At 66.0% G+C, this 461,373-nt stretch carries 420 protein-coding genes, 1 tRNA gene, 5 pseudogenes and 4 riboswitches (1 of these 430 only partly in view); of the genes and pseudogenes, 202 read left to right on the plus strand and 224 right to left on the minus strand.

Translation table 11 applies throughout. The annotated features are described in order from the left end of the window. Positions 1-318, minus strand: a pseudogene (locus tag IWX75_RS06265) (type III polyketide synthase); the annotation flags it as partial. Positions 319-432: 114 nt separating this feature from the next. On the opposite strand from IWX75_RS06265, the gene IWX75_RS06270 reads away from it, so the two are divergent. The 3 genes from IWX75_RS06270 (at position 433) to IWX75_RS06280 (ending at position 4,670) form a co-directional block, all read left to right on the plus strand. Then, positions 433-1,332 carry an SDR family oxidoreductase gene (locus IWX75_RS06270; RefSeq protein ID WP_196821400.1) on the plus strand — a complete coding sequence of 300 codons (900 nt, stop codon included), beginning with the start codon at positions 433-435 and terminating at the stop codon, positions 1,330-1,332. A gap of 135 nt (positions 1,333-1,467) precedes the next feature. Then, the gene (locus IWX75_RS06275; protein ID WP_196821401.1) at positions 1,468-2,184 is read left to right on the plus strand and encodes a hypothetical protein; all 717 of its coding nucleotides are present in this window, start codon (positions 1,468-1,470) and stop codon (positions 2,182-2,184) included. Positions 2,185-2,234: 50 nt separating this feature from the next. Next, positions 2,235-4,670: a Tex family protein gene (locus tag IWX75_RS06280; protein ID WP_196821777.1), complete on the plus strand. Its 2,436-nt coding sequence runs from the start codon at positions 2,235-2,237 to the stop codon at positions 4,668-4,670. A gap of 138 nt (positions 4,671-4,808) precedes the next feature. On the opposite strand, the gene IWX75_RS06285 is transcribed toward IWX75_RS06280, so the two are convergent. Continuing rightward, entirely contained in the window at positions 4,809-5,603 is a 795-nt protein-coding gene (locus IWX75_RS06285) for a transglycosylase family protein (RefSeq protein WP_196821402.1), read from the minus strand. Positions 5,604-5,950: 347 nt separating this feature from the next. Here IWX75_RS06285 and IWX75_RS06290 point away from each other — a divergent pair, with 347 nt between their 5' ends. After that, on the plus strand, positions 5,951-6,451 hold the full coding sequence (locus IWX75_RS06290) for an acyl-CoA thioesterase (RefSeq protein WP_334684153.1): 501 nt from the start codon (positions 5,951-5,953) through the stop codon (positions 6,449-6,451). A gap of 181 nt (positions 6,452-6,632) precedes the next feature. Here IWX75_RS06290 and fdhA read toward each other — a convergent pair whose 3' ends face one another. Together fdhA and IWX75_RS06300 are read right to left on the minus strand one after the other, a co-directional pair. Next, complete coding sequence (gene fdhA / locus IWX75_RS06295) at positions 6,633-7,850, minus strand: formaldehyde dehydrogenase, glutathione-independent (protein ID WP_196821403.1); 1,218 nt, start codon at positions 7,848-7,850, stop codon at positions 6,633-6,635. Between the two features lie 169 nt (positions 7,851-8,019). Next, positions 8,020-8,277 carry a hypothetical protein gene (locus IWX75_RS06300; protein ID WP_196821404.1) on the minus strand — a complete coding sequence of 86 codons (258 nt, stop codon included), beginning with the start codon at positions 8,275-8,277 and terminating at the stop codon, positions 8,020-8,022. A gap of 229 nt (positions 8,278-8,506) precedes the next feature. Here IWX75_RS06300 and IWX75_RS06305 point away from each other — a divergent pair, with 229 nt between their 5' ends. The 8 genes from IWX75_RS06305 (at position 8,507) to IWX75_RS06340 (ending at position 17,976) form a co-directional block, all read left to right on the plus strand. Next, positions 8,507-11,359 carry an aconitate hydratase gene (locus IWX75_RS06305; RefSeq protein ID WP_196821405.1) on the plus strand — a complete coding sequence of 951 codons (2,853 nt, stop codon included), beginning with the start codon at positions 8,507-8,509 and terminating at the stop codon, positions 11,357-11,359. Between the two features lie 137 nt (positions 11,360-11,496). Continuing rightward, positions 11,497-12,162: a GntR family transcriptional regulator gene (locus IWX75_RS06310; RefSeq protein ID WP_196821406.1), complete on the plus strand. Its 666-nt coding sequence runs from the start codon at positions 11,497-11,499 to the stop codon at positions 12,160-12,162. 88 nt (positions 12,163-12,250) lie between these two features. Continuing rightward, on the plus strand, positions 12,251-13,225 hold the full coding sequence (locus IWX75_RS06315) for a nucleoside hydrolase (protein ID WP_442858959.1): 975 nt from the start codon (positions 12,251-12,253) through the stop codon (positions 13,223-13,225). A gap of 87 nt (positions 13,226-13,312) precedes the next feature. After that, complete coding sequence (locus IWX75_RS06320) at positions 13,313-14,140, plus strand: ECF transporter S component (protein WP_196821407.1); 828 nt, start codon at positions 13,313-13,315, stop codon at positions 14,138-14,140. Positions 14,141-14,143: 3 nt separating this feature from the next. Continuing rightward, on the plus strand, positions 14,144-14,896 hold the full coding sequence (locus tag IWX75_RS06325; RefSeq protein ID WP_196821408.1) for an energy-coupling factor transporter transmembrane component T: 753 nt from the start codon (positions 14,144-14,146) through the stop codon (positions 14,894-14,896). Further along, a complete protein-coding gene (locus IWX75_RS06330) occupies positions 14,893-16,446 on the plus strand; it encodes an ABC transporter ATP-binding protein (protein WP_196821409.1) in 1,554 nt (517 codons plus the stop codon). Before IWX75_RS06325 ends, IWX75_RS06330 begins: the two co-directional genes overlap by 4 nt. A gap of 55 nt (positions 16,447-16,501) precedes the next feature. Next, entirely contained in the window at positions 16,502-17,356 is an 855-nt protein-coding gene (locus IWX75_RS06335; RefSeq protein ID WP_196821410.1) for an alpha/beta fold hydrolase, read from the plus strand. A gap of 11 nt (positions 17,357-17,367) precedes the next feature. Then, entirely contained in the window at positions 17,368-17,976 is a 609-nt protein-coding gene (locus tag IWX75_RS06340; RefSeq protein ID WP_196821411.1) for a maleylpyruvate isomerase N-terminal domain-containing protein, read from the plus strand. Positions 17,977-18,008: 32 nt separating this feature from the next. On the opposite strand, the gene IWX75_RS06345 is transcribed toward IWX75_RS06340, so the two are convergent. Continuing rightward, positions 18,009-21,302 (minus strand): DEAD/DEAH box helicase, encoded by a 3,294-nt coding sequence (locus tag IWX75_RS06345; RefSeq protein WP_196821412.1) that lies wholly within the window; start codon positions 21,300-21,302, stop codon positions 18,009-18,011. Positions 21,303-21,505: 203 nt separating this feature from the next. Here IWX75_RS06345 and IWX75_RS06350 point away from each other — a divergent pair, with 203 nt between their 5' ends. Continuing rightward, on the plus strand, positions 21,506-22,810 hold the full coding sequence (locus IWX75_RS06350; protein WP_196821779.1) for a cation:proton antiporter: 1,305 nt from the start codon (positions 21,506-21,508) through the stop codon (positions 22,808-22,810). A 182-nt stretch (positions 22,811-22,992) separates the two neighbouring features. Here IWX75_RS06350 and IWX75_RS06355 read toward each other — a convergent pair whose 3' ends face one another. Continuing rightward, a complete protein-coding gene (locus tag IWX75_RS06355; RefSeq protein WP_196821413.1) occupies positions 22,993-23,148 on the minus strand; it encodes a hypothetical protein in 156 nt (51 codons plus the stop codon). A gap of 118 nt (positions 23,149-23,266) precedes the next feature. On the opposite strand from IWX75_RS06355, the gene IWX75_RS06360 reads away from it, so the two are divergent. Both IWX75_RS06360 and IWX75_RS06365 read left to right on the plus strand, forming a co-directional pair. Beyond that, positions 23,267-24,256 carry an LLM class flavin-dependent oxidoreductase gene (locus tag IWX75_RS06360; RefSeq protein ID WP_196821414.1) on the plus strand — a complete coding sequence of 330 codons (990 nt, stop codon included), beginning with the start codon at positions 23,267-23,269 and terminating at the stop codon, positions 24,254-24,256. A 211-nt stretch (positions 24,257-24,467) separates the two neighbouring features. Next, positions 24,468-24,671: a cold-shock protein gene (locus IWX75_RS06365; protein ID WP_026533290.1), complete on the plus strand. Its 204-nt coding sequence runs from the start codon at positions 24,468-24,470 to the stop codon at positions 24,669-24,671. Between the two features lie 102 nt (positions 24,672-24,773). Here the strand turns inward: IWX75_RS06365 and IWX75_RS06370 are convergent, their stop codons facing one another. Both IWX75_RS06370 and IWX75_RS06375 read right to left on the minus strand, forming a co-directional pair. After that, positions 24,774-25,943, minus strand: coding sequence for an MFS transporter (locus tag IWX75_RS06370; protein ID WP_334684154.1), 1,170 nt, complete (start codon positions 25,941-25,943; stop codon positions 24,774-24,776). Positions 25,944-25,952: 9 nt separating this feature from the next. Next, positions 25,953-26,690: a substrate-binding domain-containing protein gene (locus tag IWX75_RS06375; protein ID WP_196821415.1), complete on the minus strand. Its 738-nt coding sequence runs from the start codon at positions 26,688-26,690 to the stop codon at positions 25,953-25,955. A 155-nt stretch (positions 26,691-26,845) separates the two neighbouring features. Between IWX75_RS06375 and lhgO the strand changes: the two genes are divergently transcribed. Both lhgO and IWX75_RS06385 read left to right on the plus strand, forming a co-directional pair. Further along, positions 26,846-28,036 carry an L-2-hydroxyglutarate oxidase gene (lhgO, locus tag IWX75_RS06380; protein ID WP_196821416.1) on the plus strand — a complete coding sequence of 397 codons (1,191 nt, stop codon included), beginning with the start codon at positions 26,846-26,848 and terminating at the stop codon, positions 28,034-28,036. Beyond that, entirely contained in the window at positions 28,033-29,127 is a 1,095-nt protein-coding gene (locus IWX75_RS06385; RefSeq protein WP_196821417.1) for an Ldh family oxidoreductase, read from the plus strand. The genes lhgO and IWX75_RS06385 overlap by 4 nt, the downstream gene beginning before the upstream one ends. Positions 29,128-29,211: 84 nt before the next feature. On the opposite strand, the gene IWX75_RS06390 is transcribed toward IWX75_RS06385, so the two are convergent. The 4 genes from IWX75_RS06390 to IWX75_RS06405 form a co-directional block, all read right to left on the minus strand. Then, the gene (locus IWX75_RS06390) at positions 29,212-29,928 is read right to left on the minus strand and encodes a GntR family transcriptional regulator (RefSeq protein ID WP_196821418.1); all 717 of its coding nucleotides are present in this window, start codon (positions 29,926-29,928) and stop codon (positions 29,212-29,214) included. Continuing rightward, the gene (locus IWX75_RS06395; RefSeq protein WP_196821419.1) at positions 29,925-30,638 is read right to left on the minus strand and encodes a fumarylacetoacetate hydrolase family protein; all 714 of its coding nucleotides are present in this window, start codon (positions 30,636-30,638) and stop codon (positions 29,925-29,927) included. The genes IWX75_RS06390 and IWX75_RS06395 overlap by 4 nt, the downstream gene beginning before the upstream one ends. Positions 30,639-30,757: 119 nt before the next feature. Then, positions 30,758-31,924 carry an EAL domain-containing protein gene (locus IWX75_RS06400; protein WP_334684155.1) on the minus strand — a complete coding sequence of 389 codons (1,167 nt, stop codon included), beginning with the start codon at positions 31,922-31,924 and terminating at the stop codon, positions 30,758-30,760. Then, positions 31,921-32,097 (minus strand): DUF1059 domain-containing protein, encoded by a 177-nt coding sequence (locus tag IWX75_RS06405; protein ID WP_196821420.1) that lies wholly within the window; start codon positions 32,095-32,097, stop codon positions 31,921-31,923. The genes IWX75_RS06400 and IWX75_RS06405 overlap by 4 nt, the downstream gene beginning before the upstream one ends. Positions 32,098-32,336: 239 nt before the next feature. Here IWX75_RS06405 and IWX75_RS06410 point away from each other — a divergent pair, with 239 nt between their 5' ends. Further along, positions 32,337-33,092, plus strand: a complete 756-nt coding sequence (locus IWX75_RS06410) for a haloacid dehalogenase type II (RefSeq protein WP_196821421.1) — start codon at positions 32,337-32,339, stop codon at positions 33,090-33,092. A 113-nt stretch (positions 33,093-33,205) separates the two neighbouring features. Here the strand turns inward: IWX75_RS06410 and IWX75_RS06415 are convergent, their stop codons facing one another. From IWX75_RS06415 to IWX75_RS06480, 14 genes are all read right to left on the minus strand, one after another. After that, the gene (locus IWX75_RS06415; protein ID WP_196821422.1) at positions 33,206-33,925 is read right to left on the minus strand and encodes a PIG-L deacetylase family protein; all 720 of its coding nucleotides are present in this window, start codon (positions 33,923-33,925) and stop codon (positions 33,206-33,208) included. A gap of 36 nt (positions 33,926-33,961) precedes the next feature. Beyond that, the gene (locus IWX75_RS06420; protein ID WP_334684156.1) at positions 33,962-35,725 is read right to left on the minus strand and encodes an IlvD/Edd family dehydratase; all 1,764 of its coding nucleotides are present in this window, start codon (positions 35,723-35,725) and stop codon (positions 33,962-33,964) included. Positions 35,726-35,786: 61 nt separating this feature from the next. Beyond that, on the minus strand, positions 35,787-36,947 hold the full coding sequence (locus IWX75_RS06425; protein WP_196821423.1) for an acyl-CoA dehydrogenase family protein: 1,161 nt from the start codon (positions 36,945-36,947) through the stop codon (positions 35,787-35,789). A gap of 4 nt (positions 36,948-36,951) precedes the next feature. Further along, positions 36,952-38,100: a CaiB/BaiF CoA transferase family protein gene (locus tag IWX75_RS06430; protein WP_334684157.1), complete on the minus strand. Its 1,149-nt coding sequence runs from the start codon at positions 38,098-38,100 to the stop codon at positions 36,952-36,954. Between the two features lie 115 nt (positions 38,101-38,215). Beyond that, the gene (locus IWX75_RS06435) at positions 38,216-39,109 is read right to left on the minus strand and encodes a fumarylacetoacetate hydrolase family protein (protein ID WP_196821425.1); all 894 of its coding nucleotides are present in this window, start codon (positions 39,107-39,109) and stop codon (positions 38,216-38,218) included. 36 nt (positions 39,110-39,145) lie between these two features. Further along, positions 39,146-39,919 carry an SDR family oxidoreductase gene (locus IWX75_RS06440; protein ID WP_196821426.1) on the minus strand — a complete coding sequence of 258 codons (774 nt, stop codon included), beginning with the start codon at positions 39,917-39,919 and terminating at the stop codon, positions 39,146-39,148. Continuing rightward, positions 39,919-40,824, minus strand: a complete 906-nt coding sequence (locus tag IWX75_RS06445; RefSeq protein WP_196821427.1) for a dihydrodipicolinate synthase family protein — start codon at positions 40,822-40,824, stop codon at positions 39,919-39,921. Before IWX75_RS06445 ends, IWX75_RS06440 begins: the two co-directional genes overlap by 1 nt. Positions 40,825-40,837: 13 nt before the next feature. Beyond that, entirely contained in the window at positions 40,838-42,148 is a 1,311-nt protein-coding gene (locus IWX75_RS06450; RefSeq protein WP_196821428.1) for an MFS transporter, read from the minus strand. Next, positions 42,145-44,415: a TRAP transporter permease gene (locus IWX75_RS06455; RefSeq protein ID WP_196821429.1), complete on the minus strand. Its 2,271-nt coding sequence runs from the start codon at positions 44,413-44,415 to the stop codon at positions 42,145-42,147. The genes IWX75_RS06450 and IWX75_RS06455 overlap by 4 nt, the downstream gene beginning before the upstream one ends. Next, complete coding sequence (locus IWX75_RS06460; protein WP_196821430.1) at positions 44,412-44,927, minus strand: hypothetical protein; 516 nt, start codon at positions 44,925-44,927, stop codon at positions 44,412-44,414. Before IWX75_RS06460 ends, IWX75_RS06455 begins: the two co-directional genes overlap by 4 nt. 6 nt (positions 44,928-44,933) lie before the next feature. Then, the gene (locus IWX75_RS06465) at positions 44,934-45,941 is read right to left on the minus strand and encodes a TAXI family TRAP transporter solute-binding subunit (RefSeq protein WP_196821431.1); all 1,008 of its coding nucleotides are present in this window, start codon (positions 45,939-45,941) and stop codon (positions 44,934-44,936) included. A 54-nt stretch (positions 45,942-45,995) separates the two neighbouring features. Further along, the gene (locus tag IWX75_RS06470) at positions 45,996-46,601 is read right to left on the minus strand and encodes a carboxymuconolactone decarboxylase family protein (protein WP_334684158.1); all 606 of its coding nucleotides are present in this window, start codon (positions 46,599-46,601) and stop codon (positions 45,996-45,998) included. Beyond that, complete coding sequence (locus IWX75_RS06475) at positions 46,594-47,331, minus strand: SDR family NAD(P)-dependent oxidoreductase (protein WP_196821433.1); 738 nt, start codon at positions 47,329-47,331, stop codon at positions 46,594-46,596. Before IWX75_RS06475 ends, IWX75_RS06470 begins: the two co-directional genes overlap by 8 nt. A 156-nt stretch (positions 47,332-47,487) precedes the next feature. Beyond that, positions 47,488-48,186 carry a GntR family transcriptional regulator gene (locus IWX75_RS06480; protein WP_196821434.1) on the minus strand — a complete coding sequence of 233 codons (699 nt, stop codon included), beginning with the start codon at positions 48,184-48,186 and terminating at the stop codon, positions 47,488-47,490. 148 nt (positions 48,187-48,334) lie between these two features. On the opposite strand from IWX75_RS06480, the gene IWX75_RS06485 reads away from it, so the two are divergent. Genes IWX75_RS06485 through IWX75_RS06495 form a run of 3 tightly spaced genes read left to right on the plus strand, consistent with a single transcriptional unit; the run spans position 48,335 to position 49,410 of the window. After that, positions 48,335-48,793: a DUF3817 domain-containing protein gene (locus IWX75_RS06485; RefSeq protein WP_196821435.1), complete on the plus strand. Its 459-nt coding sequence runs from the start codon at positions 48,335-48,337 to the stop codon at positions 48,791-48,793. Between the two features lie 9 nt (positions 48,794-48,802). Further along, positions 48,803-49,144, plus strand: a complete 342-nt coding sequence (locus IWX75_RS06490) for a biopolymer transporter Tol (RefSeq protein ID WP_196821436.1) — start codon at positions 48,803-48,805, stop codon at positions 49,142-49,144. A 5-nt stretch (positions 49,145-49,149) separates the two neighbouring features. Further along, on the plus strand, positions 49,150-49,410 hold the full coding sequence (locus IWX75_RS06495) for a DUF3253 domain-containing protein (RefSeq protein WP_196821437.1): 261 nt from the start codon (positions 49,150-49,152) through the stop codon (positions 49,408-49,410). A gap of 90 nt (positions 49,411-49,500) precedes the next feature. Here the strand turns inward: IWX75_RS06495 and IWX75_RS06500 are convergent, their stop codons facing one another. From IWX75_RS06500 to IWX75_RS06520, 5 genes are read right to left on the minus strand one after another with little or no spacing between them, the layout of a single operon-like run. Then, entirely contained in the window at positions 49,501-50,427 is a 927-nt protein-coding gene (locus IWX75_RS06500) for an aldose 1-epimerase family protein (protein WP_196821438.1), read from the minus strand. Further along, positions 50,420-51,418, minus strand: coding sequence for a glycoside hydrolase family 43 protein (locus tag IWX75_RS06505; protein ID WP_196821439.1), 999 nt, complete (start codon positions 51,416-51,418; stop codon positions 50,420-50,422). Before IWX75_RS06505 ends, IWX75_RS06500 begins: the two co-directional genes overlap by 8 nt. Continuing rightward, positions 51,418-52,308 carry a carbohydrate ABC transporter permease gene (locus IWX75_RS06510; RefSeq protein ID WP_196821440.1) on the minus strand — a complete coding sequence of 297 codons (891 nt, stop codon included), beginning with the start codon at positions 52,306-52,308 and terminating at the stop codon, positions 51,418-51,420. The genes IWX75_RS06505 and IWX75_RS06510 overlap by 1 nt, the downstream gene beginning before the upstream one ends. Further along, positions 52,308-53,276 (minus strand): carbohydrate ABC transporter permease, encoded by a 969-nt coding sequence (locus IWX75_RS06515; protein WP_026548653.1) that lies wholly within the window; start codon positions 53,274-53,276, stop codon positions 52,308-52,310. Before IWX75_RS06515 ends, IWX75_RS06510 begins: the two co-directional genes overlap by 1 nt. Before the next feature lie 5 nt (positions 53,277-53,281). Continuing rightward, entirely contained in the window at positions 53,282-54,595 is a 1,314-nt protein-coding gene (locus IWX75_RS06520) for an ABC transporter substrate-binding protein (protein WP_196821441.1), read from the minus strand. Positions 54,596-54,788: 193 nt separating this feature from the next. On the opposite strand from IWX75_RS06520, the gene IWX75_RS06525 reads away from it, so the two are divergent. The 3 genes from IWX75_RS06525 to IWX75_RS06535 are packed head-to-tail and all read left to right on the plus strand — an operon-like array spanning position 54,789 to position 58,568. After that, complete coding sequence (locus tag IWX75_RS06525; protein WP_196821442.1) at positions 54,789-55,814, plus strand: LacI family DNA-binding transcriptional regulator; 1,026 nt, start codon at positions 54,789-54,791, stop codon at positions 55,812-55,814. Between the two features lie 44 nt (positions 55,815-55,858). Next, positions 55,859-57,709, plus strand: coding sequence for a glycoside hydrolase family 2 protein (locus IWX75_RS06530; protein ID WP_196821443.1), 1,851 nt, complete (start codon positions 55,859-55,861; stop codon positions 57,707-57,709). Beyond that, entirely contained in the window at positions 57,702-58,568 is an 867-nt protein-coding gene (locus IWX75_RS06535) for a phytanoyl-CoA dioxygenase family protein (protein WP_196821444.1), read from the plus strand. The genes IWX75_RS06530 and IWX75_RS06535 overlap by 8 nt, the downstream gene beginning before the upstream one ends. Positions 58,569-58,583: 15 nt before the next feature. Here the strand turns inward: IWX75_RS06535 and IWX75_RS06540 are convergent, their stop codons facing one another. After that, complete coding sequence (locus tag IWX75_RS06540; protein ID WP_196821783.1) at positions 58,584-59,612, minus strand: isopenicillin N synthase family dioxygenase; 1,029 nt, start codon at positions 59,610-59,612, stop codon at positions 58,584-58,586. Between the two features lie 207 nt (positions 59,613-59,819). On the opposite strand from IWX75_RS06540, the gene IWX75_RS06545 reads away from it, so the two are divergent. After that, positions 59,820-60,140: a putative quinol monooxygenase gene (locus IWX75_RS06545; protein ID WP_196821445.1), complete on the plus strand. Its 321-nt coding sequence runs from the start codon at positions 59,820-59,822 to the stop codon at positions 60,138-60,140. Positions 60,141-60,240: 100 nt separating this feature from the next. Here IWX75_RS06545 and IWX75_RS06550 read toward each other — a convergent pair whose 3' ends face one another. Next, positions 60,241-60,855 (minus strand): GNAT family N-acetyltransferase, encoded by a 615-nt coding sequence (locus tag IWX75_RS06550; RefSeq protein ID WP_196821446.1) that lies wholly within the window; start codon positions 60,853-60,855, stop codon positions 60,241-60,243. Between the two features lie 78 nt (positions 60,856-60,933). Between IWX75_RS06550 and IWX75_RS06555 the strand changes: the two genes are divergently transcribed. Continuing rightward, a complete protein-coding gene (locus IWX75_RS06555; protein WP_196821447.1) occupies positions 60,934-61,896 on the plus strand; it encodes an alpha/beta hydrolase in 963 nt (320 codons plus the stop codon). A 39-nt stretch (positions 61,897-61,935) separates the two neighbouring features. On the opposite strand, the gene IWX75_RS06560 is transcribed toward IWX75_RS06555, so the two are convergent. From IWX75_RS06560 to IWX75_RS06575, 4 genes are read right to left on the minus strand one after another with little or no spacing between them, the layout of a single operon-like run. Then, positions 61,936-62,502 (minus strand): dihydrofolate reductase family protein, encoded by a 567-nt coding sequence (locus IWX75_RS06560; RefSeq protein WP_196821448.1) that lies wholly within the window; start codon positions 62,500-62,502, stop codon positions 61,936-61,938. Continuing rightward, a complete protein-coding gene (locus IWX75_RS06565) occupies positions 62,499-63,371 on the minus strand; it encodes an alpha/beta fold hydrolase (RefSeq protein ID WP_196821449.1) in 873 nt (290 codons plus the stop codon). Before IWX75_RS06565 ends, IWX75_RS06560 begins: the two co-directional genes overlap by 4 nt. Next, a complete protein-coding gene (locus tag IWX75_RS06570; RefSeq protein ID WP_196821450.1) occupies positions 63,368-64,234 on the minus strand; it encodes an SDR family NAD(P)-dependent oxidoreductase in 867 nt (288 codons plus the stop codon). Before IWX75_RS06570 ends, IWX75_RS06565 begins: the two co-directional genes overlap by 4 nt. Further along, positions 64,231-65,808: a flavin-containing monooxygenase gene (locus tag IWX75_RS06575; protein WP_196821451.1), complete on the minus strand. Its 1,578-nt coding sequence runs from the start codon at positions 65,806-65,808 to the stop codon at positions 64,231-64,233. The genes IWX75_RS06570 and IWX75_RS06575 overlap by 4 nt, the downstream gene beginning before the upstream one ends. Before the next feature lie 69 nt (positions 65,809-65,877). Here IWX75_RS06575 and IWX75_RS06580 point away from each other — a divergent pair, with 69 nt between their 5' ends. Both IWX75_RS06580 and IWX75_RS06585 read left to right on the plus strand, forming a co-directional pair. Further along, the gene (locus IWX75_RS06580; RefSeq protein ID WP_196821452.1) at positions 65,878-66,912 is read left to right on the plus strand and encodes an AraC family transcriptional regulator ligand-binding domain-containing protein; all 1,035 of its coding nucleotides are present in this window, start codon (positions 65,878-65,880) and stop codon (positions 66,910-66,912) included. A 111-nt stretch (positions 66,913-67,023) separates the two neighbouring features. Next, positions 67,024-67,341, plus strand: coding sequence for a DUF6457 domain-containing protein (locus IWX75_RS06585; RefSeq protein WP_196821453.1), 318 nt, complete (start codon positions 67,024-67,026; stop codon positions 67,339-67,341). Positions 67,342-67,409: 68 nt separating this feature from the next. Here the strand turns inward: IWX75_RS06585 and IWX75_RS06590 are convergent, their stop codons facing one another. Both IWX75_RS06590 and IWX75_RS06595 read right to left on the minus strand, forming a co-directional pair. Continuing rightward, entirely contained in the window at positions 67,410-68,780 is a 1,371-nt protein-coding gene (locus IWX75_RS06590) for an MFS transporter (RefSeq protein ID WP_334684159.1), read from the minus strand. A gap of 145 nt (positions 68,781-68,925) precedes the next feature. Continuing rightward, positions 68,926-71,310, minus strand: coding sequence for an FdhF/YdeP family oxidoreductase (locus IWX75_RS06595; RefSeq protein WP_196821454.1), 2,385 nt, complete (start codon positions 71,308-71,310; stop codon positions 68,926-68,928). A gap of 252 nt (positions 71,311-71,562) precedes the next feature. On the opposite strand from IWX75_RS06595, the gene IWX75_RS06600 reads away from it, so the two are divergent. Continuing rightward, a complete protein-coding gene (locus tag IWX75_RS06600; RefSeq protein ID WP_196821455.1) occupies positions 71,563-72,300 on the plus strand; it encodes a glutamine amidotransferase in 738 nt (245 codons plus the stop codon). A 96-nt stretch (positions 72,301-72,396) separates the two neighbouring features. On the opposite strand, the gene IWX75_RS06605 is transcribed toward IWX75_RS06600, so the two are convergent. Together IWX75_RS06605 and IWX75_RS06610 are read right to left on the minus strand one after the other, a co-directional pair. Then, complete coding sequence (locus IWX75_RS06605) at positions 72,397-75,231, minus strand: FAD-binding and (Fe-S)-binding domain-containing protein (protein ID WP_196821456.1); 2,835 nt, start codon at positions 75,229-75,231, stop codon at positions 72,397-72,399. A 106-nt stretch (positions 75,232-75,337) separates the two neighbouring features. After that, positions 75,338-75,772 (minus strand): annotated as a pseudogene (locus IWX75_RS06610) (SDR family oxidoreductase); the annotation flags it as partial. 82 nt (positions 75,773-75,854) lie between these two features. Here IWX75_RS06610 and IWX75_RS06615 point away from each other — a divergent pair. Together IWX75_RS06615 and IWX75_RS06620 are read left to right on the plus strand one after the other, a co-directional pair. After that, positions 75,855-76,202, plus strand: coding sequence for an ArsR/SmtB family transcription factor (locus IWX75_RS06615; RefSeq protein WP_196821457.1), 348 nt, complete (start codon positions 75,855-75,857; stop codon positions 76,200-76,202). Continuing rightward, complete coding sequence (locus tag IWX75_RS06620; protein WP_196821458.1) at positions 76,199-76,681, plus strand: SRPBCC family protein; 483 nt, start codon at positions 76,199-76,201, stop codon at positions 76,679-76,681. Before IWX75_RS06615 ends, IWX75_RS06620 begins: the two co-directional genes overlap by 4 nt. 143 nt (positions 76,682-76,824) lie before the next feature. Here the strand turns inward: IWX75_RS06620 and IWX75_RS06625 are convergent, their stop codons facing one another. Then, the gene (locus IWX75_RS06625; RefSeq protein ID WP_196821459.1) at positions 76,825-77,538 is read right to left on the minus strand and encodes an IclR family transcriptional regulator; all 714 of its coding nucleotides are present in this window, start codon (positions 77,536-77,538) and stop codon (positions 76,825-76,827) included. Between the two features lie 424 nt (positions 77,539-77,962). On the opposite strand from IWX75_RS06625, the gene IWX75_RS06630 reads away from it, so the two are divergent. Continuing rightward, on the plus strand, positions 77,963-79,759 hold the full coding sequence (locus tag IWX75_RS06630) for an L-lactate permease (protein WP_196821460.1): 1,797 nt from the start codon (positions 77,963-77,965) through the stop codon (positions 79,757-79,759). Positions 79,760-79,829: 70 nt separating this feature from the next. On the opposite strand, the gene IWX75_RS06635 is transcribed toward IWX75_RS06630, so the two are convergent. Then, positions 79,830-81,194, minus strand: a complete 1,365-nt coding sequence (locus IWX75_RS06635; RefSeq protein WP_196821461.1) for an FAD-binding oxidoreductase — start codon at positions 81,192-81,194, stop codon at positions 79,830-79,832. Positions 81,195-82,153: 959 nt separating this feature from the next. Here IWX75_RS06635 and uraD point away from each other — a divergent pair. The 7 genes from uraD to xdhC all read left to right on the plus strand — a co-directional run bounded on the left by uraD (position 82,154) and on the right by xdhC (position 90,608). Next, entirely contained in the window at positions 82,154-82,648 is a 495-nt protein-coding gene (gene uraD, locus IWX75_RS06640) for a 2-oxo-4-hydroxy-4-carboxy-5-ureidoimidazoline decarboxylase (protein WP_196821462.1), read from the plus strand. Beyond that, a complete protein-coding gene (gene uraH, locus IWX75_RS06645) occupies positions 82,642-82,983 on the plus strand; it encodes a hydroxyisourate hydrolase (RefSeq protein ID WP_196821785.1) in 342 nt (113 codons plus the stop codon). Before uraD ends, uraH begins: the two co-directional genes overlap by 7 nt. 2 nt (positions 82,984-82,985) lie before the next feature. Continuing rightward, positions 82,986-83,933, plus strand: coding sequence for a factor-independent urate hydroxylase (gene pucL, locus IWX75_RS06650; protein WP_196821463.1), 948 nt, complete (start codon positions 82,986-82,988; stop codon positions 83,931-83,933). Positions 83,934-84,056: 123 nt separating this feature from the next. Next, positions 84,057-85,655, plus strand: a complete 1,599-nt coding sequence (locus IWX75_RS06655; protein ID WP_196821464.1) for a nucleobase:cation symporter-2 family protein — start codon at positions 84,057-84,059, stop codon at positions 85,653-85,655. Between the two features lie 137 nt (positions 85,656-85,792). Continuing rightward, entirely contained in the window at positions 85,793-87,340 is a 1,548-nt protein-coding gene (locus IWX75_RS06660) for a xanthine dehydrogenase small subunit (RefSeq protein ID WP_196821465.1), read from the plus strand. Further along, positions 87,337-89,742, plus strand: coding sequence for a xanthine dehydrogenase molybdopterin binding subunit (gene xdhB / locus IWX75_RS06665; RefSeq protein WP_196821466.1), 2,406 nt, complete (start codon positions 87,337-87,339; stop codon positions 89,740-89,742). Before IWX75_RS06660 ends, xdhB begins: the two co-directional genes overlap by 4 nt. Positions 89,743-89,753: 11 nt before the next feature. Then, positions 89,754-90,608: a xanthine dehydrogenase accessory protein XdhC gene (gene xdhC / locus IWX75_RS06670; RefSeq protein ID WP_196821467.1), complete on the plus strand. Its 855-nt coding sequence runs from the start codon at positions 89,754-89,756 to the stop codon at positions 90,606-90,608. A gap of 142 nt (positions 90,609-90,750) precedes the next feature. Here the strand turns inward: xdhC and IWX75_RS06675 are convergent, their stop codons facing one another. From IWX75_RS06675 to IWX75_RS06685, 3 genes are all read right to left on the minus strand, one after another. Beyond that, a complete protein-coding gene (locus IWX75_RS06675) occupies positions 90,751-90,939 on the minus strand; it encodes a hypothetical protein (protein WP_196821468.1) in 189 nt (62 codons plus the stop codon). 93 nt (positions 90,940-91,032) lie between these two features. Beyond that, positions 91,033-92,538, minus strand: a complete 1,506-nt coding sequence (locus IWX75_RS06680; RefSeq protein ID WP_196821469.1) for an NCS2 family permease — start codon at positions 92,536-92,538, stop codon at positions 91,033-91,035. 12 nt (positions 92,539-92,550) lie between these two features. Further along, positions 92,551-93,045 (minus strand): nucleoside deaminase, encoded by a 495-nt coding sequence (locus IWX75_RS06685; RefSeq protein WP_196821470.1) that lies wholly within the window; start codon positions 93,043-93,045, stop codon positions 92,551-92,553. 335 nt (positions 93,046-93,380) lie between these two features. Between IWX75_RS06685 and IWX75_RS06690 the strand changes: the two genes are divergently transcribed. The 3 genes from IWX75_RS06690 to IWX75_RS06700 all read left to right on the plus strand — a co-directional run bounded on the left by IWX75_RS06690 (position 93,381) and on the right by IWX75_RS06700 (position 97,011). Next, complete coding sequence (locus IWX75_RS06690) at positions 93,381-94,823, plus strand: NAD-dependent malic enzyme (protein WP_196821471.1); 1,443 nt, start codon at positions 93,381-93,383, stop codon at positions 94,821-94,823. Between the two features lie 93 nt (positions 94,824-94,916). Next, complete coding sequence (locus tag IWX75_RS06695; RefSeq protein WP_196821472.1) at positions 94,917-96,203, plus strand: DUF6986 family protein; 1,287 nt, start codon at positions 94,917-94,919, stop codon at positions 96,201-96,203. Beyond that, positions 96,196-97,011 carry a bifunctional allantoicase/(S)-ureidoglycine aminohydrolase gene (locus tag IWX75_RS06700; RefSeq protein WP_196821473.1) on the plus strand — a complete coding sequence of 272 codons (816 nt, stop codon included), beginning with the start codon at positions 96,196-96,198 and terminating at the stop codon, positions 97,009-97,011. The genes IWX75_RS06695 and IWX75_RS06700 overlap by 8 nt, the downstream gene beginning before the upstream one ends. A gap of 79 nt (positions 97,012-97,090) precedes the next feature. On the opposite strand, the gene IWX75_RS06705 is transcribed toward IWX75_RS06700, so the two are convergent. Further along, on the minus strand, positions 97,091-97,723 hold the full coding sequence (locus IWX75_RS06705) for an NUDIX hydrolase (RefSeq protein WP_196821474.1): 633 nt from the start codon (positions 97,721-97,723) through the stop codon (positions 97,091-97,093). Positions 97,724-97,925: 202 nt separating this feature from the next. Between IWX75_RS06705 and IWX75_RS06710 the strand changes: the two genes are divergently transcribed. The 6 genes from IWX75_RS06710 to IWX75_RS06735 all read left to right on the plus strand — a co-directional run bounded on the left by IWX75_RS06710 (position 97,926) and on the right by IWX75_RS06735 (position 104,847). Beyond that, the gene (locus IWX75_RS06710; protein ID WP_196821475.1) at positions 97,926-98,708 is read left to right on the plus strand and encodes a hydroxypyruvate isomerase family protein; all 783 of its coding nucleotides are present in this window, start codon (positions 97,926-97,928) and stop codon (positions 98,706-98,708) included. A gap of 54 nt (positions 98,709-98,762) precedes the next feature. Then, positions 98,763-99,647 carry a 2-hydroxy-3-oxopropionate reductase gene (locus IWX75_RS06715; protein ID WP_196821476.1) on the plus strand — a complete coding sequence of 295 codons (885 nt, stop codon included), beginning with the start codon at positions 98,763-98,765 and terminating at the stop codon, positions 99,645-99,647. A 31-nt stretch (positions 99,648-99,678) separates the two neighbouring features. After that, complete coding sequence (gcl, locus tag IWX75_RS06720) at positions 99,679-101,457, plus strand: glyoxylate carboligase (RefSeq protein ID WP_196821477.1); 1,779 nt, start codon at positions 99,679-99,681, stop codon at positions 101,455-101,457. A 9-nt stretch (positions 101,458-101,466) separates the two neighbouring features. Next, positions 101,467-102,612 carry a glycerate kinase gene (locus IWX75_RS06725; RefSeq protein ID WP_196821478.1) on the plus strand — a complete coding sequence of 382 codons (1,146 nt, stop codon included), beginning with the start codon at positions 101,467-101,469 and terminating at the stop codon, positions 102,610-102,612. Between the two features lie 15 nt (positions 102,613-102,627). Next, positions 102,628-103,998 carry an allantoinase AllB gene (gene allB / locus IWX75_RS06730; RefSeq protein WP_196821479.1) on the plus strand — a complete coding sequence of 457 codons (1,371 nt, stop codon included), beginning with the start codon at positions 102,628-102,630 and terminating at the stop codon, positions 103,996-103,998. Between the two features lie 87 nt (positions 103,999-104,085). Next, positions 104,086-104,847: an IclR family transcriptional regulator gene (locus IWX75_RS06735; protein ID WP_196821480.1), complete on the plus strand. Its 762-nt coding sequence runs from the start codon at positions 104,086-104,088 to the stop codon at positions 104,845-104,847. Between the two features lie 73 nt (positions 104,848-104,920). On the opposite strand, the gene IWX75_RS06740 is transcribed toward IWX75_RS06735, so the two are convergent. Genes IWX75_RS06740 through IWX75_RS06755 form a run of 4 tightly spaced genes read right to left on the minus strand, consistent with a single transcriptional unit; the run spans position 104,921 to position 108,531 of the window. Continuing rightward, complete coding sequence (locus IWX75_RS06740) at positions 104,921-105,211, minus strand: GNAT family N-acetyltransferase (RefSeq protein WP_196821481.1); 291 nt, start codon at positions 105,209-105,211, stop codon at positions 104,921-104,923. Positions 105,212-105,239: 28 nt separating this feature from the next. Next, complete coding sequence (locus IWX75_RS06745) at positions 105,240-106,847, minus strand: GMC family oxidoreductase (RefSeq protein ID WP_196821482.1); 1,608 nt, start codon at positions 106,845-106,847, stop codon at positions 105,240-105,242. Next, entirely contained in the window at positions 106,844-107,455 is a 612-nt protein-coding gene (locus IWX75_RS06750; RefSeq protein ID WP_196821483.1) for a hypothetical protein, read from the minus strand. Before IWX75_RS06750 ends, IWX75_RS06745 begins: the two co-directional genes overlap by 4 nt. Positions 107,456-107,490: 35 nt before the next feature. After that, complete coding sequence (locus tag IWX75_RS06755; RefSeq protein WP_196821484.1) at positions 107,491-108,531, minus strand: NAD(P)-dependent alcohol dehydrogenase; 1,041 nt, start codon at positions 108,529-108,531, stop codon at positions 107,491-107,493. A gap of 166 nt (positions 108,532-108,697) precedes the next feature. Here IWX75_RS06755 and IWX75_RS06760 point away from each other — a divergent pair, with 166 nt between their 5' ends. The 3 genes from IWX75_RS06760 to IWX75_RS06770 all read left to right on the plus strand — a co-directional run bounded on the left by IWX75_RS06760 (position 108,698) and on the right by IWX75_RS06770 (position 110,879). Then, a complete protein-coding gene (locus IWX75_RS06760; protein ID WP_196821485.1) occupies positions 108,698-109,249 on the plus strand; it encodes a dihydrofolate reductase family protein in 552 nt (183 codons plus the stop codon). A 30-nt stretch (positions 109,250-109,279) separates the two neighbouring features. After that, on the plus strand, positions 109,280-109,546 hold the full coding sequence (locus tag IWX75_RS06765) for an MmcQ/YjbR family DNA-binding protein (protein ID WP_334684160.1): 267 nt from the start codon (positions 109,280-109,282) through the stop codon (positions 109,544-109,546). Positions 109,547-109,661: 115 nt separating this feature from the next. Further along, on the plus strand, positions 109,662-110,879 hold the full coding sequence (locus tag IWX75_RS06770; protein WP_196821486.1) for an NAD(P)/FAD-dependent oxidoreductase: 1,218 nt from the start codon (positions 109,662-109,664) through the stop codon (positions 110,877-110,879). A gap of 7 nt (positions 110,880-110,886) precedes the next feature. Here IWX75_RS06770 and IWX75_RS06775 read toward each other — a convergent pair whose 3' ends face one another. From IWX75_RS06775 to IWX75_RS06795, 5 genes are all read right to left on the minus strand, one after another. Next, a complete protein-coding gene (locus IWX75_RS06775; protein WP_196821487.1) occupies positions 110,887-112,554 on the minus strand; it encodes a dipeptide ABC transporter ATP-binding protein in 1,668 nt (555 codons plus the stop codon). Continuing rightward, positions 112,520-113,398: an ABC transporter permease gene (locus tag IWX75_RS06780; RefSeq protein WP_196821488.1), complete on the minus strand. Its 879-nt coding sequence runs from the start codon at positions 113,396-113,398 to the stop codon at positions 112,520-112,522. Before IWX75_RS06780 ends, IWX75_RS06775 begins: the two co-directional genes overlap by 35 nt. After that, the gene (locus IWX75_RS06785) at positions 113,398-114,351 is read right to left on the minus strand and encodes an ABC transporter permease (RefSeq protein ID WP_196821489.1); all 954 of its coding nucleotides are present in this window, start codon (positions 114,349-114,351) and stop codon (positions 113,398-113,400) included. The genes IWX75_RS06780 and IWX75_RS06785 overlap by 1 nt, the downstream gene beginning before the upstream one ends. A 9-nt stretch (positions 114,352-114,360) precedes the next feature. Beyond that, the gene (locus IWX75_RS06790; RefSeq protein ID WP_196821490.1) at positions 114,361-116,031 is read right to left on the minus strand and encodes an ABC transporter substrate-binding protein; all 1,671 of its coding nucleotides are present in this window, start codon (positions 116,029-116,031) and stop codon (positions 114,361-114,363) included. A gap of 203 nt (positions 116,032-116,234) precedes the next feature. After that, positions 116,235-116,966 (minus strand): mycothiol-dependent nitroreductase Rv2466c family protein, encoded by a 732-nt coding sequence (locus tag IWX75_RS06795; RefSeq protein ID WP_196821491.1) that lies wholly within the window; start codon positions 116,964-116,966, stop codon positions 116,235-116,237. 64 nt (positions 116,967-117,030) lie between these two features. On the opposite strand from IWX75_RS06795, the gene IWX75_RS06800 reads away from it, so the two are divergent. Then, on the plus strand, positions 117,031-118,032 hold the full coding sequence (locus IWX75_RS06800; RefSeq protein WP_196821492.1) for an acetamidase/formamidase family protein: 1,002 nt from the start codon (positions 117,031-117,033) through the stop codon (positions 118,030-118,032). A 22-nt stretch (positions 118,033-118,054) separates the two neighbouring features. Further along, complete coding sequence (locus tag IWX75_RS06805) at positions 118,055-118,816, plus strand: SDR family NAD(P)-dependent oxidoreductase (RefSeq protein WP_196821493.1); 762 nt, start codon at positions 118,055-118,057, stop codon at positions 118,814-118,816. A 13-nt stretch (positions 118,817-118,829) separates the two neighbouring features. Here the strand turns inward: IWX75_RS06805 and IWX75_RS06810 are convergent, their stop codons facing one another. Then, positions 118,830-119,681 carry a maleylpyruvate isomerase family mycothiol-dependent enzyme gene (locus tag IWX75_RS06810; RefSeq protein ID WP_196821494.1) on the minus strand — a complete coding sequence of 284 codons (852 nt, stop codon included), beginning with the start codon at positions 119,679-119,681 and terminating at the stop codon, positions 118,830-118,832. Positions 119,682-119,964: 283 nt separating this feature from the next. Here IWX75_RS06810 and IWX75_RS06815 point away from each other — a divergent pair, with 283 nt between their 5' ends. From IWX75_RS06815 to IWX75_RS06835, 5 genes are all read left to right on the plus strand, one after another. After that, positions 119,965-121,185 carry a glycerophosphodiester phosphodiesterase family protein gene (locus tag IWX75_RS06815; RefSeq protein ID WP_196821495.1) on the plus strand — a complete coding sequence of 407 codons (1,221 nt, stop codon included), beginning with the start codon at positions 119,965-119,967 and terminating at the stop codon, positions 121,183-121,185. Between the two features lie 329 nt (positions 121,186-121,514). Next, positions 121,515-122,618: an LLM class flavin-dependent oxidoreductase gene (locus IWX75_RS06820; RefSeq protein ID WP_196821496.1), complete on the plus strand. Its 1,104-nt coding sequence runs from the start codon at positions 121,515-121,517 to the stop codon at positions 122,616-122,618. A 497-nt stretch (positions 122,619-123,115) separates the two neighbouring features. Then, complete coding sequence (locus IWX75_RS06825; protein ID WP_196821497.1) at positions 123,116-123,670, plus strand: hypothetical protein; 555 nt, start codon at positions 123,116-123,118, stop codon at positions 123,668-123,670. Between the two features lie 147 nt (positions 123,671-123,817). Next, a riboswitch (SAM riboswitch) is annotated at positions 123,818-123,931 on the plus strand. Positions 123,932-123,968: 37 nt separating this feature from the next. Beyond that, a complete protein-coding gene (locus tag IWX75_RS06830) occupies positions 123,969-125,360 on the plus strand; it encodes an LLM class flavin-dependent oxidoreductase (protein WP_196821498.1) in 1,392 nt (463 codons plus the stop codon). 252 nt (positions 125,361-125,612) lie between these two features. Next, positions 125,613-126,266 (plus strand): SDR family oxidoreductase, encoded by a 654-nt coding sequence (locus IWX75_RS06835; protein ID WP_196821499.1) that lies wholly within the window; start codon positions 125,613-125,615, stop codon positions 126,264-126,266. Positions 126,267-126,361: 95 nt separating this feature from the next. On the opposite strand, the gene IWX75_RS06840 is transcribed toward IWX75_RS06835, so the two are convergent. Further along, positions 126,362-127,759 (minus strand): SLC13 family permease, encoded by a 1,398-nt coding sequence (locus IWX75_RS06840; protein ID WP_196821500.1) that lies wholly within the window; start codon positions 127,757-127,759, stop codon positions 126,362-126,364. Between the two features lie 11 nt (positions 127,760-127,770). Next, a complete protein-coding gene (locus IWX75_RS06845; RefSeq protein WP_196821501.1) occupies positions 127,771-128,589 on the minus strand; it encodes a maleate cis-trans isomerase family protein in 819 nt (272 codons plus the stop codon). A gap of 179 nt (positions 128,590-128,768) precedes the next feature. On the opposite strand from IWX75_RS06845, the gene IWX75_RS06850 reads away from it, so the two are divergent. Continuing rightward, the gene (locus IWX75_RS06850) at positions 128,769-129,548 is read left to right on the plus strand and encodes an IclR family transcriptional regulator (RefSeq protein WP_196821502.1); all 780 of its coding nucleotides are present in this window, start codon (positions 128,769-128,771) and stop codon (positions 129,546-129,548) included. On the opposite strand, the gene IWX75_RS06855 is transcribed toward IWX75_RS06850, so the two are convergent. From IWX75_RS06855 to IWX75_RS06935, 17 genes and pseudogenes are all read right to left on the minus strand, one after another. Beyond that, complete coding sequence (locus IWX75_RS06855) at positions 129,527-130,594, minus strand: Gfo/Idh/MocA family protein (RefSeq protein WP_196821503.1); 1,068 nt, start codon at positions 130,592-130,594, stop codon at positions 129,527-129,529. The two genes, IWX75_RS06850 and IWX75_RS06855, sit on opposite strands and share 22 nt — an antisense overlap. 99 nt (positions 130,595-130,693) lie before the next feature. Then, positions 130,694-131,713, minus strand: coding sequence for a LacI family DNA-binding transcriptional regulator (locus tag IWX75_RS06860; RefSeq protein WP_196821786.1), 1,020 nt, complete (start codon positions 131,711-131,713; stop codon positions 130,694-130,696). Between the two features lie 41 nt (positions 131,714-131,754). After that, on the minus strand, positions 131,755-133,209 hold the full coding sequence (locus IWX75_RS06865; RefSeq protein ID WP_196821504.1) for a GH1 family beta-glucosidase: 1,455 nt from the start codon (positions 133,207-133,209) through the stop codon (positions 131,755-131,757). Further along, entirely contained in the window at positions 133,209-134,129 is a 921-nt protein-coding gene (locus tag IWX75_RS06870) for a carbohydrate ABC transporter permease (protein WP_196821505.1), read from the minus strand. The genes IWX75_RS06865 and IWX75_RS06870 overlap by 1 nt, the downstream gene beginning before the upstream one ends. Further along, positions 134,126-135,256 carry a carbohydrate ABC transporter permease gene (locus IWX75_RS06875; protein ID WP_196821506.1) on the minus strand — a complete coding sequence of 377 codons (1,131 nt, stop codon included), beginning with the start codon at positions 135,254-135,256 and terminating at the stop codon, positions 134,126-134,128. The genes IWX75_RS06870 and IWX75_RS06875 overlap by 4 nt, the downstream gene beginning before the upstream one ends. Positions 135,257-135,318: 62 nt before the next feature. After that, complete coding sequence (locus tag IWX75_RS06880) at positions 135,319-136,638, minus strand: ABC transporter substrate-binding protein (RefSeq protein WP_196821507.1); 1,320 nt, start codon at positions 136,636-136,638, stop codon at positions 135,319-135,321. Positions 136,639-137,133: 495 nt separating this feature from the next. Further along, positions 137,134-138,702 (minus strand): HNH endonuclease signature motif containing protein, encoded by a 1,569-nt coding sequence (locus IWX75_RS06885; protein WP_196821508.1) that lies wholly within the window; start codon positions 138,700-138,702, stop codon positions 137,134-137,136. A gap of 208 nt (positions 138,703-138,910) precedes the next feature. Continuing rightward, on the minus strand, positions 138,911-140,260 hold the full coding sequence (locus IWX75_RS06890; protein ID WP_334684161.1) for an acyl-CoA dehydrogenase family protein: 1,350 nt from the start codon (positions 140,258-140,260) through the stop codon (positions 138,911-138,913). After that, positions 140,257-142,185 (minus strand): dipeptide ABC transporter ATP-binding protein, encoded by a 1,929-nt coding sequence (locus IWX75_RS06895; protein WP_196821509.1) that lies wholly within the window; start codon positions 142,183-142,185, stop codon positions 140,257-140,259. The genes IWX75_RS06890 and IWX75_RS06895 overlap by 4 nt, the downstream gene beginning before the upstream one ends. Positions 142,186-142,187: 2 nt before the next feature. Next, entirely contained in the window at positions 142,188-142,925 is a 738-nt protein-coding gene (locus IWX75_RS06900; protein ID WP_334684162.1) for an ABC transporter permease, read from the minus strand. 245 nt (positions 142,926-143,170) lie between these two features. Beyond that, positions 143,171-144,097 (minus strand): annotated as a pseudogene (locus IWX75_RS06905) (ABC transporter permease); the annotation flags it as partial. Beyond that, positions 144,094-145,734: an ABC transporter substrate-binding protein gene (locus IWX75_RS06910; protein WP_334684163.1), complete on the minus strand. Its 1,641-nt coding sequence runs from the start codon at positions 145,732-145,734 to the stop codon at positions 144,094-144,096. The pseudogene IWX75_RS06905 and the gene IWX75_RS06910, both read right to left, overlap by 4 nt. A gap of 106 nt (positions 145,735-145,840) precedes the next feature. Beyond that, positions 145,841-145,939: riboswitch (SAM riboswitch) on the minus strand. An 82-nt stretch (positions 145,940-146,021) separates the two neighbouring features. Further along, complete coding sequence (locus tag IWX75_RS06915; protein ID WP_196821510.1) at positions 146,022-147,566, minus strand: arylsulfotransferase family protein; 1,545 nt, start codon at positions 147,564-147,566, stop codon at positions 146,022-146,024. A gap of 82 nt (positions 147,567-147,648) precedes the next feature. Then, positions 147,649-148,524: a pullulanase X25 domain-containing protein gene (locus tag IWX75_RS06920; protein ID WP_196821511.1), complete on the minus strand. Its 876-nt coding sequence runs from the start codon at positions 148,522-148,524 to the stop codon at positions 147,649-147,651. A 708-nt stretch (positions 148,525-149,232) separates the two neighbouring features. Next, on the minus strand, positions 149,233-150,642 hold the full coding sequence (locus IWX75_RS06925) for an MBL fold metallo-hydrolase (RefSeq protein ID WP_196821512.1): 1,410 nt from the start codon (positions 150,640-150,642) through the stop codon (positions 149,233-149,235). A 315-nt stretch (positions 150,643-150,957) separates the two neighbouring features. Continuing rightward, entirely contained in the window at positions 150,958-151,728 is a 771-nt protein-coding gene (locus IWX75_RS06930) for a sulfite exporter TauE/SafE family protein (RefSeq protein WP_196821513.1), read from the minus strand. Continuing rightward, positions 151,725-152,366, minus strand: coding sequence for a rhodanese-like domain-containing protein (locus IWX75_RS06935; RefSeq protein ID WP_196821514.1), 642 nt, complete (start codon positions 152,364-152,366; stop codon positions 151,725-151,727). The genes IWX75_RS06930 and IWX75_RS06935 overlap by 4 nt, the downstream gene beginning before the upstream one ends. A 126-nt stretch (positions 152,367-152,492) precedes the next feature. On the opposite strand from IWX75_RS06935, the gene IWX75_RS06940 reads away from it, so the two are divergent. Continuing rightward, entirely contained in the window at positions 152,493-152,750 is a 258-nt protein-coding gene (locus tag IWX75_RS06940) for a metal-sensitive transcriptional regulator (protein ID WP_196821515.1), read from the plus strand. A 91-nt stretch (positions 152,751-152,841) separates the two neighbouring features. Beyond that, a complete protein-coding gene (locus IWX75_RS06945) occupies positions 152,842-153,258 on the plus strand; it encodes a DUF302 domain-containing protein (RefSeq protein WP_196821516.1) in 417 nt (138 codons plus the stop codon). Between the two features lie 238 nt (positions 153,259-153,496). Here IWX75_RS06945 and IWX75_RS06950 read toward each other — a convergent pair whose 3' ends face one another. Beyond that, on the minus strand, positions 153,497-155,494 hold the full coding sequence (locus IWX75_RS06950) for a BCCT family transporter (RefSeq protein ID WP_334684164.1): 1,998 nt from the start codon (positions 155,492-155,494) through the stop codon (positions 153,497-153,499). Positions 155,495-156,023: 529 nt separating this feature from the next. Between IWX75_RS06950 and IWX75_RS06955 the strand changes: the two genes are divergently transcribed. After that, positions 156,024-156,719 carry a GntR family transcriptional regulator gene (locus IWX75_RS06955; RefSeq protein ID WP_196821790.1) on the plus strand — a complete coding sequence of 232 codons (696 nt, stop codon included), beginning with the start codon at positions 156,024-156,026 and terminating at the stop codon, positions 156,717-156,719. Between the two features lie 242 nt (positions 156,720-156,961). Here the strand turns inward: IWX75_RS06955 and IWX75_RS06960 are convergent, their stop codons facing one another. The 4 genes from IWX75_RS06960 to purU (IWX75_RS06975) form a co-directional block, all read right to left on the minus strand. Beyond that, positions 156,962-157,837: a bifunctional 5,10-methylenetetrahydrofolate dehydrogenase/5,10-methenyltetrahydrofolate cyclohydrolase gene (locus tag IWX75_RS06960; protein WP_196821517.1), complete on the minus strand. Its 876-nt coding sequence runs from the start codon at positions 157,835-157,837 to the stop codon at positions 156,962-156,964. Beyond that, positions 157,834-158,460 (minus strand): cyclodeaminase/cyclohydrolase family protein, encoded by a 627-nt coding sequence (locus IWX75_RS06965; RefSeq protein WP_196821518.1) that lies wholly within the window; start codon positions 158,458-158,460, stop codon positions 157,834-157,836. Before IWX75_RS06965 ends, IWX75_RS06960 begins: the two co-directional genes overlap by 4 nt. Before the next feature lie 121 nt (positions 158,461-158,581). Beyond that, positions 158,582-161,074, minus strand: coding sequence for a GcvT family protein (locus IWX75_RS06970; protein WP_196821519.1), 2,493 nt, complete (start codon positions 161,072-161,074; stop codon positions 158,582-158,584). A gap of 55 nt (positions 161,075-161,129) precedes the next feature. After that, positions 161,130-162,044, minus strand: a complete 915-nt coding sequence (gene purU, locus IWX75_RS06975; protein WP_196821520.1) for a formyltetrahydrofolate deformylase — start codon at positions 162,042-162,044, stop codon at positions 161,130-161,132. A gap of 122 nt (positions 162,045-162,166) precedes the next feature. Here purU (IWX75_RS06975) and IWX75_RS06980 point away from each other — a divergent pair, with 122 nt between their 5' ends. The 7 genes from IWX75_RS06980 (at position 162,167) to IWX75_RS07010 (ending at position 170,998) form a co-directional block, all read left to right on the plus strand. Continuing rightward, positions 162,167-162,847, plus strand: a complete 681-nt coding sequence (locus IWX75_RS06980; protein ID WP_196821521.1) for a GntR family transcriptional regulator — start codon at positions 162,167-162,169, stop codon at positions 162,845-162,847. 208 nt (positions 162,848-163,055) lie between these two features. Then, complete coding sequence (gene glyA, locus IWX75_RS06985; protein WP_196821791.1) at positions 163,056-164,354, plus strand: serine hydroxymethyltransferase; 1,299 nt, start codon at positions 163,056-163,058, stop codon at positions 164,352-164,354. Continuing rightward, entirely contained in the window at positions 164,351-165,571 is a 1,221-nt protein-coding gene (locus tag IWX75_RS06990; RefSeq protein ID WP_442858952.1) for a sarcosine oxidase subunit beta family protein, read from the plus strand. The genes glyA (IWX75_RS06985) and IWX75_RS06990 overlap by 4 nt, the downstream gene beginning before the upstream one ends. Positions 165,572-165,584: 13 nt before the next feature. Next, positions 165,585-166,013 (plus strand): sarcosine oxidase subunit delta, encoded by a 429-nt coding sequence (locus IWX75_RS06995; protein ID WP_196821522.1) that lies wholly within the window; start codon positions 165,585-165,587, stop codon positions 166,011-166,013. After that, positions 166,010-168,997 carry a 2Fe-2S iron-sulfur cluster-binding protein gene (locus IWX75_RS07000; RefSeq protein ID WP_196821523.1) on the plus strand — a complete coding sequence of 996 codons (2,988 nt, stop codon included), beginning with the start codon at positions 166,010-166,012 and terminating at the stop codon, positions 168,995-168,997. The genes IWX75_RS06995 and IWX75_RS07000 overlap by 4 nt, the downstream gene beginning before the upstream one ends. After that, on the plus strand, positions 168,990-169,625 hold the full coding sequence (locus IWX75_RS07005) for a sarcosine oxidase subunit gamma (protein ID WP_196821524.1): 636 nt from the start codon (positions 168,990-168,992) through the stop codon (positions 169,623-169,625). Before IWX75_RS07000 ends, IWX75_RS07005 begins: the two co-directional genes overlap by 8 nt. Further along, complete coding sequence (locus IWX75_RS07010; RefSeq protein WP_196821525.1) at positions 169,625-170,998, plus strand: L-serine ammonia-lyase; 1,374 nt, start codon at positions 169,625-169,627, stop codon at positions 170,996-170,998. Before IWX75_RS07005 ends, IWX75_RS07010 begins: the two co-directional genes overlap by 1 nt. A gap of 417 nt (positions 170,999-171,415) precedes the next feature. Here IWX75_RS07010 and IWX75_RS07015 read toward each other — a convergent pair whose 3' ends face one another. The 5 genes from IWX75_RS07015 to IWX75_RS07035 all read right to left on the minus strand — a co-directional run bounded on the left by IWX75_RS07015 (position 171,416) and on the right by IWX75_RS07035 (position 178,429). After that, a complete protein-coding gene (locus IWX75_RS07015) occupies positions 171,416-172,987 on the minus strand; it encodes an APC family permease (protein ID WP_196821793.1) in 1,572 nt (523 codons plus the stop codon). A gap of 158 nt (positions 172,988-173,145) precedes the next feature. Further along, positions 173,146-174,717, minus strand: coding sequence for an aldehyde dehydrogenase family protein (locus IWX75_RS07020; RefSeq protein WP_196821526.1), 1,572 nt, complete (start codon positions 174,715-174,717; stop codon positions 173,146-173,148). A 31-nt stretch (positions 174,718-174,748) separates the two neighbouring features. Next, positions 174,749-176,452, minus strand: a complete 1,704-nt coding sequence (gene betA, locus IWX75_RS07025) for a choline dehydrogenase (RefSeq protein WP_196821527.1) — start codon at positions 176,450-176,452, stop codon at positions 174,749-174,751. 317 nt (positions 176,453-176,769) lie between these two features. Then, positions 176,770-177,339 (minus strand): TetR/AcrR family transcriptional regulator, encoded by a 570-nt coding sequence (locus IWX75_RS07030; protein ID WP_442858953.1) that lies wholly within the window; start codon positions 177,337-177,339, stop codon positions 176,770-176,772. Between the two features lie 157 nt (positions 177,340-177,496). Continuing rightward, a complete protein-coding gene (locus IWX75_RS07035; protein ID WP_196821529.1) occupies positions 177,497-178,429 on the minus strand; it encodes a LysR family transcriptional regulator in 933 nt (310 codons plus the stop codon). Between the two features lie 160 nt (positions 178,430-178,589). Between IWX75_RS07035 and IWX75_RS07040 the strand changes: the two genes are divergently transcribed. After that, a complete protein-coding gene (locus IWX75_RS07040; RefSeq protein WP_196821530.1) occupies positions 178,590-179,894 on the plus strand; it encodes an aromatic ring-hydroxylating oxygenase subunit alpha in 1,305 nt (434 codons plus the stop codon). Next, a complete protein-coding gene (locus IWX75_RS07045; RefSeq protein ID WP_196821531.1) occupies positions 179,891-181,309 on the plus strand; it encodes a ferredoxin reductase in 1,419 nt (472 codons plus the stop codon). Before IWX75_RS07040 ends, IWX75_RS07045 begins: the two co-directional genes overlap by 4 nt. A 67-nt stretch (positions 181,310-181,376) precedes the next feature. On the opposite strand, the gene IWX75_RS07050 is transcribed toward IWX75_RS07045, so the two are convergent. Further along, entirely contained in the window at positions 181,377-182,228 is an 852-nt protein-coding gene (locus IWX75_RS07050) for a matrixin family metalloprotease (RefSeq protein ID WP_196821532.1), read from the minus strand. 246 nt (positions 182,229-182,474) lie between these two features. On the opposite strand from IWX75_RS07050, the gene IWX75_RS07055 reads away from it, so the two are divergent. Further along, a complete protein-coding gene (locus tag IWX75_RS07055) occupies positions 182,475-182,993 on the plus strand; it encodes a DoxX family protein (RefSeq protein WP_442858954.1) in 519 nt (172 codons plus the stop codon). A 97-nt stretch (positions 182,994-183,090) separates the two neighbouring features. Here the strand turns inward: IWX75_RS07055 and IWX75_RS07060 are convergent, their stop codons facing one another. From IWX75_RS07060 to IWX75_RS07070, 3 genes are all read right to left on the minus strand, one after another. Further along, complete coding sequence (locus IWX75_RS07060) at positions 183,091-183,414, minus strand: NIPSNAP family protein (RefSeq protein ID WP_196821533.1); 324 nt, start codon at positions 183,412-183,414, stop codon at positions 183,091-183,093. A 255-nt stretch (positions 183,415-183,669) separates the two neighbouring features. Continuing rightward, positions 183,670-185,106: a sodium:solute symporter family protein gene (locus IWX75_RS07065; RefSeq protein ID WP_196821534.1), complete on the minus strand. Its 1,437-nt coding sequence runs from the start codon at positions 185,104-185,106 to the stop codon at positions 183,670-183,672. A 132-nt stretch (positions 185,107-185,238) separates the two neighbouring features. Continuing rightward, positions 185,239-186,087 (minus strand): MurR/RpiR family transcriptional regulator, encoded by an 849-nt coding sequence (locus tag IWX75_RS07070; protein ID WP_196821535.1) that lies wholly within the window; start codon positions 186,085-186,087, stop codon positions 185,239-185,241. A 148-nt stretch (positions 186,088-186,235) separates the two neighbouring features. Here IWX75_RS07070 and IWX75_RS07075 point away from each other — a divergent pair, with 148 nt between their 5' ends. Continuing rightward, positions 186,236-187,480: a metal-dependent hydrolase family protein gene (locus tag IWX75_RS07075; protein ID WP_334684165.1), complete on the plus strand. Its 1,245-nt coding sequence runs from the start codon at positions 186,236-186,238 to the stop codon at positions 187,478-187,480. Positions 187,481-187,632: 152 nt separating this feature from the next. On the opposite strand, the gene IWX75_RS07080 is transcribed toward IWX75_RS07075, so the two are convergent. Next, the gene (locus IWX75_RS07080; RefSeq protein ID WP_196821537.1) at positions 187,633-188,088 is read right to left on the minus strand and encodes an excalibur calcium-binding domain-containing protein; all 456 of its coding nucleotides are present in this window, start codon (positions 188,086-188,088) and stop codon (positions 187,633-187,635) included. Between the two features lie 168 nt (positions 188,089-188,256). On the opposite strand from IWX75_RS07080, the gene IWX75_RS07085 reads away from it, so the two are divergent. Continuing rightward, positions 188,257-188,715 carry an SRPBCC family protein gene (locus IWX75_RS07085; protein WP_196821538.1) on the plus strand — a complete coding sequence of 153 codons (459 nt, stop codon included), beginning with the start codon at positions 188,257-188,259 and terminating at the stop codon, positions 188,713-188,715. 104 nt (positions 188,716-188,819) lie between these two features. On the opposite strand, the gene IWX75_RS07090 is transcribed toward IWX75_RS07085, so the two are convergent. From IWX75_RS07090 to IWX75_RS07115, 7 genes are all read right to left on the minus strand, one after another. Then, on the minus strand, positions 188,820-189,704 hold the full coding sequence (locus IWX75_RS07090; RefSeq protein WP_196821539.1) for a class I SAM-dependent methyltransferase: 885 nt from the start codon (positions 189,702-189,704) through the stop codon (positions 188,820-188,822). Positions 189,705-189,804: 100 nt separating this feature from the next. Continuing rightward, positions 189,805-190,065, minus strand: coding sequence for a hypothetical protein (locus IWX75_RS07095; protein WP_196821540.1), 261 nt, complete (start codon positions 190,063-190,065; stop codon positions 189,805-189,807). A 281-nt stretch (positions 190,066-190,346) separates the two neighbouring features. Then, a complete protein-coding gene (locus IWX75_RS07100) occupies positions 190,347-191,234 on the minus strand; it encodes a GntR family transcriptional regulator (protein ID WP_196821541.1) in 888 nt (295 codons plus the stop codon). Positions 191,235-191,293: 59 nt separating this feature from the next. Beyond that, positions 191,294-191,428, minus strand: coding sequence for a hypothetical protein (locus tag IWX75_RS17665; protein WP_334684166.1), 135 nt, complete (start codon positions 191,426-191,428; stop codon positions 191,294-191,296). 76 nt (positions 191,429-191,504) lie between these two features. Next, a complete protein-coding gene (gene pdxA, locus IWX75_RS07105; RefSeq protein ID WP_196821542.1) occupies positions 191,505-192,530 on the minus strand; it encodes a 4-hydroxythreonine-4-phosphate dehydrogenase PdxA in 1,026 nt (341 codons plus the stop codon). Further along, a complete protein-coding gene (locus IWX75_RS07110) occupies positions 192,527-193,819 on the minus strand; it encodes a four-carbon acid sugar kinase family protein (RefSeq protein ID WP_196821543.1) in 1,293 nt (430 codons plus the stop codon). The genes pdxA and IWX75_RS07110 overlap by 4 nt, the downstream gene beginning before the upstream one ends. Then, positions 193,816-194,898 carry a 2-keto-3-deoxygluconate permease gene (locus IWX75_RS07115; protein ID WP_196821544.1) on the minus strand — a complete coding sequence of 361 codons (1,083 nt, stop codon included), beginning with the start codon at positions 194,896-194,898 and terminating at the stop codon, positions 193,816-193,818. The genes IWX75_RS07110 and IWX75_RS07115 overlap by 4 nt, the downstream gene beginning before the upstream one ends. A 634-nt stretch (positions 194,899-195,532) precedes the next feature. Here IWX75_RS07115 and IWX75_RS07120 point away from each other — a divergent pair. From IWX75_RS07120 to IWX75_RS07140, 5 genes are all read left to right on the plus strand, one after another. Further along, a complete protein-coding gene (locus IWX75_RS07120; RefSeq protein ID WP_196821545.1) occupies positions 195,533-197,323 on the plus strand; it encodes an AIPR family protein in 1,791 nt (596 codons plus the stop codon). 5 nt (positions 197,324-197,328) lie between these two features. Further along, the gene (locus tag IWX75_RS07125) at positions 197,329-198,066 is read left to right on the plus strand and encodes a hypothetical protein (protein ID WP_196821546.1); all 738 of its coding nucleotides are present in this window, start codon (positions 197,329-197,331) and stop codon (positions 198,064-198,066) included. Positions 198,067-198,539: 473 nt separating this feature from the next. Then, positions 198,540-199,487, plus strand: a complete 948-nt coding sequence (locus tag IWX75_RS07130) for a DUF262 domain-containing protein (protein WP_196821547.1) — start codon at positions 198,540-198,542, stop codon at positions 199,485-199,487. Between the two features lie 7 nt (positions 199,488-199,494). Next, complete coding sequence (locus IWX75_RS07135; RefSeq protein WP_196821548.1) at positions 199,495-200,451, plus strand: hypothetical protein; 957 nt, start codon at positions 199,495-199,497, stop codon at positions 200,449-200,451. Positions 200,452-201,625: 1,174 nt separating this feature from the next. Continuing rightward, a complete protein-coding gene (locus IWX75_RS07140; protein WP_196821549.1) occupies positions 201,626-202,888 on the plus strand; it encodes a DNA cytosine methyltransferase in 1,263 nt (420 codons plus the stop codon). 399 nt (positions 202,889-203,287) lie between these two features. Here IWX75_RS07140 and IWX75_RS07145 read toward each other — a convergent pair whose 3' ends face one another. The 3 genes from IWX75_RS07145 to IWX75_RS07155 are packed head-to-tail and all read right to left on the minus strand — an operon-like array spanning position 203,288 to position 208,183. After that, on the minus strand, positions 203,288-203,881 hold the full coding sequence (locus IWX75_RS07145) for a hypothetical protein (protein WP_196821550.1): 594 nt from the start codon (positions 203,879-203,881) through the stop codon (positions 203,288-203,290). A gap of 13 nt (positions 203,882-203,894) precedes the next feature. Further along, entirely contained in the window at positions 203,895-205,661 is a 1,767-nt protein-coding gene (locus tag IWX75_RS07150; RefSeq protein WP_196821551.1) for a DEAD/DEAH box helicase family protein, read from the minus strand. Continuing rightward, positions 205,658-208,183 carry an ATP-binding protein gene (locus tag IWX75_RS07155; protein WP_196821552.1) on the minus strand — a complete coding sequence of 842 codons (2,526 nt, stop codon included), beginning with the start codon at positions 208,181-208,183 and terminating at the stop codon, positions 205,658-205,660. Before IWX75_RS07155 ends, IWX75_RS07150 begins: the two co-directional genes overlap by 4 nt. A gap of 561 nt (positions 208,184-208,744) precedes the next feature. Between IWX75_RS07155 and IWX75_RS07160 the strand changes: the two genes are divergently transcribed. Continuing rightward, a complete protein-coding gene (locus IWX75_RS07160; protein WP_196821553.1) occupies positions 208,745-210,583 on the plus strand; it encodes a hybrid sensor histidine kinase/response regulator transcription factor in 1,839 nt (612 codons plus the stop codon). A gap of 96 nt (positions 210,584-210,679) precedes the next feature. Here IWX75_RS07160 and IWX75_RS07165 read toward each other — a convergent pair whose 3' ends face one another. Continuing rightward, positions 210,680-211,471, minus strand: coding sequence for an alpha/beta fold hydrolase (locus tag IWX75_RS07165; RefSeq protein WP_196821554.1), 792 nt, complete (start codon positions 211,469-211,471; stop codon positions 210,680-210,682). Between the two features lie 122 nt (positions 211,472-211,593). Here IWX75_RS07165 and IWX75_RS07170 point away from each other — a divergent pair, with 122 nt between their 5' ends. Further along, a complete protein-coding gene (locus tag IWX75_RS07170; protein ID WP_196821555.1) occupies positions 211,594-212,103 on the plus strand; it encodes an SRPBCC family protein in 510 nt (169 codons plus the stop codon). A gap of 19 nt (positions 212,104-212,122) precedes the next feature. Here the strand turns inward: IWX75_RS07170 and IWX75_RS07175 are convergent, their stop codons facing one another. Next, the gene (locus IWX75_RS07175) at positions 212,123-212,542 is read right to left on the minus strand and encodes a GlcG/HbpS family heme-binding protein (RefSeq protein ID WP_196821556.1); all 420 of its coding nucleotides are present in this window, start codon (positions 212,540-212,542) and stop codon (positions 212,123-212,125) included. A gap of 180 nt (positions 212,543-212,722) precedes the next feature. Here IWX75_RS07175 and IWX75_RS07180 point away from each other — a divergent pair, with 180 nt between their 5' ends. From IWX75_RS07180 to dhaK, 4 genes are read left to right on the plus strand one after another with little or no spacing between them, the layout of a single operon-like run. Next, complete coding sequence (locus IWX75_RS07180; protein WP_196821557.1) at positions 212,723-213,586, plus strand: class II fructose-bisphosphate aldolase; 864 nt, start codon at positions 212,723-212,725, stop codon at positions 213,584-213,586. A 2-nt stretch (positions 213,587-213,588) separates the two neighbouring features. Further along, positions 213,589-214,407, plus strand: coding sequence for an HAD-IA family hydrolase (locus IWX75_RS07185; protein WP_196821558.1), 819 nt, complete (start codon positions 213,589-213,591; stop codon positions 214,405-214,407). After that, a complete protein-coding gene (gene dhaL / locus IWX75_RS07190) occupies positions 214,404-215,036 on the plus strand; it encodes a dihydroxyacetone kinase subunit DhaL (protein ID WP_196821559.1) in 633 nt (210 codons plus the stop codon). The genes IWX75_RS07185 and dhaL overlap by 4 nt, the downstream gene beginning before the upstream one ends. A 45-nt stretch (positions 215,037-215,081) precedes the next feature. Beyond that, a complete protein-coding gene (gene dhaK / locus IWX75_RS07195; protein ID WP_196821560.1) occupies positions 215,082-216,077 on the plus strand; it encodes a dihydroxyacetone kinase subunit DhaK in 996 nt (331 codons plus the stop codon). A 456-nt stretch (positions 216,078-216,533) separates the two neighbouring features. On the opposite strand, the gene IWX75_RS07200 is transcribed toward dhaK, so the two are convergent. The 3 genes from IWX75_RS07200 to IWX75_RS07210 form a co-directional block, all read right to left on the minus strand. Continuing rightward, on the minus strand, positions 216,534-216,941 hold the full coding sequence (locus tag IWX75_RS07200) for an excalibur calcium-binding domain-containing protein (protein ID WP_196821561.1): 408 nt from the start codon (positions 216,939-216,941) through the stop codon (positions 216,534-216,536). A 113-nt stretch (positions 216,942-217,054) separates the two neighbouring features. After that, positions 217,055-217,312, minus strand: a complete 258-nt coding sequence (locus tag IWX75_RS07205) for a helix-turn-helix domain-containing protein (protein ID WP_196821562.1) — start codon at positions 217,310-217,312, stop codon at positions 217,055-217,057. Then, on the minus strand, positions 217,312-217,803 hold the full coding sequence (locus tag IWX75_RS07210; protein WP_196821563.1) for a DUF2975 domain-containing protein: 492 nt from the start codon (positions 217,801-217,803) through the stop codon (positions 217,312-217,314). The genes IWX75_RS07205 and IWX75_RS07210 overlap by 1 nt, the downstream gene beginning before the upstream one ends. Before the next feature lie 210 nt (positions 217,804-218,013). On the opposite strand from IWX75_RS07210, the gene IWX75_RS07215 reads away from it, so the two are divergent. Together IWX75_RS07215 and IWX75_RS07220 are read left to right on the plus strand one after the other, a co-directional pair. Further along, positions 218,014-218,259, plus strand: coding sequence for a type II toxin-antitoxin system Phd/YefM family antitoxin (locus IWX75_RS07215; RefSeq protein ID WP_196821564.1), 246 nt, complete (start codon positions 218,014-218,016; stop codon positions 218,257-218,259). Then, positions 218,256-218,510: a Txe/YoeB family addiction module toxin gene (locus IWX75_RS07220; RefSeq protein ID WP_196821565.1), complete on the plus strand. Its 255-nt coding sequence runs from the start codon at positions 218,256-218,258 to the stop codon at positions 218,508-218,510. Before IWX75_RS07215 ends, IWX75_RS07220 begins: the two co-directional genes overlap by 4 nt. A 51-nt stretch (positions 218,511-218,561) precedes the next feature. Here IWX75_RS07220 and IWX75_RS07225 read toward each other — a convergent pair whose 3' ends face one another. Next, positions 218,562-218,996 carry a DoxX family protein gene (locus tag IWX75_RS07225; RefSeq protein WP_196821566.1) on the minus strand — a complete coding sequence of 145 codons (435 nt, stop codon included), beginning with the start codon at positions 218,994-218,996 and terminating at the stop codon, positions 218,562-218,564. Between the two features lie 121 nt (positions 218,997-219,117). Beyond that, positions 219,118-219,693: an NADPH-dependent F420 reductase gene (locus IWX75_RS07230; protein WP_196821567.1), complete on the minus strand. Its 576-nt coding sequence runs from the start codon at positions 219,691-219,693 to the stop codon at positions 219,118-219,120. A gap of 90 nt (positions 219,694-219,783) precedes the next feature. Between IWX75_RS07230 and IWX75_RS07235 the strand changes: the two genes are divergently transcribed. The 3 genes from IWX75_RS07235 to IWX75_RS07245 all read left to right on the plus strand — a co-directional run bounded on the left by IWX75_RS07235 (position 219,784) and on the right by IWX75_RS07245 (position 222,983). Further along, on the plus strand, positions 219,784-220,269 hold the full coding sequence (locus tag IWX75_RS07235; RefSeq protein WP_196821568.1) for a MarR family winged helix-turn-helix transcriptional regulator: 486 nt from the start codon (positions 219,784-219,786) through the stop codon (positions 220,267-220,269). Between the two features lie 119 nt (positions 220,270-220,388). Next, a complete protein-coding gene (locus IWX75_RS07240; RefSeq protein ID WP_196821569.1) occupies positions 220,389-221,405 on the plus strand; it encodes a threonine ammonia-lyase in 1,017 nt (338 codons plus the stop codon). Between the two features lie 150 nt (positions 221,406-221,555). Further along, positions 221,556-222,983: a GmrSD restriction endonuclease domain-containing protein gene (locus IWX75_RS07245; RefSeq protein WP_196821570.1), complete on the plus strand. Its 1,428-nt coding sequence runs from the start codon at positions 221,556-221,558 to the stop codon at positions 222,981-222,983. Between the two features lie 78 nt (positions 222,984-223,061). Here IWX75_RS07245 and IWX75_RS07250 read toward each other — a convergent pair whose 3' ends face one another. Continuing rightward, positions 223,062-224,150 carry a hypothetical protein gene (locus IWX75_RS07250; RefSeq protein ID WP_196821571.1) on the minus strand — a complete coding sequence of 363 codons (1,089 nt, stop codon included), beginning with the start codon at positions 224,148-224,150 and terminating at the stop codon, positions 223,062-223,064. A gap of 170 nt (positions 224,151-224,320) precedes the next feature. Here IWX75_RS07250 and IWX75_RS07255 point away from each other — a divergent pair, with 170 nt between their 5' ends. Further along, entirely contained in the window at positions 224,321-224,965 is a 645-nt protein-coding gene (locus tag IWX75_RS07255) for a 3'-5' exonuclease (protein ID WP_196821572.1), read from the plus strand. Between the two features lie 95 nt (positions 224,966-225,060). Here IWX75_RS07255 and IWX75_RS07260 read toward each other — a convergent pair whose 3' ends face one another. The 15 genes from IWX75_RS07260 to IWX75_RS07330 all read right to left on the minus strand — a co-directional run bounded on the left by IWX75_RS07260 (position 225,061) and on the right by IWX75_RS07330 (position 245,802). Further along, positions 225,061-225,951 (minus strand): ABC transporter permease, encoded by an 891-nt coding sequence (locus IWX75_RS07260; RefSeq protein ID WP_442858955.1) that lies wholly within the window; start codon positions 225,949-225,951, stop codon positions 225,061-225,063. Then, the gene (locus IWX75_RS07265; protein WP_196821574.1) at positions 225,941-226,894 is read right to left on the minus strand and encodes an ABC transporter ATP-binding protein; all 954 of its coding nucleotides are present in this window, start codon (positions 226,892-226,894) and stop codon (positions 225,941-225,943) included. Before IWX75_RS07265 ends, IWX75_RS07260 begins: the two co-directional genes overlap by 11 nt. 85 nt (positions 226,895-226,979) lie before the next feature. After that, complete coding sequence (locus IWX75_RS07270; protein ID WP_196821575.1) at positions 226,980-228,137, minus strand: LolA family protein; 1,158 nt, start codon at positions 228,135-228,137, stop codon at positions 226,980-226,982. A gap of 102 nt (positions 228,138-228,239) precedes the next feature. Then, entirely contained in the window at positions 228,240-229,928 is a 1,689-nt protein-coding gene (locus tag IWX75_RS07275; protein WP_196821576.1) for a nuclease-related domain-containing DEAD/DEAH box helicase, read from the minus strand. A gap of 55 nt (positions 229,929-229,983) precedes the next feature. Further along, positions 229,984-233,700 (minus strand): TM0106 family RecB-like putative nuclease, encoded by a 3,717-nt coding sequence (locus IWX75_RS07280; RefSeq protein WP_442858956.1) that lies wholly within the window; start codon positions 233,698-233,700, stop codon positions 229,984-229,986. A 74-nt stretch (positions 233,701-233,774) separates the two neighbouring features. After that, positions 233,775-234,977, minus strand: a complete 1,203-nt coding sequence (locus IWX75_RS07285; protein WP_196821577.1) for an MFS transporter — start codon at positions 234,975-234,977, stop codon at positions 233,775-233,777. A gap of 62 nt (positions 234,978-235,039) precedes the next feature. Then, the gene (locus IWX75_RS07290) at positions 235,040-237,031 is read right to left on the minus strand and encodes an aconitate hydratase (RefSeq protein WP_196821578.1); all 1,992 of its coding nucleotides are present in this window, start codon (positions 237,029-237,031) and stop codon (positions 235,040-235,042) included. 93 nt (positions 237,032-237,124) lie between these two features. After that, entirely contained in the window at positions 237,125-238,204 is a 1,080-nt protein-coding gene (locus tag IWX75_RS07295) for an ABC transporter substrate-binding protein (RefSeq protein ID WP_196821579.1), read from the minus strand. Between the two features lie 52 nt (positions 238,205-238,256). After that, positions 238,257-239,093 (minus strand): ABC transporter permease, encoded by an 837-nt coding sequence (locus IWX75_RS07300; protein WP_196821580.1) that lies wholly within the window; start codon positions 239,091-239,093, stop codon positions 238,257-238,259. Further along, a complete protein-coding gene (locus tag IWX75_RS07305; RefSeq protein ID WP_196821581.1) occupies positions 239,090-239,932 on the minus strand; it encodes an ABC transporter ATP-binding protein in 843 nt (280 codons plus the stop codon). Before IWX75_RS07305 ends, IWX75_RS07300 begins: the two co-directional genes overlap by 4 nt. Before the next feature lie 253 nt (positions 239,933-240,185). After that, positions 240,186-241,373: a hypothetical protein gene (locus tag IWX75_RS07310; RefSeq protein ID WP_196821582.1), complete on the minus strand. Its 1,188-nt coding sequence runs from the start codon at positions 241,371-241,373 to the stop codon at positions 240,186-240,188. A gap of 49 nt (positions 241,374-241,422) precedes the next feature. Then, a complete protein-coding gene (locus tag IWX75_RS07315) occupies positions 241,423-242,274 on the minus strand; it encodes a nuclease-related domain-containing protein (RefSeq protein WP_196821583.1) in 852 nt (283 codons plus the stop codon). Between the two features lie 153 nt (positions 242,275-242,427). Continuing rightward, positions 242,428-243,462, minus strand: a complete 1,035-nt coding sequence (locus IWX75_RS07320; RefSeq protein ID WP_196821584.1) for an AEC family transporter — start codon at positions 243,460-243,462, stop codon at positions 242,428-242,430. Between the two features lies 1 nt (position 243,463). Continuing rightward, positions 243,464-244,195: a DUF72 domain-containing protein gene (locus IWX75_RS07325; protein ID WP_196821585.1), complete on the minus strand. Its 732-nt coding sequence runs from the start codon at positions 244,193-244,195 to the stop codon at positions 243,464-243,466. Positions 244,196-244,197: 2 nt separating this feature from the next. Continuing rightward, positions 244,198-245,802 carry an alpha-amylase family glycosyl hydrolase gene (locus IWX75_RS07330; RefSeq protein WP_196821586.1) on the minus strand — a complete coding sequence of 535 codons (1,605 nt, stop codon included), beginning with the start codon at positions 245,800-245,802 and terminating at the stop codon, positions 244,198-244,200. Between the two features lie 156 nt (positions 245,803-245,958). On the opposite strand from IWX75_RS07330, the gene IWX75_RS07335 reads away from it, so the two are divergent. Together IWX75_RS07335 and IWX75_RS07340 are read left to right on the plus strand one after the other, a co-directional pair. Beyond that, a complete protein-coding gene (locus tag IWX75_RS07335) occupies positions 245,959-246,783 on the plus strand; it encodes a DNA-formamidopyrimidine glycosylase family protein (protein WP_196821587.1) in 825 nt (274 codons plus the stop codon). A 107-nt stretch (positions 246,784-246,890) separates the two neighbouring features. Then, complete coding sequence (locus IWX75_RS07340; protein WP_196821588.1) at positions 246,891-247,730, plus strand: IclR family transcriptional regulator; 840 nt, start codon at positions 246,891-246,893, stop codon at positions 247,728-247,730. On the opposite strand, the gene IWX75_RS07345 is transcribed toward IWX75_RS07340, so the two are convergent. Genes IWX75_RS07345 through IWX75_RS07355 form a run of 3 tightly spaced genes read right to left on the minus strand, consistent with a single transcriptional unit; the run spans position 247,702 to position 251,431 of the window. After that, on the minus strand, positions 247,702-248,664 hold the full coding sequence (locus IWX75_RS07345; RefSeq protein ID WP_196821589.1) for a hydroxymethylglutaryl-CoA lyase: 963 nt from the start codon (positions 248,662-248,664) through the stop codon (positions 247,702-247,704). The genes IWX75_RS07340 and IWX75_RS07345 overlap by 29 nt on opposite strands. Further along, entirely contained in the window at positions 248,661-249,920 is a 1,260-nt protein-coding gene (locus tag IWX75_RS07350) for a CaiB/BaiF CoA transferase family protein (RefSeq protein ID WP_196821590.1), read from the minus strand. Before IWX75_RS07350 ends, IWX75_RS07345 begins: the two co-directional genes overlap by 4 nt. Before the next feature lie 11 nt (positions 249,921-249,931). Beyond that, entirely contained in the window at positions 249,932-251,431 is a 1,500-nt protein-coding gene (locus tag IWX75_RS07355; protein WP_334684167.1) for a GntP family permease, read from the minus strand. A gap of 166 nt (positions 251,432-251,597) precedes the next feature. On the opposite strand from IWX75_RS07355, the gene IWX75_RS07360 reads away from it, so the two are divergent. Continuing rightward, positions 251,598-252,050: a PGPGW domain-containing protein gene (locus IWX75_RS07360; RefSeq protein WP_196821591.1), complete on the plus strand. Its 453-nt coding sequence runs from the start codon at positions 251,598-251,600 to the stop codon at positions 252,048-252,050. 25 nt (positions 252,051-252,075) lie between these two features. Here the strand turns inward: IWX75_RS07360 and IWX75_RS07365 are convergent, their stop codons facing one another. After that, entirely contained in the window at positions 252,076-253,266 is a 1,191-nt protein-coding gene (locus IWX75_RS07365; protein WP_442858957.1) for a LacI family DNA-binding transcriptional regulator, read from the minus strand. Positions 253,267-253,314: 48 nt separating this feature from the next. Here IWX75_RS07365 and IWX75_RS07370 point away from each other — a divergent pair, with 48 nt between their 5' ends. The 5 genes from IWX75_RS07370 to IWX75_RS07390 are packed head-to-tail and all read left to right on the plus strand — an operon-like array spanning position 253,315 to position 258,830. Next, entirely contained in the window at positions 253,315-254,592 is a 1,278-nt protein-coding gene (locus IWX75_RS07370) for a M20 family metallo-hydrolase (protein WP_196821593.1), read from the plus strand. A gap of 25 nt (positions 254,593-254,617) precedes the next feature. Then, complete coding sequence (locus IWX75_RS07375) at positions 254,618-255,373, plus strand: DUF5058 family protein (protein ID WP_196821594.1); 756 nt, start codon at positions 254,618-254,620, stop codon at positions 255,371-255,373. A 26-nt stretch (positions 255,374-255,399) separates the two neighbouring features. Beyond that, positions 255,400-256,128: a hypothetical protein gene (locus IWX75_RS07380; protein WP_196821797.1), complete on the plus strand. Its 729-nt coding sequence runs from the start codon at positions 255,400-255,402 to the stop codon at positions 256,126-256,128. A 30-nt stretch (positions 256,129-256,158) separates the two neighbouring features. Next, on the plus strand, positions 256,159-257,394 hold the full coding sequence (locus tag IWX75_RS07385) for an amidohydrolase (protein WP_196821595.1): 1,236 nt from the start codon (positions 256,159-256,161) through the stop codon (positions 257,392-257,394). Continuing rightward, positions 257,391-258,830, plus strand: coding sequence for an amidase (locus IWX75_RS07390; protein ID WP_334684168.1), 1,440 nt, complete (start codon positions 257,391-257,393; stop codon positions 258,828-258,830). The genes IWX75_RS07385 and IWX75_RS07390 overlap by 4 nt, the downstream gene beginning before the upstream one ends. A 12-nt stretch (positions 258,831-258,842) precedes the next feature. Here IWX75_RS07390 and IWX75_RS07395 read toward each other — a convergent pair whose 3' ends face one another. From IWX75_RS07395 to IWX75_RS07420, 6 genes are all read right to left on the minus strand, one after another. Next, a complete protein-coding gene (locus IWX75_RS07395; RefSeq protein WP_196821596.1) occupies positions 258,843-259,496 on the minus strand; it encodes an aspartate/glutamate racemase family protein in 654 nt (217 codons plus the stop codon). Between the two features lie 97 nt (positions 259,497-259,593). Beyond that, positions 259,594-260,442, minus strand: a complete 849-nt coding sequence (locus IWX75_RS07400) for an amino acid-binding protein (RefSeq protein ID WP_196821597.1) — start codon at positions 260,440-260,442, stop codon at positions 259,594-259,596. A 49-nt stretch (positions 260,443-260,491) separates the two neighbouring features. After that, positions 260,492-260,977: a universal stress protein gene (locus tag IWX75_RS07405; RefSeq protein WP_196821598.1), complete on the minus strand. Its 486-nt coding sequence runs from the start codon at positions 260,975-260,977 to the stop codon at positions 260,492-260,494. Positions 260,978-260,996: 19 nt separating this feature from the next. Next, positions 260,997-261,353: a hypothetical protein gene (locus IWX75_RS07410; protein ID WP_196821599.1), complete on the minus strand. Its 357-nt coding sequence runs from the start codon at positions 261,351-261,353 to the stop codon at positions 260,997-260,999. A 51-nt stretch (positions 261,354-261,404) separates the two neighbouring features. After that, positions 261,405-261,746, minus strand: a complete 342-nt coding sequence (locus tag IWX75_RS07415; protein ID WP_196821600.1) for a hypothetical protein — start codon at positions 261,744-261,746, stop codon at positions 261,405-261,407. Between the two features lie 73 nt (positions 261,747-261,819). Next, a complete protein-coding gene (locus IWX75_RS07420; protein WP_196821601.1) occupies positions 261,820-262,575 on the minus strand; it encodes a FadR/GntR family transcriptional regulator in 756 nt (251 codons plus the stop codon). 155 nt (positions 262,576-262,730) lie between these two features. On the opposite strand from IWX75_RS07420, the gene IWX75_RS07425 reads away from it, so the two are divergent. The 8 genes from IWX75_RS07425 (at position 262,731) to manD (ending at position 270,569) form a co-directional block, all read left to right on the plus strand. Further along, complete coding sequence (locus tag IWX75_RS07425) at positions 262,731-264,032, plus strand: ABC transporter substrate-binding protein (protein ID WP_334684169.1); 1,302 nt, start codon at positions 262,731-262,733, stop codon at positions 264,030-264,032. Between the two features lie 127 nt (positions 264,033-264,159). Then, positions 264,160-265,098, plus strand: coding sequence for a carbohydrate ABC transporter permease (locus IWX75_RS07430; RefSeq protein ID WP_334684170.1), 939 nt, complete (start codon positions 264,160-264,162; stop codon positions 265,096-265,098). Between the two features lie 20 nt (positions 265,099-265,118). Continuing rightward, complete coding sequence (locus IWX75_RS07435) at positions 265,119-265,994, plus strand: carbohydrate ABC transporter permease (RefSeq protein ID WP_196821800.1); 876 nt, start codon at positions 265,119-265,121, stop codon at positions 265,992-265,994. A gap of 3 nt (positions 265,995-265,997) precedes the next feature. Next, the gene (locus IWX75_RS07440) at positions 265,998-266,531 is read left to right on the plus strand and encodes a gluconokinase (RefSeq protein ID WP_196821603.1); all 534 of its coding nucleotides are present in this window, start codon (positions 265,998-266,000) and stop codon (positions 266,529-266,531) included. Further along, positions 266,512-267,657: a galactonate dehydratase gene (dgoD, locus tag IWX75_RS07445; RefSeq protein ID WP_196821604.1), complete on the plus strand. Its 1,146-nt coding sequence runs from the start codon at positions 266,512-266,514 to the stop codon at positions 267,655-267,657. Before IWX75_RS07440 ends, dgoD begins: the two co-directional genes overlap by 20 nt. 55 nt (positions 267,658-267,712) lie before the next feature. Then, entirely contained in the window at positions 267,713-268,345 is a 633-nt protein-coding gene (locus tag IWX75_RS07450; RefSeq protein WP_196821605.1) for a bifunctional 4-hydroxy-2-oxoglutarate aldolase/2-dehydro-3-deoxy-phosphogluconate aldolase, read from the plus strand. Continuing rightward, entirely contained in the window at positions 268,345-269,313 is a 969-nt protein-coding gene (locus IWX75_RS07455; RefSeq protein ID WP_334684172.1) for a sugar kinase, read from the plus strand. The genes IWX75_RS07450 and IWX75_RS07455 overlap by 1 nt, the downstream gene beginning before the upstream one ends. 26 nt (positions 269,314-269,339) lie before the next feature. Next, positions 269,340-270,569 carry a D-mannonate dehydratase ManD gene (gene manD / locus IWX75_RS07460; RefSeq protein ID WP_196821606.1) on the plus strand — a complete coding sequence of 410 codons (1,230 nt, stop codon included), beginning with the start codon at positions 269,340-269,342 and terminating at the stop codon, positions 270,567-270,569. Positions 270,570-270,660: 91 nt separating this feature from the next. Here manD and IWX75_RS07465 read toward each other — a convergent pair whose 3' ends face one another. Then, the gene (locus IWX75_RS07465; protein ID WP_196821607.1) at positions 270,661-271,575 is read right to left on the minus strand and encodes a LysR family transcriptional regulator; all 915 of its coding nucleotides are present in this window, start codon (positions 271,573-271,575) and stop codon (positions 270,661-270,663) included. Positions 271,576-271,645: 70 nt separating this feature from the next. On the opposite strand from IWX75_RS07465, the gene hisD reads away from it, so the two are divergent. Genes hisD through IWX75_RS07485 form a run of 4 tightly spaced genes read left to right on the plus strand, consistent with a single transcriptional unit; the run spans position 271,646 to position 275,338 of the window. Next, positions 271,646-272,992: a histidinol dehydrogenase gene (gene hisD, locus IWX75_RS07470; protein ID WP_196821608.1), complete on the plus strand. Its 1,347-nt coding sequence runs from the start codon at positions 271,646-271,648 to the stop codon at positions 272,990-272,992. Beyond that, positions 272,989-273,795, plus strand: a complete 807-nt coding sequence (locus IWX75_RS07475) for a substrate-binding periplasmic protein (protein WP_196821609.1) — start codon at positions 272,989-272,991, stop codon at positions 273,793-273,795. Before hisD ends, IWX75_RS07475 begins: the two co-directional genes overlap by 4 nt. Positions 273,796-273,834: 39 nt before the next feature. Beyond that, positions 273,835-274,488 carry an amino acid ABC transporter permease gene (locus tag IWX75_RS07480; protein ID WP_196821610.1) on the plus strand — a complete coding sequence of 218 codons (654 nt, stop codon included), beginning with the start codon at positions 273,835-273,837 and terminating at the stop codon, positions 274,486-274,488. Continuing rightward, positions 274,481-275,338, plus strand: a complete 858-nt coding sequence (locus IWX75_RS07485; RefSeq protein WP_196821611.1) for an amino acid ABC transporter ATP-binding protein — start codon at positions 274,481-274,483, stop codon at positions 275,336-275,338. Before IWX75_RS07480 ends, IWX75_RS07485 begins: the two co-directional genes overlap by 8 nt. A gap of 27 nt (positions 275,339-275,365) precedes the next feature. Here the strand turns inward: IWX75_RS07485 and IWX75_RS07490 are convergent, their stop codons facing one another. From IWX75_RS07490 to IWX75_RS07500, 3 genes are all read right to left on the minus strand, one after another. Further along, positions 275,366-276,151, minus strand: a complete 786-nt coding sequence (locus IWX75_RS07490) for an alpha/beta fold hydrolase (protein WP_196821612.1) — start codon at positions 276,149-276,151, stop codon at positions 275,366-275,368. Between the two features lies 1 nt (position 276,152). Next, positions 276,153-276,602, minus strand: coding sequence for a hypothetical protein (locus tag IWX75_RS07495; RefSeq protein ID WP_196821613.1), 450 nt, complete (start codon positions 276,600-276,602; stop codon positions 276,153-276,155). A gap of 61 nt (positions 276,603-276,663) precedes the next feature. Beyond that, complete coding sequence (locus IWX75_RS07500) at positions 276,664-276,810, minus strand: hypothetical protein (RefSeq protein ID WP_196821827.1); 147 nt, start codon at positions 276,808-276,810, stop codon at positions 276,664-276,666. 186 nt (positions 276,811-276,996) lie between these two features. On the opposite strand from IWX75_RS07500, the gene IWX75_RS07505 reads away from it, so the two are divergent. Beyond that, the gene (locus IWX75_RS07505) at positions 276,997-278,379 is read left to right on the plus strand and encodes an MFS transporter (RefSeq protein ID WP_196821614.1); all 1,383 of its coding nucleotides are present in this window, start codon (positions 276,997-276,999) and stop codon (positions 278,377-278,379) included. A gap of 86 nt (positions 278,380-278,465) precedes the next feature. On the opposite strand, the gene IWX75_RS07510 is transcribed toward IWX75_RS07505, so the two are convergent. After that, a complete protein-coding gene (locus tag IWX75_RS07510) occupies positions 278,466-279,371 on the minus strand; it encodes a LysR family transcriptional regulator (RefSeq protein WP_334684173.1) in 906 nt (301 codons plus the stop codon). Between the two features lie 151 nt (positions 279,372-279,522). Here IWX75_RS07510 and mmsB (IWX75_RS07515) point away from each other — a divergent pair, with 151 nt between their 5' ends. The 4 genes from mmsB (IWX75_RS07515) (at position 279,523) to IWX75_RS07530 (ending at position 283,694) form a co-directional block, all read left to right on the plus strand. Beyond that, positions 279,523-280,419 (plus strand): 3-hydroxyisobutyrate dehydrogenase, encoded by an 897-nt coding sequence (gene mmsB / locus IWX75_RS07515; RefSeq protein ID WP_196821616.1) that lies wholly within the window; start codon positions 279,523-279,525, stop codon positions 280,417-280,419. Between the two features lie 34 nt (positions 280,420-280,453). Then, positions 280,454-281,938: a CoA-acylating methylmalonate-semialdehyde dehydrogenase gene (locus IWX75_RS07520; protein ID WP_196821617.1), complete on the plus strand. Its 1,485-nt coding sequence runs from the start codon at positions 280,454-280,456 to the stop codon at positions 281,936-281,938. Between the two features lie 161 nt (positions 281,939-282,099). Next, on the plus strand, positions 282,100-282,705 hold the full coding sequence (locus IWX75_RS07525; RefSeq protein ID WP_196821618.1) for a J-domain-containing protein: 606 nt from the start codon (positions 282,100-282,102) through the stop codon (positions 282,703-282,705). Positions 282,706-283,004: 299 nt separating this feature from the next. Continuing rightward, positions 283,005-283,694: an aspartate/glutamate racemase family protein gene (locus IWX75_RS07530; protein WP_196821619.1), complete on the plus strand. Its 690-nt coding sequence runs from the start codon at positions 283,005-283,007 to the stop codon at positions 283,692-283,694. A gap of 131 nt (positions 283,695-283,825) precedes the next feature. On the opposite strand, the gene IWX75_RS07535 is transcribed toward IWX75_RS07530, so the two are convergent. From IWX75_RS07535 to IWX75_RS07555, 5 genes are read right to left on the minus strand one after another with little or no spacing between them, the layout of a single operon-like run. Then, entirely contained in the window at positions 283,826-284,242 is a 417-nt protein-coding gene (locus tag IWX75_RS07535) for a VOC family protein (protein ID WP_196821620.1), read from the minus strand. A 36-nt stretch (positions 284,243-284,278) separates the two neighbouring features. Continuing rightward, complete coding sequence (locus tag IWX75_RS07540) at positions 284,279-284,800, minus strand: hypothetical protein (RefSeq protein ID WP_196821621.1); 522 nt, start codon at positions 284,798-284,800, stop codon at positions 284,279-284,281. After that, positions 284,743-284,922, minus strand: coding sequence for a hypothetical protein (locus IWX75_RS07545; protein ID WP_196821622.1), 180 nt, complete (start codon positions 284,920-284,922; stop codon positions 284,743-284,745). The genes IWX75_RS07540 and IWX75_RS07545 overlap by 58 nt, the downstream gene beginning before the upstream one ends. Before the next feature lie 55 nt (positions 284,923-284,977). Next, positions 284,978-285,598 carry a hypothetical protein gene (locus tag IWX75_RS07550; RefSeq protein ID WP_196821623.1) on the minus strand — a complete coding sequence of 207 codons (621 nt, stop codon included), beginning with the start codon at positions 285,596-285,598 and terminating at the stop codon, positions 284,978-284,980. Between the two features lie 36 nt (positions 285,599-285,634). Beyond that, positions 285,635-287,014 (minus strand): DUF2254 domain-containing protein, encoded by a 1,380-nt coding sequence (locus tag IWX75_RS07555; protein WP_196821624.1) that lies wholly within the window; start codon positions 287,012-287,014, stop codon positions 285,635-285,637. 146 nt (positions 287,015-287,160) lie between these two features. On the opposite strand from IWX75_RS07555, the gene IWX75_RS07560 reads away from it, so the two are divergent. From IWX75_RS07560 to IWX75_RS07570, 3 genes are all read left to right on the plus strand, one after another. Continuing rightward, positions 287,161-287,688, plus strand: coding sequence for a DUF421 domain-containing protein (locus tag IWX75_RS07560; protein WP_196821625.1), 528 nt, complete (start codon positions 287,161-287,163; stop codon positions 287,686-287,688). Beyond that, complete coding sequence (locus IWX75_RS07565; RefSeq protein ID WP_196821626.1) at positions 287,685-288,434, plus strand: hypothetical protein; 750 nt, start codon at positions 287,685-287,687, stop codon at positions 288,432-288,434. The genes IWX75_RS07560 and IWX75_RS07565 overlap by 4 nt, the downstream gene beginning before the upstream one ends. A 172-nt stretch (positions 288,435-288,606) precedes the next feature. Next, positions 288,607-289,626, plus strand: a complete 1,020-nt coding sequence (locus tag IWX75_RS07570) for an LLM class flavin-dependent oxidoreductase (RefSeq protein WP_196821627.1) — start codon at positions 288,607-288,609, stop codon at positions 289,624-289,626. Positions 289,627-289,739: 113 nt separating this feature from the next. Here IWX75_RS07570 and IWX75_RS07575 read toward each other — a convergent pair whose 3' ends face one another. The 4 genes from IWX75_RS07575 to IWX75_RS07590 form a co-directional block, all read right to left on the minus strand. After that, positions 289,740-290,441: a type 1 glutamine amidotransferase domain-containing protein gene (locus IWX75_RS07575; protein WP_196821628.1), complete on the minus strand. Its 702-nt coding sequence runs from the start codon at positions 290,439-290,441 to the stop codon at positions 289,740-289,742. A gap of 122 nt (positions 290,442-290,563) precedes the next feature. Next, positions 290,564-290,869 (minus strand): hypothetical protein, encoded by a 306-nt coding sequence (locus IWX75_RS07580; protein ID WP_196821629.1) that lies wholly within the window; start codon positions 290,867-290,869, stop codon positions 290,564-290,566. 116 nt (positions 290,870-290,985) lie between these two features. Beyond that, positions 290,986-291,855 (minus strand): aldo/keto reductase, encoded by an 870-nt coding sequence (locus IWX75_RS07585; protein ID WP_196821630.1) that lies wholly within the window; start codon positions 291,853-291,855, stop codon positions 290,986-290,988. Positions 291,856-291,970: 115 nt separating this feature from the next. Next, on the minus strand, positions 291,971-293,485 hold the full coding sequence (locus tag IWX75_RS07590) for a GntP family permease (protein WP_196821631.1): 1,515 nt from the start codon (positions 293,483-293,485) through the stop codon (positions 291,971-291,973). A gap of 150 nt (positions 293,486-293,635) precedes the next feature. Between IWX75_RS07590 and IWX75_RS07595 the strand changes: the two genes are divergently transcribed. The 4 genes from IWX75_RS07595 to IWX75_RS07610 are packed head-to-tail and all read left to right on the plus strand — an operon-like array spanning position 293,636 to position 297,548. Beyond that, positions 293,636-295,090, plus strand: a complete 1,455-nt coding sequence (locus tag IWX75_RS07595) for a four-carbon acid sugar kinase family protein (protein WP_196821632.1) — start codon at positions 293,636-293,638, stop codon at positions 295,088-295,090. Between the two features lie 26 nt (positions 295,091-295,116). Then, a complete protein-coding gene (locus IWX75_RS07600; protein WP_196821633.1) occupies positions 295,117-296,067 on the plus strand; it encodes an NAD(P)-dependent oxidoreductase in 951 nt (316 codons plus the stop codon). After that, positions 296,039-296,770 carry a FadR/GntR family transcriptional regulator gene (locus tag IWX75_RS07605; protein ID WP_334684174.1) on the plus strand — a complete coding sequence of 244 codons (732 nt, stop codon included), beginning with the start codon at positions 296,039-296,041 and terminating at the stop codon, positions 296,768-296,770. Before IWX75_RS07600 ends, IWX75_RS07605 begins: the two co-directional genes overlap by 29 nt. A 1-nt stretch (position 296,771) precedes the next feature. Further along, complete coding sequence (locus IWX75_RS07610) at positions 296,772-297,548, plus strand: SDR family NAD(P)-dependent oxidoreductase (RefSeq protein WP_196821635.1); 777 nt, start codon at positions 296,772-296,774, stop codon at positions 297,546-297,548. Between the two features lie 56 nt (positions 297,549-297,604). Here the strand turns inward: IWX75_RS07610 and IWX75_RS07615 are convergent, their stop codons facing one another. From IWX75_RS07615 to IWX75_RS07625, 3 genes are read right to left on the minus strand one after another with little or no spacing between them, the layout of a single operon-like run. Beyond that, positions 297,605-298,336, minus strand: coding sequence for a GAF and ANTAR domain-containing protein (locus IWX75_RS07615; RefSeq protein WP_196821636.1), 732 nt, complete (start codon positions 298,334-298,336; stop codon positions 297,605-297,607). A gap of 28 nt (positions 298,337-298,364) precedes the next feature. Then, on the minus strand, positions 298,365-299,171 hold the full coding sequence (locus tag IWX75_RS07620; protein WP_334684175.1) for an ankyrin repeat domain-containing protein: 807 nt from the start codon (positions 299,169-299,171) through the stop codon (positions 298,365-298,367). A 59-nt stretch (positions 299,172-299,230) separates the two neighbouring features. Next, complete coding sequence (locus IWX75_RS07625) at positions 299,231-300,556, minus strand: short-chain fatty acid transporter (RefSeq protein WP_196821803.1); 1,326 nt, start codon at positions 300,554-300,556, stop codon at positions 299,231-299,233. A 241-nt stretch (positions 300,557-300,797) separates the two neighbouring features. Here IWX75_RS07625 and IWX75_RS07630 point away from each other — a divergent pair, with 241 nt between their 5' ends. Next, positions 300,798-301,091 (plus strand): hypothetical protein, encoded by a 294-nt coding sequence (locus IWX75_RS07630; RefSeq protein WP_196821637.1) that lies wholly within the window; start codon positions 300,798-300,800, stop codon positions 301,089-301,091. A gap of 78 nt (positions 301,092-301,169) precedes the next feature. Here IWX75_RS07630 and IWX75_RS07635 read toward each other — a convergent pair whose 3' ends face one another. Together IWX75_RS07635 and IWX75_RS07640 are read right to left on the minus strand one after the other, a co-directional pair. Further along, entirely contained in the window at positions 301,170-302,057 is an 888-nt protein-coding gene (locus IWX75_RS07635; RefSeq protein ID WP_196821638.1) for a transposase, read from the minus strand. A 68-nt stretch (positions 302,058-302,125) separates the two neighbouring features. After that, the gene (locus IWX75_RS07640) at positions 302,126-302,710 is read right to left on the minus strand and encodes a CGNR zinc finger domain-containing protein (RefSeq protein WP_196821639.1); all 585 of its coding nucleotides are present in this window, start codon (positions 302,708-302,710) and stop codon (positions 302,126-302,128) included. A gap of 69 nt (positions 302,711-302,779) precedes the next feature. Between IWX75_RS07640 and IWX75_RS07645 the strand changes: the two genes are divergently transcribed. Then, positions 302,780-303,004, plus strand: coding sequence for a hypothetical protein (locus tag IWX75_RS07645; RefSeq protein ID WP_196821640.1), 225 nt, complete (start codon positions 302,780-302,782; stop codon positions 303,002-303,004). 42 nt (positions 303,005-303,046) lie between these two features. Here IWX75_RS07645 and IWX75_RS07650 read toward each other — a convergent pair whose 3' ends face one another. The 6 genes from IWX75_RS07650 to IWX75_RS07675 are packed head-to-tail and all read right to left on the minus strand — an operon-like array spanning position 303,047 to position 310,987. Beyond that, on the minus strand, positions 303,047-304,249 hold the full coding sequence (locus IWX75_RS07650; RefSeq protein WP_196821641.1) for an acyl-CoA dehydrogenase: 1,203 nt from the start codon (positions 304,247-304,249) through the stop codon (positions 303,047-303,049). 10 nt (positions 304,250-304,259) lie between these two features. Then, positions 304,260-305,669 (minus strand): LLM class flavin-dependent oxidoreductase, encoded by a 1,410-nt coding sequence (locus IWX75_RS07655; RefSeq protein WP_196821642.1) that lies wholly within the window; start codon positions 305,667-305,669, stop codon positions 304,260-304,262. Further along, positions 305,666-307,447, minus strand: a complete 1,782-nt coding sequence (locus tag IWX75_RS07660) for a dipeptide ABC transporter ATP-binding protein (protein ID WP_196821643.1) — start codon at positions 307,445-307,447, stop codon at positions 305,666-305,668. Before IWX75_RS07660 ends, IWX75_RS07655 begins: the two co-directional genes overlap by 4 nt. Continuing rightward, complete coding sequence (locus tag IWX75_RS07665) at positions 307,444-308,355, minus strand: ABC transporter permease (protein ID WP_196821644.1); 912 nt, start codon at positions 308,353-308,355, stop codon at positions 307,444-307,446. Before IWX75_RS07665 ends, IWX75_RS07660 begins: the two co-directional genes overlap by 4 nt. Then, positions 308,352-309,332 carry an ABC transporter permease gene (locus tag IWX75_RS07670; protein ID WP_196821645.1) on the minus strand — a complete coding sequence of 327 codons (981 nt, stop codon included), beginning with the start codon at positions 309,330-309,332 and terminating at the stop codon, positions 308,352-308,354. Before IWX75_RS07670 ends, IWX75_RS07665 begins: the two co-directional genes overlap by 4 nt. Further along, positions 309,329-310,987: an ABC transporter substrate-binding protein gene (locus tag IWX75_RS07675; protein WP_196821646.1), complete on the minus strand. Its 1,659-nt coding sequence runs from the start codon at positions 310,985-310,987 to the stop codon at positions 309,329-309,331. The genes IWX75_RS07670 and IWX75_RS07675 overlap by 4 nt, the downstream gene beginning before the upstream one ends. Before the next feature lie 168 nt (positions 310,988-311,155). Beyond that, a riboswitch (SAM riboswitch) is annotated at positions 311,156-311,286 on the minus strand. Between the two features lie 145 nt (positions 311,287-311,431). Beyond that, positions 311,432-311,551, plus strand: a riboswitch (SAM riboswitch). 61 nt (positions 311,552-311,612) lie between these two features. On the opposite strand from IWX75_RS07675, the gene IWX75_RS07680 reads away from it, so the two are divergent. Together IWX75_RS07680 and IWX75_RS07685 are read left to right on the plus strand one after the other, a co-directional pair. Next, positions 311,613-312,119 (plus strand): flavin reductase family protein, encoded by a 507-nt coding sequence (locus IWX75_RS07680; protein WP_196821647.1) that lies wholly within the window; start codon positions 311,613-311,615, stop codon positions 312,117-312,119. Positions 312,120-312,185: 66 nt separating this feature from the next. Beyond that, positions 312,186-312,893 carry a hemerythrin domain-containing protein gene (locus tag IWX75_RS07685; RefSeq protein ID WP_196821648.1) on the plus strand — a complete coding sequence of 236 codons (708 nt, stop codon included), beginning with the start codon at positions 312,186-312,188 and terminating at the stop codon, positions 312,891-312,893. Between the two features lie 61 nt (positions 312,894-312,954). On the opposite strand, the gene IWX75_RS07690 is transcribed toward IWX75_RS07685, so the two are convergent. Beyond that, the gene (locus tag IWX75_RS07690; protein ID WP_196821649.1) at positions 312,955-313,407 is read right to left on the minus strand and encodes a DUF6098 family protein; all 453 of its coding nucleotides are present in this window, start codon (positions 313,405-313,407) and stop codon (positions 312,955-312,957) included. A 155-nt stretch (positions 313,408-313,562) separates the two neighbouring features. On the opposite strand from IWX75_RS07690, the gene IWX75_RS07695 reads away from it, so the two are divergent. After that, entirely contained in the window at positions 313,563-313,718 is a 156-nt protein-coding gene (locus tag IWX75_RS07695) for a hypothetical protein (RefSeq protein ID WP_196821650.1), read from the plus strand. A gap of 6 nt (positions 313,719-313,724) precedes the next feature. Here IWX75_RS07695 and IWX75_RS07700 read toward each other — a convergent pair whose 3' ends face one another. The 9 genes and pseudogenes from IWX75_RS07700 to IWX75_RS07740 all read right to left on the minus strand — a co-directional run. Continuing rightward, a complete protein-coding gene (locus IWX75_RS07700; RefSeq protein ID WP_196821651.1) occupies positions 313,725-314,162 on the minus strand; it encodes a hypothetical protein in 438 nt (145 codons plus the stop codon). Positions 314,163-314,230: 68 nt separating this feature from the next. Then, on the minus strand, positions 314,231-315,136 hold the full coding sequence (locus IWX75_RS07705) for a carbohydrate ABC transporter permease (protein WP_196821652.1): 906 nt from the start codon (positions 315,134-315,136) through the stop codon (positions 314,231-314,233). A gap of 8 nt (positions 315,137-315,144) precedes the next feature. Further along, positions 315,145-315,705, minus strand: coding sequence for a carbohydrate ABC transporter permease (locus IWX75_RS07710; RefSeq protein ID WP_196821653.1), 561 nt, complete (start codon positions 315,703-315,705; stop codon positions 315,145-315,147). Further along, on the minus strand, positions 315,702-316,100 hold the full coding sequence (locus IWX75_RS07715) for a carbohydrate ABC transporter permease (protein ID WP_196821654.1): 399 nt from the start codon (positions 316,098-316,100) through the stop codon (positions 315,702-315,704). Before IWX75_RS07715 ends, IWX75_RS07710 begins: the two co-directional genes overlap by 4 nt. After that, positions 316,100-317,104, minus strand: coding sequence for an ABC transporter substrate-binding protein (locus IWX75_RS07720; protein ID WP_196821655.1), 1,005 nt, complete (start codon positions 317,102-317,104; stop codon positions 316,100-316,102). Before IWX75_RS07720 ends, IWX75_RS07715 begins: the two co-directional genes overlap by 1 nt. A 416-nt stretch (positions 317,105-317,520) precedes the next feature. Next, the gene (locus IWX75_RS07725) at positions 317,521-319,359 is read right to left on the minus strand and encodes an amidohydrolase (RefSeq protein ID WP_196821656.1); all 1,839 of its coding nucleotides are present in this window, start codon (positions 319,357-319,359) and stop codon (positions 317,521-317,523) included. Beyond that, a complete protein-coding gene (locus tag IWX75_RS07730) occupies positions 319,349-319,930 on the minus strand; it encodes a GNAT family N-acetyltransferase (RefSeq protein WP_196821657.1) in 582 nt (193 codons plus the stop codon). Before IWX75_RS07730 ends, IWX75_RS07725 begins: the two co-directional genes overlap by 11 nt. 19 nt (positions 319,931-319,949) lie before the next feature. After that, positions 319,950-320,924, minus strand: a complete 975-nt coding sequence (locus tag IWX75_RS07735) for an aldo/keto reductase (RefSeq protein WP_196821658.1) — start codon at positions 320,922-320,924, stop codon at positions 319,950-319,952. 151 nt (positions 320,925-321,075) lie between these two features. After that, a pseudogene (locus IWX75_RS07740) lies at positions 321,076-321,426 on the minus strand (aminotransferase class III-fold pyridoxal phosphate-dependent enzyme); the annotation flags it as partial. Between the two features lie 198 nt (positions 321,427-321,624). Here IWX75_RS07740 and IWX75_RS07745 point away from each other — a divergent pair. Genes IWX75_RS07745 through IWX75_RS07760 form a run of 4 tightly spaced genes read left to right on the plus strand, consistent with a single transcriptional unit; the run spans position 321,625 to position 327,214 of the window. Continuing rightward, positions 321,625-323,673, plus strand: a complete 2,049-nt coding sequence (locus tag IWX75_RS07745; RefSeq protein WP_196821660.1) for a putative bifunctional diguanylate cyclase/phosphodiesterase — start codon at positions 321,625-321,627, stop codon at positions 323,671-323,673. A gap of 36 nt (positions 323,674-323,709) precedes the next feature. Beyond that, on the plus strand, positions 323,710-324,906 hold the full coding sequence (locus tag IWX75_RS07750; protein ID WP_196821661.1) for an AI-2E family transporter: 1,197 nt from the start codon (positions 323,710-323,712) through the stop codon (positions 324,904-324,906). A 42-nt stretch (positions 324,907-324,948) separates the two neighbouring features. Then, complete coding sequence (locus tag IWX75_RS07755; RefSeq protein WP_334684176.1) at positions 324,949-325,938, plus strand: D-2-hydroxyacid dehydrogenase; 990 nt, start codon at positions 324,949-324,951, stop codon at positions 325,936-325,938. Between the two features lie 43 nt (positions 325,939-325,981). Next, entirely contained in the window at positions 325,982-327,214 is a 1,233-nt protein-coding gene (locus IWX75_RS07760; protein WP_196821663.1) for a glycosyltransferase 87 family protein, read from the plus strand. Between the two features lie 105 nt (positions 327,215-327,319). Here the strand turns inward: IWX75_RS07760 and IWX75_RS07765 are convergent, their stop codons facing one another. The 3 genes from IWX75_RS07765 to IWX75_RS07775 all read right to left on the minus strand — a co-directional run bounded on the left by IWX75_RS07765 (position 327,320) and on the right by IWX75_RS07775 (position 331,579). Then, complete coding sequence (locus IWX75_RS07765; RefSeq protein WP_196821664.1) at positions 327,320-328,165, minus strand: NAD-dependent epimerase/dehydratase family protein; 846 nt, start codon at positions 328,163-328,165, stop codon at positions 327,320-327,322. Positions 328,166-328,234: 69 nt separating this feature from the next. Continuing rightward, entirely contained in the window at positions 328,235-330,049 is a 1,815-nt protein-coding gene (gene glsA, locus IWX75_RS07770; protein ID WP_196821665.1) for a glutaminase A, read from the minus strand. 90 nt (positions 330,050-330,139) lie between these two features. Beyond that, positions 330,140-331,579, minus strand: a complete 1,440-nt coding sequence (locus IWX75_RS07775; RefSeq protein WP_196821666.1) for an APC family permease — start codon at positions 331,577-331,579, stop codon at positions 330,140-330,142. Between the two features lie 190 nt (positions 331,580-331,769). On the opposite strand from IWX75_RS07775, the gene IWX75_RS07780 reads away from it, so the two are divergent. Next, the gene (locus IWX75_RS07780) at positions 331,770-332,429 is read left to right on the plus strand and encodes a pentapeptide repeat-containing protein (RefSeq protein ID WP_196821667.1); all 660 of its coding nucleotides are present in this window, start codon (positions 331,770-331,772) and stop codon (positions 332,427-332,429) included. Here the strand turns inward: IWX75_RS07780 and IWX75_RS07785 are convergent. After that, positions 332,426-333,373, minus strand: coding sequence for a CPBP family intramembrane glutamic endopeptidase (locus IWX75_RS07785; protein WP_196821668.1), 948 nt, complete (start codon positions 333,371-333,373; stop codon positions 332,426-332,428). The genes IWX75_RS07780 and IWX75_RS07785 overlap by 4 nt on opposite strands. Before the next feature lie 22 nt (positions 333,374-333,395). Next, complete coding sequence (locus IWX75_RS07790) at positions 333,396-334,118, minus strand: YoaK family protein (RefSeq protein WP_334684177.1); 723 nt, start codon at positions 334,116-334,118, stop codon at positions 333,396-333,398. Between the two features lie 106 nt (positions 334,119-334,224). On the opposite strand from IWX75_RS07790, the gene IWX75_RS07795 reads away from it, so the two are divergent. Both IWX75_RS07795 and IWX75_RS07800 read left to right on the plus strand, forming a co-directional pair. Further along, a complete protein-coding gene (locus IWX75_RS07795) occupies positions 334,225-336,033 on the plus strand; it encodes a gamma-glutamyltransferase family protein (protein ID WP_196821669.1) in 1,809 nt (602 codons plus the stop codon). Next, positions 336,017-336,751 carry a GntR family transcriptional regulator gene (locus IWX75_RS07800; protein ID WP_196821670.1) on the plus strand — a complete coding sequence of 245 codons (735 nt, stop codon included), beginning with the start codon at positions 336,017-336,019 and terminating at the stop codon, positions 336,749-336,751. The genes IWX75_RS07795 and IWX75_RS07800 overlap by 17 nt, the downstream gene beginning before the upstream one ends. 24 nt (positions 336,752-336,775) lie before the next feature. On the opposite strand, the gene IWX75_RS07805 is transcribed toward IWX75_RS07800, so the two are convergent. The 5 genes and pseudogenes from IWX75_RS07805 to IWX75_RS07825 all read right to left on the minus strand — a co-directional run bounded on the left by IWX75_RS07805 (position 336,776) and on the right by IWX75_RS07825 (position 340,807). Beyond that, complete coding sequence (locus tag IWX75_RS07805; RefSeq protein ID WP_196821671.1) at positions 336,776-338,032, minus strand: phospholipase D-like domain-containing protein; 1,257 nt, start codon at positions 338,030-338,032, stop codon at positions 336,776-336,778. A gap of 29 nt (positions 338,033-338,061) precedes the next feature. Continuing rightward, positions 338,062-338,805, minus strand: a complete 744-nt coding sequence (locus tag IWX75_RS07810; protein ID WP_196821672.1) for an MBL fold metallo-hydrolase — start codon at positions 338,803-338,805, stop codon at positions 338,062-338,064. 71 nt (positions 338,806-338,876) lie between these two features. Next, positions 338,877-339,323 (minus strand): annotated as a pseudogene (locus IWX75_RS07815) (ABC transporter permease subunit); the annotation flags it as partial. Between the two features lie 64 nt (positions 339,324-339,387). After that, positions 339,388-340,146, minus strand: a complete 759-nt coding sequence (locus IWX75_RS07820; RefSeq protein ID WP_196821674.1) for an SOS response-associated peptidase — start codon at positions 340,144-340,146, stop codon at positions 339,388-339,390. A gap of 253 nt (positions 340,147-340,399) precedes the next feature. Next, positions 340,400-340,807: a hypothetical protein gene (locus tag IWX75_RS07825; RefSeq protein WP_196821675.1), complete on the minus strand. Its 408-nt coding sequence runs from the start codon at positions 340,805-340,807 to the stop codon at positions 340,400-340,402. 235 nt (positions 340,808-341,042) lie between these two features. On the opposite strand from IWX75_RS07825, the gene IWX75_RS07830 reads away from it, so the two are divergent. From IWX75_RS07830 to IWX75_RS07850, 5 genes are all read left to right on the plus strand, one after another. Then, complete coding sequence (locus IWX75_RS07830) at positions 341,043-341,690, plus strand: ABC transporter permease (RefSeq protein WP_442858958.1); 648 nt, start codon at positions 341,043-341,045, stop codon at positions 341,688-341,690. Positions 341,691-341,751: 61 nt separating this feature from the next. After that, positions 341,752-342,969, plus strand: a complete 1,218-nt coding sequence (locus IWX75_RS07835; protein WP_442858960.1) for an ABC transporter ATP-binding protein — start codon at positions 341,752-341,754, stop codon at positions 342,967-342,969. A 106-nt stretch (positions 342,970-343,075) separates the two neighbouring features. Continuing rightward, positions 343,076-343,762, plus strand: a complete 687-nt coding sequence (locus IWX75_RS07840; RefSeq protein ID WP_442858961.1) for an ABC transporter permease — start codon at positions 343,076-343,078, stop codon at positions 343,760-343,762. After that, on the plus strand, positions 343,759-344,757 hold the full coding sequence (locus IWX75_RS07845) for a glycine betaine ABC transporter substrate-binding protein (protein WP_196821678.1): 999 nt from the start codon (positions 343,759-343,761) through the stop codon (positions 344,755-344,757). The genes IWX75_RS07840 and IWX75_RS07845 overlap by 4 nt, the downstream gene beginning before the upstream one ends. A gap of 123 nt (positions 344,758-344,880) precedes the next feature. Continuing rightward, positions 344,881-345,789 carry a phosphodiesterase gene (locus IWX75_RS07850; protein WP_196821679.1) on the plus strand — a complete coding sequence of 303 codons (909 nt, stop codon included), beginning with the start codon at positions 344,881-344,883 and terminating at the stop codon, positions 345,787-345,789. A 51-nt stretch (positions 345,790-345,840) separates the two neighbouring features. Here the strand turns inward: IWX75_RS07850 and IWX75_RS07855 are convergent, their stop codons facing one another. From IWX75_RS07855 to IWX75_RS07870, 4 genes are all read right to left on the minus strand, one after another. Then, positions 345,841-346,647: an MSMEG_6728 family protein gene (locus IWX75_RS07855; protein WP_196821680.1), complete on the minus strand. Its 807-nt coding sequence runs from the start codon at positions 346,645-346,647 to the stop codon at positions 345,841-345,843. Positions 346,648-346,659: 12 nt separating this feature from the next. Continuing rightward, positions 346,660-348,075 carry a stealth family protein gene (locus IWX75_RS07860; RefSeq protein WP_334684199.1) on the minus strand — a complete coding sequence of 472 codons (1,416 nt, stop codon included), beginning with the start codon at positions 348,073-348,075 and terminating at the stop codon, positions 346,660-346,662. 276 nt (positions 348,076-348,351) lie between these two features. Then, on the minus strand, positions 348,352-349,158 hold the full coding sequence (locus IWX75_RS07865; protein WP_196821681.1) for a potassium channel family protein: 807 nt from the start codon (positions 349,156-349,158) through the stop codon (positions 348,352-348,354). A 55-nt stretch (positions 349,159-349,213) separates the two neighbouring features. Next, positions 349,214-349,849: a DUF1684 domain-containing protein gene (locus tag IWX75_RS07870; protein WP_196821682.1), complete on the minus strand. Its 636-nt coding sequence runs from the start codon at positions 349,847-349,849 to the stop codon at positions 349,214-349,216. Positions 349,850-349,901: 52 nt separating this feature from the next. Between IWX75_RS07870 and IWX75_RS07875 the strand changes: the two genes are divergently transcribed. Together IWX75_RS07875 and IWX75_RS07880 are read left to right on the plus strand one after the other, a co-directional pair. Then, entirely contained in the window at positions 349,902-350,654 is a 753-nt protein-coding gene (locus IWX75_RS07875) for a sulfite exporter TauE/SafE family protein (RefSeq protein ID WP_334684178.1), read from the plus strand. A 57-nt stretch (positions 350,655-350,711) separates the two neighbouring features. Next, complete coding sequence (locus tag IWX75_RS07880; protein ID WP_196821684.1) at positions 350,712-352,016, plus strand: cell division protein PerM; 1,305 nt, start codon at positions 350,712-350,714, stop codon at positions 352,014-352,016. Between the two features lie 38 nt (positions 352,017-352,054). Here the strand turns inward: IWX75_RS07880 and IWX75_RS07885 are convergent, their stop codons facing one another. After that, complete coding sequence (locus IWX75_RS07885) at positions 352,055-352,660, minus strand: hypothetical protein (RefSeq protein ID WP_196821685.1); 606 nt, start codon at positions 352,658-352,660, stop codon at positions 352,055-352,057. A 39-nt stretch (positions 352,661-352,699) separates the two neighbouring features. On the opposite strand from IWX75_RS07885, the gene purN reads away from it, so the two are divergent. From purN to IWX75_RS07900, 3 genes are all read left to right on the plus strand, one after another. Further along, a complete protein-coding gene (gene purN / locus IWX75_RS07890; protein ID WP_196821686.1) occupies positions 352,700-353,269 on the plus strand; it encodes a phosphoribosylglycinamide formyltransferase in 570 nt (189 codons plus the stop codon). 1 nt (position 353,270) lies between these two features. Continuing rightward, complete coding sequence (locus IWX75_RS07895; protein WP_196821687.1) at positions 353,271-354,287, plus strand: magnesium and cobalt transport protein CorA; 1,017 nt, start codon at positions 353,271-353,273, stop codon at positions 354,285-354,287. Between the two features lie 133 nt (positions 354,288-354,420). Beyond that, a complete protein-coding gene (locus tag IWX75_RS07900) occupies positions 354,421-355,017 on the plus strand; it encodes a DUF6318 family protein (RefSeq protein ID WP_196821688.1) in 597 nt (198 codons plus the stop codon). A 124-nt stretch (positions 355,018-355,141) separates the two neighbouring features. Here IWX75_RS07900 and IWX75_RS07905 read toward each other — a convergent pair whose 3' ends face one another. After that, on the minus strand, positions 355,142-356,491 hold the full coding sequence (locus IWX75_RS07905) for an MFS transporter (protein WP_196821689.1): 1,350 nt from the start codon (positions 356,489-356,491) through the stop codon (positions 355,142-355,144). 199 nt (positions 356,492-356,690) lie between these two features. On the opposite strand from IWX75_RS07905, the gene purH reads away from it, so the two are divergent. Further along, on the plus strand, positions 356,691-358,298 hold the full coding sequence (gene purH, locus IWX75_RS07910; protein WP_196821690.1) for a bifunctional phosphoribosylaminoimidazolecarboxamide formyltransferase/IMP cyclohydrolase: 1,608 nt from the start codon (positions 356,691-356,693) through the stop codon (positions 358,296-358,298). A gap of 81 nt (positions 358,299-358,379) precedes the next feature. After that, positions 358,380-360,599 (plus strand): NADP-dependent isocitrate dehydrogenase, encoded by a 2,220-nt coding sequence (locus IWX75_RS07915; protein ID WP_196821691.1) that lies wholly within the window; start codon positions 358,380-358,382, stop codon positions 360,597-360,599. Between the two features lie 180 nt (positions 360,600-360,779). Here the strand turns inward: IWX75_RS07915 and IWX75_RS07920 are convergent, their stop codons facing one another. Further along, complete coding sequence (locus IWX75_RS07920) at positions 360,780-361,940, minus strand: MFS transporter (protein ID WP_196821692.1); 1,161 nt, start codon at positions 361,938-361,940, stop codon at positions 360,780-360,782. Positions 361,941-361,995: 55 nt separating this feature from the next. Between IWX75_RS07920 and IWX75_RS07925 the strand changes: the two genes are divergently transcribed. Then, positions 361,996-362,574 (plus strand): TetR/AcrR family transcriptional regulator, encoded by a 579-nt coding sequence (locus IWX75_RS07925; protein ID WP_196821693.1) that lies wholly within the window; start codon positions 361,996-361,998, stop codon positions 362,572-362,574. Positions 362,575-362,678: 104 nt separating this feature from the next. Here IWX75_RS07925 and IWX75_RS07930 read toward each other — a convergent pair whose 3' ends face one another. The 8 genes from IWX75_RS07930 to IWX75_RS07965 all read right to left on the minus strand — a co-directional run bounded on the left by IWX75_RS07930 (position 362,679) and on the right by IWX75_RS07965 (position 371,786). Beyond that, complete coding sequence (locus IWX75_RS07930) at positions 362,679-363,755, minus strand: Gfo/Idh/MocA family protein (protein ID WP_196821694.1); 1,077 nt, start codon at positions 363,753-363,755, stop codon at positions 362,679-362,681. 132 nt (positions 363,756-363,887) lie between these two features. Further along, positions 363,888-364,982, minus strand: a complete 1,095-nt coding sequence (locus IWX75_RS07935) for a substrate-binding domain-containing protein (protein ID WP_196821695.1) — start codon at positions 364,980-364,982, stop codon at positions 363,888-363,890. A 79-nt stretch (positions 364,983-365,061) separates the two neighbouring features. Then, on the minus strand, positions 365,062-366,357 hold the full coding sequence (gene mmsB, locus IWX75_RS07940) for a multiple monosaccharide ABC transporter permease (protein WP_196821696.1): 1,296 nt from the start codon (positions 366,355-366,357) through the stop codon (positions 365,062-365,064). A gap of 24 nt (positions 366,358-366,381) precedes the next feature. Next, positions 366,382-367,920 carry a multiple monosaccharide ABC transporter ATP-binding protein gene (gene mmsA / locus IWX75_RS07945; protein WP_196821807.1) on the minus strand — a complete coding sequence of 513 codons (1,539 nt, stop codon included), beginning with the start codon at positions 367,918-367,920 and terminating at the stop codon, positions 366,382-366,384. 124 nt (positions 367,921-368,044) lie between these two features. After that, positions 368,045-369,268: an ROK family transcriptional regulator gene (locus IWX75_RS07950; protein ID WP_196821697.1), complete on the minus strand. Its 1,224-nt coding sequence runs from the start codon at positions 369,266-369,268 to the stop codon at positions 368,045-368,047. Between the two features lie 32 nt (positions 369,269-369,300). After that, positions 369,301-369,822, minus strand: a complete 522-nt coding sequence (locus IWX75_RS07955) for a gamma carbonic anhydrase family protein (RefSeq protein WP_196821698.1) — start codon at positions 369,820-369,822, stop codon at positions 369,301-369,303. 9 nt (positions 369,823-369,831) lie between these two features. After that, the gene (gene purU / locus IWX75_RS07960; protein ID WP_196821699.1) at positions 369,832-370,692 is read right to left on the minus strand and encodes a formyltetrahydrofolate deformylase; all 861 of its coding nucleotides are present in this window, start codon (positions 370,690-370,692) and stop codon (positions 369,832-369,834) included. Then, a complete protein-coding gene (locus IWX75_RS07965) occupies positions 370,689-371,786 on the minus strand; it encodes an NAD(P)-binding domain-containing protein (RefSeq protein WP_334684179.1) in 1,098 nt (365 codons plus the stop codon). Before IWX75_RS07965 ends, purU (IWX75_RS07960) begins: the two co-directional genes overlap by 4 nt. Before the next feature lie 267 nt (positions 371,787-372,053). Here IWX75_RS07965 and glyA (IWX75_RS07970) point away from each other — a divergent pair, with 267 nt between their 5' ends. The 7 genes from glyA (IWX75_RS07970) to IWX75_RS08000 all read left to right on the plus strand — a co-directional run bounded on the left by glyA (IWX75_RS07970) (position 372,054) and on the right by IWX75_RS08000 (position 380,023). Next, complete coding sequence (glyA, locus tag IWX75_RS07970) at positions 372,054-373,367, plus strand: serine hydroxymethyltransferase (protein WP_334684180.1); 1,314 nt, start codon at positions 372,054-372,056, stop codon at positions 373,365-373,367. A gap of 142 nt (positions 373,368-373,509) precedes the next feature. Next, positions 373,510-374,394 carry a bifunctional methylenetetrahydrofolate dehydrogenase/methenyltetrahydrofolate cyclohydrolase gene (locus tag IWX75_RS07975; RefSeq protein ID WP_196821700.1) on the plus strand — a complete coding sequence of 295 codons (885 nt, stop codon included), beginning with the start codon at positions 373,510-373,512 and terminating at the stop codon, positions 374,392-374,394. 84 nt (positions 374,395-374,478) lie between these two features. After that, the gene (locus IWX75_RS07980; RefSeq protein WP_196821701.1) at positions 374,479-375,420 is read left to right on the plus strand and encodes an ABC transporter ATP-binding protein; all 942 of its coding nucleotides are present in this window, start codon (positions 374,479-374,481) and stop codon (positions 375,418-375,420) included. A 22-nt stretch (positions 375,421-375,442) separates the two neighbouring features. After that, a complete protein-coding gene (locus tag IWX75_RS07985; RefSeq protein WP_196821702.1) occupies positions 375,443-376,333 on the plus strand; it encodes an ABC transporter permease in 891 nt (296 codons plus the stop codon). Further along, entirely contained in the window at positions 376,330-377,163 is an 834-nt protein-coding gene (locus IWX75_RS07990) for an ABC transporter permease (protein WP_196821703.1), read from the plus strand. Before IWX75_RS07985 ends, IWX75_RS07990 begins: the two co-directional genes overlap by 4 nt. Before the next feature lie 23 nt (positions 377,164-377,186). Next, positions 377,187-379,577 (plus strand): ATP-binding cassette domain-containing protein, encoded by a 2,391-nt coding sequence (locus IWX75_RS07995; RefSeq protein ID WP_196821704.1) that lies wholly within the window; start codon positions 377,187-377,189, stop codon positions 379,575-379,577. 89 nt (positions 379,578-379,666) lie between these two features. After that, positions 379,667-380,023: a VOC family protein gene (locus tag IWX75_RS08000; protein WP_196821705.1), complete on the plus strand. Its 357-nt coding sequence runs from the start codon at positions 379,667-379,669 to the stop codon at positions 380,021-380,023. An 87-nt stretch (positions 380,024-380,110) separates the two neighbouring features. Here the strand turns inward: IWX75_RS08000 and IWX75_RS08005 are convergent, their stop codons facing one another. Next, entirely contained in the window at positions 380,111-380,887 is a 777-nt protein-coding gene (locus IWX75_RS08005) for a CHRD domain-containing protein (RefSeq protein ID WP_196821706.1), read from the minus strand. Between the two features lie 171 nt (positions 380,888-381,058). Here IWX75_RS08005 and IWX75_RS08010 point away from each other — a divergent pair, with 171 nt between their 5' ends. From IWX75_RS08010 to IWX75_RS08030, 5 genes are all read left to right on the plus strand, one after another. After that, positions 381,059-381,556 carry a hypothetical protein gene (locus IWX75_RS08010; protein WP_196821707.1) on the plus strand — a complete coding sequence of 166 codons (498 nt, stop codon included), beginning with the start codon at positions 381,059-381,061 and terminating at the stop codon, positions 381,554-381,556. 68 nt (positions 381,557-381,624) lie between these two features. Continuing rightward, the gene (locus tag IWX75_RS08015) at positions 381,625-382,449 is read left to right on the plus strand and encodes an exodeoxyribonuclease III (RefSeq protein WP_334684181.1); all 825 of its coding nucleotides are present in this window, start codon (positions 381,625-381,627) and stop codon (positions 382,447-382,449) included. A gap of 3 nt (positions 382,450-382,452) precedes the next feature. Then, on the plus strand, positions 382,453-383,541 hold the full coding sequence (trpS, locus tag IWX75_RS08020; protein ID WP_196821708.1) for a tryptophan--tRNA ligase: 1,089 nt from the start codon (positions 382,453-382,455) through the stop codon (positions 383,539-383,541). Between the two features lie 2 nt (positions 383,542-383,543). Then, a complete protein-coding gene (locus IWX75_RS08025; protein WP_196821709.1) occupies positions 383,544-384,146 on the plus strand; it encodes a 2'-5' RNA ligase family protein in 603 nt (200 codons plus the stop codon). Beyond that, on the plus strand, positions 384,106-385,200 hold the full coding sequence (locus tag IWX75_RS08030; protein WP_196821710.1) for a YihY/virulence factor BrkB family protein: 1,095 nt from the start codon (positions 384,106-384,108) through the stop codon (positions 385,198-385,200). The genes IWX75_RS08025 and IWX75_RS08030 overlap by 41 nt, the downstream gene beginning before the upstream one ends. Before the next feature lie 91 nt (positions 385,201-385,291). Here IWX75_RS08030 and IWX75_RS08035 read toward each other — a convergent pair whose 3' ends face one another. From IWX75_RS08035 to sdhC, 4 genes are all read right to left on the minus strand, one after another. Next, the gene (locus tag IWX75_RS08035) at positions 385,292-386,080 is read right to left on the minus strand and encodes a succinate dehydrogenase iron-sulfur subunit (protein WP_196821711.1); all 789 of its coding nucleotides are present in this window, start codon (positions 386,078-386,080) and stop codon (positions 385,292-385,294) included. Continuing rightward, positions 386,080-387,858: a succinate dehydrogenase flavoprotein subunit gene (gene sdhA / locus IWX75_RS08040; protein WP_196821712.1), complete on the minus strand. Its 1,779-nt coding sequence runs from the start codon at positions 387,856-387,858 to the stop codon at positions 386,080-386,082. Before sdhA ends, IWX75_RS08035 begins: the two co-directional genes overlap by 1 nt. A 134-nt stretch (positions 387,859-387,992) precedes the next feature. After that, complete coding sequence (locus IWX75_RS08045; protein ID WP_196821713.1) at positions 387,993-388,457, minus strand: succinate dehydrogenase hydrophobic membrane anchor subunit; 465 nt, start codon at positions 388,455-388,457, stop codon at positions 387,993-387,995. A gap of 5 nt (positions 388,458-388,462) precedes the next feature. Beyond that, on the minus strand, positions 388,463-388,846 hold the full coding sequence (gene sdhC, locus IWX75_RS08050) for a succinate dehydrogenase, cytochrome b556 subunit (RefSeq protein ID WP_196821714.1): 384 nt from the start codon (positions 388,844-388,846) through the stop codon (positions 388,463-388,465). Positions 388,847-389,072: 226 nt separating this feature from the next. Here sdhC and IWX75_RS08055 point away from each other — a divergent pair, with 226 nt between their 5' ends. From IWX75_RS08055 to IWX75_RS08145, 19 genes are all read left to right on the plus strand, one after another. After that, positions 389,073-390,212 (plus strand): mannose-1-phosphate guanylyltransferase, encoded by a 1,140-nt coding sequence (locus IWX75_RS08055; protein ID WP_196821715.1) that lies wholly within the window; start codon positions 389,073-389,075, stop codon positions 390,210-390,212. A 20-nt stretch (positions 390,213-390,232) separates the two neighbouring features. Further along, on the plus strand, positions 390,233-391,435 hold the full coding sequence (locus IWX75_RS08060) for an amidohydrolase (RefSeq protein WP_196821716.1): 1,203 nt from the start codon (positions 390,233-390,235) through the stop codon (positions 391,433-391,435). A gap of 241 nt (positions 391,436-391,676) precedes the next feature. Beyond that, entirely contained in the window at positions 391,677-392,786 is a 1,110-nt protein-coding gene (locus IWX75_RS08065; protein ID WP_334684182.1) for a BMP family lipoprotein, read from the plus strand. Positions 392,787-392,933: 147 nt separating this feature from the next. Then, positions 392,934-394,478 (plus strand): ABC transporter ATP-binding protein, encoded by a 1,545-nt coding sequence (locus IWX75_RS08070; RefSeq protein WP_196821717.1) that lies wholly within the window; start codon positions 392,934-392,936, stop codon positions 394,476-394,478. 41 nt (positions 394,479-394,519) lie between these two features. Further along, positions 394,520-395,710 carry an ABC transporter permease gene (locus IWX75_RS08075; RefSeq protein WP_196821812.1) on the plus strand — a complete coding sequence of 397 codons (1,191 nt, stop codon included), beginning with the start codon at positions 394,520-394,522 and terminating at the stop codon, positions 395,708-395,710. Next, positions 395,707-396,996 (plus strand): ABC transporter permease, encoded by a 1,290-nt coding sequence (locus tag IWX75_RS08080; protein WP_196821718.1) that lies wholly within the window; start codon positions 395,707-395,709, stop codon positions 396,994-396,996. Before IWX75_RS08075 ends, IWX75_RS08080 begins: the two co-directional genes overlap by 4 nt. Positions 396,997-397,005: 9 nt before the next feature. Further along, the gene (locus IWX75_RS08085) at positions 397,006-397,401 is read left to right on the plus strand and encodes a cytidine deaminase (RefSeq protein WP_196821719.1); all 396 of its coding nucleotides are present in this window, start codon (positions 397,006-397,008) and stop codon (positions 397,399-397,401) included. A gap of 36 nt (positions 397,402-397,437) precedes the next feature. Continuing rightward, positions 397,438-398,724, plus strand: coding sequence for a thymidine phosphorylase (locus tag IWX75_RS08090; RefSeq protein ID WP_196821720.1), 1,287 nt, complete (start codon positions 397,438-397,440; stop codon positions 398,722-398,724). Positions 398,725-398,861: 137 nt separating this feature from the next. After that, positions 398,862-399,578: a DedA family protein gene (locus IWX75_RS08095; RefSeq protein WP_196821721.1), complete on the plus strand. Its 717-nt coding sequence runs from the start codon at positions 398,862-398,864 to the stop codon at positions 399,576-399,578. 10 nt (positions 399,579-399,588) lie between these two features. Then, positions 399,589-400,773: an adenosine deaminase gene (locus tag IWX75_RS08100; RefSeq protein WP_196821722.1), complete on the plus strand. Its 1,185-nt coding sequence runs from the start codon at positions 399,589-399,591 to the stop codon at positions 400,771-400,773. Between the two features lie 11 nt (positions 400,774-400,784). Then, positions 400,785-401,693 (plus strand): MazG nucleotide pyrophosphohydrolase domain-containing protein, encoded by a 909-nt coding sequence (locus tag IWX75_RS08105; RefSeq protein WP_196821723.1) that lies wholly within the window; start codon positions 400,785-400,787, stop codon positions 401,691-401,693. 328 nt (positions 401,694-402,021) lie between these two features. After that, positions 402,022-403,302 (plus strand): phosphopyruvate hydratase, encoded by a 1,281-nt coding sequence (gene eno, locus IWX75_RS08110; protein WP_196821724.1) that lies wholly within the window; start codon positions 402,022-402,024, stop codon positions 403,300-403,302. 76 nt (positions 403,303-403,378) lie between these two features. Then, entirely contained in the window at positions 403,379-404,134 is a 756-nt protein-coding gene (locus IWX75_RS17670; protein ID WP_334684183.1) for an FtsB family cell division protein, read from the plus strand. 22 nt (positions 404,135-404,156) lie between these two features. Beyond that, positions 404,157-404,870: a DUF501 domain-containing protein gene (locus tag IWX75_RS08120; protein ID WP_196821725.1), complete on the plus strand. Its 714-nt coding sequence runs from the start codon at positions 404,157-404,159 to the stop codon at positions 404,868-404,870. Further along, positions 404,867-405,817 carry a Ppx/GppA phosphatase family protein gene (locus IWX75_RS08125; RefSeq protein WP_334684201.1) on the plus strand — a complete coding sequence of 317 codons (951 nt, stop codon included), beginning with the start codon at positions 404,867-404,869 and terminating at the stop codon, positions 405,815-405,817. Before IWX75_RS08120 ends, IWX75_RS08125 begins: the two co-directional genes overlap by 4 nt. A gap of 4 nt (positions 405,818-405,821) precedes the next feature. Further along, a complete protein-coding gene (locus tag IWX75_RS08130; RefSeq protein ID WP_196821727.1) occupies positions 405,822-407,366 on the plus strand; it encodes a S8 family serine peptidase in 1,545 nt (514 codons plus the stop codon). 106 nt (positions 407,367-407,472) lie between these two features. Continuing rightward, on the plus strand, positions 407,473-408,918 hold the full coding sequence (locus tag IWX75_RS08135; RefSeq protein WP_196821728.1) for an NAD(P)/FAD-dependent oxidoreductase: 1,446 nt from the start codon (positions 407,473-407,475) through the stop codon (positions 408,916-408,918). A gap of 129 nt (positions 408,919-409,047) precedes the next feature. Further along, positions 409,048-409,120, plus strand: a tRNA-Leu gene (locus tag IWX75_RS08140). A gap of 222 nt (positions 409,121-409,342) precedes the next feature. Next, positions 409,343-410,737, plus strand: coding sequence for an ABC transporter substrate-binding protein (locus tag IWX75_RS08145; RefSeq protein WP_196821729.1), 1,395 nt, complete (start codon positions 409,343-409,345; stop codon positions 410,735-410,737). Positions 410,738-410,905: 168 nt separating this feature from the next. Here IWX75_RS08145 and IWX75_RS08150 read toward each other — a convergent pair whose 3' ends face one another. The 5 genes from IWX75_RS08150 to IWX75_RS08170 all read right to left on the minus strand — a co-directional run bounded on the left by IWX75_RS08150 (position 410,906) and on the right by IWX75_RS08170 (position 415,932). Beyond that, on the minus strand, positions 410,906-411,661 hold the full coding sequence (locus tag IWX75_RS08150; RefSeq protein WP_196821730.1) for a hypothetical protein: 756 nt from the start codon (positions 411,659-411,661) through the stop codon (positions 410,906-410,908). Between the two features lie 35 nt (positions 411,662-411,696). Continuing rightward, positions 411,697-412,455 carry an ABC transporter ATP-binding protein gene (locus IWX75_RS08155; RefSeq protein ID WP_196821731.1) on the minus strand — a complete coding sequence of 253 codons (759 nt, stop codon included), beginning with the start codon at positions 412,453-412,455 and terminating at the stop codon, positions 411,697-411,699. Next, on the minus strand, positions 412,452-413,513 hold the full coding sequence (locus IWX75_RS08160) for an ABC transporter ATP-binding protein (protein WP_196821814.1): 1,062 nt from the start codon (positions 413,511-413,513) through the stop codon (positions 412,452-412,454). The genes IWX75_RS08155 and IWX75_RS08160 overlap by 4 nt, the downstream gene beginning before the upstream one ends. Positions 413,514-413,641: 128 nt before the next feature. Beyond that, entirely contained in the window at positions 413,642-414,622 is a 981-nt protein-coding gene (locus IWX75_RS08165; RefSeq protein ID WP_196821732.1) for a branched-chain amino acid ABC transporter permease, read from the minus strand. A gap of 8 nt (positions 414,623-414,630) precedes the next feature. Then, positions 414,631-415,932 carry a branched-chain amino acid ABC transporter permease gene (locus IWX75_RS08170; protein WP_196821815.1) on the minus strand — a complete coding sequence of 434 codons (1,302 nt, stop codon included), beginning with the start codon at positions 415,930-415,932 and terminating at the stop codon, positions 414,631-414,633. A gap of 317 nt (positions 415,933-416,249) precedes the next feature. Between IWX75_RS08170 and IWX75_RS08175 the strand changes: the two genes are divergently transcribed. Continuing rightward, on the plus strand, positions 416,250-417,104 hold the full coding sequence (locus IWX75_RS08175; RefSeq protein WP_196821733.1) for a Bax inhibitor-1/YccA family protein: 855 nt from the start codon (positions 416,250-416,252) through the stop codon (positions 417,102-417,104). 395 nt (positions 417,105-417,499) lie between these two features. Here the strand turns inward: IWX75_RS08175 and galK are convergent, their stop codons facing one another. The 3 genes from galK to IWX75_RS08190 are packed head-to-tail and all read right to left on the minus strand — an operon-like array spanning position 417,500 to position 420,653. Beyond that, positions 417,500-418,654, minus strand: a complete 1,155-nt coding sequence (gene galK, locus IWX75_RS08180) for a galactokinase (protein ID WP_196821734.1) — start codon at positions 418,652-418,654, stop codon at positions 417,500-417,502. Positions 418,655-418,662: 8 nt separating this feature from the next. Next, positions 418,663-419,832 (minus strand): galactose-1-phosphate uridylyltransferase, encoded by a 1,170-nt coding sequence (gene galT / locus IWX75_RS08185; RefSeq protein WP_334684187.1) that lies wholly within the window; start codon positions 419,830-419,832, stop codon positions 418,663-418,665. Then, positions 419,829-420,653 carry a DeoR/GlpR family DNA-binding transcription regulator gene (locus IWX75_RS08190; protein WP_196821735.1) on the minus strand — a complete coding sequence of 275 codons (825 nt, stop codon included), beginning with the start codon at positions 420,651-420,653 and terminating at the stop codon, positions 419,829-419,831. The genes galT and IWX75_RS08190 overlap by 4 nt, the downstream gene beginning before the upstream one ends. A 105-nt stretch (positions 420,654-420,758) precedes the next feature. On the opposite strand from IWX75_RS08190, the gene IWX75_RS08195 reads away from it, so the two are divergent. From IWX75_RS08195 to IWX75_RS08210, 4 genes are read left to right on the plus strand one after another with little or no spacing between them, the layout of a single operon-like run. Then, positions 420,759-421,673 (plus strand): aldose 1-epimerase family protein, encoded by a 915-nt coding sequence (locus IWX75_RS08195; protein WP_196821736.1) that lies wholly within the window; start codon positions 420,759-420,761, stop codon positions 421,671-421,673. A gap of 34 nt (positions 421,674-421,707) precedes the next feature. Beyond that, on the plus strand, positions 421,708-423,009 hold the full coding sequence (locus tag IWX75_RS08200; RefSeq protein WP_334684188.1) for an AI-2E family transporter: 1,302 nt from the start codon (positions 421,708-421,710) through the stop codon (positions 423,007-423,009). Further along, positions 423,006-424,286, plus strand: a complete 1,281-nt coding sequence (gene ilvA, locus IWX75_RS08205) for a threonine ammonia-lyase (RefSeq protein ID WP_334683633.1) — start codon at positions 423,006-423,008, stop codon at positions 424,284-424,286. The genes IWX75_RS08200 and ilvA overlap by 4 nt, the downstream gene beginning before the upstream one ends. 1 nt (position 424,287) lies before the next feature. Then, positions 424,288-424,872: a rhomboid family intramembrane serine protease gene (locus tag IWX75_RS08210; protein WP_196821737.1), complete on the plus strand. Its 585-nt coding sequence runs from the start codon at positions 424,288-424,290 to the stop codon at positions 424,870-424,872. A 5-nt stretch (positions 424,873-424,877) separates the two neighbouring features. Here the strand turns inward: IWX75_RS08210 and greA are convergent, their stop codons facing one another. Together greA and IWX75_RS08220 are read right to left on the minus strand one after the other, a co-directional pair. Then, the gene (gene greA, locus IWX75_RS08215; RefSeq protein WP_196821738.1) at positions 424,878-425,369 is read right to left on the minus strand and encodes a transcription elongation factor GreA; all 492 of its coding nucleotides are present in this window, start codon (positions 425,367-425,369) and stop codon (positions 424,878-424,880) included. A gap of 179 nt (positions 425,370-425,548) precedes the next feature. Next, positions 425,549-425,983: a DUF4307 domain-containing protein gene (locus IWX75_RS08220; RefSeq protein WP_334684189.1), complete on the minus strand. Its 435-nt coding sequence runs from the start codon at positions 425,981-425,983 to the stop codon at positions 425,549-425,551. An 81-nt stretch (positions 425,984-426,064) separates the two neighbouring features. Between IWX75_RS08220 and mca the strand changes: the two genes are divergently transcribed. Both mca and IWX75_RS08230 read left to right on the plus strand, forming a co-directional pair. After that, positions 426,065-426,988 (plus strand): mycothiol conjugate amidase Mca, encoded by a 924-nt coding sequence (gene mca, locus IWX75_RS08225; protein WP_196821739.1) that lies wholly within the window; start codon positions 426,065-426,067, stop codon positions 426,986-426,988. Between the two features lie 81 nt (positions 426,989-427,069). Then, positions 427,070-427,471 (plus strand): hypothetical protein, encoded by a 402-nt coding sequence (locus IWX75_RS08230; RefSeq protein ID WP_196821740.1) that lies wholly within the window; start codon positions 427,070-427,072, stop codon positions 427,469-427,471. Between the two features lie 101 nt (positions 427,472-427,572). Here the strand turns inward: IWX75_RS08230 and trhA are convergent, their stop codons facing one another. Next, a complete protein-coding gene (gene trhA, locus IWX75_RS08235; protein WP_334684202.1) occupies positions 427,573-428,262 on the minus strand; it encodes a PAQR family membrane homeostasis protein TrhA in 690 nt (229 codons plus the stop codon). A 170-nt stretch (positions 428,263-428,432) separates the two neighbouring features. On the opposite strand from trhA, the gene IWX75_RS08240 reads away from it, so the two are divergent. The 4 genes from IWX75_RS08240 (at position 428,433) to IWX75_RS08255 (ending at position 431,790) form a co-directional block, all read left to right on the plus strand. Continuing rightward, positions 428,433-429,200: an isoprenyl transferase gene (locus tag IWX75_RS08240; protein ID WP_196821742.1), complete on the plus strand. Its 768-nt coding sequence runs from the start codon at positions 428,433-428,435 to the stop codon at positions 429,198-429,200. A 245-nt stretch (positions 429,201-429,445) separates the two neighbouring features. Next, on the plus strand, positions 429,446-430,774 hold the full coding sequence (locus IWX75_RS08245; protein ID WP_334684190.1) for a PhoH family protein: 1,329 nt from the start codon (positions 429,446-429,448) through the stop codon (positions 430,772-430,774). Between the two features lie 34 nt (positions 430,775-430,808). Then, positions 430,809-431,315 carry a prepilin peptidase gene (locus IWX75_RS08250; RefSeq protein WP_196821744.1) on the plus strand — a complete coding sequence of 169 codons (507 nt, stop codon included), beginning with the start codon at positions 430,809-430,811 and terminating at the stop codon, positions 431,313-431,315. A gap of 4 nt (positions 431,316-431,319) precedes the next feature. After that, positions 431,320-431,790, plus strand: coding sequence for an NUDIX hydrolase (locus IWX75_RS08255; protein WP_196821745.1), 471 nt, complete (start codon positions 431,320-431,322; stop codon positions 431,788-431,790). A 148-nt stretch (positions 431,791-431,938) separates the two neighbouring features. On the opposite strand, the gene IWX75_RS08260 is transcribed toward IWX75_RS08255, so the two are convergent. Genes IWX75_RS08260 through IWX75_RS08270 form a run of 3 tightly spaced genes read right to left on the minus strand, consistent with a single transcriptional unit; the run spans position 431,939 to position 434,788 of the window. Then, positions 431,939-433,417, minus strand: a complete 1,479-nt coding sequence (locus tag IWX75_RS08260; protein ID WP_196821746.1) for a class II fumarate hydratase — start codon at positions 433,415-433,417, stop codon at positions 431,939-431,941. Between the two features lie 22 nt (positions 433,418-433,439). Beyond that, positions 433,440-434,054: a carbonic anhydrase gene (locus tag IWX75_RS08265; protein WP_196821747.1), complete on the minus strand. Its 615-nt coding sequence runs from the start codon at positions 434,052-434,054 to the stop codon at positions 433,440-433,442. Positions 434,055-434,074: 20 nt separating this feature from the next. Beyond that, positions 434,075-434,788, minus strand: coding sequence for a DUF4245 domain-containing protein (locus tag IWX75_RS08270; protein WP_334684191.1), 714 nt, complete (start codon positions 434,786-434,788; stop codon positions 434,075-434,077). Positions 434,789-434,950: 162 nt separating this feature from the next. Between IWX75_RS08270 and glpX the strand changes: the two genes are divergently transcribed. After that, complete coding sequence (gene glpX / locus IWX75_RS08275) at positions 434,951-436,000, plus strand: class II fructose-bisphosphatase (RefSeq protein ID WP_196821748.1); 1,050 nt, start codon at positions 434,951-434,953, stop codon at positions 435,998-436,000. Positions 436,001-436,200: 200 nt separating this feature from the next. Here the strand turns inward: glpX and IWX75_RS08280 are convergent, their stop codons facing one another. From IWX75_RS08280 to IWX75_RS08300, 5 genes are read right to left on the minus strand one after another with little or no spacing between them, the layout of a single operon-like run. After that, complete coding sequence (locus IWX75_RS08280; protein WP_334684192.1) at positions 436,201-437,220, minus strand: lipid II:glycine glycyltransferase FemX; 1,020 nt, start codon at positions 437,218-437,220, stop codon at positions 436,201-436,203. After that, positions 437,217-438,494, minus strand: coding sequence for a mannose-6-phosphate isomerase, class I (manA, locus tag IWX75_RS08285; RefSeq protein ID WP_196821749.1), 1,278 nt, complete (start codon positions 438,492-438,494; stop codon positions 437,217-437,219). Before manA ends, IWX75_RS08280 begins: the two co-directional genes overlap by 4 nt. A gap of 43 nt (positions 438,495-438,537) precedes the next feature. Next, entirely contained in the window at positions 438,538-440,142 is a 1,605-nt protein-coding gene (locus IWX75_RS08290) for an LCP family protein (RefSeq protein WP_334684193.1), read from the minus strand. Then, complete coding sequence (gene purE / locus IWX75_RS08295) at positions 440,139-440,669, minus strand: 5-(carboxyamino)imidazole ribonucleotide mutase (protein ID WP_334684194.1); 531 nt, start codon at positions 440,667-440,669, stop codon at positions 440,139-440,141. Before purE ends, IWX75_RS08290 begins: the two co-directional genes overlap by 4 nt. Beyond that, a complete protein-coding gene (locus IWX75_RS08300) occupies positions 440,666-441,790 on the minus strand; it encodes a 5-(carboxyamino)imidazole ribonucleotide synthase (RefSeq protein ID WP_442858962.1) in 1,125 nt (374 codons plus the stop codon). The genes purE and IWX75_RS08300 overlap by 4 nt, the downstream gene beginning before the upstream one ends. A gap of 266 nt (positions 441,791-442,056) precedes the next feature. Here IWX75_RS08300 and IWX75_RS08305 point away from each other — a divergent pair, with 266 nt between their 5' ends. After that, a complete protein-coding gene (locus IWX75_RS08305; protein ID WP_196821824.1) occupies positions 442,057-442,707 on the plus strand; it encodes a GtrA family protein in 651 nt (216 codons plus the stop codon). Here IWX75_RS08305 and IWX75_RS08310 read toward each other — a convergent pair. Continuing rightward, entirely contained in the window at positions 442,682-443,458 is a 777-nt protein-coding gene (locus IWX75_RS08310) for a TIGR03089 family protein (protein WP_196821751.1), read from the minus strand. The genes IWX75_RS08305 and IWX75_RS08310 overlap by 26 nt on opposite strands. Before the next feature lie 257 nt (positions 443,459-443,715). Here IWX75_RS08310 and IWX75_RS08315 point away from each other — a divergent pair, with 257 nt between their 5' ends. Genes IWX75_RS08315 through IWX75_RS08325 form a run of 3 tightly spaced genes read left to right on the plus strand, consistent with a single transcriptional unit; the run spans position 443,716 to position 449,458 of the window. Beyond that, complete coding sequence (locus tag IWX75_RS08315) at positions 443,716-444,303, plus strand: WhiB family transcriptional regulator (protein ID WP_196821752.1); 588 nt, start codon at positions 443,716-443,718, stop codon at positions 444,301-444,303. A gap of 2 nt (positions 444,304-444,305) precedes the next feature. Then, positions 444,306-447,788, plus strand: coding sequence for a glycosyltransferase (locus IWX75_RS08320; RefSeq protein WP_334684203.1), 3,483 nt, complete (start codon positions 444,306-444,308; stop codon positions 447,786-447,788). After that, positions 447,785-449,458 carry a DUF5719 family protein gene (locus IWX75_RS08325; RefSeq protein ID WP_196821753.1) on the plus strand — a complete coding sequence of 558 codons (1,674 nt, stop codon included), beginning with the start codon at positions 447,785-447,787 and terminating at the stop codon, positions 449,456-449,458. The genes IWX75_RS08320 and IWX75_RS08325 overlap by 4 nt, the downstream gene beginning before the upstream one ends. Before the next feature lie 14 nt (positions 449,459-449,472). Here IWX75_RS08325 and IWX75_RS08330 read toward each other — a convergent pair whose 3' ends face one another. Continuing rightward, the gene (locus tag IWX75_RS08330) at positions 449,473-449,967 is read right to left on the minus strand and encodes a metallopeptidase family protein (protein WP_196821754.1); all 495 of its coding nucleotides are present in this window, start codon (positions 449,965-449,967) and stop codon (positions 449,473-449,475) included. Between the two features lie 213 nt (positions 449,968-450,180). On the opposite strand from IWX75_RS08330, the gene IWX75_RS08335 reads away from it, so the two are divergent. The 3 genes from IWX75_RS08335 (at position 450,181) to ahcY (ending at position 452,361) form a co-directional block, all read left to right on the plus strand. Continuing rightward, positions 450,181-450,567, plus strand: a complete 387-nt coding sequence (locus IWX75_RS08335) for a DUF3499 domain-containing protein (RefSeq protein WP_196821755.1) — start codon at positions 450,181-450,183, stop codon at positions 450,565-450,567. 95 nt (positions 450,568-450,662) lie between these two features. Next, on the plus strand, positions 450,663-450,854 hold the full coding sequence (locus tag IWX75_RS08340) for a Trm112 family protein (protein ID WP_196821756.1): 192 nt from the start codon (positions 450,663-450,665) through the stop codon (positions 450,852-450,854). A gap of 7 nt (positions 450,855-450,861) precedes the next feature. Further along, the gene (gene ahcY / locus IWX75_RS08345) at positions 450,862-452,361 is read left to right on the plus strand and encodes an adenosylhomocysteinase (RefSeq protein ID WP_196821757.1); all 1,500 of its coding nucleotides are present in this window, start codon (positions 450,862-450,864) and stop codon (positions 452,359-452,361) included. 70 nt (positions 452,362-452,431) lie between these two features. Here ahcY and IWX75_RS08350 read toward each other — a convergent pair whose 3' ends face one another. Continuing rightward, positions 452,432-453,247, minus strand: a complete 816-nt coding sequence (locus IWX75_RS08350) for an RDD family protein (RefSeq protein ID WP_196821758.1) — start codon at positions 453,245-453,247, stop codon at positions 452,432-452,434. Between the two features lie 137 nt (positions 453,248-453,384). Between IWX75_RS08350 and IWX75_RS08355 the strand changes: the two genes are divergently transcribed. Next, the gene (locus IWX75_RS08355; protein ID WP_196821759.1) at positions 453,385-454,377 is read left to right on the plus strand and encodes a stage II sporulation protein M; all 993 of its coding nucleotides are present in this window, start codon (positions 453,385-453,387) and stop codon (positions 454,375-454,377) included. Positions 454,378-454,543: 166 nt separating this feature from the next. Beyond that, positions 454,544-455,629 carry a TIGR01906 family membrane protein gene (locus tag IWX75_RS08360; protein ID WP_196821760.1) on the plus strand — a complete coding sequence of 362 codons (1,086 nt, stop codon included), beginning with the start codon at positions 454,544-454,546 and terminating at the stop codon, positions 455,627-455,629. Here IWX75_RS08360 and IWX75_RS08365 read toward each other — a convergent pair. Then, the gene (locus tag IWX75_RS08365) at positions 455,626-457,308 is read right to left on the minus strand and encodes a phospholipid carrier-dependent glycosyltransferase (RefSeq protein ID WP_196821761.1); all 1,683 of its coding nucleotides are present in this window, start codon (positions 457,306-457,308) and stop codon (positions 455,626-455,628) included. The two genes, IWX75_RS08360 and IWX75_RS08365, sit on opposite strands and share 4 nt — an antisense overlap. A gap of 44 nt (positions 457,309-457,352) precedes the next feature. After that, complete coding sequence (locus tag IWX75_RS08370; protein ID WP_196821762.1) at positions 457,353-458,279, minus strand: cation diffusion facilitator family transporter; 927 nt, start codon at positions 458,277-458,279, stop codon at positions 457,353-457,355. A gap of 95 nt (positions 458,280-458,374) precedes the next feature. On the opposite strand from IWX75_RS08370, the gene rsmI reads away from it, so the two are divergent. After that, on the plus strand, positions 458,375-459,301 hold the full coding sequence (rsmI, locus tag IWX75_RS08375) for a 16S rRNA (cytidine(1402)-2'-O)-methyltransferase (protein WP_196821763.1): 927 nt from the start codon (positions 458,375-458,377) through the stop codon (positions 459,299-459,301). 13 nt (positions 459,302-459,314) lie between these two features. Here the strand turns inward: rsmI and IWX75_RS08380 are convergent, their stop codons facing one another. Next, on the minus strand, positions 459,315-459,725 hold the full coding sequence (locus IWX75_RS08380; protein WP_196821764.1) for a hypothetical protein: 411 nt from the start codon (positions 459,723-459,725) through the stop codon (positions 459,315-459,317). 225 nt (positions 459,726-459,950) lie between these two features. Here IWX75_RS08380 and IWX75_RS08385 point away from each other — a divergent pair, with 225 nt between their 5' ends. Further along, positions 459,951-461,373 carry the 5' portion of an NAD-dependent succinate-semialdehyde dehydrogenase gene (locus tag IWX75_RS08385; RefSeq protein WP_196821765.1) on the plus strand. It continues 68 nt past the right edge of the window, so 1,423 of the gene's 1,491 nt are visible here — the first part of the coding sequence; the start codon lies at positions 459,951-459,953; the stop codon falls past the right edge of the window.

Consider the following 461,373-nt stretch of genomic DNA (forward strand, 5'->3'; position numbering starts at 1 on the left):
GAGGGCCTTGCGGCCGGCCTCGATGAAGAGCTTGGTGCCCTCCTCCGCGTACACCTCGTTGCGGGTCTTGGTACTGGGCGAGAGGATGCGCATCTGACCCCTGTCGAAGAAGACGGGGTGCTCGGACTCGCTGTCCAGTGTCAGTTCCTTCACCACCGTGTACCGGGTATCGATTCCCGAGGAGTCGAACGCCGTGTTGACGAGCCGGGTGCCGAGCCGGGTGAGGTCGGGCTGCGCGGCGAAGGCATCGCGGACCTGGGGCTGCTTCATGACCGTTTCGGGCACGGCGGTTTCGAGGGACCTCAGCATCACTGTCATAGTCCATTACTAGAGGACTGCCGGGCTAAACACAATGACGGCGAAACTCCCGCTCCGGAAATATGGACAGTAGGCTTATTGTTCCCGCAGGTCCCGACATCCGAGGAGCACGGCATGGCAGACGGTCCGGAAAATACGCTCGACCGATCCGATCCGAGGGGGCCCGACGTCGATGCCTCGACCCAACTCCAGGAGTACCCGGGATTCACCGAACGGATGGATCCCCGGCCCGACCACGGAGAGGGCAGCTACCGGGGAAGCGGGCGGCTCGAGGGCCGCAGGGCTTTCATCACCGGCGGGGATTCCGGCATCGGCCGCGCGACCGCGCTGGCCTTCGCCCGGGAGGGCGCCGACGTCGCCATCGGGTACCTGCCCGAGGAGGAGGAGGACGGCCGCAGTTGCTGTGAACTCATCGAGGCCGAGGGGCGCAAGGCCCTGGCGGTTCCCGGGGACCTCCGCGAGGAGGCCTACTCGCGGGCGGCGGTCGACCGCGTCGTCGAAGGCCTGGGCGGACTGGACATCCTCGTCAACAATGCCGGGTTCCATATCGCTCAACCGGGCGGGATCGGGGACATCGACGCGGACCAGTTGAGGAGAACCTTCGAAACGAACGTGTTCGGGACGATCTGGCTCATCCAGGCAGCACTTCCGCACCTGTCGGCGGGCGCGAGCATCATCAACACGACGTCGGTGCAGGGTTACCAGCCGTCGACGAGCCTCATGGACTACGCGGCCACGAAGGCAGCACTCAACAACCTGACCGTCAGCCTCGCCGAGCTCCTGGGCGAACGGGGCATCCGGGTGAACGCGGTGGCGCCGGGGCCCATCTGGACCCCGCTTCAGCCCGCCACCACCACATCGGAGAAGCTCGAGAGCTTCGGGAAGGACACGCCGCTGGGACGGATGGGCCAGCCCGCGGAGGTTGCCGGGGCCTTCGTGTTCCTGGCGTCGAACGACGCACGCTACGTCTCGGGTGAGGTGCTGGGTGTGACCGGAGGCAAGCCCCTCGGCTAGCGTAATCCGAAACGTCGACCGAGATTTTCGGGGCAGCGACCAAGCCGGGAGGCTCGTCGCGGCGAATGACAACCAGAGACGCCGCAGTCCCGACGGCCGCGGCAACCGGCAAATTATCGAACAGGTGGCACGGGCGTGACGAGATCCAGGTACAGGACGGGCGGGTTCCTCACTGCGGGAGTCCTTTCCCTCACGCTGATGTCCGGATGCGCGGTGGCCGAGGACAACCCGCTCGACGTCAACACGGCGCGGGACGTCCAGGGCGATGCCGGACCGGATGCCGCGGAGCAGGACGGTGGCCGGAGCGCCGAAGGCGAGCCGTTCTCCGGCGAGAGCGCGGCGGACGCCACCTTCCTGGGGGAGAACCTGGGGGACGACCCGCTCAACGTCGGTGCCGACGGCGCGAAGCTGTGCGGCGTCCAGCCGGAAGGCGGTGTCCTCACGTACACGGTGATGCTTCACAACCCCACCCTGCAGAGTTTCGTCTTCGGCGACATCAGCCTCGGTTCGCCCGAGGGACTCACGGCGGTCTCCGCCGAAATCACGCCGGCCAACCGTGAGGGCCATGGCAATCACGGAGCAGGGCCGAGTGCCCACGCGGAGCATGAGGAAGTTCCGACACCAGAACCTTCGGCGTCGGCTCCGAGCACCTTCTCGGTGGAGCCCGTTCCTGCGAACGGGTACCTCTTCGAACCGGACCAGCACATCAACATCGTGGTGGCCGTCCAACTCGACGAGGGTGTCCAGCGCGGAACGGCCGAGAACGTGCTGGTGAACTTCTCCACTCCGGACCGCGAGTATTCGGTGCCGCACAACCTCAACATCACCATCGACGAGGAAACCTGCGCCTGAGCCCGCTGACTTCCGGGCACAATCGTTCCACTCCAGCGGAGTAGGGGACAATTGCACAAGTGAACCCCCGATCCCCGTCCCCGGACTCCGCCCTTTTCGACCAGCTCGCCCGCGAGATCGGAGTTCGGCCCTGGCAGGTCCGGGCAGCGGTGGAATTGCTCGATTCCGGCGCCACCGTCCCGTTCATCGCCCGGTACCGCAAGGAGCTGACGGGGACGCTGGACGACACCGACCTGCGCACCCTCGATGAGCGGTTGCGCTACCTGCGCGAACTCGAGGAACGACGGCGGACCATCCGCGAGGCGATCCAGGCGCAGGGGAAGCTGACTCCCGAGCTCGACAGGCTCATCAGTGACGCCGACACCAAATCGAGGCTCGAGGACGTCTACCTGCCGTACCGGACGACGCGCCGGACCAAAGCCCAGGCGGCGCGCGAGGCGGGTCTCGAGCCGTTGGCCGACGCCCTCCTCGCCCGACCTGCCCTTGAACCCGGCGTCGAAGCCATGCGGTATCTGGGCGGTGCGGTGCCGACCCCGGAGGACGCGCTCGCCGGCGCGCGCGCCATCCTTCTGGAGCGTGCCGCGCAGAACGCAGACCTCCTCACGGCGGCTCGGGAACGGCTGTGGAGCAAGGGGGTGCTTCGTAGCCAGGTAGCCAGAGAGCAGGAAGTTGGCGGCCAGAAGTTCCGCGACTACTTCGACTTCGTCCAGGCTCCCGCATCAATGCCTTCCCACCGCGTCCTGGCCTTGTTCCGGGGCGAGAAGGAAGGCGTGCTCGAGGTGACTGTGCACGAGGCGCCGCCGTCCGATCCCGCAGCCCTCGTGGCGGCCCGCGCCGGTTTCGAAAACGCTGTCGCAAGGGCGCTCGGCGTGACGGACCGCGGGCGCCCCTCCGACGCGTGGCTTCTGCAGACCGTCCAGCAGGCCTGGCGGCGCATCCTCACCAAGCTTTCACTGGATGTCCGGGCACGGCTTTTCCAGAATGCCGAGACCGAGGCCGTCCGGGTGTTCGCCGCGAACCTGCGCGATGTCCTGCTGGCGGCGCCTGCCGGAAGTCGACCGGCACTCGGCCTCGACCCAGGCCTGCGGACCGGCGTGAAAGTTGCAGTAGTGGACGGCACGGGCCGGGCGGTGGCCACCGAGACGGTCTATCCGCATGCGCCGCGGAACAACTGGGAGGGCGCACTGTCGACGCTGACCGGGCTGATCGAAAGGCACGGCGTCGAACTCCTCGCCATCGGCAACGGCACGGCCTCCCGTGAAACGGACAAGCTGGCCTCGGAACTCCTGCATCGGCTGCCGGGGCGAAAGCTCCAGAAGCTGGTGGTGTCCGAGGCAGGGGCCTCCGTCTATTCGGCCTCGGCGCTCGCCTCGGCCGAGCTGCCGGGTATGGACGTGTCGCTGCGCGGAGCCGTATCGATAGCGCGCAGGCTGCAGGACCCGCTCGCCGAGCTCGTGAAGATCGATCCGAGATCGATCGGCGTCGGCCAGTACCAGCACGACGTGGCTCCAGCGAAGCTGGAGCGGTCCCTCGCCGCAGTGATCGAGGACTGCGTCAACGCGGTGGGAGTCGACGTTAATACTGCATCCCCTGCGCTGCTGGCCAGGGTTGCGGGCGTCGGAACGCTCCTGAGCGAAAACATCGTCGCCCACCGCAACACGAACGGGCCGTTCCTCCGGCGCGCCGATCTCCTCAAGGTTCCACGGCTCGGTGCGAAAGCATTCGAGCAATGCGCGGGATTCCTGCGGGTGAGCGGCGGGGCGGAATCCCTCGACGCCTCGAGCGTGCACCCGGAAGCCTACCCCCTCGCCCGCAGGATGCTTGCCGCCGCAGCGGGCGCCCCGGTTCGTACCCTCGATCCGCAGGAGTTCGTCAGCGCGGGTTTCGGCCTGCCGACGGTCCTGGACATCCTGGCGGAACTGGAGAAGCCGGCCCGCGACCCCAGGCCCGGATTCACCACCGCATCCTTCCAGGAAGGGGTGGAGCAGATCTCGGACCTGGTTCCCGGCATGATCCTCGACGGCGTGGTGACCAACGTCGCGGCCTTCGGCGCTTTCGTCGATGTGGGAGTGCACCAGGACGGCCTCGTCCACGTGTCTGCGATGGCGGACCGCTTTGTGGGTGATCCACACCAGGTGGTCCGATCCGGCCAGGTGGTGCGGGTCCGCGTGGTGGACGCCGATACCGAGCGCAAGAGAATCGCCCTCACGATGCGCCTCGACGACGACGCCGCACGGGTGCCGAACAGGGAGCCGGTTCGTTCGGGCGGGAGCGGACGACGGCGGAGCGACGAGCCGGCCGCCGGCCCGGACCCTAAGGGCACGGGGCGCGGGGACGGCGCCGACCTTAGGGGTGCGGGGCGCAGGGGCGGCGCCGGTGTGCCGGCGCCCGGGAGGGACAGAAAGGCGGCTCCACGCCCTGGCGGGGACGGAGTACCGTCAACCGGGGCAATGGCGGAAGCCCTCAAACGCGCCGGCCTTGCGTAGCAGGCTCTCTCTCGGTGGCACGGATCGAGGAGCATTGCCGATTGAACGCAGAGAACCCCCGCTCCCGAAGGAGGCGGGGGTTCTCTAAGGCCCGACGAACCGGATCAACCAGCCCGACGAGACGGTGGGGACTGTTCCCTAGGCGGGGAGCTGCAGTACGGCACCGGTGAAGATGAGGTCAGCGTGGATGACGGTGTCGGCATTGGCTGCATACAGAGCCTGCCACCCACCGGTTACGCCGAGCTTGGTGGCGATGATGTGGAGCGTATCGCCGGCCTGGATGGTGTAGGTCTCGCCGCTCAGCGCAGGAGCCGCGGCTACGGGAGTGTGGACCGGTGCGGCCACGGCGGCAGGAGCTGCAGCAGCCGGGGCTGGTGCGACGGCCTGGACGGGAGCCTGGACTACGACCGGAGCCTGGACTACGACGGGAGCCTGGGCTACGACGGGGGCCTGGGCCACGACGGGAGCCTGGGCTACGACGGGGGCCTGGGCCACGACGGGGGCCTTGGCCTGAACCGGAACCTGCGCTACGGGAGCGGGCGCTACGGCAGCGGCATTCTGCTGGAACGAGACGCTGCCGGGAGCGGCTGCGCCGTTCAGGCCGAGCTTTGCGGAGCAGGCGGGCCATGCGCCCCAGCCCTGACCGGCGAGAACGTTCTCGGCGACAGCGATCTGCTGTTCGCGGGATGCGTTCTGGGGTGCGCCCTGGCCGCCGAATGCCGCCCAGGTGGAAGGCGTGAACTGAAGCCCGCCGGAGAAGCCGTTTCCGGTGTTGATGCCCCAGTTTCCGCCGCTCTCGCACTGTGCGAGGCGGTCCCAGTCGCTGGCGGGAGCTGCATTGGCGGAGCCTGCTGCGGCTCCGAGTGCAAGGCCGGAGAGTGCGAGACCGGCAAGGCCGCGGCGCGCGTTAGTAACAAGTTTCTGATTCTTCATGGGTACGATGCTCCAAAAGGCCACCCGCACTCGTTCCGTCCCCGGAGTTCGTTGCGCCGCTGCTCACCCTTGACGTTTAGTGGTCTTGGTTGGCGACCGCCACATGAGCAGCATGCGGTGGAGGGCGGCGCCGGGCATATGCGATTGCGCGGTAAAAACCGGCAACTTTGTGGGATCCCCTACCGGGGAACTTCCCCCACCCTAGAGCATAATTTGATCGTTGCCAAACCGAGATCGAACGGTGCTTGACTTTGCGTTCGCTGGCTGGGGATAAAGTGGCGAAAGTGTTGCCCGTATGCCACGCTGCCGCCGCCTGGTGCTGCCGAAGCCGTCATGCGGGGCAGGAAATGGGATACAACAGATGGATGAACCCCGCCCCTTCGGTCGCGCTCCGCTGCGCCATTGCGCTCCGGTGGAGCGACATGGACGCCTACGGGCATGTCAACAACGTGCAGGTGCTGCGAATCCTCGAAGAGGCGCGGATCTCGGTCTTCGGCGCGCCCGCAGGGACCGGGGCCGGGACCCTGGAGGCGCCGGCCGGGCAGGTGTCCCTGTTCTCGGGCATCGCGCACGGCGTGCAGGCGCTCGTCGTCGAGCATCGCGTGCGCTACACCGCTTCCCTCGAATACCGGGGCGCACCCGTTCATGTGGACGTCTGGATCAGTGCCATCAAGCCGGCGAGCCTCACCATGGACTACCTGGTGGTTGACCCGGTGACGAATGAGGTCTGCGTCAAGGCACAGACCGTACTGGCATTCCTGGACACGGCGACGGGCCGCCTGGAGCGCACCACCCCGCAACAGAAGGAGCTGCTGGCCGGTCTGCTCGGCGAGTCGCTGTTCCGGTAGTTCAGCTCGGCGGCCTCGCACGTATCCGGCATCCAGAACCCCCGGGCACAGTGGAGGACTGCGGCAGGACAGCAGGGTGGAGAAATCGTCCGGTTGGCCCGCAGCCATCACTGCAGGCCAACCGATCGAGCGTGCTGCTCCTGCCGGTGCGCTGCCCTGCCATCGGGGCGGCGGGGGACGGCTACGCCGCTACGTACCCGTGGGGGTCGAGGACGTACTTGGTCGCCGCGCCGGCGTCGAACTCCTCATAGCCACGCGGCGCCTCGTCGAGACCGATCGCCTTCGCGTTCACTGCCTTCGCGATGGAGACCTTGTCATGCAGGATCGCCATCATGAGCCCCCGGTTGTACTTCATGACGGGACATTGGCCCGTGGTGAAGGACAGTGATTTCGCCCACCCGGTACCGAGACTGATGGACAGCGATCCCACCTTGGCCGCATCGTCCACCGCCCCTGGATCGCCCGTGACGTAGAGCCCCGGAATGCCCAGCGCGCCACCGGCGGTCGTGACCTCCATGAGGGAGTTCAGCACAGTTGCCGGGGCCTCGCTCGACGAGCCCGCGCCATGCCCGCGCGCCTCGAAGCCCACCGCATCCACGCCGCAGTCGACCTCGGGAACCCCGAGAAGCTGCTCGATCTGGTCCCGGGGATCGCCCTTCGATACGTCGACGGTCTCGCACCCGAAACTGCGGGCCTGCGCGAGGCGCCCCTCGTTGAGATCACCCACGATCACGACGGCGGCGCCCAGCAGTTGCGCTGAAACCGCAGCGGCAAGGCCGACGGGACCGGCCCCTGCGATATAGACAGTGGAACCCACTCCCACTCCCGACGTCACCGCGCCGTGGAATCCCGTGGGGAAGATATCGGAGAGCATGGTGAGGTCCAGGATCTTCTCGAGGGCCTGATCCCGGTCCGGGAACTTCAGCAGGTTCCAGTCGGCGTAGGGCACCAGGACGTACTCCGCCTGCCCTCCGACCCAGCCCCCCATGTCCACGTAGCCGTATGCGGCTCCGGGGCGGGCGGGATTCACGTTGAGGCAGATGCCGGTCTTGCGCTCCTTGCAGTTGCGGCACCGGCCACAGGAGATGTTGAAGGGGACCGAGCAGATGTCACCCACCTTGATGAATTCGACGTCCGGCCCCACCTCCACGACCTCGCCGGTGATCTCGTGTCCGAGCACGAGGTCGGACGGTGCCGTGGTGCGCCCGCGGACCATGTGCTGGTCCGATCCGCAGATATTGGTCGTTACCGTCTTCAGGATGACGCCATGGTTGAGTTTCCGGCCGATATTCGCCGGGTTGACGCCCGGCCCGTCCTTGAGCTCGAAGGTGGGGTAATCGATATCGATGACTTCAACTTTTCCAGGTCCCTTGTAGGCAACGGCTTTGTTCCCAGGCATGTGATTCCCTTTTCTGTTGATCGCCGCCCGGCCTTACGGGGCCGGGGCAGAACTGAACCCCGGAGACGACGGTCGAGGAATGCCTACCGACATCCAGCGGAGCATGGGTCCAAGATACCGCCTGGAGGGTAGCGCGAAGGTTGCATCGTCTGCGGGACCGGATGCGGTGTCAGGCCTCGGCGTCCCATTCCTCAGCACGCTCAGCGGCATCCTCGGGGGAGAGGTCGTCCTCGGAGTGCAGGGGTTTACCGTCACCCGTGTAACTGGCCGGGACCATGCCCCCCTCATGGTTGCCCTGCTGCTCCCGGATGTTGTCCGCGGGATGTCCGGAGGTCCCGCTGCGCGGTTCCAGAACATCCTCCCGCCGGTCGTGCGCGGGGGCGCCGTCGTTATGGGTTCCGGGTGTTGGAGAGGGTGGCTTCGTCACGGTGATTCCCCTTTGGATGCGGTGTCGATCGTGCTTCAGCCTAACCCCGGAGGCTCCGGTTTTTCAGGGACACCTTCCTCTGAACCGGCTCGCAGCGAGACGCACCGGCACGCCGGAGGCCATGCCGCATCCGGGCCCCTCCGGACGTGATGTGTACGAATGTATACATTGCAGGGTGATGCGTAATAGAATTGGTGACACACGACATTCCATTGAAGGGAGCCCTGTCATGACGACAGCGGATTCATTCGGCTCAAAGGGCACACTTGATGTAGCCGGCGCCGAGTACGAGATTTTCCGGCTGAATGCGGTGGAGGGCTCCGAGCGTCTCCCGTACAGCCTCAAGGTACTGCTGGAAAACCTGTTGCGCACCGAAGACGGAGCCAACATCACGGCGGACCATGTCCGGGCGCTCGCCCAGTGGGACGCCGACGCACAGCCCAGTACCGAGATCCAGTTCACGCCGGCACGCGTCATCATGCAGGACTTCACCGGTGTCCCCTGCGTGGTGGACCTGGCGACGATGCGCGAAGCGGTGGCGGAGCTCGGCGGAGATCCCACCCGCGTGAACCCGCTGGCGCCCGCCGAACTGGTCATCGACCACTCCGTCCAGATCGACGCCTTCGGCAACGCCGGTGCCCTCGAGCGCAACATGGAGATCGAATACCAGCGCAACGGTGAGCGGTACCAGTTCCTGCGCTGGGGCCAGACGGCGTTCGATGACTTCAAGGTGGTACCGCCCGGAATGGGCATCGTCCACCAGGTCAATCTCGAATACCTCGCCCGCACCGTCATGACCCGCGAAGTCGACGTCGACGGAGTGAAAGTCCTCCGCGCCTACCCGGATACCTGCGTCGGCACCGATTCACACACCACCATGGTCAACGGCCTCGGAGTGCTCGGCTGGGGCGTCGGCGGCATCGAGGCCGAGGCCGCCATGCTCGGCCAGCCCGTCTCCATGCTGATTCCGCGCGTCGTCGGTTTCAAGCTCACCGGTGAGATTCCCGCCGGTGCCACCGCCACCGACGTCGTGCTGACCATCACCCAGCAGCTGCGCAAACACGGTGTCGTCGGCAAGTTCGTGGAGTTCTACGGCGAAGGCGTTGCCGCAGTGCCGCTGGCCAACCGCGCCACCATCGGCAACATGAGCCCCGAGTTCGGTTCCACCGCCGCGATGTTCCCCATCGACGACGTCACGCTCGACTACCTGCGCCTCACCGGGCGTCCGGCGGAGAACGTGGCACTCGTCGAGGCGTACGCCAAGGAACAGGGGCTGTGGCACGATCCGTCGAAGGACATCCGGTTCTCGGAGTACCTGGAGCTCGATCTCTCCACAGTGGTCCCGTCGATCGCCGGTCCCAAGCGGCCGCAGGACCGCGTGGCGCTCACCAAGTCGAAGAGCCAGTTCCGCGAGGACCTGCGCAACTACTCCAATGATCCCGATATCGCCGAGGCTGCGAGGGGAACGGTGGACGAGGCGTCGGAGGAAAGCTTCCCCGCGTCGGACAGCCCGAGTTTCACCGCAGGCATGTCATCGACCACGATCGACGAGAACGCCAAGCCCCGCGAGACCGTGTCCGAGGGAGAAGGCGCCGCCAGCCGCCCGTCGAAGAAGGTGACCGTCTCCCTGAAGGACGGCCGCGAGTTCGAGATCGACCACGGCGCGGTCAGCATCGCATCGATCACCTCGTGCACCAACACCTCCAACCCCTCGGTGATGCTCGCCGCCGCCGTGTTGGCGCGCAACGCGGTGGAGAAGGGCCTGGTCTCCAAGCCCTGGGTCAAGACGTCGGTCGCCCCCGGATCGAAGGTCGTCACCGACTACTACGAGAAGTCGGGCCTCATTCCCTACCTCGAGAAGCTCGGCTTCTTCGTCGTCGGATACGGTTGCGCCACGTGCATCGGCAACTCCGGCCCCCTCGACGAGGAAATCTCGCAGGCAATCCAGGACAACGACCTCGCCGTGACCGCCGTCCTGTCCGGAAACCGCAACTTCGAGGGCCGCATCAACCCCGATGTGAAGATGAACTACCTGGCCTCCCCGCCGCTCGTCGTCGCGTACGCCCTGGCAGGGACCATGGACTTCGACTTCGACACCGAGCCCCTGGGCCAGGACGAATCCGGGACCGATATCTTCCTGAAGGACATCTGGCCCAACCCGGTCGAGGTGCAGCAGGTCATGGACTCCTCGATCAACGAGGAAATGTTCACGGCAAGCTACGGAGCCATCTTCGACGGCGACGAGCGGTGGCAGTCGCTGCCCACACCCGCCGGCGCCACCTTCGCCTGGGATCCGGAATCGACCTACGTCCGGAAGCCGCCGTACTTCGACGGAATGAAGCCCGAGGCCGAGCTGGTCGAGGATATCGACGGCGCACGCGTGCTCCTGAAGCTCGGCGATTCGGTCACTACCGATCACATCAGCCCCGCAGGCTCGTTCAAGTCCGACACCCCGGCAGGAAAGTACCTGCTCGAGAAGGGTGTGGAGCGCAAGGACTTCAACTCCTTCGGATCGCGCCGCGGAAACCACGAGGTGATGATCCGTGGCACCTTCGCGAACATCCGCATCAAGAACCAGCTCCTCGATGGGGTAGAGGGCGGCTTCACGCGGGACTTCTCCCAGCCCGATGCACCGCAGACCGCCGTCTACGACGCCACCGAGAACTACCGCGCGGCAGGAACGCCGCTCGTGGTGCTCGCCGGCAAGGAGTACGGATCGGGATCGTCGCGTGACTGGGCAGCCAAGGGCACCGCCCTCCTGGGCGTCAAGGCAGTTGTCGCGGAGAGCTACGAGCGCATCCACCGCTCCAACCTCATCGGCATGGGAGTGCTGCCGCTGCAGTACCCGGAGGGCCAGAACGCCGAAAGCCTCGGTCTCACCGGTACCGAGACGTTCTCGGTACACGGCGTGACCGAGCTGAACGAGGGCCGGACGCCGGCGACGGTCAGGGTCACCGCGACCCCGGAGAGCGGCGACGCGGTCACGTTCGACGCCGTGCTCCGCATCGACACCCCGGGTGAGGCCGACTACTACCGGAACGGCGGCATCCTGCAGTACGTCCTGCGCCAGCTCGTCGGCTAGGAAGCTCGTCGGCCGGGAATCCAGGGCAGGGTGGTGGAAGGCCTTTCCGGCATCCACTGCCCTGCCCCGTTCGTTCGGACGGAACACCATCGTCATCACCGGAGCGCCACCGCTCAACAGCACCCGAGGGAGGCACCATGGCTGAATCGACCGAGGTGTCGGCGCGGATGGACGGCGACGCGATCTTCCGGATCCTCCGTAACGAGATCCTCTCGGGAGTGCACCCGCCGGGGACAGCGCTGCGGGAAGTGGTCGTGTCCGAGCGGTTCGGGGTCTCGCGCACGCCCGTCCGCGAGGCGCTGAGCCGCCTGCAGCACGAGCGGCTCCTGGAGCGTGCAGCGCGCGGACTGCAGGTGCCGCAGATCGACCCCCAGGAAGTCATCCAGATCTACGACCTGCGCGTGATGCTCGAAGAGGAAGCCGCAGGCCAGGCTGCCCTCAACCGTGGAGCAGCGGACCTGATGCGGCTCGAGGCCCTCCTGGAGCGGGACCGGGCAGTGGTGGACCCGGACGACAACACCAAGGTCACCAACAACCTCGAGTTCCACACCACCCTGTGGGCGGCCGCCCGGAACCCGATCCTCATGGACCTGCTCCAGCGGCTCTCCACCCACCTCATCCATACACCTCGCTCCACGCTGTCCGTCGGGAACCGTTGGCAGGAAGTCCTCGGAGAGCATGACGCGCTCATCCGGGCGGTTGCCGAGCGCCGGGCCGACGACGCACGCAGCATGGCGAGGGTGCACATGGAAACTGCGCGCGCCCTCCGGCTGCAGCTGCTCCGCACCTCGGCGGCAGGGTGACGTGATCGCCGCGAGGACCACTCCGAACACGCGACTGCTGGTCGACGTCGACACCGGCATCGACGACGCCGTTGCGCTGCTGTACCTGATGGCGACACCCGGGGTGGCCCTTGAGTCGATCACGTGCACTGCCGGAAATGTCGGTGCCGCCCAGGTCGCAGCGAACAACCTTGCGTTGCTCGAACTTGGCGGCTGCGAGGGGGTCGAGGTTGCCCTGGGGAGCGAGGTTCCCCTCCAGGTGCCGCTCGTGACCACCGAGGAAACGCACGGGGACCAGGGGATCGGATATGCAGTGCTGCCCGCCGCGCGGCAGGAGGTCTCGGCGCGCCACGCCGTCGACGTCTGGGTGGAGACCGTGCGCGCCAGTCCCGGCGAGATCACCGGACTGATCACCGGGCCGCTGACCAACTTCGCCCTGGCCCTGCGGGCCGAACCCCGACTGCCGGAGCTCCTTCGGGGCCTCGTGATCATGGGCGGCGCCTTCAACTATCCCGGGAACACCACCCCGGTCGCGGAGTGGAACGTGTCCGTGGATCCCCATGCCGCGCGGGAGGTGTTCGCTGCGTACCGGGGGCTGCCGGAGGACAAGCTGCCGGTGGTGTGCGCGCTGGAGACCACCGAGCGGATCGAGTGCCGGCCGGAGCACATCGACCGGTTGTCCCGTGCCGCCGGTGCGGGAGGGGAACGCGTGTCCCCGGAGGATGCCGCCGGCACGCTGAGCACCAACGCGAACCCGGTGGTCGCCTGCGTGTCCGATGCCCTCCGCTTCTACCTGGAATTCCACCGGCTGCACGACCAGGGGTACGTGGCCCATCTGCACGATCTCTTCGCCGCGATGGTGGCAACGGATGAGGCGCGCTACACCACGCGCCTTGCCGCGGTGGACGTCGAGACGGACTCACGACTGACGATCGGACAGACTGTCGGCGACTTCACCGGGATGTGGAGGCAGCCGCCGAACGCGCGGGTGGTCTCGGGGAACCATCCGGGAGAATGCTTCGACCTGATGATTGCCAGGCTTTCCGCGCTGGCCAGGACGCGGGACGCCGCCCGGCGCAGGTAAACTGGGCTCTGCCTGCGCATCGAGCGCGGTCGGCGCCGAGGTGACATGAGGTGCATTACCCTGCCCCGACGCGCCTAAGGATTGCAAGTGAGTTCAGCCCTGACCCTGCCCCTCCAGCGGGAAGCATCCCGTCCACGTCGCGCCCTGATCGCGGCCGGGGCCTTGCTCATCGCCGGGACGTACCTCTACCTGGTGCTGGTCCAGCCCGCCGACATCGCGGGCGGCGGGGGGAGCGTGGCGTCCCTCGTCTCCCTCTTCGGTTTCCTTGGCGGCGGGGCATTGCTGGTAGGCGGAATCCTGCCGACGCTGACCACGAGTTCGCTGGTGGTGATGCCCCTCGGCATCGCCCTGAACATCGCCATCGGACAGACCGCGGGGAGCCTCGGCCTGCAGATCTACCTCGACGCCATCGGGACCGTGCTTGTCGCAGTCCTCGCCGGGCCCGCTGCCGGTGCGGCGACCGGTGCGCTGAGCAACGCGATCTGGGGCCTGTTCAATCCCTTCGCGCTGCCCTTCGCCGCCGGCGCGGCACTGATCGGCCTGCTCGCGGGCACCGCCGCGAAGTACGGGGCTTTCCGGCGCGTCTACCTTGCACCGTTGGCAGGCCTCGTGGTCGGGGCTGTGGGCGGACTGGTCGCGGCGCCGGTGGCGGCATTCCTGTTCGGTGCCGCGGGTACGGTGGGCACGAATGCGATCGTCGCGGCCTTCCGCGCGATGGGGGATTCCCTGCTCGTCGCGGCGACGAAGCAGGGCCTGACCTCCGACACCATCGACAAGCTGATCGTGTTCACGCTCGTTGCGCTCATCGTGTACGCGCTTCCGGAACGCGCCCGGAACCAGTTCCCCTTCGTACGGCGGAACCGGGTTCTTGCCGGCCGTGTCCCGGCACCCGCTGCGGGCGCTTCCGGGGGGTAGCGGATGCCCCGGCGCCGGATCTTCAACCCACTCACGGAGCTGCTTGCGGCGACCCTGGTGGTGGTCCTCGTGCTGGTCGTCAACCGCTGGCAGTTCTCATTCGTGGTCCTGGTGGCCGGAATCCTCCCTGCCGTCCTCCTGTCCGGCAAGCCTCGCAGTATCGGCCTCGCGCTCGCCGTCGTCGCGGCGCCCCTCCTCGTCTCATCGCTGGTGCTTCACGGCCTGTTCTTCCCCGAAGGGACTTCGGTGCTGGCCCAGTGGGGGCCGGCACGGGTGACCGTGGAGGGGCTCGAGTTCGCGGCGCTGATGGGGCTCCGCATGGCGGTGTTCTCGGGTGCGCTGCTCACCGTCATGATGACCGCGAGCATCCCCGAGCTGGTGTCCACGCTGACCCACCGGGGGTGGAACCGGAAGCTTGTCTTCGTCATCGGTTCGGCCGTGGGCCTGCTTCCGTCCGTCGTGATCCGGGCACAGCACATCCGCAGGGCCCAGGAAGCGCGCGGGCTGGTGGTCGGCGGCGGGCTTCGACGATTCAAGGCGCTGCTCATGGTGAGCACACCGCTGGTGACAGGGTTGCTGGTCGACGCCTCCGAACGCACGCACATGCTCGAAGCGAGGGGATTCTCCTCGACGGTCCGGCGCACGAGTTACCTGCCTGACACCGACTCCGCAGCCCAGCGGGCAGCACGCTGGGCCATGACGGGCGGAGTCGTCCTGTTCAGCTGCCTGTGGTTCGCGATAGGTCCGGCGGCATGATCAGCCTCGAATGTGCGTCCCTCACCTACGACGAGGGCCCTCCCGCGCTCGCGGACATCGCGTTGACCGTCGAGGCGGGCGAACAGGTGCACGTGGTGGGGTCCTCCGGATCGGGGAAGACCTCGCTCGCCCGCCTGCTGGCCGGGCGGACCGGGGGCGACGCCGGAACGATCTTCCGCGGTGCGCTGACCCTCGGGGGAGTCCGCCTCGAATTCGGGGACGGAGCGCACCCGAGGATCGACCCTGCCGCGTGGAGCAGCCGGGTGGGTTATGTGGCGCAGGGCGCCTGGGGACAACTGTCCATGATGTCCTCGACGGTCGCCGAGGAAATCGCCTTCGGACCGGCCAACTCCGGGATGCCCGCCGGGCAACTGCGGACTGCGGTCCACGACATCGCGGCAAGGCTCCACCTGACGGACCTGCTGGACCGCGACCCGCGGACGCTTTCCGGCGGGCAACTGCAGAAAACCGTCATTGCGGCCGCACTGGCCGCCGAACCGCGGGTGCTGATCCTCGATGAGCCTTTCCAGGGCCTGGACGCCGGTGCCGCCGCCGATGTCGCGGCTGCCCTCGATCGCTTGAGGTTCAACGGGACGGGGCTGGTGATCTGCGAACCGATGGTGCCGAGACGCCCACCGGGGGATGCCAGGGTCCTCGCCCTGGAGAAAGGAAGCCGCGTCTTCGAAGGGACACTCGCCGATGCCCGGCAGGCCGGCCTGCGCCGCCACGGTATCGCCCTGGAGGGGGAGCCGCCCCGGCTGCGGTCCCGACGCACTGCCTCCGGTCATCTACACGATCCCGCTTCGGACGACGCCTCGAGCAAGCGCTCAAGCCACCCTTCGGGCTTTCCCTCCGGTGTGCCGGCGGTCGGCCCGAAGGACGGCGGCGTCCTCGCTGAGCTGCGCGGTGTTTCCTTCACCCACCCCCGGCCGCCAGCCGGAACGCCGGCAGGAATCTCCCGGGTCGATCTTCGCCTCTGCCGCGGCGAGGTGGTGGCACTGCTCGGGCCGAACGGGTCGGGAAAATCGACGCTGCTCCAACACCTCAACGGACTGCTCCGGCCCGCCTCGGGTTCGGTGTGGATCGACGGGCGGGCGCTGGGCCGCAGGCCGACGGGGGAACTCGCGGCAATGGTCGGGTACCTGTTCCAGAACACCGACCAGCAGTTGTTCGAGCGGACCGTCCTGCGCGAAGTGTCCTACGGGCCGAGAGCGGCAGGAAGGAAGCGTGCGGCCGCACTCGAGCAGGCCCGGCTGGCGTTGGCGGAGGTGGGACTCCTCGAATACTCGGGGCTGCACCCGTACGAACTGGATTTCGTCCGGCGCCGTCTCGTGGCGGTGGCGTCGATGATCGCCACCCGGCCGCGGCTCTGGGCGCTCGACGAACCCACCGCAGGGCTCGACGACGTCGGCCGCAATCTTATGGGCGAACTCATCCGGGCCCATGCCGGCAGGGGCGGCGGCGTCGTCCTGGCCACCCACGACACCGCTTTCGCGGACGCGGTGAGTGACCGCACCGTCATTCTGGAGGCCGGCAGGGTTCCCGCGTAGCCGGCCGGGGCGGTACCCTCCCGGAACCGCCGTCCGAACAGTAGTGTGGGGAAGCATGGATGTCCTCAGGGAGCGCCGACGCACGGTGTCCGCGAAAGGAGCCGAACTCGCAGTCTTCGAGTACGGTCCGGAACCGGACCCGTCCGTTCCCTCGCTGCTGCTGGTCCATGGTTACCCGGACGATCACCGCGTGTTCCAGGACGTTCTCCGGGAACTCGCGCCGACACACCACCTCGTCGCCTATGACACCCGCAATGCCGGTCAGTCCGTAGCCTCCGGGGGAACCGGGACGTACAGGCTCGCAGCCCTCGTCGATGATCTCTTTGCCGTCCTCGATGCCCTGGACTCCGCTTCGGTCCACCTGGCCGGCCACGACTGGGGATCGATCCAGGGCTGGGCGGCCATCCAGGATCCCCGGGCGGCCGGACGCATCACGGGCTTCACGAGTATTTCAGGCCCGGACCTGCGCCACTTCAGCCGCTGGCTGCGCGCGGCCGCCCGCACTCCCCGGCGCTGGCCGCAGCTGGCGGGACAGTTGATGCGCAGCTGGTACGTCGCCGCGTTCCAGATTCCGCTCCTCCCGGAGTCCGCATGGCGGCTCTTCCTCACCCGACGGTACGAATTCGCGGTGCGCCGGAGCGTCGATGACAACCCCGAGCGCGGCCTGGCGCTGTACCGGACGAACCTGTTCTCGAAGGAGCCGCTTCCGCCGTTCGCCCGGGTGTCCATGCCCGTTCAGGTGGTGGTGCCCCTCAAGGACCCGTTCCTTTCCCCAGCACTCGTCGACGGACTCGACACCTGGGTCGACGACCTCACGGTGCTCCGCGTCAAGGGCGGGCACTGGTGGCCCGCCACGCGGCCGGCGGACTTCGCCGAAGTGCTTCGTACCGGGCTGTTGCCGCCGCAGTGAAGGGTGAAGCAGTGCAGCACAGCCAGGAGTTCACTGACGCCTCCGCAGCATTCGTGGGCGTGGTCCGGCAGGTCTTATCGGCGGACTGGGAACGGCCGGCCCTCGGGACGTGGTCGGTACGCTCCCTCGTGGGCCACACGGCCCGTGCACTGACGACGGTTGAGGAATACCTCGCGCTCGGGGAACCGGATTCACCGACAGTGGGCAGCGCCGAGGAGTACTTCAGCACCTTCATTACCGGGGCCACCGATCCAGGACAGGTTGCCCTACGCGGTGTCGAGGCAGGGGAACGGCTGGGGGCGGATCCCCTCGTGGCGATCCTGGCGGCGCGGGAACGGGCCCTCGCAGTGCTCGCCGTCCAGCGCCCCGGGCGGATCATCGCGGTCCGCGGTGCCGCGCTGCCGCTCGGGGAGTACCTGCGGACGCGGGTCTTCGAACTCGTGGTCCATTCACTGGATATCACCCGGGCCATCAACGCCGATGCCGATATCCCCCGGGCGCCCCTCGCCGGTTCGGTGCTTCTCGCCGCCTCCATCGCGAGCGCAACAGGGTCAGGAGAGGTCCTGCTGGCCGCCCTGACCGGCCGCGGCCGACTGCCGTCCGGCTTCAGCGTGATCTGACCGCTCGGATCGCTCCGGCGTCGTCGAACGGATCAGGCCTCGAGCAGGCCGCGGATGTCGTCGGCGGTCAGTGCTGAGCTGAACACGGCGTCGTCGTCCATCACCGAGGTGAACAGGGCGGCCTTCTGCTCCTTGAGCTTCATGACCTTTTCCTCGATGGTGCCCCTGGACACCATCCGGTAGACCATCACGTTCTTGGTCTGCCCGATGCGGTGCGTGCGGTCCACGGCCTGCGCCTCGGTGGCGGGATTCCACCAGGGGTCCAGCAGGAAGCAGTAGTCGGCCTCGGTCAGGTTCAGGCCGAATCCGCCCGCCTTGAGGCTGATGAGGAACACCGGTGCCTTACCGTCCTTGAACTTGTCGATGACCTCGCCGCGGCTGCGCGTCGAACCGTCGAGGTACGCGTACTCGATACCCCGTGCGTCGAGCTGCGCCGCAGCCTTCTTGAGGTAGGAGGTGAACTGGCTGAACACGAGCGCCCGGTGTCCCTCGGCGATCACGTCCTCGAGGTGCTCGAACAGCACCTCGAGCTTGGCGGACGGCACCCCCTCGTGTTCGGGATCCACGAGCGAGGCATCGAGGCTCAGCATCCGGAGCAGCGTCAGCGACCGGAACACGATCATCCGGTTGCGGTTCAGATCCTCGATGAGTCCCAGCAGCTTCTGGCGCTCACGCTGGAGGTACGTCTCGTAGATGCGCCGGTGCTCGGGCGTGAGTTCCACCTCGAGCACCTGTTCCTGTTTGGGCGGAAGGTCGGACGCCACGGCTTCCTTGGTGCGGCGCATCATCAGCGGCCGGATGCGTTTCCGCAACCGGACCAGTGGGCGGTGGTCGCCGATCTTCTCGATGGGAGTCCGGTAATCCTCGGTGAACTTGCGTGCCGAGGGGAACAGGCCGGGGGCCACGATGTTGAAAAGCGACCACAACTCCATCAGGTTGTTCTCCATCGGAGTACCGGTGATCGCGAGCTTGAACGGGGTGTCGAAGTCCTTGGCGGCCTGGTGCACCTTCGAGGCGCGGTTCTTCACGAACTGCGCCTCGTCGAGGATCAGACCGGACCACCCGGGCTCCTGGTAGGCCGGCAGGTCCAGCCGGAAGAGGGTGTAGGACGTCACGACGACGTCGGCGTCGCCCACCTGCACGGCGATCGGCACCCCCGAGGCACCCTGGGTGTCGGTGATTGCGACCACTTTCAGGCCGGGAGCGAAACGACGGGTTTCACTGATCCAGTTCGGCACCACCGAGGTGGGGGCCACCACCAGGAATGGCGCGTCGAGGAAACCGCTCTCCCTTGCGTGTTCGATGAGCGCGAGGGCCTGCAGGGTCTTGCCCAGTCCCATGTCATCAGCAAGCACCCCGCCGAGCTTGTGGCGCCAGAGGAAGGCAAGCCAGTTGAAGCCCTCTTTCTGGTACGGGCGGAGGTCGGCCTTGATCCCCTCGGGCTGCACCGTGGGTGCAACCTCCGTCAACTCGAGGAGTCCGCTGACGGAGTTGCGCCAGGACTGGGCCTGCACGGTGTCTTCGGCGAGATCCTCCAGGTCGGCCCAGAGGCCGGCCTGATAGCGGCTGATCTGGAAGCCGGTTTCCCACTCGTTCAGCGAGCGGGCTTCCTCGATGAGCTCACGAAGCTGGTCGAACACGTCCTGTTCGAGTGACAGGTAGCTGTTATCGACGAGCTTGAGCTTCTTCCGCCCCTGCGCGAGGGCGCGGAAGATCGAGTCGAAGGGGATCGTGCGGCCGCTGACGGTGACCATCACTCCCAGGTCGAACCAGTCCCGGTTATCCGTCTCCACGGTGCTGATCGTCAGCTTCGGCGTCTCGGTGAGTTCCTGGTAGTCCGGCTTTTCGCCCACCACCTCCACCCGGATGCCGTCGACTGCTTCCAGGTGCGGGATCACGGTCTCGGTGAAGTCGACGGCCTGCATGTCCTCGAGCAGCAGGGATTTCAGCGGCATCGAGCCGAGGACCGCACGGGCTGCGGCGGAAAGCGCATCCTCGGCATCGGGATCCCGGTAGCCGTCATCGGACCCGGGGCCGGAACCGACGGACGCACGCAGCGAACGGCGCTGCACCGCATCGCCGAGCACGTAGGCGAAGTTCCACTCCAGTGCTACAGCGCCGTCGGGCCGGTACGCCGCGGTGAGCACGAGCAGCGGCGGCTCGATCTCGGGAAGTTCGACGCTGCCGTCGCTGCTGCCGACGGAAAAGGAACGTCGCAGCAACGGATAGAACTCGGTGAGGAACAACGGTGTCTCGTCCTGTGGGATGAGGACGGGCCGTGCGCGCTGAAGGAGATCGATGTCCTGTTTGGTGAGCTTCCTCGACGTGGGCGCCAGGGTGATCGTGGAATCAGGTGCGACGGTGTAGATACCGTGGTTGCTGATCACGTGCGCTGTTTCCGGCGGGCACGACTGCCCGTCGATGTCCAGGGCTGGCGTCAGCTGGAGCGTTCCGTCCTCGAGGGCGGTGGCGTCGAGCCTCAGCGTCGCCCGGTGCCCCAGTCCGATGGTGACGGACTTCTTGGAGCCGACGAATTCGATGCCGAGCCGCTGGGCCTCTTCGAGCAGGTGCCACAGCAGGGGGTTGCTGAACTCGTCGAGGTACAGCCAGGAATCGTTGTTGCCGAAATAGTTGACGCCCGTCCCGCGGTGCAGCGCGGGGAACTGGGAGAACCACCGGTGCTGGTCGGGATCCAGCGTGAGGCCGTACGTCTGGTAACTGATGCTTCCCCAGGACAGGTTGTTCTTGATCCACTTGCCCTTGCCGTTCCGGCTGACCGGCCGCACGCCCAGGCGGCTGTTGAGCGTGCGCTGGCCCTGGCGGTCAGCGGCGGAACCCCACCGCTGCACCGCCACTTCGGGCGTGCGCAGTTCGAACTGGAGGCCGAGGGGCGTCGGCGACGACGTCACGGCGGTGCCGGCGTCGTCGTGCTGCCCGATCAGGCCGCCGAGTGATGCCTGCCAGCCGTCCGGCAGTCTGCGGGGCTCCGGCGCTGCCGAGGCTTCCTGCCGCGCGAGGACATGCTCGGTGTTGCTCTGGAGCGCGGTGGCCGCCACGTGCTTGCAGTCCGCGCCGACCGGGCAGCTGCAGTGGTTCTCGAGCGGCCGGAAGCGGCCGTCACCCTTCACACTGAGCCGCAGCTTGGTGCGGTAATCCGTGGGTGCGCTTCCGCGCACCCTGCCGGTCAGGATGCTGGATTCGGCGTCCCACGCGAGGACGCTCACTGCGCCGTCCTTCGCGTAGGTCTGTCCCCGCTGGAACGCGGCACCTCCCACAATGCGGATGATGTCGGTGACATCGACCATGGGGTGGCTGGAATTGGGCATACTTTCATGCTCTCACGCGTCGGGAACGGACGGCGTCCGCGGGCTGTCCTTTCCGCTGTCAGCAATGGAATGCCGCATTCCCGGCGGGCCGTCAAGTGCCGGCGCCGGGGAGGACCGTCCCCCGCAGCTTCTGGAATCGGCGTAACCTACACGAGCGCGCCTTTCTCCGGCGTGCGTTGATTCGTTCGAGGAAAGAGGTGCCGGTGTTCGAAGCGCCGAGCCTGATATTCGCTGCAGCAGGACTCGCCGTCTTCGCCGCTGCCCTGCTGCCACGCCTGCTGATGCGGGCTCCGGTGTCGATGCCCATGATCTTCTTCGGCGCAGGGGTCCTGGTTTTCTCCATCGCCGGCGATCTTCCCAGCCCGGATCCCATCGCGTACAGCGACATCACCATCCACCTCAGCGAAGTCTGCGTGATCATCTCCCTCATGGGTGCGGGCCTGGCCCTGGACCGGAAGGTTGGCCGCAAACGTTGGGCCACCACGTGGCGCCTGCTCGGGATCGCGATGCCGCTGTGCCTGATCGTCTTCACGCTGCTGGGCGTCTGGGCGCTGGGCCTCGGACTGGCCGGCGCGATCCTCGTAGCGGCGGCCCTCGCGCCCACGGACCCGGTGCTCGCGTCAGAAGTGCAGGTGGGCGAGCCCTCCGAGACGGAGGAGGAACTCGAAGCCGAGGATGAGGTCCGTTTCGCCCTGACCTCGGAGGCCGGGCTCAATGACGGGCTCGCTTTCCCTTTCGTGTATCTCGCCATCGCGGTGAGCCTGGTCGGTGCGGCGCCGTCGGCCTGGTTCCCCGAGTTCTTCGCCCTGGACGTGGTGTGGCGGATCGGCATCGGGTGCCTCTTCGGGTTCGGTGTGGGCAAGCTGCTGGGCCGGGTCTTCTTCCAATCCCGGATCGAGAGTGCGCGGATGGCCAGCCACTCCGAGGGGTTCGTTGCCCTGGCTGCCACTTTCCTGACCTACGGGGTGACGGAGATGGTCGAGGGGTACGGGTTCATCGCCGTTTTCGTCTGCGCGGTCACCATCCGCTCCGGGGAGCAGACCCACGGGTTCCACGGGGTGCTGCACAGCTACATCGAGCAGCTCGAGCGGCTGCTCACCGTGGTGGTGCTCGTCCTCCTCGGCGGCGCGGTGGCGAGGGGCCTGCTGGCGGGAGTCACTGTCGTCGAGATCCTCGTCGCCCTGGCCTTCCTTCTCCTGGTGCGGCCACTTGCAGGCTGGATCAGCCTCAGCAGGGGCAGCACGGGCCCGTGGGAGCGCAGCGTCATCTCCTTCTTCGGCGTTCGCGGCATCGGCTCCATCTACTACCTCAGCTACGCGCTGTCGAAGGGCGATTTCGCCAGCGAGGACGAGGCCCTGTGGCGCATCGTGGGTCTCGTGATCGTGATGTCGATCCTCCTGCACGGCGTGACGGCGGCGCCGGTGATCAACGCCCTCGACCGCGCGCGTGAGCGCAAGGCGATCCGCGAAGCGGGCACCGGGGACGTGGCGCCCAAGACGGCCATCTGACGGTTCGGAGCGTCGTGACACAGGCGCCGGCGATACCGCCGTCCACCATGAACCGGCAGCACGCCTCCGTCGTTCGGGCGGTCCTTGGCGGGAACGCCGAGCACGCACAGAGAGCGATGACGGTGCACCTTGGGGGAACGGCTTCGCTGCTGCGGGAGCTCTCCTCGACGAGGCGGAGGAGGCTACCTGTCCTGCTCCAGCCGACGCTGGATGGCCTCGAGCTCATCACTGAGGAACTGAAGCGTGGCAGTGCTGTTCTCGACAGCCAGGGCACGTACCAGTTCGTCCTGGCGGGCACGGAGGCCGGATACTGTCGTCGGAAGTTCGAAGGTGGCCATGGCTCCATCCTCGCAGATCTCGTGGATGGGAAGGGCGGGGGAAATAACCCCGCCGTTCCGGCGGTTCCACCTTAAGCATCCGGCACTGGTTGCGTCCGCCGTGAAAGGTCCCACCACCATGACTGTTCCCCTGTCCATCCTTGACCTCGCGCAGATAGCGGAGGGGTCGACGGCGGCGGAGAGCTTTGCCTCGAGTGTCGCCCTCGCGCAGCGCGCCGAGGAGTGGGGCTACACGCGGATCTGGTACGCGGAGCATCACAACATGGGAAGCATCGCCTCCTCCGCCACGAGCGTGCTGGTGGGTCATGTCGCGGCCCATACGAAGACCATCCGCCTCGGCTCCGGCGGTGTGATGCTGCCCAACCACTCGCCGCTCACCATCGCGGAACAGTTCGGCACCCTAGAGACCCTTCACCCGGGCCGCATCGACCTCGGGCTCGGCCGTGCTCCCGGCAGCGACCAGAATACGATGCGTGCCCTCCGCCGCGACCCTTCCGCTGCTGACACCTTCCCGCAGGACGTCCTTGAACTCCAGGGCTACCTCAGCGGGGAAACACGTGTGGCCGGAGTGCAGGCCACACCCGGGGCCGGGACGAACGTGCCGCTCTACATCCTCGGGTCATCCCTTTTCGGGGCGCGGCTCGCCGCTGCACTGGGTCTTCCCTTCGCCTTCGCCTCCCACTTCGCGCCCCAGGCCCTGCTCGACGCCGTCGCCATCTACCGCAGGGAGTTCCGGCCCTCGGAGCAACTGGAGCGCCCGCACGTGCTGGCGGGAGTCAACGTCATCGCCTCCGACACGGCTGCCGATGCCCAGCGTGAATTCTCGGAGGCCAAGCGGCGGCGGGTCTCGCTGCTCCTGGGAAGGGGCCAGCAGTTCACCCGGGAGGAGTCCGAGGTGATCCTCAATTCCCCCGCGGGCCAGCAGATCGGGCAGATGGCACGCTACTCGGCGGTGGGTACTGCGCGCGAGGTCAGCGATTACCTGGACTGGTTCACCGGCCATGCGGGAGCGGACGAACTGATCGTGGCGACCCAGGCCGGCTCCACCGAGGCGTGGCTGAGATCCTTCGAACTGGTGGCCGAAATCGTCCAGCCCGCAGCTGTCTGAACGTCACAAATTAAAGTTCGTTCAGGATCCTGCTTGCCATTACCCACCTGAGTTTGGTTAAGTAAGACCTAGTTGTAGTGTTGCGCATTTGTATTTCGCGCGGTGCACCCCTCCGGGGAGGTGCCGTGTTTCTGAAAAAGCGGACAAGCACGCCGCGACTGGGGCTTTCCGAAAGTCGGATGGCGTCTGAATTTCAGAAGGATATATAACAATGGCAACAGGTACCGTGAAGTGGTTCAACGCTGAAAAGGGCTTTGGTTTCATCGCTCCTGACGACGGAAGCGCAGATGTGTTCGCACACTTCTCCGCCATCAACGCGAGCGGCTACCGCTCGCTCGATGAGAACCAGAAGGTAAGCTTCGACACCGAGCAGGGCCCCAAGGGTCCCCAGGCGTCAAATATCCAGCCTCTCTAAGGCAGTCCGGCCTCTTTCTGGCCTGGATGGATGAAGCAGGGCGGGATTTTTCCCGCCCTGCTTTTTTGTGCCCGAACCGGATGGCGCGGCGCGTCGGTCCGCTCAGGAACGCGCCGCGGCCACCACAGCCACGGCGGCGAGGACCGCCATGCCCGCCGCCATCGCGGAGTAGCTTCCCAGCTGACCGGCAAGGAGGGGCCCTGCTGCCGGGGCGAGAGCCGCCATCGCAGTGATGGGTGCGATGAACACGCCGTGGACGGCGCCGAAGCTGCTGGTGCCCCACCTGTCAGCGATGGCGGTGGCCTGCAGGAGCGTGTTGCAGCCGCGGAGCATTCCGGCGATGATCACCACCACCACCAGTACGACGGCGGGTCCCGGCAACACTCCCAGCAGGGCCAGGCACAGCGCGCCGGAGCCGGTCAGGAGGACGGTGCGGCGAACGGGGGGAGTTCGCCCCTGCAGCGCTCCATACCCGAGGCGCCCGAGAACCTGCCCCGCGCCGACGAGTCCGAAGACCAGCGCCGCCGTCCGGTAGTCGAATCCACGCTCTAGGAGGAGCGGAATGAGGTTGAGGGTGACAGCGAACAGGGCGAGGGTGGTCAGGGCCATGGCAACCTGGAGCATGACGAAGCGCCGGCTCCGGGTGACCGCCCGGATCCCGCCGGCGCTGTGGGGGCCGGCGGCCGGATGCGTGGTCCACGCAGCGTTGAGGAAGAACCAGTGCAACGGAAGGGTGACGACGGCGAGTGTTCCGGCCAGAACTAGGAAAGCCGTGCGCCACCCCACCCGTTCAATGAGCAGCGCGGTCAGTGGCGAGTAGATGGTGGAGGCGAATCCGGCGATGAGCGTCAGGGTGGTGAGCGCCCGGAGGCGGGCGGGGCCGTACCAGCGGGTGATCACCACGAAGGCGGGCTGGTAGAGGACTGCTGCCTGCGCGCAGCCCGCCACTAGCCAGGACAGGACGAACAGTGGATAGTTCGGGGCGAGGGCAACCAGAACGAGGGCCGCCGCACCGACGACGCTTCCGCCGGCCATGACGGCCCTCGGTCCGCGCCTGTCCAGCAGCCTGCCGATCCAGACGCCCACCGCGGCCGACACGATCAGCCCTGCGGAGAATGCGCCGGTGACTGCTGTGGCGGACCAGCCGGTGTCCCGCACGATTGGGATGACCGCTACGGGCAGCGAGTAGTAGAGCAATCCCCAACTCGTCGTCTCTGCAGCGCACAGCGCAGCCAGGCCGCCGCGGGGGAGATCCGAAGTGTCGTTCACCACGAGCCCAGCCTACTGTTGCGGCATCTCGCCCTGTGCCCCGGGGTGGAGGTTCTGCAGGCCGGTTGCCGCATACGCCTCCCGTGCCGCGGGACCCGTCAGGTGGCGGACGAGGCCTTCCGCTGCGTGCCGGTTCGCCGCACCGGAGCCGACGGCGACGGCGAACACGCTGTAGTGCTGGAATTCATGCGGCAACGGACCGACGACGTCGACCCCGTCCACGAACATCAGTTCGCTGACCTGCTGCAGTGCAAGATCGGCCCGGCCGTCGGTCACGGCGACGCCCGTGAAGCCCGTGTCGAGAGCAGTGGCCCGGGAGAGTACCTGGTCCGCGATACCGAGGCGGCCGAGCAGTTCCTGGAAGAAGATTCCGCTCTGCCCGGCCCGTGAGAAAGCAACGGAGCGGGCGCCGAGCAGGGCGTCGATGAGGTCGCTCTCGGTGGTGATGGCCGGGCGGGGAGCGCCGGAGGCCACGCCCAGCCCGATCGCGGATCGCACGAGCGGCAGTCCACTTCCGACGACGACGGCCGACCCCTCGAGGCGCAGCAGCGCTTCCCGGGTGCCGATCAGTACATCCGGTTCGGCGCCGGCGTCGAGCCGTTCCAGGAGGATGGTCGTGGGGACGTACTCTGTCCGCAGCGAGGAGCCGGAGGCCTGCTCGTAAGCCGACAGGACACCGCCGTCCAGAGCTTTCCGCACCACGAGGGAGCTCATCAGGGTGAGTGGGGTGTCGCTCGGATGCGATGGCATGTGCTGGTCCTTCCGGATGGGGCGAGGGCAGGGCCTGGACGTCGTGGCGACTTCGGCCGAGCCTCGAACTCTATATCCTTGCCGACAACCATATACAGTTGCTGCAGGTTCGCTGCTTTCCGGTACGACGTCGACGTCAGAAGAGGAACACGAAGATGAAGAGCTCCGTTGTTGTTGTGGGCGCAGGAATAGTCGGCCTTGCCACCGCGTACGAGCTCGCGCTCCGCGGCTACCGCGTGACCGTGGTCGACAAGGAGCCCCGGCTAGCAGAGCACCAGACGGGCAATAATTCAGGAGTCATCCACTCGGGCCTCTACTATGCGCCGGGAAGCCTGAAGGCAACCCTGGGAACCGCCGGCGCGCAGTCGATGCACCGGTTCGCCGAGGACCACGGGGTTGCCGTGGACATCTGCGGGAAGCTGGTGGTCGCCACCCGCCCGGAGCAGCTCCCGGCACTGGAGGAGCTGCATCGAAGGGGCCTCGCCAACGGCGTCCCCTGCCGGATGGTCACCCCCGAGGAGGCCCGCGCCTATGAACCCCATGTCGCCTGCGTTGCCGCCCTCCGGGTGGAGTCGACGGGGATCGTCGACTACCGGGGCATCTGCGAGGCCCTCGGACGGCTGATCACGGAGGCCGGGGGCGAGATCCTGCTGGGAACGGAAGTCACCGGGATCTCGGCGGGCGGCGGTTCCGTGACCGTCTCGACCACCACGGGTGAGATCTCCGCCGACGACCTCATCAACTGCGCCGGCCTGCACAGCGACCGCATCGCGCGGCTGGCCGGCCTCACCCCCGAGGTGCGCATCATTCCGTTCCGCGGTGAATACTTCGAGCTCACCCCGAACCAGTCGCACCTGGTACGGGGCCTGATCTACCCGGTGCCGGATCCGAGTTTCCCCTTCCTCGGCGTCCACCTGACGAAGATGATCGGCGGCGGTGTCCATGCCGGGCCCAATGCAATCTTCGCCCTGGCTCGGGAAGGTTACACCTGGCTCAGCATCAATCCACGGGACGTCTTTGAAAGTGCTGCCTGGCCCGGGCTGTGGAAGCTCGGGGCAAAATTCTGGAAGGTGGGGCTCTCCGAGGTGGCACGGTCGCTGTCGCAGAAGAAGTTCCTGGCGAGCCTGCGGGAACTCGTGCCCGAGCTCGCGGACGACAGCCTCGTGCCGACCCACGCGGGAGTCCGCGCGCAGGCGATGCGGAGGAACGGCGACCTTGTCGACGATTTCTACTTCGAGCGGGCACCCCGCCAGATCCACGTGCTCAACGCGCCCTCGCCGGCGGCGACCGCCGCCCTCGAGATCGGCAGGCGTATTGCCGACGAGCTGGAGGAGGGGAACCGGTGAACGGGGAGAATACGAGCCGCTTCGACGCCGCACAGCTGCACCGGCAGATCGTCGCGGTCCTCTCCGCCTGGGGAATGCCGCCGGAAGCGGCGGCCGCCACGGCCACGGTGATGGTCGAGACCGATCTGGCCGGCATTGATTCGCATGGCGTGTCGATGCTGATGCTCTACGAGAAACTCCTTCTCGAGGACCGCCTCAGGCTCGATGCCGTTCCCCGGGTGGTTCGAGATGCTCCAGCCTTCGCCGTCGTCGACGCCGGTGCGGGCCTCGGACACCCGGCGGGACTCTTCGCCATGGACCTGGCGATCCGGAAGGCCGCGGCCTGTGGAATCGGGGCGGTCGCCGTCGGCAATTCACACCATCTGGGAGCGCTCGGGCACTACGTCCGGAGCGCCGCGCAGCGCGGCCTGGTCGCTCTGATGACGACAACGACGCGCACACCCGTGGTTGCCGCTGCGGGGGGCACGACGCCGATTCTCGGGACGAATCCGATTGCCTTCGCCGCCCCACGCACCACCGGAGGGGAACTGGTGGTCGACATGTCCACGAGCGTCGTGGCGATGAACAAGGTGAAGGCCTACGCCCTGGCCGGCAAGGACCTCCCGGTCGGTTGGGTCAGCGACCGGTCGGGCAGGACCATCACCGACGCCTCGCTCGCCCATTCGCTGCTGACCACGCAGGAGGCAACCGTCAGCCCGCTCGGCGGTCCGAGCACCGAAACGGGCGGGCACAAGGGCTTCGGGCTGAGCCTGATGGTCCACGTCCTCAGCGCGGCGTTCTCGGGAGCCGCCCTGCCGTTGTATGACGGGCCCAGCGACAACCTGGGACACTTCGTCCTGGTCATCGACCCGAACAGCGTGGCCGAGGCCGGGGCCACCGCCGGGTATGTCGACGAGCTCGTCCGCCTGATGACCCAGGACGAACCCGGCGTCGTTCTTCCGGGTGAGCCCGAAGCCGAGGCACACACCAGCCGTAGCAGGGACGGCATTCCTCTTCCCGAGCCTCTTCTCGAACACCTGCGGGCGATCTGCGGGAGGGCCGGAACCGACATGATCCTGACGCCGCTCGGACAGGGCACACCCCGGCGCTAGCTGTACTGGGCCGGGTCAGCTGGCGCGCGTCGGCCCCGTCGCCACGGCGGCGGCCCCTGTACCCACGGGGGGCTGACCCTGTCCTCACCCGGTGGGGGAGCCTGCCTCCTCGACCTCCGCGGTCACCATGCGGCGGTCGGAAAGGGCGCGGGCTTTCGCGTTCTGGATGTGGGAGCGGATGGCTGAGGACGCAGCCTCGGCGTTGCGCTCCAGGAAGGCATCGAGGATCGCCTGGTGCTCGGCAATGGTGGTGGTGGGCGCCGTCGAACTGGCTTTGGCGTAGAGGCGGAAGCGCTGCGCCTGGCCGCCGAAGGATCTCCAGGCGTCCTCGAGGAACCGGTTGTTCGCCTGGTGGGCGATCGCGGCATGGAACTGCTCGTCCGCCTCGAGGAAACTCGGAACAGGGGGTTTGCCCGGGGAGTGGGCGCCGGTTTCGAGGGAGGAGATGGTTTCGGCGAGACGGTCGAGGAATTCCGGTGTGACGCGCAGGCCCGCTTCGTACGCCAGGGCCGGCTCGAGGACCAGGCGGGCATCCATCAGTTTCCGGAGGTCCTCGAGGCTGAAGAGCGGGGCAACCCGGTACCCCTTGTGGGCTTCGCGGATCACCAGTCCTGTGTGCTCGAGCCGGGCCAGCGCCTCACGCAGCGGCGTCTGGCTGACGTCGAACTCCCTGGCGAGGTATACGAGGTTCAGCACCTCGTCCGGTTTCCGCCGGCCGTCGAGGAACTGCGCCAGGAGCGCGGTGTGGACCTGGTCGGCGAGGGGCTGCCTTGTGGTCCGTCCCGCCGGTGTCCGGCTCACGCGATGGTGAACGAGAGTTCGGCAACTCCGTCGATGCCGGCGGTGACCGAGCTTCCGTGTGGCAGGGCTCCGACGCCGGCCGGGGTGCCGGTGAAGAGAAGGTCCCCGGGACGCAGTGCGACGGATCGGGAGAGGTGCGCGATGATCTCGGCGACAGTCCAGATCTGGTCCCTCAGGTCGCCCTCCTGCCGGAGCACGCCGTCCACATCCAGCCAGATCCGGCCGTCGGCGGGGTGCCCCACCGCGCTGACCGGGCGGAGCGGTGAACACGGTCCGGACCAGTCGAAGCCCTTGGCGAGATCCCAGGGACGCCTCAGGCTCTTCGCCTCCGACTGCAGGTCGCGGCGGGTCAGGTCCACCCCTACGCCGTAACCCCATACGGTGTCCAGCGCGTCAGCGGGGTCGATCCCGGTGCCGCCCTGTCCGAGCGCCACCACCAGTTCGACTTCGTGGTGGAGATCCGCGGTCTGGGGTGGGTAGGGGACAACCGGGAGGGTGCCGCCCAGGATTTCCGTCTCTTTCGGCGTGAAGACGGCGTCCGCCGGCTTCAGGAAGAAGAACGGCGGTTCCCGGTTCGGATCAGCGCCCATCTCGCGTGCATGGTCTCCGTAGTTGCGCCCGACACAGAACACCCTCCGCACGGGAAAGAGAGTTTCGCTGCCGCTGATCGGGAGACTGGGGGGAGTGGGAACCGGGACGGCATACGTCATGGAGCTCCTTCAAGGGCTGGTGGTCGGCAACCGCTGACCGGGGTGCACTACGAGTGATTAACATGTTACTTACGGCAGGAATGCTTTCAGCACACCGATTCCCTGCGGGTCCCGGCGGGCTAGCTTCCGGATAGCTCCGGGCCCGTCGTGGTCAGTGCTGCGATAATGCGCTCCAGGCGGGCAACCCCGGCGAACCGGCCCGCGTTGTCCGTCACCAGCAGGGGCTCGAAGCGGCTTGCCTTCTCCCGCGTCATGCAGCGGGCCAGGGCCTCGGCCAGCGGCGTGTCGAGGTTCACGCGCATCCCCTGGCTCACCACGCCGAGTTCCGCCGCGCCCACGTCAAGGACGGAAACCGGCCGCAGCTGTTCACCGAGAAGCACCACCGACTGCAACCCGGGGTCGGCCGTGAAGGCGGCAGCGGCCTGCGCCGCGCTGACGGCAGTCGTGGCCGTTTCGACGACGTCGCGGATGAGCCTTTTGTGGTCCACCGGGCGGTTGACGGCCAGGCGGTGAGCGAGGTCCAGATCGAGGCCGGCCCAGGGCGGGGCAGGCCGGGCCAGGAGGTAGCCCTGCACCAGGGGAACGCCGAGGGAGACGAGCGCATCAAGTTCTTCGACCCGTTCGACGCCCTCCGCAAGAATCCAGGCATCGACGCGGCTGGCGAATGTCCCGAGCATCTCGATCAGTGCCCGCTTCGCCTCGTCGCGGTCGACATTCTGAACGAGTTCCCGGTCGATCTTGATCAGGGAGGGCCTTAGCGCCAGCAGATGCCTCAGCCCCGCGTACCCGGCACCGGCGTCGTCGATCGCGATCAGGGCTCCAGCGGCGCGCAACTGGTTCAGGTCGGGCTCGAGTTCCAGGTAGGAATCGATGGGAGCCTGCTCCGTCAGTTCGACGACGAGACCTCCCAGGTTCCCCTCATTCCGCCACACACTCCGGACCTCCTCCGAGGTCAGCAGTTCGGGGGAGACATTGACCGTGAGGAAGCAGTTGGGTGGGAGCGCAGCCCGCGCTGCGAGCGCTGCCCGCAGCGCTGCCGATTCCAGAGCCGCGGACTTCCCGTAGGTACGCGCGGCGGAGAACCAGACCTCAGGGTTCCTCTCTAGGAAACCCGGGAAACGGGCGAGGGCTTCATATCCGACCACCGTGCCGCGCGAGGTATCGACGATGGGCTGGTAGGCCGTGGAAAGGCCTTCACCGCGGCAGGCGGCCGCAAGGAGCGCTTCCCAGCCCGAGACGGCAGGTGCGCCGGTCCCGGGCCGGGACGTGTCGGCCGCGGGAATCAACTAACCGGGACGATAGCTCTGCGAACCGACTGGACAAGGTCGACCGGGAACTCGGTCAACCCGTGCGCGGATGCCGCGTGCGCTCCGACATTGACCAGGATTTCATCATCAGTACTGCAGACCCAACGGGCTTCGCAGCCCGGAACCACATCTCCACATGCAAACGACTTCACTAGAGCTCCCTGTATTCGACGGTGAACGGCATAGTTCTACGGAATCGGACGACAATTCTGATTCGTTCTGCTGAATCGCGCGGATTGCCGTCAGTTCAGAACGCGGATCATTTCCACAGCGAACGGCTCCGTGACCAACCGGAAAAGCTGTCCGCATATGGTGCAAGAATAGCTGTGGAACAGCCACTGTGCCGCCATTGATCCGGCGGTATCCTTGCGTCGAACTGGAAAGGACAACCATGGCCTTCCGTCCCTTCGAATCACCCTCCACCGGCAGGCGGATCAGGGCCGTCCTCTTCGACACGTTCGGCACAGTCGTGGACTGGCGGACCGGAATCACGCGGGACGTGAGGGCTTTCGCTACTTCCCAGGGCCTGCACCTCGATGCTGAGCGATTCGCGGACGACTGGCGGAGCCTGTATCAACCTGCCCTCGACCTGGTGCGCTCGGGCGCCCGCCCCTTCGTTCTGCTGGATGAATTGCACCGCGAAGGTCTTGATCAGGTATTTCGGAACCACGGCGTCAACCCTGGGCAATTCGAATCGGATGCCGTCGATGACCTGAATCGATCATGGCACCGCCTCCCTGCCTGGCCTGACAGTATTCCGGGGCTGACAGCTTTGCGGAGCGGGTACATTATCGGGCCCTTGTCCAACGGAAATACCTCGCTGCTGGTGAATATGGCCAAATACACCGGATTGCCCTGGGATGTCATTATCGGCTCCGACATCACCCGCGCCTACAAACCCTCACAGGAGGCCTACCTCCGGACAGCCGGGCTTCTCGGGATGGACCCGGGTGAGCTGATGCTCGCGGCAGCGCACAACCAGGATCTTGAAGCCGCGCAACTGAACGGTCTGGCTACTGCCTTCATCACCCGCCGTACTGAATACGGGCCGCAGCAGACATCGGATCAAGGCCCTACGGGCGCCTGGGACCTCACCTCGGAAAGCATGACCGACCTGGCCGGACAGCTGGGTGCGGATCTGCACTGAAGTTGCGGGTTCGGGGAATCAGGGGAATCGGTGGAGTCCCGGCACCTGCCGGTCGGGTCGAAGCTGCTTCGATCGGCCCTGCAGACGTTCGATCCCAACCTGCAGCACTGCGATCAGAAGGAGTACAGCTCGAATCCGACCCGTCGTTTCGCTGATTCGGCACCACCGGTCATGATGTCGATCTGCTGCCGGGCCTGTACCTCGACCGGCTCGTTGCTGAGCGCGCAGAGGTACTGCCGGTGTTCGGCGAGGGAGGCCACCGCGCGCTCGACGCTGTCGGCATCGACCTCCAGCCAGTGGGTAGGCCTCGGTGAGGCGACGGCGACCCATTGGACGGGGTGCAGGATGAGGCCTTCGGCCTCGGCCAGCTCGGGGAAGATCCACTCGTTGGCGGCGTCAGCCACTGCGTCGAGCACTGCCCGTCCGAGCTGGCGGTGATCCGAGGAGTTCCAGCGGCCGGGGCCCCACGTCTCCCCGAAGTTCAGGGTGATGATGCCGTCGGGCCGGTGCCGCCGGATGGCGCGGGCGATGTCCCTGCGCAGCTTGAGGGTGTTCTCGATCCGCCCGTCGGGGTAGTCGAGGAAGGTCAGGTTCTCGACGCCCACCTGCTCGCAGGCCCTGCGCTGCTCCTCGAGCCGGACCATGGCGGCCTCCGCCGGGCTCATTCCGGCGATGCCGGCCTCACCGCGGGTGGCCAGGAGGTAGGAGATATCCTTTCCGGCTCCGGTCCACTGTGCGACGGCGGCGGCAGTGCCGTATTCGGGATCATCGGGATGGGCCATGATCAGCAGGGCACGCTGCCAGTTGTCCGGCATTGTCTGGGGAGTATTCATGGTAATTCCCTTTCCGATCAGCAATTTTCCTTGATCCTACGGTGCCTTGAGCAACGACTGGGACCCTTCCGGGCGCGGCAGCCCGGTACTTTGCAGGAACCGGAAATCGCACCCTTCATCGGCCTGCGTCACCTCCGACACGTACAGCTTCCGGTAGCCGCGCTCTGCCGCGGGCGCCGGCGGTGGTCCCAGTGTTCGCTCGCGTCGCATCAGCTCGTCCTCGGGTACCTCGAGCTGGATCAGCCGGCGGCTGACGCTCAGGGTGATGGTGTCGCCGGTCCGCACGAGCCGCAGCGGCCCCCCGACCGCCGACTCAGGTGTGACATGCAGGACGACGGCTCCGGCAGCGGTGCCGGACATGCGGCCGTCCGAGATGCGCACCATGTCCTTCACCCCCTGCGCCGCGAGTTTCCTGGGAATGGGAAGGTAGCCGGCCTCCGGCATGCCGGGTGCGCCGACGGGCCCGATGTTCCGCAGCACGAGCACATCCTCGGCCACGACGTGGAGGTCCTCGTCGTCGATCCGTGCCGCGAGATCCGCCGTGTCCTCGAACACCACAGCACGCCCCGTATGCTCCAGCAGGTGCGCTGGAACGGCTGCCTGCTTGATGATGGCGCCGCCCGGCGCGAGGTTGCCCCGCAGGAACGCGAGGCTGCCCTCCGGGTAGATCGGGTTCGACAGCGGCCGCACGATGTCCTGCGGGAAGCCGGGGCCGGCGTCGTCGATCTCCTCGCCCAGGGTGCGGCCGGTGACGGTGGGCACGTCCCGGTGGATGAGGTCGCCGAGTTCACGCAGGACGGCCGGAACCCCGCCTGCGCGGTGGAAATCCTCCATGTAGTAGGCGCCCGAGGGTTTGAGGTCCACCAGTACGGGGGTCTCTACGCTCATCCGGTCCAGATCCTCCAGACTGAGACGGATCCCTAGACGCCCGGCTACGGCGGTGAGGTGGATGATCGCGTTGGTGGACCCGCCGATCGCCAGGAGCACCCGCAACCCGTTCTCGAAAGCCTCCCGGGTGAGGATGGTGCCCATCTCGGTACCGCGTTCGGCGAGCGCCACGGCCTGCGTCCCGGTCTGTTCCGCGATGCGCACGCGGTCGGCAGTGACGGCGGGCGGGCTGGCACTGCCGGGCAGGGCGATGCCCATGGCCTCGGTCAGGCACGCCATGGTGCTGGCCGTTCCCATGACCGAGCACGTGCCGACGCTTCCCACGAGCCTCGAGTTGACGTCGTCGATCTCCTGCTGATCGATCTCGCCGCTCCGGAACTTCCCCCAGAAGGCCCGGCAGTCGGTGCAGGCACCAACGCGCTGCCCGCGGTGGCCGCCGGTGAGCATAGACCCCGTCACCAGGGTGATCGCGGGCACCCCCGCCGACGCCGCGCCCATCAGCTGCGCGGGCACCGTCTTGTCACAGCCTCCGATGAGGACGACGGCGTCCATGGGCTGGGCGCGGATCATCTCCTCGGTGTCCATGGACATGAGGTTGCGCAGGAACATGCTGGTGGGCTGCGAGAAGCTTTCGTGGAGCGAGATGGTGGGAAAGTCGATCGGCAGTCCGCCGGCCATCAGTACCCCGCGCTTCACGGCTTCGAGCAGTGCGGGCATATTGCCGTGGCACGGATTGAAGCCGCTGCCCGTGTTGATGATGCCGATCACCGGCTTGTCCAGGGCGTCATCCGAATAGCCGGCCCCCTTGATGAAGGCCTTGCGCAGGAACAGGGAGAACCCCGCGTCGCCGTAGCTCGTCAGGCCACGCCGGATCCTGGTGGCGGGGCCCGTCGAGGCTGCGGATTTCCTCACCGGCACACTGCCTGAAGGTGTTGCCTGGCCGGCGGGGGGAACGGACTCGATCACGGCGGCGCTACCGGAAGGCCGGGATGCCGGTGATGTGGTTGCCGAGGATCAGCGTATGGACCTCGTCAGTCCCCTCGTAGGTGCGCACACTCTCGAGGTTGTTGGCGTGGCGAAGGGGGGAGTAGTCGAGCGTGACGCCGTTGCCGCCGAGCATCGCCCGGGCTTCACGGCAGATCTCGATCGCCTCACGGCAGTTGTTCAGCTTGCCCACCGAAATCTGGTGGGGCTGCAGGGTTCCGGCGTCCTTGAGCCTTCCCACCTGCAGGGCCAGGAGCATCCCCTTGTTGATCTCCAGGGCCATGTTGACGAGTTTCTGCTGGGTGAGCTGGTAGCCGGCGAGCGGCCTGCCGAACTGCAGGCGTTCGCGGGAGTAGTCGAGCGCGGCGAAGTAGCTGTCGCGTGCGGCTCCCATGGCGCCCCAGATGATGCCGTAACGGGCTTCGTTGAGGCACTCGAAGGGGCCGCGGAGTCCCTTGGCCTTCGGCAGCAGTGCTGTGCCGGGCAGGCGGATGTCGGTGAGTTCGATGTCGCACTGGATCGAGGCCCGCATCGAGAGTTTCTGCACGATCGGGGTGGCCTTGAAGCCCGGGGTGTCCGTCGGCACCACGAAGCCGCGGACGCCGTCGTCGGTGTTGGCCCAGATGATCGCCACCTGTGCCACCGACGCCAGCCCGATCCAGCGCTTGCTGCCGTTCAGGACCCAGTCGTCGCCGTCGCGCCTGGCGAACGTGAGCATGCTGCCGGGATCCGACCCGCCGGAGGGCTCGGTGAGGCCGAAGCAGCCGATCGCCGAGCCGGCCGCCATCTTCGGCAGCCACTCGTTCTTCTGCTCCTCCGAACCGTGCTTGGCGATGGCGCTCATGGCCAGGGAGCCCTGCACACTGACGAAGGTGCGCAGCCCGGAGTCGCCGGCCTCGAGTTCAAGTGCCGCCAGCCCGTACTCGACGGAACTCCGCCCGGGGCAGCCGTAGCCTTTGATATGCATGCCGAGAAGCCCCAGCTCGGCCATGCGGGGCACGATCTCCAGCGGGAACTCGGCGCGGTCGTACCAGCCGGCGATATTCGGTTTGATGGCCGTGTCCACGAAACTGCGCACGCGGTCGCGCAGTGCGCGTTCGTCGTCCGAGAGCAGGGCGTCGATTCCGAGAAGGTCCGAAGGGTCGGTCATGGGTCTACTTTCCGGTAACTGTGGTGATGAGTGACGGGTGGCGGTGTGCGGTGAAGGTTGCGCCGTTGTGCTCGCCGAGGAGCGGGGGTACGCGCCGGTAGCTGGCCGGGGTCTCGGAGAGCCGGATGGGGTTGGCTACCTGGGAACTGGTGCGGTTCGTCCCGGCGTCAGCAATTTCGACGACGGGCGTGAGCCCGAGGTCGTCGGCGAGCTGGAGCGCTTCGGCGATCGAGTTGACCTTGCCGGCAGGAACACCCGCTGTACTGAGCAGGCGTGACCATTCGACGGCGCTTCGGGTGCCGAGTTGCTCCTCGAGCAGGGTCTTGAGTGCGCCGCGGTGCGCCACCCGGTTCGAATTGCCGCGGAAACGGGGGTCAGTGGCGAGATCCGGCACGCCGAGGACGTGCACCAGGGACTCGAACTGCCGATCGGTCCCGACGGCGACGGCCAGGGGGCTGTCGGCGGTCCGCAGTGTTTCGTAGGGGGCGATGCTGGGGTGGGCGTTTCCCATCCGCTGTGGGGCTTCACCGGTGGCCAGCGTGCTCGAGGCCTGGTTGACCAGGCCGGAGAGCAAGGAGGAGAGCAGATTGACGTCGACACGCTGGCCCCTCCCGGTAGCGTCCAGGGAGCGCAGCGCGGCAAGGATGCCCACCACCGCGTTCTGGCCGGTGACCACGTCCACCAGCGCCACGCCCACCTTGCTCGGTTCGGAGTCCTGCGAACCGGTGACGCTCATGAGCCCGCCCACCGCCTGCACGAGGAGGTCGTAGCCGGGCAGGTGGGCCCCGCCGGCACTGCCGAAGCCGGTGATGGAGCAGTACACCAGGTCCGGTCGTTGCGCAGAAAGGGTCTCGTAATCCAGCCCGAAGCGCTGCATGACGCCGGGCCGGAAGTTCTCGATGACGACGTCGGCCTCCAGCGCGATCTCGAGGGCCCGCGCCAATCCCTCCGGACTACGGAGGTCACAGACCACCGAGCGCTTGTTCCGGTTCACACTGGAGAAATAGGTGCCCACTCCGTGCTCGTCCACCGGGGGAACCCAGGAGCGGGTGTCATCTCCCTCAGGGCTCTCCACCTTCAGGACGTCCGCCCCGAAATCGGCGAGCATCATGGAGGCGAACGGTCCGGCGAGAACCCGTGAGAAGTCTGCCACTTTCACCCCCTCCAAGGGGCCGGGTGGCGGGCTGCCTGCCTGGCCCGAACCGGCCGGTGGCCTTTCCGAATTCCTGCTCAACGAATTCCTCCTCCAAAAAAGTGTGCCTGCGGCCCTAGCGGGACGCGGTCACGGGGTTGCTGAGTACGCCGACGCCCGAGACGCGGCATTCGGCGGTGTCGCCCGGAGTGACGTGGATGGCGCCGGGGGTTCCGGTGGAGATCATGTCGCCGGGGTACAACGGCATCACCTTGCTGTGGAAGCTGATCAGGTACGCGGGGTCGTAGCGCATATGGGAGACCGTGTTGCTGCGTTTCACCTCGCCGTTGACCACTGTGGAAACCTCCATGTCGGCGAAGGTGCCACTGCCCACTGCCTCGGCCAGCGGCACGATGCGGGGCCCGAAGGAGAAGAAGCCGGGGAAGTTCTTCGCGCGGGTGAGGAACCGCGGGTTGCGCTGCAGGATGTCCTCGGCCGTCTGGTCGAGGACGGGCACGACACCCACCAGGTAGTCCAGGGCGTCCTCCGGCTCGACGTTGCGGCAGTACCGGCCGATCACCACGGCCACCTCGGCCTCAGTGGTGGTGCGCTCGCTCTGTTCCGGGATGGGGATGGCTTCGCCGGGCCCGATGACGGTGTGGTCACCCTTGATGAAGGACGCCGGTTCTTCCGGTACGCCTTCAGAGAGATCCGAGGCGTGTTCCACATAGTTGAGTCCGATGCCCCAGAGCATGCGGGGGTGACGGTAGGGGGCGCCGAAGGTGACTCCATCGGGACTGCTGAAGACGGCGTCGTCGGCCGTCTCCGCCGCGGCATCGAGCTGCCCGAGGAGATCCCCGGTGAGGACGTCGAGGATGTCGCCGGTGAAGCCGGGAAGGAGGTCGGAGACCCGCGCCACACCGCGGCGCGGGTGAACGACGGCCGCCGTCTCGGTGGTCCCGGAAGCACCGGGTGCGCCGGTAGTGGATTCGCCGCTGATCGAACAGAGGTGGAGGATGCTGGGAGCCATGAAGCTGCCCTTTCTAATCGGGGAAGAGGTGGGGTTCTAGTAGGCGCGGACCATGCCGCCGTCGCACCGGATCTGTTCTCCGGTGACATACGACGCCGGCGCGCTCGCCAGGAAGGTGACGACCGCGGCGAATTCGGCCGGAGTGCCGTACCGGCGTGCGGGAATGCCGGCCTCGGAGGAGGCGCGTGCCTCGGCGGGCGTGGCGCCTGTCCGCTTGGCCGCGGCGGTGTCCAGCGATGCGACGCGCTCGGTATCGATGCGGCCGGGGAGCACCATGTTGACCGTCACGCCCTCGGCGGCGACCTCGGCCGCCAGGGTCTTGAGGTACCCCGCGAGACCGGCACGGCCGATGTTCGAGAGCGCCAGGTTGGGCAGCGGCTGCTGCACTCCGCTGGATCCCACCGCTACGATGCGCCCCCAGCCCCGCTGCCGCATGCCGGGGAGCACCAGGGAGGTGAGCCGCAGGTGCTGGAGCAGCAACTGGTTGACGGCGGCGAGGGCCTGCACATCGGTGATGTCGGCAGCGCCGCCGGGAGGAGGGCCGCCGCTGTTGAGGACCAGCACGTCGATCGGCCCGAAGGCGCGCTCGGCGGCCTCCACCAGCGCAGCCGGGGCGCCGTCGTCGTTCAGGTCCATCGCGATTCCGACGGCGGAGGGCAGTCGTGCCGCTTCTGCCTGCACCACGTCCTCCCGCCGTGCGGCGAGCACGACGTTCGCTCCCTCGGCGGCGAGTGCCTGCGCAATCGCCAGGCCGATCCCGGAGCTTGCGCCGGGCACCAGAACGTTCTTTCCTGTCAGTCCTGTATCCATCAGGCGATCTCCATTCGTACTGCGTCGAGGTGTGCGTCGATCAGATCTGCGAGCTCACGCGGCAACGCGGGAGCGGGAGGCCGGACCGACGAGTCGGCGATGATTCCACGGCGGCGCAGGATCTCCTTCCGCAGCGCGAGCCCCACGCCGGGCTGGCCCTCGAAGTTCGCCAGGGGCAACCATGGCGCGAAGGCACTGCGGGCACCGGCGAAACCACCGTCGGCGAAGGCTGTCAGGGCGATCTGCAGGCCTTCGGGGTGGGAGAACCCGGTCATGGCGCCGGCTGCGCCCGCGGCCAGTTCGTCGAGCAGCCCCACGCCTCCCAGCCCGCCGTAGACGGGAATGTCCGTGGAACGGGTCAGTTTCGCGATGGCGGACGCCGTGGGAGGAGCCTCCGACTTCACGGCGACGAGAAAGTGGCATTGCCCCACGACGCGAAGGATCTGCTCGGCGCTAATTTTCACGCCGGAGGCCACTGGGTAGTCCTGCAGCACGATGCCCGCGCCGGTGGCCCGGTGGATGGCGGTCAGGTGGGCGGTCAGCACGTCCGGGTCGGCGGTGTTCGCCTGCACCATGAGGGCGGCCAGGTTGCTGCCGGCGGCCTCCACCGCGGTGAGGGCCTGCTCGATGGCGACGGCGGTCGTCCGGGCGGAGAGACCGACCACGAGCGGGGTGTTCCCCGCCTCGTCGGCGACGGTGCTGACGGTGAGGGCTTGTTCGGCCGCGGTCAGTGACGCTCCCTCGCCGAAGACACCCAGGACCACCATCCCGGTGGCCGGCAGTGCGGTGTAGAGCTGGACCTCACGGCGGAGTGAGGCGGTGTCGACGGCGAGGTCGGCTCCGCTGAATGGCGTGGCCAGCACCCCCCAGAGTCCGGGGGAGAGGTGCGGAAGCTGTTCGGTCATAAAGACTTTCCTTTCATCGGTATTCCTTCAGGACTGGTGGTTCCAGGCGCGGTGGGGCCGCTCCCGGTGTGACCGTGGCTGCTCCGGCCTCCGTGGTGTCCAGCGGCGCTGCGTACTCGGGGGCGACCTGCGGTGCGGCGGCTTCCGCCGCCGACCGTGATGCACGAATGACCCGGCGGCCGAGCCGGAAGGTCGCGGCGGCAAGTAGGGCGACGACGGCGGCGGTCAGCCATGCGGTCCGGTAGGACGTTGCGGCGACGAGGAAACCGAACAGCAGGGGGCCGGCGGCAGCACCGAGGGAGAGCCCGGTTTGGAGGACTCCGGTGGCGGAGGCGGCGCCGTGCCGGTTGTCACGCACCACGGCGAAGTGGACGAGTCCGGGCCAGGTCCATCCAGCGGCGTAGGTCAGCAGCGCTCCGAGCACGAAAGCGGTGGAGGAACCGAAGGCGAGGAGGACATAGCCGGCCACGCCGAGGGTCAGCAGGTTGGCCACCAGGATGTAGGGGCTGCGTTGCGGATACCGGTCCATGGCGGCGCCGAGCGCTATTCGGATGAGGAGGCCCAGGAGTGCGGCACCGGCGAAGAGAAATCCCGCGGCGCTGGGCGACATCCCGGATTCCACGGCGGAGTCGACGAGGAATACTCCCATGGACGTGGCGGCAGCCGCAGCGAGGCCGGCGCCGATGGCCAGCAGGACGAGCCCGCGTCGGGGGGTTCCACGATCAGCGGGTGCTGCGGCCCCCGACGTCGAGGGAGGGGTTCCCTGTGCCTTCAGTCCGGCCCACAGGGCCAGCGACACGGCGAGGACGACGCCCAGGGCGAAAGCGTAGCGCCAGCCGAGCACCAGGGCGATGCCCGGAACCGCAAGGCCCCCGATCAGACCGGCGGCGGGGATGGAGCACTGCTTGATGCCGAAGGCCAGTCCGAGCCTGCCCGGGCTGACCGCCCGCGAGATGCCGAGGTTTGCCGCCGGCTGGGCCAGGCCGTTGGCTAGCCCTCCCACTGCGAGGGCGGCGATCAGGACGCCGAACGACGGCGCCAGGCCGGCTCCGGTGAGGGCGATCGCTGCCAGGACGGCAGAGGCGACCACGCCCTTTGCTGCCCCGATCCGCTGGACGAGCCGGCCGAGCCACCGCGCGCAGATTCCGGAGACTGCGAACAGCGTGGCGGCCGCAATGCCCATTTCGGCGGGGCCGATGCCGAGGTCCGCCCGGATCTGCACGGCGAGGGCACCCACCAGGAACGCCGGCAGGACGCCCAGGGTGGTCACCGTGACGGCCTGGAGCAATGTGCCGCCCGCGCCGGGCGGCGGTGCGGAGGTCACGACGATTCGGCTCCGGTGCGGGGAGTGCCGTCGGCAGTGCCCAGAGGCTGGTTGTCGGGAGCCCGGTCGTTGGAAGCTCGGTTGCCGGGAGCCTGGTTGTTGGCAGCCCCGGTGCCGACGGCCGTGGCTCCTTCTGGAGTGGCATCGGCAGCGGGCGTTCCTGCCGACTCGTTCGGATGGTCCTTGCGGTGCATCTTGAGGCCGAGGAGGTGCACGACGATTCCTACGGCGATGATGGCTGCTCCGATGCCGATGTACATCGGCTCCATGACCAGCATCGGCAGTGATCCCAGCCCCAGCAACACGCGTTCGGGCCAGCGGGCCGGGCCGAACAGCCATGCTCCGGTGGACACCGCGAGGGCACCCACGGCCACGAGCGAGACGCTGAACGCCAGGGCGATGGTTCCGATGCCGCCCTGCAGCAGCAGCCCGACGCCCGGGCCGGAGAGCACGAAGATGAACGGCACGAGGAACGCCGAGAGGGTGTAGCGCCAGGTGAGCCACATGGTCTGGATCGGTTTACCGCCCGTGATTGCGGAGGCTGCGAACGGCGAGAGCGCCGTGGGCGGTGAGACCTCGCTGAGCACCGAGTAGTAGAAGATGAACATCGCTGCGGCGAAGGCGGGGACGCCCACATCCTGCAGGGCCGGTCCGATGATGACCCACGAGATGATGAAGCTCGCGGTCACGGGCACCGCCAGGCCCAGCAGGATCACGGAGATCGCCGAGAAGATCGCCGTCAGGAGCAGGCTCCCACCGGCGAAGTCCACGATGATGTTCGCCAGTTTCAGGCCCAGCCCGGTGAGGGTCATGACGCCGACGATCAGGCCCGCGGCGGCCATGACGGGAATGACCGAGAGGGCGCCGGTGGCACCCGTGGCGAGGGCGTCGAAGATCCGGCGCGGTGTCATCCAGGAGGCGCGGTCGAGGAAGCTGAGGACGAACGCGAGGAAGGTGGCGTAGACCACGGCGCGGAACGGGGTCATTCCCATGGCCATGAACACCACGATGGCGGCGAGGGAACTGAAGTGGTAGCCGAAACGGAGCAGCAGTTTGCCCACGGGCTTGACGTCGAAGTCCACGGCCTTGGTCTTGAAGCGGCGTGCGTCCATCTCGATGGCGAGGATGATGCCGAAGTAGTACAGCACCGTGGGGATGGTGGCCCAGATCAGCACCTGGAGGTAGGAGACGCCCAGGAGTGCGGCGATGATGAAGGCCGCCGCTCCCAGGGTGGGAGGGGACATGATGGCACCGATGCCGGCGGCGGCGAGGATGGCACCACCGTGTTCCTTGGGGTAGCCGGCCTTGCGGAGCAGCGGCCAGGAGATACCGCCCAGGGTCACCGTCGTCGCGACGCCGGAGCCCGAGACCGTGCCGAGGAGGAATCCCGCGAGGGTGACCGTCCGGCCCGGGCCGGACTTCGACTGGCCGAAGGCCGAGAAGGAGAGGTCGATGAAGAACTTGGTGGCACCTGAGGCGCCGAGGACCGCGCCGTAGATGGTGAACAGGATGATGTAGGTCGCCGCCACATCCGTGGGGACACCGAAGAGACCCTGCGTGCCCATGACGTTGTGGCCCACCAGCCGGACCCAGTCGAAGGAGGAGGTGTTGAACGGGGCGGGCACGAAGGAGCCGAAGAAGGCGTAGGCGAAGAATCCGATCACCACCAGCGGCACCAGGATCCCGACCGTCCGGCGCGACGCCTCGAGGGTCACGAGGATAGCGATCACGCCCATGATCAGGTCGAGGTAGGTGGGTGTGATCGCGCGCCGGAAGAAGCCGTCCCAGTCCGAGATGATGTAGAGGAACGGCACCAGCGCAACGACGGCCAGTGCCCAGTCCGCGATGCCGGGGTTGTCGCTTGATTTCTTGGCCTTCGATGATTCCGATCGGCCCCAGCCCCGGTAGACCAGGAAGGTCAGGGACAGGCCGATCCCCAGGAACAGCGGTAGGTAGAACTGCGTGGCCATGGGATTGAAGACCCAGTAGAGGGCCAGGAGTGAGAGCCCTGCTCCGAAGATCTTAATGAGCAGCCCGGGAAGCCCGCTGAGGTGCCGCGCGGGCTTCTCGGCCTCGTACTCGGCGATCAGCGCTTCCTCGTCGATGGTGTCTTCCCGCTCCAGCGGATTCACCGTGTCGTCGTCCTTCGCCCTGGCACGGCCTGCCTGCTCATAGGGATCAGGTGCCTTGTGTCCTGGGGCAGGGCCTGAGACTGGGACGGTGGTGCGCGCTGCCACGGCGCCGTTGCCGTCGGGTCGCTCGGTCATGGTGTCTCCTCGAGATGTAATTCAACGAACGGGTTGCTGTCGTCGACCAGGGTCCAGAGTTCGAGCGGCGGGGCACCCGGGACGTGCAGGGTGCGCTGCCCGAGGTCTGTTGCCGCGAGCGAAAGCTTTTCGAAGGCTGCGGGTCGTGCGGGGTCGGGTTCGACGACCCAGTTCCGGCTGTCCGATGCTCCGGCGGCCATCGGCACACCGGGAACTGCGTAATACTCCTCGAGCACCGCGAGCTGATCAGCGGCGATCTGGTCCAGCAGATAGGTGCCGTTCGGTTCGACGGTGTAGCGCTCCTCGGCCAGGGTGCCGTAGAGGGAATTGCGGTAGCTCACCGAGAAGCTGTTTCCGGGAAGCGGGACGCTCGCCAGCTCGTCGTCGTCGTGGGTGATGATGAGGGATGCTCCCTGCGGGGTGGGGCCCGCCGGGTCCGCGAAGGCGAACCCGCCACCTGCCAGCATGCCGAGGCATGCCAGGGAAACGACGACGACGGCCGGCTTGCGCATGGTGTCCTAGCCCGCTGCCTCGTCGAAGTAGGTCTGGGCGCCCGGGCACGTTTCCACGTAGGAGATGTCTCCTGCGGTGGCGGCATCGAGCTCTTCGGCCGCGGGGTGGACCTGGATGAGGGCTTCCTCGTTCTCGAAGATCGCCCTTGTGATGTCCTGCTGGAGCTGCTCGTCCATGGTGGGGCTGGCAACCAGCAGGTTGGGTGAGGCGATGGCGGGAACGGCTTCGGTCTGGCCCTCGTAGGTGTTGGCCGGAATGTCCTCGGCGACGTAGTACTCGCCGTATTCGGACGCCAGGGGCTCGGCGTATTCACCGATCGGCACCAGCACCATGTCGCCGTCGCTGGCGAGGTCGATCAGGGCACCCGTGGGAAGGCCTCCCGACCAGAACCCGGCGTCGATGGTGCCGTCGCGCAGGGCGGCGACGGTTTCCGCGGCACCCAGCTGGCGGCGCTCGACGCCACTCTCGGGGTCGATGCCCGCCGCCTCGAGGATGCGCAGCGCCGCGACCTCGGTGGCCGAGCCGGGCGCTCCGACGGAGATCACTTTCCCTGCCATGTCCTCGACGGATGCGATGCCGGTTCCGTCGACACTGACGGCCTGCATGAAGTTGTTGTAGATGTTGCCGAGCGAGCAGATTTCCTGGGGTTTGCCTTCGAATTCACCGACGCCCTCGACGGCGTCGGCCACTACGTCGCCTACGGAGAAGGCGAGCTGTGCTGAGCCGTTCTCGATGAGGAGCATGTTGTCCACGGAGGCGTTCGTCTCCTGGACGGTGGCGTCATAGCCTTCGATGTTGTCGCGGATCACCGTCGCGAACCCGCCGCCCAGTGGGTAGTAGACGCCGCCGGTGCCGCCCGTTGCGATGGAGAGCGAACCTCCGCCGCCTGCTTCCGCTTCGCCGCCCCCTCCGCCGGTGCTCGGTTCAGGGCTTCCGCAGGCCGACAGGAACAGGGCGGGGGCGATGAGTGCCGCTGCGCAGAGGTGCTTCCGGCTTCGCTGTTTCGTGCTCATGGATTTTTTTCCTTTGCTGTTGTAGATTTCTGGCGCTGGTCAGGGAGTGGAGTTTCAGGGCCCGGTGTCCGGCGCCGGGACGTCCCCGGCCGCGAGCAGGCCGGCGAGCATGCGGTAATAGCCCACCAGGAGTGATAGCTCGGCGACTCCGGCGTGTCCGAAGTGCGAAAGCACCGGAGCGTGGACGTCGTCGCTGACGGTGGTGCCGTGCAGGAGCACCTTCGTCAGCTCGAGGGCGGCTCGCTCCGCGGCGGTCAGGGTGGGCGGCACATCGCCTCTCTTGAGGTGCTCGAGTTCCGCCTCCGTGATTCCCACGGTTGCTGCCACCAGGCTGTGGGCGTACCACTCATAGGCCGAGTCGAGGTCCGCGGATATCGCACAGATGACGAGCTCGCGCAGCCGCCCGTCGAGGGCGCCTCCGAAGCGGAGTACGGCGCCCAGTGCCTGGACGGCGTCGCCGATGGCAGGGGAGTGGAGCAGCGCGTTGAACGGACCGGCAAGCGCGCCGTCGTCGTACACCATGGTGAACGGGCCGTTGCCGCGGGGCGGGCCGGCGATCGCGTCGTAGACGCTGCGTTGCTCGGCGGACAGTTCGGCCGGGGTCAGCAGCGGGAACCGCCCTCCGGTGGGCCGGTCGGTGCTTTCCGCGGAGTCAGACAAGGGTTCGCCCCCCATCCACGTAGAGGACGTGGCCGGTGACGAAAGCCGCCTGCCGCGATGCAAGGTAGAGCACGGGACCGGTGAGGTCGTCGACGGTGCCGAGCCGGCCCGCGGGAACCATGCCCGTGTAGTGGTCGCGTACCCCCGGACGGTCGAGGAAGGCGCCCGTCAGGGCGGTCTCCACGTACCCGGGCGCGATGGCGTTGACCGTCACTCCGCTGGAAGCCCACTCGCGGGCCATGACGCGGACGAGCTGATTCAGGCCGCCCTTGGTCGCTGCGTAGGGGCCGTGGTCGGGATGGGCGAGCAGGCTGGAGACGGATGAGCAGTAGATCTGGCGGCCACGGCCGGCGTCGACCATGATGCGGCCTGCTGCCCGACCGAGCCGGAAGGCACTGGAGAGATTGACGTCGAGGATCCTATCCCAGTCCTCGTCCGTGGTCTCGAGGATGGGTACCCGGTTGTTGATGCCGACGGCGTGAACCAGGACGTCGAGGCCGCCCAGTTCCGTTTCGGCGGCGCGAACGGCCTGCTCGCAGCCTTTCGTGCTCGTGAGGTCGACGGCGACGGTGCCCGCCTTCCCGGTGAAAGCAGCCAGGCGTTCCTCGTCCCGGTCTGCGACGAGAACCCTCGCTCCCTCGTCCAGAAACGCCTGAACGCAAGCCGCACCGATTCCGCCGGCTCCGGCGACCAGAACGCGTTGACCCTTCAACCCAAGCCAGTCAGTCACGGCGAACAACTCCAGTTCAATTCTGCACGCCGTGTCGGCGCGGAAACCCGTCGTTGGATTTCTCTGGATACTGTATACAATCCGGATTCAGAACGTAACCCTCGTCACACAACTGTAATGCAATCGGCTCCCCGTCGGCATGTCGCCGAAGCAGGACTATGCCTGATCGGTGGTGGGGGAGGGAGCAGCGTCCAGGAAGGTCCGCAGGGCTTCGATGGCGTGCTCGCGGTGCTCGTCGAGTCGTCGGATCAGCTTGTCCGCATCCCGCTCGGCGAACGCCTCGATGATCAGGGCGTGTTCATGTTCCACCCTGGAACGGTTCGCCTCCGCCCCGTAGTAGACGAAGCGGTAAGCGTCGGTTGAGTCCCACAGAATCTTGATCATCCGCTCCAGGCGCGGCATGCCGGCCGCCTCCACCAGCACGAAGTGGAACCGCCGATTGGCCTCGGTCATCTTCAGCAGATCGCCCGCCGCGCTCGCCGTCTCTACTTCCCGGGCGGCCGTTTCCAGGTTCTCGAGGACGCTGCTGTCCGGATTGCCGGCGAGCGCAACCCGGGTGGCCTCCGCTTCGAGGAGTTGCCGGATCCGGTAGACCTCCAGAAGGTCCGTGAGGGAAAGGGTGGCAACCTTGTGCCCCCGGTGGGGTTCGTAGTGGACCTGGCCCTCGCTCTCGAGGATCTTGAATGCCTCACGCAGCGGTACCCGGCTGACGCCGAAGCGTTCGGCGAGGGCGTCCTGGCGGAGGGGCTGCCCCGGGAGGAACTCACCGGCGATGATGGCCCGCCGGAGCTCTGCGAGGACGAAGGCCTGGGCGGTCGGCGGGCGTCTGGAGCTTCCCGTGGCACTGTTGGTCACGGAACGGGCCCACTCACTTCAACTCTCACCGTTGGAATTCTAGCGGGACGCGCTTTCAATTGTTCGGGGAGTGCCGTCCCATACCGGATCAGGCTGCCCGGTGGATGCGATATTTTGGGGATGACCCTGTCCCGATCCTGGAGAGTCCATGAACCCGCGTACCCTGTTCCGCATCGTCGCCGTAGCCGAGGCGCTGACCTGGGCCCTCCTGCTGACGGGCATGTTCTTCAAATACATCACCCGAACCACCGAGGCCCTCGTTCCACCGGCCGGCGCCCTTCACGGGTTCGTCTTCCTCTGCTTCCTCGTCAGCACCGCGTTCGTCTGGATCAACCAGCGGTGGTCCCTCGGCACGGCGCTCCTGGGTTTTGCCTCGGCCGTTGTTCCCTTCGCCACGGTTCCCTACGAACGGTGGCTGGAGCGCAAGGGACAGCTGGACGGCACGTGGCGCCTGGCCCCGGGCGGTGAGGTTCCGAGGAACCCTGCCGAAAAGCTGCAGGCCGGGGTGCTGCGCTCTCCGGTGGTCGCGGCTGTCATAGCAGTGGCGGGCATCGCGGTGGTGTTCACCCTCCTGCTGATCGTCGGCCCTCCTGTTCCGTCGAGCTGAGGACTCGCCATGACTACGGGCCTGGACCTCGCCGCCACTTCCGACGATGACCGGTACTTCCGCCATAGCGGGCGCCGGTGGCGGAAAACCGATCCCAGTATTCCGGAGCCCATCAGGGCCCGGCTCGTTTCCCACCTCGGCAGGGGCCGCTCGGGTGTGCGCAATTCGAAGAACGACGACGACGACGGCGTGGCCCTCCGCGCCGCCCGCGCCACGGTGCAGCTCGCCAAGGAAGGACTGGGGGAGCGGGGGGCCGCGTGGTGGGACCAGTCGCCTCAGGAGCGGCGCGCCCGCTGGGAAAGGGCGCTTGAGGAGTTGGACAGGTTGGCCGACGGTCCGGGCGGGCGATGACAGGGATGACGACGTCGGCCGGGTTGGCCCAGTTGCGCTCCGAGATCCTCCGGATTGCCGAACACCGCGGAACGGACAAGACATTGTGCCCTTCGGAGGCAGCCCGCAGTATCGGCGGAGAGAACTGGCGTGAGCTGATGCCCGAGGCCCGGCGCGTCGCCTTCGTTCTGGCGCGGGAGGGCGCCGTTCAGGTTACCCAGCGCGGAGAGGAAGTCTCGGAGGGCGTTCGGGGCCCGATCCGCATCCGGTGGGTCAAGCCGTCCTGAGGTCCGCGGGCAGCCGCCGGCATGACCACAGAGGCTCCACGCCGTGCACGACCGCTGCCCCACCTTCCGCCGATGAGCCGGGGCTCCGACCTACACCGAATGGATGGTCCAGCCCGTTCCGAATGACCCGCCGGGCTCGATGACGATCAGGTCCGTGCCGGAGTTGAATGCGTCCGGGGGGCAGGTCATGGCTTCAACAGCCATTCCAAGCCGTGAGATCGATTCGTCCGGCTGGTCTGCCGTGTGGATCTGGACCCAGGGGCAGGTTCTGTCGAACGTCATTCCGGCCCCGTGGCCACCGGGTCCCGCCACGCTGACGGTGACCAGGCCGTCGTCGTCGTAGTCCAGAGAGGTGAAGGCGTGGTCGAGGAACGTGGTCCCGACGCGCCGGGGAGAGCGGAAATCGAAATTCCCGTCTACCGGATTCAGGCCGGTGGGGATCAGCCGGTCCTCCGTCACGGCCAGGTAGTGGCTTGCGGGCAGGGACAAGGTCAGGTCGTCGACCTTCCCACCGCCGTCCCCGAGCAGATACGGATGGGCCGCGGTGCCGAACGGTGCGGGCGAGGGACCCGTATTCACCGCCTGGATGCGGGTGTGAAGTCCTTCCGCTGTCAGGCTGTAGGTCGCCTGGACCTCCAGCCGGAAGGGGTACCCCGATTGCGGGACCACCTGGGTGCGGAGCCTGACGGCGCTTCCGCCGCGCTCCACCAGCTCCCAGTCGTTCCAGACCACCAGCCCGTGCAGTGAATGGTGGCGTTCGGGTTCGGTGAGGCCCAGCACGTGGTTCCTGCCGGCGAAAGCGTATCTGCCGTCCACCACCCGGTTCGGCCAGGGGGCGAGGACTGCTCCGCGGAAGAACGGCCGGATGCCCTCCGGGGCGAACGGAAGAACAAGATCGCGGCCGTCGAACGCCAGTTTCCTCAGTGACGCACCAACGCTTGCGATCGATGCAGTGTAAGCGCCGAACCGCAGGTCATACTGGTGGCCGGACAGCGGCGCCGGGCTGCCCTCACTCATCGCCGGCCAGGGAGAGTTCCGCACCCTGCCACTCGACGGGCTCGGCATGCAGCGACCGATAGGTGACGGCCGGGTCCCAGCTATGGAACAGAAGGTATTCCTGGCCATCGGGGCCGGTGACGAGGTCCTGTCCGCCCGGACCTACATAACGCCCGTCGAAGGACTCCGAGGAGAGCAGGGGCTCAGGCGATTTCTCCCACGGACCCGCCAATGTCGAGGCCGAGGCGTACCCTACGTTGTAGGCGGCGCCGCCGTAGTCGTTGCTCGAGTAGAGCAGGACATACCTCGAGTCCTGGCGCACGATCGTCGGAGCTTCCACCAGGCTGCCCTCCCAGTCGAGGGTCTGGGTGACGAGTTTCTGGATCGGCCCTGCCAGGGCAAGCCCGTCCGCACTCAGTGGAGCCGTCTGGATCCACGTAGCGAGCTCGCAGCAGTTGCCGTCGTTCTTCCAGACGAGGTGGAGTCCCTCCTCGGAGGAGAAGGTACTGGCGTCGATGGCCCCGCCTTCGTCCTCCGGACAGACCAGCATGCCCTCTCCCAGAACGGTGAACGGCCCGGCAGGATCGGTGGCGGTTGCAACACCGATGCATTGGAGGGTCGGGTCGAAGTTCGTTGCCGTGAAATAGAGGACGAACTGCCCTTCGGACACTTCGGTCACCTCCGGCGCCCAGGTCTTTCCGGGGATGGTCCAGGAAGGAAGGTCCGGCAGGGCGTCCTCGGGAAGCTGCTCCCACTCCACCAGGTCGGTCGACGTCGCCACCTGGACGTTCTTGCGGTTACCGTTCGACGCGTAGGCGTAGTACGTGTCGCCCACCTTGAGGACATCAGGATCCGGGAAGTCCTCGTCGAGGACCTGGGTCGAGGACGAATCGGCCGCGGTACCGGATGCCTCGGCGTCCGCTGGTTCCGGGGCCGGGGAGCACCCGGCTGTGGCGGCAACAAGAAGGCCTGCCGCGACAGCCGGGAGGATCGATCGCCCTTGTCGGCTCATCAGCCTTTCACTCCGGAGCGGGATACGCCCTCGATGATGAAGCGCTGGAGGAAGACGAACAGGGCCAGCACAGGCACGCTTGCCACGACGGCGCCCGCCATCAGGAGGTCGTACCGCACGGCGTTCGCCGACTGCAGGGTGGACAACCCCGGGGGCAGGGTTTGCACCTCGGGGCTGAACAGGACATAGATCGGCCAGAGGAAGTCATTCCAGTTCGTCAGGAATGCCAGCAGGGCGAGGGTGGCCATGGCCGGCTTTGCGAGCGGCAGGATGATCTTGGTGAACATCTCGAAGCGGTTGGCGCCGTCGAGCCGGGCAGCCTCCTCGAGGTCGTCGGGCAACGCGATGAAGAACTGGCGCATGAAGAACACGCCGAACGCCGAGGCCGCCGTCGGCACGATGATCGCGACGAGCGAATTGAGCCATCCGAGATCACTCACGATCAGGTAATTGGGGATGACCAGGATGACCGGCGGTACCAGCAGGGTGGCGACGATCACGGCGAAGACGATCTTCTTGCCGCGGAAGTTCATGCGGGCCAGCGGATACGCCGCCAGGGAGGCGGTGACGACCACGAGCGCGGAGTGGAGCAGCGCCGCGATCATGCTGTTGACGAACCAGCGAAGCACGGGAGTGTTGCTGTCCGGAGCCAGGATCGTCCGGTAGGCCTCCAGCGAGAAGGGGTTGGGGATCCAGGTGGGTGGGATTCCGGTGGCATCGGCACGCGTCTTGAAGGACGTGATGATCATGAAGATCAGCGGACTGATGAACACCAGCGCAACCAGGCTGAGGATGACGAGCCGCACGATCGAACGACGGCGGCTGCCGGGCACGTGGCGGTCAGCCGTGGGGGTGTCTTTCCCGTTGACAGTATCCATGGCCTGGCTCATCAGGACCCCTTCTTTTCGCGGAACAGCCAGAAGACCACGAGGCTGAGTCCAATGAGGAAGACGGTCAGCACGTAGCTCATGGCCGCGGCACTTCCCATCTGGAAGTTGCGTAGTCCTGTATCGGCGATCTGGTAGATGGCCGTGCGCGTTTCCCTGCCCGGGCCGCCCTGGGTGATCAGGAACGACTGCCCGAACATGTTCACGGAGGCGATCAGGGTGACGATGGTGACGAAGGACAGCACCGGACGCAGTCCGGGAAGGGTCACGTTGACGAACTGCTGCCAACCGTTGGCGCCGTCCACCCGGGCTGCCTCGTACAGTTCCGCCGGGATGTCCTGCAGCGCGGCAAGGTAGATCACGGCGTTGAAACCGAGGGTCCACCACACAGTCACCCCGACGAGTGCAACCCACGCGGCGGGCGTCGAGGTTGTCCAGGCTATGTCATTCGGAAGGCCCAGAAGCCCCAGGTAGTAGTTGACGAGCCCGATGTTGTTGTCCAGCAGGTAGCGCCAGAGGACGGCCACGACCGCCACGCCGAGTACATAGGGGGCGAAGTACACCGCCCGGAAGAAGTTGCGCCCGGGGAACTTCTTCGCCATGAGGAGCGCCACCCCGAGGGGGATGGTGAGCAGCAGTGGCACGCTGAACAGGGTGAAGATGCCGGTTGCCTGCATCGAACCCCAGAAATTCTGGAACTGGGCGGAGTCGGGCTGGAACAGCTCGGTATAGTTCTGCAGCCCGACGAACGGCTTCAGGGGCCGCGTGTAGTCCCAGGTGTGCAGGCTGATCCAGGCACCGAAGACGATAGGTACCAGCACGAAGCCGATGAACAGGATGAGGTACGGAGCGAGGAACAGCCAGGGTGTTCCTGGTGCCTGCCGGCGGATTTCGCGGGGCGATGACTTGGCGCGGGACTGCCGGGGTGCCCTCTGCTCTGAGGGGGCACCCCCTTCCTTCAGGGTCGTCATGATCCCTACCCTCCGAACGACGCTTTATTCTCTTCCATCAGCTGCGAAGCGTTCTCGGCGGCTTCGGTCATCGCTTCCTCGGGAGGCATCTCGCCCAGGATCGCCTTATTGACGCCGACTTCGAGTGTTTCGGTCTGTACGGCGCCGATTCCGGGAATGGCCGGCAGGAACCGCATGACGTCGATGTTCTCGGCGATCGCTTCCTGCGGCATGCCGTCGAGCGCGCCTCCGGTGCGGACCGATTCGCGGGCGGGAATCATGCCGGAGCCGGCCCACTCCTCGGAGTTCTCGCTCATCCAGGCAATGAACACCTTGGCCGCGTTCTGCTTGTCGGCGTCGGGTGTTGCCTGGCGGGGCAGGAAGAAGTTGTGGGAGCTGCCCCACACGGCTTCCTCGGAACCGATGGTGGGGAGGGGAACTGCAGCGTAGGGCAGGCCGGAGGCCTCCAGGTCGTTCAGCTGCCAGATACCGTCCCAGGTAATGGAGGTCTCACCGTTCTTGAAGGCCACGTACTGCGAATCGAGGGCAACGTTCGAGGGACTGTACCCGTTCTCGATGATGTCGGTCTGCCAGTTGATGGCATCCAGGCCTTCCGGTGACGCGAAGTTGGCCTGGGACGCTTCGGCATCGTACGGATTTCCGCCGTTCTGCCATAGCAGGGACAGATTGATCAGGTGGCTGGGCCATAGCGACGGCATCCAGAAGGGATTCTCGTAGCCGGCTGCCTGGAGCTTTTCGAGTGCGTCCTCGAATGACGCTGCATCGGTGGGAGCCTCGGTGATGCCGGCTGCTGCGAAGTGCTCGGTGTTGTAGTACATCGCCAGGGAGTGCACGTCGAGGGGAACGCCGAAACGCTCCTCCTGGTACACGCCCGCGTTCCAGACTTCCTCGGTGAAGTCGTCGGCGGTGAGTTCGAGGGTCTCGGTGAGGTCGTCGACAGGAACGATGACGTTGCGGGCAGCGTTGGTGGAGAGCTGGTCCAGGTGCATGACACCGACGTCCGGGCCTTCGCCGGCGGTGACGGCCGCCGGAAGCCTCTGGTAGAAGTCCGCCCACTGCATGGTGTTCGAGACGACCTCGATATTCTCATGCTCGGCGTTGAATTCCTCCACCATCCCTTCCATGAAGGGACCGTCGCCTCCCGTGAAGCCGTTCCAGTAGGAAAGCTCCACCGCCGGGCCGGTGTATTCGCCGGTGAACTCCGCGGCTGCCTCTTCTCCTCCGGAACCCCCGCAGGCCGTCAGGCCCAGAAGTGCGACAGCACCAAGGGCTGTGACGGCCTTCAGGCGTTTGCGGGTGAATTGCTTGGGATGAGTCATTCTTGTCCTCCTCGTTGAAAACGTGTGCGTCTGTCCTGGCTACCACAATGGGGCAGCTTCTGACCTCGAGCGGCAGTGTGTGATCCAACTTACAGCGCTGTAAAGAAGCTGTCCAGTGCCGGGTGGGCGGAAAGGAGGCAGCTGAACGATGAGCAAAAACAGCTTTAGACTTGGACGGACCGAGGAGATGCGCATGAAGAAGGTTCGGCTCGCCGATGTGGCAAAAGTGGCAGGCGTATCGATGAAGACGGTATCGAACGTGGTCCACGACTATCCCCATGTGACGCCGGAGATGCGTCGGAAGGTCCAACTGGCGATCGACGAACTCGGCTACAAGCCGAACCTCACCGCACGTCGCCTGGCGACCGGAAGAACCGGGATGATCGCTTTCGCCATTCCCGAGATCGACCATCCCTACTTCTCGGAGCTGTCCCGATACATCGCGGAAGAAGCGAGCCTGCGCGGCTACCGGGTGCTGGTCGAGCAGACGCTGAACAACCTCTCGGCGGAACAGGCGGTGTTGAGCGACCGGGAGGCGGGACTGGTGGATGGGGTGATCTTCCACCCCGTGCGCATGCAGCCCATGGACATCGCGATGCTGCGCCGGGACGTCCCCCTGGTCCTGCTCGGTGAATCCACCATGCCGGTGACGGCCGATCACGTGATGATCGACAATGTAGCCGCCGCACGCGACGGCGTTCGGCACCTGGTCAGGCAGGGCCGCCGCCGGATTGCGTTCCTCGGGCTCGTGGCGGGCGATATCACCGGATCGACCGACCAGCGGCTTCTCGGCTACCAGCAGGGTCTGCTGGAAGCGAATCTGCCGCTCGACCCGCAGCTCGTCTTCTCCGCGCCGGATTTCTCACCCGAAGACAGTGCGGCAGCGGTGCGTCGGGCCCTTGCGTCCGGGATTCCGTTCGACGGCATCATCTGCCGCGATGACAGGTTCGCGACGGGTGCGCTTCACGCCCTGCGGGGCGCCGGGGTGAGAGTGCCCGAGGATGTGGCGGTCATCGGATGGGATGATACCGAGCTCGGGCGCTGGGCCACACCGCGCCTCACCTCGATCTCTCCCGACAAGAGGGAACTTGCGGCAACCGCTCTTGAAATGCTCGGTGAGAGGATCGACGGGCTGCAGGGCATCGGCCGGCACCGGATCGTTTCCCACTCCCTCAGCATCCGGGAAAGCGCACCTGCCGAAGCATCAGTGCTGATGTAGGGGAGCTGCTTTACAGCGCTAGAAAAATGGGACAGGATATCCGCATGCCCATTGCAGATTCGTTCAGTGCCAGTGTTCAAGACGGCGAGTACCCGCGTCCCCAGTTCGTCCGTCAGCACTGGACGGACCTCGGCGGAGAGTGGGATTTCGACCACGACGACGACAACGTGGGCATGGCCGAGGAATGGTTCGCACCCGGCAACAGTCTGCCTCGAACCATTACCGTTCCATTCCCGCCGGAATCCGTGGCTTCCGGCATCAATGACACAGGGTTCCATCCCGTGGTCTGGTACCGGCGCACCATTACCCAGGAGGAGATCGGTCGAAGCGGCCGCACGACGGGCGACGACCGCGTCCTCCTGCATTTCGGCGCCGTCGATTACCGGGCGACCGTCTGGATCGACGGTCAGCTGGTGGGGTCCCATGAGGGCGGACAGACGCCGTTCTTCGTGGATATCACCATCCACACCCGGACACCCGGGGACCTCGCCCTCGCGGTCCGCGCGGAGGACGATCCCCACGACGTCGCACAACCGCGTGGCAAGCAGGACTGGCTGGAGGATCCGCACGTCATCTGGTACCACCGGACCACCGGTATCTGGCAGCCGGTGTGGCTCGAGTCCGTTCCTGCGGTGTCGATCGAGGAGATTGCGTGGGAGCCACAGGTCGCGGCGGGTTCGGTCAAGCTTGAACTCGACCTGTCGGCACGGCATCCCGATGCGGTCACGGTGAAAGTCGAACTGAGCTACAACGGACGCGGCCTGGGAACACACACGACGACGGCGGACGAACCCCACGTCGTGATGAATTGCGCCATAGCGCATCAGGCCAACGGCCAGGCCTATGAGTCCCTGCTGTGGTCTCCGGAACACCCCCGCCTCATCGATGGCAAAGTCTCACTGCTCGATTCCGCCGGGCGGGTTCTGGACGAGTTGTGGTCCTACTTCGGAATGCGCAGCGCGGGCACGGCAGGCAGTCACTTCCTCCTCAACGATCGTCCCTACTACGTCCGGTCGGTCCTCGAGCAGGGCTACTGGCCGGATTCGCTCCTCACGGCCCCGGACGCCGCCGCGCTCCGCGACGAGGTGCAGCTCATCAAGGACCTGGGGTTCAACGCCGCCCGGTTGCACGAGAAGGTCGAAGACCCTCGATTCCTCTACTGGGCGGACCGCCTCGGCCTCCTTGTCTGGGGGGAGATGGGCAGCACTTTCGAGTTCTCGCCGACAGCGGTGGAAAGGGTCGCCCGTGAATGGGCGAGCGTGGTGAAGCGTGACCGGTCCCATCCCTGCATCGTGACGTGGGTTCCGCTGAACGAGAGCTGGGGTGTCCAGCAGATTGCACATGATCCGGCCCAACGCCATTTTGCCCAGGCCATGTACCACCTCACGAAGGCGCTCGACGCATCACGGCCGGTCATCTCCAACGATGGCTGGGAGCATGCGGAGTCGGATCTCTTCACGGTCCATGACTACGCCGTGACCCATGAGAAGCTGCATTCGCACTACAGCAACTCCGCCGCTTTCCAGTCCCTGGTCGACGGCGTGGGGCCCGCAGGACGCCGCTTGAGCGTCCTGCCGGAGCTGGCGAGGACGCAGCCCGTCATGGTGTCGGAGTTCGGCGGCGTCTCCTACGCGCCGGACAGTCCCATCGACACCTGGGGCTACTCGACCGCGGATTCGCTGGAGGACTTCGCTTTCCGGTTGGAGGCGCTCTTCTCAGCACTTCACCAGAGCCCCATCCTCGCCGGCTTCTGCTACACGCAGCTGACGGACACCCTCCAGGAGGCGAACGGACTGACCGACGAGAACCGGAAGCCGAAGCTCCCGATCGCCGAAATCCGGAAGATCGTGATGGGTGAGGCATGGACCTCCGGATCCGAGGCCGACCATGGGTGAGGCAGCGCACGGCCACCCGGCTTTGGAGTCCCGGATCCCGGAGGGCGCGAGCGAGGAAGTAGTTGCGGCCGTCACCGGCCTCTACATGCAGGGCGTCATCGGACGGAAGGGGGCGTTCTCCCGGAGGTGGGCTTCCGAACTGCGCGAGGACATCGACGCCGCGTTCACGGAGGCCCTGTCGAGGCCGGGCGGCGCGGTGGGCCGGGGACCCAAGCGGTACTACGTCGAGATCCACCCCGAACAGCTGCGTGGCTGGCTGGAGCTGGTCGACCACCCCTGGGTTCGGATGGTGTGTGAATCGGTTCTTGGACCGGACTACCAGATTGTCGAACTCGGGTTCGACGTACCCGGTCCGGGGGCGGTGAACCAACCGTGGCACCGCGACTTCCCTATGCCGGAGGACACTTGGGCGAACGGACGGTTGACGTCGCTGGCGTTCAACGCCACGGCCGTCGACACCGAAGAGGACATGGGGCCCTTCGAGATCGCGCCCACTACGCAGTGGGACCTTCCGGATGGGTTCGAGCACGGCATGTTCCCCCCGAAGTCGGGATATGCCCGGTACGAGGCACTGGCCGAGCGGAAGTATCCGAAGATGGGGGATATCTCGGCACGTTCGGCACTGACCATCCATCGTGGCACGCAGAACAGATCACAGAAATCCCGACCCGTCCTGGTGCTCGGGGTGGACGCTCCGGGCGCAGGTAACGCTGAACACCATTCCATGGAAGTCACGAGGGAGTTCCTCGGTACCCTGCCCCAGCGCGTCCGGGACCACATCGTATGCCCCGTGGTGAGCGAGTTGACTCCGATCACTCAGAAGCATTCGATCGAAGGCCTCATGATGGGCGAGGCCTGACCCCGGTCTTCCTGCCTACCTGGCAGCGAGTTCGGGGTGGTGCAGGCCTGCCACGTCCGGGTGGGCGCGCATCCGACCCTTCAGCATGTTCGAACCGTAGGACGCGAGCATGGGGTTGTCCGGATCATCCGAGATGCCGCGCGCGTTGGCCTTCAGCTCGGGAGCCAGTGGCACAGGGTCGATGACGGCGTCGAGCCGGGGGGACCAGAAGAACGGGACTGCGTAGCGGTCGACGCCGGGCGGCGGGGACTGCACACGGTGGATGGTTGCGGCGAGGTAGCCTTCGGTGGCCACCTCGAGCATCTCTCCCAGATTGACGACGAGCGCCCCCGGGATAGGTTTCACGGGCACCCAGGCGTCGGTCCCCAGGGGGAGTACCTCGAGCCCACCCACCTCGTCCTGCAGCAGCAGGGTCACGAATCCGTAGTCGGCGTGCGCGCCGACGCCCTGGTTCCCTGTCTCCTGCGCTCCGCCACCGACGTAGTGGACCAGCTTTGCCATCCAGGCCGGTGCCTCTTCGAACGGCTCTGCAAAGTAGTCCTCGGGGAGCTGGAGCGCGACGGCGATCGCCGAGAGCAGTTCGGCTCCCACTCCCGACATCAGCTCCGCCCACTGCATCGCAGCGTCCTCGAGCTCGGGCAGGATGTCCCGCGGCCACAGGTTCGGGCCCTGAAGCAGCCAGTAGGGCTCGTCCTCGGGGTAGCTTTCCAGGGCGGGACGCTCGGGCGAGAAGTCGATCTGTTCGCGGGCGTCGGGGCGGCCCTTCGTCACTTCGGTGCCCAGCCTGGCATAACCGCGGAAGTGCGCGGATGTCCGGTTGTCCAGTGTGAGGCGGTCCTCCAACGGCAGATCGAAGAACTGCTTCGTCACGCTGAACAGGGAGTCCACCTGGGATTCCGCTGCTCCATAGTTGGTGAGCTGGAAAAAGCCGACGGTGTGGGCGGCCTCGCGAAGTTCGTCGATGAACTCGGGGTTGAATGTTCCATCGGCAAGGCGAGCGGAGCTGAGATCAAGGATGGGGATCGAACCCTGGTTGTGCTGCATGCGCAGGAGACTACCCCTGTTCACCGGCCCGCCTCCGGTTTGCGTTACGCAGTGTTTCTTCCTTGACCTTTCCTTCCGGGGTAGCACTCCTCCGGGTACGTCTTCATGCCACCTCCCGACGACGGCGGACCTGACCAAAACCGGAGAAACCTTATACGTTTGAGGAACGAGCTTCGTCAGTAGTGTCCAACAGGAAGGCGTTCCCGCATGATCTTCATCGTCGTCAAATTCAACGTCAAGCCCGAATGGAGCGATCGCTGGATCGCCCTCACCAAGGATTTCACTGAATCCACCCGCCAGGAGCCCGGCAACCTGTGGTTCGACTGGTCCCGCAGCGTGGAGGACCCCAACCGCTTCGTGCTCGTCGAGGCCTTCGAGGACGACGCCGCCGAAGCACACGTGAACAGCGACCACTTCTCACAGGCGATGCAGGACATGCCGCAGGCCCTGGTCGAGACGCCGGAGATCATCAGCGAGCGCATAGGTGCCGGCGGTTGGGGTCGGATGGGCGAACTCAGCGTCCCCTGATTCCTGCCGACCCCGGCGATCTTTGCCGCACCCGGCGATCTTTGCCGACCCCGGGTGAACCTGGCCGATACCGGCCAGGCCCTCCTAGAACCGGGTGGACCTAGCCGATGCCGCTCGAACCGGCAGCGGGAAGCGACCTCTCCAGGATGAAGTCATCCTCGAACCGGTCGCCGAGCCGGAACCGTTTGGTGCCGACCCGTCCGAAGCCGCACCTGTCGTAGAAGCGGATGGCGCGGTGGTTCTCCTGGTTGACGCCGAGCCAGATCCCGGGAAAGCCGCTGCGGGAGGCGTGGGCGAGCGTTTCGTGCATCAACGCACCTGCTGCGCCCCGCCCGTGGTTATCCGGGTCGACGTAGAACTTGCTGAGTTCCATCACCGGGGAGAGCGTCAGGGCGGCGAGTACATCGGGATCGGCCGGCTGGGTGCGCACCAGCATGCTGTAGCCGCCCACCCTCCCGTACCCGGGGCTCCCCTCCGGAAGACCTGTCTCACGGAGGCACAGCACAGTCCGGTCCGGGTCCGCCAGGTACTCGGTGAATCGCTCCGCCGAGAGATGGTTCGCGAGGAAGTGCTCGATGTCGACCGGCCGCGAATCGGGCGGGCACGCCAGCGGAAACGTCACTGCGGCGCATTCAGCGAGGGCGGCGGCGGCGTCCGGGGTTGCTTCGCAGATGATCCGCGGCTCGGTTCCGGAGGTCCCGGTAACGAAAGTCATGCCCCAAACGTATAGCGCCGGGGCAGGATGGCAGGGCATACGATCGGGAGACTACGTTGTATTGCGAAAGGATCCTTCATGCCTGCAGGGCCAGAGACGGACGACATCCTCGGGGCGGACTACGCGGCGCGGACCCTTTTCCTGAAGCCCGACGCCGAGGGCGACGTCGTGGCAACCCTGGTACGGCGGAGGGGCGGCGCGGGAAGCTCCCGCGCCGTGCTCTATGTCCACGGCTTCGTCGACTACTTCTTCCAGGCCCACCTGGCTGACGCGTGGGCGGCAGCCGGCTACGATTTCTACGCCCTCGACCTGCGGAAATACGGCAGGTCGACGCTCGGACACCAGACGCCGAACTACATCACCTCGCTCGAGGAGTACGACGAGGAGCTCGACGAGGCAGCGCGGATCATCCGGGACGACGACGGCCACAGCGTGCTGGCCGTCATGGGCCATTCGACGGGCGGCCTCATCACGAGCCTGTGGGCGAACCGGCGCAGGGGCAGGGGCATCGTCGACGCGCTGGTCCTCAACAGTCCGTGGTTCGACCTGAACGCGAGCCTGTTCCAGCGGACGATCGGAACGGCGGCCGTGCACCGGCTGGGGACCCTCCAACCCCGGAGGCAGGTGAGCAGCCTCGGCCCGGCCTACGGGCGCTACCTCCACGTCGATTCCGGGGGCTCCTGGCAGTACGATCTCGCGTGGAAGCCGCATGGGGGATTCCCGGTCCTTGCCGGTTGGCTGAGGGCCATCCGGCGCGGACACGCCGAGCTCGCGAGGGGACTGCGCATCGACTGCCCGGTGTTCGTGGCGTGTTCGGACGCGAGTTCCTCAGCTCTTCGGGAGCCCGGGAGGATCGACTCCACCGACGTCGTGCTGAACGTCTCGCATATTGCGCGCGGAGCGGTGAAGCTGGGGCGGTCGGTGATGCTCGTGCGGGTCCAGGGCGGCATCCATGACCTTGCGCTGTCGCCCGAGCCTGCGCGCTCGGAATTCTTCGGGGAGCTGATGCGCTGGCAGGCAGGATACGTCCCGGGAGGCTAGAACCCCGTCCGGCCGACGACGGCAGGTGGCCGGCACTACCTAGGCGGCTGGTATCCGCGCGACGTCATACACCAGGTACGCGAACTGGCCCCGCTGCTCAGCCGACCGAAGGGTCAGCCGGTCCGACCCGATCCGACGGGGGAGGAGCGGCGCTCCTGAGGCCAGCGCGGCGGGAGCCACGAAGAGCTGGATCTCGTCGAGCAGTCCGGCGTCGAGGAATTGCCCTGCAAGGTCACCGCCGCCCACTACCCAGATGTCCTTCCCTGCCGCCGCAACCTGCAGGGTCGGGAAGAACTCGTGTACCGGCCCGCTCACGCAGTGGACATCCGCACCGGCCGGCACGGGGAGATTCCGGCTCGTGAAGACGAACGTCGGCCGGTCGCCGTAGTACTCCCGCCACTTCCCGGGGTTCTCGAGCAGTCGCTCTTCCCGGAGCACCCACTCGTAGGTGGTGGAGCCCTCGACCAGGACGCCGACTCCCGCCAGAAAGTCCAGGTGGTCCTGCGGATCCGGGGAGTCGACGGCGAACAGCCAGTCGAGCGAGTTCGACTCGTCGGCGATGTATCCGTCGAGGGTGGTTGCGGTGCTGAAGATCGTCCGGGTCATGAGTGAGCCTCCACGTCGCCGATGAACTCCCGCACCATGCTATCGAACTCCTCTTCGCGCTCGATCTGGGGCATGTGTCCGCACTGCGGAAAGACGGCGAACCGCGCGTGCGGAAACGCCGACCGCGCGGCGTCCAGGTGCGACGCCGGGAGGACCCGGTCCTCAGCGCCCCACACCACGAGCGTCGGCTTGTTCTGGGCGGCGACGGCAGGCAGGAGCTTGTTCCGCCAGCCTCGCCGCACTCCGCGGAACGTGCCGAGGGCGTGCGCGACGGCGAGCAGGACGTCGTCGTGCCCCGGGTTCGCTCCGACCTTCATCGCATGGCCGAGCCGCTCCTCGGTGACGAACCTGCGGTCGTAGAAGAGCGCACGCTCGGTACGGTACGCGTTGTCGCGGGACTTGTTCTTCAGCAGGCGCCTGCCCACGGGCCGGACGGACAGGACCCGCAACGCCAGGATGACCTCGCGCCCGAACCCGGCGCTGTTCGCGAGGATCAGGCTCCTCACCCGCCCCGGTGCGAGGACGCTCAGCTGCATGGCGACCGCGCCGCCCAGCGAATTGCCGACCAGATGCACCGGGCGGCGTTCCCCGAGGACATCGAGGGCCGCGAGGATGAACCGGGCCAGCGACTCCAGTGTGTACTTCTCCGCGATCCGCTCGGACAGGCCGAAGCCCGGCAGGTCGATGCTGAGCACACGATGATCCGGGGCAAGGCGGCCGTAGAGCCCTTCCCAGTCCTCGAGGCTGCGCCCGATGCCATGAAGGAGCAGCACAGGGGGGCTGGAGCGGTCACCGGTGTCCCGACACCGGACGCGGACCCCGGCGACCGTCAGCAGGGTGTCCGTCGAGCGATCGGCTCCAGAGCTCACCGGAACCTTCCCTTGCTCTTTCGCCCGTTCGACAGGGCTGCCGCCTTGATTGCCCAGCGCTCGAAAGTGCCGAAGGAACCGGGAGCGATCCGGGCGATGATGTCGGGAATCCTGGCGCTCGCCCCGATCAGCAGGCGATGCCTGCGGTGTCGGACGGCGTCGAGAATGAGTTCGGCGGCCCTGTCCGCGGGAAACGTCAGAAGGCGGTTGAATTCCTGCTTCGACTTCTCCTGCTCGGTTGTGGAAAGTCCGCCTGCAACCCGTGCGTTCAGGGCGATTCCCGTCTTCACGCCTCCCGGATGAACGCTCGTGACCCCGATGCCCCGAGGGCCCAGTTCGTTGCGCAGTGCCTCGGTGAATCCGCGGATCGCGAACTTGCTCGAGGAGTACGCCGTCTGGCCCCTGGGTGCCACGAGTCCGAAGAGGCTCGATACGTTGACCAGGTGCCCGCCCGGACCGATGCGGGGGAGCAGGTAGTGCGTCAGAAGGACGGGCGCGCGGAAATTGACGTTCAGAACCCAGTCGAAATCGTCGAGCGCGATCTCCTCGAACCGCCCCGCCAATGCCACTCCGGCGTTGTTGATGAGCAGGGAGATGGACGGCGTCGTTTCGAGGATCTCCTCGGCGAGGGCGACGACGGCGGCGCCGTCCGACAGGTCCACGACGTGCGTCCCGACGGTCTGCGAAGGGAACGCCGATCGGATGGAGGCCGCGACGGCGTCAAGCCTGCCGCCGTCACGGTCGACCAGGACGAGGGCGCAGCCGCGCTCGGCGAGCCCGCGCGCGAGGTGCTCGCCCATGCCTCCGGCGGCACCCGTGACCACTGCCGTGCCGCCCGTGAAGGTGAAAGGGGGAAGGCTCATGGGACAAACTCCTGAAGGTCGGGGCGGTCGGGTTCGAGCTCGGTGGAATCGGGCACGCCGGCAGGAGTGCTTACCGGTGCCGTTGCCGCTGCCGCTGCGGGCGCCCCCGCCGGTGCATCGAAGGCCATGTCCGTGGCCAGGTTGCTGAACAGGGCGGACGGCGCGTCCAGCAGATAATTGTGCCGCATCACCCACGGCTGGCGTTTCCCCTGTTGGGGGAAGGCACCGGACCCCCGCTGCACATAGCCGGAAGTGAAATCGAGGATCGGCCGTCGCGTCATGCCGTCCCGGGCCACGGGCGTCGCCGAGCGGTAGCCGTGCCTGTCCAGATAGTTGAGCAGCCGGCAGACGTAGCGGGAGCTGAGGTCCGCCCGCAGGGTCCAGGACGCATTGCTGTAGCCGAAGCACAGCGCGAGGTTGGGGACTCCGCTGATCATCAGACCGCGGTATACCCAGGTGTCCCCGAGGTCCACTCCCTTTCCATCAACGGTGAAGGTCGCGCCGCCGAGCGGCAGCATCGACAGCCCGGTGGCAGTGACCACGACGTCGGCGTCGAGCTCCCGGCCCGAGGACAGGCGGATGCCTCGCGGCGTGAACGTCTCGATGGTGTCGGTCACCACTGACGCTTTCTCCGTTTTCAGGGTGCGAAAGAAGTCGGCGCTCGGGGCGATGCACAGCCGCTGGTCCCAGGGGTTGTACCGGGGGACGAAGTTGTCCTCCACCACCTGATCGTTCCCGAGGATGTCCGTCACCTGCTTGCGGAGGAATTTCTTCGCGAGCTCCGGCCGACGCCTGCACAGCTGGTAGAAAGCCTGCGTGACCAGGACGTTCTTCGCCCGTGCAAGGCGGTGTGCGGCCCCAGCGGGAAGGTACCTGCGCGCAATGTCCGCGAATCTGTCACGGCCCGGTACGGCAAGGATGTAGGAGGGGGAGCGCTGCAGCATGGTGACAGAGGCGGCGTCGCGGGCCATGGAAGGCACGAGCGTGATGGCAGTGGCACCGCTGCCGATCACCACCACCCGCTTCCCCGTGTAGTCGAGGTCCTCCGGCCAGAACTGGGGCCGGACCACTTCGCCCCGGAAGTCCCCGATGCCGGGGAAGGACGGCTCATGACCGCGGGCGTAGTCGTAGTAGCCGGTGCACGAGTAGAGAAATCCGCAGGTCATCGATCTGCGCTCTACATCGCCGTCCTCGCTTGTCACATCCAGTTCGAGGAGCCAGTGGGCTTCCGCCGAGGACCACGCCGCGCTGACCAGTCTGGTGCTGAGGCGGATGCTGTCCCGGACGCCAGTGTCGGCGGCCGTTTCGTGGATATAACTGAGGATGGAGGCGCCGTCGGCAATGGACTTGGCGCCGGCCCAGGGACGGAACGGGTAACCCAGGGTGAACATGTCGGAGTCGGACCGTATGCCGGGGTAGCGGAAGAGATCCCAGGTTCCGCCGATCGACGCCCGGGCTTCGATCACCGCGAAGGTCTTGCCGGGGCACTCCGTTTTCAGGCGGTAGGCCGCTCCGACACCGGAGAGGCCGGCGCCCACGATGACGACGTCGAGGTGTTCAAGATGTTGGGGCATCCTCCGATTATTTCCCAGACGCGCGTCGAGTGCTTGACTCCGGGTGACAGGTATTTACCCTTGGACGACATGAGGTCATTTATCCGGTCCGCTGGAATCCGGGGATTCCGCTCCGTCGTCGAGGCGCACCAGGGCGACGCCGCGCTGCTCGCGGAGCGCTACGGCGTGGGCATCGACGCGCTGGATTCCGACGACGTACTGGTATCCGACGTCGCCATGGGCCGGTTGCTCGAGGGTGCGGCCCGTGAACTCCCCTGTCCCGACCTCGGACTGCAGATGGCACTGCATCAGGACATCGGCATCCTCGGTCCGCTGGCCATCGCGGTGCAGAACGCGCCGACGGTGGGCGGCGCCCTGGAGTGCGCGTCGCAGTTCCTGTTCGTGCACAGCCCGGTGCTCAGCTTCAGCATCGTCGCGGATCCCGAGGGTAGGCACGGTGAGGTGGGGCTGCGCTACGGATCGGCCGATGGCGGTGTTCCGCCTCGGCAGGGATCGGATGTGGGTCTCGCCTTCGTCCACCGGATGCTGCGGTTCCTGGTGGGCGGGCCGTACGGTCTGCACTCGGTGCATCTGCCGCACCGGCCGCTGGCCACGGCGTCGCGGTATACCGCCTTCTTCGGTGCCGAAGCGCGGTTCCAGCAGGAGTCGGCACTGCTCCGGGTTCCACGCAGCCTCCTCGCCCGCCCCCTGACAGGCGTTGACGAGACGCTCCGCGAGATCGCCCTGACGTATCTCCAGGCCCGATTCCCGGAGCCGGGACGCACCCTTGCGCCGCAGGTCCGGGTCGCGATCGACCGATCGCTCGGTTCCACTCCGTCGCGGATCGAGTCCACGGGTCGTCTGCTGGGAATGCACCCCCGGACGGTCCAGCGGAAGCTGGCTGCTGAAGGGACATCGTTCGCGATCCTGCTCGACGACGCCCGGCGCGAGTCGGCGCTGCGGCTCATCACCCGGACCGATCTTCCCTTCGTGCAGATTGCCGCGCTCGTGGGGTTGTCCGAACAGTCGGCACTGACCCGATGCGCGCGGCGGTGGTTCGGGGCGACACCGCGCACGGTCCGGGCGCAGGGCATCGCTGCCGATCCGGAAGCGGGAGCGCCCTGAGCCGGGGCGGCCGGGGCGGACCCGGCGGGGGCTCGAGCGGAATTCCATTGTGCACCACGCCCGCTGATGCTATTCCTTGAAGGAGAACCCAGTGCCAACGGAGGAGAAGCAATGACCGTCAATATCGATGCCGAGGAACACGAGCTCAGCGAATGGAGCCGGAAGCTCACCCAGGCACTGCAGATCCTGGATCTCGAGGTGGACCACGAGAAGATCGTCGAGGTCGTCGAGCGGTCGCGGTCCGTATCGCCGAACGCCGGCGCCATCAGCGCATTCCTCGTCGGTTATGCCGCCGGTTCATCTCCCACCAGGGGCCGCCGGGGATCGGACGCGGCCGTCCAGAAAGCATCGGCCACGGTCCTCGAAATCGCGACACGGAATCCGGGTGACGGACAGGAGCAGGCGGGCTGGACCGGCTCCGCCCAGTAGCGGGTTCGCCGATCGGCGGGAGCCCCTGTGCAGCACCGGATCCCGGCCCGCCAGGGGCCGGGTGCCTGTCAGCGGAACCGCAGCGCAGTCCAGGCGAGCACGGTAACCACCAGGACCATGGCGCAGAGTCCCAGTCCCGCATAGCCCACGAGGATGAGGACCGGCCCTGCCAGTGCACCGCCCAGGGCGCCGGCGGAATTCATGAGGAGGTCCGATGAGCCCTGTACCGCGGCACGCTCGTCGAGGGGGACCGAGTCGGCGAGGAGGGTGGAACCTGCCACCACCGAAGCCGACCAGCCCAGCCCCAGCAGGATCAGGCCGGCGGTCACGGCAGCCTGCGACTCCGCCCCGATCCAGGCGAGGAACAGTGCTCCGAGCAGCAGGACCTGACCCAGGACGATCGTCCGGATGCGGCCTGCACGGTCGGAGAGCCAGCCGAAGAGGGGCGACAGGCCGTACATTCCCGCCACGTGGAGGCTGATGGTCAGGCCGACGATTCCCAGGGTCGCGCCGTGGTCGTGAAGGTGGACGGGCGTCATGGACATCAGCGCGACCATGGTGGAGTGACTGATTGCAACGCTGGCCACGGCATACCGGGCCGTCGGGTTACGTCGAAGGACCACAAGCCCACGCGGGCCGTGCTGCTTCGCACCTGCAGCGCGGCCGCGGGAGGCAGCGGGGTTGGGGCTCCCGTCCCCGGCTGGGGTGTCGGCCTCCAATTCCGACACGCCGGCGCCGGCACTTCCGCTGCCGCCCGGAATTCCGGTACCCGCGGTAGATGCAGCAACCACGCCCGCGTGCGTCGAGCTTCGCCCGAGCGCAGTGAGCAGCGGGTCGGGGCGAAGACCCACCGCGTAGACGATCGCCGCTCCCGCCTGCGCGGCGATGGAGAACAGGAAGCCGCCGCTGAGGGCGGGCAAACCGAGGACGGCGGCGACAGCCTGGCCCGGTTCGAAGAGGTTGGGGCCGAGGACCGCACCCACGGTCGTGGACCACACGACGATCGAGAGGTCCCGGCCCCGAGTGCCGGAGGCGGCGAGGTCGGTTGCGGCGAAGCGTGCCTGGAGGCTTGTGGCTCCACCGGCGCCGAGCAGCGCCAGGGACAGGAGAAGCAGCCAGAAAAGGGACAGCGACGCCGCCACGACCGCGAGTATCGCTCCTCCACCGGCAATGGTCGCGCCCGTGGCCAGCGAAACCCGCCGTCCACGATTGCGGGCGAGGGTTGCAAGCGGGACCGCCGCGGTCGCTGCACCAAGGGTGCTCATCGTGGCGGCCATGCCGGACCATGCGCTCGAACCGGACGTCTCGGCGGCGAGCAGGGCACCCAGGGAAAGCGTTGCGCCCATGCCGATCCCACCGAGGATCTGGGCGAACACCAGGACGGAAAGAACCTTGCGCTGCACGGGATCACTCGGCGTATCGGCCCTGCGTCCGTTCACCCTCGTGCCTGCCTTGCCTCGACTGCCGGAGCCTGCCGCTCAGGCGGGCAGGTTCCAGCAGTCTATAAGCCGGGAACCGCTCGACGTCGAGATCCACCGTGCCGAACTGCCGAAGCCCGTCCATTCCCTCGACAGGCCACTTCCCTCAGACGCCGACCGTCTCCGTCCGGGGTCCGGGAGCTTCCGAAGGTTTCCGGGCGAGGAAGGTGAAGTCCTCCTTGTCCGTGGAGGTGTCGACCGCCGGCGTGAGGCGCACGATGATCTGCTTCGACACCGGCGTGTTGCTGCCGTCGGCCACATGCTCGAGGGGCACCAGGACATTGGCCTCGGGATAGTAGGCAGCAGCACAGCCGCGCGGGGTGGGATATGACACCACGCGGATCTTGCTCCACACCCGGTCCACGCCGTCCTCGTAGATGCCGTGCAGGTCCACGTTCTGGCCGTCCTCGAGGCCCAGTTCGACGATGTCCTCGGGATTGACCATCACCACGTGGCGGCCCTTCTTGATGCCGCGGTAGCGGTCGTTGTGGCCGTAGATGGTGGTGTTCCACTGGTCATGGGAGCGGAGGGTCTGGAGGATCAGCGTCCCTTCCGGCCGTTCGAGGGACTCGAGGGCGTTCACGGTGAGCACGGCCTTGCCCGTGGGCGTGTTGAAGGTCCGTGAGTCCCTCGGACCGTTGGCGAGCACGAAGCCGCCTTCCTGCCGGATCCTCGTGTTGTAGTCCTCACACCCTTCGACCACACGGGAGATGTGGTTGCGGATGAGGTCGTAGTCCTTCTCGAAGCCGGCCCAGTCGGCGTCGAGCTTGTCGCCGAGAGTAGCCAGCGCGAGCCGACTGACGATGGCCGGCTCCGAAAGCAGTGTGGGGGCTACGGGCTCCACGCTGCCCCACGAGGGGTGGACGGCGCAGACGGTGTCCTCGACGGAGACGAACTGTTCGCCGGTCTCCTGGATGTCGATCTCGGTGCGGCCCTTGCAGGGCAGGATCAGCGCTTCCTTGCCCGTGATGAGGTGGGACCGGTTGAGTTTGATGGAAATCTGGGCCGACATCTCGAGGTTCTCCATGGCGGCCGAGGCCATGGTGGTGTCCGATACCGCCGAGACCAGGTTGCCGCCGAGGGCCACCAGCACCTTGATGTCGCCGTCGCGCATCCGCAGGATCGATTCGACGACGTCGGCTCCGTGCTTCCGCGGCGGTGAGAAGCTGAACTCCTTGCCCAGGGCGTCCATGAACGTGGGGGGCATCTGCTCCCAGATGCCCATGGTGCGGTCGCCCTGGACGTTGCTGTGGCCGCGGATGGGGGAGGCCCCCGCGCCCGGTTTGCCGATGTTGCCGCGGAGGAGGAGCAGGTTGATCATCTCCTTGATGGTCTCAACGCCCTTCTTCTGCTGCGTGATGCCCATGGCCCAGGTGATGATGACCCGTTCTGCAGCGAGGTACCGTGCGGCGAGCTCGTCGATCTCCTCGGCGCGGAGGCCGGTTGCCTCGAGGACCTCCTGTTCGTCCAAATGGGACAGGTGCTCCTTGAGGTCCTCGAGTCCTTCGCAGTGCTTGTCGAGGAAATCGTGATCGAGGACGGTGCCCGGGTTCTTCGCCTCGGCTTCGAGGACGCGCTTGGAGACGGCCTGCAGCAGGGCCATGTCGCCGCCGAGCCGGATCTGGAGGAACTGGTCCGCGATCTCGGTGCCGTGGCCGATGATGCCCTTCACCTTCTGCGGATTTTTGTAACGCTTGAGACCGGCTTCGGGCAGTGGATTGACGGCGACGATATGACCGCCGGTCTCCTTGCATTCCTCGAGGGCGGTGAGCATGCGGGGATGGTTGGTGCCAGGGTTCTGGCCCATGATGATGATCAGGTCGGCGCGTTCGTAGTCGTCATACGTGACGGTCGCCTTGCCGATGCCGATGGTCTGGCCCATGCCCCAGCCCGAGGATTCGTGACACATGTTCGAGCAGTCCGGGAGGTTGTTGGTGCCGAAACCGCGGGCGAACAGCTGGTAGAGGAATGCGGCCTCGTTGGAGGTGCGGCCGCTCGTGTAGAAGGCGGCTTCGTCGGCGGTATCGAGGCTCTTGAGCTTGTTCCCCAGGATGGAGAACGCCTCGTCCCAGCTGACGGGCCGGTAGTGGTCCTCGCCTGCCGGTTTGTAGACGGGTTCGGTCAACCTGCCCTGCATGCCGAGCCAGTATTCGGTGCGCTCCTTCAGTTCGGTGATGGAGTGCTCAGCCCAGAATTCCGATGAGATGACTACCGGGGTGGCTTCCCAGGTGACGGCCTTCGCACCGTTCTCGCAGAATTCGAAGGCCTTCCGCTTGTCGGGATCCGGCCAGGCGCAGCTGGGGCAGTCGAAGCCGTGCTTCTGGTTCATCGCGAGCACGGTCTTCCGCGTGCGGTCGATGCCCATGTGCTCGATGGCGGGCTTCATCGAGTAATAGACGCCCGGCAGCCCTGCCGCCCAGTCCTTGGGTTCGTCCTCGACCTGAATGTCTTTCTCGTCGGGTTCCTTGACAGAAGGGTTTTCCTTGGCCATGGCGCACTTCCTTTTCCGCGCCAGCAGCGAAAGCTGGTGGCGCCCGCTTGAAACAACTTCGCCTCGTAACTCAGGACTAACAGGACGGCGCCGGTGTCCGCAAGGTTTATTCGGTGAACGGCGCCGATTATCACGATGGCGGCACCAGCGCACCTCCCGCTGATTAAGCACTTGCGGCGGCTTTGCCGGGCGTAAGGCAGCCATAGGTGCTTAATCAGCGGGGGGCGTGTTTCGACCAGTAGCATCGGACGGGTGAAACCGTTCCTCCTGCTTGCAACGCGCGCCGAAGACGCCGCAGCCGATGCCGAGTACTCGAGCTTCCTCCGATTCGGCGGGCTCGAGCCGCACTCGCTGCATCGCGTCCGTGCCGAGGCGGGTCCGCTGCCGGCAATCGACCTGAACAGGTACTCCGGCATTTTCCTCGGCGGCAGTCCGTTCAATTCCTCCGATCCCGAGGCGGAGAAGTCGGACAACCAGCGCCGGGTGGAGGGCGAGCTGAACGAGCTCCTCCACCGCGTGGTGGCGATGGATTTCCCGTTCTTCGGGGCCTGCTACGGCGTAGGGACCCTCGGTCGTCACCAGGGTGCGGTGATCGACCGCACCTATGCCGAACCCATCGGCGCCATCCGGATCTCCCTGACCAGCGACGGCGCCGCCGATCCGCTGCTCGCCGGGCTGTCTTCGGAGTTCGACGCATTCGTCGGTCACAAGGAAGCCTGCACCACGCTTCCCGCGGGGGCGGTGCTGTTGGCGTCGTCGGACACCTGCCCGGTCCAGATGTTCCGGGTGAAGCAGAACCTCTACGCGACGCAGTTCCACCCGGAGCTCGATGTGGAAGCGCTGGTGGGACGGATCGACATCTACCGCAACGCCGGTTATTTCCCGCCCGAGCAGGCCGACGCCTACATGGAACGGACACGGGCCAGTCGTGTCGACCAGCCCTCGCGGATCCTCGGCAACTTCGTGGAGCGGTACGCGCGGGACAGCTAGCGCGGACAGCTAGCGCGGCAGCTGCGCGGCAGCTGCGCGGCAGCTGCGGAGTGCCGGGAACGTCAGCCCCGCGGCAGCTGCGCCGTGGCGGGAACGTCAGCCCCGCGTCTGCTCCTCCAGCAATTCGAGGACGTGACGGTACTGCTCTCCTGTGGCCCGCGTCATCCCGAGCTCGCAGGTTCGATTGCAGGACGCATGGGCGGCTGCGTTCATCGCGGAAACGTCCGCGGACTGCCGTTGTGTGGCCGAGGCCGTGAGCTCGGGGTGCAGCATCCCGCGGTCGCCCGCGAACGCACAGCAGCCCCAGTTCTCAGGGACGCTCACCCGCTCCGCGACCGCTTCGGCCACTGCCGCAAGGGCCGGGTTCAGGCCGAGGCGCGTGGACGAGCATGTCGGATGCAGGGCCAGGGACGCGAGTCTGGTGTGCCCGCCCAGCACCGGGAGGATCCGCTCGGCAGTGAAGTACACGACGTCGACCACCCTCAGCGGCTGCCGTCCCGGTTCCGGAGGTTCAGCGTCGATCGTGGCGAGGAGCCCCTCGGTGCAGGAGGACGCGTCGCACACGATCGGATGTTCGCCGTCGTTGGTTGCTTCCCGCAGTGCCGCGAGCGTACGGGTGCGCATCGACTCGAGCCCCGCAACCAGTCCCTTGGAGGACCAGGGCGTGCCGCAGCACAACCCGTCGATGTCCTTCGGCACCAGGAGGGTGAGCCCTGCCCGGCTGCAGAGTTCCTCGAAGCTTGCCTGCACGCCCTTACCGGAGCCGGCGGGCCCGGAGGCCGGTCCGAACATCGTCTGCACGCACGCCGGGAAATACACTGCGTCGGCGAGGGGAGTAGTCCCAGCCGGCGTCGAGAGTGGTGCCGGGCGGTTCCTGGACGGGCCTCCTGACGGAAGCTCCGGCGAGTGCAGCGGTACGGTCTCGGCTCCGAGCAGGGCCCGGGCCACCCGGTTCGGGCCGCTGACGACGCCGGTCGGCAGCTTCGCGGTCAGGGTCAGGGTGGCTCCCGCCCCCTTCGTTGCCGTAGCCCAGTGCTCGGAGGCGGCCTTCCAGACGGTGTTCGCTACTGGTCCTGTGCCTTCCCGGCGGAGGCGCTTCACGAGGGAGCCGGTATTGATGTCGACGGGGCAGGCGGTCTGGCACATGCCGTCGACGGCGCAGGTCTGCACCGATTCGTAGTCGTAGTCCTTTTCGAGCTCAGCGAGGAGGGCGGTGTCGCCGTCGAGCCGTGCCTGCTCCATGGCCCGCAGGGTGACGATTCGCTGGCGCGGCGTCAGGGTGATGTCCTTGCTCGGGCATACCGGCTCGCAGTATCCGCAGGACACGCAGCGGTCCACCTCCTCGGCGACGGCGGGCGCCGTCTTGATGTGCCGGAGGTGGGCGAGTGGGTCGTCGTTGAGGATGACCCCGGGATTGAGCATGCCTGCGGGGTCGAAGAGCAGTTTGAGTTCGCGCATGACCTCGTAGAGTTCGTCCCCGTACTGGCGGCGAACGAAGGGTGCCATCACGCGCCCGGTGCCGTGTTCCGCCTTGAGGGAGCCGCCCTCCCCGAGCACCAGATCCACCAGATCCTCGGTGGACGCGCTGTATCGCCCGAGTTCCGCCTCCGAGAGGAAGCGGTCCGTCAGCAGGAAGTGGAGGTTGCCGTCCTTGGCGTGGCCGAAGATGACGCTGTTCCGGTACGCGTATTCCTCGAAGAGCCGGTTGAGCTCGACGCAGGTGCGGGCGAGGGCGGGGACCGGCACGACCACATCCTCGAGGAGCGCCGTCGTCCCCGGCGGTCGGGCTCCTGCCACCGACGCGTAGAGGCCCTTCCGCAGGTGCCAGAGCTGTGCCCGTTCGGCCGTGTCGGTGGTGAAGGCTGCGGGGGAATCCAGTCCGAGGTCGGCCAGCGCGGTGGTACCGGCGGCCTGCCGCTCCAGCAGCTCGCCGGCTGTATCGGCCGAATATTCGACGAGGAGCGCCGCGTGGTCACGGATGCGCAGATCCCGGACGACGCCGGGTGTTCCGGGCAGCGACTGGCCCACCTTCAGCGACAGCGCGTCCATGAGCTCCGCTGTGGCCGCCTCGGTCGCCACCAGTGCCGGCAGCGCCAAGTTGGCTGCCTGGAGGGTCGGGAAGACGAGCAGTCCGGTTGCCGTATGGGGATGCACCGGGACGGTGCGGAAGACGGCCTCGGCAACGAAGCCGAGGGTCCCTTCGCTGCCGACCGCCAGGTGCGCGAGGATGTCCACCGGGTGAATGAAATCCAGCAGCGCATTGAGCCCGTAACCCATGGTGTTCTTCCGTGCGAACAGTCGCGTGATGGTTCCCACCGACGCCGGATCCGCCCGGACACGCGCGGCCAGGCGGACCAGGCCCTCATGCAGGGCGGGCTCGAGCGCACGCAGGCGTTCGTCGGCGTCATCCGCGCCGGTATCCACGATGGTTCCGCTCGGCAGCACCAGCGTGAGCGATTCGAGCGTGCGGTAGGCGTTGTCCACGGTTCCGCAGTGCATGCCCGAGGAGTTGTTGGCCACCACTCCGCCAACGGTGCAGGCCGACTCGCTGGCGGGATCGGGTCCGAATTTCCGTCCGTACCGCGCCAGCCGGGTATTGAGCATCCGCACCGTGACCCCTGGCTGTACCCGGACGCGGGCTCCGCCGTCGAGCACCTCGATGTCCCGGAAGTGCTTGCGCACGTCGACCAGGATGCCGTTGGTTCCCGCCTGTCCGCTGAGGCTGGTTCCACCGGAGCGCAACGTGAGGGGCACGCCATGGCTCGCGCTGACCTGCAGCAGCCGGCCTACCTCGGAGGCGTTGCGGGGAGTGGCCACAGCCCGGGGGATCAGCAGGAAGTGCGAGGCATCATGGGCATTGGCATGGCGGTCGATGGCGCGGACGCTGATCCGCGCCGGATCGTCGACGGCGGCGCGCAGCGCACTGAGCATGATGCGTCCTCTCCGGTGGGTCCAAGGCCACTCAACCATGCGCCCGGCGGAAAAGCAGCCCGCCGGGCGCATTTCCCGGGTTGGCGGACATACAGGCTCGGCGGGCCTAAAGGATGGGCCGCCCGCCGGTGACGGCGATGCGCGCCCCCGAGATGTAACTGCCGTCGTCCGAGGCGAGCAGGACGTACGTGGGCGCGAGTTCGGCGGGCTGGCCGGCCCTGCCCAGGGGGACGTCGTCACCGAAGGATTCCACCTTCTCCTCGGGCATGGTGGCCGGTATGAGGGGCGTCCAGATGGGACCCGGAGCAACGCTGTTCACCCGGATCCCCTTCTCGCCGAGCAGCTGCGCGAGGCTTGCCGAGAAATTGGCGATCGCGGCCTTGGTCGCAGCGTAGGGAGCGAGCGTGGGACTCGGCATGTCGGAGTTCACCTTGAACGTGTAATCCCACTCCTCGTCCGAGATCGCCTCCAGGGACTCGTGGTTCAACTGCTAGGCGGCATTGCTCACCAGGACGTCGACCTTGCCGAAGACCTGCACTGAGCCAGGAGCCTCTTGACCAGGTTGGCGGTCAGTTCTAAAATAAAATAATCAACCGATAGGTTTATCAAACGAAGGGTTGAATATGGCGGTATCGGAGTGGTCGGAAGACCAACTCAATGCCGCCTTCGCTGCGCTCGCCGACCCCGTCCGGAGAGCGCTGATCGCCCGGCTGTCCCGCAGCCCCGCGACGGTGAACGAGCTCGCCGAGCCCTTTCCCATCACCAAGCAGGCCGTGTCGAAACACATCCAGGTACTGGAGCAAGCAGGCTTGATCACGCGTACCCGGAACGGCCAGCGCCGTCCGTGCCACCTCGACCCGGCGGCGCTCGAGGCAGTGACCGGCTGGATCGACAAGCAGCGCCTGATCGCCGAGCAGCGATTCCGACGACTCGACGCCGTGCTCGAAATTCTCAAGGAGAAGGAACCATGAGCAATCCCACCACCATTACGTCCCGACCAGGCCTGCCGTTCATCGATATGGTCCGCGAGTACGATGCTCCGCGGGAGTTGGTCTTCCGCGCCTACACCGACCCGGAACTCGTGGTGCAGTGGCTCGGGCCGCGGCGCCTGGTCATGGAGCTGGGGGACTACGACGCGCGCGACGGCGGTTCGTGGTCCTATATCCACCGCGACGACGACGGCACGCCCTACGCCTTCCGCGGTGTCTTCCACTCGGTGCAGGAGCCGGAATCCATCATCCAGACCTTCGAGTTCGCGGGAGCGCCCGGGCAGGTCAGCATCGAGACCATGAACTTCGAGGACCTGGGCGATGGTCGCACGCGCTGTTCAGCCCATGCCGTCTACCCCTCGGTCGAGGCTCGCGACGGCATGGCGGCGAGCGGAATGGAGTCCGGGGTGAACGAGGGAAATGAGAGGCTCGACGAATTGCTCGCGGGACTCATCGGTTAGGACCGCGGCAGCGGTTCATCGGCCGGAACCCGTCGGCAGGCGAAGGCGGAGGGAGCGGGTGGCAGGTTCTGACGATCGGTTCCCGGCTGGAGCACGGACCCGACGACGATGATCCCGCCGGAGTGCGGGCGGCTTTCGGTCCGCTACCCGAGCTGCGCCGAGATGGCTGCCGCTCCTTTGCCGAGTCTCGTGGCGATGGCGTCTTCGGGAAAATCGCTGGAGATGTACACCACGGCAAGAGCGCCGGGCCGCCGGCCCGGGATCCTCAGTGGCACCGAGACGCCCGCGAGCCCCTCGATGACTTCGTTACGGCTTGTGGCATACCCACGGGAGCGGGCCACGAGCACCTCGGACCGCAGCGGAACGCCGGGCAGCAGTAGTTCGCGGTCGGCGTCGTCCAGTGCTGACTGGATGGCGATGCCGGGGGCGCCGACGTCGAGCTGGTGCCGAGAGCCAGGCTTCCGGGCGACGTTGGCCATGCCGTCGCGTGGTTCGGCACTCTGGAGGGTGATGCACGTGGCTTTCTCCAGGACGACGAGAAAGGCCGTCATGCCGAGTTCATTGGCGATGGCGTTCAGCTCGGGAAGGGCTGCCGTCTGCAGTTCCTTCGCGACATTCTGGGCGAGTGCGGCCAGTCCTGCGCCGAGCCTCAGGAACCCGGATGCATCGCGCTCCACGAGGTCATGGTCCTCGAGGGTCCGCAGGATGCGGTAGGCGATGGAGCGGTGGACCCCCAACTGGGCGGCGGCGGACGCGATGGTGGTGGGGGCGGTCTGCCGTGCCAGGAGTTCGAGCATCTGGATGCCGCGCGACAACGTCTGCGAAGAGGCCGCGGGCCGGGGTTCCTGTGCTGGCATGGCTACCTCTCCTGCGGGTCCCCGGGTCAGGCGGCGTCTAGGTAGCAGCCACCGGGACGATGGCGAAGAACGGCGCAGCTCTGGGAAAGTTCGATAGTAGCACGGCAGATTCTATTATTGAGCACGCGAACTGGTGGAAGATGCTTGGTGACCGTCGCCCGTCCCACGGAGCGAGGGGCTGGGCCTGCTGGGCCGAACGTTCAGACGATCCAGGTGTCCGTTTCCGCACTGCGGAGATTGTTGTCTGCCATGTGAAATAACTGGAAGTCACCGCTGCTGAAGGTGACCGTTCACCGCAAAAATGAGCAGGCCTTGCCGCTCTCGCTGAGAACCATTGACCGCGCCGTCCGCGCCACCCTAGGCTCCGTCCACTAGGTAAAAAGTACATTCCACAATGCGAAATATGGTCAGAGAGGACCAGATCGTGGACAATCTAGCAGTACTTAGTCTTTTGGCATTGGCTCCCATCCTCATTGTCGGTGTACTACTCGCCGGGTTTCGATGGCCCGCCAAATACGCGATGCCCGTCGGCTACGTTCTCGCAGTGGTCGTTGCATTGTTCGTCTGGCAGATGGACTTCACGGGGATCATCGCGGCCTCGCTCGAAGGCCTGATCACCGCCGCGACACTGCTCTACATCGTGTTCGGGGCCCTGTTGCTCCTTTCGACCCTCACTATCGGCGGCGCGATGTCGACCATCCGCGCCGGTTTCGACAACATCTCCGCGGACCGGCGCGTCCAGGCGATCATCATCGGCTGGCTTTTCGGCTCCTTCATCGAGGGAGCCTCAGGGTTCGGGACTCCTGCCGCCGTCGTCGCGCCGCTGTTGCTGGCCATGGGCTTTCCAGCAATGGCGGCCGTGATGGTGGGCCTGATCATCCAGAGCACGCCGGTGAGTTTCGGCGCGGTCGGCACTCCGATCATCGTCGGCGTCGGCAACGGACTGGGAGGAGATCCCGCAGTCGCGGAACGGATCTCCGTCCTCGGATTGACCATGCCCGAGTTCGTCGCCTCCATCGGTTTCCAGGTGGCGGCGATCCATGCGATCGTCGGCCTGCTCATTCCGTTGATCCTGGTCTGCATGCTGACCGGGTTCTTCGGACCGGAGCGCCGGTTCCGCGACGGTCTCGCGATCTGGCCGTTTGCGCTGTACTCGTCGGTCGCGATGACCATCCCGTACGTCCTCGTGGCACGTTTCCTCGGCCCCGAGTTCCCGTCGCTCTTCGGAGGGCTGATCGGCCTCATGGTGGTGATGTTCACCTCGAGCCGCGGCTTCCTCATGCCGAAGGACACTTTCGATTTCGGCCCCCGGTCCTCGTGGTCCGACCGCTGGATGGGCACCATCGAGCCAAGCAGGGCGACGGACGTCTCCACCCACATGAGCCTCGTCCGTGCGTGGGCACCCTATGTCCTGATGGCGACACTGCTCGTTGCGACGCGCGTGATCCCGTCGCTGAAGACCTACCTCACCGGCATCGCCATTCCCTTCGAGAACATCCTCGGATCAGGGATCACCACAACGGTGCAGCCCTTCTACTCGCCGGCCTTCCTGATGATTCTCGCCGCTCTCTTCGCCTACCTGCTGCACCGGATGAACGGTGGGCAGATCGCCGAGACGGTCAAGATCTCGGCGAGGCAACTGGCAGGCACCGCCGTCGCCCTGCTCTTCGCCGTACCCCTGGTGCGGGTACTGATCCAGTCCGGCCCAGAGCTCAACGCCTCGGGACTTTCCAGCATGCCGGTGACCCTCGCCGAGGGGGCTGCGGCGCTGACCGGCGGATCCTGGCCCGTGATCGCTCCCTGGATCGGCGCGCTGGGAGCATTCGTTGCGGGTTCCAATACCGTCTCGAACCTCACCTTCGCCCAGTTCCAGTTCTCGACCGGCAATGCGATCGGTGTGCCCCCCGAGCAGGTCGTGGCCGCACAGGCCGTCGGTGGTGCAGGCGGAAACCCCGTGGCGATCCACAACATCGTCGCCGCGGCTGCCACGGTCGGTCTGCTGGGCCGGGAGGGGGACCTCCTGCGGAAGACCGTCCTCGTCACCATCTACTACTCCTTCACTGCCGGAGCGGTGGCCTTCGTCTTCATCCACGGCATCGGCCTGAACCTCGGCACCATGATGCTGGTGGTCCTGGTTGCGGTGCTGGCCTTGCTTGCACGCTGGATGATGCGCCAGAAACCGGCTGTCCCGGAGCGGGAAGTGGAGAAGGACTCCGTTTAGCACCTCCACCAGAAAGGACGGTAGCCCGCGTCGCGCGGGCTACCGTCCTTTTCGTGGAAGCGGGGTATCGTCAGATGGCTTTGCCCGGGTTCAGGATTCCAGCGGGATCGAGCGCGTCCTTGAGAATCCGATGTACGTCCATCGAGACCTCGCCCAACTCGGGGAGAAGCCAGTCACGCTTCAGAAGCCCGACGCCGTGTTCCCCGGTGAGCGTTCCACCAAGACTCTTCGCGAGGTGGAACATCTCACCCAGGGCCACCTTCGCAGGTCCCTCCGTCACCGAATCCGCCTCATCCAGAACAATCATCGGGTGCAGGTTGCCGTCCGATGCATGAGCCACGGTGAAGATTTTCACGCCGGTCCTTGCTGAAATGTCGTCCAGGCCCACGGCCACTTCCGCCAACCGTCCGCGCGGCACCCCGATGTCGCCGATGGATACCCGGCCCAACTTCTCAAGGGACGGTATTGCCTCGCGGCGGGCCAGGACCAAACGGTCCGCCTCGTCAGCGTCTGCGGCTTTTTCATGGGAGGAGGCAAAGGGCCGAATGGCTTCAATGAGGACGTCCTGCTCGAGGTAGGCTCCGTAACCGTCGGTCTGGGCGAGGAGGAACGCCCCACCACGGCTTCGATAGTCGGTACCGAGTGCCATGTCCACGGCCTCGAGGGTCTGCCCGTCGATCAGTTCCAGCAGCGACGGCTGGATGCGCGCGGCAATGACCGCCGACGCTGCGGCCGCGGCAGAAGCGAAGTCCGGAAAGAATGCCGCAACTGTTGCCGTGGCGACCGGGAGTGGACGGAGCCGGAGTGTTGCTTCAACCACCACGCCAAGCGTTCCCTCGGATCCGGTGATCAGCGCGTTGAGGTCGTAGCCGGTGACCCCTTTAAGGGTCTCACGGCCCGTCCTCAGCTCCCTGCCGTCCGCCAGGATCACCTGGAGGGCCAGCACCGCCTCCCGCGTGACGCCATACTTCGCGCACCGCATTCCTCCGGCGTTGGTCGCGATGTTGCCACCGATCGAGCAGATGGCAGTGCTGGCCGGGTCGGGAGCGTAGAAAAGACCGTATTCCGCTGCGGCGGCGTTGAGTTCGGCGTTGAGAACTCCCGGCTGGACCACGGCGAGTTGTTCCACCGGGTCGATCCGGAGGATGCTGTTCATCCGGGAGAGATCGAGGACTACCTCACCTGATCTTGCCGATGATCCTGCAGCAAGACCGGTTCCTGCTCCGCGGGTCACGATCGGTGTGCGGGAGGCGGCGGCGAGGCGCATGGTCGTGACGACGTCTTCTGCTGATTCGGCGAACACGACGCCGTCGGGTACTGAGGCGGAGACGTAGCCCGACCGGTCGGTACTCGCGTTCAGCCGGTCGGCGTCCAGGACGGATGCGTTCGGTGAGCCCTCGAGAACCGTGGCGGTGGAGCGGGTTTGGACGGTCATCTCACAAAACTCCTTCGTGATGCGGAAACTTTCGGCGGTAAGCCTCAGCGTTCGTTCTTCTCTCGCGATGCGAAAAAATACTTCTGCTGACTGGATTACTATCACTTCTGCGGGAAGGAGTGGTCAATGGTCGGGCGGTTCCGATGCGGTGAAGTGCACAACTGTCAGGACCAACGGAGTGCGGCGAGCGCGATTCCGGCAGCCGGCTCGCCTACGGCGGGAGCGGGACCTGCCAGCCCCACCGACGGAAAGCGGGCACTGCCGCCACGCACCGGCGTGCCATCCGACCTCGTCCTGCCGGAAGGTTCGCGCCGCAGTCCGCATCAGCGCTTGGACGGCTAACGACGACGGGCAGGGCCAGCGGGCGCCGCAGTCCGCATCGGCGCTTGGGCGGCTAACGATGACGGGCAGGGCCACCGGGCGCTGCCGCCGTCGTCGCTACGTGGCCCTCGCATCCGTGGGGGCGACGCGGCCGGAGGCGTCGATACTGCACGCCTGCCCGCCTTTCCCCACATGGGCGTCAGCTTCGGCGTCCTCGGCGCAGCATCCTGGCGAGTATCCGCTGCAGCGCTTTCGCTGGAGGCCGCCGGTCTCCGGGAGGAGGGAGGAAGAAATCCGGGTCCGAGCCGCCCGCCAGGTAGAGCGAGGTCGCCTCCGGGGCTGTTGGTGTCGATCGCTGATTCTCAGGGCTATCCATGATACTGGTCCGCCTAATTTTCCGCATAGTGTAATTATTCTTACGATAGGTGGAATCATAGGTTTGGTCATGCGAACGGTCAATGCCTGTCAGGCCCGGATGAGCGCCGGCGATTTAGTAGTTGACATACCCGGTGTGACAGGGGTTACACTTTCTCGTGAAATAGATATTCCGCACTGCAGAAACATCGAATCAAGTCGATCCGTCGATGGTCAAGGGTGTTCAGCGCTGCAGTGGAAGACGATGAAAGCTGACACCCGCCATGCATCTGAACGACTTCAATTCCGCTTCTCCCTCTGCAGCCGCGGCTGCCCTCACCCCGTGTGTCGATGTACCCCGATGGGTCGAGGAGATCGTAGCGGCACGATCATTCGCCTCACCCACAGATCTGATGTCCTTCGCTGCCACGGCGGCGCCCGGCTGGACCGAGGCGGAGCTGGACAGGGCACTGCACCACCATCCCCGCATCGGCGAACGGGCCGCGGGCGCATCGCCGGAAGCGGACATGTCCCGACGGGAACAATCCGGCGTCGACACTTCAGCCGATACGGCGGCGCAGTTGCTCGCCGGCAACCGGGAATACGAGGACAAATTCGGCAGGGTCTTCCTCATCCGGGCTGCAGGGCGCAGTGCCGAGGAGATTCTCACCAGCCTTCGGCTCCGCCTGAAGAACACCCCCGACCAGGAACTGCACGTGGTTGCAGAACAGCTCAGGGAAATCGCGCTCATCCGCTTGGAAGGACTCCTTCAATCATGACAAGCCATGTCACCACCCACGTCCTCGACACCGGCACAGGGCGTCCCGCCCGGGGTGTCACCGCACTGTTGTCCCTGAAATCCGCAGACGGCTGGGAAGCCATCGCCGACGGGACCACGGATGTCGACGGCCGTGTCCGGGACCTCGGCCCGGACCGATTGGAACCCGGAACCTACCGGATCAGTTTCGGAACCGGTGAGTACTTCAGCAGCACCGGAACCGAAACCTTCTTCCCCGAGGTAACGCTGACCTTCACCGTCTCAAGCCCCACCGAGCATTACCACGTGCCACTACTCCTGAGCCCGTTCGCTTATTCAACCTATCGAGGAAGCTGATCATGACTGCAACGACGCAAGAGAACTCGAGCCACGCACCCGAATCCGGTTCCGCCACGGCGGGGCGCATCGTCCTTGGCCGGAACCAGTATGGAAAGGCCGAAGTCCGCCTCGTCAAGGTCACGAGGGACACTGACCGCCACGCCATCGAGGACCTGAACATCACCTCCCAGCTGCACGGCGATTTCGAGTCCGCCCACACCGAGGGCGACAACTCGAAGGTCGTTGCGACCGACACCCAGAAGAACACGGTGTACGCACTTGCAAAGGAAGGGGTCGGATCGCCCGAGGCCTTCCTCCTGCGGCTCGGCGCCCACTTCACGGAAAGCTTCAACTGGGTCACCGGTGGACGTTGGGCAGCGGAACAGTACGGTTGGGACCGGATCAACGACCACGACCACGCCTTCTCCCGCAACAAGTCCGAAACCAGGACCGCCGTGTTGCTCGTCGACGGAGTCCAGCAGCACCTCGTGGCAGGCATCCAGGACCTCACGGTCCTGAAATCCACCGGATCAGAATTTCATGGCTTCCCCCGGGACCGGTACACCACGCTCGCCGAAACAACGGATCGAATCCTTGCCACCGATGTCACCGCCAAGTGGAGGTACAACACCATCAACACCGTCGACGTCGATTTCAACGCGGTGTACGCAAGCGTCCGCGGGATCCTCCTGGACGCCTTCGCACAGACGCACTCACTCGCGCTGCAGCAGACCATGTTCCAGATGGGCAAAAAAGTGCTGGAGGCGCACCCCGAGATCGAGGAAGTGAGGATGTCGCTGCCGAACAAGCACCACTTCCTGGTGGACCTCTCACCCTTCGGACTGGACAATCCCAACGAAATCTTCTTCGCCGCGGACCGCCCCTACGGCCTCATCGAAGCAACGGTCGAGCGTGAAGGCGCAACGAAGGAATCAGCGGTCTGGGCCAACACCCCCGGATTCTGCTGAGCCGGATCAGACACCGCCGGATCAGACACCGCCGGATCAGACACCGCCGGATCAGACACCGCAGGATCAGACACCGCAGGATCAGACACCGCAGGATCAGACAAGCAGACAAGGAAGTCAGCTATGAAAGCACTGAAGGCCAGAAACAAGAAGGACGTTCCACAGCGACCCGAAGATGAACGGTTGCCGCTCGGCCGGTCCTTCACCTACGGACTGCAGCATGTCCTCACCATGTACGGCGGAATCATCGCGGTTCCGTTGATCGTCGGTTCCGCGGCCGGCCTGGGTCAGGACGAGATCGCCCTGCTCATCGCCTCCTGCCTGTTCATCGGCGGGGCAGCGACGATTCTCCAGAGCTACGGCGTCCCCTTCTTCGGCTCCCAGCTCCCGCTGGTCCAGGGAGTGTCCTTTGCCGGAGTGGCAACCATGATCGCGATCCTCGAGGGAGGCGGTGGAATCCAGTCGGTGTTCGGCGCTGTACTGGTGGCGTCAGTGATCGGCCTCATCATCGCCCCGTTCTTCGCGCGGATCATCCACTTCTTCCCGCCTGTCGTCACCGGCATCGTCATCACCACCATCGGACTGACGCTGCTGCCGGTTGCGGCGAACTGGGCCATGGGAGGCAACCCCAGCGCGGAGAACTATGGGTCGCTCTCGAACATCGGCCTTGCCGCAGCCACCCTGGCATTGGTCCTCCTGCTGAGCAAGCTCGGCAACTCGGCCATCTCACGTCTTTCGATCCTGCTGGCGATCGTCGGTGGGGCGGTCATCGCCGCGGTTCTCGGCATTGCGGATTTCTCGGGAGTTCTGGAGGGGGACATCATCGCCTTCCCCCAACCGCTTGCCTTCGGATGGCCGACCTTCCAGGCTGCGGCCATCATTTCGATGGTCATCGTGGTCCTCGTGACCATGACTGAAACCACTGCAGACATCCTGGCTGTGGGAGAGATCGCCAAGACGAAAGTCGATTCCCGCCGCATCGCCGACGGGCTCCGGGCCGATATGCTCTCCAGCGCCATTGCGCCCCTCTTCAACTCATTCACGCAGACCGCATTCGCCCAGAACGTGGGCCTGGTGGCGATCACCGGAGTCCGGAGCCGCTTCGTGGTCACCGCGGGAGGCGTCATCATGCTGGTCCTTGGCCTGTTGCCCCTGCTGGCCCGCATCGTCGCTGCAGTGCCGACCCCGGTGCTCGGCGGTGCCGGCGTCGTACTCTTCGGCACTGTTGCAGCGAGCGGGATACGGACACTCGCCAAGGTCGATTACAAGGACAACATGAATCTCATCATCGTGGCTGTCTCACTCGGATTCGGCATGATCCCCGTGGTTTCGCCGACCTTCTACGATGAGTTCCCCACCTGGTTCGGTATCATCTTCCACTCGGGTATCAGCTCGGCCGCCATCATGGCCGTCCTCCTGAACCTGCTGTTCAACCACCTGAAGGCGGGAAATTCGAGTCAGCAGTCGGTGTTCGCGGCGAGCCCGCCGCGGATGGTGCGGGCGGAGGAGCTCAAGGCTTTCCGAGACGGCGACCACTACGACGGCGGCAAGCTGATCGATGCCGACGGCACTGAGGTCCCCGTGGTCAACGCCGCGCAATATGTCCTTGTCGAGGAGAAGATCCAGAGGGGCGAGATCAGCCATACTGACGAGATACGCAGGATCTGCGCCTCGAGCGAGTCGTCGGACGGGCCGGCCGGCCAGGTAGGACGGAGCATGTAGGCATAGCCGCAGCGGTGGGCGGGGCCGGTAGGTCCCGCCCGTCGGCGGTTCGAAAGTCTGACGGTTCAAGGGTTGGACGGTTCATCGGTGAACTGTTCAAGAGTTAGATGCAGATGGAACGTTGAGGAGCGTGCAGCATGGAACGGATTCAGGTAACGGTCAATGGACAGGTGCGGAGCTGCGGGGCGAGCGTGCACACCAACCTGCTCGACTGGCTGCGGGATGAGGGATTGACCGGGTCCAAGGAAGGCTGCGCCGAGGGAGAATGCGGTGCGTGCGCCGTGATGGTTTCCCGGCCGGACGGCTCCGACGGCAGCCGGTGGACTTCGGTCAATGCGTGCCTGCCTCCTGCTCTCGCCTTCGACGGCCAGGAGATCGTGACCGCGGAGGGGCTCGGCACTGCGCCAGGAGCCTGCGCGGTGAGGAAGCTGCACCCGGTCCAGGAGGAGATGGCGGAGCGTGGAGGCTCCCAGTGCGGCTACTGCACCCCCGGCTTCGTCTGTTCGATGGCGGCGGAATACTACCGGCCCGAGCGCGGCACAGAGGTGTCGAACAACTCGAAAAACTCGAAAAACTCGAACAACGAGGCCTCGGACGGCCAGGCGCAGACGGGAACCGCCGCCGTCGGTGAGGAACACGCGACCGACCACGAAACCGGTCCCAACGGCTTCGACCTGCACGCCCTGAGCGGAAACCTCTGCCGGTGCACCGGGTACCGCCCCATCCGCGACGCCGCCTATGCCCTCAGCGCTCCTGAGGGAACCGATCCGCTTCTGCGCCGCCAGGACAGCCCGGCGCCGCCTGCCCGCCCCACGCACAGCACGGTCGGTGGCGCGCGGTTCGTCCGCCCGCAGACCATGGACGAACTGTTCGCGCTGCTCGGGGAGAACCCCGGAGCCAAGCTGGTGTCGGGCGGCACCGACCTGGGGGTGGAGATCAACCTTCGGCACTCCCGGCCCTCCCTCGTAGTAGCGATCGACCGGCTCGAACCCCTGCGGGTACTCACGGTGGGCGCCGACCGGATCGAAGTCGGCGCGGCCCTGACCCTCTCGGAAGTAGAGCGCGGCCTGGACGGGCGGGTGCCGCTGCTGAATCAGCTCTTTCCCCAGTTCGCTTCCCGGCTCATCCGCAATGCCGCCAGCTTCGGCGGCAACCTGGCGACCGGCTCACCGATCGGCGATTCCGCACCTGCGCTGCTGGCACTGGACGCCTCCGTGGTCCTGGCATCCGGAACCGGTGAACGGGAAGTCCCCTTGAGCGAGTACTACACCGGATACCGCCAGAGCGTCCGGAAGCCCGGCGAACTCCTCCGGGCGGTGCGGATTCCGCTGCCCCTTGCCGGGCAGACAGCCTTCTACAAGATCGCGAAGCGCCGCTTCGACGACATCTCGAGTGTCGCGGTCGGCTTCGCGCTCCAGCTCGACGGCGACACCGTCTCCTCCGTGCGCGTCGGCGTGGGAGGGATAGCGGCCACTCCTCTCCGGGCACTTCGGACCGAGCAGGCGCTGCTGGGCCGACCGTGGACCTATGACGTCGCCGCAGCCGCCGCAGCCGTTCTGGCCACGGAAGGCACGCCGATCGATGACCTGCGGGCAAGTGCCCGCTACCGCTCGGCCATGCTCGAACAGTCCATGCTTCGGTTCCATGCGCAGACGCAACCCGCCACCCTGGAGGTATCCCGGTGAAATCCCTCGCTGATCGACCAGTCAATCCCGTGGTGGGTGTGCCGGTCTCCCATGAGAGTGCAGACCTCCACGTCACCGGCGAGGCGCTGTACACCGATGACCTCATCGTCCGCAGCCAGAACGTGTTGCATGCCTGGCCCGTCCAGGCCCCGCATGCGCATGCACTGGTCGAGTCGCTGAGCACCGAAGCGGCGCTGGAGATCCCGGGAGTGGTCCGGGTCCTGACGGCGGCGGACGTGCCCGGGATCAACGACGCCGGCATCAAGCACGACGAACCGCTTTTCCCCAGCGAAGTCATGTTCTACGGGCATGCCGTGTGCTGGGTTCTGGGGGAGACTCTCGAGGCCGCACGCCTCGGCGCTGAGGCCGTGCAGGTCGGCTACCGGCCGCTGCCGTCCCTGCTGACCCTGACGGAGGCCATGGAGGCGGAGAGCTTCCAGGGCAACCGGCCGACCCTGACCCGCGGTGAGGCGGATACCGCGCTGGCCGCTGCTGCGCATCGCTTCAGCGGCGACATCGAGTTCGGTGGCCAGGAGCACTTCTATCTTGAGACCCATGCCTCCTTCGTCTACGTCGACGAGGGCGGGCAGGTACTCGTGCACTGCAGCACGCAGCATCCGACGGAGACCCAGGAAATCGTGGCCCACGTCCTCGGTCTGCAGAGCTCCGAGGTGACGGTGCAGTGCCTGCGGATGGGAGGCGGCTTCGGCGGGAAGGAGATGCAGCCGCACGGCTATGCGGCCATCGCCGCACTGGGAGCCACGTTGACCGGCCGACCGGTGCGGTTGCGGCTCAACCGCACCCAGGACATCACCCTCTCGGGCAAGCGGCACCCGTTCCATGCCCGCTGGGAGGCCGGTTTCGATGAGGAGGGCCGTATCCAGGCGCTCAAGGCGACGCTGACCAGCGACGGCGGGTGGAGCCTCGACCTGTCGGAGCCGGTCCTGGCCCGGGCCCTGTGCCATATCGACAACTCCTACTGGATCCCCAACGTGGAGGTCCACGGTCGGATCGCCAAGACCAACAAGACCTCCCAGACGGCCTTCCGCGGTTTCGGCGGCCCGCAGGGCATGTTCGTCATCGAGGACATTCTGGGGCGATGCGCCCCGCTGCTGGGCCTCGACGCCGGCGAACTCCGGAAGCGGAACCTCTACGTCCCGGGGCAGAGCACGCCCTACGGACAGCCGGTCCGGCACGCCGAGCGGCTCCATGCCATCTGGCAACAACTGCACGACCGCGCGGACGTCGACCGGCGTCGGGAGGAGATCGGAACGTTCAACGCCTCACACCCGCACCTGAAGCGGGCCCTGGCCATCACTCCGGTGAAATTCGGGATCTCCTTCAACCTCACCGCGTTCAACCAGGCCGGCGCGCTGGTGCACGTCTACAAGGACGGGTCGATCCTGATCAACCACGGCGGTACCGAGATGGGCCAGGGGCTGCATACGAAGATGCGACAGGTGGCCGCCACCGCCCTCGGCGTGCCGCTGGAGATCGTCCGCCTGGCTCCCACCCGCACGGACAAGGTGCCCAACACCTCGGCGACCGCGGCCAGCTCGGGCGCCGACCTCAACGGTGGGGCGGTCAAGAATGCCTGCGACCAGATCCGGAACCGCCTGGCCGAGGTGGCGGCACGCAAACTGAACATCCACCCCGACGACGTCCGGTTCGCCAACGGTATCGTCACCGGGATCGGTTTCTCCGACCCGGGGATTCCCTTCGCCGACCTGGCGCGCGACGCGTATTTCCAGCGGGTCTCCCTCTGGGCCGCGGGCTACTACCGTACCGAGGGGTTGCATTGGGACAGTGCCCGCATGCAGGGTGAGCCGTTCAAGTACTTCAGCTACGGAGCGGCGGTCTCCGAGGTGGAGGTCGACGGGTTCACCGGCGCGTACCGGCAACTGCGGACCGACATCGTGCACGACGTCGGCGACAGCCTGTCGCCAATGATCGACGTCGGGCAGATCGAGGGCGGTTTCGTCCAGGGAGCTGGCTGGCTGACCCTGGAGGAGCTGCGCTGGGACGTTTCCGATGGACCGCACCGCGGACGTCTCGCCTCCCAGTCGGCAAGCACCTACAAACTGCCCAGCTTCTCCGAGATGCCGGAGGAGTTCAACGTCCACCTCTTCGAGAAGGCAACCGAGGACGGCGTGGTCTACGGATCGAAGGCGGTCGGCGAGCCGCCGATCATGCTGGCCTTCAGTGTCCGCGAAGCGCTCCGCCAGGCCGCCGCGGCCTTCGGTCCCGCGGGCCGGGAGGTCGAGCTCGCCAGCCCTGCCACTCCCGAGGCGGTCTACTGGGCGATCACGCGGGCCCGGGACGCCCAGGCTGCACAGGACGCAGGGACCACTGCCGCGCAGTCGGTCCCGGTGCCTCTCCCGGTTCCCACACCGGCACACTGAGATGGACTGACATGGATTGGCTGGAGGCACTGCAACTTCTGCGCTCGAGTGGTCGGCCAGGGGTGCTCGCCACGGTTACCGGGGTGCGCGGCCATGCTCCGAGGGAGGCCGGCGCGAAGATGCTGGTCGGTGCCGAGAGCGCCTGGGACAGCATCGGTGGCGGCAACCTGGAGGCCACGGTGGCGGACCGGGCCCGTGCAATGCTCGACGCCGGCAGCACCCTGCCCGAAAGCCTTACGTTTCCGCTCAACGAGCATGCGGTGACCCGGCACGGGAAGCAATGCTGCGGGGGTGTTGTCGACGTCCTTCTCGAACCGTTCCTGCCCCGGCCCATCGTCGCAGTGTTCGGCGTGGGGCACGTCGGCCACGAGCTGGCCCGGATCCTTTCCCGGCTGCCCATCCGGCTGTACCTGGTGGACAGCCGCGCCGATCAGGTGAGTACTGAACAGCTTCCCGACGTCGTGGGCGGGTCCGCCGACGTCCACCCCGTCCACAGCCCCGTTCCGGACTCGGTGCTGGGCGGGCTGCCGGCCGGCTCGCACGTGCTGATTCTGACCCACGACCATGCCGAGGATTTCCTCCTCTGCGATGCCGCGCTGCGCCGGGGCGATCTGGGCTCGATCGGCCTGATCGGCTCCAGCGCGAAATGGTCCCGGTTCCGTGTCCGACTGCTCGCCGAGGGGCACGCGGAGGCCGCCGTCGAGCGCATCAGCTGCCCCATCGGGCTTCCGGATATCACTGGCAAGGCTCCTGCCGTGATCGCCATCAGTGTTGCGGCCAGGCTGCTCCAGCTTCTTCCGTCGAACCCCGGCGAGCGGAATGGGGAACGCGAGGTCGAACCAGTCGCGACGGGCGCCGTCCCGTAGGGTCCGGCATGATCAAGACGCCGGCCCCGGCGCTCTTGCCGACGCCGTCGTGCCAGCGGGCGTTGTACGGCCGTAGACGATTGTGGGCCCAGCCAATGGCTGGGCCCACATTCGTTTGTCAGCTGCTCACCCGACGGAATTCTCACTCGTAGGGCGGTTCACTTTCCCGCGACTTCTGCGGGGGAGTCGTCGGGAAGTGGTGCCCGTTCCACAGCAGCATCGCTGTACCGGCAGGCAGGAACGCCAGGGCCGGAAGCCACTGGGCGAATGCAAGAAGCCCGAGTGCGACGAGCAGGACGGCAAGTGCCGCGATCCGCATCGGTTTGTGCATGACGTCCCTTCCCTTAGCAGCGAGGCTACACGCCGATGGGCGGGTCGGGGAGCAGTAAGCTCGCCCGCCCACCCACCCTTCGGAGGAGTGCGGTCAGCCTCCCAGCCAGGCCGTCACGGGACCGCGCGCGAAGTACACCAGGAAACCGGCGGCAACGACCCACATGAGCGGGTGGATCTTGCCGGCCCTGCCGGAACCTGCCCGGATCAGCACCCAGGTGATGAACCCGACGCCGATGCCGTTGGCGATGGAGTAGGTCAGCGGCATGGTGACGATGGTGAGGAATGACGGCAGTGCGATGGAGAAGTTCTGGAAATTGATCTCGCGGATCTGCGCGACCATCATGGCTCCCACCACTACCAGTGCAGAAGCGGCGACCTCCAGTGGAACAACTGCCGTCAGGGGGGTGAAGAACATCGCCGCAAGGAACAGGAACCCAGTGACCACCGAGGCCAGGCCGGTCCTGGCACCTTCACCGATGCCGGCGGCCGAGTCGATGAAGACGGTGTTCGATGAGCTCGACGTGCCTCCGCCCGCAACCGCCCCGACGCCCTCGATGATCAGGGCCGACTTGAGGCGCGGGAAGTTCCCCTGCTTGTTCGCGAGCCCGGCGCTCTTCGAGAGACCGGTCATGGTCCCCATGGCGTCGAAGAAGTTGGTGAAGACCAGGGTGAAGACCAGCATGGTGGCAGCAAGGACGCCGATGCGGTCAAAGGCACCGAAGCTGAACTGCCCGATGAGGCTGAAGTCCGGGATCGAGACGATACTGCTCGGGATGACAGGGGCGTTCAGGTGCCAGCCGCCCGGATTGTCCGGTCCGGTGAACCCCAGGTCGAGGAAGGCCTCGACGACGACCGCGATGATGGTGGTGGTCACGATACCGATGAGTAGTCCGCCCTTGACCCCGCGGGCCATCAGGATGCCCATGGTGATCACGCCGATGAGGAAGATCAGGGTCGGCAGCGTGGTGACGGAGCCGTTGTCTCCCAGTTGCACCGGGGGACCGCCCGCTGTCCTGCTCACGAAACCCGAATCGACGAACCCGATGAAGGCGATGAAGAGGCCGATGCCGACGGTGATGGCGGCCTTGAGCTGCCGAGGGACCGCGTTGAAGATCGCCGTCCGAGCACCGGTGACCGCGAGGAACACGATCAGCAGGCCGTTGATGACCACCAGGCCCATCGCTTCCGCCCAGGTCACGTCGCCGATCACCGAAACCGCAAGGAAGGAGTTGATGCCGAGCCCGGCTGCTATCCCGAACGGGAGGTTGGCGAAGATGCCGAAGATGATGGTCATCACGCCGGCCGTGAGGCCCGTGACCGCACCCACCTGGGCGGCTGCCAGCCAGCCGCCCTCGACGTCGGTGGCTGCTGTCTCTGCGCTGAACCCTCCCAGAATGAGCGGATTGAGAATCACGATGTAGGCCATCGTGAAGAAGGTGACGAGGCCGCCGCGGATCTCGCGTCCCGTCGTCGAGCCGCGCTCCGAGATCTGGAAGTAGCTGTCGAGGGATGAGAAACGGCTGACCGCCGGCCGCGAACGAGTCGGTTCCGGTTCCGGGCCTTCGTGGGGATCGTTGTCGCGGGTGATGAGTGTCATGACGCTTCCTTCCTAGTAATCCACGCGGGCGGTGAGGGTGCTCCACGCCTCGAAGGGTGCATTCTCACCGATTCCCGCGGAGGGGGAGAGGCGGTGCTGGCGGACGGGCATCGAGCGTTCCTCGAGCGGGGTGGAGAAGTATTCGTAGAACACTGCGTCGTCGAATCCGGCACGGGCGGCGTCGTGCCGGTCGGCTGCGTAGACGACGTGCTTCACCCGGGCCCACAGCGCACTCGACAGGCACATGGGACACGGCTCGCAACTCGTGTACAGAACAGCTCCCGAGAGGTCGAAGGAGCCGATGGAGCGGCACGCGTCCCGAATGGCCATGACTTCGGCGTGGGCAGTGGGGTCGTTGTTGGCGGTGACCCGGTTGACGCCCTCGAACACCCGGCCGTCAGGGGTCACGATGACCGCGCCGAAGGGACCGCCTGAGTTGTGGACGTTGGCCGAGGCGAGAGACAGGGCCTGGGCGAGGTACTGCTCTTCTTCTGTAGTGGTGCTCATCTGGAACTCCCTAACGAGGGCAACATCCATTTCGCACCACCGACGACGAAGGGGTCAGGCGACTGCGACCAGACTGCTGCGAATTCATTTGCAGGTCCGCCTGGTTGATAGCTACCCGGGAAAGGGGTGCCCGCCGTTGGCTTCGACTCGAACTGTAGCACTCGGATGTGACTCACACCACTGCTATTTTGAAATTGTTATATCGTTTTGCGGAATATCTCGACTGCAAGTAGCGAGTCATCCGCGCAGCTGCTCGACTTGTAATTCCGCACAGCAGATAATAATGTCCGTAATACGAAAACTAAGTGCCCATCCCTGATCTTCGAGGAGACTCAATGGCGAATCCCAGCCCCGGATACTCAATCACGCTCAGGGTGGAGGCACCGTCAGCCTTCACGACAACGGCGGAGCTGGCTGCAGCCGTCGGTGCAGCCGGCGCATCCATCACCGCTCTGGACGTCACCGAGTCCCACCACGGCCACATCATGGTGGAGGTCACCTGCAACACCACAGATGCCGCGCATGGTGAACAGGTCCGGGACGCACTCGACAAGCTGGACGGCGTAAGGGTCCACCACCTCAGCGACCGCACCTTTGAAATGCACCTCGGCGGCAAGCTGGAGGTCGTCCCGAAAGTTGCACTTCGAAACCACGACGATCTCTCACGTGCCTATACCCCCGGCGTCGCCCGGGTCTGTCTCGCCATCGCCGAGAATCCGGAGGAAGCGCGGAACCTGACGATCAAGCGCAACACCATCGCAGTCGTCTCCGACGGCTCGGCGGTGCTGGGCCTCGGCAACATCGGACCCGCTGCGGCGCTGCCCGTGATGGAGGGCAAGGCTGCGCTGTTCAAGCAGTTCGCCGACGTCGATGCCTGGCCCGTGTGCCTTGATACCCAGGACACCGAGGAGATCATCAGCATCGTCAAGGCACTCGCTCCGGTATACGGGGGAGTCAACCTCGAGGACATCGCGGCCCCGCGCTGCTTCGAGATCGAGAAGCGACTCCGCGCCGAACTGGACATTCCCGTGTTCCACGATGATCAACATGGCACCGCGATCGTCACCCTCGCGGCCCTCACCAACGCGCTGCGGGTGGTCGGAAAGAACCTGGGCGAGGTGCGCATCGTGGTTTCCGGTGTGGGAGCCGCAGGATCCGCCATCATCCAGCTGTTGCTGGCGGAGGGTGCCCGCCATATCGTGGCCTGTGATCGCAAAGGCGCCATCAGCAGCGCCCGGGACCATGTCGATCCCCACCGCCAGTGGATCGCGGGCAACACGAACCAGGAGGCATTCGAGGGGTCACTCCATGAAGCACTCGTCGACGCCGACGTCTTCATCGGCGTCAGTGCTCCGAACGTCCTTGCCGTAGAGCATGTCGCGTCGATGGCCGGGAAGGCTATTGTCTTCGCTATGGCCAACCCCGATCCTGAGATCGATCCGATCCTCGCTGCACGGCATGCAGCCGTCGTCGCCACGGGTCGAAGCGACTTCCCGAACCAGATCAACAATGTGCTGGCCTTCCCCGGCTTCTTCCGCGGGCTGCTCGACGCCGGGGTCTCGGACATCACTCCGCAGATGCTCGTTGCAGCAGCCCGGGCGATCGCCGCGAGGGTCGGGGACGATGAGCTGGATCCCAGCTTCATCGTTCCCAGCGTGTTCGATCCCCACGTCGCCGCCGACGTCGCAGCAGCAGTTCGTGCCGCCGCTGCCACCCCGGCAGCGGCACCCGGGACCGAAACGGACCAGGCCTACTCCTTCGCATCCGCAGACTTCTAGGAAAGGCATCACCATGTTTCTCGATGCAACGCGTCCGTCGCCGTTCAGGGCTGCGGAGACCATCCTCGCTTCTCCGTCATGCGAGGTGGGCTGATGGCAGCCGAGCCCGTTCTCGGGGCCGGGAACTATGCGGTCATCGATCAGACGCTGCGGGAAACCGATGCTCTGCTGCAGCAGGGCTATCCGGGTGACGATGGCACCCGCCAGCCGGTCCACACCGTCTACATACCGGCAGACACGTTCACGCCGGCACTTGCGGGGGACTGGGGGCGTCAGGCCCTGACCGCTGCGGATCAGCAGGGAGGCGTGGATGCTCTCTGCAGCAGTGTCGGTGTTCCCCCGGAGCTGGTCGAACAGATCGGGAACAAGGTCACGGCGAAGCTGCAGCGGGAACCCATCGAGGACCTCCGGCTCGATTTCGAGGACGGTTACGGGGAGCGTGGCGACGCCGAAGAGGATCGCCATGCACGGAGCGCTGCAGAGCTGGTCCGCCGGTCGATCAGCGAGGGGACCGCTCCGCCGTTCATCGGAATCCGCTTCAAAAGCTTCGAGGAGCCCACGCGTGCCAGGGGTCTTCGCACCCTCGATCTGTTCCTTGCCGGACTGCTGGAGGCGGGAAGCCTCCCTGAGGGCCTCGTACTGACGCTTCCCAAGGTCAGTACTGTGGCCCAGGTCGAAGCGATGGTTTATGCCTGCGAGTCCCTGGAACAGTTCCACGGGCTCGAGCCCGGCCGGCTCCGCTTCGAAGTGCAGATGGAAACCCCGCAGCTGATTCTCGCAGCCGACGGCACGGTTCCGGTGGCCGCCCTGCTGCACCGGGGCGAGGGCCGGGTAGCTGCGCTCCACTACGGCACCTACGACTACAGTGCGTCGCTCGAGATAGCTGCCGCCTACCAGGCCATGGATCATCCAGCCGCCGACTACGCCAAGCAGGTGATGCAGGTGGCCGTCGCGGGAACCGGCGTTCGGCTGTCGGACGGTTCGACGAACATCCTGCCGCTCGGAACTGACGAGAACATCGCTGCCGCCTGGAGGCTCCATTCCTCGCTGGTGCGCAGATCCCTCGAGCGCGGCTTCTACCAGGGGTGGGACCTCCATGCAGCGCAACTGCCGTCGCGGTACATCGCCACCTACCTCTTCTACCTGCAGGGCTTCAGCCAGGCCGCGCTTCGGCTGGGCAACTATGCGCATGGCCTCGAAAGCACCGTTCTGGATGAACCGGCCACCGCCCGCGCCCTTGCGCGGTTCATCCACCGCGGACTTTCCTGCGGGGCCCTGAACGAAAACGAAGTCGAGCACCAGAGCGGCATCACCATCGGTCACCTCACGGCGCTCGCACACCCGAAAAGAACCTCCACCCCGAAGGACTCCGATGTCTGATCCCAGCTACTACACGCCCCGGACCGCCCTGCCGCCCCAGACGGCGCTGCTCACCGACCGGGCAATCGTTACCGAGGCCTACACGGTGATCCCCCGGGGTGTCCTGCGCGACATCGTGACCAGTGTGCTGCCCGAATGGACAGACACCCGTGCCTGGGTGCTCAACCGTCCTGTCGCAGGGGGAGCAACCACGTTCGCCCAGTACCTGATGGAGGTGGCGCCCGGGGGCGGCTCCGAGGCTCCGGAGCCGCAGCCGGAGGTCGGCTCATTCATCTTCCTCCTTGAAGGTGAGCTTTCGGTTGCCATCGAAGGCGAAAACCATTCCCTGACACCCGGCGGCTTCGCCTACCTGCCCGCAGGATCGAGCTGGCGGGCGAAGAACAGCAGTACGGCCCTGGCCAAGTTCCAGTGGATCCGGAAACGCTACGAGCCCCTGGCCGGGCATACGCCCCAAGCAGTCGTCGGCAATGAGCAGGACGTCGAGCCCGGAGCCATGCCGGACACGGACAACAAGTGGCGCACCACCCGCATGCTTCCGGTCGAGGATCTCGCGTACGACATGCACATCAATATCGTCACCTTCGAGCCGGGTGCCTCGATCCCCTTCGCCGAAACACACGTCATGGAACACGGGCTGTATGTCCTCGAGGGTAAGGCGGTCTACCGGTTGAACGGGGACTGGGTGGAGGTGGAGGAAGGCGACTACATGTCCCTTCGGGCATTCTGCCCCCAGGCCTGTTATGCCGGCGGGCCGTCCAACTTCCGCTACCTGCTCTACAAGGACGTCAACCGCCAGATCGTCCTCTAGGTCCTTTCCTCACGGTCGAATCCCTGCCGGGCGGCGAGGACCGGCAGGCTGCCCGTCAGCAGCTTCGCCGGGCGTGGATTCAGAGGCGGCCCACCGGAAGGATTCGGCGCTTCCCCGTCAGACCACCTGTGCTCCCGGCGAGTTCTTGCAGCAGAGAGGCGGTCGGCCTCATCAACTTCAGCCGACCCTCCGCCGCGCCGCGCAGGATGCCCCGCACCGGTGCCCAGTGGGATGAATCGGCCTCAGTGGTCCTGTGCTGCGGGTCCAGCGACGTTGCCGGCAGGGCCAGGAAGAAGAAGGTGTCAAAGCGCCTACCGTACCCTGTCGGCGTGATCCAGTTGGCCCACGGGTTCAGCTCCCGGGCGGGTACCAGGACACCGGTCTCCTCTTCCACCTCCCGCACCGCGGCGGCCAGCAGCACCGCGGACGCGGCCAGCAGGTCCGTTCGGCCCCCGCCCCCGATGCTGGTTCCGGCCCAGCACCGTGCGTGTCCTTCGAGGAGATCCGGAGGAATGGGCCGACTGCGGGACGCGACGCGGTCCACCTCGTCCACGCGGCCGCCCGGAAAGACCACCATGCCGGCGGCGAAGTCCATGGTGAGTGTGCGGTTCTGGACGAAAATCTCGAGATCGGGCACCTTCCCGCGCAGCATCAGGACACTGACGGCCAACTGCGGCACCACCGAGGGGACGGCGCTGTGTCCTTGGGTCATGATCGTGCCTCCTGGAAGAACTTTACCGATCGTCCCGTACCTGCCCGCTTCCCAGCGGTTCGAGCTGTCCGAGGGGGTAGTGCGAACCGCTCGCCGGTTTCGTTGACATCCCAGCTACCGGTCCCCTACTATTCCATTCTAAGGAACTTGGTTTCCACAAAGCGATAATCCGAGTAACGCAGCCCCCACCGAAGGAACTGACATGTCATACACCGTGAACTGCTCCATCCTCCTCACGGAGCTGCCACTGCTGGAGCGTCCCGCCGCCGCCAAGGCAGCGGGGTTCGAGAACGTCGAGTTCTGGTGGCCGTTCGCCGAATCGGTTCCGTCAGACGCCGAAATCACCGCGTTCGAGTCAGCGATCACCAGTGCCGGCGTGCAGCTGACCGGGTTGAACTTCAACGCGGGGAACATGCCGAACGGGGATCGGGGGCTCGTGTCCTGGCCCGAGCGGTCGCAGGAATTCCGGGACAACCTCGACGTCGTCGCCGGCATCGGGGGACGGCTCGGCTGCAAGGGGTTCAACGCGCTGTACGGCAACCGCACCCAGGGGTCGACCCCGGAGGAACAGGATGCGCTCGCAGTGGAGAACCTGGTGCTCGCATCGAAGGCGGTTGCAGGGATCGGCGGCATCGTACTGCTCGAACCAGTCAGCGGCGCCGAGCACTACCCGATCAAGACCGCGCAGCAGGCGATGGATGTCATCGGCAAGGTGCGTGCCGAGGGCGCCGCGAACATCGGACTGCTGGCGGATTTCTACCACCTCTCGGTCAACGGGGACGATGTCCCGGCCGTCATCAGCAGCTTCGGCGCCGACTTCGGGCATGTCCAGATTGCCGACGCCCCGGGGCGCGGAGCACCCGGATCCGGCGAGCTGCCCCTGGGGGAGTGGATCGACAGCAGCCGGTCCCGCGGCTATGGGGGTTTCATCGGACTCGAGTACAAGACCCCGGCCGACGGTGCCTTCTCCTGGCTGATCCGCTAGGAACCTGATCCGCTAAACCGTCCCCGAACATCGACACGCAAAGGACTAGAGACAATGAGCAGAATCGCAGTAATCGGACTCGGAATCATGGGTCTGCCCATGGCAGTGAACCTGGTCGAGGCAGGGCACGACGTCACCGGTTTCAACCGCAGCCAGGACAAGATCGACAAGCTCGTCGCCGCGGGTGGAACCGGTGCCGCGGATGTCGCAGAGGCAGTGAAGGACGCTGAGATCATCCTCACCATGGTCCCTGACTCCCCGGACGTCGAAGCCGTGGTGCTCGGGGAGGAAGGAGTGTTCGCGAACGCCAGGAGCGGAGCGTACTGGGTGGACGCCAGCACCATCCGGCCCGACGTCAGCGTACGGCTCGCAGCGGCCGCAGCCGAAGCCGGCGTGAATCCCCTCGACGCTCCTGTCTCAGGGGGCGAGCAGGGGGCGATCGAGGGAAGCCTTTCCATCATGGTCGGAGGTGAAGCGGAGCATTTCGAGGCTGTCCGGCCCGTCCTGGAGGCAGTCGGCGGAACCATCGTCCACGTCGGCCCGGCGGGATCGGGGCAGACCGTCAAGGCGGCGAACCAGCTCATCGTCGCCGGGACCATCCAGCTGGTGGCCGAGGCATTGGTGTTCCTCGAAGCCCACAGTGTCGACACCGAAGCAGCCATTCGGGTCCTTGCCGGCGGACTCGCCGGCAACCGCATTCTGGACCGCAAGGCCGCCTCGATGGCGGCACGCACCTTCGAACCGGGGTTCCGGGTCGATCTGCACCACAAGGATCTAGGGATCGTCACCGCCGCCGCTCGGGAGGCAGGCGTAGCCATCCCACTCGGAGCGCTCACAGCCCAGCTCATGGGATCGCTCCGCGCCCAGGGCCACGGCTCACTCGACCACTCGGCGCTGCTGATCCTGGTCGAGCAACTGTCCGGCCGGGCATCCCGGTAATACACTCCAACACTTTTCGATAGGAAATCCCATGGCAAAGATGCGCGCAGCAGACGCCGCAGTACTCATCCTAGAGAAGGAAGGAGCCACGCAGGCCTTCGGCCTTCCAGGGGCAGCGATCAACCCCTTCTATTCGGCAATGCGCGCCCACGGAGGGATCCATCACGTCCTTGCACGCCATGTCGAAGGTGCCTCGCACATGGCGGAGGGCTACACCCGGGCCAAGGCAGGCAACATCGGGATCTGCATCGGCACGTCCGGGCCCGCCGGCACCGACATGATCACCGGCCTGTACTCGGCCTGGGCGGATTCCATCCCCATCCTCTGCATCACCGGCCAGGCACCCGTCGCCAAGCTGCACAAGGAAGACTTCCAGGCAGTGGACATCGCCTCGATCGCGAAGCCCGTCACGAAGATGGCCATCACGGTCCTGGAGGCAGCGCAGGTACCCGGCGCTTTCCAGAAAGCCTTCTACGAGATGCGCTCGGGCCGTCCGGGGCCGGTGCTGATCGACCTTCCGATCGATGTCCAGCAGACCCTGATCGAATTCGATCCCGAGACGTACGAGCCGCTGAAGCCCGCCAAGCCGGCCGCCACGCCGCGGCAGCTCGAGAAAGCCCTCGACATGTTGGTCCGGGCCGAGCGCCCCCTGATAGTCGCCGGAGGCGGGATCATCAATGCCGACGCCGCCGATGACCTCGTCGAGCTGGCGGAACTGCTCAACATCCCGGTCATCCCGACCCTCATGGGGTGGGGAGTCATTCCCGACGACCACGAACTCATGGCCGGCATGGTCGGGTTGCAGACCTCGCACCGCTACGGGAATGCGACGATGCTCGAATCCGATGTCGTGATCGGGATCGGAAACCGCTGGGCCAACCGCCACACCGGGGCACTCGATGTGTACACCAAGGGCCGTACCTTCATCCACATCGACATCGAGCCGACCCAGATCGGGCGGGTGTTCGCGCCCGACTTCGGGATCGTCTCCGATGCAGGCGAGGCACTCCGTGGCCTCGTGGAACTGGCACGCGAGCGCCGCGCCGTCCAGGGGCTTCCTGACTGGAACGCCTGGGTCAAGGACTGCGCCCAGCGCAAGTCCCTGCTCCAACGCAGGACCCACTTCGACAACGTGCCCATCAAACCACAGCGGGTCTACGAGGAGATGAACCGGGCCTTCGGCCGGGACACCAAGTACGTCTCCACCATCGGGCTGTCCCAGATCGCCGGAGCCCAGTTCCTCCACGTGTACCAGCCGCGCAACTGGATCAACTGCGGTCAGGCCGGGCCGCTGGGTTGGACCGGACCGGCCGCGCTGGGCGTGGCCCAGGCCTCCCCCGGGACTCCCGTCGTCGCCCTGTCGGGTGACTACGATTTCCAGTTCATGATGGAGGAGCTTGCCGTCGGTGCCCAGTTCAAGCTGCCGTACATCCACGTGGTGGTGAACAACTCCTACCTCGGCCTCATCCGTCAGGCCCAGCGCGGGTTCGAGATGGATTACCACGTCTCCCTCGCCTTCGAGAACATCAACGCCCCCGAACTGGAGGGCTACGGCGTGGACCATATCAAGGTGGCGGAAGGCCTGGGCTGCAAGGCGATCCGGGTGCGGGAGCCGGATGACCTGCAGGCCGCTTTCACCAGGGCCGGCGAACTGATGGCTAAGTTTCGAGTTCCGGTGGTGGTGGAGGTCATCCTCGAGCGCGTCACCAACATCTCGATGGGAGCCGCAGGCATCGATGCGATCAACGAGTTCGAGGACCTGGCGGAGGCTTCTGATGACGCACCAACCGCCATCTCGCTGCTGGTCTAGGGTGAATCCATGCGGATCGTTCTAGCACCGGACAAGTTCAAGGGATCACTCTCGGCACCTGAGGTGGCCAGCCACCTTCGAATCGGCCTGCTGAGGGTGGTTCCCGATTCCGACATTCTCGAGGTGCCGGTGGCCGACGGCGGTGAGGGCACCGTGGATGCCGCCGTCGCAGCAGGCTACGAGCGGCGCTATCTTCCGGTCACCGGACCGACCGGTGAGCCGGTGTCGGCGGCGGTCGCGGTCCGGGGGCACCAGGCGGTCGTCGAGATGGCCGCCGCCTCCGGGCTGGCGGTCCTGCCGGGCGGGACACTCGACGCGCGGGGTGCCTCGAGTGTGGGCACGGGTCAGCTGATCACGGCTGTCCTTGACCTCGGGTGCACCGAAATCGTCCTCGGAGTCGGGGGGAGCGCAAGCACCGATGGCGGAGCCGGACTCCTTGTCGGCCTCGGCGCGGGGCTGCTCGACGAGGAAGGTGCGGTCCTGGCCCCGGGCGGCGCCGCGCTGGCACGGCTCACGCGGATCGACCTGTTAGGGCTGGACCAACGGCTTTCGACCGCGAAGTTCATCCTCGCCAGCGACGTGGACAACGGACTCCTCGGCGACGGCGGAGCAGCAGCTGTTTTCGGTCCGCAGAAGGGCGCGTCCGCCGACGATGTGCTCGAACTCGACGCCGCGCTCGGGCGCTTCGTGCAGGTCCTGGGTCATGAGATCGGGCAGGCCGCGATCGATGCCGCCATCCGACCGGGCGCGGGAGCTGCCGGCGGAACCGGCTACGCAGCCATGGTCCTGCTGGATGCCGAACGCCGGCCCGGCGTCGACGTCGTCCTCGAGTTCACCGGCTTCGCCGCCCACCTGGCAGGCGCGGACCTGGTGGTGACCGGAGAGGGGAGCCTGGATGAGCAGACCCTGTTGGGGAAGACCCCGGTCGGAGTTGCCCGGGCCGCCGCCGCTGCGTCGATCCCGGTTCTTGCGGTCTGCGGGAGGAGTCTCCTGACGGCGGATGAGCTCAGTGCTGCAGGCTTTGATCGAACCTATGCACTCACCGACCTCGAACCGGATGTCGCACAGTGCATGGCCAATGCCGGACCGCTCGTCGAACGGGTGGGAGAACTGGTAGGCGCCTACCTTCTGTCACTCAAGCCGGTCGGCACCTAGAAACGAAGGAACTCCATGACGACAGAGCAGTCCACCGCCGACCCGGGCAGCACGATCTTCGACCTCGTGATTCGGGGCCGGAGGATCCTGACCACCGCCGGAATCCGGGAGCGTGAGGTCGGGGTCGTGAACGGAACAGTGACGGCGATCGTGCCGTTCGGCAGCGGTCTTGCAGGGCGCGTGACCGTTGACCTGCAGGACGACGAAACCCTGCTCCCCGGCCTCGTCGACAGCCATGTGCACGTGAACGAACCCGGACGCACCGAGTGGGAGGGTTTCGCCTCCGCGACCCGTGCCGCGGCGGCCGGCGGCGTGACCACCATCATCGACATGCCGCTGAACAGCATCCCGCCGACGGTCGACGTCGAGGCACTCCGACAGAAGCGGGCGGCTGCCGAGAACCAGGCCTTCGTCGATGTGGGCTTCTGGGGAGGAGCGATTCCGGGAAATACCTCCGAGTTGCGCGGCCTGCACGATGCTGGTGTCTTCGGCTTCAAATGCTTCCTGCTGCACTCAGGCGTGGATGAATTCCCGCATCTCGAGGCAGACGAGATGGAAGCCGACATGGCGGAGTTGAAGACCTTCGACTCGCTGATGATCGTCCATGCCGAGGATTCCCGCTCCATCGACCGGGCGCCGTCGGCGGAGGGTGACCAGTACGAGAAGTTTCTCGCCTCGCGCCCCCGGGGAGCCGAGAACATGGCCATCGCCGAGGTGATCGAGCGGGCACGCTGGACGGGAGCGCGGGCGCATATTCTCCACCTCTCCTCCTCGGATGCACTGCCGATGATCGCCAGCGCCAAGCGCGACGGAGTGAAGCTGACGGTGGAAACCTGCCCGCACTACCTGACCCTGCTGGCGGAGGAGATTCCCAACGGTGCCACCGCCTTCAAATGCTGCCCGCCGATCCGTGAAGCCTCGAACAGGGAACTGCTGTGGAAAGGCCTCGAGGACGGCGTCATCGACTGCATCGTCTCCGACCACTCGCCGAGCACCCTCGACCTGAAGGATCTTGAGAACGGTGACTTCGGAGTCGCCTGGGGCGGTGTCTCCTCCCTCCAACTGGGCCTTTCGCTGATCTGGACCGAAGCGCGTCTGCGGGGCATTGCGCTCGAGCAGGTGGTGGAGTGGATGTCCCAGCGACCTGCCGCGCTTGCACGGCTGACGAGGAAGGGCCGGCTCGCGCTGGGGTACGACGCCGACTTCGCCGTCTTCGCAGCCGACGAGAGCTACATCGTCGACGTGGACAAGCTGCATCACAAGAACGCCATCAGCCCGTATGACAAGAAGCCGTTGGTGGGCGTCGTCAGGCGGACCTACCTCCGGGGAGTCGAGGTGGACGGCGTGACGCCCTCCGGACAGTTGCTGCGCCGCGGCTCCGCCTGAGCACCGAATATCCGGTAGGTTGGTAGTAAATTCCACAAGGCGGATATTCAACCTTGTTTCACGAGCGCGACAGATCAGGGGACAGCAATGGTCGAGAAAACAGTCAAAGGCGGCGTGCAGTCCGTCGAGCGCGTTTTCGAGCTGTTGGAGCTGATCACCGATGCCGGGGGCGAACTGACCCTCAGCGAGCTCTCCTCCTCCACCGACCTGCCGCTTCCGACGATCCACCGGTTGCTGCGCACACTGGTGGGCAAGGGCTATGCCCGTCAGCTTCCCAACCGCCGGTATGCACTGGGGCCGCGTCTGATCCGCTTGGGCGCCGGTGCCAGCAGCCAGCTCGGCTCGCTGGCGAGCCGCCAGCTCAAGCACCTGGTGGACACCCTGGGGGAGACAGCGAACATGGCGGTGCTGGACGCCGACATGGTGGTCTATGTCGCGCAGGTGCCGTCGGCGCATTCGATGCGCATGTTCACCGAAGTCGGCCGGCGCGCCCACGCCCATGACACCGGTGTGGGGAAGGCGATGCTGTCGCAACTCAGTGACGCGGCAGTGCGGAGAATCGTGGCGAAGGCGGGCATGCCGCCGCACACGGAGAAGAGCATCCGGACCGTCGAGGAGCTGCTCGAGGACCTGAACGTCATCCGGGAGCGCGGGTACTCGATCGATGAGCAGGAGCAGGAAATCGGCGTCCGGTGTTTCGCCATTGCTGTTCCAGATGCGCCCACGCCGACGGCCATCTCGGTGTCCGGGCCGGTGTCGCGCGTTGATGAGGCTTTCGCCGCGCGGGCGGTTCCGGTGCTGCGCGAGGCGGCCCTGACCATCTCGAAGGACTTCGAGCTCCCCGACTGACCAGCATCCCGGGAAGCGGCCTGGACGACGACGCCGGGCGGCGCGCGGCGTCGTCGTCCGAACCGTGCCGGGGCTATTGCGTCAGGTCCTGGTACTCGGGGTGCTCCCGGATGAAGGCCGCGACGAAGGCGCACTCCGGGGTCACGGCGAGGTCCTTGGTGCGGACGTCGTCCAGGGCCGCATGGACGAGGGCACTCCCGACGCCCTGGCCCTCGATGTCCTGATGCACCTCGGTGTGGGTGAACACGACGCGGCCGGGAACCTGGTGGTACGCCGCGAACCCGACAGGTTCACCTGCACGGCGCACCACATACCGGTTGTCCTCCGGGCTGTCGGCGATCGTCAGGTCCGTCTCGCTGCTCATCTGTTTCTCCCTCGGGGTTTCTTCTGGATCAGATGACCGATGCGGCCATCTGCTGCGCGATGTACTCCGCCTGCCGGATGGCCAGCGCCACGATGGTGAGCGTCGGATTCGCCGCCCCACCGGTGGTGAACTGGGATCCGTCCGACACGAACAGGTTCCTCACGTCGTGGCTCTGGCCGAATCCGTTGACCACGCCGTCCTCGGGCCGTTCGCTCATGCGTGCGGTTCCCAGGTTGTGCGTCGAAGGATACGGGGGAGTGTGGTGCGAGGACAGGGCCCCCACCGCCTCATACAGGAGGGATGCCTGCTGGTAGGCGTGGTTCCGCATCGCGGTGTCATTGGCGTGGTCGTCGAAGTGCACATTCGGGACGGGCAGGCCCAGGCGGTCCGTCACGCTCGTGTTCAACGTGATGCGATTGGTCTCCTGCGGCATGTCCTCACCGACGATCCACAGGCCCGCCGTGTTCTCGTAATCGTCGAGCAGCGATGCGAAGCCGGGGCCCCATGCTCCAGGATCCACGAAGCTCGCGAGGAACGCCGGTCCCAGCGCAACGGTTTCGAGGTAGTACCCGCCGGAGAATCCGCGGTCGACGTCGTGCCGGGATTCGTCAGCCACCATCCCGGCCATCGTCTCCCCGCGGTACATGTGCACGGGCCGATCGAACTTGGCGTAGACAGAGCCGGTGGTGTGGCGCATGTAGTTGCGTCCCAGCTGTCCCGAGGAGTTCGCGAGGCCGTCCGGGAACAGGGGGGAGCCCGAGAGCAGCAGCACCCTCGCCGTTTCGATCGAGTTCCCTGCGACGGCGACGACACGTGCCCTCTGCCGCTGCAGGTTCCCCTCGCCGTCCACGTACAGGACGCCGTCCACGAGGCCCCCGGGTGTGTGGGTGATCTGGACTGCCTGGCTGTTCGGCCGCAGGTCCAGCTTGCCCGTGCCCAGCGCCTTCGGTATCTCGGAGACGAGGGTCGACCACTTGGACTTGTTCTTGTCCCCCTGAAAATTGAAACCGTCCTGGATGGATCCGGGTCGGCCGTCGTAGGGTTCGGCATTGGTGCCGTAGGGACCCGTTGCGTAGTGGCGGTAGCCGATGCGGTCCGCTCCCGCAGCGAGGACCTTGTAGTTGTTGTTCGCGGGCATGGCGCGCCTGCCGTGGCGGTGGGTGGTGCCGATCTTCTTCTCGGCCCTGTCGTAGTACGCCTCGAGATCCTGCAGGCTGATCGGCCAGTCGAGGAGGTTTGCGCCGTCGATGCGGCCATACGTGGTGCGGGTCGTGAACTCGTGGGCCTTGAACCGCGGCGTCGCGCCGGCCCAGTGCGTCGTGGTGCCACCGACGGCTTTCACGAGCCAGGCGGGCAGGTTCGGGAAGTCGCGCGCCACACGCCAACTGCCCGACGTCGTCCGCGGATCCAGCCAGGCCATCTGGTTGAAAGCCTCCCACTCGTTGTTGACGTACTCCTCGTTCCGGATGTGGCCGCCGGCCTCGAGGACCACCACCTTCACGCCCCGAGTGGTCAGCTCGTGGGCAAGGGTTCCGCCGCCGGCGCCCGAACCGATGATGACGACGACGTCGGCGTCGTCCTGGTCGAAGTGGGCCGACGCCGGTTCGGCTGCCGCCCCATTCAGCTCTGCGGTCATGGTGTGGTGCCTTCCTGCATGGTGGCGGAGCCCCGGAAGAGGTCGGGAAACTGTTCCTCGCGTTCGACGCCACCGGTTTCGCCGGCAGCTTCTGCGCGCAGTGGGGCGTGCTGGGCGATGTCGTAGCCCAGCGGGCCGATTTCGGTCAACGCCTCGTCGCTCTCCTCGATGCGGGGGTCGGGCAGCCAGTCGAGATCGTCGAAGCCCCGGTGCAGGTAGCCGCCCTGGTCGAAGGATGCGCCCTCGTAGCCGAAGTACTTCCACACCTCGGGGTCGTCATAGAAGTTCAGTACGGTGGTGCGGCGGATGAATCCGAAGAACTCGAGGTCGCTGATGCGTTTCAGCACTGCCAGGGCGCGTTCGTCCGGGAGATCGAGGAACTTCTCCTCGGTGAGGGTGTTCAGGGTGAGCAGGCCCTGCGTCAGCGCCACGCGGAACCAGGTGGACTCCTGCGCTTCAGCAACGATCTTGTCGGCCATGCGCTCGTACGGGCCGTCGGGAATGGTCGGGTGTGGGAATGCGACACGGATGATCCGCGCGAGCGTGCGCCGTGCCTCCTCCGTCAGCTGTAGCTCGTTGAGGGCCGAATATTTCGCGGGAAACGCCATTGTTCTTACCCCTTGGGTTGTTCGATCGGTTGCCGTTATCGATTGAGGTTCGGAACGAGGATGCCGCGGCCCACAAGTCGGCCCGCGTCGAGGTCGTGCATCGCCTGGACCGCGTCCTCGAGGTCGTAGGTCCGGGTGGAGAGGGTGACCTTCCCCTGTGCGGTGAGGGTCATGAGTTCAGTGAGCTCGGTGTAGGTGCCCACGAGGTTGCCGACCACGTTGATCTCCCGCGAGATGATCTCGATCGTGTCGATGTCCACTGAGCCGCCGTAGCCTATCGAGTAGTAGCTGCCGCGGTTCCTCAGGGCCGCGATTCCGAGTGGCTCGGTGCCGTGCTCTCCCACGAAATCGAAGACCACCTGCGCTCCGCCCCCGGTGATATCGAGCAGTTCTCCTGCGGTTCCGCTCGGGTCGGCGGAGTTGACTGTGTGGTCCGCACCGAGGGTACGGGCGAGTTCGAGGGCGTCCGCTGAACGGTCGACGACGGTCACCTCCGCCGCGGTGAGCGCCTTGAGCGACTGCACGCCGATGTGTCCAAGACCGCCGCTGCCGATCACGACGGCGTGGCTCCCCGGCGGCAGCAGGGGCACGGATTTGCGGACCGCGTGGTAGGCGGTGAGACCGGCGTCGGCCAGCGCTGCCACCTCGGCGGGCTGCAGGCGCGGATCCAGCTTCACCACCGAGCGGGCGTTGGTGAGCAGATACTCCGCCATGCCGCCGTCGGCGTTCAGGCCGGGGAAGCCGGCGTCCGCGCAGTGCGAATCCTGCCCTTCGCGGCATGCGGGGCAGAGCCCGCACGTCACGAGGGGGTGCAGAATCACGGTGTCGCCCACGGAGACGTTGGAGACGGCGGACCCGATCCCGGAAACCCAGCCGGCGTTCTCGTGGCCGAGGATGTAGGGAAGGACCGGGTGCTGAATGGAGTCCCACTGGCCCTCGACGACGTGCAGATCGGTACGGCAGAGACCTGCGGCTCCGATCTTCACGAGAACGTCCCAGGGCCCGGCGACCTGCGGTTCGGGGACGTCGTCGATCGATGGATCTTCGCGGTACCGGTGAACACGGACAGCCTTCATGATCCTCCTGCGCGTCGAAGGGGTGCTAACTAGAGTCTGTCTGGGGTTACGGCAGAAGGGAAGGGGCTGTTCGTTCCTGCGGCTCCGCAGGAAGCCGGCACGGCCCTTGACGGGATGCCGCGAAGTCAGTTGACTCAGCGGTACGCCAATCCTCGAGGAGATTCCCATGCGCAAAGTCACCGCAGGCCTATTTTCTTCCGTCGACGGCGTGGTGGAGTCCCCGCACCTCTGGCAGTTCGACAGCTTCGACGACGAGCTCGGCGCCGGCATGGACGCGATGCTCGAGCGCACCGACACCGTGCTGCTTGGCCGGGTCAGCTACCAGGAGTGGTCGGACTACTGGCCGAAGGCCCAGTCCGACGACGAATTCGGCACCTTCATCAATCCGGTCGAGAAGTTCGTGGCCTCCCGTTCCCTGACGGACAGCCTCGAGTGGGAGAACTCGCGTCGGATCGAGGGGGACCTGGTGGATTTCGTCACCGGACTGAAGGCCACTGACGGGAAGGACATCAGCGTGTGCGGGAGCATCTCCGTGGTGCGGCAACTGCTGTTCGCCGGCCTGCTCGATTCGCTCACGCTGATGATGCACCCGGTGATCGCCGGGTCGGGGCGCCGCCTCTTCGAAACCGGCGATCCGCTGACGCGGCTGACACTGCTGGACAGCACCATCACCAGCAAGGGCAATGCGATCCTGGTCTACGGAGCGCACGGGCGGTGAGCCGGCATTCCTTTGGCAGGCCCTTCCCTCATGGCGACTGAGGACGACGTCCGGAGGATGTGCCTCGGGCTGACCGGCGTGAGCGAACGCCTCAGCTGGAATCAGCCCGCGTGGTTCGCGGGAACGCTGGTGGCACGGATCTGGGAGGACGGCGTCCTGACCGTGAAAACCGGGGAGAGGGACGCCCTGCTCGCCGGCGATCCCGAGGTGTACTACATCACGCCGCACCATGAGCGGTCGCCCAGCCTGGTCCTCGTCCGCCTCGTCTCCTGCAGGAGGATGAGCTGTCCGAGCTGATCGAGGAGTCCTACCGCATCGCGCAGGGACGCGCGTAGGCCCTGACCTGCCTGACCCTCCTGACCCGCCTGACAACAGGCTGATGGGGGAGCCGATCGAGCGGTAGGGTCGTGCCATGACGACTTCCCCTCCTACCGGCACCCATCACGACGTCGTTCTGATCGGCGGCGGCAACGCCGGCATTTCACTGGCAGCGCGGCTGCGGCGCTACGGCGTGAAGGACGTCGCCGTCGTCGAGCCGCGCGATCACCACCTGTACCAGCCGCTCTTCTCACATATCGCCGGCGGAACCGCCCCTGCGGACATGGCCACCCGGCCGCAGGCGGAGGTGATGCCGAAGGGAGTCCGGTGGATCCGCGACGCCGCTACGGGAATCGACACCGACGCCAACACGGTGCTGCTTGCCTCGGGCGCGCGGGCCACCTACGGGCACCTCGTGGTGTGTCCCGGAATCCAGAAGGACTGGGACGCGGTGCCGGGACTCGTCGACGCGATGGCCTCGCCGTCCGGGGCGTCGAACTACGAGTTCGAGCTCGCTCCGAAGGCCTGGGACCTGCTGCGGAACCTGAGGAAGGGCACCGTGGTGTTCACCCAGCCCGCCGGCCCGGCGACCTGCGCCGGTGCGTCCCAGAAACCGATGTACCTCGCCTGTGACTACTGGCGCGAACAGGGCGTCCTCGGGGACATCCGGGTGGTGCTGGTGGTGCCGACGCCCACCATCTTCGGCATGCCGCTCGTCGACGCGGAACTGAACCGCAAGATCGCCGAGTACGGTATCGAACTGCGCTTCAGCAGCGAGCTTGCCGGAGTCGACGCAGGTGCCCGCACCGCCGTCGTCCGCAGCAAACTCACCGGGGAGACGGAGAACATCTCCTACGACGTGCTGCACGCAGTTCCGCCGCAATCGGCACCGGACTGGCTGAAGGCGACGACCCTCCCGGCTCGCGGCGACGCCGGCGGATTCGTCGAGGTGGACCCGGAAACGCTCCGGCACGCGCGCTATGGGAACGTGTGGTCCCTGGGCGATGCCGCGGGCACGAAGAACTCGAAGTCCGGCGCTGCGCTGCGCATGCAGACCGCCGTGCTGGCGCGGAACCTGGTGTCCGTGCGGAAGGGCGAGACGCCGGGAAAGAAGTACAACTCCTACTCGGCGTGCCCCTTCACGGTGTCCCGCGGAACGGTGGTGTTCTCGGAGTTCGACGACCTCTACCGTCCCAAACCGACGATCCCCCTCTGGAAGGGGCTGGCGAAGGAGCGGCGGCTCACCTGGTTCGCGGACCGCGTCCTCCTGCCCCGGGTCTACTGGTACCTGATCCTGAAGGGGAGGGCCTGAGCGACTCTCAACTCACCAGCGAGGCGCCGGGGATCGCGCTGAGCAACTCACGCGTGTACCCGGACGACGGCGAGCGGAACACGGCGTCGGTGGCACCTTCCTCCATCACTTCGCCGCTCTTCATCACCACCACGTTGTGGGCGATCTGGCGGACCACCGCGAGGTCGTGGGTGATGAAGAGGTAGCTGAGGCCGAGGTTCGACTGGAGATCCGCCAGCAGGGTGAGGATCTGTTCCTGCACCAGGACGTCGAGCGCTGACACCGCCTCGTCGCAGATCAGCAGCTCCGGCTCCAGGGCGAGGGCGCGGGCGATCGCCACGCGCTGCCGCTGCCCGCCCGAAAGTTCGTTCGGCCGGCGCTGGGCCACGGTTCGCGGCAGTGCCACCTGGTCGAGCAGTTCGGCCACGCGGTCCTGCCGGCTGCGGCGGTCGCCCACCTTGAAGATGCGCAGCGGTTCATCGATCAGCTTCTCGATGCTGTAGGTGGGGTCCAGGGATCCGTACGGGTCCTGGAAGACGGGCTGCACCCTCCGCCGCAGGGCGCGCCGCTGCTGCCCGCGGCTCGCGGTGATGCCCTCGCCGTCGACCAGGGCAGTGCCCGACGTCGCCGATTCCAGCCCGAGGATGATCCTCGCGACCGTCGTCTTTCCCGAACCCGACTCGCCCACGATCGCCGTCGTCGTTCCCCGTTCCACCGAGAAGGAGACGTCGTCGACCGCGCGCAGGATGCTGCCGCGCTGGCCCCGGATCTTGAACTCCTTGACGAGGTGCGCGACCTCGAGGATGGGGCCCGTCCTCACCGTGGAACTGCCCGCGGCCACCCGGACTTCCGCCACCGCCGTCGGCGCCGCCGCGACGAGTCGCTTGGTGTAGTCCTCCTGCGGATTGAGCAGGATCTCCGCGGGTGTTCCCACCTCCACGATCCGGCCCTCCGACATGACGATGATGCGGTCGGTGCGGTCCGCTGCGACACCGAGGTCGTGGGTGATGAACAGGAGGGACGTTCCGTGCGCGTCCACGAGGGTCTGCAGGTGGTTGAGGATCTGCCGCTGGACCGTCACGTCGAGGGCCGAGGTGGGCTCATCGGCGATCAGCAGTTCGGGTTGGCGCGAGAGTGCAATCGCGATGAGCACGCGCTGGCGCATGCCGCCGGAGAATTCGTGCGGGTACTGCTTGGCCCGACGCTTCGCCTCCGGAATGCCGGCCTCGGTCATGAGCTCCACGACGCGCTTCTCGACGTCGGCGCCATTCCGGTGCCCGCTCGCCGCGAGCGCATCGGCGATCTGCGCACCGACGCGCATGGAGGGATTCAGGTTGGATGCCGGATCCTGCGGCACCAGGCCGATGCGCCGCCCGCGCACACCGCGCATGTGCTGTTCGGAGGCGGTGGCGAGATCATCGTTCCCGAGCAGGATCGATCCGTTCGTGATGTGCCCGTCACCCGGCAGCAGCCGGAGGATCGAGCCGATGATGGTCGATTTGCCGGAGCCTGACTGGCCCACGATGGCTACCCGCTCACCCGGCCGGATGTCGAAACTCACGTCATGCAGCACGGGTTCGGCGTTGTCTCCGAAGGTCACTTCGAGCCCGCGCACTGACAGCAGGGGAGCCGGCGCGTCGGCGGTTGGAAGAGTCACTGAATCACTTTCGGCTGGAGTTCGTGGGATCGAGGGCATCGCGCAGTGCATCGCCGAAGAGGTTGAACCCGAGGCAGATGAGCACGATCGCCAGGCCAGGGAAGATGGCCGCGGTGGGCGCCCGTGAGATGTACTGCTGGGCATCCGAGAGCATGATCCCGAGGCTCGGAGTCGGAGGCTGGATACCGAGCCCGAGGAAGGAGAGCAGTGCCTCGCCGATCACCGCGACCGGCATGATCACCGTGGCCTGCACGATGATGGCGGACACCGCGTTCGGCAGGATGTGGGAGAAGATGATGCGGACGCCGGAGGCGTCCATGGTCTTAGCGCCGAGCACGAAGTCCGTCTCCTTGATCCGCAGGGTCTCGCCGCGCACCACCCGGATCATCGTGGGGATCTGCGCGATCCCCAGCGCGATGGCTGCGTTGGTGAGGCTCGGGCCGCTGATGGCGGAGAGGCCGACGGCGATGATGAGGAACGGGAACGCGAGCGTCACGTCGGTGAGGCGCGAGATGATGCCGTCGAGCCCCCTCCAGTAGCCGGCGAGGAGACCCAGCGGGGTTCCGACGACGACGGCGAGCAGCACCGAGAGGATGCCCACCTGCAGCGAGACCCGGATGCCGAAGAGCATGCGCGAGAAGATGTCCCGCCCCAGGTCGTCGGTGCCGAGGATGTACCCGACGGTTCCGGGCTGCTGGAACGGGGCGTCGAAGTGCACCTCCGCCGGCCCGTAGGGAGCGATCAGCGGTGCGAGGAGCCCGAGGACGACGACGATGGCGAGCATGATGCCGCCGGTGAGCCCGAGCGGGCTTCTCAGCAGTGAACGCCAGACGCGGCCACGAGCCGAACCGAGTCCGGGGTTACGTACTTCGACGACGGTCATCAGCTTTTTCCTCCCACGCGGATCCGCGGATTAATGACCGAGTACAGGATGTCCACGGCGAGGTTGATCAGGATGTAGCCCACGGTGATGAGCAGCACCACGGCCTGGATGACGGGGTAGTCGCGGGTGAAGACGGCGTCGAGCGTGAGCTTGCCGAAACCGGGAAGGGCAAAGATCCGCTCGGTTACCACGGCGCCCGAGATGAGCCCGCCGAGCTGCAGGCCGATGATCGTGACCACGACGATCAGCGAGTTCCGCAGCCCGTAGCGGACGAGGACCCGCGAACGGCTCAGGCCCTTGGCCCGAGCCGTCCTCACGAAGTCCGTCTTCATGGTCTCGATCATCGACGCCCGCGTCTGCCGCATGATCACCGCGGCCAGTGACGTGCCGAGGATGATCGCCGGCAGCGTCAGGTGGTAGAAGCCCTGGATCGGATTCTCGGAGATCGGAACGTAGCCCGAGGCCGGGAACAGCCCGAACGCCACGGCGAGGTAGAGAATGGCGAGGATGCCGAGCCAGAAATTCGGCACCGACAGCCCGATCAGCGCAAGCGCGTTCGCCATCCATTCGGGCCAGCGCCCCCGGAACCGCTCGGCGATGATTCCGAGCAACACCCCGACGACGACGGCGACCACTATTGCATATGCGGACAGCCACAGCGTGACGGGCAGCGTGGCGGCGACGAGGTCGGTCACCTGTGCGCCCGTCCGCGTCGACTGGCCGAAGTCCCCGCGCAGCATGTTGCCCACGAACTTCAGGTACTGGGTGATGAGTGATTCGTTGAGTCCGAGCTGTTCGCGGATCGCTTCGACCCGCTCCGGTGTTGCTTCTTCCCCCGCCATCGCAAGCGCAGGGTCGCCGGGGAGCTGGCGCACTCCGAGGAACACCACTATGGATGCAAGGATGAGCGTGACGACTGACTGCCACAGGCGAGTGACGAGGTAGTTGAGCATTGTGGCTGCTTACTCGGCTTCGACGAATGCCGCGTTGCTGAGGTGGACCACGCCGTCGGCGAAGGTCTCGACGCCGGCGATGTCGGTGGAGTGACCGGTGAGGCTGCGGACGCGGTAGAGGTAGATGATGGGGTTGTCTTCCTGCACCTGGGTGACAGCCTGGCCGTACAGTTCGGAGCGCTCCTCGATGTCGTTGGACTGCGCGGCCTGGGTCAGCAGTTCATCGACCTCGGGGTTGCTGTAGCCGGAGTAGTTGGCGCCGCCACCGGTGGAGAGGAAGTTGTACATGTTGCCGTGCGGGTCGACGCGGCCGGACCAGCCGAGCTGGAGGATCTCGTAGTCTCCGCGGTCCTGGACATCGAGCAGGGTGGAGTATTCGACGGGAAGGATCTCGATCTCGAAGCCGCCCTCCGTGACGGAAGCCTGCAGTGCCTGGGCAAACCGGATGGTGTCGGGGTTGTTGCTGACCTGCATCTGGATCTTGTACGGCATCTCGACGCCGGCCTCCTCCAGGAGAGCCATGGCTGCCTCGGGATCGTACTCGGGGCACGCCTCGCTGGCATCGGAGCTGAAGGGGCTGGCCGGGGAGATCGGGGAGCAGGCCGTCTGGTTGTAGCCGCCGAACACGGACTGCACGAGGGACTCGCGGTCGATCGACATGGACAGGGCCCGGCGGATGGTGGGATCGGTGGCGATCGGCGTGTCGATGACACCGGGAGGCGCTCCGACGCCGTCGGTGTTGCCGACGTTGACCGTGATTCCCTGGTAGCCGAGCGAGGGGCCCTGCAGGATGCCGATGCCGTCCTCGTTCATGAGTTCGTCCACGTCCTGGGTACTAATGGTGTCGGCTACCTGGACATCGCCCGAGCGGAGGTTCGCTGCGCGGATGTTGGAGTCGGTGATGATGCGGTAGGTGATGGTGTCCAGGTGCACGTTCTCGGCGTCGTAGTAGAGCGGATCGCGTTCCACGGTGATGGAGGTCTGGGGGACCCGCTCCACGAACTTGAACGGGCCCACGCAGACGGGGCTGTCGCCGAACGCTTCACCGTTAGCGGCAAGGGCGGCCGGTGAGAGGATCATGCCGGCACGGTCGGCGAGCGCGGCAGTGAGCGGTGCGAAAGGCTCCGCGTAGGTCACTTCCACCGTGGTGGCGTCCACGGCGGTGATCGATTCGATGGGACCGAGTTCGCTCTTGCGCGACGATCCTTCGAGGTTGAGGCCACGGTCGATGGTCTGGGCCACGGCCTCGGCGTTGAAGGGGGTTCCGTCGGCGAAGACCGCATCGTCGCGGACCGGAATGCTGACGGTGAGGCCGTCCTCGGAGACCTCGGGAAGGTCGGTGGCGAGCTGCGGGACGATCTCGCCGTTCGCATCGATGTCGTAGAGCTTCTGGCACATGGTCTGCATGACATAGCGCGTGTAGAGCGACGACGACGTGGTCGGGTCGAGCCGGTCGGGTTCGGCGGAGAGGGCCATGACGAGGTCGCCGCCCTCCACGATGGTCTGGTCGCCGATGGGCGCGGAGACGACGTCGTCTCCCTGGGGCGCTTCGGCGGTGGTCTGTGGGGCCTGGCATGCGGTGGTGCCAACAACCAGGCCGAGAGCGAGGACCGGGATGAGGGCACTGCGGCGGACGTGACGCGTCTTCAGGGAGAACGGGTGCTGGAGAAGCTCGGACATGGTGTTCCTCTGGTCGGGATTCAGTGCTTTACATACAATCAGGGGAGCCTACTCCTTTTTGTATACAATTTGTTACATTTGCGTAAATTCGTTATCGAATTTTTTCCGGCCCTTCGGAGCGCCCCTGATCGGATGGGGGATCCGGGCATGGAGAGAGAGCGCCCGGGCTTTTGTTACACGGTCGCTGCGGAATGTGACGCGCGTTACTTTCGGGCGCGGCGGCTTCCGCCGTGCCAGTCCTCCTGCAGACCGGCATCGTCCTCGGGAACGCCGAAGCTGCGCAGCTGCGGGCGCTCACGAAGGCTGCGCTTCAGCTCGGCGAAACCGGGGAAGCCCGCCAGGCCCACCACGTGGTCCCACAGCGCGCCGGCCTCACCCCGGGCCGGCAAGCGGCTGATCACGGGGCCGAAGAACGCGACGCCCTCGGGCGGTTCGAAGTGGATGATCGGCGTGCCGACGTCCTTGCCGGTGAGCGCAAGCGCTTCATCGGTTTCGGCCTGGATGATGGCGTCGAGCGATGTGTCGTCGAGTGCGTCCGCCAGTGACGCCGGAAGGCCTGCCTCGGCGAGGACGGGTGCCACGAATTCGCGGGTACCCCGGTGGCTCCGGGCAGCAGTGTCGGCCGACGTGTCCTCCTCGGTATCGAAGATACGGGCGCCGAGACGCTCATACAGCTCGCCCACCGCCTGCGGCCCGTGGTCGGCCCGGACCTGGGCGGCAACGCGCAGCAGCCGCAGGCCGGCGGTATGTCCGGCTTCATATCCCGGCGGGAACCGGGCGTCGTAGTCGACGGAGGAGTTGACGAGCCGCAGTGAGATGAACCGCCACTCCACCTCGTAGTCCCGCTCGGCCATGACCATGCGCACCCACTTGCTGGTCATCCAGGCAAAAGGGCATACGGGGTCGAAGTAGAAGCGAATGTCGGCGTGGCTCATGACTCCCACGCTAGGGAGGGGAGCGGGGGTGGTCAAGGAGTGCAGCCCTGCGTAGCATCCCCTCATGGAGACGATCGAATATCATCCGCGCCGCGACCAGCTCGTCTACACCTTCGGAGGGAGCGCGCCGGTCCTGAAGATCAAGCCGGGAACGGCCCTCAAGCTGTGGTCGGAGGACGCCTTCAACAATGCCCTGACGTCCGTGGATGACGTGTCCGCAGAGAAGGTGGACCTGCGGTTCGTCAATCCCCAGACGGGTCCGTTCTACGTCGAGGGGGCCGAGCCCGGGGACACCCTCGCGCTGCATATCGTGGACCTGACTCCAGCCCGGTCCTACGGAGCGTCCGCCACCATTCCCTTCTTCGGCGGCCTGACCAGCACCGACCGCACGGCGTTCCTGCAGGACCCGCTGCCCGACACCACATGGATCTACACCGTGGACACAACGAGGAACACCGTCGGGTTCCAGGCACGCTTCGGGGACTTCGAGCTGGCACTCCCGCTCGAACCGATGCTCGGCACGGTGGGTGTTGCCCCGCCCGGCGGTGAGGTGCGGTCATCGCTGGTGCCGGAGCGGTTCGGCGGGAACATGGATGCCCCCGACGTCAAGGCCGGCACCACGGTGTTCCTCGGCGTCAACGTGGCGGGAGCGCTGTTCTCGATCGGTGACGGCCACTACCGGCAGGGTGAAGGCGAGGCCTGCGGAACCGCCGTCGAAGGCGCAATGAACTCCACCATCATCGTCGAGCTCATCAAGGGCGGGGCTCCGGCGTGGCCCCGCCTCGAGACGGACACGCAGTGGATGGCCGTTGGATCATCGCGTCCCATGGAGGACTCCTGGCGGATCGGGCAGCTCGAGATGGTGCGCTGGTTCGGAGAACTGTTCGGGCTGCACCAGTTGGACGCCTACCAGCTGCTCACCCAGACCGCACTCGCCCCGATCGCCAACGCGGTGGACGCCAACTACAGCGTGGTGGTGAAGGCGGCGAAGCAGCTCTTCCCGGAAGCCCATTCCTACGGCGGCATGCATGCGGACCTGCGCCAACGAGGCGCACAGCTCATTTGACCCCATTGATGAAAGAGGAGCCATGGATCTACAGCTGAAGGGCAGGACAGCGCTCGTGACCGGAGGCACGCGGGGCATCGGGCGGGCCATTGTGGAATCCTTTGCCGCAGAGGGCGCGAACGTTGCCTTCTGCGCCCGAAATCCCGACGAGATCGCCGAAACCGAGGGCGCGCTCGCAGGAGGTGGCGTACGGATCGCCGGACGCGCCGTGGACATGGGCGACGGCGGTGCGGTGATGCGCTGGGTGGAGTCGGTGGGGGAGGACTTCGGCGGACTCGACATGGTGGTGAGCAATGTGAGTGCGCTCGCATTCGCCGACACCGAGGAGAATTGGGAAGCGTCACTGCGCGTGGACCTTCTGGGCACGGTCCGCCTGGTGAAAGCTGCACTCCCCTACCTCGAGAAGAGCGCCGCGCCCTCGATCGTCGCCATCTCCAGCGTTTCGGGGCGTGAGGTGGACTTCGCCTCCGGACCCTATGGAACGGTGAAGTCGGCACTCGTTGCGTACCTGGCCGGACTGGCGTTCCAGCTTGCCGAAAAAGGCATCCGCGCCAATACCGTCTCGCCCGGCAACACCTTCCACGAGGGCGGCGCCTGGGACATCATCCAGAAGGGGAACCCGGAACTCTTCTCGATGGCGATGGGGCTCAATCCCACGCACCGGATGGGCACTCCGAAGGAGATCGCGGATACGGTGGTGTTCGTCTCAAGCCCTCTTTCGAGCCGTACCACGGGCGCCAACATCCTGGTGGACGGCGGATTGTCGCGGGGTATCCAGTTCTAGCGCGTGCCCAGGATCAGAGCCAGGCGGGCGCCGCAGGAACCTCCGACGCCACAGTGCCGGACAGGGCGGCGGCACCCTGGGTGGACGACCTGCGGGCCGTTATCCCGGAGGTTCCGCGGCCGCTTGCCCACTGGGCGACGGCGGCCGGCGTGCCTGAAATAACCGTCGCTTCGCCGTGGGCTGGGTCGCTCTGCCGGTCTGCGCCGTCGCCGCGAACCTCCCCGGCTTCCGGTTGTCCGTTGCCTGAAAGCTGCCGGACCGTGCCGCCGTCGTCGTCGGTGATCTCGATCTCAAACCCGATATCAGCGCCACGGGCGCTCCACGCGCCGGTGATGTCATCCAGCAGTCGAGCCAGCACCGACTCCGGAAGGTCGTCGAAGCCTGCACCGTTGTCCAGGTCGACGGCGTGCACCCACAGTTCGCGGCTCCGCATCCAGACAGTCGCCGTCGCTGGGACCTCGCGGCCCTGAATGGTCCGGACGGTGGAACGCCAGGATGCCGTGGGAAGGTTGTCCCAGTCGGCGTCGAGCTGCTCCGCCGAGTCCCGGAACAGCTTCCGCAACGCAGCAGGGCCGAGGGTCACGCCGTGGGTGATCTCGTCGTTGCGCACCTCGACGGAGGGGTACATGGGCGTCTCCACTCCGGTGGCGGCCCAGGCGACCAGGCGGGAAATCGCCTTGGCGTTGTAGGCGACGTGCGACACCACGTGCTGACGGGTCCAGTTCGGCAGCAGCGAGGCGCCGTCGAGTTCGGCGTCGTCGAGCCGATCGAGCTGACCGGCGAAGAACGCGGTACCTTGCCGGGCCTGGAGCAGGGCGGCCAGTAGCTCCGGGTCCGTTGTCTGATTCTGTGCGGGAAGCGTCACGGAGTTCCTGTCCTAAGGTGTCGGCAAGTCAATGGCTTCGAGGATAGCCGACCGTTCCCGGGGGAGTGCCCTCATCGCCGGTTTGCGGGGCTTGCGGGATTCGTGAGCTTGCCGGGCTTGCGGGAACGCGAGCTTGCCGGCTTCCCGGATTGGCAGGCTTGCGGGGCTGCGGCTCCTGCTGTTTCATCCCTCGTTCACCCGCAGTTGTCCTTCGGGATGTCGGGGCGGGGAACCGTGTGTTGCGGGGGAAACATCGATCCTCTCCAACGAAGGGAACCTTTCTATGGCATCTCGTACACTTCGAACCCTGACCGGAATGTCCGTCACCACCGCAGTGGGACTGTCGCTGATGGCGGCCCCTGCGGCTGTCGCGCAGCCTGAAGCCCGAGCACAGGACAGCGCCCCGATACTCATCGGTCACCGCGGAGCCGCAGGCACAGCGCCCGAGAACACGGTGGCGGCCTTCGAGGACGGCCGCACGTCGGGCGCCGACTTCTTCGAGATCGACGTACAGCTCAGCGCCGACGGCGTGCCGTTCCTGTTCCATGACGACACCCCGGCGCGCACCACCAACGTGGAGGAGGTCTTCCCGGAGCGTGCGAACAACCCGATCACCTCGTTCACCTGGAACGAGTTGCAGCAACTGGATGCCGGCTCCTACTTCGACGAGCGGTACGAGGGCGAGCGCATCCCCCATCTGGACGACGCCGCCAAGGTCGCCACGGCCAACACCGGTGTCTACATCGAGATCAAATCGCCGGTCAACTCTCCGGGCGTCGAACAGCTCGTCGCCGATGAACTGCGGACGAATCCGAAGTGGCAGCAGTTGGTTGCCGGGCACAAGCTCCAGGTGCTGGGTTTCGATGAGGCCTCCAACCGGAAGTTCGCCCAGGTGGCTCCCGAGATCGAGCTGCAGCAATTGTCCGGTGTGGTTCCCGGTCCCGCAGTGCTTGAATCCTGGACGGAATTCGCCGACTCGGTGGGAACCAACTACCGCGTGCTGAGCGCGCAGAACGTTGCCGATGTGAAGGCTGCCGGACTGGTGCTGGGCGTCTACACGGTCAATTCCCCCGAGGCCGTGCAGGCTTCACTCGCCCTGGGAGTCGACGCCATCACCACCGACTTCCCGATCCAGAATGCCCGTCTCCTCCAGGGCACGCCGGTTTTCCCCGGTAGTGGAGTGGAGATTGCGGACTCGGTGAACAACCCTGCCGGCGACGATGTCCAGCCGGAGAACGGCGAGTACGTGCTGCTGCGCAATACCAGTAACCGCAGCATCGACGTCAGCGGTTACCTCGTCCGGGACGCAGCGAACAACGTGCTCATCGTGGGCAACGGGTACGTCCTTGCTCCCGGTGCTGAGCTGCGCGTCCACACCGGGCCGGGCACCAATACGGCTGGGTCCTACTACAACGGGCTTACCGCCTCCGTACTGAACAACGGCGGCGACGCCGTGGCACTCTGGGCCCCCCAGGACAAGCTGCAGGACGTCTTCGCCAACTAGCGAAAAAGCCCGCCCGGACGTCTTCGCCAAGCAGTAGACAAGCCGTCCGGGCCCGTTCAGCAACCAGCTGCCCGTGCATCCGGCCGCCGGAACAGGCGCAGCCTGCCCGCGGAGCCGGGTCATGCCCGGGTCCACCAGCGGTTCGGCCGTGACTGTGGCGGGAACCCGCCGCCCGAAGTACTCGAAGCTGACGGCATCGCTCACGCCCACTCGGGCCGGGAGCCAGGCGGGGGCGATGGGCTGGTGCAGCATGACTGCGGGAATGACTTCCGCCTGCGCGCTGTTACAGGATTAGATGCAAAAGCATGTAATCAACGATGGAGGCACTCATGCAGATCGGCGTATTCTCAGTCAGCGACATCACCAGGGATCCGGTCACTGGTCGTATCCCCACTGAGCATGAGCGCATTCGAGCGGCTGTCGCCATCGCCAAAAAGGTCGAGGAGATCGGCATGGACGTCTACGCGACGGGGGAGCACCACAACCCGCCGTTCTACGCCAGCTCCCCGACCACCCTCCTCGGCTACATCGCTGCGCAGACGGAGCGGATCATCCTTTCCACCGCCACCACGCTGATCACCACCAATGACCCGGTGAAGATCGCCGAAGACTTCGCCACTCTGCAGCATCTGGCCGATGGCCGCGTGGACCTCGTCCTCGGTCGGGGAAACACTGCCCCTGTCTACCCGTGGTTCGGCAAGAACATGCAGGACAGCGTGGACCTGACAGTGGAGAACTACAACCTGCTCCGGCAACTGTGGGACAACGACGTCGTCAACTGGCAGGGCAAGCACCGCACGCCGCTGCAGAACTTCACCGCTACCCCTCGGCCGCTCGACGGCGTGGCGCCCTTCGTCTGGCATGGCTCGATCCGTACGCCGCAGGTGGCCGAGATCGCGGCCTACTTCGGTGACGGTTTCTTCGCCAACAACATCTTCTGGCCGAAGGAGCACTACATGCAGCTCATTGCCCTCTACCGCGAGCGCTACGAGCACTACGGGCACGGCAGGGCGGATCAGGCGATCGTGGGTCTGGGTGGCCAGTTCTTTCTGCGGAAGAACTCGCAGGACGCTGTGAACGAATTCCGGCCGTACTTCGACAACGCCCCGGTCTACGGACACGGACCGTCGATGGAGGACTTCACCGCGCAAACCCCGCTGAGTGTCGGTAGTCCCCAGGAGGTCCTCGAGAAGACCCTGACGTTCCAGGAGTACTTCGGCGATTACCAGCGGCAGCTTTTCCTCATCGACCATGCGGGTCTGCCCCTCAAGACCGTCCTTGAGCAGCTGGACCTGTTCGGAGAATTCGTTCTCCCCGAGCTTCGGCGTGAGCTCGATTCCCGCCGTCCGGCACATGTACCCGACGGCCCCACCCATGAGAACCGCAAAGCCGCGCGGCAGCTGCTCGACAACGAGAAGCCTGTCAGCGCCTGATGCCGCCGCCGGCCGCGGACGTGCTGGGGCGTGCGGCAGGTGGAACCCGGTTCACCGGCGGGTCGCCGGGGGTTCTTCACCCTCCGGCACACCCGGTACTCGAGGCAGGGAACAAAGTTCGCGTCTCCTGCAGTGGCGTCGCCGCTACTGCACAGGAGGGTCGGACTACCTATTGACCTCTCTCTTGGCGGAGGCCTACCCTGAAGCCCCCACCACGTGGGAGCGTCCTCCGATCGCCACGTCGACCTCCTGGACGAGTCCAACCGTGCAGCCCCAGAGGGTGAGGACTGCAGTGTCAACCGGCCGTTGACGAGCGCGCCTCCAAGTGAGGGCGCGAAGGAACGGTAGAGGTAGCAAACACAGCGTGGAATGATGGCCGCCCAGCGCAGGCTGCGGCAATTCCCGGAAACCCTCGACGTGCTGGCAGGACCCCTCGGTCCTGGCTGCGGCGCCTTCATCCCGCTAGGAGTATTCGTCATTCGGGGTTGGAGCAGGAAATGAACAAAGCAAGAACCAAAATAACGGCGATGGTGTTCACGGCGGTCTTCGCTGCGGGACTCACGCCGAGCGCAGCCTTCGCCCATGGGGGATCATCGGGCAATTCAGGCTCATCGGACCACGCGTCGAGCCAGGAAGTGGTGTATGAGATCGTTCGGTCCACCGCGCGTTATAACTGGCTGGATCGGGCCATCAAGGACGGCTACGAGCGCGTCACCGATTGCATCGAGTTGCCCGGGGTGGGCGCGATGGGTGTGCACTACGCGAAGAGCAAGCTGATCGACAAGAAGACCGACGCCTCGAAACCGGAAGCACTGGTCTACATGCCGGTGAAGTACGGCAACCACGAGTACTATCGCCTCGTTGCGGTGGAGTTCCTTTCCACAGCGAAGAAGGCACCGGTCCTCGGAGGAGTCACCTTCGATTCGGAAGCGGCGGATTCGAAGGCGCCGTACAAGCACACCCTCCACGCATGGGTCTGGAAGCATAACCCGGCAGGAGTCTTTGCGCAGTGGAATCCGAGCATCAGCTGCCCAAAGGAGGACACGCACTGATCGAGGACTGAAACGGATCGTGCGCACGAAAGGTGGGAATCCCTTTCGGGCGCACGATCCCAGGGTCCGCCGCCGTTGTGCAGATGTCCCCGTATGACACTGCCGCCTCGACGCCGCCGTCGTGCGTCGTCTAGGGTCGGAACCAAGAATCAAGAGTTCCAACGCAAAACCCTGGTTCGTTGGACGGCAACCCTCTCGCTGTAGTGGGGTGCCCCAGGTGAGGATTCGGCCCGGCGGTATGCGCGCGGGCAAGTACGGCGCTTCCTCAACGGCGGTGCCCGGTCATCCGAGGAGTGCAATGCCCGCAAACGCGCCACGCCAGATCCGCTTCAACGCCTTCGACATGAACTGCGTGGGCCACCAGTCGCCGGGGCTGTGGCGCCACCCGGACGACCAGTCGCACCGGTACAAGGACCTCCGCTACTGGGCCGAGCTCGCGCGGACCCTCGAGAAGGGCCTCTTCGACGGACTCTTCATCGCCGACGTACTCGGCACGTACGACGTCTTCGGCGGCTCCAACGAAGCCACCCTGCGCCAGGGTACCCAGACGCCGGTCAATGATCCGTTCCTGCTGGTGTCCGCGATGGCACTCGTGACCGAGCACCTCGGCTTCGGCGTCACCGCCGGCACCGCCTATGAGCATCCGTATCCGTTCGCGCGCCGGCTCTCGACGCTCGATCACCTCACCAACGGCCGGGTGGGCTGGAATGTCGTCACCGGCTACTTGCCCTCGGCTGCCCGCAACATGGGCAATGAGGACCAGCTCGAGCACGATGAGCGCTACAACCACGCCGACGAGTACCTCGAAGTGCTCTACAAGCTGCTCGAAGGGTCGTGGGAGGACGACGCCGTCGTCCGGGATGTGGAGAACGGCATCTTCACCGACCCGTCGAAAGTGCATGAGATCGGGCACGACGGCAAATACTTCACCGTGCCGGGAATCCACCTCAGCGAGCCGTCGCCGCAGCGCACGCCCGTCATCTACCAGGCGGGGGCGTCGTCGAGGGGCATCGATTTTTCGGCCGGCAACGCCGAAGCGGTGTTCGTGGGTGCGCCCACCAAGGCCATCCTTAAGGACGCCGTCACGAAGATCCGCGACGCCGCCGAGGCCGCCGGCCGCGACCGGTACTCGGTGCGCATCTACACCATGCTCACGGTGATCACCGACGAGACCGAGGAAAAGGCCCACGCCAAGCACGAGGACTACAAGAAGTACGTCAGCTACGAGGGCGCCCTCGTGCTCGTGTCCGGCTGGCTCGGGATCGACCTGTCCGTCTACGATCCCGACGAACCCCTCGGCAATGTGAAGTCCAACGCCATCCACTCCGCCGTCGCGAATTTCCAGAAAGTGAACGACGACGGCGCTCCCTGGACGGTGCGCGACATCGCCGAGTGGGCGGGGATCGGCGGGCTCGGCCCGCGCGTGGTCGGTTCAGGCGCGCAGATCGCCGATGAGCTGCAGTCGTGGGTGGAAGAAACCGACGTCGACGGGTTCAACCTTGCCTATGCGGTCACGCCCGGCTCGTTCGAGGACGTCATCACGTACGTGGTGCCCGAACTCCAGAAGCGCGGCGCCTACCCCACCGAGTACGTGGAGGGCACCCTGCGGAACAAGCTGTTCGGGAAGGGCGACCGGCTCCCGGACGAGCACCGTGGCAGCAGCTTCCGCCTCCAGCACGCCCGCCGCTGAAGCCCGCGCGGTTCGTCAGGCGTAGGTCGTCCATTTCTGGTGGGTGGTGGAGTACGCGGTCAGCCGGAACTGCCCAATTCCCGGCGACCAGCAACCGTTTCTGCTGGAAGTGCTGCCAAAATGCTGCCTGGAAGTCCTGCCGGAAGGCGGGAATAGGGCTTCGCCAGGCGCGGAACCCGTGGCGTCGCTCTCCACGGGGCGATTGCGTCGGAAACAACACGCCAACGAATCACGCCAACGAATGGAGTTCACATGTCGCGCGTTGCGATTATCGGAGGCCACGGAAAAGTGGCCCTGCACCTCACGAAGATCCTCACCGGCCAGGGCCACCAGGTCAGCTCGATCTTCCGGAATCCGGACCACTCGTCCGAGGTCGGGACAGCAGGCGCGACGCCGGTGGTCGCCGACGTGTCGACGTTGTCGGTGAGTGAGATGGCCGACGTGTTCCGTGGGCACGATGCCGTGGTCTGGTCAGCCGGTGCCGGTGGCAGCAGCCCCGAGGCCACCTATGCCGTGGACCGCGATGCCGCGATCCGCTCCATGGATGCCGCCGAGGAAGCCAGCGTGGGCAGGTACGTCATGGTGTCTTACCTCGGCGCCGGCAAGGATCACGGTGTTCCCGAGGACACCGGGTTCTTCCACTATGCCGAGGCCAAGGCGGCGGCTGACGAGCACCTACGCGAATCGAAGCTTGCATGGACCATCCTCGGACCGGGTGCACTGACCACGGATCCGGGAACCGGCAAGATCGAGGTGTCGGACAAGCCCCAGCAGGACTCGGTGTCCCGCGAGGACGTGGCGCTCGTTGCCGCCGTCGTGCTCGGAAATCTCGGCACCGTGGACAAGACCCTCCAGTTCAACAGCGGCGAGACGCCGATTGCCGAGGCCATCGAAACGGCACTCTAGTCCCGAACGACCAGATGCGCCCCTTCCGAAGGAGGGCACCCGGATGAACTCGGGTGCCCTCCTTTCGTCGATCAGTCGACCGATCGGTCGATCGCTCAGCCGAGACCGAGCTGGACGAAGACGAACCAGACGAGCAGCGGCACGACGGCGATCATCGCGATAGCCCAGAGGAGCAGCGCCCGGAAGAAAAGGCGTTCGTCCTTGGGCTGGGCGCTGGCCATGAGCAGGGCGCCGCTGGTGGACATCGGGCTCACATCCACGACGGAGGAGCTGATGGCGATGGCCGTGACGACTCCGATCGGAGTCAGCAGCGGGTCCATGGCGAGGGGGGTCACGATCGGACTGACGACTCCGAGGGTGCCGGTGGTGGAGGCGAACGCCGACACGATGGCGACGACGTAACCGGTGATCAGCGCCGCAACGGAGCTGTTGCCGAGGCTTTCGATGCCTGCCTGCAGTTCCTCCAGCGCACCCATCTCCTCCAGCATGCCCACATAGGTGACGATGCCGGTGACGAGGATGATCGCGGACCACGGCATGCTCTCGACCGCTGGCTTCTGAACGGAGGAATCCACGAAGATCAGGGCCAGGGCGATCACCAGTGACGCTACTCCGACGTCCAGGCCGAGGACGGTGGTGAGGAAAAGGAGTGCGCCGATACCCGCCAGGGTGAGGATACGCATCGGGGTCGCCGCAACCTTGACCGGTCCGGTCTTGGCCGGTTCCTCGGGGGTGGCGAGGGCGGTGTCGGTCCGTGCGGGAGCGCCGTCCAGCCCCGTGCTGGAATCGTTGCCGGAATCTCTTCCGGAACCGGTGCCGGTACCTGCAGGTGTGGAGCCACTCCGTCCTTCGACGTCGTTCCTCTCCTTTTCAGCCTTCCGGACGCCACGCCGGTGCATGATCGCCTGCACGAGGACGTAGGCGATAGCCGCGAGTACCGCATTGAAGAGGAAGCAGTAGAGGAACAACTTGAGCGCATCGCCGGACGCACCCGCTTCATCGAGCATGACATTGGCGAGGACGCCGAAGGGGTTGACCGGCGAGAACGCGCCGGCGTTCGCGCCCTGCACCACGACCAGGCCCATTGCGAGTGTACTGATGCCGAACCGCATCCCCAGGGCAAGAGCCACCGGTGCCACGATCGCGATCGCGGCGGGGGTGAAGGCACCCGCAGCAGCGAGGATGGCGGTGAGCAGGAACATCAGGATCGGGACGAGGATCTTGCGGTCGCCGGCCAGCCGTTCGGCCCAGTAGGCCAACAGGTCGATGGTGCCGTTGATCCGCACGATCGCGAAAAGCAGGGTGGCCCCCACCAGGATGAAGAACAGGCCGGCGGGGAACTGGGCGATCACGTCGGTGATCGGCAGGCCGGCGAGGAGGGTGCCGACGCCGAAGGCCGCTACGACGGCGATGAGGCCGGCGTTGATCCTGGTGAAGGAGCCGATGGCGAAGGCGACGACGAGGACAGCGAAAGCGACGAGTGACATCGACATGGCGCTTGTCCCTACGCTTCGGAGCCGGCGGGAATGAAGTTTCCGGCGAGCAGGCTGCCCGCGCCGGAGATGGCCGGCTGGTGGCCGAGGGCCTTGAGGATCTCGTACGTCGTCGCTGTGGCTGCCGTGATGACCGGCAGGCCGAGCTCGTCCTCGACAGCCTGGACCGCTGGGAGTGAGGGCATCTGGACACAGGCGGACAGCACGATGACGTCGGCGCCTTCGCGCTTGAGCTGGCGTGCGATGTCGGGCAGGTTCTGGGGATCGAGGCAACCCACGGCGAGGTTGTCGTCCACCTCGAGGCTCGTGGCGTCGACGACGGTGATCCCTGCGCCTTCGATGTAGTCGACGACCATGCCGGTGAGGGGCTTCATGTAGGGCGTCACCATCGCGACTTTTTTGGCGCCCATCTCCTGCAGCGTGCGCACCAGGGCGCCGGCGCTGCTGGTGACCGGAGCGGGATGTCCGTTTCCTGCTGCAGCATCGGCGATGACGCCCTCGGACTCCACGTGCGCATCCGGTCCCTGTGCCATGACGGCGACGAGACAGGCGTAGGCGATGACGTCGACGTCGGCGTCCGATACCGCCTCGGCGCAGCCTGCGGCCTTGCCGACCATGGCCAGCAGTTCCTCACGGTTCACGTTCTTCATGCCGGCCCGAGCAGAGTGGAAGGTGTACTTGTGCCCGGTAGCCTCGGACTGGCGCCGGAAGAGCTCGGGCAGTTCGGTTTCCATCGTGGTGTTGGAGCTGGGGACAATCAGCCCGATACGTGATGAGCCCGGACGCTTCGGCTCGGTTTCGGTTTCGGCGGTTACATCCGAGGTGTTCATGATTTCTCCACATCGTCGTGTTCGGAATGAAAGACCCGCCTAGCGGGTTCCCAACCCATAATGTGGGTTGTACGCTGAGCGTGTCAACTATCACATCCGCCTGCCTTCCGAAAAAGAGCAGGTAGAGCGGGTAAAGTAGGGGCCGCTCAAGTAGGAAAGACCCGGAGGAAAGGCATGTCGTGGCGCCGAAACAACCGCAAGGAGCCTCACCGCTCCTTGTGCTGAGCAAGGTCACGAACATCCTCGACTGCTTCTCGATCGAGCAGCCCGAGCCAACGCTGCAGCACATCATCCGCGCCACCGGGCTTCCGTCCAGCACCTGCCAGCGTCTGGTCCAGAGCCTCCTGCACGAGGGATTCCTGGACCGTGACGGAGACCGCTACCGCATCGGCATCGGCCTGGTCCGATGGGCGACGCCGGGCACCTTCGGCCTCGACATCGTCCGGCTGATCAAGCCTGTACTCCAGCAGCTCCGCGACGATACCGGTGAAACCGCGTCCCTCTATACGCGTGACGGCGCCTTCCGGACGATCGTCGCGGTGGCTGAAACCCGGCATGTGGTGATGCGCCCGTTTCTGGTCGGCATGGTGATGCCCATCCACGCCGGCGCTCCGGGAAAGATCTTCCTCGCCTTCGACCCGGAGGCCTGGGACGCCGTGGAGCCCACGCGCCTCGAGCGCTTCACGGGTTCCACGCCGGGGGGTCTCGACCGGTTGCGGGAGCAGGCGGACCTCGCCCGTGCGCAGGGCTACTACGCGGCCTTCGGTGAGCGGAACGACGACGTCGGCTCCATCAGTGCGCCGGTCTTCGATCACACAGGGAAGCTGACCGCGGCCCTCGGCCTGGGCTTTCCCACGCAGCGGATCACCGAGGGCGACGCCGTGCGGCTCGGACCCGTGGTGGCGCAGGCAGCTGCGGATGCCAGCAGGGCACTGGGTTATGCGGGGCCGGTGGGATAGGCCTGCCCGTCGTCGTTCGCGTACTTCAACCCCATCTGGTGCCGGGCGTCGTCGAGCAGGTCCATCACCCGTAGGGTGTCGTTGAGCGGCATGACCGCGCTCTCGGTGAGCCCGGCCTGCAGGCAGCGCATGACCTCGCGCAGTTCGTAGCTGAAACCGTGGCCGACGACGTCGAACTGCTCCCTCCGCAGGGTTCCCTGCCGCGGCTGGATGATCAGTTCGCCGGGATTGAACAGGGGAGCGGACGTCCGCAGCCAGCCGTCCGTCCCGCTAATCGTGATCACGCTCGGGCAGTCCGCCCCGATGGACGTGGTCAGCTGCGCATGCGCGCCGCCGTCGTAGGTCAAAGTCAGTGCGTTCTGGAGATCCACGCCATTGGAGTTGAGCACGCCCCGAGCTGACAGGGCCTGTGGCTCACCGAGGGCAGCCAGTGCCCAGGTCAGCGGATAGACCGCGAGGTCGAGGAGCGCTCCGCCGCCGGCAGCCGGATCCCAGAGTCGTGAGGTCGAGTCGTACGGCGCCGGAAAACCGAGGTCGGCCTGGATCCAGCGGACCGTTCCGATCTCGCCGGACTCCACGACCTCCAGTGCGCGTCGGAAGCTGGGGAGGAAGCGCGTCCAGACGGCCTCCATGAGGAACAGCCCGCGGTCCCGGGCGCACTCGACCAGCTGCCGGGCTTCCCTCGCGTTCATCGTGAGGGGCTTCTCGCACAGGACGTGCTTGCCGGCCTCGAGTGCCGCCAGGGCGACGGCGTGGTGCTGGGCATGCGGAGTGGCGATGTACACCACCTCGACCCGGGGGTCGGCGAGGAGCTGCTTCCAGCCGGTGGTGTCGCCGTCGTCGTAATAGGACGCGGCGAAGCCGAACCGCTCGGCGAAGGCGCGGGCGGAAGGATCCGAGCGGGAACTTACCGCCTGCAGCACGGCGTCCTCGAGCAGGGCGAGGTCCTGCGTGACGCGCGCAGCGATCGAGCCGGTGGCGATGACGCCCCAGGAGACGGACCGGCCGGTCGAGCCCGCGGGGGAAACAGGATCAGCAGTAGTCATGGGGTGCCTTTCCGGCAAGGGGGCGAAGATTCGGGCAGGGATCGCGCCGGATGATGGACCGATCGCCGGGCGGGCTTGGATGAAGCAGGAGGTTCGGGGCTAGACGGAGTCGCGGATCACGAGGGAGGTCGGCAGGCGCGTCACACGGTCCGTCGGATTGCCCTCGATCAGGTTGACGAGCGTCTCTGCCATCTTCTTGCCGAGTTCGACGATCGGATGATGCACCGTGGTGAGAGCCGGACTGACCGAGGTGGCGAAGGAATCGTCATCGAAACCGACGACGGCGATATCCTCCGGAATGCGTAGGCCCCTGCCCTGGATCGCCGTGTAGGCGCCGGCTGCCATCTGGTCGTTGGCGGCGAAGACGGCGTCGATCGGTGCACCGCGGTCGAGCAGCCGGTGCATCGCCTGGGCGCCGGAAGCCACGGTGAACTCGCCGATCTCCACGAGGCCCTCGCCGAGGCCCGCCTCCCGCACAGCGGCGCGCCACCCGGCGAGGCGGTCGATGCCGGGCGGCATGTCCTGCGGTCCGGCGATCGTGGCCACGGAAGTGCGGCCGTTCGCGGTCAGTTGCCGGGTGGCGTTGTAGGCCGCCTGCTCGTTGTCGACCTCCACGAAGTAGGCCTCGGTGGCGCCGACCAGGGGCCGGCCCGCGAACACCATGGGAAGCGAACCCGAGAGGTGCGTCCACGAATGGTCACCGCTGTGGTGGGAGACCACCAGGACGCCGTCCACGCTTCCGCCGAGGAGGAAACTGCGTGTCTTCTCCGGCTTCGATTCCGAGGAGATGATCATGTTCAGCGTGTACTCGGTGTCCGTCAGGAACAGGGCGATGCCCTGGACCACCGTGGCGAAGAACGGATCGGCGAACACCTTCGACGTCGATTCCGACACGATCAGTGTGACCGAGTTGGCGCGCCGCTTCACGAGCGAGCGCGCCGCACGGTTCGGCGTGTAGTCGAGAGCCAGAATGGCTTTCTTCACCGACTGCGCGAGTTCCGGGTCCACACGGGGGGAATCGTTGACCACCCGCGACACGGTTGCCCGCGAGACTCCGGCCAGTGCCGCCACCATTTCCAGCGTGGCGACCGGCCGGGGCCCGCTTGCATCCTGCGTCATCGTCATCTCCGGAACTCCTGAACGTGTGGCCTGAGCCTATGTTAAGCGCTCGCAGGAGCCGGCGAGTGCATTCTTTTCGAGGCCGAGGCAATCACACCTGCGTAGGCATGGCCGCTGTCCTTGATGGTCCGCTGGAAGGAGTCGTAGTCCACCCGGACGATCCCGAACCGCTTGCCGTAGCCCCAGGACCACTCGAAGTTGTCCAGCAGTGACCACACGAAGTAGCCCCGGACGTCAGCACCCTGGTCGATAGCGTCCTTGACCGAGGCGATGTGGTCGAGCACGAACTGGGTGCGCTCCGGATCGTGGACCGCCCCGTCGCTGCTGACGACGTCGTCGTATGCGGCGCCGTTCTCGGTGATGTAGAGCGGGGGCAGGGTGGGGTACTCCTCGCCGAGGCGGAGGAGGAGTTTCCGGAGGCCGTCCGGATTGACTTCCCAGTTCATGGCGGTCCGCGGCAGGCCGCGGCTAGGGAAGGTGATGTCCTCCGATCCGATCCAGCACGACGACGTCGGCCGGTCGGCTCCGCCGGAGTGGCCGTCGCTGCCCTCGTCCTCGGGATGACCACTGACGAGGTCGTCGTGGTAGTGGTTCACGCCGAGGAAGTCGAGGGGAGTGCCGATGATCTGGAGGTCGCCCGGCTGGATGACGTCGCGGATGCCGAACTGCTCGAGGTCGGCGAGGGTGTCCTCCGGGTAGGCGCCGCGCAGGATCGGGTCGATGAACACGCGGTTCTGGAGGGAGTCGAACCGTCGTGCCGCATCGAGGTCGACGGGGTCCGAAGGGTCGCGGGGGATCGAGTTGCTGAGGTTCAGTGTGATACCGAGGTGCTGGGCACCGCGGGAGCGTAACTCGTTGACCGCAAGGCCGTGGGCGAGATGCTGGTGATGGATGGCGGCGACGGCGGCACGTGGTTCCTGGCGGCCGGGGGCGTGCACTCCGGCGGCGTAGCCCAGCAGCGAGGAGCAGAACGGCTCGTTGAACGTGGTCCAGTGCTGGACACGGTCGCCGAGCGCCGAGTAGACATTGTTCGCGTACTCGACGAACCGGTGGGCGGTATCGCGGTTGGCCCAGCCGCCTTTCTCCTCGAGTGCCTGCGGCAGGTCCCAGTGGTACAGCGTGAGCCAGGGGAGGATGCCTGCGTCGAGCAGTTCATCGACGAGGCGTGAGTAGAAGTCGAGGCCCGTCGCGTTCGCTGCGCGGTCTCCGGGCCGTACCCGGGCCCAGCTGGTCGAGAAGCGGTATGAGCCGAGTCCCAGTTCCTTCATGATCCGGACGTCCTCGGGCATGCGGTCATAGTGCTGGACGGCGTCCCTGAGGTTGTCACCGTTGGCGATGGCGCCGGGGATGCGGGCGAAGGCATCCCAGACCGAGTCCTCCTTGCCGCCGTCGTGGCTTGCCCCTTCCACCTGGGCTGCTGCTGTGGCCGATCCCCAGAGGAACCCTTCGGGCCAGGTCCCGTGATCTTGTGCTGTTTCGAACGCCCTGTGTGGCATTAGCCCTTCACTGCTCCTTGCATGATTCCGGATATGAGTTGTTTCCCTGCGAGGGCGAAAAGCACCAGCAGGGGAAGTGTTGCCAGGACGGCGCCGGCGAGGACGATCGAGTAATCGACGTACCGTGCTGACTGTAGCTGGCTGAGCGCCGTCTGGAGGGTCGGATTGTTGGCGTCGAGGACGAGCAGTGGCCAGAGGAAGTCCGTCCATGCTGTCATGAACGTGAACAGTCCGAGGATCGCCATGGCCGGGCGTGCTGCGGGGAGTGCGACGTGCCAGAACGTGGAGATCATGGAGGCGCCGTCCATGCGGGCGGATTCGATGAGCTCGTCGGGGATGACGTCCACGAGATATTGGCGCATGAAGAACACGCCGAACGCCGTGACGAGGGTCGGGATGATGACAGCGCCGATCTCGCCGGTCCAGCCCAGCGTGCGCATGAGCATGAACAGCGGGATGATGCCGAGCTGGGTGGGAATGGCCATGGTGGCGATGACGGCGACCATCAGGCCGTTCCGGCCCTTGAACCTCAGCTTCGCGAACGAGTAGCCGGCCAGGGTGGAGAACGTGACCACCGACAGCGTGATGATGCCGGAGATGAGGACGCTGTTGCCGAGTGCCAGCCAGAACGGGATGGTGTCGAAGACTTCGCCCACGTTGGTCCAGAAGTTGCCGCCGGGAAGGAGTGGCGGCCAGGTCTGTCCGAGGGCTTCGTTGGAGCGGCTGCCGATGATGAGCGACCACCACAGGGGGTAGGCGCTGGCCAGGAAGAAGGCGAACAGCAGCCCGTAGGTGAGGAATCCCGGACGTCGTCCGTTGCCGAACAGCCGCTTGCGGAGAGCGAGGGTGCGGGTTTCCCTGTCCCGGTTGAGGGGCTTCTCCGAGCGGGTTGTCGGCGGTCGATTCTCGATGACGGTCATAGCCCGCTCCTCGGCGTTGTTCCTGCTGTGCTCGGGACTGTTTCTGCTGGTGTCCCCGACGCCGGATCGACGGCGTCGTTTCTCCGCTGCCTGGCGCGGTGGTGGCGGGACTCTCCGCCGGTCGTGCTCCCGGTTCTACGTCCGCGGGTGCGACCCCGCCTCCGTCCGTCGGCTGTCGTCGCAATGCGGCGCGTGATCAGGTAGTTGACGAGTCCGAACAGGACGATGATGAGGAACAGCAGCCAGGCGATCGTGGATGCCTTGCCGAAGTTCTGCCGCTGGAACGCCATCTCCCAGAGGTAGAGCACCGTGGTCTGGAACTGGCGCTGGGTGCCGCCTGCAGCCACGGGGTCGAAGAGGCGTGGTTCGGTGAAGATCTGGAGTCCGCCGATGGTGGCCGTGACGATCACGAACACCATGGTGGGGCGGATGCTCGGCAGCGTGATGCTGAAGAACCGGCGAAAGGGGCCGGCGCCGTCGATCGCTGCGGATTCGTAGATATCCCGTGGCACCGCCTGCATTGCCGCCAGCAGGATGAGGGCGTTGTAGCCGGTCCAGCGCCAGTTCACCATGGTGGCGATCGCGATGTGGCTGGGCAGGGTCTCGTTCTTCCACAGAATCGGGTCGATCCCGAAACTTCCGAGGATGTTGTTGATCAGCCCGTACTGCTCACCGAACATGTTCGTGAAGATCATGGCGACCGCGACGGGCGTGACGACGTAGGGGAGCAGGATGCTCATGCGCCAGAACGTCTTGGCACGCAGGTTCTGGTCAAGCACCGCCGCGACGACGATGGCGACCGCCAGCTGCGGAATGCTCGAGAGCAGGAAGATGCTCATGGTGTTGAGCAGCGAGTTCCAGAAGAAGCGATCCTGCAGCACTTCGGTGAAGTTCCGCAGACCCACGAACTCACCCTGGCCCTTGAGCAGGTGCCAGTCGAAGAGCGAGACGAAGAACGTATATCCGAGGGGAAAGAGCCCGACGACGGCGAAGAGGATGAAGAAGGGAGCGATGTAGAGGTAGGGCGAGGCCTTCACATCGAAGACGTTGAGGCGCTGCCTGAAAGTCGGTTTGGTTTTCGTGGCCGCGGGTGCCGCGGCGGTGGGGCGGTTCAGGGTGGTGGTCATGATCGTCTCGCACTCCATGAGGGGGTCTCCGGTGGATCCCGGAGACCCCGTGGCCGGTGCTGCTAGTTGTTGACGACGAGGTCGTTGAGGAGCGTGATCGCTTCATCCCAGGCTTCATCAGCCGTTGCGGTTCCTGCATCGAGGCGCTTCAGTGGTGGCAGGAAGACGTTCTCCTGGATCACCGCATCCTGCGGTCCCTTGAACTGCGCGATGACACCCTCGGCGCGGGAAGCCAGGATGACGCCGGTCGGGGCATCATTGAACAGCTCGTTCGGGGTTGCATCGGCAACGAGCTTCTCCTGCGCTTCGATGGTGCTGGGGAAGTTGTTTGCCGCTGCGGACTGCTTGACCTGCTGTTCGGGAGCGGTCAACCAGGCTGCGAGCTTCGCAGCCTCAGCCGGGTGCTCGGAAGTTTCGGGGACAGACAGGAAGGCGCCGCCCCAGTTGGATGCACCACCGGGGAAGACATCGGCGAAGTCCCAACCACTGTCGGTACCGCCGCCTGCGGATTCGAGCTGGCCCTTGATGGTGCCGAGCATCCAGCCCGGGCAGACGAAGGTGGCGAAGGATCCATCAACGAATGCCTGGCCGTTGCCCCAGTCGAACTGTGTCTGGTTGGAGGACAGACCGTCGAGCGTTCCCGCGGCAAGGAGGTCGAACTGGCTACGCAGTTCCTCGTTGCCGTCCACGTTCAGTTCACCGTCAGCGGTGTAATAACCCTCGTCGAGCTGATTGACCATGGAGTTCCAGACGAATCCGGACTGGTCGTACCAGGCCTTGCCGGTGATCTCGTTGTACTCGCGGCCAAGGTCGAAGTAGGTCTCCCAGGTGGCGTCATCGCCGCCGAACAGAGCGGCGACTTCCTCGCGGTCGCTGGGGAGGCCTGCCTCCTCGAACAGCTTGCCGTTGTAGCAGAGGCCCTGCGGTCCGATGTCCGTTCCGTAGCCGATGACCCTGCCCTCAGGGTCGGTGCCCTGTTCGAACTTCCACGGAACCCAGTTGTCCTTGATGTCACCGGCACCGTACTCGTTGAGGTCCACGAACTGGTCCGAAACCTCCATGATCGAGCCGAGCCAGCCTTCCTCGATGGCCGTGACGTCACTGAGGCCGGACCCTGCAGCCAGCTTGGTGAACGCGTCGGTGCGTGCGTTGGAGCCGCGGTCGATGTTGGTGGCCTTGATGGTCACGCCGGGGTTCTGCTCTTCGTACTCGCCGTAGAGGTCGTCATATCCGAATGTTCCGAAGGTAGTGACGGAAAGTTCGATGGGGTTGTCCGCGCTGGCCGGCTCATCGCTCCCACCGCCTCCACAGCCCGAGGTAACGATTGCGAGAGATGCTACGCCTGCGAGGGCGGTGATTCTTCTGAGTCGCGAGGATGGCACGGTCACTCCTTTGTGGGTTGGCTGGAGATGCAGGGGAGGGGTTGAGAGAGCGCTCTCTGGGTTGTGGAACAACTGTATGTGCGGTGGGTCACAACGTCAAGAGAGCGCTCTCTCGCATTTCAGGAACTTTCGGTAGTGACTTTCATCGACGGTCGCGGAGGTTGGTGAATTGCAGGTACTGACGCTGGGGCGCTGCCGCCGTACGTTGAACAGTGGCCGTTAGCGGTTCCGTTAACGGTTCCGTCAGCGGATCAAAGCTGCGGACCGCAGGGGCCAGCACCGAGAGCCGCGAGTCCTGCCCGATCGGCGTCGCCTTCGCCCAAGCGTGTTGCGCCACCGTTCGCCGCCATGAGTTGGGTGGAAACGTGGATATGGTCGAGTCCGATGACGTGGGTGAGCTCGTGACGATGACAGCGCGAACCCACTCCGGACCCTTCGAGCTTTCAGAGGAGCTTTGAAGCAGTTGGAACGTAGGGACGCACCCGGTTGCAAACCTCACTCATCGTTGTACAGGAGCTGCTCGTGGACTGCTGTCGCCACTTGCCAGAACCTGTTCCTTCGAGGAGCCTGGCCGGGGTCGAGGTACTTTGGTGGTTTGAACCACGGAATGCCGTGCCTTGATTCAACCATCCAGTTTCCCTCGTGGATGACGTGATGATGGCGTGAGCACAGAAGGACGCCGTCACTGATATTCGTCGTTCCGCCCCTGGCCCAGGGAACAATGTGGTGGGCTTCGCACCAAGTTGCCGGGATTGCGCAGTCCGGAAATCCGCAGCCCTTGTCCCTCGCAACAAGTCCGCGTCGCATGTGCGGCGGGAAGAGCCGCTGTGATCTTCCAATGTCGAGGATTTGGCCCTTCCCGCCGAGGACCAGCGGAATCAGGCCGGCATCACAGGCCAACCTCCGAATGCTGCGGGCGCTGATCTGCTGCCCGAAGACGGCGTGACCCGCGCGTTCCATCTCACCCACGAGGTCCTGATAGCTGATGGTCACCATCACCTGAGGCCGATGGCCGCCTGCTGCGGGAAGGCCGCCTGTCGACAGGGCAATCCGGCAGGCCGCAACCAATCCATCGAGGAGGCTCTGCGGCCGAGTGGGGCGGTCCGGATCTGCCTCGGAGGTGCTGCCCAACCCATCGACTGCATCGTGTGAATCACCTGATGCCGCGTGGTTCGCGGTGTGGACAGTCTTTCCCCGCGGGTTTGTCGCGGTGTTCATGACCGTGACCAGGTGCTCGAACTGCTCGTCAGTGGCGCCGATTTCCATGAAATGCAAACCGTGACGCCTGCCCCTGAGGAAGATTCCTTGCCGCGCTTTCAGCACCTTCTCCGTGGGTTCCTGCCCATCCTGATCCAGTACGCCCTCCCAACGACGAGCGAGCACCCGAAGGACGTCTTCATCCGATTCCACTGCCTGCCGGGTGAGGTGGTGTTCCATAGAGTCGAGCTGCAGTGGCGTTGCGAAGGACTGAACCCGGTGCACCGCGTCACAGATGATGGAGGCGGCGCGTCCGCTGACAAAGCCGGCAGCAACCGCCGAGCCCAACGCAGCCAGCGGGGCGGCGGTTGTGGCACCACACCCGGCAAGGGTGGGCAAGATGTTATCCGCGAGCCTCAAGCGGCGGTTTGCCTCGCTGCGGCTGATGCCGAGCCTGGCCCGCAGGTAGTCGGCACAGTTCGTGAATTCCGGAAGCGTGGAGGACTTGTCCTGCTGCCCGGCGTTACCAGAAGCGCCCCTCGAGCCACCTGCTGTGGTCCTTGTGACGCCACCACCGGGAACTTCCACGGAAATACTTTGCTCTGCCCGTGCGAGGAGGGAACCGGTTGCCTGCCGCTCTCCGGTAATGGCGATGTCCTGGTCCTGGACGGCACGAGCGGCCACCACCTGCAGATAGTCCACCAGCTTGGCGATTTCCTCGATCTTCACGAGCGTCTGTACCACTTCACGCCTGCTGAGTGTCAGGTATGTCTCCGCCATTCCCTGCCCGAAATAAAGGAGGTCGGACCGCACGGATTCGAGCGGAGTTCCACTCTCTCCGGGGTACTCGAGGGGTGCGATGGCCATGCCTAATTCTATCGAATGTACGTACTATTCCTGAGGAAGTCATGCCCTTGTGGAGGGGAAGTGGTAGCACTATTCCTCCACAGGAGGAAGGTGCCACAGCACCTGATGTAATGATCCTCGGCTGATGTCAGAAGTTACTCTCCGCTAATTGGGGCTCTGGCGGCATCGTTCATGGGCAGGTGCAGCCGTCCGCACCCGCCCATGACCCCTATTCGGAAGGCTTGGCCGTCCCCGCACGCCACACGAAGTCCGGCACGGTCCCATTGATTTCCCAGTCTCCGACGACCCGCGACTTGTACACCACCGGATTGTGCGAGGAGATCACCCTCGCGTTCCGCCAATGCCGGTCCAACTGCAGCCCGCGCCGCGTTGAGGACGCCCCCAACGCATCGAAGATGGTGGTGCACGCGCGCTGAACCAGTTCAGTGACCACAATCTGCGCCTGGGAGGAGCCGAATTCGACGTCGAGCGCGGCCCGGTCTGCGGAAGTCCTGGCGCCAGCGTGGTCAGGGTCGAGGCCACCGATGGCATCGAGCGCGGCCCTGCCCGCGGCGTGCCCGGCTTCCACGTCTCCAGCTACCCGGGCAGTGCCGTCAGCGCCATCGGCAGCACAATTAATTAAATCTTCATGCGCCTCGAACGCCTCCTGCAACTGCTCAGCCACCTGGAGCGCCGCAGCCTCGGCAGTGAACGCGAGGGCCGACACCTCGCCGACGATCTGTTGGATCTGGATGTCCTCACTCGGCCGCACCTGGCTCCCGTGACTGAACGTCCGCGTCCGCCCGCGCACTTCGGCGGCGACGTCGCGCACTGCCGCCTTCGCGATTCCGGCAAGCGTCGCCACATGGATCAGCTGGTACACGCCCGTGTTGTAGGGCGCGTGTTCCGTTTCGACCAGGACATCCGTCAGCGGCACCCGCACGTCGGTGAACACCGTCGTACCGCTCGCAGTCAGCCGCTGGCCGAAGCCGTCCCAGTCGTCGATGATCTCGACGCCCGGTGCATCGCGTCGCACCAGCGCAATGACGTCGACTCCGTCGGGCGTCCGCGTACCCGTCTGGATCCAGTCCGCATACAGGCTTCCTGTCGTGTAGTACTTCGTGCCGTTCACGCGGTACGCATCGCCGTCGCGCTCGATCGTCGTACTCACCCCGCCGACGGCGACCGGTCCGGTCTCCGTCCACGCGTTGCCGAGCAGTGCGCCGGCGGCCACACGGCTCAGCCATTCGCCGTCGTCGGCATACAGCCGGTCCTCCACGAACGCGATGTGCGAACGCAGCGCCTGCGCAAGGTTCGATTCCGCCGCGGCCAGCTCGATCAGCAGCCGGAAGAAGTGCGGCGCCGAAACGCCCGCACCGCCGTATTGCCGCGGCACGCGCAGTGCGCCGAAGCCGGCATCGGCAAGCAGCCGGACCTGTTCGTGCAGCAGCGTCCGGTCTGTCTCGCGCTCCGCGGAACCAGCAGCAATTTGCTTGAACAGCGGCCGGAAATGAGCCGCGAGTGAGGCATAGGACGCGTAGGCGGGGAGGGTTCGGGAATCGAGGGAGGTGGTGGTCACGATACTGCTCCTTGTGCTGGTGATGAGGGTAGGACCCTTGCCGGCATTTCGGGAACGGCCGCGAGCAGCGCCCGCGTGTAGTCGGTCGCCGGGTTGGAGAACAACGATGACGCCGTACCCGACTCCACCACGCGGCCGTCCTTCATCACGAGGACGTCGTCGCTCACGTGGTGGATCACGCCGAGGTCGTGGCTGATGAAGAGGTAGCTGAGGCCCAGTTGTTCCTGCAGGTCGGCGAGGAGGTCCAGCACTTGCGCCTGGATGGAGACGTCGAGCGCCGAGACCGGTTCGTCGAGCAGCAGGACCCGCGGCTGCAGGGCGAGCGCCCGCGCAATCGCGACCCGCTGCCGCTGACCACCCGAGAGGGTCAGCGGGCGACGGCTGATGAGATCGAGCGGTAGGCCCACCTGTTCGAGGAGCGACGCCGCCCGATCATTCCGCTCGTCCGCGGTACCCACCGCGCCGGCATCGAGCGCGTCGGTGATGACGCGTCCCACGCTGAAGCGCGGATCGAACGAGCTCAGCGGATCCTGGTTCACCAGCTGGATGTCGGGCCGGTGCTGCCGCCGCTGCGCTTCGGTAACGACGGAGGTAACGATGCCGAGGGGGACACCGGAGTCGGCGGAACCCCCACTAACGACATGCGCAGCCGAATGACGGCCTCTGCGCACCTGGCCGGGCGGAAAACCAGCTGCTCCGGTCTCGAAGCCGGAATTCCCTGAGCCAGTCACCCCTGCAGGAGAATCAGAACCTGCCCGAGAACCGTCACCGGCAACGCCCGCCGCCCCTGCAGCTGCAGCAGCCGAGCCGCCCCCGTGGGCAAACCCTGAGAAAGCGCCCACCCACGGCAGCCCGCCCAGCGTCACCGTGCCGGCGTCGGGCTCGGTCAGCCCCAGCGCAATGCGCGCCGTCGTCGACTTGCCTGAGCCCGATTCACCGACGATGCCCAGCGTCCGCCCCGCCGGCAGGGTAAAGGAGACGTCGTCGACAACGGTGCGCCGCGTCCCGCCCGGCCCCGGATAGCTCTTCACCAGTCCGCGTGCCTCAAGCGCTGGAGCATCGGACGAGAACGTCGACGGCCGAGAAGGCCGAGCGGCAACCGACACCCGCGGCACCGACGACAGCCGCGTCCCCTTGCCCGCCGCCGACGGCACGGCGTCGATGAGTTGCCGCGTGTACTCGTGCCGCGGATTGCCCAGTACCTCGGAGGCCCGCCCCGACTCGACGATGCGCCCGTTCTGCATCACGGCGATCTCGTCGGCGAGGTGGCTGACGACGGCGAGGTCATGCGAGATGAAGATCAGCCCGCGCCCCTGCTCCTTCAGGCCCGCAAGCAGTTCGAGGATCTGGGCCTGCACCGTGGCGTCGAGCGCGGTGGTCGGCTCGTCGGCGATCACGAGCCGGGGATTCAGCACCGTGGCCTGCGCAATCAGCGCACGCTGCCGCAGCCCACCGGACAGCTCGCCGGAGCGCTGGCGGGCACGGACCTCGGGGTCCGGAATGCCGGCGTCGCGCAGGGCTGCGAAGATGCGGGACTGCCGCTCATCCCGCCCCCGGACGCCGTGCGCCCGCAGTGCCTCGTCGATCTCCTGACCAACGGTGCGCAGCGGATCGAGGGAGACGAGCGCATCCTGCAGCACGTACCCGATGTCCTTGCCGCGCAAACGCCGCCACTGCCGCTCAGAGAGCCGTGACGCATCGTGCCCCAGCACCTCGAGCCGGTCCGCGGACACCCGCGCATTCGGGGCGTTGAGCCCGACGAGGGTCCGCGCGGTCACGGTCTTGCCGGATCCGGATTCACCCACGAGGGCGAGGGCCTTGCCCGGTGCCAGGGCCAGCGACACGTCGCGGACGACGTCGACCGGCCCCCGCGGCGTCGTGAAGGAGACGTTGAGGTTGTCGATGGAGAGAAGTGGTGCAGTCATGGTCAGACCTCTGCTTCGAGTCGGCGCTGCAGGTGGTGGCCCACCACGGTGGTGGTCAGCGCGGCGAGGGTGATGAAGATGCCGGGGAACGCCGCGATCCACCAGGCGACCTGGAGGTAGTTGCGGCCGTCGGCGAGCGTGGCGCCCCATTCGGCGGCCGGCGGCTGTGCACCGAGGCCGAGGAAGCTCAGCGACGACGCCCAGACGATGGCCTGCCCGACGCCGAGCGTGACGAGGACGAACAGCGGCCGCACCACGTTGGGCACGATGGTGTGGAGGAGGATGTGCGAGCGCGAACGCCCCAGCGACAGCGCGGTCTCGACGTACGGAGCGGCGATGACCTGCAGCGTCTGGGTACGCAGCATCCGCGCGTAGCCGGGCGCGGTACCGACGCCGACGGCGATGGCTGCCGTCACGACGCCGGTTCCGGATACCGCGATCACGATCAGCGCGAGCAGCAGGCCGGGGAACGCGAAGAGCACCTCGACGAAGCGGCAGATCGCGGAGTCGAGCCATTTGCCGGACACGCCGGCGGTGATGCCGAGCGCACCGCCGAGGATCAGCCCGATGGCCGTGGCGGACAGTCCGAGCAGCAGCGACTGGCCGGTTCCGGCGATGACCCGCGAGAAGACGTCGCGCCCGTTCTGGTCGGTGCCGAAGAAGTGCGCGGCATTGGGTGCCTGGAACGCGCTGGCCGGGTCGATGACGTACGGGTCCTGCTGCAGGAACAGCGACGGCACGACGGCGGCCAGCACCAGGAACGTGAGCAGTGCGCCCGCGATCCAGACCCCGATCGGCGTGCCGTGCAGGAAGCGAGCCGCCCGCGAGGGAGTGCGCGGGGCGGAAGGTGCGGGAGCCGGGGAGCCGGGACCCGCCGTCGTCGTTGGTTCGAGTGCCAGGCTCGTGCTGCACTTCCCTTCGGGTTGGTGCGGGGATCCACCACGCGGTAGAGGAGGTCCACGGCGAGGTTCACGAGGATGTAGACCGCGGCGATGAGAAACACCACCGCGAGGGTGATGGGGAGGTCGCGGTTGAGAATGGCGTCCACGAGGGAACGGCCGAGGCCTGGGCGGGCGAAGATGATCTCCGCAACCACCGCCGAGCTGATGAGTGAGCCCACGGCCCAGGCCGAGAGCGTGATGCCCGGCAGGATCGCGTGCCGCAGGGCGTGGGTGATGCGGACGGCGGTGTCGCTCAGGCCGCGGGCCCGGGCACTGAGGATGAACGGCTGCGCCAGCGCGTCCTCGAAGGACGCGCGGGTGACCTGCGCGATGAACCCGGCGAGCGGAATCGCGAGGGACAGCGCGGGCAGCACGAGCGAGCGGAAGCCGTCATTGCCCGCCACGGGGAACCAGCCGAGGACGACGGCGAACACCACCGCGAGCATGATGCCCACCCAGAACTGGGGGAGCGAGGCGAAGAAAACCTCGACGCCTCGTCCCACGGAATCGAGAACGCGTCCCCGCCCGACGGTCAGCAGGGTGAAGGCCAGCGCGATGATCCACGCGAAGACCAGCGCGAGGCCGGCCAGCTGGAAGGTGGGGAGGATCTGCGGGCCGAGGATTTCCAGGACCGGCACCTTGAAGATGTAGGACGTGCCGAAGTTCCCGGTGAAGAGGCCGCCGAGGTAGGCGAGGTACTGGACGAGGACGGGCTGGTCGAGGCCGTACTCGGCCTTCACCGCCGCCACGGTCTCGGGCGACGGAGAGGAACCGGCACCGCCGAGGATCGCCGTGATCGGATCGCCCGGGGTCAGCCGGAGGACAAAGAACGTCAGCGTGACCGCGGCCCAGAGGACGAAGATGCTGCCCGCCGCCCGCTGGGCGATGACCTTGCCGGCCGCACCGGCCGTCGCCGTCGTGCGGGGCGCCGCACTCAATGGATCGAGGTGCTTGGAATCGAGGGTGCTCATGGCTGGTCAACCGCCGTCACGTCGTAGAGGTAGGGGAGGGACAGGCTCGGCTCGAGGGCGAAATTCCCGAAGCGGTCGCTGCGGAGTGCCACCTGGCTGGCTTGGTTGTAGAGGGGGAGCTGCAGGGCGTTGTCGCTGACGATCTGCTGGGCCTGGTAGTAGAGGTCCTCGCGGGTTTCCGCGTCATCGGTGGCGAGGGCCTCGTTGAGGATGCCGTCGAGTTCCGGGTTGCGGAAGCCCGAGCCGTTGGCCACGAAGCCGGCCGACTCGGTGTATTCCGAGGAGAAGACGATCCGGAGCACGTCGGCGGTGTTGGTGTTCCAGTAGTCGGCACGGAGGTCGTACTCGAAGTTGTTGCCCTGTTCGCTGACCGTCGCGGCGTCACCGTTCTCGATGAGGACCTCGAAGCCCACCTGCTTGGCGGTCGCCTGGATCTGGGTGACCAGTGCCTGGTGTGCCGTCGGCCAGGAGTTCGGTGTATAGGGGAAGTGGACGGTGAGGCGCTCGCCGTCCTTCGTGCGGTAGCCGTCGTCGTCGCGCCCGGTCCAGCCGGCGTCGTCGAGCAGCTGGTTCGCCTCGTCCGGATCGGGGGCGTAGACGTCCTCGAAGTCGGGCGAGTAGAAGGTGGTGGTGGAGCTCAGCGGACCGCCGGCCTTCGTGACGGTGCCGAAATAGACGCTGTTGATGCCGGCATCCACATAGGCGCTCCGCAGGAAGGCCTTGCGGACGTCGAGGTCGTCGAAGGGTGGGCGCGTGGTGTTGAGGATCAGGTTGGTGGGGTTGCCGGGGCGGTCCTGCAGGATGAGCTCGACGTTGGGGTCGGACTCGGCCTCGTCGAAGTGGACGCTCGGCATGAGGTCCAGGGCGTCCACCTGGCCGGCACGGAGCAGGCCGTAGCGCGTCGAGTCCTCGGGGACGATGCGCCACTCGATGGTCTCGAGGTACGCCGGCCCCTGATGTTCGGCGAACGGCGGAGCGGAGTTGTAGTCCTCGTTGCGGACCAGGGTGGCCTTCGACTGCGGAACGTAGTCGACGATCTTGAACGGGCCCGTCCCCACCGGAGCGTTGCAGTTCTCCGCCTGCGGACGCTTGAGCGCCTCGGGGGACTGGATGCCGAGGAAGGGCTGCGCAAGCACCTCGAGGAATGCGGCATAGGGACGATTCAGGGTCACGACGGCGGTATCCGCGGCCACCACCTCGGTTCCGGCATACGGCTTGAGGTAGCCTCCCGCGGTGCCGGACTGGGTATCCGGATCCACCATGTGGTCGAGGTTCGCCTTGACCGCCTCCGCCGTCAGTGGGGTGCCGTCCGTGAAGGTGACGTCGGTGCGGACGGTGAACGTGTAGGTGAGGCCGTCCGCCGAGACCGCCCAGTCCGAGGCGAGCCACGGGTGGATGGTGCCGTCCTTGTCCTGCGACACCAGGGAGTCGAGGTAGTTGGCGGCGATGGAGGCCTGGGGCATATCGCCGTTGACGTGGGGGTCGAGGCAGGAGATGTCCTTGCCGGTGGCGAAGACGAATGGAGTGTCCTCCCCGGCATTCGCGGCACCTCCGCAGCCGGACAGCAGAAGGCCTGCGACGGCGGTGAGGGCGATCTTTTTACGTCCAGCTCGACTGGCTGGGGTGGTGTGCTGCACGTTGGGCTCCTGTACTCATCGCCCGACGGAGGGGCGCACAGGGCAACGCGGAGCTTCCCCGGGCGTGCGACAGCACGGCGGGTAAAGACCAACGAAGCTTTTGGCTTCTCCATCGGTCCTGGCAGTAGCACCGTTCTTCGTTGTTATCCGAAGAGGGTTGCTGCGGCGTCGTCGATCCAGGTCTCTCGGCCGCTCGGGATGGTTATGGCTTCATTCAAACCGACTCGGGCAGCGTTGGCCAATGGTCCGCGTCACAGGAGGACTTTTTCGAATCCGTTCCGGCGGAGTCAGTCGGCGACGCCGGTACCCAGCTCGTTCCCGCTGGCATCGAGCGCCTGGACGGCCACGTAGGCTGCGTCCTCGGGGAGGGGAATCTCGGTTTCGAAGGATTCCCGAGCCACGGTTGCGCCTTCGGTGGCGGTCGCTTCGTCGGCACCTGTCAGGAGCCGCCATTGCGCCACCCCGGTGGCTCCGTTCCACGAGACGTAGGCGGTGCTGGCGCCGTCGTTCTCCTGGACCACCACATCCGGCGGTGTGGCCGGCTGGCCCTGCCACGCTGATTTGTAAGCGCGGTAGCTGCCGTCCCCGCCGAGTGAAACGTCATAGATGAGCGTGCCGTCCGCAGTGAATTCGGAGTAGAACGGCTGGGCGCCCCAGCTGATCAGGATATTGCCGTTGGGGAGTTCGTTGGTGTTGGCCATGCTTCCGGCAGTGCGGTCCTCCGGCGGAAGGTATTCGGTGACCACAGCGGCGGTCATCGCCTCCTCGTCGAGCTGGAGCCGCAAGCCGCGGGAGTTGTCCCCGAAATTTTCATTTGAGGCGTTGTCGAAGAGGGTCAGGGTGCCGTCGGGTGAGCGCCGGGCGTCGTGCTGCCAGGAGAACTCGGCACCGTCTCCCAGCTCGAAGTCGTTGGCCGTCCCGCCCAAGGTCCAGTCCAACTCACCCGTGGCGCGATCGATCCGGTAGATGGCACTTGTATGACGCGCGGAAACCAGGATGCCGTCGTCGTCCTCCGCTATCGAATTGACGTGGAGGTAGTCGAAGGGACTTTCCTCGGTACCCACCGCCTCGTCGTCGTCCTGTGGTGCCTCGAAGTCCTGGGTGCGCAGCGCCCCGGCGTCCCGCGCTGCGCCGAAGGCCTGGAGGGTGTCCGAGACCGGGATGTGGTCGAGCGAGCTCCACTCGAAGAGGACGTCGCCTGTGGCGATGTCGATCTCCTGGATCACGGCTTCCTCGACCCAGCCGGCCGCCGGGCCGCCGAGTTCCGAGAGGTCCGCCTCAGCGGGGTGATAGGCGCTGATCAGCATGGTCCCCCGGGGCGTGATGGTCGAGTCGTGGAAGTCGGCGTTACCGGGGGCCAGCTCGCCTCCGGTAGTGACGCTGGCAATTTCCTCGTAGGACCGGTTCAGGATAGTGAAGGTACCGTCTCCCTTGCCGCCGCCGCTGCTTCCCTCATACAGGGTGAGCACGGGTTCACCCTGGTACTCCTGGACCCGGAGCTCGAACTGGTCGTCCTGCGAGTCGTCCGGGTCGGCGGGATTGATCCAGACAGGTTCTCCCGCTGCGTCCAGCACCAGCCCGCCCGTTGTCGGTGGTTGGTCCGGGAAACCGGGCGTGAGGAAGATGAGTTCCTCCGAGGTCACGTAACCCGGCTCCCAAGCCTCACCCTGTTCGAGCTCGACGACGGGAGGGGCCAGGTCCGGACGGCTGTTATAGCTGTGGGACGAGGTCTGCTGGGTGTCCCCTTCCGCTGCGGTGCAGGCCGTCGCGGTGAGCGCCACGGTGCAGATCGCCGCGAGCCCGGGTAGGCCACGCTTCCGATGGGTGGTCATGGGGAAAGCCTTCCCGGGTTCACCGGGGAGCGCAATCGATTTGTGACCTTGGCTAGCCGACGGCCTCGTTCGGCGGAAGGTGCTAGCTGGTCTCGATGTCCTTCGTGGCGTAGTCGAAGCGGAACGTCACTGCGGTGTCGGAGAGTAGGCGCAGCTCGTGGTTTGCGCCGTCGCGAACCCCGTAGGCACCGTAGTTCTCGTCCCAGGAACCGTTGACTACGATCTTGTACTGGTAGGTGCCGGCGGGCAGCTGGAGGGTCTGCTTCCAGATGTTCTCCACGGCGTCGTAGTCGAGCTGCAGTCCATGAAGGTTCGTGGTCCAGTGTCCGGCCTCGCCGAAGAGCGGGTTGAAGTCCCCGGCGAGTGCGACGGACTGCGGCTGGTCCTGCCACGCGTCGTTGGGTGCTTGCCCACCGTCTACTGGTGCCTGCTCTGCTGGGGCGACGACGTCGGACGCGGGCGCTTCCGGCACGACGAGGTCCTCCTCGACCAGCGCGGGCTGAGCCGGGTCCTCGTCCTGGTCGCCGGAGTCGAACACGTGTGCGGACGCTGGCGATGGGTCCTCCTGCACCTGCTCCGGTACCTGCTGCACATGCACTGGAAGTTCTTCCTGGACCTGCCCTGCCGCTGACTTGGGACCCTGCCCTTCTACGGGCTTGGGCTCGGGCACCGGCTTGCCGCTGGCCATGGCGTCACTGAATGCCTCTGCGTCGGGAAAGGCAGCGAGAGCGCGGACGCCCTCCTCGGTTGCGGTCCAGCCGTTACGAACCTTGACGAGCCAGCCGGCCTTGACGAGCTTCGACGTCGCCGTCGTCAGCTGCTTGTAGCCGCGAGGTACACCGCTGGAGAGGAGCTCGGCCTCAGTAGTGTCGAACGGAACCTTCGCCACCACCTGGGCCATCAGCTCGCTGGGGGCTACGGCCGTTCCCGATGCCTGGTGGCGCGCCAGCAGGTCCAAAGTGGTGCGCAGTCGTTCGTTGAGGCGGTTCCGGGAGGCGATGACAAGCTCCTTCTGAGGCGGGGATGCGGGGTAGTGGTCCTGATTTTATCGGATTCGTCAACGCCTGGTGCCAGCCTCCCAAGATGACTGCCGCATCAGATGGACGACCGGCACAACGCACTGAGGAGAGAAGACTTATGGCAGGGAAGGGGAATCCTGACTCGGCCGTCAGCCGACGGACAGCACATTGCTGGTTCAGTGGCAACCGACACGGTGTGTGCGGCGACGACGAGAAGGGCTGTTGTGTTTTACAGTCAGCTTTCGCCGAGGGTCCGTAGGCGTACCGGGCCATACCGAAAGCCACCCCGACCACCGCCGCCCCAGCCACACCTATGCGGCCACCCGCGGAAAGTTTCACAAATACCACGTCATCCTGCATCCCGCGTCGTGCACGGGAGCCGCTGCCCGCCTCACCGAATCGGCGTCCAGGCGCATCCAACCTGAGTGCTCCTGCTGATCGGTGTTGCGGTGAAGCTACCGGAGAGCCACTCAAACCGTCCGTCTCAGCCCGGGTGATCCGTTGACGGGCGTCAGGTTTTAGGAGTAGCAACCGGGCCGCGTCGGTGGCTGGGTAGTGTTGGCGCTTACCCGGGTACGGAAGGCCACGTGCGATTCAGCCAGGAAGCCCGCCAGGTGCCCACCCCAGCCAACGAGCGGGGTCGATGGTCAGTTGGTGGGAGCGGTTCTCCGGGCCTGCTGCCAGGAGTTCCAGGCGGCGTAGCTGCCATCGAGTTCGACGACGTCGTAACCGGCCCGGCGCAGGGCGCTGGCCACGACGGAGTTGCGGAGTCCGCTTTGGCAGTAGGTGACGATGGTCCCGTCGATGGGGAGTTCGTCGAGGTGCCACAGAACGCGTCCGCCGTTGAGCTGGTGCGCTCCGGGGATGTGCCCCGCAGTGTGTTCGGTGCGGTTGCGGACGTCCAGAATCACGGCCGCGTCGAATCCGTGGAGGTCGGCGGGCTGGATCAGGGCGGGTTTGGTGGCGGGTAGTCCGTCGATGCTGGTGACGTACCCGGCAACATTGTCGATGCCGACGCGGATGAGGTGGTCCCGGATGTCCTGCGCCTGGTCCTGGCCGGTGGCGAGCAGGACCAGGGGGTTCGTGTCCGTCTCGGGGTTCACCACCCATGCGCCGTACGTGGCAATCGCAGCGCCGGCGGGGATGTTCAGGGACCTCTCCACCGTGCCCTGGTGCACGTCCTTCGCGGAACGGGTGTCGATGAACGTCACCGTGTCCGCGGCGAGACCGGTGGCGACCTCGTCCTGGTCGAGTTCGATCAGGGGGGCGCGTTCTCCCAGCACGGCGGGGCCTTCCCGGTTCTCGTGCTTCATCCGGCCGAAGTAGGAGTGGGCGTCGGGTTGCCCGTCGAGGAGCTCGTCGATGAAGCCCTGCTCATCGTTGGCGGCGAGGTATGGGCCCCACCAGGAGTAGAGCCGCTCGTAGCCGACGGTCGAGGACGGGATAGCGCCGAGTGCTTTGCCGCAGGCGCTGCCGGCACCGTGGGCGGGGTGGACCTGGACGTGGTCGGGCAGGGTCAGGAACTTTTTCTGCAGGCTCCGAAACAGTTGCTTGGCGCCCTCGAAACGGGTGTCGACGCCTCCTGCGGCCTCATCGAGAAGGTCCGGGCGGCCCAGGTCCCCGGAGAACACGAAGTCGCCGGAAAGCAGGTAGCCGGCCTGGTTGCTGAATGCGCCGTCGGTGACGAGGAAGGACAGGTGCTCCGGCGTGTGCCCAGGGGTGTGGAGGGCTTGCAGGGTGATGTTGCCCAGGGTGATGGTGTCCCCATCATGCAGGCGTGTCCCGTCGAATCCGTACTGCCATTCCGGTCCGCCCTCACCGGACACGTAGATCGCAGCCCCGGTGGCGGCCGCCAGTTCGCGGGTGCCGGAGAGGTAATCGGCGTGGATATGTGTCTCGGTGGCAGCGGTGATTCTCAGGTTGTTCTTCGCCGCCAGGTCCCGGTAGACGGCAATGTCGCGGCGTCCATCGACCACGACGGCTTCGCCCGTGGACTGGCAGCCGATCAGGTAACTGGCCTGGGCGAGGTCTTCGTCGTAGATGCGCTCTAGCAGCATTTGGTGCTCTCTTTCATCGATTTGTGGATCTGACGCCCGTGGGGGACTACTTCGAATACCCCTGGGGGTATCCGCTGGTATCCATCGTAATACCCCTGGGGGTATACGGCAAGGTGGGCGAGATTCCGGTCGAACAGTCGCGTGGTGTTGGGCGAAGGGAGTGCGGAACCGAACCAGGAACGGGACAGGTCCTGGCAGGCACCCGGAAGGAGGGAACCGGCTCCGCGTGCCGACAGTGCGTCAGCAGTGCCGGCGTGGCAGGGCGTCAGGTGTCAGGTGGTGGGAAGTCCTGCAGGTGACTGGTCCTGTGGTTGGTCAGGCGGGGATCAGGGTGGTGGCGGTGCTCAGGGTCACCCAGGCGGCAACGGCAAAGATGAGGACGGCGAACGAGATGCGGATGTGGCGGTCGTCGAGTCGGCGCGCAAACCGCGCTGCTGCAAGGGAACCAAGGATGGCGGGGACGGCGAAGGCGAGGACGATCGGCCAGTTGATCGTGAAACCTGCCGCATGGGCGCTGAAACCGGCCGCCGAGTTGAGCACGATGATCGCCAGGGAAGACCCGACGGCGTGTTTCATCCGCAGCCCCAGGAATAGTGTCAGGGCCGGGGTGAGCAGGAATCCTCCACCGACACCCAGGAGCCCGGTGAGGAACCCGACCAGCAGGCCCACGGCGACTGCCTTCGGAGCGCAGGTGCGGAAAGATCTGCCGGGTCCGGAGCTGCAGGAGCCCTGGGCTTCGGTGGTGCGACCGAGCATCCGAATGCCGGCGATAATCATGATGCCAGCGAAGGCAAGCATCAGGACTTCCGGGTCCACCAATCGGCCCACCGCTGTTCCCACCCACGCGGACGGGATGCCGGCAGTGCCGACGAGGAGGATCACCGGCCAGTTCAGGCCTGCACCCACCCGCGGGATCAGTGCGGCCAGGGAGGAAACGCCCACGACCAGCAACGACGTGGGAATCGCTTCTGCCGGGCTCATGCCCACCCCGTAGACCAGGGCGGGGACGGCGACGATGGACCCGCCGCCGCCCACCACGCCGAGGACGATCCCGACGGCAAGCCCGAGGATCAGGGCGGCGATCACGCCGCCGGCACCTCGCCGGTCCGGCTGCTCACTGAAGGAAACTGCAGGATGGCTGATTCACGGGTGGGTTCCTGGGCTGCCTTGTTCCAGGGCATCGCGGACAGGGCCCGTCCCATGGCGCACGTGTTCGTCGCCGCGGAGAACGTCAGGCCGGTCCCGATAGCGCCGGCCAGCAGGCGGACCTTCGGAGAGATGAACCGCCCACCGGCCAGGCCGACCAGAACCAGGGATCCGGCCGTGAGGCGGACCTGCCGTTCGAGGTCCCAGCGAGCCTTGCCGCGTACCACGCCGCCTCCGTCAGCTGCGAACCCCGGGACGCCGCCGGTGAGGACGTGGGCGGCGCCGATCCCTGAGGCTGCCAAGCGTTGGCGTGCCTGTTCGGCCCGGACGCCTGACTGGCAGGCCAGAACCACCCGGCTGCCCAGACGGGCGGCGAACTCGTGCGTGTGTTCAGAGAGCAAGGGCAGCGGGACGTTGTAGGAGCCACGGATATGCAGGGACTCGAATTCTGCCGCCGAACGTACGTCGATCACCACGACGTCCTCATTTCCGGCAATCCAACTCCGCAGCGTGCCGGGATCGAGCGCGGTCAGGGTTGCCGTCGAGGACGAAGAGGTCGAGGAAGAGGGGGTGCTCACAGGGAAGCCTTTCGATCAGAAGGGAAATAGATACCCCCCGGAGTATTCCGCATACCCCCGGGGGTAGTCAAAATACCGGTGGGGGTATAAGCTTGAGGTAAGCAACCGCGACTCCTGGAGAACATCATGCAGCTGGACCCGACCGAACTGACGCCCGTTATCAACCGCCTCAAGCGTGCCCAAGGCCAGCTCGCCGCAGTCACCCGCATGCTCGAGGAAGGCAAGGACTGCAAGGACGTCGTCACCCAGCTCGCAGCAGTCTCCAAGGCACTCGATCGGGCCGGGTTCGCCATCATCGCCAGTGGCCTCGAGCAATGCATCGTTCGCGAGGACACCAGCCTCGACAAGAAAGAACTCGAAAAACTGTTCCTCACCCTCGCCTGACACGGTCTTGCCTGGCCGTGGCACAAACCCGGAACCGGCAGATAGTCCTAGCACCCGCCCTCATTGCACGACCTCAGCGAAGGAGCTCCCCATGACGTACACCCACTCCATCACCGTCCCCCAGTCCTGGGACGACGCAGTGCAGAACACTCGGGAAGCGCTCAGTGAGCAAGGCTCCGGGATCCTCACGGAAATCAACGTCCGTGCCACCTTCGAAACGAAACTCGGGACAGAAGCCGCGGACGCCGTTGGAGACTACATCATCCTCGGCGCCTGCAACCCGAGCCTTGCCAGCCGCGCCCTGGCCGCGGAACCATCCCTCGGTGCACTGCTTCCCTGCAACGTAGTCGTCCGACGCGGTCCCGACGAGCTCGAAACCACCATCGAATCCATCGACCCGCAGACCATGGTGCAACTCAGCTCGAACCCCGCCGTCCGGGAGGTGGCCGACGACGCAGACACCCGCCTGCACAATGCACTCGCGCGCCTCTCCAAGACACAGAAGTAGTCAACCCGAGCATCGATTCACCGAAACCATCGGAAGGGCCCTCGCCCGAAGACGAGGGCCCTTCCTGTCTCTGGAGCGGCTCATATTCCGTGCAGAGGAATCGAATCAGCCGCAGGGAGCAGTGCTCGTCTCCGGAACCATCCCTCCGAAGGTCGGTTACGACGCGCCGGTACGAGGAGGTACTCCTGGTCCATGACAGCACGCTCTGGCTCCGGCGCTTCAGCGCCAGAGCCGTCTGCTAATGACGGTGCGGTTCAGAAACCGGATCGCCGTCGGGGCCGCCATCTGCTCCCGGGTGTGCTTCGGTGCAGTCATGCCGTGTCACGAGATCGAATTGATCCCCGCCGTGTTGTTCCACGCCAGTGCGGATCGCCCGTTCGACCACGGATGTGGCCAGGCGCCGTCGTAGGGAGAGGGGATCGCGACGCAGGTCCTTGGTGAGGGCAAAGCAGAGCAACAACATGACGATGACGAACGGTAGCGCTGCCACGATGGTGATTCGTTGCAGGCCGGCCAAGGCCTCCGAAGGTTCGTCGCCGCCGGCCAGCAACATGACCGCCGCCACGGCGCCGGTGAGGCAGCCCCAGAAAATGACCACTCCGCGGCGGGGGTGTTCTGCGCCGTTGGAGCTGAGCGATCCCATCACGATGGAGGCCGCGTCGGCGCCAGTGATGAAGAAGATTCCGACCAGAACCATGGCCAGCACGATAACCGCTGCGGTAAGCCAGCCGGGCATGCCCAAATTCTTGACGAGGTCGAAGAGCGCTCCGTCGAAGTTGACGGACGGTGTCCCGTCGACCATCGTGACGAGGCCGGGGGTGTTGGCCTCGTCGGCTTCCTGCTGCACCTGGAAGGCGGCTCCGCCGAAGACGCTGAACCAGATCACGCTGACGACGCTTGGTACCAGCAGCACTCCGGTGACGAACTGGCGGATGGTGCGGCCGCGGCTGATACGGGCGATGAATAGGCCTACGAACGGCGTCCAGGAGACCCACCAGGCCCAGTAGAAGATAGTCCAGCTGGTCATCCAGCTACGGAGTGATTCGTCGCCGACCGCTTCGGTCCGGGACGACATCTCGGCCAGGTCGCGGGCGTAGTCGCCGACCGCGGAAGGGATCAGGTTGAGGATGAATATGGTGGGGCCCGCGAGAAAGACGATGAGCGCCAGGACGACGGCCAGGACCATGTTGATGTTCGAGAGCCACTGGATGCCGCGGCTGATGCCAGAGACGGCCGAAGCAACGAAGCACAAGGTCAGGACGGCGACGATCACCACGAGTACGGGGGTGCCGATTTCGCCGAACCAACCATTGGAGGTCATGCCGCTGCCGATCTGCAGGGCGCCCAGGCCCAATGATGCAGCGGTACCGAACAGGGTGGCGAAAATGGCCAGGATGTTGATGAATTTCCCGACCGGTCCTTCGACCCTCCTGATACCGAAGAGGGATGTGAAGGCGACGGAGACCAGTTGCCTGCGACCCAAGCGGTAGGTGCCGTAGGACATGGCGATGCCGACCACCGCGTACATGGCCCAGGGGTGCAGCGTCCAGTGGAAGATCGAAGTGGCCATGGCAGTCTGGATGGCTTCGGGGGTCCGTCCGTCCACCGTGCCGGGCGGGGGAGCGATGTAGTGGTAGAGCGGTTCGGCCACGCCGTAGAACATCAGCCCGATGCCCATGCCGGCGGCGAACATCATCGAAACCCAGGAGACGGTGCGGAATTCTGGTTTTTCTCCGTCCTTGCCCAGCGGGATGTCCCCGAACTTACCCAGGGCCAGCCACAGGACGAAGATCACGAAGAACGAGGCCAGGAGCATGAAGAGCCAGCCGGTATACTCCATGACCCAGTTCAGGGCACCAGTGGAGGTTACGGACAGGCTGTTCCGTCCCACGAAGCCCCAGACAACAAAGGCAATGGCAACGGCACCAGTGATCCCGAAGGTGATCTTGTCGAGGGTGAGCTTGTGGTTCCGCCGTTCCGAAACGGCTTGCTCAGTCTTGGCATGGCGTAATTCTTCGAGGATCTGCTTGTGCTCTTCGATGTCCGGCGACGCGGACGTCCCTCCGTGCTCCGGATCGAGAACAGCGGGGTTTGTGCCTACTTCCTCGGAGACACTGAAAACTGCATCGCTGTTCTCCGCACTTCCGTGTACTCCGCTAAGTGAAGTTTTTCCCGACGCGTTGTCGGCAGAAGATTTTTCTGGTGGGTGGAGTCTGAGGTCATTGTTGAAAGCCATGAGCGGATCCTTAGCTCGGCGAGGCATGGACTTGCGGGTGGATATGGCTTTCGGGTTCGATGTGGGCGGAAGGTTGAGGGCCTCGTCCGTTTCGATGACCACGATGTCGCCGTCGACGCCTTACGCGTCATGGGTGCGAACCAGCAGTTCGACCGGGGGCGTCCATCGCTCCGGTAGGGAGGTAGGGCTAGTATGTTTACTTCTCGTGGAAGATATATCAGTTAGACCTTATGGCCGTTGAAACGAGATGTCCATAGGTACGCGCGACCACATAGCGAGCCGAGCACCTCTGCGTCAACAGTGGACAGCCGCGTCTTCCTCCGGATGGTAGGGGCGATGGTCTTCTCGCCCTGCCATAGCGTCATCGCTCTCCTCTCCGGCCTACCGAAGTGCGCGGAGTGGCATCCACTGTGGGTAGGAGTGGACCATTGTGCATCCGCATGCTTTCATATTGATATATTAGTTGTTGCCAATTTGTCCGGGCGGGCCAGATCCCGTGTTCGCCCGCATACAGGGGGAAGTCGTGAAGATGGCAGGCGCTGGCGGATTACCGGTGGAGGGTGGAGGGTCGTTTCCGCCGTCGAGGCAGGACGATGAATCGTTTGCCGACTTCGCCTATCGAATCCTGTGCGATGAATTGATCGTTCTGGATATCAAACCGGGTGAGCCCCTCAACGATGAGGTGATTTCGAGGCGACTCGGGGTTGGCAGGACGCCGATTCGCGAAGCCATGAAGCGGCTGGAGAGCGATTATCTCGTGGTGGCCTACGCCCGGCGCGGAACGTTCGCCGCGGGCGTGGACATCAAGGATCTGGCTGAGATCTCCGAGATCCGCCAGCTCTTGGAGCCCGCAGCAGCTGCGCGCGCTGCGCGGCTTGCGTCGCCGCAGCTTCGGCAGGAGCTGAGGGACTTCGCCCGGGAAGTAGGGGAACTGCTACCGGGGATGCAGTCGCAGCAGGATCTCATGCGCCTGGACATGCGGGTCCATCGGAAGATCTATCGCGCAACGGGAAGCCGGCACCTCGAAGATGTCCTGACTCGATACGACAATCTGGCGACACGGATCTGGAGCCTGGTCCTGGAAAAGCTCCCGCCGGTGTCCGAGCATATTGCCCAGCACATTGAGTTGCTCGAATGCATCGCGGCCGGGGACTCAGAAGCTGCTGCACGGTTGACCATCCAGCACGTCACCGACTTCGAGAACCTGATTAGGGCTGCCCTGTAGCCGGGGTCAGGACTCGCTCAGCATCCGCTCATGCGGGAAAAGCGGCCCCAAGAACTCCAAGGATGGCAGCGGCCTTGGTATGGATCTCCGCCAGCTCATCGTCAGCGTCGGAGTCCGCACCGTGCAGAAGGAATTCAACACCTGCACGGGAGCGGACACGAAGGCCTCCCCTTCAGGCGTATGGCCGCCGTCGACGCCGACGATCACGGGTTCTCCAGGGTGGCAGGTATGTCCGCCGTGGATCACCCGGCAGCGCTTGGGGCCAAGGCATGCGATTGTTTCCGCGCGGCCTCGGTGGTGTGCAGGAGAAGCAGGGACGTGGTGACGGAGCCGACGCCGCCCGGAACCGGAGTCAGCGCCGCGGCGACGCCCCGCATGCTGGCCTCGTCGACATCACCCACAAGGGATCCGTCAGGGAGGACGTTGGTGCCGACGTCGATCACGACGGCCTCGGATGAGACATGGTCACCGTTCAGCAAGCCGGCCCGCCCGGCTGCGACGACCACGACGTCGGCGGTCTTGGTGTATCTCTCCAATGGACCAGACCTGGAGTGGCAGACCGTCACCGCGGCGTCGCGCTCCAGCAGCAGCAGGGACAGTGGTTTTCCCACGACGGCGGAACGGCCTATGACGACCACGTTCCGGCCCGGCAGTGGGATGTCGAAGTGGTCGAGGATCTCGATCACGGCGCGGGCAGTGGCAGGTGCGAACGAGGGACGGCCCACGGCCAGACGCCCCAGACTCAACGGGTTCGCGCCATCGATGTCCTTCTCCGGGTCGATGTGCCCGATCAGCTCATCGGCCCGAACGCCGGAAGGTAGAGGCGTCTGGAGGATGATGCCGTGAACGGAGGAATCATCGCTGAGGTCCTTCAGGACTGAGACCAGAACCTGTCCGGTAGCGTCCGGGCCGAGGTCGAGGACCCGGCAATTGATGCCGGCCCTTTCGGCGGCCCGTTCGATGGACCGGACATACCAGTGCGTGGAGCCGTCATCGGTGGCCACGACCACTGCGAGCGTGGGCCGTAGCCCTTCGGCTTCGAGGTCCCGGGCCTCTTGCCGGGCCTTTTGCTGGATGATCTTTGCCAGTGCTTTCCCGGAGAGGACTACGGTGCTCAACCGAGAATCCTTCCACGCACACGCGCCACGAGGTCATCTGCTGCCAGGATGACCTTTTCCTCGATGCCGTCGGTCTGGTCAGCCAACCGCGAACGGGCCGCGACGTCCTTGATGGCCACCACGTTGATGTCGATGTTCACCCGGGCGGTGGTGGCGGCTGCCCGGGCGGCGTCGGCGGCAGCAGCGATGTCGCTGATCACGTTGGCGTTCGCGACCTCGAAGAGTTCCGTGGCACGATCCACGACGGCGCCTGCCACCTCGACGAGCTGCGCAGGGGTTTGCGCGGCAAGGATGAGCGCGTCCTGGAGAGCTGCCTTCCGTGCGGCCTTGAGAGCTTCCGTCCCGGACGGAAGCTTGTACGAATCGATGACGCCCTGGAACGCCTGTTGGTCAGCGTCCGCCAAGTGCAGAGCCTCGACCACCAGTGCGTCCGCGGCGCTGATGATCCTCTGAACGGTTTCGGCGTGCTGCTCGTACTTGGCGCCGGTGGTGTACCGAGCAACCATGGCGACGAGTGCCGCTCCCTGTGCGGCGTGGAGGGCAGCGGCCGCACCGCCGCCGGGGGTTGGTTCGCGCGAGGCAAGACGGGCGAGGTACTCACTGACTGTTTCTGAACTGATCATGGATTTTCCTGCACTGAAGCTCGGGTCGACTGGGCGAGGGTATGGGAGGAGCCGAGCAGCGGCCCGGACTCTGGTTCGGGGTGAAAGTCCGGGCCGCTGCTCGGAAATGGCCGGCGGGTTGTCAGCCGCGGAGCCTGCTCATCGTGGGGTCGTACAGCGGATCTGCGGTGACCGTGGCCTGAATGCGCCGTCCGAAGTACTCGATCTCCACCGAGTCGCCCACGGAGACCGCAGCGGGGAGGTACGCGTAGGCAATCGGCCTGGCGATGGTGTAGCCGTACGCAGCGCTGGTGATGTAACCGACTGCCTGATCCTTGTAGAAGACCGGTTCCTTGCCCAGCACGACGCTGCGGCCGTCGTCGACCGTCAGGCACCGCAGGTGGCGCGTAGCATCTTCCTCGGTCCGGCCTTCCAAAGCGGCCTTTCCGACGAAGGATTCCTTGGTCATCTTCACGGCGAATCCGACGCCGGCTTCCAGAGGGTCGTGCTCGGTGGTCATGTCGGTGCCCCACGAACGGTAACCCTTCTCGAGACGCAGCGAGCCGAAAGCTGCCCGGCCCGCGGCGATGACGCCATGGGGCTGCCCGGCCTTCCACAGTGCATCCCAGAGCCGCTGGCCGTTGTCTGCACTCGTGTACAGTTCCCAGCCCAGCTCGCCGACGTAGGACAAGCGCATCGCGGTCACGGCTACGCCACCGACGACGGCCTTCTTGGCCCGGAAGTAGCGGAGACCATCATTGGAGAAGTCGTCGCTGCTCACGGTGCTGATGAGATCCCGTGCGAGGGGTCCCCACAGACCGATGCAGCACGTTCCGCCCGTCGTGTCGCGTACCTGCACCCAGTCACTTGCGGTTCCGGTTTCCGTCTGGTGGCGCGCGGCCCGCTCGAAGTAGGCGGTGTCGATGTTTCCGTTGGCTCCGAGCTGGAAAGTGTCCTCGCTCAGGCGGGCCACCGTGATGTCGCTCCGAATGCCACCGGCGGAATCGAGCACCAGGGTGTACGTGACCGCACCGGGCTTCTTGCTCAGGTCGCCTGTGGTGAGCTCCTGCAGAAGCTTCAGCGCTCCCGGACCGGAGACCTCGAGGCGCTTGAGCGGCGTCATGTCGTACATGGCCACTGCGGTACGGGTCTTCCATGCTTCGGCGGCCGCGATGGGGGAGTTGAACATGGCGGACCAGGCATCACGGGCCGGGGGCTGCCACTCGGCCGGCATTTCCTTCAGCAGTTCCGCGTTGGCTTCGAACCAGTAAGGGCGTTCCCAGCCGCCGGACTCGAGGAACAGTCCTCCCAGTGCCTTGTGGCGGGCGTAGAAGGGGCTGACGCGCAGGTTGCGGGGGGAGAGCTTGGGCTGCAGCGGGTGCAGGACATCGTAGATCTCCACGAAGTTCTGCTGGGACGTCTCGCTGACATACTCAGGGGTCAGCTGGACCTCCTCGAAGCGGTGGATATCGCATTCGCCGAGGTCGATCGAGGACTTGCCGGTGGTGAGGAGCTCGGCAACGGCGCGGGCGACGCCGGCCGAGTGTGTCACCCATACGGCTTCGGCGACGAAGAAGCCATCGAGCTCTTTTGACTCGCCCACCAGGGCACCGCCGTCGGGAGTGAAGGAGAAGATGCCGTTGAAGCCATCCTCGATCTCGCTTTCCCGCAATGCCGGGAGCAGCTGCTTGGTGTCCTCCCAGGACGGGAGGAAGTCCTCCAAAGTGAAGTCCAGACGGGACGGCATGTTGTGCTCGTTGATGCTGCTGGGGTCGTAGGAGCCCAGTTCCGCAAGGTCCACCGGCATGGGGCGGTGCGCGTAGGAGCCGATGCCGTAGCGGTCGCCGTGTTCGCGGTAGTAGAGGTCTCGATCCTGGTGACGCAGAATAGGCAGCGAAGCACCGTTGGGAAGTTCGTTGCGGCCACTGAGTGCCGGCACCGGAGTGGTGGTGACGTACTGGTGCGCGAGCGGCAGCAGCGGGATCGACATGCCGATCATTTCGCCGATCTTGGCCCCCCAGAAGCCTGCACAGGAAACCACGATGTCGGCGGGGATGACACCTTCGGACGTCTGGACGCCGGTCACGCGACGGCCGGACTGCTCGATGCCCGTGACCGTGGTGTTGCCCAGGTACGTGACGCCTGCGGCTTCCGTGCGCTTGATCAGCAGCTGGACTGCGCGAGCGGCACGTGCCAGGCCGTCAGTGGGGACGTGGAGTCCACCCAGGATGTCTTCGTCGTTCAGGAGCGGATAGAGCTCCTTGCACTCGGCGCGGGAGAGGATCTTGCCTTCGATTCCCCACGATGCGGCATAGCCGAGCTTCCGCTTCAGGTCAGCGAGGCGGGTCTCGGTGGTGGCGACCTCGAGGCCACCGACCTGGTTGAAGCAACTGACGCCATCCTCGGTCAGGGACAGGAGCTTTTCGACGGTGTATGTGGCGAAGGCAGCCATGGTCTTCGAAGGGTTTGTCTGGAAGACGAGACCCGGGGCGTGGGACGTGGAGCCCCCGGGCATGTTCAGCGGCCCCTGGTCCAGGACGGTGATGTTGTTCCAACCCCGGGCGACCAGTTCGTCGGCCAGGTTCGTACCGACGATTCCAGCTCCGATGATGACAATGCTTGGCGTCGATGCCATGTGATTTCTCCTGCTGATCTTCGTGTGTTGTCTCTACTGGTCTGGTGGTACGGAATTACCGGAACACGACGGTGCTGGTTCGATCCAGCAGCACACGGTGCTCGCAGTGCCAGCGTACGGCGCGGGACAGGGCCAGCGCTTCGGCGTCCTGGCCGACCGTTGAAAGAGCGGTCGGTCCGTAGCTGTGGTCGACCCGAATGACTTCCTGTTCGATGATCGGCCCCTCATCCAGTTCCGCAGTGACGTAGTGGGCGGTAGCGCCTACCAGCTTGACGCCACGATCGTAGGCCTGGTGGTAGGGGCGCGCGCCCTTGAATCCCGGGAGGAAGGAATGGTGGATGTTGATCGCCCGGCCTTCCAGGGCGCGGCAGAGGTCATCGGACAGTACTTGCATATACCGGGCGAGGACGACGAGGTCGATGTTGTGCTCGTCCACCAGTTCCAGCAGTCGCTGTTCGGCATCCGACTTGGCCTCGGGGGTCACCGGGAGGTAGATGAAGGGGAGGCCGGCGGCCTCGGCCATGGCCCGGTGGGTTTCATGGTTGGACACGATGAGGGCGATGTCGCCGCCGAGGCTTCCGCCGCGCCAACGGAAGAGCAGGTCGTTCAGGCAGTGGCCGAACTTGGAGACCATCACGAGGATGCGCTGCTTCGTCTGGTCATGGAAGCTGAATTTCATGTCGAAGCGGTCGGCGATGGAACGGAATTCTTCCTCGAGCCTGTCCGGGGTGTCGGCCGACGAGCCGGAGAAGGCGGTGCGCAGGTGCAGTGTCTGGCGGAGGCCGTCATCGAACTGCTGGTGCTCGTCGATGTTGAAGCCACGCTCGAAGAGGAAGGTGGTGACCGCCTGGACGATGCCTGCGCGTTCAACACACGACAGAGTGAGAACGAACTTCCGGGTCTGGTCTTCCACCCGGGCCTCCGTCTGAGGCCGCGTGCTGGTAGGTGAGTCCGTCGTGATCAGGGTCATGTCCCCTCCTGGAGATATACGCTAACTATTAATACTGATATATTAGGGTTGATGATCAGCGTATACTGGTCGATGAGAGAGGTCAATAGCCCTCCTGGCTTGAATCGAAAGGGGCCCACACTGTGGCCGTTGAAGCTTTGGGAACTGCTGATGATGCCGCAAGGAGGTCGTTGGCGGATGTAGCCTACGAAGCGATCCGGGACCGACTGGTGATGCTGGACATCAAGCCCGGTGATCTCCTCAATGACGACTTGCTCGCCCAGGACCTCGGCGTCGGGCGGACGCCGGTGCGTGAAGCCCTGAAGCGGCTGGAGCTCGATCGGCTCGTTGTCTCCTACCCGCGGAGGGGGACTTTTGCGACCCGCGTGGAGGTCACCGACCTTGCCTACATCTCCGAAATCCGCACCCAGCTCGAGCCTCTTGCCGCTTCCCGGGCTGCGCGGGTGGCTCCGGCGTCGGTGAGGGAGCAATTGCGGGAAGTGGTGCGCGCTGTCGAGTCCTTCGACTCGAACGCAGCATCCGTCGTCGAAACACTGCGGCTTGATGCCCGGGTGCACCAGGGCATCTACGCGGCCGCCGCCAATCCCCACCTTGAAGATGTGCTGATTCGCTATGACAACCTCGCTACACGGATCTGGTGCATGGTCCTGGATCGCCTTCCCGATCTGTCCCGCCACGTGGATGAGCACGTGGACCTGCTCCGTGCGATCATCGACGGAGACGAGGTCCGGGCCGCTCAGCTCGCGCGGATCCACGTCATCGGCTTTGAACAGGCTGTGCGCGGAGCTCTTTTCGCCGCCTGAACCCGACCTCCTCCACCGGGGGACTGAAGCGCGATTCTTCCGGGCTGCGCTTCGGTCGTTCCTGGTCCCCTTGTTCGCTCCCTGGCGCGTGATTCCCGCCTGCCAATCCGAGCGGAAAACCTGTTGACACTCCCGGGGATCAGAAGCATACTTGAGTCACAAAACTAATATATTACGAGGATATTAGGTAGCAGACTTAGGAGACATGATGGTCGACGTACTGACCCGCTCGCTGGCAGAGACCGACCCACTGGTCCACGCAGCCATACAGCAGGAATTGCTGCGCCAGCAGGACACCCTGGAAATGATCGCCTCCGAGAACTTCGCGCCGACTGCCGTCATGGAGGCCCAGGGATCTGTGCTGACCAACAAGTATGCCGAGGGCTACCCCGGCAAGCGATACTACGGCGGCTGCGAGCACGTCGATGTCGTGGAGCAGTTGGCCATCGACCGCCTCAAGTTCCTCTTCGGTTCCGAATTTGCCAACGTCCAGCCCCACTCCGGCGCCCAAGCCAATGCAGCGGCGATGTTCGCCCTCATCCAGCCCGGCGACACCCTCCTGGGTCTGAGTCTCGCGCACGGCGGCCATCTCACCCACGGCATGCGCATCAACTTCTCCGGCAAGCTCTACAAGATCGTCCCGTACGGGGTGCGTGAGGAAGACCTACTGATCGATATGGCCGAGGTCGAGCGCCTGGCAGTTGAGAACAAGCCGAAACTGATCGTCGCCGGCTGGTCCGCTTACTCCCGGCAGTTGGACTTCGCGGAGTTCCGCCGTATCGCGGACCTGGTAGGTGCCTACCTGATGGTGGACATGGCCCATTTCGCCGGCCTCGTGGCCGCAGGACTTCACCCCAACCCCGTGCCTCACGCCCACATCGTCACGAGCACCACCCACAAGACGCTCGGCGGCCCGCGTGGTGGTGTGATCCTCACCAATGACGCCGCTATCGCCAAGAAGGTCAACTCGGCGGTGTTCCCCGGGCAGCAGGGCGGTCCGCTGGAACACGTCATTGCCGCGAAGGCCGTTGCGTTCAAGCTCGCTGCAGAACCTTCCTTCCGGGAACGCCAGGAACGCACCCTGGAAGGCGCCCGCATCATCGCCCAGCGACTGCTCGCCGATGACGTCGCGGAGTCCGGGGTGACCGTCGTCACCGGTGGCACCGACGTACACCTGGTGCTGGTGGACCTGCGCAACTCGGACCTGAACGGCCAGCAGGGTGAGGATCGTCTGCACCGGATCGGCATCACGGTCAACCGGAACGCTGTGCCGTTCGACCCGCGTCCGCCCATGGTTTCCTCCGGTCTGCGCATCGGCACCCCGGCCTTGGCTACCCGTGGCTTCGGCAAGACTGAATTCACCGAGGTCGGGGACATCATCGCCGCCGCACTGAAGCGGGACTTCAGCGACGATACCGTGGCGGAACTCCGGCAGCGGGTCGAGAACCTGGCCGGCAAGTTTCCCCTCTACCCCAACCTCTCCTCCGATGCGACCGAGGTGGCATGATGGCCGATCTGCTTCCGGAGCACCCGGAATTCCTCTGGCACAACCCGGACCCCAAGAAGAGCTACGACGCCGTGATCGTCGGCGGTGGCGGGCACGGCCTCGCCACTGCCTACTTCCTGGCCAAGAACCATGGCATGACCAACATCGCGGTGCTGGAGAAGGGCTGGCTCGCCGGGGGGAACATGGCCCGGAACACCACCATCATCCGCTCCAATTACCTCTGGGATGAGAGTGCGGCGATCTACGAGCATGCCCTCAAACTCTGGGAGATCCTGCCCGAAGAACTCGAATACGATTTCCTGTTCAGCCAGCGCGGTGTGATGAACCTGGCCCACACCCTGGGGGACGTGCGTGAGAGCATGCGCCGGGTGGGCGCGAACAAGCTCAACGGAGTGGACGCCGAGTGGCTGGATCCGCAGCAGGTCAAGGAACTGTGCCCGATCCTCAACATCAGCGACAACATCCGTTACCCGGTGATGGGGGCCACGTACCAGCCGCGGGCGGGGATCGCCAAGCACGACCACGTGGCCTGGGCCTTCGCACGCAAATGCGACGAGCTGGGCGTGGACATCATCCAGAACTGCGAGGTCACCGGTTTCGTCAAGGACGGCAATCGGGTCACCGGTGTCAAGACCAATCGGGGCACCATCAACACCGAGAAGGTGGGCCTGTGCGCGGCCGGCCACAGCAGTGTGCTGGCCGAGATGGCCGGTTTCCGGCTGCCCATCCAGTCGCACCCGCTGCAGGCACTGGTGTCCGAGCTGCACGAGCCGGTCCATCCGACCGTGGTGATGTCCAACCACGTCCACGTCTACGTCTCCCAGGCCCACAAGGGTGAACTGGTGATGGGTGCGGGCGTCGACTCCTACAACGGTTACGGCCAGCGGGGTTCCTTCCACGTCATCGAGCATCAGATGGCAGCCGCCGTCGAGCTCTTCCCGATCTTCGCCCGGGCACACGTGCTGCGGACCTGGGGCGGGATCGTGGACACCACCCTGGATGCCTCCCCGATCGTGGGGACGACCCCGGTGGACAACATGTTCGTCAATTGCGGCTGGGGTACCGGCGGGTTCAAGGGCACCCCAGCCGCCGGACTCACCTTCGCGCACACCATCGCCACCGGCGCCCCCCACGCACTCAACAGGCCCTTCGCGCTGGAACGCTTCGAGACCGGTGCCCTGATCGACGAACACGGCGCAGCCGCCGTGGCGCACTAGAAGAGGACCGGACATGCTTTTGATTCCCTGCCCCCACTGCGGCCCGCGGGACGAGACCGAGTTCCACTACGGTGGCCAGGCCCATGTGCCCTACCCGGAGAATTCGGCCGAGCTGGATGACCGCCAGTGGGCGGAGTTCCTGTTCTACCGGGACAACACCAAGGGGGCGTTCGCCGAGCGGTGGCTGCACAGCACCGGGTGTCGCCAGTGGTTCAACATGCTCCGCGACACCGTCACCTACGAGATCCAGGCGGTCTACCAAATGGGCGCCCCCCGGCCGATGCCCGACCCGGCGGCACAGGCTGCACCGGATTCCGGCACCGCCAGCACCGCCCCGGACAGCACCACCACCGGGACCGCGGCTCCCAGCATCGCTGCAACCAGCATTGCCACCAGCACAGCACCCGCCAGCACTCCCGCCCCGGAAGGAGCAACAACGTGACTTCCCAGAACGCCCGCCTCGCCGTCGGCGGACGAATCGACCGCACCATCTCCTGGCGTTTCGCCGTGGACGGCGAGGAATTCGTTGGTCACCCGGGTGACACACTCGCCTCGGCGCTGCTCGCCAATGGGCGGATCGCCGCCGGCAACTCGCTGTACGAGGACCGGCCCCGAGGCATTCTTGCCGCCGGGGTGGAGGAACCGAACGCGTTGGTCCGGGTGGAACCGCGGTTCCCGGGTCATGTGGCCGAGTCGATGCTTCCGGCCACCACCGTCGCGCTCGTGGACGGACTGAAGGCGGAGTTCCTGAACGGCCTGGGCAGGCTGGACCCGGCGGAGGACCGGGCGGAGTACGACAAGAAGTACGTCCACACCGACGTCCTGGTGATCGGCGGTGGGCCCGCTGGCCTGGCCGCTGCCCGTGAAGCGGTCCGCGCCGGCGCCCGCGTGATGCTGATGGACGACCAGCCGGAACTGGGTGGATCGCTTCTGTCCGGTTCTACCGCTCCGGCGCTGGCCGAGACCATCGATGGTAAGCCGGCCCTGGACTGGGTGGCGGACGTCGAAGCCGAACTTATCTCCGGCGCCGAATGCACCGTCCTGAACCGCACCACGGCCTTCGGCGCCTACGATGCCAACTACGTCATCGCCGTCCAGAACCGCACCGACCACCTGTCCAGCCCCGCCGCCCCCGGCGTGTCCCGGCAACGAATCTGGCACGTCCGAGCCAGCCAGGTGGTCCTGGCCCCCGGCGCACACGAGCGTCCCCTGGTCTTCGAGAACAACGACCGCCCCGGGATCATGCTGGCCTCCGCGGTGCGCAGCTACCTCAATCGGTACGCCGTAGCAGCCGGGCAGCGCGTCGTCATCAGCACCACCAACGACAGCGCGTATGCCCTGGCAGCGGACCTACGTGCCGCCGGCGTCGAGGTCGCGGCCGTCGTCGACGCCCGGCCGCAGCTCACCGATGTCGCCGCCGCCGCCGTCGACGCCGGAACCCGGGTGCTGATCGGCAGTGCTGTGGCCGACACCGCCGCCGGAACCGACACCGCCGGAACCGACACCGCCGGAAGCGCAACAGCCGCCGGCGACGGCCGGCTGGAGAGCGTGACCGTCCGCGGCATCAACGACGACGGCGAACTCACCTCCGGCGTCGAGGAGATCCCCTGCGACCTGCTGGCCGTTTCCGGTGGGTGGAGCCCGCTGGTGCACCTCCACTCACAGCGGCAGGGCAAGCTGCGCTGGGACGAGGACCTGGCGGCGTTCGTGCCGAGCACCGTGGTCCCGAACCAGCAGACCATCGGCTCCGGTCGCGGCAGCTTCGAACTTGCGGTCGTCTTGGCCGAAGGCGTTTCCGCTGGAGCCGCAGCAGCGATCTCCGCCGGCTTTGCCTCCTCCGTCGAGCCCGCCCCGATCGGCGAGCCCGAGGCGTCCGCTCCGACCCGCCAGCTGTGGCTGGTTCCCGGACAGTCCGGCGGGCCGGCGGACTGGCACCACCACTACGTCGACTTCCAGCGTGACCAGTCCGTGGCCGATGTCCTTCGCTCCACCGGCGCTGGAATGCGGTCCGTCGAGCACATCAAGCGCTACACCTCCATCAGCACCGCCAATGATCAGGGCAAGACCTCCGGCGTGAATGCGATCGGCGTCATTGCCGCCGCTCTCCGGACTGCCGGTGAAGCCTCCCGCGGTATCGGCGACATCGGCACCACCACCTACCGGGCACCGTTCACGCCGGTCGCGTTCGCCGCCCTGGCAGGGCGCCAGCGCGGGGAACTGTTCGATCCTGCCCGCGTGACGTCGATCAACCCCTGGCACGTGGCTCAGGGAGCGCTGTTCGAAGACGTGGGGCAGTGGAAGCGCCCCTGGTACTACCCGCAGCCGGGCGAGGACATGGACGCCGCGGTGCTGCGTGAGTGCGCCGCGGTCCGCGGGTCCGTGGGTTTCATGGACGCCACGACTCTTGGGAAGATCGAGATCCGGGGCAAGGACGCCGGGGAATTCCTGAACCGTATCTACACCAATGCGTTCAAGAAACTTGCTCCCGGTTCAGCCCGTTACGGCGTGATGTGCATGGCGGACGGCATGATCTTCGACGACGGGGTGACCCTGCGCCTCGATGAGGACCGTTACTTTATGACCACCACCACCGGCGGGGCCGCTAAGGTGCTCGACTGGCTCGAGGAGTGGTTGCAGACCGAATGGCCGGACCTGGACGTGCACTGCACCTCCGTGACCGAGCAGTGGAGCACCATCGCCGTCGTCGGGCCGAAATCCCGTGCGGTGCTGGCAAAGGTGGCACCGGAGCTGGCCGCGAACGGCGGACTCGAGGCCGAGGCGTTCCCGTTCATGACCTTCCGGGAGACCACCCTGGCTTCCGGGGTTCGGGCGCGGATCTGCCGGATCTCGTTCTCAGGCGAGCTGGCCTACGAGATCAACGTCCCGTCCTGGTACGGGCCGAACACCTGGGAAGCCGTGGCGGCCGCGGGGGCTGAATTCGACATCACCCCGTACGGCACCGAGACCATGCATGTCCTGCGGGCCGAGAAGGGCTACCCGATCGTGGGCCAGGATACCGACGGCACCGTGACCCCGCAGGACGCCGGCATGGAATGGGTGGTGTCCAAGGCCAAGGACTTCATCGGCAAGCGCTCCTACGCCCGGGCCGACGCCCGGCGCGAGGACCGCAAGCACCTGGTCAGCGTGCTTCCCGTCGATGGCTCGTTCCGGCTGCCGGAAGGATCGCAGCTCGTGGAAAAGGGCATCCAGACGAGCCCCACCTCCGGCCCGGTCCCCATGGAGGGCTTCGTGACGTCGAGCTACCATAGTGCCGCGCTCGGCAGGTCCTTCGCGCTGGCCCTGATCAAGAATGGCCGCAACCGCATCGGCGAAACCCTCGTTGCCGCCGCCGGGAACCAGCTGGTCGACGTCGTCGTCGCCGAAACCGTACTCTTCGATCCCGAAGGAGCCCGCAAGGATGGCTAATACAGCAGCAATCGATGGCATCAATGGACTCCGGGACATTCGCCGCAGCCCCGCCTCCCACCTGGCCGCGGTCTTGGAAGCCGGCTCCATTCAGGGATCAGTGGTCCTCAACGAGATCCCGTTCCAGACTATGGCCGGGGTCCGCGTAGACCCCCGTTCCGAAGCAGGCTTCCGGATCGCCGCCGTGGTGGGAGGCCTGCCGGCCCGCAGCGGCGAGGTGGGTGGCGCCGACGGCGTCAGCGTCCTCTGGCTCGGACCGTCCGAGTTCCTGGTGGTGGCACCCGAGGAGGCCCACGACTCGCTGGGCGGGAACCTCATCTCATCCCTCACGGGCGCCCTGGGCTCCGCCCCGGGCCAGGTAGTGGACCTGTCCGCCAACCGCACCACCTTCGAACTCTCCGGTCCACGCGCCCGCGCTGCCCTTGAAAAGGGCTGCGCACTGGACCTGCACCCCCGCAGTTTTCCTCCGGGAACCGCCCTGAACACTGAGGTGGGCAACATCCCGGTGGTCCTTCAAAAGACCGGAGCCGAGAACTTCCGGCTCTACCCCCGGGCCTCGTTCGCCGACTTCCTGGGCCGGTGGCTCCTGGACGCCTTGAGGGAGTTCGCTTCCCCCGAGGTGCCCTGATGGCCCTCAGCGCCCTGGACCTCTTTTCCGTCGGCATCGGGCCGTCGTCCTCACACACGGTGGGCCCGATGCGGGCAGCGAAGCTGTTCGCTGATGGGCTCAAGGGCGACGGGCTCCTGAGCTCGACCGCCCGGGTCCAGGCCGAGTTGTTCGGATCCCTCGGAGCCACCGGCCGCGGCCACGGCTCCGACAAGGCGGTGGTGCTGGGACTGCAGGGCCTGGACCCGGAAACCGTGGACACCTCCATAGCCGACGATCAGGTGGCAGCCGCTGCGCTCGAGGCCGAACTCCTGATCGGCGGGGACCACCGGGTGGACTTCAATTGGGACGAGGACGTGGTACTCCACCGCCGCAAATCCCTCCCCACCCATCCCAACGGCATGACGTTCCGGGCCATGGACCGCATCGGCACCGTCCTCAGCGAGCGGAGCTTCTACTCCATCGGCGGCGGTTTCGTGGTCGACGGTGATGCTGACGCCGGTGACCGGGTTGTCGCTGATACCACCGTGCTGCCGTACCCCTTCACTACCGCCGACGAGCTCTTGAAAATCTGCCGGCGTGAGGGGATGAGAATCTCCGACGTGATGCTGGCCAACGAACTCGTGTGGCGCAGCGAAGCGGAACTCCGCGAGAAGCTGCTGGGACTCTGGGCCGTTATGCGCAAATGCGTGGACAATGGCTGCGCCGCGGAAGGAATCCTGCCCGGAGGGCTGAACGTGAGGCGGCGGGCGCCGTCGTTGTTCCAGACCCTGACGGCGGACACGGGCGTCACCGACCCCTTGCGGGCGATGGAATGGGTGAACCTCTTCGCCCTGGCCGTGAATGAGGAAAACGCCGCGGGCGGGCGCATCGTCACCGCCCCCACCAACGGCGCGGCGGGAATAGTGCCCGCTGTACTGCACTACTACGTCAAGTTCGTTCCGGGAGCCGACGACGACGGCGTGGTCCGCTTCCTGCTGGCCGCTGCCGCCGTCGGAATTCTGTTCAAGATCAACGCCTCCATCTCCGGTGCCGAAGTCGGCTGTCAGGGCGAAGTGGGGTCCGCCTGCTCCATGGCAGCCGCCGGCCTCTGCGAGGTGCTCGGCGGGACGCCCGAACAGGTGGAGAACGCCGCTGAAGTGGGGATCGAACATAACCTCGGGCTGACCTGCGACCCCGTCGGCGGCCTCGTGCAGATCCCCTGCATCGAACGCAACGCCATCGCCAGCGTGAAAGCCATCAACGCCGCGCGGTTGTCCCTGCACGGGGACGGCAGCCACAAGGTATCCCTCGACAAGGCGATCAAGACGATGAAGGAAACCGGCGCGGACATGAAGAGCAAATACAAGGAGACCTCCCGAGGCGGCCTCGCGGTCAACGTTATCGAGTGCTGAGCCGGTGACGAACCCGCGGACCCACGCCTGAACAGGTACCCCGACCATTTCCGCCCCTATCCGGGGAAATCATCGACGAACTGCTCCGGACGCCAACTTGTGGAGCGGTTTGAGGCGGCCGGCTACGGCTGATTTCCCCATGAATCGGTGAACTACTCACCTTCCTCATGTACGTCGGCGTTGTCGTCGGCTACCTCGCCGCCTTCCTGATGCTCACACTCACTCTGCCCAGCGGGCTTCCCCTGGGCATCACCTACGGTATCTGGGCAGCTGCAGGTGTCGCCCCCGACCGCCATCATCGCCAGATTCCTGTTCAAAGAACCCCTCACCTGGCTGATGTGCCTTGGAATCATCCTCATCGTCGGAGGCTGACGGCTCACTTGTGCCCCCATTGCGCCCTTCACGGGTTGTGCAGTGTTATGGGTTGGACACCGAGGCCGGTTCCAGTCCAGTGGGAGCCGAAGACTCTGTCTCGGCGGAGCCCCGCGACGGAGGTGCTGTGGTTGCGGCTGCATGGCCGTCGAGGACACCCGTCCGATGCCGAAGCTTCAGTCGGTACATCAGGACGCCGGCGAGGGTGACGGCAGTGACGAAGAGAACCCCGCCCCACTGCAGGTACCACTCGAACGGCGGCACGGAGTTGTAAATTTCCGAGCGTGGCCAGATGAGGTTCACCGTCATGGCGGCGCCCCACAGGACCGCGAGGATGTTCACCGGCAGTCCCCATTTGCCCAGGCTGAAGCCGGGCTCGGTGCCGTCATCGGGCAGCGGCCACTTCTTCGCCAGGCGGTTCCGGAGCATGGGCACGGTCACCAGCAGGTAGGAGAGGTAGATCAGGACAATGCTGATGCTGGAGAGGATGGTGAAGATGGCGGGCTGGGAGACGTTCACGATCAGCGGGATGACGGCGATGATCCCAATCACGATGGCGGCGACCGTTGGGGTCTTCCGGACGGGGTGTACCTTGCCCAGGTGGCGGCTGAATGGAAGGTTGTTGTCCCGGGCCATTGCGAACATCATGCGGATGGCAGCGGCGTGGACGGCCAGCGTGCAGACCATGACGGCCACCACGATGCACAGCAGGAAGGCTTTGCCGAAGGGGCCGCCCAGTACGGAGAGCACGATGTATTGCAGGCCGCCGTCGGCAGAGCCCAGCTTGGGGTCATCCAGGTCCGGGGCCGCGAGGAGCCCGGTGAGCAGGATCAGTCCGCCCAGCACAAAGGATGCGGTGATCGCCCGCAGGATGGCCCTCGGTGCCGTGCGCTTCGGGTCCTTCGTCTCCTCGCCGAGGGAGCTGGCAGTATCGAAGCCGTACATCACGTAGCCCGATGCCATGGCGCCGATGATGAACACCCCGAAGAAGCCCAAGGGGTGGTCTTCCCCGAACCCCGTGGTCTCGAAAAGGATGCCGGGTCCGCGGACCATGTGCCAGGCAAGTGCGAGGATAAGCAACACCGCGGCAGCAAGTTCGATGAAGACGCCCACGCTGTTGATCTTGGTCATGAGTTTCACGCCGAAGGCGTTGATAAGGGTGGAGATGCCGATCATGATGCTCGCAAGCAGTACCCCGTTGAGGGCGTAGTCGGTGGTGCCGGTGCCGTCACCGATGATCTGGAACCCGGACCAGATCTGGGGCAGGGTGAGCTGGAGGGCCAGTGCCACGGCGCCCAAGGCCACGATCGAGGAAATCAACAACAGCCACCCGGCCAGCCAGGCGAAGGTGCCGGAGGAGAGCCTTTTGGCCCAGTTGTAGACCGAACCGGCCACAGGATAACGCCCGGCCAGTTCGGCGAAGCACAAGGCCACCATCAGCTGCCCGGCGAAGACGATCGGCCAGGACCAGGCGTAGGCCGGGCCGGCCATGGCGTAACCGAAATAGAACAGTTGGAAAACGCCGGTAAGGATGGAGATGTAGCTGACTCCGGCCGCGAAGCTGGCGAACTTGCCGATGCTTCGGTCCAGGGTCTGGGCATAGCCGAACTGGTCCATGCCGCTTGAATCAGTACTCTTGCTGGGCACTGTCAATTGAACTCCTAAGTCAGAAAAGCACGATGGTGGTGATCTGCGGCAGCTTCGGACGCAGGTGAAACCAAGGGACCGGGCACCGCACCGTTGCGGCGCCCGGTTCTTTCCCCCAATACTGTTGCCTAGCCGGCTGTGCCTGGCTCCATTTCCATCGGAGCCGGAGCCGGAGCCGGGGCCTGGCCGAACCAGCCGCTGGGTGCGGGTTGGATGTTCTGCCAGATGTGCTTTGCCTCGCGGTACTCGTTGAGGCCCGCGCGGCCGAGTTCACGGCCGATCCCGGACTTCCCGAAGCCGCCCCACTCCGCCTGGGGTACGTACGGGTGGTAGTCGTTGATCCACACGGTTCCGTGCCGAAGGGCGCCGGCGACGCGTTGCGCTTTGGAGGCGTCCGATGTCCATACCGCGCCGGCCAGGCCGTACTCGGTATCGTTCGCGATTGCGACAGCCTGATCCTCGGTCCGGAACGTCTCGATGGTCAGCACGGGGCCGAACGACTCCTCGCGCAGTACGCTCATGCCGGAGCGGCAGTTGCCGAGCACGGTGGGCGGGTAGAAGTAGCCGTCAGCGAGCGGTCCCTCGTCGGGGATGTAGCCGCCACACAGCAGCTCGGCGCCCTCCGCGACGCCGGCCTGTACGTAGGCGTGGACCTGATCCCGGTGCTTGGCGGAAATGAGCGGCCCGGTCTCGGCGTCGGGATCGAACGGCCCGCCCATCCGGATCTTTTTCGCCCGTTCCACGATCTCGGTCACGAAGCGGTCTGCGATCGACTCCTCGACGACGAGCCGCGCCCCGGCCGAGCAGACCTGCCCGGAGTGCAGGAACACGGCAGTCAGGGCATTGTCGACGGCGGCGTCCCAGTCCGCGTCCGCAAAGACGACGTTCGGGTTCTTCCCGCCGAGTTCGAAGGCGACACTCTTCACCGTCTCCGCGGCCGCTGCCATGATCGTCCGGCCTGTGGCCAGGCTTCCGGTCAGGGAGACGAGGTCGACGCGCGGGTCGGAGCTGAGGGGGCCGCCTACCGTCGGGCCGGGTCCGGTGACGAGATTGGCGACGCCAGCCGGGACGCCTGCCTCTTCGAGGGTTTCCATGAGCAGGATCGATGTGGACGGTGTGAGCTCGCTGGGCTTGAGCACGAACGAGTTCCCGGCGACGAGTGCCGGCGCCACCTTCCACGCAGCCTGGAGGAGCGGGTAGTTCCACGGTGCGATGAGGGCACAGACGCCGAGCGGCTCGTAGACCACGCGGCTGATGGCGTTGGGCCGGCCCGTGTCGATCACCCTGCCGGCGTCGAGGCCTGCGATTTTTCCGTAGTAGCGGAAGCACGCAGCGATGTCGTCGATGTCGTACTCGGCCTCGACAAGCCGTTTGCCGGTGTCGAGCGCTTCCGCCTGGGCGTAGGCGGCCTTGTCCCGCTCGAGCAGGTCGGCTACACGAAGCAGCACGGTACCCCGCTCGATATCGGTGAGTCTGCGCCACGGGCCGCCATCGAACGTTGCCCGTGCACTGGCGATCGCCCGCTCCGCATCCTCCACGGTGGACGACGCGACAACTGCCACTTCGTGCCCGTTCGCCGGGCAGCGCACGGAGGTGGTGCCGCCGTCGGACGCCTGCTGCCAGGCTCCGCCGATGTAAAGGCCCTTGACGGGTTTCTGTGAATTCCTGACCTGATGGACTTGCTCAGCCGTGGCGGTCATTGTCTCTCCTTCTGGTGTGCATCCATCGTTCTTAGCCCCTGGCCGCAGGGGAGGCGTTGCCGTTACGCTCCAGCGGGCTGACGCCGTGCCGGTAGAACTCCGCGTGCTGCGGCGCCAAAGGCGCCTTGCCGGCGATCAGGTCGGCGGCCTTCTCAGCGAGCATCATGACAGGCGCGTAGATGTTGCCGTTGGTGACATAGGGCATGGCGGAAGCGTCCACCACGCGGAGGCCCCTGGTGCCGTGCACGGTCATATCCAGCGGGTTCACTACGGCCAGAGGATCGGAATCGGGGCCCATCTTCGCTGTGCAGGACGGGTGGAGAGCGGTTTCGGCGTCGCGGGCAACCCAATCGAGGATCTCCGCGTCCGTCTGCACCGTCCGGCCCGGAGACAGCTCACCCCCGCTGAAGGGGCCCATGGCGGACTGGCCCAGGATGTCGCGGGCCACACGAACAGCCTCGACCCATTCGCGGCGGTCCTGGTCAGTGGAGAGATAGTTGAACACCATGGACGGATGCACCGTGGGATCGGTGGACTTTATCCTGAGGGTGCCGCGGGAGTCGGAGTACATGGGGCCGATGTGCACCTGGTAGCCGTGCTTGGCATCGGCCTTCTGGCCGTCGTAGCGGACTGCGACCGGGAGGAAATGGAACATCAGGTTCGGGTACGCAACATCCTCGTTGGAGCGGACAAACCCGCCGCCCTCGAAGTGGTTGGTGGCTGCTGGCCCCGTCCGGCCCAGCAGCCACTGGAGCCCGATCAGCGGGTAGCGCCACAGGTCGAGGTTGGGCTGCATGGAGACCGGCTGGGTGCAGGCGTGCTGGATGTAGACCTCGAGGTGGTCCTGGAGGTTCTCGCCGACGCCGGGCAGATTGACCACGGACTTGATGCCCAGGGATTTCAGGTGGGTCGCGTCTCCGACGCCGGAGAGCTGGAGCAGCTGTGGGGTGTTGATGGCACCGCCTGCGAGGATCACTTCGCCTGCGTTCACCTGGCGGGTTCTGCCGTTGCGGCGGTACGTGACGCCGGTAGCCACGTTGCCCGTGAAGTTGACCTTGGTGACCAAGGCCCGGGTCAGGACGGTCAGGTTGTCCCGGCCGAAATGAGGCCGGAGGTAGGCGCGGGACGCCGAGAGCCGCTGGCCCTTGTGCACGTTGCGGTCGAATGCCGCGAAGCCTTCCTGGCGGTAACCGTTGACGTCATCCGTCAGCGGGTAACCGGCTTCCTGGGCGGCGGCGAAAAAGGCCTGGAACAGGGGATTGGTCGCCGGGCCGCGTTCCAGCACGAGGGGGCCGGAGTGTCCGCGCAGATCATCGTCCGGGTCCGCGGCGGTCACGTTCTCCATCCGGTTGAAGTACGGCAGGCAATGCGCGAAGTCCCATGTCTCCATCCCTGCGTCCGCGCCCCAGCGTTCGTAATCGAGCGGGTTGCCGCGCTGGAAGATCATGCCGTTGATCGAACTGGAGCCGCCCAGTACCTTGCCGCGTGCGTGGGCCACCCGGCGGCCGCCCATGTGAGGCTCGGGGTCCGACTCGTATCGCCAGTCGTACAGGGGGTTGCCGCTGGGAAAGGTCAACGCGGCGGGCATCTGGATGAAGAGGTCCCAGGGGTAGTCGCTCCGCCCGGCTTCGAGGACCAGGACGCTGTTCTGGCCTCCCTCGCTCAGACGGTTGGCAAGCACGGACCCCGCGCTTCCGCCACCGACGATCACGTAGTCGTAGTTGGTTTTTGTCATGCTGCAAACTCTCCTTCTGCCTGGCGCAGATCTTCCGCCCAGGGTCGGTGATCCTGCTTGCGGAAACTGGTGGTACACCACGGCGCTCCGAAGAAACCGCAGGAGCTCGCTTGTGTGGTGTAGGTCATACCGAGGAACAGTAATGCAACTCATCGCACTATTGAACAAGTGTTCAAAAAAGTTTTTTTGTTACGTTCAAGGGCTGCGGCGGCTCAACATGCACCAGGAACCGGCGGGCGTGCGGCGGCTGAGGTTGAGCAGTTCCAGCGTCGTTGAAGATGGCCGTGGTGCTTTTCCGATATCCCTGAGCAGTACAGCTAGGCGGCGAAGGCGATCTCCTCGGTACGGGCGATGCTCCTTCGGATGGAGGCCTCGTCCACGCCCAGGAGCGCTGTCAGCCACATCCCGTTCTGCACGACAACAATGTCAGCGGCCCGCACTTCACATTCATCACTGGAGAGTTCGGGTTTGGCATTACCTATCAGCACTGCCAGTCCATCGAGGTACCGCTTGAAGGCCGCCGCGTTGATCAGCGCAAAGTCCTCATGGGCCTGCGCAAGTGCCCAGAGGTGGAGGCGCAGGGAGAGATGTTTGGTGGTGAGGAATTCCGGGTCCGCAAGTCGGCGAAGAGCCTTCTGGAGCTGCCCGTCGGGGGGTGACGCCGGATCGGGTGCGACCAGCTTGGCATCGTGCTCGTCAATCTGATGCAAGGCCGCACGGATCAGGCTCATCTTGTCTTCGTAGTAGTAGTTCACCAGCCCGAGTGCGACGCCGGCTTCCCGGGCCACCGCGCGCATATTGACACCGGAGATGCCGTGGCGCGACAGGAGCTCCAGTGCCGCTTCGAGAATGCGCGCCTGCCTGTCGATCTGTTCGCCCGACTTCATGGTGTTTGTCATCACTTGGCCAGAATATGGCAAAGTCGTGATGGCGCATCCCGCAAACAGGGCGCCCTGCGCACGGCCGGCGCCGGAAGCAGCCGGGTAGCTGCGTCTTCACCACGGACCTGCCGGCCCGTGGGTGACGAATCGCGGCCATACGATTTCAGGGATCGTCTTCGGGTCGAGCGGTGAGAATCCGATTGGCGCTGACCTGCAGGATGCCGAGCGACTCCTGGATCAGGGGTGATGCGATGCTGCCCCTGCGCACCGCAGCGACAATGCGGCGCGTGGGCTTCCCCTTGCCAGTGATGCGCAGTCGAACCACGTTCTCGCCACTGTGCAGGGGCGCCAGTCGCGGCAGCAGGCCCACGCCCAGCCCCGCACCGACGAAGGCGATCTGGGTCTCCCATTCGACGGCCTCATGGGCAATCCGCGGTGTCACCCCGACTGCCGTGAACGCCGCGGTGAACAGGGAATGGTAGGCGGAACCGGCGGCCTCGGTGATCCAGGGTTCCGACGCCAGTTCTTCGAGCGTCACCGTATCCCGCGATGCCAACGGATGGTCGGAGGGAATGATCACGTCCAGGGGGTCGTCGAGCAGAACGGTCTGTTCGAAGCGCGGATCATGCTCGACATAGGTGTAGGACTGCATGGCGACGATGACCGCGAGGTCGATCCGCTCGGCAACCAACAAGTCGAAGCAGCGGGCCGGGTTGGCCTCGAGTACCTGCACCTGCAGCAGGGGGCGTGTTGAGCGCAGGGTAGCGGCCAGCGGAGCGAGCAACTGGGCGGCCGCCGTGGAGAATCCGCCGAGGCCCAATCGGGACTGCACCTGGTCTCCGGCCTCCAGGGCCGCGGCGCGCAGGCTCTCCCATTCCGCAATGAGGGTGTCCGAACCCGCCACGAGGAAACGGCCCGTGGCGGTCAATCGAACACCCCGGCCGTCCTTCGTCAGCAACTGCATTCCGAGCACGCGCTGGAGCTCCCGCAATTGCGCGGAAACGGCGGAGGGAGAATAGCCCGTGAGTTCCGCAGTTGCGCTGACGGTGCCGCATCCGGCGAACACCCGAAGGGTTATGAGCCGTGGATCGATCATGCACTTATTGTGCACCGCTATCTACTAAATGTTGCGCTTTTATTGCAGGTCGATCGTCCCTAATCTCGTGACTACAACGTTTCGATAACACCGGTTGCACCTGTCTAACCCGGGGTCTCCACGAATCGCACCCTGACCCAGCCCTCCCGGGAGGAAATCCATGTCTGCTCCAGTGAACGTGCCCCTCAATTCACGCGGAAAACTCGCTTCATCATTGCCTGCCGAGCAGCTGGCGGAGATCACCGAGTTGTTCGAGTTCCGGCGCGTGGGGTATTCCCTTGATGCCCCCTTCTACACCGATCCGACGATGTTCAGCCTCGACATGCAGGCCATCTTCGGCCAGCACTGGATTTTTGCCGCGAGCATCGCCGAGCTCCCGGAGCCGGGCGATTACGTCACCGTCGACTACGGGCCCTACTCCCTGATCGTGCTGGCCAACGACGACGGCGGCGTGAACGTCCTGCACAACGTCTGCCGCCACCGCGGCGCCCGCGTCCTGACCGAACCCGCGGGAACGACGGGCAACCTGGTCTGCGGTTATCACTCCTGGACCTACTCCCCGAACGGCAATCTCATCCATGCCTCGGCACCGGGGGAAACGAGGTTCGACAAGGGCTGCTTCGGCCTCAAGCGCGCCCACAGCCGCGTGGTCGCCGGACTCATCTTCGTCTGCATCGCGGACGAACCGCCGACGGATTTCGACGAGACCGCAAAGATCTTCGAACCTTACGTCGCACCCCACGATCTGGCGAAGACGAAGATCGCCTACCAGCAGAACATCATCGAGGAGGGCAACTGGAAGCTCGTCATGGAGAACAACCGTGAGTGCTACCACTGCGACGGCCATCCGGAACTCGCCTGTTCCCTCTTCCCTACCTGGGGACTGACGGAGGGCCTGATTCCGCCCCATCTCGAGGCGGTGTGGGACCGCAACAAGGATGCACAGTCCTCGCTCGAGGACCGTTGCCGCCGCTATGGTCTTCCCTATGAGGTCGTCGAGGAACTCGACACCCGTATAGCGGGCATCCGCATCTCACGAGAGCCGCTCGACGGTGACGGCGAATCGTTCTCACCCGATGGGCGCAGGCTCTCCAAGAAGCTGCTCGGTGACTTGCGGGACTTCCGCCTTGGGCGTTGCTCGATGCACCTGCAGCCCAACAGCTGGTTCCATCTCCTCGGGGACCACGTCATCACGTTCGCCGTCTTTCCCGTCAACGAACACCAGACACTGGTGCGCACCACCTGGCTGGTGGCCGACGATGCCGAGGAAGGTGTCGACTACGACCTGGAGAAACTCACCTACACCTGGAAGCAGACCAATCTGCAGGACAAGGCGTTCGTGGAGCTGTGCCAGAAAGGCGCCGGCAGCCCGGCCTACGAGCCCGGCCCGTACATGAAGAGCGAATACCAGGTCGAGGCGTTCATCAACTGGTACGTGCAGCGGGTGCAGGAGCACTTGGCATGATCGAACTCCGCAGCGACACGACAATTCAGGAGCCACGGCGCATTCGTGGTCTTGAGATGCCGTGGAACAGGGTGATGAGCAGCACCGAGGGGCCCGCCGGTGCCGCCCGAGCGTTGGGTCCCTGGTATCCGCAGGAGTTTCTGGCGGAATGTGTCGAGATCGTTCCCGAGGTGGGCGGCATGAAGACCTTCGTGTTCCGCCGCTCCGACGGTGCGCCCCTGGCGTTCCGTCCCGGCCAGTACGTGAACGTCGCCTTTCCCGTGAACGGCGAGGACCAGGACGCGGTGGACCGCAGCTATTCGCTGTCCAGTTCACCCACCAGACCGTGGACCTTTGACATCACCGTCAAACGCGACCCCATGGGACTGGTCTCACCGTGGGTGCACGAGAACGTCAAACCCGGCACCGTCCTCGAGATGCTCGGGCCGGTCGGGGCATTCCATCTGCCCGACGCCGACCGGCGCGCACGGTACCTCCTGCTGGCCGCCGGCGCAGGCATCACCCCGATCATGTCGATGGTGCGGACCATCCACTCCCTGCCCGGGCAGGCGGATGTCGTGGTGCTCTATCACGGAGCGGCGGCCGGAGGTTTTGCGTTCCACCAGGAGTTGGCCTACATCGCCTCCGTGGACTCGCGCGTGAAGGTCTTCTACTCCCTGGGCGAGCGCAACAAGGAACCCGAGGGATGGGAATGGCTCACCGGGAGGCTGACGGCGGCAATGCTCGACGAGGTGGCCCCCGATGCCAACGGCCGCCAGGTCTATGCCTGCGGTCCCGAGGCCTACCTGAACAGCGCCGCGGAGCTTCTCGAAAAGGTCGGCGTCGACGACACCTCCATCCACATGGAATTTTTCTCGGGAGACCGCCAGACGCTCCTTGAATACCAGGTGGAGCTCGCGCATGCAGTGGACATTGCGGAGGAGATCGCCGAGGAGATCGCCGATTCCGCCGAGGACTACTACGAAAGCCAGCCCGCCGCATTCGGGCTCTACGAGCCCGGCTACGACGTCGAGGGAACTTTGGAGGCCACTGGACTGCCGCTGGAAACCGTCACCCCGGACGCGCCAAGTCCCGAAGCCCCCGACAGCAGTACGGACGAAGGGCCGGAGGCGGCGTCCACCGATGCCTCGAGCTTCGACACGGTCGGAACGGGAAGCCTCACCCTGTCCTTTCTGCGCACCGGCGTCAATGTGCGTATCAACCCCGCCGAACACATCCTGGGGGTGGCCCAGCGTGCGGGCGTTCGGATCGGCGCGAACTGCAAGGAAGGCATGTGCGGCTCCTGCAAGGTCGTCAAGCTTTCCGGAGAGATCGAGATGAACCACCAGGGCGGGATCCGGGCCCGGGAGATCGACGCAGGCAAGTTCCTGCCGTGCTGCTCCACCGCGCGGACCGATATGGTGATCGATGCCTAGCCGCTTCCACCTGCTCTAGGCCGAACAGCATCAGCTTCCAGCTTCCGCCGCGCCGCGCATTCGCGCGTCAGAGCTCTGGCACGCACGGGCCTGTTCCGAGAAGGGCAAAACCGGCGCGGTCGCCGTCCTGCATCTCGTAGACCGGAGCGGTCGCGTGCATCAGCTGGTCGCGGTCGTCGATGTGGTCGAGGCCGACGACGTGGCCGAGTTCGTGCAGAATCAGTCCCTTCACCTCGTACCGTCCGTCCGGTTCCTCGAGCATCTCGGACAACTGGTCGACATCGAGCTTCACCTGGCCCGCGACGTAGACGGCCGGCGTGCCCGGCCGCTGCGCGTGTTCGCTACTGGCCAGGGCGATCATGGTGCCTTCCAGCCCCGGTGTTTCGTCCTCGTTCGTCCAGGTGAAGAGGACCGGAGCCCACCGCTCGCCATACACCTCGGGCTGATAAATGTCCCGGTCTGAACTCGGGCCCTCGGAGGTGGTGCCGTCATAAACCCACTGCAGGCCGGTTGCCGCGGAGATCTCCGCGACTGCTGCCTCGATGAGTCCCTCGGATCCGGGAGGCGCGTCCTCGGGCCGGACGACATAGTGCACCGGACGGCACGGGTCATAGGCGATGAAGTCCTGCGACCGATCGGGCGGCTCAAGGAGCACGAACTCGTCCGATTCCTCGACCTCCGGGGGAGTGCCGAGTGGCGTGTCGCTGGCTCCGACGCCGGGGGGCGGCATGTCTGATCCCGAGGAGAAGGGGAGGGTCGCCGGAAAATCAGCGTCCTCGGACAGGAGGAACGGCAGATAAAGCGCGGCGACGACGGCGACGACGCCGACCGTGCCCCAGCGCAGCTTCCGATTCGAGGACGGACGACGACGGCGCCTGGGCGGACGGCTCCCTCCCAGGTTCGGCGGAGGTGGTTGCATTGTTCGTGCCCACTGAGTCTCTCGGCTCTGGAATGGCCGGAGGGCAGCAGGAGGGGCAGGCGGGCCGTTTTTCCGCGGCCGATCCCGATCGCCTACTCCCATTGACCTGATTCCCTTGTCAGCGTGATTCCCAGTGTGCGCCGCCGCGCCGGGACCGGCAAGGTTCCCCGCTGTACCCGTCCTATTTCTTTGCGTTCGCCTGGCGCTGCGGGCTGGGATCCAGCCGCTGGTGTTAGGCTCCACCGAATGACTCCTTTCGGAAAGCGCCCCTCCGACAAAGCATCGCCGGCGCGCACAGGATCGCCGGTGCGCGCCGTTCCTCCGCTCCGCACGATCTCTCCGCTCCGCACGGTGACTCGGGTTCTGCTCGGCGGGGCCCTGCTCTTCGCGGGAACAAGTCACCTGACGTTCGCGCGCCAGGAGTTCACGGCGCAGGTGCCGGCGTGGCTACCGCTGAATGCGGACTTCGTTGTCCTCGCGTCGGGGGTCGTGGAGATCGGGCTCGGTGCGGCGCTGGTGTTCCTGCCGCGTCAGCGGGTACCCGTTGGATGGGCGACGGCAGCATTCTTCGTGGCGATCTTCCCCGGCAACATCGCGCAGTACGCGGACGGTGTCAGCGCGTTCGGGCTGGATTCGGATCGTGCGCGCCTGATCCGGCTGTTCTTCCAGCCGGTGCTGGTGCTGTGGGCGCTGTGGTCGACGGGTGCGTGGCGGGATCGGCGGAGCCTGGTTGACGGGCTGCGGTCACGCAGAGGGAAGCCGTAGCGGTACATTGCGCTACGAGATCGACGTAGCCGCTCCCTGCATTCCGCCGACCGCTCGTGGTGGACGGCCGACTCGAGCATCGCGATGGTGCTGCTCTCTACTTCGCCTCCGCAATGGGGTGGAGATCGGTCGCTTCGAGCAGTACCGACTCGATCTTCGCCGCCAGGACGCCGCCCGTTTCAGAGGCCGACTTCGCGTCGATCCATCGCTGGTCCGCGCCGAAAGCTTTCCAGTTCGCTTTCGGATCGCCCTCGTGCCGAAGGAGGTAGATCAGGACGTCCGGAGTGCCGACCGGAGTCCAGTACCCGAGGCTCGTCATGGAATGCTCGGTGAAAAGGTCGATGGTCGATTCGCGGAACCGCTCCATCAGGGCGTCCATCCTGCCCGGGGCAGCGGTGTAGGTGCGCAGTTCGTAAGTCATACTGTCTCCTCGTAGTAACCGGCGTTACGGCCCGTTGGCGCCGAATTGGTCATCAGCCGGGCTCAGTAGCTCGGCTCCCTGCTGCCAGGTGCGACCGGCAACACGGTTCGATGATTTCCCCGGTGGCGTAGCGTTGTCGAACTCCGCCTGATCGAGATGATGCTAGGTCGAAAACACCCCGGCGGGCCCGTCCTGATCGTAGCCCGTCCCCTCCATCGGGAGGACCGTCGACGCCGGGGCGACGCGCAACGGCTGCTACATCTCGCGCTCGGCCAGAACCGACGACTCGGCGTCTTCGGTGGTGGCACTGGCACCCTTGTCCTTCGTCGCGAGGCTCACGGCTACGAGGGCGATGACGGCTGCAGGGAGGGCGACGACGACGGCGTTGACGTCCGCCGACATGCTGCTAGCCTGCCACGCCACAGTGACCACTCCACCGACAACCATTCCGGCAATCGCGCCCTTGGAGGTGGCCCGCTTCCAGAACAGTGCTGCCAGGACAACGGGCGTGATCGCAACCCCGTACATCGTGTAGGCGTACATCTGGAGCGCGAGGACGCTTGGGAAGAACTGTCCCATCACGTAGGCGAGAACGGTCACCGCAAGGACAGCCCAGCGGCCCAGCTTCAATGCCCTGTCCGGGTTGGCTACAGCGTTCTTCCGCTGGAAGGCGAGGTCGTACACGATGTTTCCAGAGCAGGTCAGGAGGTAGGAGGAACCGGTGGTCACGATGAGCGCGAAGGCTCCGGCAAGCAGCATGCCGCCGATGCCCAGCGGCACGAGGTCCGTCCCGGCCAGACCGAGGATGGCCTGTCCCGGATCGATGTCCGGAAGCAGGAACGAGGACATCGACGCGAGAAGGATGATCGTTCCCAGGATGACGACGGCACCGATGAAGAACCCGATGGTCGCTTTCCGGGCAGTGCCTTCATCCTGTCCTGCCGCCAGACGCTGGTGCATGTTCTGATCACCGAGGATGAGCAGGAACAGGGGCAGGAAGTAGCCCAGCAGCTGGATGGGCGTCAGGCTGCCCGTGAGCGAGGTCAGTGCAGGGTCGAGGCGGTTCACGTAGCTTCCGACGCCACCGACGTCGCCGATGAAGACGACGGCAAGGGTAGCCACCAGGGCGACGACGATGAAGATCACTGAGACGAAGTCCGTCCAGGCCACGGACTTGAGGCCTCCACCCAGGGCGAGGAAGGTGATCAGGACCGCGGCGACAATTGTTCCCTGGGCGGTGCTGAGCGGGGTGATGACGCTGAGGATGGCACCGGCCCCGGTGAACTGATAGGCCGTGATGCCGATGAAGGCCACCAGGATGATGATGGTTGCCAGCACGCGGACGGGCTTGCCGAAGCGGTCCTCCAGCATCTCCGGGATGGTGTGGTGTGACTGCCTCCGTACCTTGGTGGCCATGAAGTAGAGGCACACGATGCCCACGATCGTTCCGGCGAAGAAGAAGATTCCCGCGACCGGCCCGTAGGTGTACACGAAGCTTGCTCCACCGATGATGGAGCCTGATCCGACGAAGGTTGCAAGGAGGGTCCCGGCGAGCACCGGGGTGGGGAGGGAGCGGCCTGCCAGCATGAAGTCCTCGCCGGTGGCAACGGTCTTGCTGCGGCTGAACCACGCTCCGATCAGGACCATGAGCAGGATGTAACCCACCAGGATGATGACGTGCACTGTCTGCATGAAAAAGCCTCTCGAAGGTGCCGGGGCGGACGGCAATTAGAGAGAAGTCTCACTGATTGGAAGTGCTATTGCAATAGTTATTGCAGAAATTCATTTGATTGAAACAAGTGGTTATGTGCCCGGATCAGACGATCAGGCGGGGTCCACCAGATCCAGTTGGCCCCACAATTCCTCGGTTTCCCGGAGTGCCGTCGTCGTCCTTGCAGGGTCGATTGCTGACAGCTCGGCAAGGAGCGCCTGCACGGTGGAGACCGCTGCGACGGTGGAAGGCATGAAGCTGGAACCCTCGCTGGGAACCACCAGGGCTTCCTGGGCGAGGTCGGTGATTCCGGTCTTGCGATCGGCGAGAGCCACGATGCGGATACCGCGGTGCGCGGCTACGCGCACCACCTCGAGGACGAACTTGCTCGCACGCCATAAGTTGCAGCTGACCAGGCAGTCGCCCGGCTCCAGCATCCGCAGGCGGTTGACCAGGGCGGTGCCGGGTGCGGTGTGCAGCTCGATGTCCCGGCCCATCCACTGGCCTACGTGGGCCAATTGGAAGCCGGCTGCCGCGTAACTTCCAGTCGCCAGCACTATGGTGCGCTGGGCTGAGGCGATGATGGCAGCAGCCCGCGCTACCTGGTCGGGGTCCAGAGATTTGCCCAACCGCGTCATGTTCCGGGCATCGCTGGCCAGCGACGCGCCTGCCGGCCCCGAGCCCGGGGAAGAGTCCTTGTCGAGGAGCTTTTCGGCGGTCATCGAGGCAAGGTACCGGTGCCGGAGTTCGGATTTGAGTGCGGACCAACCCGAGAACCCGAGGAACTGGGCGGCGCGCACCACGGTTGCCACGTTGATATTCGCCCGGGTGGCCAGCTCCTGTGTCGACATGAAGGAGGCCGGGCCGGCGTCATGCCGGATGACGTTCAATACCGCTTCGATCCCCGGGCTCGCCTTTCGTCCCAGAACCAGCCCATCCACCCAGTCGGTGATTTGCAACAAGAATGCCCCTCATGATTTGCAACATGGATTGCAACGAATGTTGCATGTTCGTTCATTACTTGTGATCATCGTGTCAGGTATATCGGCAGTCAAGGTCACTCGACGACACGCCGCGAAGGTTCATCCGCGGCCCACCATGAGGAGCAGCATGCCCACGGCACAACACTTGCACATCCGAAACGCAACGGTCCTGGACATCCAGCACGGCACTGCTTCCCCAGGTCAGAGCATCCTGGTCGAGGAGGGTGTCATCACCTGGGTGGGTGACTCCGGAGCGGCCGACGTCGAAGGCTTCGACGGCGAGACCATCGACGCGCAGGGCAAGTTCGTGATGCCGGGCCTCATCGACAGCCACGTCCACGTCACCGCAGCGACGGCGGACCTCGGCGCCATGGGGGAGTGGTCGCCCAATTACGTCGCCGCCCACACCGCGCGCAACCTCAAGGCGATGCTGGCGCGGGGATTCACCACGGTCCGCGACGTGGCCGGCGCTGACTACGGTGTGGCGCTCGCCGTCGAGGAAGAGCTGTTCATCGGCCCCCGGGTGATCTTCGGCGGCAAGGCGCTGTCGCAGTCCGGCGGGCACGGGGACATGCGCGGCATGGGCGCCAGCGTCAGCGATCCGCACCAGTGCTGCCCCTCGATCGGGATCGTGTGCGACGGCGTCGACGCCGTGCGGAAGGCTTCGCGGGATCAGCTGCGGACCGGTGCCCACCATATCAAGATCATGCTCTCCGGTGGTGTCGCGTCTCCGACGGACCGGGTGGATTCGACGCAGTTCTCGGAGAGCGAGATCCTGGCCGTCGTCGAGGAGGCGGAAGGCGCGAACCGGTACGTCTGTGGCCATGCGTACACCGCCCGCGCAGTAAACCGCGGTCTGCGGCTCGGCGTTCGGTGCATCGAGCACGGAAACCTGATCGACGACGAGAGCGTGAAGCTGTTCGTGGAGAAGGGCGCGTACCTGGTTCCCACCCTCATCACCTACGAGCGGCTGAAGGCTGACGGGGAAGCGGCAGGCCTGCCCGCCGCCAGCCGCGAGAAAGTCGATATCGTGCTGCACGCTGGGCTCGAGGCACTTGATCGAGCCAACAAGGGCGGCGTGAAGATCGTCTTCGGCACCGACCTGCTGGGTGCGATGCAGATTCACCAGAGCCAGGAGTTCCGCATCCGGGCGCAGGTGCAATCCGCCCAGGAAGTACTGCTCTCTGCCACGGTCACCGCTGCCGAGCTGATCGGCCTCGAGGGGAAGCTGGGTGTTGTCGCAGCCGGTGCCTTTGCCGACCTGCTGATTCTGAACGAGAACCCGCTCGACGACGTCACGGTGCTGGCATCACCCGAGACCACCATCCAGACCGTCATCAAGGGCGGCAAGCGGATGAATGCGACTGGCTAGGTAGCAGGTTCTTTTTTGCTGGTTTTGCATCACAGCGGGAGCGACTCAGTGAGCCGCTTAGCTAGTCAATGAGACATGGTCCTGGCCGAATTTCTTCGGTCAGGACCATTTCACTGCTCGCCCCGGAACGGAGTTAGGAGCCTGCTGTTGGTCTAGGAATACGCGGCGGAACGACGGCGGACCACGTAGGTTCCGCCGACAGCTGCCAGAAGCAGACCGCCACCGAGTGCAATGGCACCCGTGGCGTCGTCCTCGGGGGTCTGTGCCACACCTGTTTCAGCACCACCTCTTGGCATTTGCCCCATCTGGGTAGGAGCCGTCGTTGGAACCGCCGGCGGGGTGGTCGGGGGCGTATTCTCCTGGACGATGCGCGCAACGATGCTTGCGTCGTAAGGGGGATTGCCCGCTGCGTCGCAGCCAGTTTCATCGTCATCGGAATTGAGTCCGGGCTGGTAGCCCGGAGTGCCGACTGGAATGTTGTAGACGCCAACAGCAGCGGCGTCGCCGCAGGTGGCAAAAGGAAGGCCGACGGCCAAGGCGGGTGCGGCGGAGAAGAGTGAAAACCCTGCGACTGCTACTGCCGCAAGACCTATTGAACTACTTTTCATCGAGAATCCCCTAGCTTGATTTTCGTGCTCGGTCCAACGACCCTAACCGGATCTGCCTGAGGCAACTACCTCTTCTGTCACAGGAGAATAAGTTGACGGAGTGGCGAACGGTGGCATTGTGCCGGCGCTCGTCTCTTAATTGTCGGGGTCTGAGGCTAGGCTCGGCGGATGGATTCCAGCATCAGCCTTACCCAGCACGTCCACGCTTCGCCGGAGAAAGTATGGTCCGTCATCTCGGATATTGCAGGCGCCGAGGCAACCCTGTCCGGCGTCGAGTCGGTGCAGATGCTCAGCGACGGACCCTACGGAGAAGGCACGCGCTGGAAGGAGACCCGCAAAATGATGGGTCGGTCGGAGACCGTGGAGATGTGGGTGGCGCAGTCCGATCCGCCCCGCAGTACCACGGTCAAAGCACTCCAGGGCGGGGCTGACTACACCACCCGCTTCACCCTGGCGGAGCGGAATGGCGGAACAGACCTGACGCTGGTTTTCGGCGCGGAGGTCACGCAATCCAACAGATTCAGCCGAATTCTGCTGGCACTGGTCGGCAAGATCGGAATGACCATGACCCGAAAGGCGCTGGCCAAGGACCTGGGAGAGATTGCGGCCAAGGCAGAATCGCTCTAGATGATCGAGTACGTCCAGCGCTTGCCCGCGTAAGGGCGCGGCGGGCCTGGGTGCCGATGCCCTCGTTCTGGTCTTCCAAAGTTCGACCGCAGGGGTGCTGGTGATCAGGCTGACTCCTGCTGCGTTGAACTGCCGGGTTCGCGAGGCGCCCCGTTCTCCCTCGCCTTCGACAGCGTGAAGATCCCGTAGCGCATCGCACCGGTGCGGTAGGCCAGGATCAGGCGGGGGATGCTCAGAACGAAGCGATTGCGTGCGCCAATGGCGAGGCGACGGGTCTCGCGATCCACGAGGAAGGCCTTCACCAGTCGACGGGCGCAGATCGTCCAGGTGCGCGCGACGCGGCGGCTGACATCCTCATAGCTATCGATCACAAAGCCCGCAGCCATTGCCATCGCCTCATACTCCTCGCGCGTGCCCATCGAGGGCAGGCGCCCTTCGCGGCAGATCGGCTCGAGCAGGTGGCGAACCTTCCAACCGCTGGCATCAGTCTCGGCGAGCCACGCGCAGACGACGAAGCGGCCGCCGGGCGACAGCACGCGATGCGCCTCGGCGAAGAACCTGGGCTTGTCGACCATGTGCTCGCTCGACTCGATCGCCCATGCGGCATCGGCCGAGGCATCGGTCAGCCCGTTGTCGAGCCAGTCGCGGAGGTGGATGTCCACCTCGGGTACCGGATGCGTGGCGGCGTAGTGGGCCTGTTCATCGGAAAGCGTGAGGCCGGTAACGCGGACCCCGCGTGTCACCGCGAGCTGCCTCGCGGTGGAGCCGTAGCCGCAACCGATGTCGACGCACGCCTCGCCGGGCAGAAGGCCCAGCCGATTGCCAACCGTGTCGACGAGCGCCTCGACGGCCTTAGTGGGCGTCTCGCGACCCGTCGCCCATAGCCCGTGATGGACATGCTCGCCCCACACTCGACGATAAACCGGATCGAGCTCGTCGTAGTGATCCGCGACCGCCGCGGCGTTCTGGGAAGTATTGGGGAGGATCACGCCATCACAGTACAACGTCGATTCATGCCCTCGGAAAGTCTCAACTCAGGACTCCGTCTGATCAACGCCGATCGGGCGGCGCTTCGAACGTGCACTACCCCTAGGGCTGCCCGGATCCCGCGTTGAGGTCATCGGCCAGCTGCGGCAGCTCGGTCCCGAGTCGCCGCGCGCGCTTCGCCGCGTCCGGGGGCACGGTGGTTCCAGCGAGCGCGGTCTGCGACGGCGCGGAAGTCCCGTCGTCGTGCGTTTGGGGGTCCGCGCGTGGCGCCGGACCGGTGTCCTTCACAACGTAGATGTCGAACACCACATGGTCGGGGTGATGCCAGGTCGGGAACACTTCGACGGGCCATACCCCCGTCACCGGGAAAGAACATCAGCCGGATCGACGAAAGGAGCCGAACCCGTAGGTCCGGCTCCTCAACACCCGATCTGGCTCAGGCGCTTGTGTTCTTCGGCGATTTCGCCTTCTTGTCGGCGCGCTTCTCCTTGAGAGACTTTGCAGCGGCCGTTTTGCCGCCGCTTTTCTTGGGTGATTTGTCTGCCATAGGGAACTCCTTCACTAAAATTTTGACGTGCAGTGGTGGGCTGAGACTACTCCTCATCGCTGGGTGCGGGCCCGGCTGGTGATGCAGCCTGCATGGATCAATAGCCTCGGTGCGAGAGCCGGTCAGCGAGGCGGAGCAGGTCCGCGCCGAGTTGGCGGGCTTGGTCCGCGACCGCGTCCGGGGCTTCGGCAGCAGGCGACGCCAGGCTGCCGGCTGAGGCCGGCACCGCCGGCTCCCGCTGGATGTCGATATCGAACACTACGTGGTCCGGGTGGTGCCAGGTAGAGAAGACCTCCACGGGTCGCCCATCCTGGTCGAAGCTCGTGCCCTCCAGCAGGAGCACGGGCGACGACGTCTCCAGCCGCAGCAACCGCAGCAGGTTTCGGTCGCCCGGGACGGCACGAATCTGCCGCTTGCCGGACGTGATCTGTACCCCGAATTTTTCTCCGAGTACCGCGTGGAGGGAAGCGTCCTGCAGTGACTCGGCGGTGAGGTCGGCGAACGCGGGCGCCGGGAGCCACGTGTGAATGACGGCGATGGGGACGCCGTCGGCCGTGCGCAGCCGCTCGAGCGAGAGAACCTGTGGAGTCCCGAGAACCGCCGTCGACGCATCGGCGTCCTGCACGGACAGCGACAGCACCTCGGTGCCGACACTCGCCCCGGTACTGCCGAGTTGGGCCGAGAGCCCCGACGTTCGATGAACGAGCCGATGGTGTTCCCGGCGGGGGGCCACGGTGCTGCCACGTCCCCGGCCGCGCTCGATCAACCCCTCGTCGGCCAGGGCGCCGAGAGCCTGACGCACCACGGACCGGGACACTCCGTACCGCACCTGTAGTTGCGCCTCGCTGGGCAGCGACGTGCCCGGCGGCAACGAATGATTCAGGATCTGTGCCTGCAGATGCCCGCGCAGCTGCAGGTGAAGCGGATCGCTGCTATCGGAGTCCAACGGACGTCCCGGGGCGTCCGAAGAATCTGGTCCAGCCATGAGGGTTCACTCCGCTTCAGGTTGATGGTCAAGGGCTTCGGAGGACCCGCAGCAAGGACCTACTCGCCTGGACCGTCCACTGATGCCGAGTCGTCGTCGTGCTTTTCGGTGCCCTGTCCGTCGTGGACCCGCTTCAGCGTGATGCCCTCGAGGTAGCTGGGCACCGGAGGATCCAGGTCTTCATCACTTGTCATGATCTCGATCCTAGGTGCGGCCATCAGGAATGGGCGCCTCCCTTTTACAGCCGTGCTCAGCTACTCGTTCCAATCCCTACTTCATCTGGGCGGTCCGCCAGACGTGGTCCCAGCCCGGAGCCAGCTGTGCCGCACGGCGCAAGGACAGGACGAGGCTCGCTTCGCGGGCAATGCCCTGGCCGGCGATGTCGAATGCCGTCCCGTGGTCCACCGACACGCGGACTACGGGCAGGCCGACGGTGATGTTCACGCCGTCGTCGCCGTAGACCGCCTTGAAGGGCGCGTGCCCCTGGTCGTGGTAGCAGACGATGACCATGTTCCACTTGCCCTTCACCGCTGCGGGGATGAGGGCATCGGCCGGCAAGGGTCCGTGGACGTTGATGCCGGCCTCACGTGCGGCGGCGACGGCGGGGGCGAGGATGTCCGCGTCCTCGTCCCCGAACAGGCGGTTCTCGCCGGCGTGCGGGTTCAGTCCGGCGAGTCCGATGGGCTCGTCCGGGTTCCCGAGCGCCTTGGTGAAGGCACTCACGAGTTCGATGACGTTGGACGTCCGCTGCGGGGTGAGGTCCTCGATGGCCTGCCGCAGGGAGACGTGGGTGGTGAGATGGAAGAAGTAGAGGTCGCCGGCAGACAGCACCAGGCTGAAGTTCTTGACTCCGAACTCGTGGGCCAGCAGCTCCGTGTGGCCGGGCCACTTGTGCCCACCGGCGTGCATGGCGGCCTTGTTGAGGGGAGCGGTGACGATGCCCTGGACCTTGCCCTCGCGGGCCAAGCGGCAGGCCTCGACGACGAAGCGGTAGGAGCCGTCGCCGGCGGCAGCGCTGAGTTCGCCGATCTTGACGTCGGCCAGCGACGGGCCGGTCTGCAGGAGTTCGATGATGCCGGGTTCGTTCGTGGCGTCCTCGATCGAGTTCAGCACGCGGACCTTGTCCGGGTCGCCGCCGACGTTGATGACGCCTTGGCGCATGGCTGCCTCGTCGCCGATGACGACGGGCATGCATTCCTGTCGGATGTCGTCGTGTCCGAGGAGCGACTTGGCGGTGATTTCCGGCCCGATGCCGGCGACGTCACCGATTGTGACGGCGAGGGTGGGGATGCTCATGGGTGTGCCTCCGTTGAGTGGGCGAGGGTCGTGGTGAGTTCGTTGACGGTGTCGAGCAGGGCGGATACCGGGCCGAAACCGCCGGCCTTGGTGACGACGATCTTCCCGGCAGCAGCGCCACCTTCGACGACACCGACGGGGATACCTTCCTGGATGGCGCCGGTGATGCGCAGTGCTTGGGCGGAGCACGAGTCGAGGACCGCGCGGGCGCCGTCGCCACCGACGAGCACCAACGCACCGACGTCCGTGCTGTGCAGCGTCTGCTGCACCACCGAGGCGAGGCTGCGCGCGATGGCGGCACCGCTGAGGGTTTCGGAGCCGCCGACGGCGTCGGGGGAGAGGACGACGACAATGCGGGGCAGAGTCTGCGGGTACTCCAGTTCTGCGGCGGCCCACTGGTGGAGCCGGTTCGGCTGGTCGAGCAGTGAGTCGTCGGGCTGCAGGATGCGGAGGTCCGCCGGGTCGAGCTGTTCCCGCAGATGGTCGGTCTGCGCGCGCGCAACGTCATGGAGTGAACTGACGACGACGACGATGCGTTGCCCCTGGGCGGCGGGCGCGGCTTCCGGCGTGGTCAGGGCTGGTGCTGCCTGTGCCCACGCTTCCGCCATCGCTGCGGCGAGGCCGGCTGATCCGACGGGTATCGCCGTCGGGCCAGACGCGACGAGGGCCGCCGCGAGGGTGCGGAGATCGCCGTCGGACGCTGCATTCACGACCACCACTCGGCCGTTCGCCGCGTCCCGAAGCGCCTGGGCGTCCTCGTCCGGTGAACCATTCAGGGAAATGGCCGTGGTGCCGGGCAGGAGCTGGGAGAACTCGCTCGTGGGGACCGGCGTGACCGGATCCCGGCCGGCGGGCGTATCCTCGATCGGGCTGCCGTGAACGCGCAGCAGGCCGTCCTCGATGGTGCGTCCCATGGCGGGATAGGCCGGACAGACGACGGCGATGCAGCCGGGGTGCTGCTCCTGCCAGGCGTCGAGGGCTCCGGCCACCTGGGCTTCGACGCTGCCTCGCATCGTCGAGTCGATCTTCAGGTACAGGTGGTCGGCGCCGGCGGTGATCAGGCCGGCGACGGCGCTGGCCGTCGCATCCCGTGCCGAGGCCAGGTCCATCGCCCGTGCGTCGGAGTTCATCGCCAGGGCGCTGCCCGTTTCCACCGAGCCCGGCAGCAGTTCGCCCAGGAGCAGGCGCGAGGCCCAGCCGGAGCGGAAGAACTGGACTACCGAGTCGGTGGCGCCGGTGACGTCGTCGGCCGCGATGCCGACGATGGGCGCGCGGAGGGAGTCTGTCACCGTTCGTCGTCCTGCGTCCGCCGGGGAGTGCTTGGCGGTGCCGAAGGATCACCCGCGGGCGGGAGCTCGGAGGCGGAGGTGGGGACAACGCTGACGGCGTCGTCGGTGTCCAGGCCGCCCTGGCGCTTGAGCACCCAGGTGGCGAGGAGCGGCGCGAAGATCGCGGTGACGAGGACGGCGGAGGCGACCTGCGCCGTCGCGACCTCGACGAAGGGGGCGAAGGTGGGGTCGGCGGCGGCGACGATGGCCGGTGTGGCGATCGAGTTGCCGGCCGTGGTGGCCGAAGCGATGCCGATGCCCGACTTTCCGCCACGGCGGAGGATGAACCGGTAGCCGAAGTAGACCAGGGCGCCGGTGATCAGGGTGGCGGCGATGCCGACGAAGATGCCGCCGATGCCGCCTGCGATGACGTTCTTGAGATCGATGCCGGTGCCGAGGGCGAAGGCGAAGAACGGGATGACGATGTTCGGCACGGGCCGCATGACCTCGGTCCACTTGGCGTCGAGGTTGCCCACGATGAACCCGAGGATCAGGGGGATGGCGGCGGCGAGGAGGGTGAGGAACGGAATGTTGCCGAGACCGGACATGCCGAGGAAGAGGAGGGTGAAGAAAGGTCCGTCGTTGATGGCCGAGGCCATGTAGGCGCCGCGGTCTCGGTAGTCGCCGTACCGTCCGGTGAAGGCGAGCCAGAGGCCGCCGTTGCTGTTGTCGAAGGAGGCAAGGAGGGCGAGGATCGAAATCCCAAGGATGCCCTCGACGCCGACGACCAGGCCGAGGCCTGCGACGAGGGCCGCGGGGATGACCGTCTTGAACAGCAGGATGACGCCGGTGGTGGCGAGCACGGGGCCCGACGCCTTGGCGGTAATCTGCATGCCCGTGGCGAAGATCAGGACAGCGATGAGGGGAAGGGCCGAGTCGGCGAACAGGGCGGTGGTGAAGCTGCCGAGTTCGAGGAAACCGGGAGCGAACGTTCCGACGATCGAGCCGAGGATCAGGGGAATCAGCATGAGTCCGCCGGGGATGCGGTTCATGCCGTCGAACAGGGGAATGCGGGACTTGGGAAGCGATTCGGCTGCCATTGGCGAATCTTCTCTCTGTGCGGGGCGAGGTGTACGTACAAGTAGTACGGACAAGATGTATAAAGGGTAAGGGGAGTGTGGTGGATCACGCAAGGAGACACTGTTGCTGCTTCTCTGAGCTGGGAGGGGTTCGATAGGAGAACCTGAAGGACCGAAATTTAAGAGCGAAAGTGGTCAGCTAACCACTCGGATAGACCCTTACCATTCGTCAAGCGCAACCTGGGCCGTGGGTTGGTTCGTTCCATTGGGAGCATGTACGCTCTGCAGCCGGCGAAGAACGCGCCCGTCGGCTTCACATCAACGAGGTGCTTCGCCTAACTTCTCTTCCGGTTGGACTTAAAGTCCACGGAACCCGCGCCGAGGTGTGGCGCAAGCTCGGCAATACAGTTCCGCACGGAACTCCGTAAGGCGGTGTTCCGTGCGCTCATGGACCAGCTCCGATACCTTGACCGAAAACATACTGTTCGTCAGGGAGTTCCTGCCCAACTATCGTGCGCCAGGTAGACAAACAAGCAGCGCTCTTTCCCCGGAGAGACACGAAACGACGCGCCGTGGGCGCTAGCCGCGCGCTATCCAACACAGGAAAGGTGTCCGGGTTACTTCTACAATGGCGGGACGACACGAAGGAGTACGCATGCAGAAACATCAGGCCAGTGCCGACCGGCCCGGCTACAGAGCGTTTCAAGCGCGAGACGATCTTTCCACCTACGGCCCGAACGCTCTCCTCCTGTTCATTGCTCAGATGAGGCTTAGTCTCGACGACATTGATACTTTCGCCGCTAACGCCCTTACCGACCATAGCAACGATAAGAAATGCGACCTAGTCGCCGTGGTATACGACGGCACTAAGGTCATCGTGGGTCAGGGCTATGAGGCTAAAACCGCTAGATCGTCAGCACCTGAGGACAAGGCGGCTGACGCCAACACGGCCGTAAGTTGGCTCCTGGCAGGGCCGCTGGAGACGGTCCCAGAAACACTTCGCGGAGCAGCGGTAGAGGTTCGTTCCGCACTTGCTGCCGGTACCGTAGCTGAATTCGAAATCTGGTACGTACACAACTTACCTGAGTCCGCGAATGTCCAGCGAGAACTTGGACAGGCTGCCACGACCGCAGACGCGCTTATAAAGCGCGAGTTTCCCGAATCGGACGTTGACGTTGCTTTTCTTGAGATTGGTCAGAATCAACTTGAGAAAGAATACTCTCGAACCCAGGCTCCAATTCTCGTCGATGATGACTTCGTCTTCGAAGTGCCTGGTGGATTCGAATTAAGCGCCGATGGGTGGAGTGCATTCTCCACCGCTATTGCAGCGGATGCCCTTCGTGAAATCTGGTCAACGCACACAACACAGCTCATGTCACCGAACATCCGGGATTATTTAGGGATGGTGCGTTCTGCGAGCAACATCAACTTTGGAATAAAAGAGACGGCCAAGTCGGCACCAAAAAACTTTGCGATATTCAACAATGGAATAACTATACTTGTTAACGACTATTCGCATGATGCCGCTTCCCGTGAACTTAAGGTGAGCGGTATCGGTATCGTAAATGGTGGCCAAACAACTGGAGCTATCGGCGAGCTCTCGACTAAGGAAGCCGAGAAGCTCAAGGAAGCGGCAGTAATGACACGCTTCGTAAAGTGTACTGATCCTTCGGTACTGGAGGATATTGTCCGGTTCAACAACACCCAGAATAAGGTTGAAGCGACGGACTTCCGCAGCAGAGATCCCATTCAGGAGCGTTTGCGAGCCGAGTTCGCGAAGGTTCCCGATGCGGAATATCGCGGAGGACGGCGTGGTGGGGCAAGTGACGCAATTGTTCGCCGACGCGGGCTCTTAGCGGACTCGTCCGTTGCCCAATCTCTCTCCGCCTTCCATGGGCGTCCCAATTTGGCATACAACGAGACACGCACGATCTGGGATAACGATGCGACATATGCAAGTGTTTTCCGGGAATCTGTTAGTGCCCGCCACATCGTTTTGGTCTTCGGCCTCCTACGGGCTGTTGATCGAGCGAAGCAGGCGATTATGTCAATCGCTGTAAACGATCGCACCGAAGCCCAGAACAGGCATGCGGAGTACTTTCGATCCCGCGGATCAAATTTGCTTTTTGTGGCGGCAATAGGAGGGTGCATTGAGACCATCATTGGCCGAGCTGTAACCGATCGCACCCAACTGACGTTTAAGAAGAATTTCTCACCATCCGAAGCTACTGACCGCTGGATTCCGATCGTGGAAACCCTACTAGCCTTCTCGAAGCAGTTATCACCGGCGACGGATATGGGCTTGAAATCTCAAGATCGAGTTGCAAAAGCAATTGACGACTTTTCCTCGATGGTGGAAGCGACGCGTTCAGCAAACCCCGGACCGTTCGACTCTATTGGAGTGGATATACTACCGGCAGTCACCACGCCTAGAAGCAAGATCTAGGAATTATGCGGGAAGAGACCAAGGATAAGATCGAAGCGGGTGGGGCCTGGGCTCTAGAATCTGTAGCCGCGGTGGTCCCCGTAATCGGTGGCCCTATGGCCATCGCCATAAATAAAACTCTCGCCGCGGCCGAGTCCCGGAGAGTGCAGAACCAGATTCTAGAGTTGCATCAGTTGCTCGGAGACGCACTCGAGTCGAAGCGCATAGGTTTGGACGCTCTCGAAAAGGATGAGTTTCTCGCTAACTTGCACTTCGTTATCCGTCAGCTTCAGGAGACCACCGAGGCTAATAAGCGAGCTCGCCTTAAGCATGCCTTAGTTGTCGGGGCAGAGAGCAAATGGATGAGTCAGGCGGAGAGACTTACTAGAATTATCGCGAGACTTGAAGAACCTCACATTCTTGCTTTATGCGCCTTCTACGACATTGCAGAAGCAAAATTCGCCCGAGTAAGAGAGGGCACTCTTCTCGTACTTAAAAAGCTGAGCACGGATGGCTTTAATAGATCGGAAAACTACTACAAGGTACTCTTCGAGCAATTGGCAAGCGAGGGGCTAGTGGTCATTGATAGTCCAGCGGAACTAGCGGCTCAGCTCGAGAAGGGTAGGGCGCGGCGATTGGCGAAAGGTTGGTCGAGAGATGACGAAAGCCAGCAGTTGCAAGGATCGACGTTGAAGTTGACGGGTCAGGGAATTAATTTCGTTAGATTCTTGAGTAAGACGGACTTCGATGCGGCGAACGGATAAAGTATATGTATGATCCGCTCTAAGCGACGCTCGTGAGCGCTGCGGTGCACGACGAGGACAAGCAGGTGCGGCCTAACTATTAGAAACGGCTCCCAAGCTCACGAACGTCGCCAGTCCGAACAACCTACGATGGGCGGTTGGGCGAACGTTCCCGTCGGAGCAGGGGGAGCGGCCCACTCAGTGAGCCTATGGGAACAACTCCGATTCGCGTTCGCAGCTTCGCTGACGGTCACGGCTACCACGCCGGATCAGCTACGACGCGCCATGAGCCACCACGCCATGGGGCCGAACCTTGTTGAATAAATTCATCCCTGATCGAAGACCTTGCATATAAATGTGCACTGTTCAGAACCGCCGCGCCAGACGCCCGGCGCCTATGGTGGTGGTGTACATTTGCGAGAGATACTCACCACAAATTGGGAGCACAAATGCAGCGACGGCCAAATACGCAGACTGTTCAATGGTTCCTTGAAATGGACAGCTCCCTGCAGCTGGACTTAGCGCCGACATACCAAAGGCGTTCCGTTTGGAATGACGAGTATAGGCGCTTCTATATCGATACAATATTGCGTAATTATCCCAGCCCTGCCATCTACCTGGAGATAGAGACACGCCCTGGTAGTCCGACGGTTCATCACGTAATTGACGGTAAGCAGCGGCTAGAAACCATCATTTCGTTCACTAAGGACGAGTTTCATCTCGGGCAGTACTTCGCGGAGGAAGGGTTTGAGAGCGCCTACTACTCAGACCTTTCGGACTTGCTGCGAGATTCCTTCGTTGATTATGTACTGAGTGTTGAGAATATCACTCGAAGCACAAATGCCGAGATAAAATCGGCCTTCGAACGCCTAAATAAAAATACCGCTAAATTGAACCGCCAAGAGTTGCGAAAAGCACAATATGAGGGCGCTTTCATTACTAAGATGACTAACTTGGCGGAGCATCCCTTTTGGACGAACGTCGGTGTAGCAAGCCGAGCGAGAATTGCGAGAATGCTTGATGTTGAATATGTGTCCGAGATCTATCTCCTGACGATGCATGGGATACTAGACGGTAGTCCGAATCTATTGGACGACTACTATTCGTCTTATGACGAGGAAATTTCCAACGAAGACGAGACCGACCTGCGATATTACACCGCTCTCGAGTGGTTGAATAAACTAGATATACAAGGGACAAGGTGGACTAATCTCGGGGACTTCTATAGCCTTTGGTCCGCTGTGCTTGAGTTAGATAGAGGACGAAACACACCATCTCCGGAGAGTGCGCAGGTAGTCCTTCGGAAACTCCACGAAGCCTTCTCGGACCCGAGTAGCGCAGATGAATTGAAATACTCAGACGCCGTGCGGCAAGGTACCAACAAAGAGAGCTCCAGGTTGATCCGGCGCGAACTTATTGTCTCTGCTTTGAAAGAAGCCTAGTCGAATCATGATGGTTCCGGACAGCATCATGGCAGCATATGATTCGTCGCTTGTTGTAGTCGAACCACTTGCTGAGTTAGTTGGAATAAGGCTGCGAGCGGTTTGCTTAGAAGAAAATTGGCTTTTCAGCGACCGAATCAAAAGTCCAGAATCATGCACTTCGAAGTTGGAGTCGGGGTCAGCATCCCTCAGTCAGTTGCATGATCTGTACGCATGTACTGTTGTCGTGCCGACTCGAAACGAGCTTGGCAAAGCGATAGGGCGCATGTTGGAAATTTTTGAGGGCGAGCTGAAGCTAAGGTCCTCTGATTCCGCGGAGAGTTTCACCTACGACGACGTCCACGTTATTGCTCGGCTGGGCAATAGGGTCAGCCCAGTCGTCGTACAGAACAGGAAGGTGCTCGAGCGGCGTTTCGAAATTCAGATTAGAACTGCGGTCCAATACGCCTGGTGGCGCGCGACTCATGATGCAATGTACAAGAGCAGTGAAGAAAGTGCGCACGGTTGGAAAATCAGGCGTGCGGCGGGACAGGTTCGGGCCTCTCTCGAGTTGCTCGATGGACTGATGTCAAATCTGCCCGACGCGACCGAATTTCAGCGGGATAGTAATGCGCCGGAAGTCCAGCTAATGCGAGCGAAGGACTTATTGCGATTTTGGCGACCGTCAGCTCGTCCAGCTGACCAATACAGATTCTGTATCACGGTCAATAGTCTGCTTTCTGCATGCGAGGTGGATGTCAGCGCAGTCGAAAGTTCCCTGCGTTCGCAGGCGATGAGTGTTTATCTTGAAGATTCTGGTCTTACCCCGTTGCAAGTAGTTGTGATTGCGCTGCACCGCATGTTGGGTGACGAATTAGGGCGAAGATTTCAGCAAGCTAATGTCCGTATCCTCGTTACTCCCGAGTTCTCGAGCGCTTATGCTAATATAATCGACTTAGACGCGGGCTCGATAGGGACTGCCTAAACTGCAATCGCTCCGTGGTTCGGCAGGCCAGTAATGCTCGCTCATTCGATCGGTATGACGTGCTTGTTCCGGACAACAGATCGACGGCGAAGTAGGCGGAGATGACAATTGAGGCACGCTATCCTAGCCAGAGGTGGTCGCGGCCGGCGCCCGTGCTATGTTGTTCATCTTGGTGCCCGGGAGCCCGTCGACCGTGCGGTTCCTAACCGGATCGGGTTATTGCTAGACATCGGGTCAAGGTCCGTGTTGACGGCCGTTAAGGTTAGCGCGTTGCGCAGTGCCAAGGTTAATTTGGCGAGCAGTGAGGTATGGCACAGGATTCATGTCGATGCTACTAGTATCATGCCCCTAATGATCAGGGGCTCATCGCCCTTGCATCATTTGTACGTTAATTGAATGGCAAATGCAGAACGAGTCACGCGGAACCAGTGACTTGCGGTGAATCCCGGGAGTCGAGTGCTGCTCTCACCCTCTCCATACTGATAGCTGCGTTTTCATGCTCCCGAATTTTCACTACTGTCCATCCAGCCGCCTGCAGTGCTCGCGTGTTCCGCTGGTCCCGGTCGCGATTATTGGCGAGTTTTGGCCCCCAATACGAAGTGTTGGTGCTTGGCGTTCGTCCATGTGTCGGACAGCTGTGCCGGAAGCAGTCGTCAACGAAGACGGCTAAACGTCTGCGGGTGAGAACGATGTAAGGCCGGGCACGCGTTGTCGGCGAAGGCTCGATACGAAAGTCGCAGCGATACCGGGGGCCGGCTGCGTGAACGAGACTGAGGGGAGGTAAACTCAATTAATCTAGCTCAAAGGGGTTCCCTAGAGGGGGCTGTGAGCTTGTGGGAACACGAATCTGATGCCGCAGCCGTGGGCAGGGTTACAGCCGCACTATTAAGCAGGTGATCGCATGGCGCTGCTTGGATGGCGCGCCGTGGAAGGCCGGAATCCTCCTTGAGTTAGACTAGGCTATCCAGCCGCAGGTTCGGCCGCGGGTTCAGCCTGGCCAGAAGCCCCAGTTCGTAAATATCCTGCCGCCTTGCCAGGTGCAGGCCACCCCACCAAGGGCTCAGTAAGCGGCGGAAATGAGAGCCTGCAGCTTTACGGGTCATGCGGCAAGATTTCGGCCGGTAGTTAGGTCGACCTACGCGGCGGACTGAGGCAACAAGGGAGTGTGTGAAGCGTGTCGCATGATGTCGTGGAAATTTGTGCTGGAGCCGGAGGGCAGGCGTTAGGCCTGGAACGGGCCGGCTTCAGCCATGCGCTGGCTGTTGAGCTCGATGCTTATCCAGTGGAGACCCTTCGGACAAATCGCCCCAATTGGAAGATTGCTCCGGGGGATGTTGCTGACCCTGCCGTATGGATACCAGAAGATTACCGGGGAGTATCGCTGCTAGCAGGCGGGGTGCCTTGCCCTCCGTTCTCCATTGCGGGCAAGCAACTAGGTACTGCCGATGAGCGGGACCTCTTTGCCTGGGCCGTGGAGCTGTGCACCCGTATTCAGCCACGGGCCCTGATGCTCGAGAACGTGCGCGGGCTGTCAATGCCACGATTCGCCGCCTATCGTCAGGCTGTGCTGGATCGCCTAGCTGAAGCCGGATACGTGGGGGATTGGAAGTTACTGCAAGCTTCCGATTACGGGGTTCCGCAGCTGCGGCCACGTTTCGTGCTTGTGGCTCTCAAGGAGGATGACGCCCCGTATTTTCAGTGGCCAGAGCCCGTTACCGAGCACGTTCCCGTAGGTGAGGCCCTCCGGGATCTGATGGGCTCTAATGGCTGGCGCCACGCGGACGAGTGGGCCGATGCGGTTACCGGGATTGCCCCCACCATTGTCGGCGGCAGCAAGAAGCACGGTGGTGCCGATCTGGGCCCTACGCGGGCCAAGCGAGCATGGCGCGTCATGCACGTGGATGGCATGGGCGTGGCTGATCACGCCCCGCTGCCGGGTGACCCGCACTTCCTAGAGAAACCCCCGCGACTCACGGTAGAAATGGTGGCCCGCCTGCAGGGCTGGGACGGAGAAACGAAATGGGCGTTCTCGGGCCGTAAGACTGCCCAGTACCGGCAGATCGGCAATGCGTTCCCGCCGCCCTTAGCCGAGGCCGTTGGCCGCTCGATTAGAGCGGCTCTCGACCATGAGACTGAGGTCCAAGGCGCTCGGAAGGTCGCTGAGCGCAGCATTCACGACGACGTCTACCGCGCGCTGCGGGAGGCTGAAGAATTTCTGTACCTTGAAGACTTACTGGAACGCCTGTCCCAGCCCTACGCGTTACTGGACCTAGAGAAGCGCATTGCCAACCTGGACAAGGATTTCGTCATCGAGAAGAAAAGGACGAGGAAAGGCCTGGCTTACCGGCTTGGTGATTTCAAAGCATTCACCGGTCAAGCCGACCATCACCGCCACCTGGCATTCGCGGAGTCAGCTGCACGTTCTAGGATCAGCTGAGGAATGGCGGCAGTCTTCAAATAAACACTGCTGACCCGGCCTCGGCCCACTTGTGTAGTTAGTGCCTAGTCAGTCGATCCCAGGTGAGAGGCGGGGTGACCTCCAGCTTGGACGTCGGTGAATACAGGTCGGCGTGGCGTCTACCCTCGCCCGTCAGCCAGTCCGCCGTGCTGGACGGCTTCCTCGCAACTGGTCAGCGCCGCGATCCGGCGGCGGCAGAGGGGGCTGTCCAGGTGGTCACGATTGGTTCGGTTAATCATCAGTTTCTCGATAATCCCGGGGTTGCACATCTACTCGGCAACCAGCAACAGGATTGGCATCTACTGGATCTACCACGCCTAGCGGGTCTAGCTTGGACGGGTCGTTGCGGTCCCTCAGGCCAACAAAGACCTGCGCTGGCTAATTCAAGTAGGAGATAAGGGCTCCCTTCTCCGGTGTCTGCAATGATTTGTCCTGGTTGATGAGGTTCTTCGGAATTGCCGACAGGAGACTAATATCGATCTCGAGGGATTCCAGAGTGTAAACGTCCACTCCCTGTGCTTTGCCTGCGTTGATATTAAGACCCAGTTCGCGCAATTCCCGCATTCTCCGTTCAGTGTGGACAGAATCAGCGCTGATAATGCGAAGCATCATCGCTGGAACGGGCCTTCCCTGGTGTTCGAGAAGGATGGTGAATAGCTCTTCGTGCACGCGCGTCCCGTACGGAACCTTCAAGTACCGGCCAGGGACTCTTCCTCCATAACGTGCGAAGAGTGCGTTAGCCAGCTGCTCACGCAGGTCGTGAAAAGTGGCGCACTTTTCCGGCAAGCTCTCACGCAGTAGGGCCTGCATAGACTCCGCCAGTGACCGTTTGGCGATCAGGTACGCGTCAACTATGTCTTGCAGAGATTCTGCCGGGGCTGCCAGCTGATCTCGAAGTTGCTCCACTGCGTACAGGGAGTCTGGTTTGAGGCTGTTCCAGCTCTGCTGGTGGTTAGCGGTTGTTTTTGGCATGGCGTTTTTGTGCCTATCCCTTGATTACTCTGGCTACGACATCTTCAGGAGGGTACCGAAGAATGTGGGCGTCTTCGTCGGCGTTCTCGACTGCGTTCAGGTCGCCGAGCCATTCGCGGAGGAAGTCCGCCCCCGCGACGTCCTCGTCGTTGGCCCGCATGAAAGTGACCTTGTTGCCAATTTTCACCCTGGGGTCACGCCGACCTATTGATGTGCTCAGCGAGTTCTGTAGCTCGAGGCCGGCGGCAAAGCGGCGGATATCGGAGACGAAGTCCAGTACTACGACCCGGTCCTTGTGGGGCGCCAGCCTCAAACCTCGGCCGAGCTGCTGGACAAAAATTCGCCTGCTGTGCGTGACCCGCTGGAAGACAACGATGTTGACGTCGGGGACATCGACGCCTTCGTTGAGGACGTCGACGGCGCAAAGGATGCCTGTGCGGCCATCAGCGAAGTCCCACAAAATTCTGTTCCGTGTCGCGGCGTCTACAGCCTTGCCTTCCGACGTGCGCGACGCAATGACTTGGGCGCTCGTGAAGCCGAGCGCATTGATGCGCCCGGCCATGCGTTCAGCGTGGTCGATGGTGCCGCAAAAAACTATTCCCCGGGGTTGCACTTGCTCTTTCCATGCTTCGTGCAACCGATCCGCGACGGCATCGTCCCACTCGTCGATGAACAGGGTGCGATTGATGCCCCGCGGAGAGAGTGCGGGTGCATTCTTCGACAAGCCGGATGCCAACGAGTCCCAGTCGATATTGTCGGTGTACATTCGATAGTCAACGTTCGCCAGGTACCCCTCCCTGAGGCCCCGCACCATGTCCACATCCGCTACGGGGAAGTCGAACCACTCATGCAGCCCTTCTCCGTCTGGGCGCCACGGAGTAGCAGTCATACCTACGAGGAATGCCCCGCCGTCCCCAGCGGAAAGGTCCCCTAGCACGGTGTCGTACATGCTCGTCCCGAGATGATGGCACTCGTCCACGATGACGAGCCCGTAATCGCTGAGGGTTCCACCGGACGACACGAAGCTCGCAACACTATCGACGCAGGCGAATACGATATCGCAGTCTGCAAGGACCCCAGGGGAGGGGCGTTCGTTGCCGTTCCACACTCCGGTCGACCGAGAGGCCGGCAGCAGTGGCCAGAATGACCGCTCCAGTTGGTAAACAAGTTCGTTGCGGTGGGCAAGAACGAGCGTCTTGACGCCTGGACGGCTCATGGTGAAGCGCCGGTAGAACTCTGCTGCAACATAAGTTTTTCCCAGTCCGGTCGCTAGCACAACAAGAGAGCTGCGTGACCCGTCGACCAACTCACCCATCATGCTGTCCACGGCGTCCGCCTGGTAGGTTCGCAGCTGGTATTTTTCGGGCTCCCTTTGAGAGAGGGGCTCCTCGGGGACCCTCTCCGCTTGACGGATAAGGGTCTGGAGGTCCCAGAGCTGCAGTTCAACGCCGCTGGCCATGAGATTAGCCCGCTGCGCCTTGGATTTTGCGTCGAACCCGTTCAGGCTCACAACCACGGGGACATCCGCCTCATAGCGGTGGCAGGCCGCAACTGTCTCCGTTATTACCTCAGCCCCCACGGGCACGCGCCACCGTTTGACTTGGAAAAGCCAACGCCGTCCTCGAAGGGTGGCGATCACATCGGCGCCTCCGTCCCCCGAAGCGCCGGCCAGTCGCACTCCGGTGTAGCCGCGGCCGATTAGCACTCGCTGTACGGTGCGCTCGAGAGCTTGCCATCCTGTGCCGTGAAGCAGCGCAGCAGTGGCGATGCGTTGTGTCATGACAGTTTGTCACCCAGGAATTCAGCAGCAGCGCTGGCTCGAATGACGAGCAACCGCTCCGGCTGCCCGTAACGTAGGTACGAGGCGCAGTCCTGAAGACAGCGCAAGTACTTGAGATGTAGTTCTTCCCGAAGCTTCTCAGCGACCACAGGGCCAAACTCGGACTCCTCAGGCCAGCCGTCGGACCACACTCGCCCATCGAACCAGCTCTCAGGATGGCTGTCGAAGAAAGAGGCGAGAGTGTCCCTGTCGCAGAAGCGAAGATACCCGCCGGACTTTTTAAGGCTGGTGAGCTCCGATAGGTCGATGCCCGAAGTAATCATTGACTCGGCCATCGAACGTTGCTGTACCTCGTCGAGCTCTTCGTAGAAACTTTCGGCTGTCGGCGCCGCTACTAGCTTTTCCATAATGAGGTTGAACAGGTTCTTGATCTGAGCCCCCACGGTGTCGGCAGTCTCCGTGACCGAGTAGCCCCATCCCTTTCTTAACGTTTCCGTCATCAGGGCTGAGATTGTGTGCTCAGGCCTGCCATGCAGGGTTGCATGAAGAGCGTGCAGGTATTGGGCTGCCTCTGCAGCGATGAGGTATTCGGGCTTGAGTCCCAGAGCCGTGAACGCGGAATGGTTCAAGTCGACGTACACGGACAACATGCCTGGCTTGCGCTCGATTACCAGTGGCACGGGGTCTCTGCCGTACGTGGCCATGATGCTCCGCTGCGTGGAGCGCACAACGACCTCGAGGGGGCTACTCGGCCTTCCGTTACCCATTGTGATAGTCAGAGAGGAGGCAGAGAGCTCCGGGCGCTCCTCGGAAAGCGGTAGCAAAGATTCTGGGCTCCCCGGATGCGGCGTGCCCTTGATGTTGTTGCACATGATGCACTTTTCGTCGCCCGCCTTGTTTGCGGTCCCGCAGAACGCGCACGACCAAGGCATTTCTATCTCCGGCACCTGTGATGCCCCGCAATACGTGCAGGTGAGGTCTGACTGAGCGATCTCCTCCTTGCACTCCGAGTTGCGGCAATGCTTGGCGATGAGGACGTGCCCACAGTCACCACAAGTTTCAGCGCTCTTGACGTTCTGGTAACCACACTCGGAGCATTCGACAGTTGCCGTGATGGGAGACTGGCCCGCACTCTCGACGAGCTCCCACCACTTTTCGTCGTCGTAGTAGCCGGGAACACGGCGCAGGAATTTCTGGTGGTACTCTCGTTCAACCTCGCGAGGAATACGAGCGGCCTTTTCCTTAACCGGGTCGTACTGCCCCATGTACATGTCGCCTCGACCGATGTTCCGAACTTTACGATAGCCCTGAAACAACAGTGAGACAGGTGATTCATTGGGTTTCCCTACCGGCCACTTCGTTGGCAGAAGCGATCCGCCGCGGAGGTAGTGCATCGCGGCCTGCCACTCGGGGGTGGCTTGTTGAAAGTTCTGTTTTTGAAAGTCCACTGGAACCTGGTCGAGGTGGACTTCTCCGATAATGCGGCCATACTGCTGGTCAACCGGGTACTCCCGCTCAGCCTTGCCTCTGACCTCGTCGGCATATTCGAAGAAGGAGGCCTTTTCGGCAACCCGAATCGCACGTCCGTTTCTAATCAGATCGATCCCAAAATCGTCCTGATCGTCGAACCGTTGAATCCCCACCCAACCCCGTACACGGTGCACCACCTCTTTGCTTGCGCTGCTTCCACATCGAGGGCACTGGGTTGTACCGTTGAAATCCGCGCCGTCTCGAAGGCACCTTCGGGACCTCTCGATGACTTCGTCAAACTCCATTCGGGCGGGGATATTACCATGGTTCTGGCGCGACACGAAGCGCTCAGCGGACCATGCGCAGTGTTCAAAAGATTTGCAGCGCTCTCCGTTAACACTGATGTGCACCGGATCACTCACCCCGCCGCGCAGCAGTGTGCTATAGCGCCGTCCAAGGCGTTCACGAAGAGTATTTTTAGGGATTTTCGCGAGGTCTTTGATGAACCCGCTATTTGCATCGCCGGACGGCCACCACCCCTTGATTTCGACAATGGTGCCGTGCGAGATCCCCTGCGGTTTTGCCGTGCGTTCCGCGTTGACCGCAAAGGCGCCGTCCTGGATCAGTTTTGGAAGGTCCAAAACGACCTCCACAGCGTAGTCGTCTTCCTCGCGTGCCGAGATCACACGAGTGACACGGCCGAGCTTGCCTGTCGCTATGTTGAATCCCATTCCGAAAAGACCGAGAGTGTCGAATTGGTTCTTGCTGCTGAAACCGGCGCGCATCGCGTTTGCTATCTGCTCCTCGGAAAGACCGGCTCCTGTATCGCGCACGCGGATGAGTCCCTCGCCCTTGTCCACCTCCGCGCTGCCCGGGACTTCAATGAGGACCTGCCGCACCGGTGACAGGCTTCCACCGGTCGCGGCTGCCCTAAACGAGTCGATTGCGTTATCGACGAGCTCACTCAGAGCGTCGAGTGGGCTGATAGGTGTACGTGTGAGGGCTACTAGGACATCTGGTGTAGGAGTGATGTCGAGCAGTTTGTGTACCATATGCGCTCCTCCGGGGTTGACGTCACTCCGACGGGTGGTAAGCAGCACCGGTGGTGGAGCGTGCGGTTCCGGTTTAGTGGTCCCGCTAGTCTTATTTATACCGGTTGTGGTTCTTGGGACTCAGCATCCGCGGCACCACGTGTTATGCGGGGACGGCAGGCTGTTGTTCGTTTACGTACTTGAGGCCACGTAGGTGTGGCATCCTGCACACTCAAAACGAGGCACCTGCTACCCCACCAACCCGAGCCGTGGCGACTTCATCGAGGGGACGCAGACGACTGGCAGGTACGGGTGCGGTGCGACCGACTCCGGCGAGAGTGGCCACGCGTGGGCCCAACTCCAGCTGAGCATCCTTGTTTCGGTTGAATCGGTTGAATCGGTTGAATCGGTTGAAGACGCTTGGATGACTTTCGGCGAACCGCGAATGTAAAGTCGGAAAGTGCCCTGCTGAGTAGCTATCGGAAAGCAGCATCGGCGTGCAGAACCGTTTCAACGCCCTCCTAGCTATCCTGAAGGCCCGTGCGCAGCGCCGCGCCGGGTTGTCGCAGACAGGTGCCTTGCATGCAGCAGCTCTCCACACCGGACCGCCCCCAGCAGCCCCTCATCACCCCAAGATCCGAACTCGACCGCATCACCGAACTGGCCGGCGACCTCGCCGGCCAGTTCGAGCTGGTCCCGCTCCTCGAACGCGTCCTCGGCCACGCCGTCGCCCTCCTCGGCTGCGAGAGCGGCTCCATCTCGATCGTCCACGAAGCCGAGGGCTATTACCGCAAGGAAGTGGATCAGGGCGTCGGTTGCCACGAGGGCCAGACCTTCCCCCTCACCGAAGGCCTCACAGGTCAGATCGTCAAGCAACGCGGCACCGTGATCCTCGATCGCTACGCCTCCGTCCCCACCGGTCACATCCACCCGAGCGACCCACGCTGGGGGAGCGCTGTCATCGGCGTCCCCATCTCCTGGGACGGGGCGATCATCGGCACCTTCGCCATCTTCAGCAACGGACCCGGCCGAGCCTTCACCCCTGCCGAAGCATCGCTCGTGGAGCTCTTCGCCAACCACGCCGCCATCGCCATCATGAACTCCCGCCTCCACAATGCCGCCGCAGCCAAGGAACGCGAGGCAGCCGTCGCCGGAGAGCGCGAACGGGCCGTGCGCGACGTCCACGAAACCATCGGCCGCTCCCTCGGATCCCTGCTTCTTCATCTCGACCGCGCCGACAAGGCCACCCCCGGCGGGTCGCCGTCCACCCAGCACATCGACTCCGCCCGGGTCCTCGCCCACGAAGCCCTCTTCGAAACCCGCCGCACAGTCCTCGGGCTCGGCCCCTCCAGCCTCACTGGCAACACCCTCGAGGAGGCGGTCCGCACCGAACTGGACCGCGTGGAAGCCCTCTACCCCCTCGACGCCACGCTCCTGGTGGTCGGAGAACCCCACGACCTAGCGCCCGAGGTGGCTCATCAGGTGTTCATGATCGTGCAGGAAGCCGTGGGGAATGTCGTCGTGCACGCCCGTGCCACCACCTGCCGGGTGGGCCTGTTCTACAACGCCACCGGAATTGCCGCCGTGATCGAGGACAATGGCCGCGGGTTCGACGCTGCCGCAACGCGCGGCACGGAAGGGTCGCCGTCGTCGTCCGCCTGCCTGGGACTCCACGGCATGGCGGCCCGCGCCCACTACCTGCGCGGCGACCTCTCCGTCGACTCGACGCAGGGCTGGGGAACCAGCGTCCGCGCGGAAGTGCCCTACTCCGCCAACGGGGAAGTGTCCCGCGAGCGGTGGAAGGTGCTCGTCGCCTGCACCCAGCCGCTGGTGCGCGCAGGCCTGGTCCGCCTGCTCGAGACCTCCGAACCATCCGTACAGGTCATGGGGGAGCCGGGCGGCCTCGAAGACCTCGTGGAATCGATCTCGCTGCTGCAGCCGGACATGATCGTGCTCGACTGGCCACTCCTCGAGCAGTACACCGCTTCCCAGCAGACGGGGCTGGCAGAGGAATCCGTCGACCGGCCGGTGGTGGCCGTCGTCGACCAGCCCACCCTCGAGCAACTGCGGCTCGCGGCGGCGTCGGGCGTGCGGGGATTTCTCTCGCTCGCCTCGACGCCGGCCGAAGTGGCTCGCGTAGTTGTCGCTGCGGCCCGCGGTGATGCGCTGCTCGACGGCGCCGTCTTCACCCGTTTCACCGAGGCCACCGGCGACGCCGCCACCAAGGAGAGCTCGACCGTCCGCCTCACGGCCCGCGAACTTGAAGTCCGCGACCTGCTGATCGAAGGGCTGGCCGACAAGCAGATCGCCACCCGGCTCGCCATCTCGGTGAAGACGGTCGAGAAGCACGTGGGCGCGATGCTGCGGAAGACGGGCGCCCGCAACCGCACCATGCTGGTGGGGATGCAGCACCAGGGCTAGTCGAGGGCGAACTCCAAGTAGGCGCCGGCGCCCGTCCTCAGCCTACGTACTGAGGCGCCACCAGCACGCTTGCCAGGTGTGCGGCTCGGAGGATAGTTACGAAGATTTAGCGGCGGTGGCGTCGAGGATGAACCGGGCTGTGTCTTGCGGCTGGTCCCAGTGCGGGAAGTGCCCGCAGTCCTCGAAGACGTGCAGGGTGGCATCCGGATAGAGAGACATGGCGACGGCGGCCTCACTGAGCGGGGTGACCCTGTCCGACCGGCCCCAGCCGAACGCCAGCGTGCCCTTGATCGTCCCCTGTGGCGCGCCTGCCTGGCGCGGTCCGTGCGCGAGCGACTTACGCGCTTCGTCAAGACTGGGCGAGGTGGCGAATCCGCGGAGCTCCGTCAGGACGAGGTCCGGGTCGAGCTTCCAGGGGGCCGCGGAGAACTGGGCGAGCAACGCCGTCCGGCCCGCAGCCTGCTGGACGAGTGACGGCAGGACGGGCTGGAGGCGCCGTACCAGCGCAATGGACGCGGTGATGCTGCCATTGAAGATGCGCACCTGGGTATCGTTCCAGAATCCTCCGGGATCGAGGGCGACGACGTTGCCGGAGTGACCCCGCCGCGCCAGCTCGACCACGATCCGCGCACCCATCGAGCTTCCGACGATATCCGCGTCGCGCAAGTTCTCCTGCTCGAGGAACTGCTCGACGGCGTCCGTGAGGGTCGCGATGGTCACCTCGCCCGCGAGCGGCTCGCTGCTGCCGAACCCGGGGAGGTCGATGGCGATGACTTCGCGCTGTTCCTGCAGCGAAGGGAGGACGGGGTCCCACGTGCGGACGCTCGAGCCGAGGCCATGCACGAGGACGAGTGGCTTTCCGGTGCCGGTTCGTTCGGTGTTAAACATGTGGGGCCCTCCGTAGCCAGCGCGAGAACCCAGTCTATGCGGGCACAGATCGCTGCAGCCGATTCCCGCGGTAGTGAGGGACCGGGCAGGAGAAGCTCTGATAGCTCTGTGAGAATGGGCTCATGAGTCAGACAGAGATCCTTCATCATCGGGAGTCCATCACCATCCAGGCGTCAGCCGAGACCGTCTACGACCTGGTCTCCGACATCACCCGCACCGGCGAGTGGAGTCCGGTGTGTACGCAGTGCTGGTGGGAGGACAACGTCAATGCAGGCCAGATCGGTGCCTGGTTCACAGGGCACAATGAGCTTCCGCACCGCACCTGGGAGACCCGGTCGCAGGTCGTGGCCGCAGAGCGCGGCAGTGAGTTCGCCTGGGTGGTCGGCGGCGACAGGGTTCGCTGGGGCTACACACTGACGCCTGTCGGCACCGGGACCACTCTGACCGAATCCTGGGATTTCCTGCCGGGCGGCATCGCCATGTTCGAGGAGAAGTTCGGGGATGATGCGCCCGCGCAGATCATCGATCGGGCCCGACAGGCGCTCGACGGCATCCCGAAGACGCTCGCCGCCATCAAGCGGATCGCCGAGTCCGGCACGTCACATGAGGATGGCCCGGTTCTAGCGCGCTGACCCTGCAGCAGGACGCGCCTCAGTAGGCAGCGGCACCCGCCGAGGCAACCTCCTGGTCCTGCTCGATGGTGCCGGTGGAGACGCCGATGGCGCCCATGATGCTGCCGTCGCGCACCAGCGGGATGCCGCCGGGGAACACCGCCAGCCGGCCGCCGTGGGCGTCGCTCAGCCCGTAGATGGGCCCGTCCTGCCGGGTGGCGCCCTGCAGGTCGCCCGTCTCGCACTGGAACGCGATGGACGTGTAGGCCTTGTTGATCGCGATGGTGATGCTGCCGATGTTCGCGCCGTCCATGCGGACATGCGCCTTGAGGTTCCCTCCGGCATCGACCACGGCGATGTCCATCGGCTGGCCGATCTCGGTGGCCTTCGCGGCGGCAGCGTCGATGACGCGGCGCGCTTCCTCGGCGGTGATGGTTTCAAGTACTGATCCAGTAGCCATGGTGTCCTTCGTCGTTGAAGTGGGGGAGTGGGGCGGTAAACAGCCGCGCCCAACTCAACCACCGATGCCCGCCGCTGGCGAGGTGGTGATTACCCCCAGAGACAGGGGAGGGGTAACCCCCATACCGGCCCGCGCGCCGCCCGTCTACCGTGGGGAGGAGCCTAGCCAGGAGGATTTGTTGTGGGTGTTGTACCCCTGAAGGACATTGTTGATCCGGCATTCCAAGCGCGTTACGGCGTGCCCGCGATCAACATCTTCAATGACCTGACGATGGAGGCCGTGCTCGCAGGAGCCGTCGAGGCGAACTCGCCGGTGATCCTGCAGACGTCGGTGAAGACCGTGCGCAGCATCGGCTCCCGCGTGCTGTTCGATCTGTGGCAGTCGATGACGCGCGGCATCGAGGTGCCCGTCACGCTGCACCTGGACCACTGCCCCGACCGCGACGTGGTCACCGAATGCCTCAAGGCCGGCTGGAACTCGGTGCTGTTCGACGCCTCCAACCTGCCCGTCGAGGAGAACCAGCGCCAGACCATCGACGTCGTGGCCGAGGCCCGCAGCTACGGCGCCCAGGTGGAGGGAGAGATCGAAGCGATCACCGGTGTCGAGGACGACCACGGGTCGGACGAGGTGTCCAAGCAGCAGAGCCTCGAGACGGCGCTCGCGTTCATCGACGCCACCGGTATCGACGTCTTCGCCCCCTCCATCGGCAACGCCCACGGCAGCTACAAGGCGGCACCCGTGCTCGACGTCGAACGCGTCACGCAGATCGTCGAGGCCCGCAACGTGCCGATCGCCCTGCACGGAGGCAGCGGCCTGAGCAGCGAGCAGTTCGCCGACCTCATCGCCCGCGGCTGCGCGAAGGTCAACATCTCCACCGCGCTCAAGGAGACGTACATGCAGTCCAGCCTGGCGTTCCTGAAGCAGGCCGAGCAGAACAACAAGTGGGATCCGCCGTCGCTGTTCAAGCACACGCGGAGTGACATTTTCGCGATGGTCACCGACCTCTGCACGCAGTTCGGCAGTGCAGGCAAAGGCGGCCGCTGAGCATGCCCGCACTCATCTTCGACTGCGACGGTGTGCTCGCCGACACCGAACAGTACGGTCACCTGCCCGCGTTCAACCAGACCTTCGCCGACTTCGACGTCCCCGTGCAGTGGAGCGTGGAGGACTATGCCGTGAAGGTGAGAATCGGCGGCGGCAAGGAGCGCATGCGCAGCATCCTCACCCCGGCGCTCGCCCTGCAGCTGGGACTGAAGGACGACGACGCCATCGACGCCGCGATCCTCTCCTGGCACAAGCGCAAGACCGAGGTCTACAAGGGGCTGGTGGAAAGCGGCGTCATGCCCGCGCGGCCGGGAATCGCCCGGATCGTGGGGGAGGCGTCCGACGCTGGCTGGACCCTCGCCGTCGCCTCGACCTCCGCGGAACCTGCCGTCCGCGCGGTTCTCACGCACGCCGTCGGGGAGTCACTCGCCGCGCAGTTCTCCGTGTTCGCCGGTGATGTGGTTCCCGCGAAGAAGCCTGCGCCTGACATCTACCTGCTGGCACTGTCCGACCTCGGAGTGTCGCCCGAGGACGCGATCGTCGTGGAGGACAGCGGCAACGGGCTGCGCGCCGCCGTCGCCGCCGGACTTCGAACCGTGGTGACCGTCAGCGGCTTCACCCGCGAGGAGGACTTCACCGGGGCGTCCCTCGTGGTCAGCTCCCTCGGCGACCCGGACGGCGAGCAGGCCGAGGTCCTCGAGAACCCGCACGGCACTGACGTTCCCGGCGTCGTCACCCTCACCACGCTGCAGGACCTGCTGGCCTACCCCGGACCCGGCGATGCGGGTTCCGCCCCAACCACCGATACGGAGATCCCATGACCGCCAACGACGTCGCCGACGTCGAGTTCGTCGTGCACTCGCTCGCTTCCACGGCCGTCGAAAAGGAGAAGGAGTTCGGGGACCTCGACGCCGTGGTCGGCGACGGCGACCTCGGCTACTCCCTGGCCCGCGGCTTCGAGAAGGTGCTGGCGGACTGGGATTCGCTGAAGCGCGACGACGTCGCTACCTTTCTCCAGCAGATAGCCCTCGTGATCTCGAGCAGGATCGGCGGGACGTCGGGTCCACTGTGGGGAACGGCGTTCCTTCGGGCCTCGGCCGCCGCGAAGACCGTGGATGCCATCGATGGTGCCGCCGTCGTCGCCATGTTGCGCGGTGCCACCGACGGCATCAAGGCGCGCGGCAACGCGGACCTCGGTGACAAGACCCTGCTCGATGCCCTCATTCCTGCCACCGATGAGCTCGAACGGCAGCTCGCCTCCGGCGCGTCGTCGGAGGAGTGCCGTGCAGCCTTCGCCGCCAAGACCCGCGAGTGCGCCGACGGCACCTCGGTGCTCGAGGCGAAGCGCGGCCGCGCGAGCTACAGCGGGGAACGCAGTATCGGCTCGCCCGACGCCGGTGCGATGGCGGTGGCCATCATCATCGAACGCATCGTGGCCGACTGGCCCTGAGTTTCATTTCCCAACCGAATCCCAACACAACGACGTGGAGATCTCATGAAGAAGTTCGTCAATGATCCGCAGCAGTTCGTCCCGGAGATGCTCGAGGGCCTGGCGCTCGCGAACCCGGACACCCTGAAGTACGTGCCCGAGTACAACCTGATCATGCGTGCCGACGGTCCCGACCAGAACAAGGTGTCCATCGTGCAGGGTTCAGGGTCCGGGCACGAGCCGGCGCACGTGATGATCGTGGGCAAGGGCATGCTCGATGCCGCCTGCCCGGGCGACGTCTTCGCCGCGCCTCCGTTCGACTACGTGTACGAGACGACGAAGCTCATGGCGTCACCGAAGGGTGTGCTGCTGCTGGTGAACAACTACACCGGCGACAAGATGGTGTTCGAGATGGCCCAGGAGATGTCCTCGGCCGACGGCATCGAGGTCAAGACGCTGTTCATCAACGACGACGTCTCGGTAGAGGACTCCACCTACACGATTGGCCGACGCGGGGTGGCGGGCAACTTCTTCGTCATCAAGGCTGTGGCCGCTGCGGCGGAGCGTGGTGCGGACCTCGACGAGGTGATCCGCATCGGCGAGAAGGTGAACTCGGTGACGCGCACCATGGGCGTGGCGCTCACCGCCTGCACGCCGCCGGCGAAGGGAAGTCCGCTGTTCGAGCTGGGACCGGACGAGATCGAGATGGGCGTCGGTATCCATGGTGAACCGGGCCGGCGCAGGGCGAAGATGATGCCGGCGAACGAGATCGTGGAGGAGCTCCTCGGCCCCGTGGTAAAGGACCTGCCGTTCAGCGACGGTGACCGCGTGGCCCTGATGATCAACGGCCTCGGTGGTACCCCGATCAGCGAGCTGTACCTGCTGTACGGGCAGGCGCACAAGCGCCTGGCGGAGCAGGGCATCAGCGTGGGTCGCAGCTACGTGGGGGAGTACTGCACGTCGCTGGACATGGCGGGGGCATCGATCACCCTGGTGAAGCTCGACGAGGAGATTGAGTCGCTGCTGATGGACCCCGCGGAGATTCCGATTCGGACGTTCTAGAAGTTCGATGCACGACGGCGGGCCCGGCACCTTTCGGTGGCGGGCCCGTGGTCGTTTGCGCTGGTGCCCGTGAGGGAGGATACGTCCATCGAGCAGGCGATACCGAAATCTTGGAGGAAGACCTGTTGGACGGAATCGACGAGGTGGTCGGATGGATCTCCCGGGAAGGATTGGCTGCCTCGGTCAGGTCGCAGATGAAGCGATCTTCCAGCGGTGATTCCAGTATTGACGCAGCCATCATGCGTATCGGGAATCAGCTAGTGAACGCGATGGACTGGCATTCTTAGCCTGACCTCACCGTGGTAGCCAGCCCGCTTTCAATTGGGGCAGACAATTCGTCGATCACCTAACCCAAAACGGCCGCCGCAGGGGCAGCAATGCTCCCGAGGCGGCCGTTCGGTGATCTGACGAGGAGCCGTCGAGGCTACCCATCATTTCGGTGTGGCTTTGTAATACCTATGCGGAACGACGACGGACAACAAGTGCACCGCCGGCTACTGCCGCGAGCACGAGGCCGCCACCGAGTGCGAGGGCCGCGGTGTTGTCGGCTGGCTTCTGGGCTACACCGGTTGCGGCGCCACCGACGGGCATCTGGGCGACCTGGGGCGCCTGGGTGACGACGGGGGCAGGCGTAGTGGTGGCTACATCCTGGTACAGGCCGAAGTCGCCGTTCTCGCAAGCGATGCCGTCCTTATCGCGATCGGAGTTGGGATTGTAGGCAGGCGAACCGATCGGGATGTTGTAGGCGCCAACGAGTGCGGCCTGGTCGCAGTTCTGGAACGGTGCTGCCATCGCAGGTGACGCGGACAGGAGGGTGAAACCTACTACTGCGGCGAGCGTGAGGGTGGCGGAGGTCTTCTTCATTTGGTCCCCTAGAAAATAACGTGTGGTGCCCATGTGACTTATAAGACAGGAGCGACTGATGTTCTAAGGTTTAGCACAGATTCATAATTTTGTTGTTTTCCAATGAATTGTGACTATTTCTCCCGGTGAGCCTCGTTTGGTTCGAAACCTCCGCCGTCGTCGGGCTTATCCGCTTCCCACCGCAACAGATCGCCCGGCTGGCACTCGAGTACCTCGCACAGCGCCTCCAGTGTCGTGAAGCGCACCGCCTTCGCGCGGCCGTTCTTGAGCACTGCCAGGTTGGCGGGCGTGATTCCGATCTGCTCGGCCAGCGTGCCGACGGGCATTTTGCGACGCGCAAGCATCACGTCGATGTCGACGATGATGGGCATCAGATGACCTCGTCGAGTTCGGTCCGCAGGTGCTGTGCCTCGGCATCGCGCGCGACCGCCTGGGCCAGCAGTGTCCGCATCACCAGGACGACCAGTGCCACCCCGGCGATCATCAGCGACGCCCCGCAAATCAGCAGGACGATGCCGGGAGCGACGTCGCCCGGTGCGAGCAGCACGGCAATCCCGAAGATGAGCACGGAGGCGACTGCTATGGCACTGAAGATGATGTCCACGTACCGGAAGGCGTGGTGCGAGAACACCGTTCCACGCCGCACCATCGTCAGCAGCTTCCATACGCACACTCCAGTGACCTGTGCGGCCACGATGCCCAGCACCATGGTGGCGAGGAACGTGATGCGTGGGCCGTCGGGCGCGCCGGCCTGCTCCAGATCGACAGACAGCAGCGGCACCATCCCTACCTGTACAAACAGCGATCCGGCGAGCACCAGCGCGAGCACTACGCGCAAGGTTAGGATAGTCAGCTTTCCCACGGAGACTCCTTCTACTGAATACCAATAAAAATCTATCGTATATCAATAGGTGCAGCGCTATGACCGAGGTAGTCGCCGAGCCCGTGGCCACTTAGCGCTTGAGCCCAATGCGGGAGGTGGTTCGGTCTGAGTGCATCCCGGCCTCAGGGCGGCAATACGTCACCTTTGGCTCTGCGGTACCATTTGTAGTACCACTAAGGAGGATTGGTTATGGCTATCACGGCATCCGAGGCACGAGCGCGGCTGTTCCCGCTCATTGAGCAGGTCAACAACGACCACTCGCCCGTGGAGATCATCTCGAAGAAAGGCAGCGCGGTGCTCATGTCCCTGGCCGACTTCGAAGCCCTCGAGGAGACGGCTTACCTGCTGCGAACGCCTGCCAACGCCACACACTTGTTGGAGAGTATTGCGCAGCACCGGGCCGGGACGGCAATTGAGCGACCACTGGCCGAATGAACACAACGTTCACGCCGCATGGTTGGGATGACTACCAGTACTGGATCAAGAACGACAAAGCCATGGTGAAGCGGATCAATCTGCTCATCAACGAGTGCCTCCGGACGCCTTTCGAAGGAATTGGTAAGCCGGAGGCACTCAAGCACCAGTTGGCCGGTTATTGGTCACGTCGCATCACCGAGGAACACCGACTCGTTTACGCGGTCGAAGACGAACAAATCGTAATTATCGCGGCCAGACACCACTACTGAAAAGGGAGGGAACCCGTGCGGGTTCCCTCCCTTTTCACAATCTGTTGAAGCCTACGCGAGCACGCTCATTTTGGAGTTCCTGCGGCCGAACAGTGCGTGATCGGCAGAGGCGCGCCCGGGGCCGACCAGGGCGAGGGTCAGTGCCGCGGTGCCGAGCAGCAGTACCAGTTCGTACCCGCCGTTCGCCACGAACACTCCTGCGGAGAGGTGTACCAGTACCAGGGCGCCGAGCATGTCGAGGGTCAGCAGCACGGCGACCGGGCGGGTCAGGAAGCCGAGGATCAGTGCGATGCCGCCCACCAGCTCAAGCGTGGCGATGACCGGAGCAGCGACGTCGGCCAGGGGAATGCCCATTTCGCCGAAGGCGGCAGTGGTGCCGGCGATGGTCCACTCGTTGTACTTCTGCCAGCCGTGTGCAGCGAAGAGGAAGCCGACGACGACGCGGAGGATGGTGCGGGCGGTGGTGATCAGTGCGGGGTTGTTCATGAAGGATTCCGTTTCTAGGGTCTCGGAGGTGCTGTCGTGCAGAAGGCGGCAAGCGCCAGGAGGGGCGGGAAACATGGCGCCGGCGCCTGCGGATGTTGGCACCGGTGTGGCGGTCAATTGATCAGCGAACGAGCGCGAATCCGCTGGTCCATTGGATCTTCTCGCCTGCGGCGAGGGCCAACTGCAGGAAGCCGAGCGACTCGAGCTCACGGGCACGGGCCAGGGACCCGGCATCGACGGCGTCCACGCCGCCTGCCTTCACGGCTGCGGCAAGAGTGTCCTTGGCGGCGGCGTCGTCCCCGGCGATCAGCACGGTGGTCTGGTTGGGTCCGACGCTCTGCGACGCGAGGGTCGCGGCGAAGGTGGTGTTGAAGGCCTTGAGCACCTTCGAGGAGGGGAGTGCGGCGGCAAGCTCGGCGGCTGCGGAGCTATCAGCGGGAACCACCAGGGAATCAAAGGTGTCGAAGTTCAGCGGGTTGGTGATGTCGACGACAATCTTGCCGGCCAGCTGGTCACCGTACTGGGCGGTGATGGCCTTGAGTGCCGGGTAGGGGACCGCGAGGACGACGACGTCGCTATTGACGGTGGCGCCGGTGCTCGAATTGTCGATGTGCTCGACGGACGCGCCGCCCGCTGTGACAACGCCGGCGATCGCGCTGCCCATGTTGCCCTTGCCAAAGATGGTGAACGAAGTCATGAGAAGCTCCTCTGGATGAATAACTTGTAGGTACAACCAATATCCTAGCACCGGTTAGTTGTAGGTGCAAGCATTGCGTAGAATGACGGTATGACGAAGACACGATGGCTGACGGAGGACGAGCAGACGGCGTGGGTACGGATAGCGGCCGTGCTTGAACTGTTGCCCGGCGCCCTCGATGCGCAGCTGACCCGGGACGAGGACCTGACCCACTTCGAATACTTTGTGCTGGCCTCACTGTCCGAGGCGCCGCGGCGCACGCTCCGGATTACCGGGCTCGCGTCGATGACGAACGCGACCCTGCCCCGGCTGTCCCGCGTGCTGACAGGCCTCGAAAAGATGGGGCTTGTTGAGCGCAGTGAGTGCAGCGAGGACCGCCGGGCTAAGAACGTCACGCTCACCGAAGCGGGGTGGACCAAGGTTGTGAGGGCGGCGCCGGGTCATGTGGAGAACGTGCGTGGCCTTGTCCTCGACCAGCTCACGTCGGAGCAGGTGGAGCAGCTATCCACGATCGCCGCGCAACTGCTCAAGCGCCTCGACCCTGAGGGCCGGATGTTCGTTTCTACAAGAGGGTGACGTTCGACGGCGTTCCAACTGTATCCGACCCCGTGGGGGAGGACGGGGCTTCATGCAGCACGGATGTGATATCACATCGCGGGCGCTCTCCACGAGAATGCGTCCCCTAGGATCGCAGTATGGAGACTCGACAAGGCGTTTCAGAATCGAATCCGCAGCTGGTCACCCTGGAGGACATCACCGCCGCTGCAGGGCGCATTCAGGACCTGGTTCTGCGCACGCCGCTTATTGCGCTGCCACACCCGCAGCGACCCGACGAGGTGCTGCACTGCAAGGCTGAATCGCTGCAGCCCACCGGCGCCTTCAAGCTCCGTGGTGCCTACAACGCCATCGCCCAGGTGCTCGACCAGGCCCGCGAAAACGGCGTCGTCGCGCAGTCCTCGGGCAACCACGCCCGTGCCGTCGCCTGGCTGGCACACCGGCTGGACCTGCACGCCGTCATCGTGATGCCTGACGTGACTCCGCCGGTGAAAATTGCCGCCGTGCGCGCCCTCGGTGCGGAGGTGGAACTCGTGCCCGCAGCGCAGCGGGACATCCGGGCCGCGGAGTTGGCCGCCGACCGCGGCTACGTCCATGTACCCCCGTACGACGACCTTCGGATCATCGCCGGACAGGGAACGGTTGGCCTGGAGCTGTTGGAGCAGCTGCCCGACGTCGACGTCGTCCTGGTTCCCGTCTCTGGAGGCGGACTGATCTCCGGAATCTCGACGGCGGTGAAGGCTTTGAGCCCGACGACGCGGGTCATCGGCGTCGAGCCTGAACTCGCGGCCGACGCAGCTCAAAGCCTCCGCGAAGGACGCCGGGTTTCCTGGGAACCTGAGCTGACGTACCGCACGGTTGCTGATGGGCTGCGTACTCCTGCTCTGGGCGTGCACCCGTGGGAGCATGTCCAGCGGTATGTCGATGACATCGTCACAGTGTCGGAGAAGCAGATCTATGCGGCGATGCGGCATCTGGCCTTGTCCGGGCGACTGGTGGCCGAACCGTCCGGGGCGGTTGCGGCAGCAGCCTGGATGCATGATCTTGTTCCAGTCGACGGCACTGTTGCCGCCGTCGTCACGGGGGGATCGGTGGAGCCATCGCTCCTGGCCTCAGTTCTGCAGCAGGGAGAACCGAGCGAAATTTTATCGAGGTAGCGGCGCGGCCGGTGGTGTGGGCACCAGGTGGTTGTCCACCTACGACGTAGGTGGTTGTCCACCTACGACGTCGGGCCTTGATAGGTGCGGTACGCCGTGCCATCTGCTGCGTTATATGCTTCGGTCACAATCACTAGTGCTGGGGCCTTGATGAATTCTTCGCAGTATCCGCCTGTCCGAAACTCCGAGTCACCGACGGGGCGGCCGAAGGCGAAGCTTTCCACGCCCATCGTGGGCGGCCTCGGACTGTTCCTCATCGTCATCGGTCTGATCACCGGCGGGATCAGCGGCGCCATCATCATGACCGCGCTTTTAGCGCTCCTGACGGGTCTCTACACCGTCCTCACGAATCGGCCGTCGTGGGCACGGCTCGCCGGCCGGAAGATGGGTCTGGTCACCGTCGGCGCCAGCGTGGTGGCTTTGATCGTCGGCGGCTTGATCGCTCCGCCCACTGACGACACAGTGCCGGCTGCTCTGGCCGAACAGGAGTCGGCCACAGCAGAGGCAACTCCTTCACCGTCCCGCACTGCTTCGCCGTCGCCCTCTGCCTCGCCGACTCGGACTGCGCCACCATCACCTTCCGCATCGCCATCGCCGTCGGCCACACCGGACGTGGCGCCCGTCGAGGTCGACGATGTCGCTGAGGTCACCGGCGATGCGGTTGCGCCCCAAAGCCAGCCCGCCTACGACACCACGGCGCTCGCCCTGCTCGAAACGCTTCCCATCAAGGGCCGTGCACCGAAGACGGGGTACGACCGCGACCAGTTCGGTCAGTCATGGGCCGACGTCGACCGCAACGGCTGCGACACCCGGAACGACATGCTGAATCGGGATCTCACCGAGATCGTCCATGCGAACTCCGTTCCCTGCAGGGTCCAAACAGGCGTGCTGGACGACCCGTACACGGGAACGACGATTCCCTTCCTTCGGGGCCAGGAAACCAGCATCGAGGTCCAGATCGACCACGTCGTCGCCCTCTCGGACGCCTGGCAGAAGGGTGCACAGCAGCTCACGTTCGACCAGCGGCTAGCCTTCGCGAACGATCCACTCAACCTGCAGTCCACCGACGGCCCCACGAACGGGCAAAAGGGCGACGGCGACGCCGCCACCTGGCTGCCGCCGAACACGTCCTTCCGCTGCGAATACGTCGCCCGGCAGATCTCCGTGAAAGCCACCTACACCCTGTGGGTGACACAGGCCGAGCACGATGCAATGGTGCGTGTCCTTTCCAATTGCGACGGCTATCTGGCCCCGACCAACCAGAGTGCGCCCGTGGCAGTGCCGACAGAAGAGCCAGCTCCAGTTGCACCTGCTCCGGCTCCCGCACCGGCTCCCGCGCCCGCTCCCGCGCCCGCACCGGCACCTGCGCCAGCACCGGCTCCAGCTCCGGCGCCTGCTCCGGTCGCTCCCGCGCCGGCGCCCGCACCTGTCGCTCCTGCGCCGGCTCCACCGGCCCCTGCTGCCTACTACGCAAACTGCACAGCGGCCCGAGCTGCTGGTGCCGCACCCGTCATCATCGGCCAGCCGGGATACGGAACGCACCTGGATCGCGACGGCGATGGCAGGGGCTGCGAGTAAGTAACTCGTGAGGACGACGGCGGACCGCCCCTAGGTGGCCGCCGTCGTCGGGCTGTTCTCATGGCCGGAGAGAAGAAGTCAGCGGCTCACGAGCTCGAAGGGTGAGGACGCCGCCCCGGTCCAGCGGAACAGGTCGAGCACTGCGGTCTGCCGCATTCCGCCGTCCTTCAGGACGCGACCCTGCGTGGCGATGTAGAAGTACCCGTTGCCGAGGGACTCGAGTCCGACGTCGGCGGTGAAGTTCCAGCCGCGGATGTCGGTGGCCTCGTGCCTGCGGCCCTGTTGAAGAAGCGGCAGGAGCAGGCCTTCCTCCGTGGTCTGCTGGCCTTCGATGACGCCGCGTCGGGGTGTGGCTGATCCGTCGATGGCGAAGAGCGAATAGTTGGGGAAGTGCTGCTTCTTGCCCTTGTAGACGCCGAGGAGCCAGTGCCCGGTGTGCGGGTCGTACTTCAGGTTCTGCACGCCGTAGGTGGTGTTGCCCGTGTAGACGAAGTACTTGCCGTCCTCACCGGCCGTCCCGCTCGTATGCGGGTTGGACTGGACGAGGGGCTGCTCGTACTTCCACCAGTGCGTCGCGTCGTACTGCAGGATCACCTGGTGGTCGTTGTCCCTGCGTTCGGTGTCGGAGTAGATGCCGTAAGCGACGGAGAGCATTTGACTGCCGTTCCTCCGGCCGAAGGCGGGGCCAAAGGACACGCCGTCGATCCCGCTGCTGCCGTACCGGTGGCGCGGGGTATCGGCAGTGAAGTCCCGGGCCACCTCCTCGAGGTAGACGGTGGTGACGATGCCGTCCGTCTCGGCATCCAGGTCCATCTTGTTGATCCGGTCACCGTCGAAGATGGCGATGTAGAAGGAATCGGCTGCCTTGTATTCGAGCGATGCGTAGACGCGGCCGTCCTTCTCGTTGAAGGCGAGATCGCCCAGGTGCCCGGTGATTCCCGTGACGGTGCCAAGAACGGTGCCGTCGAAGTCGGTCTTCACGAGCATCGACGTGAAGGAGTAGTAGACAACTTCACTCTTCAGATCGACAGCGATGCCCTGGATGTGTCCGGAAGCCCAGGCTCCGCCATCGATGGTCTGCGGGAAGTCGACCACGGAGGGCTTGGTAGTACCCCGAAGCAGATAGGGGGACAGCAGGACGGCGATGGCTTGGATCAGCGGTTTCACAAACGCTCCTCGTACGACAGCGGTGGCCGATTCCCACGGTGCCGGGGCAGGGCCACGAAACGGTGGCCGTTATCTGACCTGAAGTTGAACATTCCCGGAAAGGCGTCCTTTGGGAGGTAAGCTCCGGAAGGTTGCTCGGACAGGCGACACCAGTCACCTCAGGGGGAACAGTGCAGGGTCTCAACTTCACCGCGATCGATTTCGAGACCGCCAACAGCAAACGCGGGTCCGCCTGTGCTGTCGGTCTGGCGAAGGTGCAGGGCGGGAAAGTCGTCGAGACGACGTCCTGGCTCATCCGGCCGCCCGTCGCCGTAAGCCACTTCGATCCGAGGAACATCGCGGTTCACGGCATCCGGGCGAGCGACGTGACGGGTGCCGCCAACTGGGAAGCAAGCCTGCGCCGCATCCTCGACTTCGTGGGAACCGACGCCCTCGTTGCCCACAACGCTTCCTTCGACCGCTCCGTTTTCCGCAGCGCGTGCTCCGAATCCGGACTTCAGATGCCGGATCTGACCTTCCACTGCTCCCTGAATCTCGCGCGTCGTCTGCTCAACCTCGAAGGAAACAAGCTGCCCTCCGTGGCCAAGGCACTCGGACTGGGCGCATTCAAGCACCACGACGCCGGCAATGACGCGGAGGTCTGCGCACAGGCGGTTCTCGCGATGGCGCGCGCCCAGGCGCTCCACTCCCTCGATCTCCTGTGGCCGGCCGTCCGGTCCTCGACGGCAGCGGGATCGCATCGCTACCGCCGCGCATCGCATCGTGACAGCGGTACCTCAGTCGCCGTCGTCCGGACGGCAGCGCCTAACTGGTGAGGATCGCGAGGCAGGGGCCGTAAGTCAGCTTGAGGCAGCGGTGAGCGGAATCCTGCAGTGGACCAGCAGCCACCGCGAAAAGTAGACCCGGTGCCTCAGCTCAGAATGTCCTTCGTGCTGAACCGCCCGTAGGCCAGCGACCCGAACACCGCGATATAGCCGAACTGCAGCAGCGCGTTGTCGCCAAAGGAACCCCATGCGATCGGTTGCCGCAGGAAGTCGCCGAACCCGAGCCAGTAGTGCGTGAAGAGCCAGGGGTGCAGCCATTCCAGCTGCGGCAGGGCGCCGAGGATCTGCGAGACTGCCGCAAGCGCCGCCGTGGCGGCCATTGCGCCCACCGGAACAGTGGTGAGCGTCGAAATGAAGAGCCCGATCGCGCTGAGTCCCATCAGCGACATCGTCACGTAGGCGGCAAGCAGCAGCAGCCGGCCGAAGTAGCCGCCGATTCCGATGGTGTCCCCGGAGAGCAGCGTCACCGGTCCGATCGGGAACAGTGCCGCACCGATCAGTGCTCCCACGGTGACGATGACGAGCGCGGCCACCAGACAGAACAGGGCCGCCCCCGCGTACTTCACGAGCAGCAGCCGGATGCGTCCGGCGGGCGCCACCAGCAGGTAGCGGAGGGTGCCGAGATTTGCCTCACCGGCAATGGTGTCTCCGGCAACGACGCCGACGGTCAGCGGCAGGAACAGCGGAATGGACACCGTCAGCGCGGTGAGCGAGACGAACAAACCGTTCTGCGTGATGCTGTCGAGGAAGGCAGGCCCGCGGCCGGGGCTCGGCCCGTCGGAGGACAAGCGGATGACCACGGCGATGAGTACAGGGATCGCGGCAAGAGCCACCAGCATCGCCCAGGTACGACGACGTCGGAACAGCACCCCGATCTCGGAGGCGAGCAGCGCCCACCCGGCGAAAGGACGGGCCGCACCTGCGCCGTCGTCCGCTCGTTGGGCGGCAGGGGCAGAAGGCAAGGATTCAGCCGGCAACGTCGAACCCCTCTCCGGTCAAGGCCACGAAGCGTTCCTCAAGGGAGGCGCCGCTGATCGAGAAGCCGCGGACACGGACATCGGCGTGAACGAGCGCCGCGTTGACCGTTTCCGGCTGGAGGCCGGGGCGGGTGAGGTCGGCGGTGACGACGTCGTCCCGTCCGCCGTCCTCGGGTGTGAGTCCCAGTTCGGTGAGGACGCGCCGGGCGGTGCCAGGATCGGGGGTGAGGACGCGCACACGGGCGGTGCCCTGGGCGCGCAACTCATCGAGCGTGCCCTGGGCTACGAGGCGTCCGGCGCTCATGACCGCGATCTCGGTGCACATCTGTTCCACCTCGGCGAGGAGGTGGCTGGAGACGAACACCGTGGTGCCGCCGTCGGCGAGCGAGCGGATGAGGCTGCGCACCTCGCGGGTGCCCTGCGGGTCAAGGCCGTTGCTCGGTTCGTCGAGGATGAGCAGGTCGCGCGGGGTGAGGAGTGCGTTGGCGATGCCGAGGCGCTGCTTCATGCCGAGCGAGTAGGCATGGGCGGGTTTGCGGGCCGCGTGGCCGAGTCCCACGCGGTCGAGGGCGGCGTCCACGCGCCGGTTGCGGGTGGCGGGGGAGGTATGGCGGTCGGCGGAGTCGAACCGCTGCAGGTTCGCGCGTCCGGACAGGAACGGGTAGATGGCGGGTCCTTCGACGAGCGCGCCGACGCGGGGGAGGACATCGCGGGAGGACGCCGGCATCGCCCCGCCGAGCAACTGGATCTCGCCGCTCGATGCCGTGGCGAGCCCGAGCAGCATGCGGATGGTCGTCGTCTTGCCTGATCCGTTGGGCCCCAGAAAGCCGAAGACCGAGCCGCGCGGGACCCTCAGGCCGACGTCGTCGACCGCGCGCTGGCGGCCGAACGTCTTGGTGAGCCCGCGGGTTTCGATCGCGAGTTCACCGGCAGCAGGGCTCACCTGGCGGACTGCTGACGACGGCGGCGGGTTGGCTGCCGGCTCGGCGGCGTTCGGGTGATTCGTGTCTGCGTCGCTATCGGTCCAGTCACTGCTGCGCGGCTGCGATCAGCTGGTCGGCGCTGACGGCACCTGCGAGGACGCGTCCGTCGTCGGTGATCAGCACGGACACCAGGGCTGTCTCCAGGACGCGGCCGCCGTCGACCTGCGTCAGCGCCTGTTCGAGGAGGGCCTGGGCTTCGGCTGAGTCGCCACCGCGTGGGCTGTCCACCGAACCGGCGTCGTCGCCCGCATCCATGCCGCCGCCCAACAGGCCCGAGGCGGATCCTGCGGGCAGAACGACGATCGTGCTCCAGCCCTTCCCGAGAACAGTCGGCTTGCGATCCGCCTCGAGAGCTTCCGGAGCTTCCTGGTGCTTCCGTGCTGCGGATGCATCGTGGTGTTCCTCGCTGGGGACCTCGGTCACTGCGGTTCCGGGCGGGGGAGTGAACTCGAACAGGCTCTCCGCCGGGGCGGTGAAGTCGATGTCGGAGAACTCGACCGAGAAAGCCGGTTCCTCCTGGCCTTCCGCAGCGATGGCGAAGCCGAGGGGCAGACCGGTCTCGGCATCCACGGTCAGCGAGACGGCCCCGACGAGGGTGTCCACGGCTCTGGGAGTCAGGATCAGCTCGTACGCGTCCCGGCCGGCGACGCGGGCGTTGTCTCCCACGGTGACCTCCGTGGAGGCATCGATGATGGCGAGGAACTTCTCGGCGAGGGCTGCGGGGGTGTGTGCTGAGCCGGGCATCGAGTGCTCAGGCGATCCCTCATGCTCGGGAAGGACGGCGTGCGTCGCTTCCTTGGCCCGCGAGTCGTAGAGCCAGACCTCGTCGTCGTTCACGATGACATCGCGCTGCGCCAGCTGATCCATCACCTGGAGGCGGGCCTTGTCCGTGCCGTCGATGTGGACCTGGGCGGTGTGTGAACCGGTGAGCAGTTCCAGTGCGGCCGAGGCGCCGTCCGTGCCGCCACCGCTGTGCGGGGACGTCATTCCCTGGAGCTCGGGCAGACCGAGTTCGGAGGACTGCTCGAGCGTGCCGGAATATGCGCTGTCAGAGCTTTCCGCGACCAGTTCCAGCAGCTCCTGGGCGGTCTTCTCCGGTAGCTGCGGGCTGGCGTCCGCAGTGGTGGGGCCGGCAACGGTCGCGGTGAGAATGACCACCGGAACAATGCCGGCGGGGAGCCATCGCAGCCACTTCTTGTTCATGGTTCTTGCCTTCCGGAGGAATCCTGCCGAGCGCTTATATCAACGGTACTCCTGCTAGCTGGGAGGATTCTTGGGGTTCTGCCCAGCGCGCGACGGTGCCGGTCAGGGTAGGGACGGAACCGCCGGGTCCCATTGCTGGGCGTCGGCGAAGGCCCGCGCGAACTCCGGGCCGCCCGCATCGCCGAGGAGCGCCGAGTCCCCGACGACGACGAGCAGACAGCGTGCGCGTGACAGGCCGACGTACAGTTGCTCGGCAGCACGGTCCTGCTCCTTGAAGCCGTCGACGCAGAGAATGACTACCGACCGTTCGAGGCCCTTGAAGCCCAGCACGTGACCGTAGAACTCGGATTCATTGGCGTGGAAGTCGCGCCAGTACTCCTGGGTGGCATCCCGATCGAAATAGTCCTGATGCACCGGATGCCGGTGCCGCGTGGTCAGCAACGCGATCTGGTTGCTCTCCCACCCCTCCACGATCAGGGCATCCATGCAGTCACCGGCGACATCGAGTGCGTCCTCGGTGGCGCAGTCGACGCGGCGAACCGGCAGCCCTGTTCCACCGCGCGGCGTGAAGTGTTCACCGGCGAAGACCTTGAAGGTGTCGGCAATTCGCCGGGTGTTGCGGAGATTGTCGTCGATATGGATGGGCACCAGGTCAGCAGTAGGACCGTGAACGACGTCGGCAGTTGCTCCACCCCACCGGCGATACACGTCCTGCCGGTCGTCCATGAAGGCATACACCTGTCCGGCGGACGGATCCTTCAGGCAGGCGAGCAGCGCCTCCCACCACAGCGGAGCGAAGTCCTGTGCTTCATCCACGATCACGGCGTCGAACTTCCGCCCTTGCTCCAGATCGCCGGCCTTCTGCTGGAGCAGCCGCGGCATCTCCTCGTCGAAGTAGGTCTGTCCGCTACCGTCGGGAACCCCGAGGGAACGGACGTACTCGTGGAATTCACCGGTGAAGACGGGCTTGGCCTGTCGCCAGGTGGCTACCTGATTCTGCAAATGCTGGCCGAGGCCCTTGTTGTAACAGAAAAGCCCGACGCGCAGGCCCTGTCTGGTCAGTTGTCGCGCCTTCTCCACCGCCAGCCAGGTCTTTCCGCTGCCCGCTCCGCCGGTGAACCGGATGCGGGGGAGTGCGCGGGTGGATGTCAGCAGTACTTTCTGGCGTTCCGTCAGGTGATTCTGCGCATCCTCGAGCTCGCGCGCGTTCAGGTCGGGAGTCGTCGCGGGGTCGAGGTGACCTTCAAGGCGGGCGGTGATGCGGTGCAGATACGCCGGCGCCAGTGATGAAGCACCGCCGCCTTCGGTTTCGATGGCGGAACGAATCTTTTCGGCGGGCGACTGCAGGTCACCCGAATCGAGGATGAGGGAACGTGGACAGCCGGAGAGCGTCCAGTCGGCCGGCACCGTTGTGTACGGCAGGCAGACCAGGTAGGCGAAGCGACTGGTCAGGGCTGTGCCGATCTGGTCGCCGATCCAGGACTTGAACGCGTGCAGCGAACCCTGCGACTGGGCAACCGGGCTCTGGATGTTGTGCCGGCCGCTCCGGTCGGACTGGTACCACTGCCCACGCTCGATGCCCACCTGCCCACCCTTCACCTCGATGGCGGCGAGACCGACGCCGGGCCAGAGAACCAGCAGGTCGATTTCATGTTCAGCGCTGCCGTTCCGGACCTGCACCGAATGGGCGAGTACGACGTCGTCGGGCAGGCAGGCGCGGAGCTTTTCCCAGACGGCGCGTTCCGCCGCGTGGCCGTCTCCGAAGTCCGGTTCCTCCGGAATGCAGTACATTCGTTTCCCCTTCGATGCTGGCGCCGCGTTCCTGCGGAGGTGGTTTGCGGACGATTCAGGCCTGGGCGGTACCCAACCCGATGAACGCGCCCAGCTCCTCCAGGCTCGAGGGGCGGGTCGGCATGTAGTTGGTCAGTTCCCGCGATCGGATGACGACGGCGCGCCACTGACCACGCGAGATGGCGACGTTGATGCGGTTGCGGTTCAGGAGGAACTCCATGCCGCGCGGCGCTTCCGACACCGCCGAGCAGGCCATGGAGACGAGCACCACCGGCGCCTCCTGTCCCTGGAACTTGTCCACCGTCCCCACCCGGACGTCCGGAAGGTCCGCCTCCTCCAGTGCGGTGCGAATCTTCTGCACCTGGGCGTTGTAGGCCGCGACCACCAACAAATCGGCTTGGACGAGGGGACGAGCGGGCTTGCCTCCGCCGGGGTGCCACTTGCGTCCGAGGTGCTTGCGCGCCTGCTCGACGACCTCCGCAGATTCCTCGACGGACGCGACTGCGTTCCCGGTGTGATCGACGAGGACGACGTCGACCCCCGCCGGTACTCCGGCCAGTTGCCGGTCAGCGGCGGCTGGCGCAGATTCGAGTTTGCCGTCGTAGCTCAGGCGGGATACGACATCGCAGAGTTCCGGATGCATGCGCCAGGAGTCGGCCAGGAAGTAACCCAGTTCCGGAGGGAGGGTGGCGTGCCCGGCGGAGAGCCAGCCCAGCGCGGATTCGTCCACCGGTTCGGGGTGCGAGCCCTGGGTCACCTGCGGCAACTGCTGGGGGTCGCCCAGCAGCAGGAGGCGTTTCGCGGCCCGGGAGACGGCGAGCGTGTTGGCGAGCGAGTACTGGCCGGCTTCGTCGATCACCAGGAGGTCCAGCGATTCCGGCGGGACGTGCTTGCCGGTCAGCACCCACGCGGTGCCGCCGATGAGGCATCCGTCGTCGCCCGCGAGCAGGTTGCCGATGGCGGTGTCCGAGGTATGCGTCCACGGAACATCGTGGGGCGTCGCCAGTTTCTTGGCCACGCACTGCGGATCAACACCTGATGCGATGGCGGTTCGGAGGAGATTCTCGACGACGGCATGTGACTGCCCCACCACCCCGACCTTCCACCCCCTGGCGACGAGCCGGGCGATGACGTGCGAGCCAACATAGGTCTTCCCCGTTCCGGGTGGTCCCTGGATGGCGAGGTAGGAGGTGTCGAGGTCGAGGACGGCCTCGGTGATGGCCGAGATGTAGTCGGGCTGGCCGGCGTCGTCGTGCACGACGGCGGGGAGCGCATCGAGGGTTGCCAGCCTCGGGCTGGACTTGCGGAGGATGTCGAGGCCGGGATGGGAGGGCAGGGACGGCACGCTCGCGCCGACGGTGCTCGCGAGTTCAGCAAGGGCCGCTTCGATGCTCACGGTGCGGAGCGGCTTGTCCGGCGTCAGGGCGAAGGGCAACTGGGCGTAGGGCGGGATTCTTCCCGTGGACTTCTCCGTGATCGTGATCAGGGTCCTGCCGGGCAGCTCCGGGTCGGCTTCGACGAACTCGACCACGGTCTCGAAGCAGCCACCGCGTGAAAGGGGGTCACCGGCCAGGTCTTCCACTCCTTCGGGCACAGGAGCGCTGAACATGCGGAACCATCTGGAGCCCGGGCGGAAGTCGGAGCCTTCACCCATGGTGCCGCGCAGTTGGACCACCCGGGACTCCAACTTTCCCGTGGGCGTGGCCTTCGCCCAGTCCTTCACCACGGTTCCGGATTCGACGAGAAAGACGTCCCGTTTCTCGGCCCAGCTGTCTCCGTCCGAACCGAGCCGGTCGAAGTGTTCCCACCAGAACTGCTTCCGCTCACGGCGGTGATAGCCGGTGGCGGCGGCCACCATCGCGATGGCCTGTTCCTCCGGAGTCAGCTCGCGATCCGCGGGGAGTTGGGCGAGGAAATCCCGGAGACGGACTTCTTCTGGGGTGGGTTCATCCAGTGCCTTCGTCTCGGGGCCGTCATCCCGACCCTTCCCGGGCAGTTGGCGCTCGGTTTCCGACGCCGTCGTTCCCTTGGCGCTGCCCAGCTGCAGGAGCCAGTCGCGCAGGCGCAGCGTGGAGAGGCAGTCGTACTCGTTGTAGTCCGTGATGGAGCCGAGGATGGCAGCGGCCTCTGCGGAGTCGCCGTCGTCCCGTGCCGCACAGTACCTGGCGTAGGCGACGACGGAGGCGCCCGCGTCGGTCACGTCCCCGGAACGGAGGTTGTCCCCCATGTAGAGGGGCTCCAGTTCCTTGAGGGAATAGGACGCTGCGGAAACGCGGAGGGAGTGCCGCACCGTGGCGTAGAGGTCCACGAGGAGTCCGGTGCGGAGCCAATCGTCGACGACGTCCTCACCGGCCGCGTGGCGGAGCGAGAGGTTTCGGAGCGCTGTCTTCTCGTAGGGCGCGTAGTGATAGATGTGCATGTCGGGGTGGGCGGCCCGGCGCTTCTCGACGTACTCCAGGAACTCGAGGAAGGCCTGCCGCTCGGCAGCGCGGGAGTGGGCCCAGAACGGCCGGAAGGCGGGCGCCGACCCCTGCTCCGGTGCTTCGATCACTCCGAAGAGGTATTCGAGCCCCCAGGTTCGGGTGGCCGGGTCCTGCCAGAGCGGGTCCCCCTCGAAGTCGAAGAAGATGTCTCCGGGGCTTGAACCGGGAATGTCCGCAAGGGTGTTCTTCGCGAGCACCTTGTAGCTGAGGGTGTGATCGACGCCTTTCTTGCGGTAGGTGCGGGAGCCGTCCGTTTCCCCGCGGTCCGTCTGCATCCGGGCCTGGTCCCTCAACCGCACCAGGGGGCCTTTGGCTCTGCCGTCGGGCAGTTGGGCGAGTGCATCGATGGTGGGAATGCATGCCTTGAGCAGCTTCTTCCGCTGTGAACCGGTCATTCCGGCGACCATGAGCAGGTCGCGATGGATTACCACCTGCTCTGCGCAGTAGTCACAGCGGCCGCAGGAGGTGATGCCCGCCTGTTGCCACTGGACCGGTGCATCGCCGGCGCGGTGTTCGGCGGTCAAGGCACGGAACCGGTTTCGTCGCTCACGGTAGACCGGAAGGAGATCGGTCAGGGAATGGACACTGCGCTCGAGGTTGCCCAGGACGAGGATGACGCGGGGAGCGGGATCGAAGCCGAGCTGGACGAGCTGGTCGCCGTAGGCGGCCAGCTGAAGCAGGGCTCCCACCTTGGCGTGCCGGGCCAGTTTGGTGTCCCAGACGGCGTACCGCCCGGCGGCTTCCTCGCCGGGCGACTGCTTGACGAGGAAATCCGCGTAGCCGAGGAACTCGCCGTCGAAGAACGTCGCCTGGAAGACGACGTCGGCCCCTGCGGCGAGGGCACGGGCCGTCTCCTGGTGGTTGGTGGCCAGACCTGCGCGGTCGAGGGTTCCGCGGTCCACCTGGTAGACGCCGGTCGCCCGGTCCGCATCCCAGGGCCCGTACTGCGCGATCAGATCCGCAAGGACCTTGTTCTCATGGATGTCGCCGAGCGCGCCGGCACGCAGCTGCATCTCATCGTCGTCGAACGTAGCCTTGGGGGAGCGGCCCAACTTCTCGTCGAGGATCCGCAGGGTGCGGTATTCGCACTCGCTGGCGGCGACCAGGTCAGTGGCGGAGAAGATCAAGTCTTTCGGCGTTCCGGGCGTGAGCGGGTCGAGCAGGAACATCGTGCCCCCAGGAGCAACGGTGGCCGCGGGGCGGTTCCCGGGCGCTGATTCGAATGTAGCAAGGCGGACGGACAGATCCGGCGGGGCTCGCTCGGATGCCGGCATCGGAAGCGGTGGCACGGAAATGATTTTCTGCCGGCGGAGGACACCCTGAGCCCTCCGAGAAGCCCTCGAACGCACTCCACGGAGTCTATTCAGGATCCGTCCGGCACCGCGGCGGGCGCTGCTTCCCCGAAGGCCGAAACGCCGTCGGCCCTGCGCAGTGCCTTCTCCAACCGGAAGGCGACCAGCGCAGCTCCGGCACCCGACGCCGCCAGGACCGCAGCCAGACCCCAGCCGACCGCCGGATCGAACTGGGAGAAGATAATGCCGAACAGCAGCGGGCCCAGCGTGCCGCCGATGTAGGTTCCGCTCTGCGTGATCCCGGTGGCCTGCGCGGTGAACGGGTGCGCGGTCTTCGACACCACGTAGTGCACGAGTCCGTTCCACCCCCAGCCGAAACCGAAGGCCACCACGCACCCGGCGGCATAGGCCGCCGGGTGGCCGGTTGCCATGCCGATGAGGCCCAAGCAACCGGCCGCCATCATGAGGGCCACCGTCGCCATGGATCCGCCGATGCCGCGATCCGCAGCGATGCCCACGAGCGGCCGCGCAAGGATGCCCGCTACGCTCGCTGCACCGAGCAGCAGGCCGGCCACCGCCGGATCGAACCCGGCATCGACCGCGGAGACCACGGTGAAAGCGCCGACGACGTTCGCCTGCGCTGATCCGAGCCCACCGGCCACCGCAGTGGCCAGCAGGAAGGGCCGGAGCCTGCGGGGCAGGCCGGTCCGCGCTGGTTTGGCGGCCGGCGCCGACACACTCGACACACGGCGTGGCAGTGACCGGAGTAGGACGGGGACGAAGAGCGCCGCGAAGAGCGCAGCTGAAGCGAACGTCCATCGCCAGCCGACCGTGAGGGCAAAAACCGGTACCGACAGGCCTGCGGTCAGGGTGGCCGCCGGAATGGCCGCCTGCTTGAGCCCGAAAGCGAAGGCGCGGTTCCGGACTCCCACCTGGTCGATGATCAGGCCGTTCGAGAGTGGATGGATCAACGCGTTCGCCGCACCGGCGATACTGAGCCAGAGGATCAGCCACGCCCAATGGGGCGTCAGCACAGCGATTCCGAGGAGCGACGTCAACCCGAGCCCGACGGCGAGCGGCATCCCCCTGCGCATCCCGAGGCCACTGGCAACATAACCCGCCGGCGCGGACAGGAGCGCGGAAACCGCCCAGAACGCGGCCACCGCCGCACCGAGGGCCGACGCCGTCATGCCCAGGTCCGCTTCGAGCTGCACGGCGAGTCCGCCGACCAGGAAGACCGGGAGTACCGCGACGACGGTCGTCAGTGCCGCCATCGCGGTGGCGCGCTGCCCCGGACGGGTTACGGAGCGTTGATCCCTTCCGTTTCGTGCGGGCTTCACGGCTCCGGCCGGAACTGCGGCGCCGGAGCGTCACCAGCCGAGGAGCCGTCGAGCCCGAGGAGCGGGCGGCCGCCTGTGCGGACGTGCGCCAGAAGGCCGCCGGCACCGAGGATCTCCCGCTCGCCCGGCGAGAAGTCCAGTCCGAGCGTCAGCCGAGCGCCGCCGTCGACGTCGGCCGGCACGGAGGTGCTGCCGGCGGCCAGCGCCGACCGCAGCCCCGGGATCACCCAGCGCTGGCCGACGAAGCAATCAGCCTCACGGGGCAGCACCAGGGGCACGATACCGGCGGCGATGAGGTTCCGGCGGTGGATCCGGGCGTAGCTGCGCGCCGCGACGACACGGATGCCGAGGTACAGCGGGATCAGCGCAGCGTGCTCGCGGGAGGAGCCCTGCCCGTAGTTCTCCCCACCGACGATGATGCCCCCGCCCCACTCGGTGGCACGGGCGTGGAACTCCGGATCCAGCCGTCGGAACATGAACCTTGCACAGACAGCGATGTTGGACCAGACCGACATGGCGATGGCGCCGTCGGGAGCCATGTCGCCGGTGGAGATGTCGTCCCCCGTCACGATGAGGACGCGGGCATCCAGTCCGGCAGGCAGCGGGTCAGGCTCCGGCGGCGGTACCAGGTTGGGCCCGCGTTCGATCTCGATGCTCCGGCGCTTTACCTCGGGCAGGACGCCTGCGATGTGCAGGTCGTGGATGCCGGGATGAGGCGGCGCGGCGGGCCGCAGCTCACCGATGAGAAAGCCGGAGGCATCGACGATCGCACCTTCGAGGGCGCTGGCAGCGGCGGTCGACGGCGAGCACAGGTACACGCTGTCCTCGGCCGTTCCGCTGCGGCCGGGGAAATTGCGGTTGAACGTCCGCAGTGAGGGAGTGCCCGCCGTGGGGGCCTGGCCGATCCCGACGCAGGGCCCGCAGACCGGCTCGAGCATCCGCGCGCCGGCCTGCATCAGGTCCTCGTACACGCCGGACGCGATGATTGTCTGCAGGATCTGCCGCGACCCCGGAGTGACGGTCAGCTGGACCGCCGGGTGCACCGAGTGACCCTTGAGGATGGCGGCGACGGTGGCCAGATCCTCGTAGGAACTGTTGACGGAGGACCCCACGCACACCTGCACCACTTCGGTGCGCGGGAGATCAGCCACCGGCCGTACGTTGCCGGGCGAGTGCGGGAGCGCCACCAGTGGTACCAGGGCCGACAGGTCGAGGTGCTCGACGTCGTCGTAGTCGGCGCCGCGGTCGGCGGCGAGCGGGCGGTAGTCCGCCTCACGGTCCTGGGCCTGCAGCCAGCGCAGTGTCTGCTCATCCGACGGGAACACGGCCGTCGACGCTCCGGTCTCGACGATCATGTTGCAGATGGTGGCCCGGGCGGAAATGGCGAGCGAGGCCACCCCTTCACCGAAGAATTCGAAGACCTTGCCCCGGCCGCCGCGGACGCCGTGGCGGCGCAGCAGTTCCAGCACCACGTCCTTGGCCTCGGCAACGCCGCCGAGCCGGCCGGTGAGCTCGACCCCGACGACCGCGGGGCAGACGAAGTCGAAGCCGTAGCCGGCCATGGCCACGGCTACCTCGAGCCCGCCGGCCCCCAGTGCGAACATGCCCAGTGCGCCCGCGGTGGAGGTGTGGGAGTCAGCGCCGACGAGCACGCCGCCGGGGCGGGCGAAATGCTCGAGGTGGATGTAGTGGGAAATGCCGTGGCCCGCGGGGGAGTAGCGAAGTCCGTAGCGGGCGGAGAAAGTCCGCAGGTAGTGGTGGTCCTGCATGTTCTTGTCATCGATCTGCAGGACGTTGTGGTCCACGTACATCACAGCGAGCGGCACGGCGATCGAATCCACCCCGAGCATCTCGAACTGCATCGCCGCCATGGTGCCGGTGGCATCCTCGATGAGCACCTGGTCCACGCGGACGGTGATATCGCTGCCGGGGGTGAGCCGGCCGGAGGCCAGGTGCTCGGCCAGGAGTTTATGGGTCAGGTTGGCCACTGTGCTGTGCCTCTTCCGCTGTTCCACTGGTGTTCACGGCACTGCGGCCAGCCCTGCAGGAGGACTGGCCGCAGCACGGGATGGATGTGGATCCTAGTCGACGAACTCGTTGGTGTACGTCTCCGCGAGATCGATGTCGGCCTCGCCGACCTCGGGGTTGGCGATCCGCTGCGTCTTCAGCACGGCCTCGGCGCCGACTTCCGTGAACGCACCGTCCGTGCTGAGCGTCTTCTTCAGTTCCTCGATCACGGCCGCGTACTGGGCGGGGTCCCCGCCCGCGAAGGTCTCTGGCATTTCCGCAGCGATTTCCTCGCCGGAGTGCTCGGCGATGTAGTCGAGCGTCCTCGTGATCGCGGTGGCCAGCTTCTCGGCGGTCTCCGGATTCTGTTCGAGCCAGTCGGCGTTGGCATAGAGGCTCGACGACGGCCACGCTTCGGCGTCGAAGACCTCCTTCAGCCCGTCCAGCGTGCGGACGTCCTCGATGATGGTGGGTTCAGTCCCGAGGCGCTTGCCCAGCACGGTGATGTCCGGCTCGAGCATGACGGCGGCGTCGACCTGCCCCTGCTCGACGGCGGCGACGGCGGACGAACCGGCCCCGATAGCCGAGACGGCGGCGGCGTCGATCTCCATGCCGTTCTGCGACAGCAGGTACTTCACGAACATGTCGGTGGATGACCCCGGTGAGGTGACGCCCACGTTCTTGCCCTCGAGGTCGGCGATGGTCTTGATGGTGTCCTTGTTCTTCTCGGAGACCACGAGGGCGAGGCCGGAGGACAGGTTCATGTTGACGAAGGCCTTGACGGGCTGGTTCTTCGCCTGCATCTGGATGGTGTGCTCGTAGTACCCGCTGGTGACGTCGGTGCTGCCGCCGATCATCGCCGTCAGCGCTTTCGACCCGCCCTGCAGGTCCTGGAGATCGACGTCCAGGCCCTCCTCCTCGTAGTAGCCGAGCTCGTCGGCCAGGGTGGTGGGGAGGTAGGTCAGGAGGGTCTGGCCGCCGACGCCGATGGTGACTGTCTCACCCTCGCCGCCGCCGCCCCCGCTGCCCTCCTGGCCCGGCGGGGCCGCCTCGGGAGCGCCGCAGGAAGTAATGGCCAGTGCCAACCCGGCGAGCAGTGCAGAAGCCTGGACCCCTCTGGTGCGGCGTCGTCGCCGGCTGTCGATAATGTTCATGGAATTCCCTTTCAGATGGAGATGGTGGCGGAGCGGGATGCGACGGATGGATCTAGCCGGATTGATTCGGGCGCCATCGGAGGAGGTGCCGTTCCACCCGGTTGACGAGGATGTCGATGATCAGCACCACGATCATGAGGATGAACATGCCCGCGAAGACGCCCTCGGTGTCGAAGACTCCCTGGGCCTGGGCGATGGCGTATCCGACGCCGGCGGAAGCGCCGAGGTATTCACCCACCACGGCACCCGTGATCGCGAAGCCCACGCTGATATGCAGGCTCGAGAAGATCCAGGTCAGTGCGCTCGGGATGAACACGTGGCGCAGCAGTTGTCTCTCGGTCGCTCCGAGCATCTTCGCGTTGTCCACGAGGACGCGGTCAACGCTCTTGACGCCTTCGAGCGTGTTGAAGAAGACGATGAAGAACACGAGCGTGAACCCGAAAGCGACCTTCGACCAGATGCCCAGGCCGAACCACAGCAGGAAGATGGGAGCGAGCACCACGCGCGGGAGGGCGTTGAAGATTTTCAGGAACGGATCGAACAGCCGCTCCAGGATCCGGACGCGTGCGAGCAGGAACCCGAGGATAAGGCCGACCGCAGCCCCAGTGAAGAAGGCGAGGATGGCCTCCTGCATGGTGATCCAGAGGTGCGGGAACACATAGCCCGTCGACACCCATTCCCACACGGTGATGAGTATGTCGGACGGCAGGGGGAAGAAGAACTCGTCGATGATGCCTACGCGCGCCAGCAGCTCCCAGGATCCGAGCACGGCCACGGTCATCGCGAGTTGCCCCATCCGGATGGAGAGGTTCGACGGTTCGGTCCGCTTCCTGGTGCCCCGACGTTGCGCGGCAGGGCTGGCGTTCTGCTGGGCTGGTGCCAAAGTCATGCGACGTCGCTTTCTTCGTCCTGGGCCGAGGCGTAGGTTCTGGAGACCTCGACCTTCAGCCGGCCCCAGATTTCGCGGTGCAGTTCCACGAACTTCGGGTCATCGCGGATGTCCAGGAGGTCGCGGGGTCGCGGAATGGTGATCTCATAACTGCCGACGACGGTGCTGCCGGGCCCCGCTCCGAGGATGATCACCTCGTCCGAGAGCGCGATGGCCTCGTCCAGGTCATGGGTGATGAACACGACCGCCTTTCCTGATTCACCCCACAGCTGCAGGAGTTCGTTCTCCATGATCTGGCGGGTCTGGACGTCGAGGGCGGAGAACGGCTCGTCCATGAGCAGGATGTCTGGGTTCACGATCCAGGCCTGCGCGACGGCGGTGCGTTTCCTCATACCCCCGCTCAGCTGATGCGGGTACCGGTCCGCGAAGTTCTTCATGCCGACCTTCTCGAGCCAGCGACGGGACTCGGAGTAGGCGTCCGCTTTCGATACGCCGGCCATCGTCAGGCCGAGGCTCACGTTGTCGATCACCGACTTCCACGGAAGCAATGCGTCCTGCTGAAACATGTAGGACGCGCGCCGGTTGACGCCGTCGATCGGGGTTCCGAAGCTCTTCACGGTGCCCGATGTGGGGGAGAGGAGCCCCGCGGCCATGTTGAGGATAGTGGACTTCCCCGAGCCCGTGGGCCCGACGATCGACACGAAGCGGCCGGGTTCGACCTTCAGGTCGATGTCGCGAACTGCGAAGTAGGACCCCCCGCCGGGTGTGGCGAACTCCTTGGTGCAGCCGGTCAGGTCCACCGCATACGGTGACGGCTCTGCTTGTACAGGATGCGTCATTGCTTATCTCCCGAACCACATCGTGGGTTATCCCTCATATAGTGGATACGAGGCTAGCAGTAAGCCAGATCACACTCAAGGGTTGTCCACAATATTTCGGCCGCCCTCGCCCGCTCCGAGGGCATGATGCACGCAATTGTTTCCGGGGGGTCGGTTTCTCGCTGGTGAGAGCGGTTTCTCGCCCCTCGAGTTCCTGCCTCCTCGGGGCGGTTTCCCGGCTTCGGTCCGGGCCGGGGCACGCGGCTCTGCTGTGTCAGCTCGCGCGCGGAGGCTTCGCCAGCCGAATCTGTCCCGGAATGCGCGGGTGCATGCTGGCCTTCAATCCCGCCTCGTGAGCCTGGGCAAGGCACCAGGCGGGCAGGCTTGTACCGAGGAGCTTCTTGAAGGAGTTTCCGCCACCGAAATGAGGCCGCACCAGTGAGCCGAACAGGGCCGCGCTGACGCCCTCGCCCTGATGCAGCTCGGCATCGGTCAATGCCGCGAGCCACGCCGACTTGAGGGCGCCCACCTTCGTTCCCTGCTTCGGATCAGGGACGGGCAGGAACCTTTCCACATGCTGCTTCATCCGTTGGTGGGTGGTGACCCTGGCCTCCGTGGCCTGGGTGCCCTGCTTCACCGCTGTTTTCGGCATGCCAGCGCCCACAGCGGAGGCCTTCTTCACTTCGGTGGCGCGCTTTGCCACTGGTTCGGCAGGGATCGGGAGGACCAGCACAGGGAGGCCCCGCCTACGAGCGGGCGCATGCAGCAGACCGGCCAGCTCTGTGTGAAGCGCCGCGATCTCGAGGTGGATGTCCCTCATTCGCTGGTCCGCGTTCACTTCCGTCAGCGGCGCGACTCCTCCGAGCTTCCTCCTCACGCCCTGGGACACCGTGCAGCGGAACAAGTCCGCGAGCATCTCCGCGAGGGGGAGTCGGGCGTCGTCGGGCACAACGAGCGGAGCGGGACATGGTCGGGTGGCAACCGTCAGCGCGAGGTCGTCGAGGGTGCCGAACACCTTGCCGAACCGGAGCCGTTCGTGAAGCGTGGTCGCATCGACCTGCGGGGAGTAGACGCACTGGAAGGGGTTCAACGCCAGCAGGCCGACGTCGGGAAAGAACGTATCGCGAACCGATCCCCGCAGGACACGGCGGACCGCCTCGAGCTGCCGGGCCACCTGCTCGAGGGGATTGGGAACGCTGGCCCCGTTCTTCAGAATCCATGGCGCGCCCGTGTCGGCCACCTGAGCGACGGGGGAGGGGTACCTTTTCCATTCGCACAGGATGAAGGTCCCTTTCGCCGCGTTGTAGAAGAGCCAGTCGACCTCGGCGACCGGCGATCCGACGGCATCGACGCGGCAGTTGCTGAACGCCCAGACATCGTTGTCAAGCAGTTGGCGCAGCCGGGTCACGTCCACCAGGGCAGGCACGTGCGCCGCAGTGTTTCTGGATGGGAAGTACAGCAAGCGGAATTCGTCCTTCGGGTCTGGATCGGGGAATCGATGGTCGGGGAATTCAGGGGGACAGGAGGCTGCCCGCCAAGAGGGTCGGGAGCACTCCGGAAAGCAGTCCGAAGGCTGTCAGGAGCATGGCCAGCGCCCAACCGATCCGGCGTCGTCGCGCCTGGTCGATGATTCGACCGAGCGCCGCGAACTCACTGGCGACAAGTCCTGGTACCTGAAGTACCGGCGGGTTTCGCTTCCAGGTTTCGGGCCGCACGGCGGCGGCGGAAATAATGGCAACCTGCTGCGGCGTAAGTACCGGTGAACGACGCGTCAGCCAGCGCACGAGCTGCCGCGGTGTCAGGACCGCAACCGTCTGGTGTTTTTCCTTCACCGTCACACTCTTCGCGCCCACGATCACGATGCCGGCGCTGGCCCGCAGATCGCGGCCTACCGCAGCTGAGAGCAACTTCGCGGCGCGATCCGCCTCGTAGACGGAGTTGCGGATGTACGGTTGTCGTTTGCCGGCCACGAGGAAGGTTCCCTTCGCCGTCCAGACGGACTGGCCCGCGTGCCGTTTGGTGTTGAGCGTGAAGATACCCGAGGGCCCGATCACGACATGGTCGATGTCGGACGACCTGTTGCCGACGGGTACCGCGTGCAGCACGGTCCACTCCGGCCCGAGCGACCCAAGGATCCGGCCGACCTCCAACTCGCCGAGGGCGCCCCAGTACCAGGGAGTGGTTTCCACGCCGAGCGGGCGAACGCCGAACAACCGTCCCAGCCGGCCGCGGGGAGGGTCGAGCTGGTGGGAGGCGAGGAGTTCCTCGATGACGGCCTGACCAGGCATGCGCTCGCTCAGCGGTCCCCGGGGAAGCCCGGAATACTCCTGCAGGGGTGGCGAGAAATCTTCCCCAGCCGTCATGACGTGTGTTGAGCTTTCAATCCAGTTCCCCCGATGGCGCTAGCCCTGTCTGAAATGTACCGGCTCACCAGCGGCGAATTCCCGCATTTGCAGCGTCCGGACCAGCAGGATTGCGTCAGGATTTCCGCAACCCCTGCAGGCCCATGGAGAAACCTACAGCCCGGGCACATCCACCAGCGTCACGATCGCGATCATCGGCAGGATCGACAGCGCCGTGGTCACGAGGGCCGACTGACGTGCGATGCCTCGCCCGCGGTCGTATCGGATCGCCGCGATCAGTACGTTCTGCGCCGTCGGCAGAGCAGCGAAAAGGGTCACCGCGAGGAGGGGGATGTCCTCCATGCCGAAGACGAAACGGCCGAAGAGGAACGCCACGGCAGGGTGGACCCCGAGTTTGAGGATCGTCACCAGCCACAGATCGACGGCGGCCACGGGCTGGGGCGTCCGCAGCCCCGCTGCGAGGGAAAGCCCGAACGCGATCAGCGCTCCCGGCACCGCGATGCCGGCAACGAGCTCGACCGGTTCAAGGACCATCGAGGGCACGGTGAATCCTGTTCCGGCTACCGCCATCCCGAGGAAGCTGCCGATCGTGATGGGATTCCGCAGCGGCCGCAGGAGGCGCTTGCCCACAGACTGGGAGATGTTCGCGTTGGCGTCCAGGATCGCGTAGGCGACCGGTGCGATCACCACCACCTGGAACAGCATGACGGGCGCCACGAGGGCAGCGTTCCCGAACACGAACACGGTGATGGGAATGCCGAGGTTCCCTGCATTCACATACGACGATGACAGCGCACCGATCACCGTATCCCCGGTGCTCCGTTTCAGCACCCAGTGCGCGATGGCCGCGTAGACGAGGGCGATCAGCGTGGTCGAGATGGCGGTGACGGCCAGCGTGGGCGACACGACGTCGGTCAGGTCCGCCGAGCTGAGGGTGATGAACAGCAGGGCAGGGGTGCCGGCGAAGAAGACGAGCCGTGACAGCACTTCCTGTGCGCCGCGGCCGAGAACCTCAAGCTTTCCGAGGACGTATCCGACGCCGATCACTGCCGCGATGACGAGGAAGCCCTGGAGAACTCCACCCACAGACACTCCCCATCCGATGAGCCGCAGCCGACGCCTGTTCTGCCGGAAGTCCGCGACCCATCCCTTCCCGAGCGTAGTGGCTGATGGGCTGGCGAAGCGCATGTTACCCCGTGCCGAGGATGCCCTTCAGGGTGTCGGCGTTCCGCACCGCGTTGCCGCCGCCGTCGTTGTTGAAGTACACGTAGACGTCCTTGCCCGCGCCCTGCCACTCGCGGATCCGGTCCGCCCACCAGTGCAGGTCAGTATCGGAGTAGGAGCCGCCATAGAGGTACTCCGAGTCGGGCCCATGCATCCGCAGGTAGACGAACGGCGCGGTGACGCGCAGGACGCACGGCAGGTTCGCGCCGCTCATCACGCAGTACGCCGCACCGTGGCGCTCCAGCAGGGCGTACACGGCGTCGTCGTTCCAGCTGTCATGGCGGAACTCGACGGAGACCCGGATCCAGTCGGGGAGGAGCCCGAGGAAGTAGTCGAGCCGCGCGTCGTCGCGAGAAAGGCCCGGAGGGAGCTGGACGAGCAGGATCGCGCGCTTGTCCCCGAGCTCGTGCCAGCAGCGGATGATGCGCTCCACCCAGATGTCGGGTTGGTACAGCTTCTTCCCGTGGGTCAGCCCACGGGGCGCCTTGACCGAGAGGAGGAATCCTTCCGGAAGCCTCCTACGCCAGCCGGCGAAGGTGGTGTCGCGGGGCCAGCGGTAGAAGCTCGCATTGAGTTCCACGGTGTCGAAGCGCTGCACGTAGTAGCCGAGCCGCCGAGCCGACGGCGTTCCGGCGGGATAGACGACGTCGTTCCAGTGGTCGTAGCTCCAGCCGGAGGTGCCGATGTGAATGCCCATTCTCAGCTCCTCAGTACCCATGCCGCGTTGTCCGGCTCCAGCCAGCCCTCCATCGTTTGGGGTACGGCGCTGATGAGCACCGAACCCGCTGGCAACCGCACAGCGACATCCCCCATGGCCATGGCGACGAAGAACTCCGGCCCGCGCTCGCAGATGAGCAGGTTCCCGTCCTTTACTTGCCAGGCTTCGCTGTCGTTCGCGGCGAAAATGCCCTCGGTGGCCAACTGCCGCCGCAACTCGAGCGCGGACATGACCAGCCGGAGCGTCGAGTCCGGATCGACCCGATGAACCTCGACGGCGGAGGACCCCCACGACGCGGGCACGGGCAGCCATGACTCGGACGCCGGTGCCGTCAGCGAGAAGCCGTGGGAGAACTCCGCCGACGCCGTCCACGGCAGCGGAACCCGTGCGCCGTCGCGGGACACTCCGCCGCGCGCCCACATCGGGTCCGCTCGTGCTGGGAGCGGTACATCCGCTTCGGTCAGGCCGAGCTCCTGACCCTGGTAGATATAGGCACCGCCGGGCAGCCCGAGGATGGCGAGCAGGCCCGCGCGGGCCCGTGCGGTTCCCCGGGCACCTCCGCCGAAGCGCGTGGCCGAGCGGACGAGGTCGTGGTTCTCGAGTGCCCAGGTGGGGGAGGCACCGTGTTCCAGCCGTGCTGCCTCGAGCTCCGTTCCGACCGAGGCCCAGACGGCAGCGTCCCAGCCGAGGCGGAGGAAAGCGTAGGCGAACGCCTGGTGCATTTCGTCGTGTCGTGTGTACCGTGCGGCGCGACGGGGATCGAGGTTGACCTCGCCCACGAGGACGCGTTCCGGTGTGTAGGAATCCGTGAGCGTCCGCCATCGCCGGTACACCTCGTGGACCTCATTCTGGTCCGATACCTGCGGATTGGACCGCAGGCCGTCGATGACGGCGCCGGCAGTGGGTGCGTCGGGCAGCCCGTCGGCCTTGAACAGCGCGTGGGCGACGTCGATGCGTAGCCCGTCCACGCCCTTGCCGAACCAGAACCGCAGCACGTCCTCGAAGTAGTCGCCCACGAGGGGGTTCCGCCAGTTCCAGTCGGGCTGCGCGGGGGAGAACAGGTGCAGGTACCACTGATGGTCGATGGCCGAGCCGGGGTTCACGCGGCTCCACGCCGACCCACCGAAAACGCTCTGCCAGTTGTTGGGGGGAGTGCCGCCGTCGGGCCCGTCCGCGAAGTGGAACATCGCCCGTTCGGGCGACCCAGGCCCGGCTGCGACCGCCTGCAGGAACAGCGGATGCTCCGACGAGCAGTGGTTGGGGACGACGTCGAGCAGGGTGCGCAGGCCCAGCGAATGGGCGTGGCCCAGCAGCTCATCGAACTGTTCCATGGTGCCGAAGAGGGGATCGACGCCGCAGTAATCACTGATGTCATAGCCCTGGTCCACCTGGGGCGAGGGCTGGAACGGGGTCAGCCAGATCCCGTCCACACCGAGCGATGCGATGTACGGCAGGCGGGCGCCGAGCCCCGCGAGGTCTCCGACGCCGTCGCCGTCGCCGTCCGCGAAGGACCGCGGGTAGACCTGGTAGATGACCGCGGATTCCCACCAGGGACCACTTCCTGAACCGCTTCCTCTCCTCGTCATGGTGTAACCGTATCGACCACCCGGAAAACCTTCCCGGTCCCCGTCCTCCGGGCCCGTTGCGTCGAACTTCCGTCAGTGGCGGGGACTATCCTGCAGTAACGTCTCCATGGCACGTCCCGGCTGGAGGCGATCCGACCATGAGTGCAGGGGGATACCGTGCCCGAGGGCGACAGCGTCTTCCGTCTCGCCGTCCGTCTCCGTGCCGCCCTCGACGGCCGCAGGCTCCAGAGGGGTGACCTCCGGGTTCCCGCGCATGCCACGGACTCCCTCGACGGCATGACCGTCGTCGGACACGCAACCCACGGCAAGCACCTGCTGACGCGCTTCGACAGCGGGCTCACCCTGCATACCCACCTGCGGATGCAGGGCTCCTGGACCGTCACGGCGCCCGGCAAGCGGCTGCCCCGCGCCGTCCTCCCAGAGGCGCGGGTGCTGCTGGCGGCGGTGGACGGGCCGACGGCGTACGGACTGAACCTACCCGTCGTCAACCTTGTGCCGACGTCGGCGGAGCACGGAGTCGTCGGGCACCTCGGCCCGGATCCGCTCCGGGAGGACTGGTCGGCCGACGAGGCGATCCGAAGGCTCTCCCGGGACCCCGACGCCCGGGTTGCGGCGGCGCTGCTCGAACAGCGGAACGTCGCGGGATTCGGCAACCTCTGGGCAAACGAACTGTGTTTCCTGCGGGGGATCCATCCGGATACGCCCATCGGCGCCGTCGAGGTGCCCGCCCTGGTGGCACTGGGCGCACGGTGCCTGCGGTTTTCGGCGACCCAACCGGGAGCACACCAGGTCACCACCGGCGTTCGACGCAGGGGCGAACAACACTGGGTGGCGGGCAGGGCCGGCAGGCCGTGCCTGCGCTGCGGCACCACCATTCGTGTCCGGGCCGAAGTTCCCGGGGACCCGGGCCGACGTCGGACCTGGTGGTGTCCGCGCTGCCAGCCGCTGCCCGCTGGCGAAACGCTGGCGGGCAGCGGCTAGCGCCGGCGTCAGCGGACCACGAGGCCGAACTGAAGGTCGACCCGGCGTAGCTCGACGAAACTACTCGGGTGTCGGGAAGTGCCGGGTGGTCTGCCTAGGATGGGAACATGGTCTCGTCCGGTACGCCAGCAGCTGCACCCCTGCTGGTCCTGAAGAAAATCAGTGACATCCTCGACGCGTTCTCGCTGCGAAAGCCCGAGCTGACCCTGACGGATATCCGCGAGGCGACCGGGCTGCCGACGTCTACGGTCCAGCGGCTCGTGGGCAATCTCGTCGCCAACGGCTTCCTGGACAAAATGGGGGACCATTACCGGGTCGGACTGAAGATGGCTTTCTGGGCGGCGCCCGCAACACAGAACCTCGACCGTCTGGAGGTCGTCAAACCGGTGCTGCAGGATCTCCGCGACAAGCTCGGCGAGACCGTGTGCTTCTTCGAGGCATCAATGAATTACCGGGTGTGCGTTGCGATGGCCGAGACCCGCCACATCCTCCGGCGCGAAATGAAAGTCGGTCGGCTTCTTCCCCTGCACGCCGGATCGGCAGGAAGGGTACTGCTCGCCTGGAACGATGAGCTGCTCCGAGACGTACTCGCCGATTCACTGGATCAATTGACTGAAACCACCATCACTGACCGCAGCTCCCTCAGCGCGGCCGTGGAGCAGACCCGGCGGGACGGCTATGCCATCACCACCGGAGAACGACAGACGGGAGCGAGCGGTCTTTCTGCGCCGGTCTTCGATTCCCAGGCGGACCTTCTGGGCGCGGTCACCATCATGGGGCCGACCCTCCGCATGCCACTCGAGGTGTGCGAACGATGGGTGGAAGACCTTCTGGCGGCAGCCGAGCAGGTGACGCGGATGCTTGGTGGCCGGCACCCGGATGATGCCGCAGGCCGCCGCACCCCGTCCGGGAAGGCTTCTACTCTGCCCCAGGGATCACCCAGCTGAAAGCGGCGGCCCGTGAACGGGCGCCCTGGGCCGCCTTCGAGCGGCCCGCTTCCCCGACTTCCTCCGTGACCGCTTCTCCGAGTCGGACGAGAGCCCCGAAGTTGTCTTCCTGAAGCCATTCCGGTCTCAGGGCGAACAGCAGGTCCTCCGTCGCCGTGTTTCCGGAGGCGCCCGGTGCGAAAGGGCAGCCGCCGAGTCCGCCGAGCGCGCCGTCGATCATGCTTGCGCCGGAGGAGACTGCGGCCAGGGCGTTGGCCACACCCATCCCCCAGGTGTCATGGCCGTGGAAGACTATCTCAGCAAAACGGGAGCTGTCCCGCACGCGAGCCACCAGCGCCCGCACCTCGTCGGGGGATGCCTGGCCGAGGGTGTCACAGATGACCACCCCGGAGGTACCTTCCGCGCGGGGATCGAGCACGAGCCGCAGAACCCGCTCCGGATCGACCGTCCCTTCGAAGGGACACGTGAACGAGGTGGCAAGGCAGAGCTGGATCGATGCTCCTGCAGCCCGCGCAAGCCGCACTGCCTCGGGCAGTGCCTCCATGCTCGCCTCCGTGGTGCGTCCGATGTTCGCCTGGTTGTGGGCATCGGTGACGCTGAGGCAGTACTGCAGGTGCCGGGCGCCGGCAGCGGTTGCGCGGGCGACATTCCGGGGCGTCGCCACCCAGACGAAGCAGTGGTCCAGTTCTTCGGGAGTCAGGGCTTCGATGAGCTCGACCGTGTTGGCCATGGAGGGCACGAGGTCAGGGCGCGCCATGGAGCCGATCTCGATGGCGGTCACCCCCGCAGAGAGGAGCTCGCGGACAACCTGGACCTTCCGCTCGGTGGACAGCAGGCCGCCTGTCAGCTGGAGCCCGTCACGCAGGGTGACATCCCGCAGGACCACCGTTCCGCGTTCCGCTGCCGGCACGTCGGTACTCGTCTCAAGTTTCATTTCGGTGCTCCTACTGTTTCCATTCCGGTGCGGGTGATGATGTTGGTCGCCTCGTCCGGAGTCCGGCCCAGGAGGTCCACCAGAATTCGGTGCGTGTCCGCTCCGAGGTCGGGACCCAGGTTCCGGATGGGAAGCGATGCTGCTCCGATTACGGGTGTGATGCCGGGGAAGGCGACGTCGGGAAGGGTCTCCGCACCGGTCGACACGTCGAAGCGCTGAATCATGTTGCGCGCCCGGTACTGGTCGTCGTCGACGATGTCCGCGGCCGTGTAGATCGGCCCCGAGGGAACTCCGGCCTCTTCAAGGAGTGCCAGTGCGTTGGTTGCCGTGTGCTGTGCTGTCCATTCCCCGATCGCCTCGTCCAGCATGTCCCGCCGGGCCCACCGTTCGGCATTGGACTGGAGCGTGGGGTCCTCCGCCAGGTCCTGCCGGTTGATGACGGTCATGTAGCGGCGGAAGATGCTGTCTCCGTTGCCGGCCACGACGATACTCGCACCGTCACTGCAGACGTAGGCGTTGGAAGGTGCGATACCTTCCATCCGGCCGCCGGTGCGTTCGCGGCGAACGCCGTAGGCACTGTAGTCGGGAACCAGTGATTCCATCACCGACAGCATGGCCTCGTTCAGTGCGACGTCGATGATGCGGTGATCCAGCGGTGACCGGTGCACGCCCTGGTCCCGTTCCCGGGCAAAGAGCATCATGACGGCCCCGAAAGCTGCGTAGAGCCCGGCGATGGAATCGCCGATCGAAACACCGACACGCACGGGGGGCCGGTCAGGGTCGCCCACGAGTTCGCGGAAACCTCCGTAGGCCTCGGCGACGGCGGCAAAACCGGGGCGCGCGGACAGAGGGCCGGTCTGGCCGAATGCGGAGATCCGCGTCACGATGATGCCGGGGTTCGCGGCGTCCAGTTCCGCAGGTCCGAGTCCCCATTTCTCGAGGGTGCCCGGGCGGAAGTTCTCGAGCACGATGTCGCTCTGTTTCACCAGTTCGAGGACGATCCGGCGGCCCTCCTCGGTGCGTAGGTCCACCACCATCGACTTCTTGTTCCGGTTGATGGTCCGGTACAGCATCGACGTGGTGCCGGCGTGTAGTCGCCAGTTGCGCAGTTCGTCCCCCGTGTGGGGCCGCTCGATCTTGATGACTTCAGCACCGAAATCGGCAAGCAGCCGGCCGGCCGTCGGTGCCGCGATGTAGTTGCCCAGTTCAAGGACGCGGATGCCCTCCAGCGGTGCAATGTTCTCGGGGATGGTCACTTGTGCCCTTTCTAGAGGAACAGGCTGAGGATCAGGGTGAAACCGAGGGCAACGACGGAAGCCACAGAGACACCGAGGGAGCAACTCTTGAACGTGCCGCGTGTGCTCTGCCCCAGCATGGACTGGAGGAGCCAGAAGGTGTTGGACGTGACATGAACGAAGAACAGGGATCCTGCTCCTGCGGCAAGTGCGATCAGGACGGGGTCCAGCCCGAGGGTCGGAGCGATCGGTGCGAGCAGGCCGGCCGCCGTGATGGCCGAGATGGACACGGAACCGACGGCGACATGCAGCAGGGCGGCGATACCCCAGACCACGAGGAGCGGGGCGACCGTTGATGCCGAGAAGTACCCGCCCAAAACATCCCCCATGCCGCTGGCAGCGACGACGGCACCGAGGGCGCCTCCTGCGCCGGTGAGGATCAGGATCTGGCCGGACTCGCGGAACCCACCAACGACCGCCTGTTCGACGCGTTTGGTGCCGATGGTCCGACGGGCGACGAAGCTCGTTCCCAGCAGCCCGATCAGCAGCGCGATGACCGGCGTGGAGACGAAGTCGGTCACGGGTGAGGACCAGCCAGCCATCCCGGTCAGTGCGCCACCACCGATGAGCACCAGGGAGAGCAGCATGGGTGCGAACATGACGAAAAGTCCCGGTTCGCGGGGCGCGCGGGCGGACCGTGCTGCAACCTCCCGGGGGAGGAGCCCGACGCGGCTGAGGGGATCGGATGCCGGTACGGGGTTCGTCCCGTGGATCTCCGGAGCGGGGGCGTTGATCCCGGGAACCTCGGATGCGCCGGTCGCTCCGGCCCCAAGGTCCTCGTCGAACGGCTGCTCGTCCTTTTCCGTGTCCCACAGGCCGCGCTGGATGAGGAAATTCATGATCGTGATCGACACGAGGATGGTGGGGATGATGACGATCAGCCCGAAGATCAACATGCTGCCCAGGGGTACTCCCAGCAGTCCCGCAAGGGCGACTGTCGCGACGCCGGGCACCATGAGCACAATGCCGCACTCCAGGCTGATCGCCATGGCTGTCGCTATTTTGGCGGTACCGTACTTGCCCAGTTTCGGTGCGATCCGCCGTGCGAGAGGGGCACTCATCACGAGGAGGACGTCGAGGAAGATCGACTGCAGCAGTGTGCCCAGCGTAAGTCCGAGCGCGTAGGGGATCCCCTTCGGGCCGAAGGTGGTCAGCAGTCGCTCGACGAGTTTACGGATGGCGCCCATCTCGTTGAGGATGGCTCCCATCAGAACCCCCCAGGCGATGAGCAGACCCACCTCGAACATGATGTCGCCGAATCCCTGCATGATCGTGTCGGTCGTCCCGGTCGGCCCCAGACCCGTGGCCAGGCCCAGCCCGGCTGCACCGATCACCAGCGAAAGCGCGGGATTGACCCGCAGCTTGAGGATCAGGAACACGATGGCGATGATCGCCAAAGCGGTAATAGAGAGGATTTGCCAGTCTTCCACGGTTCCCTTTTCGTCCTTGAAACGGAGAGTGTTGCGCGTCACTTACTTACATTATGGGCACATGCTCACCATACGGGTCAATAGACCGGCAGGGACGCGGCACCTTCATGCCGAGCCTCAGCTCCGGCCGTCGAAGATTTCCGTTGTGTGAGCCACGGCCCAGCGGGCAGGATGATCGGGGGAGAAGCGAACAGGAAGGCATGTTCTCATGGCCACATTCGGCGGACGCACCAAGCCACACGGGGTCGGCCGTGTGGTCGGACTGGTGCTGGGCTGGACCCTCGTCCTGATCGGGATCGCCGCCCTGGTCCTTCCGGGCCCGGGACTCCTGGCACTCGTTGCCGGGCTGAGCCTCCTCGCGCAGCAGTACGAGTGGGCTCGGAAGTGGCTGCAGCCCGTCAAGACGAAGGCATTCGCCGCGGCCGCGCAGGGCGTGAAGTCGAAACGGAACATCGCCCTCAGTTTCGGCGGCGCAGCCATTCTGATCGCGCTCGGAATCCTCTGGGGTCTGCAACCGCCGATGCCGGGCTGGTGGCCGCTGGGCGAACGCTGGTGGCTTCCCGGAGGCTGGAGTGTCGGCTCGAGCCTGATCCTCTCCGGACTCCTTGCCGTGGCGTTCATCGTCTACAGCATCCGTCGCTTCCGGCCGCACCCGGCCTGAGCGGAATACCCGCCGGGCGGAGCGGTCAGTGGACGACGCCGACCGTCGTCGCCCGCGGCACCAGGACCGGCGGGAGCAGCACCGGATCCGCAGCCTGGCCCTTCATCCGCAGCAGCAGCGCCTCGACGCTGAGCCTGCCCATGTCACCCAGTGCCGACCGCACCGAGGTCAGCGGGACAGGAAGCGTCGCTGCGATGTCGATGTCGTTGTACCCCACCAGGGCCACCTCCTCCCGCAGCCTCTTGCCGGCGTCACGGACCGCACCCATCGCCCCCAGCGCGATGAAATCGTTCACCGCGAAAATGGCGGTGGGCGGCTCGGCGAGGTCCAGTAACTGGACGCCCGCGGCAAGGCCCCCCCGGGTGTCGAAACCGGAGCTCACCACGTACCGGTCGTCGACCGGGTACCCGGCTGCCTCGTACGCCTGCCGGAAACCCTGCGTCCGTTCGATACCGGTGCTGGCCAGCACATCTCCCGCGATGACGCCGACCCTACGGTGCCCCAGCCCCAGCAGGTGCTCGGCGGCCAGCCGGCCACCGAGGAAATCGTCGGTGGTGATGGAGAGGTGGCCTTCGAGCTTCCGCATCACCAGCACGTAGGGGACCCCGAGCTTCTGCAGCTCGTAGGCGGCCGTGTCACCGATGCGCGAATCGCCGATGATGACGCCGTCGATGCGCCTGGAGAGCATCGCGTCGAGGTGCGAGCGGCGATGGTCGGTGTCGTCCAGCGTATTCGCCACCACCGTGCTGTACCCGGCGGCGCCGGCTGCGACGTCGATGCTTTCGTAGATGGTGGCCAGCACGATGTCGGTCAGGCGGGGGACCAGGACGCCGATAAGCCGCGAGCTGCCCGTCCGGAGACCTGCCGCACCGACGTCGCGCCGGTAACCGAGCATCACCGCGAGTTCGCGCACACGCCGAACGGTTTCCGTGCTCACCCCCGCGGCGTCGTCGCTCAGGGCACGCGAGGCGGTTGAAACGTGCACCTGCGCATGCCGCGCCACTGTCGCAAGGGTGACCCGCTGGTTCCCCGCGGGGGGAATCTGTTGTGTGATGTCGGGACTCCTTCGTTGGGCGTAGAGGCAGTCTAGGGCGTCCGGCCCGGTACGGTGCAAAGGATTGCACGGAGGGCCCTGCCTCGGGAACTTAATTCCCCCGAAACCTTGACGTAACGCTCCGATCCTAGTGTGATGTAGACCATATTCCACCAACCTCACCCGATTCGGCGATCATCCGCAAACGATTGCACAGACAACGAGGAATGCATGACGACCCTGAGCGACGACACCGGCACCATCGAGCGACTCGACTCCGGCATTGCCGAACTGGCAGCGTACCGGGACCCGGAACGGAACGGCTGGACCCGCGAGGTGTTCAGCCGGCCCTACCTCGAATCACGCCAGTGGACAGCGGCACGGATGCGGGAGGCAGGCCTCGAGGTCTCCATCGACCCGGCCGGCAACATCATCGGACGGCTCGAGGGGACCAGCCCGAACGCGCCCGCCCTCGTCACTGGATCACACACCGACACCGTCGACGGCGGTGGCCGGTTCGACGGCATCGTGGGTGTAGTGGGCGCCATCGAGGCTGCTCGCCAGCTGCGGGAAGCGGGCACGCGCCTTTCCCGCGACCTCCTCGTTGTCGATTTCCTCGGTGAGGAATCCAACGTCTTCGGGTTGAGCTGCCTCGGAAGCCGCGCCGCCGCAGGGGAACTGACGGCGGCGGATCTCGACCGGCAGGATTACCGCGGCGTCCGCCTCGGCGAGGCCTACACGGACTTCGGCCTCGATCCCGCCTCGCTGACCGACGTCCGGTGGGCGAAGAAGCCGCTGCATGCCTTCCTCGAACTGCACATCGAACAGGGGCCCACCCTCGAGCAACGGCAGCTGCCGCTCGGCATCGTCACGGCCATCACCGGCATCGAACGCTTCATCGCCACCTTCTCCGGGCGGGCGGACCATGCGGGAACGACGTCGATGACGGATCGGCAGGACGCCATGATCGCCGCCGCCGAAGCCGTCCTCGCGGTCCGCCGCGAGGGGTGCGGCGCACCGAACCACGGAGTGGCCACCACCACCCGCGTCGAGTCCGAATCGCGGTCGCCGAACGTGGTGCCGTCCCTGGTGCGCATGATGAGCGAGGTTCGAAGCGTCGACTCCGATTGGCTCGGCGGGGTCAAGGGCCGGCTGACCGGTGAGATCGTCGCCAGGGCCGGTGAATACGGGGTGGACGTCGGCTTTGACTGGTCCACCGACAACGAGGTGGTGCACGCAAGTGCGGGCGTCCAGGACGTCGTCGCCTCGGCAGCGGACACCCTGGGCATCCCCTGGATGCCCATCCCCAGTGGCGCCACGCACGACGCCGTCCACATGGCGACGCTGGCACCCATGGGCATGATCTTCATTCCCTCGAAGGCCGGCAAGAGCCACTGTCCCGAGGAATGGAGCGACACCAGCGACATCGCCACCGGTGTCACGGCACTCGTTTCCGCGCTGAAGGCCCTCGACGGCGCCGAGCCGTCGCGGACGACGGCGACATCATGAATCTTCCCCCCTACCTGGAGCAGCCATGAAAACAGCACTCACGCCCGAGGGAGCCTCGACGAACATTCTCGGTATCGCTAATCTGCCGGTCCTGTGGGTCCTGGCCATCGGCGTCTTCGGCGCGATCATCGTGCAGTCCCTCATCTACATGAAGGCGGCGAAGAAAGCCGGACCGGCCGCCGACATCTCTGCCGCGGAGCTGAAGACCTCCTTCCGCGCCGGTGCCGTGGCGGCGATCGGACCGTCCCTCGCCGTCGTCCTCGTCAGCATCGCGCTCCTGACCCTGTTCGGCACCCCGGCGGTGCTGGTGCGTATCGGTCTGGTGGGATCGGCGGCGACCGAGTCTGCGTCGGCATCCCTCGCGGCCGGCACCATGGGCGCCACGCTCGGCGGGCCGGACTACACGCAGGCGGTTTTCGTGGTCGCCTTCATGGCCATGAGCCTCTCCGGTGCGGGATGGATGCTCGCCACGCTGATCCTCACCCCCATCCTGACGAAGGGTGACTCGAAGCTCCGCAAGGTGAACCCGGCACTCATGATGATCGTCCCGGCCGCAGCGCTCATCGGGGCGTTCGCGAGCCTCGGCATCGCCGAGTTCGGGAAGACGCCCGTCCACATCATCTCCGTCCTCGTCTCCGCGGCGACCATGTTCGCCTGCCTGGTGCTTGCAAAGGCGACGTCGGCTTCCTGGCTGCGGGAATGGGGACTCGGTATCTCGATCCTGGTGGGACTGGCCGTCGCCTACATTGCCCATACCTCCGGAATGGCACCGGCCGCCTAGGCAGCAACCCCCAATCGAAAGGAACGATCGTGACTTCACGCACTGCCACGGCTCCCTCCGGCTCCCTCGCCGAGTTCGACCGCACCACCACCCGCTGGGGCCAGATCACCATGAGCACGGCCCTCCTGCTCTCCCTCGCCGCACCCCTCTACCTCGTGCTCTCCACGGATCTCGGCATCACCGGGAACATGATCTGGACCGCGTACCTCGCCGTGGCCGCAGCCTTCTTCGTGCTGTGGTTCGTGGAGCCCATCACCTACTTCCCGGTGCTCGGCCCGGCCGCGATGTACCAGGCGTTCATGATCGGCAACATCGCCAACAAGCTGCTGCCCTCGGCCCTTGTGGCACAGGCGACCATCGGCGCTAAGGCCGGCACGAAGCGCGGGGAGTTCGCAGCGCTGATGGCCATCTGCGGCGCGGCGATGGTGCACGTGTTCTCGATGTTGCTTTTCGTCGGGGTGCTCGGCACCTACCTGGTCAGTATCATCCCGACGGACGTCGTCGACGTCGCCCGCCTGTACATCTTCCCCAGCATCATCGGCGCGGTACTCGTGCAGCTCATCGCCACCATGAGGCAGGTGCGCGTGACGGTGATCGCCTTCGCCGTCGCCATCGGAGTCCTCTTCGTCCTGGTGCCCGCCGTACCCGCGCTAGCGAAGCCCGCGACCGGCATCGTGGTGCTGCTGACCGCGACGCTCGCCTGGTTCCTGCGCTCCCGCAAGGACGTCGCGGCGCCGACTACGCTCGTCAACTAGACCCCTGATTCCCCTCCCGAAAGGAAACCCATGACCATCGACACCGCTGTCTTCGATCTCTCCGACGCCTCCGAGACCTCGATGCACGAGCTCTACAAGCACCTCCACGCGCACCCCGAGCTGTCCATGCAGGAGACCCACACTGCCGCGTTCATCCTCGAGAAGCTCACCCACCTGGGCCTGGACGCCTTCCTGTGCGGTGGGACCGGCGTCGTCGGGATCCTGCGCAACGGCGACGGACCGGTCATCGGCTACCGCGCCGATACGGACGGGCTGCCGATGCAGGAGGACACCGGGCTGGAGTACGCGAGTACGACGACGGGCGCGCTGGCCGACGGAACGGAGGTGCCGGTGATGCACGGCTGCGGACACGACACCCACATCACGGTGGCTCTGACCGCGGTGCAGCTGCTGACCGAGAACCTGGACGCGTGGGCAGGGACCGTGGTGTTCATCTTCCAACCGGGGGAGGAGACCGGGGCCGGGGCGAAGGCGATGGTCGAGGACGGGTTGTGGGACAAGGCGCCCAAGCCGTCCATCATCTACGGTCAGCATGTGTGGCCGGGGCTCGCCGGAACGGTGAACATCAGCAAGGGCACCGCCATGGCAATGGCGGATTCCTGGAAGGTGATCGTGCACGGGAAGCAGGCGCATGGCTCCCAACCCGAGCAGTCGATCGACCCCATCGTGCTCGGGGCGCACATGGTGGTGCGGATCCAGACGGTCGTAGCACGCGAGGTGCATCCGATGAAGTCCGCCGTCGTGACGATCGGGACGTTCCACAGCGGTCTGAAGGAGAACATCATTCCTGCCTCGGCGGAGTTCTCGCTGAACGTACGAACCTTCGACCCCGAGGTGCGCGAACGGGTCCTCGGCTCACTGCGGCGGATCATCGCGGCCGAAGCCGATGCGTCCGGGGCGCCGGCGCCGGAGATCTCCGAGATCTCCAGTTTCCCCCAGTGCTACAACGACCCCTCCTCCACTGCGGACCTGATGGCCGTGCTGGGTGGTGTGCTGGGTGAGGAAGCCGTGATCGAGTCGCCGCCGGTGATGGGGAGCGAGGATTTCGGGCTCCTGGCCGAGGCTATCGGAGTGCCGAGCGTGTACTGGTTCTTCGGCGGCCACCCGCAGGACAAGCTCGACGGCGACACCCCGCCTCCCGGGAACCACTCGCCGTTCTTCGCACCGCAGATCGAGCCGACACTGACCACCGGAGTGCGGGCCGCGATGACGGCGCTGCTGTCCAAGGTCGGGACCGCCTCATGAGTGAAGCACTGCCGGGCAGCGCCACCGAGACGGATCTCAGCACGATGTCCGCGACCGCGCTCACCGGTGCCATCCGGCGGCGGGAGGTGTCCGCGCGGGAGGCCCTCGAGGCCCACTTCGCGAGGATCGACGAAGTGAATGGTGCGATCAACGCTGTCGTGACGCAGGACCGGGAGGGTGCTGCCGCGCTTGCCGCCGCGGCGGACGAGCGCACGGCATCGGCCGCGGACCTGCCGCCGCTGCACGGGCTCCCGATGACGCACAAGGACACGAACAACACGAAGGGTCTGCGGACCACCTCGGGATCGGTGATCTTCCGGGACTTCGTGCCCGACTTCGACGACCTTCTCATCGGCCGGCTCAAGGCGGCGGGTGTGGTGACGACGGGGAAGTCTAACGTGCCGGAGTTCGCTGCCGGTTCGCACACCTTCAACGAGGTGTTCGGCACGACGGTCAACCCGTACGACCTCTCGCGTAGCGCCGGCGGCAGCAGCGGGGGAGTGGCGGCGTCCATCGCGGCACGCATCCAGCCGCTCGGCGACGGCAGCGACATGGGCGGGTCACTGCGTATTCCGGCCTCGTTCTGCAATGTGGTGGGCTACCGGCCGTCACTCGGGGTGGTGCCGATGGCACCCGCCCGCAATGCGTGGGCGTGGCTCGGGCGGGCAGGCCTGATGGCGCGCGACGTCGAGGATCTCGCCCTCGGAATGGCGGCGATCGCCGGGCCCGACGCCGCGGGCCCTTACGGCTATCCGGTGCAGGGCTCGTTCGGCGCGCCGCTGCAGCGGGACCTGACGGGTCTGCGGATCGGCTGGTCGGCCGATTTCGGTCTCGGTGTGCCGGTGGATCGGGAGGTACTGCGTGTCCTCGAGAGTCAGCTCACCGTGTTAACGGACCTCGGCGCGACCGTCGAGGAAGCCGCCCCGGACCTGCGGGACGCCGACGAGGTGTTCGGAACCACGCGTGCGTTCGACTTCGCGCTCAACTACGGGGATCTGGTGATCGAGCACGGCGACGTCATCAAGCCCGAGGTCCGGTGGAATGTGGTGAAGGGCTGGGAGTTGACCGGGCAGGACCTCGTGGACGCAGCACTGGCCCGGACCCGGCTGGATACGAGCGTGCGGGAGTTCTTCGGGAAGTACGACGTCTTTGCGAGCCCGGCCACCCAGGTGTTGCCGTTCGACGCGGCGGAGCGGTATCCGACCTCGGTCAATGGCGTGGAGTTCGAGACGTACCTCGACTGGATGCGATCCGCGTGCCTGATCTCGGCAACCGGGCTGCCGGCGGTGTCGGTTCCTGCAGGCTTCAGCGAGAATGGCCTGCCCGTGGGACTGCAGCTGTCCATGGCCTCCGGGAAGGATGTCGAGCTGCTGCAGGTAGCCTATGCGTTCGAGCAGGCCACGGGCTGGGCGAAGCGGGCGCCGGAGCTGGGCTGACGGCGGAGATCGCTAGGCGAGCTGCGAGCTCCGCATCGATACCGCAGCGCTCAGCATGGAGCCGGCGGCCGTCACTGCGTCGATCACGGGAAGGCCGAGCTTGTGCCGCAGGACCTTGGCCATGCCGATGCTGCTGAGGCCGGTGCTGGCCTGGAGGATGACGCCGGCCCCGGCCTCGGCGAGCATCTGCGCTCCGGCCAGGGTGTCGAAGATGCCGGTGGGCAGGAGGAAGCCGTTGGGCGTTTCCACGCCGTCGGGCCCGTCGATGAGGACCATCCGTTCCCCCAGGGCGCTGGAGACCGGGCTGGGCACCTGATTCTTCAAACCGAGCACGCCGACGCGACCACCGAAAGCCACGGCCGCCGCCGCGGCCGCCGACCCCGCCCCGATCACTGGAATGCCGACGACGGCGCGGGTTTCCTCGAGCCCGGGGTCGGCCGCGCAGCTGATGATGAGGGCGTCGACCTCTCCTGCCAGCTCGCAGGCCAGTTCCACCACCTTGGGAGTCGCCGCTTCGAGCGATGCCGCATCGTGGACTCCATAGGGCTGGTCCGGGATGCAACGTGTGATCACGTCGAAGCCGAAGGTGGCGTGCAGCAGTCGGCCGTGCGTGTGGAGGAGCCGCTGATCGGTGGTGGATAGTGCCCGGATGAGACCAACTCGCATGGTGAAGCCTTTCGGGGAGTGCAGGGAACTCAGGAAACTCAGGAAACTCAGGAAACTCAGGAAACTCAGGAAACAAGGCCCGGCCGGCGGGTGTCGGTCAGGCGGACTGTTGCGGTGAGGCGGAAACTCGCCGGCCCTGCTCGAGGATCTCGGCCAGTTCAGCCAGACGGTGTGCCCTTGCCGATTCCGCGGGTGTGAACGGCTGACCCTCGCGGCGGAACAGGAGAGGGCCCTGCCACGCGGTGGGCACCTTCAGTACCGCGGGACCAGCAGGTGCAGCAGCTTGCTGGTGGGGTGGAACGACGTCGGCTCCGAGCAGTTCGGCGATGGCGTCGGGAAGCGCCCCAGGGTTCTGCGCGATGCGCGTGGCGAAGTTCAGTGCACGCGTCTGGCCGTCAGCCAGGGCCAGCGGGGTGGTGGGCCATATTCCTACCGTGCTGCCACCGGCTGCGGTGAGCGTATCGAGAAGGTCCTGTTCGGTGAGCTCTCCCGGGGCGGAGAGCACCAGTTCATCGAGGCTTCCGCCATCCACCGGGTGCACGTGCACGGTGAGGATGTTGACCTTCAGCCGGGTCAACTGGTGCGTGAGCTGCTCGAGGGCGCCGGGCCGGTCGGCTACCACCACCCTTGCCCGCCAGAGCGCGGGCGCTGCGGTAAGGCGATTGTGCTGGCGGAGGGCGGGTGCATGGAGCCAGGATCGTAACAGTCGCATGGCCGATGGTTCGGCAACCCAGATGACAAGTGCTGTAGCCGTCACGGCGAGGACGGCTACTTTCAGGAGATAGGGCAGCCCTGTATTGACCACGAGGGCGTGAACCACCAGTTCGATGGGAAGCATCACGGCCACGTTGGCCAGGGTGAGCCGGGTCCTGCCCGGTTCAGGAAGCAAGCCGCATGAATCGCAGCGAAGCTCCGCAGTGGATGGCTGATCGGTCTTGCGGCTCATGAAGCCAGTATTGCCAGCCGTCATTGCGGGAACGTTACGGCGAGGTGAATTAGTGGACGAACATTTCGGCCTGTCTCTTGGGCCGCGGAGGCTTGGGCTTCATGTCCTCGTGCACCACGAGAACCGGGCACTTCGCATGGGCCACGCACGCTGTACTGACGGAGCCCAGGTGCATGCCGCGGAAACCACCGTGGCCGCGCCGGCCGACGATCAGCATCTGGGCAGTTGCTCCCTCCTTGACGAGCGTGGCCGGGGCGGGACCGCGCATTAGTGCGATGGTCATCCCTGGCGGTTGCTCGGTTCCGAAGGCTGTCTCGATGGCATCGTGGAGGATCTTGGTCGCCTTGCCCTCGAACGTGTAGAAATCCGGCGGAAGGTAACCGGCGAAGAGCGGCGGGAAATCCCAACAGGCTATGGCGTGCACTCGTGCTTCGAGGGCCGGCGCGAGCCGTGCCGCCAGCCGCAGTGCAAGGATGGAGGGCTCGGAACCGTCGACGCCGACGACGATTCGAGGTCCCTCCGGATCAGTATCCATGGCAGTTCTCCTTGTCCGGTCAGCGCCATCCGAGGACGCTGGATGATAGTGCCAATTTTACGTCTCCGGCGTCGTTCTTGATCCTTCTGCCGGGCCACTTTTCCGGCGAGCTCGCGCCGTCCAGCGTTCCCGAGATGGTGCGCTGGATGGCCACCGCTGCGGCGCCACGCGCCCACTGGGTGAAATCGGTGGGCTGACGGTGCAGCCGGATCGGTGCTGCCTCGGGGTCCCGGTAATACGCGATTGCCCGGTCGATGTCCTTCGCGGCTGCCTCGCCGAGGCCCATGCCTTCACCGGACAGCACTACGCATTCCACCATGGTGAGGTTGGCGACGGCGGCAATGAGTTCGCCCAGCGACGCGCCGGCACTTCCCACGACGACGGCCGCCTCCGGGTGATGGTCCCGCGACCCACTGCTCGGCGATGGTCAGCGCGACGAGGTCATTCTCGAGGACCACCGGTAACCCCACCTCTTCGGCCACGAGCCGCGCCAGGGGAACACCGCGCCAGTCGAGGAACGGGGCACGGAGCACGACGCCGGACTCACTTCAAGAAGCCTGGTAGGACGCCCGATGGACGCCGCCTGCTGTTCCTCGGATTCACGCAGGAACCCCGATGCGAGGAGCGGTTTGCTCAGGCGGGTCAGGCTCGCCACCGAGAGATCGAGCCGACCGGCCAGTTCGGCTCGGGAGATCGGTCCACGGATGAGGACTTCCCGGGCGAGGCTGCGCGCGGTGCTGTGCCGGGCAAGGGGGGGTGCTGCTTCCATGCCTGCCTCCCGGGTCCTCCAATGATGTCCTGCCAAGCAACACCAGGCTTCCGCGAAGAGCTGAGCGATGAAGCTACTTGTGCGCTTCCTCATCCCACAGGGTGCTCATCTCATCCATCGCGCGATTCATGATGGCGAGCATGCCGGACTGGGCATCCACGGGGTTTCCACGCTGAATGGCGCTGGCGACGTCGACGTGCATCTGCAGCGCCTCTTCATGCGGGTGCTCGGGCATCAGTCCGTAGTGTGTGCGGCCGGTCAGCACCTCGGCCACCAGCGAGTTCAGCTTGCCGAACATCTCATTCCCGGAACTCGAAAGAACCAGCCGGTGGAACTGGATGTCGAGTTTCAGGAACAACTCGGTATCCCCGTTCTGCCCAGCCGCCCAGAGCTTCCCGGCGAGACCCATCAGTTCGCTGGCATCGGCGAGGGGGGCGCGCAATGCAGCCAGCCGTGCCGCCTGCGGTTCGACGGCGGTGCGCAGCTCGGTCAGCGACCTCAACTGGGACACCCGGCCGGGTGATGCCAGGCGCCACCGGATCACCTGGGGATCATAGAGATTCCACTCCGTGGCGGGCAGCACCTGAACGCCCACGCGGCGGCGTGATTCGACCATCCCCATGGATGCCAGGACCCGGAGGGCCTCACGGATGACGGAGCGGGACACTCCGAAGCGCTCCTCGAGCTCTTCGATCCGCACGATGGATCCGCTGGCCATGTCGCCGGCGCTGACCGCCAGACCCATCTTGTCCACGATCGAGGCGTGCAAGCCGGAAAAGACAAGGCCGGGGGTGGCCGGTGAGACGTGGAGCTGTTCGGCCGTATGCATGTCGGAAAGCGTATCAAGCGCATACCAATGACGACCCACGGTTGCATAAGTATGATTTAAGTCACTACCATTGCGTTTATAGCAGATGTAAACGCGCATCTACTCCTGGCGCCGTCAACAGCGGACGCTACTCAATGAAGAGAGCTGGAGAAACAGTGCAACGCAAAACTTTGCGGGCCGCCGGAATGACAGCGGTCACGGCGATTCTTGCAGGCGGATCCTTGGCGGCGTGCAGCAGCGGCGGCGGGGGTGACGAAGCGGCATCAGAGACAGTGCGGGTCACCCTTGCGAACCACGTCTGGACCGAGGAGATCATTGCGGCCATTCCCGAATTCGAGGAAGAAACCGGTCTGAAGGTCGAGGTCACCCAGCTGGGTGAGGACCAGTTGTCCGCCCAGTACAACGTGCAGCTCAATGCTGGTACCGACGAGATCGACGTCATGATGTACCGGCCGTTGCAGGAGGGCAAGCTTTTTGCCCAGAACGGCTACCTCGCTGATCTCACCGAGCGAGTGAGCTCCAATCCCGAATGGGCCTGGGACGATTTCCAGGACGGTCCCGTCGACTCCACCACCTTCGAGGACAAGGTAGTGGGCGTCCCCACCATCACCGAGCGGGAAGTGCTCTACTACCGCACCGACCTTCTTGAGCAGGCAGGGCTCGAGGTGCCCGAGACCCTCGAGGAGCTCGAAGCCGCAGCCAAGCAGATCAAGGAAGAAAACCCCGACATCGCAGGTTTCGTGGCGCGCACCGGGAAGTCACCGGCAGTGACGCAGTTCTCCAGCTTCCTTTACGGGTTCGGTGGCGACTTCATCGATGACGAAGGCAACTCCGGCGTCGCCTCGCCCGAAGCAGTGGAAGCCTACGAGTACTACGGGCGCATGATCAACCAGTACGGGCCGGCGAACGTCAGCACCGACATGAGCTGGCCCGAGGCGATGGCTATCTTCACGCAGGGCGGCGCCGCGTTCTACACCGAGGCTGACAGCCTTTACCAGAACGCTACCGACCCCGCCAACTCGCAGGTCGCCGAGAACGTGGGCTTCGCACCGATGCCAGCGGGCCCTGCCGGTTCAAAGCCGTACAACGTTCCCTCGTGGGGCCTCGGAATCAACGAAGCCTCCGCCAACCAGGACAACGCCTGGAAGTTCATCGAATGGGCCACCAGCAAGGACATGGTTCTCGAGGTCCAGCAGGCTGGAGTTCCCGGGCCCCGGAACTCGGTCTGGTCGGATCCTGCCGGTACCGAAACCTACCCCGAAGACCTCGCAGCAGCTATCGAGGTCAGCGCGGAGAACGGCGTCGGACATGACCGCCCGCTCGTCATCAACGTCGGTGAAGCCCGTGAAGTAGTCGGCGATCCCATCGTCGTAGGCATCACCGGCGGAGACGTCGAAGCAGCAGCGAATGCCGCGGACGAGGCATTCCAGCAGTTCCTCGACGACGAACGCGAGTAACCCGCGCCACGCACCAGCGCCGTCGTCGCCCTGACACCAGAACGGGCACGACGGCGCTGGCAGGCGCCCCCGACAACATTTCTGTCGCTCCGGATTCCTAGAAACACCACCCCCAAGGATGTGGATCATGGCCGTCACCTCCATGCCGCCCAAAAGAAAACCGCAACAGCAGAACGCGTGGAAGGCCTACTCCGACTGGGCCAATGTTCACCGGAAGTGGCTTTTTGCCGCACCGGCCATGATCTTCGTTGCCATCCTCATCATCTTCCCGCTTGGTTGGACGATGTATCTCAGCCTCACCGACTCCTCCGGGTCGGTGCGCGCCGAATCCGAGTTCATCGGTTTCGCGAACTATCTCGAAGTTCTCTCCGACGGCGAACGTTTCTGGCCGGCGGTAGCGAGGACCTTCATCTTCACCGGTGTGGCGCTCGTCGTGCAGATGGTGCTCGGCATGTGCATCGCCCTCCTTCTCTGGCGTCCGTTCAAGGGTGAGAAGTGGGTCCGCGTGGCCATCCTTCTTCCCCTGGTCGCAACTCCGGTGGCAGTCGGCATGATGTGGCGGCTGATTTTCGATCCGAACATCGGTTTCGCGAACCAGATGCTCGGCCTTGTCGGAATTCCCGCCCAGCCCTGGCTTTCGGGACAGCACACTGCTCTGCCCACCGTCATCTTCATCGACATCTGGCAGTGGACTCCCATGGTGGTCATCATCCTGCTCGCAGGTCTCACCTCGTTGTCCGAAGAGCCCGATGAGGCCGCGCGGATCGACGGCGCGAACGCCTGGCAGCGCTTCCGCTTCATCACGGTTCCGCTGCTGATGCCGACCATCATCGTCGCCATCCTCCTGCGCAGTATCGATGCACTGAAGACCTTCGACCTCCTCTACGCCACCAAGGGACGGGGAGGCGGATCCTTCAACGAGGTCGAAACGCTGAACATCTACGCGTACGGGCTCAGCTTCGACTACAACGATTACGGGTTGTCCTCGACCGTCCTGATCCTCTTCTTCCTCATCATCATCGCCGCCATGTGGGTCCTGACCCGCCGCCGGAAGGACGTGCAGTAATGAGCGTTGTTACTCCGAAAATGCTCCGGCCCGGCTCCGGCACGGATACCCCGGTCGCAGTGACGCCACGGCGGAGAAAGCCGTTCCGCTCCCGTGCCTACAAGGTGTTCCGCGTCGTGGCTCTGATAGCAGTGGTGGCGGCCTTCCTGGCTCCGCTGGCCTGGATGCTGCTCGCGTCGCTGAAGACCAACGTGGACATCTACGACGCCAGCAAGACGCTGATCTTCACGCCGACGACGGCGAACTATGAGACAGTGCTCGGCCGCAACAACTACTTCTCCTTCGTCCTCAACAGCTTCTGGGTGGCCTTCGCCTCCACAGTGCTCTCGCTCATCATCGGCGTGCCCGCCGCGTACTCGATGAGCCGGTTCGCGATGAGTCGTTCCGCACTCGTAGTGCTCATGGCACGCATCATTCCGGGCGTGAGCCTTCTGGTGCCGTGGTACTACGTGTTCTCCAATTTGTCCCTCGTGGGCGGGTACGGTGTCCTGATCCTTTCCCACATGTTCGTGGCGCTCCCGCTGATCGTGTACATCATGATGTCCTATTACGACTCGATGCCCCTCGAACTCGAGGAGGCTGCCCGCGTGGACGGACTGACCCATATCGGCGCTTTCCTGAAGGTCACCCTCCCGCTGTCGGTGGGCGGCATCGCGACGGCGAGCATCCTGGCCTTCATCTTCTCGTGGAACAACTTCATGTTCGCCCTCGTGCTGTCGGGCGCCGACACCAAAACCCTGCCCGTGGCCATTTTCAACTTCGTGGCCTACGCGAGCATCGACTGGGGAGGCCTTATGGCCGCGTCCGTCGTCGTGACCATTCCCATTATGGTGATCGCCTTGTTCACCCAGAAGTACATCGTTTCCGGGCTGACTGCCGGCGCGACGAAGGGCTGAACCATGGCTGATCAGCCAAACTCCGTGATCGTGGTCATGGGGGTGCAGGGCTCTGGCAAGAGCACCCTCGGGGAGCTTCTGGCCGAGCGGCTCGGCCTTCCCTTCGTGGACGGCGACACCCTGCATTCCGAGCACAACATCAACCTGATGGCCGCCGGAATTCCCCTGACGGACACGGACCGGCTGCCCTGGCTCCAGACCGTCGGTGAGACTTTGAGCGGTGGAGCGGGTACGGGGATCGTCGTTGCGTGCTCGGCGCTGAAACGCGCTTACCGCGACCTGTTGCGGAGCTACGCGCCAGACGTCGTCGTTGTCCACCCCTACGGCCCGGTCGATCTCGTCGCCGCGCGTATTTCCGCCCGCGAACACGAGTACATGCCGCCGTCGCTCCTCATCTCGCAGTACGAGGCCCTCGAGGCGCTGCAGGAGGACGAAGCAGGCATCACAGTAGACATCGCCGATCCGCCCATAGTGCTCGTGGACCGGATCGCGCACCAATTGACTGAAAGCAGGGTCCATGCGCATCAGCAGGATTGAAACCTTCCTCGTTCCGCCACGCTGGCTCTTCGTGCGGGTGGAAACCGACAGCGGCATCGTGGGCTGGGGAGAGCCGGTCGTCGAGGGTCGGTCCGAGACCGTGCGCACCGCCGTCGAGCAGCTGTCCGAACTGCTGATCGGCGCCGACCCGCTGCGCATCGAGGATCTGTGGCAGGTCATGACCAAGGGATCCTTCTACCGCGGCGGCGCCATTCTCGCGAGCGCGGTCGCCGGCCTGGACCAGGCGCTGTGGGACATCCACGGCAAGTCCCTCGGCGTCCCCGTGCACCAGCTGCTCGGCGGCCACGTCCGCGACCGCATCCGCATGTACGGCTGGATCGGCGGTGACGAGCCCGCCGCGATCGCTGACGCCGTCGAGGCCCAGATGGCAGTTGGCCTGACTGCGGTCAAGATGAACGCCAGTGGACGGATGAGTCCGTTGGGGAGTGTCGCGGAGATCGACGAAGTGGTGGAGCGGGTCGCCGCCGCGCGGGAGGTCCTCGGTCCGCACCGCGACGTCGCCGTGGACTTCCACGGACGCTTCACCCTCGCGAACACCCGCAGGGTAGCGCCGTTGCTCGAGCCACTGCGGCCCCTGTTCCTCGAGGAACCGACCGTACCCGAGAACTCGCACCTCATCGGCGGACTCACGCGATCGACCTCCATCCCCGTGGCCACCGGTGAGCGCCTCTACAACCGGCAGGAGTTCCTGCCGGTGCTGCAGGCCGGAATCGCCGTGGCCCAACCGGACCTCTCCCACGCCGGGGGCATCACGGAGGTGCGGAAAATCGCTTCCCTGGCGGAAATCTACGACGTCCAGCTTGCGCCGCACTGTCCGCTGGGGCCGCTGGCGCTCGCGGCATGCCTGCAGGTCGGGTTCGCCACTCCGAACTTCCTGATCCAGGAGCAGAGCATCGGCATCCACTACAACCAGGGCGCCGAAGTCCTCGACTACGTGCTGGACAAGACGCCGCTCAAATTCATCAATGGTTCCGTGGAGCGGCTCACCGCACCGGGCCTCGGCATCGAGATCGACGAAGCCGCGGTCCGCCGGGTGGACAAGGCCGGGCATGCGTGGCGGTCACCGATCTGGCGGCACGACGACGGCTCCTACGCCGAGTGGTGACGCTCTGCACCCGAAGACGTTCCAGCGATCGCCTCCCCTCTGAAAGGACACCCGCATGACACCCGAGGAATTTCTTGGTGGACTGGGCAGCGCCAAACTGCTCGCCATCATCCGGGGGAGCGAGGCCCAGGCGGCGGTGCGTACCGCCGTGACGCTGGTGGAAGAGGGATTCGAATACCTCGAGGTATCGCTCAATACTGTGGAGGCAGCCGACGTTATCACTGCCATCCAGGCTGAAGTGGGCGCAGCCGCCTTCATCGGCGCGGGGACGGTCCTTACCCGCGACGACGTCGCGAGGGTCGCCGCAGCCGGAGCCCAGTTCATCGTCACCCCGGCCCTCGCGCCGTCGGTAGTCGAAGCCGTGCGGCTGGATCTGCCCGTCCTCGCCGGTTCGTTCACCCCGACCGAGGTGTACTCGGCCATGGACCGGGGCGTAACAGCCATCAAACTCTTCCCTGCATCCTTCGGCGGACCGAGATACCTCTCGGCCCTCCGTGATCCCTTCCCGGATGTTCCCTTCGTGCCGGTGGGTGGCGTCGACCAGGGGGCCGCCGTGGACTATCTCTCCCGCGGTGCGCTCGGCGTCGGCGTCGGTTCCCCGCTCATCGGTGACGCAGCCTCCGGCGGGGACCTCGCGGCCCTCCGCTCGCGCGCCCGCCAGTTCCTCTCGGCAGCCGGACTCCAGTAATGAAGGCAATGCTCGCGCACCTCACCCCGGTCGAGGTGCTGACCTTCGGGGAAACGATGGGATCCATCCGTTCCACCGGTCTGGTACGGCTGGGCGGCAGCATGTCGATGTCCCTCGGCGGAGCCGAAACGAATGTGGCGATCGGCCTCGCGCGGCTCGGTCACTCCGTCCGGTGGACGGGACGCCTGGGCGATGACGAAGTGGGCGCGTTCGCCCTGCGTACCCTGCGTGCCGAAGGCGTCGCCACCGATGCCGTGGTGATCGACGCCCGGCGGACGACCGGGCTGATGCTGCTCGAAGCCCGTTTCGCAGGAGTGTCAAGGGCGCTCTACTACCGGGCATCGTCTGCGGGATCAGTACTCGCTATCGGCGACCTCGAAGCGTCACTTGATGCCGCACCAGAGATTCTCCACCTCACCGGAATCACGCCCGCCTTATCACCCGCGGCGGCCGAAGCCACGCTGTGGGCAGCTTCGGAAGCACGAAAGCGCGGAATTCTGGTGTCCTTCGATGTCAACTACCGCTCGAAACTGTGGGACGCCGCCGCTGCAACACCCGTGCTGACGCAGCTAGCCGGATTCGCCGACGTCGTCATCGCATCCGACGACGAACTTGCCCTTGTCGCAGCCGGCGCCGATGAAGAATACGCCGTGAACGCCCTGCACGGAAGGGGAGTGCGTGACGTGATCATCAAACGCGGCGCCGAGGGAGCGACCGGCTGGTCCGGCGGAGCGGTGGTGCATCAGGACGCGATACCCGTTACCGCCGTGGACACCGTCGGAGCGGGGGACGCCTTCACCGCCGGTTATCTGTCAGCACTCCTCGACGGGAAAGCTCTCGAGGAGCGCCTTCACCGGGGGGCCGTTCTGGGTGCTTTCGCGGTGGCTGCGAGCGGTGACTGGGAGAACCTCCCGAACCGCAGTGAACTCCCGCTGGCCGACCGGACCGCCGGCACCACCATTCGTTGAAACCACCCACGCTGAAGGAGAATGCCGTGAAGATCACTAGTGCCGAAGTCATCGTCTCAAGCCCGGACCGTAACTTCGTGACCCTGAAGATCACCACCGAGGAGGGAATCACCGGACTCGGTGATGCGACGCTCAATGGGCGGGAACTGGCCGCTGCCGCCTACCTCGAGCACCACGTGGTTCCACTACTCATCGGCCGTGACGCGCACCGGATCGAGGACACCTGGCAGTTCCTCTACCGCGGCGCCTACTGGCGGCGGGGGCCGGTGACGATGGCTGCCATTGCGGCGGTCGACGTCGCACTCTGGGACATCAAGGCGAAAGCCGCGGGGATGCCGCTCTACCAGCTCCTCGGAGGTGCAAGCCGCACGGCGGTTCGCGCCTACGGCCATGCCAGCGGGCGCGATATCCCGGAGATCATCGACTCCGTGCATGAGCACCTCGCCCTCGGCTACAAGTCCATCCGTATCCAGACGGCCGTGCCGGGGATCGACGCCGTCTACGGTGTCGCCGCGCAGCCCAGCGCCGGTGGAACCCGCTACGACTACGAGCCGGCGCAGCGTGCCGCCCTCCCCGCGGAGGAGGACTGGGACACCCGCGCGTACCTGCGGCACATCCCCATCGTGTTCGAAGCGGTCCGCAACGAATTCGGGCCGGAACTGCCGCTGCTCCACGACGGGCATCACCGCATGACGCCCATCGAGGCCGCGAAACTGGGCAAGTCGCTCGAGCCCTACGACCTGTTTTGGCTCGAAGACTGCACCCCGGCCGAGAACCAGGATGCATTGAGGTTGGTCCGCCAGCACACCACCACGCCTCTCGCCATCGGTGAGGTCTTCAACACGGTCTGGGACTACCAGACGCTCATCCAGGAACAACTCATCGACTATGTGCGCTCCGCCGTGACCCATACGGGCGGTATCAGCGCCATGAAGAAGATCCTCGACTTCGCGGCGCAGTACCAGATCAAGTCCGGCATCCACGGGCCCACTGACATCTCACCCGTCGGGATGGCGGCGGCGCTGCACCTGGACATGGCCATCCACAACTTCGGGATCCAGGAGTACATGCGGCACGGCGACCTCACCAACGAGGTCTTCGAGCAGTCCTTCACTTTCACCGACGGGCACCTGCACCCCGGGAACCAGCCGGGCCTCGGCGTCGAGCTCAATATGGAGGCAGCTGCGGCCCACCCCTACAACCCGGCTTACCTGCCGTTCAACCGGCTCAAGGACGGCACGATCCACGACTGGTAGGAGACAGGGCCAACGCGGCCTCCGGAGGATCCTGCCCCGCAATTTATGCGCGTCGATCCGAAGGACGTGGACGCAACCCTGCGGATATCCGCTACCGCAGGGGAGTGAGTCCAGGCTGGTTCAGTACGGCGCGTTCAGCGAGGGCCGCGAACCGGCGTGTGGCGGGTGACAGATATCCGTGTTTCCGCTGGACCAGGGCAATCGTGTCGTAGAGGGGCTCGGAAAAGGGGAAGCTTCGGATCGCGGGATCGGGGCCGAAGGACTGGAGGATGCCGCTCGCCATCATCGAGTCTCCTGCTCCAGCAGCCACCAGGTTGTACGCTGTTTCCGCGTGTTCGACTTCCATGTCCGCCTCGATGAGAAGGCCGGCAAGACTCGCCCGCTCCCGTAGCTGCCTCCTCGTGGGGTCATTCCATCCGGCATGGGCGTCATAGAGAACCAGCTTCGCTTCGGCGAATTCCTCGATGGTGACGGGTCCGGCATCAGCCTTCCGTGTGGTCGAGAAGTATCGGACCTCGTCCTGTGCCAGCTTCTTGAACTGGAGGTTGTCCCCGCTGACCGGCAGGACAACGAGCCCGCACTCGATTTCCCCCGACGACACCGACTTCGCCACCAGTTCGGAATTGAGTCCGATCATGCGGACGCGGACATCCGGATACTTCTCGTGAAAACGGACGACCAGGTTGGCCAGATCGTAGTTCGCCGCATAGCGAAGCACCCCGAAGGTCGACACTCCCCCCATGAGCGAGTGCAGCGACTCAACAGCTTCCCGCCCTCTCCGTGCGGCATTGACGCAATCCAAGGCATGAGGTCTCAGCTCGTCCGCGGCCGCAGCAGGTGCGAGGCCCTGCGAGCTGCGGAGGAAAAGTGGAATGCCGAGTTCCTCCTCAAGCCGAGCAATCGACTCGGACACGGACGCCTGGCTTACTGAAAGGTCCCGCGCCGCCTTCGAAATCGATCCCAGGCCGTAGACAGCGAGGAATGCCTTCAATTGACTAAGAGTCATAGGGCAACCCTATAGCTTGCTAGCTCTTCCTAGGGTTCCCCTATGGGTAAAAAATCCTTACGCTCACCTCATGGAGTTGAATTCGACCTACGCACCGTTCATCAAAGGCAGCTATGAGTGCCTCAAGAAGCCCGACATCGGAGGCATTCCGGCACAACGGCTTCCGGAGGTGGTCGCCAGGGTGTCGGAGATGCTCTCCGCGATCGAGAAGAACGGCCGGGATGCAGTTCTCGGGTATTCACGTTCGCTGGATGGCTGGGCCGGGAACAGCTTGGAGATGACCGCGGAGGACCTGAAACGAACAGGTGACCATCTGAAGCCCGAACTCCGGTCCGCGCTCGAAGCCGGGGCGGAACGGACTCGCACGTTCGCCAAACTGCAGCGCGAACACCTGAAGGATTTTGAAGCGGAGGTCCTTCCGGGAGTTTTCGCAGGCCAGAGGTACATCCCGGTGCAACGCGTCGGGGCTTATCTTCCGGCAGGCCGGTTCCCGATCCTGGCCAGCGCATTCATGACCGTCGGTGTGGCGAAGGCAGCGGGGGTTCCCACCGTCGTCGCCTGCTCACCGCCCACGAGTCCGACTGCGGGAAATCCCGCGGTGTTCTACTCTGCCTACCTCTCGGGCGTGGACCGGGCGTTCGTCGTCGGAGGAGTGCAGGCGCTCGCGGGGATGGCGTTCGGCCTGCTGGGTGAACAGCCGATGGATATGCTGGTCGGCGCGGGAAACGCCTACGTCACGGAAGCCAAGCGCCAGTTGTTCGGCCGTGTGGGGATGGACCTGTTGGCCGGGCCGTCGGAGGTTGCGGTCATTGCCGACGAGACGGCTGATCCCATGCTCGTGGCCGCCGATCTGCTCGGCCAGGCCGAACACGGACCGCAATCTCCCGCAGTGCTGGTGACCACCTCCCGAGACCTGGCCCACGCCGTCATCGCCGAGGTGGACCAGCAGCTGCTCGATCTTTCCACCCGTACCATCGCCGGACCGGCGTGGCAGAATTACGGGTCGGTCTACTGGGTGGAGGATCAGCAGACCGCCGTCGAGGTGATGGACGTGCTTGCTCCGGAGCACCTGGAAGTCATCACCTCCGACGACGACTATTTCCAGAAGGAACTCAGCAACTACGGTTCTCTCTTCCTGGGTCAATGGTCCACGGTCGCCTATTCGGACAAGGGGATCACCGGGACGAACCACGTGCTTCCCACGGGTGGAGGAGCACGTTCCTCTGCCGGATTGTCCGTGTCCCGATTCCTCAAGCCACTCACGTTCCAGCGGGTCGAGAAATCGGCGACGATGCAGCTAGCACCCCTGGTATCCGAGATTTCCTCCTACGAGGAAATGGAAGCGCATCAGAGAACCGCCGACCTGCGCATTGCAAGATTCGAAGCCGATACACCACCAATCGAGGGGTCATCATGAACCAGCAGCGAGACATCCGGCGCACTATTCCCAGATTGACGGCGATGCTCGCCGGGCTCACGCTTGCCCTCACAGCATGTGGCGGCGAAGAAGAGCAGCAGGCCGGTTCGGAAGGAAACACCACTGTCACGATCGCGACGTCGAACGACGCCCCGTTCTCCTTCACCAACGAAGCCGGCGAGCTCACTGGAATCGACGGCGAGATGATGAATTGGATCGCCGAGAAGAAGGGGTGGGAGGTCGAGGTCTACGTCTCCGACTTCGCCACCCTGATCCCCTCGATCCAGACGGGTAAGGCCGACATCGTGGTGGACGCCATGTACATCACCGATGTGCGGAAGGAGCAGGTCAATTTCACGGATACCTGGTACCAGCAGGGGGAGGGCATGGTGGTGCCGGGGGACTCGACCATGACCAATCGGGACGACGCCCGCGGCACGGTGATCGGTGTGCAGACGGGAACGACGTTCATCGAGCTCGCCGAGTCTCTCGAGCCCAAGGAAATCAAGTACTTCGACTCCCAGGCTGCGCTTCTGACAGCGGTCGAGAACAAGCAGGTCGACGTCGTCTTCACCGACGCCGCCGTCGTCGCCTACAGCCTGGTCCAGAACCCCAATGACCAGATCAAGATAGTGGATCCCTATGAGCCGTTCTTCCCGGGTCTGATCGGAGCTGCAGTGCCCAAGGAGAACACCGCGATCCTCGAGGAGCTCAACTCCGGGCTGGCCGAGCTGAAAGCTACTCCCGAGTACCTGGAGATCCTGACGAAGTACGGGCTCACGGAAAGCAACGCCGTCGACTAGCCTGTTCCGGATCCACCCACTCAGAAGGAAGAACAGGCGATGGAATTCCTCCAAAGCGTGATCGGGTATTTCCCGCGGCTCCTGGCGGCATCACCGATCGTGGTACAGCTGGCCCTCGGAGCGATGGCCCTGGCCCTCGTTCTGGGGCTGCTGCTGGCCCTCGCGAGAATCTCGAAGATCAGGGCTCTCCGAGTGATTGCCCTGATCTATGTCGAGATCATGCGCGGCACGCCACTCCTGGTGCAGCTCGTCTACATCTTCTTCGTGCTTCCGGCAATCGGCATCGACATCGACCCGGTGCCCGCCGGAATCCTCGGACTCGGATTGAATTACGCCGCCTACCTGTCGGAAGTGTTCCGGTCCGCCATCCTCTCGGTCGAGGCAGGGCAGACTGAGGCAGCACTTTCACTCGGGTACACGCCCTCGAAAGCGCTCTGGAAAATAGTGCTCCCGCAATCCTTCGTGGTCTCGCTGGGACCTATCGGCAACTACTTCATTGCCATGGTGAAGGACACGGCGCTGACCTCCGTGATCGCAGTGACCGAGATCCTGAAGACGGCCAATGTCATCAATGCGCAGACGTTCGAGACGACGGCGGTCTACACTGCGGCGGCCCTGCTCTACCTGCTCATCAGCCTCCCGTTGTCCCGAATCGTCAGTGTGCTGGAAAAGAGGGCGAGGGTCCATGTCTGATGAACTGATAGTCAGTGTCCGCGATGTCCACAAGACCTTCACCGTCAAGAGGACTCCCAGCTGGTTCCAGCGCCTCCGGGGACAGAAGCTCGAAGTGAACGTCATCGAGGTGCTGAAGGGCGTTGACCTTGATGTACACAAGGGGGAGACCGTTGTCATCCTCGGTTCGAGCGGGTCCGGGAAGAGCACGCTTCTGCGCTGCCTGAACAAGCTGGAGACCATCGACGACGGGCGCATCCTCGTCAACGGACACCTGGTCGGCTACGAGGAACGGGCCGGGAAGCTCGTGGACGAAAAGGCATCGGTCACCGCGATGAAGCGCACCGACCTTGGCATGGTCTTCCAGCAGTTCAATCTCTTCCTCAACAAGACTGCTCTCGGAAACGTCATGGCACCGCTCCAGGACGTGAAGAAGATGTCACGGGAGGAGGCGCGTACCATCGCCCTGGAGAACCTCCAGAAAGTCGGGCTGATCGACCGGAAGGACAACTACCCGTCCAAGCTCTCCGGTGGGCAGAAACAGCGCGTAGCCATCGCCCGCGCGCTGGCGATGAACCCGAGTGTAATGCTGTTCGACGAACCGACATCAGCCCTGGACCCTGAACTGGTGGAGGAGGTGCTCGCCGTCATCAAGGCGATTGCCGCCCTGGGCACCACGATGGTGATCGTGACCCATGAGATGCAGTTCGCCCGCGACATCGCCGACAAGATCGTGGTCATGGACCAGGGGATCATCGTCGAGGAGGGGACGCCGGACCAGGTGTTCTTCAACCCGAAGCACGCGAAAACCTACGCCCTTCTGAAACGTTCCGGACTTGCGGTGCAGCCGCCCGGAACGCTCGGCGGCTGACGGGTAGAGGCGGACGGCAGAACGCAGCTACGACGTCGAGTCGAGAATGAACTTCACGGTTTCGGCGGGTTGGTCCCAGTGCGGGAAATGACCGCAGTCGTCGAACCAGTGCAGCGTGGCGTCGGGAAAGAGTGCCGTCGCCGTTGCAGCCTGGCTCGGAAGGGTCACCTTGTCCTGCCGTCCCCAGCCGAGAGCCAACCTGCCCCGGATCGTTCCCCTCGGAGCACCTGCCTGGCGGGGACCATGCGCGAGGGACTTGCGTGCTTCATCCAGACTTCTCGAGGTGTTGAATCCCCGCAGTTCCGTCAGGACGAGGTCCCGGTCGAGCTTCCAGGGCTTCGCCGAAAACTGCGCCAACAGCGCCGTTCGACCGGCCGCGGTACGGGTCAGGAGGGGCAGCGCAGGCTGGACTCGGCGCACCAGGGCAACCGAGGCCGTGATGCTCGCGTTGAAAATTCGAACCTGACGGTCGTTCCAGAAGCCCCCGGGGCTCAGCGCGACGACGTCGCCCGCGTGGCCACGGCGTGCAAGCTCCACAACCATCCGGGCACCCATGGAGCTGCCGACGATGTCCGTGTCGGCAAGGCCCTGCTCTTCCAGGTAACGCTGCAGCGCGTCGGTGAGTGTCGCGATGCTCACCTCACCGGCAAGGGGCGCGCTGGAACCGAAGCCGGGGAGATCAATCGCAATGACTTTCCGGTGCCGGCTGAGCAAGGGCACCACAGGGTCCCAGTTGCGGACGCTCGAGCCCAGCCCGTGCACGAGGACCAGGGGCTTTCCCGAGCCTGTCTCTTCAGTGTTGAGGGTTTCCATCTCAGGCCTCCGGGGGGAGTGCTTCGTGGTGTTCGCGGCCCTTCGTGCGGCGGTCTTCCTTCATTTCCGCTTCGAAGAGGTGCCGCTTGCCCTCCACGAGTTCCTCGCGGGCACGCTTCTCGAACGCCTTCAACTCCGTGTAGTAATGGTCGTCGTAATCCTCGACGATCTGGAAGGTCCAACGGCCCTCGATCACGTTGCGTCCGATGATGTCCTGGTCCACGGTGTCGGCAAGTTCAGTGTGCCCTGCCTTGCGCAGCAGTTCGACCGCTTCGCCGAGGTTGAGGTCCGCCTTGCCCGTGAGCCGGTGGAAGCCATAGAGGTAGCCCCTTGCGTGTTCAACCACCTCAAGGGCCTCCGACAGCTTCCCGAGGGCTTCGACGGTGCCGTCGGTTACGCCGTCGGGTCTCTGGTGATCGGCGTCAGGGCCGGGAGTGTCAGGATTAGCCATACTGCCCACGATATACGCGGCATGCACCGGGTGGGGGATGACCTGCGGACGCCTCAGCGATTCAACATGTGCCACAGGATGACGTCGTGGGCATGCCTGGCTTTCTCGTCGCCGCAGAGTCGTACACCGCTATGACCTGCTCACCCTGCAGCAGGCCGTCGACGATCATCTGGAGCTGCCCGGGACGGTCGTGGATGATCTGGTTCATGGGTTCCTCCGGAGGTGTGCGTTTTCGCAGAACCGCTCTGCACTAATTGGAGTTGAACTGGCTGCAATCAAGGGTAATACTCGGTACTGCCTCCGGTGTGCTCGGCGTCACAAGAGCAGACACCCCGGAAACCACAGCATGGTCAAGGCGAACCGTGTCAACGGAGACACCGAAGGAGTAGCACGCATGAGTTCCACCCAGTCCAATCCCGCGAGGCGCGAGGAACCCGACGTCGAAGCGTCCGGGCTCAAGAAGGTCGTCGTCGCCTCCATGGCGGGCACCGTCGTCGAATGGTACGAGTTCTTCCTCTACGCCGCAGCAGCCACGCTCGTGTTCGCCACGGTGTTCTTCCCGAATGCCGAAACGGAGTTCGATGCGATCATCGCCGGCTTCCTGACGTACGCCGTCGGTTTCGTGGCGCGACCCATCGGCGGCATCGTCTTCGGGCACTTCGGCGACAAGTACGGCCGCAAGCAGTTGCTGCAGCTGAGCATCATCCTCGTGGGCGTATCGACCTTCGCCATGGGCTGCCTGCCGACGTTCGACCAGATCGGCTACTGGGCTCCCGGGCTCCTCGTGGTGCTCCGCTTCATCCAGGGCTTCGCCGTCGGCGGTGAATGGGGAGGCGCCGTCCTGCTCGTGGCCGAGCACAGCCCCAGCAAGTCGCGCGGCTTCTGGTCCAGCTGGCCCCAGTCCGCAGTTCCCATGGGAAACCTGCTCGCCACCGGCGTGCTCTTCATCCTCTCCTCCACGCTTTCCTCAGAGGACTTCCTCGGCTGGGGCTGGCGCATCGCGTTCTGGCTTTCCGCCGTGATCGTGATCGTGGGCTACTACATCCGCACCAAGGTGAACGATGCCCCGATCTTCCTCGAGGCACGCAAGGAAGTAGTCGAGGAGGAGAAGGGCTACGGAGTCCTCGAGGTCTTCAAGCGCTACCCCCGCGGCGTCTTCACCGCGATGGGCCTGCGCTTCGCAGAGAACATCCTGTACTACCTCGTGGTCACCTTCAGCATCACCTACCTGCGACTGGTAGTGGAGATCGACACCTCCCGGATCCTCCTCCTGCTGCTGATCGCCCACTTCCTCCACTTCTGCACCGTGCCCCTGGTGGGCAAGATGTCCGACCGTTTCGGCCGCCGACCCGTCTACATGGCCGGCGCCCTGCTCGGAGCTACCTGGGGATTCTTCGCCTTCCCCATGATGGACACCGGGAACGAGGTCATCATCCTCGCGGCGGTGACCATCGGACTGATCTTCCACGCACTGATGTACGCGGGGCAGCCGTCCATCATGGCCGAGATGTTCCCCACCCGCATGCGGTACTCAGGGGTATCCCTCGGCTACCAGGTGACCTCGATCGTCGCCGGCTCGCTCGCACCGATCATCGCGACGGCCCTGCTGCAGGAATACGGCTCCTCGACGCCGATCGCCATCTACCTGCTCTGTGCCTGCATGGTCACCGCGTTTGCCGTGCTGATGCTCAAGGAAACCCGTGGCATCTCACTGCACGACGTCGACGAAGCCGATGCCAAGGGCACAGCCGACCTGCTGGCGGCATCAAAGAAGTAGCGGTAACAGAGAAGTTGCACTGAAGAAGTAGCAGTACGAGGACGGCGGGGCCCGCTTGGCGGGTCCCGCCGTTCTTGTGTCCGATGTCAGGCGGCCAGGGTTGCGGCCCGCTCGCCGACCTCCCTGCGGATCGCTCCGACCACCGCCTGCACCGCTGCCGAACGCAGCGATTCCGGGCGGGCGACGGCCCAGATGGGCAGCTGACGGTGAAACTCGGCCGGTAGCACCGGGACGAACCCGGAGGCATCGGCAACCATGAAGCTCGGAAGCAAGCCGATCCCCGCGCCGCCGGCCACGGCCTCGACCTGCGCGAAGATGCTCGTCGACTGGAAAGTACTCACGGGCATGGGCAATTGGGAGGAGCGGTGTCCCAGTTCGCTGACCTGCAGGGCGGACTCCACGTAGGACACGAAGCTGTGATGGCGGATGTCCTCCAGTCCAACGGGCATGCCCCGCTCGGCCAGGTACCCGGGGCTGGCGTAGAGGCGGAGAAAGTAATTGGTGAGGAAGATGGGGTCGGCGTTCGTGATCTCCGTCCGGCCCACCACCACCTCGAGGTCGACACCCGAGCGGTTCTGGCTCACCTTGCGGGTGGCGCTGAACATCTCGATGTTGAGGCGTGGATGATCCCGCTGCAGCCGGATCAGCGCGGGTGTCACGAACTTGCTTCCGAAGCCGTCGGGGGTACTGACCCGAGCGAGACCGGACAGGGCGTCGTCGTGCGCAATCCTCGACCCCAGCGCGCCGAGGCTCGCTTCGATCGCCTCCGCAGCCTCGACCGCCTCGGTGCCGAGCGCCGTCAGTTCCCATCCCTGCGGAGTTCGTTCGAGGGTCCTCCCGCCCAACTGCCTGTCGAGGGCGAGGATGCGCCGGGAAATGGTGGTGTGGGTGGTTCCGAGCGATTCGGCGACGGCGTTGAAGCGGCCGAGCCGGGCGACGGTCAGCAGGATCAGGAGGTCGTCGGGGCTGGGCAAACGCTTGAAGTCGACCACGGTTCCTCCCGGACAGCCAGCGTCATTTCTGAGGTCGTGTGCAAAAACGAACACGGCGTCTGTGATATTTCCCCTTGATCGCACTCTACCAGCGGGGCATGCTGGAGGTAACGACCAAGCGTCTAAACCACAAAGCAAAGGAGCTTTTCCCATGGCACAAATCGGTTGGATCGGTCTCGGAAATATGGGCGGGTCAATGTCCGGGAACCTCGTCAAGGCAGGGCACGAGGTGCGGGGCTTCGACCTCAATCCGGATGCCGTCGCCGCAGCGGAAGCCCTGGGTGTGAATCCGGCGTCGAGCATCGCGAACGCGGTGGAGGGCGCCGACGTCGTCTTCACCATGCTGCCCAAGGGCGAGCATGCGCGGGCTGTGTACCTGGGGGACGACGGCGTCCTTGCGCACGCCGATACCCGGACCCTGCTCGTCGACTCCTCGACGATCGACATCGAGTCCGCCGGGGCGCTGCACGCAGCGGCGTCGGAGGCGGGATTCCGCTTCGTCGATGCACCGGTTTCGGGTGGAATGAGCGGCGCGAAGGCGGCGACGCTCACGTTCATGGTGGGTGGCGAGGAGGGAGCCGTGAAGGACGCGAGCGGCTTCATCGAGCCGATGGCCAAGAACATCATTCCCACCGGTGGGGCTACCACCGGCCAGGCCGCCAAGATCTGCAACAACCTGATGCTGTTCATCAATTTGGCGTCGACCGCCGAGGGCGCCGTTCTGGCGGACCGCCTGGGCCTCGACAAGCAGGTGTTCTGGGACATCGCCTCCGTGTCGTCGGGGGACAGCTGGGCGTTGCGCACCTGGTATCCAGTGCCGGGCGTCGTGGACACTGCGGCTTCGAACAACGACTTCGCGCCCACCTTCACCACCGAGCTGGCGAACAAGGACATCGGGCTCGCCATCTCGGCGGCGAAGGACACCGGAACCCCGCTGGAGATCGGCGAGCACGTCCAGCAGCTGTTCCAGCGCCTCGTCGATTCCGGGCAAGGCGGCAAGGACTGCTCGATGATCATCAAGCTCGTCGACGGTTCGCTTTCCAACTGACTTTTTCGCTTCCGGCTCTTTGAAAGGCACTTCCATGCAGCAGATTCCGCACTACATCAACGGGCAGCGCATCGCCGACGCCGATCGCTACGGACCCGTCTTCAATCCGGCCACCGGCGAGCAGGAGAAGGAGGTGGCGTTCGCGTCGCCGTCGCGCGTCGACGAAGCGGTAGCCGCCGCCGAAGCCGCACTCCCGGCATGGCGTTCGGCAAGCCTCGCCAAGCGCGCCAACGTCTTCTACCGCGTCCGGGAACTGCTCACCGAGCGGAAGTCCGAACTCGCGGCCATCCTCACGAGCGAGCACGGCAAGGTCCTGTCCGACGCCGAGGGAGAGATTGCTCGCGGCCTCGAGAACATCGAGTTCGCCACCGGGCTGTCCCACATGCTCAAGGGTGAGAGGTCGGAGCAGGTCTCCACCGGCGTCGACGTCCACTCGATCCGTCAGCCCGTGGGAGTGGTGGCCTGTATTACGCCGTTCAACTTCCCGGCCATGGTGCCGCTCTGGATGATCGGCAGCGCCATCGCCTGCGGCAATACCGTGCTGCTGAAGCCGAGCGAGAAGGATCCCTCCTGCGCGGTGTTCATCGCGGAGATCTTCTCCGAGGCCGGGCTGCCCGACGGCGTGTTCAACGTGGTGCAGGGTGATCGCGAGGCCGTGGAGACGATCCTCGACCACCCCGGTGTGAAGGCCGTGAGCTTCGTCGGTTCCACGCCCATCGCGAAGTCCATCTACCAGCGCGCAGCCGGGCACGGCAAGCGCGTCCAGGCCCTGGGAGGCGCCAAGAACCATATGGTGGTCCTGCCCGACGCCGACCTCAACATGGCCGCCGACGCCGCCATCTCCGCGGCGTACGGCTCCGCCGGTGAGCGGTGCATGGCCATCAGCGTCATGGTGGCCGTGGGCGACATCGCCGACGACCTCGTGGAGAAGGTCCGCTCCCGCATGGTGTCGCTGAAGATCGGTGCCGGAACAGATCCGACGTCGGAGATGGGGCCGCTCATCACCGGTGAGCACCGGGACCGTGTGGCGTCCTACGTCACCGGAGCAGAGGCAGAGGGCGCCACCGTGGTGGTCGACGGAACCTCCCAGCAGTTCGATTCGGACGGCTTCTTCATCGGGGTTTCGCTTGTGGACCACGTCAAGCCGGGCATGAAGGTGTACGACGACGAAATTTTCGGCCCCGTGCTGTCCGTGGTCCGGGTGGAAACCTACGCGGACGCCGTGAAACTCGTCAACGAGAACGAGTTCGGCAACGGTGTGGCGATCTTCACGCGCGACGGCGGCGCCGCGCGGCAGTTCGAGTTCGAGGCCGAGGCCGGCATGGTCGGCGTCAACGTACCGATCCCCGTACCCGTCGGAACGTACTCCTTCGGAGGCTGGAAGAATTCGCTCTTCGGCGACACGCACATGTACGGACCGGACAGCATCCGGTTCTACACGCGCGGCAAGGTGGTCACCACGCGGTGGCCGGATCCGTCGACGTCGAAGATCGACCTCGGCTTCCCACAGGTCGACTGAGTACTCACTTCATCGCAACGGGCCGCTTCCTACCGGGAGGCGGCCCGTTGCGTTTCGAGGCTCGTTGCCGTCCGAAGTTTTCGATTGCGGTGCCCCTGCAGGGATCGGAATACTGGTTAACCGACCCGCCGCCACATGGCCCGAGAGGCAAACGGAAACCGATGAGTGAACGCGAGCAGCACGAAGAACGCCTGCGGAAGGCGGCCCAGGTCCGAGCGGCACAGCGGTCGCAGGGGCGGGCCGATGATGGCTTCGATGCCGAGGAACCCGACAACGCCGGCCCCCGTGCGCTCCGCTCGACCGACGACGAATCCGCTCGGGCACGGCTTATCGTCGACGATGCGGTGCGGCGCGGAGAGTTCGAGAACCTGCCGCTGGCGGGCAAACCGATCCCCGGCCTCGGCGACAGCTACGACCCCGACTGGTGGGTCAAGGGGCTCATCCAGCGCGAGAACATTTCCGGGCTGGGGCCCGCGGCAATCCTGCTGCGGAAGGAGGACGCCGAGCTGGACGACCGGCTCGACGGGCTGTACTCCGAGCGGCAGGTCCGCGAGGTCCTGGAAGACTTCAACTACCGGATCATCGACGCACGGAGGCAGTTACTGGGCGGGCCTCCTGTCATCACGAAGCTCCGCGACATCGAGGCCGAAGTGCAGCGGTGGCGTGAGCGGCGCACGGAGCGGGCGGCGGAGGCAGCGCCCGTCGTCGTCGTCGATTGCCGCCCCTGGTGGCAGCGGATGTGGCGGCGTGAACCCCCCGCTGATTAAGCACTTGTGGTCGCCCTGCGGGCGGATTGGCCGCCGTAAGTGCTTAATCAGCGGGGGGGGGGTGGATGGGAAGGGGCCGGTACCCACCTCGCGTAGCGCGTGGCCTACGACAGGGCGTTGCGCAGGCTTTCGGCGTCGAGCGCGGGGCCGTAGGTCGGGTGTCCCGCTGGAAACGCCAGCCCTCGACGGTTGTCCTGCGGTCATGCACCACAGCTCTCCCAGTGCCTCCCGGCGGCCGATCCCGGCAGCCGATCCCAGCGGCTGATCTCAGCGGGAGCCACTACACCTAGGCTGGATGCATGAAACGAATCGGCCTGATCGGCGGCATGAGCTGGGAAAGCTCCGCACTGTATTACTCGCTCATCAACGGGCTCGTGAAGGAGCGGCTGGGCGGCATACACTCCGCAAATTGCATCCTGGTGTCGGTCGATTTCGCCGACATCGAAGCCTTGCAGTCCTCCGGGGAGTGGGACGAGGCCGGCCGCCTGTTGGCCCTCGAGGCACAAGGACTCGAAGCAGCTGGGGCCGACTTCCTCGTACTCTGCACCAACACGATGCACCGGGTAGCCAGGGAGATCCGCGACGCTGTCGGCATCCCGCTGCTGCATATCGGGGACGTGGTATCCCGCGAGGTGCTGAACGCAGGGCTGGGAACCGTGGCGCTCCTCGGGACGGCCTTCACCATGGAACAGCCGTTCTACCGGAACTTCATCTCCGCGTACGGAATCGACGTCCTGGTGCCGCCGGAAGTCGAACGGGCGAGCGTGCACCGCATCATCTACGAGGAACTCGTGCTGGGCGTTGTTCGGGACGAGTCCCGCGACGAACTTGCCGGGATCATTCGCGACCTCGTGGCTCGTGGTGCCCAGGGGGTGATCCTCGGCTGCACGGAACTCGAGCTGCTGATCGGCCAGGAGGACAGCCCCGCGCCCGTCTTCGCCACCACCCGACTCCATGCGATCGCCGCAGTGGACGAGGCGCTGCGCTGACCGGCTGGCCCCTGGGTCCTCGCTGCGACCTTCGGGCTGGAGCCATCGGACTGTTGACTGCTTACTGGCGGCGGTCGACGTCGCCCAGGGTGCCTATGACACGCATAGGGTGCCGCCGACACGCCCGTGAGCTAGCCCTTGGGACCGAAGAGTTCGAGGGCGATATTGTCCGGATCGCGGAACTCGAGGATGTAACCCGCTCCGATGTCCTTGACCCCGCCGTGCTCGACGCCGAGGTTGTCGAGGACCGCAACGGCGTTGTCCAGCTCCCCACGCCCGGAGACTGCAAAGCTCACGTGATCCAGGCCCACACGGTTCTCATCGAACGAGTCCTGGGCGACGGGCCGCAGGCCGAACAGCGAAGTGCCCAACTGGTAGATGACGCCGTCGTACAGGAAGTCGAGCTGCTTCCGCGTTTCCTCGTCAGCGCCGTCAGGAATCTCGAAGGCGACCGGCCAGCCGAAAACGGCGTCGTAGAACTCGCGCGAGACGGCAATATCGGTCACGGTGAGGCGGACATGGGCATAGGCGCTCGTTGAAACGGTCATGAGCGCAGTGTGCCACATGGTGCTGACAGATAAGGTTCATTGCCGGTAGGGATAGCGATGGCTTGCTGCGTAGGCAGTGAACGTCTCCTCGACGCCCTCGTCAGCCGACAGGAATTCGAGCCGAAGGAAGGACGCGAGGTCCTGCAGGCTGCCCTGGAGGACAGAGCCGACCAGGACGACGTCGTTCCGGTCCGAGTCGAGTGCCGCACGGCTGATATCGACGGCGTAGGACAGGGACGCGGCGAGCGAGGTGCGAGCGGTCGATTCCCGGAAGTAATAGGACTCGGCCGTCTGGGTGAAGTCCACCCGGATCTGCACTATGTCGCCGGCGAGGCCCTCGAGTGTGCGGGTGGAGGTGGCGGTCTTGAGATCCGGCAGCTGCTCCGCGAATTCCGAGTCGTCGAGGATGGACAGGCGGATGGCGAGTGCACGACGGCGGGCCAGGGCTGGGTAGATCTGCATGAACCATGAGACGGCCGCTGTCAGCAGACCGAAACCGGTCAGGGCCTCGAACGGCAGTGCGAGTCGGATGAACGGATCGGCCGCACCGCTTTCCATACCGCTCCGGCGCACCAGCGGCTGAGCCGCCCCTTTCCTGCGGGATGCAGCAGCGTCTGGAAGACCTCGAGCAGTCCCACAGCCACGACGAGGATCCCGAGGATCGTGAACAGCCAACTCATGGACTCTCCTGGGGGTCGTGCAGCGGACTCTGCGGATGGTGTCCCTCGGAAGGCATCAGCCGGCCGAACGCCCTCCAGCTGCGTCGGAACCCTTCGGCCTGACCAGCAGGGCCAGAAGTGCCGCGACGAGGGATGCGATGAAAAAGATGGTTTTGAGCACCGTGAGGGCCGAGGCCAACGCCACGGTGCCGGAATCGATCGTTCCCGAGGCGAAGACTGCCTCGAGGGTAAGGTTCTCCGCGACGTCCACGGCCGCGTAGAGGATCGGGGCGATCATCAGCAGCAATGCGACCTTCCTCCCGCGGGTCACCCGCAGGATGAGCAGCACGAGGGTCGCAGCGAAGACCAGGGGAAAGAGCATGTCCCACAGGTAGTGGGTTGCCCCGTAGCGCTCGTAGAGCTCTTCCGTCATGCCGGCCTGCACGCTCTCCACGTAGCCTGCGTCATATCCGCCCAGTTGCGTGTCCGGCATGCCCAAGCCGTTCAGCGCACGTTGGAGCGATGCGAGCTGGAGACCGTTGATCGTCGCGAGCACGGCGCTCAGCAGAACGCCCAGCACGATGGCGATGGCAGCCCGCCCTCGCGGCTTCTTCCCAGCCCGGTCGGGAGGAGGAGACCCGGTAGTGGAATGCGGGGCGGCTTTCGCGGGCGGTTTGGAGTTCTCCGGAGTGACCATCAACCCATTATGTGCAGAGCCTGCCGACCGCGGCCCTTACGATTCCGTAACGCCGGTGCCCGAAGACGCGGCCCCGCCCACAGGCCACGCTGATCGAAGAGCCGCTTCGACAGCCTCGAATTCGGTATCGAGCGTTTCCTTGACGGAGGGGGCGAAGCTGTTTTCGGCCGCCACCGCCCGGGTTCTGCGTAGTTGCTCGGACACCGCGGACCGGACCTCCCCGGAGCTCTGAACCCAGGCGACCTGGCGCAGTAGTTGCACGATGCGCAGGGCGACCCGGGGGTCCTCCATGCCGTAGGTGAGCATCTGCTCCATCGCGAGGTTGAGGAGATGGGGGAAGGAGGGGTACTGCAGTGTCACGCGGTCCGCGCCGTCGTCGTCCTGCAGGCTCTTGGGGCCGGTCTTCCGGTCGGCGAGACCGCACAGCACACTGGCGACATGGCTCAGTGCGTGGACGGCGGTGGTCGGATCGTTGATGCCAGGAGACAGAGCACGGCTTGCGACGTCGAGCAGCTGTTGGAGTCCGAAGCCGGCATCCTGGGTGGAGGTGCGCTCGAAGCCCGTGGACATTGCGGCATTCAGGCCCTTCTTGATCCTCTCCCGCCGATCGGAGTCGATAGGGCCTCCGTCGATCGACCAGGCCCTGGCGAATGGGGTGGCCTTGACCAGGGATGCGCCGGGCATGGCGTCGACGACGATGACCGTGCCCGTGTCTTCTGCCGTCGTGACGGCGGCGTCCGGGTCGATCCGCAGGAGGAACCCGGATTGAGCACTCTCGATGAGCGCGTACTCCGGTCCGCGTTCACTGGGGGAACGGGTGGGGACGCCGTCGTCGGGGAAGATGCGCTGAAGGGCGCTGTCGGCTTCGCGATGGACGTCGCGCAGCATGGTTTCGACACGGATCTGGCGGGCCAGGTGGGCCAGGAAAAGCACGAGGCCGACGACGCTGCCGAGAGTCAGGAGGAAGGCCACCGTGACGGAGATCACAGGGACGAAGCCCTGGCCTTCACTGGTTTCCACCCGGATACTCCGCAGGACCGTCAGGGCGAAGACGAACGTGGCAAGAAAGAGCGCCAGCGTGTTGTGGACGAAACGATCGCGCGTGAAGGTGCGGAGCAGGCGGGGCGAGAACTGGCTGCTCGCGAGCTGCAGCGTGACCACGGTCAGGGAGAAGGTCAGTGACGTGACAGTGATCATCGAACTGGCGATGGTTTCCATCAGGGAGCGTGCCGCCTCCGGGCCACCGCCGAATAGAAGACCTGAGACGGTGGGCGGAAGGTCCTGGTCGATGAGCCCGTCCAGGAACGGCAGGTACTGTCCGAGAGTGACTGCCAGCACGACGGCGAGCAGCGGCACTGGCCACAGCTGGGTGCGCAGCGAATCCTTGAGCAGGCCGATGTCGACTGCCCGCTTCATCGCTGTGCCCCGGAACGGGTCGGGCGGGCTGGGAAGCGGCAGGTGGTCGCGTGCATCCTCAAAGGATACTGTCGAGGGGTCGAGGGGAACTCTCCCGGGACTGCCGCTCCCTCCGTCCGGTTCCCTGATCCAGGAAGGAACACGCTATGTGGTTCGACTCGTGGCCGGAGGTTCTGCGCGTCCTCCTCGTCGGCTCTGCCTCCTACATCACCCTGGTCCTGGTGCTGCGCGCCTCCGGAAAGCGGACCCTCAGCCAGCTCAACGCGTTCGACTTCATCGTGACGGTCGCCCTCGGCTCGACCCTGGCCACCATTCTCCTGAGCTCCGACGTGGCTTGGGTCGAGGGATTGGCAGCGCTTGCACTGCTGGCTGCACTGCAGTTCCTGGTGGCGTGGATCTCGGCTCGCTGGCCCGGGGGGCGCTCCTTCGTGACGGCGAAGCCTGTGGCTCTGGTGTGCGATGGAGAGCTTCAACATGACCAGTTACGCCGGAACAGGCTGTCTGCGTCGGAGGTGCGTCAGGCGGTGCGCAGCACCGGATCCGGAGATCTGTCCGACGTCGCCGCAGTGGTCCTGGAGACGAATGGCACCCTGAGCGTCATTCCCACGAGTAAGTATGGAAGCGGTTCCGCGCTCGAGGGCGTCTTCAACCGGCCCGAGAGGCATGAGGAATGACCGAACCCAGGGTCGGCGCTATCAGGACGGCCAGCACGGCCGAGCGGCTGGGCACTGCTGAGCTGCTGGCCCGCCGCCTCGACAAGCCCATGGGGATCCTCGGCGTCATCTTCCTTTTCGTGGTGCTCGGCCAGCTTCTGGCGACGGAATCCCGCATGGCGCTGGCCTTCGCCATTGCCGGGTGGCTTTTCTGGGCGGTTTTCGTCGGGGAGTTCCTCCTGCGTGCCTATATCGCAGGGTTCCGGAAACAGTTCTGGAAAAAGAACTGGTGGCAGGTCATCTTCCTGCTTGTCCCCTTCCTCCGGTTCTTCCGGGCGTTGCAGGCGCTTCGCTTCGTGCGCCTGGCGCGGTTTGCCCGCTTCGGCGGCATCGTGTCCGCGGGGGTCCGCGGTTCGCGGTCGGCGGGACGGCTGCTCTCGAGCCGCATCGGCTGGCTGATCGCGGTGACCGCCGTCGTCATCCTTGCCTCGAGCCAACTGCTGTATGCCACGGGCTCCCACGAGACGTATGCCGATTCCCTGTTCGAGTCCGCGATGGCCACGATCACTGGCAGCGGGCTCACGCCTACGAGTGCGTTCGCTCGCATCCTGCAGGTGGTGCTTGCCGTGTACTCGGTGGCGGTCTTCGCGACCCTTGCAGGATCGCTCGGCGCCTTCTTCCTCCGTGAGGAACGGCCTGGCGCGGCCGGCGTACCGCCCGGGGAATCAGCCCCCACTGAGCGCACCCCGGACGCAGACAGCAGATAGGCGTCGGGTTCTACCCACCTTTCGAGAAGGCGTGGTCCCATAGGCCGCGTGTTGCCTGCAACACGCGGCTGGTGTTCCTGAATCATGGGCGGGATGCCGCACCCGAAAGGCCGGGAGCTATAAGGCACCGGCCCGAGGGAATATCCTCCTGCACCGAAACGCTGGGACGGGCATGAAGCGCATTGGTTTTCTATCGTTCGGCCACTACCAGGACGTCCCGGGGTCCTTCGTGCGCACTGCCGGTGACGCCCTCCTGCAGACCGTGGAGCTCGCGGTAGCGGCACAGGAACTCGGTGTGGACGGTGCCTATGTGAGGGTGCACCACTTCGCCCCGCAACTGGCCTCGCCCTTCCCGCTGCTCGCCGCGATGGCAGCTCGAACGAGCACCATCGAGCTGGGCACCGGCGTCATCGATCTGCGCTACGAGAACCCCCTGTACATGGCAGAGGAGGCGGCAGTCACCGACCTCATCAGCGGCGGCAGGCTGCAGCTCGGCATCAGCCGCGGCTCACCCGAACCCGCACTCAACGGTTACGAGGCCTTCGGGTATGTGCCAGGGGAGGGCAGGAGCGACGCCGACGACGCCCGGCAGAAGGCGGCCATCTTCCGCGCGGCCATCGCGGGCTCGGGAATGGTCGATGCCGATCCGCGGATGGCCGGGCACTCGGGTCGCCTGGCGATCGAGCCGCAGTCGCCCGGGTTGGGAGAGCGCATCTGGTGGGGTTCGGGGACACGGGCGACGGCCCGGTGGGCGGGGGAGCAGGGCATGAACCTGATGAGTTCGACCCTGCTGACCGAGGACACCGGGGTACCGTTCGACGAGCTGCAGGCAGAGCAGATCGGAATCTTCAGGAAAGCCTGGGCCGACGCCGGGCACCAGGGCACACCGAGGGTCTCGGTCAGCCGGAGCGTCCTGCCGATCGTCAGCGATGCCGACCGCCACTATTTCGGGCTGCGGTCGCAACGGGACGGCAAGGACCAGGTAGGCAACCTGGAGGGCGTGAGGTCCCGTTTCGGCAAGAGCTACATTGGCGAACCCGACGTCATCGCTGCACAGCTTGCAGCGGACGCCGCGGTACAGGAGGCCGACACCGTGCTGGTGACGGTACCCAACCAGTTGGGTGTCGAGTACAACGCGGAGCTGCTTGAAAACCTTGTGACCTTGGTGGCACCCGCTGCGGGCTGGCGGTAGCCGAACAGTCTTGCCGCGGCGGCCCAGGCGGGTGCCGGGAGGTGTGCCACGGCAGCCGGTAGCGGCGTCGGGCGGCCACGGCCCGGCCGCCCGATGTCCTCCGCGTACGGGGGCTACTCGGCGAGTGCCGCGAGAACTTCCTTTGCGACGTCTTCGCTCGACTGCGGGTTCTGGCCGGTGATGAGGTTCTCATCGCGCACGACGACGCTCTCCCAGGCGGCCCCCGTTTCGACCACGGCGCCCTTCTCGCGGAGCGCTGTCTCCACGAACCACGGCGTGTTCTCGCCGGTTCCGCCGGAAAGCTCTTCCTCGTTGGTGAACACCGTGAGCCGGCGGCCTGCGAAGGCGAAGGTCCCGCCGTCGTCCACCGCGCTCAACAGCCCTGCCGGGCCGTGGCAGAACGGGGCGATGATCTTGCCCTCGTTGTTGGCGGCGATCAGGACGCGGCCGAGGTCCCTGTTCGCGTACAGATCGGCCATGGGACCGTGGCCGCCGGGCATCACGACGGCGTCATAGGCTGCGGGATCGATGTGGGCGAGGATCCGCGGCGCGGAAAGCTCGTCATCGATCTCCTCGAGGTACGCGCGGAAGTCTGCTGCCTTTTCCTGGCCGCCGGCCTGCTGCGGATCGAGGCTCACCTGGTCGACCGTAGGCTTCACGCCCCCTGGTGAGCTGAGCTGGACCGTGTGCCCGGCGTCGCGAAGGATCCGGTGCGCGACGACGAGTTCCTCGGCCCAGTAGCCAGTGGGGTGCGAGCTGCCGTCCTTCATGGTGAGCGAATCGGCGGATGAAACAACCATCAGGATGTTGGCCATAGGGATGTGCTCCTTCTCGGGCGCGTTCCGAAGAGCGCGCCGATAGCGGGAAAACCATTTCGGGGCTAGAACGTGCCGAGGCAGGCACCTATTCCGGAGTGATGCGCAAAAGGACGAGGGGATCAGTCGCCGCTGCCCTCGATACCACCGGGAACGCTGTCCCAACCGCAGGGGGGCAGCGGTTCGGCAACGCCGATGACGGTTGTTTCGGGCAGGGAGTCACCCGGCCGCAGCGCGATCAGATTCTTCTCGAAATAGGAGGACTCGTGCTCTTCGGAGAAGGGAATGACGGCACTGGCCGGTACTCCCGGACCTGGCCCCATGGGTAGCGTGGGAAGAAGCTGGACGGCCGGGTCCGCCTCCAGGGGACCCACTTCCGTCACGACGATCGGCACTGCCGGAAAGCCGGTGGAACTGCTGGCGTCCATGGCGGTCTCCTCGTCGCTGGGTGGGTCAAGTCTAGGGCGGTGACCGGGAGATGCGTAAGGGCCAAGGGCACGAAAAAGGCCCGCCTGTCGCCGGAGCGGGCCTTTCCGGAAGGATCCTAGCGCGCGTTCTCGAGCTCCGCGTACGTGGCGTCGTCGAGGCTGACGCCTCCCGCGCCCATGTTGTCCTCGAGGTGGGCGATCGAGCCCGTTCCGGGAATCGGCATCATCACAGGAGAGCGGCGCAGCAACCATGCGAGCGCCACCTGTGAGGTGCTTGCGTTCAGCCGTTCGGCCGCCTCGGCGAGTGGACCGCCCGGCCGGGCGAGCTCGCCCGCCGAGATAGGGGCCCAGGGGATGAACCCGATGCCCTGCTCGGTCGCGTAGTCGAGGACTTCCTCGGAGGTGCGGTCGGTCAGGTTGTAGCGGTTCTGGACGGTGGAGACCGTGAAGAATTTCCCCGCGGCCTTGAGCTGGTCGACGCTGACCTCCGAGAGGCCGAGCGCCTTCACCTTGCCCTCCTGCTGGAGGTCGCGGAGCACTGCGAACTGCTCGTCGGCGTCGACCTTGGGGTCGATGCGGTGCAGCTGCAGCAGGTCCAGCGAGTCGACCTTCAGCTTCCGAAGGCTCAGCTCCGTCTGCTGGCGCAGGTATTCCGGCCTGCCGACGGGAATCCACTGGTTCGGGCCGGTGCGGGTAAAACCCACCTTGGTCGCGATGCGCACGCCGTCGGGGTAGGGATGCAGCGCCTCGGCAATGATCTCTTCGCTGATGTTCGGTCCATAGGAGTCGGCGGTGTCGATGAAGTCGACGCCGAGTTCGACGGCACGGCGGACGACGTCGACGGCGGTGCCGCGGCTGGCGGGCTCGCCCCAGACGCCGTCGCCCACGATCCGCATGGCACCGAAGCCCAGGCGGTGGACGGTGCCGAGGTCCTTGAGGTCGATGGTCGGAGACACTTCGCGGAGTTCATCGATGTTTTGGGTCATGGTGGCGGCAACCGGCGTGACCGGTTCGTTATTCCGGCCGCTGCCCGTTGCCGCCACCGCCCCGGCCCTTCCCGCCCGGGGGCGGAAACATCGGCTTCGATCGGACGCCGTCCGGTCAGCCGAGGACGAAGTTCGCGATGAACAGCAGCGGGATGGAACCTGCCCACACCGCCGTCGTGATGCCCGACCAGCCGCGAAGCGCCGCAGTCCCCTCGAGGCCCGTGAAGCGGGTGACCACCCAGAAATAGGAATCGTTGAAGTAGCTGAACACCATGGATCCGGCCGTGCAGGCCAGGGCGGCGACAAGCGGGTCGATTCCCAGCGTCGTGACCAGTGGGGCAGTGACGGACGCCGCGGTGATCATTGCGACGGTACCTGAGCCCTGGGCAATACGGACCAGTGTGGCGATCAGGAACGGCACGAGGAACGCCGGGAGGGGAGTGGCAGCGATCGCTTCGGCCAGGGCGTCACCGACGCCCGAACTGCGGAGTACCTGGCCCAGCGCGCCGCCTGCGCCCGTGATGAGGAGGATGAGCCCTGCGGACGCCGCGGCTTCGGCGAACCAGCCCTGCACCTTGGTGCGGGGGGTCCAGCGTGGCAGGAGCAGGTAGACGGCGAGCAGGACGCCGATGATCAGGGCGACGACGGGGTTGCCGACGAACGCGAAGGGAACCACCCAGGCGGACGGCTCGTATTCACCGCCGAGCACGCCCTGCGCGTTCTGGTCGATGGCACCCGTAACGGTATTGACCACGATGAGCAGAAGCGGGATGAGCAGGGGAAGTGAGCCGAGGAGGGCACCGACGTGGTGGGGTTTCGCGCCGGCGGGAGGCGTTCCGAGGTCGACGGCGGGATCGTCGGGGGTGAAATCCTCGGCGTCGCTCGTGTGAGCACCGCCGGAGAGTTCGTGCGAGCCGCTTCCCTCGGGGCCCCTCTCGAGGTGGCCTGCTCCGCTCCGGCCCCCGCCCACGGCGACCGTGCCGTACACAGCATGCCGGACTTCTTCCGAAACCGATGATTCGAGCTTCGGGCCCATCCACTTGGCGTAGAAGATGACGATCGGGAGGAGGAGGATCGTGAAGATCAGGCCGCCGAGGATGAGAGCCCCGAGGTCGGCTCCGAGGATGCCGGCGACAGCGAGTGGACCGGGAGTGGGAGGGACCATATGGTGCGTCAGGGTCATGCCGCAGCCGAGTGCAAGGGCCAGGGTGACGTAGCCTGCGCGTTTCACCCGGGCGATGGAGCGCGCCAGCGGGTTCATGATCACGTAGCCGGAGTCGCAGAAGACCGGTATGGAGACCAGTGCCCCGACACTTCCCATCGCCCACGGCTCGCGGCCCTTGCCGAAGATCCGGAGGAAGGCCAGTGCCAGCGAGTTGGCGGCCCCTGATACCTCGAGGATCTTGCCGATGCCAACACCGAGACCGATGACGATTCCGATCGAGGCGAGGGTGTTGCCGAAACCTGTGGTGATGGCGGTGACGATCTCGAGGGGCGCCTGGCCGGCGACGATCCCGGTCACCAGAGCGGCGATCAGCAACGCCACGAAGGCGTCCAGCCGGGTGCGGAGCACCAGCACGACAATGGTCACGATCCCCAGAGCCAGCGCCAGTAAAAGTTGTACATCCACGGTGATTTACTCCTTGAGGAAGGAACCGATGCCCGGGCGGCGTTGCGCGGACATTCCAAGCGCCGTCAGCATTGACGGGTTTAGCGCTGGCTGAAACACTAACACCGGGTATAAGACATCTGACAAGTGTTTTGAGCAAAGAGGCAACCTTTGGAAGTGGAATCGGAACTATTGGCGGGCTTCCTCGCCGGAACCGCCGTCGATCCGGCAATGGTCGCGGCATCGGTGGCAGCATCGCGCCGCATCCTCGTGGTGCTCGACGACGACCCCACCGGCACGCAGTCCGTGGCGGACCTGCCCGTCCTCACCCGCTGGGAAGCGGCGGACTTCGCATGGGCCTTCAGCTTCCGCATCGCGGGTGCCTCAGCCCCGGCGGTCTACGTCCTCACCAATACCCGCAGTCTCGGACCGGACGAGGCTGCAGCGCGCAACCGGGAAGCCGTGACCAACGCCCTTGCCGCAGCGCAGGAGGCCGGGATCAGCCTCGGCTTCGTGAGCCGCAGCGATTCCACGCTCCGCGGGCACTATCCCCTGGAGCCGGATGTGATCGCCGCGACGCTGCAGGAAGTTCTGGGGGAGGGCACGGACGGCGTCGTCATCGTGCCGGCTTTCCCGGATGCGGGGCGGATCACCATCGGGGGGATCCACTACATGAGGAATGGAACGGGCGGCGTGACCCCCGTGGCGGAGACCGAATTCGCGGCCGATGCCACGTTCGGCTACTCCCATTCCGAGCTCGCCCGCTATGTCGAGGAAAAATCGGCCGGACGCATTCCCGCGGCCGACGTCATCGTGCTCGATCTCGGTATCGTCCGCGGCGGGGCGGCCGGGATCGCGGACGCACTCGCGGACGCCGTGGACTCCGTGCCGATCGTGGCCGATATCGTGACCGAGAACGACCTCCGCGCCCTGGCCCTCGGCCTGGCGGAGTCCGAGAGCCGCGGGAAGAAGCTGCTGTACCGCGTGGGGCCGCCCTTCGTCCGCGCGAGGATCGGGCAACGCGAGCGGGAAGCACTCACCGCGGAGGACGTGTTCCCCGCCGGTAGCCCGGCGTCCCGGGCCGGGGGGCTCGTGGTCGTGGGTTCCCATGTGGGCGTCACCACGCGGCAGCTCGCGGCACTGACGGGCCGGCATCCGAACGCCACGACGGTAGAGCTGGCGGTGGAGGACCTGCTGGATTCCGCGCTCGCCGAAGCCCACCTCGAGAAGACCGTCGCCGACGTCGTCGCGGCCCTCGGTGCCGGGGATGTCGTCCTGCACACCAGCAGGCTGCTCGTGAAATCGGACGACCCCGCCGAGAGCCTGCGGATCGCCAGGGTGGTCTCAGCCGCGGTGGTGGCGGTCGTCCGCCGGACGCTCGCTGCGGCACCGCCGCGATTCGTGATCGCCAAGGGCGGCATCACCTCCTCCGACGTCGCCGCGCACGGTCTCGCCATCCGGCATGCCGTGGTGCGCGGCCCCATGCTCCCCGGCATCGTTTCGCTGTGGGAACCGGTCGACGGGCCAGCGCAGGGCATTCCCTACGTGGTCTTCGCGGGCAACGTGGGTGACGACGACTCCCTGGTGGACGTCGTCCGGAAACTCAGCTCCGCCTTCCAGTCGTAATTTGCCACGAGAAAAGGACGCTCCATATGCACGGCTCGAAGGAGAGCAGCAACTACACCGTCGCGGTCCTCGGACTCGGTGCGATGGGACTGCCCATCGCGGGACGGCTCGCGGGCAGGTTCACTGTTTCCGGCTACGACATCAAGGCCGGACGGCGGCAACTCGCCTCGGACGCCGGTGTCACCGCCCATCCGTCGGCCCGCAGTGCGGCCGCCGGGGCCGACGCCGTCCTCCTCGCCGTCCGGAACGCCGAACAGTTGCGGGCGTCCCTGTTCGACGACGACGGAGTCGCCGCGGTCCTGGAACCGGGCGCCGTCGTCATCGTGACCAGCACAGTGGGGCGCGAGGCCATCCCGGACGTCGTCGAACAACTGGCCGGATCCGGGGTGGACCTGGTGGATGCGCCGCTGTCCGGCGGACCGAAGCGTGCCGGGGACGGTGACCTGCTCATCGTGGTGGGTGCGGAGCCTGCAGTGCTCGCCAGAGTACTGCCCGTCCTCGATCACCTCGCCTCCACGCTCACGGTGGTCGGCGACAAGCCCGGAGACGGACAGGCGTTGAAAACAGTCAACCAGCTGCTGTGCGGCGTGCACATCGCGGCCGCTGCCGAAGCGCTGGCCCTGGCCGATGCGCTGGGCCTGGACCAGGAGAAAGCCCTCGCGGCCCTGGAATCGGGTGCTGCAGGCTCCTTCATGCTGTCCAACCGGGGTCCGCGCATCCTCGAGGCCTACACGGCCGACGGCGCGGAGGTCCTGAGCAGGCTCGATATCTTCGTCAAGGACCTGGGAATCGTCGGGGATGCGGCCCGTTCCATGGGGCTCGCCGCGCCGGTCGCGGCAGCCGCAGAGCAGCTGTTCCTGCTGGGCCAGGCACAAGGTCTCGGCCTGGCCGATGACTCAGCGGTGATCCGGGTGCTGGCTCCTGGAAAGCGTGCCCCACGGGGAGAGGATGGTCGTGGGCCGGAAATCATTGGTTGAGTCGGTTGTCGAGGACCTCTTCGAGCGCATCCTGGGGGCCGAGATCGCACCGCATGAACCATTGCCCCCGGAGGCACAGCTGGCGCAGGCGTCCGATGTCAGCCGGTTGACCGTCCGGGAAGCACTGAAGACCCTCCAGGCCCAGAACATCGTGTACGTACGGCGAGGCCTCGGCACCTTCGTGAACCCGCCGGATCAGTGGACCGGCCTGGAAGCGATCCTGAAAGCGGCGTCGCGCGGCATCGCCTCGAACCAGGCTGCGCTGCGTCTACTCGAGGTGCGGCGGATGGTCGAGACCGGCGCCGCTGAACTCGCTGCCCGGCATGCGACCCCCGCCGACCTGCAGCAGATGGAATTGGCGAACCGGGACCTGGAAGCTGCCCATGCCGCGCAGGACCTCGACGCAGTGACGATCGCCGACCTCGCGTTCCATGACGCTGTGTTCCGCGCATCGGCCAACCCGTTCGTCCCTGTTCTGCTGGGCCAGTTGGCACAGCTCCTCTACGTGATGCGGCGGGAAACATCTGCATTCCCCGAGGTGCAGCGCCACGCGATCAAGCATCACGGCCTGATTCTGGACGCCATCGCTTCAGGGAGCCCGGAAGCCGCGCGCCGAGCCATGGACGCGCATATCAACCAGACCTACGAAGATTTCGAGCACTACATCAGCAGGCAAGATCAAAACCCTCCAGGAGATGGATAACATGACCGAACTTCCAGCATTCCCCACCGAACGCACCGCGGTACTTACCGGCGCCGCCTCAGCCCGAGGCATCGGACGAGCCACCGCGGACCTCCTCGCTGCCCAGGGGTGGAGCATCGCCATCCTGGACATCGACGGGGACGCGGCTGCAAAGGCAGCCCAGGAAATCGCCGGCAGGCACGGCGTACGGGCCCTCGGCGTCCATGCCGACGTCTCCGACCAGGAGTCGGTGGATTCCGCCATCACCAGCGTGGAGGAATCGCTGCCCCCCGTGGTAGCGCTGGCCAACATCGCCGGCATCAGCTCGCCCGTGGAATTCATGGATGAGACCAAGGAAGGGTGGGAACGAGTCTTCGCCATCAACATGACCGGCACCTTCCTGGTGACCCAGCGAGTGCTATCCGGCATGATCGACCGCAAACTCGGCCGCGTGGTCAGCATCTCCTCCATCTCCGCACAGCGCGGTGGCGGCACCTATTCCAAGGTTGCCTACAGCGCGTCGAAGGCTGGGATCATCGGCTTCACCCGGGCCCTCGCCCGCGAGATGGGAGAGCACGGCATCACGGTGAACTGTGTCGCACCCGGCCCGGTGGATACGGACATCATGGGCGGCGCGCTCAGCGACGACCGGAAAGAGGCGATGTCGCAGGACATCCTGGTGGGCCGGGTAGGCACAGTGCGTGACATCGCCGCCCTGATGGTGTTCCTGATGGGCGAGGACGCCGGCTTCATCACGGCGGCCACCTACGACATCAACGGTGGGCTGCAGATCTCCTAGTCCTGGAGCCCTTGCCCGAGAACCGCGTCGGATCCCAACCGCTGCTCGCGCTTCGGTCAGTCGCCGAAGTGCGTCTCGACGGCTGCGCTGGTGGCAGCCCGGACGATGCCTTCGGCGACGACGCGGAGCTTCACGTTCCGGTGGCTGGACGCCTTCCGGAGTATCTCGATGGCCTCGATCTGCGTGCACCGGTTCTGCGCGATGATTATCCCGACGGCGATGTCGATGTTCGTCCGCGATTCCATCGCCGCTTTCAGGTTTGCTGCCGCATCCTGGTACTTCGACATCTGCAGTGCGAGTTGCAAGGCACTCGACGCTTCCGCGGCATACTCCTTCACCTGCTCGACGACCTCGGATGGAAAGGCCCCGGGCTCCATCGCGTACAGGTTCACTGCCGCACCGCCGTCGTCGTCCCTCATCAGCGGCACACCGAGGGCTGAGTAGTACCCGCGGTCGCTGATGGCACCGAGGTATTCGCGCCACCGGGGGTCGGTGCGCGTGTCCTGGACGACGTTGATATTGCCCGTTCTCACGGCATCGAGGCAGGGGCCGTCGCCGAACCCGTACTGGACCTCGTCGAGCTCCTTCGCTTCCATGCTGCTGCTCGCGACCGTGGTGGCCCGGTTGCGCTGCTTCAGGGTTATTCCGCACATCACGGTGACCGCAGGCTCAAGGATCTTGGACGTATGCACGGCGAACGCCTCGAGGAAGAGATGGATATTGTCGGACTCGAGGATGAGATGGTGCAACTTGCCGGCACCCGAACCGCCGACATTCGTTTCTGTCATTCCCACAGCTTACGGATATTCACATGTCTTAACTAAAGGGCCGGAGAAGGTCGGCAATGGTGGTGAAGCCCAGGCGCTCGGCGTTCTGCAGTGCTGTGTTGCCTTCGGCGTCCTGGATGCCTGGATCTGCTCCGGCATCCAGCAGCTGACGCACCACCTCCAGCTGGTTCGGGCCACCATCGTTGAGGAGGATTGCCTCCTGAAGGGCGGTCCAGCCCAGGTTGTTGACGTGGTTCACGTCGGTTCCGGCGGCGATCAGGATCCGCACTGTCTCCACATATCCGTGTTCGCTCGCCGGGATCAGGGCCGTTCCCCCGTAGCGGTTGGTACTCCTCACGTCAGCTCCGCCGGCCAGGGTCAGCTGCAGGACTTCGTTGAATCCTTCCGCCCCGGCATACAGGAAAGCCGAGTCCTGGAGGGCATCCTTGGCGTTGACGTTCCCTCCGGCGTCGATGAGTTCCTCGACGCGGGCCGGGTCGTTCGCCTTCGCAGCGAGGATCAGCCGGCGGTCGAGGTCCGATTGTTCCTCCGCGGTAAGCGCTGGCTGCTGGACGGCTGACGACGCCGGTGCGGTGGGCGACAGCAGCGACGGCGCGCTCGACGACGGCAGGCTCGATGACGGCGCCGTCAGCACCGGGGCGGGCGGAGACCCAGCGCCGGGGGGTGCGGCTTCAGCCGTCGTCCCGGCCGGGGTCTCCTCCGGCGACAGGAAACCGTCACCCACCGGTGTGCACGCGGACAGCATCAGGCCGGCAAGAAGCCCTGCCGCAGCCAGAACCGGTCCGGTATGCGCGGACCACTTTCCGGCCCGGGTCCGAATCCGGGAGCTCGTCATGGAGCAAAACTACTCCTCCGCGCATGGAACTGCAGCGGCTCCGGCTGCTGTGCGGGAACTCAGCCCGCGCCGACGATCAGCAGGATTCCGGCGAAAACGATGCCCGACGCGATGAGGGTCACCATGGTATAGCCAAGGATGTCCCGCATCTTGAGTCCTGCGATGGCCAGCAGGGGCAGGGCCCAGAACGGCTGGATCATATTCGTCCACTGGTCGCCGTAGGAAACGGCCATGATCGCAACACTGGGGTCCACACCGAGGCGGTTCGCGGCGTCGAGCATGATCGGTGCCTGAACCGCGAACTGCCCGCCGCCCGAGGGGACGAAGAAGTTCACCAGTCCTGCCGAGAGCAGCGCCAGAACGCCGAAGGTGCCGGGAGTGGCGATGTTCACCAGGAAGTCGGAGAAGACGGCGATCAACCCCGTCGTCGTCATGATGCCCATGATGCCGGCGTAGAGCGGGAACTGCAGGAGGATCTCACCGACGTTGGAGGCTGCGTTCTTGGTCAGGCCGATGAGTTCGAACGGGCTGCGGACCAGCAGGAAGATCAATGCCAGGAACGTCCAGTTCACGATGTCCAGTGTGGCGGTGCCGCCCTGGACGTAGTGGATCACCAGGTAGGCAACGAGGGCCAGGCCGACGACGGTGGTCAGGATCCGGCTCGCATCCACGCGGTCCGCCGGGGTGAGCACGGTCTCGTCGATGGCGGCGTCGTCGTTGTTGTGCGCATCAGCGGGCAGCTCGACGATCCTGTCCCCCCGTTTTGGCGCGACCAGTGCGAGTGCGACGCCGACGAACACGATGGTGGCAACGGCCGCAGTCATGTTCCACCAGGTGAATGTGGTCTCGGTGATGGGGATGGTGCGGCCGAGCTGCTCGGCGATGAAGGAGCCTTCGGTTGCGGCGGTGAGCGGGCCGGAACCGGAGTAGCCCATGTGCCAGACCACGAAGCCGGAGAATCCTGCGGCCACGAGCATGGGGAAGTGCAGCGGGATGCCCTTCTCCCGTCCCTGTGCCGCAACTTCCCGTGCGAGCAGCCCACCGACCACCAGGCCGAGTCCCCAGGTGATGAGCGAGGCCACGGCCGCAACCAGGAACACGAAGACGTACGCCTGCGTCGGGTTCCTGGGCAACCCGGCAAGCCCCCTCAGTAATCTACGCACGGGTCCGGTGTTGGCCAGCGTGTGGCCGAGGAGCAGGATCAGCGCCATCTGCGTCATGAACGCCAGCAAGCCCGCCAGCCCGTCACCCCACCCGACCAGCACGTCCACGGGACCGGCATCGGTGAAGATCAGGGCCAGGATGCCCACGACCAGGCTGAGGACGACGGCGAACACCAGTGCGCTGGGAATGTAGCGTTCCACGAGCGAATTCACAGGCCGCATCACTGCGGAAATGCCGGAGGATCTCTGTCGGGGCTCGGAATGGGCAGTAGGCAAGGGTTCTCCTCAGCTCGGCGATGCTGTCCAGGCGTGCCGGCCGGCACTGTTCAACAGCCTACGGCGTGGTTTGGGGCAGGAGTTTCAGAAGTGCTTCTATTGCGGCTCGATGGTTCCGGCGGCTGGGAGATTTGGGGGAGGTCCGCGGACGGCGTACGCCAACGGGGTGGCACTAATATTCTGAACTATGGACAGTCAAGGAACGCTGCTCGGATGGGCCTTCGGCAAGCCTGGTCATCAGCACCAGCCCGGCTACCTGGATCAGTTGAAGGCAGAGTCCCTCCGCTCCGTCACCGAGGAGGCCGCCTTCAAGGGCGTCGACGTCGACGCGGGGTCCGAAAGCTTCGCTGTCTCACATCGGCCTGCTTTTCCCTCGACCTCCGAAGACGCGGAAGAGATGCTTGTGGTGCGCTGCCGGGTCACTGTGACGGGTCCCGGTGCGGACAAACTGCACGGCGAAGGGCCGATGAACGGCCTTTAGGTAGCCCAGGGGCTGGCCGATCGCACGCCGGCCCCATGATCATTCTCCGGCAGGTCAGCCGGCAGGTCAGCCCGCAGGTCAGCCCGCATCAGCCACCTTCGCTCTGGCTGCCTCGACGGCGGCGTGTGCTTCCTCGGCCCGCTCGGCGGACTCGCGGCGCCGGAGTTCGGCTTCCCGGGTTTCTCCCGCCAAGCCGTCGAGCTCGCGGCACAGTGCCGCCAGGCGCTCCTGCAGGTCCTCGATCGACGCCTTGAGTCCGTCCCGCTTTGCTCCGACCCGATCGGCGCGGGACTCCGCCTGCCTGGCTGCATCATCCGCCCGCTCCGCTTCCGTCTCGGCCCGGCTGAGGTCTACGCGGGCCTGCTCCAGCAGGCGGAGCTGCTCCGGGGAAGTGGACCGGCCGGTGCCGGGCTTCCTCCCCTGACCCCCTTCCGAACGGGCCGGACTGTCGCCGGGTGCGTCGAAGGGGCCGCCTACTGCTCCGTCGAGGGAAACAGGTTCCCACCCCGAGACCTCCAGCGGACGCACCAGACGGGCGGTGAGGACCGCGGCTGCCGCGGCGGGGTCGGTCATCGCCGCCCGCAGGGTCGATTCCACCCCCTCAAGGGCGGCCGGGCCGACGTCGTACCCGAGTTCCCCGGCGACGTCGAGACCCTGCCGGGCCACTGCGGCCAACAGGCGCTGCCGCTGCTGGCCCAGTGCGTGGAGCTGCGCGCGGTCGCTGCCCTCCTGCGCCTCGCGGAGCGATCCGCCCAGTTCGAGCACCTGTTCCACCTCACCGCGCCGATGGGTCACCAGCAGATTGACCAGCCACGCCGCCGTCGAAGCCTTCGGGAGCTTCTTCAGCAGTGCGGCAAGGTCCTTGTCCCCGGTGCCTGTGGCCTCCCTGGCGCGGTCGTTTCGCGCGCCCGTGAATTGATCCAGCGGCAGTGCATACAGTTCGGTGGCAACGGTGCCGAAATCCATGAGATCCTGCCGGTCGGCGCTACACGTGAAGTAACGGGCTGCTGGGGGATGCCCAGCGTACCGTCGGGTTACGCATCAGCGTCAGGGCGCGACTCAGCGTCAGCGTCCGCGGATTGCCGCTTGCGGTAGGCCACCATATTGACGCGGTTGGCGCACCGCACGCTGCAGAAGCGTTTCGAGCGGTTGCGGGACAGATCAAGAAGCAGCCCGGAGCAGTCGTCGGCGTCGCAGACGCGCAACCGCTCGGTCTCCGCCGCACGGATGACATCAACCAGGGCAAGGGCCATCTCGAGCCGGATCCGCGTCGCAAGAGGTGCGTCGGGCGAGGCCGCATGCAGATGCCAGTCCAGTCCGTCGTGTCGGGCGAGGCGCGGCAGGACCTCGCCGCTCTCCAGCAGGGCATTGACCTCGGACACCATGCTGTCGCGGTCCAGCGCCCAGATGCGGCGGAACTCAAGACGGGCGCGTGTCATGTCGGCCAGTTCCTGATCATCGCCGTCGATGCGTCCGGAGAAACGGTGCTCGGCTATCAACGCGGCGAGATGCTGCGTGGTGGTGAGTTCATCCTCCCCGGACGTGGATGCCGCAGGATCGGTGTTGGCGAGGGCGACGCCGAATTCCAGGACGTCCTCTGTGTCATAGGCAAAATGCACTTGACCCCTTATCTAATCCGCTCTAATGTCAGTGTCATAGCTCTATTGAACCATTACACAGCAGGAGCTGTGAAGAGAGGCACTGTCATGGTCACCGCGCTCTACGTCCTCACCCTCATCTCTGTTTTCGCTGGTATCGGCAGGCTCTCCATGCCGCGGCGGGAGCGAGCCCCGCTCAATACCTGGACCCTGCGGGACGTGTACTTCAATGTTCGGCGGGGCCTCGCGGTGGTCTCCGGTTTCGGTCCTCCGGATCCGGCATCGAGGCATGCAGGGCAACCGCTCGGGCGATAACTCGCCGGGCCGATGACGCGCGGACACGGGTTGCCTGCGGTTTCAGGGATGGAAGCGGTCGAGCTCCCCGGTCAATTCCCACCCGCCCACCGCCCGAGCCTTGTAGATGGCGGGATTGTGGGAGGCGATGGTGCGGGCATTGCGCCAGTGCCGGTCGAGGCCGCGCTCGATGGACACCGCCGACGCCCCGCCCACCTCGAACAGCCGGGACGTCGCGCTGAGTACCTGGTCGATGACGGTCACCTGCGCCTGGTAGACAGCCAGCTCCGCTTCATCGACGGCGTCGCGTCTCATACCAGCACCGGACGCCTCGGTGAGGACGCCGAATGCCTTCCCGAGCGCGCGTGCCGCAGCGCTGACCGAGGCCTCAGCGGAGAAGGCGAGGCTTGAGACTTCACCGATCACCTGCTGCACCTGCGGATCCCCGGCGGGCACGGACGACGTCGCATTCGCGTACGTGCGGGTGCGCGGCGCAACGAAGGCGACGACGTCGTCCGTTGCGGCCCGTGCTATGCCTGCGAGTGCGGCCACCAGGACCAGCTGGAAGAAGGCGTGCACGTGACTCGGCTGGCTCCTGTCGAAGGGCCTGACGTCGGCGGGATCCACCCGGACGCTCCGGAACACCGTGGTGCCACTGCCCGTCAGTCTCTGGCCGAACCCGTTCCAGTCGTCGAGGCACTCCACGCCGGGTGCGCCGGCAGCGACGGCATAGGAGACCCGTTGGCCACCGGAAACCGCGCTGCCGGCAATCCAGTCCGCGTAGAGGCTGCCGGTGCTGTAGTACTTCGTCCCCTCCAGGAGCAGGTCGCCGTCCACGGCCGAGATGGTGGTGCTGATGTCCGTGAGCGATGCCCCGGTCAGCTCACTCGAGGCGTTGCCGATCATGGCGCCGCCGGCAATGACGGGAAACCAGCGCTCGGCACGAGGACCGCCGTCGTCGAGAAGGAGCCCTTCCACGAAGGCGAAGTGCCCCCGCCAGAGCTGGGCGAGGTTCGAGTCGGCAGCGGCGAGGTTCGTCAGGAGCAGGAAGAGCTGGGGGAGGGAGGCGCCGAGTCCGCCACGGTCCTGCGGTATTCGCAGCGCTCCGAATCCTGCCGTCTTCAGGGACTCGACCTCGGCGGAGGGAAGTTCCCGCTGCACCTCACGCAGTGTCGAGCCTGCGGCGATGTGATCGAAGAGCGGGCCGAAGCGGGCAAGCAGGTCCTGGTCGGTCGGACGTGTTGCAGCGGTTGCTGTTGCTGTCATCGAGGCTCTCCTAGACCGAAACCGAAGCGAGGGCCGGCGAATCGAGGTTCGCTCCTCCGCGGTAGCGGGCGCCCGGGTGGGAGTCGAAGAGCCGAGCATTACCGGCGCCGAAGAACCGCTCGCGCAGGGTTCCCTCCTCATAGGAGGTGCGGTACAGCCCGCGGCGCTGGAGTTCGGGCACCACGTGTTCCACGAAGTCCTCGGCCGTACCGGGGGTGAGGAACTGCCGCAGGTTGAATCCGTCGAGGTCGGTCTCACGAACCCACCGCTCAATCTCGTTGACCACTTCGACCGCCGTGCCGACCGCGAAGAACGGCCCGCGGTCGAACCGCGTCACCCGCCCCAGCGCCTCACCCACCGTGGTGCCGGCCGGCAGGCGGCGGTTGCTGGGCTGCCGGTCCCTGCCGGGTCGGTTCTCGCGCGCAAGGATATCCTCGACGAGCTCGCTCGGATGGTATGCCGCGAGGTCGATGCCGCCTCCGCCCAGATGCGCGAGGTAGCCCTCCGCGCTGGAGAGTTTCTCGAACTCCTCCGCCTTCCGCTGCGCGTCCTTGGAGGTTTTCCCTACGATGACGACGGCACTCGCGAAGGTCTTGATGTGGTTCCCGGCACGGCCGTTCGCCTGGGCGAGGCGCCGAAGGTCGGCCACGTTGTCGCGGTACGCCGCAAGGTCGGTGCCGCCCACGAAGACCGCCTCGGCGTGTTTTGCCGCGAAGGCTTTGCCCGCCACCGAACTGCCGGCCTGGAAGAGGACCGGGGTGCGCTGGAGGGACGGCTGGGCCAGGTGCGGTCCGGCCACCGAGAAATGGGGCCCCTGGTGGTTGATGTACCGGACCTTCGTGGGGTCGGTGTAGACGCGGCGTTCGCGGTCCTGCACCACGGCGTCGTCATCCCACGATCCCTCCCACAGCTTGTAGAGGACATCGAGGTATTCGTCGGCTATCTCGTAGCGGCGGTCATGTTCCACTTCGTCGGGCAGCCCGAAATTCCGTGCCGCGTTGGGCAGGTAGGAGGTCACGATGTTCCAGCCGAAGCGCCCCTTCGTGAGGTGGTCCAGCGTCGAGGCGCGGCGTGCGAAGGCGAAGGGCGGCTCATAGGTGGTGGAGAAGGTCGCAGCGAAACCGAGATGCTTCGTGGCTGCCGCCATCGCGGGGATGACCAGCAGGGGGTCGTTGCTCGGAATCTGCACGGCTTCGCGGAGTGCTGTCTCCGGTCCGGCGCGGTAGCCGTCGTAGGTTCCGACGACGTCGGCGAGGAACACGGTGTCGAAGAGCCCGGCCTCGAGGAGCTTGGCTTCCTCGACCCAGAAGTCGAGGTCGTTGAAGCGGTGACGGTTGTTCTCCGGATGGACCCACAAACCGTGCGAGATGTGGCCCACGCAGTTCATTTCGAAAAGGTTGAAGGCGATTTTCTTGGTCATGAGTGGATCTGCTCCTTGACGGAAGGAAGTGGAGGGGAGGGAAGCTGCGGGATGGCGCTCAATAACTCCCGCGTGTACGCCTGGTCGGGCTGCAGGAAGACGCGGTCGATGGGACCGGATTCCACCACCGCGCCGTTCTTCATCACCAGTACGGTGTCGGCGATGTGGTGGATGACGCCGAGGTCGTGGGAGATGAACAGGTAACTCAGCGAGAACTCCTGCTGCAGGTCGGCAAGGAGGTCGAGGATCTGCGCCTGCACCGACACATCCAGGGCGGAAACCGGCTCGTCGCAGATCAGGACTTCGGGCTCGGCGGCCAGGGCACGGGCGATGGCGACGCGCTGGCGTTGGCCGCCCGAGAGCTCGATGGGCCGGCGCTCGTGCTCGTCGGCCCCCAGTCGGACCAGGCCGAGAAGCTCGCTGATTCGTTCCGCACGGGCGGCACGGGGGACACCCGCGGCCAGGAGTGCTTCGCCGATGATCCGGCCGACGGTGTGCCGCGGGTCGAAGGAACTGAGGGGATCCTGGTAGATCATCTGCACGGACCGGCGCGCGGTGCGGTTCCCGGACCGTCCCAGGTCCTCCCACGTTGCGCCGTGCAGGAGCACGCTGCCCGAATCGGGTTTCTCGACGCCGAGGACCATGCGGGCCGCAGTGCTCTTTCCGGAGCCGGATTCACCGACGATGCCCAATGTGGTGCCGCGCTCGAGCGAGAACGACACCCGATCCACGACCGTGCGGTTCACGCGGTCCGGACCGGGAAAGGTCTTGGTGATGTCCTTCACCGACAGGATGGTGCTGTGCCGATTACCGCCCACCTGCCCGGCGGCGCGGGGTGTGGACCGGCTGCCGGCGGATGGAACGGACTGGCTGCCGGCGGATGGAACGGACTGGTTGCCGGCTGGAGGGGCGGGTCGAGGAACGGCCACGGGTGCATCGGGGCGCCCCTGCACGACGACCCGGTTCCCGCCGAGCCGCGACCCGCGTGAGGTGGCCGAAGGAATCGAAGCCAGGAGCTCGAGGGTGTAGGGGTGCTGGGGATCCTGCAGCACCTGCTGGGTGGGGCCCTGTTCGACGATCTCGCCGTCCCGCATCACCGCGATCCGGTCCGCGAGGCCCGCCACGACGGACAGGTCGTGGCTCACCACGAGCATGCCCATGGAGCCGGTCTTCAGCCGATTCAGCAGGCGCATCACCTGCGCAGCCACCGTGGCGTCAAGCGCCGTCGTCGGTTCGTCCGCGATGAGGAATCCCGGGCCCGCGGCGATTGCCGAGGCGATCAGCGCCCGCTGCCGGAGGCCGCCGGACAACTGATGCGAGTACTGCAGGGCCCTCAGCCCCGGTTCCGGCACACCCACCTCTGTGAGCAGTTCGAGGACGCGCGCCTGCCGGGCGGCCTTTCCGAGGTCGGTGTGGAGTTTCAGCGCTTCGCCCACCTCGTCGCCGATCCGGCGCAGTGAGTCCAGTGAGGACAGGGCGTCCTGAAGGACGAAGCCGATGTGCCGGCCGCGCACCGACTTCCACTCGCGCTCGCCCCAGCCACGGGTGTCCTCCCCGCGGAAGGAGACGGCTTCGGCGCTGAGGTGCGACTGCGGCCCGGTCAACCCGACGAGCGTGCGTGCCGTCACTGATTTCCCCGAGCCCGACTCGCCGACCAGGGCGAGGCATTCGCCGGCATGGACGGCGAGGGAAACGTCCCGGAGGACGGTGCGCGGGGCGCGTCGCGGACCGAAGGAAACGCTGAGGTTCTTCACCTCGACGATGGGTGTGCTGGTCATGAGGTTGTCCTTCCTTCGGAACGGCGGCGCAGTTCACGCCCGACGACGGTGATCGCAAGGACGGTCCCGACGAGGAACGCGGCCGGCAGCGTGATGAGCCATGGCGCGTTGGAGATGAAGTTCCGTCCGATGGAGAGCATGGCTCCCCATTCCGGTGCGGGTGGGGGAGTGCCGAGGCCCAGGAAACTGAGCGAGGCACCCGCGCCGATGGCGGACCCCACCCCGATCGTGGCCAGGACGAGCACCGGTTTCACGACATTGGGCAGCACGTGGTGCAGCAGGACATGCCAGCGAGGGAAACCCAGCACGCCCGCCGCCTCCACGTAGGCCGCCCGCCGCACCAGGTGCGCCTGGGTCCGGGTGATGCGCGCGTAATAGGCGATGCTGCCCGCGCCGATCGCCAGGATGGCGTTCTCGGTACCCCCGCCGATGATGCCGATGACCACCAGCGCGAGGATGATCTCCGGCACCGCGAGGGTGACGTCGAGGAAGCGCATCACCGAAGCCTCGACGAAGGGTTTGCTCAGGCCCGCGAAGAGTCCGAGGAGCGTCCCGCCGACAAGCCCGATCGCCGTGGCGCCGACTCCGATATACAGGGAGGTCCGGGCTCCATGAACGATCCTGCTGTAGACATCGGCCCCGGACTCGTCGGTCCCGAACCAGTGCGCGGCGCTTGGCGGGCGGAAGCTCTCGGCAGGGTTCACGGAATATGGATCGGTGGAAGCCAGGACGTTCGGGGCCGCGACGGCGAGGGCGAGCCAGGCAAGAAATCCGACGGCGAGGATGAGGCCGGGCCGGAAGCGCCGCCGTCTCCGGGAAGAGCGTACCCGGTTCCGGGTGGCGGCAGCCGGAATCTCCGGGGGGATCTGGACTACCGGGACCGTGCCCGGTCGAAGGTCGATGCTCATGCGGTTACCACCCTTGGATCGATGAGCGTGTAGAGGAGGTCGACTGCGAGGTTGACCACCACGTACACGGCTGCTGACAGCAGGACGACGCCGATGATCACCGGCAGGTCCTTTTCATACACGGAGGCGAGCGCAAGACTTCCGACACCCTGCCTGCTGAAGAGGGTCTCCACGATCACCGAACCGCCGAGGAGGGCGGCGATGAGGAACCCGGACATGGTCAGGACGGGGATCACGGCGTGCCGGAGCGCGTGGAGCACGCGGACCTGGGCGTCGCGCATTCCACGCGCCCTGGCGGTGAGGACGAAGGCCTGCTCCAGCACGTCGTCGAGCTCGTTGCGGAGTACCTGGGAGAGCGGGCCGAACACCGCGAGTGCGAGCGTCAGTGCGGGCAGCACGAGCGACGCCGGCCCCTGGTTGCCGCCGATCGGGAACCAGTGCAGGCTGAACGAGAACACCATCAGCAGGGCGAAGCCGATCACGAAAGTGGGGGTCGCTGCGCACACCACCTCCACACCGGATACCAGCGAGCGGATCCACGGGCGCCGCTGCGCGGACGCAAGGGCGACGGCGAACGTGAGCGGCAGCGCGAGAAGCGCGGCTGCACCGGCGAGCTGCGCCGTCGAACCGATCTGTTGCCCGATGGCCTCGGTGACGGGGATGCGCAGCCGGTAGGACTGGCCGAGGTCGCCCTGCAGCAACCCGCCCAGGTAGTGGAGGTACTGGATGGCCAGGGGCTCGTCGAGCAGGTAGTCCTGCCGCACGCGGTCGATCGCCTCCGGGGTGGGTCGGGCATCGGGTCCGCCCAGGATCAGGAGCGCCGTGTCTCCCGGGATGAGGTACACCGCCAGGAAGGTGAGGGTTGCGGCTCCCCACAGCACGCCGACTCCCACGACGAGGCGGAGCGCGATGCGGCGGGCCACCGCACCGGGCCGGCGGACCTTTCCGATGCTCTCCGGGGCCAGGGTTCCCGTCACTGCGCAAGCCAGGCGTAGGTGAGGACGGGAACGGGGTGGGACGTGTCCGTCGCTACGCCCTGCACCGAGTTCGAGTAGGCGAACTGGCTCGGATTCTCGTAGAGGGGCAGCCCCGGCACCAGATCGGTGAGCCGGTGCTGTGCCTGCGAGTAGGCCTCCGCTGCGTCAGGGCCATCGGCCGCGCCGCGAGCCCGCAGCAGGATCTCATCCAGTTCCGGGTCGTTCACGTAGGAGGAATTCTGGCCGATGCGCTCGCCGGTGATCTCCGAGGAGTGGTACCGGATGAACAGGACGTCCGTGGTGTTGGTGTGCCACACCCCCGCCAGGGCGTCGTAGTCTCCGGCGTACCTCAGTTCCGTGAGCTGTGCCTGGGGAAGCTGGATGATCTCCAGCTCGATCCCTACCTTCCGGACCTCACCCTGCAGCTGGACGAGGAGGGGACTGGGAGCCGAGGCTTCCACTGTGGGAACTTCGACGGTCAGCCGCTCGCCGTCCTTCGTGCGGAAGCCCTCGGCATCGCGGGAGTCCCAGCCGGCGTCGTCGAGCAGTTGGTCTGCGCGCTCGGGATCGTGGGTCAGTGTGCCTTCCACCGAGGGGTCGTAGTACTTGCTCTCCTTCGAAAGGTACGAGTCGATAGGGGTGTAGGTGCCGAAGCCGAGGCTTTCCGTGACCGCCCCGGTGTCCACGGCGGCGGCGAAGGCTTCCCGGACGGCCGGGTCGCTGAAGGGCTCCCGGTTCAGGTTGAAGCCGAGCACGTACGGACTGCCGGTGCGCGGCAGGTTCTCGTAGGTGAACGCCGGGTCCGCCTGCACCGCGGCCGCGTTCTGCGGCGCGAGGTTCTCCGTCAGCCCGTACTGGCCTGACACGAGGGACTGGTAGCGGATCACGGGCTCTGCGACCACGGTGACCTCGACGCCGTCCAGATGGGCCTCGCCGGTCCCGCCGAGCCAGTCGGGAGCCCAGCCGTATCCCTCCCGCTTGGCGTAGCTGATGCTCTGTCCCGGCTGGTAGGCCTCGAGGACGTAGGGCCCGGATCCCACCGGGTTCTGGCACAGGGTTTCCGGTGACTCGGTGATGGCCTTGCCCGAGTTCATGCCCAGCCAGGACTGCGCGAGCGTGTAGAGGAAGGGGGTGTAGGCGTACTCGAGGTGCGCTTCGAAGGTGTAGTCGTCGATCACCGTTCCATCGACGTAGGGCGCGATGTAGGCAGCGGCCAGCGGCGACTTCGTGGCAGGATCCCGCATGTGCTCGAGGTTTTGCTGGAACACGGTCGCGTTCCACGGCGACCCGTCGCTGAACGTCACGTCCTTTTTGAGGTGGAACGTGTACGTCCTGCCGTCCTCGGAGATGTCCCAGGACTCGGCGAGATAGGGGGCGATCTCGCCGTCGTCGTCGAGCGTGACCACGTTGTCGTAGATCAGCCGGCCCAGGAACTGCTGCTGCGTGGCCGAGATGCCGTGGCCGTCGAGGCAGCCGGGCTCGGCGGAGATCGAGACATTGAGGACCCCGCCGTCCACGGGCGTGGCGTCAGCGGGCACGGTCTGCGTCCCGGCAGGGGAAGCGCAGGACGCGAGCAGACCGGCGACGACGGCGAGGGTTGCGCCGCGGGTCAGGGTGCGACGAACCCGGAAGCGGGCATGAAAAGGCAGGGACATGGGGTTCCTTCTGTGCGCTGTACGAGGAAGCGGGCATGGGTCATCGCGGCAGGGACTGCGCAATGGGAGATGGTGGCGACGGCGGCCGGCCGGGCCGGTGCCGCAGGCGGGGTGGCGTCAGGCGGTGAGAAGTGGACAGCTGTGGGAACGCATCATGCGTCATCCTTCCGGTTGCTCTTGACCGCACCGGACGCCGCAACAGATGCGGTGGGCGCAGCCCGCTTCGTCATCCGAACCACCCGGAAAGCATGGGGTTGGTGCGCGGCCAAGTCGGAGCTTGACGGCCGCATCTCTTGAAGCTGACCCCACTGTATGCGGGATTTTTCCGCTGTCCAGTCGGGTCAGGTCACAGACGGTCATAAAGGGCAGGCAGCAGCTTTCTTACGTTCTGTGTCGTGCCCGGCGTTGACGGCGGGCTCCGGGTGCCCCTAGCGTGGGAGGCGCAATCAAGAGTTCCAGCCACAGGCCCTGGCCGGCTGGACAGCAACCCTCTCGTCGTAGCGGGGTGCTCCAGGTGATGATTCGGCCGCTGGGCAGTTTTCGCCCGAGCGGCAAGTACGGCGTTTCCCCCGCTGCCTTCTGTTTCTCGGTGTGCGGGACGACGCCTTTTTCGAAGGATGTGGGCATGGCGTTGGATGTCAATTTGGAGCCGGCGGTTCTCCGGCAGGCTTTCGGGCGGTTTCCCTCAGGGATCGCCGCGCTCTGTGCCCGGGTGGATGGAGTTCCCGAGGGCATTGTTGCTTCCTCGTTCACCGTGGGGGTGTCGCTCGATCCGCCACTGGTGATGTTCGCCATCCAGAACACCTCGCGCACCTGGCCGGAGCTGCGAAAGCAACCCCGTATCGGTGTTTCGGTCCTGGCCTCCGGGCAGAAGGATGCCTGCCTGCAGATCGCGTCGAAGTCAGCCGACCGGTTCGCAGCACTCGACATCGAAGACACACCCGCCGGCGCCGTTCTGCTCTCCGACGCCGTGCTGTGGCTGGACTGCTCGGTCGAGGCCGAATATCCCGCCGGGGACCACCAGGTGGTGCTCCTCCGGGTGCACGGCCTGCAGTTCGAGGACAAGGACTCTGCGCCGCTCGTGTTCCACGCCTCCGAATTCCACCGGCTGCCGGAGCCGTCGCTGGTATAGCGGGAAATGTTTCGAATCGGGGCCTCCCGGGTACTGATACCGGAAACACTCTCCGAAAGGACGCCCATGTACCAGTCAGTCGCCAAGCAGACCGTCGCCGAACTGGGTGGCCCCACGAGCGTCCTGGTCCGGCAGAAGAACGACCACGTCAAGCTCAACGCCTTGCTGAAGGAACTGGAGGGATCGAGCGGAGCCGAGCAGGGCGATGTGCTGCGGCGCATCTACCGGCTGGTGTTCCCCCACGCCTTCGCCGAGGAGGCGGTGCTCTGGGCCGTGGTGCGGCGGGTCCTGCCCGACGGCGAACAACTCACCCTTAAGGTGGAGCAGGAGCACCAGGAGGTCAATGAACTGGTGACGCGGCTCGAAACCCTCGAGGAGGGGGACCCGGAGCGGGAACGCGTGCTCGACCGGCTGGTCGAGGTGCTGGGGGAGGACGTGGCGCGGCGGCCGCCAGGCAACGCCGTCGCGGCGGTTCCGCTGTCCCTCATCGACCGCATCCGCGACGCGGTCGACACCGCAATACTGCAGAGGCCGAAAGCCGTTCCACCGGTTCTTCACCGCACGAGCACCCTGCTGGCTCGGGTCGCCCATTCGATCGAGCACCTCCCGCTCCTGACACACGGAGAGGACCCGAGCACGAGCAGGGGAGGCCGACGGTCCGACGGGAGCAGACGACGCCGGCCTCCCCTCGCGGGCGTTGTCGTTGTCGCGGCCGAAGGAGTTGTGGCGGGAGAGCTGGTGTTCCGCGCGCTCACCCGCCGGGCTCGCCGCTGAACGCTCGATCCCGGCTCGGGCCTGGCGGTTCGGTTCCTAGCCGGTGCTCGCCGCATCCGGTTCAGTCCTGCGACGGCCGTTCGCCGGCATCGAAGTGTTCCTCGTAGACCCGCTTGGCTTCCTGCAGCACCTCCGGATCGAGCCGGCCGAGCGGGCGGACGTCGACGAGCAGCGGCTCGCAGTCCGGGCCCCGGCCCACGCACGCCCCGGTGAGTACCCATGCATAGCGGTCCTCGTCCTCCGCAAGGTGCTCGTACTGGCAGATCTGGCGTGCAAGCCAGTCCTTGAGCGGCCGGGTCCACCACGACTCCGGTGTGAGGGGGTTGACGGACAATCCCGGCAGCGTCAGCCCACTCTCGGCGTCGAGACTGCTGGAATCCCTGTCGGCTTCGAAGCCCTTGGAGTACCGCAGGTAGAGGTAGTCGACGGACGGCACGAGATCCGCGAGTTCAGCCAGGCTGGAGAGGGTGAGCTCCCCGGATTCTGCTTTGCGCGGTGCGGTGGCGGATTCCATGTGGCCAAGCCTAGGAAGGGTCGTCCCCGGGCTCAACAGCAGGGATCGGTGAACCGGCTCTTTACTGCTGCTGTGCGACGTGAGATATTCCTGTTCCTCCATCGGTGAGCAAGGTCTAATTGAGGGAAGACGTGCGTTCAACGAGGAGGTAAACCATGGAAGCATCCTGCCCGTCCTGCGGAAAGCCGCTGCAGGAGTTGGATGAAAGCCAGTGGCCCGCCGAGGGGCCCGTTCCCGAAGGGACCCTTGGCGTCTTCCAGTGCGAGGGGAACCACCGGGTGATAGTCGCCGAACCGCAGATCCAGGCGTAGGCGCACTCAGACTTCGGGGAGTTCCCGGATCGCCAGGTTCGGGTGCAGCAGCCGGTAGCCCTCGGCGTCGAGGGAATCGCGGTTGTACTCGTCGGGGAGCAGCACCACCGTGGCCCTGCTGTCACGGATGATCACGCCGGGCTCACCCGAAGTGATCGGGCCGCACTCGAGTGCCACCCCGATGCCCTCCTCCACCAGGAGGCACGCAGTACGCCCGTCGGAATCCGTGGGTGCCGCCACGAAATATTCGATGCCGTCGCGGTCGGCAAGGAAGCGGGTGGAGGAGAGGTCGATCCCCTCGAGATCCCGTTGGATGGTGACGATGTCCTGATCCGCCTGTGCCTGTTCGAAGACTTCCAGGACCGGTGCATCGCCGCACGCGGTCAGCAGCGGCAGGGCCAGCAGGATTCCCGCGGCTGCGCGGAAAAGCCGAAAATGTTCCATGGGTCTCCCATCCTATTCGGTGGGCACTGCGGTTCCGTGAAGGCTGCGCCGCTGCCCTCCTGAGGACTTCAGCGGATACCACTGCGGGCGAGGCCCTGAACGAAGTACTTCTGGAACATCAGGAACATCAGCACGATGGGCAGGATCGAAATCAGGGCAAGGGCCATGATGGCCCCGTAGTCCGCCCCGTACTGGCCCCGCAGGAAGATCAGCCCGATCGGCAGGGTGAAAAGCTCGCTGTCCTTCAGCGCGATCAGCGGCCAGGCGAAATCGTTCCACTGGTACATCACCGTCAGCAGCACCAGCACCGCGATCAGGGGTTTGCAGAGCGGAAGGACGATCTGGAGAAAGATCCGGACGTTGCCGGCGCCGTCCATCTTTGCAGCTTCCATGAGTTCATCCGGTATCGCGATGATGAACTGGCGGGCCAGGAAGATTCCGAAGGCCGACGCCGCCGACGGCAGGATCACGGCCCAGAACGTCCCATAGATCCCCAGTTCCGTGACCAGCCGGAACTGCGCCACCATCAGCACCTGGACGGGAATCATCATGGTACTCAGGACCAGCAGGAAGATGACGCCCTTGCCGCGGAAGGTGAGCTTCGCGAAGGCATACCCGGCCAGCAGGTTCACCGTGACGGTGAGGAGGGTAACGATCGACGTGATGGCCACGGAGTTACCGAACCAGAGAGCGGTGGGGAAGCTCGTGAAGATGCGCCGGAAGTTGTCGAGGGTCCAGGACGAGGGCCACAGGTTCAGTTCCCGGCTGAAGACATCGACGTTCGGTGAGAACGCGAGCGTGATCATCCAGTACAGCGGGAACATCATCACCAGTCCGACGACGACGGCGGTTCCCAGTCGTGCCGCGTTCGCGGCACGTGCCGCGGGTGAGACGTGTCGGACGCGCTGGACGACGGGGCCGGCGGCGTCGTCGTTGCGAGCCTGGGTGCCGTGCGCGTTGAGGGACTGTGCCATGGGAGTTCCTATCCTGCCGTGTCCCGCGAGCGGTTGCCGTACCACTGCACGGCCGTGAAGATCAGGGTCAGCAGGAAAATCACGATGCCGATCGCTGCTGCGTAGCTCTGGTCCCGTGTGACGAAACCGTTCTCATAGGCGTAGGTCACAAGGACCGACGTCGATCGCCCGGGACCACCGCCGGTCATGACGAAGATGGTGTCGAAGACCTGGAACGAGTAGATGACGTCCATGATGAGCAGGAAGAACGTCGACGGGCCGACGAGGGGAACGGTGATGTGGCGGAACTGCTGCCACGAGTTCGCTCCCTCGAGGCGGGCGGCCTCGTAGAGCTCCGGCGAGATACCCTGCAACCCCGCGAGGTAGATCACCATGTTGAAGCCGACCCGGATCCACAGCGTCACCAGGATGATCGAGGCGAAGGCAGCGGTGCCGTTCGATTGCCAGGGAACAGTGCCTGCACCGCCCGCACCGAGCAGTTTGTTGATGATGCCCGTCGCCTCATCGAACAGGAGTACGCCGATCAGGGCGGTCGCCACCCCCGAGATCACCATGGGGAGGTAGATCAAAGTACGGAAAGCCTGCGCCCTGGAAGTACCGAGTTCATGAGCACCGCCAGGCCGAGCCCGAGGGCAAGGCTCAGCGGCACGGTGATGAGGGTGAACACTCCCGTATTGGCCGTGGACTGCCAGAACGTGGGGTCGGCGATCAGCCGCCGGTAGTTGTCAAGGCCCACCCATCCGCTCGCCCCGAAGCCGCTGGACTCCTGGAAGCTGATGAGGAAGGCCCAGCCCAGCGGGATGAAGAGGAACAGTCCGAGGAGAACAAGGTTGGGGGTGAGGAAGCCGTAGGCCGCGCTGGTGGAGCGGAACCGTTTCCCGGTCCGTCCGGCCCCTGGGTCATAGGTCGCTGCCGGTGTCGGGGGTGCGGCGGATCCCTCGCGCTCGGAGGTGCCCGCGGACATCAGCCGGTGGCCTCGGCCACCGCTGTTGCTATGTTCGCAAGCGTCTCGTCCACCGACTGGTTCTGGGTGAAGGCGGCTTCGAGCTGGTCACGCAGTTTGGGGTTGATCTCCGCCATCGCCGGGTTTGTCAGTTGCTGGACGTCCTCGGGCTGGAGTGTGGTGGCCTGGTCCACGAAGATACCGGCGATATCGGGGCGTGTCTGGTAGTCGAGTTCGGTGCCTACCAGCGACTGCAGGGTGGGCAGTTCCATGGCGCGTGCGCAGAAGTCGGACATCTGGTCCGGCTGCACCATGAACTTGAGGAACTCGGCTGCGAGTTCCGGGTTCCTCGCGTTCTTGGTGGCGACGAGCGCGTTCCCGCCGAGGTCGCATGCCCCACGTTCGTCGCGGGGCAGGTAGGTTGCGCCCCATTCGAAGTCGGTGATGGTTTCGTCCAGACTGGGAAGCACGAAATTACCGACGAACGCCAAAGCCGTCGTGCCGGCCGCGAAAGCGTTATCGGCGTAGGTGGAGGACTTCACCGAGCTGTTGGGCGGCACCAGGTTCTCGCGGAACAGGTTCTGCGTGAAGGTGAGGGCCCTCGTTCCGGCCTCGGACTCGATGGCGGGCCCTGAGAGGTCGTCATTGAAGAGCCGTCCCCCTGCCTGGAAGAGCCAGCTCAGCCAGCGGGTGGATCCGCCGAGCTGCCAGTTGTAGACAGCGGGGTACAGATCCGGCGGAAGGGAGGCCCTGAGCTGCTGGGCAACGCCCTCGAACTCCTCCCAGGTCCAGGCGGAGTCGAGGCTGTCCGGAACGCTGGAAATACCGGCCTGCTCGAACAGGTCCCGGCGATACACGATCGCTGAGGTATCCGTCTGGTGCGGCACTCCGTAGGGCATGCCGTTGAACTGGATGGCCTGCCACATGGCGGGGAGGAAGGCTTCGGCCTCGGCGGTGTCGAAGTAGCTGCTGAGGTCGAGCAGCTGATCCTGGCTGCTGTAGGCGCCGATGGTTCCGTAGTCCACCCGGAACAGGTCCGGCGGTGCCCGCCTGGAGCTGGGCGTCGATGTTCTGGAAGATCTGCTCGTAGGGCACCAGGTTCAGTTTGACGGTGACCCCGGCATTCGCTTCCTCGAAGGCGGCGATTCCGCGCTTGAAGCCTTCCTCCTCGGCGGGGCTTCCCCACGTGGTGAAGGTCAGCTCGTTGTCACCGCTCGACTCCTCGTTGCTGCCACCCGAGAATCCGGCGCACCCGCCGAGGGCCGCAGCCGTTGCAAGGAGACCTGCTCCACCGAGAATTTGCCGCCTGGAGATCGTCATGGAGAAGCCTTCCGCGTAGGGTGGACGACAATATACACCCGCCGCATGCTCCCGATTTTTTCTATCCAAGCGGCCGATTAGGCTGCACAATCACCGCTGCTGCCCATCCGATGCGCGGGAATCATGGGCGACCGGCATCATGCACCACGACGCCGCCCACCATTGTCAGCGCGGCCCGCACCATGTGCAGGTCGGTCGGATCCAGTTCGAAGGGGTCAGTGCTGAGAACGACGACGTCGGCCAGGGCGCCGGGCGTGATCGTCCCGCCGTCGTCGAGCCGGTTCACACGGGCGGACCCCGAGGTGTAGGCGCGGAGGGCTTCCTGCAGGGTGAGTGCCTGGTCCGCGACGAGCGGTCCGGCGTCGGGGTGGGCCGGGTGCGCGCGGTTGACCGCAACGGAGATGGCCTGCCATGGGTCGGGGCTCGAGATGGGCCAGTCCGACCCCATGGCGAGCGGGGCCCCCGCGCGCTCCAGCGCAGCGAACGGGTACTGCCAGCCGGCCCGCTCGCCACCGATCAGGGGCACGGTGAGGCCCAGCATCTGGTCGTCGTTGCAGGCCCAGAGGGCCTGCAGGTTCGCAGTGACGTCGAGGGCGCCGAAACGGGGGATGTCGTCGGGATGCACCACCTGCAGGTGGGCCATCTGGTGCCGCGGCTCCCAGGCGGAGTGCGTCCCGGCAGGGGGTGTCAATTCCGTGGCGCCGCGCGATTGCCCCACGGCGTCGAGCGCGGTGCGTACGGCGCGGTCACCGATGACGTGGAGGTGGAGGTCGAACTCGGCGGCGGCAAGCTCCGCCGCGAGCATCGTGAGGACCTCCGGGGAGAGGTAGAGGAAGCCGCGGTCGGAGGAGGGACCGGCGTTCCTGCTGCACGCGCAGGACGCCGGGCCGGCAGCGGAACCGAAATCCGGGTTCGGATGCTGGTCCTGGTTCTGATTCGGGAGCGACTGCGGAGCCGGATGAGCGGCCGACTGCCGATCACAGTACGGCTCCAGCATCGCCGCCGTGCGGTTCTCGGGTACGCCGTCCACCATGATCTTGGCGCTGGAGGTCCGGAAGCCCGCGTCGGCGTTGACCCGGCGCCGCTTCCGGAACTCCTCGACCAGGGCGCCCACTCCTGCCGCCGTCGTCGTCCGCGGTACCCAGAGCGCCCCGGTCGCGCGGCCGGTGAGCCGGCCGTTCGCGCTGAGCTCGCGGTACGCCGGGCTGGCATCGGGATAACCGGCATAGTCGCCGAGGATTGCCTCCTGCCACCCCGTCACGCCCACCGAGTGCAGGTAGCGTTGGGCCTCGAGAATCCCGCTCACCAGAGTCGCGGAGGCTACCGGTGGCAGGAACGTCGACACCAGGTCCATGGCGCCCTCGTGGAGGATGCCGGTCGGTGCGCCGTCCGCGAAGCGTTCGATCCGCCCGTCCGGGGGGTCGGGAGTTCCGGCGCCGATCCCTGCGAACCTCAGCGCAAGGGTGTTCACCCAGGCACTGTGGTGATCACGGTTGAGGAGGTACACCGGGCGGTGTGGCACGACGGCGTCGAGCAGGTCCGCCTGCGGGAAACCTCCGGGATAGTGGCCCTTGTACCAGCCGCCGCCGGTGATCCAGGCCGGGCCGGTCTGGTCCGGGCGCGCGTGGTCAGGGGCAGCATCCGATGGGGCGGGGGTGTTGCCGGCGTAATCGGCTATCAGGGCCAGCGTCTCAGCGGCGCTCGCGGCCGGTGTCAGGTCGCACGCCATCCGCTCCACTCCGCCCATGGCCGCGTGATTGTGTGCGTCGGTGAAGCCGGGTGTAAGGAGGCGTCCGGCAAGATCGACGCTCTGCCGCGCAGCACCGACGGCGGCCCGCACCTCGGCATCGGTCCCGACTGCGGTGATCCGTCCGCCGGAGATGGCCACTGCGGTCGCCCCCGGCCGAATCCGCTGCCCGTCGAAGATCCGGCCCGAGTGGAAGACCCAGTCAGCGCTCACGCGCGCCCCGCGCCGTCGTCGTACCATCCGGTCGCGCCAGTTCGTCGTCCCATTCCAACGGCGTGACCGTACCGCCCGCCCAGTCCACCCGCAGGATCGCGTACGCCACGGACGCCACGAAGCGGTTGCCGCCGACGGGCCAGCCGAGCCGGTAGTGGGCCTCCTTGAGGAAACCGGAGCGCAGGAAAACCCGGCGCATGGCCCGGTTGTCCTCCCGGGTCTGGCCCTCGAACCTTCGGACGTGCGGCAGCGTGGTGAAGACGAGGTCGCACACGGCCCGCACCACGAGCTCGCCGTGGCCCTGCCCGCGGTGCCCTTCGGCGAGGCGGAGGTCGAACATCGGTGTATCGTCCTGGAGGTCCTCCAGCACGACGAGCCCGATCCGCCCGGAATCCGCCTCCACCCAGTAGCCCTGCGACTCCTCGCTCCAGAACCGCCCGGATGTGACCGCCGCCCGCGCGGATTCATCGGTATGACCCGCAACCACGTGGAAGGGGAACGAGTTGGAGGTCAGGAAGTGGACTATCCCGTCGGCGTCACCGGCCGTCATCGGTCGGAGGGCCACCGCCATCAGAGAAGCCCGTGCCGCACTAGAAACCGACCACCGGGTGGGGAACGTAGTGGCTTTCGAGCGACTCGACCTCATCGGCGGTCAACTCGATCGCCAGCGACGCCAGCGCATCCTCGAGGTGGCCCGGCTTCCCGACGCCCACGATCGGCGCCGACACCACCGGGTTACGTGAAACCCAGGCAAGGGCGATCTGCGCGCGGGACACGCCGCGATCCGCTGCCACCTCGCCGACGGCGTCGGACACCCGGCGGTCGGCGTCGAATGTCCCATACAGGGTCTTCCCGAAGGCGTCGCTTTCCGAGCGCGACGTCGTTTCATCCCACGCGCGAGCCAGCTTCCCACGGGCCAGCGGGCTCCACGGGAGCACACCGATGCCCTGGTCGGCGCACAACCCGTACATCTCGCGCTCCTCCTCGCGGTTGATGAGGTTGTAGTGGTCCTGCATGGTGACGAAGCGTGAGAAGCCGTTGAGCTGCTGGAGGTACAGGGCCTTCGAGAACTGCCACGCATACATCGAGGAGGCCCCGAGGTAGCGCACCTTGCCGGCCCTGACGGCGTCGTGCAGGGCTTCGAGGGTTTCCTCGAGGGGCGTCGAGGGATCGAAGCGGTGGATCTGGTACAGGTCCACGTAATCCGTGCCGAGGCGCCGGAGGCTGTTGTCGAGCTCGGCGAAGATCGCCTTGCGGGAAAGGCCCGCGCCGTTGGGGCCATCGTGCATGCGGCCGTGCACCTTCGTGGCGATCACGACGTCGTCGCGCCGGGTGTAGTCGGCGAGCGCCCGTCCGACGATCTCCTCGCTGGTGCCGTCCGAGTAGACGTTGGCGGTGTCGAAGAAGTTGATGCCGGCGTCGACGGCGAGCTTGATGAGCGGCCGGCTTTCGGCTTCCGGCAGCGTCCAGGGGTGGGAGCCGCGGTCCGGTTCGCCGTAGGTCATGCAGCCGAGGGCCAGCGGGGAGACGTCGAGGCCGGTGGAGCCGAGTTTTCCGTAGTTCATGGTCCAACCCTATAACCCCCGTTGATTACGCACCTATGGCTGGCAACCGGCCGGAATAGCAGCCATACGTGCTTAATCAGCGGGGGTGGGGGTTAGTCCTCTCCGTACTTGTCAGCCACCGTCAGCGCATCGTCGAGGATGGCGAGCCCGACGGCGTCAGTTCCGAAATCAGGCGGGCTGCCTCGGAGCGGGCATCGTTCACATGCTGTGGAGCCACGGTGCAGAGCTTCGCGGCCTGCTGCTGGATGGCGGCTACGACAGCGGGGTGCTGGTGGCCGATATTCGTGAAGACCGACTGCGAGGATAAATCGAGCAACCGGTTGCCGTCGATGTCCCACACCTCCGAGCCGTTCGCCTTGGTGATGGTCATCGGCTGGATGAGCTCCTGTGCGGACCAGGAGTGGAACCCATGCCGCCGGTCCAGTTCGTAGGCTCGGCGTCCGTCGGCGAGGTCCTCCTGGCCGGGACCGTTCGATACCGGCACATCGGCGGAAATACTCATGCTTCTTCCTTCCAGAGCGGGTTCCGTGCGCTACTCCTACCTACTGTGCCATGGAAGCCTGCCACCTCCGCGGCGGATTCCGATCGACCTACGCGTTAACGATCCGGCCCCGCGATTAGCGGTTAGCATTCCAGTAGATCCGCGGCTGCCTGGGGGGACCTCCCCCGGCGGCCTCGTGTTCTCGAAGGGGATTCCGCCATGCAGCTGCGCTCAGCACCGCACTTCGCCGATGCCGCATTGCCCGACGACCTCCTCATCCAGGCCATGGCTGCCACGTCGGAAATCTCCCTCATCACCGATGCCCGGCAGAACATCCTCCACGTCTCCGATTCGTTCATCGCCATCACCGGGTACGGCCGTGACGAGGCACTGGGCAGGAACTGCCGGATGCTGCAGGGCCCTGGAACCAATCCCGAAACCACAGCGGCCATCCGAGGGGCGCTGGCGGCGGGCGAGGATTTCAACGGCGAGATCCTCAACTACCGCAAGGACGGCTCAGCCTTCTGGAACGCCCTGCGGATCACACCACTGCGCTCGGGGAACGGCGTCATCACGCACTTCGTCAGCGTCCAGCGGGACATCAACACGCGGATGGCGCTGCTCGAGCAGCTGCGTTTCCAGGCCCTTCACGATTCGGTGACCGGACTGCCCAATCGAATTGCCATGGGCACCCGGCTCGATGAGCTCTTCAGCGCCGGCGCCCATCCCGAGGTGACCTCGGCGGTCGGTGTCATCGGCCTCGACGACTTCCGGACCGTGAACAACACCCATGGCCACGCCACGGGGGACGCCCTGCTCAAGGAATGGGCGGCCCGGCTCCAGGGACGCCTGAGGGACGAGGACTTCCTGGGCCGGATGGGGGGCGACGAGTTCGTTCTCATCCTCAAGGACGTGGTGCGGGAAACCGTTCACCTCGACCTTCCGCGGATCCTCGAGCGACTCCACGAGGCGGTGGAGTCTCCCTTCCTGGTCAACGGCGAGAGTGTCCGGATCGGAATGAGCCTGGGCGTTGCACTCTTCCCCGAGGACGGCCTGGATGCGGCATCGCTGCTGAAGAGTGCCGATACGGCTCTGTCCGACGTGAAAATCCGCAAACGGAAGCGGAACCTCTGGTGGGAATTGGCAGGGGAAGTCCCTGTGGTCGAAGGTGCTGTCGTGGATTCGATGCTGCACCATCGGTTGAACGAAAGCCTCCGGACGTCGGTGGTGCCATTGGACGAGTATCGGCTGGCACTGTTCGACGACGGCCTTGAGATGCATGTGCAACCGGTGATCGACCTGCGCGACGGTTCCGTGCGGTTGGTCGAAGCGCTGGCACGCCTGCGGCTCCCGGACGGCCGCCTCACGTCTCCCGACGAGTTCCTGGCGCACCTCGGTCGCACCGATCTGGACCACCTTTTCACCGCAATGCTCGAGAAGGCGCTCTCCCAGCTCGCGGTGTGGGATGTGCAGGGGCTTTCCCTTGATATCTCGGTGAACCTGCCACCCGCAACCCTGCTCGAACCGGGCCTTGCCCTGTTGATCGAGCAGGCGCTCAACCGTTCCGGAATCGCTCCCCAACGGCTCGGCCTTGAGTTGCTCGAGTCCGAAACACTGGAGTGGGAGTGCCAGCGGCATGCGCTGCAGGAGCTCACCAGGCTGGGTGTCGGTATCTCGATGGATGACCTCGGGGCCGGTTACAGCAGCCTCAAGAGGCTCTCGTCCCTGCCCTTCAAGGCGATCAAGCTGGACCGCGACCTGCTGGCGGGGATCCGGCACAAGCCTCCGGAGACCCTGAGCCTCATCGCAACGCTGATCCAGATGGGCAGGGACTTCCGGATGACCGTTGTCGTCGAAGGCCTTGAGGATGAGGGAGTGGCGGAAGCCGCTGCGATCCTCGGAGCCACGCTCGGGCAGGGTTACTACTTCAGCAGGCCGATGCCCGCGGCGGACGCCGCCGCCTGGGTTGCGCACTTCGGGTACCCACTTCGAACACACCACTTCCGCACCCACCTCGGCGCCCTTGCGTACCACTGGCAGTTCGCCCGCCTCGGCTCACCCCATCCGCGCACGGTCGGGGATTGTCCGCTCACCGCCTTCCTCTCGCGGATGAGTCCGCCCGCGGACGTCGAGCGCTGGCACGCCCAGCAGCACGACGCGCGGGCCATCCACCCGGGAGCGGGGCGCCTGCTTGTGGACTGGTTCGTGCGCCAGATCCGGGACGACATGGAGGCGGCGGACATGCTGGCGGGACGCACTGCACCCTGACTGTGCATGCCGTGCCATCTAGGGCAGGATGAATTGGTGACAACCGATCAGATGAACGACGACGACGGCGCCCGAGGCGCGGCCGGTAGGGTCCTCGGCGAGGAGTCGCCGCACGGAGCCACGGCGGCCCGGCGGTTCCGCCGGCACGCTTTCGCCTCCGGACTGACCAGCGCCGCCACGTGGACCGCACGGGGCATCGTGGTCCTGGCCGGTTTGGTGATCCTCTGGCTCGTGATCCGTGCGCTGTGGTCCATCGTGCTTCCAGCGCTTTTCGCACTGCTGCTCGCCTCGGTCCTCTGGCCACTCAACCGGATAGTCCGGAAGGTGCTGCCGCGGGTGCTCGCCGCCTTCGTGACACTCCTGACCTTTCTCGCCGTCGTCGGCGGGATCGGGGTGCTCACCGTCCCCACCATCGCTTCCGGTGTGCGTGATCTCACTGCGCTGGCGCGGGACAACCTTGCCGAACTCACCGTGTTCATCACCGGCCCGCCGTTCAATCTGGTGGATGCCGACCTCAACACCGTCTTCGACACCATCCTCGAGCAGGCACGCGTCCACACGGGAGACATCGTCAGCGGCATCACCGCGGGGCTCGGCACACTCACCTCGGGCACGATCGTGCTCCTTCTCACCCTCGTGTTCGCTTTTTTCTGCCTCAAGGACGGCGATCGCTTCCTGCCCTGGACCAGCCGGTGGACCACCTCGGATGCCTTCGGGCACGCCGCCCGTGTAGCCGAGCGGTCCTGGCAGGCGCTGTCCTCCTACATCATGGCGCAGGCCGCGGTAGCGCTGGTGGATGCCATCTTCATCGGGATCGGCCTCGTGGTACTCGACATCCCACTGGCCATTCCGCTGGCCGTCCTCATCTTCTTCGCGGCTTTCATCCCGGTGGTCGGCGCCATCGCGTCCGGACTCCTGGCGACTGTCATCGCCTTCCTCGCCCACGGTTGGGTGACGGCGCTGATCGTCCTGGCGATCGTTGTGGTGGTTCAACAGTTGGAGAGCAATTTCATCCAGCCGCTCCTGGTGGGCAGAACACTCGAGATCCATCCCACGGTGATCCTCGCTTCAGTGACGGCCGGTGGAACCCTCTTCGGCATCGTCGGGGCCTTCCTTGCCGTGCCTGCCACTGCGGTGGGCATTGTGGTGCTGCGCTATCTGAGGGACATGTCCCTCGAACGGCGCCCCGAACTTCCCCATGAGAACCTGGCACCGGAGCCTGTGCCCGAATGAGCGGACACAGAATGAGTGGGACCCGAAAGTGAGCGGATGGAAATGAGCAGTTCGCAAAGGCCTGTGGTCACCGTCCTGGTGGGGAACCGTCCGGTGGAGGGCCTCGACCGCGTGGCAGCCCTGGCTGACATCCGCGAGACCGATGCCGCCGGACTCGCCTCGGCCCTTCCCGGCTCGGACGTGCTGTACCTGTGGGATTTCTTCTCCGGAGCGCTTCCCGGTGCCTGGCATGCGGCGGACTCCCTCAAGTGGATCCACGTGGCAGCAGCGGGGGTGGACAAGCTCCTCTTCCCCGAGCTCGTGGCCTCTGACGTCGAAGTGACCAACGCCTGCGGAGTCTTCGATCGGACCATGGCGGAATACGTACTCGCCGCCCTGCTGTTCTCGGCCAAGGATCTGGGAGTCACCCGCGACCACCAGGCGCAGCGTCTCTGGGGCAGGCGGACCGTCCGCAATATCGGCGGCGCCGGCGTGCTGGTCGTCGGAACCGGGAGCATCGGGCGGAGCACGGCCCGGCTCCTCCGCGCAGCCGGGGCCGAGGTCGAAGGCGTGGGCCGCGTGGCACGGGCCGGCGACCCGGATTTCGGCACCGTCCACGCCAGCGGTGACCTTGCCGCCGTCGTCGGGCGCTTCGACTACATAGTGCTCGTGGCCCCGCTGACTCCCTCCACCGACGGGATGGTCAGTGCCCGGGTGCTTGAGGCGATGAAACCTTCGAGCGTACTCATCAACGTAGGCCGGGGACGGCTGGTCGATGAGCCCGCCCTTGTCCGCGAACTGATGCGCGGGGGAATTGCCGGGGCGGTGCTCGACACCTTCAGCACCGAGCCGCTTCCCGCGGACAGCCCGCTCTGGGGGATGCCGCAGGTGCTGATCTCGCCGCACATGGCGAGCGACGCCGGCTCATGGCTGGCGGACCTCGCGGCTCAGTTCGAGAGGAACTTCCTCGCCTGGCAGGCCGGCCAACCACTCACCGGCGTGGTGGACAAGGCCCTCGGGTACGTGCCGTTCGCGCTGGGCGAGCCGACCTGACAGACTGAGCGCTGCCTCCACCCACCAACAGCAGGAGCGTTTTGTGGCCACCCGTCTGCCCAGACCGGAGATCCGGAACCGCGAATCCAGGGTCTGGATCGTCTTCGCAGTCATCCACGTCGGCTTCCTCGCGCGGCTCCTTCCGTTCATTCTCAGCGGGGGAGTCCTCAGCGACATCCGGCTGTACCGGGAGTGGGCGTACCAGGCAATCAACGACGGCGTGTGGCAGGGCATCGACACCGCCTGGGTCTACCCGGTGGGCGCGCTGGTGCCGATGCTCCTCGCCACGGTGTTCGGGCCGCAGCTCTACCAGCTGGCCTGGTTCCTCCTCTTCGCTCTGCTCAACGCAGTGGGTGTGGCAGCGCTCGTCCGCACCCGCTCGACGCACCGCTTCACGGCGGCCTACTGGTGGCTGGTGGCAACGGCGCTGCTGGGACCAGTGGCCGTCGGACGGCTGGACGGACTTACCGCCCCACTGGTGATCGCCGGCATCCTGCTCCTCGGAGCCCGGCCGGGAACGGCATCACTGCTCCTCAGCGCGGCGACATGGGTGAAGGTGTGGCCGGCCGCCGTGATCCTCGCGGCCGTCGTGGCCCTGCGGAGCCGGGTGCGGATCGTGCTCGCCGGAGCGGCGTTGTCCGCAGTCATCGCCGCGGGAGTGGTGCTCTTCGGTGATCTCCGGAACCTCACGAGCTTCCTGGGAGCACAGGGCGCCCGCGGGATGCAGCTCGAGGCTCCGCTCAGCACGCCCGGCGTGTGGCAGGCGATCACCGGCAGCTCTGGTGCAGTCATCTTCGAGGATGACGAAATCAACACCATGGAGGTGCGGGGGGCACTGAGTGCCCAGGTGGCAACACTGATGAGCCCGCTCCTTGCGGTCGCCCTGGTGCTCACCGCACTGCTCGTGGCCTTCGCGCTCCGCCGCGGCGCCCCACCGGAAAGGGTCCTCGCCACCGGTTCCCTCGCCCTCGTCACCACGCTCGTGGTCTTCAACAAGGTGGGCTCACCCCAGTTCATGCTGTGGATCGCCGCAGTGATCGCCGCCGGCCTGGTGCTCGACGCCTCCGCCGACTGGAAGTTCCCTGCCGTCGCGATGCTCGTGACGGCAGGTCTGACCACGCTGGTCTACCCCATCTTCTACGACGCGCTCCGCTATGACCTGAGCCCCGCCATCGCGGTCGTCCTCACCCTCCGGAACCTCCTCGTCATCAGCATTTTCGGGTGGTCCCTGATGCAGCTGGTGCGGCTCAGTACACGAAGCCGTGTCCCCAGTTAGTGCCGCCGGCTAGCCGTGCCGCCTGCTAGCCGTGCCGCCTGCTAGCCGTGCCGCCTGCTAGCCGTGCCGCCGGCTAGCCGTGCCGCCTGCTAGCCGTGCCGCCGGCTAGCCGTGCCGCCTGCCGCGGCCGGCCAACACCGAACGGTACCCCTCGCGATACGTAGGAAACCTGAAGTCGAAGCCGGTGGAGCGCAACAGGGTGCTGTCGCAGCGCTTGTCCCCACCACGTGTCGTACTGGTTTCGCCGCTGGGTGGTTCCGGCAGGTCGAGTTCCTGTGCAAGGAACAGCAGCACCTCGCCGAGGTCCACGGGCAAGAGGTCGCTGCCGAGGTAGACGGGAGCCACCGGACCGTCCAGCGAGGCCAGGTGCACGATCGCTGCTGCGGCGTCGTCGCGATGAATGCGGTTGGTCAACTGCGGTTCCGCCGGCCGGACCGCCGTTCCGCTCGTGACCTGGTCGATCAGCCGGGTGCGGCCCGGCCCGTAGATGCCCGACAGCCTCAGGACCATGCCGGCTGCGGACCGCGCGAGCAGCAGCTGCTCGGCCTCCCGTACCATCCTTCCCGTCGCCGAGGCCGGTTCCGCCGGCGTCTGCTCGTCGACGCTGCCGCCGTGTGCGTCCCCGTAGACAGCGGTCGAGGAAACGAACAGGATCCTGGCAGGCTCCACGCCGTCGCGCTCAAGTGCAGCCAGCACATTCGCCGTGCCGTCGACGTAGGCGGTCCGGTATGCCGCCTCAGTGCGCTTTCCCGCAGCAGTTGCGATCACCACCACCGCGGTGTCCTCCGGAATGGTGGGAAGTGTTCGACCCAGGTCGGCTTCGACGCCCTCGATCTGGTGCGGAAGCTTCTCCGGCGAGCGGCGCCACCCCACCACGCGGTGGCCACTTAAGGCGAACCGCAACCCCACCTCGGTGCCGAGGTCCCCGCACCCTGCAATCAGAACCGTCATGTTCTCGTCTCCTGTCCTGTCGAGTCACCCGGTTCCTGCGTGTCATCGGGCGAGATGAGCCGGCAACACCTAGTCGCGAATCCGCACCGCTGTCTCGCGGAGGTACAGATCCACGCGGGTGTAGGCGTCGCGGGTCAGTGCCTTCCACAGTTCGACGGCGAGACGCGGGTTCTCGTCCTCGATGTCGTTGATGGCGTCAGCGGTCAGTACCTTCAAGCGGACCTTTCCGAGCGTCTTCACCGTGGTTTCCTGGCGGTCGTCGCTTCCCAGCGCCAGCTCCCCGAAGGTCATCCCCGCACTCAGTGTGGTCAGCTTCACCCGTCCGCCGGTAGGGCCCGGCACCGAGGTGACGATCTTGCCGGACAGGATGAAGAACACCCCACCGAACCGTTGGCCGACCCGGCGCACCACGTGGCCGTCGTCGTACACACGGTCCTCCATGCGCTCGGCCAACTGCTCCACATCGCTTTCGCTGAGCGGCGACAACGCGGGACACTGGCTCACCTCCACCTCCGACGGCAGGCACAGCTCATCGCCGAACTCGGAAATCAGCTCGTTCTCGCACCATTCCACGGCAGCGGTGCGGGAATCGAAGGTCGGGACGTCCCGGTCCACGTCCTTGAACGTCTCGGCGAGGGTGCCTTCGCCGTCGATCAGCACCAGCTCGCGGTCCTCGCGGACCAGGTTCTCCCGAACTTCCGCGAGCAGGCGCAGCGACACGTCGGCCACCTCGTCCACGCGCCGGAGGTCGAGGATCACGAGGCGGACCTCGTCGTCGAGGCCGCTGAGTTCGCGCACCATGGATTCGGTGCCGGCGAACAGGAGGTCACCGTTGAGCTCGATGACCCTGGCGCGGTGCCCATGCTCCCGCAGGATGTCCATGGCTTCCTCGTTGCGGCGGATACCGGAGGGTGCGGCCGAGATGTCGTAGGTGGAGCGGATCGCGGACTTGCCGGCGCGTGCGGCGCGGACGAAGTGGAGCTCCATGTCCTGGGACAGGCGCTGGCTGGTCGCCATGCCGCGGACGCTGCTGCCGTGCTCGTCGAGGGGTGGCGAGTAGACCGCCAGGCCCACCTGGCCGGGAAGCACGGCGATCGTTCCGCCGCCCACGCCGCTCTTCGCCGGCATTCCGACGGTGCTGATCCACCAGCCGGCGTCGTCGTACATGCCGCACGTCGTCATCACGGAGAGCACGCGCTCGACGGGCAGGAGGTCCATCACCGGCTTGCCGGTGAGAGGATTGCGGCCGCTGTTGGCGAGGGTCGCCGCCATGACGGAGAGGTCGAGGCAATTCACCAGCACCGAGCACTGGCGGAAATAGTCCTCGATCACGGGAGTGGGATCGTCCTCGATGATGTTGAAGGAGCGCAGGAGGTAGGCGAGCGCCCGGTTGCGGTGGCCGTGCTCGAGCTCCGAGGTGAAGATCTCCTCATTGACGCCCAGCTGGCGGCCGGCGAACTCCGAGTAGGTGTTGAGGATCCGCTTGAACCTGGTGTTGCCGCGCGAGGACTGCACCAGCGACGTCGCCGTGAGCGCACCGGCATTGATCATCGCGTTCGAGGGCCGCCCCGTGCCCTGGGCCAGGGACATCTCGTTGAAGGAATCACCCGACGGCTCCACGTCCACCTTCTCGTCCACCGCGTCCATGCCGAGGTCGGAGAGCGCCAGGCCGTAGGTGAACGGCTTCGAGATGGACTGGATACTGAACTCTTCGCGGGTGTCGCCGATTTCGTAGATGTACCCGTCCACCGTGGTGAGGCAGATGCCGAAATTGTCGGGATTGACGTTGGCCATGGCCGGGATGGTGCTGTAGGGCTTGCCGTCCTTCAGCTCCGAAATCTCCTCGTGAATGCGTTTCAGATAGCTTTCGATCGGGGATTCCATGCTTTCCACCCTAGAGGATGCCGGCGCTGGCTCTTCCCGAACACTGCCCGCACGCGGGGCGGACCACTGGCCCGCATGTGGTGGAAACCATCAGCCCCGCGCCAGCCTGGCGAGCAACTCCTCCTCGGCGTCCGCTCCGGGGGCGATACCGGTGGGGATGCGGAACAGGAAGAACAGCCCGAGGACCCACCACAGGCCGAAGAGTATCCACGGCGGGGGCGTGAGGGCGGCCGGCATGAACGGCAGGTACAGGCTGAGCAGTGCAATGCAGAGGACGACGGCGATCCACCCGATCACCGTGCCGCCGTTGCCGGCGCCGCCTATCCGCAGGGGCCGTTCCATGCCGGGTTCGCGTCGGCGGAGGATGACGAATACGAGGGCCACGAGAATGTAGGCGAGCACGATGCTCGGTGCTCCGGAGTCGACGAGCCAGCCCAGCATCTGTGTGCCGAAGAACGGCGCGATGAAGGACAGCGCCCCGATGAAGAGCAGGGCGTTCACCGGGGTGCGGAACCGGGGATGCAGCACGCCGAACCACCGCGGGAGCATGCCCGAGCGCGCCATCGAGTACATCAGGCGCGATGCGCCGAGCAGGAGGGAGTTCCAGGACGTCAGGATGCCCGCGATCCCGCCGGCGATGAGGACCTTGGCCATGATGTCGGAACCGAAAAGGACCCCCATGGCGTCCGCGGTCGCAATGCCATCCTCGCTGAAGCCGCCGGCCTGCATGGCTGAGGACGTCGTGAGGATGGTCATCACGTACCAGATGGTCGCGAGCACCACGGCGACCACCACGAGCCGCCCGATCTGGCGGGCGGGGATGTTCACTTCCTCGGCCGACTGCGGGATGACGTCGAAACCGACGAAGAGGAACGGCACCACCACGAGCACCGCGAAGTAGCCGCCAAGCCCTCCGGTGAAGAACGGCTCCATGTTCGCCGCCGATCCACCAGTGAACGAGCCGAGGACCAGGAGCAGACCAATGAGCAGGAGGAACACCACGACGAAGGTCTGTGCCGCGCCCGCGGCCTTGACACCGCGGATATTGACGGCGGTGATGACGACGGCGGCGACCGCCCCCACGAGGGCCCACGTGAGGTGTACCTGATCCTCACCCACCGTCCACAGGGGGATCTGGCTGAGGTTGGGGAACAGGTACTCGGCGGTGCGCGGGAGGGCGACTGCCTCGAACGCCACGATCGTCACGTACCCGCCCGTGATGGCCCAGGATCCGATGAAGGACCATCGTGGTCCCATACCGCGGAGCAGGAAGTTGTGCTCGCCGCCGGCCTTCGGCATGGCGGCCGTCAGTTCGGCGTAGGTGAGTCCCACGACGCCCATGATCACCCCGCCGGTCAGCATGGCCAGGACCGCGCCCATGGTGCCCGCACTGGCGATCCAGCCTCCGGTGAGGACCACCCACCCGAATCCGATCATGGCCCCGAACCCGAGGGCCAGTGCATCCCAGTTGCCGAGAACCTTGAGCAGGGAGGTTTCCTCCGGGTGTTCCTGGTGAGGAGTTGCGGACATCGCGGTGCCTTCGGTTCCGGGGCGCTCGAAGCACCTGGTGAACTGCTTGATGGACAGGTTCTTGAGCATATCAACCGGGGGAGGCGATGCCGCCGTCGCCCTCGGCTAGACTGGCGAACCGCCGTGCGTCACCCACGCCGTGCCGGGACGTGCACAATACCCACCAACCGAGCCCGGAGAAGATCAGCACATGGCGAGCAAGAAGACCAATGCCCCCCGGCTCGACCGGGTGGAGCCGGCGAACCTCACACCGGGCGACGCCGGCGCGCTGCGGACCGGCGAACACTGCGAAGGCGAGCTGTATGTGCGGGCAGACCTCGACGACCGCGATCTCACCGGCACCACGTTCCTTGAATGCTCGCTGGAGGCGGTGTCGATGAACAACGCCGAACTTCGCGGCGCGCGGTTCCTCGAGTGCACCTTCACCGAGCTGTTCGCGCCGGTCTTCCGAGCTTCCCGGAGCACCTGGCGCGATGTGGTGCTCGAAGGAACACGGTGGGGATCGGCGGAACTCTACGACGGCGTCTTCGAGTCGGTGCGCATCAACGGCGGGAAGCTGGACTTCGTCAACTTCCGCAGCTCGAAGCTCAGCGACGTGGTGGTATCGGACTGCATCATTGGAGAGCTCGACCTGACCGACGTCACCGGCAGCAGGATCGCCTTCCTCAACTGCCGGATCGGCACCTTGACGCTGTCGAACAGCCGGCTGCACGACGTCGACCTCCGCACCAGCGATTTCCGCACCATCGACGGAATGGAAGGCCTTCGGGGCGTCACGATCGACGAGTACCAGCTGGGACTGCTCGCCCCCTACCTCGCGGAAACCCTCGGCATCTCGGTTGAGGGCTAGGGGAGATGACCCGCCGGCAACGGCTCCGGGGGTACGGAGACCACGGACCTCGTCCGCTCGATGCTTCCCGACATCCGCAGCACCACCGCGGCGAATGTAGCCATGGTCGCGACCGAGATGACGAGTGCGGCCACTGAGCCTTCCTGGGCATTGACGTCCACCAGCCCGTATGCGCCCAACAGGAATATGAGGCAGTTGTTGACGGCGTGTGCCGCGATGGCCGCTTCCAGCCCGCCCGTCCGCCAGGTGATCCAGCCGGCGAAGATGGCGAAGAACGCCACATCGGTCTGGCCCAGCGGATCGTACCCATGCCCCAGCACGAAGAACGGCACGGGGATGAGGATCGCGAAGGCGGGGTGCCGAAGCCAACTGCCGATCGTCTGCACCAGGTAACCCCGGAACACGAATTCCTCGGCCGCGGCCTGGAACGGCACCAGGAGCAGGGTCAATCCCACCAGCAGGGCGGTGTTGTCACCGACGGAGAAGCCGGAACCCGCCGAACTTCCCGACCCTCCCGGCAGGACCGGTGGAAGGAGGAAGGAGATCGCGAAGCTGAGCGCGTAGACGGCGATGGCGGCTCCGAGGCAACGGCTCAGCCAACCCCAGCGGATGCGCCCCTGCACCGACGACAACAGCCCGGTCGGACGTGGACCGGTGATGAGCGCCGCCAGGGCGAGCGCCGGGATCATCAGGATGAGCAGGACCATCGAGAACGCGAAGACCAGGGGGTCGGTGAGGTCGACGGTTGCCAACCGGTCGCCATAGGAGGCCAACCCTTCATCGCTCTGCAGGGCGAAGACCACCCCGGCGAGGAAAAGCACGACGATCAGGAGGATGTAGAACGAGAGACCGAGGAGTCCGGTCAGCAGTGGTTTCCACCACCGGTAGCCGCTCCACGAGCGGTACAGGCGGTGGTAGTCGACCGTGGTCGTTCCGGGCTCCATCCCCCAACCGTAGTGCGCCTGATCAGATTGCGGATACCGGGTCGGCAGCGGAGGCTCGAAGCGCCTTCTTCTCCTTCCGGTGGCGCGTGTGGCCGATGATCGTGACGAGGGATGCCAGGAGGGCTGACAGGGCGATTCCCACCCACAGTCCGAGGTTCAGGGAGGCCGCTCCTGCGAACGCTCCCGCGAGGATCAGGACGATGGCCGCGGCCCGGCGCGCCCAGAACGGGCTCTTTCCGCCGGCGAGCCGGGAATCGGACGCAAGGCCGGTGATGGTCGACGTGACGACGACCGTGGTGATCTCGGCGACCTTGAGCCGCTTGGCCGTGGCAGCTTGCGCGCCCATGACCAGCGCAAGGCCCGACGTCGTGATGCTCCCCAGCATCTCCTCGGCGGTCACATCGACGAGCACCGTCAGGACAGCGAGGCCCGCGGTGCCGAGTGCGACGACGAGGAGCGTGGCGGAGGTGCGTCCGGTCCACCCTTCCGGTGCCCGCCGCAATACCCGCCCGGCCAGTGCCGCCCCGACCATGAAGAAGACCAGGGCGAGGGCCGGCCGCAGGATGGGAAGATCGGCAGCGCCGGCGAAGCCCATGCCGAGGAGGACCACATTGCCGGTCATGTTGCCCGTGAAGACGCGGTCCAGCCCGAGGAAGCCCACGGCGTCGATCACGCCGGTGGAAAAAGTCAGCGCTAGCATGAGCCATAGATGCAGGCGGTCGGTGGGAACGGATGACCTCTTCACTGGAGTTCCTTCAGTAGCAGTATTGAATGCATCGTATACAAAGCCTAGTGTTAGGCATCTGATTGTATTCAATCCTGACACAGTTCCTACTGCGAAAGTGGATCCCATGACGTATACGCCCCCGGCACCCTTCACCACCCGCCCTACCCTTCAGGGGACCTTCGGCATGAGTGCCTCGACGCACTGGCTCGCAACGGCTTCGGCCCAGGCCGTGCTGGAGCGCGGCGGGAACGCATTCGACGCCGCTGTCGCCAGCGCCTTCGTCCTCCATGTGGTCGAGCCCCACCTGAACGGACCGGGAGGCGATATGACGGGAGTCTTCGCGACAGCGGAGAACCCCGGGCAGCCGGTGGTCCTCATGGGGCAGGGCCCGGCCCCGGCCGGAGCGACCCGGGAGCACTACCTCGCGGAGGGGCTCGAACTGGTACCGGGTGCGGGAGCGCTCGCCGCAGCCGTGCCCGCCGCCGTCGACGCCTGGCTGCTCCTGCTGCGCGACCACGGCACCTGGGAGCTGGACGACGTCCTGGCCTTCGCCATCGGCTATGCCCGTGAAGGGCATCCGGTGCTCGCGAGGGTGGGAGCCACGATCGCCACCGTGGCCGAGCTCTTCACCGAACACTGGCCGACCTCGGCCGCGCTGTGGATGCCCGAGGGCAGGCCGCCGCGCGAGAACGAGCTGATCCGCAACGAGGCCTACGCCGGAGTGCTCGACTCGCTGGTCGACGCCGGCAAGGACGCGCCCACCAGGGAAGCCCGCATCGATGCCGCGCGCCTCGAGTGGCGCACCGGCCGGGTGGCGCAGGCTGCGGTCGACTTCCTTCAGACCCCGCACCGCCACTCGTCAGGCACCGACCACGCCGGGGTGATGTCCCTCGAGGATTTCGCCGGTTTCGAGGCGGGCTACGACGCCGCCACCACCTTCGAATTCCGCGGGTACACCATCGCCAAGACGGGTCCCTGGGGCCAGGGCCCCGCACTGCTGCAGACCCTCGCGATCCTGGACGGGTTCGACGACGACCACCTCGATCCCTCGACGGCGCTGGGCGCGCACACCATCCTCGAAGCCCAGAAGCTCGCCATCGCGGACCGGGAGGCCTACTACGGCGATGCCGACGTGCCGATGGACTACCTGTTGTCGCCGGAGTACGCCGCCGAGCGCCGAGCACTGATCACCGATTCCGCCTCCACCGAGTTCCGTCCGGGAACCGTCCCGGGACGCGAACCCTTCGTTCCGCCGCTCCGCCTCGAGTACACACCGCCCGCGCTCGCCGGCGGCGCCGGCTTCGCGGGCGTAGGGGAACCCACTGTCGCCAAGAGTGGGGAAACCCGGGGGGACACGTGCCACATCGACGTCGTCGACCGGTGGGGCAACATGGTCTCGGCAACCCCGAGCGGCGGCTGGCTGCAGTCCTCGCCCGCTATTCCCGAACTCGGGTTCTGCCTCGGATCCCGCCTGCAGATGACCTGGCTCGAGGACGGTGCACCCTCCACCCTTCGCCCCGGCAAGCGGCCCCGTACCACGCTGACCCCCACCCTCGTCCTCAAGGACGGCCAGTCCGTGGTGGCCGTCGGATCTCCCGGCGGCGACCAGCAGGACCAGTGGCAGCTGCTGTACCTCCTGCGCACGATCGTGGGCGGCTACACGCCCCAGGAGGCCATTGATGCTCCGTCCCTGCATACGACGTCCATCCCCGGATCATTCTTCCCCCGGACCTGGGAACCGGGCGGAGCGGTGGTCGAGGACCGGCTGGGCGAAGACGTCATCGAGGAACTCGTCCGCCGCGGGCACGTGGTGACACGCTCGGGGGACTGGTCGCTCGGGCGGCTGTCCTCAGTGACCCGGGAGCCCTCGTCCGGGCTCCTTACCGCTGCTGCGAATCCCCGTGGAGCCCAGGGTTATGCCGCCGGACGCTAGGCCCCGCCCGGACGAGCTCCCGGCCGCACCGCACCGCGTCAAGGATGAGATCCGCAGGGACATCATCTTCGGCAGTCTGCTCCCGGGGACACGGGTGACGGAGGCTGCGCTTGCCCGGAAGTACTCAGTGTCCAGGGTGCCGGTGAGGGAAGCCCTGCGCGCGCTCGAGGCGGAGGGGTTCGTCGAGTCCAAGCCCTATGCCGGATCGACGGTGAGCGACATTCCTGCCGATGAGGCCGATGACCTGTTCCTCGTGCGTGAGGCGCTCGAGTCGGCGCTCGCTCGGCGCGCCGCACGCCGTTCCTCCCGCCAGTTCGCCGAGGATGAGCAGGGCGTCGAGTGGAGGAGGGTGCGCAAGGACCTTGCCCTCCTGCTCGACGAGGGCGACACCGTGGTGGCGGGAGATGACCTGCTGCCGCTGCCTGAGCTGAACATCCGCTTTCACCTCGGCATCGCCGAGCTCAGCGGAAGTGCTTCCCTGATGGCGCTGCTCCGCCAGATCTCCGGCAAGATCGAGTGGCTCTACGCCACTGACGTGGACAATCGGGGCAAGCAGTCCTGGTCCGAGCACCGGCTCGTCCTGGCCGCGATCGACGCCGGCGACGCCGCGGAGGCCGAGCGGCTCATGGCGCGTCATGTGAGCCGCTCGCGGACCGGGTACCGGGGCCGTTTCGCGGGCGGCAAGGTACCCGGTGACGAGGTCCAGGAGACGGGCTGACCCGGGGGGAGAGGCCGGAAGGGGTTAGAGGAAGGGCCGCAGCGGAGCCAGGATGGCCTCGCTGACCCGGGCGACCAGGTGGCGGCTGTTCCACTCCTCGAGCGTCAGGGTACGGGTGTTGGAGGTGTCGGTCTCGAAGATGTGCTCCATGGTCTGCGCGAGGTTGCGGTCGAAGATCTCGAGGTTGATCTCGTAGTTGCCGGTGAGGCTCAGCCGGTCGATGTTCGCCGTGCCCACGGTGGACCATTCGCCGTCGATGGTCGCGGTCTTGGCGTGGATCATGGAGTTCTGGTACAGCAGCACGCGTACCTTCGCGTTCAGCAGTGCGGAGTAGAAACCCCTGGACAGCCAGTCCGACACCACGTGGTTGGAATCCTCGGGCAGGAGGACGCGCACGTCCACTCCCCGCCGGCTTGCCCGAAGGAGCGCGCCGAGGATCTGCTGATCCGGAATGAAGTACGCCGTGGTGATGTAGATGTGGTGCTTGGCCCGGTTGATGGCATCGAGGTACACGCCGCGGATGGGGAACACGAGGTTGGCAGGAATGTTGTTCACCGCGCGGATGCGCGGTTCCCAGAAGTCGGCGCTGATGTCGGGAAGCTCCGGCCGCGCCGGATGGGCGCGCAGGTTCCAGAGTCCCACGAAAGCCTCGCGCAGCTCCCACACCGAGGGACCCCGGATCGCCAGGTGGGTGTCGCGCCACTTGGTCGCATACAGCTGCCCGATGTTGTAGCCACCGACGAATCCCACGGCGTCGTCGACGACGAGGAGCTTCCGGTGGTCGAATCCGGTGCCGCGGATATTGGTGAAGAGGATCGACGGGCGGACCACGGGGAACCGGTAGACGTGCACGAGGGGATGGAACTTGTAGAAGAACGGATTGACGACGAGGTTGGCGAAGCCGTCGTAGATCACGTAGACGTCCACGCCCCGCTCCGCGGCACGGTTCACCGCATCCCGGAACCGGGCGCCCGTCTCATCACCCTTCCAGATGTAGGTTTCGAGCAGCACCTGGTGTTCGGCCCTGTCGATCGCCTCGATCATCGCGTCGTAGAGGTCCGCGCCGAAGGTGTACACCGTGGTGGAGGTATCGGCGATGGTGGTCTCGAACGTGCCGGGCTGCGGGAAGCCGTCGCGCCGGGTACGGAGGCGCTTCTCGTAGATGTCGATCCCGATCAGACCACCGATGACCAGCGCCTGCGCGGCGAAAAGCGTCAGCGCGGCACGGCCCACTGCGGTACGGGCTAGTCCAAGGGCCTGCTGGCGGCTGGGGATCTGCATGAGACGAGCCTAGCGCCCCTTCGACGACGTCAGTGCCCGCCTACAGCCCTGGCTGCAGCGACGGCGGCGGCGACACCCTGGGTCCATACCGCACCGTGACCGGGAAGGACGATCCCTGCCGATGTCTCCTCGAGTGCCTGGAGCGAGCGCAGGGCGGTGGGCGTGTCGGCGGTCGCCGCGCCGGCGATGATCTGAGGACCTTCGCGTCCGGTGTAGGGGTCCAGGGTGACCAGTGCGTCACCGCTGATCAACGCATCGCGGTCCGGGAAGTACAGCGCGCAGTGACCCCTGGTGTGGCCCGGGGTGGGGACGAGTACCGGGCGGCCGGGAAGCGAGGCCGCTGCCTCGGCCGTGAGGGGTTTCAGTTCCCGGACACCCCGGACGGTGAGCGCTCCGGCCGCCGTCATGCGGGCGAGTCCGGGAATGGCCCGCGGATAACGCAGCGGGTAGAGGAAGGGTGTTCTCTCCCGCTGGTAACGGTACGGGCGAGCGGCGATGTAGGCGTCGTCCGGGTGGCCGAACACCGGGATGCCGTGGCGCCGCCGGAAATACTCGGCCGTTCCCACGTGGTCGAAGTGGCCGTGGGTCAGGACCACGGCGCGTACGTCGAGGACGCTCTTCCCGAGCTTGCCGAGGGCACTGAAGATCTCCGAGCGCACTCGCGGAAGTCCCGCGTCGACGAGGGTCAGCCCGGCGTCGTCCTGCACCAGGTAACAGTTGGTGTTCGCATGCTCGATGCTGTGGATGCCGGTCGCAACGTCCTGCCGGAACATGGTTCTCCCCTCGATGGAATCCTCTGCAGAAGCAAAGCAGGCTCAGGGTCGGCGTGCAAGGAAAAGGATGGTCAGCCCTTGTTGCCCGTGGTCGCGATGCCTTCGACGAAGTGCCGCTGCCCGAGGAAGAACAGGATGATCATCGGCACCGTGGTGATGACGCTGGCCGTCACCACGAGCTCCCAGTGCCGGTCCCCATCGTTGATGTAGGTGGTGTTGCCGGAACCGAAGAAGGCGGTGTTGGCCTCGGTGAAGGTCTGGAACCCGGCGATCGTATTGATGATCACGAGGAAGAAGAGGCTTCCGTTGATCATGGGAAGCGCGATGCTCCGGATGACCTGGAAGCTGCCGGCGCCATCCACCTTCGCTGAATCATGGAGTTCCTGCGGCACGTCCTTGACGGCGGCGAGCAGGATGATGATCGACGAACCCAGAGTTCGCAGGCTCATCAGGATCAGGCCCGGCTTGATCCAGGACGGATCGGTGGTCCAGGATGGTTCGTCGATGCGGAAGAAGCCCGATGCACTTCTCCTTCAAAAAGCTGAGCGGCCTTACTTCTACACTGCTCTGTCAAGTGGATTCCTATAACAGGGTGGCGGCAGTTCCCTTCGATTCCAGGCTTCCCGGCTCTGGCTCTGGCTCGATCAGGTCGGGGCCGTTGTTCCGGACGGACCCCACCCGGCTTCCCACAACGCGCGGTACGAGCGTGGGGTCCGGAATGCTGTCCAGGAGGTGCTGGACCTTCGATTTGGAAGCGTTCTTGGGATCGAGCCACTCCCCGAAAAGGTTCGGGGGCACGATCACCGGCGTGCGGTCGTGGATGGAGCCGAGCGCGTCGCTCGCCGGGCGCGTGATGATGGTGCACGTCATCAACCAGGACGGATCCCCGCCGGAGGGGGCTGCCGGATCCCTCCAGAACTCGTAGAGTCCGGCGAACGCAAGCTGCGCGGACTCGGGCTCGGCATGAAGGTACACAGGGGTTTTAGACCCGTTCGGGTTCTTCCGCCACTCGTAGTAACCGTTGGCCGGTACCAGGCCCCGGCGCCTCAGTGCCGCGGAGCGGAACGACGGCTTCTCGAGGACGGTCTCGCTGCGGGCGTTGATCATCCGCGACCCCACGGCGGGCGACTTCGCCCAGGACGGCACCAGGCCCCAGCGTGCCGTCTCGAGCCGCCGGGTCAGTTCACCCGTGTCCGGATCGAGCCGCTCGACCACCACGGAGACCGCGTCCGTGGGGGCCACGTTCCAGGAAGCCCGGATGTCATGGTCGGGTGCTTCGTCGATGTCGAAAGTGGCGAGAACATCGGCTTTCGAGCCGGCTATGACAAATCGTCCGCACATGCGTTGATTGTGCCGCAGATGAGGGCCGAAAAGCCACGGCTGGCCGACGCAGGCCGAGCCCGATGCGTAGTCTGCACCAGGGTTCCTGGTGGATGAGCGTCTGCTAGCTCTTGCGGTCCAGCAGCAGGCCGAGCCCGATGCGTAGTTTGCACCAGGGTTCCTGGCGGATGAGCGTCTGCTAGCTCTTGCGGTCCAGCAGCAGGCCGAGCCCGATGCGTAGTCTGCACCAGGGTTCCTGGTGGATGAGCGTCTGCTAGCTCTTCCGGTCCAGCAGCAGGCCGAGCCCGATGCCGAGCATCCAGATGTCCTTGGCAATGGCCGTGCCGTCCTGCGTGGGCCGGACACCGTCCTCCTGCGTCATGCCGGGCATCTTGAAGTACATGGCCATCATCCCGGAGGAGAACGCGGTGAGGGCGAGTCCTGCGAGCCGGCTGGGGACGAACGGCGTCAGGAGTGCGGCTCCCAGGCCGATCTCGACCATCGAGATGATCCTGCCGAACTTTTCGGGCTCAAGTTGCGCGACCTGCGGGAACGCCGTCGACGCCATGCCCTGCATGCCTGCTGCGCTGTCCTTGTCCAACCCCCTCTTGCCGAGCCCGGAGTTGAGGATGAAGGCGCCGGTGGTGAGCCGGAGGGGAATGTGGCTGAGTCGAATACCCATGATCGGTCCTTAGTCTCTGGCGGAGCAGCAATGCGGGAGTGTCCGCTCCGAAAGCCTACGGGGGCACGCGCGGTGCCGCCAGTCGAGCGCATCCGAAACAAGCGAGTAAGCAACCGTGGCCGGTTCGTGATCATTCCGCAACATCAGCAGGCTTATGGTGGGAGTCCGTGCTTTGCCGAGTCGCCTGAATGCGGCCTGCAGTGTCCGCGGGCTACGTAACCGATGTGAAGTGGGTATGAATGTGTTTGATTTCGTAGGGGACAGGTTCGACCAGATCCTGTTCTCGAGCTGGCAACACTTTTCCCTCGTGGTGCAATGCCTCATCCTCGCCACCATCCTCGCCGTCGTCACGGCTGCGCTTGTCTACCGCAGCAGTGCCCTGACCTCGTTCGCCAACAGTGTGTCGGCGATCGGCCTGACCATCCCCGCCTTCGCCCTGGTGGGGTTGCTGATCGCCCCCTTCGGATTCGGCGTGGTGCCGGCGGTGATCGTGGTCGTGTTCTTCGCCGTCCTGCCGATCCTCCGCAACGCCGTCGTCGGTCTCACCGGCATCGACCGCTCGGTGATCGAGGCCGCGCGCGGTATCGGCATGGGCCGGTTCCGGACTCTGACGCGCGTCGAGCTCCCGATAGCGTGGCCGGTCATCCTGGCCGGGATCCGCGTGTCGGCCCAGATGGTCATGGGAATCGCCGCCATCACCGCCTACGTTCTCGGCCCCGGGCTCGGCGGCTTCATCTTCTCCGGGCTGTCCAGGCTGGGCGGCGCGAACTCCTTCGAATCGGTGGTGACCGGCATCGTCGCAGTCATCATCCTTGCCCTTGTCCTTGATCTGCTCCTTGTCGGCCTCGGCCGGCTCACTATCCCGCGAGGTATCCGTGTCTGACACCATTCCATCAACCGAAACGCCTGACGCCCGGGGCCCTGCCGGCCCCGGAACCGGTGGCATCACCGGCGCCAGCATCCTGCTCGATACGGTCACCAAGCGGTACCCCGGTCAGCGAAAGGCCGCAGTGGACGGCCTCACCATGGAGATCCCGGCCGGGAAGATCGTGATGCTCGTGGGCCCTTCCGGCTGCGGCAAGACCACCACCCTGAAGATGATCAACCGGCTGATCGAACCGACCGAGGGCCGCATCGTGCTCGACGGCGACGACGTCACCAAGATGGACGGCGACGCCCTCCGACGGCGTATCGGCTACGTCATCCAGGCCGGCGGACTGTTTCCCCATATGACGGTCGCGACGAACATCAGCATCGTTCCCAAGATGCTCGGCTGGACCAAGGAGCGCATCGCTGCGCGTGTCGACGAGCTCCTCGAACTGGTGTCCCTCGACCCGGACCTCTACCGCGACCGGTACCCCAAGGAGCTTTCCGGGGGCCAGCAGCAGCGCGTCGGCGTGGCGCGCGCACTCGCCGCAGACCCTCCCGTGCTGCTCATGGATGAGCCGTTCGGCGCAGTGGACCCGATCACCCGGCTCCGGCTGCAGGACGAGCTCATCAACATCCAGAACGAGCTGCAGAAAACCATCGTGTGCGTCACCCATGACTTCGACGAGGCCGTGAAGCTGGGGGACTGGATCGCGATCTTCACCGAGGGGGCGCAGCTCGTGCAGTACGACACCCCGGAACGGATCCTCGCCGAACCCGCCAACGAGTTCGTCGAGAACTTCATAGGGGCAGGAGCCGGGCTCAAGCAGCTCACCCTGACCCGCGTCAACGAAGTGGAACTCGCCTCGGCTGTCACCGCCGAGGAGGGACAGCTCGCGAGCGACGTCCTGTCCCGGCTCGATGAGGCGCAGCACGACCACGCGGTGATCGTCGACTCGCGGGGACGGGCCATCCAGTGGCTGTCCCGGCGGCAGCTCGGCAGGATCGACACGATCAGCGGTGACCGCGACGCCAAACTCCCCCTCGTGGGGGACAGGGCAACCCTCAACGATGCGCTGGACACCATGCTGGTCTCCAGCGTCGGTGCCGCGCTGGTCACCGGCCGGCGCGACGTGTTCCTCGGAGTGATCGACGTCGACACGATCATGGACGCGATCGGGCGGGCACACAACAATGCGCGGAGTGCCCACGCCAGCGGCCGTCCCGTCGGCGTGAACACGGGCGCCATCGACCTGCGCGACGCCGCCATCGACGGACGGCAGGCCGGTGAGTAGCGCCGAGGTCATTCCCGGAACCTCCGCACCGGCGGCCAGTAACGCCGCGGTCGAGGCCGAAGCGACCCCCCTGTCCTGGAAGCCGCTGCTGTTCCAGCTCGCAGGGATCGTCGTGGCCGGTCTCGTCCTGCTCTTCTGGCTGCTGAACGCGGACCTCACCGACACCGAACGGACGACGCTCAGCCCCGATGCGATCCTCGGATACACCCGCGAGCACCTTGCGCTCACTGCCGTGTCCGCCGGCATCGTGCTGCTGATCGCCGTGCCGCTCGGAATACTCCTCACCCGCAAGCCGTTCCGTCCGCTCACCGGCCCCGTGCTGGCGGTGGCGAACATCGGCCAGGCCGCACCGGCCATCGGCCTCGTGGTGCTGCTGGCCTTCTGGTTGGGATTCGGCTTCCCCGCGGCGGTCACCGCCCTGGTGCTCTATGCCCTGCTGCCGGTCCTCCGCAACACCATGGTGGGCATCACCCAGGTGGACGGGCGCCTCGTCGAAGCGGGCCGCGGAATGGGAATGAGCTCGCTGTCGGTGCTGCTGCGGGTTGAACTTCCGCTCGCTGTGCCGATCATGCTCGCTGGTATCCGCACGGCGCTCGTGCTCCTGGTCGGGACCGCGGCACTTGCAACCTTCATCAACGGCGGCGGGCTCGGCATCCTCATCACCACGGGCGTCAACCTCAACCTGCCGCGCGTGCTCATCGCCGGTGCGCTCCTGGTGGCGCTCCTCGCACTGCTGATCGACTGGATCGGCCGCGTCGTCGAACATATCGCGCGCCCGAAAGGACTCTCATGAGACCCGCCTCCGCTGGCTCCGTGCCGCGCTGCAGGGCCGTCGTCGTGTTGGCGACCGCAGGCCTCCTCCTCTCCGGCTGCGGCCTCCAGCCGGCCACGTCCTATGTTCCCGCCGCGGGGCCCGGCTCCATCCAGCCCCTCGACGGCGTGGACGGCGCACCGCTGACCGTCACGTCGAAGAACTTCACCGAACAGCTCATCCTGGGCAAGATCTCCGTGCTCGCAGCCCAGGCCGCAGGCTTCGACGTCACGGACCTGACGAACGCCCCGGGCAGCCAGCCGGTCCGCGACCTGATGCTTTCCGGAGACGCCGACTTCACCTGGGAGTACACGGGCACCGCGTGGCTCGCCTTCCTCGGAAAGGAGGAGGGCATCGCCGACCAGGAGGAGCAGTGGGAGGCAGTACGGGCCGCCGACGTCGAGAACGGCCTCACCTGGGGCGAACCGGCACCGCTGAACAACACCTACGCCATGGCCGTGCGCACCGAGGCCATCGAGGAACTGGGTGGCATCACCAAGATGTCCCAGCTCGCGGAACTGCCCGTGGAGGAACGCACCTTCTGCGTCGAGGCCGAGTTCAATTCGCGTGCGGACGGACTGAATCCGATGCTGGCCCACTACGGACTGGAGCGCGGCGCGCCCGACGGCGTCCCCGATGAGAATGTGGGAATCTACGACACCGGCGCGGTCTACACCGCCACCGACAACGGTGCCTGCAATTTCGGCGAGGTGTTCGCGACCGACGGCCGGATCCAGGCACTCGACCTGACGCTGCTCGAGGATGATCTCGGGTTCTTCCCTGCCTACAACGCGGCTCCCGTCTACTACTCCGAGACACTCGAGGAGTACCCGGGGCTCGAGGACGTGTTCGAGCGCATTGCTCCCGAGCTGACGGATGATGCGCTACGTGAGATGAACCTCCTCGTGGACGTGGAGGGGGAGGAGCCCGGCGACGTGGCGTTCGACTTTCTGGTGGAAAAGGGCTTCATCTCCTAGTCCTGACGAGAGTTCCCGCAATGTTCAGCGACTAGCCGCAGCGGGTTCACCTACCTTTCCCCCGGGCTATGTTTCGATGGAGTGGAATCGGTTCGTACCTACCAGCAATCCAAAGGGTTTCCCATGGAGTACCGCACGGCCGAGCATCCCCGGCCGCAGCAATTCATCCTTCATATGAGTGACACCCACCTTGTGGACGGTCCTGAGCCGCTGTATGGGGCGGTGGACAGCGAGGAGCGCCTCTCCCGGATCTTCGCGGACCTGCAAGCCTCCGGAGCCCGTCCCCAGGCAATTGTCTTCACCGGTGACCTCGCGGACAAGGGCGAAGCCGGAGCCTATGCGAAACTCCGCGCCATCGTCGACCCGGCGGCCCTTCGGTTGGGTGCCCAGGTGATCTGGGCCATGGGCAACCACGACGACCGCGCGGCCTTCCGCTCCGCGCTGCTGGATCAGCCCGCGGGCACGGCGCCCGTCGATGCGGTGTACGACGTCGACGGGCTGCGGATCATCACGATGGACTCGAGCGTCCCCGGACACCACTACGGTGAGTTCACCCGCGAGCAGCTGAGGTGGCTGGCCGACGAACTACTCGTCCCGGCCCCGAACGGCACCATCCTCGCCCTGCACCATCCGCCGGTTCCGAGTGTGCAGGACCTCTCCGTCCTCGTTGAGCTGCGGGACCAGCGCTCGCTCGCCGAGGTGGTCCGCGGCAGCGACATCCGGACCATCCTCGCGGGCCATCTCCACTACTCCACCACCGCGACCTTCGCGGGCATTCCCGTCTCGGTGGCCTCCGCCACCTGCTACACGCAGGACCTCCTGTACGACGGCGGAAGCCGCGGGCGCGACGGCGCACAGGCCTACAACCTGGTCCACGTGTACGAGGAGACGATCGTGCACTCCGTGGTACCGGTGGGCCGGCATGCCCCGGTGGGGGAGGTCGTGCCGCGCGAGGAGACCCACCGCCGGCTTACCGAGGCCGGAGTGTGGATCGCCGAGGCGCCGCCCGTGCGCCGGCTCTCGCGGGTCTAGGAGGCTGCAAGCGGTGCGGCCGGGCGCGTCCCTGAACGGGGTGCGCGAGGCCTAGGGGGAAGTTCGTAGCGCGGTCGGGAGCGCGACGCTGAACAGGGTCCGTGGATCCTGTAGCAGCGCGGGCGGATCGAAGTCCGTCCGCGTCAGCCATCCGGTGAGGGCGGCCTCCCGCAGGAGCCCGTCCTCGTGCATCAGGACCGGTCCCACTGTCCCTGTCCTGAACCGTTCGCCGTCGGGATCGGCAATTCCTATCGAGTCGCCGTCGGCCATGGATTCCTCGAAGGCCTGGAGCTGGCGGTCCCACTTCCCACCGATCCGTCCTTCGGGCGGTCCGGGCGGCATCAGCAGACGTGTTCGCCCCTCGGGAGGGTGGGCCGGGGCCCGCCAGATCCAGAGGCGGTTCCCTTCGGGGTCGGTGGGCAGCAGTTCCTTCGCCGGCTCCGGCCACACATACGGCAGGTCTTCCGGGACACCCGGAAAGCGGTTCCGGTAGATTCCGGGGGCTTTCTGCACGAGGTTCGACTGGTGGCTCAGATGGAAGGCCACATCGCCGAGCCAGGGCGGCAGGGCGACGTCGGGCTCGTCGAGCACCTCCGGGGCGAACTCGAGGATCTGGCGCCCTGTCGAATCCTGGTGTCCCCGGGACACCCACTCGTCCACCATGGCGAGACCGTACAGCGTCAGCGCCGGGACGTACCCCATCCACATGCGGATCGCCGGGTGGCTCCGCCAGCCGTAATCCGGAATGACGAGCGCCCGCAGGGTCTGCAGGGTTTCCACCCGCTGCTTGCCCAGCCGCGCCTGGTCGAGCACAGCGGCGCTCGAGGCGAAGTCGGCGTACGGCAGGAAGGTTTGCACGGAATCAGCCGATCACTTTTCCCAGGGAGCCTTGACCGGGAAATACTTCTCCAGGAACTCGGTGACGAGGCGCGCCCGCTCCTCGGCGGGTACCTCGGGAAAGCTGCCGTCATTGAGGCAGAAAAAATCCTGGTTGCGTTTGTCGAGCATCTTGTTGAGGCTTTCCAGCCCCGAACGGGAGGTGGTGTCGACGTATTTGACCTTCGCCATCTCCTGCGTGACAGCCCGCCCGGTAAGCAGTGAGTAGTAGTGGTACAGCGAGTTGGTCACCGAGATGTTGTCTTTCGCGCGGAACCTGGATGCGGCTGTCGCAGTGAACTCGGCCGCGAACTCCTCCTCCATCTCCAGCAGGACGCTCTTGCGCAACGGCGCGGCGGTGTGTTCGAGGTGGCGCGTGGTGATGCGGCCGAAGCGCTCGTGCAGCAGGCGGCGGTTCACCCGGGCGGCGTTCTCGAAGCCGCTGCGCTCGGCGTCGTTGTCGCCGAGGCCGATCCGGGTGTCCGCCTGAATGAACTTGGTGATGCCGCCGGGGGAGAAGAACATGTCGGGGCCCACGGGACGGCCGAAGAACATGTCGTCATTGGAGTACAGGAAGTACTCGGACAACCCCGGAATGTGCTGCAGCTGGCTCTCCACCGCCTGGGAATTGTGCGTGGGCAGGACCGACGGGTCCCGGAAGTGCTCCTCCGAGCGGACGAATGTCACGGACGGGTGCTCAGCGAGCCATTGCGGGCGATCGGAATCCGTGGCCACGAAAACCCTTCGAACCCACGGAGCGAACATGTAGACCGAGCGCAGCGCGTACTTCAGCTCGTCGATCTGCCGGTAGCGGGCTTCGTTGTCATCGCCCTCACCCACCACCACGTTCTGCATCCGTGCCGCGCGGGCGGCCTGGTACTCGGGACTGCTCCCGTCCACCCAGGAGAACACCAGGTCGACGTCGAAGTCGATGTCCGTCGCATGATCGGCGAACATGTTGTCGATGGTGGGCCAGGTCAGGCCGTGGCGTACCACGGAACCCCTGACCGCCTCGGACGCCGGGAGGGTCCGCCGGGTCAGCGAGTTCTCCACGGGCAGCTCGATCACGTCGGGATTCAGTGCCCACAGTTCAAGCTGGACGCCGGCCGACGGGCCGAAGGCGAGCCCGCCCAGGGGCTCGATGCGCGGGCGGAAGAGGCGAAAGATCCGCGCCTTCTCGCTGTGTGAAAGGGCGCCGTCCGAAACCAGGAGGGTCGTGCGCCGCTTGGTATCCACGGTCCGGGAGTAGAACGGCTCGTTCCGGCAGGCCTCCACCAGGGCGAGTCGGAGCCTCTCGCGGTCGTCGAGGTTGATCGCAATCACCGGGCGCTCATCATTCCCGCGCACCAGCAGATATCCGATGCCCGCCTCGTCGAGTGCCGCTCGCATGAACAGGAGGTCCTCGACCATTGCCTGGTGCGGCGTCCGGTCCTGGTTGATCAGGGTGAAGCGGCGCTTGACAGTGGTGATGTCCGAGCGGTCGGTGAAGCGGGCCACCGCCGCGCGGGACGCGGACTCGAGTATCTCGGCTTCATTCTCGGGCTCGGGGGCGCCGAAATAGATGTCGTGTTGAGCAGCCGTGTCTGTAATCGGAACCTCCGCAGGGGTGGATGAGTCGTCGATTACAGGATAAAGCCTCGAAGCGAAAGCAATTGTCGCGCACAGAACGCCGGCCGCCGGGAAGCCCTATCCGTGTGCGGGATCTGCTGGATCCGCCGTCCCCGGGGTGTTGAGCGCGCCAGGAGCACCGGTTGCGCCGGGTGCACTCGGGACCCTGTGTGAACCGGACAGCTGCGCTGTCAGGGAGTCGAGCTGGAGGGAGACGTTCCGCAACTCGTTATTGACCGCACGCTCCTGCGCGTGCTCCCTGGCACCGGCCGGTGCCGTGACATTCTCCACCAGCCAGGAGGCGAACGCCGCCGTCACGGCGCTGAGCACGCCGATTCCCGCAATCATCAGTCCCGCCGCCACCAGTCGGCCGGCCAGGGTCACAGGATAGAAGTCGCCGTAGCCCACCGAGGTGATGGTGGTCATGGCCCACCACAGGGCGTCGCCCAACGTCAGGATGTTGGCACCAGGGGCGTCCTGCTCGGCGTCGAGCACTGCCAGCGCCCCTGCATATCCCAGCACCGTCATCGAGACCACCACGTACAGGACGATATGGCCGCGAAGCGCATCGCCGCCCGAGCGGTTGAGTACGCGCAGCAGGGGGATCAGCCGCAGGAGGCGCAGCGGCCGCAGGATGGGCAGGACGATGACCACCAGCTCGTGGAGGTGGCGGAGAAACCAGCGTCCCCGCCGTTCGGCAAGCAGCAGGTTGGCTGCGTAGTCGATCAGGAAGACCGCCCAGACGAGCCACAGCACGGTTTCCAGCAGGAGATGCTGTGCCGGGGTGACGCGGCTGGTCACCTGGATGGTGTACGCGGCGAGGAAGATGAAAGCCGCGGCAATGAGGGGCCAGTCGGTGTACTTTCGCCAGGTGCCCTGCGTCATCGGGACCTCACTCCTCGCATGGCGGGACGGCTGCTCTGGGATTCGATGGTGGCTCCTAGTACTGCGCGTGCAACTCGCCCACGGCGAGCTCGGCGTCGAGGCGGTTGTCGGCACCCGGCAGGGGGCAGGCCCACGCTTCGTCGTAGGCGCAGGACGGATTGTAGGAGAAGTTGAGATCGAGGACGAGGCTGCCCGCCAGCCGTCCCTCGCCCAGATGCGCGCCCTTGACGGTGTCCAGCAGGTACCTGCCTCCGCCGTAGGAGCCGCCGTCCGCGCCCGCTGTGGCATCCCGCAGGGGCAGGAAGAGCCCTCCTGCGTAGGAGGTGAGCCGCCACAGGGCCAGGTGCCCCAGCCCCGGGAGCGACACGGTGCCCAGCCGCTCGAACGGGACGACGCCGTCGGTGCCGGTCGGTACGTCCATGCGCCGGCCGGATCCCTCGTCGCTGATCGTCGCCTCGAAGCGGTACGCCGGCTGGTAGGGTGCCACCCTGAGCGAGGTGAACCGGCCCTGCGCGGCTGCACCGAGCGGCGAGGCAGGATGCTCGCGGAACAGCCGGTTGCGGCCGTCCTGCCACAACCGGTGCGCGGTCTCGGGCGATTCCGCGTCGGAGCAGGAGCGGACGTCCGCGTAGAGCCCGAAGATCCGTGCGCGCCAGTCCGCGATGGCCAGGGCGGTGGTGATTCCAGTCATACCGTCAGGCTACCCGGCTCCGGAACCGTTGCCCCGGCGTACTGTATCTAGGGTGACACTCGGAGTTTTCTTCATCGTGCTGGCCGCCATCCTTCTCGGAGCCATCGCCCAGCGGATAGCAGGGCTGGGATTCGCCTTGCTGGTGGCTCCGTTCCTGGTGCTGATCCTCGGACCCCACACCGGGGTCCTGATGGTGAATATCTGCGGAGTCGTCTCATCCACGCTGATCATCGGGCGGGTGTGGCGCGATATCGACTGGAACATGTTCCGCTGGCTGGTCTTTCCCTCCCTTCTCGGGTCGCTGCCGGGCTCCTACCTTGCCGTCGTGGTTCCCTCGGCGCCGCTGTCGGTGACCGTCGGCGGCATCGTCCTCGTGGCGCTGACCGTGTCGCTCGTCCTGCAGCGATCCGACATCGTGGTCAGTGGCAATGCGCCGAAGGCCGTTGCAGGGTTCGCTGCGGGGCTCACCAACTCCATGGCGGGCGTAGGAGGTCCCGCGGTAAGTGCCTATGCACTGTTGTCCCGCTGGCCACAACGGCCCTTCGCTGCCACGCTGCAGCCCTTCTTCGCGGTGATCGGCATCGTGACCCTGGTCACCAAGCTGAGCCTCGATCCCTCCCAGGCACCTGCCCTCGAGCCCTGGATGTGGGGGGCGATCGGAGCTGTCATCGTGGGGGGGATCTTCGCCGGTGAGAAGCTGTCACGGTTCGTCCACGACCACCACGCACGGTTCGCAGTCGTGGTCATCGCGTTCATCGGGGCCGGCCTGGCGACCGTTCGCGGCATCATCGACCTCACCGCGTAGGCTCCCGCGCCGCGTCGCATAACGCGCACGGCGTTCTCCGGTGGCACCATTGAAGGGATGAAACTCCCTCCCCGAAAACCAGGCGCACTTCCCATGCCACTGTGGCTGCAGGGGGTATTCGAGCTTGGCCAGGCCGCCGTCCTTTCAGCCGTGCTGGTCCTGGTTCCCGTCCTCGCCGTGTGGCTGACCGGTGGCTTCGCCGAACGGTCGGCGGAATCAGCAGCCCAGCTCGCCGGACAGGGCTGGCTCGTGATGCACGGGGTGCCGCTGGTGCTCTCCTTTCCACCGGGGGCAGGGGAGGCCGATCCGACGTCGGGGCTCTTCTCCGTCGTGCCTCTCGGGCTCGCTCTTCTTCCCTTCCTGCTTGCATGGCGTGCCGGGCGGCGGCTTGCACGGGCGTCGTACACGGACCAGCTATGGCAGGCGCTGCTGGGGGGCCTCGGCATGTATGCCGTGGCAGGCATGGCCACCGCGTATTTCGCGAGCAATGAGGAAGCCACGGCGTCGCTCATCGCGGGTGCACTGATCCCACCACTGTCGGCCGGTCTCGGCATCGTGACCGGCGCCTACAAAGAAGCAGGCGCGTGGAGCAGGCTCGTGGGGGTGGACCTTGCATCCTGGATTTCGCGCAGCAGCCAGCACTCGCGGTGGGCCGGGTCCTACGCGCTCTCCGTTCTCCGGTCGGCGTTCCTCGCCCTGGTCGCTGCCGCAGGCCTGTCCGCGCTGCTCCTCGCGGTCACGCTGGGGATCCACTGGGCGGAAATCGCAGCCATCTACGAGCGGCTCGACGCCGGTATCGCCGGTTCCTCGGTGCTCACGATCCTCCAGCTGGGCTTTTTCCCCAACCTGGTGTTGTGGGCCATGTCGTGGTCCTCGGGAGCAGGCTTCGCCCTCGGTACCGGAAGCTCCCTGAGCCCCTTCACGACATCGGTGGGTCCGCTGCCGGCCTTCCCGGTGTTGGGGGCGCTGCCCGCCGGTGAACTCGATTACGGGTATGCCGCCCTCGCCATTCCCGTGGTGGCCGGGCTGCTCGCGGGCTGGTGGTTCTTCCGCGAGGGCGAGAACCATCTCGACGAATGGCTCCTGCTGCAGTCCAGCCGCCGCTGGCTGACGGCGGCGGTGTCGACGCTGGTGATGGGACTCCTGGTGGGCCTCACCGCCGGCATCGGGGGAGCGATGCTCGCCCTGCTGTCGAGTGCTTCGCTCGGCCTCGGCCGCCTCACCGACCTCGGACCGGATCCGCTGCTGGTGGGCCTGCTGCTTGCCGCGGAAGTCGGCGTCGGGGCGATTGCGGGGTATGCGTTCAGCCCCCTGCTGGAGCGGGAGTCGCGGCGACCGGTGGCCCGGAAGTCAGGAAGTTGACCGGGGCCGGATCGGCGCTGGTCCAGGTCTGTCGGCTGTCAGTTCGGCGTCAGCAGTCCGTCGAGGTTACGTAGTCCGTCCTCGCACGTCCGCTCGGCCTGGATGGTCAGGGCCGTGCCCATGCAGTCCTCGTAGGTCTCCGTGATGGGCCACAGCAGCACCGAGGCACCGGTGCCGATCACCAGGAAAAGGGCAGCAGCAAGGCCGGCTATGGTGCTCACCCGTACGAGCCCGGGCAGCTTCGTCCTGCCGGTCCGGACCAGCGCGACGATTCCGAGGACCAGGGCCGCAATCCCGAAGACCAGGCCGAGCACCTTCCACGGCAGCATCAGGCTGCTCCCTATGAGCGCCGCGAGCAGTGCGGCCATGAACCAGGTCAGGAGCGAGCGGGTTCCTTTCGGCGGGTCGCCGGGGCGCTGCGGGCCACCACCGTCGGCTTTCGTCGGGTCGCCGTCGCCGTCGCCGTCGCCTGAGCGTGAGCGCCTCGGGCCGCCGTCCGGACGTTTTCCGCCGCCGTCCGGCTGTTTTCCGCCGTCGGTGCCGGAGTACGTCGGGCCCATCGCACTGCCCGGGTGGGGAACGTCCCGCTGGTCCGGATCCTGCGGCGGCGGTGCAGGGCGCTCTGGGTGTTCGACGTCTTTCATGGGTTTAACCCTAGGCGACGGCGCACCTAAGGTGGTGCCATGCGTATAGTCGTCCTGGTATCGGGCACCGGATCCAATCTTCAGGCCGTGATCGACGCCGTTTCCTCGGGAGCGCTCGACGTCGGTATCGCGGCGGTCGGTGCCGACCGACCCGGCACCTACGGAGTGCAGCGTGCGGCCGACGCGGGGATCAGCACCTTCGTCGTGGACTTCAAGTCCCACCCCGACCGCGCGGGCTGGAACGACGCGCTGACCACCGCCGTCCTGGCCCACGAGCCCGACTACGTGGTTTCCTCGGGCTTCATGCGGATCGTCGGCCAGGGTTTCCTCGATTCCTTCCCCAGCCGCTACCTCAACACGCACCCGGCGCTCCTCCCGAGCTTCCCGGGCGCCCACGGGGTGCGCGATGCACTCGCCTACGGCGTGAAGGTCTCGGGCTGCACCGTCATGATCGCCGACGCCGGTGTGGACACCGGGCCCATCCTCGCCCAGGCGGCGGTGCCCGTGCTCCCGGACGACACCGAGGAAACCCTCCACGAACGCATCAAGGTCGAGGAGCGCCGGCTATTGATCGACACGCTCCGGCAACTCGCTGCGAAGGACCGTTGACGTGGCACTAGTGGCCAACGCCGTCTATGTGGACGGCAGGCGGCGCCTGGACCCGAAGAACCTCGACCAGACCTTCGAACTCATGCGGGATCGGGGCGGGATGGGCTGGATCGGCCTGTACCGGCCCCTCTCGGGAGAGATCGCGGCGGTTGCGCAGGAGCTCAACCTTCATGAGCTGGCCGTCGAGGACGCCACCAACGGACACCAGCGCGCCAAGCTCGAGCGCTACGAGGACACGCTCTTCGTCGTGCTCCGCCCGGCGCGCTATCTCGATGCAGAGGAGAAGGTGGAATTCGGTGAGCTCCATGTTTTCATCGGTGCCGACTTCGTGGTGACGGTCCGGCACGCAGAATCACCGAATCTCGGCAACGTGCGGCGGCGCATGGAGGAAAGCCCCGAGCTGCTGGCGCTGGGACCGCAGGCCGTCCTGTACGCGATCCTCGATGAAGTGGTGGATGAGTACGAGCCCGTGGTGCAGGGGCTCGAGAATGACATCGATGAGATCGAGAACGAGCTGTTCGGGGGAGACCCGGACGTGTCACGCCGCATCTACGAGCTGCACCGGGAGGTCATCGAATTCCAGCGCGCCACGCACCCGCTGCAGTCCATGGTCGAATCCCTGCAGCGGGGGTCGGAGAAGTACCGGCTCGATCCCGGGCTGGTCAGCCGGATGGGGGACGTGCGGGACCACGTGATCCGTGTCGTGGAACGGGTCGATACTTTCCGGGCGCTGCTGCAGAACGCGTTGACCGTCCACTCGACGCTCGTGGCCCAGCGCCAGAACGAGGAGATGACCCGCCTCACCGAAACCTCACTTGCACAGAACGAGGAGGTGAAGCGCATCTCGTCGTGGGCCGCGATCCTTTTCGCGCCCACCCTGATCGCTTCCGTGTACGGGATGAACTTCGACGTCATGCCCGAGCTGCACTGGGCGCTCGGGTATCCCTTTGCGCTGCTGCTCATGGCGGCGATGGGTGGCGGACTCTACTGGACGTTCCGGCGGAACCACTGGCTGTAGGGTGTCCCAGTTCACACCGCAGGTGAAGGAAGTTGCTTAGGGCTACGGTTAGGCTTGGCGGGGCGAACATCGCCCGGGCATACCAGCGTCCACTCTCGAAGGCGCCGCCCCTATCCAGTTGTTGGGAAGATCAATGAATTTCACCAGGACCGCGGCAATCGCCGCGCTTTCACTCGTGGCGCTGTCCGCGTGCGGTACTGCTGCGGAGCCGGAATCAGCGCCCCAGGCCACTCCCTCGCCGGCGAGCTCGAGCGCTGCTGCAGCAAATATCGTGCAGCCCGCAACGAATGAACTCTCCGGGGAAGGCACTGCGGAGGGTGCGCGGGCTTTCCTGTTCCACTATTTCGACCTCAAGTCCTACGCGCTGCAGACGGGGGACACTGCTCCGATGCTCGAGAACGTGGACGGGGCCGATGCAGAGCTCGACGCCGCAAAGGACCTCGAAGCGATCTACGCCGACGGCGGGTGGGTGCTCGGAGGCCAGCCGAAGGTCACTGACGTCTTCGTCACCACGCCCGAAGACGAGGTGGTGGATGGTGCCGATGTCACGGCCCTGGTCACCGTCAATCCGGGCGCCTACACCGAGTTCTCGGAGGGCGGCGACGTCCAGGAACAGCGGCCCTTCACTCCTGGGGGCACCACGTACACCGTCGTCGTCGTCCATGCCGACGGCAGGTGGACCGTCACCTCGCTCGAGGAGACGCCCGACGCCGAGCTGCCGCAGGCCTAGGAATTCGTTCCGGAGCGGCTCTGGTGCGATGTCGGCCGCACCGGAGCGGCTGCTGCGCTGGAAGCGACTTTCAGGCCGGTCCGAACCGGCGCGGGAGTCGTTCCTGCAGCGCAGGTCAGTACAACTAGGGCAGCTTGGCTCCCTTGGTCTCCGGTGCGTTCCTCGCCATGAACAGGACCGCTCCGAGGACCAGGGATCCCGTGATCGCGAAGGTCAGCGGCAGTCCCAGGTAGGGCCACAGCAGCGCGCCGAAGATCAGCGGCACGAAGCCCGCCCCCACCCGGGACACCGTCGAGGCCCAGCCGAAACCGCTGCCCCGCAGCTCGGTGGGATACAGCTCGGAGACGTAGGTGTACAGCACCGGGATGGCTACCTGGATGGTGAAGTTGAAGACGAGCAGCCATGCCGTCGCCACCACCGGCAGGTCGAGGGTGAGGGCGAAGATCACCAGCACGACGGCGGACAGCGGGCCGGAGACCGCGAGGATCCACTTGCGTCCTACCCGCTCCACCAGCAGGGCCGCGGCGATGACGCCGAAGAGGCCCATACCCGTGGTGACCGCCGTGGTGAGGAAAGCCACGGACTGGGGGTAGCCCGAATCGATGAGGATCTTCGGCATCCAGGTCAGGGCTCCGTAGTACACGAGCAGGATGGTGAAGAACAGGCTCCAGGCGGTCAGGGTGATGCGCCAGTTGAACCGCCACAACCCGGTCAGCTGCCCGGACATGCTGCCGATGGAGAGCTTCGGCGCCTCGCCGGGCTCCGGCAACCGCCAGGCGGTCCGGGTCCCGCCGGTCCGGTCGATGAGGTCGTTGATGACGGCCTCGGCCTCGCGGGTGCGCCCGCGCTGCACGAGGTACAGGGGCGATTCCGGAACCGAGCGCCGCACCCAGAACACGAGCAGGGCGGGAATCACCATCACCAGCATCGCCGCGCGCCAGTCGAACCGGGCCACCAGCAGCGTGGTCACGATACCGCAGAGGAAAGCTCCGATGGGCCACCACGCGTCCATCGCCGTCAGCACCCGGCCCCGTTGCTTCCGGGGCGTGAACTCACCCACGAGTGCGTAGTCGACCGGAATGCAACCGCCCAGGCCGAAGCCGGCCAGGAACCGGAAGGCGCAGAACCAGAGGAAGTCAGGAGAGAACGCGCCGAGCACGGTGAAGACCGAGAAGATCAGCAGGGTCGCGGTGAACGCCGTCTTCCGGCCGATGATGTCGGCGATGGACCCCCAGGCGAACGCCCCCACCGCCATGCCGATGAGGTTCGCAGTTCCTACCCAGGCGGCTTCCCCCCGGGTCAGATCCCAGTGGTCCGACAGCAGCGGGATCAGGTACCCGTTGAGGGTGACGTCCCAGGCGTCGAACATGAAGCCGAGGCCGCCGATGAGAAAGATCCTGCCCTGGACGCGCCAGCGCCACGGAAGGTCCTGGACCACCTGATCGCCGGTGGGTAGTTCGGTGTGCGTGCTCACGGTGCCTTCCTGGACGGGCTCGATGCCTGGAACACCTTACCGTTCCCTGATTTTACCGGCAGTGTTCTTTACGGCCGGGGTGTCATCCAGCGCGCAGAAGGAACGATTTTCCTGCCCGGAACCGGTTCTTCGTGCGCACCCGATTCGGGCCGCTATAGACTTGGGACGGCCCCATCCCGAAGACCAGACGGAGATTTGCGTGTCCCTGACCCACCTTGACCGCGTTCCCATTCGCCGAGCACTGATCTCGGTGTTCGACAAGACGGGACTGGAGGAGCTGGCGCTGGGACTGAACCGCGCCGGAGTGGCGATCGTATCCACCGGATCCACAGCGCAGCGCATCGCCGCCGTCGGGGTGCCGGTCACCGAGGTCGCCGAGGTCACGGGGTTCCAGGAGTGCCTCGACGGGCGCGTCAAGACCCTCCACCCGAAGGTGCACGCCGGGATCCTCGCGGACCGGCGCCGGCAGGAGCACGTGGACCAGCTCACCGAGCTTGGCGTCGAGCCCTTCGACCTCGTCGTCGTCAATCTCTACCCGTTCGTGCAGACCGTGCAGTCGGGGGCCGGGCAGGACGACGTCGTCGAGCAGATCGACATCGGCGGCCCCGCGATGGTCCGCTCGGCAGCGAAGAACCACCCGTCGGTCGCCGTCGTCGTCGATCCGGCACGCTACGACGACGTCGTGGCGGCCGCAGCCGGGGGCGGGTTCGACCTCGACGCCCGACGCCGGCTTGCCGCGCTCGCCTTCGCGCACACCGCCGCGTACGACACCGCCGTCGCCTCCTGGACCGCAGCCCAGTTCGGGGACGGCACCGACGACGGCAACGCCTGGCCCGCGTACGCTGGCCTGGCGCTGGAGCGGTCGGAGGTGCTGCGCTACGGCGAGAACCCACACCAGCAGGCGGCCCTCTACGTCGAGAAAGCAGCAACGCCGGGGATCGCCCAGGCGGACCAGCTGCACGGCAAGGCTATGAGCTACAACAACTTCGTGGACGCCGACGCCGCCCTCCGCGCGGCCTTCGACTTCGACGAACCGGCCGTCGCCGTGGTCAAGCACGCCAACCCGTGCGGCGTCGCCGTCGCCTCGCACGACGCCGAGGATGCCATCACCGACGCCCATGCCAAAGCCCATGCCTGCGATCCGGTGTCAGCGTTCGGGGGAGTCGTCGCGGCCAACCGCGAGGTCACCGCGGGCATGGCCAACGCGGTGAAGGACATCTTCACCGAGGTGGTCATCGCGCCGTCGTTCGCGCCGGCCGCCCTCGAGATCCTCAGCACGAAGAAGAACATCCGGCTGCTCGTCCTTCCCGAGGGCTACCGCCGCGACCCCGCCGAGATGCGCCAGGTGTCCGGCGGCGTCCTGCTGCAGATGGTGGACACGCTCGACGCCGACGGCGACGACCCCGCCAACTGGACCCTCGCCGCAGGCGCTGCGGCGGACGAGGCCACCCTTGCCGACCTCACCTTCGCCTGGAAAGCGTGCCGCGCGGCGAAATCGAACGCGATCCTCCTGGCCAGCGGCGGGGCGTCGGTCGGTGTCGGCATGGGCCAGGTCAACCGGCTCGACTCGTGCCGCCTCGCCGTCGAGCGGGCCAACACGCTCGGCAGCGGTGAGCGGGCACGCGGTGCCGTCGCGGCGTCGGACGCCTTCTTCCCGTTCGCGGACGGCCTGCAGATCCTGCTCGACGCCGGAGTGCGCGCGGTCGTCCAGCCGGGTGGGTCGGTACGTGACTCCGAGGTCGTCGACGCCGCGAACGCAGCGGGAGTGACCATGTATTTCACCGGCGCCCGGCACTTCTTCCACTAGTGCCACCGGTCCCCTCGGGTAGGTTAGAGCCGACGGGACACCCCGAAATCCACATCATTCGAAGACCCAGGGAGACGCCCAATGGCCAAGATCATCTATACCCACACCGACGAAGCGCCCATGCTGGCGACCTATTCGTTCCTGCCGATCGTCGAGGCGTTCGCTTCGACCGCCGGCGTGGAAGTGGAAATCCGCGACATCTCACTCTCCGGCCGCATCATCTCCCTCTTCGGCGACCGCCTCACCGAAGAGCAGCAGATGGACGACGCGCTCGCCGAGCTCGGAGCCCTCGCGAAGACCCTGGAAGCGAATATCATCAAGCTTCCCAATATCAGCGCGTCGATTCCGCAGCTCAAGGCCGCGATCGCCGAGCTCCAGGGCCAGGGCTACGCGCTGCCTGACTACCCCGATGCACCCTCCACCGACGAGGAGAAGGAAGTTCGGGCGCGTTACGACAAGGTCAAGGGCAGCGCCGTCAATCCCGTGCTGCGTGAGGGCAACTCGGACCGCCGTGCTCCCGCCTCGGTGAAGAACTTCGCCCGCCAGAACCCCCACAGCATGGGGGCGTGGACGCCGGAGTCCAAGACACGTGTAGCCACCATGGGCGCCGACGACTTCCGCTCGAACGAGAAGTCAGTGGTTCTCGAAGCCGACGACGTCCTCCGGATCCAGTTCACCGACGCCGACGGCAACACCTCGGTCCTGAAGGACTCCTTCAACGTGCTTGCCGGAGAGGTCGTGGACGGCACGGTGCTGCGCGCGGCTGCCCTCGATGAGTTCCTGACGGCGCAGGTGGCCCGCGCCAAGCAGGAGGGTGTGCTGTTCTCCGCCCATCTGAAGGCCACCATGATGAAGGTGTCCGATCCGATCATCTTCGGCCATGTGGTGAAGGCCTTCCTGCCCGAACTGTTCGCTACCTATGGCGACCAGTTGGCCGCTGCCGGCCTCAGCCCGACCAACGGGCTCGCGTCCATCCTCAATGGTCTCGATGCGCTGCCCGCCGACGTGCGCGACGGCGTCAAGGCCGCCATCGAGAAGGGCATGGCGGACGGCCCGAAGCTGGCCATGGTCGATTCCGACAAGGGCATCACCAATCTGCACGTCCCCAGCGATGTCATCGTGGACGCCTCCATGCCCGCGATGATCCGCAGCTCCGGGCACATGTGGGGTCCGGATGGTGAGGAAGCGGACACCCTCGCCGTCATCCCGGACAGCAGCTACGCGGGTGTCTACCAGACCGTTCTCGACGACTGCCGCGCCAACGGGGCCTTCGACCCGACCACCATGGGTACAGTCCCGAACGTCGGACTGATGGCCCAGGCCGCCGAGGAATACGGCAGCCACGACAAGACCTTCGAAATAAAGGCCGCCGGCACCGTGCAGGTGCTCGACGGATCGGGAACTGTCCTCATCGAGCACGAGGTCCAGCCGAATGACATCTGGCGGGCCTGCCAGACCAAGGACCTGCCCATCCGCGACTGGGTCAAGCTCGCCGTCACGCGCGCCCGTGCGTCGGGCATGCCCGCCGTGTTCTGGCTCGACGAGGGGCGCGCCCACGACGCCAATCTCATCGCCAAGGTCCGGGAGTACCTGGGAGAGCACGATACCGAGGGGCTGCAGATCGACATTCGAACGCCGGAAAATGCCACGGCCTTCACCCTGGAACGGATCCGCAGGGGGGAGGACACCATCTCGGTGTCTGGCAACGTGCTGCGCGACTACCTCACCGACCTGTTCCCGATCCTCGAGCTGGGCACCAGCGCCAAGATGCTGTCGGTGGTGCCCCTCATGAACGGCGGGGGCCTTTTCGAGACCGGCGCCGGCGGTTCAGCGCCGAAGCATGTCCAGCAGTTCGTGAGGGAGAACCACCTCCGCTGGGACAGCCTCGGGGAGTTCCTTGCGCTGGCCGTGAGCTTCGAGCACCTGGCGACGACGACGGACAATGCCCGTGCACAGATCCTCGCCGACACCCTGGACCGCGCCACCGGCACGTTCCTGCTGGAGAACAAGTCGCCCAGCCGTCGGGTCGGCGAGATCGACAACCGCGGCAGCCACTTCTACCTCGCCCAGTACTGGGCGCAGGAACTCGCGGAGCAGAGCGAGGACACCGACCTGGCACAGGCCTTCTCCGTGGTGGCCGAAGCACTGGCATCGAACGAGGAAACCATCGTCGCAGAGCTCCTTGCCGTGCAGGGTTCACCGGTGGACATCTCCGGCTACTACCACCCGGACGTGGCCAAGGTGGCTTCGGTCATGCGTCCCTCGGTCAAGCTGCAGGAAGTGCTGGCGATCCTCGGCTGAGGTTCCGCCCATACCGGCCCTGAGGCCGCTCCCGCACCCAGTGCCGGCGATCCTCGGCTGAGGTCCGCCCTCACCGGCCCTGAGTTGAGGCCGCTCCTGCACCCGCGGGGGCGGCCTCGGTGCGTCTGCCGGTTGATCGCAACTTCGTGCGGAGGTTGCCCCCTCCCGTTGCCGGGATTCTCAATGAACCGGCTGAGGGTTTCGTCGCCTGGGTCTTGTGCTGTGGATGACCGGGGGAAAGCTTGCGCCGGCGATGACCGCGGCGATGGCGAAGGCCCACAGCGGGTTGGTCAACTCCAGTAGTGCGCCGATCAGCAGTGCCCCGACCGCCTGGCCGAGGGCCAGCGTGATGAACAAGGCTGCGGTCCCCGCGGCGCCATGTCCGGGGATTGCCTCAGTGGCCCAGGCGATAAGAACGCCGCTGAGCGCGACGTAGCTGCCGCCGAACACGGCGCCGCCGATGAATACAGCCAGGACGTTGGAAGGCCAGGCGCCGATGAGAAGAGTAGCCAGGCCCATCAGTGCTGCTGTGGTGATCCATCCAGTACGCAGGCCCCACCTGGTGACGAGATCGCCGGAGAAGGCGCCGGCGATGCCCGCCGCCCCCAGGCAGATCCAGAAAACGGTCGCCTGGACGTTGCCCATCTGCCCTTCCGCAGTGACCAGCGACCGGCCGAAGGTCCACACTGCGGCGCTGGAAATCCCCGCGAGCAAGGCGGCGACTGCGATCAGACGCAACGGTCCCAGATCGGTGAGCCGACAGGCCGCGTGTCCTACGGCACGTGTTCGTGCTGCCGTGGATTGCCGACCGGTGATCAGTACGGCAGTGGTGGCGGCAATATTGATGGCGGCGATGATCCACCAAGCCGTTCGCCACTGATCGGTCAGGACGAGGGCAAGAGGGCCGGCCATGACAACCCCGAATCCTGTTCCCGAGTTGACTACTGCCTGAGCCCGCGCAGCAGCCGCGGAAGGGATTCTCTCCTGAACCAGAACGACCAGGGCGGGTGAGGCGAATCCGGCGCCGGCACCGGCGATGAGCATGCCGACCGCCAGCACCATCGCGGAACCGGAGAGCGCCACACCGATGCTGCCTGCGGACGCGATTCCTCCGGCCAGAAGCACAGTCGACCGCGGCGCACCAGCCATCCGGTACGCAGTGGCTGCCGCAACGCAGTAGGTGAGGAAGCTGCCGCTGGAGATGGTGCCGGTAGCGGCGGGAGTCAGGTCGAAGGAAGCGCTGAACGCCGGAACGAACAGTCCGTAACCGAAACGAGTCAGGCCATAGGTGGAGGCGATGAGGGCAGTGGCACTGATGACGAACGGCAGCCGAGTTCGCACTTGTCCCCCTTGCTAGAACCATCGTTATAGTAAAACCAACGTTATAGTTCGAGGTATGAAAACACAACCCGGGACACCATCGGCGAGGCAGCGGCTGCTCGATGCCGCCGACGAACTGTTCTACCTCAACGGCATCACCAACACTGGAGTCGATGATGTGTTGGCCAGGGCGGGGGTCTCTGTTGCCACCCTCTATGCGCAGTTCGGTAACAAGGACGGACTGCTGTCCGCAAGCCTCTCGCGGCGGCTCGAGATCTGGCAGGAGTACTGGGATGAAGCCATTCGGTCCGCGGAATCGGACCAGGAACGGCTGCTGGCCATCTTCGATGCGTTGGAGCTCTATCGTGGGCGCCGGCCCGACGCCCGATGGTGCGCGTTCCTCTCAACCGCCGTGGAGATCCCCGACGCGAAGCACGCGGTAGCCGCCCTCACGAGGGCCGACACCACTTTGCTGAATCAACGTCTCCTGACCCTCGCAGAACCGTTGGCCGGAGCTGAAGCGGAACGGCTGGCTGCGGCTGTTCTGCTCATCTATAACGGAACTCTCGCCAGCTTTCTCCGCGGCAGCCCCGAAGACCCGATCGCCCAAGCCCGCGAAATCGCCGTCCTCACAGTCCGCACGTTTGCCGAATAGCTCCCGATGAACCGGGAACCTGGCCGCTTCCGCCAGCAGTCCACGTGCTCTGCAACAGTCGATGGGGTGATCAGTAACCCTCGTCGGCCGGTGAAGGGAGTGCGCTACGCCGCATCGTTCGCGTACCGCAGACCGAGCTGCGCCCGCACGCCGTCGAGCAGCCGAAGTGTCTGGAGCGTATCCGCCAGGGGCATGGTCGGGCTCTCCAGCAGGCCGGACTGGATACACCGCATGGTCTCCCGCAGCTCGTAGGTGTAGCCGCCGCCCACCACCTCGAACGTCTCGATGTGCGGCTCCTCCCGGTTCAGCCCGATGACGAGTTCGCCCGGGCTGTGGAGGTTCCCGCCGCCGGTGCGGAGCCACCCCCCGCTTCCGGAGACCGTCGCGGTTCCCGGGCAGGAGGCCACCAGCGACGACGTCAGCTGCGCGTGCGCCCCGCCCTCGTAGCCGAGGGTCAGGGCGTTCTGGGTATCGACGCCGTCGTCGTTGAGGCTTCCGCTGGCCGCCACCGACGAGGGAAAGCCGAGGGACCCCAGTGCCCACGTCAGGGGGTAGACGGTAAGGTCCAGCAGCGCGCCGCCGCCGGCTCGCGGATCCCACAGCCGGCTCGAGGGGTCGGCCGGGGCAGGGAAACCGAGGTCGGCCTGCACCCATCCGATCCGGCCCAGCTCGCCGGAGTGAATGATGTCCCAGGCGCGGTTGATGCTCGGCAGGAACCGCGTCCACACCGCCTCCATGAGGAATCGGTTCTTCTCGCCGGCCAGGATGATGAGCTCTTCGGCTTCCCGCGCGTTGATCGTGAAGGTCTTCTCGCACAGAACGTGCTTCCCGCTGTTCAGCGCCGCTTTCGTCACCTCGTAGTGCTGGCCGTGAGGGGTGGCGACATAGACGACGTCGACGAGGGGATCGTTGAAGAGGTGCTGGTAGCCGGGTATCCCGTCCTGGTCGGAGTGGCTCGTCTCGAAGCCGAAGCGTGCGGCGAACTCCGCGGCGCTGCCGGCATTCCGTGAACTGACCCCGTAAAGGACGGCATCTTCGAGCAGGGCGATATCGGCGGTGACCTTGGCCGCGATGCCGCCGGTCGAGACCACGCCCCAACGCAAAGGCCTCCCCGTCGCTGCAGTGGGGCCCGGGGCACCCGGTTCGAGGCATGGGGGACGTACGAGGCGGGAAGTCGACATGCCTCCATCCTTGCCGCTCCGCTCCGGGCCGTCCACCCGGCGACGGCGGGAATGCAGGAAGCTCCGGGCCGCAGGTGCGGCCCGGAGCTTCCTGGCTGTACGCCCGAGGAGGGCGCCGTCATTCGAGGGGTGTTACTTGGTCAGTTCGGCGAGCGTCGGATCGTCGGCGTAGGCGTCTGCTGCGTTCTCCTTCGTGACGATCTGGGGCTCGAGCAGGTACGCCGGGACAACCTTCACACCGTTGTCGTACGACTCGTTGTCGTTGATCTCGAGTTCCTCGCCGGCCGCGAGCCCTTCGACCATGGTGATGGCGTGCGCCACGAGGTCGCGGGTGTCCTTGTTGATGGTGGAGTACTGCTCGTCCGCCATGATCGACTTCACCGATTCGACCTCGGAGTCCTGCCCGGTGACTACGGGAAGTTCCTTCCCGCTCGCCTTGACCGACGTGAGGATGGCGCGGGCAAGCGTGTCGTTGGGGGAGAGCACGCCGTGCAGATCCTCGGAGGTGTAGTTACCGGTGAGGAGTGTGTCCATGCGGGTCTGCGCATTGCCGGCTTCCCAGCCCTGGGTGACAGCCTGGTTGAACTCGGTCTGCCCTGAAACGACGTTCAGTGTGCCGTCGTCGATCTTGGGCTGGAGGATGCTCATGGCGCCGTCGAAGAAGACCTGGGCGTTCGCGTCATCCGGGGAGCCGGCGAACAGCTCGATGTTGTACGGTCCTTCACCCTTTGCTGCCATTCCGTCGAGCAGGGCCTGGCCCTGGAGCTCGCCGACCTGGAAGTTGTCGTAGGCCACGTAGTAGTCGACGTTCTCGGTGTTGGTCAGCAGGCGGTCGTAGGCGATGACGGTGATGCCGGCGTCTGCTGCCTGCTGCAGCTGGGTGCCGAGCTGGGCGCCGTCGATCGCGCCGACCACGAGGACCTCGACGCCGTTGGTGATCATCGAGCTGATCTGGTTCTGCTGCTCCGAGACACCACCGTTGGCGAACTGTACGGAGGGCTCGTACCCGGCCTCGGTCAGGCCGTCGTTGAACAGGGTCTCGGCGAGCACCCAGTTCTCGGAGGTCTTCTGGGGAAGCGCGACGCCGATGGCGGCACCTTCCTCGAACCCGGCGGCCGCTTCGCCGCCGCCCTCGGTTCCGGTGCCCGGGTCTTCACGACCGCAGGAGGTCAGCGCCAGCGCTGAAATTGCGGCGATGGTTGCAAAGGATTTTGCGAAGTTGCGCATTCCATTTCTCTTTCTTTAGCATTTTGCTGAGGACGGGCGTCGGCGACGCCGCGTTGGGAGGGCACGGGGGCCCATTCGGTCAGGAATTGTGGGTAATGACTTCCTTGGTTCCGACGGCTTGCTCACTGTCGGGGCTTCGGACCTCGCTCGGAGCATCCGGTTTGGAGCGATTTCCGAAGTTCCGAGTGAGAAGACCGGTGATGGACGGCTTCCCCTGGCTCTTGTTGTAGACATCGAAGGCGACGGCGATCAGCAGCACGAGGCCCTTGATGATCTGCGTCATGTCGGCGCCGATTCCCAGTAGCTGCAGGCCGTTGTTGAGCACGGCCATCACGAGGCCGCCGATGATGGACCCCACCACTGTGCCGACGCCGCCGGTGACCGCGGCTCCGCCGATGAAGACGGCGGCGATCGCGTCGAGTTCCCAGCCCACGCCGTCGAAGGGGCCGGAGGCGGTGGAGCGGCCGACGAAGATCATTCCTGCGAGCGAGGCCAGGATGGACATGTTCATCATGACCAGGAAGTTGATGCGCCGGCTCTTGACTCCTGACAGCTCGGCCGCATGGCGGTTCCCGCCCACTGCGTAGACATGGCGGCCTGCGATGGTCTTGTTGGAGATGAACCCGTAGACGATCACGAGGACGCCCAGGATGAGGCCCGGTACCGGGAAGGAGGTGCCCGGGCGGCCGGTGGCGAAGAGGTAGGTGGCGTACAGGATCGCGGCGGAGACCAGCACGATCTTGAGGACGGACACGCCCATCGGCGGAACTTCCGCGCCCACGCGCTCGAGGCGGCGGCGGGTCTTCAGCTCGTTGTAGATGACGAACGCCACCAGGACGAAACCGATCAGCAGGGTGAGGTTGTTGTAGCCGGTGACCGGCCCGACCTCGGGGAGGTACCCGGACCCGATGTACTGGAACTCGGGCGGCACTGGAACGGTGTTCGATTTGCCGACGAACTGGTTGGCGCCGCGGAACAGCAGCATGCCGGCCAGGGTCACGATGAACGCGGGTATGCCCACGTAGGCGACCCAGAAACCCTGCCACGCCCCGATCACGACACCGAGGGCCAGCCCGACGAGGATGCCCAGGTACCAGGGGATGCCCCAGTCCCGGATGGCGATGGCGACCACGATGCCGGCGAACGCCGCGATGGATCCGACCGACAGGTCGATGTGCCCGGCGATGATGACCAGGACCATGCCGATGGCAAGGATGAGGATGTAGGAGTTGCCGTTGAAGAGGTTCATCATGTTCGCGGACGTCAGCGTTTTTCCGCCGGTCTGCCATTGGAAGAAGATGACCAGCGCGATCAGGGCGAAGATCATCCCGAACTGGCGCGTGTTACCGCCGAACAGTTTCTTGAGTGAGTCCATGTCGATTGTCCTTGGGGAGTTCGGTCAGGCGGATTTTCTGCTGGCGGTCATGAGTTTCATGAGGGATTCCTGGTCGGCGTCTCCTCGGGTCAACTCGCCGGTGATCGCTCCCTCGAAGATGGTGTAGATGCGGTCCGAGAGACCAAGCAGTTCGGGGAGCTCGGAGGAGATGACGATGACGCCCTTACCCTGGTCCGCGAGTTTCTGGATGATGCCGTAGATCTCGTATTTGGCGCCGACATCGATTCCGCGGGTGGGTTCGTCGAGGATCAGCAGATCGGGATCGGTGAACATCCATTTCGCCAGCACCACCTTCTGCTGGTTTCCCCCGGACAGTTTCGAGACTCCCTCGTTCACGCTGGGTGTCTTGGTCCTCAGTGACTTCCGGTACTCCTCGGCCACCTTGAATTCCTCGTCCTTGTCTACGACCAGGCCGCGGGTGATCTTCCGCAGATTCGCCGAGACGGTGGTGGACTTGATGTCGTCGAGGAGGTTGAGCCCAAGCGACTTCCGGTCCTCCGTGACATAGGCGAGCCCGGCTTCGATCGCCTGCGGCACGGACTTCAGGGATACTTCCTTGCCGTCCTTGAAGATCTGACCGGACTTGAAGTTGCCGTAGGAGCGGCCGAAGACGGAGCGCGCCAGCTCGGTCCGCCCTGCGCCCATCAGGCCGGCGAAACCGACGATCTCGCCCCGCCTCACCTCGAAGCTCGAGTTCTTGCACACCATCCGGTCCGCGACGGTGGGGTGGCCCACCGTCCAGTTGCGGACTTCGAAGAAGGTTTCCCCGATCTTGGGTGTGTGGTCGGGGAAACGCGATTCCAGGGACCGGCCCACCATGCCGCGGATGATGCGGTCCTCGTCCACGCCGTCGTTCTTCACGTGCAGTGTCTCGATGGATTTGCCGTCGCGGATGATGGTGATCGAATCGGCGATCTGCTCGATCTCGTTGAGCTTGTGGGAAATCATGATGCAGGAGATCCCCTTGGAGCGGAGGCCCGCCATGAGGTCCAGCAGGTGCTGTGAATCGGCTTCGTTGAGTGCGGCCGTGGGCTCGTCGAGGATGAGCAGCTTCACCGACTTGCTGAGCGCCTTGGCGATTTCGACGAGTTGCTGCTTGCCGACGCCGATGTCCTTGATCTTGGTGGTGGGGTCCTCGCTGAGGCCGACGCGGGCCAGGAGCTCGAGGGCGGAGCGGTTCACCTTGTCCCAGTCGATCACGCCGAAACGGGTGGGTTCGTTGCCGAGGAAGATGTTCTCCGCAATCGACAGTTCCGGGATCAGCGCGAGTTCCTGGTGGATGATGACGATCCCGGCTGCCTCGCTGGACCGGATGTCCCGGAACTGCATCTCCTTGCCCTGGAAGACGATCTGCCCCTGGTAGTCCCCGTAGGGGTATAGCCCTGAGAGGACCTTCATGAGGGTCGATTTTCCGGCGCCGTTCTCGCCGCAGATCGCGTGGATCTCGCCGGAGGTCACCTCCAGGGACACCTCGGAGAGGGCTTTGACTCCTGGGAATTCCTTGGTGATCGATCGCATCTCAAGGATGGTGTGGTGGTCCATGGCAGCCTTCCGCGGTGACAGCATCGTCTTGGTGCAGGCCAACTTCGACCCGAAAGAATTGAACACTACTAATTGTCTTGGCGTCAAGGCTTGAACGCAAGGAGCGTCAAACGAGACGGAAAAGTTACAGGGGAGCGAGGGCCCGCGTGGTCAGGTCGGGTTGCGAGAGCACGACGGCGGCACCTCCGAGCGCTTCCGCGCGATCCCCGAGGGACGACATGCGCACCGTCGTGGTTTCGCCGATGATCGGAACGGCATGGCGGCGGAGCCCGCGGCGGATCGGCTGGAGCAGAATTTCGCCGAGCTCGGTCAGCGGCCCGCCCACCACCACCAGTTCGGGATTGATGAGGTTCGCCACATGGGCGACTGCCCGGCCGATGGCGAGGCCGGCGTCGTCGATCACTCGCAGGGTCGCGGTGTCGCCGGTGAGGGCTCTGGTGACGATGTCCTGCGTGCTCACCGTGTCGGTGGTGCCGCGGCTGAGCAGCTCGATCATGGTGGACGTCGATGCGACGGTTTCGAGGCACCCCCGGTTCCCGCAGCGGCACACGAGGCCGTGCTCGCTGATGGTGGTGTGGCCGAGCTCGCCCGTGATGCCCACGTTGCCGTAGAACAACGCACCGTTGAGGACGAGGCCGGCACCGATCCCGGAACCGATCTTCATGAACATGAGGTTGTCCACCGAGCTGTGGGGGCCCCACGCCACCTGGGCAAGGGCTCCGAGATTGGCGTCGTTGTCCACGAACACGGGGACTTGAAGCCGCTCGCCGAACGTTTCCCGGATGTTGATGCCCACCCACTCGGGCAGGATGGCCCCCTGAACCACGGTTCCGGTCCGACGGTCGATCGGGCCGGGGATCCCGATGCCGGCACCGAGTAGCGCCGCGCGGTCGAGCCGCCCCCGGTCCAGGAGTTTCCCCAGCAGATCCGCTGCTGCCTCGACGCCCTGGGCGGCGCTATGGCCGAGGGGTAGCGGCGTCGATTCCTCCTGGAGCACCCGGTAGTCGAGCCCGGCGAGTACCACCCGGATGTGACGACGGCCGATGTCGATGCCGGCTGCCACCGAGCCGTTGTCGTTGAGGATGACCGACAGGGCACGGCGCCCCGAACTCGTGGTCGGCATCGTACTGACCAATCCGCCGAGGGCCATGATCTTCACGATGTTGGAGACCGTTGCGGTGGAGAGCCCTGTCTGGCGGGCGAGTTCCGCCTGGGTCTGGGGTCCGCTGCTGACGAGTGCCCGGATGATCCGCTGCTGGTTCTGTTCGCGAAGTGCCGGTTGTGAACCCGGCCTTGACGGCAGGCCGCCAAAGGGGTACCTCGCCGGCGAGGTGGCATCTACGGGCATGTACTAAAGGGTGCCCCAAGCCACCGTTGTAGTCAAGAAGTTAACGCATCCCGGTGCTTCCCCGCGGTGATGAGGTACCTTGCGGCGTTGTCCTTCACCCCGGCGACCTCGTCGTCCGTGAGTTCGCGGCGGACCTTCGCCGGCACTCCGGCCACCAGTGAGCGCGGCGGCACGATCGTCCCCTCGAGGACGAGGGCTCCCGCCGCGACCAGCGAGTTCTTCCCGATCACGGCTCCGTTCATGACGGTGGCGCTCATGCCGATCAGGCACTCGTCCTCGATGGTGCAGCCGTGCACCACCGCCGTATGCCCCACGCTCACGCCGCGGCCGATCATCGCAGGAAAACCGGGGTCGGCGTGCACCACCACGTTGTCCTGGAGATTGCTGCCTTCGCCGATGCGGATGGGGGAGGTGTCCGCGCGGATGGTCACTCCGTAGAAGGCGCTCGAGCCGGGCTCGAGGACGACATCGCCGATGATGGAGGCGGTGGGAGCCACGAATGCTGAGTCGGAGATGCGCGGTGTCTTGCCATTGATCGGAATCACGTATGCCATGGCGCCAGCCTAGTTGAAAACGATGGTCCTGGTTCCGTCGAGCAGCACGCGGTGCTCGGCATGCCATTGCACGGCCTGCACAAGGGCGCGGCCCTCGAGCTCCCGCCCGATCTCCGCAAGCTGGCCGGCGGTGCGGCCGTGGTCCACGCGGGTGACTTCCTGCTCGATGATGGGTCCCTCGTCGAGGGCCCCGGTGACGTAGTGCGCCGTGGCGCCGATCAGCTTGACCCCCCGGGTGTGCGCCTGGTGGTACGGGCGGGCGCCCTTGAAGGAGGGAAGGAAGGAGTGGTGGATGTTGATGGCACGGCCCCGGAGGTCGCTGCACAGTTCGTCGCTGAGGATCTGCATGTACCGCGCAAGGACCACGAGCTCGATGGAGTGTTCTCCGATGAGCGCCCTCAGGGCTTCCTCGGCGGCGTCCTTGGTGGAAGCGGTGACCGGGATGTGGTGGAACTCGATCCCGTAGAAGGCAGCGAGTCCGGCGAGGTCCGGATGGTTGGACACGATGACGGGGATATCGATCGGCAGGGTGCCCGACCTGTGCTGGAACAAAAGGTCGTTGAGGCAGTGCGCAGCCTTCGACACCAGGATCAGGGTGCGGGTCCGGGCTCCCTCGGCAGCAAGCGAGAACTCCATCCCGAATTCCTCCGCCACGGCCGTGAGGTGGCCGCGCAGCACCGCTTCGTCGGCGTTCGTCACGAAGGCGACCCTCAGGAAGAAGGTGCCGGTATCCGGGCTTCCGTACTGCTGCGATTCGGTGATGTTGGCGCCGGCTGCCACCAGTGCCCCTGATACGCCGTGGACGATTCCGGGCCGGTCGGGGCATGAGAGGGTGAGCGAATACGAGCGGGTTTCAACGGGAGATGTCACAGCGCAAGGTTACCCGCGCCGACCGGCAGCCGGGATCCGGCAATTCCGCCCATGGCAGCCAGCGCCGCGGCCCGGCCCGCGCGCGTGGCCCCGAGGGTGGACGCCGAGGCGCCGTACCCCACCAGGAACAGGCGCGGCTCCCGGAGCACTTTCACACCGTCCATGCGGATGCCGCCGCCGGGCTCCCGCAGCCGGAGTGGGGCAAGGTGGTCGAGCGCCGCACGGAATCCGGTGGCCCACAGCACGACGTCGGCCTCCTCGGCGCTGCCGTCCGCAAAAATAACGCCCCGCTCGGTGAGGCGCTGCAGCGGGCCGCGCGAGGAGAGGACCCCGGCGTCGATCCCCGCCTGGTACCGGGGTGTCAGTGGGAGGCCGGTCGCCGAGACGACGCTCGACGGCGGAAGGCCGGCCCTCGTGCGTGTATTCACTTCCGCCTCGACGGTGCGGCCCCACTCGGGGTCGAACGCACGCCGCGTGAAGCGGGGCGGTGTTCTGGTGGACCACAGGGTGTCCGCTCCGGCCTCCGCCAACTGGAGCAGGAACTGGACCGCCGAGGTGCCGCCGCCCACCACGAGGACACGACGCCCCGAAAAGTGTCCGGCCGAACGGAAGTCCCTCGTATGGAGTTGTTGCCCGGTGAACGTCTCCCGCCCGGGGTAGGTCGGCCAGTAGGGGCGCGTCCATGTGCCGGTTGCGCTGATGACGGCATCCGCCTGCCAGGAACGGCCGTCACGGACCGTGACCTCCAGCCCGCCGTCCACCCGCCGCACGCCCGAGGCCTGTGCCGGTCGAAGGACCGGAATGTCGAAGTGGTCCTCGAATCGGGCGTAGTAGCGGCTCACCACGCTGGAGGCGGGCTCCTGCGGGTCCGGTGTGCCGAGCGGCATGCCCGGGAGGTCGTGCAGGGCGTGTGCGGCATCGAAAGTGAGTGAGGGCCAACGGTGGCGCCAGGCACCGCCTGGGCCCTCGTTGGAGTCGAGCACCACGAAGTCCTGGTGCGGCACGAGGTTCTTCCGCAGCAGGGAGTAGGCGCTGCTCAGGCCGGCCTGGCCTGCGCCGATCACGACTACCCGTGCCTTTCGTCGTTCCTCCACCGCGGTTCTTCCTCGATTCCCTGACGTGTGCCCCGGCTCCGTGCCTGGCGTTCTGCCACTTCCGATTGAACCTCCTCGGCCGCCGCGCTATTCCGACGCACGCCGCGTCACCGCCCGTCATGCCGGGGTTCCCAGTGGCGGCAGGGGTTGCCCTGCGGCTAGCATGAGAGGCGCCGGATCCGGCTCGAGGCGAACAGCCGACGCCGGATGTGCTCGGTATTGCGGACGGCTGACCGACGCTCGCGACTCCCACAGAAGGATCAATACGTGACCACTTCGCCCTTATCGACACCCGCACTGAACCGGGTGACCGATTCAGTGACCAATGCGCCACTGGCCGAGGTGGATCCCGAGATCGCGGCAGTGCTCCGGGATGAGCTGGCCCGCCAGCGCGACACCCTGGAGATGATCGCCTCGGAGAACTTCGCTCCCCGCGCGGTCCTCGAGGCCCAGGGGTCCGTGCTCACCAATAAGTACGCGGAGGGCTACCCGGGACGCCGCTACTACGGCGGCTGCGAGCACGTCGATGTCGCGGAGAACCTCGCGATCGAGCGCGTGAAGTCCCTTTTCGGCGCCGAGTTCGCCAACGTCCAGCCCCATTCCGGTGCGCAGGCCAACGCCGCGGCGCTCTCCGCCATGATTCAGCCCGGCGACAAGATCATGGGCCTCTCGCTGGCGCACGGCGGCCACCTGACGCACGGCATGAAGCTGAATTTCTCGGGCAAGCTCTACGAGGTTGCTGCCTACGGTGTCGAGGAGGACACCCACCGGCTCGACATGGAGCGCGTGCGTGAGCAGGCGCTGAGGGAGAAGCCGCAGGTTCTCATCGCCGGCTGGTCCGCCTATCCGCGTCAGCTGGACTTCGCCGCGTTCCGGTCCATCGCCGATGAGGTGGGCGCACTCCTGTGGACCGACATGGCCCACTTCGCGGGCCTGGTCGCTGCCGGTGTGCACCCCAACCCGGTTCCGTACTCCGATGTCGTCACCTCGACCGTGCACAAGACCCTCGCCGGTCCGCGGTCCGGCGTCATCCTGGCGAAGAAGGAGTGGGCCAGGAAGATCAACTCCAATGTGTTCCCCGGCCAGCAGGGCGGCCCCCTCATGCACGTGATCGCGGGCAAGGCGACAGCGTTCAGGATCGCCGGTTCGCCTGAATTCAAGGAGCGCCAGGACCGCGTCCTCGAGGGCGCCAGGATCATCGCGGAGCGCCTTACCGCGTCCGACGTCGCAGAGCACGGCGTCTCGGTGCTGACCGGCGGTACCGACGTGCACCTCGTGCTTGTCGACCTGCGGAACTCGGTCCTCGACGGCCAGCAGGCAGAGGATCTCCTCCACTCGGTCGGAATCACCGTCAACCGCAACGCCGTCCCGTTCGATCCACGCCCGCCGATGGTCACCTCGGGGCTGCGCATCGGAACGCCGGCACTGGCCACCCGCGGTTTCGGGGCGGCCGAGTTCACGGAGGTGGGGGACATCATCGCGGGCGCCCTGATTCCGGCGGCCGACATCGAAGCACTCCGCGCAAGGGTGACCGCCCTCACGGTGGACTTCCCGTTGTACCCGGGCCAGGAGGAATGGTAGACGACGTTCCGGCAGGCGCGCCGGCCTCGCGGGCGGCGGCATCGACTGCATATGACATCCCCGCCTCGGAGTGTTGCTTCACCGGCTGCTGCGAGCGCGGGAAAGCCTTCCTTCTCGAACAACTTGAAACCGGAGACCACCCATGAGCACCACCACCGCACGCATCCTCGACGGTAAAGCCACAGCAGGCCGAATCCGGGAAGAGCTTGCCGAGAGGGTCGGTGCACTCAAGGCGCGAGGCATCACGCCGGGACTTGGAACGGTCCTCGTGGGGGACGATCCCGGAAGCCACTCGTACGTGGCTGGAAAGCACCGCGACTGTGCCCAGGTGGGCATCACCTCGGTACGGCGGGACCTGCCCGCCACCATCTCGCAGGAAGAGCTTGAAGCGGTCATCGACGAGCTGAACGCCGACCCCGCCACCACCGGCTACATCGTGCAGCTCCCCCTGCCCGCGCACCTCGACACCAATGCCATCCTGGCGCGCATCGACCCCGACAAGGACGCCGACGGCCTCCACCCCACCAACCTCGGCAAGCTCGTGCTCAACGTCAACGCACCGATGGACTCGCCGTTGCCCTGCACCCCGCACGGAATCGTTGAACTGCTGCTGCGCCACGACGTCGCACTCAAGGGTTTGAACGTCCTCGTGGTGGGCCGGGGCGTGACGGTGGGTCGCCCGCTCGGCCTGCTGCTCACGCGGAAGGCCATCAATGCCACGGTGACGCTCGCCCACACCGGAACGGCGGACCTCGCCGACCATCTCGGTCGGGCCGACGTCGTGATCGCGGCCGCGGGTATTCCGCACATGATCAAGGCAGCTCAGCTGAAGCCGGGCGTGATCGTGCTCGACGTCGGCGTCAGCCGGGTCGAGGATCCGGCCACGGGCAAGGCGGCGCTGACGGGTGACGTCGAACCTGCTGCGGGGGAGGTAGCCGGCTGGCTGTCCCCGAATCCCGGCGGCGTGGGGCCCATGACGAGGGCGATGCTCCTGGCCAATGTGGTGGAGGCAGCCGAACGTCAGTAGCATCCCTGCGGGCCGCGCAGCGACACGACGGGACCAGACTCCCATTGGCTAGTCCCAATCGCACGAGTGGCCTAGGCTGGGCGGGTGCCACACAACATCCTCGAACAACCGGTCATCTCCGCCCGGGACCTCAGCAAGCACTACGGCGAATTCCGGGCGGTGGACGGAATCTCCTTCGAGGTTCCCGCGGGGGAGTCGTTCGGGCTCCTCGGCCCCAACGGCGCGGGGAAGTCCACCACGATGCGCATGATCGGCGGCGTCTCCCAACGGACCTCGGGGAGCCTGGCGATTATGGGGCTGGACCCCGAGCAGCACGGACCCGAGGTGCGTGCGCACCTCGGAGTCGTGCCGCAGCAGGACAACCTCGACGAGGAACTGCGGGTCCGTGACAACCTGATCGTCTACGGCCGTTACTTCGGCCTCCCGCTGAGCTACCTCAAGCCGAAGGCCGACGAGCTCCTCGAATTCGCCCAGCTGACCGACAAGGCCTCCGCCAAGGTGGATTCGCTCTCCGGTGGCATGAAGCGCCGGCTCACGATCGCCCGTTCGCTGATCAACGAGCCGAAGATCCTGCTGCTCGATGAACCGACCACCGGGCTCGATCCGCAGGCGCGGCACATCCTGTGGGACCGGCTGTTCCGGCTCAAGGAATCCGGTGTCACACTCATCCTCACCACCCACTACATGGACGAGGCGGAACAGCTGTGCGACCGCCTCGTGGTGGTGGACAAGGGCCGCATCATGGCCGAGGGCTCCCCGGCGAGGCTCATCAAGGAGCACTCGACGCGTGAGGTGCTCGAGCTGCGCTTCGGCTCGGAGCGCAACACCACGGTGGCCGCGGAGCTCGGAGGCATCGGGAAGCGGCTCGAGGTGCTGCCGGACCGCATCCTGATCTATGCGCACGACGGCGAAGCCGCACTCGAGGAGGTCACCTCCCGCGGGCTGCGCCCCGTGACCTCGCTGGTTCGGCGTTCCTCCCTCGAGGACGTGTTCCTCCGGCTGACGGGCAGGACTCTCGTTGAGTAGGGAGCCTTCGAACAGGAATTCGGTGAGTGGAAATCGGCCATGGGAGGGATCAGCCGGTTCGACGACGGCGACCACCTCCCCGGGCGCACCGGCCCTCCGCGCCCATGCGCCCGCTGTTTCCGCCGTGCGTGCCCGGAAGTTCGGTTCCTGGTACTACGCCGAACACGTGCTGCGATCGATGAACAGCTACCGCTGGACCCTGCTTGCCTCGAGCGTCGGCACTCCGGTGATGTATCTGTTCGCCATGGGTGTGGGCCTCGCGACCCTGGTCGACCGACAGGCCGGGGAGGCCTTCGGCGGCGTGGGATATCTCGCCTTCCTCGCTCCGGCACTGCTGGCCTCGGCAACGATCATGACCGCAGCCACCGAGTTCACCTACCCCGTCATGGACGGATTCAAGTGGCGCCGCGTGTACTACGGACCGCATGCCTCGCCACTCGGCACGCACCAGATCGTCAACGGGCACATCCTCGCCGTCGGCCTGCGGCTACTGCTGACCACCGCCATCTACTTCGCGATCGTCGCGGCCTTCGGCGCCTCGCCGTCGCCCTGGGGTTGGGCGGCCATTCCGGTGGCCGTGCTGTGCGGGCTGTCCTTCGGCCTGCCGCTCATGGCATACGCGGCGAGCGTCGAGGAGGACAAGGGGCAGTTCGCCCTGGTGATGCGGTTCATCGTGATGCCGCTGTTCCTCTTCTCGGGAACCTTCTTCCCGCTTGACACGCTTCCGGTCTTCCTCCGGTGGATCGGCTGGATCTCCCCGCTGTGGCACGGCACGGAGCTGGGGCGGACCCTGACCTACGGGTATGCCCAGCCGCTGGGACTCGTTCTGGTCCATGTGCTCTACCTGATCGTGCTGGCGTTCCTCGGATGGCGCCTGGCGCAGAGGACCTATGCGCGGAGGCTGGGCAAATGACCGACCAGTTGTCAGCGGAGGACTACCGGGTGACGCCGGTGAACCGCCCCTTCAGCGGATTGTATGCAAGGAACGCGCGAGCCGTGATCTCGCGTGGGCTGCTCGCGACGCGAAGCAGCAACTGGCTGATCATGGTGTCCGGCTTCTTCGAGCCGGTGCTCTACCTGGTCTCGATGGGCGTGGGGCTGGGAGCGCTGGTGGGAACCGTCGTCGGGCCCGGAGGGCAGGAAATCAGCTATGCGGCCTATATCGCGCCCGCGCTGCTGGCTGTCTCGGCGATGAACGGCGCCGTCTATGACAGCACCTGGAACGTCTTCTTCAAGATGAACTTCGCGAAGCTGTACCAGGGCATGCTCTACACCTCGCTCGGGCCGCTGGACGTTGCCATCGGTGAAATCTTCCTGGCACTGCTTCGCGGTGCGATGTATGCCACGGGCTTCACCGCCGTGATGGGGCTGATGGGCCTCATCACCACACCCTGGGCGCTACTCATGGTTCCCGCAGCCGTGCTGGTCGCTTTCGGGTTCGCTTCCTTCGGCATGGGAATCACGAGCTTTCTGAAGACCTTCCAGCAGATGGAGTGGATCAACTTCGTCATGCTGCCGATGTTCCTGTTCTCGGCCACGTTCTACCCGCTGAGCGTGTACCCCCAGATGATCCAGTGGTTCATCCAGGCGCTGCCGCTATGGCACGGGGTTGAACTCCTGCGCCAGCTCAGCGTTGGAATCTTCACCCCGGCAACCCTGATCCATGTGGCCTACTTCCTGGGCATGATCGCGTTCGGTATGTTCCTCACCACCGTCCGGCTGCGGAAGCTCTTCCTCCGGTAGGACGCCCAACAGATGGAGATCCGATGAGCATGGCCCCGCGCACGGACCGGCAGCCGCCTGCACCGCATACTGCCGACAGCCACGATGTGCTCCGTGTGGTCGGTGCACGTGAGAACAACCTGAAGGACGTGCACCTGGAGATCCCGAAGCGCCGGTTGACTGTGTTCACCGGTGTCTCCGGTTCGGGCAAGAGTTCGCTGGTGTTCGGCACGATCGCCGCGGAGTCGCAACGGATGATCAACGAGACCTACAGTGCCTTCGTGCAGGGTTTCATGCCGACGCTGGCGCGGCCGGACGTGGATGTACTGGAAGGCCTGACGACGGCGATCATCGTCGACCAGGAGCGGATGGGCGCGAATCCCCGCTCCACGGTGGGCACCGCCACCGACGCCCATGCGATGCTGCGTATTCTCTTCAGCAGGCTCGGGCAGCCGCACATCGGGCCCCCCACCGCGTTCTCCTTCAACGTCCCGACGCGCAAGGCGAGCGGAGTGATGAGCACCGAGAAGGGCGGCAGGGTCGAGAAGAGCGTCGTGCAGAACGCGGTCTACCTCGGCGGCATGTGTCCGCGATGCGAGGGGATGGGGTCGGTCTCCGATGTCGACCTGTCCGCGTTGTACGACGACAGCAAATCGCTCGGTGAGGGAGCGCTCACGATCCCCGGCTACAGCATGGACGGCTGGTACGGCCGTATCTTCAGCGGCGCCGGCTTCAAGATGGACAAGCCGATCGCGAAGTTCACCAAGAAGGAGTTGCAGGACCTGCTCTACAAGGAGCCGACCAAGATCAAGGTCGAGGGCATCAACCTCACCTACGAGGGCCTGATCCCGAAGATCCAGAAGTCGATGCTGTCCAAGGACGTCGACGCGATGCAGCCCCACATCCGGGCCTTCGTGGAACGCGCCATCACGTTTCAGGCCTGCCCGGAGTGCGAGGGCACGCGGCTCAGCCGGGAAGCCAGGTCCTCGAGGATTCGGGGCAGGAACATCGCCGACCTGTGCGGAATGCAGCTCAGCGACCTGGCCGAATGGGTACGCGCACTCCGGGAGCCGTCGGTCGCGCCGCTCCTGGAAGGCCTGCAGCACCTCCTCGACTCCTTCGCCGGAATCGGGCTGGGCTACCTCTCCCTCGACCGGCCGTCGGGAACCCTGTCCGGTGGAGAGGCACAGCGCACCAAAATGATCCGCCACCTCGGCTCGTCGCTCACCGACGTCACCTACGTCTTCGATGAGCCCACGATCGGCCTGCACCCCCACGACATCGAGCGGATGAACAACCTCCTGCTGCAGCTGCGGGACAAGGGCAACACCGTGCTCGTCGTGGAACACAAACCCGAGACCATCGCGATCGCCGACCACGTCGTCGACCTCGGCCCAGGAGCGGGCACGGCGGGTGGAACCGTCTGCTTCGAAGGTACCGTGGAGGGGCTGCAGGCGAGTGACACCACCACCGGCCGCCACCTCGACGACCGGGCGGCGTTCAAGGACTCCGTGCGTTCGCCCGCCGGCACATTGGAGGTCCGCGGGGCGACAGCGCACAACCTCCAAGACGTTGACGTCGACATCCCGCTCGGAGTGCTCTGCGTGCTTACCGGCGTCGCCGGCTCCGGAAAGAGCTCGCTGATCCAGGGGTCGGTCGCCGGCCGCGACGGCGTGGTGGTGGTCGACCAGGGCGCGATCCGCGGTTCGCGCCGGAGCAATCCGGCGACCTACACCGGACTGCTCGACCCCATCCGCAAGGCGTTCGCCAAGGCCAACGGCGTGAAACCGGCACTCTTCAGCTCCAACTCCGAGGGAGCCTGCCCCGCCTGCAACGGCGCCGGCGTCATCTACACCGAGCTGGGCGTCATGGACACCGTCGAATCCACCTGCGAGGAGTGCGAGGGCAAGCGGTTCCAGGCGTCGGTGCTCGAGTACACGCTGGGAGCCAGGAACATCGCCGAGGTGCTTGCGATGTCGGTGGCCGAAGCGGAGGGGTTCTTCGGTGACGGCGCGGCGCCCGCACCGGCTGCACACAAGGTCCTCGGCCGGCTCGCCGACGTCGGGCTCGGCTACCTCAGTCTCGGCCAGCCGCTCACCACACTGTCCGGCGGCGAGCGGCAGCGGCTCAAGCTCGCCACCCAGATGGCGGAGAAGGGCGACATCTATGTCCTCGACGAACCGACCACCGGACTGCACCTCGCCGACGTCGAGCAGCTGCTCGGGCTGCTGGACAGGCTCGTCGACTCCGGAAAGTCGGTTCTCGTGATCGAGCATCACCAGGCGGTGATGGCCTCCGCCGACTGGATCATCGACCTCGGCCCCGGCGCGGGCAACGACGGCGGGCGAATCGTCTTCGAAGGCACCCCCGCCGACCTCGCCGCCGCCCGCGCCACTCTCACCGGCAAGCACCTCGCAGCCTACGTAGGCACCTGACCGGGGCGCCGTGCACTTCAATCAGGGCGTGCAGGACGCTGGCAGGAAGCACGGTGGCGGGAAGGTGAGGTCCGCACCATACTGGGAGGATGATCGGATTCGTTTCTTCCACTGTCTTCGACTGCGCCGATGCCGACCGCCTGGCCACCTTCTACGAGGCGGTGCTCGGCATGACGAGGGTGGAGGACAATCCGGACTGGATCACCATCCGCACGCCTCCGGACGGACCGGCGCTGGCCTTCCAGCGCGTCGAGGATTACACGCCGCCCCGGTGGCCGGGCCAGGTCGTGCCCCAGCAGGTGCACCTGGACATCCGCGTGGACAGCCTAGATGTCGCCGAGAAGAAGGTCCTAGCCCTCGGCGCCGTCAGCCTCGACGCGGGAACCGATACGTTCCGGGTCTACCTTGACCCCGCCGGGCACCCGTTCTGTCTTGTGCTCGACTGAGTACTGCTCAAGAAGAAACCGGCCGGCGCCGGGGCGGGAAAGCCCCGGCGTCGGCCGGTTCACCTAGCTGTCAGTTACTGACGGGGATCAGACGTCGGCGCTACGACGGCGTACGACGTAGGTTCCGCCGGCTGCTGCCGCAAGGAGGAGTCCGCCACCGAGGGCGAGCATGGCGGTGTTGGATCCGGTTTCCTGGGCGACGCCGGTGTCGGCTCCGCCGGCAGGCATGTCACCCATCTGGGACTCGACGAGGGTTCCACACAGTGCCGGTGAGGTGGCACCGAGGGGGAGTGAGGGCTCCAGGTCGCTGGGTGCGCTGAAGGCCTCTGCAGTGCCGGTGGCCGTGGCGGGGTCCAGGCCGTGGACGACGACGACGGCGGTGCCGGCGGCGAGAGCCTTCTGGGTGGCCTCATCGAGGGTGATCGTGCGGTCGATGGTGTAGCTGCCACCCTGGCCGCCGAGGGCGAGGTTCAGGCCCTCGGCCGGGGTCGTTGCACCGGAGGTGGTCAGTGTGGTGAGGATTCCACCGTAGGAGGCAGCACCGTCGGTGGTGCTGAGGATTCCGTCGCCGTTGGCGTCATCAGCGGGGGTCGGGCAGGTGCCCTGCGCTCCGCCGTGGATGTGCTGGACGTGGGGGTACGGTGCGTCCATGAAGGTCTCGGCGAGACCGGAAACCTGCAGCTTGACCTTGGCCTGGTCGCCGGTGACGTCCAGGGTGATCGTTCCGGAGCCGGTGGTGCCGTTGAGCTGGCCCAGGGTCGAGGAGTAGGTTCCGTCATGGGCGGCCATGGCGGGTGCGCCGGCCATAGCGACAGTGCTGAGGGCCAGGGCTGGTACTGCGAGGAAGCGCATCTTCTTGTTCATCGGGAATCCCTCCATAGTGCGAATGGTGCGCGCTGCGGGTGCGCGCGTACCGGTACTTCGGCGTGACCGCTGTCACGGATGGGTGGATGGGAGAATTCTTTTATTTCCCTGACCGTTCGCCTGCGGTGGACGGCTACACGGATTGTGCCTGTTGTTTGGGAGACTGGGGGAATGCAGTCATTGGGAAGCACCGGGCGGCCGGCGGGCCGGGGAATCAGTATGCGAATGGGCAGTGCCGGTATGGCGGTCATGCTGGTGGTGTTCCTGGTCGCCGTCGTCTTCGCAGCGAACGAGAACGACGTCGTCGGATGGCTGGTGGTGATCATCTCGCTCGGCTGGCTGCTCGTGTTCAGTTTCGTGGTGTTCAGCCTCCGCTCAGCCGCCCGGCGGGCAGCCGTGAAGATCAACGAGGCCCACCGTTCCGGCATGGGTACCGCTGGAGGGCAGGATGCCCGGGTGTTCGACGAAGCCACCCTCGTGCGGGACAAGAAGCTCGACCACAGTTTCAAGATCGTCCAGGTCCAGGTGGGTGTGGTCCGCGAATACCTCGGCAGCGATGAGGTCATGGTGGAACGCGCCCTGGAGACCATCGAGATCACCTCCCATAACGCCCGGTCCATGATGAAGGGGAACGACGACGGTCCGGTGGAGGGCACGGTCATCGATTGACCCCGGCCGCTGCGGCGCACATGCCGTCCAACAGCGATCACCGGAGGCCGCGGGGTAAGGTTGATCAGGTGAGTCTCGCTTCCGATACCTTCGAAAAACCCCTGCGGGTCGCGTCCGTGAACGTCAACGGAATACGCGCCGCCTACAAGCGGGGCATGCAGGATTGGCTCCTCGACAGGGACGTGGACGTCCTCTGCCTCCAGGAGGTGAGGGCACCCGACGCGGTGGTCAGTGCGCTGCTGGGCGATACCTGGCACGTGGTGCACGCCGAGGCAGAAGCCAAGGGACGGGCAGGGGTGGCGATAGCATCCCGGCTGCCGTTCTCCGCAACCCGGGTGGGGATCGCCGATGACTACTTCGCGACGGCGGGCCGCTGGGTCGAAGCCGACTTCACCGTCAAGGGGAGCACCCTGACGGTCGCCAGCGCCTACGTCCATTCGGGCGACGTCGGTACGCCGAAACAGGACGACAAGTACCGTTTCCTCGACGCGATGAGCGCGCGCCTCCAGACGCTGCGCAATTCCTCGGACCACGCCCTCGTGGTCGGAGACCTGAATGTGGGGCACACCGTCCGCGACATCCGGAACTGGAAGGGAAACCTGAAAAGCGCGGGCTTCCTTCCGGAGGAACGGAAGTACTTCGACTCCTTCTTCTCGCCGGAGGGAGGCTACGTCGATGTCCACCGGAACCTCTCGGGTGACGTCGATGGTCCCTACACCTGGTGGTCCTGGCGCGGAAAGGCCTTCGACAACGACGTCGGCTGGCGGATCGACTACCACCTTGCGACCCAGCGCCTTTCCGACGCCGCAGTGAACGCGGTGGTGGACCGGGCGGCGAGCTGGGACACCCGCTTCTCCGACCACGCGCCGCTCGTCGTCGACTATTCGATCTAGGGAATGGAACTCAGCCATATGGTCCTCCCCGCACCCCCTGCCCGGGCGCGCATCCTCTCCGGGATGCAGCCGTCCGCCGGCTCGCTCCACCTCGGCAACTACCTCGGCGCACTGGTCCACTGGGTCCGCATGCAGGAGGACTATGACGCCGTCTTCTTCATTCCGGATCTGCACGCGATCACTGTTCCCCAGGATCCGGTGGAGCTCGCAGCACGCACCCGCAGCACCGCCGCCCAGTACATCGCGGGGGGAGTCGACGTCGAGAAGGCGACTCTGTTCGTGCAGTCCCACGTTCCGGAGCACGCCCAGCTCGCCTGGGTGCTGAACTGCATCACGGGCTTCGGCGAGGCATCACGCATGACGCAGTTCAAGGACAAGGCCTCGAAGCAGGGCGCCGACAGTGCCAGCGTGGGGCTCTACACCTACCCCATTCTCCAGGCAGCGGATATCCTGCTGTACCAGCCCGAGGGGGTGCCTGTGGGGGAGGACCAGCGCCAGCATGTCGAGCTGAGCCGCGACCTGGCCCAGCGCTTCAACACCCGCTTCGGGCAGGCATTCACCGTGCCGAAGCCGTTCATCCAGAAGGAATCAGCGAAGATCTACGACCTGCAGAATCCGACGTCGAAGATGTCGAAGTCGGCGTCGTCGCCTGCCGGGCTGATCAACCTCCTCGACGACCCGAAGGTGACGGCGAAGCGCATCCGGTCCGCGGTCACCGACGCCGGCACGAGCATTCGGTTCGATGCCGCCGAGAAACCGGGCATCTCCAACCTGCTCACCATTTTCTCGGGCCTCTCCGGCCGCAGCATTGCCGAACTGGAAGCCGACTACGAGGGCCGGATGTACGGCCATCTGAAGGTGGACCTGGCCGATGTCGTCGTCGAGGCCCTCGGTCCGGTGCGGATGCGTGCCCAGGAGCTGCTGTCCGACCCCGCGGAGCTCGACCGGCTGCTGGCCAAGGGCGCGGCAAAGGCCCGTGGGATCGCATCGGCAACACTCGCCGACGTGTACGCGAAGGTCGGGTTCCTCCCCGTTGCCGGAACTGTTGCCCGATCTGCTGCCGGAATCACCTCCGGCGCGGGAGTGCCCTAGCGATGTGCGCCTCCACCTACCAACCGCTCGACTCGTCGGCCGACGCAGAATCGGAACAGCGGCCCGATCTGAGCTGCGTGGGGATCACCATCCCGATTCCGCAACCGCTCGCCACCGAGCTGGAGAAGTGGAGGGCCTCCTTCGGTGATCCGATGGCCGTCCTGGTGCCGCCCCACATCACGCTGATCACCACGACGCCCGCCATGGACTGGCAGGGCACGATGGAGCATGTGCGTGCGGTGGCGAAGGCGCAGAGCACTTTCACCGTCACGCTGAAGAGCACAGGGTCCTTCCGTCCCGTGTCGCCCGTGGTCTTCCTCAAGGTGGACCAGGGATTCGAGGAGTGCGTCGGACTCCACGAGAAACTGCAGGCCGGCCCGTTGGAACGAACCCTGGATTTCCCGTTCCACCCCCATGTCACCGTGGCCCACGACGTCAGTGACGCCGGAATGGACGCCGCCGTGGAGGAACTGGAGTCCTTCGAGGCGTCGTTCCAGGTCCGTAGTATGGGGCTGTACGAGCACCAACCGTCCGGCTCGTGGAAGCTAAGGGAAGAGCTGAACTTTGGCGAAGACACTGAAGGTAGCGAAACCTCCGGTAGTTGAACAGCCCTCGCCGACCGACCGCCACGAGCTGAACCGGAAGGTCCTCGAAGCACGCCAGAACCTCGGGCGGCTTCGACGGGAGGGCGCGGGTCGCGGTTCCCGCGGCGTCGCCGGGCTCCTCGTCGTCCTGGCGCGGCTCTTCGCCCTGAAGCCGGTGCGTGTGCTGCTGCTGTACACGCGGAACAGGGGTCCGCTTCTGGCCGCAGGGGTCGCGTACCGGATGTTCTTCGCCATCGGCGCGCTGCTCGTGGTCGGTTTCTCGACTCTGGGCCTCGTGATCTCCGGGAACACCGAGCTCCAGCAACTCATCGTCGACACCGTCGATTCGACCACTCCAGGGCTGATCAGGACCGAGGACGGCCCGGGCGGTCTGGTCAGCCCAGAAGACCTGTTCGGCGCCACGAACGGCTACGGGCTGGCACTGGTGGTGTCCACCACGGTGATGGTCTTCACCTCGCTCGGCTGGATTTCCGGAGTGCGGCAGGGCATGAGGAGCATCTTCGGGCTGGAGCCGGTGTGGTTCCACCCGATCCTCGTCCGGGTGAAGGACGCCGGGATCCTTCTGGTCCTGGGAGTCGTACTCGTCATCACGACCGGCGTGGGCGTGGTCGTGAACACGGTGCTCGACGTCGTGCTCGAGTGGCTGGGTCTCACCGAGGCGGCCCGCCCCCTCACACAGCTCGCCGGCTTCGTGGTGATGATCCTGCTCGATACGGCCGTCGCAGCGATCCTCCTCCATTCCGCGTCCCGGATCGACATGCCGGGCGGCGTCCTTCTCCGGGGGGCGTTGCTCGCCGGAGGGGGAAGCACCATCCTGCGCACGTTCAGCACGCAACTGCTGGGCAGCGGGGTGGAACGGAACCCGTTGCTCCTGCCCTTCGCCGTGATCCTCGGCTTGTTCATCTGGTTCTTCCTCCTCAGCCAGATCTACCTCATCGCTGCGGCGTGGTGCGCGGTAGGTGCCGCCGATGCTGCCGCGGATGCCGAGCGCAGTACCGCCGAAGCCAAGGCGGGAACCCTGCGCCAGCAGAGCAGGCGCGCGGCCCGCAAATGACGGCGGGACGGACGCGCCAATGAAAGAAGGAGGTAGTCCACCTGGCGTGGACTACCTCCTTCCGGCTACTCCGACAACGGGAGCCGGTCCTCTAGACCTTGCGGGTCAGGATGGCCTGCTTAACTTCCGAAATGGCCTTCGTCACCTGGATGCCGCGCGGGCAGGCTTCCGAGCAGTTGAAGGTGGTGCGGCACCGCCACACACCCTCCTTGTCATTGAGGATCTCGAGCCGCATGTCACCAGCGTCGTCGCGCGAGTCGAAGATGAAACGGTGCGCGTTGACGATCGCCGCCGGGCCGAAGTACTGGCCGTCGGTCCAGAAGACCGGGCACGACGACGTACACGCCGCGCACAGGATGCACTTGGTGGTGTCGTCATAACGCTCCCGCTCCTCGGCGGACTGCAGCCGCTCGGCGCTGGGCTCGTGGCCCTTGCTGATCAGGAACGGCATAATCTCCCGGTAGGACTGGAAGAACGGCTCCATGTCCACGATCAGGTCCTTCTCCACGGGAAGACCCTTGATAGGCTCCACGAGGATGGGCTTGGAGGTGTCGAGGTCCTTCAGGAGTGTCTTGCACGCCAGGCGGTTGCGGCCGTTGATGCGCATGGCATCGGACCCGCACACACCGTGAGCACAGGAGCGGCGGAACGAGACGGAACCATCGAACTCCCACTTGACCCTGTGCAGGGCGTCGAGCACCCGATCGGTGCCGTACATGGTCAGCTTCCACTCGTCCCAGTGGGCGTCATCCGACACCTCGGGGTTGTAGCGGCGTACTTTCAGGGTGATGTCGAAGGTAGGGATTTCCCCACCGCCGCCCACGCCCGGGGCCAGCTCGACCTTCGAGGCCGGCTCTTTCTCAACGGTTTCGGTGCTCATTAGTACTTACGCTCCATGGGCTGGTATCGGGTGAAGACCACCGGTTTGGTCTCAAGGCGCACGCCGCTGGTTCTCACTGCGCTCGGGTCCTTGTAGGCCATGGAATGGGTCATGAAGTTCTCGTCGTCGCGTTCCGGATAGTCCTCGCGGAAGTGGCCTCCGCGGGATTCCTTACGGTGCAGGGCAGCCGCCGTCATGACTTTCGCCATATCGAGCAGGAAGCCGAGCTCCACAGCTTCGAGGAGATCCAGGTTGAAGCGCTTGCCTTTGTCCTGGACGGAAATGCGGGTGTAGCGCTCCTCGAGGCCATCGATCACTGCAAGGGCTTCGAGGAGGGTCTCTTCGGTGCGGAACACCTGGACGTTGGCGTCCATGATGTCCTGGAGTTCCTTGCGGATCAGCGCCACGCGCTCACCGCCTTCGGAACTGCGCGCGGTGTTCAGCAGCGCCTCGGTGTCGGCGAGCGGGTTGTCAGGAATCTCCACGAAGTCGGCGGTCTGCGCGTACTCGGCGGCAGCCAGGCCCGCACGCTTCCCGAACACGTTGATGTCGAGCAGCGAGTTGGTGCCGAGACGATTGGATCCGTGGACCGACACGCAGGCCACCTCGCCGGCGGCGTAGAGGCCCGGCACCACGGTGTTGTTGTCCGAGAGCACTTCGGCCCTCACGTTCGTCGGAATGCCGCCCATCGCGTAGTGAGCGGTAGGGAAGACCGGTACAGGCTCGGTGTAGGGCTCCACACCGAGGTAGGTGCGTGCGAACTCAGTGATGTCGGGAAGCTTCGCGTCGATATGCGCGGGCTCGAGGTGGGTCAGGTCAAGCAGGACGTAGTCCTTGTTGGGGCCCGCCCCACGTCCCTCGCGTACCTCGTTCGCCATCGACCGGGCCACGATGTCGCGGGGAGCCAGGTCCTTGATGGTCGGTGCGTAGCGCTCCATGAACCGTTCGCCCTCGGAGTTGCGGAGGATTGCTCCCTCTCCGCGGGCTGCCTCGGAGAGAAGGATGCCGAGGCCGGCAAGGCCGGTCGGGTGGAACTGGAAGAACTCCATGTCCTCGAGGGGGATGCCGCGCCGGAAGGCGATGCCCATACCGTCCCCGGTCAGAGTGTGCGCATTCGAGGTGGTCTTGTAGACCTTGCCGACGCCGCCGGACGCGAACACCACCGACTTGGCCTGGAAGATGTGGAGTTCACCGGTGGCCAGGTCGTAGGACACGACGCCGGCAACGCGTTTCGCGATGCGCGTGACGCCGTCGACCGTCTCCTCCTGGTCCACCATCAGGAGGTCGAGTACGTAGTACTCGTTGTAGAACTCGACGTTGTGCTTGACGCAGTTCTGGTAGAGCGTCTGGAGGATCATGTGGCCGGTGCGGTCGGCCGCGTAGCAGGAGCGGCGGACCGGTGCCTTGCCGTGGTCGCGTGTGTGCCCGCCGAAACGCCGCTGGTCGATCCGGCCCTCGGGAGTGCGGTTGAAGGGGAGTCCCATCTTCTCGAGATCGAGGACGGCTTCGATGGCTTCCTTCGCCATGATCTCAGCAGCATCCTGGTCCACCAGATAGTCGCCGCCCTTGACGGTGTCGAACGTGTGCCATTCCCAGTTGTCTTCCTCGACATTGGCGAGGGCGGCGCACATTCCGCCCTGTGCGGCGCCCGTGTGGGACCGCGTCGGGTAAAGCTTGGTCAGTACCGCCGTTCGCGCGCGCTGACCGGATTCGATCGCTGCGCGCATGCCGGCGCCGCCGGCGCCTACGATGACGACGTCGTACTTGTGGACCTGCATGCTGGTCGCTCTTTCTGTTGAAGACAAAGTCGGGGAAAGCCTGGGAGGGAAGGGACCGGTTTGACGGCGAGGTGCCGCGGGTGCGCCCGCGGAACCAGGGTCACCGGGCCCGCGGCCATCGAGAGGGTGCTCGCCTAGGAGGGGCAGTACTCCGCAACATGGGCGACGCCGTCGATCACGGGGCAGGGATCGAAGGTGAAGATCACCAGGGTGCCGAGGACGACGATCACGACGGTCGATGCGTACAGGACCGACTTCAGCACCATGCGCGTGGAGTTCTTCTCCGCGTAGTCGTTGATGATCACCCGGACACCGTTGGTGCCGTGGAGCATTGCGAGCCACAGCATCGTGAGGTCCCAGATCTGCCAGATCGGGTCCGCCCACTTGCCGGCGACGAAACCGAAATCGACCTGGTTGATGCCGTCCCCGGCGACCATGCTGGTCCAGAGGTGGACGAAGATCAGGACCACGAGGATGGCGCCGGAGAGGCGCATGAAGAGCCACGCGATCATCTCGAAGTTGCCCCGGGAGGAACCGGTCCGGGAGTACTCGGGAGCGATCCTGCCTGAGCGGGGGCTTTCAATGATGGGAACGGCCACGGCTTCTAACCTCCGAATACGTGCGAGAGATGGCGGATCGAGAACGCGATCATGGTGACGGCCCACAGGCCGACGACGCCCCACAGCATCTGGCGGTGGTAGCGGGGCCCCTGCTTCCAGAAGTCCACGGCGATGATCCGGAGCCCGTTGAAGGCGTGGAACACGATCGCCGCGACCAGGCCGAGCTCGCCGAGTCCCATGAGGGGGTTCTTGTAGGAAGCAATAATCGCGTCATACGCTTCGGGTGAGACACGCACCAGGGATGTATCCAGGACGTGCACGAGGAGAAAAAAGAAAATCACTACCCCGGTGATGCGGTGCGCCACCCAGGACCACTGGCCTTCGCGGCCGCGGTAGAGGGTGCCTGCTGGTGTCAGTGTCTTCGACATTGAAATAACCTCCCTGCGACGCAGCGGCGTTAGCATGTCGTCCACGCAGGGATGACGCCGGTGCGAGAGCACTCTATAAGATAAGGATAATCTAGGCCGACGGTCGCCCGCGTTCAATTTAGGCCCTCCTACACTGTGATGTTGTTTACATTGCGACGGCTGCATGCAGCCGTCTTCCATCCGGTGTCTGGAGCCGCGTTTGAAGTCGTGCGTTAACGTGGAAGTGATGACTACTGAGAGGGCTGCTGCCCAAGACTCCGACAGCGTGCTCAACCGGTTCTACGGCGTGATACCCGCGGGGGGTACCGGTACGAGGCTCTGGCCGCTCTCGCGCGCCGCGGCCCCGAAGTTCCTCCACGACCTCACGGGTTCCGGAAGTACGCTGATCCGCGCCACCTACGACCGCCTCCGCCCCCTGTGCGGCGGGCGGACCATGGTGGTGACCGGTATCGCGCACCGGCGCGCAGTGCTCAAGCAGCTGCCGGAGATCGAAGATCGGGACCTGGTGCTCGAGAGCGAGCCGAAGGACTCCGCTGCGGCGATCGGCCTCGCGGCGGCCATCCTGCACCAGCGGGACCCGGACACCATCATGGGGTCTTTCGCCGCGGACCAGGTGATCACACCGGTCGAGGTCTTCCAGGAGGCGGTGCGTGAAGCAATCCATACCGCGGCGCAGGGCTACATCGTGACCATCGGCATCGAACCGACCCACCCGTCCACCGGCTTCGGCTATATCCGCGCCGGCGCCGCACTCGACGTACCGGGTGCCCCCAGCGCGCACGCCGTCATCGAGTTCGTCGAGAAGCCTTCCGAGGAGGTTGCCCTCGGTTACCTCGAAAGCGGAAGCTACAGCTGGAACGCGGGAATGTTCGTGGCTCCCGTGGCACTGATGCTGAAGCACCTGGAGGCGAATGAGCCGGTGCTCTACGAGGGACTCACCGAGATCGCGGCCGCCTGGGACACCCCGCGGCGCGTGGAGGTGGCCCGCCGGGTCTGGCCCGGTCTCCCGAAGATCGCGATCGACTACGCTGTGGCGGAACCGGCGGCGGCCGCAGGCGATGTCGCCATGATCCCTGGTGCCTTCAGCTGGGACGACGTCGGCGATTTCGCGGCGATCGGGCGGTTGAACCCGGCTACCGAGAATCGGGAGCTCACGGTGATGGGGGAGGGCGCGAGGGTGTTCTCGGAGAACGCCTCGGGCATCGTGGTGTCGGACACCAAACGGGTCATCGCGCTGATCGGCATCAAGGACGTCGTCATCGTGGACACACCGGATGCACTGCTGGTCACCACCAAGGAGCACGCCCAGGAAGTCAAGAAGGCGGTGGAGCACCTGCGGGCCAGCGGCGACACCGACGTCCTGTAGCGCGCCGGTAGGCTGTAGCGGTGCAGACTACTCGCTCCGACGGAGCCGTCCCCCCAGTCGGCGTGTGGCTTGCGCCGGTGCTCGAGGAACTGATCAGCTTCCGCCGGGATCTCCACGAGCACCCGGAGCTCTCCTATGAGGAGCACCGGACCACCGACCGCCTGGTGGAGCGCCTCGAGCAGGCAGGACTGACGCCGAAGAGGCTGGAGAACACAGGGCTCTACGTCGATATCGGCGACGGTCCGTTGCGGATCGGGCTGCGGGCCGACATCGACGCCCTGCCGATCATCGAGGAGACGGGCCTGCCCTACAGCTCGGCCACGACCGGGGTGGCCCACTCCTGCGGCCACGACATCCACGCCACGGTCATGCTGGGTGTGGCGCTGGTCCTCGCCTCGATGCACGAGGAGGCTCCCCTCGCCGGATCGGTCCGCGTGATCTTCCAGCCCGCCGAGGAGATGATGCCGGGCGGCGCCCTCGACGTCATCGCCCAGGGCATCCTGAACGACGTCCCCCGCATCCTCGCACTGCACTGCGACCCCCGCATCGACGCAGGCCAGGTGGGCACCCGGATCGGAGCCATCACCTCCGCCTCCGACACCGTGCGTGTCGAACTGGCCGGCCGCGGCGGGCACACCTCCCGACCACACCTCACCGAGGATCTCGTGTTCGCGCTCGCCACCATCGCCGTCAACGTGCCTGCCGTCCTTTCGCGGCGCATCGATGTACGCAGCGCCGTGTCGGTGGTGTGGGGCCAGATCCACGCGGGATCCGCGCCGAACGCCATCCCCGCACACGGCTTCCTGTCGGGAACACTCCGCTGCCTCGATGGAGAAGCGTGGGAATCGGCGGGTGAACTGCTGGACAGCGCAGTGCGGCAGGTCGCAGCACCCTTCGGCGTCGAAGTGAAGCTCGAGCACATCCGCGGAGTGCCTCCGGTGGTGAACTCCGAGGCCGAGACCGGCCTGCTCGAGGCCGCGGCGCGCGCCGAACTGGGCGACGACGCCGTCGTGCTGACTCCGCAGTCCATGGGCGGCGAGGACTTCGCCTGGATGACCCAGGAAGTGCCCGGCGCCATGATGAGGCTCGGGACCCGCTCGCCCGGCGGGGAGACCTTCGATCTCCACCGGGGTGACTACGCACCCGACGAGCGTGCCATCGGCTACGGGGTGCGGGTGATGGCTGCCGCGGCCCTCCGTGCGGTGCTCGGTCTGCGCCACTGAATCCCGTCAGCCCCGGTCCGTGGATTGATAACGAATCCCGAACGATCGGCGGGAGGTCGGCGCGTTCCGTTAGTGTTCCACCTCACCTGCCCCTAGAGTATTCGCATACGCGCTGCACCGACGGTGTCGCAAGCGCCACAACCGGTTTTCGTGAAAACAGAGCTTCCAGTACCTCCGGGGAACTGGGGACGGACACTCACTGGAACCGTCCGGGTGGCATATCTCTTTTCCTGGAGGAACATTGAAGAACTCACTGCGCAAATTCCCGCGCGGCACCAGCCTGTCGGCCGCCGTCCTCGGCGCATCAGCCCTCGTCCTCAGTGGTTGCGGTGCACCACCGGCCGAGGAGGCTCCGGGAGCCACGGCCGCTGCCGGGACCGATTACCTCGGATGCATCGTCTCCGACTCCGGAGGATTCGACGACCGCTCGTTCAACCAGTCGAGCTACGAAGGACTGAAGCAGGCCGAAGCGGACCTCGGCATCCAGATCAACCAGGCCGAGTCCCAGGCCGAGACCGACTTCGGCCCCAACGTGGACAGCATGGTGCAGGGCGGCTGCGACATGACGGTCACCGTCGGCTTCCTGCTGGCCGATACCACCAAGGCCGCGGCCGAGGCCAACGTCGATGCGAACTTCGCCATCGTCGACGACAACTCGATCGAGCTTCCGAACGTCAAGCCGATCATCTACGACACGGCGCAGGCAGCCTTCCTCGCCGGGTACGCCGCTGCGGCCACCTCCGAAACCGGCAAGGTGGCAACGTACGGCGGAATCAACATCCCCACCGTCACCATCTTCATGGACGGCTTCGCTGACGGCATCGCCTACTACAACGAGCAGAACGGTGCAGAGGTCGAGCTCCTCGGCTGGAACAAGGAAGCCCAGAACGGTACCTTCATCGGCAACTTCAACGACCAGGGCGCCGGCAAGACCAACACCCAGAACTTCATCAACGAGGGCGCGGACATCATCATGCCCGTCGCCGGACCCGTGGGCCTCGGTACGCTCGACGCCGTGATCGAAGCCAACGCGGCCGGCGGAAACGCCCGGGTGGTCTGGGTGGACTCCGACGGCTACGAGACCGCCGGCAAGGGTGAGGAATTCATCCTCACCTCGGTCATGAAGCTCATGGGCGACGCCGTCGAGGAAGTCATCAAGACCGACGTCGAGGGCAACTTCGACAACGCCCCCTACGTCGGGACACTCGAGAACGGCGGAGTTGCACTGGCTCCCTTCCACGACCAGGAAGCGAATGTTCCCGAAGACCTGCAGACGCAGCTCGACGAGATCACCGAGCAGATCATCTCGGGCGAGATCACCGTCGAGTCCGGGGCAAGCCCCCAGCAGTAAGTTCAGCAGAAATCGCCGAACCGCTTCCCACCCGCGGATGAATCCGCAGGGAGGGAAGCGGTTCGTTTTTGCCGCCGGTGGGTTCACCTCCCGCAGAACCGGTATCCTTCACCTGAATTGATAAGCAAAGAACAGGCTGGTTGGGTTGTGAAACTCGAACTCAAGGGCATCACCAAACGATTCGGAACGCTGGTCGCCAACGATTCCATCGACCTCGTGGTGGAGCCGGGGCAGGTCCACAGCCTGCTCGGAGAGAACGGAGCTGGCAAGTCCACGCTCATGAACGTCCTCTACGGACTGTACGACCCCTCCGAAGGGGAAATCCTCGTCAATGACGAACCCGTGACCTTCCGGGGTCCGGGGGATGCCATGGCCGCCGGAATCGGCATGGTGCACCAGCACTTCATGCTGGTCCCCGTGTTCACCGTCGCGGAAAACGTGGCGCTGGGCAACGAGACCACCAAGGCCGGCGGGATGCTCAAGCTGCAGGAGACCCGCACACGGATCCGGCAGATCTCGGACCAGTACGGGTTCGACGTCGATCCCGACGCGGTGGTCGAGAACCTTCCCGTCGGCGTCCAGCAGCGCGTCGAGATCATCAAGGCACTCGTGCGCGACGCCGAGGTCCTGATCCTCGACGAACCGACGGCCGTCCTCACCCCCAGGGAAACCGACGAGCTGCTCGGGATCATGGGCCAGCTCAAGGCGGACGGCAAGTCGATCGTCTTCATCTCCCACAAGTTGCGCGAGGTCAAGGCGGTCTCCGACGTCATCACCGTCGTGCGTCGGGGCAAGGTCGTGGGGACAGCAGACCCAGGGGCTCCCACCACGGAACTCGCGTCCCTCATGGTGGGCCGCTCGGTCAGCCTGACGCTCCAGAAGGAGCCCGCCAGGCCGGGGGAGGTGTCCTTCAGCGTGAAGGACCTCGTTGTTCAGGCAGCCAACGGCCAGCGCGTGGTGGATGGGCTGAGCTTCGATGTGGCGCGGGGGGAGATCCTCGCCATCGCCGGTGTCCAGGGCAACGGCCAGACCGAACTCACGGAAGCCATCCTGGGACTGCAGGACCACGTTCACGGCTCCATTCTGCTGCAGGGGCAGGAGCTCCTGGGCCGGAGGGTCAAGGATGTCATCCGGGCCGGAGTGGGCTTCGTTCCCGAGGACCGCAGCGTCGAGGGCCTCGTGGGAAGCTTTTCCGTCGCCGAGAACCTGATTCTGAACCGCTATGACCAGGCGCCGTTCGCCAAGGGGCTTTCGATGTCCTCCGCGGTCATCGAGAAGAACGCCGACGAAAAGATCGCCGAGTACGACGTGCGGACGCAGTCGGCCGCGGCGGCGGCGGGAACGCTCTCCGGCGGCAACCAGCAGAAAGTGGTGATGGCGCGCGAACTCTCGCGTCCGCTGAAGCTGTTCATCGCCTCCCAGCCCACCCGCGGCGTCGACGTCGGTTCCATCGAGTTCCTGCACCGGCGCATCGTCGCCGAGCGCGACAGCGGCACCCCCGTCATCATCGTCTCGACCGAACTCGACGAGGTGCTCGAGCTTGCCGACCGCATCGCCGTCCTGTACCGGGGCCGGCTCATGGGCATCGTGCCCGGAACCGTCTCACGGGACGTCCTCGGCCTGATGATGGCCGGCATGCCGGGCGACGAAGCGCTGGCGCAGGCCAACAACATCCAGGGAGAAAAGCAGTGAGTGTGCAGGAAAGCCAGCCGATTGCCGGATCGCAGCCGGTGATGCACCGGATCATGACGGGAAATGCCCTCGTGGCAGTGCTCGCGGTGCTGATGTCGCTGATCCTCGGCGGCCTGTTGATCGCACTGACGGATCCCGAGGTGGCCTCCTCGGCGTCGTACTTCTTCAGCCGTCCGCAGGACACCCTGTCGGCTGCGTGGGCCGCCGCCTCCGGTGCGTATCTCGCCCTGTTCCAGGGTTCCGTCTTCAACTTCGAGGGTGAGACGTTCACCCGCATGATCTATCCGCTGACGCAGACGCTCACGGTGGCCACGCCGCTGATCTGCGCCGGCCTCGGCGTGGCCCTGGCCTTCCGGGCCGGCCTGTTCAACATCGGCGCGCAGGGGCAGATCCTGATCGGCGCAACCTTCGCGGGCTGGGTCGGGTTCACCCTCCACCTTCCCGCGGGCATCCACCTGCTGCTCGTGATTCTCGCGGGAATGCTGGGCGGGGCGCTCTGGGCCGGGCTGGTGGGCGTCCTCAAGGCTCGTACCGGCGCCCATGAGGTGATCCTCACGATCATGCTCAACTATGTTGCCGTCAACCTCGTGCTGTACTTCCTCAGTACCCCCGCGTTCCAGCGACCCGGGTCGACCAACCCCATCAGCCCCCAGCTCGATGCGACGGCGCTCTACCCGCCACTGCTCGGACCTGAGTTCAGGCTGCACTGGGGCTTCGTGGTGGCAGTCCTGGCAACGGTGTTCGTGTGGTGGCTGCTCAACCGTTCAACCGTCGGGTTCGAGCTCCGGGCGGTGGGAGCCAACGCCACCGCGGCGCGCACCGCCGGCATCAGCGTCAGCAAGGGCTACATCCTCGCCATGGCGATTGCCGGCGCCCTCGCCGGGCTTGCAGGTGTGGCCCAGGTCTCGGGAACCGAGAAGGTCCTCACCTCCGGTGTCGCGGCGAGCTTCGGCTTCGACGCGATCACCGTCGCGCTCCTCGGGCGGTCGAGCCCCTGGGGCACCTTCGCCGCCGGCCTGCTCTTCGGTGCCTTCCGTGCAGGGGGAGTCACCATGCAGGCCTCGACGGGAACCAGCATCGATATCGTGCTCGTTGTGCAGTCCCTGATCGTCCTCTTCATCGCGGCCCCGCCACTGGTCCGGTCGCTGTTCCGGCTCCCGGTCCCCGGTGCGTTCCCCGCGCCGAAACGCAGCAAGGACCGCACGAGCGCAGCCACTGGAGGCACAGCATGAGTACATCAGCAACAGCGGCGCCCGTCCGCGCGGACACCGCCTCCGGATCCCTCCGAAGCTGGAAGAACCCCATCCTCCTGTCGGTGCTCGCGCTGCTGGCGCTGCTCGTGTTCGCCCTCGGGGCGCCCGCCAATGACGTCACGTTCCGCCTCTCGGACCCGGGCGACGCCCTCGTGCTGCCCGATCTCGTCCTGTCCGCACCGCTGATCGGCTGGTTCACGGCACTGGGAATGCTCGCACTCGCGGCCTTCGCCGTCGTTCGGACGCGCCGCGGCGAACCTGCTCCGCGCTGGCTCCTCGCGGCGTTCGCCGTGCTCTTCCTGATCGGCTTCCTCACCTGGGTGGTCGGCAGTGCACGGACGCCCAACGTAGCGCTGTACGGCCTGCTGGCCGGGTCGGTCACGCTCGCGGTGCCGCTGATCTTCGGTTCCCTCTCGGGTGTCCTGTGCGAGCGGTCCGGCGTCGTGAACATTGCCATCGAAGGCCAGCTGCTGTTCGGTGCGTTCGCCGCGGCCGTCGCTGCGTCACTGTCCGGCAGTGCGATCATCGGGCTCATCGCGGCTGCGGTGGCCGGTGTACTCGTCTCCCTCGTACTGGCGGTCTTCAGCATCCGCTACCTCGTGAACCAGGTGATCGTGGGGGTGGTCCTCAACGTCCTGGTCTCCGGGCTCACCGGCTTCCTGTTCTCCGCGGTGCTCAGCGAAGACTCCGAAACGTGGAACAGCCCGCCCCAGCTCCCCGTCCTCAGCATCCCCGGCCTCTCGGAGATCCCCATTCTCGGGGCGATCCTGTTCGAGCAGACCATTGTCGGCTACCTGATGTACGTTGCGGTGGCCGTGGTGTATGTGGCATTGTTCCGTTCCCGTTGGGGCCTGCGCACCCGCGCGGTGGGTGAACATCCCAAGGCGGCCGATACCCTCGGCGTCAACGTGAACCGCCTGCGCTTCACCAACGTGCTGCTTGCAGGTGTGGTCGCCGGCGTGGGTGGCTCCTTCTTCACGCTCGTGCTGGTCTCCGGCTTCGGGCGGGACATGACGGCAGGGCAGGGCTACATCGCCCTCGCGGCGCTGATCTTCGGGCGCTGGAATCCCATCGGTGCCTTCTTCGCCGCGCTCCTCTTCGGATTCGCCACGAACCTCACCAACGTGCTGAGCCTGCTCGGCACTCCCGTGCCGGACCAGTTCCTCCGCATGCTTCCCTACGTGGTCACCATCTTCGCCGTCGCCGGCCTGGTCGGCCGCTCTCGCGCTCCGGGGGCCAGCGGCATCCCCTACATCAAGGGCTAGGACCGGACCATGACGGAAACCGGAATTCCCTGGGCGAAGCTTACTGCAGCAGCCACCGCCGCAATGGAGAAGGCCTACGTGCCGTACTCGAACTACCCCGTCGGTGCTGCGGCACTGATCGACGACGGCCGCATCATCTCGGGCTGCAACGTCGAGAACGCTTCCTACGGGCTCACGCTCTGCGCCGAGTGCGCACTGGTCAGCAGCCTCGCGATGACCGGAGGCGGCCGGATCGAGGCGTTCAGCTGCGTGGACGGGGCGGGCAACACGCTCATGCCCTGCGGACGCTGCCGCCAGCTGCTCTATGAGTTCCGGGCGCCGGGGATGGTCCTGCTGACCGTCAGCGGCATCAAGACCATCGACGAGGTGCTGCCCGACGCCTTCGGCCCGCAGCACCTCGCCTGAGAAAACCTCCCATTCCCTCTCGAACAGGTAATTTTCATGACTGAAGCATTCGACGCCGTCGACATCATCCGCATCAAACGGGACAAGGGCGTCCTCAGCCCCGAACAGATCGACTGGACCATCGACGCCTACACGCGCGGTGCCATCGCCGACGAGCAGATGGCTGCGTTGAACATGGCGATCCTGCTCAACGGCATGGATCGGGCCGAGATCTCCCGATGGACGGCGGCCATGATCGCCTCGGGGGAGCGGCTGGACTTCTCGGCACTCGGCAAGCCCACGAGCGACAAACACTCCACCGGCGGGGTGGGGGACAAGATCACCCTTCCGCTGGCCCCGCTGGTGGCGGTGTTCGGCGTCGCAGTGCCCCAGCTTTCAGGCCGTGGGCTCGGCCACACCGGCGGCACGCTGGACAAGCTGGAATCCATCCCGGGCTGGCGTGCGCACCTCAGCAATGAAGAGATGATGAGCCAGCTCGCCGACGTCGGCGCGGTGATCTGCGCCGCCGGAACCGGTCTGGCGCCCGCCGACAAGAAGCTGTACGCCCTGCGCGACGTCACCGGGACCGTCGAGGCGATCCCCCTGATCGCGTCCTCCATCATGAGCAAGAAGATCGCCGAGGGCACCGGCTCACTGGTCCTCGACGTCAAGGTAGGCAGTGGTGCCTTCATGAAGGATGTCGAGCAGGCACGGGAGCTGGCACGCACGATGGTGGCGCTCGGCAAGGACGCCGGAGTGAACACTGTCGCCCTGCTGACCGACATGGGAACGCCGCTGGGCCTCACCGCGGGAAATGCCATCGAGGTCGAGGAATCGGTCGAGGTGCTCGCAGGCGGCGGACCGTCCGACGTCGTCGAACTCACCGTCCGCCTGGCCGAGGAGATGCTCGCCTGCGCTGGAATCCACGACGCCGACCCCGCGGCGGCGCTCCGCGACGGCAGGGCGATGGACGTCTGGAACCGCATGATCGAGGCGCAGGGCGGCGACCCCCGCGCAGCGCTTCCCCAGGCCCGTGAATCCGAGGTTCTCCTCGCCCCGGCCGACGGCGTGCTGATCGAGCTCGACGCCCTCGCCGTCGGAGTGGCCGCATGGCGCCTCGGAGCCGGCCGCGCACGCAAGGAGGACGCCGTACAGGCGGGCGCCGGAGTCCGGATGCATGCCAAGCCCGGAGCCGTGGTGCGGGCAGGCGAGCCGTTGATGACCCTGCTCACCGACACTCCTGAGAAGTTCGACCGTGCGCGCGAAGCGCTGGCCGGCGCCGTCACGATCGCCCCCGAGGGGTTCCGTCCGGCACACCAGCTCATTCTCGACCGCATCTCGTAGTAGCGGTTTCCTGCCGGGTTCCGGGAACCTGTCAGGGGTTTACCTGATGCGGGCGGTCCCGTTCCGGCCGGAGAATTGGTGGAACCCGTTCCCCCTCCGGCGAACGGGCGCGGAACCGACACAGAGGAGCCCGGCGCGTGGACGTTTGGAACGCTGTCACCACCGGCCTCAGTGATCTGGTGGTCGCCGCCGCGGAACAGCCCTGGGTGTACCTGCTGGTCTTCGTGTGCTGCACGGTGGACGGGTTCTTTCCACCGTTCCCGAGCGAATCGGTGGTGGTGGGCCTCGCCTCCCTGATCATCGCCCAGGGCGTGCCCAACCCCTGGATCCTCATCGCAGTGGCCGCCGGAGGGGCGTTCGCGGGCGACAACATCGCCTACGCGATCGGCAGGGGCATCGGGACGCGCCGTTTCCGATGGATGCGCAGCCCACGTTCGCAGCGGTCCTTCGAGTGGGCAGGCTACGAAATGGAAAAACGGGCGGCGTCGTTGCTTCTGGTGGCGCGTTTCGTGCCCATCGGTCGGGTGGCGGTCAACCTGACAGCGGGCGCCACCGGGTACTCCCGGAAGCGGTTCGTGGCACTCACGGCCCTTGCCGGTGTCGTCTGGGCAGCGTATTCGGTGGGCATCGGCGCGCTTGCCGGTGCCTGGTTCGAGAACAACCACCTCCTCGGCGTGGTGGTCGCCGTGACGGTGGCAGTTGTGCTCGGGCTGCTGGTGGACCGGATCATCACGCTCCTCCGGGGCTCCAAGCCTGCTCACGCAAGACCGGGGGGATCCGTTGCAGCGGCAGCGGGAGCCCTGGCCGTTGTCGCGGAGACCCCGCCCGTACCCGTGGAGTCGGGCCTCGCGTAGTCTTGGATCCGTGACTCCAACCCAGCCGAATCCAGTGTCCGACACCGCCATCGACATCGCCACGCTTCCCAAGATCTCCCTCCACGACCACCTTGACGGCGGCCTTCGCCCGGCCACGATCCTCGAGCTGGCAGCGGAGATCGGGCATACCCTGCCGGCACAGGATGCCGAGGCGCTCGGTGTTTGGTTCCGCGAGTCGGCGGACTCAGGATCGCTTGAGCGCTACCTCGAGACGTTCGACCACACCATCGCTGTGATGCAGACCCGCGAGGCATTGATCCGTGTGGCTCGGGAGTTCGTCGAGGACCTCGCCGCCGACGGTGTGGTGTACGGGGAGGTCCGCTGGGCACCCGAGCAGCATGTCGCCGGAGGGCTGAGCCTGGACGACGCCGTCGAAGCAGTGCAGGAAGGGCTTGAGGCAGGTGCCGCGGCATCGATCGCCGCGGGCCGGGTCATCCAGGTGGGCCAACTGATCACCGCGATGCGGCACGCGGACCGCAGCCTGGAAATCGCCGAACTGGCCGTCCGCCACCGCGGCAGGGGCGCCGTCGGATTCGACATCGCCGGGGCGGAGATCGGGTTCCCGGCCGCACGCTTCGCCGAGGCCTTCACCTACCTCGCGAGTCACCAGTTCCCCGCCACTGTCCATGCCGGTGAAGCAGCAGGGATCGAGAGTATCGTCGATGCGCTGGTGCACGGCCGCGCCCTGCGCCTCGGCCACGGCGTCCGGATCGCCGAGGACATCGAGATCGACTACAGCGACTCCGAGAACGACGCCGGCGACGCCAGTCCCGGCAGAATGGACGGCGACGACACCGACGTCGGGATCGCCAACCTGGGCAGCGTGGCGTCCTGGGTCAGGGACCGCGGTATCCCCCTGGAACTGTGCCCGTCATCCAACCTCCAGACGGGGGCGGTCGAGGCGTTCGGTGACGACATCGAGAGCCACCCGTTCGATCTGCTGTACCAGCTCGGCTTCAAGGTCACGGTCAACACCGACAACCGGCTCATGAGCGGTGTCACCCTCACCGGTGAGTTCGAGCTGCTGGTCGAGACGTTCGGTTACGACCTCGGGGACCTCCTCGAGCTGACGCTCAACGCTGTCGACGCCACCTTCCTGCCGCTCGAGGACCGCGAGGCGCTTGCCGAGCACGTGGCGTCGAGTTTCGACCGGGCCGCAGGCCAGGCGTCGTAGGGCTGACCAGGATGAAGCAGCCGGTCGACCAATCCGTCGACCGATCCGTCGACCAGCCGGTCGGCGCGCTGGTCGGCGAGCCGGTAGACCCGCCGGTCGGCAAGCCGGCGGACCATGCAGGTCCGTTCCCGCAGCCGGGCCCGGCGCTCGACCGTCTCCTCACTGTGGTCGGCCAGCTGCGGCAGTACTGCCCCTGGACCGCCGCGCTCACTCCGACGAGCCTTCGGCAGTACCTCGTGGAGGAGTGCTACGAGCTCGTCGACGCGGTGGAGCAGGTGGAGGCTGAACAGGCAGGGCAGCAGGTTGCCCCCGAGTCCGGCAAGGAGGCTTCGCTCCTCGATGAGCTGCGTGGCGAGCTCGGTGACGTTCTTTTCCAGGTGGTACTGCACGCGGAGCTCCAGCACGAACGCGGCACCTTCGGGCTAGGGGCTGTGGTGGAGGGGCTCACCGCCAAGCTGGTGCGACGCAACCCCCACGTCTTCCGTGCCGACGGCTCCGTGCGGGAGCACTTTCCTGCGACGGTCGGGGAGGTCGTGGCCACGTGGCAGGCGGTGAAAGCCATTGAGAAGCCGGACCGCAAGCCCTTCGACGGCATCCCGAATCACCTCCCCGCGCTGGCACTGGCCGCAAAAAGCGTGTCGCGGGCAGCGTTCACGGGAGCCGCCCCACCGGTCCAGCCGCACGTCCCACCGGCCGTCCCACCAGTCCTTCCGACCGACCAGCCGCACGTCCCGCCGGTCCAGTCGGCCGACAAGCCGCACGTCCCACCGGCCGACCAGCCGCACGTCAGGACGGCGGAGGAGTTCGGAGACCAGTTGCTCGCCCTCGCGGCAGCCGCCGTCGGGCAGGGAATCGATCCGGAGCTTGCGCTGCGGAGCGCCGTCCACCGTTTCCAGGATCGTGTCGCCGGTCCGTCCTGAACCCGCCTGTCGAAGGTGCCGCGCAATCCGTCGTTGCGCCGTTCGGCGCCGAAGCCGGGCTTGAAGCTTCCGGGTCAGGTCAGCAGCTCGGCGTCGGGCTGCTGGCCAGTCCCGGGTGTGTCGGATCCGGCGCCTCTCGGCGTCGGTGCTGCTGATAACCGGCGTGTTGCCTGACGACACACGGTCCGGCCCCTCGAACGCGCGAGAAGTGGTGCGTTCCGGCGTGGAAGTCCCATTGGGTAGTGCCTTCAGGCCCGTCCGGCGGCGGCGTGAACTAGGCTTGCAGTGAGATCCCCCTCCAGACACTCCAACGAACAGGAGCACTTCCATGGCAATTATCGACGCCATCCACGCAAGGGAAATCCTCGACTCACGCGGGAACCCTACGGTCGAGGTCGAGGTACTGCTCGACGACGACACTTTCGGCCGCGCAGCAGTCCCCTCCGGCGCGTCCACCGGAGCCTTCGAAGCCAACGAGCGCCGCGATGGTGAGAAGGACCGCTACCTCGGCAAGGGCGTCCTCCAGGCCGTGGAAGCTGTGATCGAGCAGATCCAGCCGGCACTGCTCGGGTTCGACGCCGCCGACCAGCGCGCCATCGACCAGGCCATGATCGACCTCGACGGAACCGAGAACAAGTCGAACCTCGGTGCCAACGCGATGCTGGGGGTGTCCCTTGCCATTGCGCGCGCGGCCGCTGAGTCCTCCGCCCTTCCGCTCTACCGCTACCTCGGCGGACCCAACGCGCACGTCCTCCCCGTGCCGCTCATGAACATCCTGAACGGTGGGTCCCACGCGGATTCCGACGTCGACATCCAGGAGTTCATGATCGTTCCACTGGGCGCGCAGTCCTACTCGGAGGGCCTGCGCTGGGGCGTCGAGGTCTACCACGAGCTGAAGGCGGTGCTGAAGGAGAAGGGCCTCGCAACCGGCCTCGGCGACGAGGGCGGCTTCGCGCCGAACCTGCCGTCCAACCGCGACGCGCTGGACCTCATCACCACCGCCGTCGAACGGGCAGGCTACACGCCCGGCACGGATATCGCTTTCGCGCTGGACGTCGCCGCCTCCGAGTTCTACAGCGATGGCGTCTACACCTTCGAGGGCAAGTCGCTCAGCACCGCCGAGATGAGCGCCTACTTCGAGGAACTGGTCCGCGACTACCCCCTGGTGTCGATCGAGGACCCCCTGGATGAGGACGACTGGGAGGGCTGGAAGGCGCTCACCGAGGCCATCGGCTCGAAGGTGCAGATCGTCGGCGACGACCTGTTCGTCACCAACCCCACACGCCTTGAGCGGGGTATCCGGAACCAGACGGCCAACTCGCTGCTGGTCAAGGTGAACCAGATCGGTACCCTCACCGAGACGCTCGACGCCATCTCCATGGCCCAGCGTGCCGGGTACACCACCATCACCTCGCACCGGTCCGGTGAGACCGAGGACACCACGATCGCCGACATCTGCGTGGCCACCAACGCCGGCCAGATCAAGACCGGCGCCCCTGCCCGCTCGGAGCGCGTGGCGAAGTACAACCAGCTGCTGCGCATCGAGGAGGAGCTCGACGACGCCGCGCGGTACGCCGGCCGCAGTGCCTTCCCGCGTTTCACTGCATAGTTGAACCGGCGGGCGGCTACCCTCGTAGGACGGGGTTCGACAGTGGATCCCGTGCAGCGACCATCCGAGGAGTAACATGACCGCCCGCCGCCCCAAGGTGCCGCGCGCTGTCCGTCCCTCGCCACCGGCGGGGGACCGGACGGGCGGGGAGCCGCCCAACGGCCATTCCGCGAACTCCACCGTGCACGGTCACCCGAAGGCCGGGTCCCCGGGGCGGAAAACGGTGGCGGCCCGGCCGGCGTCCCGGCTCGAACCGCAAAATCCGGCGTCTCGGGAGCCCGAGCGGGCGGTGCCGCAGCGTGAGAAATCGGTGCCGCAGCAGGAGCGTGCCGTCTCATCGTCCGAAGCGCGAGCCGCGGAGCGCACGCAACTCGCCGGAGCTATTCGCCGCAGCCCTTCGGGGTCGACGAAAAGGCCGAACCGCGTCATCGAACCCGCGGAGGATGCCAAGCCGATTCCCGCGAAATCGTTCTCCGGCCGGCTGCTGGCCCTCGCCGTCGTCCTCGTTGCCGTCACCGTTCTCCTTGCTCCCTCGCTCAATACCTACCTGCAGCAGCAGGCGGAGCTCGATGCACTGCGCCAGGATATTGCGCGCCAGGAGCAGGTGCAGGCCGACCACGAGACGGAACTGGCCCGCTGGGACGACCCCGCGTATATCAAGCAGCAGGCACGCGACCGCATCTTCCTGGTCATGCCGGGGGAGACCCGCTACCTGGTCAAGGGCGGCCAGGGGATCGAGGACGCCTCCGCTGCGGGATCGGACGCGAACCCGGAGGACCTGCCCTGGGTGGACTCCCTGTGGAGCACCGTCTCCCGGGCGGCGACCGACTGACCAGATCGACGTGGTACAGCCGATGCACCAAGACGCACCAAACAACAGCCTGCGCACCGCGCAGGCGCAGGAGGGAAGGATCCGCGTGAACGAGCAGGGCCGGCGAACCCCTACCCAGCACGATCTCGACGTTCTCAGCAGGCAATTGGGCCGCCCCGTCCGCGACGTCGTCGAAATTGGTGCGCGCTGCGTCTGCGGCAACCCGCTGGTGGCCACCACTGCGCCCCGGCTGTCCAACGGCATCCCTTTCCCCACTACCTACTACCTCACGCATCCGGTGGTCACCGCCGCCGTCTCACGCCTCGAGGCCGAGGGCGTCATGAGCGACATGACCTCCCGGCTGGGTACCGAGCCGGAACTCGCTGAGAAGTACCGGGGCGCGCACGAGGCCTACCTGGCCGTGAGGCGGGAGATCGGGAGCCGCACCGGCACAGGGGCGGTCCCGGAGATCGACGGCGTTTCGGCGGGCGGTATGCCCACGCGGGTGAAATGCCTCCATGTCCTCGTGGGGCATTCCCTCGCAGCGGGACCGGGAGTGAATCCGCTCGGTGATGAGGCGATCGACGGGATCAGGCAGTGGTGGACGGCGGACACCTGCTTCTGCGACGGCGCCTGGGACACCGCAGGCGCCGTTCCCTCCACCGACCTCAGCCGGCACAGGAAGACGCAGGGCCTTTCCGCCGACGAACTCGAGCGGAAGCGCGCCGCGCGCCGCACCCCATCCCAGGAGGACTGATGCGCACAGCTGCCATCGACTGCGGTACCAATTCCATCCGGCTGCTCATCGCGGATATCGATGGGACCGGCGCCCTGACCGACGTCGAGCGCCTCATGCGGGTGGTGCGCCTCGGTGAGGGCGTTGACGCCACCGGACGTCTCTCCGACGCGGCGCTCGCGCGGACCTTCGCGGCGGCCGAAGACTATGCCGACCTCATCGCGCGGCACGGCAGTCCTGCGGTGCGGTTCGTGGCGACGTCGGCTTCCCGCGACGCCGAGAACCGGGAGGACTTCATGAGGGGCATCCGTGCGCGGCTCGGAGTCGACCCCGAGGTCATTTCCGGCGCGGAGGAGGCGGCACTGTCCTTCACCGGGGCAGTGAGCGTGCTGGGCACTGCGGAGGACGAAACCGTCCTGGTGATCGACCTCGGCGGCGGCAGCACCGAATTCGTCGCAGGTGACTCCTCAGGAGTTCTGGCTTCACGGAGCATGGACATGGGCTGCGTGCGGTTCACGGAGCGGTTCCTCCACGGCGACCCTCCCACCCGTGCCGAGATCTCGGCCATGGAGGCGGAAGTGAAGTCGCTGATCGACGTCGCCGCTGCGGATGTGCCGCTCGGGACGGTCACCACGCTGGTCGGCGTGGCCGGAAGCATCACCACCGTCACCGCACACGCCCTGAAACTTCCCGAATACCTTCCGGAGCGGATCCATGGAGCAGTGCTCAGCACGGCCGAGGTCCAGGCAGCGTCTGCGGACCTTCTGCACAGCGACCGCGCACGGCGGGCAAGCCTCCCCTACATGCACCCGGGCCGTGTGGACGTCATCGGTGCCGGAGCGCTCATCTGGAAGTGCATCGTCGAAGCGGTAGCCGAGGCAACGGAGGGCCGCGTACGAGGCGCCACTGCCAGTGAGCACGACATCCTCGACGGTATAGCCCTCAGTATCGCCAGGCGCGGGAAATGACGGAATGACGCGCCCGTTGCTTCCCGGACAACGCAGGACGCATGGTGGCGGGGTGCTACGCGCTGCCGCGGTCACGCTGGTCGCCGCTGCCCTGACGCTGCCGCTTGGTGCCCTGCCCGCCGTTGCCGACGAAGTGCGGGAAAAGCAGTACTGGCTCGAAAGCTATGGCATCACCGATGCCTGGGCCACCACCCAGGGCGAAGGCGTCAAGGTGGCCATCATCGACAGCGGGGTCGACGGCACGCACCCGGACCTTGCCGGAGCGGTGACGGGCGGCACCGACGCCTCCGGGGCCGGGAGCCCGGGCGGGCAACTCGGCATCGGAGAGGTGCCCGTCCACGGCACCCTGGTGGGAACGCTGCTGGCCGGCCGCGGGCATCAGGGGCTGGCGCCGGTGCTGGCGCCCGGTCCGGAGCCGACGGCGACGTCGTCGCCCGCGCCCGAACCCTCCGCGCCCGCACCTACCGCCGGATCCGCAGCGCCGGGATCCACAGCCGAAGCCGGACCGGGCCCTGAACCATCGGTTTCCGGGGAAAGCCCTGCTCCGTCGACATCCGGCCCCACCGCGGACGCGTTCTCCCCGGAGCCCGTACCGCCTCCGGCGGAGCAGGCACCAGGACCGCTCAGCGTCTATGGCAGCGGGCCGGACGGAATTGTGGGGGTAGCGCCGAAAGCGGAACTGCTGGCTGTGTCAGTGTGGATCGACGGGCCGAACAGCGGGCCCAACCCGGCCGGTGTCGGCATCAACGATCAGATCCCGACGGCGGTGCGGTGGGCTGTCGACAACGGCGCCAAAGTCATCAACATGTCGCTGGGAAGCACATCCACCACCTGGCCGGAAAGCTGGGACGAGGCGTTCCTGTACGCAGAGCAGCAGGACGTGGTGATCGTCGCTGCAGCAGGTAACCGGGCGGGCGGTCTCATCCAGGTCGGTGCGCCCGCGACGATCCCCGGTGTCCTCTCCGTCGCCGGACTCGACCGGTCGGGTGTGGCAAGCCGCGAGGCTTCCTCGGAGGGCATCAGCATTGCGGTCGCGGCGCCCTCGGAGGACCTGGTGGGAGGCCTTCCCGGGGGAGGGTACGCCGAGTGGTCCGGCACCTCCGGGGCGGCACCCCTCGTCTCCGGAGTAGCAGCCCTCATCCGGTCGAAGTATCCGGAGCTGAGCGCGGCACAGGTGGTCAACCGGATCGTCGCCACAGCCCGGGACACGGGTGCACCCGGGTTCGATACCCTCTACGGTTACGGCGTCCTTGATGTCGCTGCCGCGGTCAACGCCGACATCTCCGTGCCTGAGGCGAACCGCCTGGGAAGTATGGCCGACTGGATCCAGGTATACCGAAGGAGCGAAGGCGGCAGTGAGACACCCGCTCCCGGGCCTGAGGCCGAGGAAGCAGCACCGGACATCCCCGAGCCGCCGGTCCCTCAGGCGGAAGAGCCGGGCAGCGTTCCCGATAACCTCGCGGCGACGGTCGTCCTCGGGTTCACCGCACTGTTCGCCGTCCTGCTCACGGCAGGGACGGTCCACGTGCTTCGGACACGTCGGAAATGAACCCGGGAACCGGACGGCGATGACCGCCGTCCGGGGCCCCGATCAGCCGCCTTGGAACCCCTGCACACTTAGTGAAGATTTTCACAAAGTCCGGTAGCATCGAAGCATGGCACTGAACCCTCACTTTTCGGATCGACCGCGCGTTCTTGTTGTCGGCGGCGGGTATGTCGGACTCTATGTGGCTCACAAGCTACAGAAGAAGGTCAAGTCCCGTGGCGGCATCGTGACGCTCGTGGATCCGCTGCCCTACATGACCTACCAGCCCTTCCTCCCGGAGGTTGCAGCCGGGAGCATCGAGCCGCGCCACGCGATCGTCTCCCACCGGGTGCACCTGCCCCAGACCGAGTTGATCTCGGGCAAGGTCACCGGCGTCAACCATGCCGGCCGCACCGCGACGATCGAACCGGCCGGCGGCGGCGAACCTTTCGAGATCGGCTACACCGACGTCGTCGTGGCCGCGGGCTCCATCACCCGGACCTTCCCCATCGACGGGTTGAAGGACCAGGGAATCGGGCTGAAGACCATCGAAGAGGCTGTGGCCCTTCGTAACCAGGTCCTGGAGCGCATCGAGATCGGCTCGTTGATGCCGGACGGGCCCCAGCGCGAGCGAGCGCTGACGTTCGTCGTCGTCGGCGGAGGATTCGCCGGTATCGAAGCAATCACCGAGATCGAGGACATGGCGCGCGACGCCGTGAAGAAGAACAGCCGTCTGGAACGTTCGGACCTCCGGTTCGTTCTCGTCGAGGCCATGGGCCGCATCATGCCGGAGGTGACCGCCGAGCAGGCGGTCTGGGTGGTGGAGCACCTGCGCTCGCGCGCCATCCAGGTCATGCTCAACACCTCGCTCTCCAGTGCGGTGGATGGACGCCTGAAACTCATCAACATGCCTGACAAAACTCCAGCGGACGAGTTCGAGGCCGGCACCCTGCTCTGGACCGCCGGCGTGCAGGCCAACCCTGTGGTCAACTCCACCGATTTCCCCGTGGACGAACGCGGCAGGCTCCGGGCCAACCCGGAACTCCGGGTTGCGGGTGACGACGGCCCGATCCAGCACGCCTGGACCGCCGGCGACGTCGCTGCCGTACCGGACCTCACCGGCGGCGGGGTGGGAGGCTTCTGCGTCCCGAACGCACAGCATGCAGTACGGCAGGCGAAGCTCCTCGCGAAAAACATCCTTGCGCAGAACTACGGCGTGGGCGAGGTCAAGGAATACCGGCACACCAACCTTGGAGCCGTTGCAGGCTTCGGCACGTTCAAGGGCGTCGCCAACATCATGGGCTTCGGCATGCGCGGCTTCCCGGCGTGGATGGCGCACCGCGGGTACCACGGTATGGCGATGCCGATGTTCGAGCGCAAGGCCCGAGTCATCACCAACTGGAGCATGAGCTTCATCTTCGGGCGCGATCTGGCTCCGATCTCGGACCTTCAGACACCGAAGCGCCAGTTCCGGGAGGCGGCCACACCACCTCCGAAGAGGGACACGGCGCTGCAGAGCACGCCGCCTACGCCCGCAGGCAAGGCGGCCGCAGGCAAGGCAGGCGCGCGGGCCTGAGGGTCTGAAAGCCAGGCAGGACGACGGCGGCCCCGCCCGGGCGGAGTCGCCGTCGTCGTACTGCGTTCGGCACCTGTATCACCGAATCGCCAGGGGTGCTGCGCCCGCGATATTCTGGACGGGCACGGAGCCCCAGTAGCCCAATGGCAGAGGCACCAGACTTAAAATCTGTTCAGTGTCGGTTCGAGTCCGACCTGGGGTACCGGCGGCACGAAGCCGCCTAATCGCACAAGTGATGAAACAAGGCAGGATACTGTCCAATTACTGGTGTCAATACTTCTTTACAGGCTTTGTGGTGAGCGTTACAAGGATGTAACACGATTCCCTTATTTTCGTTCCGATTTTGCACTAGTTTTTCTACATACCAGGAACACCTGGTGACTGCAGCAAAGGCAGAAAGCCTTTCGGTCGAGGAGAACAATTCATGATCGCAACACTTAACTCAGTGCGCTTTGGCACTGGGCAGAATGCCCCGCGGGCGGCGAAAGTCGCTGCCCTGGGCCTGGGGATCGCACTCCTGGCCTCCGGCTGCGGCGGATCCTCCGCACCGGAGAGTGAGGCCGAAGCGAGTGAGGCTCCTGCATCCGAGGCGGCAGCGGGAGCACTGGCCTGCCCCGAGAGCGAAGGAGGACAGGCTGCGGAACCGAATCCCAAGGGGGATCCCGCAGCTGTTCCTGCAGCAACCACCATCAGCGACCAGCCGCTCAAGCTCGGGTCAATCCTTCCGACCACCGGAACACTGGCGTTCCTCGGTCCTCCGGAGATCGCCGGCGTCAACCTCGCCGTTCAGGAAGTCAACGAAGCCGGAGGTGTCCTCGGCCAGGACATCACCATCACCCACCGCGACTCGGGTGACACCACCACCGACATCGCCACCCAGTCCGTGACCGATCTCCTGTCTCAGGACGTCAGCGCAATCGTCGGCGCGGCCTCCTCCGGAGTCTCCAAGACCGTGATCAACCAGATCACCGGTGCGGGCGTGGTTCACTTCTCGCCGGCCAACACGTCGCCTGAATTCTCGACCTGGGACGATCAGGGGCTCTACTTCCGCACCGCTCCCTCAGACGTCCTGCAGGGGCGCACGCTCGGCAACTACATCATGACCTGTGGTGCGCAGACCGTCGGCATGATCACCCTCAACGACTCCTACGGAACCGGTCTCCAGACCAATATCCAGGAAACCGTCGAAGGAGCCGGCGGCGAGGTCATCGCCAACGAGATGTTCAACACGGGTGATTCGCAGTTCTCGAGCCAGGTCGATGCCCTGGCTGCTGCAGCGCCGGATGCCATCGTCCTGATCACCTTCGACGAGGCCAAGAGCATTGTTCCGCTGCTTGTCGCCAAGGGAATCGATCCCACTACGGTGTTCCTCGTGGACGGTAACACCTCCGACTACAGTGCCGATCTCGAGCCCGGAACCATGGAAGGCGCCCAGGGAACCATTCCTGGTCCGTTCACGGGAGACGAGTTCAAAAACGCGTTGGCCGAAATCGACCCCGCACTCACCAGCTGGGCCTACTCGGGCGAAAGCTACGACGCCGTCAACCTGATCGCCCTCGCATCCGAGGCCGCAGGAAGTGTTGAGGGCGCCGCAATCGGCGAGCAGCTCGAGGCCGTGTCCAAGGACGGGGAGAAGTGCTTCGACTTCGCCGCATGCGTCACGCTGCTTCGCGGCGGCGGGGACATCGACTATGACGGCATCTCAGGACCGGTCTCCTTCGACGAGAACGGCGACCCGACCGAAGCCGCCATCGGTATTTACGAGTACGACGGCAACAACGTACCGCAGCCCAGCCGGTCCGAACTCGGCCAGCTGTAACATCCTGTAGTACCTGCGCCCCCAGAAAGGCCCCGCCCGCACCCCGTAAGGGGTGCGCTGGCGGGGCCTTTCTGCGTGCAGGAACCGAGGACCCGGATAGCCCGGCGTCCTGTGTGCGGCACTCATGGGGGTTCGGTGGAAATTCGGCGCGGGGCGGCGAAACCGGTGCTAGGGGCTGGTGGGTGGCTGGCGGGCGACGGCGTAGGAGGGCTCGCGGAGGCGTCTTGCCCAGTCGTAGGTGCCTGCCCCCGGCAGGGGATTGAGGACCGCGTCGAACCGGGAATCCTCCTCTTCGCCGAGAAGGTCGAGGCACAGGGACAGGATGCCGAATTGATGCCACGGTCCGCGCGGGTGCGCGTAGTACAGTCCCAGGGTCCACGTCCCACCGCCCAGCTTCCGCTCAAAGCCCTTCAGCGAGGCAGGGAGGGCCTCGGAACCCAGGGCGCGTGCACCGATCAATACCGGCCCTTCCGAGCCCCGGTAGGGAATGATCGTGGTGAGTGGTGCCCGGTCCGCCCTCAGCCTCGGGGACAGCACGAATCGTCCCGTGCGGGACCATCCGGTGGAGGACAGCAGCACGTCGCCCCCGGAGGGACCTACGGCGTCGGGCCTGCCGAGGGCGCGGGAGTCGGACTCGCCCGCGCCGAGGGCGTCAGGTCCGCCCTGAAGGCGGAAAGCGAGCCCGACGACGTCGGGCAGACCGTCAGGGAGGCCCACCGAACGCGAGATGCGGGCCGTCACCGTACTGGTGCCGGGAGTGTCCACCCAGGAGATGCCGCTGGCCCCGGCCGAAGGTCTCACTTCGACGGTCCCCGTCAGGCGTAGCCCGCGGGAGTGGATGGGCCTTTCCGGCCGCACTTTCTTGAGGGCGCGGAAGATTGCCGTCAGGCCGTGACCCGCTGCGCTGGTCAGTAGCTGTGCCATGAACGCCCGTCCTGCCGTGCGTGGGTATTATTGGTTCACGCGGTATCCGCGAGCGTGCCGAGGTACAGCTGGATCACCTTCGGGTCCTTCATCAGTTCACGGCCGGTGCCGGTGTAGGCATCCCTGCCCTGGTCCAGGACGTAGGCGCGGTCGCAGATCTGCAGGCAGCGTCGCGCATTCTGTTCGACCATGATCACCGACACCCCGGCCCGGTTGATCTCATGCACCCTCAGGAACGTCTCGTCCTGCTTGACGGGGGAGAGACCCGCCGAGGGCTCATCGAGGAGGAGCACTGCCGGCTCCATCATGAGCGCGCGGCCCATAGCGACCATCTGGCGCTCTCCGCCGGACAGGGACCCGGCGCGCTGCGCACGCCGCTTGCCCAGCTCGGGAAAGAGGCTGACGACGAACTCGAAGCGCTTCTTGAAGTCCTTCGGGCGCTGGTACATCCCCATTTCGAGGTTCTCCTCGATGGTGAGCGTCGAGAACACGTTGTTGTTCTGCGGCACGAAGCCGACGCCCTGCGTCACCAGCCGGTTGGCCTTCAATCCGGTGAGGTCCTGTCCGCGGACCACCACCTTTCCTGAGTGCACCTTCACCAGGCCGAACATCGCCTTCAGCAGCGTCGACTTTCCTGCGCCGTTGGGGCCGATGATGCCGATCAGCTCGCCCTTCCGCGCCTCGATGCTGCAGCCGTTGAGGATGTTCACCCCGGGAAGGTAGCCGGCCACCAGGTCGGTGACCTTGACCACTGAATCGGCGTCGTAATCGCTCGTGGTTGCTTCCCGGCTCATGGTTTCTTCCGATCAGTGTCAGTGTCAGTGTCATTGTCAGCAGGGTTGGGGTCAGCAGGCCCAGCGTCGGGATGGGCCTGCTGGGGGGTGGTGCTGTGGCCGTCCGAAAGGTTTCCCGTGCCGGACAGCTCGATGATCCGGTGCCCGAGGACGCCCTCCTCGTCGGTGCCGACCACGGACGCGTCGTCGAGTGCCAGTTCCTCTTCGAGGCGTTCGATGCCGGTGGAATCACCGAGGTCGACGTCGTGGTGGGCGCCCAGGTAGGCGTCGATCACGGCCTGGTCCTTCATCACGACATCCGGCGGGCCCTCAGCCACCACCTTGCCCTCGGCCATGACCACCACCCAGTCCGCGATGTGGCGGACCATGTGCATGTCGTGCTCGACGAACAGGACAGTCATGCCCTCGGCCTTGAGGTTCTTGATGTGGTCGAGCAGCGACTGCGTCAGTGCCGGGTTCACTCCTGCCATCGGCTCGTCGAGCATGACCAACCGTGGGCGCACCATGAGGGCGCGGGCCATCTCGAGCAGCTTGCGCTGACCGCCGGACAGCGACGCCGCGTAGTCGTCCTTCTTCTCGTCGAGCTTGAACTTGGCGAGCAGGACGTCGGCCTGCTCGGTGATCTCACGCTCACGCTTGCCCCAGATGTTCTTGAACAGTGCCTTCGCAAGGCTTTCGCCGGGCTGGCTCGCCGCACCCAGACGCATGTTCTCCATCACGGTGAGCTTGCCCATGACCTTGGTGAGCTGGAAGGTGCGCACCATGCCCATACGGGCCACCTTGTAGGACGGGACCTTGGCGAGCGGCTTGCCGTCGTACTCCCAGTCGCCGCTGTTCGGGACGTCGAAACCGGTGAGCAGGTTGAAGAGCGTCGTTTTTCCGGCACCGTTGGGGCCGATCAGGGCAGTGATCCTATGGCGCGGGATCTCGAGGTACTCGACGTCGACGGCGTTGATTCCGCCGAAGCTGCGGGTCACGTTCCTCGCGACGACGATAGGGTCGGTCTTCCGGCAGCCCGGTACCGCCTCCCCGGTGGCGATGGGGCTGGTGTCGCTCATGAAATCGTGCCCGGACCCGGATGCGGATGCGGTGTTCGACGTACCCGCTGCTGTCGCGCCGTGTGCGCCGTCGTCGGCCCGGTGGGCCGGGCCCTTCGGTGCGCCGGCGGAATCGTTGGGATTCTCGGTCATGCGAACGCCAGCTCCTTCTTGTTGCCCAGGACACCCTGAGGTCGAAACACCATGAGCAGCATCAGTGCCACGCCCACGAGGATGTAGCGCAGCTGGCCTGCCTGCACGTTCGAGAGGAAGGTGATGGCACCGACCTCGATGGCCCCGTAGAGGAGCCCCTGGGTCAGGGAGAGGACGACCCAGAAGATCATCGCCCCGATGACGGGTCCGAGCACTGTTGCCATGCCGCCGAGCAGGAGGCAGGTGTACAGGAAGAACGTCAGTTCCGTCGCGTAGTTGGCAGGCTGCACGGCGCCGCGGGGGAGGGTGAAGATGATGCCGGCGAGCGAGCCCAGGATGCCGCCGATCACGAGGGCCTGCATCTTGTAGGCGTAGACGTTCTTGCCGAGCGAGCGAACGGCGTTCTCGTCCTCGCGGATGCCCTTCAGTACACGGCCCCAGGGGCTGCGCATGAGGAGCCAGACGAGCAGGCAGGCGAGGATGACGACGCTCCAGCCGACGACACGGATCCACAGGTCGCGGCCGCTCATGGCGAGCGGGCCCACGTTGTAGCTGTCGTTGAGGAAGGGATTGAGATCGTAGAACCCGCCCTCGAACGCGGCAAGGCCGTTGGCCGAACCGGTGACGTTGGTGAGGCCGTTGGTGGTCACGATGTAGCGCACGATCTCCGCCGCCGCGATGGTGACGATCGCCAGGTAATCAGCCCTCAGCCGGAGCGTGGGGATTCCGAGCACGATGGCGAAGATGACCGATGCAAGGAGCGCCACCAGGACGGCGACGGGAAGGGGGGCATTGAACGTCAGGGTCGAGATGGCATAGCCGTACGCGCCGACCGCCATGAAGCCGGCCTGGCCGAAGTTCAGCAGGCCGGAATAGCCGAAGTGCACGGCGAGCCCCAGGGCTGCGAGTGCGTAGGCCGCCGTCGTCGGGCTGATCATTTCACCGAAGGCGTTGAGAAGTATGTTTCCGAAATCCATGGGAGCCCCTAACCTATGCGCTCTTTGCGGCCGAGGATACCCTGCGGCCGGAACAGGAGCACGAGAATCATAATGAGAAGCGCGCCGACATACTTGAGGTCGGCTTCGAGCCAGAGGGTCGAGATCTCGACGAACAGGCCCACGATGATGGAGCCGATCAGGGCGCCGAAGACGGTTCCCAGTCCACCGAGGACCACTCCGGCGAAGATCAGCAGGAGGATCTGCTGGCCCATGTTGTAGGAGACGCCGGGCCGGTAGTAGGCCCAGAGGATACCGCCGAGTGCGGCGAGCATTCCGCCGATCACCCAGACGATGCGGATCACGCGGTCGACGTCGATACCGGACGCCGCGGCGAGCGCGGGGTTGTCGGCGACGGCGCGGGTGGCCTTGCCGATGCGGGTGCGCAGGAGCAGGAAGGCGACGAGCAGGATCACCACGAGGCTGACGATCAGCGACGTCAGGTTGTTGCGGGAGATGGAGACCGAGCCGATGTCGATGATCGCGCTCTGTGATCCAGGCAGCTGCTGCGTCGCGCCGCCGAAGTTGAACTGGATGATGTAGCGCAGTGCCAGTGCCAGGCCGATGCTGACGATCATCATGGGAACCAGCCCGGTACCGCGCCGTCGGAGCGGCTTCCACAGGCCGGCGTCCTGCACGTAGCCCAGCAGCCCACCGCCCAGGACGGCGAGGAGAATGGCCACCGGAGCGGGCAGCCCCATGGCGGCGAACCCGAAGGTCAGGACGGCGCCCAGGGTCACCATCTCGCCGTGGGCGAAGTTGGTGAGGCCGGTGGTGCCGAAGATGAGGGAGAGGCCTACCGCGCTCAAGGCGAGGAGCAGGCCGAAGCTGAAGCCGGCAAGGGCCCGCTCGGCCAGCGTGGTCCAGATGCTCGTGGTCGTCGCCACGATGCCTTCGCCGAACAGGAACAGCGTGCTGGCGGTGGAGGTCCCCGCGAAGGTCACATCGCGCGGGTTTTCCTGCCCCTCGGCCAGGGCTATGCCCTCGGGAAGGGTGTCCTCGTCGATTGCCACCTCGTAGGTGCCCTGCTCGGGTACCCCGATGGTCCAGGATCCGTTGGCGCCTGAGGTCGCCTCGCCCTCGAAGCCGTTCCCGGTAGCGGTGACCGTGACGTCGGCGATGGGGCCGTCAACTCCGCGAAGGACGCCGCTGATGCGGTTCTCGAACTCCTGGGACTGGACGCTTGACGATACTGCTGCAGGCTGGATTGCCGGGACGGGCGGCTGGAACGCCTGCGCCGAGGGAGCGCTGAGGAGCACGGTGGCAAGGAAACCGAGCACAAGAAGCAGCATCCTCCCGATCCGTGCAGGCGTCGGTTGGGTAATCAAGATTGGAACCTCCACGGTCAAGGCTGGCCCGGCGATATACCGCCGGGCGTAGGAGCATGTGACCATAGTCACTGTGCGGTCGCTTCATGTTACTCGGACGATGTTTCGCCAGATGCCAAATAAGCCGTTCGAAGGTCGCGATTGGGTAACAACTGGGTTACTCAGGGCCCTGAGGAATTGACTTTCCCGCCCCGGTGGGTGGGGAACAAAAACGCTCGTTCCACGTTGATATTGGTAGAGTTTGTTTCAACGCTCGGCCCCCTATCGGAGGACAATACATAATGGCACTTGGCGGTAATCCGGTTTTCAACGGAAAGAACTTCCGTTCCGCTGCACGCGGCAACAATTCAGCGGCCTACGGTTCCACGATGCTGGCCGGCCAGACCGCGGCCAGCCAGCAGCAGCTGGAGCAGATGTACAACCAGCCGTCGGCTGGGCCCGCGCAGATGGGCCGCATGACGTTCGACGACGTCATCGTCAAGACCGTCCTCTGCATCGGTGTGGTGCTGCTCGGCGCTTCGGTGCCCGCGTTCTTCCTGCCGGGGCTCGCTGTTCCGCTCATGATCCTGGGCATGATCGGTGGCCTGATCCTCGGTCTCGTCAATTCGTTCAAGCGTGAACCGGTTCCGGCCCTGATCCTTGCTTATGCGGCGCTCGAAGGTCTGTTCGTCGGTGGACTCACCATGTTCCTCGAGGCCATGTACCCCGGTATCGCGCTCCAGGCCGTCCTCGGCACTGTCACCGTTTTCGCAGTGACCCTCGCCCTCTTCAAGAGCGGCAAGGTCCGTGCCACACCGAAGGCCATGAAGTTCTTCATGATCGCGATGATCAGCTACGCGGCCTTCTCGCTGATCAACCTCGGCCTGATGGTCTTCGGCGTCTCAGATAACGCTTGGGGACTCCGTGGAGCCGACATCCCGGGGACGAACATTCCCTTCGGTGTTGTCATCGGCATCTTCGCCATCGGCCTTGCTGCCTTCTCGCTGATCATCGACTTCACGTCGATCAGTGAGGGTGTCCGGAACGGCGCACCCCAGAAGTACTCCTGGACGGCTGCTTTCGGCCTGACGGTGACGCTGATCTGGCTCTACGTCGAGATCCTCCGCCTCCTCGCCATCCTGCGCGGCGACGAGTAGTTCCCGGTCCCTCGGGGCGGACTGACCTCCGGCGGCCGTTGCGGTATCCAGGGTTCCTGGATGTCGCAGCGGCCGCTTTCTCGTTGAAGGGAAGCGCCCGACGACCGCCGTCAAAATCGACAGACGCCTTCGATGACGACGAACGCGCCGGATGAAACCGGCGTGTTCGTCTGAAATCAGTGTGTTCGTCGTTGTCCGGCGCGCCGTGTGCTTCATGCAACCGGGCGCTGCAGGCGTTTGCCGTACCGGTTCTGCAGGTGCCGTCTCTTTCCGGGCCGATGCGGGTGATGCTGCCCAGCTTTCGGCGGCGAACCACCGTGTCGCGACGGAACACGCCGGATATGCCGGGGTCTGGCGCCACAAGCCGAACAGTTCGATCAGCCCGGCGGCAGGGGTCAGGCCACGCGTCCCGCTCCGGACGCCGGGAGTACCGGGAAAATCACCGGTGCGGTGAAGCCGGCGCTCGCGAAAGCGCGGGTGACGGCGTCGGCCACTGCCGCGGAATCCTCGAACCGCACCAGAGCAATCGCGGCCCCGCCGAATCCGCCTCCGGTCATCCGGGCGCCGAGAGCGCCTGCGGAGACCGCGGTGTCGACGGCGGTGTCCAGTTCTGCGGATGAAATCTCGAAATCGTCCCGCATGGAGGCGTGGCTCGTGTTCAGGAGCTGCCCCAGCGCGGCCGGCCCCTTGTCGGTAAGGACGTCCACGGCATCCTGCACCCGGGCGTTCTCGGTCACGATGTGGCGTACCCGCCGGAAGGTCTCCTCATCGAGAAGACCGGCGGCTTCCGCGAGATCGCGCACCGAGAGGTCCCTGAGCGCCGGGACCCCCATCAGTTCCGCCCCCAGTTCGCAGGAACGGCGCCGCGCGGCGTAGCCACCCGTGGAATGGGAGTGGCTGACGCGGGTGTCCATCACGAGAAGCTCCAGCCCTGAGCCTTCCAGGTCGAACGGGACGAGGCGGGACTCCCGGGATCGGCAGTCCAGGAACACCGCGTGCCCGGCCTCGCCCAGCAGTGATGCGGACTGGTCCATGATCCCGGTCGGCGCACCGACCATGTCGTTCTCGGCGAGCTGCCCGATGGCCACCAGCTCACTTCGGGACAGGTTCGCTTCGGAGAGGTCGTTGGCGGCCACTGCGACGGCACACTCGAGCGCCGCCGAGGAGGAAAGGCCCGCCCCGACGGGCACCGAGGAATCGATCAGGAGATCCAGGCCCGGGGACCTGTACCCCGAGCGCTCGATCGCCCACAGGACGCCCAGCGGATAGGCGGCCCATCCTTCGACCTTTCCAGGGGCGAGGGTATCGAGGTCGGCCTGGACGACGTCGTCCGGGGCGAAGGTCGAGCAGACCCGCACGGTGCGGTCGGAGCGGGAGCGCGCAGCCACTGCCGTGGAGTGGTTGATGGCGAAGGGGAGGACGAAGCCGTCGTTGTAGTCCGTGTGTTCACCGATCAGGTTGACGCGGCCGGGCGCAGACCAGATGCCTGCCGGCTCGTCGCCGAAGCGCTCGGTGAACGCTGCGGCGAGTTCGGATGCTGGAAGGTTCATGGAAGGTCCTAACGGGAGGTTGCCGGTGTGGCGTTGCGCAGTCGATCCGCAACCAGTTCGGGCGTGGTGTCGTTGATGAAAGCGCCCATGGCGGCTTCGGAGCCGGCAAGGAACTTGAGCTTGTCCTCTGCCCGCCGCGGCGACGTGAGCTGCAGGTGCAGGTAGCTCGCGGGACGCAGCCGGGCGTCGAGGGGTGCCTGCTGCCATGCGGCGATGTAGGGGGTGGGGGTGGAGTAGAGCGCGTCGACGCGTCCCAGGAGGTCGAGATACACCACGGTGAGTTCGTCCCGCTCCGCCGGGGTGAGGGCAGCGATGTCCGGAACCTGCCGGTGCGGTACGAGGTGTACCTCGAGCGGCCAGCGCGCCGCGAAGGGAACGAAGGCACTGAAGTGCTTTCCCTCGATCACCATGCGCTCGCCGGATTCGCGCTCGGCGTCCAGGGCCGACCCCAAAAGGGTCCTGGTGCCGCGGGCGGCATCGTGGAAGGCCACTGCCTGTTCGCCCATCACCGCTGCCCGCGGAGGGATGAACGGGTAGGCGTAGATCTGCCCGTGCGGGTGGAGGAGTGTGACGCCGATGTCCTGGCCCCGATTCTCGAAGCAGAACACCTGCCGAATGCCGTCCATCGCCGACAGTGCCTCGGTGCGGTGGGCCCAGGCATCGATCACGGTGCGCGCACGCTCCGGTGACAGGGAACCGAAGGAGCCCTCGTGGGAGGAGTCGAAGGCCACCACTTCGCACCTGCCGAACGCCGTCGTCGTCGTCCCCCAGGCGGCGTCCCCCGGCAGGGACCCGAGGTCCGGCCCGAAGGAGGAGAAGCGGTTCTCGAACACCACTACCTCGTAGTCCGAGGCTGGAATCTCGGAGGAGTTCGCCTCCGTGGTGGGGCACAGCGGGCACTGGTCAGCAGGGGGGAGATGCGTGCGGGTCTGGCGGTGGGCTGCGACGGCGATCCATTCGCCGGTCAATGCGTCGTAGCGCGCGGTGCCGGCGCCGCCCCTGGGCGGGAGCCCTCGCCGGTCCGCAGTGGCGGCGGTGTCGCGGTGCAGCGCGGCCGAAGCCTCCGATGCGTCGAAGTAGATCAGCTCCCGCCCGTCGGAGAGCGTGGTGGGAGTGACGTGGGTCCCGGGGCGGTTCCGGGAACGGGTCGGGTGCGGTGCATCGGGTGGCTGGGTCACGGGGAATCTTTCTCGCTGGACTGGTCGATGGGGTGCAGGCCGGGCTCTGTGGGGGGAGACGTGATGGCAGTTCGCGCCGCATAGCGCGGGTCGGGGGAGCTGTCGGTGATGATGCCCGCAACGGCGTCGAGCCCGGTGATGCGCGCCAGGCTGACGACGTCGAACTTGGTGGAGTCCGCCAGGATGAGCAACTGGCCGCACTGCTCCGCGAAGGACTGGTTGGTGGAGGCTTCGGCAAGATTCGGTGTGGTGATGCCGGCCTTCACGTCGACGCCGTGTGCCCCCATGAAGCACAGGTCCGCGTGGAGTCCCCGAATAGCAGCTGTTGCGAGCGGCCCCACGAGGGCTTCCGACGGCGAGCGCTCGCCGCCCGTCAGCAGCACCTGCTGGCGGGGTGCCGGTCCCGGGGAATCCGACGACGGCCGCAGGCGGTGCAGTTCTTCGGCGAAGGGAAGCGAGTTGGTGATCACCGTGAGGTCCGCGACCCGCACCAGGTGCCGCGCGAGTTCGAACGTGGTGGTGCCCCCGGTGACGGCGATGGTCATACCCGGCAGCACCAGCGCGGCGGCTGCTGTGGCGATGGCGCGCTTCGCGGCGCCCTGCCTCCCGCTGTTGACGGAGAACCCTGCTTCGGCGGCGCTGAGGCGCCGCGTTGCTCCTCCATGGACGCGTTGCAGCGAGCCCGCTGCAACGAGTACATCGATATCGCGCCTCACGGTCATCTCCGATACGCCGAGCCGGAGGCTGAGGTCGCTGACGCGGACGGCCGGCCGCATCTCCAGTTCACCGAGAATCGCGGCGTGACGTTCGGCTGCCAACACGAGCGTCACCTTCTCCCATAACCGCACTAAATCAAACAAAATATAACAATATCCTACCCGGTCGTTCCTGAACACCCCGGCATTCGGACAGGTAGCATCGGCTTTATGACTGCCGTTTCCGTTCCCGCGTCGGGAACCAACTACACCCTCACCGCAGGTGCGGCCACCGCCGTCGTCGCCTCGCTCGCCGGCGCGCTGCGCTCCTATCGTGTGAACGAAATCCATCTCACCGAGACCTGGGCGGATTCCGCGATCCCTCCCGGTGGTGCCGGAATCCTCCTCGCCCCGTGGGCCAACCGCGTGGACGGCGGCGTCTGGCAGTTGCACGGCGAGGAACAGCGTCTGGACATCACCGAGCCGGGCAAGGGCAACGCGACCCACGGGCTGCTCCGCAACACCGGTTACCAGGCCGTAGCGGTCTCCGGAAGCTCGGTGCGGCTGCAGGCCGAGATCTTTCCCCAGCACGGCTACCCGTTCCACCTCCTGCACACCGCGGAGTATTCCCTCAGCGAGGAGGGACTGACCGTGACGCAGTCGCTCGAGAACCTTTCGGAGACGGCCGCACCCTTCGCGCTGGGTGCCCACCCCTACCTGAAGATCTCCGACGTGCCCACCGAGGACCTGACGCTGACGCTGCAGGCCGACTTCCGTTTCGAGACGAACGAGCGCTCGATTCCCACGGGAAAGGTCCCGGTTTCCGGACAGTTCGACCTCCGCCGAGGGCAGCGGATCGGCGACGTCGAGTTCGATGCAGCATTCTGCGGCCTGGCACTGAGCGGCGGCAGGCATGTGCACGTGCTTTCAGCTCCGGACGGGCGGTCGGTGGCCCTGTGGGGTGATGCGTCGTTCTCCTTCGCGCACGTATACGTGAGCACCATCTACCCCGGCGTCGCCAAGGCGATCGCCGTCGAGCCGATGACTGCACCGGCCGATGCGTTCAACTCGGGAGAGGGGCTGCGGTGGCTGGAACCGGCGGGCAGGTTCACTGCGCAGTGGGGTATCGAGCCGCGTCTCGAATAGTCCTGCGAGGGTGCTTGTGTGGAAAGATTGGCCCATGCCGCGACTTTCTGGAGGACGACCCAGGCGTGCCCTGCAGCGCGCCATCTCCCAGCGTGTCGCAGCGATGAGCGATCCGGTTCCACCGGTGCCCGCAGGCCTCGTGCGGGGGGCCGTGCGGGTCCCGGCGCTGGATCCGGCCGGAACCGGTGCCAGTCTCCGAACGTCCTCCAGGCCCGGACGGGACGACGTTCCCTATGCCCTCAGGGTGGCTGCCTCCTGGTCGTGGCGACTCGGTATCGTCTTCGTGGTGGTCGGCGTCCTGGTCTGGCTCCTCGGCCGGGTCTCCCTCCTCGTCATACCGCTGATGATCGCGGGCCTCCTCGCCTCGTTGCTGACACCGGTGACCGACGCGCTACGCCGTCGCGTCGGCAACGGATCCGCCGTCGCACTCACCGTGGTGGGGTTCCTCGTCCTGGTGGGCCTCGCGCTCTCCTTCGTCGGTCAGCAATTCGCCGTGGGTTTCAACGGTCTCTGGGCGGAAGCCCGGACCGGCACGGAGCAGGCGCTCACGTGGTTGTCGCAGGGCCCCCTGCAGCTGACGGCGACGCAGATCAACCAGTACCTGCAGGACGTCGGCGACGCGCTCCAGAACAACAGCGGCTCGATCGTGAGCGGGGCGCTGTCCTTCGGCACCAACGCGGGACAGTTCGCCGCGGGGGTGCTGCTCACCCTGTTCGCGCTGATTTTCTTCCTGGCCGACGGCGCCCGCATCTGGCGCTTCGTCGCCGGCCTGGCGCCGGCCCGCGCGCGCGCGGCCGTGGACGGTGCAGGGCGGCGGGGCTGGAGCTCGATGGCGAGCTACGTCCGGATCCAGATGCTCGTGGCGTTCGTCGACGCCGTGGGGATCGGCGTCGGAGCCGCGATCATCGGAGTGCCGCTTGCGCTGCCGCTGAGCGTGCTGGTGTTCCTCGGCTCGTTCATCCCGATCGTGGGAGCCCTCGCCACAGGTTCGGTCGCAGTGCTCCTCGCCCTCGTGGCCAACGGCTGGGTCAATGCACTGATCATGCTGGCCATCGTGCTGGTGGTGCAGCAGGTGGAGGGGCACATCCTCCAGCCCCTGATCATGGGGCCGGCAGTTGCCCTCCACCCCCTCGCCGTGGTGCTGGCGGTAGCCGGGGGCACGCTTGTGGCAGGCATCCCGGGCGCCCTTTTCTCGGTACCACTGCTCGCCGTGGCCAATACCGTCATCCGGTATATAGCCCACCGGGCCTGGGAGTACGACCCTGCGCTCACACCCCCGGGTACGTCAGGCGCCAGCCTGTCCCCCCACACCCTCCAGGAAGAGATGACAACGTGACCGAGCAAACCGCCCTCGCCGACAAGGCGGCGCTACCGCACCTGCCCGTCACCCTCGACGACGTCAAGGCCGCACAGGCGCTGCTGGACGGTGTGATCGCCCATACCCCTATCGAGGAGTCGAGGGCGCTGGGTCGGTTGATCGGCGCCAATGTCTCCTTCAAATGCGAGAACCTCCAGCGCGCGGGCTCCTTCAAGGTGCGGGGTGCCTACACCCGGATGGCGAAACTCTCCGAGGCGGAGCGCAAGCGCGGCGTCGTGGCTGCCTCCGCCGGAAACCACGCGCAGGGCGTCGCCGTCGCGGCCAGCCGCCTCGGCATCCAGGCGCGGATCTACATGCCGCTCGGTGTGGCGCTGCCCAAACTCGCCGCGACCCGCGGACATGGAGCCGAAGTGGTGCTGTTCGGCCACAACGTCGACGAGGCGCTGGCCGAAGCGAAGCGGTACTCCGACGAGACCGGGGCAGTCTTCGTGCATCCCTTCGACAACGTGGATGTGGTGGCGGGCCAGGGGACCATCGGACTGGAAATCCTCGAACAGGTGCCCGACGTCGACACCATCCTCATGGGGGTGGGAGGCGGTGGGCTGCTGGCCGGAGTGGCTGTCGCGGTGAAGGCCAGGGCACGCGAACTCGGCAGGACCATCCGGATCATCGGCGTGCAGGCAGAGAACGCCGCGGCGTACCCGCCGTCGCTCGCTGCCGACGCCCTGGTGCCGCTCACCAAGGTATCGACCATCGCCGACGGCATTGCCGTCGGCCGCCCGGGCCAGCTTCCGTTCTCGATCATTCGGGAGCTCGTCGACGACGTCGTGACGGTGAGCGAGGATTCCCTGGCGCGCGCACTCATCTTCCTGCTCGAGCGCTCCAAGATGGTGGTGGAGCCGGCGGGCGCCGTGGGTGTCGCGGCACTGCTCGACGGAAAGCTCACCGAGGACGGCGCGCTGCCGGGCAACACCGTGGTCATCCTCTCGGGCGGGAACATCGACCCGATGCTCATGCTCAAGGTGATCCAGCGCGGACTGGCAGCAGCAGGTCGCTACCTGGTGGTCCGCATGCTGCTGGACGACCGCCCGGGCTCCCTGGCCACGATCTCGCGAATCATCGCCGAGTCCGACGCCAACGTCACGGGCGTGGACCACACGAGGGTGGGCGGGTCGATCAGCATGGGCGACGTCGCGATCACCATCAACATGGAGACCAAGGGCGACGAACACTGTGAGCAGGTCCTGAGCAACCTTCGCGCTGAGGGCTTCCAGCCCGTTGTCATCCAGGGCTGACATGCTGGCACACCGGGCACGGACGGGCCTGCTCGCGGTAGGCATGCTGGTGGCGGTCCTCTGGGCCGTCTTCTTCGTCAACCTGCTGACCGGCCACGTGTTGACCGGTCACCTCGCCATTGAACCGCGGCGTGTTCGCGGGCTGGATGGAATTCTCTTCGCGCCGCTGCTGCACGGCGGCCTGCCGCACCTGATCAGCAATTCCCTGCCGTTGCTGGTGCTCGGTTTCCTGACATTCCTTGACGGACTCCGACGCTTCGTCGTGGCACTGGGAACCAGCTGGCTCGTTTCAGGGCTCGGCGTGTGGATCCTCGGCGGCGGACTGACCATCGGCGCCTCCGGGGTGGTCTTCGGTCTCTTCACCTACCTGATCGCCCGCGGTTTCTACAACCGGAACGTGCTCCAGATCCTGCTTGCAGGGGTGGTGTTCCTTGCCTACGGCTCGATCCTGTGGGGCGTGCTCCCGGTCTTCGGCTCCAACATCTCCTGGCAGGCACACCTCTTCGGTGCGATCGGAGGGGTTACCGCCGCCCTGATCCTGAAAAGGCGGCCTGCCCCTTCCGGGACAGACCGCCTTCTCCGCTGACGCGCCTACCCGAGGTAGGGCGTCGCTGAGATGATCTCCACTGTGATGTTCTTGCCGTTGGGCGCCGTGTACACCACTGTGTCGCCGGCCTTCTTGCCCTGGATGGCGGCCCCGAGCGGGGACTTCTCGCTGTAGACGTCGATATTGGCATCTCCAGCCACTTCGCGACTGCCGAGCAGGAAGGACTCCACGTCACCGGCAATACTGGCCTGCACCATCATCCCGGGTTCCACGATGCCGTTGTCCTCGGGAGCTTCACCGACATGGGCGCTGTCGAGGAGGGCAGTGAGCTGGCGGATCCGGGCCTCGGACTTGCCCTGTTCCTCCTTGGCAGCGTGGTAGCCGCCGTTCTCCTTGAGGTCGCCCTCGGATCGTGCCTGCTCGATACGCGCGACGATCTCGGTGCGGCCGGGGCCTGAGAGGTGCTCGAGTTCGGCCTTGAGCCGGTTGAAGGACTCCTGCGTGAGCCAGGCAACGGGTGCGCTGTTTGTGGACACGGGACATCTCCTTAGGTTTGTCCGGCACCGCGGAATGCGGTCCGGCACACAAGCAAACACCCCACCTCATTGCTACCGTGCGGGGACGGTTCGCCGTTGAGACGGGGCAGGACGTATCCCTCTATTCTAGTTCGGGTGCAGAGAATACCCAAGATGGGGTGTACTGCGCTCCGGGACGGTCAGTCGGTGACCAGCCAGCACGCGTTCACTCCGCCCGAAACCCCGGGGGAGTCGGTGCGCAGTTCGGCGCGGTGGGCCGTGGTCTGGCCATTGTTGACGCCGTCGGTCTCCGCATTGGGGCCGATGGTGACCACTTTCCAGCCCACCACCGCGTAATTCTCGCTCAGTACCTGGACGGCGCATTCCGCAGCGGCATCCGCGGGTTTGGTGAGTTCGAAGTCGACGCTGGCGCGCAGGTCGCCCGAGATGCTGAACCCGACATCCTTCGACGAGATGCGGGGATTACCGCTGGTCAGTGCGAAAACAGCGACGGCGGCGACGCATGCCAGAAGCACGGTGACCACCAGGAGGCGGAAGGGCCGAGCCGGTTTGACCGGCTTGGGGGGACCGTAGCGATTGGCTACTCTTGGGGTAGGCGTGTACGCGGAACTCACCTCCGCTATTTTACCGTCGATCCACGGACTCCAGTGACCTCTGTGGAACCACCAGCCGAATACACCTCCCAGGAGCCCTCGTTGCCCAGCACGGATTCCCCGACCGCGTCCTCCAGCGGCTTCCGACTACTCGCAGTCCATGCGCACCCCGACGACGAGTCGAGCAAGGGATCCGCGACGATGGCGAGGTACGCAGCGGCCGGAACGGCCGTGATGGTGGCCACCTGCACCGGCGGGGAGCGTGGTGACGTCCTGAATCAGGCCATGAGCGGGGACGCACATGCCCGCCGGGATCTCGCAGGGCTCCGAAGGATCGAGATGGCCGGTGCCGTCGCAGCGCTCGGGGTCCAGCAGAGGTGGCTCGGGTTCGTCGACTCGGGACTGCCGGAGGGGGATCCGCTGCCGGACCTGCCGTTCGGCTGCTTCGCCCTGCAGCCCCTCGAGCGCGCCGCCGCGCCCCTGGTGAAGCTCGTCCGAGAATTCCGCCCGCACGTGATCCTCAGCTATGACGAGAACGGTGGCTACCCGCACCCCGATCACATCATGGCGCACCGGGTGACGGTCGAGGCGTACGAGGCCGCCGGCGATCCCGACCGCTATCCCGGTACGGGTGAGGCGTGGCAGGTGGACAAGCTCTACTACGACCGCGCGTTCAACCCCGAGCGCTTCCGTGCCCTGCACTTCGCGCTCGAGGAGGCCGGGTTGCAGTCGCCCTATGCGGAGCGGATAGCCCAGTGGCTCGAAGCCGATCCCGAAGGCCACCAGCCGCCGGTTCCAACGCATGCCACGACCACGCAGATCGAGTGCAGCGAGTTCTTCGCCAACCGCGAGCAGGCCCTGCTGGCACACCGCACGCAGATCGATCCGACCGGGTTCTTCTTCGCCGTCACCCTTGACCTCCAGCGGAAGGTCTGGCCCTGGGAGGACTACTCGCTCATTTCCTCGCGCGTGGGGACGTCCCTGCCCGAGGATGATTTCTTCGCCGGCATCGCCGACGCGCGCTAGTTCTCTCCGGCAGTTCCGTCCAACGTAGAATCGACAGGAACGGGCCGCCCGCCCGCAGCTCTTCCCGAAAGTGGTGCACCTGTGCTTTTCCCGCTGACCCTGGCCGCAGCGACGGCTCCCTCCGACGAACCGGCATTGCGGGAGGGTCTGGACCCCGCCTCGGTGACGCCGGGCACGCTCGGGTTCCTCGCAACGCTGTTCGTGGTGATCGGGGTGTTCTTCCTGATCCGCGACATGACCAAGCGCATCCGCCGCGTGCGGTACAACTCGATGGTCGAGGACGCGCGGCTGCAGGATGCGGGAGCCCCGGATTCGACGGACGACGACGGCGGTCGCGGCAGCGGAAGTGGCGGAGGCCCTTCCGCCCGGCGGAGTCCGGACTCTCCAATAGGCCCCGGTCAGGGCACGCACCCGGCCTCCGGCGCCCCGCAGCAGGACACCCGCCCGGTTCCCGACGGCAAGCACGGCCCGGACGCCCGGTAACCACGCCGGGCAGGCTTGACGCCAGGCAGGCTTCTCGCCAGGCAGGCCACGCCGGGCTGGGTCCGCGCCGGTGACAGGCAGCCGCAGGTTCCCTGCCGGCCTCAGGTTCCCTGTACGGGGTTCAGGACGGCCATCACGATCGCGATGTAGTGTGCCGCGAAAGCCGCAACGGTGAAGGCGTGGAAGAGTTCGTGGAACCCGAAGACGAGCGGACTGAAGTTGGGTCTCTTGATGCCGTAGAACACGGCCCCCGCAATGTAGAGGGCGCCCCCCACGCAGATCAGGATCGCTGCGGGGATGCTCGCCGCAAAAAAATCGGGCAGGTAGAACAAAGCGGCCAGCCCGAGGGCCACATAGATCGGCACGTACAGCCACCGGGGGGCCGAGACCCAGAGATTGCGGAAGAGGACGCCCGCAATCGCCCCGCTCCAGATGATCCACAGCAGCAGAGTCGCCTTGTCCCGCTCGAGCAGGGCCCAGGCGAGCGGGGTGTAGGAGCCCGCGATCACCAGCATGATGTTGGTGTGGTCGAGGCGCTTGAGGACCACCCGGGTCCTCGATTTCCAGTTGCCCCGGTGGTAGACAGCACTGACACCGAACAGCAGTGCACCGGTCAGGGCGTAGATGGTGGAGGCCACCTTGAGGCCGGTGGTGGGGGCAAGCGCGATGAGCACAATTCCGGCGGCGACGGCGAGGGGCGCGGTGCCCGCGTGGATCCAGCCCCGCAGGGCGGGCTTGCTCTCGAGGACCTCCTCGGTCTTTTCGACGACGTTCTTCCCTGAACTTCCCATAACCGCACCGGCACCCGTGCCGGGTTCGGGCTGGTGCGACGGCGGAAGCGCGGAGGATCGCGAGGTCATGAAAAAATTCTAACCCAGCAGCCAGCAGGTTACCCGGAGGTAACAACGCCCGCGGGAGTCCCTTTCCAAAATCCCCGGGCACAGCCGGTACCTTAGGAGGGGTGACGTGGAAATTTCCCGAGTTCCTCTACAGCTACTACGAGCGCAGGCTCCAGCGCTCGCTGTCCCCTGAACGGATTCCGCACCACATCGGCGTGATGGTGGACGGCAACCGGCGCTGGGCCAGGCTTGCGGGGGCCCCCACGAGCCACGGGCATCAGGCGGGAGCCGACAAGATCCACGAGTTCCTCGGCTGGTGCGAGGAACTCGGCGTCGACGTCGTCACCCTCTACATGCTGTCCACCGACAACATGGGGCGCCCTCCCGAGGAGGTGGAGCAGCTGCTCGACATCATCGCGAACACGCTCGACCGGCTCGGCGAGAGCAACCGCGTGCGTGTCCAGCCGGTGGGAGCGCTGGACCTCCTGCCGGACAACCTTGCGGGGAAGCTCACGGCGCTCGCCGGGCAGACGGAAGGCATCGACGGACTTCACGTGAACGTGGCGCTCGGGTACGGTGGGCGGCGCGAGATCGTGGACGCGGTGAAGGAGTTGATGCTCGACTCGGCGAAGGCGGGAAAGTCGCTCGAGGAACTCGCCGGGGAACTGACGGACCAGCACATCTCGGCGTTCCTCTATACCCGCGGGCAGCAGGACCCGGACCTCGTGATCCGCACCTCCGGGGAGCAGCGCCTTTCGGGTTTCCTCATGTGGCAGAGCGCGTACAGCGAGTTCTACTTCTGCGAAGCGCTGTGGCCCGATTTCCGGCGCGTGGACTTCCTGCGGGCATTGCGGGATTACGGTCGGCGGCAACGACGCTTCGGCTCCTGAGGGCATTCCCGGCCCGTCCTCGCACTCATTCCCCGACACGCAGGAGCACATCTGCAAAGTCCGGGGGGACAGCGTATTGTCGGTCCATCAGCCGGTGTCAATGCCGGTAATGGGGAGGCCATCGATGACGCCGACCGTGCTCACCAGCACGTCGATTCCTTCGGGGAAGCCATGCCCGGCGTCGAGGCCGAACCGCCCCACACCCCTACTAGTTCGGGGTGACCGTGCCCCGGAGTGGAGTTTCCGTGGCTGCTACTGATCTCACCCCGTCTGCGCGAAGCAGGGGAAACCGCACCTATGTGATCGACACCTCCGTGCTGTTGTCCGATCCGCGGGCCGTCCTGCGGTTCGCCGAGCACGAGGTGATCCTTCCCGTCGTCGTCATTTCCGAACTCGAGGGCAAGAGGCACGATCCCGAGCTGGGGTACTTCGCCCGGAAGGCGCTGCGGCTCCTCGACGACCTGAGGGTGGAGCACGGCGGACTGGACCGGGCCATCCCCCTGGGAGAGGAGGGCGGGACGCTGCGGGTCGAGCTGAACCATGTGTCGCCCGAAGTGCTCCCGGTGGGCTTCCGCAGTGGGGACAACGATTCGAGGATTCTCGCCGTGGCGCAGTACCTCGCCGGAGAGGGCCGCGACGTGACCGTGGTGTCCAAGGACCTGCCGATGCGCGTCAAGGCCTCGGCCATGGGCCTGCAGGCGGACGAATACCGCAGCGAGTTCGTGAGGGACTCCGGCTGGACCGGCGTGATGGAGCTGAAGGTTTCCGTCGAGGAGGTCAACGCGCTGTACGAGCACCAGCCGGTCCTCAATGCCGCCGCCGCGGAGCAGCCGATCAACACCGGACTCATCCTGCTGTCGCCGCGCGGCTCCGCCCTCGGCCGGGTGGGTGCCGACAAGCAGGTCCGGCTGGTACGCGGGGACAGGGACGTGTTCGGTCTGCACGGGCGGTCCGCCGAACAGCGTCTGGCCATCGACCTGCTGCTCGATAAGGAAGTGGGCATCGTCTCCCTCGGTGGCAGGGCAGGAACGGGGAAGTCGGCGCTGGCGCTGTGCGCCGGACTCGAGGCGGTGCTGGAGAGGCGGGAGCACCGCAAGGTGGTGGTATTCCGCCCCCTCTACGCGGTGGGTGGCCAGGAGCTCGGTTATCTGCCGGGCAGCGAGAACGAGAAGATGAATCCCTGGGCGCAGGCCGTCTTCGACACGCTGGGTGCGCTGGTCTCGACCGAAGTGGTGGAGGAGGTGATGGACCGGGGCATGCTCGAGGTCCTGCCGCTGACCCATATCCGCGGGAGGAGCCTGCACGACTCGTTCGTGATCGTCGATGAGGCACAGTCACTCGAGAAGAATGTCCTCCTGACCGTGATGAGCCGGATCGGGCAGAACTCGAAGATCGTGCTGACCCACGATATCGCCCAGCGCGACAACCTGCGCGTCGGCAGGCACGACGGAGTCGCGGCCGTGGTGGAAATCCTCAAGGGCCACCCGCTGTTCGGCCACGTCACCCTCACACGGTCGGAGCGCTCGCCGATCGCCGCCCTCGTGACGGAACTCCTCGAGGGCACCGACATGTGACGCCCGGCACCGGAGTGTCCAGTACGGTGGGACGGTGATCAGCGCGCTGGCGGGTTACCGGGGCGATGCCCCGGCTTCGTTCCTCCTCCTGGCCGCGGCGCTGACGGGTTTCGTGGCCGTAGGTGTGCGGTTGAGTATCATCGATGCCCGGACGCACCGCCTGCCGAACCGGATCATCCTCCCGTGCTATCCGACCGCCGCGGCGCTTCTCGCCGGAGCGGCCCTGATGGCCGGGGAACCGCACCGGGTGGTGTCCATGGCGGGCGGCGCCGCCGTCCTCTGGGTCGCCTACCTCGCCCTGCACCTGGTGCCTGCCGCAGGCCTGGGGTTCGGGGACGTGAAGCTCGGCGGGCTGCTGGGGCTGTACCTCGGTTTCGTCGGATGGCCGCTGGTGATGGCAGGCGCTGCCGCCGGTTTCGTTCTCGGCGGGCTGTGGAGCCTCCTGCTGGTTTCGGGGCGGCGGGCAGGCTGGCACGCGTCGGTCCCTTTCGGTCCGTTCCTGATCGGCGGTGCGGCGATCGCCCTGGCTGCCCTAGGGTGAGTTAATGCCCACACCCCAGTTCGTCCTCGACCTCCGGGAAAAAATCGGCTCCGCGCCCCTCTGGCTCCCCGGAGCCGGTGCGGTGGTCTATGACGACGCCGGACGCGTGCTGCTCGGCAAGCGGGCTGATACCGGCCAGTGGACCATCATCACCGGCATGGTGGAGCCGGGTGAAGAGCCGGCGGTCGGGCTCAGGCGCGAGGTCCTGGAGGAGACGGGGGTGGAGGTCGAGGTCGAAGTGCTCCTCGGCATCGGCGTCGTGGGGCCCGTCACCTTCCCCAACGGCGACGTGGTGACGTTCCTCAACCACGATTTCCGCTGCCGCTTCGTCAGCGGTGAGGCGAGAGTCAACGACGACGAATCCAGCGACGTCAGGTGGTTCCCGCTCGATGAACTACCGCCCCTCAACGCACGGCACCTCGAGCTGGTGATCACTGCCTCCACTGCTGACGGCATCCCGCACTTCATACGCTGACGCGCTGTGGCGGGCGCGTACCGGCGTTCGGCCAGGATGAATCGGCACGTGCCAGCGATGAGGCGACGGACGCACCGGCATCGATCGGTGCGTCCGTCGTTTCGGCGCGGCTGTCCAGGAGGAGGCGCGGCGGTGCAGCGCTGTCGAGCTACGCCTGGGGAGGACGCGTCATCGATAGCACGTCGAGTGCCGAATCCAACTGCTCCTCGGTCAGCTCCCCACGCTCCACGAAACCGAGGGCGACGACGGCCTCGCGGACGGTGAGCCCCTCGGCCACTGCCTTCTTCGCGATCTTCGCCGCGTTCTCGTAGCCGATGTACTTGTTGAGCGGGGTGACGATGGAGGGGGACGCCTCCGCAAGGAACCGTGCGCGTTCCACGTTGGCCGTGATGCCGTCGATCATGCGGTCCGCCGAGACGCGGGTGGAGGTACTCAGCAGCCGGATGGACTCGAGGACATTCCTTGCGATTACCGGAATTCCCACATTGAGCTCGAAGGCACCGTTGGTCCCGGACCACGCCACCGTGGCGTCGTTGCCGACCACCTGCGCGCACACCATGAGAACTGCCTCGGCGATCACGGGGTTCACCTTCCCGGGCATGATCGAGGACCCGGGCTGCAGGTCGGGAAGGGCGATCTCGCCGAGGCCGGTGTTGGGGCCGGATCCAAGCCAGCGCAGGTCGTTGTGGATCTTGGTCAGTGACACGGCGATGGTGCGAAGCATGCCCGAGACCTCGACCAGCGAGTCGCGGTTCGCCTGGGCCTCGAAGTGGTCGCGGGCCTCGGTCAGCGGCAGTCCGGTGTCCGCGGCGAGCAGTTCGATGACGCGCGCAGAGAACCCTGCCGGGGTGTTGATCCCGGTTCCGACGGCAGTGCCGCCAAGGGGCACTTCAGCGACGCGGGGGAGTGAGGCTTCGATGCGCTCGATGCCGTAGCGCACCTGTGCCGCATATCCGCCGAACTCCTGGCCGAGGGTCACCGGGGTGGCGTCCATGAGGTGCGTGCGGCCGGACTTCACGACGGTGGCGAACTCCTCCGCCTTGCGCTCGAGCGCCTCGGCGAGGTGCGCGAGGGCGGGAATGAGATCGTTGGTCAGGGCTGACGTCGCCGCCACGTGCACGGACGTGGGAAAGACGTCGTTGGATGACTGTGAGGCGTTGACGTGGTCATTCGGGTGAACCGTCGTCGCGCTGCCGGCAGTCTCGAGGGCGCGGCTCGCGAGGGTCGCGATGACCTCGTTCGCGTTCATGTTCGAGGACGTCCCGGAACCGGTCTGGTAGATGTCCACGGGGAAGTCGCCGTCGTACCTGCCGTTGGCGACGTCCTCCGCAGCAGCCTCGATGGCTCGGGCACGCTCCTCGTCGAGCACTCCCAGTTCCGCGTTGGCCGTCGCGGCGGCCTTCTTGATCCGGGCCAGCGCCTCGATGTGGGAACGTTCCAGGGTGGTGCCGGAGATGGGGAAGTTTTCGACGGCACGCTGGGTCTGCGCCCGGTACAGCGCATTCACCGGGACACGCACTTCCCCCATGGTGTCGTGCTCGATCCGGTACTCGGTCTCCTGGGAGGTCGAAGCGGAATCGACGGCGGGGGAAATGGAATTCGAGGCTGATGCAGGCGTTGGAGTCATTCGCCAATTCTCGCCTCCGGAGCTACAGTGCGCCAAATCCCGAAACAAGCACCGCCTTACCCTCGTCGAGGCGGTAGGAAACCCCGACGACGGCGGCCGAGCCGCGCTCCACGGCGTCGGAAATGACGCGGGAACTGTCCACCAGTCGCTTCGAGGTCTGCTTGGTATGTTCGATGGCCGTTGCATTGACGTCGAGGATGCCCGAGCGGCGCGCCGTCAGGACGGACGGAGTGATGCGCTCAACGAGGTCCCGCAGGAAACCGACGGGCATGTCTCCGGTTTCCACGGCGTCCATGGTGGCGGAGACGGCGCCGCAGTTGTCGTGCCCGAGGATCACGATCAGCGGGACATTCAGCACGCTGACGCTGTATTCGAGCGAACCGAGGACGGCGTCGTCGATGACCTGCCCGGCGGTACGGACCACGAACACGTCACCGAGGCCGAGGTCGAAGATGATCTCGGCCGCGAGGCGCGAATCCGAGCAGCCGAAGATGACGGCGAACGGGTTCTGGTCATTGACCAGCGACGTCCGGCGGGAGGCATCCTGGTTCGGGTGCGATGCGTTGGCGGCCACGAACCGGGCGTTGCCCTCACGCAGCCGCAGCCAGGCCTGGGCGGGAGTCAGTTGCTTCTTCACGCACTCACTCTATCGGCGGATCACGGGGCTTCCGCAGTTGATGACGTCCGCACGGCTTCCGCCGCGGCATTGTCCTCGATCTTCTCCAGCGTCGCCCCGCCCAGCACGTCGAACTCGGCGAGCTCGGCTTCCCCGTCCAGGATGATGGTCTTCCCCTGGAATTCGGTGGTGAGCGCCGTGTCCCCGTCCGGACTGTCCAGCAGCTCCCACTCCACCCCGTTGATGACCCGCGTTCCCGACACCTGCGCCTTGTCGAGCCGTTGGGATATCCACGTGGGGTTGGCCTGGTCGGTCTGGGTCAGCTGGATGAAACCCCGGTTCGCGCTCAGGTAGCCGACTTCCCAGTAGTTGACGCCGTCGCCGGCTCCGCCGGTCCAGCGGGCGAAGTTGGAGGTCCATCCCTCGGGAAGCTCGGGCGCGGCCGGAAGATAGCCGGCGTCGCCCGCTGACTGCCGGGCCACCATCTCCACGTTGACGTCCCGCTGGTAGGTTTCGGCGGTGTAGGTGGGGTTGAGGAAGTAGACGGGAAGAACGACGGCCAGAGTCACCCCGATGGCGATGAGCATGCCGATCACCGTGGAATTGGCCCGCTTCGCCTGCGCCGGTGTGAGCACCGGCCGGACGGCCGGCTCGCCGCTCGGGGAGGTTGCACCGTCCCCGGAAACTGCTTCGTCGTCGCTGCCGGTTCTGCTGTCCCGGTCCTGGCCGCCCCGTGCCCGCTCCTGATCATCCACGCCTCCATTTTCCCCTACGGCGGGCGGGCGGCCTAACGGACAAAGCCCGCCGGCCGGGAAGTGTGTCCAACGGCACGGAGGTCGGAGGAGTACGCCAGCACTAGAATAGGGTGCGGGGACCCTGCTTCGGCTCCCCGCCAAGCACCACCACGAACTTCGACGATGAGGATTGACGTGTCCCAAAACCCCGAGAACGCCCGGTATTCAACACTTTCGCCAGCCCTTGCCGTGGGAGATGACGAGCCGGACCGCAACCTGGCACTCGAACTGGTCCGGGTGACGGAGGCCGCGGCCATCGCGGGTGGCCACTGGGTGGGCTTCGGGGACAAGAACCTGGCCGACGGCGCCGCGGTCGACGCCATGCGGTCGCTGCTCTCCACCGTCCACTTCAACGGAATCGTGGTGATCGGCGAAGGCGAGAAGGATGAAGCGCCCATGCTGTTCAACGGTGAACGGGTCGGCGACGGAAGCGGCCCGGAGTGCGACGTCGCCGTCGATCCGATCGACGGAACACGCCTGACCGCCCTGGGCATCAACAACGCGCTCGCCGTCCTGGCGGTCGCCGAGCGCGGTACCATGTTCGACCCGTCAGCGGTGTTCTACATGGAGAAGCTCGTCACCGGCCCTGAAGCAGCCGACATGGTGGACCTCCGCCTGCCCGTCAAGCAGAACCTGCACCTCATTGCGAAGGCGAAGAACCGCAAGGTCAGCCAGCTCAATGTGATGATCCTCGACCGCGACCGCCACAAGCCGCTGGTCGACGAGATCCGCGCGGCCGGTGCACGCACCAAATTCATCATGGACGGCGATGTCGCCGGCGCCATCGCCGCGGCCCGTGAGGGCACCGACGTCGATGCGCTCATGGGTATCGGCGGAACACCCGAGGGCATCGTTGCCGCCTGTGCGATCAAATCCCTCGGCGGAGTGATCCAGGGCCGGCTGTGGCCCACGAGCGATGACGAGAAGCAGAAAGCGCTCGACGCCGGCCACGACCTGGACCGCGTGCTCTCCACCAACGACCTCGTCACGAGTGACAACTGCTACTTCGCCGCGACGGGAATCACCGACGGCGACCTTCTCCGCGGGGTGCGCTACAGCAAGGACAAGGTCCTCACGCAGTCCATCGTGATGCGCTCCAAGTCGGGAACCATTCGCGTGGTGGACGGCGAGCACCAGGCCCACAAGTGGGAGACCTACGCGCGCCTGCGGTGATCCACGGACCGCACGTTCGGCCGGCCGTTCGTTCGGCCGGCCCCGCGGCAGCTGCATACCGCACACGTCGTGACCCGCCGGCAGCTGCATACCGCACACATCGTGACCCGGCCGCAGCGGAGCACGGCACACGTCGCGACCCGGCAGCAGCGGAGCACGGCACACGTCGCGACCCGGCACCGCCGGATCGGGTCGCGTGTTCAGCGCGGGCGTCGGGTGATGATGCGCGCTGCGGTGGCGGCCGTGGCCCGCGCGTAGCGGACGGCCGGGACCACCGCCTCCCGCAGGCCGCGGGCCATCGAGTACGCGCGGTACATGAGCGCGTTGACCGGCAGGTCCCAGGAGCCCGGGTACTCTACTTCGTATCCGCCGAAGGAGCGTTTGAAGCGAGAGAAACCGGCCCACGGATGTTCGGGCTGGTCGTCGGCGGAGACACCCCACAGGTCGAATCGGGTTCTGCCGGTGGCCTTGGCGTCCATCATCATGGTCACCACGAGCGGTATTCCCGCGTTGAGGCTGCGATGGGCCGCGTCGGCTGCCGCGTGGGCATAGACCCTGGTGGTGTCGGTGTCGTAGGAGAGCGCCGCAGCAATCGGTTCCCCGTCCAGCCGTGCGATGAACAGCTTCGCGCTGCCCGCGGGCATGAGGGTCTGTGCTGCGCGTGCCAGGTAGTCGTCGGACTGGGCGCGGAACGCCGCACGCTCGGACACCGTGTGAAGGAACGCGAGCAGTACCGAAATCTCTGCCGGATCCGTGGAGATGTCGAAGGTGACACCTTTTTTCCCGATGTTGCGGTAGAGCCCCCGGCTGGTGCTGCGCATTCCGCCGAGGACCGCCTTCTCATCCTGGCTGAGGTCCACCAGCCAGGTCAGCTTCGGCTGCACGTCGGCGGGAGCCTTGACGAGTCCGAGCCCCTCCAGGGCCGAGTCTGGGTGCGGCCCGAGATCGGTATTGACCGGTTCTACCCGGACATAGTGGGCGTGCTCAGTAGCGGCCAGGGCGGCTAGGGCGTCGAGTGAGCGGCGCAACCCCGCTGTGTCCGCGGCTGCTGGTCCGAACGGCACGTAGAGGAAACTGCCGAGCGGAGTCTTCTCCTTGATCGCCAGGAACGAGAATCCGTCGCCGCTGCCGGTGAAGACTCTCTTGCCCAGGGCGCGCTGGAAGTCCGCCCACGCGGGGGACTGGAGGATCGAGGGTTCCTTCAGTCGTTCCGCGCTCACCGGCGGACACCTTCGGTGCCGGAAGGCGTCCCGCAGGTTACCGCGAACAGGACCGCGGGGGAGCCGGCGCCCTGCACGGGGTGGACCAGGACCGGCTGCTCGATATCGGGAAGGAAGCCGGACTGTCCGCGCTCCAGGGAGAGGTCCGACTTCGGCGAATCAAGCCTGACGCTCCCCGAGACCACGAGGACCACCGCGGGACCGTTCTGGGCAAGCGGCACGGGGTCGCCGCCGTGGTGGACGACGATCCGCTGGAGCTGGAATTCCTCGTAGGGGGGAAGGTACAGCTCCTGGTCGAGGAGGTTCGTGGCGGCCGGAACCGAGGGCAACGCTAGTGGTTCGAAGATAACGGTCCGCAGCAGTTCCGGGACGTCCACGTGCTTGCTTGTCAGGCCGCCGCGGAGCACGTTGTCCGAGGAGGCCATCACCTCGATCGCGAGGCCGCTGAGGTAAGCGTGGATGTGTCCCGCGGGAAGGTGGATGACGTCGCCGGGCTGGAGCGACACGCGGTTGAGGAGCAGGGCCACCAGCACGCCGGCGTCGCCGGGGTACTGGGATCCCAGTTCGGCCACCGTGGCTGCGGCATCGGTGAAATACCCGGCGAAATCCCTGTCGATCGGTTCGATTTCCCGCGGGAATGCAACGGCCGCCTCGACTGCGGCGACGATGCCGACGCCCGCCGACAGCAGCGCTTCGAAAGCGTTGCGGAGCGCGGCCGGAGCACCGGACCCGAGGTCGGTGGCAACGGTACCGAGCAGCCCGGCTTCCTCGGACCCTGGTTCGCAGAGACCCGCGAGGAACCCGAAGACCGCAGCGGATTCCTCGAGGGGCCGGAACCCGCAGAGCGCGTCGAAGCGTGTCAGCGCGAAAAGCATCTCCGGCTTATGGCTGCGGTCCTTGTAGTTCCGGTGCGCGGCGTCGACCGGTACACCGGCGGCCTCTTCGGCGTCGTAGCCCGCTGCAGCCTGTTCCAGGCTCGGATGAACCTGCAGCGACAGCGCTGACTCCGCGGCGAGCACCTTCAGGAGGAAGGGCAACCGGTCACCGGAGCGGCTCCCGGCGCCGCCGAGAGCTGCCCGGGAATCCGCTGCGATCAGCTGGTCCAGCGGGGTGCGCGTCCCGTCGGGGAGCATCGCCACCGAGGGTGATGCGGGGTGTGCACCGATCCACAGCTCCGCCTCCGGACTTCCTGACGGCTCCCGCCCGAGAAGGTCGGCTATCGCGGTCACCGACCCCCAGGCGTAGGGGCGCAGCGGGTTGTCCAACAGGTACATAGATGCTGTTCCTTCGGTGGGGCCGGATGGTCGGACCAAGTGGTCAGGCCGGGGAGCACTCCCCGTTGTTGGCGAGCAACTCAATGAGCGTAGCGTCATCCTGGATGATCGCGAGCTCCTGGAGGTATTCCTCGGTGATTCCACTGTCGGTCGTCTGCGAGGGAAGCACCGACACCAGTGCCGCCCGCTCCAGCTCGAGGATGCCGGCGTCCGACGGGGCGCCGTCGTCCGCTGCAGGGGGATCCTCGCTGCCCTGGGCCAGCATGTCCTGGACCCGCTGGTGGATCAGGTCGAAGTCCGGGTAGGTCGGGAAGTTGTCCTCCGGTGTCCCGAAGTCCGGCGGCCCGATGGTCAACCGCCGGACCTCCTGGTCCTTGGCCTTCAGCGCCAGGTTGACGAAACTGCCCAGCTGGTCCTGCGGGATGTCCGTCTCGACGATCTGCGTGCCGGCGGCGGCGATCTCCTGGAAGTGCGTGAGCAGGGTGGCAGGATCGAGCTGCGCGATCATTGCCTGCTGGACGCACTGCTGGCGGGCGATGCGGTCGTAATCGGTCACGAACTCGCGCGATCGGGCGTACCAGAGCGCCTGATAGCCGTTGAGGGTCTGTACACCCGGCGGAATCCAGCCGTCCGGCGGATAGTGGCGGATCGGGTCGGTGCCGGGAATTTCGGCGGCCGTTATGGGCACCCATCCTCCTGCGTCGATCCGGATGCCGCCCATGGCGTCCACCAGCTGCTCGAAACCGGTCATGTCGACCATGACATAGGCCTGCACCTCGATGCCGAGGATGCCGCTTGCGGCATCCATCATCGCCTCGGCGCCCGGGTCCTCGCTGTCGGGATAGAGGTCCGCATAGTTCTGGGTCACCGTGGTGTAGAGGCTGTTGATGATGCATTCGTCGCCGCAGTTGTAGCCGTCCGGATAGACCTCGGCCAACGGAGAATCCTCGGGGAAGGGGGCGTTCTGGAAATTGCGGGGAATGCTGAAGGTCACGGTGGCGCCCGTCGAGGCATCCACGCTGACCACCGAGATGCTGTCGGGTCGCCGGCCCGTCCGGTCCTCGCCGGCGTCGCCGCCCATCAGCAGGAAGTTGTACCGGCCCTCCACCGGATCGAAGGCCGGCCCGCCCTGGAAGATGGATCCTACCGTGGAGCGCCCGACACCGAGCAGGTAGGCGCCATAGGTCAGCGAACCACTCGTGAGCACCATCAGGAGGGCGAGCGTGGCGGCGACCGCTGCCCGCACCCGGCGCTCGAGCAGCGGAGGGCGGATGATACGCAGGGTATTGAGGAACAGGAGGGCCCAGCCCACGGCGAGCCCCAGCAGCACGGTGATCAGCACCAGCGACCACCAGCGGTGCGTCACCAGCGTGACGACCAGTTGCGGGTTGGTGAGCGCAAGCACGACGGCGGCAACCGCCAGCGCCCAGATGGTGAGGGTGACGCGCAGGGCCCGGCGTCCGAGCCTCCGGTTGCCCGCCACGACCTGCGCTGCCCCCGGCACGACGAGGGTGAGGCCGAGGAGGACGAAGGCACGTTTCGTTCGGACCGCCGGTGCGGCCGCCTGGGGGTAGCGCACCGGATCGGTCAACTGCACGGGCGTGGACCCTGACGCTCCCTGGTCCGCCCTCGCCTCGGTAATCATCATCGGCCCTCCGTCGGATGGTCCGGAAGCCGGCTTCGAAGCGCGGCTCCCTTGTCGAGGGCGGTCTGCTTCAGGGACGCAGAGAACTCGACCAGTTGCATCCGCAGGCGCTCCGCTTCGGACCCGTTCCCGGCAGCGAGGATGCGCACCGCCAGCAGCCCCGCGTTGCGGGCGCCGCCGATCGAGACCGTGGCAACAGGGACGCCGGCCGGCATCTGGACGATCGACAACAGGGAATCCATTCCATCGAGGTACTTGAGGGGCACCGGCACTCCGATCACCGGCAGGGGTGTGAGCGCCGCGAGCATCCCGGGAAGGTGCGCGGCACCTCCGGCGCCGGCGATGATCACCCGCAGGCCGCGCTGGTGAGCGTCCTGCCCGTAGCGCACCATTTCGACGGGCATCCGGTGGGCAGAGACGACGTCGGCCTCGTAGCTGATGCCAAATTCTTCGAGCGCGTCGGCCGCGCCCTCCATCACGGGCCAGTCGGAATCGGAGCCCATGACGAGGCCGACTGCTGGGTTCTTCATGAGGGGTCCTTCCCGGAAGCCGTGCCGTCCCGGAGGATCGCGGCGGTGAGCCCCGCCCGTGCCCGGACTTGTTCCACCGTTTCGCCGGTGGCACCGACCACGTTCACGTGTCCGATCTTCCGGCCGGGGCGGATGTCCTTGCCGTAGAAATGCACCTTGGCCGACGGGTCCGAGGACAGGGCCGATCGGTAGGCGGCGTAGGTGTCGGTGTTGGAGCCGCCCAGGTAGTTCCTCATGACAGCTACATCAGCAGTAAGGCTCGTGTCACCGAGGGGGAGATCCAGCACGGCGCGCAGGTGCTGCTCGAACTGGCCCGTGACCGAGCCGTCCATGGTCCAGTGTCCGGAGTTGTGCGGCCTCATGGCGAGCTCATTGACCAGGAAGCCCGCATCGGAGGACGGCGTTTCGAAGAGTTCGACGGCCATCACTCCAGTAACCTCCAGTGCCTCGGCGATCCGGAGTGCCGCCTCGACAGCTGCCCGCGCCACCGGTTCGGCCAGGCCCTGCGCGGGTGCGATCACCTCGTCGCAGACGCTGTCGACCTGTACCGACTCCATGACGGGCCACGCCGCTGCTTCGCCGGAGGGTGTACGTGCCACGAGTACTGCCAGCTCACGGGTGAAGGGGACGTGTTCCTCCACGAGCAGATCCTCCCCTGTGAACCAGGTACTCGCCTTCGGAAGTTCCGCGGCGGACCTGAGCACCATCACGCCCTTGCCGTCGTAACCACCGCGCGGGGTCTTCAACACCACGGGCCACCCATGGGTGTCACCGAACGCCTCGAGTTCGGCGGGAACGGAAGCCCGCGCCCACCGCGGGTTGGGGAAGCCGAGCCGTTCGACGGCCTCGCGCATCAGTAGCTTGTCCTGTGCGTGGGCGAGCGCCGCGGGCGGCGGCTGGATATTGATTCCCTCGGAGGCCAGTTCCCGCAGGAGCGGGCCGGGAACGTGCTCATGGTCGAACGTGAGGACATCCACGCCGCGTGCGAAGGCGCGCAGGGCGTCGGCGTCGCGGTAGTCGCCCACCGTCACGTGGGCTGCTACCTGCGCCGCTGAAACATTCGGGCCCTCGGCGAAGACGTGCAGCACGAAGCCGAGCTGCGCCGCGGGGGCTGCCATCATCCGGGCCAGCTGGCCACCGCCAACCACACCGATTACGGGAAAAGTCACCTACTCAGGGTACCTACCCGAACGGGAGCACTGGGACCGGCCCGGCAGCTGCGGGCTATTCCGTAGGCAACGGCGGGCCCGGCCCCCTAAAATGGGGAGCTGGACGCCAGGCACTGGGCAGGCGGATGAAGGGCACCCCTGCGTCGACAGGGTGTTTGCCGGGAATCCGCGGCATCAGCACTGCGGTGAAAGGTAACTCGGATTCGACCGCGGAGGTTGTGTTGACGGCAATAGCAGAGCGTATCAGGGGCCTCGCCTCGCTTTTCTGGCGTGAAGTCGCCAAGTTCGGGGCGGTGGGCGGCGTGGCGTTCATCATAGACAACGGCCTGTATTGGTACCTCATCAACGGGCCCATGGACGACAGCGTGGTCAAGGCCCGGTTCGTCTCCGCATCCGTGGCAACGGTCTTCGCGTGGGTGGCGAACCGCTACTGGACCTTCCGGCACCGCCGCCAGCCGAATGCAGCCCGGGAACTGCTCATGTTCATCTTCATCAACGTGATCGGCATGGGGATCGCGGCCGGCTGCGTCTGGATCGTCCACTACCCGTTCGGGGTCACCGACACCACGTATCTGTTCGTCGCAGGCATCATCGGTACGGTACTCGCCACGTTCGTGCGCTTCATCGCCTACCGCTTCTGGGTCTTCAATTCCGAACTGGACGAAGAGCCCGAATTCAGCCACGACCACGAGATCCTCCACCCTCATTCCGGATCAATCCCGAAAGCATCCCGGAAGGTGGCCGGTAAAGCTACTGACAGCGCCCCCGGAACGGCCCGGAAAGGCGACGGAGCTACTGAAGAGGGGCCTGCCGAGGTGCGTGCCCAAAGCCAGGAAAAAAGCGCTACCGGGCGGCAAGCCGGGCAGTAACCCGTTCGCCTGCCAGGAGCTGGTCGGTCACCCGGACGTCCCGGTCCACCAGGATCAACGTCCCCCCGGTGCCCCACACCGACGCCGCTGCCTCCAGTGCCCGGAGCACCGTGCACCCGGGTTCGAGGAGTGCCACCGTAGACGGCGGCACAGCTTCATCCGATCCGCCGGAAAGGTTGGCGAAGGAGAGCCTGCGGGGACCGGGGGCCCCTGCGGTGCCGCCGTCTCCCTGGTTGCCCGCCTCCACCAGCACGGTTCCCGGTCGCGGCGGCGCCTCCTCCGGGAAGACGTCGCCGTGCGAGCGCACCTCAGCGGCGTAGTCGACGGCGCCGAGCGGGAGTTCGCCCGGCCAGCGGAGTGCCAGGGCGCCCAGCGCCACGGGAACCAGCATCCGCGGTGCCTCGAGCGGGGCTCGGGCGGAGGAGGTCACCAGGATGTCGCCGTCGCCATCGCTGGTGCCGTCAGCGCCATCCGGACTACTGGGCAGGACGAGCACGCCACCGGCCTGCCAGGTGGCGTAAGCCCACACCACTGCCTTCCAGTGGGTGGGAAGGTGCATCGCCACGCGCGTGCCCGGAACGGCGTCGAGCTCGTCGACGAGGAGGTTCGCGGTTTTTGCCACCCAGTTGTCGAAAACCCGTCCCGAGAGTTCCACCCTGCCGTCCGTCCCGTACCACACCAGCCGGGGTGACGATGAAGCCACCGTCCGCAGGAAGGCGAGTTGTTCGGTCGGATTCGTGTGCTGGGGCATTGTGTCTCCGCCGAGGTTGTGGTGGTATGAATGTTACTGAAGTGATAGTTGATCAAATAACAATCGACGCGCCGGTACTTCTTCATTCGTTCCCGGCGTGGCGCACGCCAAACCGCCGAACCGACTCTATAGGATCCCCCAGCGGTTTGACTCAGTACGTATTACACGCTTGTAATTAGACATCGGATTTGTTCCAGCAGCTGGGCGCGACGGTCTCCTTGGTTGATGCTGGAACGGCAACACCGGGAAGGCACAGTATGGGGCACGCAGAGCGTATCCAGGAAAGACCAGACATCGCAGCGCAGGCATCAGCCCGCTACGGATCGCGGGGAGTCCCCGACGACTGGTTCCTGGACCCAGCTGACCCTGATGCGGGCGGACGCTACCGAGAGGACTCGCGCTTCGCGCTCGAGAACCAGGCTACCGCTTTCCTCACGGCGCACGAGGCCCTCGCGGCGTTGCCCGGCGTCGCCCTGCCCGCAGTAGCCGAGGGGCCGAGCAGCCTCCTCGTGCTGCCCCGCGTGGCCGACGATGCCAAGCTACGCGCGGCACCGGCCTTCTCCGAGCCCTCGCACACCGGCTGGACCGTCTCCCCGTCCCGCCCGGGGGACTTCCTCGATGAGGGGGAGCTCGGCTGGCAGTCGGACGCCCTGTGCGCCCAGACCGATCCTGAAGCCTTCTTCCCCGAGAAGGGCGGCTCGACCCGCGACGCCAAGAAGGTGTGCGGTTCCTGCATGGTGAAATCGGAGTGCCTCGAGTACGCCCTGGAAAATGATGAGCGGTTCGGCATCTGGGGTGGCCTTTCGGAGCGCGAGCGCCGCCGCCTGCGAAAGCGAGCAGTCTGATCCTGCTCGACCGCCGTGTCACCGCCGTCGTCGTAGCCTCCCACGGATCCCGATTCCTTCCCGTAACCCTGAAGGCCCTGAAGCACCAGACCCGTCCGGCTGACTTCCAGGTGGGCGTCGACGCTGGTTCGACTGACAAGTCGGCGTCGACGCTCCGCCTGCACCTGCCCGGCGACAGCCTTCTCGTCGAGTCCGCGGCATCAGGGTTCGGTGCCGCCGTCCAGGCGGGCATCCGACAGATCCCCGAGCGGGACAACGCGCGGGAGGGGACTGAGATCCAGGACTGGCTGTGGCTCCTCCATGACGACTCGGCCCCGGAACCGACCGCCCTCGAGGAGCTGCTCTCCGCCGTGGAACGCGCGCCGTCCGTCACCGTGGCCGGTGCGAAGCAAGTCGGCTGGGACGACCCGAGGAAGCTCGAGGACGTCGGACTGTCCGTCAGCCGGTGGGCCGAGCGGCTCACGCTGATCGACGGAGATGAGCTCGACCAGGGACAGCATGACGGCCGCAGTGACGTGTTCGCCGTCAGCTCCTCCGGCATGCTGGTCCTGCGAAGCGCGTGGGACGAGCTGGGCGGGTTCGATCCCGCACTGCCGGATGTGGGCGACGACGTCGACTTCTGCTGGCGGAACCGACGCGCGGGCCACCGTGTGGTGGTGGTTCCGGCAGCCGTCGTACGCCATTCCGGATGCCGGTCCGATGCCGCCGCGACGCTCCGCGCCGGACGCCGCGCGGAGGTCTACCTCCGGCTGAAGCACTCCGTCCTGTGGACAGTGCCGTTCCTCGCTGCGGGTGCCGTGATCGGCGGCGTCGCCCGGCTGCTGGTCGGCCTGGTGACGAAGGATCCGGGCCACGGGGCGGGGCAGCTCCTTGCGAGTTGCGCCGGTGTCTGCAAACCCCTGGACCTTTTCCGTGGCCGGCGCTCCATCGCACGGACGAAGACCGCGCCCCGCCGCGTCGTGCATGCGCTTCGTACGCCGCGGCGCGAGGTCCGGTCCCACCGACGGTCCGTCCTCGAAGCCTTCCCGGCGGCCAGGGCGCTGCCGGGCAACGCCGCAGACCAGCCAGGCATTTCCTCACGCGACAGCCATGACTTCTCCGCACCCGGCGGTTCACGCCGCCCCTGGGGAGGGCTGGGCGCCGGAGCCTCCTTCGGCGTGCTGTTGGCCGCCTCCCTGGTGGGCCTCTCCGGACTGATCGGGGCGCCGGGCCTTTCCGGTGGAGCGCTCCTTCCCCTTCCGCAGTCCCCTGCCGAACTGTGGGACAGCGCTTCCACCTGGTGGGTTCCGCTGGGAGCAGGGTTCGCCGGGCACGGCACCCCCTTCTCCTATGTCCTGTGGCTGCTCTCGATCCTCGGTTTCGGGAACGGCAACGCGGCCGTCGCGGGGCTGGTCCTACTTGCCATGCCTCTTGCCGGCCTGGCCGCCTGGTTCGGCGCTGGAGCACTTACGCGCCACCGCGGGCTACGGATGTGGGCAGCGCTCTCCTGGGGTGCCGTGCCCGCGCTGCAGGTGGCGATCGGCAGCGGACGGCTCGGCGCACTGGTTGCCCATGTCCTCCTGCCGCTGGTACTGACTGCCATGGTCCGCGCCGTCGGAGTGGGCTCCCGGCCTTTCACACAGGCCGGAGCAACGCCCACGCCGGGAACGTCCGGGGTCCCCAGCTGGACGGCCACCGGCGCGGCAGGATTGTTGCTGGCCGCAGTCACCGCGGCAGCGCCGTCATTGCTCGTGGTGGCCCTTCTGGGGGTGATCGGTGCTCAGCTGATCCTGCGCCGGCGCGCGAGAATCCTGTGGTGGAGTGTCCTTCCGTCCCTGGCGCTGTTCGTTCCCTTCGCGGCGTCGGCTTCAGGCACTCTTCGGGATGCCGTGGCGGAACCGGGGATCCCGCTGCCGTTCACGGCTGCCGAGCTCTGGCAACAGCTTCTCGGGTTTCCGGTGGCCTTCGACCCGCTGGTGCAGCCGGAGGCCCTGGAGTTCCTGGGGCCAGGTTTCTGGGCGCTGGTCCCCGTGCTCGTCATCGGTGCGCCACCGGTGGTCCTTGCCGTATTCGCCCTCTTCGGCTCCGTTCGCGGCAGGCCGGGCGCCTACGCCGCCTGGGCTCTGGCGCTGCTGTGCCTCATCGTCAGTGCGGTGTACCTTTCCTTCCCCGGGACGGCGGGCGGAACCGCGCTGATTCCGCCCTTTTCCGGACCGCTGGTATCGGGCATCGCCCTCTTCCTCCTGGCTGCTGCCCTGGTGGGAGCGGATGGTCTCCTGGCCCGCCGGGACGCCGACCGGTCATCCGGCACACCGGCTCCCGCAGTCCGCGCCCTCGTCCTTGCAGTATCGGTGGTGCTGGCGGCAGGTCCCCTCACGAGCCTCGGCCTGTGGATCCTCCCGCAGTCGGCGCAGGTCGCCGGCACAGCAGCGGTGGCGCTCACCCCTTCCGACGCACCGGACAGTGCGACCAGCTCGGACACGGCGGCCAGGGCGGACGAGGCGAGCGGCGACAGCCCGGGGGAAAGTACGGACTTCGGCACGGCCGTCCTGGTGCACCCGGTCGCCGAGCGCATCCTGCCCGCCACGGCGGCCGACCGTGGAACCGGACCGGACCGCACCAGGACCCTGGTCCTGACCATCGACGGGAGTAATGGTGAGGGTGTCGCGGCAATGCTCATGCGTGGCGGAGGCACCACCCTCGACACGATGTCCCCGCTGAACTCACCTGCAGGATTGTCCGGGGATGGAGCCGCTCCGCAGTTCCGCCCCGATGACGCCGCCGATGACGCCCTCCGCGGCGCCGTCGCCATGCTGGTGGGCGGCACCGGAGCTGACCCGCGTGCGGAGCTGCGCCGGTTCGGCGTCGGACATGTCGTCCTGCAGCAGTCCGACACCGCCGCCGAACTACTGGCGGAACAGCTCGACGCCGCGCCGGGCCTGACCGCCGTCGGCAAGACGCCGTCGGGCTGGTTGTGGCGTGTGACGCCGTCGATACTGCCGAACGGAACGGAGGACTCCGGCGGGCAGACAGCCCGGGCCCGAATCGTCGACGCCGAGGGTCGAACCGAAGCCCTCGTCCCGTCAGGGACCATCAGGGTGGCAACGGGAGTGCGGGACGGAGGCGAGGGACGTACCCTCGTCCTCGCCGAGCGGGCGGATACCGGGTGGCAGGCCGCGCTCGACGGGCGTCCGCTCGAAAGCGCTTCGGAAGGGTGGGCACAAACCTTCGTGCTGCCGCCCCGGGGTGGACACCTGACGGTCGACTATGTCAGTGCGTGGCAGCCCTGGACCGAAGCGGTTCAAATGGTCGTGTTCGGCGCAAGCATCCTGCTTGCGGTACCCGTCCCATCACGGCCCAGGGCCGTGCGGGTCCGGCCGGCCGGCCGGGGCCCGACTGCTGCCAGCGGGCGGGAACCGGCGACTGGCCACGGCCCGGTGGGTCCAGGCAGCTCCCACCCCACTGAAAGGGAGCCGGGCATGGCCGCTGCCGGGGCTTCATCATGAGCGCTGCAGCCACGCAGGGCGCGGCAGGTAAACAGGGCGCGGCAGGAAATCAGGGTGCCGCAGGAAAGCAACGCCGGGGGAACTGGCGGCCGGGTGCGGCGGGCGTTCTTCTCCTCGGTGCGACGGCGGCGCTGGTAGGGGTGAGCGCGGCAGGAGGATCCGGTGCGGCGCCGCCGAGCGTACCGATTCCCCGAGCCGAGGTCCCGGCCGGGACCCACACGGCCGTGTGCCCGGGCCCGCCCCGGCTTCCCGGCGACAGCGGAGATTCTCCCGGCGGGGATCCCTTGATCAGTCCGGTGTCCTCGACGGCGAAGACGCTTGCCACTGCCATAGTGCTCAGCGACCGCGGCGGCACGCTTCCTGCCGCCGCCCTGGTTCCGCTCGGTCCCGGATCGCCTTTGTCAGTGTCCTCCGAACGATCCGGAACCGCAGTTCTCGGATCGGGAAACCCATCTGGCAGCTCCAGTGGGGATGTCGGTACGGACAGGACGGCGGCAGTGGCCCGCGGCAGTGCCGTCGATGCGCCGTCCCTCTTCCGGTCCGATCCGATGGGGGGAAACGCGCCGGTTGCCGGGGCCACGCTCACCTACACCGCCGACGACGGCGACCTCCGCGGCCTTGCCGCGTCCAGCTGCCAGGCGCCGTCCAACGATATGGTGCTCCTCGGCGGTGCCACCGAGGTGGGCGATTCCTCAGTCCTGGTGCTCACGAACCCCACCGACATTCCGGCGGCCGTCGACCTCGAGTTTTTCGGCGCCGACGGCCCGGTCGAGGCCGCCGGAACGGGCGGCCACCTGGTGCCGCCGGGGGAGTCGCGGGAAGTGGTCCTCGCAGGTCTTGCCGGAAGCCAGGAGCACCTTGCCGTCCGCGTCCGCAGCGACGGCGGGCGTGTGTCCGCGGTGATCCAGCAGAGCGTCCTCCGCGGCCTCACGCCGGGCGGTATCGAGTTGCTCGCACCGTCCGCTCCGGCGGCACTGGAGCAGGTGATCCCCGGCGTCGTTCTCCAGAATGCCGACACTGCCCGCACCATCCGCGGGCAGGAGGGGTACGCTGCTGCCTCCCCGGCCCTGCAGGTCCTGGTCCCGGGCAGTACTGACGCAGTACTCGACATCCGGATCTTCGGCGCCGACGGAGAGGTTCCCTTGCCGGAGGGGGGAACGACGACGGCGGCAGCGGGTAGCGTCAGCACCGTTGCGCTGGAAGACCTGGCGGAGGGCACCTACACCGTGTCCATCGCCGCGGATGTTCCTGTGGCAGCGGCCGTCCGCGTCAGCCGGGGCGTCACGGCGGGTGCTCCGGTGGACTTCGGCAGCGCGCCGGCAGCCGAGCGGTTGGGGAGCGAGCACGCGGTGGTCCTCGCCGACGGCGTCGATGTCCAGCTCGTGTTCGGGGCGCCCGAAGACGGTGCAGAGGTGTCACTCACTCCGGTGGGTGCCGATGGTGTCCTCGGTGATCCGCGGGTGGTGGGCCTTGCGGGGACGACGTCGGTGACGGTGCCGGCGTCCTCCTTCGGACCCGACGCGGTGGCGGTGATCGTCGGAGCCACAGGAGGCTCCGTGTTCGGAGCGCAGGTCGCAACCCTGGGTGGGAACACCGCCGGTGTCTCGGTGAGCGCCATCCCCGAAGCTCCGAACGGCAAGAAAAGTATCCCGGTGGAGCTGAGGTATTAGGAGGGGCTCTGCGGTCAGGCCTGTGAGCGCCCGTAGGCAGGATCCACGGCTTCCGGTGCCATGCCCATCAGTTCCGCCGTCTGCTCGATCACGACATCGTGCACGAGTTCGTTGACCGGGAGGATCCCCTTGGCCGCCATCTCGATGGGATGGCGGAAGACCGTGATCACTGCTGGACGTCCGGGTGTGGCCGGGGTGGCTGCCCCGAGGAGACCGCGCAGGCTTCCGGGAGTCCTATCCTCGAGGCCGTCGGGGATCTCCTGGACCACGATCTGCAGATCCTGGATGCGCTCGCCCCACAGCCGCTCGAGGCGCTGGGCTGATTCCATCACCCACTCGTCGAACTGCTCCGAACGGGTGCGGAAGCCGGGCAGGTGCGAACCGATCAGCTCCCCCCGCATTCCACGCCCACGGCGGTTCCTGCGACGCTCGAAGAACGACCGTCCGGCCAGGGGGCCGGGACCCTTTGCTTCGGTCAGGTTCACCGAAAATGTTGAAGCTTCCCGCATATAAAGACTCTAAGCCCATTGCCCCGCCGACGCATCCGCGCCGTGCGAATCTCCCGAAGCGGATGAGCGGTGCTGCACCGGCGCTTCCTGCGGTCGGGCGACCGGTCGAGCCGGTGTGCCGCAGGGCGGCCGGCAGGCGGCCCTGCGATCGGCGGAGGCCAGGGGCCTGTCGAAATGCCGCCGGGCCGCCGGAGGACGGTAGGCTTTCTCCTCGTGGGATTCATCCGTTCATGTTCGCGTTCAGCCTGCCAGCGTTCGGCAGTGGCCACGCTTACCTATGTCTACGCCGATTCGACGGCGGTCCTCGGGCCCCTGGCCACCTACGCGGAGCCCCACACCTATGATCTCTGCGCACTCCATGCCGAGAGGCTCACCGTCCCCCGGGGCTGGGAGGTGGTGCGCCTGACTCTGCCGACCGCACCGCCGGAACACAATTCCGATGACCTCCTGGCGCTCGCCGACGCCGTCCGGGAGGCGGCGGTCGACCGCTCCGCCCAACCTGCGGCTGCCGTCCACCGGGGAACGAAGCTACCCATCGAGCCACCCCCCGACGGCGGCGGACCGCGCCGGGGCCACCTCCGGATCCTCCGGGAATACTAGGCGCGTCCGTACTCCTGGTTCGGCCGGGGACGGCCGTCGACGGTACCCTTGAGGGGAATCTCCGTACCGTCTGTCCTCCCCGGAAAGTTTCAGCAATGGCGAACCTGCCCCAGCAACTGCTCGATGTCCTCCGCTGCCCGGTCACGGGATCGGTGCTGGTCGAAGACGGCGGCCGCCTGATCTCGACAGCGCCGGGCCCGGACGGCGTCCTACTGGAATACCGGCTCGAGGAAGGCATCCCCGTGCTTCTTCGCCCCGAACTACTCGAGAACCCGGCCCGACCCTAGGAACCCCATGACATTCGACTTCAAGGTTGCAGACCTCTCACTGGCCGTAGCCGGCCGCCACCAGATCCGCCTCGCGGAGCACGAAATGCCGGGTCTCATGGCGCTCCGGCGTGAGTTCGGCGACTCCCAGCCCCTCGCCGGTGCCCGCATCGCGGGATCCCTTCACATGACGGTGCAGACAGCAGTCCTCATCGAGACGTTGACCGCGCTGGGCGCCGAGGTCCGGTGGGCGTCCTGCAACATCTTCTCCACCCAGGACGAGGCCGCTGCCGCCGTCGTGGTCGGTTCCGGCACCATCGAGGAGCCTGCAGGTGTTCCGGTGTTCGCGTGGAAGAACGAGACCCTCGAGGAGTACTGGTGGACCGCCACCCAGATCCTCACCTGGCCGGGCCAGGCTGACGGCCGGGGACCGAACATGATCCTCGACGACGGCGGCGATGCCACGATGCTCGTCCACAAAGGGGCGGAGTTCGAGGCGGTGGGTGCTGTGCCGGCGAATCCGCAGGAGGGCGACGCCGACTACTCGCACGAGTACACGGTGTTCCTCGACACCCTGCGCGGCACCCTCGGGTCCGAACCGCAGAAGTGGACCGCCATTGCCGCCGGCGTCCGGGGTGTCACCGAGGAGACCACCACGGGGGTCCTGCGTCTCTACCAGCTCGCAGCGAAGGGCAAGCTGCTCTTCCCCGCCATCAATGTGAACGACTCCGTGACGAAGTCCAAGTTCGACAACAAGTACGGCATCCGGCATTCGCTGCCCGACGGACTGAACCGCGCCACCGACGTCCTGATCGGCGGCAAGGTCGCCGTCGTCTGCGGATACGGCGACGTCGGAAAAGGTGCCGCCGAGGCGCTGCGCGGGCAGGGTGCGCGCGTGATCGTGACCGAGATCGATCCGATCTGCGCGCTCCAGGCGGCCATGGACGGCTATCAGGTGGCCAGGCTCGAGTCGGTGCTGGGGGAGGGCGACATCTTCATCACCACCACGGGCAACAAGGACGTGGTCATGGCGCACCACATGGCGAAGATGAAGCACCAGGCCATCGTCGGAAACATCGGCCACTTCGACAACGAGATCGACATCGCAGGGCTGGCGCGTATCCCCGGCATCGGGAAGATCGAGATCAAACCGCAGGTCCACGAGTGGGTTTTTCCGGAGAACGAGGCCGCCGGAACCGCGCGGCACTCGATCATCATGCTGTCCGAGGGGCGTCTGCTGAACCTCGGCAACGCCACCGGGCACCCCTCCTTCGTCATGAGCAACTCCTTCGCTAACCAGACCATCGCGCAGATCGAGCTCTTCACGAAATGGAAGCAGGCGGACGCCGAGGGTAACCCCGAGTACGCGAATCAGGTGTACGTCCTGCCCAAGATCCTCGACGAGAAGGTGGCGCGCCTCCACCTCGACGCTCTCGGAGTCGAGCTCACCGAACTGTCGAAGGGCCAGGCCGAGTACCTGGATATCGACATCGCCGGGCCGTACAAGTCCACCCAGTACCGGTACTGATAGATCCAGCAGGAATGCCCGGAACGTTCCGTCCGGCGGAAGAGGCACGCGACCGGGGTTGCGTGCCTCTTCAGTTCCCGCCGTCCTGCCCGAACGGCAGTCGATGGAGCCGCTCGGCGGTGGCGTTGATGCGGGACCGTTGGCCGGACATCGCCCGGAACTCACGGGTGCGCCGTGCGGCGATGACTGCGTGCAGGAACTCCTCGGGGTGCGTGCCCTGCGGTGGTGGGGGAGAGACGAGGAAGCTCGTCTCCGATGCGAGCTCCGCCGCAAGCACGGAGCGGGCGGACGGCGTGAGGCGGGGCGCCTGTGCGAGGAACTGGGAGACCCGGCGCGCCAGTGGATCGGGCAGGCGACCGATGTCGGCCGTTGAGGCCCACTGCTGCAGCCGCGGAGGCATTCCCACCGCTGCACGCGGCTTCACGACCACACGTTCACGCATCGAGTAGGTTCCCGCGAGGAGGTCGCCGAGCCGTTTGGAACGCTCATTGAACAGGGACACCACGAAGGCGAGCGACCCGAGCAGGAGATAGATCTCGAGGACACCCACCATCCCGCGCAGGAAGGCGTGCCGGAAACGGATGGCACCGCCGTCGTCGCGCACGATCCGGAGTCCCATGACCAGGCGCCCGAGTGATTTGCCGCGCGTGACGGTCTCGATGGTCACCGGTAGGACAAGGAAGACCAGGACGACCAGGATGAGGACCAGCGCGCCGGTGAGCGCCGGGTCGAACGCGCCGTCAAGAGTATCCGCGAGCAGGAGGACCAGCCCGAACACGACGAGCAGCTGCGCTCCGAAGTCGATGAGGGTTCCGAGGCCGCGGGCTGCGAACCCCGCGGGCCGCAGTTCGAGGACGACCGCCTCGCCCGTTACCACCGAACTCACCGGGAGCCCCCTTCGCCTGGTGCCGGCCTGCTGTTCCGTGCCCAGCCTATAGCGGACGAAACGCTTTCGCCGCGAGCCCGGTGGAGCGGGAGTGGAGGTGTGCCGGAGATGAGGCGGGAGAACTATAGGGTGTTGGCATGGACGTCGACGCCTTTGTTGAAGTGCACCGCCCTGACTGGCAGCGGCTGGATGCGCTGGTGGGCAGGCGCAGGTTGTCCGGTCCCGAGTCCGATGAACTGCTGATGCTCTACCAGCGCGCTTCCACGCACCTGTCGATGATCCGCTCCGTGGACCCGGAAAGCGCGCTGTCCGGTGCGCTGTCGATGCGGCTGTCGAGGGCACGGACGCGTTTCACGGGCGCCCGCTCCAACTTCCTCGAGGATCTGGCCCGGTTCTTCCTTTTTTCCCTGCCCGCCGCCTTCTACCGCATCCGCTGGCTGACGGCGGTGGTCGGTGTGTTGTTCGTCGGCGTCGCCTGGCTGCACGGCGCATGGGTCGCGAACTCGCCTGGCGTCATCGCCGCCATGGGAACGGACCAGGAGCTCCGGCAGTATGTGGAGGAGGACTTCGTCGACTACTACTCCGAGAATCCGGCGGCCTCCTTCGCGGGAGCCGTCTGGACCAATAACGCATGGATCGCACTCCAGGCGGTGGCGTTCGGGGTGACCGGAATCTGGGCCCCCTTCATCCTCTACCAGAACGCGCAGGGGGTGGGCATGGCGGGCGGGATGATGGCGGCCTACGACAGGCTCGACGTCTTCTTCCTCTACATCCTGCCGCACGGGTTCATGGAGCTGACCGCCATCTTCATCGCAGCCGCTGCCGGACTGCGCATTTTCTGGGCATGGGTTGCGCCGGGACGGCGAACCCGTGCGGCCTCACTCTCCGAGGAGGGCAGGTCGCTCATCACCGTGGCCCTCGGACTGGTGCTCGTGCTTTTCGTCTCCGGCCTCGTCGAAGGCTTCATCACGCCCAGCACGCTTCCTGCATGGCTGCGGATCACCGTCGGGTTCCTCGTCCTCGCGGCGTACTGGACCTACACCCTTCTGCTCGGCGGTCGGGCGGCGAAGGCGGGTTCCACGGGCGACCTCGACGCCGTCGACCGGGGGGAGACCGTCCGCACCGCCTGATCGGGGCCTGGTCCTTCCCCGGTGCTCCGGGCGACCATGCGCCGGTGCGGGGGCGGTGCCCGGTCCGTCGTCCGGGGAGCCTCCCGCGCTGCCGCACGTCCGGCCGGTACCCTCGAAAGGACATGCCGTCCCGAGCGGCGCAGTGCATAGCTAGGAGACCTACGCAGTGGCCGACACCGACAACGCCCCCGGGCAGCAGGACACCGCCGAGGATGTCCGGCCCGTTCCACGGCCGAACGACACCGTCGAGCACGACGACGCCTCTCCCCGCACTGCGGCGCTGCCGGCGGAACCGTCGCGGACGGACGCGCCCCCCACCGGGGAGCCGGCAGCCGCAGACGCTACTCCCGCTCCCGTGCCGGCCGTTCCCCTGTCCGCCGGAGCCGGATCCAGCCGTGTCTCGGATGACGACGCCCGGAGGTACGCCGAGCCACCCTCGGACACCGGAGCCCTCACCCTGCGGCCGTCCGACGACGAGGTGGCGCGTCGCGCAGCGCAGCGTGAGCAGGCCGTCGCCCCGAAGCCGGGCCTGCCCCGCTTCCTCCAGGTGCTGGTCGCCGTCCTCTTTCCCGTCATCGTGCTCGCAGGAGCGGTACGTGCGGTGACGACGTCGGCGTTCCTCTGGATCGAGTACCACCGCCCGGGTTTCCCCGCCGACTCCTACGGCTTCTCCACCGAGGATCGCATGACGTACGGCTCCTACGCGCTCGACTACGTCGTCAACCTGGCACCGGCGCGCTACCTGGGAGGCCTGGTCAGCCCGGGGGGCGGCCAGTTGTTCCTCGACTCCGAAGTGGGACACATGGAGGATGTGAAGGCCGTGCTGCAGCTTTCCTTCGCAGCGGCCTTCCTGCTGTTCGTGGTGGCCGTCGCCTCCTGCATCTATCTGGCACGCAAGTACAAGGGCGGCGTCCGCCGGGCGCTTTTCTCCGGTGCGGTGATCACCCTCGTACTGATCATTGCACTCGCGGTTGCCGCAATCCTCGCCTGGCAGACCTTCTTCACCCAGGTCCACGCGCTGTTCTTCGCTGACGGGTCATGGACGTTCCGCGTCGACGACACCCTGATCCGACTCTTCCCGGAACAGTTCTGGACGGACGCCGCAGCGTCGGTGGGAGCCATCGTGCTCCTTGCGACACTGCTGACCCTGATCCTCACCTGGCCCACCAAAGCCAGGCGCGAGCGGTCGAGGACAGCGCAGGAGGCGTACCAGGCCCGCTACGCGGCGGGCCTCGAGCCGCGGATCCGCTAGATCCAGCTCGGCATCCACATCCTCATCCGCCACTGGTCGTCGGTAATCACCTCGGCGGTCCACAGCGGCAGGAAGTAGGCGGACAGCGCCACGGCGGCCACCAGGAAGATGCCCACGACGGCGATTCCCAGGCGACGGCGGGCAGGATCCTGGAGCCCTGGTCGATCCTGTCCCTGTCGCTGTCCCTGTCCCTGCGGGGCGCCGAGGACCAGCCCCAGGCAGTGCACCAGAGCCAGGATCAGGAATGGTTCGAAGGACACGGCGTAGAAGAAGAACGTGGTGCGCTCCGGGTAGAGGAGCCAGGGCAGGTAACCGGCCGCAATGCCGGCGAGCACCGCTCCCGCGCGCCAGTCGCGGCGACCGGCCCAGACGAACAGGAGCACCACCAGCGCGGCGGCGGCACTCCACCAGATCAGCGGGTTCCCCAGGACCGTCACCGCCTGGGAGCAGGATTCCGCCTCGCAGCCCTGCTCTGCACCAAGGGTCTCCCGGTAGAACGAGGTGGGCCTGCCCATCACGAGCCAGGTCCAGGCGCTCGATTCGTACGGGTGGTCCGAGCCGAGGCCCTCATGGAAGTCGAAGGCGCTGCGGTGATACTCGGCGAGCGAGCGGAGCGGGGGCGGCACCCAGCCCCAGAGTGTGGAGGGATTGGTGAGTGCCCATTGCCGGCCGTACGCATCGGTGGACAGCAGCCAGCCGGTCCAGGAGGCGATGTAGGTGAGCGCCGCAACAGGAACCATCGCCGCAAAGGCCTGAAGCCCGTCCCGCAGGACGCCGCCCACGATCCAGCGGTGTACTCCGGCGATGCGCCGTGCACTCAGGTCCCACGCCACGGTCATCAGCCCGAAAACGGCGAGGAACGGTAGTGCCGACCATTTGGTGCCGAGCGCCAGACCGAGGCACACGCCGGCGGCGATCCGCCACGGGCGCACGCCGAGCCATGGTCCGTAGCGCAGTTGTACACCTGTCGGCACGCCGTCGGGGGCTGCCCGGGCAAGGGCCGAGAGCGACCGCGCCAGCCGGCGTCGTCCCTGGTCCCGATCCTTCAGCAGGGCGGCGAAGGCGGCGAGGATCCAGAAACTCAGGAAGATATCGAGCAGTGAGGTGCGTGAGTGCACCAGATGGTGGCCGTCGACGGCGAGCAGCAGCCCCGCCACCGCCCCCAGCAGGGACGAGCTGAACAGGCGCTGGGCCACGAAGGCGATGAGCAGCACCGACAAGGTTCCGACCAGCGCGGCCGAGAAGCGCCAGCCGAACGGATCGTCGGCTCCGAAGAGCAGCATGCCGGCACCGATCATCCACTTGCCGACCGGTGGGTGCACCACGTAGTCGGCAGTGGGGAGGAGAACGTCCGGGTTCCCTGCGTTGAAGGAGTCGTTGGCGTCCTCGGGCCACTCACGCTCATAGCCCGAGAGCAGCATCGAGTAGCCGTCCTTGACGTAGTACGTTTCGTCGAACACGAGGGAGCCGGGTTCACCCAGCCGAATGAACCGCAGCAGGCCCGCCAGGACGGCCATCGCCAACGGCAGGAGCCAGATGAGCGGTCCGCCCGGAGCCGCCGCGCCCACCAGCCGGCGAACCAGCGCGGCCTCGGTGAAGGCCTCCCGGGGAGCAGCGAGCCAGGCTCCCGGGGCGCTCTTTCCGGGCTTTCGAACGGCGGTGTGGCTCACAGGTGCCATGCTACCGGCGGAAAAGGTGGGCCCGGCACCCGGGTTCGCTGCACCTAGTGCGCGAGTCCGTCCTCGTGCAGGCGGTGGCTGTCCGGCTCCAGCTGGAAGGTGCAGTGTTCGATGCTCACGGGAAAGTGCTCGGCAACACAGGTCTGGAGCTGATCGAGCACACGGTGGGCGTCACCATTGGTGAAGCAGTCGTCGTCGACCACCACGTGGGCGGTGAGCACCGGCAAACCGGTGGCTATCTGGGTGATGTGCAGGTCATGGACATTGCGCACCGACGGCAGCGCGCAGATGTGCTCCCGCACGGCATCCGGATCGATGCCTGCCGGCGTGGATTCCAGCAGCACATTCACTGTCGCATGCAGCAGTTTCATCGTCCGGGGCAGGATCAGCACGCCGATCAGCATGGCGACGACGGCGTCGGCGCGCATCCAGCCGGTCAGCAGGATGACGACGGCGGCCAGAATGACGGCCACCGAGCCCAGGGCGTCGGCCAGGACTTCAAGGAAGGCCGCCCTCAGGTTGAAGTTCGCGGCGCGGTGCCGGGCGAGGATGAGCAGGGCGATGAGGTTCCCCAGCAGGCCGATGATCCCGAAGACCAGCAGTTCCCGCGAGGCGACGTCGGTGGGCGTGATGAGGCGCTGGATTCCTTCGACGAGGACATAGAGCCCGACGGCGAGGAGCACGCCGGCCTGCGCCATCGCGGCAACCACCTCAGCCCTCCGGAAGCCCCACGTCCGGCGCGCAGTGGCCGGCCGGGCGGCAAGGGCCGCGGCGCCCAGCGCCATGGCCAGGCCGGCAGCATCGGTGAAGACGTGGGCGGAATCGAAGAGGAGGGCAAGGCTTCCGGTCCAGAGCGCCCCCACGAACTGGAGCACGAAGACGGCCAACGTGACGGCGAGGGCTGCTGCCAGCGGGCCGCGGTGGAACCCGCCGGGCGTCGGACCCACCGCATGGTCGTGATGGTTCCCCATCCCCTCAGGCTACAGCGCCGCTGGAAGCCGTCGAGGCCTGCGGCGGAAACGCGCCGACCCCGTCCCGGAGGCCGATACAGCGCTAGGCTTGATCGGTGAGCGAGCCAGGAGAAGACAGCAGCGGGAAGACCACCGACGCCGGCAGGACGCAGTTCGCGGCCTACCGGGGGACCGCCGGCGACGGCGCGTCGCAGGGACGGGTTGTTCTCGCCGGAACGCCGATCGGCAACATGGGCGATGCCACCGAGCGCCTGCTGGGCCTGCTGGAGAGTGCGGACGTCGTGGCCGCCGAGGACACCCGCAGGCTCCACCGGCTCGTGCAGTCCCTCGGGGTGACGGTAGGTGGACGCATCATCAGTTACCACGAGCACAACGAGGACAGCCGGACGGGGGAACTGCTCGACCTCGTCCGCGCCGGAGCCACCCTGCTGATGGTCACCGACGCCGGGATGCCCTCGGTGTCGGACCCCGGCTTCCGGCTGGTCGAGGCTGCGGCGGGAGAGGGGATCCAGGTCACCGCCGCGCCCGGACCTTCGGCGGTGCTCACCGCGCTCGCGCTGTCGGGCCTGCCCACGGACCGGTTCTGCTTCGAGGGATTCCTGCCCCGGAAACCCGGGCTGCGCGCCGGGCGTCTTGCCGACCTTGCCGCTGAACGGCGCACCATGGTGTTCTTCGAGGCACCGCACCGGCTCGAACCGATGCTGCGCTCCCTGCAGCAGGCCTTCGGCTCGGACCGCTCCGCTGCGGTGGCCCGCGAGCTGACCAAGGTGCATGAGCAGGTGCTGCGCGGCACACTCCTCGAGCTGCTCCAGTGGGCACAGGACAGCGAGGTGCGCGGGGAGATCGCGGTGGTGGTGGGCGGCGCTCCCGAGGCTCCGCCGTCGCGTCCCGAGGACTCCGTTGCGGCGGTCCAGGAACTCGTTGCCGACGGCGCCCGGCTCAAGGAGGCGGTCGCGACGATCGCGGAGGACGCCCGGGTCAGCAAGCGTGAACTGTATGCAGCAGTGATTGCCGCGCGTTAGATCAGGACCGTGTTTACAGCGGCAGCGAGGAGTCGGCCGCATAGGCCCTCAGGATGGCCTGATGGGTGTTCTCATACACGGTGCGGCCGTTCGGAAGCAGGGTGTAGGCGAGGAACTCCTCCTCGAATGTCACGATGTCGGCGTTGACGGCCTCGAGTTTCGCCTTCACCAGCAGGGCCAGGGTGTGCCAGCGCCGACGGGCCGCCTTCTCGCGGCCCGAGTCGTCGGTCTCGTCGGGGAACCCGGCCGGGCCCGTGAGCAGGAGGCGGAACTGGCGGTCACCCGACGAGAAGACGATCGCCGTCCGGCGCTGCTCGGAAATGCACCGCACATCGCTCGCGCCATGGCGGCTCAGCAGGCCCACGATCTCGGCCCGGGAGTCCGCGCTGCTGGCCGAGGCGCCTCGAACATAGTTAGTCGTCATGATCTAGGGTACGTCGGAGCGCGGCGCCGCCACCCGGCGCCACCCCCCGTGCCGCGCCAGGTGCCAACCTCCGCTCCACGCCGATTGTGCAAGTGACCAGCGCTTCCCCGGTTCCGCCGTGCAGCGAAGTCTGGACACCGATTCCACCCCGCGGCTAGCGTGAAGCAAGAACTTTGCTGCGTACGGGAAGCCCCGGCGCTGTCATCTCTGACCGAGGAGTGCCCCATGTCCGTCACCGCTGTGACCGCCACCCGAGAGAACGAACTGCTGGAGCAGGTGCCGCAAGGCCTGCTGATCGGCGGCGAATGGCGGGACTCCTCGTCCGGTGCAGTGTTCGACGTCGAGGATCCGGCAACAGGCAAGACGCTGAGATCGCTTGCCGACGCGACGCCGGAAGACGGTGTTGCAGCACTCGACGCCGCCGTTGCCGCCCAGGACGACTGGGGCCGGACAGCGCCTCGTGAGCGTGGTGAGATTCTGCGGCGGGCCTTCGAGCTCGTGACACGGCGCGCCGAGGACTTCGCCCTGCTCATGACCCTCGAAATGGGCAAGCCGCTTGCCGAGGCCCGTGGCGAAGTGACCTACGGCGCCGAGTTCCTCCGGTGGTTCTCGGAGGAAGCGGTGCGGACGTCGGGGCGCTACTCTGTGGCACCGGACGGCAAGTCACGGCTCCTCGTCAACAAGAAACCGGTGGGGCCCTGCCTGCTCATCACGCCGTGGAACTTCCCTCTCGCGATGGCTACGCGCAAGATCGCCCCGGCCGTCGCCGCCGGATGCACCATGGTGCTCAAGCCGGCGAATCTCACGCCACTGACGTCGTCGTTGTTCGCCGCGGTGATGGAGGAAGCCGGGCTGCCTGCAGGGGTGCTGAACGTCATCCACACCACTGACGCCGGCGGTGTCACCGGCCCGCTGATCAGGGACTCCAGGCTCCGGAAGCTCTCCTTCACCGGGTCCACTCCGGTGGGGCGGAGCCTGCTCGCGGCGGCCTCGGACAACGTCCTGCGTACCTCGATGGAGCTCGGCGGCAATGCACCGTTCCTCGTCTTCGAGGATGCGGATCTGGAGTCGGCAGTGAACGGGGCGATGCTGGCGAAGCTGCGGAACATGGGGGAGGCATGCACCGCCGCGAACCGGTTCATCGTGCACGAGTCGATCGCCGATGAATTCGCCGCCGAGCTGGCCTCCCGGATGGCGGCGATGACACCGGCGCGCGGTACGGAGGAGCACTCCAAGCTGGGACCACTGATCGACGCGAAGAGCCGGAACAAGGTGCATGACCTCGTGTCCGCGGCGCAGGACGACGGCGCGGAAATAGTGACGGGAGGTGCCCCTGTGGACGGTGCAGGATACTTCTACCAGCCCACGGTGCTGAAGAACGTGCCCCGGTCCTCCCGCATCCTCAAGGAGGAGATCTTCGGACCAGTTGCACCGATCATCACCTTCGCGACCGAAGACGAGGCAGTCAGGCTCGCCAATGACACGGAGTACGGCCTCGTGGCCTACGTCTTCACCCGCGACCTCAATCGGGGTCTCCGCATGGGCGAGCGGCTCGACACCGGGATGATGGGCCTCAACGCCGGCGTGATCTCCAACGCGGCAGCACCCTTCGGCGGCGTGAAGCAGTCCGGTCTGGGCCGTGAGGGCG

Origin of the sequence: Arthrobacter sp. CAN_A6 (genome assembly GCF_015751715.1) — a bacterium.
Classification (GTDB): domain Bacteria; phylum Actinomycetota; class Actinomycetes; order Actinomycetales; family Micrococcaceae; genus Arthrobacter_D.

Coding starts and splice junctions, on each gene's coding strand:
- IWX75_RS06950 (WP_334684164.1), bottom strand. CDS start 155,494: ATGGCTTTCAACAATGACCTCAGACTCCACCCACCAGAAAAATCTTCT.
- IWX75_RS06310 (WP_196821406.1), top strand. CDS start 11,497: ATGGCTGAATCGACCGAGGTGTCGGCGCGGATGGACGGCGACGCGATC.
- IWX75_RS07405 (WP_196821598.1), bottom strand. CDS start 260,977: ATGGATACTGATCCGGAGGGACCTCGAATCGTCGTCGGCGTCGACGGT.
- lhgO (WP_196821416.1), top strand. CDS start 26,846: ATGAAGAGCTCCGTTGTTGTTGTGGGCGCAGGAATAGTCGGCCTTGCC.
- IWX75_RS07370 (WP_196821593.1), top strand. CDS start 253,315: ATGACGACCCTGAGCGACGACACCGGCACCATCGAGCGACTCGACTCC.
- IWX75_RS06595 (WP_196821454.1), bottom strand. CDS start 71,310: ATGGCCAAGGAAAACCCTTCTGTCAAGGAACCCGACGAGAAAGACATT.
- IWX75_RS08160 (WP_196821814.1), bottom strand. CDS start 413,513: ATGAGCGACACCAGCCCCATCGCCACCGGGGAGGCGGTACCGGGCTGC.
- IWX75_RS07155 (WP_196821552.1), bottom strand. CDS start 208,183: ATGGTACACAAACTGCTCGACATCACTCCTACACCAGATGTCCTAGTA.
- IWX75_RS07990 (WP_196821703.1), top strand. CDS start 376,330: ATGACCGACCAGTTGTCAGCGGAGGACTACCGGGTGACGCCGGTGAAC.
- IWX75_RS07535 (WP_196821620.1), bottom strand. CDS start 284,242: ATGACCGTTTCAACGAGCGCCTATGCCCATGTCCGCCTCACCGTGACC.
- IWX75_RS06990 (WP_442858952.1), top strand. CDS start 164,351: ATGATGGCCGATCTGCTTCCGGAGCACCCGGAATTCCTCTGGCACAAC.
- IWX75_RS07490 (WP_196821612.1), bottom strand. CDS start 276,151: ATGGAAACCCTCAACACTGAAGAGACAGGCTCGGGAAAGCCCCTGGTC.
- IWX75_RS07030 (WP_442858953.1), bottom strand. CDS start 177,339: ATGAAGTCGGGCGAACAGATCGACAGGCAGGCGCGCATTCTCGAAGCG.
- IWX75_RS07550 (WP_196821623.1), bottom strand. CDS start 285,598: ATGGTCACTCCGGAGAACTCCAAACCGCCCGCGAAAGCCGCCCCGCAT.
- IWX75_RS07420 (WP_196821601.1), bottom strand. CDS start 262,575: ATGCATACGGCCGAACAGCTCCACGTCTCACCGGCCACCCCCGGCCTT.
- IWX75_RS07285 (WP_196821577.1), bottom strand. CDS start 234,977: ATGGCGGCACTGACGACCGTCGTCGCGGTACTCCCGGTCTTCCTGGTC.
- IWX75_RS06790 (WP_196821490.1), bottom strand. CDS start 116,031: ATGTCCGAGCTTCTCCAGCACCCGTTCTCCCTGAAGACGCGTCACGTC.
- IWX75_RS07440 (WP_196821603.1), top strand. CDS start 265,998: ATGGCTGATCAGCCAAACTCCGTGATCGTGGTCATGGGGGTGCAGGGC.
- IWX75_RS07340 (WP_196821588.1), top strand. CDS start 246,891: ATGGTCTCGTCCGGTACGCCAGCAGCTGCACCCCTGCTGGTCCTGAAG.
- IWX75_RS06840 (WP_196821500.1), bottom strand. CDS start 127,759: ATGTCGATGTCACTCGTCGCTTTCGCTGTCCTCGTCGTCGCCTTCGCC.
- IWX75_RS07680 (WP_196821647.1), top strand. CDS start 311,613: ATGGCGTTGGATGTCAATTTGGAGCCGGCGGTTCTCCGGCAGGCTTTC.
- IWX75_RS07240 (WP_196821569.1), top strand. CDS start 220,389: ATGGAGACTCGACAAGGCGTTTCAGAATCGAATCCGCAGCTGGTCACC.
- IWX75_RS07530 (WP_196821619.1), top strand. CDS start 283,005: ATGAAACGAATCGGCCTGATCGGCGGCATGAGCTGGGAAAGCTCCGCA.
- IWX75_RS06855 (WP_196821503.1), bottom strand. CDS start 130,594: ATGACTACTGCTGATCCTGTTTCCCCCGCGGGCTCGACCGGCCGGTCC.
- IWX75_RS07655 (WP_196821642.1), bottom strand. CDS start 305,669: ATGACCAAGAAAATCGCCTTCAACCTTTTCGAAATGAACTGCGTGGGC.
- IWX75_RS07325 (WP_196821585.1), bottom strand. CDS start 244,195: ATGGGCATTCACATCGGCACCTCCGGCTGGAGCTACGACCACTGGAAC.
- IWX75_RS07465 (WP_196821607.1), bottom strand. CDS start 271,575: ATGACTCTTAGTCAATTGAAGGCATTCCTCGCTGTCTACGGCCTGGGA.
- IWX75_RS07450 (WP_196821605.1), top strand. CDS start 267,713: ATGACACCCGAGGAATTTCTTGGTGGACTGGGCAGCGCCAAACTGCTC.
- betA (WP_196821527.1), bottom strand. CDS start 176,452: ATGACAAAAACCAACTACGACTACGTGATCGTCGGTGGCGGAAGCGCG.
- purE (WP_334684194.1), bottom strand. CDS start 440,669: ATGAAGAACCCAGCAGTCGGCCTCGTCATGGGCTCCGATTCCGACTGG.
- IWX75_RS06305 (WP_196821405.1), top strand. CDS start 8,507: ATGACGACAGCGGATTCATTCGGCTCAAAGGGCACACTTGATGTAGCC.
- IWX75_RS07885 (WP_196821685.1), bottom strand. CDS start 352,660: ATGAAAGACGTCGAACACCCAGAGCGCCCTGCACCGCCGCCGCAGGAT.
- IWX75_RS07540 (WP_196821621.1), bottom strand. CDS start 284,800: ATGGAAAGCGGTGCGGCCGATCCGTTCATCCGACTCGCACTGCCGTTC.
- IWX75_RS08025 (WP_196821709.1), top strand. CDS start 383,544: ATGTGCGCCTCCACCTACCAACCGCTCGACTCGTCGGCCGACGCAGAA.
- IWX75_RS06550 (WP_196821446.1), bottom strand. CDS start 60,855: ATGACTTTCGTTACCGGGACCTCCGGAACCGAGCCGCGGATCATCTGC.
- IWX75_RS07130 (WP_196821547.1), top strand. CDS start 198,540: ATGGACAGCTCCCTGCAGCTGGACTTAGCGCCGACATACCAAAGGCGT.
- dgoD (WP_196821604.1), top strand. CDS start 266,512: ATGCGCATCAGCAGGATTGAAACCTTCCTCGTTCCGCCACGCTGGCTC.
- IWX75_RS07415 (WP_196821600.1), bottom strand. CDS start 261,746: ATGGAAGCAGCACCCCCCCTTGCCCGGCACAGCACCGCGCGCAGCCTC.
- IWX75_RS06695 (WP_196821472.1), top strand. CDS start 94,917: ATGGCAGCCGAGCCCGTTCTCGGGGCCGGGAACTATGCGGTCATCGAT.
- IWX75_RS06345 (WP_196821412.1), bottom strand. CDS start 21,302: ATGCCCAATTCCAGCCACCCCATGGTCGATGTCACCGACATCATCCGC.
- IWX75_RS07150 (WP_196821551.1), bottom strand. CDS start 205,661: ATGACACAACGCATCGCCACTGCTGCGCTGCTTCACGGCACAGGATGG.
- IWX75_RS07475 (WP_196821609.1), top strand. CDS start 272,989: ATGAACCAGCAGCGAGACATCCGGCGCACTATTCCCAGATTGACGGCG.
- IWX75_RS07755 (WP_334684176.1), top strand. CDS start 324,949: ATGAGCAGTTCGCAAAGGCCTGTGGTCACCGTCCTGGTGGGGAACCGT.
- IWX75_RS07055 (WP_442858954.1), top strand. CDS start 182,475: ATGACTCCTTTCGGAAAGCGCCCCTCCGACAAAGCATCGCCGGCGCGC.
- IWX75_RS08090 (WP_196821720.1), top strand. CDS start 397,438: ATGACTGAAGCATTCGACGCCGTCGACATCATCCGCATCAAACGGGAC.
- IWX75_RS08370 (WP_196821762.1), bottom strand. CDS start 458,279: ATGGGGAACCATCACGACCATGCGGTGGGTCCGACGCCCGGCGGGTTC.
- IWX75_RS07100 (WP_196821541.1), bottom strand. CDS start 191,234: ATGGCTGGACCAGATTCTTCGGACGCCCCGGGACGTCCGTTGGACTCC.
- fdhA (WP_196821403.1), bottom strand. CDS start 7,850: ATGCCTGGGAACAAAGCCGTTGCCTACAAGGGACCTGGAAAAGTTGAA.
- IWX75_RS07300 (WP_196821580.1), bottom strand. CDS start 239,093: ATGACTTTGGCACCAGCCCAGCAGAACGCCAGCCCTGCCGCGCAACGT.
- IWX75_RS06465 (WP_196821431.1), bottom strand. CDS start 45,941: ATGAGCACGAAACAGCGAAGCCGGAAGCACCTCTGCGCAGCGGCACTC.
- IWX75_RS07085 (WP_196821538.1), top strand. CDS start 188,257: ATGGATTCCAGCATCAGCCTTACCCAGCACGTCCACGCTTCGCCGGAG.
- IWX75_RS06330 (WP_196821409.1), top strand. CDS start 14,893: ATGATCAGCCTCGAATGTGCGTCCCTCACCTACGACGAGGGCCCTCCC.
- IWX75_RS06285 (WP_196821402.1), bottom strand. CDS start 5,603: ATGAAGAATCAGAAACTTGTTACTAACGCGCGCCGCGGCCTTGCCGGT.
- IWX75_RS08150 (WP_196821730.1), bottom strand. CDS start 411,661: ATGGCACAGCTACTGACCAGCGCAGCGGGTCACGGCCTGACGGCAATC.
- IWX75_RS06605 (WP_196821456.1), bottom strand. CDS start 75,231: ATGCTCAGTGCGCTGCGCGCCGCCGTCGACGATCCGGCGCGGATCAGC.
- IWX75_RS07545 (WP_196821622.1), bottom strand. CDS start 284,922: ATGAGTTGGCTGTTCACGATCCTCGGGATCCTCGTCGTGGCTGTGGGA.
- IWX75_RS08155 (WP_196821731.1), bottom strand. CDS start 412,455: ATGAGCCGGGAAGCAACCACGAGCGATTACGACGCCGATTCAGTGGTC.
- IWX75_RS07015 (WP_196821793.1), bottom strand. CDS start 172,987: ATGGACCAGTTCGGCTATGCCCAGACCCTGGACCGAAGCATCGGCAAG.
- IWX75_RS07010 (WP_196821525.1), top strand. CDS start 169,625: ATGGCCCTCAGCGCCCTGGACCTCTTTTCCGTCGGCATCGGGCCGTCG.
- IWX75_RS06820 (WP_196821496.1), top strand. CDS start 121,515: ATGCAGATCGGCGTATTCTCAGTCAGCGACATCACCAGGGATCCGGTC.
- IWX75_RS06495 (WP_196821437.1), top strand. CDS start 49,150: ATGACGACGTCGGCCGGGTTGGCCCAGTTGCGCTCCGAGATCCTCCGG.
- IWX75_RS06955 (WP_196821790.1), top strand. CDS start 156,024: ATGGCAGGCGCTGGCGGATTACCGGTGGAGGGTGGAGGGTCGTTTCCG.
- IWX75_RS06895 (WP_196821509.1), bottom strand. CDS start 142,185: ATGACTGCACCACTTCTCTCCATCGACAACCTCAACGTCTCCTTCACG.
- IWX75_RS07955 (WP_196821698.1), bottom strand. CDS start 369,822: ATGGCATACGTGATTCCGATCAATGGCAAGACACCGCGCATCTCCGAC.
- dhaL (WP_196821559.1), top strand. CDS start 214,404: ATGACCGCCAACGACGTCGCCGACGTCGAGTTCGTCGTGCACTCGCTC.
- IWX75_RS07715 (WP_196821654.1), bottom strand. CDS start 316,100: ATGTCCGCGGGCACCTCCGAGCGCGAGGGATCCGCCGCACCCCCGACA.
- IWX75_RS06500 (WP_196821438.1), bottom strand. CDS start 50,427: ATGAGTGAGGGCAGCCCGGCGCCGCTGTCCGGCCACCAGTATGACCTG.
- IWX75_RS06615 (WP_196821457.1), top strand. CDS start 75,855: ATGGCGGTATCGGAGTGGTCGGAAGACCAACTCAATGCCGCCTTCGCT.
- mmsB (WP_196821616.1), top strand. CDS start 279,523: ATGGCACAAATCGGTTGGATCGGTCTCGGAAATATGGGCGGGTCAATG.
- IWX75_RS07795 (WP_196821669.1), top strand. CDS start 334,225: ATGACGTATACGCCCCCGGCACCCTTCACCACCCGCCCTACCCTTCAG.
- IWX75_RS08365 (WP_196821761.1), bottom strand. CDS start 457,308: ATGGCACCTGTGAGCCACACCGCCGTTCGAAAGCCCGGAAAGAGCGCC.
- IWX75_RS06795 (WP_196821491.1), bottom strand. CDS start 116,966: ATGAGCCACGCCGACATTCGCTTCTACTTCGACCCCGTATGCCCTTTT.
- IWX75_RS07115 (WP_196821544.1), bottom strand. CDS start 194,898: ATGGCAGCCGAATCGCTTCCCAAGTCCCGCATTCCCCTGTTCGACGGC.
- IWX75_RS06365 (WP_026533290.1), top strand. CDS start 24,468: ATGGCAACAGGTACCGTGAAGTGGTTCAACGCTGAAAAGGGCTTTGGT.
- IWX75_RS08310 (WP_196821751.1), bottom strand. CDS start 443,458: ATGCCCCAGCACACGAATCCGACCGAACAACTCGCCTTCCTGCGGACG.
- IWX75_RS07305 (WP_196821581.1), bottom strand. CDS start 239,932: ATGACGCATCCTGTACAAGCAGAGCCGTCACCGTATGCGGTGGACCTG.
- IWX75_RS07220 (WP_196821565.1), top strand. CDS start 218,256: ATGAACACAACGTTCACGCCGCATGGTTGGGATGACTACCAGTACTGG.
- IWX75_RS07825 (WP_196821675.1), bottom strand. CDS start 340,807: ATGGGTATTCGACTCAGCCACATTCCCCTCCGGCTCACCACCGGCGCC.
- IWX75_RS06655 (WP_196821464.1), top strand. CDS start 84,057: ATGAAAGCACTGAAGGCCAGAAACAAGAAGGACGTTCCACAGCGACCC.
- IWX75_RS07635 (WP_196821638.1), bottom strand. CDS start 302,057: ATGGATTTCGGCACCGTTGCCACCGAACTGTATGCACTGCCGCTGGAT.
- IWX75_RS06805 (WP_196821493.1), top strand. CDS start 118,055: ATGGATCTACAGCTGAAGGGCAGGACAGCGCTCGTGACCGGAGGCACG.
- IWX75_RS07390 (WP_334684168.1), top strand. CDS start 257,391: ATGAGTGAAGCACTGCCGGGCAGCGCCACCGAGACGGATCTCAGCACG.
- IWX75_RS06735 (WP_196821480.1), top strand. CDS start 104,086: ATGGTCGAGAAAACAGTCAAAGGCGGCGTGCAGTCCGTCGAGCGCGTT.
- IWX75_RS07975 (WP_196821700.1), top strand. CDS start 373,510: ATGAGCACCACCACCGCACGCATCCTCGACGGTAAAGCCACAGCAGGC.
- IWX75_RS07580 (WP_196821629.1), bottom strand. CDS start 290,869: ATGGACGCCAGCAGTTCCACCGGCTTTCCGGCAGTGCCGATCGTCGTG.
- IWX75_RS08010 (WP_196821707.1), top strand. CDS start 381,059: ATGCAGTCATTGGGAAGCACCGGGCGGCCGGCGGGCCGGGGAATCAGT.
- IWX75_RS07235 (WP_196821568.1), top strand. CDS start 219,784: ATGACGAAGACACGATGGCTGACGGAGGACGAGCAGACGGCGTGGGTA.
- IWX75_RS06770 (WP_196821486.1), top strand. CDS start 109,662: ATGACGACTTCCCCTCCTACCGGCACCCATCACGACGTCGTTCTGATC.
- IWX75_RS06460 (WP_196821430.1), bottom strand. CDS start 44,927: ATGCGCAAGCCGGCCGTCGTCGTCGTTTCCCTGGCATGCCTCGGCATG.
- IWX75_RS07705 (WP_196821652.1), bottom strand. CDS start 315,136: ATGGCACAGTCCCTCAACGCGCACGGCACCCAGGCTCGCAACGACGAC.
- ahcY (WP_196821757.1), top strand. CDS start 450,862: ATGACATTCGACTTCAAGGTTGCAGACCTCTCACTGGCCGTAGCCGGC.
- IWX75_RS07570 (WP_196821627.1), top strand. CDS start 288,607: ATGAAGCGCATTGGTTTTCTATCGTTCGGCCACTACCAGGACGTCCCG.
- IWX75_RS06815 (WP_196821495.1), top strand. CDS start 119,965: ATGGCATCTCGTACACTTCGAACCCTGACCGGAATGTCCGTCACCACC.
- IWX75_RS07845 (WP_196821678.1), top strand. CDS start 343,759: ATGAGACCCGCCTCCGCTGGCTCCGTGCCGCGCTGCAGGGCCGTCGTC.
- IWX75_RS07660 (WP_196821643.1), bottom strand. CDS start 307,447: ATGACCAGCACACCCATCGTCGAGGTGAAGAACCTCAGCGTTTCCTTC.
- IWX75_RS07145 (WP_196821550.1), bottom strand. CDS start 203,881: ATGCCAAAAACAACCGCTAACCACCAGCAGAGCTGGAACAGCCTCAAA.
- IWX75_RS07560 (WP_196821625.1), top strand. CDS start 287,161: ATGTGGTTCGACTCGTGGCCGGAGGTTCTGCGCGTCCTCCTCGTCGGC.
- IWX75_RS06510 (WP_196821440.1), bottom strand. CDS start 52,308: ATGAGCCAGGCCATGGATACTGTCAACGGGAAAGACACCCCCACGGCT.
- IWX75_RS07850 (WP_196821679.1), top strand. CDS start 344,881: ATGGAGTACCGCACGGCCGAGCATCCCCGGCCGCAGCAATTCATCCTT.
- IWX75_RS06355 (WP_196821413.1), bottom strand. CDS start 23,148: ATGGCCACCTTCGAACTTCCGACGACAGTATCCGGCCTCCGTGCCCGC.
- IWX75_RS06570 (WP_196821450.1), bottom strand. CDS start 64,234: ATGAGCCTTCCCCCTTTCACCTTCACGGGCGGCACGGCAGTGGTCACG.
- IWX75_RS06835 (WP_196821499.1), top strand. CDS start 125,613: ATGTCGCGCGTTGCGATTATCGGAGGCCACGGAAAAGTGGCCCTGCAC.
- IWX75_RS06775 (WP_196821487.1), bottom strand. CDS start 112,554: ATGCCCTCGATCCCACGAACTCCAGCCGAAAGTGATTCAGTGACTCTT.
- IWX75_RS07675 (WP_196821646.1), bottom strand. CDS start 310,987: ATGTCCCTGCCTTTTCATGCCCGCTTCCGGGTTCGTCGCACCCTGACC.
- IWX75_RS08260 (WP_196821746.1), bottom strand. CDS start 433,417: ATGACTCCAACGCCTGCATCAGCCTCGAATTCCATTTCCCCCGCCGTC.
- IWX75_RS07455 (WP_334684172.1), top strand. CDS start 268,345: ATGAAGGCAATGCTCGCGCACCTCACCCCGGTCGAGGTGCTGACCTTC.
- IWX75_RS07040 (WP_196821530.1), top strand. CDS start 178,590: ATGTCTGCTCCAGTGAACGTGCCCCTCAATTCACGCGGAAAACTCGCT.
- mmsB (WP_196821696.1), bottom strand. CDS start 366,357: ATGGACTCACTCAAGAAACTGTTCGGCGGTAACACGCGCCAGTTCGGG.
- galK (WP_196821734.1), bottom strand. CDS start 418,654: ATGAACCTTCCAGCATCCGAACTCGCCGCAGCGTTCACCGAGCGCTTC.
- IWX75_RS06515 (WP_026548653.1), bottom strand. CDS start 53,276: ATGACGACCCTGAAGGAAGGGGGTGCCCCCTCAGAGCAGAGGGCACCC.
- IWX75_RS07020 (WP_196821526.1), bottom strand. CDS start 174,717: ATGACCGCCACGGCTGAGCAAGTCCATCAGGTCAGGAATTCACAGAAA.
- IWX75_RS07360 (WP_196821591.1), top strand. CDS start 251,598: ATGGCCACATTCGGCGGACGCACCAAGCCACACGGGGTCGGCCGTGTG.
- IWX75_RS06800 (WP_196821492.1), top strand. CDS start 117,031: ATGGAGACGATCGAATATCATCCGCGCCGCGACCAGCTCGTCTACACC.
- IWX75_RS07525 (WP_196821618.1), top strand. CDS start 282,100: ATGAGTGAACGCGAGCAGCACGAAGAACGCCTGCGGAAGGCGGCCCAG.
- IWX75_RS08200 (WP_334684188.1), top strand. CDS start 421,708: ATGCCGCGACTTTCTGGAGGACGACCCAGGCGTGCCCTGCAGCGCGCC.
- IWX75_RS07775 (WP_196821666.1), bottom strand. CDS start 331,579: ATGTCCGCAACTCCTCACCAGGAACACCCGGAGGAAACCTCCCTGCTC.
- IWX75_RS06745 (WP_196821482.1), bottom strand. CDS start 106,847: ATGACCGCAGAGCTGAATGGGGCGGCAGCCGAACCGGCGTCGGCCCAC.
- IWX75_RS07865 (WP_196821681.1), bottom strand. CDS start 349,158: ATGACGCAGGGCACCTGGCGAAAGTACACCGACTGGCCCCTCATTGCC.
- purN (WP_196821686.1), top strand. CDS start 352,700: ATGCGTATAGTCGTCCTGGTATCGGGCACCGGATCCAATCTTCAGGCC.
- IWX75_RS06290 (WP_334684153.1), top strand. CDS start 5,951: ATGGGATACAACAGATGGATGAACCCCGCCCCTTCGGTCGCGCTCCGC.
- IWX75_RS06705 (WP_196821474.1), bottom strand. CDS start 97,723: ATGACCCAAGGACACAGCGCCGTCCCCTCGGTGGTGCCGCAGTTGGCC.
- IWX75_RS06410 (WP_196821421.1), top strand. CDS start 32,337: ATGGCCTTCCGTCCCTTCGAATCACCCTCCACCGGCAGGCGGATCAGG.
- IWX75_RS07075 (WP_334684165.1), top strand. CDS start 186,236: ATGCCCACGGCACAACACTTGCACATCCGAAACGCAACGGTCCTGGAC.
- IWX75_RS06620 (WP_196821458.1), top strand. CDS start 76,199: ATGAGCAATCCCACCACCATTACGTCCCGACCAGGCCTGCCGTTCATC.
- IWX75_RS06440 (WP_196821426.1), bottom strand. CDS start 39,919: ATGGATACAGGACTGACAGGAAAGAACGTTCTGGTGCCCGGCGCAAGC.
- IWX75_RS08075 (WP_196821812.1), top strand. CDS start 394,520: ATGCACCGGATCATGACGGGAAATGCCCTCGTGGCAGTGCTCGCGGTG.
- IWX75_RS08105 (WP_196821723.1), top strand. CDS start 400,785: ATGAAGCAGCCGGTCGACCAATCCGTCGACCGATCCGTCGACCAGCCG.
- IWX75_RS07555 (WP_196821624.1), bottom strand. CDS start 287,014: ATGAAGCGGGCAGTCGACATCGGCCTGCTCAAGGATTCGCTGCGCACC.
- IWX75_RS07785 (WP_196821668.1), bottom strand. CDS start 333,373: ATGGAGCCCGGAACGACCACGGTCGACTACCACCGCCTGTACCGCTCG.
- IWX75_RS06825 (WP_196821497.1), top strand. CDS start 123,116: ATGAACAAAGCAAGAACCAAAATAACGGCGATGGTGTTCACGGCGGTC.
- IWX75_RS07375 (WP_196821594.1), top strand. CDS start 254,618: ATGAAAACAGCACTCACGCCCGAGGGAGCCTCGACGAACATTCTCGGT.
- IWX75_RS07170 (WP_196821555.1), top strand. CDS start 211,594: ATGAGTCAGACAGAGATCCTTCATCATCGGGAGTCCATCACCATCCAG.
- IWX75_RS08055 (WP_196821715.1), top strand. CDS start 389,073: ATGACTACTGAGAGGGCTGCTGCCCAAGACTCCGACAGCGTGCTCAAC.
- IWX75_RS08210 (WP_196821737.1), top strand. CDS start 424,288: ATGCTGGCACACCGGGCACGGACGGGCCTGCTCGCGGTAGGCATGCTG.
- IWX75_RS07800 (WP_196821670.1), top strand. CDS start 336,017: ATGCCGCCGGACGCTAGGCCCCGCCCGGACGAGCTCCCGGCCGCACCG.
- glyA (WP_196821791.1), top strand. CDS start 163,056: ATGGTCGACGTACTGACCCGCTCGCTGGCAGAGACCGACCCACTGGTC.
- IWX75_RS07430 (WP_334684170.1), top strand. CDS start 264,160: ATGGCCGTCACCTCCATGCCGCCCAAAAGAAAACCGCAACAGCAGAAC.
- IWX75_RS07930 (WP_196821694.1), bottom strand. CDS start 363,755: ATGTCGACTTCCCGCCTCGTACGTCCCCCATGCCTCGAACCGGGTGCC.
- IWX75_RS07050 (WP_196821532.1), bottom strand. CDS start 182,228: ATGCAACCACCTCCGCCGAACCTGGGAGGGAGCCGTCCGCCCAGGCGC.
- IWX75_RS07065 (WP_196821534.1), bottom strand. CDS start 185,106: ATGCAGACAGTGCACGTCATCATCCTGGTGGGTTACATCCTGCTCATG.
- IWX75_RS07080 (WP_196821537.1), bottom strand. CDS start 188,088: ATGAAAAGTAGTTCAATAGGTCTTGCGGCAGTAGCAGTCGCAGGGTTT.
- IWX75_RS06560 (WP_196821448.1), bottom strand. CDS start 62,502: ATGACCCGGACGATCTTCAGCACCGCAACCACCCTCGACGGATACATC.
- IWX75_RS07565 (WP_196821626.1), top strand. CDS start 287,685: ATGACCGAACCCAGGGTCGGCGCTATCAGGACGGCCAGCACGGCCGAG.
- IWX75_RS08195 (WP_196821736.1), top strand. CDS start 420,759: ATGACTGCCGTTTCCGTTCCCGCGTCGGGAACCAACTACACCCTCACC.
- IWX75_RS06375 (WP_196821415.1), bottom strand. CDS start 26,690: ATGCCATCGCATCCGAGCGACACCCCACTCACCCTGATGAGCTCCCTC.
- eno (WP_196821724.1), top strand. CDS start 402,022: ATGGCAATTATCGACGCCATCCACGCAAGGGAAATCCTCGACTCACGC.
- IWX75_RS08340 (WP_196821756.1), top strand. CDS start 450,663: ATGGCGAACCTGCCCCAGCAACTGCTCGATGTCCTCCGCTGCCCGGTC.
- glsA (WP_196821665.1), bottom strand. CDS start 330,049: ATGGAATCCCCGATCGAAAGCTATCTGAAACGCATTCACGAGGAGATT.
- glpX (WP_196821748.1), top strand. CDS start 434,951: ATGAGGATTGACGTGTCCCAAAACCCCGAGAACGCCCGGTATTCAACA.
- IWX75_RS06315 (WP_442858959.1), top strand. CDS start 12,251: ATGGCGACACCCGGGGTGGCCCTTGAGTCGATCACGTGCACTGCCGGA.
- pdxA (WP_196821542.1), bottom strand. CDS start 192,530: ATGAGCATCCCCACCCTCGCCGTCACAATCGGTGACGTCGCCGGCATC.
- IWX75_RS07585 (WP_196821630.1), bottom strand. CDS start 291,855: ATGACCCAAAACATCGATGAACTCCGCGAAGTGTCTCCGACCATCGAC.
- IWX75_RS07245 (WP_196821570.1), top strand. CDS start 221,556: ATGAATTCTTCGCAGTATCCGCCTGTCCGAAACTCCGAGTCACCGACG.
- IWX75_RS07995 (WP_196821704.1), top strand. CDS start 377,187: ATGAGCATGGCCCCGCGCACGGACCGGCAGCCGCCTGCACCGCATACT.
- IWX75_RS07600 (WP_196821633.1), top strand. CDS start 295,117: ATGCACGGCTCGAAGGAGAGCAGCAACTACACCGTCGCGGTCCTCGGA.
- IWX75_RS06995 (WP_196821522.1), top strand. CDS start 165,585: ATGCTTTTGATTCCCTGCCCCCACTGCGGCCCGCGGGACGAGACCGAG.
- IWX75_RS07665 (WP_196821644.1), bottom strand. CDS start 308,355: ATGAGCATCGACCTTCGACCGGGCACGGTCCCGGTAGTCCAGATCCCC.
- IWX75_RS06710 (WP_196821475.1), top strand. CDS start 97,926: ATGTCATACACCGTGAACTGCTCCATCCTCCTCACGGAGCTGCCACTG.
- IWX75_RS07620 (WP_334684175.1), bottom strand. CDS start 299,171: ATGACGAGCTCCCGGATTCGGACCCGGGCCGGAAAGTGGTCCGCGCAT.
- IWX75_RS06860 (WP_196821786.1), bottom strand. CDS start 131,713: ATGACGCAGGATGCAAGCGGGCCCCGGCCGGTCGCCACGCTGGAAATG.
- IWX75_RS07690 (WP_196821649.1), bottom strand. CDS start 313,407: ATGGAATCCGCCACCGCACCGCGCAAAGCAGAATCCGGGGAGCTCACC.
- IWX75_RS06530 (WP_196821443.1), top strand. CDS start 55,859: ATGCCCATTGCAGATTCGTTCAGTGCCAGTGTTCAAGACGGCGAGTAC.
- IWX75_RS07435 (WP_196821800.1), top strand. CDS start 265,119: ATGCTCCGGCCCGGCTCCGGCACGGATACCCCGGTCGCAGTGACGCCA.
- IWX75_RS07495 (WP_196821613.1), bottom strand. CDS start 276,602: ATGGCTAATCCTGACACTCCCGGCCCTGACGCCGATCACCAGAGACCC.
- IWX75_RS07765 (WP_196821664.1), bottom strand. CDS start 328,165: ATGACGGTTCTGATTGCAGGGTGCGGGGACCTCGGCACCGAGGTGGGG.
- IWX75_RS17665 (WP_334684166.1), bottom strand. CDS start 191,428: ATGACAAGTGATGAAGACCTGGATCCTCCGGTGCCCAGCTACCTCGAG.
- IWX75_RS06740 (WP_196821481.1), bottom strand. CDS start 105,211: ATGAGCAGCGAGACGGACCTGACGATCGCCGACAGCCCGGAGGACAAC.
- IWX75_RS06525 (WP_196821442.1), top strand. CDS start 54,789: ATGAAGAAGGTTCGGCTCGCCGATGTGGCAAAAGTGGCAGGCGTATCG.
- IWX75_RS08290 (WP_334684193.1), bottom strand. CDS start 440,142: ATGATGATTACCGAGGCGAGGGCGGACCAGGGAGCGTCAGGGTCCACG.
- IWX75_RS06395 (WP_196821419.1), bottom strand. CDS start 30,638: ATGACGTATGCCGTCCCGGTTCCCACTCCCCCCAGTCTCCCGATCAGC.
- IWX75_RS06635 (WP_196821461.1), bottom strand. CDS start 81,194: ATGACCGTCCAAACCCGCTCCACCGCCACGGTTCTCGAGGGCTCACCG.
- IWX75_RS07345 (WP_196821589.1), bottom strand. CDS start 248,664: ATGAAACTTGAGACGAGTACCGACGTGCCGGCAGCGGAACGCGGAACG.
- IWX75_RS08165 (WP_196821732.1), bottom strand. CDS start 414,622: ATGGATTTCGGAAACATACTTCTCAACGCCTTCGGTGAAATGATCAGC.
- IWX75_RS06270 (WP_196821400.1), top strand. CDS start 433: ATGGCAGACGGTCCGGAAAATACGCTCGACCGATCCGATCCGAGGGGG.
- IWX75_RS07685 (WP_196821648.1), top strand. CDS start 312,186: ATGTACCAGTCAGTCGCCAAGCAGACCGTCGCCGAACTGGGTGGCCCC.
- IWX75_RS07520 (WP_196821617.1), top strand. CDS start 280,454: ATGCAGCAGATTCCGCACTACATCAACGGGCAGCGCATCGCCGACGCC.
- IWX75_RS07900 (WP_196821688.1), top strand. CDS start 354,421: ATGAATTTCACCAGGACCGCGGCAATCGCCGCGCTTTCACTCGTGGCG.
- IWX75_RS06680 (WP_196821469.1), bottom strand. CDS start 92,538: ATGACACTCATCACCCGCGACAACGATCCCCACGAAGGCCCGGAACCG.
- IWX75_RS06715 (WP_196821476.1), top strand. CDS start 98,763: ATGAGCAGAATCGCAGTAATCGGACTCGGAATCATGGGTCTGCCCATG.
- IWX75_RS06785 (WP_196821489.1), bottom strand. CDS start 114,351: ATGCTCAACTACCTCGTCACTCGCCTGTGGCAGTCAGTCGTCACGCTC.
- IWX75_RS06535 (WP_196821444.1), top strand. CDS start 57,702: ATGGGTGAGGCAGCGCACGGCCACCCGGCTTTGGAGTCCCGGATCCCG.
- IWX75_RS07860 (WP_334684199.1), bottom strand. CDS start 348,075: ATGGTCGAGGACCTCCTGTTCATGCGAGCGGCACTCGACGAGGCGGGC.
- IWX75_RS07175 (WP_196821556.1), bottom strand. CDS start 212,542: ATGGCTACTGGATCAGTACTTGAAACCATCACCGCCGAGGAAGCGCGC.
- IWX75_RS07225 (WP_196821566.1), bottom strand. CDS start 218,996: ATGAACAACCCCGCACTGATCACCACCGCCCGCACCATCCTCCGCGTC.
- IWX75_RS06445 (WP_196821427.1), bottom strand. CDS start 40,824: ATGACCGAACAGCTTCCGCACCTCTCCCCCGGACTCTGGGGGGTGCTG.
- IWX75_RS06755 (WP_196821484.1), bottom strand. CDS start 108,531: ATGAAGGCTGTCCGTGTTCACCGGTACCGCGAAGATCCATCGATCGAC.
- IWX75_RS07650 (WP_196821641.1), bottom strand. CDS start 304,249: ATGACAGCAACAGCAACCGCTGCAACACGTCCGACCGACCAGGACCTG.
- IWX75_RS07120 (WP_196821545.1), top strand. CDS start 195,533: ATGCAGAAACATCAGGCCAGTGCCGACCGGCCCGGCTACAGAGCGTTT.
- IWX75_RS07735 (WP_196821658.1), bottom strand. CDS start 320,924: ATGAACTACGGAAAACTCGGCTCCACCGGCCTCGACGTCTCCCCGCTG.
- IWX75_RS06325 (WP_196821408.1), top strand. CDS start 14,144: ATGCCCCGGCGCCGGATCTTCAACCCACTCACGGAGCTGCTTGCGGCG.
- IWX75_RS07385 (WP_196821595.1), top strand. CDS start 256,159: ATGACCATCGACACCGCTGTCTTCGATCTCTCCGACGCCTCCGAGACC.
- IWX75_RS17670 (WP_334684183.1), top strand. CDS start 403,379: ATGACCGCCCGCCGCCCCAAGGTGCCGCGCGCTGTCCGTCCCTCGCCA.
- IWX75_RS06925 (WP_196821512.1), bottom strand. CDS start 150,642: ATGCTGCTAGAGCGCATCTACGACGAAGACCTCGCCCAGGCCAGTTAC.
- sdhA (WP_196821712.1), bottom strand. CDS start 387,858: ATGCAGGTCCACAAGTACGACGTCGTCATCGTAGGCGCCGGCGGCGCC.
- IWX75_RS06625 (WP_196821459.1), bottom strand. CDS start 77,538: ATGCCAGCACAGGAACCCCGGCCCGCGGCCTCTTCGCAGACGTTGTCG.
- IWX75_RS08080 (WP_196821718.1), top strand. CDS start 395,707: ATGAGTACATCAGCAACAGCGGCGCCCGTCCGCGCGGACACCGCCTCC.
- IWX75_RS07485 (WP_196821611.1), top strand. CDS start 274,481: ATGTCTGATGAACTGATAGTCAGTGTCCGCGATGTCCACAAGACCTTC.
- IWX75_RS07035 (WP_196821529.1), bottom strand. CDS start 178,429: ATGATCGATCCACGGCTCATAACCCTTCGGGTGTTCGCCGGATGCGGC.
- IWX75_RS06425 (WP_196821423.1), bottom strand. CDS start 36,947: ATGACCGACCCTTCGGACCTTCTCGGAATCGACGCCCTGCTCTCGGAC.
- IWX75_RS07395 (WP_196821596.1), bottom strand. CDS start 259,496: ATGCGAGTTGGTCTCATCCGGGCACTATCCACCACCGATCAGCGGCTC.
- IWX75_RS06940 (WP_196821515.1), top strand. CDS start 152,493: ATGCAGCTGGACCCGACCGAACTGACGCCCGTTATCAACCGCCTCAAG.
- IWX75_RS08175 (WP_196821733.1), top strand. CDS start 416,250: ATGGCACTTGGCGGTAATCCGGTTTTCAACGGAAAGAACTTCCGTTCC.
- IWX75_RS06885 (WP_196821508.1), bottom strand. CDS start 138,702: ATGGCCATCGCACCCCTCGAGTACCCCGGAGAGAGTGGAACTCCGCTC.
- IWX75_RS07630 (WP_196821637.1), top strand. CDS start 300,798: ATGGACAGTCAAGGAACGCTGCTCGGATGGGCCTTCGGCAAGCCTGGT.
- IWX75_RS07005 (WP_196821524.1), top strand. CDS start 168,990: ATGGCTAATACAGCAGCAATCGATGGCATCAATGGACTCCGGGACATT.
- mmsA (WP_196821807.1), bottom strand. CDS start 367,920: ATGGACCACCACACCATCCTTGAGATGCGATCGATCACCAAGGAATTC.
- IWX75_RS07935 (WP_196821695.1), bottom strand. CDS start 364,982: ATGCGCAACTTCGCAAAATCCTTTGCAACCATCGCCGCAATTTCAGCG.
- IWX75_RS07315 (WP_196821583.1), bottom strand. CDS start 242,274: ATGACGGCTGGGGAAGATTTCTCGCCACCCCTGCAGGAGTATTCCGGG.
- IWX75_RS06780 (WP_196821488.1), bottom strand. CDS start 113,398: ATGACCGTCGTCGAAGTACGTAACCCCGGACTCGGTTCGGCTCGTGGC.
- IWX75_RS07320 (WP_196821584.1), bottom strand. CDS start 243,462: ATGCGCTTCGCCAGCCCATCAGCCACTACGCTCGGGAAGGGATGGGTC.
- IWX75_RS06845 (WP_196821501.1), bottom strand. CDS start 128,589: ATGAACACCTCGGATGTAACCGCCGAAACCGAAACCGAGCCGAAGCGT.
- IWX75_RS06505 (WP_196821439.1), bottom strand. CDS start 51,418: ATGAGCCGACAAGGGCGATCGATCCTCCCGGCTGTCGCGGCAGGCCTT.
- manA (WP_196821749.1), bottom strand. CDS start 438,494: ATGTACCTGTTGGACAACCCGCTGCGCCCCTACGCCTGGGGGTCGGTG.
- IWX75_RS07575 (WP_196821628.1), bottom strand. CDS start 290,441: ATGGCCAACATCCTGATGGTTGTTTCATCCGCCGATTCGCTCACCATG.
- IWX75_RS06865 (WP_196821504.1), bottom strand. CDS start 133,209: ATGCCACACAGGGCGTTCGAAACAGCACAAGATCACGGGACCTGGCCC.
- IWX75_RS07810 (WP_196821672.1), bottom strand. CDS start 338,805: ATGTTCCGGCAGGACGTTGCGACCGGCATCCACAGCATCGAGCATGCG.
- IWX75_RS06555 (WP_196821447.1), top strand. CDS start 60,934: ATGCCTGCAGGGCCAGAGACGGACGACATCCTCGGGGCGGACTACGCG.
- IWX75_RS06540 (WP_196821783.1), bottom strand. CDS start 59,612: ATGCAGCACAACCAGGGTTCGATCCCCATCCTTGATCTCAGCTCCGCT.
- IWX75_RS06585 (WP_196821453.1), top strand. CDS start 67,024: ATGACCGTCAATATCGATGCCGAGGAACACGAGCTCAGCGAATGGAGC.
- IWX75_RS06750 (WP_196821483.1), bottom strand. CDS start 107,455: ATGGCGTTTCCCGCGAAATATTCGGCCCTCAACGAGCTACAGCTGACG.
- IWX75_RS07830 (WP_442858958.1), top strand. CDS start 341,043: ATGAATGTGTTTGATTTCGTAGGGGACAGGTTCGACCAGATCCTGTTC.
- IWX75_RS06700 (WP_196821473.1), top strand. CDS start 96,196: ATGTCTGATCCCAGCTACTACACGCCCCGGACCGCCCTGCCGCCCCAG.
- IWX75_RS06945 (WP_196821516.1), top strand. CDS start 152,842: ATGACGTACACCCACTCCATCACCGTCCCCCAGTCCTGGGACGACGCA.
- IWX75_RS08035 (WP_196821711.1), bottom strand. CDS start 386,080: ATGAGCACCGAAACCGTTGAGAAAGAGCCGGCCTCGAAGGTCGAGCTG.
- IWX75_RS08120 (WP_196821725.1), top strand. CDS start 404,157: ATGCACCAAGACGCACCAAACAACAGCCTGCGCACCGCGCAGGCGCAG.
- IWX75_RS08135 (WP_196821728.1), top strand. CDS start 407,473: ATGGCACTGAACCCTCACTTTTCGGATCGACCGCGCGTTCTTGTTGTC.
- IWX75_RS07925 (WP_196821693.1), top strand. CDS start 361,996: ATGAAAACACAACCCGGGACACCATCGGCGAGGCAGCGGCTGCTCGAT.
- IWX75_RS06490 (WP_196821436.1), top strand. CDS start 48,803: ATGACTACGGGCCTGGACCTCGCCGCCACTTCCGACGATGACCGGTAC.
- IWX75_RS07745 (WP_196821660.1), top strand. CDS start 321,625: ATGCAGCTGCGCTCAGCACCGCACTTCGCCGATGCCGCATTGCCCGAC.
- IWX75_RS06545 (WP_196821445.1), top strand. CDS start 59,820: ATGATCTTCATCGTCGTCAAATTCAACGTCAAGCCCGAATGGAGCGAT.
- IWX75_RS07060 (WP_196821533.1), bottom strand. CDS start 183,414: ATGACTTACGAACTGCGCACCTACACCGCTGCCCCGGGCAGGATGGAC.
- IWX75_RS07480 (WP_196821610.1), top strand. CDS start 273,835: ATGGAATTCCTCCAAAGCGTGATCGGGTATTTCCCGCGGCTCCTGGCG.
- IWX75_RS07160 (WP_196821553.1), top strand. CDS start 208,745: ATGCAGCAGCTCTCCACACCGGACCGCCCCCAGCAGCCCCTCATCACC.
- IWX75_RS08130 (WP_196821727.1), top strand. CDS start 405,822: ATGACGCGCCCGTTGCTTCCCGGACAACGCAGGACGCATGGTGGCGGG.
- IWX75_RS06725 (WP_196821478.1), top strand. CDS start 101,467: ATGCGGATCGTTCTAGCACCGGACAAGTTCAAGGGATCACTCTCGGCA.
- IWX75_RS07615 (WP_196821636.1), bottom strand. CDS start 298,336: ATGACAGAAACGAATGTCGGCGGTTCGGGTGCCGGCAAGTTGCACCAT.
- IWX75_RS08380 (WP_196821764.1), bottom strand. CDS start 459,725: ATGACGACTAACTATGTTCGAGGCGCCTCGGCCAGCAGCGCGGACTCC.
- IWX75_RS07730 (WP_196821657.1), bottom strand. CDS start 319,930: ATGGCGGTGGCCCTCCGACCGATGACGGCCGGTGACGCCGACGGGATA.
- IWX75_RS06360 (WP_196821414.1), top strand. CDS start 23,267: ATGACTGTTCCCCTGTCCATCCTTGACCTCGCGCAGATAGCGGAGGGG.
- IWX75_RS06970 (WP_196821519.1), bottom strand. CDS start 161,074: ATGGCATCGACGCCAAGCATTGTCATCATCGGAGCTGGAATCGTCGGT.
- IWX75_RS07605 (WP_334684174.1), top strand. CDS start 296,039: ATGGTCGTGGGCCGGAAATCATTGGTTGAGTCGGTTGTCGAGGACCTC.
- IWX75_RS07135 (WP_196821548.1), top strand. CDS start 199,495: ATGATGGTTCCGGACAGCATCATGGCAGCATATGATTCGTCGCTTGTT.
- trhA (WP_334684202.1), bottom strand. CDS start 428,262: ATGGGAAGTTCAGGGAAGAACGTCGTCGAAAAGACCGAGGAGGTCCTC.
- IWX75_RS06685 (WP_196821470.1), bottom strand. CDS start 93,045: ATGAGCACCACTACAGAAGAAGAGCAGTACCTCGCCCAGGCCCTGTCT.
- IWX75_RS07805 (WP_196821671.1), bottom strand. CDS start 338,032: ATGCAGATCCCCAGCCGCCAGCAGGCCCTTGGACTAGCCCGTACCGCA.
- IWX75_RS07230 (WP_196821567.1), bottom strand. CDS start 219,693: ATGACTTCGTTCACCATCTTTGGCAAGGGCAACATGGGCAGCGCGATC.
- IWX75_RS07780 (WP_196821667.1), top strand. CDS start 331,770: ATGGCGAGCAAGAAGACCAATGCCCCCCGGCTCGACCGGGTGGAGCCG.
- pucL (WP_196821463.1), top strand. CDS start 82,986: ATGACTGCAACGACGCAAGAGAACTCGAGCCACGCACCCGAATCCGGT.
- IWX75_RS06485 (WP_196821435.1), top strand. CDS start 48,335: ATGAACCCGCGTACCCTGTTCCGCATCGTCGCCGTAGCCGAGGCGCTG.
- IWX75_RS06455 (WP_196821429.1), bottom strand. CDS start 44,415: ATGACCGAGCGACCCGACGGCAACGGCGCCGTGGCAGCGCGCACCACC.
- IWX75_RS07870 (WP_196821682.1), bottom strand. CDS start 349,849: ATGACTGGAATCACCACCGCCCTGGCCATCGCGGACTGGCGCGCACGG.
- IWX75_RS07500 (WP_196821827.1), bottom strand. CDS start 276,810: ATGAACCAGATCATCCACGACCGTCCCGGGCAGCTCCAGATGATCGTC.
- IWX75_RS07200 (WP_196821561.1), bottom strand. CDS start 216,941: ATGAAGAAGACCTCCGCCACCCTCACGCTCGCCGCAGTAGTAGGTTTC.
- IWX75_RS07125 (WP_196821546.1), top strand. CDS start 197,329: ATGCGGGAAGAGACCAAGGATAAGATCGAAGCGGGTGGGGCCTGGGCT.
- IWX75_RS07295 (WP_196821579.1), bottom strand. CDS start 238,204: ATGAACATTATCGACAGCCGGCGACGACGCCGCACCAGAGGGGTCCAG.
- IWX75_RS07205 (WP_196821562.1), bottom strand. CDS start 217,312: ATGCCCATCATCGTCGACATCGACGTGATGCTTGCGCGTCGCAAAATG.
- IWX75_RS08330 (WP_196821754.1), bottom strand. CDS start 449,967: ATGCGGGAAGCTTCAACATTTTCGGTGAACCTGACCGAAGCAAAGGGT.
- IWX75_RS06580 (WP_196821452.1), top strand. CDS start 65,878: ATGAGGTCATTTATCCGGTCCGCTGGAATCCGGGGATTCCGCTCCGTC.
- dhaK (WP_196821560.1), top strand. CDS start 215,082: ATGAAGAAGTTCGTCAATGATCCGCAGCAGTTCGTCCCGGAGATGCTC.
- IWX75_RS06690 (WP_196821471.1), top strand. CDS start 93,381: ATGGCGAATCCCAGCCCCGGATACTCAATCACGCTCAGGGTGGAGGCA.
- IWX75_RS07045 (WP_196821531.1), top strand. CDS start 179,891: ATGATCGAACTCCGCAGCGACACGACAATTCAGGAGCCACGGCGCATT.
- IWX75_RS07610 (WP_196821635.1), top strand. CDS start 296,772: ATGACCGAACTTCCAGCATTCCCCACCGAACGCACCGCGGTACTTACC.
- IWX75_RS08355 (WP_196821759.1), top strand. CDS start 453,385: ATGGACGTCGACGCCTTTGTTGAAGTGCACCGCCCTGACTGGCAGCGG.
- IWX75_RS06435 (WP_196821425.1), bottom strand. CDS start 39,109: ATGGCTCCCAGCATCCTCCACCTCTGTTCGATCAGCGGCGAATCCACT.
- IWX75_RS07275 (WP_196821576.1), bottom strand. CDS start 229,928: ATGTACTGCATTCCGGAGGAACCGGACTTCGGAGACGGCCACGCGGCG.
- IWX75_RS08170 (WP_196821815.1), bottom strand. CDS start 415,932: ATGCTGCTTCTTGTGCTCGGTTTCCTTGCCACCGTGCTCCTCAGCGCT.
- trpS (WP_196821708.1), top strand. CDS start 382,453: ATGGAACTCAGCCATATGGTCCTCCCCGCACCCCCTGCCCGGGCGCGC.
- IWX75_RS07400 (WP_196821597.1), bottom strand. CDS start 260,442: ATGAGCCGCAAGACCGATCAGCCATCCACTGCGGAGCTTCGCTGCGAT.
- IWX75_RS08145 (WP_196821729.1), top strand. CDS start 409,343: ATGATCGCAACACTTAACTCAGTGCGCTTTGGCACTGGGCAGAATGCC.
- IWX75_RS06335 (WP_196821410.1), top strand. CDS start 16,502: ATGGATGTCCTCAGGGAGCGCCGACGCACGGTGTCCGCGAAAGGAGCC.
- hisD (WP_196821608.1), top strand. CDS start 271,646: ATGGAGTTGAATTCGACCTACGCACCGTTCATCAAAGGCAGCTATGAG.
- IWX75_RS06765 (WP_334684160.1), top strand. CDS start 109,280: ATGGCGACTGAGGACGACGTCCGGAGGATGTGCCTCGGGCTGACCGGC.
- IWX75_RS07695 (WP_196821650.1), top strand. CDS start 313,563: ATGGAAGCATCCTGCCCGTCCTGCGGAAAGCCGCTGCAGGAGTTGGAT.
- uraD (WP_196821462.1), top strand. CDS start 82,154: ATGCATCTGAACGACTTCAATTCCGCTTCTCCCTCTGCAGCCGCGGCT.
- IWX75_RS06965 (WP_196821518.1), bottom strand. CDS start 158,460: ATGATCAGTTCAGAAACAGTCAGTGAGTACCTCGCCCGTCTTGCCTCG.
- IWX75_RS06660 (WP_196821465.1), top strand. CDS start 85,793: ATGGAACGGATTCAGGTAACGGTCAATGGACAGGTGCGGAGCTGCGGG.
- IWX75_RS06875 (WP_196821506.1), bottom strand. CDS start 135,256: ATGACCACCACCCTGAACCGCCCCACCGCCGCGGCACCCGCGGCCACG.
- IWX75_RS07880 (WP_196821684.1), top strand. CDS start 350,712: ATGAAACTCCCTCCCCGAAAACCAGGCGCACTTCCCATGCCACTGTGG.
- IWX75_RS07270 (WP_196821575.1), bottom strand. CDS start 228,137: ATGAACAAGAAGTGGCTGCGATGGCTCCCCGCCGGCATTGTTCCGGTG.
- IWX75_RS07820 (WP_196821674.1), bottom strand. CDS start 340,146: ATGTGCGGACGATTTGTCATAGCCGGCTCGAAAGCCGATGTTCTCGCC.
- IWX75_RS07505 (WP_196821614.1), top strand. CDS start 276,997: ATGAGTTCCACCCAGTCCAATCCCGCGAGGCGCGAGGAACCCGACGTC.
- IWX75_RS08325 (WP_196821753.1), top strand. CDS start 447,785: ATGAGCGCTGCAGCCACGCAGGGCGCGGCAGGTAAACAGGGCGCGGCA.
- IWX75_RS06830 (WP_196821498.1), top strand. CDS start 123,969: ATGCCCGCAAACGCGCCACGCCAGATCCGCTTCAACGCCTTCGACATG.
- IWX75_RS07950 (WP_196821697.1), bottom strand. CDS start 369,268: ATGCCCGTAGATGCCACCTCGCCGGCGAGGTACCCCTTTGGCGGCCTG.
- sdhC (WP_196821714.1), bottom strand. CDS start 388,846: ATGTCGAAGACACTGACACCAGCAGGCACCCTCTACCGCGGCCGCGAA.
- IWX75_RS08315 (WP_196821752.1), top strand. CDS start 443,716: ATGGGGCACGCAGAGCGTATCCAGGAAAGACCAGACATCGCAGCGCAG.
- IWX75_RS07700 (WP_196821651.1), bottom strand. CDS start 314,162: ATGGAACATTTTCGGCTTTTCCGCGCAGCCGCGGGAATCCTGCTGGCC.
- IWX75_RS06575 (WP_196821451.1), bottom strand. CDS start 65,808: ATGCCCCAACATCTTGAACACCTCGACGTCGTCATCGTGGGCGCCGGC.
- IWX75_RS06915 (WP_196821510.1), bottom strand. CDS start 147,566: ATGACCACCCATCGGAAGCGTGGCCTACCCGGGCTCGCGGCGATCTGC.
- IWX75_RS08085 (WP_196821719.1), top strand. CDS start 397,006: ATGACGGAAACCGGAATTCCCTGGGCGAAGCTTACTGCAGCAGCCACC.
- IWX75_RS07330 (WP_196821586.1), bottom strand. CDS start 245,802: ATGACGAGGAGAGGAAGCGGTTCAGGAAGTGGTCCCTGGTGGGAATCC.
- IWX75_RS06760 (WP_196821485.1), top strand. CDS start 108,698: ATGCGCAAAGTCACCGCAGGCCTATTTTCTTCCGTCGACGGCGTGGTG.
- IWX75_RS07915 (WP_196821691.1), top strand. CDS start 358,380: ATGGCCAAGATCATCTATACCCACACCGACGAAGCGCCCATGCTGGCG.
- IWX75_RS07625 (WP_196821803.1), bottom strand. CDS start 300,556: ATGCGGCCTGTGAATTCGCTCGTGGAACGCTACATTCCCAGCGCACTG.
- IWX75_RS08255 (WP_196821745.1), top strand. CDS start 431,320: ATGCCCACACCCCAGTTCGTCCTCGACCTCCGGGAAAAAATCGGCTCC.
- IWX75_RS07165 (WP_196821554.1), bottom strand. CDS start 211,471: ATGTTTAACACCGAACGAACCGGCACCGGAAAGCCACTCGTCCTCGTG.
- IWX75_RS06415 (WP_196821422.1), bottom strand. CDS start 33,925: ATGAATACTCCCCAGACAATGCCGGACAACTGGCAGCGTGCCCTGCTG.
- gcl (WP_196821477.1), top strand. CDS start 99,679: ATGGCAAAGATGCGCGCAGCAGACGCCGCAGTACTCATCCTAGAGAAG.
- IWX75_RS08005 (WP_196821706.1), bottom strand. CDS start 380,887: ATGAACAAGAAGATGCGCTTCCTCGCAGTACCAGCCCTGGCCCTCAGC.
- IWX75_RS08300 (WP_442858962.1), bottom strand. CDS start 441,790: ATGATGGCAGCCCCCGCGGCGCAGCTCGGCTTCGTGCTGCACGTCTTC.
- purU (WP_196821520.1), bottom strand. CDS start 162,044: ATGACCCTGATCACGACGGACTCACCTACCAGCACGCGGCCTCAGACG.
- IWX75_RS06520 (WP_196821441.1), bottom strand. CDS start 54,595: ATGACTCATCCCAAGCAATTCACCCGCAAACGCCTGAAGGCCGTCACA.
- IWX75_RS07185 (WP_196821558.1), top strand. CDS start 213,589: ATGCCCGCACTCATCTTCGACTGCGACGGTGTGCTCGCCGACACCGAA.
- IWX75_RS06870 (WP_196821505.1), bottom strand. CDS start 134,129: ATGACCGTCATCGAGAATCGACCGCCGACAACCCGCTCGGAGAAGCCC.
- allB (WP_196821479.1), top strand. CDS start 102,628: ATGACGACAGAGCAGTCCACCGCCGACCCGGGCAGCACGATCTTCGAC.
- IWX75_RS07215 (WP_196821564.1), top strand. CDS start 218,014: ATGGCTATCACGGCATCCGAGGCACGAGCGCGGCTGTTCCCGCTCATT.
- IWX75_RS08000 (WP_196821705.1), top strand. CDS start 379,667: ATGATCGGATTCGTTTCTTCCACTGTCTTCGACTGCGCCGATGCCGAC.
- IWX75_RS06675 (WP_196821468.1), bottom strand. CDS start 90,939: ATGCACAAACCGATGCGGATCGCGGCACTTGCCGTCCTGCTCGTCGCA.
- xdhC (WP_196821467.1), top strand. CDS start 89,754: ATGGATTGGCTGGAGGCACTGCAACTTCTGCGCTCGAGTGGTCGGCCA.